This is a genomic window from Falsirhodobacter halotolerans, assembly GCF_022899245.1.
Lineage (GTDB): Bacteria > Pseudomonadota > Alphaproteobacteria > Rhodobacterales > Rhodobacteraceae > Falsirhodobacter > Falsirhodobacter halotolerans.
Window position 1 is genome coordinate 2,172,344 of sequence record NZ_JALJAZ010000001.1, and the last position, 404,458, is coordinate 2,576,801.

Below are 404,458 nucleotides of genomic sequence, written 5' to 3' on the forward strand. Positions count from 1 at the left end.
GCTGGCGGCCGAGATGGCGGCCCATCCGCGCGTCACCGCCCCGAACGCCGCGCCGATGCTGCGCGTGGCGATCGAGATCGACGGCAAGCGGCATGAACTGGGGCTGCCGCAGGGGCTGCTGTCGGCCCTGCCGCAGGGCGATGCGCCCGTGGTTCCGGCAACGCCCGCGGATCAGGACACCGTCCCCGCCCCCGTCGCGGGCACCCTGACGCTGTGGCAGGTGGCGGACGGCACCGATGTGGCCGAAGGCGAGGTCATCGCGGTGATGGAGGCGATGAAGATGGAAACCCGCGTGGAGGCCCCGAAGGCCGGCCGGCTGGAGCAAATCGCCAAGGCGGGCGACACGTTGGGCTTCGATGCGCCCCTGGCCCGCATCGTCTGAAAAACGAACGCCCCCCGATCCGGGGGGCGGTCCATGTCAGGCCTTCGCCAGATGCCGCTGGCGCGCCTGCTCAATGGCGGCGGCGATATGCCCCTGTGCATAGGGCTTGGGCAGCAGCGTCACATGATCGGCCTTCACCGAGGTGTCGCCGGTGGCCAGAACGATCGCCATGCCGGGGCGGTCCTTCATCACCCGGTCCGCCAGATCCAGACCCGTCATCCGCGGCAGGTTCATGTCGGTGATCAGGATCTCCACCGGATGGCCCTGCATCAGGACCAGCGCCTCTTCCGCACTGGCGGCGACCACGACGGTGTGCCCCATGTCCTCCAGCATGTCCGCCGTGCTCATGCGGATCAGGGCGTCGTCTTCCACCAGCATGGTGACGGCCCCGGTCACGGGTTCGACATGCTCGGGCGGGTCGGGCGGCAGGGTTGCCAGATCGCGCTGCGCCTGATTGCCCAGAACGTGACGGATCTTCCGCGCCAGCGCCTCGCGGGTATAGGGTTTGGAGATCAGATCGACCCCCGCATCCAGCCGCCCGCCATGCACGATGGAATTTTCGGTATAGCCGGAGGTGAACAGCACCGCGAGGTTCGGCAGACGTTCCTTCGCCATGCGCGCCAGTTCCGGGCTTTTCAACGTGCCGGGCATCACGACATCGGTGAACAGAAGGTCGATCTTCACGCCGCTTTCGATGACGTTCAGCCCCGATTGCGCATCCACGGCCTTCAGCACCGAATAGCCCAGATCGCGCAGGATATCGACCACGGTGGCGCGAACCTCCTCGTCATCCTCGACCACCAGCACGGTTTCGGTGCCGCCGGTCACGGGCTCGTTGACGGTGACGACCTCCACATCCTCGGCCTGCATCGCGCGCGGCAGATAGAGGCGGATGGTCGTGCCATGCCCCACCTCGGAATAGATCTTGATATGCCCGCCCGACTGCTTGACGAAGCCGTAGACCATCGACAGGCCCAGACCGGACCCCTTCCCCTCCCCCTTGGTGGAGAAGAACGGCTCGAACACTTTTTCCAGAACCTCGGGGGTCATCCCGCTGCCGGTATCGGTCACGGCCAGCATGACGTATTGGCCGGGCGCCACCTCGTCATGGTTGCGGGCATAGGTGTCGTCCAGACAGGTGTTGCCCAGTTCGATCGTCAGCTTGCCCTGCCCGTCCATCGCATCGCGTGCGTTGATCGCAAGGTTCAGCAGCGCGTTCTCGATCTGCGTCGGGTCGATGAAGGTGTTCCATAGCCCGCCGCTGGCCACCGTCTCGATCTCGATCCCCTCGCCGATGGCGCGGCGCAGCATGTCGTCCATCCCCCGCACGAAACGGGTGACGTTGACGACGCGCGGTTCCAGCGCCTGCCGCCGCCCGAACGCCAGAAGCTGCGAGGCGAGCTTGGCCCCCCGCGCCACGCCTGCCAAGGCATTGGCCACACGGCGTTCGGCGCGGTCATTGCCCGTAACGTCGTTCGACAAAAGCTGCAGGTTGCCCGACACGACCTGAAGCAGGTTGTTGAAATCATGCGCCACGCCGCCGGTCAGCTTGCCGATGGTCTCCATCTTCTGGGATTGCGCCAGCGCGGTCTGGGCCTGACGACGTTCCTCCACCGCCTGAATGACGCGGGTTTCCAACGTCTCGTTCAGGCTGCGCAACTGCTCCTCGGCGCGTTCGCGGTGGCGGACCTGGCGGGCCAGATCGTCGGCATGGTTCATCAGCGCCAGTTCGGCCACGCGCTGCGCCGTGATGTCGGTGTGGATGCCGACCCATTCGCGGATCGTCCCGTCCTCTTCCGTCACCGGTACGCCACGAATCGCGAAATACCGCCATTCGCCATCGGCGCGGCGCACGCGATGTTCGTGCACGAACACGCCACGCGCGGCCACTGCCTCGCGCCAAGCCACGACCGAGGCGTCGCGGTCATCGGGATGGACCGCCTCGGCCCATCCGAAGCCCTGATACTCTTCGAACCGCTGACCGGTCAAACGCGACCAGCCGGTTTGTTCGCCCGTCATCCGCCCTTCGGGCGAATTGGTCCAAAGAACGCCATGCACCGCGTCCACCGCGGCGGCGAAGCGTTCGTTGCTGTGCCGCTCCACCATCTGGGCGCGCAGGATGGGCGTCATGTCCAGCGCGGTGCACAGCACCCCGCCCATCTGGCCGTCCTGTTCGCGCACCGGTGTGCAGAAGACATAGAAGGAGAAATCCTCGGTCACGCCGTCGTGCGTCAGGGTCACGGTGCGGTTGGGAAAGACCTGCGCCTCGCCCGCCATGCCCTTTTCCAACATGGCGCGGTTGAAATCCCAGCTGCGGGGGAACGCGGTCTCGATCGAACCGCCCATGGCGTCCGGGTGCAGGTCACCGATGATCGCGCAATAGGCGTCGTTGTAGATCAGCCGATGATCCGGCCCCCAGATCAGAACCTTCGGGATGGGCGAATTGACCAGCGTGTCCACGGTCGAGCACAGATGCGCCGACCATCCCTTGATCGGGCCCAGCGATGTGGTGGACCAGTCGAATGCCGCGATCAGGGTGGCGGTGGCGCTGTCACCGGACAGCCAAAGCGGACGCAGGGTGGCACTGTTCACGGGCGTGTAACCTGGAAATGGGGGCCCGTGCGATGCTGGGGGCCGGCGCTTGTTCATCGTGTCATATAAGGGGCGCCCACCCCCCGAACAGGTGGAGGGCGCGGCATTTTTCAATCGCGCGCGGGAACCGCGAGGGGGCTGGTCGCCTCAGTCCTTGGCGCGTTCCACATAGGTCTTGTCATCGGTGTTGATGACGATCCGCGTGCCCGCGCCGATATGCGGCGGCACCATGACGCGCAGCCCGTTCGTGCACATCGCGGGCTTGTAGGAGGACGAGGCCGTCTGCCCCTTCACCACGGGCTCCGTCTCGCCGATCTCGACCGTCGCGCGCTGCGGCAGGTTGATGGCGATGGCCACGCCTTCGAACGTCTGCAGATAGGCCTTGGCGCCTTCGGTCAGGAACCAGGCGTCGTCGCCGATCACGTCGGGGGACACGGCCAGCTGTTCATAGGTCGCAGGCTCCATGAAGTGGTAGCCTTCGCCGTCCTCATACAGAAAGTCGTATTCGCGTTCGTCCACGGTGGCCTTTTCCACCATCTCGGTGGTGCGCCACCGCTCCGCCACCTTCACACCGTCCGAAATGCGGCGCATATCGACCGAGGTCGTGGGCGTGCCCTTGCCGGGGTGGAAGTTTTCGGATTTCAGGACGACGTAAAGACGGCCCTCCATCTCGACGACGTTGCCCTTGCGGAGCGAGGATGCGATGACTTTCACAGGAATATCCTTGTAAGGCGGGCCCCGTTTCCGGGGAAATCCCGCGTGAGATAGCGCATGTCGCCGCAAATCGGAAGCCCGAACGCATGACCGACACCCCTTGGTGGCATCCCGACCGCCACGCCGACCGCCGCCCGGCCCTGCTGGCCCGCAACCGCATCCGCCGGGCCTTGGGCGCATGGCTGGACGATCAGGGCTTCACCGAGGTCGATCCCGCGCAGCTTCAGACCAGCCCGGGGAACGAGACGCATCTGCACGCCTTTGCCACCGACCTTGTGGCCCCCGACCTGTCGCGGCGTGGCCTTTATCTGCACACCTCGCCCGAATTCGCGATGAAGAAGTTGCTGGCGGCGGGGGAGACACGGATCGCGGCCTTTTCCCACGTGTTCCGCAACCGCGAGGGGGGGCCGCGCCATGCGGTCGAATTCACGATGCTGGAATGGTATCGCGTGGGCGAGGATTACAGCACCCTGATGGACGACTGCGCGGCGATGCTGGCGGTGGCCGCGCGGGCGGCGGGGGGGGACAGCCTGCGCCACGGAGAGGTCATCTGCGACCCCTTCGCCCTGCCCGAACGCCTGACCGTGGCCGAGGCCTTCGACCGCCACGCCGGCATCGACCTTCTGGCCACCATACCGCATGAGGGAGAGCCGGACCGCGATGCGCTGGCCGCGCAGATGGGCGATGTGCGTTTCGCGCCCGACGATACATGGTCCGACCTCATGTCGCGCGTCCTGTCCGAGAAGGTGGAGCCGCATCTGGGCCATGGGCGGGCGACCATCCTCGACCGCTATCCCGCGCCGGAGGCCGCCTTGGCCCGCCGCGCCACCGACCCGCGTGAGGCGGAGCGGTTCGAGCTTTACGCCTGCGGCGTCGAACTGGCGAACGGGTTCGGCGAACTGACCGACCCGGACGAACAGCGCCGCCGCTTCGTGGCCGAGATGGAGGAGAAGGCCCGCCGTTACGGCGAACGCTATCCCATCGACGAAGGGTTGCTGGCGGCCTTGGCGCATATGCCCCCCGCCAGCGGCATCGCCCTCGGCTTCGACCGGTTGGTCATGCTTGCGACGGCGGCGCCGCATGTGGGGATGGTGCAGTGGACCCCGCCGGGGGGGTAGCCGGGTTCTCCGCATCCTCGCACACGATCAGGAAATCGTGCAGGTCGTGCGGGCCGAAGCTGTGCAGCATCGCCACATCCGCGGCATCGCGCCCCACGGCGATGTTGATGCGCCCGATGCGCGGCGTGTTGTGACGCGCATCGAACGCATACCATTGCCCATCCAGATACGCCTCGAACCAAGCCGAGAAATCCATCGGCCCGCCATAAGGCACGCCGATATCGCCCAGATACCCGTTCACATAACGCGCGGGGATCGACATGGCGCGGCAGAGCGCGACCGCCGTATGCGCGAAATCGCGGCACACGCCATAGCCGTCGGTGATCGCCCCCTGTGCCGTGCGCGTGGCGGACGCTTTCTGATAATCGAACTTGATCTGCCCGTTAGCGAAATCGCAGATCGCCTGCACCCGCGCCCACCCTTGGGGAAGGTGGCCGAACCGGTCCCACGCGAAGGGGGCGAGGCTGTCGCTTTCGCAATACCGGCTGGGCAGAAGATATTGCAGGACGTCTGCCGGAAGCTGTTCGATCGGCGTCTCGCCCGCATGGGGAACGACCGGCTCGGCCTCGCCGTGATCGTGGATCAGGCCGGTGCAGCGGATGCGCGTTTCCCCGGCGGGCGCGGTGAAGCGCAGGCAGATGTTGCCGAACGAATCCTCGAACGTCTCAAACGGCACATCCGGGGTCAGGCGGATGTCCTCCGCATCGACGAAGTCGGCGCGCCGTTCGGGACGCACGGCCATCCGGGTCAGGAAATGGGTGGGCTGCGCACAGCCGACGGAAATGTCGTAACCGAACCGAATAAGCATGAAAATGTCTCCGAAAGATCGGACGCATAACGGTCGGTGCGGTCAAAGGTTCCTTATCCGCGCCGCAGCCGGATCACCACATCCACCCGGCTGATCGTGGCGCCCTGCGGCGCGTCGGGCAGGCGGGTGATCTCAAGCTGGTCGGCGGGGGCGTCGGTCAGATCCGACGAATCCTCCCAGAAAAAATGCGGGTGATCGTCGGTGCGGGTGTCGAAATAGCTTCTCGCCCCGTCCACGATCACCTCCTGCATCAGGCCCGCATCGCAAAAGGCCCGCAGGGTGTTGTAGACGGTGGCCAGGCTGACGCGATCCCCCGCCTCCGAACAGGCGGCGAACAGGCTTTCGGCGGTGACGTGGCGGTTCTGCCCGTCGCCCACCAACCGCTGGGCCAGCGCAAGCCGCTGCCGCGTGGGGCGCAGGTTGCCCTTGGCCAGCCAAGTCGTTCCGCGTTCGATTGCCGTCTGGGTCATGAAGCGCCGCCTTTCCCGCCCCCTATACCGCCAATCGCCCCCCGGATTCAAGGCGGGCCGCCCCCCCGCACTTGCCACCCATCGGCCTGCGGTGATAGAGGAAGTCCGACATTTCAAGGGGAGCCTGATGGCCGACTATCCGACGAGTTTCGACAAGGAAGCACTTCTGGCCTGCGCACGGGGCGAATTGTTCGGCCCCGGCAATGCCCAGCTTCCCGAACCGCCGATGCTGATGATGGACCGCATCACCGAGATTTCGGGCGATGGCGGTGCGCATGGCAAAGGTCATGTCGTGGCGGAGTTCGACATCCATCCCGACCTTTGGTTCTTTGCCTGCCACTTCCCCGGCAATCCGATCATGCCCGGCTGCCTGGGTCTGGACGGGCTGTGGCAGCTGACCGGCTTCAACCTGGGCTGGCGCGGCTGGCAGGGGCGCGGCTATGCCCTCGGCGTGGGCGAGGTCAAGCTGACCGGCATGGTCCGCCCTGACCGCAAGCTGCTGACATATCACGTCGATTTCACCAAAGCCGTTCAAACCCGCCGCCTGACCATGGGCGTGGCCGATGGCCGCGTCGAGGCGGATGGCGAGGTCATCTATCAGGTCAAGGACATGAAGGTCGCTCTCTCCGAGAGCTGACCCGATACGCGAAAGGAACACGTTCATGCGTCGCGTCGTCATCACCGGCATCGGCATCGTCTCGCCCATCGGCAACACCGCGTCCGAGGTGGAAGCCTCGTTGCGGGCGGGCCGGTCGGGCATCGTCTTTTCCCCCGAATATGCCGAACACGGCTTTCGCAGCCAGGTCCACGGCATGCCGCAGATCGTGCTGGAAGATCACATCGACAAGCGCGATCTGCGCTTCATGGGACCGGGGGCCGCCTACAACTTCATCGCGATGGAGCAGGCGATCGCGGATTCGGGGCTGGAAAAATCCGACGTCTCGAACCCCCGCACCGGCCTGATCATGGGATCGGGCGGGCCGTCCACCTCGAACTTCTTTCAAGCGCATAACATCGTCATCGAGAAGAAGGCCCCCAAACGCATGGGGCCCTTCATGGTGACGCGCTGCATGTCCTCCACGAACTCGGCCTGCCTTGCCACGCCGTTCGGGATCAAGGGCGTGAACTATTCCATTACCTCCGCCTGCTCCACCTCGGCCCATTGCATCGGCAACGGCGTCGAACAGATCCAGTTGGGCAAGCAGGACGTGGTGTTCGCCGGCGGCGGCGAGGAACTGGACTGGACGCTGTCGTGCCTGTTCGACGCGATGGGGGCGATGTCGTCGAAATACAACGACACGCCGGAAACCGCCTCCCGCCCCTATGACGCGACGCGCGACGGCTTCGTGATCGCGGGCGGCGGCGGTGTGGTGGTTCTGGAGGAGCTGGACCACGCGCTGGCGCGCGGCGCCAAGATCTATGCCGAGGTGACGGGCTATGGCGCGACCTCGGACGGCTATGACATGGTCGCCCCCTCGGGCGAGGGCGGCGAACGGTCGATGCGGCTGGCGCTGTCCACCCTGCCCGAGGGGCGCAAGATCGACTATATCAACAGCCACGGCACCTCGACCGGTGTGGGCGACATCACCGAGGTGAAGGCCATCCGCCGCGTGTTTGGCGACGGATCCACCCCGCTCATCGCTTCCACCAAATCGCTGACCGGGCACAGCCTGGGCGCGACCGGCGTGCATGAGGCGATCTATTCGCTGCTGATGATGAACGGCGATTTCATCGCCGCCTCGGCCAATGTCACGACGCCCGATCCGGAACTTCACGAGGGCGAGATCGTGACAAAGCTGCGTGAAAACGTCACACTCGATTCAGTCCTGTCCAACAGCTTCGGCTTCGGCGGAACCAACGCCACGCTTGTCATGAGCAAATATCGCTAAGGAATCGCCAATGGCCGAGCTTTTGAAGGGGAAACGCGGTGTCGTGATGGGGGTCGCGAACGACCGGTCCATCGCCTGGGGCATCGCCCGCGCCATGGCGGCGGAAGGCGCGGAAATTGCCTTCACCTATCAGGGCGAGGCGTTCGGCAAACGCCTGGCCCCCTTGGCCGAAACGGTCGGATCGTCCATCCTGCTGGATGTGGACGTGATGAACGACGACAGCATGGATGCGGCCTTCGCCACCCTGAAGGACACATGGGGCAGCATCGATTTTCTGGTCCATGCCATCGCCTATTCCGACAAGAACGAGCTGGCTGGGCGGTTCATCGACACCAGCCGCGCAAATTTCCGCAATTCGCTGACCATCTCCTGCTACAGCTTCATCGACGTGGCCAAACGCGCGGCCGATCTGATGCCCGACGGGGGGTCGCTGATGACGCTGACCTATCAGGGGTCGTCCCGCGTCACCCCCTATTACAACGTGATGGGCGTGGCGAAGGCGGCGCTGGAATCGTCGGTCCTGTATCTGGCGAACGATCTGGGTCCGCAGAAGATTCGGGTGAACGCCATTTCCCCCGGCCCGATGAAGACATTGGCCGGGGCGGCCATCGCGGGCGCGCGCGCCACGTTCCGGCACACGGAAACCAACGCGCCGCTGCGGGCGAACGCCACGCTGGACACGATCGGCGGGACGGCGGTCTATCTCGCCTCGGATTACGGCGCGATGACCTCGGGTGAGACGATCCGCGTCGATGGCGGGTATCACGTCCTGGGAATGCCGCAGCCCGATCATCTGAACGGGCACTGAGGCGCAAGGGTCGGCACTGCCGGCCCTTTTTCGTATCTGGGGGGAGTTTTATGGAGCGGGCGGCGGGAATCGAACCCGCGTCATTAGCTTGGAAGGCTAAGGTCTTACCATTACACAACGCCCGCGCTCAGGGGGGATATACGCCCTCCCACCGGAGGGCGCAACCGTCATTTCACCGTGATGCGCCCATCGGTATAGGGCGTGTAGTCGGGATGCGCGGTCAGATATTCCGCCACCACCTGCGCCAGATCGGGACCGTAGTCATAGGCGTTCCGCGCGTCCTCGAACACGGTATAGCCGTCGCCGCCATTGCGGACATAGTTGTTGGACACAGCCAGATAGGTCGCTTCGGGGTCGAGCGCGGCGTCCCCCACCATGACGTCGCTGATGCGCGCACCCACCGCGGCTGCCGGATCGACGGCATAGGTCATGCCCGCCACCTGCGGGAACCGTCCACCCACCTCTTCCATCTGGCTCACGCCGTTTTCCAGCCCTTCCAGCAGTTCGGCGCCGGTGATCTCGAAGGTCGACAGGGTGTTGAGGAAGGGCAGCACGGTCAGCACCTCGCCCATCGTCACCTCCCCCTGATCAATGGAGGCGCGCAGGCCTCCGCTGTTGACGAGCGAGATCTGCACTCCCTGATCGGCCACCCGCGCCAGCTGCGCATCGGCCACCAGATTGCCCATCGAACATTCCATCACGCGGCACACCGTCCGGTCCCCTTCCACGGGGGCGGTGGTCGATCCCACGACCTTGCGGCGAATCTCTTCCAAGGGGATCGCCAGTTCCTGCACGCGGGCCAGGGCCTCGGGATCTTCGGCCACGCTGGCGTCCAGCAGACGCGGCGCGCCTTCGGTGCGAATCACCTGCCCCGCATCGTCGAAGGTGACGGTGAATTCGCCCAGATACTTGGTATAGGCCTCGGCCGTGACGATCTGCACCCCGTTCGTCACGGTGGGATAGGGGCCTGCCGCCGCCTCATCGGTGTTCGACAGCAGCGTGTGGCTGTGCCCGCCGACGATCACGTCGACGCCGGTCGTATTCTCCGCGATGTGCTGGTCGATGGCATAGCCGGAATGGGACAGCAGGATGATCTTGTCGATGCCTTGCGCGGTCAGATCGTCCACCTGCGCCTGCACCACCGGGACCGGATCGGCGAAGGTGACGTCGGGGCCGGGGCTGGCCAGATCGGGGTTGTCCTGCGGGGTCAGGCCGATGACGCCGATCTTCTGCCCGCCCACCTCCAGGATGGTATGGGCGGCAACCCGGCCGTCCAGGTCCGCATCCCCCGTCGCATCCATGTTCGCGGCCAGAAGCGGCATGTCGACCGCCTCCACCAGCGCGGCCAGTTCCTGCGGCCCGTCATCGAATTCGTGGTTGCCCACGGCCACCGCGTCATAGCCGAGCGTGTTCATGAACTCCGCCGCCGCCGCGTGCTTGTAACGGGTGTAGAACAGCGTCCCCTGGAACCAGTCGCCCGCATCCAGCAGCACCACGTTGTCGCCATAGGTTTTGCGCGCTTCGGCCACGGCGGTCACCAGACGGGGCACGCCACCAAAACATTCCCCCGCCGCGTTGTCTTCGGCCGCGCAGGTGGAGGAGGACGAGGTGATCGGCTCGAACCGGTCATGCACGTCGTTGGTGTGCAGGATGGTCAGCGTGAAATCGGCATGTGCCGCACCCGCACACAGGGCAAAAACCGCCGCGGTGGCGAAAAGGTTGGTCCGCATCAGGGGCTCCGTCATTTGGCAATGCGCGCACAGTGGGACGTCAAGCCCCATCTGTCAAAGGCTTAGGCCCATGGGCGGGGATTGACCAAGCCCGCGAAAGGGCGCAAGAGACATCATGCTGATCTACAAGATCTTCCGTCGCCCCGAATGGGATGCGTTCCGCACCGCCGGGGAAACCGCCGGTGCCCCCGTCGATCTGGCGGATGGCTACATCCACATCTCCACCTCGGCGCAGGTGGCCGAAACGGCGGCGAAACATTTCGCGGGGGAACGCGATCTGGTGCTTCTGGCGCTGGACGACCAAGCCCTCGGCCCCGCCCTGAAATGGGAGCCGTCGCGCGGTGGGGCGCTGTTTCCCCACCTCTATCGCCCGTTGCGCCTGACGGATGTGGTCTGGGACAAGTCCCTGCCCCTGGGCGCGGTCGGGCATATCTTTCCCGAAGGTGTCATATGAGCCTTGAGCGTATCGGCCTTGCCGCCCTGCACCGTCTGGACCCCGAACGCGCCCATGGCCTGTCGCTGCAGGCGCTGCGCACGGGCCTTGTTCCCCTGCCCGGCCCGGTGACCGGCGCGCGTCTGGCGACCGAGGTGGCAGGGCTGCGGCTGATCAATCCGGTGGGTCTGGCGGCGGGCTTCGACAAGAACGCGACCGCGCTGTCCCCCCTGATGCGATCCGGCTTCGGATTTCTGGAAGTCGGGGCCGCCACACCGCAGCCGCAGGCGGGCAATGACAAGCCGCGCCTGTTCCGGTTGAAGGCCGACCGCGCGGTGATCAACCGCTTCGGCTTCAACAACGAAGGCGCCAGCACCATCTGCGCGCGTCTGGCCATGCGCCCGCGCGGCGCGGTGCCGGTGGGTCTGAACCTTGGCGCCAACAAGACGAGCGAGGATCGCGCCGCCGATTTCGCCGCCGTTCTGGCCTGCTGCGGCCCGCATGTCGATTTCGCGACGGTCAACGTGTCGTCCCCCAATACCGAACGCCTGCGCGACCTGCAGGGCCGCGCCGCGCTGACCGCCCTTCTGGCGGGCGTGATGGAGGTGCGGGACCGGATGGAGCGTCCGATCCCCGTGTTTCTCAAGATCGCGCCGGATCTGTCCGAGGCGGAGCTGGAGGAGATCGCCGATGTGGCCCTCGCCTCCGGCCTGGCGGGCATCGTGGCCACGAACACCACCCTGTCGCGCGACGGGCTGACGGATGGGCAGAAGGGCCAGATGGGCGGCCTGTCGGGCGCCCCGCTGTTCCAGCGGTCGACCCGCGTCCTGGCGCGGCTGTCCTCGGTGACAAAGGGGGCGATTCCGCTGATCGGGGTGGGCGGGATCGGCACGGCCGAAGACGCCTATGCCAAGATCCGGGCGGGCGCCTCGGCGGTGCAGCTTTATACCGCGCTGGTGTATCAGGGCCTGTCGCTGGTGCCGCGCATCGCCGAAGGGCTGGACCGGCTGCTGGAACGCGACGGATTCGCCACCGTGGCCGAGGCGGTGGGCACCGATCGGGACCGCTGGCTTTAAAACGCCTTGAACGTCATCGTCGTCAGCGTGCGCTGGATGTCCGGAATGTCGAACAGACGCTCGGACAGGTAATGGCCCACATCCTCGCCCTCGGGGACATAGACCTTGGCGATCAGGTCGAACTCGCCCGATGTCGAATAAAGCTCCGACACCACCTCGCGGTCATAGATGGCGTCGGCCACCTTATAGGTCTTGCCGGGGGTGCAGCGGAACTGGACGAAGACGCAGATCATGATGTTTCCTCAGCTTGCAGTTTCAGGCGGGGGGCGGGCTTGGGCAGATCGTCGATGCCCAAGGGCGCGGTCGGACGGGCCAGACGATTGCGGACGACCCACAGAAGCTGGCGTTCGGCCCGCGTGATCGCAACATAGGCAAGCCGCTTCCACAGCGGCAACCCCGCCTCCATCCGCCCCGCCTGGGCCGCCGCGTAAAGGTCGGGCGCGAACACCTGCACCCGTTCCCATTGCGACCCTTGGGCCTTGTGGATCGTGACCGCCGCCCCGTGCAGGAAGGCGGCCCCCATCCGCGCGGCGGCGGGGATGAACGGCTCCTCCTCATCCGGCTTTTCGATCTTGATGATCGAGGCGGCGGACAAAAGCGGATCTTCCGCCCCGATCACGTGCAGGCGGGCAAAGCCGTCCCGATTTCCGGGGCCGAGATAGATGACCTGCTGGCCCTTGATCAGGCCCCGCGCCTCCAGATCGATGCGCTTCTTGCGATGCTTCAGCGGCAATTCGATCCCGTCGCAGATCAGCGGCTCACCCGGCAGCAGCGCATCCTCGGGCGCGCCATTGGCCGCGCGGAAGGCCTGAATCAGCCGGATGCGCGTCGCGTTGCGCCACACCAGCACGGGCGAACGGGCCATCAGGTCGGCATCCACCCGCTGGGCCAGCACCACGCGATCGTCCTTCGCCGCCGCCTCCTCCACCAGACGCTCGAACCGGAAGAAATCGACCTCCGGGTCAGCCAGCGCATGGGCCAGATCCAGGATCGGGTTGTCTTGGGACTGGCGGTGGATGCGGTTCAGGATCAGCTTGCGCGGATCGCCCAACCGTTCGAACACCATCTGGCCGGACTGGCCCACGGGGGCCAACTGCGCCGGATCGCCGAACAGGACCAGCGTGGGGAAAATCTCGCGCAGGTCGTCGAACTGGCGTTCGTCCAGCATCGAGGATTCATCGACGAACCCGATGTCCAGCGGTTCCTCCCGCCGTTTCCAGCCGCGGATGAAGTCCGATCCGCGCAATCCCGCCGCCGCCAGCGCGCCGGGGATCGACGGCACCGTGTCGTAGAACGCCTTCGCCCGATCCAGCGCGGCCTCGGTCATCCCCTCCACATCCACGGGACGCTTGCCGGTCCCGGCCAGCCATTCGGCCAGCGTTTCGTAATGCGGGTCATAGACGGGGGTATAGAGGATGCGGTGGATCGTCGTCGCCGGAACCCCGCGCATCCGCAGGACGGATGCCGCCTTGTTCGTGGGCGCAAGAATGGCCAGCGTGCGGCGTTCCTTGCGCTTCTTCCCCTCCCAATCGCCCGAGACGATGTCCACCCCCGCCTCGCGCATGGCCTTGTAAAGCTCGGCCAGAAGCAAGGTCTTGCCCGACCCCGCCTTGCCGATCACGGCCAGAACGGTGGACTTGCCCTCCACCGCGGGGCGGTGGTGGCCGTCGGCCAGATCGACCCCCATGCCGGACAGCTGTTCGGCCAGACGGTCCCAGGCTTCGGCCTGATCTTCGGAAAACGTGATGGTGGGCAGGGTCATGCGCGGGACCATACCCGCCCCTGCGCGGCGGCGCCAGTCGGGCGTGTCAGAACTTGGCCGGGGGGCGCGTGGCGGCAATCTCCGCCTTGGCCCGGGGGATCAGGTTGGCCACCCCGTCGGCCAGATCGGGCAGCCGGTTGGCCTGCGCATAGGTCAGAAGGTCGCCCAGCACATCCAGAACCCAGTCATGCGATGGTGTGGTCTCCATCCCCGTCCCCTTCCAACTGCTGCAAAACACCCGCAGCGTAATAGGCCAACAAACGCTCTTTTCCCTCCGCCGGGGCATAGCGCCCCTGACGTTCGATCACGATGCCCCGCTGCATCAGCGCGCGCAGCCCCTGACGGGCCGCCGCGTGGGCGTCGTCTTCGGGCACCATGACCGTTGCGCCGCGATTGCGCAACTCGGTCAAAAGCTGCTCTGCGGCGGAAAGAAGCCCATGCGGGGTCACCACGCGGCGGGAAATCGCCGCAGCCACAAGGGGCACGGGCAGAACCGGCACGGTGCGCGCCACCTGCCCCATCAGGTGCCGGGCCAGATCCTCGGGCGCGATCTGCGGGTGCGTCGCCTGCCACGCGCGCAGCGAGACCGGCGCGCCGAAGGCCACGCCCGCGCTGCCGAACCCCGGAAACCGCCCGCGCACCAGCCGCCACAGGGTGCGCGACACGAAGGCCCCGATCCGCAGCGGGCGGGCCCCAAACCGCCGCGCTCCGGCCGAGACGTCGGTCAAGCTCCGATCCTCCAACACGCGGTCATAGGCGATGCCGACCGGCACGAAGACCAGATCCCGCCCCTTCGTCGCCATGAAATAGCTGAGAAGCCCGACCTTCGGCGCGCCGATCCGCCCGTCCACGCTCAGCCCCCCTTCGGGGAAGAACGCCTGCGTCACCCCCGCCCCCGCCGACAGCTGCACATACCGCGCCAGCACCCGACGATACAGCGGGCTGAGCGACCGGCGGCGGATGAAATAGGCCCCCATCGCCCGCACCAGCGACGACAGCGGCCAGATCCGCGCCCATTCCCCCACGGCATAGGATAGGGCCGACCGGTCCGCCACCAGCCACGTCACCAGAACGTAATCCATGTTGGACCGGTGGTTCATCACGAACACCACCGTCGCATCCTTGTCGACGACGTCCCGCCCCGTTTCAGGCGTCGCGATCTGCACGTGATAGAAGGCGCGGGTGAAGCGGCGGGCCAGACGCGTCGCCAGCCCGAAATAGAGGATGGCGGAAAAGGCCGGAACGATCTCCTTGGCATAGCCCCGCACCCGTTCCAGCACCACATCCTCGGGCGTGGCCGAAAGGCGGGCATGTTCGGAAATCGCCGCCGCCACCTGCGCATCATGGGTCAGCCGCATGACCATGTCATGACGGCGCATCAGCTTGAACGGGGCGATGGGACGGTCCAGCCGCTGGTTCAGATGCGCGACCATCCGTTCCATCCGGCGGCGCAGATACCAGCGGGCCGAGGGGACCAGAACCCGGTCCAGCGCGGCAATGGCGGCGAAGGCCAGCACCAGCAGCAGGATCCAGAGGGGCAGTTCGACGGTCGCGGTCATGGCGCGACACTACGCGCCAAACCCCCACCCCGCAATTGCGCGGGGTGAGGCAGGGGGACGCAGGTCAGACGTGGATCGCGCCGTCGCCGCAGGCCAGCGCCGCCTCGCGCACCGCCTCGGAATAGGTGGGGTGCGCGTGGCAGGTCAGCGCCAGATCCTGCGCCGACGCGCCGAATTCCATCGCGACGCAGACTTCGTGGATCAGATCGCCCGCGCCCGGCCCGATGATGTGGCAGCCCAGGATGCGATCGGTTTCCTTGTCGGCCAGGATCTTGACGAACCCTTCCGCCTGGAACACCGCCTTGGCGCGGGCATTGCCCATGAAAGGGAACTTGCCGACCTTGTAGGCGCGGCCCGCTTCCTTCAGCATCTCCTCGGTCTGGCCCACGGCGGCCACTTCCGGCGTGGTGTAGATCACGCCCGGAATGACGCCGTAATTCACATGGCCATGCTTGCCGGCGAGGATTTCGGCCACGGCCATCCCCTCATCCTCGGCCTTGTGGGCCAGCATCGCGCCGGGAATGCAGTCGCCGATGGCATAGATGCCCTTGACCGAGGACTGGAAGTGGTTGTCGGTCTTGATCTGACCGCGCGGCAGCATCTCCACGCCCAGCTCTTCCAGGCCCACGCCCTTGGTATAGGGCACGCGGCCGGTGGCCAGAAGGACGGTGTCGGCGGTGATCTCGCCGTCCTTGCCGTCCTTGTTCAGCGTGTATTTGACCGTGGCCTTGCCGTCCTTGATCTCGGTCCCCTGCACCGCGGCGCCAAGGATGAACTCGAACCCCTGCTTGGACAGGATCTTGTGGAAGGTCTTGACCGTATCGCCGTCAGTGCCCGGCAGGATCTTGTCCTGATATTCGACGACCGTGACCTTGGCCCCCAGACGGGCATAGACCGAGCCCATCTCCAGTCCGATCACGCCTGCGCCGATCACGACCAGGCTTTCGGGGATCTTGTCCAACGACAGCGCGCCGGTGGAGGTGACGACCGTCTTCTCATCGACCTCCACGCCCTTCAGGCTCGCGGGGACGGAGCCGGTGGCGATGACGATGTTCTTGGCCTCATGCACCTCGTCGCCGACCTTGACCTTGCCCGGCTCGGGGATCGAGCCCCAGCCTTTCAGCCAGGTGATCTTGTTCTTCTTGAACAGGAACTCGATGCCCTTGGTGTTGCCATCCACGACGTCCTGCTTGTAGGCCTGCATCTTTGACCAATCGACCGTGGGGTTCGCGCCCATCAGGCCCATCTTCTCGAAGTTCTCATGCACCTCGTGCAGGTGGTGGGTGGAGTTCAACAGCGCCTTCGACGGGATGCAGCCCACGTTCAGGCAGGTGCCACCCAGCGTCTCACGCCCTTCGACCACACCGACCTTCAGGCCAAGCTGCGCGCACCGGATGGCGCAGACATAGCCCCCCGGACCCGCGCCGATCACGATCACATCGAAACTTGCCATCAGAAACTCCTGTCAGAAAAGGGCGGCGACAAACATGGCCAGCGTCGCCAAAGACCCGAAAAGAAAGATGATCGAACGCCAGGGCGCCCAACCGTAATAATAGGCGGGGATATAGAGCACCCGCGCCGCCAGATAGATCCAGGCGCAGGCCGCCGTGATGACGCCGTCGCTGCCCGACCACATGACCGCCACGACGGCGGCGGTGAACAGCATCAGGTTTTCGGCATGGTTGCGCTGCGCGCGCTGCAAACGCTTGGTGTGGACGGAATACTGAGCCGGTTTGTCGCGGGGGCTGATGTTGTAATCGTGCCCCATGTCCTTGTCCTGCGACCGCCCCGTCAGGAAGGTCGCGACATAGTGCAGAAACCCGGCCAGGCACAGAACGACGATCTCGCTTCCCATGGTCACACCGTCTTCAGGAAGTGGGAGGTGGTGGCCCCGCCGAAAGCTTCGGCCTTCAGCAGCCATTCCTTCGCCGCGGCAGGGTTGTTCGTTTCCAGCAAGGCAAAGACGGTGGAGGGCGCGTCGGCGCCCCGCCAAAGTTGCAACTGCGTCAGGCCGAATCCGGCCCGATCTTCGGCGGCGTCATCCCAGCGGGCCTTCCAGCCTGCGTAATCGGTGGTGTCGATCTGAAGAAGCAGTTGCATCGCCTCGCCTTTCCCCGTGGTGGACGCGCGGGGATCGCGCGCCCTCATGGGTCAACTTCCAACCCGCCTCAGAGGTCCATCAGCAGACGGCGCGGATCTTCCAGCGCCTCTTTCACGCGGACAAGGAACGTCACCGCGCCTTTGCCGTCCACGATGCGGTGATCGTAGGACAGCGCCAGATACATCATCGGACGGATGACGATCTGACCCTTCTCCACCACCGGACGTTCCTGGATCTTGTGCATCCCCAGGATCCCCGACTGCGGCGGGTTCAGAATGGGCGAGGACATGAGCGAGCCGTAAACGCCACCGTTGGAGATGGTGAACGACCCGCCCTGCATCTCGGCCATCGACAGCTTGCCGTCACGGCCACGGGCGCCCAGCTCGCCGATCTTCTTCTCGATCGCGGCAAAGCTCATCTGGTCGGCATCGCGCACGACCGGCACCACCAGACCCGAGGGCGTGCCCACGGCCACGCCCATATGGACGTAGTTCTTGTAGATCACGTCGGTGCCGTCGATCTCGGCGTTGACGTCCGGCACTTCCTTCAGCGCGTGGCAGCAGGCCTTTACGAAGAAGGACATGAAGCCCAGCTTCACCTTGTGCTTCTTCTCGAACACGTCCTTGTATTCGTTGCGCAGCGCCATGATCGCCGACATGTCCACCTCGTTATAGGTGGTCAGCATCGCGGCGGTGTTCTGCGCTTCTTTCAGGCGGCGGGCGATGGTCTGACGCAGGCGCGTCATCTTCACCCGCTCCTCGCGGCTGGCATCGTCCGCCGGGCTGGCGGCGCGGGGCGCGGCGGAGGGGGCGGCCTTCGGCGCGTTCATCGCCTTCAGCACGTCTTCCTTCATGACGCGGCCATCGCGGCCCGAACCCTGGACCTGATCGCGGTTCAAGCCGGCTTCGGCCATGGCCTTCTTGGCCGAGGGCGCATCCTCGACCGACTTGCCTTGCGTGCCGGCCGGGGCCTCGTTCGCGGGCGCGGTCGATTTGGGCGAGGTGGCGGCCCCCTGTTCAGGTGCTGCGACCGAACCGGCGGCACCTTCCTTGATCACGGCCAGCTTCGCACCGGCGGGAACCGTGTCGCCTTCCTTGGCGACGATCTCACCCAGAACCCCGGCGGCGGGGCTGGGCACTTCGACGGACACCTTGTCGGTTTCCAGCTCGCACAGCATTTCGTCCTGCGCGACCGTGTCGCCCGGCTTCTTGAACCAGGTGGCGACCGTCGCCTCCGAGACACTTTCGCCAAGGGCGGGCACCATCACATCGACCATTTTCGTTCCTCCCGAACCGGCCTTCGCGCCGGTCTCTTCCGTCTTTGCCGGGGTGGCGGCGGGGGCGGGTTTCGCCCCGCCTTCACCGATCTGCGCCAGCAATGCGTTCACGCCGACCGTCTCGCCTTCCGGCACGACGATCTCGGTCAGGGTGCCGGCCGCAGGGCTCGGAACTTCGACCGTGACCTTGTCGGTCTCCAGCTCGCACAGCATTTCATCCACGGCGACCGTGTCGCCCACTTTCTTGAACCACGTGGCAACCGTCGCCTCGGAGACGCTTTCGCCCAATGTCGGAACACGAACTTCGGTGGCCATGTCAGCTCCCTACCGTCAAAGCTTCATTGATGAGTGCGGCCTGTTCGGCCTTGTGTTTCGAAGCGAGACCCGTGGCGGGCGACGCCGCCGCCGACCGGCCCGCATAGACCGCGCGCGAATGTTTCGCACCGATGCGCGTCAGCACCCATTCCAGGTTCGGCTCGACAAAGGTCCAGCCGCCCATGTTCTTGGGCTCTTCCTGACACCACACGATCTCGGCATCCTTGAACCGCTCCAGCTCGCGCACCAGCGACAGGGCCGGGAACGGATAGAACTGTTCAAGACGCAGCAGATAGACATCGTCCAGACCGCGCGAGTCCCGTTCGGCCAGCAGGTCGAAATAGACCTTGCCCGAGGAAATCACGACCCGCTTGATGTCGGCATCGGGCTTCAGCTTCATCTCCGAATGGCCGCGCTCCGCGTCATCCCACAGGATGCGGTGGAAGGTCGATCCATCGGTGAAATCGGCCGCGTCCGAAATGCACATCGGGTGACGCAGCAACGATTTCGGCGTCATCAGCACCAGCGGCTTGCGGAAGTCCCGGTGCATCTGGCGGCGCAGGATGTGGAAATAGTTCGCGGGCGTGGACACGTTCGCGACGATCCAGTTGTCCTGCGCGCTCATCTGCAAGAAGCGTTCCAGACGGGCGGAGGAATGCTCCGGCCCCTGCCCTTCATACCCGTGCGGCAGCAGCATCGTCAGGCCCGACATCCGCAGCCATTTCGATTCGCCCGAGTTCACGAACTGGTCGAACATGATCTGCGCGCCGTTGGCGAAATCGCCGAACTGCGCCTCCCACATGACCAGCGCGTTCGGCTCGGCCAGCGAATAGCCGTATTCGAAGCCCAGAACCGCATATTCCGACAGCATGGAGTCGATCACTTCGTAACGCGACTGCCCCTGGCGGATATTGTTCAGCGGGTAATACCGCTCCTCGGTGTTCTGCTCGATGAAGGCCGAATGCCGCTGGCTGAACGTGCCGCGGGTCGAATCCTGACCGGCCAGACGGACGGGGAACCCTTCGGTGACCAACGATCCGAAGGCCAGCGCCTCGGCGGTCGCCCAGTCGAACCCGGTGCCCGTTTCGAACATCTTCTTCTTGGCTTCCAGCAGACGGGCCACCGTCTTGTGGATCTCGAAGTTGTCCGGCGCGCGGGTCAGGGCTGCGCCCACCTCGGCCATCGTGCTTTCGGAAATCGCGGTCTGCCCGGCCTGATATTCCTCCCCCTCGCGCGAGAGGTTCTTCCAGCGCCCGTCCAGCCAGTCGGCCTTGTTCGGTTTGAAATCCTTCGACGCTTCGAATTCGGCGTTCAGCGTGGACTGGAACTGCGCCTTCATATCCTCGATCTCGCCCTCGGGGATCAGCCCGTCGGCGACAAGACGTTCGGTATAAAGTTGCAGCGTGGTCTTCTGCTTGCGGATCTTCTGATACATCGCCGGGTTCGTGAACATCGGCTCATCGCCTTCGTTATGCCCGAAGCGGCGATAGCAGATGATGTCCAGAACCACGTCCTTGTGGAACTTCTGACGGAATTCGATCGCCACGCGGGCGGCGTGAACCACCGCTTCGGGATCGTCGCCGTTCACATGGAAGATCGGCGCCTCGACCATCAGCGCGATGTCGGTGCAATAGGGCGAGGTGCGGCTGAAGGACGGTGCGGTGGTGAAGCCGATCTGGTTGTTCACCACGATGTGGATCGTGCCGCCCGTGCGGTGCCCGCGGATACCCGACAGCTGGAAGCATTCGGCCACAACGCCCTGACCCGCAAAGGCCGCATCGCCGTGCAACAGGATCGGGAGCGACGCCGCCCGCGTTTCCTGATCGTTCATCTGGTCCTGCTTGGCGCGGACCTTGCCCAGAACGACGGGGTTCACGGCCTCAAGATGCGACGGGTTGGCCGTCAGCGAAAGGTGGACCGAGTTGCCGTCGAACACCCGGTCCGAGGAGGCGCCGAGGTGGTATTTCACGTCGCCCGAACCATCGACATCCTCGGGCTTGAAGCTGCCACCCTGGAATTCGTTGAAGATCGCGCGGTAAGGCTTCTGCATCACATTGGCCAGGACCGACAGACGGCCACGGTGCGGCATGCCGACCACCACGTCCTTCACGCCAAGCTGGCCGCCGCGCTTGATGATCTGTTCCATCGCCGGGATCAGGCTTTCGCCCCCGTCCAGCCCGAAGCGCTTGGTGCCCATGTATTTCACATGGAGGAATTTCTCGAAGCCCTCGGCCTCGACCAGCTTGTTCAGGATGGCACGACGCCCCTCACGGGTGAAGGCGATCTCCTTGCCATAGCCTTCGATGCGTTCCTTCAGCCAGGCGGACTGTTCGGGATCGGAGATATGCATGTATTGCAGGGCAAAGGTGCCGCAATAGGTGCGCTTCACCAGATCGAGGATCTGCCGCATCGTGCCGACCTGCAGGCCCAGCACGTTGTCAAGGAAGATCGGGCGATCCATGTCGGCCTCGGTGAAGCCGTAGGTCTTGGGATCCAGTTCCGGGTGATGCGTCACCTCGCGCATTCCCAGCGGATCCAGATCGGCGGCCAGATGGCCCCGGATGCGGTAGGAACGGATCAGCATGATCGCACGGATCGAATCCAGCACCGCGCGCTGCAGCTGGTCGTCGGAAATCCCGACGCCCGATTCCGCCGCCTTGCCCGCGATCTTCTTCGCGGCGGCCTTGGCGTCCGCGGCGGGCAACATCGGCCATTCGCCGGTCAGGGCGGCGGTCAGGTCGTCCAGCGGCTGCGGCGGCCAATCGGCGCGCGCCCAGCTGGGGCCGTCGGCGGCGCGCTTGGCGTCGCGCTCATCCTCGCCCAGTGCCTTGAAGAACTCGGCCCATTGCGCATCGACGCTGGAAGGGTCAGCGGCGTACCGAGCCTGAAGGTGGTCGATGTAATCCGCGTTCGCGCCGTCCATGAAGGACGCGGCATGAAATTGCTTGTTTGGGCTCTGTTCCGTCATGGCTGCACCTGACACAAATAAAAGTCCGCGCCGCCCGACCGGGCGACGCGGGAGGGTTTCGTTACGCGCGACCGAGGGCTTTCATCACCGCCTCGCCCAGATGGGCCGGACTGTCGGCGACGACGATGCCGGCCTCTTTCATCGCGTTGATCTTGGATTCCGCATCGCCCTTGCCGCCGGCGACGATCGCGCCCGCATGGCCCATGCGGCGGCCCGGAGGGGCCGTGCGGCCGGCGATGAAGCCCGCCGTCGGTTTCCAGCGGCCCTTCTGGCGCTGATCGGCCAGGAACTGCGCGGCTTCCTCCTCGGCGGAACCGCCGATTTCACCGATCATGATCATCGCTTCGGTTTCCGGGTCCGACAGGAACATGTCGAGCACTTCAAGATGCTCGGTTCCCTTGATCGGGTCGCCGCCGATGCCCACTGCGGTGGATTGGCCAAGGCCGAGGTCGGACGTCTGTTTCACGGCTTCATAGGTAAGCGTGCCCGAGCGCGAGACAACACCGATGCTGCCGCGCTTGTGGATGTGACCCGGCATGATGCCGATCTTGCACGCATCCGGCGTGATGACGCCGGGGCAGTTCGGCCCGATCAGACGCGAGTTCGAGTTCAGGATCGCGCGCTTCACCTTCATCATGTCGAGGACCGGAATCCCCTCGGTGATGCAGATGATCAGCTCGATCTGTGCGTCGATCGCCTCAAGGATCGAATCGGCGGCGAAGGGCGGCGGGACATAGATCACCGACGCGTTCGCGCCGGTTTTCGCCACCGCGTCATGCACGCTGTCGAAGACCGGCAGGCCCAGATGCTCCTGCCCGCCCTTGCCCGGCGTCACGCCGCCGACCATCTTCGTGCCGTAGGCGATCGCCTGTTCGGTGTGGAACGTCCCCTGCGAGCCGGTGATGCCCTGACAGATGACTTTGGTGTTTTCGTTGACGAGAACGGCCATGGATTACCCCTTCACCGCTTTGACGATTTTCTGGGCGGCGTCCGAAAGGTTGTCGCCCGCGATGACGTTCATGCCGGAATTGGCGATGATTTCCTTGCCCTTCTCCACGTTCGTGCCCTCAAGGCGCACGACCAGCGGAACCTTCAGGCCGACTTCCTTCACGGCGGCCAGAACGCCTTCCGCGATGACGTCGCAGCGCATGATGCCGCCGAAGATGTTGACGAGGATCCCTTTGACGTTCGGGTCCGAGGTGATGATCTTGAACGCCTCGGTCACCTTCTCCTTCGTGGCACCGCCGCCGACGTCGAGGAAGTTGGCCGGCTCGGCGCCGTAAAGCTTGATGATGTCCATCGTGGCCATCGCAAGGCCCGCGCCGTTCACCATGCAGCCGATCTCACCGTCCAGCGCGATGTAGTTCAGGTCGAACTTCGACGCGGCCAGCTCCTTGGGATCTTCTTCCGTCTCGTCGCGCAGGGCGGCGATGTCGGCGTGACGGTACATGGCGTTGCCGTCGAAGGACACCTTGGCGTCCAGCACCTTGATCTGGCCCTGCGGGGTCACGATCAGCGGGTTGATCTCCAGCATCTCCATGTCCTTCTCGATGAAGGCCTTATAGAGGATCTTGACCAACGCCACGCATTGCTTGACCAGCGCGCCTTCCAGCCCGAGGGCGAAGGCAACCTTGCGGCCGTGGAAATCGGACAGGCCGGAAGCTGGATCGACCGAGAAGCTGACGATTTTCTCGGGGGTCGACGCGGCGACTTCCTCGATATCCATCCCGCCTTCGGTCGAGGCGACGAAGGACACGCGGCTAGTCTGACGATCCACCAGAAGCGCGAGGTACAGCTCACGCTCGATGTCCGAACCGTCTTCGATATAGATGCGGTTCACCTGTTTGCCCGCCGGGCCGGTCTGGTGCGTCACAAGGGTGCGGCCCAGCATCTGCTTGGCCAGTTCCTCGGCCTCTTCAACCGATTTCGCAAGGCGCACGCCGCCTTTTTCACCGGCTTCGGCTTCCTTGAACTTGCCCTTGCCGCGACCGCCGGCATGGATCTGCGACTTCACGACCCAAAGGGGGCCGCCCAGCTCGCCCGCGGCGGTTTTCGCCTGATCGGCCTTCAGGACCACCCGGCCGTCGGACACGGGTGCGCCATAGTCGCGCAAGAGCGCCTTGGCCTGGTATTCATGAATGTTCATGGCAATATCCCACGCTGCTGATTTGTCACGTGGATGACATGCTTGGCGCGGGCATCAAATGGAATTCTTGCCGGTTGCGCGACAATCGGCCCAAAAAGCGACCTTTGTGATCACATGCTATCTGCCCGTGATCACACATTCCGCGCCGCCTTGCGACTCAGCTCATCAGGCGGCGAAGGTTCCCGGCAAAACGGCGGATCAGCGGGATTCTGCGCAACGCGTCGCCGCGCAAGGCCCGCGCTTCGGCCACGTGTCCGGGCAGGGTCTGGTCGGTCGCCAACATGGCGTTGAACCGGTCACGCGCGCCGGCCGGCAGGAAATCGGCCGGATTGAACGGCTGATCCGGCGGCTCGGCATAACGTTCATTGTCGTGCATCCGCGGAATATGCAGCACACGCGTGGCCATCATCCGGTCCGAGGCGACCCGTACGAAGGGAAAGTGCATCTGGTTGTATTCGGACGGCAGGATGAACACCTTCAGGTCCGTCTGCCACAGCAATTCGCGCAGAAGCGGCTGATCGACCTTCAGGTTCAGATCGATGAAATCGTCGCGCCATTGGCGCACGAAGGCATCGGTCGCCTCCGATTTGCGGATCCCGAACACGCCGCTGTTGATCTGGCGAAAGGCGGGGGGAATATCCAGCCGCACCTTTTGCAGGGTGATGGGGGCCGAGCCGTATTGCTCATGCGCGCCGACGATATCCGCCCGTTCCAGCAGCACGAACAGGTCGGTGATGTCGTTCACCACCACCACGTCGCAGTCGAGATAGATGGTGCGCTCGAACCGCGACCGCAGCAGCGCCTCCATCTTGGGGCGATAGCTGCCACGCTCAAGCAGGACGACGCGATCGAAGACCGCGTCGTCCAAGGGTTCGTCGGTGAACAGATCGATGGGAATGTGCGGCATCACCTGCCGCACATTGCGCGCGGCACGTTGGGCGAGCTTGCGGTATTTCCGCCCGGTCGCACCAAAGACGATGCCGCAGCCCTCCATCAGGCCAGCGTCGAATCGATGCCCTTGCAGGCAGCGACCAGACCCTTCACCGCATCGACCGATTTGTCGAACATCGCCTTCTCATCGCCGTCCAGCGGGATGTCCACGATCCGCTCCACACCCTCGGCCCCCAGGATGACCGGAACGCCCACATACATGCCGTTCAGGCCGAAGGCCCCATCGACATAGGCGGCGCAGGGCAGCAGGCGCTTCTGGTCCTTCAGATAGGCTTCCGCCATCTCGATCGCCGAGGTTGCGGGGGCATAGAAGGCCGAGCCGGTCTTCAGAAGGCCCACGATCTCCGCCCCGCCGTCACGGGTGCGCTGGACGATCGCATCCAGCTTCTCCTGCGTGGTCCAGCCCATCTTGACCAGATCCGGCAGCGGGATGCCCGCCACGGTCGAATATTTCGCCAGCGGCACCATCGTGTCGCCGTGCCCGCCCAGAACGAAGGCCGTCACATCGCGCATGGAGACGTTGAACTCCAGGCTCAGGAAATGACGGAAGCGCGCCGAATCCAGCACGCCCGCCATGCCCACGACCTTGTTGTGCGGCAGGCCCGAAAACTCGCGCAGCGCCCAGACCATCGCGTCCAGCGGGTTGGTGATGCAAATGACGAAGGCGTTCGGCGCGTGGGCCGCGATGCCCTCGCCCACCGATTTCATGACCTTGAGGTTGATGCCCAGAAGGTCGTCGCGGCTCATCCCCGGCTTGCGCGGAACACCGGCGGTGACGATGCAGACATCCGCGCCCGCGATGTCCTCATAGGAATTCGCGCCCTTCAGCACCGCATCGAACCCTTCGGACGGGCCCGATTGCGCGATGTCCAGCGCCTTGCCCTGCGGCGTGCCTTCGGAAATGTCGAACAGAACGACGTCGCCGAGTTCCTTGATCGCCGCGAGGTGGGCGAGCGTTCCGCCGATCTGCCCCGCGCCGATCAGTGCAATCTTGGGTCTGGCCATGAAAATGTCTCCGGGTCCGTTGTGGATTGTGACGCGAAAATGGGTATCCCCCGACAGCCCCTTATGCAAGGGCGGTGCGGCCTCCACTCCGCGTTCCGCGCCTGTGGTAGCGGCAGGGCGGCGCCCCCGCAAGGCCTTGCCGCCGGTCCGCAGTCATGCTCCATTCGCGCCGAATGCCGCAAACCGGGAATGACCGATGACGGATCGGCCACTGCGCTCGCTGCTCTATATCCCTGCGTCCAACGATCGGGCGCTGGAAAAGGTGCGCAGCCTTGCCTGCGACGGGATCATCTTCGATCTGGAAGATGCGGTGGCGCCCGACCGCAAGGACGAGGCGCGGACCACATTGGCCGCCACCTTGGCCGCCACAGATTACGCCCACCGCCTGCGGATCGTGCGGGTGAACGCCCCGGACACCCCCTGGGGCGCGGCGGATATGGAAGCCACCCGCGGGATGGAGATCGACGCGATCCTTCTGCCCAAGGTGGGCGAGGTGGCGGACCTCGACATCCAGACCGAGCATCCGATCTGGGTCATGCTGGAGACGCCGCGTGCCATCCTGAACGCCGCCGCCCTTGCCGCCCATCCGCGCGTCGCGGGCCTGGTGATGGGCACCAACGATCTGGCGCGGGCCCTGCGCGTGCCGGATGCGGCCGGGCGCGGCGCGCTTCTCACCTCGCTGTCCCTTGCGGTCCTGGCCGCCCGCGCGGCGGGCAAGCCGGTGATCGACGGCGTGTTCACCCAATTCAAGGATCTGGGCGGATTGCGAACCGAATCCGAACAGGGGCGCGATCTGGGGTTCGACGGCAAAAGCCTGATCCACCCCGTCCAGATCGACGTCGCGAACGAGGTGTTCGGTCCCACCGCCGGCGATGTGGAGCGCGCCCGCGCCGAGATCGAGGCCTTCGAGGCCGCCGCCGCCTCGGGCCGGGGGGTGGCCGTTCTGGATGGCCGCATCGTTGAAAACCTGCACGCCGCCGCCGCGCGCGACACCCTCGCCCGCGCCGAAGCCATTGCCCGCCTGACCTGAGGAGACATCATGAAACTGTATCGCTTGCTGACCGAAGACGACACCTCGGCCTTTTGCCACAAGGTGACCGATGCCCTGAACAAAGGGTGGGAGCTTTATGGCAGCCCCACCTACGCCTATGACGCCGAAAAGGGCGTGATGCGCTGCGGTCAGGCGGTCGTCAAAGAGGCCGAGGGGACCTACACACCCGAGACCAAACTGGGTCAGCACTGAGTTTGTGATCACGGGGAATATCCCTGTGATCGCAAAACGCGGAATTTACGCCACAGGTGACACGTTCCTTGCGTTAGGGGGTGTGTCCGACGTGACAATCGCGTATGACCGTATATGACAGAACTGCGAAAACCAGCCAGCCCGCCCCTTTTCCTGCGGGCGCGCGAGCAAGATAAAGGGTTCGATCATGGCCGAAGCAAAGCGGGTGGCGCGCCCTCTTTCTCCGCATCTTCAGATTTACCGCTGGCAGATTCCGATGCTGACGTCGATCCTGACGCGCATCACCGGGAACGCGCTGGCCGTCACCACCGTGCTGATCGTCTGGTGGTTCGTCGCCGCCGCGATGGGCGAGGATGCCTACAACACCGCCAACGGGTTCATCACCTCGTGGTTCGGCGATCTGGTGATGACCCTGTCGCTGGTCGGCATCTGGTATCACTTCCTCGCCGGGATCCGCCACCTGATCTATGATTCGGGCCGTGGTCTGGACATTCCGACGGCGGAAAAGCTGGGCATCGCCTGCATCGCGGGGTCGGTCGTGCTGACCCTCATCACCGTGATCGTGGTCTGAGGGGGCATCATGCGTTATCTTACCGACTACAAACGTGTTGCGGGCCATGGATCGGCCCATTCGGGCGCGCATCATCACTGGCAGATGCAGGTCTCCTCGGTCGCGCTGGCGATTCTGATCCCGATCTTCATCTTCATGTTCGGCTCCACCCTCGGGTCCGACTATGAGACGGCGATCGCCTATTTCTCGCGCCCCGTTCCGGCGGTGGTGGCGGGGCTGACCTTCGTGGTCGGCCTGCTGCACTTCAAATCCGGCGCCCAGATCATGATCGAGGATTATGCCCAAGGGATGACCCGCCAGGCGCTGATCATGCTTGTCACGGGCTTCAGCTATGTCTGTATCGGGCTGGGGCTGTTCGCGCTGGTCAAGATCGCGCTCTGAAGGAAAGACCGATGGCTGCTTACGAATACGAAACCCACGAATACGATGTGGTGGTGGTCGGCGCCGGCGGCGCGGGCCTGCGCGCCACGCTTGGCATGGCCGAACAGGGCCTGCGCACCGCCTGCGTGACCAAGGTGTTCCCCACCCGCTCGCACACCGTGGCGGCGCAGGGTGGCATCGCCGCATCGCTGTCGAACATGGGCCCGGACAACTGGCAGTGGCACATGTACGACACCGTCAAGGGGTCGGACTGGCTGGGCGACACCGACGCGATGGAATACCTCGCGCGCGAAGCGCCCAAGGCCGTGTACGAGCTGGAACATTACGGCGTTCCGTTCAGCCGGACCGAGGAAGGCAAGATCTACCAGCGTCCCTTCGGCGGCCACACGACTGAATTCGGCGAAGGCCCCCCCGTGCAGCGCACCTGCGCCGCGGCGGACCGGACCGGCCATGCGATCCTGCACACGCTCTATGGTCAAAGCCTCAAGAACAACGCCGAATTCTATATCGAGTATTTCGCGCTTGATCTGATCATCACCGACGGCAAATGCACGGGCGTGGTGGCGTGGAAGCTGGATGACGGCACGATGCACGTCTTCACCGCCAAGATGGTGGTGCTGGCGACCGGCGGCTATGGCCGCGCCTATTTCAGCGCGACCTCGGCCCATACCTGCACCGGCGACGGCGGCGGGATGGTGGCGCGCGCAGGCCTGCCGCTGCAGGACATGGAATTCGTGCAGTTCCACCCGACGGGCATCTACGGCTCCGGCTGTCTGATCACCGAAGGCGCGCGGGGCGAGGGCGGCTATCTGACGAACTCGGAAGGCGAGCGGTTCATGGAACGCTATGCCCCGACCTACAAGGATCTGGCGTCGCGCGACGTGGTGTCGCGCTGCATGACGATGGAGATTCGCGAAGGCCGCGGCGTGGGTCCGGACAAGGATCACATCAGCCTGCACCTGAACCACCTGCCCCCCGAAACCCTGCATGAACGTCTGCCGGGCATTTCCGAATCGGCCCGCATCTTCGCGGGCGTGGACCTGACGAAAGAACCGATCCCGGTTCTGCCGACGGTGCATTACAACATGGGCGGCATCCCCACCAACTATTGGGGCGAGGTGCTGAACCCGACGACGGACGCGCCGGACGCCACCTTCCCCGGCCTGATGGCCGTGGGTGAGGCGGGCTGCGCCTCGGTGCACGGGGCGAACCGCCTCGGCTCCAACTCGCTGATCGACCTTGTGGTCTTCGGCCGCGCGGCGGCGATCCGGGCGGCGGAAGTCGTGGATCCCACGGTCGCGAACGCCCCGGTGAACACCGCCGCCGTGGACGCGATCTTCGAACGCTTCGATCGGTTCCGTTACGCCGACGGCACCACCCCCACCGCCGATCTGCGGCTGGAGATGCAGCGCACCATGCAGGCCGACGCCGCCGTGTTCCGCACGGACAAGACCTTGGCCGAAGGCGTGGAAAAGATGCGCGCCGTGGCCGCCAAGATGGGCGACCTGAAGGTCACCGACCGCAGCCTTGTGTGGAACTCGGACCTGATGGAAACGCTGGAACTGGCGAACCTGATGCCGAACGCGCTGGCGACCATCGTCGCCGCCGAAGCGCGCAAGGAATCCCGCGGCGCCCACGCCCACGAGGATTATCCCGACCGGGACGATGCCAACTGGCGCGTGCACAGCCTGGCCTATGTCACGGAAACCGATGTGACGTTGACGACCCGTCCCGTCCACCTCGACCCGCTGACGACGCTGGAAGAGGGTGGGATCGACCTGAAAAAGATCGCCCCCAAGGCGCGGGTCTATTGATGCGCGCGGTTGCCCTCCTCGCCCTCGCGGCGCTGACGGCCTGCACGTCGGTCACGGATTCCGTGACGCGGCGGGCGGCAAAGTCGGTCGTGAACCCCGTGCTGGCACAATACATGCCCTCGGGTCAGGCGGCGGCGGCCACCGATTGCGTCATCACCAACGCCTCCTCGGCCGAACTGGGCGCGCTGGCGCAGGATGTGGGGACGCGGGCCGGCACCTCGACCGTGCAGACGGTCATGGGCATCGTCACCCGCCCCGCGACCACGCAATGCCTGCTGGCCCAGGGCCTGCCCACCTTGCCGGGGGCGGGCTTCTGATGCGGGGGGCACTGCTTCTTCTGACCGTGCTGGCGGCCTGCGGGCCCGTCACGCGCGAACAGGCGGAAGCCAACTGCGCCCGTCGCGCGGATGCGGCCCAGCGGCCCAGCGGTTTCGTGCAGATCGGCGCGGGATCGGGGGGCGGCGTCTTTACCGGCGTGGGGCTCAGCGCCTCCGCCGACTATCTCATGCGGCGCGATCCGGAAACGGTTTACCGGACCTGCGTCTACAACACCTCGGGCGAGATGCCGTTGCGTCCCTACACCCGACTGCCCTGACTGGAGGGGATCATGGTTCAGCTTACCTTGCCAAAGAACTCGAAAATCCGCACCGGGAAGACCTGGCCGAAGCCCGAGGGCGCGACCAATGTGCGCAAGTTCCAGATCTATCGCTGGAACCCCGATGACGGGCAGAACCCGCGCGTGGACACCTATTTCCTTGATATGGACAAGTGCGGCCCGATGGTTCTGGACGCGCTGATCAAGATCAAGAACGAGATCGACCCGACCCTGACCTTCCGCCGTTCGTGCCGCGAGGGGATCTGCGGATCCTGCGCCATGAACATCGGCGGGATCAACACGCTGGCCTGCATCTATGGCCTGGACGAGGTGAAGGGCGATGTGAAGATCTATCCGCTTCCGCATATGGAGGTGATCAAGGATCTCATTCCCGACCTTACGCTGTTTTATGCCCAGCACGCCTCCATCATGCCGTGGCTGGAAACCAAGACCAACCGCCCGGCCAAGGAATGGCGCCAGTCGATCGACGATCGCAAGAAGCTGGACGGTCTTTATGAATGCGTGATGTGCGCCTCCTGTTCGACCGCCTGCCCCAGCTATTGGTGGAACCAGGATCGCTATCTCGGGCCGGCCGCCCTCCTGCACGCCTATCGCTGGATCATCGACAGCCGGGATGAGGCGACGGGCGAGCGTCTGGACGATCTGGAAGACCCGTTCAAGCTTTATCGCTGCCACACGATCATGAACTGCGCCAAGACCTGCCCCAAGGGTCTGAACCCGGCCAAGGCGATTGCCGAGATCAAGAAGATGATGGTGGAGCGTGTCGTTTGACACGCAACCCACGCTGTCGGACGGGATCATCCTTGTCCGACCGCTGACGGAATGCGATCGCGGCGGCGTCTTTGCCGCGGCCGCCGATCCGGCGACCTGGGCCGGTCATCCCGCCCATGATCGCTGGCAGCCGGAGGTGTTCGGCCCCTATTTCGATACGCTGTGTGCGGGCAAGGCGGTGGCCATTGAAAAGGACGGGGCGATCATCGGCGTCTCGCGGTTCTATGTCCCGCCCGATCAGCCGGAGGACATCGCCATCGGCTTCACGTTTCTGAACCGCGCCCATTGGGGCGGGTCAGTGAATGCCGCCGTCAAGCAGCTGATGCTGGACCACGCCTTTGCCCGCGTGGCCACCGTCTGGTTCCACATCGCGCCCACGAACATCCGGTCGCAAAAGGCCACGGCAAAGCTGGGGGCCGTCCATCGCCATGATGCCGTGCTGGACCTGTCGGGCACGCCGACCTTGTGGCAGTGCTGGTCCCTGCCCCGCCCATGAAAAAGGAGCGGAGGTTTCCCCCCGCGCCCATCGTCGGTCACCGCAGGATCAGGACAGCGTCGCGTCCAGCGTGATTTCGGCGTTCAGCAGCTTGGAGATCGGGCAGCCCGCCTTGGCATCGTTCGCGATCTTGTCAAACGCGGCCTGATCCAGACCATCCACCTTCGCGGTGAGCGTCAGTGCGGATTTGGTGACGGCGAACCCGCCATCCTTCTGGTCCAGCGTGACGGCGGCGGTCGTCTCAAGGCTTTGCGCCGGATGGCCCGCCTCTTCCAGCATCTTCGACAACGCCATGGTGAAGCAGGAGGCGTGGGCCGCGGCGATCAGCTCCTCGGGGTTGGAGCCCTTGACGCCCTCGAACCGGATTGCAAAGCCATAGGGGTGGTCGGCCAGCGCACCGCTCTCGGTCGAGATGTGCCCCTTGCCGTCTTTCAGACCGCCCGACCACTTGGCCGAGCCTTTTTTCACAATAGCCATGAACGTCTCCTTTTGAAGGTTCGGATCAAGCAGCTAGGGGGCCGTTGCCGGGTTTCAACCGATCTCGAAAAATCCCGGGCCCGCGCGGGACAGAAGATCGCGCGCCAGATCCTCGCCCATCGCCGGTCCGTGGCTGACGGGGCCGGAGCGTTCATCCGCAAGCACTTCGGACCCGTCGGGGCGCAGGATTTCGCCGCGCAGACGTATCAGGCTGCCCTCCACCTCGGCCAGCCCGGCGATCGGGGTCTGGCACGACCCGTCCAGCGTTGCGAGGAAGGCGCGTTCAGCCAGGATCCGGTCGGCGGTGGGACCATGATGGATCGAATCCAGCAGGCGGGCCACGCGGGCATCGTCCTTCCGCCGCTCGATCCCGATGGCCCCCTGCGCCACGGCGGGCAGCATGTCGTCCACATCCACCGGGGTCTGTCCGACCGCCATCTTCAGCCGGTTCAGGCCCGCCATCGCAAGGAACGTCGCCTGCGCCACGCCATCCTCCAGCTTGCGCATCCGGGTCTGAAGGTTGCCGCGAAATTCGACCACCGACAGATCGGGCCGCCGCGCCAGAAGCTGCGCCCGCCGCCGCAGGCTGGACGTGCCCACCACCGCGCCCCGGGGCAAATCCCGCAGCCCGCCGGAAACCGGCGACAGGAATGCGTCCCGCACGTCCTCCCGCGCCAGCCAGCAGTTCAGGATCAGCCCGTCGGGCTGCAGCACCGGCATGTCCTTCATCGAATGCACGGCGATGTCGATGCCGCCGCACAAAAGCGCGTCCTCGATTTCCTTGGTGAACAGCCCCTTGCCGCCCAGATCGCGCAGCGCACGGTCCTGCACCCGATCCCCGGTGGTCTTGATGGGAACGATGGCGAAACAGTCGGGCTCCAGCCCCCAAGCGATGGCCAGACGGTCGCGCGTCTCCTCGGCCTGCGCAAGGGCGAGGGGCGATCCGCGGGTGCCGATCTTCAGGGGCGATTGGGGCATGGGCATGGTCATGCCCGAAGGTCTAGCTGTCCGCGCGCGGGTTGACAATCACCCGCCCCGCCCGACATGAACGCGGGTTCGAAAGCGGAGGCCCGACATGACCGACAAGACCATCCTGCGCGCCCTGCGCGGCGAAACGCTGCCCGTGCCCCCGGTGTGGATGATGCGGCAGGCCGGCCGCTACCTGCCAGAATATCGCGCGACGCGGGCCAAGGCGGGGGATTTCCTGTCGCTGTGCTACACCCCCGATCTGGCGGCGGAAGTGACGTTGCAGCCGATCCGCCGCTATGGCTTCGACGCGGCGATCCTGTTTGCCGATATCCTGCTGATCCCGCAGGCTTTGGGTCTGGATCTGCGCTTCGTTCAGGGCGAAGGCCCGCGCCTGTCCACCGTGACCACGGCGGCGGAGGTGGCGGCCCTGCGCCCCGTGGGCGACATTCACGATACGCTTTCCCCCATCTATGAAACCGTCCGCATCCTGTCGCGCGCCCTGCCGCGCGAAACGACGTTGATCGGTTTCGCCGGTGCGCCCTGGACCGTCGCCACCTATATGGTGGCCGGGCGCGGCACCCCGGATCAGGCGCCGGCGCATCGGTTCAAGGACACCGACCGCGCCGCCTTCTCCACCCTGATCGACCGGATCGCCGAGGCGACGATCGACTACCTTTCCGCCCAGATCGATGCCGGGGCCGAGGTGGTGAAGCTGTTCGACAGCTGGGCCGGATCCTTGAAGGGTCGCGATTTCGACGATTTCGCCCTCGCCCCCGCCGCCCGCATCATTGCCGAACTGAAACGCCGCCATCCCGGCATTCCCGTCATCGCCTTCCCGCGTGAGGCGAAGGAGCGGTATGTCGGCTTTGCCAAGGCGGTCGGGGCGGATGCCGTCGCACTGGACAACTCGGTCGATGCCGATTGGGCGGCGGCCAATGTGCAGACGGCGGGCTGCGTGCAGGGCAACCTCGCCCCGCATCATCTGGTCGATCCCGCAAATCTGGAAGGCCAGACGCGCCGCATCGTCCGGGCATTTTCGGGGGGGCCGCATATCTTCAACCTCGGCCATGGCATCACCCCCGATGCCGATCCCGACAATGTGCACCGGATGCTGGCGGCGATCCGCGGCTGACACCGTCCGCGGCAGCGGCGCGCGGCGACGGTCCCCGATGGGACCACGAGCCGCGCGCCGCTACCCCATCCGTTCCGAGGCATACCCGCCGGGCGAGGCGGGAAACACCACCGTCTTGCCCCCGCACATGAACACGCGGTGATGGATGTGCGCATGGACCGCGCGCGCCAGCACCGACGCCTCCACCTCCCGCCCCAGACTGACGTAATCCTCGGGGCTTTGGGCATGGGTCACGCGCACCGTGTCCTGTTCGATGATCGGTCCTTCGTCCAGATCGGCGGTGACGTAGTGGCTGGTCGCCCCGATCAGCTTCACCCCCCGCTCGAACGCCTGTTTATAGGGGTTGGCCCCCTTGAAGGACGGCAGGAAGGAATGGTGGATGTTGATGATCCGCCCCGACATCCGGGCGCAGAAGTCATCCGACAGCACCTGCATATACCGCGCCAGCACCACCAGTTCGGCCCCGGTCTCTTCCACCAGCGCCTCAAGACGGGCCTCCGCCTCGGCCTTGGTTGCGCGGGTCACGGGGATGTGGTGAAAGGGCAGATCGTGGTTCACCACCACCTTCTGATAGGTCAGATGGTTCGACACCACGCCCACGATTTCCACCGGCAGGGCCCCGATGCGCCAGCGATACAGAAGATCGTTCAGGCAATGGCCGAAATTTGACACCATCAGCAGAACCTTCATGCGGGCGCGGCCATCGTGGATCGCCCAGGCCATCCCGAAAATCTCGGCCACCGGGGCGAAACCGTCACGCAGGCCATCGGCGGTGGCGCCCGTCTCCGGCTCGAACGTGACGCGGCAGAAGAACATGCCCGTCAGCGCATCGTCGAACTGCGACAGATCGGTGATGTTGCACCCCTGATCGGCCAGAAACCCCGACAGGGCGGCCACGATCCCGCGACGCGAGGGGCATTGGACGGTCAGGACGTGGCGCATGGGAAACTCCGGGGCAAGGTTGCCCGGACGATGCCCGCGGGGCGCGGATTGCGCAATCCGTCAAACGCCGATCGTGGCTTTCACGGCACGGGTCCAATGGGCATAGCGACGATCGCGCTCCGCCTCCTCCATCCCCGGATCGAACCGGCGGTCCAGCGCCCAGCGCGCGGCGAAATCGTCCATCCCGCCGCAGATCCCCGCCTGCCACCCGGCCAGCCAGGCCACGCCCAGCGCCGTGGTTTCCGTCACGCGGGGCCGATCCACGGGCGCGCCGATGATGTCGGCCAGAAATTGCATCGTCCAGTCCGACCGCGCCATGCCGCCATCCACCCGCAGCACGTCGGGCGTGCCGGACCAGTCGGCGCGCATCGCCTCCAACAGATCGCGGGTCTGAAACCCGACGCTTTGCAGCGCGGCGCGGGCGAATTCCTGCGGCCCCGTATTGCGCGTCAGGCCGAAGATCGCGCCCCGGCTGTCGGGTTGCCACCACGGCGCGCCAAGGCCGGTGAAGGCGGGCACCAGAACCACGTCCTGTTCGTCATCGGCCCGTTCGGCCATTCCTTGCGTGTCGGGGGCGGCGGCCACCACCCCCATCGCGTCGCGCAGCCATTGCACCACCGCCCCCGCGATGAAGATCGACCCTTCCAGCGCATAGGTCGCCTGCCCGTCCAGCCGCCAAGCGATGGTGGTCAGCAGGCGGTGCTGGCTTGCCACCCGCTCGCCCCCCGTATTCAACAGGGCGAAACAGCCGGTGCCGTAGGTGGACTTCATCATCCCCGGCGCGAAGCAGGCCTGCCCCATCGTCGCCGCCTGCTGATCACCCGCCATGCCAAGGATCGGCACGGGATAGCCCAGGATCTCCGTCACCCCGAACTCGGTCGCGTTGTCGCGCACCTCGGGCAGCAGGGACATGGGAATGTCCAGCATCGCGCAGATCTCCGCGTCCCAATCGCCGGTGGTGATGTTGAACAGCATCGTCCGGCAGGCGTTGGTCGCGTCCGTCACATGCGCGCCGCCGGTCAGGTGCCAGACAAGGAAGCTGTCCACCGTGCCGAAGGCCAGCTCCCCCCGTTCGGCGCGGGCGCGGGCGTCCGGCACCTCGTCCAGCAGCCATTTCAGCTTGGTGGCCGAGAAATAGGGGTCGATCAGCAACCCCGTGCGATCCGTGATGGTCTGCTCGTGCCCCGCGTCGCGCAGCGTGTCGCAGAACCGCGCGGTGCGGCGGTCCTGCCAGACGATGGCGTTTGCCACGGCCTCGCCCGTCTTGCGATCCCACAGCACCACCGTCTCGCGCTGGTTGGTAATGCCGATGGCGGCGATCCTGTGATCCTTGGCCGCCTCCGTCACCACGGCCTGCGTCGTCGCCCACAGGTCCGCCGGATCGTGCTCCACCCAGCCGGAGCGGGGGAAATGCTGCGGAAACTCGCGCTGCGCGGTGGTCAACGGGCGCAAGCCGTCGTCGAACACGATCGCGCGGGTGGAGGTGGTTCCCTGGTCGATGGCAAGAATGGTCATCGTCTGGCCTTCATTGAACGGTCGATCTCGGACATTTGGTCGGGCGTCAGGCGCAGGCCCAGCTTGCTGCGCCGCCAGACGACATCCTCGGCCGTCCGGGCGAATTCGCGTTCGGCCAGCCAGACCAGTTCGGCATGATGCAGCGTGGCCCCGTAATCGCGGCCCAGATCGTCCACGGTCTGCGCGGGTCCCAGCACGTCCCACGCCTCGGTGCCATAGGCGCGGATCAGGCGGGTGGCCCAGGCCTCGGTCAGGAACGGGTATCGTTGCGTCAACGCGGCCGTCAGCGCCCCCACCCCGTCATGGGCGAAATCGCCCCCCGGCAGGGCCACGCGCGCGGTCCACGCCCCCGTGGCCTGCGGAAAGAACGGCGCCAGCTTGGCCAGCGCCCCTTCGGCCAGTTTGCGATAGGTGGTGATCTTGCCGCCGAACACGCTCAGGATCGGGGGGCCGTCGGCATCCAGGCTCAGGACATATTCGCGCGTCGCCGCCTGCGCCGCCTGCGCCCCGTCATTATAAAGTGGTCGCACCCCGGAATAGGTCCAGACGACCTGATCCCGCGTCACCGGCACCTTGAAATAGCGGGACGCGAACGCGCACAGATAATCCTGCTCCTCCGGCGTGCAGACGGGATGGGCCGGACCGCCGTGATGATCCTGATCCGTGGTGCCGATCAGGGTGAAATCCTGTTCATAGGGGATGGCGAAGATGATGCGCCCGTCCTCGCCCTGAAAGAAATAGGCCCGGTCGTGATCGGTCAGGCGCGGCACGACGATATGGCTGCCGCGCACCAGACGGATGCCTTCGCGCGTGGCGACATGGGCGGTGTCCTTCACCACATGCTCCACCCACGGGCCGCCGGCATTCACCAAGGCCCGGGCGTGGAACGTGCCGGCGGTCGTCTCGATCCGCCAGACGTCCCCTTCCCGCCGCGCATCGGTCACGCGGGTGCGGGTCAGGATTCTCGCCCCCCGCGCCTCGGCGTCGCGGGCGTTCAGGACGACCAGACGCGCATCGTCCACCCAACAGTCGGAATATTCGTAGGCCAGCCGGAATTTCGGGTCCAGCGCCCGCCCCGCCGGATCGGTCGCAAGGTCCAGCTTGCGCGTGCCGGGCAGGATTTTCCGCCCGCCCAGATTGTCATAGAGAAACAGCCCCAGGCGGATCAGCCACGCCGGACGCCGCCCGCGCATCCACGGCATGACGGTGGACAGAAGGCGCGAGGTCGGCGTCTCCCCCGCAAACCGCATGTCGCCATGCCATGGCAGCACGAAGCGCATGGGCCAGCTGATATGCGGCATGGCCACCAGAAGCGTCTCCCGCTCGCGCAGGGCCTCGCGCACCAGATGGATGTCGAAATACTCCAGATAGCGCAGCCCGCCGTGAAACAGCTTGGTCGAGGCCGAGGAGGTCGCCTGCGCCAGATCCCCTTGTTCGGCCAGCACCACGCGCAGGCCGCGCCCCGCCGCGTCCCGCGCGATGCCCGTCCCGTTGACGCCGCCGCCGATGATGAAGATGTCTGTCGTGTCCATGCGCCCGCCCTTTGTGTCCCACCTAGGTCAACAGGAGGTCTGCGACAACCATCGGACGGGCATAGGACGGGCTTGGCGGCGCGCGCACGCCCGCGTATGACGGGGGCATGGACCAGACCGCCCCCGACCTCGACACCGTGGAAACCATCGCCCGCGACGCGATCGAGGCGTTGCCCGCGCATTGGCGCACCCCCGCCCGCGCCGTGGTTCTGATCGTGGAGGATTTCCCGTCCCCCGACCTGCTGGACGCGATGGAAATGGACGACCCCTACGAGCTGACGGGCCTGTATGAGGGTATCCCGCTGACCGAGAAATCGGTGATGGACCAGCCGATGGGGCCGGACATGATCCGCCTGTTCCGCCGCCCGATCCTGGACGAATGGTGCGACCGGGGGAATGTCACGCTGACCGAACTGGTCACCCATGTGCTGATCCACGAACTGGCCCATCATTTCGGGTGGTCCGACGACGATATCGCCGCCATCGACCCGTGGTGGGAATGACCTATCTGCCCCTCCACACACAGGAGGACACCATGACCTTGACCCGACGTATGGCCCTGGCCTCGGGCGCTGCCCTGCCGCTGGCCACCCTGCCCGCCTTCGCCCAGGCCCCCAGCCAATCCGCCAAACCCCCGACCCGCCCCGAGGTGCAGCCGATGACCGACCCGCGCGCCCACCGCATCCCCTTCGGGTCGATGACCGTGATCGTGCTTCTGGCCGGTCAGCAGCAGGGCACCAACCCGCACGAAACCTTCGGCCTGAACGCAAGCGCCGAAGATTTCACCGCCCTGTCGCAGGCCAACTTCATTCCCGACGATCGCAGCCTGTCCAGCTACAGCCCCGTCGTGGTCCGGTCGGGGGATGAGGTCGTGCTGTTCGACACGGGCCTTGCCCCCGAGGGTATCCTTGGTCCGCTGGCCGATGCGGGGCTTGCGCCCGCCGACATCACCACGGTCGTGCTGACCCATATGCACGGCGACCATATCGGCGGATTTTCCGACGGCACGACCGCCACCTTCCCCAATGCGCGCTTCGTGGCGGGACGGGTGGAGATGGAGCATTGGATGGGCGCGGGGAACGAGACGTTCGACACCAAGATCCGCCCCTTCGCCGATCAGTTCGACCTGATCGCGGGCGGGGATGAGGTCATCCCCGGCATCACCGCGCGCGAGGCGTTCGGCCACACGCCGGGGCACATGGCCTTCCTGCTGACCAACGATGCCAACGACCGGATGATGCTGACCGCCGACACGACGAACCATTACGTCTGGTCGCTGGCCCGCCCGGACTGGGAGGTGCGGTTCGACATGGACAAGGCCGCCGCCGCCACGACACGGCGCGAGATCCTGTCGATGCTGGCCGAGGAGCGTCTTCCCTTCATCGGCTATCACATGCCGTTTCCGGCAGTGGGATTCGTGGCCGAAACCGATGACGGCTTCCGCTTCATGCCCGCGACCTATCAGTTCTCGTTCGACGAGGAAGGCTGAGAAGGGGAAGGCTGATCGGCCTTCTCCCACAGTCCCGTCAGCGCGCGGGACAGAAGGTTCGGGATGCGGGGTTTCGGGGCGGCGTGGAACGGCATGGGGCGGCTCAGCTCCATCGCCGCCACCCCGATCCGCGCGGTCAGGGCGGCGTTGATCATCCCCTCGCCGAACCGGCGCGACACGCGGGCGAGCAGCCCGCCCCCCGCCACCGAATGAACCAGATCGTCGGTCACGGCCAGCGCGCCGGTGGCCGCGAGGTAGGAGAACACCCGCCCCATCAGCTTCAGGCTGCCGACATGGCCCGCCCGCCCGCCATAAATCTCGGCGATCCGCCGCACCATCCGCAGGTTGGCATAGAGCGCCGTGGCCACATCGGCCAGCGCCAGCGGGATCAGCGCGGTGGCGATGGCCACCTGACGCGAGGCGCCCTCGATCTCGCGCCGCGCAGCCTGATCCAAGGGGGCGAGCAGTTCGGTCTCCGTCATCTCCAGCAGGGCATCGGCATCGAAGGTCTCCTCCTGCCGTTCCTTCAGGCGCGCGACGGCCCAGGCTTGGTCGGGACGGTGGGCATAGAGCGCCTCCACCCCCGCCGCGACTTTGCGCGCGGCCTTCACGTCATCGCGCGCGGCCACGGTGTCCGCCCGCAGATGATCCAGCTTGCCCAGACGCAGATAGGCCAGCGCCTCCCGCCCCGCCAGAAGGAACGCCGCCAGCGCCGCGAGCCCGATCAGCGCGAAGGCGATCGACCCCAGCACCGTGTTCCGGTCCAGCAGCGACGCCACGAAATCATAGGCCACGACCGACAGGACAAAGCCCGCCGCCGCGCCGAAGGCCCAGACCGCGAACCGCCACAGGCGCGACCGGGGCCGTGCGCCGATGCGGATGGCGGCGGCCATCGCCCCTTCGCGCGGCAGGTCGGGCACGGGCGGGGCGGCGGCGGGATCGGCCTGATCCTCCCACTCCATCAGAACGGGTTTCTTCATAGCCGGTCTCCGATCAGAAACTCCGCCGCGCGGTCGAGGCGGATGTGCGGCGGCCCTTCGCCGGGGCGCAGGGTGGTGCGGGCGGGGGCAAAGGACATGAGCGCGAATTCGGCATCGAGCCACCCTTCCGCCCCTTCGCGCGCGGGGGAAAGAAGGCGCGCGGGGTCGGCGGGCAGTTCGCCGGGATAGAGCGCGACCTGCCGCCCGTCCATCAGCCGCCCGCGCACCGCCTCCACCGTCTCGCCATGACGCGTCACGGTTTCCTCCACCGTGGCGCGCAGGGACGCCAGCGACATGGCTTCGGTCCGTGCGCCCGCGAAATTCGCGCGGTCGCGGGCATCGCGCAACAACGCCTCCATGATCGCGGTCAGGCGCGGATGCTGGGTGTGGTGGATGTGGTCGGCCTTGGTGGCGGCGAACAGAATGCGCTCCACCCGCTTGCCCATCAGGATCTGGCTGAGGAAGCTGTTGGCGCCGGGGCGAAAGGCGATCAGGATGTCGGCCATGGTGCGGCGCAGATCCTCCAGCGCCTGCGGGCCCGCATGGATCGCGCCCAGCGCGTCCACCAGCACGACCTGCCGGTCGATCCGCGCGAAATGGTTGCGGAAGAAGGGGCGGACGACCTTGGATTTGTAGCCCTCATACCGCCGGGCCATCTCGTGCCACAGGCTGCCCTTGGGCGCATCGCCCGGTTTCGGCAGGGGCGCGAAGGTCAGCACGGGCGATCCCGCCAGATCGCCCGGCAGCAGGAACCGCCCCGGTGTGCAGTCGGAATACCCATCCTCGCGCGCGGCGTTCAGATAGGCGGTGAAACTGTCGGCCAGCGCCTGCGCGCGGGATTCGTCCAAGGGGCGCGATCCATCCTCGGCCCGCGCGGTCGCCAGATAATCGCGGGCCTGCGGGCGCCGCGCGATGCGGGCGAAGGTGGCGTCGGACCACGCCTCGTAACTCTGACCCAGAAGCGACAAGTCCAGAAGCCATTCGCCGGGATAGTCGATGATGTCGAGATGCACCGTCCGCACCCCCTGCACGCCCGCGAACATCCCCGTGGGCCGCACGCGGAACGACAGGCGCAGTTCCGACACCGCGCGGGTGGAGGCGGGCCAGCGCGGCGTATCGCCGGTCAGCGCGGCCAGATGCTCCTCATAGGCGAAGCGCGGAAGGGTCATGTCGGGCTGGGGCTGAAGCCACACCGCCTCGATCCGGCCCGCCGCATGGGCCTTCAGTTGCGGCATCCGGCCCCGGTCCAGCAGGTTCGCGACCAGCCCCGTGATGAACACCGTCTTGCCCGCCCGCGACAGGCCCGTGACGCCCAGCCGGATCACCGGATCGGCCATCAGCCCGGTCATGCTGGCCATCGTGCCCTCGATCCGGCGGGTGACAGAGTCGGTCAGGGAGGACAGGGGCACGCGCATCTCCATCAGGCTTGCCCCCTGATGTAGGCCAAAGGTGCGGGCTTGTGTAGGGCATGGCCCCGGTGGTAATCCCCGCCCATGCCCAGATATGCGATGATGATCGATTACGACGGCGGCCCGTTTCAGGGTTGGCAGCGGCAGGCGCAGGGCCAGCCTTCGGTTCAGGGCGCGATCGAGGATGCGCTGGCCCGGCTGGAACCCCGCGCCCACACCATCGCCGCCGCCGGACGCACCGATGCCGGTGTGCACGGCACGGGGCAAGTCGCCCATTGCGACATGGACAAGGTCTGGGACCCCTATCGCCTGAGCCAGGCGCTGAACCACCACCTGCGCCCCCTGCCCGTGGCGGTCGTGGCCTGCGCCGCTGTGCCGGACGAGTTTCATGCCCGGTTTTCGGCCGTGGAACGCCGCTATCTGTTCCGGCTGATCGCCCGGCGCGCGCCCCTGACCCATGATCGCGGGCTGGCGTGGCGGATCGGCCATCCGCTGTCGGTGTCGGCCATGCGGGCGGGGGCGGCGCATCTGATCGGGCTGCATGATTTCACCACCTTCCGCAGCACGATGTGTCAGGCGAAATCGCCGGTGAAGACCATTGACGAGATCACCATCGACGAGGTGCCTTTGCCCACCGGCACCGAATACCGCTTCCGCCTGCGCGCGCGCAGCTTTCTGCACAATCAGGTGCGGTCGATCGTGGGAACCTTGGAACGTGTGGGGGCGGGGGCGTGGGATCCCGCGCGGGTGGGTGACGCCTTGGCGGCGACGGATCGCGCGGCCTGCGGGCCGGTCTGCCCGCCGCAGGGCCTGTATCTGACGGGTGTCGGCTATCCCGACGACCCGTTCGCATAGGGGCCGGAGGTTTCCCCCCGGCCCTTTTGTTCAGACCTTCGGCGGCAGATTGTCGTCCGCGAAGATGTCCTTCTTGTGCGTTCCGTTCGGCACGAAGATCGCCCCGATGATCACCGTCATCACCGCGATGGTGATCGCATACCACAGACCGGCATAGATGTTGCCCGTCTGGGCCGAGATGGCGAAGGCCGTCGCCGGCAGCAGCCCCCCGAACCAGCCGTTGCCGATGTGATAGGGCAAGGACAGGCCGGAATAGCGGATGCGCGTCGGAAACAGCTCCACCAACGCCGCCGCGATGGGGCCATAGACCATCGTCACCAGCAGGATCAGATAGGTCAGGATGATGATCAGCGTCAGCTTCTGGCCGGTGAAGATGTCGAAGAAGTTGTTGGCCTTGGCAATCGTCGGGTTGGCCGCCGGATTGGCGGGATAGCCCGCATCGGCCAGCGCCGCCGCCAGTTCGCTGTCGAACCGCGCCTTTTCCGCCGCCAGATCCGCGCCGGTGAAGGCGCCGGCATCATAGGACGCGATCTGCGTATCCCCGACCGAGATCGTGGTCGGCGTGCCCGCCGCCCCTTCGGCGCTGTCGTAATTTACCGAGGCGCGGGCCAGCGCGGCCTTGGCAATGTCGCAGGACGAGGTGAACTTGGCCGTGCCCGTCGGGTTGAACTGGAACGAACAGTCGTCGGGCGCATGTGTCACCGTCACCGGAACCTGTTGCGCGGCATGAAGCGCGGGGTTCGCGACATGGGTGATCGCCTTGAACACCGGAAAGTAGGTCAGCGCCGCCAGCAGGCAGCCCGCAAGGATGATCGGTTTGCGCCCGATCCGGTCGGACAGCGCGCCGAAGAACAGGAACCCGCCGGTGCCGAGGATCAGCGACCACGCGACGAAGACGTTCGCGCTGAAGCTGTCCACCCGCACCACGTTCTGCACGAAGAACAGCGCGTAGAACTGGCCCGAATACCAGACCACCGCCTGCCCCGCCGTCAGGCCGAACAGCGCGATCAGCGCGATGCGCCCGTTCTTCCAATTGCCGAACGCCTCGCGCATCGGGGCCTTTGAAGCGCGACCCTCTTCCTTCATCTTTTTGAAGGCGGGCGACTCCTCCATCTGCAAGCGGATATAGAGCGAGATCGCCAGCAACACGACCGACCCGAGGAACGGAATCCGCCAGCCCCAGGCGTTGAACGCGGTGATCATCTGCGGCGTGCCGTCGGCCAGAAGGACCGGATTGCCCGCCAGATCCACCACCGGCTGCATCGGGAAGTTGGCGTTGACATAGCCCTGCACCGACAGGATCACGATCAGCGACAGAAGAAGCCCCAGCGTGGCCGTCGTCTGGATGAACGCGGTGTAGAACCCCCGCCGGTTGCGCGGGGCATGTTCGGCGACATAGACCGCCGCCCCCCCGTATTCCCCGCCCAGCGCCAGACCCTGCAGCATCCGCAGCGCGATCAGGATGATCGGGGCCACGATGCCCCAGCTGGCATATCCGGGCAGCAGACCCACAAGGAAGGTCGAAAAGCCCATGATCAGGATGGTCATCAGGAACGTGTATTTCCGCCCGATCAGATCGCCCAGCGACCCGAAGACCAGCGCCCCGAAGGGCCGGACGATGAAGCCCGCCGCAAAGGCCAGAAGCGCGAAGACGTTGCGCGTGGCTTCGGGGAAGGCGGTAAAGAACTGCGCCCCGATGATCGCGGCCAGCGAGCCATAGAGGTAGAAGTCATACCATTCGAAGATCGTCCCGGCGGAGGAGGCGAGAATGACCTTCTTCTCCTCCCGCGTCATCGGACGGGAGCGGGGTGCGCCCGCATCCATTGTGTTGTCGGCCATTCGGCGTATCCTCCCTTGCCGGGGGTGTCCGTCGTCCCTGCGACGGTAAGACCCCCGTGATGCCCCTCTTTCGGCCCCCCCGCGGCGATCCCTCCCAAGATCACATGCCGCGCGGGGCCGGTCGTTCCGTCAGGCGGTGCCTTTCCCCTTGTTCATGCGGTTGTCGATCAGATCCTCCACCACCGCCGGATCGGCGAGGGTGGAGATGTCGCCAAGGCTGCCGAAATCGTCCTCGGCGATCTTGCGCAGGATGCGGCGCATGATCTTGCCCGAACGGGTCTTGGGCAGGCCCGGCGCCCATTGAAGATGATCGGGCGAGGCGATGGGCCCGATCTCGCGCCGGACCCAGGCGACCAGATCGGCGCGGCGCGCGTCCGTCGCCTCCACCCCGTTCATCAGCGTGACATAGGCGTAGATGCCCTGCCCCTTCACATCATGCGGGAAACCGACCACCGCCGCCTCGGCCACGTCGGGATGCGCGACAAGGGCCGATTCGATCTCGGCCGTGCCCATGCGGTGGCCGGACACGTTCAGCACGTCGTCCACCCGGCCCGTAATCCAGTAATACCCGTCGGCATCGCGGCGGCACCCGTCGCCGGTGAAATAATAGCCGGGATATTGGCTGAAATACGCCTCCTCGAACCGCTCGTGGTCGCCCCACAGCGTCCGCATCTGGCCGGGCCAGCTGTCGGCGATGGCCAGCACCCCTTCCGTCGCCCCGTCAAGCGGCGTGCCCGAGGTGGGGTCGAGAAGGACCGGCTTCACCCCGAAGAACGGCTTCGTCGCCGATCCGGGCTTGGTCGCGATGGCGCCCGGCAGCGGCGTGATCATGTGCCCGCCGGTTTCCGTCTGCCAGAACGTGTCCACGATCGGGCATTTTCCGTGGCCGACATGGGTGTTGACCCAGTTCCACGCCTCGGGGTTGATGGGTTCGCCCACCGACCCCAGAACCTTCAGGCTGGACAGGTCGTATTTCGCGGGCCATTCCTCGCCCTGCCCCATCAGGGCGCGGATCGCGGTGGGCGCGGTGTAGAACTGGTTGACCTTGTGCTTGTCCACCACGTCCCAGAACCGGCCCGCATCGGGAAAGGTGGGCGTGCCTTCGAACATCAGCGTCGTCGCCCCGTTCGCGAGCGGACCATAGACGATGTAGCTGTGCCCCGTGACCCAGCCCACATCCGCCGTGCACCAATAGACGTCGCCGTCGTGGTAATCGAAGACCAGCCGATGCGTCATCGCGGCATAAAGCAGATAGCCGCCCGTGGTGTGCACCACCCCCTTGGGCCGTCCGGTGGACCCGGAGGTGTAGAGGATGAACAGCGGATCCTCCGCCCCCATCGGGCGGGGCGGGCATTCGGGCGCGGCCGTCTTCATCAGCGCCTTCACGTCCACGTCGCGCCCCTCGATCCAGGTGATCTGGTCGCCCGTGTGCTTGACCACCAGACAGCGCACCTTGTCCGAACAGCGCAGAAGCGCCGCATCGGCATTGGATTTCAGCGGCGTCCGCTTGCCCCCGCGCGGCGCGCTGTCGGCGGTGATGACCAGCTTGGCCCCGCTGTCGTTGATGCGGTTGGCCAGACTGTCGGGCGAAAACCCGGCAAAGACCACCGAATGCACGGCACCGATGCGCGCGCAGGCCAGCATGGCATAGGCGGCCTCGGGGATCATGGGCATATAGATGACCACGCGGTCGCCGCGCATGATCCCCTGGCTCAGCAGCACGTTGGCGAAGCGGTTCACCTGATCGGACAGTTCGGCATAGGTGACGTGGCGGGCGGGGTCCTTCGGATCGTCCGGTTCCCAGATGATCGCCGTCTGATCCGCCCGCTGCGGCAGATGCCGGTCGATGCAGTTGACCGAGGCGTTCAGCACCCCGTCCTCGAACCAGCGGATCGACACGCGACCGTTCATCAGGTCGGTGTTCTTGACCTTGGTATAAGGTGTGATCCAGTTCAGCGCGCGCCCTTCGCGGCCCCAGAACCCTTCGGGGTCCGAGATCGATTCGGCATACATCCGGTCGTAATCGGCGGGTTTCACATGGGCATTCGCCGTGAAATCGTCAGCGGGGGCGAAAGTCGCCCGTCCGTGGTCCAGCATCGTCGTCCTCCTTCGAAGCACCGGGGCGTTCACTCCCCCGCACCGGCGCCTTGGAAAAAGCGTAGCGCAGCCGAATCTGTCTGGCGACTTAAATTTTAGGACAGGTGGCGGGTCAGAAAGTCCGGCAACTGGCCGATATCGTCCAGCACCGCATCCGCCCATGGCGCCAGCGTGGCGGCGCGGGCGGGTCCGGTCAGAACCCCCACCGCCACCATGCCCGCCGCATGGGCCGCCTCCAGATCGTGCAGGCTGTCGCCCACCATCGCCACCTGATCCGGGGCAAGGCCGGTCGCGGCGCAGAAGGCCAGAAGCGGGGCGGCATCAGGCTTGGCCCCGTGACCGCTGTCGGAGCCTGCGATGAAATCGAACGCCATCGTGATGCCGCAGCGGTCCAGATGCTCGCGGGCCGGGGCTTCGGCGTCGTTCGTCACCACGCCCAACCGCAGACCGCGCGCCGCCAGATCGGCCATGAGGGGAGCCAGCGGCACCGCCTCGGCCATCGGGGCGCTGGCGGCCAGCGCGTTCATGCGGGCCAGAAGACGGGGCAGATCCCACCCCGGCAGATGCGGCAGCAGGGTGGCGGCGATCACCGGCGGCGTCTCGGCGATGACCGGGCTGTCCGGCGCGAACCGCCCCGCGGCGGGGTCGTAGCCGATGGCCCGCGCGGCCTGCGCCCGCATCACGGGGTCGGGGGCCACATCGGCCAGAAACGCCGCCGCCCACCCGCCCCAACTGCGCTGGAAATCGAACAGGGTGCCGTCCTTGTCGAACAGGATGCCGCGAATCATCGTCAGGTCCAGTGGGGCAGATCGCCCCCCGGCAGCACCGCCCGCGCCCGCCCCGGCTGGGTATAGGGGATGGAATGGGCATCGCAGAACGCGATCACCCGGTCATCCTCGGCCAGAATGAAATCCAGCACCGCCCCCAGAAAGTTCGGATCCTGCGCCGCGCGGCGCAGATCATCCCCCGCGGCCCCCGTCATCGCCAAGAACTGGGGCATCAGGTCGTCTTGCGCGGCCAGCCAGACCAAGGCCTGGATCGCAAGGGTTTCGCCCGCATCGCGGGAAGGCAGGTCGGGATGTGTCATGGGCGGCATCGTGCCGACTTGCGTCGCGGATGCAAGAGGTGGGTGGAGCGCAAGACTTTTTTAACCAATTAGTCGCCATTGTCGACGCAGGACGGCAACCAGATATCGGGGAGGGGGAGATCATGACCGGACGCATTCTTGTCATCGACCCCGTGCCCACAAGCCGCATCGTGACCAAACTGCGCCTGACCTCGGGCTGCTATCTCCCCACCATCGTCGATTCGGTGGAGGAGGCGATTCCCGTCGCCCGCCGCGACCGGCCCGGCGCGATCCTGATCGAATCGTCCCAACCGCTGAGCGATCTGGAACGGATGCGCCGCGATCCGCGCCTGCGCGACATTCCGATGATCGTGTTCAGCCCGATCGACCGGCCCGCCGTGCGCCTGACCGCGCTGAAGGGTGGGGCGGTGGACGTGATGACCAAACCCGTGGACGACCGGCTGATGCTGGCCCGCCTGCGCGCCGTCCTGCGCCGCAGCGCCGAGGTGGACGAGCTGGGCACCGATGCCGGTCTGGCCGAGGACGGGACCGGGTTCGAACATCCCCCCGCCATCGCACTGGTCGCGGCCCGGCCGGAAGGCATGGCCCGCCTGCGCGCCGATCTGGCCCCCCGTCTGGGCGGCCACCTGTCCGTCATCACCCGGGAAGAGGCGCTGAACGATGCGGGCCGCGTGCCGGACCTCTATATCATCGAGGCGGATCTGAACGGGATGGGCGGCGGCCTGCGCCTCATGTCCGACCTGCGCGCGCGGTCGGCCACGCGGCATGTGCCCGTGTGCATCGTGAACGCGGCCCCGCGCCCCGAAACCGCCGCGATGGCCTGGGATCTGGGCGCGGATGAGGTGATGGCCGTTCCCACCGACCCTGCCGAGCTGGCTTTGCGGTTGCAGGCACTGCTGCGCGGCAAACGCGTGCTGGACCGGCGCCGCGCCTCGGTCGCGAACGGGCTGCGGATGGCGATGGTCGATCCGCTGACGGGCCTGCACAACCGCCGCTTCGCCCTGCCCCGGATGGCGGCGATGGCCCAGGGCGACATGGCGGTGATGCTGATCGACCTGGACCATTTCAAATCGGTCAACGACCGCTTCGGCCATGCGGCGGGCGACACCGTCCTGGCCGAGGTGGCGCGCCGCCTGACCACGCGCCTGCGCCCCGGCGATCTGGCCGCCCGCATCGGCGGCGAGGAATTTCTGATCGCCCTGCCCGACACCAAGCTGGCCACCGCCCGCGACATCGCCGACCGCCTGTGCGCCGATATCGGGACCACGCCGGTCCATCTTCCCTCCGGCCAGACGCTGCGGGTGACGGTGTCGGTCGGCATCGCCACGCGGCGGCGGTATGAACCGGAAACGGTGACGGACACGATGGACCGGGCCGACCGCGCCTTGCTGCAATCGAAGGCGGCGGGGCGCAATCAGGTCACGGTCGGGTCCTGCCTTTGGGGCACGGCCCGCACCGCCTGAAGGGGGTCAGCCGCCGTCTTTCGACGGGCGTTTCATCTGCCCCTCCAGCCGATCGGCGAACCCCTGGCGTTGATCGGGCGTCATTCCGGCCAGATGGTCCGCGACCAGCGCCTGACCCAGGGCCATGATCCGAATCCCCCGCTCGCGCTGCGCGTTCAGGATCAATTCCACCGCCGCCGGGTCATAGGGTTCGGCACGCAACAGCGCCACGATCCGGTCCACCTCGGCGCGCATGTCGCGCCAGTCGATGTCGAAATCCCGCGCGCGGGCGCGGAAGGCGTGGCGGATCTCACGCCGGTCCTCGGGCGACAGCGCGCCTTCGATCGGGCTGAAGGCAAACCCCCGATCGCGCGGCGGCGGGGGCGGATCGCGCAGGATCGCCCCGGCGACGATCCCCAGAACCAGCAGGTTCAATGCGACCGACAGGCCAAGGGCGATGCGCAGCGCGCGCGGCGACAGACGGGTGATCATGGGCGCATTTCCTCAAGCACGGCATCGAAGGCGGGATAGGGGTCGAGGACCGCACCGGTCACAAGGTTTCCGGTGATGAGGCCGAGCGCCTCTGGCTGGGCAAAGCCGATCCACACCCCGGCCAGCGCCGCGCTGGCAAGGCCCGCCATCGCCCCGGCCCCGCCCGCCATAAGGCCGAACACCCGCCACCACGGGCGGCGCGGGGCGGGCGGCGCAGGGCGGGCCCGTGCCGCGTCCGCATCGGCCAGGATGCGGGCCATGAGGTCGGCCGACGGCGCCTGCGTCCGGTGCCGGGCCCTGGCAAAAAGATCGTCCAGATCGTCGTGCATCTCAGCCCTCCTCATATCCCAGTTCGGCACGCCTGTCGCCCAGCATCGCGGCCAGCGCGCGCTTGCCCCGCGCGGTCAGGCTTTCCACCGCCTCCACCCCGATCCCCAGAATCGCGGCGATCTCGGGGTTGGGCAGCCCTTCGATGTGACGCAGGACCACGGCCTGCCGCTGGCGATCCGGCAGGCGGGCCAAGGCCGCCTCCAGTGCTGCGACGCGGTCGCGGTCCATCATCCGCCCCTCGACCGAGGGGGCGTCGTCCTCCACCTCCGGCGCATCTTCCAGCGCCACACCGCGCCGGCGGCGCAGACGGTCGGTGCACAGGTTGACGGTGACGCGATAAAGCCAGGTCGTCACCTTCGCCTCGCCCTGACGCCAATCGGGGGCGATGCGCCACAAGCGCAGCATCGCCTCCTGCGTCACGTCCTCGGCCTCCGTCCGATCGGACAGAAGGCGGGCGGCGACCGACAACACGCGCGGCGCAAGGCGCAGGGCCAGCATCCGCGCCGCCGCCGCATCCCCGTTGGCAAACAGGATCAGCAGCGCGTCATCGGTCACGTCCGTCATCAGGTCGAAGGGCATCGTCATCGGCCTTCAGGTAGCCGCCCGCCCGGTGTTCGACAACGGGCGGCGCGACGCTCAATTGGCCGGACGCGGCGGCATGCGATCACGCATCCGCTGGACCGCCGCGTCGTATTCCTCCTGGCTGACGGCCCCGTCCTTGTCGGTGTCCACGCGTTCGATCATGCGGTCGGCATGGCCTTCGGGGGCCTTGGACAGCTCCTCGATCGACAGAAGGCCGTCGCCGTTGGTGTCCAGCTTTTCCATCATCTTCTCCGCACGGTCCTGCGCGCGGGCGGTGGCATGGGCGGTCAGTTCCTCGGGCGTGATGCGGCCATCGCCGTTCGTATCCAGTTCGGAAAACGGCGGAAGGCGCGGGCCGTGCCCCCCGGGTCCGGGAGGGGCGGCCAGCGCGCCCGACAGCCCGGCGGCGGTCACGGAGATGAAGGTCAGTCCGGCAAGAAAACGGTTCATTCGTCTGCTCCTGTGTGGAAGGGCGTCTGCCGCCCTTCACCCGATCAAACGCAGACCCCGCCCGCTTCCGTCGCAAAAAAATCAGAAGGCGCGCAGGCGGGCGGTGTCATAGCCGTTCCAGTCGAAAATCTCGCGCGCGGCGGTCAGGCGGTCGGGGGAAATCGCGCCCGTGCGGTCCAGCACGAACCCGAACCGGCCCGAAGGCGTGCCGATGGCCATGCTGCGCTGGTTGATGTCGATCCACAGGATCCACCACGGCTCCCCCTCGCCCGCGGGCAGCAACCGCGCGGGCCCGGTGACGGCGAAGGGGCCGGAGATGCGCCGCATCTGCCCGTTCACGCACAGGCTGCCCTCCACCCGTCCGGGGGTGAAGGTCAGCCCCCCACCCCCGCAGGCCGCGCCAAAGCCCGCGACCTGCCGCCACGTGCCGCTCAGCGATGCCGGGTCGAACCCGGCGTTCGACCAGATCGGGGCCGAGACGTTGCGGAACGTCTCGGGCGGTGCGGGTTCGGGCGCGCGCGCGCAGGCCGCAAGCGCCAGAAGCACCAGAGCGAGGCGGCGCATCAGAAGGGCGCCGGCCAGGCGCGGTGGGCCTGATCCAGATCGGCCAGAACCTCCTCGTTCAACGTCAGGTTCACGGAATCGAGGCAGGTCTTCAGCTGGTCCAGCCGCGTGGCCCCGATGATCGGCAGGCAGGGGAACGGCCGCGTGCGATAGAAGGCCAGCGCCATCTGCGTCGGATCCAGCCCGTGCGTCTTGGCGATGCCCAGATAGGCGGCCACCGCTTCGAACACGAAGGGCGAGATGCGGCCCCCAAGGTTCGGCGTGCGTTCGCGCCGCGACCCGGCGGGGATGACATCGCCCGCGTATTTGCCGGTCAGAAGCCCCGTCGCCAGCGGGGAATAGCCCAGAAGCGGCATGTTCTCCAACGCGGCGAATTCGGCCCAGTCGCTGTCGAACTGGCGGCACAGCAGCGAATATTCGTTCTGCACCGTCGCCATGCGCGGCAATCCGTGCTGATCGGCCAACCGCAGCCAGGCCGCCGCCCCCCATACGGTGTCGTTCGACAGGGCGATGTGGCGGATCTTGCCTTCGTCCTTCAGGCGCTGCGCCTCCTGCAGGATGTCCAGCATTTCCGCCTCGATCGCGGCCTTGTCGGTCGGCGGGACGTATTCCCAGATCTTGCGGAAGTGATACGAGCCGCGATTGGGCCAGTGCATCTGATAGATGTCGATGTAATCGGTCTGAAGCCGGCCCAGCGACGCCTCCACCGCCTGCCGCATCCGGGCGGGGGTGATCGGCGCGCCGCCGGTGGCCGCACTGCCCTCGCCCGTGACCTTGGTGGCGAGGATCATCCGGTCCCGCCCGCCCTTGGCCGCAAGCCATGTGCCGATGACCCGCTCCGTATCGCCCACCGTTTCGGCGGACACGGGGTTGGTCGGATACATCTCGGCCGTGTCGAGGAAGTTGACCCCGTGATCCAGCGCCATTGCGATCTGGTCGTGGCCTTCGCCTTCGGAATTCTGCGTGCCCCAGGTCATCGTGCCCAGACACAGTTCGGACACCATCAGTCCGGTGGTTCCCAGAGGAATCTGTTTCATGCCGCCCTCACTTTCGCGGCTGACCCTAGCGGCCCGCCGATGAATGGCAAGCCCCGCTTGAGGCTGGACGCGTCACCCGCTACACCCCTGATCGACAAGCGGACAAAAGGCGCGGGAATGGCACGTTATCTGATCACCTCGGCACTTCCCTACATCAACGGGATCAAGCACCTCGGCAACCTTGTGGGCAGCCAGCTTCCCGCCGACCTGATCGCCCGCTACCACCGCGCGCGGGGGCATGAGGTGCTGTTTCTGTGCGCCACCGACGAACATGGCACGCCCGCCGAACTGGCCGCGGCCAAGGCGGGCCAGCGCGTGGATGTGTATTGCGAGGAGATGCACGACGTGCAGGCCCGCATCGCCCGCGGCTTCGGGCTGTCCTTCGATCATTTCGGCCGGTCCTCCAGCCGCCAGAACCGCGACCTGACGCAGCATTTCGCGGGCGTTCTGGCCAAGAACGGCCTGATCGAGGAAGTGTCGGAGAAACAGGTCTATTCCCTGGATGACGGGCGCTTCCTGCCGGACCGGTATATCGAGGGGACCTGCCCCAATTGCGGATACGACAAGGCGCGGGGGGATCAGTGCGAAAACTGCACCAAGCAGTTGGACCCGACCGACCTGATCGACCCGCGTTCGGCCATTTCCGGCTCCACCCGGTTGGAGGTGCGCGAGACCAAGCACCTCTATCTGCGTCAGTCCACCCTGCGAGGGGAGTTGTCGGACTGGATCGCGTCCAAGACCGACTGGCCGATCCTGACCACCTCCATCGCCAAGAAATGGCTGAACGACGGCGACGGGTTGCAGGATCGCGGCATCACGCGCGACCTGAACTGGGGCGTGCCGGTGAAAAAGGGCACCGAGGATTGGCCGGGGATGGAGGGCAAGGTCTTCTATGTCTGGTTCGACGCGCCCATCGAATATATCGCCTGCGCCGCCGAATGGGCCGTGGCGAACGGCAAGACCGATGCCGACTGGGAACGCTGGTGGCGCACCGACAAGGGCGCGGGCGACGTGACCTATCTGCAGTTCATGGGCAAGGACAACGTGCCGTTCCACACCCTGTCCTTCCCCGCCACGATCATGGGATCGGGCGAGCCGTGGAAGACGGTCGATTACATCAAATCCTTCAACTACCTCAACTATGACGGCGGGCAGTTCTCCACCAGTCAGGGGCGCGGAATCTTCATGGATCAGGCGCTGTCGATTCTGCCCAGCGATTACTGGCGCTGGTGGCTGCTGAGCCATGCGCCGGAATCCTCGGACAGCGAATTCACGTGGGAGAACTTCCAAGGCTCGGTCAACAAGGATCTGGCGGATGTTCTGGGCAACCTTGTCAGCCGTGTCACCAAGTTCTGCCGGTCGAAATTCGGCGAGGTGGTGCCCGAGGGCGGCACCCTGGGCGAGCGGGAGGCGCAGCTGGTCGCCGACCTGAACGCCCGCCTGCGATCCTATGAGGCGAACCTTCAGGCGATGGAGGTGCGCAAGACCGCGACCGATCTGCGGGCGCTGTGGGTTTTGGGCAACGAATACCTGCAATCGGCGGCCCCTTGGACCGCGTTCAAGACCGACCCCGAAGGGGCGGCGGCGATGGTGCGCCTCGCGCTGAACCTCATCCGCTTCTATGCCGTCATCTCGGCCCCGTTCATCCCCGACGCGGCCGACCGGATGCTGGAGGCGATGGGCACGACCGACCGCAGCTGGCCCGAGGATGTCGCGTCCGCACTGGGCGTTCTGCCCGCGGGCCATGCCTTCACCGTGCCCGACGTGCTGTTCGCCAAGATCAGCGACGAGGATCGGGCCGATTGGCAGACCCGGTTCGCGGGCATCCGCCCCTAACGCAACCGACGGGCGATGGCCGAGATGTCCGCCTCCGCCGCATGGGCGACCGCGCGGCGATAGGCGTCCAGCACCGCCACCCCATCCGGTGTCAATTCGGCCCCGCCCCGCCCCGCGCCCCCACGGCTGGCGCTGACCAGGGGCGCGGCGAAGGCGGTATTCATCTCCTCCACCAGCGCCCAGGCGCGGCGATAGCTCATTCCCATCGCCCGCCCCGCCGCCGAAATCGACCCGTGATCGCGGATGGCCGTCAGCAGGTCGGCCTTGCCCGGCCCGAAGCGCAGCGTGGGAAATTGCAACCGCACGTAGATATCGACCCCGGACATTCTTCCCTCCCCCCGGAACCTGCCGCCCGTTCGCCCGTTCTCGCGGGACTCCCAAGGGCTGTATCCATGAAACGCTTTCTCTGTCCGGTCTGCCACCAGCCCGCCTATTTCCGCAACACCCTGTGTCTGAATTGCGGAACGGAACTGGTGCACAATCCCCATACCGGCGACATGGTCACCTTGCAGGACACGGCCCCCTGCGCCAACCGGCCCCGCATCGCCTGCAACTGGATGGCCGAGGCGAACGGCCTGTGCGAAAGCTGCACCACGACGGTGATCATCCCCGATCTGGACGTGGCGGGGAATCTGGCCCGCTGGATCCGGGTGGAGACGGCGAAACGGCACCTGTTCCATTCGCTGGACGCCCTGGGCCTGCCCCACGCCTCGCCCTCGGGCAAACGGTTGCGGTTTCACTTCGTGGGCGACCAGTTCGCCCCCGACGGCACCATCGTCAAACGCATGTTGACCGGGCATGAGGAGGGTCTGATCACCCTCAACATCGCCGAGGCGGACGACGACGAACGCGAACGCCGGCGGCTGGCGATGGGGGAGCCGTATCGCACCCTTCTGGGCCATCTGCGGCACGAGATCGGGCATTTCTATTGGGAAGTTCTGGTGCGCGAGGCGGGGCGGGAGGACGAGTGCGCCCTTATCTTCGGCGATGCGCGGCAGGATTACAGCGCCGCCCTTCAGCGGCATTACGCCGAAGGCCCGCCCGAGGATTGGCAGACATCGCACGTCTCCCCCTATGCCACCGCCCATCCATGGGAGGATTGGGCCGAGACCTGGGCGCATCTCCTGCACATTCTTGACGGGTTGGACACGGCGCAGGATTACGGGCTGGACCCGTCGGGCCTGAATTACGAAAATCCCTATGATATCGGGACGGCGGGGCCGATGCTGGCGGCGTGGGGCCCGCTGTCCACCGCGATGAACGCGATGAACCGATCGCTGGGGCATAACGACTTCTACCCCTTCTCCATCGCGCCGCCCGTCGTGGCGAAACTGGATTACATGCTTCACCTCATCCGGGATCGCGCTACCTTGGATCGGACCACCGACCGGGGTTGAACCCCGGGTGCGATCCGGGCCATCACCGCAGGGTCGCGCAAAGTCCAAGGATGATACATGACGCCGTTTCGCAGCCTGATTGCCGCCCTGCTTATTTTTCTTGCGCCGTTGGGGGCCATGGCCCAGACACCCTCCACCGCCGCGCCGGGGTCCGAGGCATCGGCCATTTCGTCGGGCGAGGCGGTGCAGCGCCTTCTGGACGTGCTGCAGGACGATCAGGCCCGCACCGCCCTGATCGAGCGGTTGCAGGCCGATGAAGCGGCCACCCCCGACACCCAGACCAACGCCGCGGCGCCGCCCCCCGCGCTGGCGCAGCAGGTCGCCGAAAGCACGGCGGTGGCGGGCCGCCAGTTCCTGACCGAAATGCAGCGCGTGGCGGGTCAGCTGGTCAGCAGCTTCGGCGTTCTGGTGAACCTCAACACCAGCGATTCCTTTAAGGACGAGGCGCTGCGGCTGGTGATGACGATCTTCACCACCATCGTCATCGGCCTTGTCCTGATGCGGGTGGCGAAGGTGCTGACCGGGCGCCATGCCCCGCCCCCCACCGCCGGATTCTGGCGGCGCGCGCGCTCGACGCTGATCGTGTCGCTGCTGCGGCTGGTGTCGGTGGCGGTGGCCTGGGCCACCGGCTACGCGCTGGCGACCTTTGTCTTTTCGGATACCGGCGCGCCCAGCACGGCCCAGTCGCTTTATCTGAACGCCTATCTCGTCTATGGCGTCGTGCGTGTCATCCTGCGCGCGATCAACAGCCCCAATGCCGACGAAGAACCCGCGTTGAGCGTTCTGGCCCCCCGCGCGCAGGAGATCATCTATCGCAATCAGGTGCTGGTCGCGGGCATCGTGACGCAGGGGCTGCTGTTTCTGGTGCCGCTGGCCCGGGCCTGGCTTGGCTTTGCCGCGGTGCATCCGGTGCGGGTTCTGGTGGCCACGGTGGCCGTGGGCATGGCGCTGCGGGCGATCCGTCAGATCCGCAACGCCCTTATCCTTGCGAAAGATGACCGCGTGACCGGGGAGAAGACGGCCAGTTCGACCGTGGCCGCCGGGGCGCAGCACATGTGGCAGGGGCTGTGGCCGATCCTCGCCCTCGCCTATGTCGGATATGCCTGGTTCATCGCCGTCACCCGCCCCGCCCTGATCGAAAGCGTGATCCTGCGCGGCACGCTGTTCACCTTCGGCGCGCTGGTGATGGTGCTGGTGGGGATGCGCATCCTGCGGTCGATCGGGCAAACGCAGGTTCGCCTGCCGTCGGCGGCGCTGAGTGTCATGCCGTCACTGGCCGGGCGGATCACTGTCGTCGTGATGATCCTGGCGTGGCTGAGCGCGATCTTCCTGCTGCTGTTCGCGGTCTCGGTCGCCGTCTGGGGCTGGGGCTGGATCGACACCAGCTTCTGGACCAATGCGGCGGTGCAGGGCGTGATGTGGCGGCTGATGTCGGCGGTTCTGATGGCGCTGATCGCCACGATGATCTGGGCCCTTGTGGATGGCTGGATCGAGTATCGGCTGACGCAGACGGTGGGCGGAACGGTGCCCACCAACCGCACGCGCACGCTGCTGTCGCTGTTCCGCAACGGCTTCACCATCGCGCTGGTCATTCTGGCGACGATGATCACCCTGGCGCAGCTGGGCATCAACATCGCGCCGCTTCTGGCGGGTGCGGGTGTGATCGGTCTGGCCATCGGTTTCGGCGCGCAAAAGCTGGTGCAGGACGTGATCACCGGCGTGTTCATCCAGTTGGAGAACGCGATCAACGTCGGCGACGTGGTCATGGCGGGCGGCGTGTCTGGCGGGGTGGAACGGGTGAACATCCGCACCGTGCGGATGCGTGCGCTGGATGGGTCGGTGCACATCGTCCCCTTCTCGTCCGTGGATGTGGTCACCAACATGACCCGCGATTTCGGTGCGCATCTGATGGAGATGGGTGTCGCCTATGGCACCGACATCGCCTATGCCAAGGCCGCCTTGTTCGAGGCCTATGACCGCCTGATGCAGGAACCGGAACACGCCGAATTCGTCACCCAACCGTTGGAAATGCAGGGGGTCACCGCCTTTGGCGACAACTCCATCACCATCCGGTGCCGCGTGCTGACGGTGGCGGGCAAGCATTGGGGCGTGGGGCGTCGTTACAACGAACTGGTGAAGGTGGTGTTCGACGAACGCGGCATCGACATTCCGTTCCCGCAGCGGACGCTGCATTTCCCCGCGGGGATGGAACAGGCGTTGGTCCTTCCCGCACCCAAGGGCGATGTCGTGGACGGCACGGCCAAGCCGACCGACAAGGACTAGGTCACAGCCAGCGGGCGGCCTGCGCCAGATCGTCCCGGAACAGCGCGGTTTCCCGCCGCGCAAGCTCCGCATCCGGCAGCCGCAGAAGATAGGACGGGTGCACGGTGATCAGGACCGGCGTCCCGTCCGCCCGCGCCTCGATCCCGCCGCGACGTTTCAAAAGGCCCGCCCCCGTCCCGGTCAGCGCCGCCAGCGCCGTGGCCCCCATCGCCACGATCAACCGGGGCCGGATCAGCTCCAACTCCTGCTCCAACCAGGGGGCGCAGGCGCGCACCTCGCCTGCGTCGGGCTTCTGGTGGATGCGCCGCTTGCCGCGCGGGGCGAACTTGAAGTGTTTGACCGCGTTGGTGATGTAAAGACGCGCGCGGTCCAGCCCCGCCTCGGCGGCGGCGGTATCGAACATCTGCCCCGCGGGGCCGACGAAAGGGGTGCCCGCCAGATCCTCCTGATCGCCCGGCTGTTCACCCACCATCACGATGGGCGCGTCGGACGGGCCGATGCCGAACACGGTCTGCGTGGCGGGTCCGTGCAGGGGGCAGCGGGTGCACTGGGCCGCCCTCGCGCGCAGCGCGTCCAGCGTGCCGGCCTGCGGCACGGGACGTTCGGGCACCGCCATCGTGCGTGCGACCGCACGGCGGCGGGCGGGGGCCTCCTCGGCCTCGCGCGCGTGCATGTCGCGCACGCGGGTTTCGGCGCTGCGGATCAGGCCGGGGATCAGGTCGGCCTCGGGCAGGTTCTTCCAGTATTTCTTCGGCATTTCGGCCTGCATCGCCTTCACCATGACGCGGGCGGGATTGAAGATGCTGGCGTAATAGGTGCGCCACAACGCCTCGGTCGCGTCGGGCGGCGGCGGGGTGCGGTCGTCGGTTTCCACGAAACGCAACGTGCCGTCGAACCGGGCGGTGATCTCGGGCGTGGCGATCACCCAATCCATGTCGCCGAACCGCTTGGCAAAGAACGGAGTGCCGCGTTCGACGATCCGGTGATCCGGTTCGAACCAGGCGGCGAAGGCGCGGCGGGCGCCATCGGTCCCCACATCGCGGAACCGGACGAAGGCGTGCATCTTGTGGATGTCGCGGCGCACGGCTTTGGCCTGCTCCATCACCGTGCGCACGCCCGCATCGCTGCGATCGCCCCAGACCAGCCCATCGTTCAGGCGCAGAACCAGATCATGGGCGCGATTGAACCGTTCGGGGTCGGAATGGCACAGGGCGGTCTCGATCTCGGCCAGCGCCTCACGCGGGATCTTCAACCGGCGGGGCGCATCGGTGGGGGCATCGTCGAAATCCAGTGTCGGGGCCGCCGGTCCCACATGCCAGCGCACCTGATCCGGGCGGACGCCCCGTGCGGCCAGATCGCGCACCGCGTCCCGCCACGCCGCCACCGTTCCAAGGACCGGCAGCGCGATGTCCATCAGAACAGACTCAGCTGTTCGGGCGGGGCGGCGAACCGCGCCCGCAGATGCGCATCGTCAAGGCCACGCGCGCTCCATCCCGGCATGGTGATGAACGGCTTGGCCTTTTTCAGCACCGCGCCCATCGCCGCCAGATCCTCGTATCGGAGGGTGCGATGGCGGCGGGTGGCCAGCACCCGGTCCACCGTCCGCGTGCCAAATCCCGGCACGCGCAGCAGCGTCTCGCGCGGGGCGCGGTTGATGTCCACGGGAAACGCCTCCCGATGCGCGATGGCCCAGGCGGTCTTGGGATCGAGATCCAGATCGAGCATTCCTTTCGACGCGATCTCCTCCACCTCGAACCCATAAAAGCGCAACAGCCAGTCCGCCTGATAGAGGCGGTGTTCGCGCAAAAGCGGGGGCGTCTTCAACGGCAGTATCTTCGACGCGTCCGGAATGGGTGAAAAGGCGGAATAATAGACCCGGCTGAGGCCGTAATTGGCATAGAGATTGGACGATTGCCCCAGCACCGCCCGATCGTCCGCCGCATCCGCGCCCACGATCATCTGCGTCGATTGCCCCGCGGGGGCGAACCGCGCCTTCTTGCGGCCCGTATGCGTCACCTCGCGCGATTCCTCGCGCTTCAGGCGGACGGCCCCCATGGCGCGGCGAATGTCGCGGGCGTTCTTTTCCGGGGCCAGCGCGCTCAGCCCCTGCTCGGTCGGCATCTCGATATTGATCGACAGCCGGTCGGCGTAACGCCCCGCCTCGTCGATCAGTTCGGGCGAGGCGTCGGGGATCGTCTTCAAATGGATGTAGCCGCGAAAATTCTCCCGCTCGCGCAGGGTTTTTGCGATCCGCACCATGTCGCCCATCGTTTCATCGGGCGACTTGATGATGCCCGAGGACAAAAACAACCCTTCGATATAGTTCCGACGATAGAATTCGATGGTCAGGCGCACCACCTCATCCACGGAAAAGCGCGCCCGCTCCACCTTCGAGGACACGCGATTGATGCAATAGGCGCAGTCATAGATGCAGAAATTCGTCATCAGGATTTTCAGCAGACTGATGCAGCGCCCGTCGGGGGCATAGGCGTGGCAGATGCCGGACCCGCCCGAACTGCCCACGCCCTTCCCATCGCGGGAATCGCGTTTCTGCCCCCCGCTGCTGGCGCAGGAGGCGTCATATTTCGCGGCATCCGACAGGAGCGCGAGCTTGTCCATCAACGTTCTTTGCGCCATGGGTTCAGTATATGTTCACGGGGAACGTTAAGCAAACAAAAAGGCCCGCATGACGCGGGCCTTCCTGTCGCAATCCTGAAAGATCACATTTCGTATTCGGGAAGCGCCTTCAGTTCGTCTTCCGTCATCGTGGTGTAGGCGCGAACCGTGTCACCATCGGTTTCCTGGAAGAACGACAGCTCGGACACGGTCAGGGCCACCGATTTCGCGCCGATCCCGAGGAAACCACCCACATCGACGATCACCTGCTGCGGCGCACCTTCGGCCGGCACGACTTCGGAGATCTTGCCGATGTTGTCGTCTTCGGTCGCGTCGTCGTCGTCGCGGCCATAGACGGTGGCACCGTCAAGAACCTCACCCGTCAGCGTGCTCGCCTCGACCATGGCATAGCCTTCGGGGGGCGTCATCATCGGTGCGGTTGCGGTGTCACCCGGCATGGTTTCGGTCGCGGTGTCGGCCGGCATGGTGTTTGCAGGCGCCGCGTCCGATGCGGGCGGCATCGTTTCCGTCGTGCCGGGCGTGGTTTCCATCGCCGGTGCGCCACCCTCGTTGCCGGTGTCTTTCGGCGCGGCCTCGGGCGAGGCGTCGTTGCCGGTCAGCGGGGCCGGGGTCATGCCCGTGCCGGTGGTCGGCTCGGCGCCCGTGCCGGTGGTCGGCGCGGTATCCGTGGCCGTGCCCGAGCCGGTGGCCGGGGGCGTGGTCTGAGCAAAGGCGGCGCCGGAAACAAGGGCCAGAACAGCCGTCGAAAGTGCGAGCTTATTCATAGTCATACTCCTGTCATTTCGTGGCACGCTGTGCGCGCTCTGCCTACCCAACACCCGCTTCGCCCAATGGTTCCGCAAAATGCGAACGGCGTGGCGGGGAACCGCAAGCATCCGCCCGCGCTTGCCCATCCGTCATCCAGCCCCGAGGACTTCCATGACCCCCCTGCCCACCGCCCTGTATCACCTGCTGCTGCGCGACGGCCGCACATTTCAGACCGGCATCGACCTTATCCCCCATCTGACGGCCAGCGGGATCACGCATCTGTATCTGTCGCCGATCTTTCAGGCGACGACCGGGTCCACCCACGGGTATGACGTGACCGACCCCACCCGCATCGATGACAGCCTTGGCGGTCAGGAGGGGTTCGACGCGCTGGCCCGCGCCGCGCGGGCGGCCAGCATCGACATCGTGCTGGACATCGTGCCGAACCACACGGCGTTCAATCTGGAAAACCCTTGGCTGGTGGATGTGCTGACCCATGGCGAGGACAGCCGTTATGCCCTTCATTTCGATATCGACTGGGGCAAGGGACGGCTGGTCGTGCCCTTCCTGACCGCCCCCGCGGCCCAGGCGGATCTGCGGGTGGAGGACGGCAAGCTGACCGATGGCAGCATCCACATGCCGCTGCGCCCCGGCACCGAAACGATGGAATACGCGCATGACGCGCAGGCCTATCGCCTGACCTTCTGGGAATACGAACGCGACGGGATCACCCATCGGCGCTTTTTCAACGTGACGGGCCTGATCGGGATGCGGGTGGAAGACGATCAGGTCTTTGCCGACACCCATGCGCTGATCTTCGATCTGGTGCGTTCGGGCAAGGTGCAGGGGCTGCGGGTGGACCATATCGACGGGCTGTCCGATCCGAAACAATATCTGGACCGGATGGCCGAGGCGCTGCCGGACACCCCGATCTGGGTGGAGAAGATCCTGACGGGGGACGAGGCGCTGCCCGCCGACTGGAAGACCCTTGGCACCACCGGCTACGAATCCGGGCGGGCGCTGGCGCGGGTGCTGACGGATGCGGACGGGCTGGCCCGGATCGACGGCGCATGGCGCGCGGCCACCGGGATCGAGGGCGATTTCGAGGATGCGCTGGCCATCGCCAAGGATGAGGTGGCGCAGGGCGACCTGGCCGCCGAACTGCGGCAACTGGTGGATCTGGGACAGGCGGCCCTCGGCCCCGAGGCGGAGGCGGGGCCGGAATGGGTGCGCGAGGCGGTGCTGGCCTTGCTGCGGCACTTCCCCCGCTATCGCACCTATTTCAGCGACACGGACGCGCGCGACGAGGATCGCGCGGTGATGCAGGCCACCGCCGACCACGCGGCGGCGGATGTGCGCACCGACCGCGTGCTGCGCCTTCTTGCCCATGCCATCACCGAAGGGGCCACGCCCGAGGCGCGCGCCTTCCGCATGAGATTCCAGCAGGTGACCGGCGCCCTTCTGGCCAAATCGCACGAGGACACGACCGCCTTCCGCTTCAACCGCTATCTGGCCGCGAACGAGGTGGGTGGCCTGCCGGACGAGGCGACGATGACCGCCGAGGCGTTCGACGACTGGCTTCAGACCTTGGGCCCGGGGCATGTGCACCTGACCTCCTCGCATGACACCAAACGGTCCGAGGATGCGCGGATGCGGCTGGTGGCCATGACCCACCGCCCCAAGCGGGCGCTGGCGCTGTGGAAGGCGGCGGCCAAGCTGCCGCAGGCGCGGGGCATCGCCCCCAACACCGTGTGGTATGTCGTGCAGACCGTGCTGGCCATGTGGGAATCGGACCGCGAGGATCTGGCCGACCGGCTGTCCACCCATCTGGAAAAGGCCCTGCGCGAGGCGAAGGAGATCACCAACTGGACGCATCCGGACACCAAGGCCGAAGGGGCCGTGATCGCCTTCGGACGGGCGCTGTGCGATGTCTGGGCCGAGGACCTGCCCCGGTCTGCGCGGGCGATCATGAAGCGGGCGGATCAGCTGTCCCTGGCGCAGGTGGCGTTGAAATGCGCGCTGCCGGGCATCCCCTATATCTTTCAGGGGACCGAGGTCATGGTGCACACGCTGACCGACCCCGACAACCGCCTTGCGGTCGATTACCGCGCCGTGTCGCAGGCCGACACCGACAAGGCCCGCCTGACCCGCGCGATGCTGACCTTGCGCAAAGACCATCCGGATTTCTTCAAAAACGCCTCGGCCCACGCCACCCATAATGGCAATGTCCTGCATCTGCGCCGCAAATCCGGGGGGCAGGTTCTGGACATCGCCATATCGTTGTCGGGCAAACCGATCCCCGCCGGAAACATCTGGCCGCCCAAAAAAGATGCGCCCTTGTCGGTCAACTGGGAGGGGTGAACGCTCCCGACGGAACGGCGGCGGAAATATGCGCATGGGGCCGGAACCGTTCGGCCCCGCGAACGCTTGCCCCACAGATCATATATGGGGCGGGCGCATGACGGCGGAAACGACACTTGACCTTTCGAAGACCTTGGCGGTTCTTCTGGCAGGGGGGCAAGGGTCCCGCCTTCACGAACTGACCCATGGCGAATGCAAGCCCGCCCTTCTGTTCGGCGACCGTCGACGCATCGTCGATTTCACGGTGGCGGGCGCGGTGCGGTCCGGCATCCGCCAGATGATCGTCGCCACCCAATACGAACCCGCCACGCTGAACAGCCACATGGTGTCCCGCTGGGGGCGCGCCTTCTCCATGATGGCGCTGCGCCATGGGCCGACCGTGACCGGACGGCCCGAAGGCTATGCCGGGACGGCCGCCGTGGTGGCCGCCAACATGGCCGAGATCGACGCCAGCGGCGCCGAGGAGATCGTCGTGCTGGCCGGCGACCACATCTATGACATGAACCTGACGGCGATGATCGCCGATCACCGCATGACCGGCGCGGATGTGACCGTGGCCGTCGATGCGGTGCCGCTGGCCGATGCGACCGCCTTCGGCGTGATGGGCACCGATGCCGACGGGCGCATCCGCATGTTCGTGGAAAAACCGGCCCATCCGCCGCACATGCCGGGCGACCCGTCGCGGGCGCTGGCCAGCATGGGCATCTATGTCTTCAAATGGGCCTGGCTGCGCGCCGCGCTGGTGAAGGAGATGGCGGCCGACCGCGCCGAGCATGATTTCGGCAAGCACATCCTGCCGCTGGCCGTGGCGAACGGCCACGCCTATGCCCACACCCGCATGTTGGACGATGAAGGCCGCGCCCCCTATTGGCGCGATGTCGGCACGCTGGACGCCTTTCGCAAAAGCTGGATCGACCTGCGCGACGGGCTGGTCCGTTGCCGCCTGCCCGACACGGTGAACGCCGGGCGGCGCATGTTGGATCCCGGCCATGACGGCTGGACCGGATACAACCTGCGCGCGGGCGGTCTGTCGCTGGCGCCGCCTTCCTCGATGACACGCCGCTGGACCCTGCTGGACGACACGGTGGTGATGCCCGGCGCGCGGATCGAACCCGGCGCACGTCTGACCCGCGCCATCGTCGCCCCCGGCGCGATCATCCCCGCCGACCTGACGGTGGGCGAGGATGCGATGGAGGACGCGCGCTGGTTCCGCGTGTCCACCGGCGGCACCACCCTCATCACGCCCGAGATGCTGTCGCGTCGCGCCTCGGCCCGGGCGCCCATCTATTCCACGGCCTCCCTCAGCACGGAACGCATCTGAATGACCTATCGTTTTGACCGCGCACGCTCTCGTTCGGACGTTCTGGGCGCGGAGGTGGATGCCGATGGCACGAACTTCGCCATCTTCTCCGACAACGCCATCCGGATCGAACTGTGCCTGTTCGATGAAAAAGGCGAGACCGAGATCCAGCGGATGGACATGCCCATCATGGAGGGCGGGATCTGGCACGGCTATGTCCCCGGCATCCGCCCCGGTCAACCCTATGGATACCGCGTCCACGGCCCCTACGAGCCGGAGAACGGCCATCGCTTCAACCCCAACAAGCTGCTCCTTGACCCCTATGCCCGCGAGGTGATCGGCCATACCGAATGGGACGACGCGCTGTTCGGCTATGCCCTGCCCGGCGACGACACGACCTTCGACGAACGCGACAGCGCGCCCTTCATGCCCAAGGCCGTGGTCACCGACCCCGATTTCGACTGGGACGCCGACCGCGCGCTCTATCACCGCTGGTGCGACAGCCTGATCGTCGAGGCGCATGTGAAGGGCCTGACCCAGCTGAACCCCAACGTGGCCGAAGAGGATCGCGGCTATTTCGCAGGTCTGGGGTCGGATGCGGTGATCGACCATCTGCACCGCATCGGTGCGACGGCGATCGAACTGCTGCCGATCCACGGCTTCCTGCATGACCGGCATCTGCAGGAAAAGGGGCTGAGCAACTATTGGGGTTACAACTCCATCGCCTTCTTCGCCCCCCATCGCGGATATCTGAAAACCGGCCGCCCGCGCGAGATGAAGGAGGCGATCCGCAAGCTGCACAAGGCGGGGATCGAGGTCATTCTCGACGTGGTCTACAACCACACCGCCGAAGGGAACGAGAAGGGGCCGACCCTGTCCTTCAAGGGGATCGACAACGCCTCCTATTACCTGCTGTCCCCCGAGAACAAGCGCCATCACTTCGACACGACCGGCACCGGCAACACACTGAACGTGGCGCATCCGATGGTGCTGCGGATGGTCTTGGATTCCCTGCGCTACTGGGTGCAGGTGATGCATGTGGACGGGTTCCGCTTCGATCTCGCCTCCACCCTCGGGCGCGAGCCGCAGGGGTTCGAGCGGGAGGGGTCGTTCTTTGCGGCCATCCGTCAGGACCCTGTCCTGTCCAAGGTCAAACTGATCGCCGAACCGTGGGATGTGGGCGCGGGCGGCTATCAGGTCGGCGGTTTCCCCTGGCCCTTCCGCGAATGGAACGACAAGGCGCGCGACGATCTGCGGGCGTTCTGGAAACGCGATCAGGGCATGGTGCCCGCCGTCAGCGAACGGCTGTCGGGATCGCCGGTGCAGTTCAACCATTCGCACCGCCCGGCCACCAGCTCCATCAACTTTCTGGCCGCGCATGACGGCTTCACCCTGTGGGACACCGTCTCCTATAACGACAAGCACAACGAGGCGAATGGCGAGGATGGGCGCGATGGTCACGACCACAACCTGTCCGACAATATGGGCATCGAGGGCGAGACGGAGGATGCGGGCGTCAACGGATCGCGCGAACGCCGGGTGAAGGCGATGCTGGCCTCCTTGCTGTTCAGCCAGGGCGTGCCGATGATCCTGGCCGGGGACGAATTGGGCCAGAGCCAATACGGCAACAACAACGCCTATTGTCAGGACAGCGAGATCGCGTGGATTCATTGGGACAAGGCGCGTGGCGCCCTGACCGACGCGGTGGCGGCGCTGATGGCCTTCCGCACGGAAACCGCGCTGTCGCAGATCCAGTGGGCCACGGCGCCGGGCGACGAAGGACGCGGCGGGCCGACGGTCACATGGCACCACCCCGCGGGGCATGAGATGACCGAAGGCGACTGGGGCGATGCCGGCCTGTCGGTGGTCGCGATGCGGGTCATCACCCCCAAGGCCGACGTGCTTTTGATCCTGAACGCGGGCGATGAGGGCGATTTCACCCTGCCCGAGGGATCATGGACCAAGCGCATCGACACCGCGCTGGACCCCGTGGCCTGCGATGAGATCGTGCAGGGGACGCAGCGCCTGAACTGGCAATCGGCCAGCGCCTATATCCGGGCCTGAGGCGCCATCTGGCGGGCGCGCACCGCGTCCCGCCAGGTGATATAAGCGATGGCGGCGATGATCATCCCACCGCCCAGCAGGACGAACGGGTCCACCGCCTCGCCAAACACGAGGACGCCCAGAAGGGTGGCCCAGATCAGTTGCAGGAACGTCACCGGCTGTGTCGTCGTCAAGGGCGCGCAGCCGAAGGACCGCGTCATGCAGTAATGGCCCGATGTGGCAAAGACCGCCGCCATCGCAAACCACGCAAGATCGCCCATCGACGGGGGCACCCAGACCATCATCGCCGGAACGGCCAGCACCACGGCCACGCTGATCGACATCATCGCCACCACCAGCGCGGGCGGCACCTCACGGCTGAGACGTTTGGCGATCAGGTAGCTGACGGCAAACATCAGCGCCGCGAAAAGCTGCGACAGGTGGCCAAGCTCCACCTCGCGCAGTCCGGGGCGCAGGACGATCAACGTGCCCAGAATCGCCACCCCGATGGCGGCGGCACGGCGGAGGGAAAACCGCTCGCCAAAGATCAGCGCGCCGCCGGCCACCACGGCAATGGGGGTCAGGTATCCGATGGCCGACACCTCGGCGATGGGGATATGCACCATGGCATAGAACCAACCGACCACGGCGGCCGAATGAAACGCCCCTCGCAAGGTGAAAAGCCACCAGATATGTGACGGAAACCGTGCCCGGATCAGCGTGGGCAACAGGGGTGCCAGAAACACGATCCCGAAGGCATAGCGCAGGAACGCCGCCTGGATGGACGGCACGTCGCTGCCCGCCGCGCGCACCGCGCCATTCACCGCCACGAAGGACAGGCCCGAGACCAACATCCACAAGACACCCTGAACCGGCCGGTCACGCATTCCACACCAGCCCCGCCGCCAAAGTCCACATCAACACGCCCATCGCCACCTCCAGCACCACCCATGCGGTGGCGCGGCGCAACAGCGGGGCCAACCCACGGGCACCGTAACCAAGGGCCACGAAGAAAACCAGCGACGCCAGAACCGCCCCCACGCCGAACGCCGTTTCATTCGGGGCATGACGGGTGGAGACCGAGCCGATCAGCATCAGCGTGTCCAGATAGACATGCGGGTTGGCCCATGTGAGCAGAAGGCAGGCCATCGCCACCTGACGGCGGGGGGCGGCGGGGGCGGATGTCGGGACCAATGCCGCGCCCCCCTGCCACGCGGCGCGAAACCGCAGCGCGCCATAAACGAACAGGAACGCCGCCCCGGCCAACCGCATCACCGTCCCGATCCACGGCGCCGCCTCTGCCGCCGCGCCAAAGCCCGCCACCCCCACCGCGATCAGAAGGGCATCCGACAGCGCGCAGATCGCGACCACCGTGCCCACATGCTCACGCCGCAACCCTTGCCGCAGAACCAGCGCATTCTGCGCCCCTATGGCAAAGATCAGGCTGAGCGAGACGAAAAATCCAGAAAACGCCGCCGTGATCATCCGGTTCCATTCAGAATTACGTAAACATTTGCACGCTATGTGATCAAAGGTTCACCAATGGGGGAGAGGCAGAATGCCTGACACCGAAGCTTATGCGACAGACGGCCCGAAACCCGAAACACCGTGGTCGCCCCTGACGACATCCTGGATCAACGCCGAATGGTGCACGCCGGCGGCGGACACCTTCCTGTTTCAGGACAGCGCACGCGGCACCTTCCCCGCGCTGACCTATCTTCCCGAAACGGTCGCCCTTGTCGGCGCGGGCGACCAGCCGATCTTCGTGCCGCTGGACTTCCTGATCTAGTCCAGCTGCGCCGCCACATCCTCGGGGATGTCGAAATTGGCGGTGACGTTCTGCACGTCATCGTCCTCTTCCAGCGTATCGATCAGCTTCATCAGCTTCTGCGCGGTTTCCAGATCGACCTCGGTCCGCGTCTGCGGCTTCCAGATCAGCTTGGCCTCGGTCGCCTCGCCCAGACTTTTTTCCAGCGCGTCGGCCACGGAGGCCAGATCGTCCATGGGGCAATAAATCCAGTGCCCTTCGGCATCGGATTCGACATCCTCGGCCCCCGCCTCCAGCGCGGCCATCATCACGGTGTCGGCGTCGCCCGCCTCGGCCGGATAGGTGATCTCCCCCATGCGGTCGAACATGAAGGCCACCGATCCGGTGGTGCCCAGATTGCCGCCGTTCTTGGTGAAATAGCTGCGGACGTTGGACGCGGTGCGGTTCACGTTGTCGGTCATCGTTTCCACGATCACCGCGATGCCGTTGGGGCCATAGCCCTCATAGCGCAGTTCGGTGTAATCCTCGGCGTCGCCGCCTTGCGATTTCTTGATCGCGCGGTCGATCACGTCCTTGGGCATGGAGACGGACTTCGCCGCCTTCACCGCCAGCCGCAGGCGCGGGTTCTTTTCGGGATCGGGGTCGCCCATCTTGGCCGCGACGGTGATCTCCTTCGACAGCTTGGAAAACGCCTTGGCGCGCAGCTTGTCCTGCTTGCCCTTCCGGTGCTGGATGTTCGCCCATTTGGAATGGCCTGCCATGGACCCCTCTCCCGTTCTTATGAATCCTGCGTTCTATACAAGTGTCAAAGACCGTATATCAAGGGGATGATGGCCGCCGCCACGATCCCCATCAGCACGTTCAACGGCACGCCCACGCGCAGGAAATCCCCGAACGTGTATCCGCCGGGGCCATAGACCAGCAGGTTGCACTGATACCCGATGGGCGTGGCGAACCCGAAGGACGCGCCCAGCATGACGGCGATCAGGATGGGGCGCGGGTCCACGCCCAGACCCAGCGCCAGCGCGATGGCGACCGGCGTCACCACCACGGCCACCGCGTTGTTCGACAGCAGTTCCGTCAGAAGCGAGGTCAGGGCATAGACGAAAAAGATCAGCGCCCAACCCGGCAGCCCCACCATATAGGGCTGGGCGTAGCCGACGATCAGCTCCACCGCGCCCGAATGTTCCAACCCCGCGCCGACCGCGATCATGCCGAACAGCATCCCCAAGAGGCGCCCGTCGATGGAGGCAAACGCCTCGTCTGCGTCGATGCAGCGGGTGACAAGGACGATGGCCACGCCGATCAGGGCGAGGATCTCGATCGGGGCGACGTTGAAGGTCGACAGGGTCACGATCCCCGCCAAAACCCCGATGACGATGGGCGCGCGCTTGCGCCGGAAGGGGCGTTCGGTCGGGTGGCTGATCTCCGCCATCTCCATATCCGCCGCCAGACGCTGGATGTCGCCGATCGGCCCTTCCAGCAGCAGCGTGTCGCCCACGGCCACGACCAGATCGTCCAGCGCGCGGCCGATGTTCTGGTTGCGGCGATGCGCGGCCAGGACATAGACGCCATAGCGGCGGCGCAACCGCATCTCGCCCAGACGCCGCCCGATCATGCGGCAGCCGGGGGTGATCAGCACCTCCACCGTCTCGGTGCGGACCGAACTCAGCTTGTCGACCGAGCGGAGGTCCTTGTGGTCCTGCAGGCTCAGCAACTCCTGCATCGGGGTGCGCAGCACCACGCGGTCGCCCGCCTCAAGGATCGCCGCCCCCATGTCGCGGCGCAGCGAGATGTCGCCCCGCAGCACATCCACCGTGCGCACGCCGCCCCGCTTGAACAGGTCGATCTCGGTCACCTTCTGCCCCACCAGGGCGGAATCGTCGGGGATCGCCACTTCGGTGAAGAACTTCATCTTCGTCCGGTTGCCCAGAAGCGCGCTCATGGACTCGCGGCGCGGCAGAAGCCAGCGGCCCACGGTGGCCAGATAGATCAGCCCCGCGATGGCGATGGGCAGGCCGACGGGCGTGATCTCGAACATGCCGAAGGGGGCCAGCCCCGCCTGCCGGGCCACGCCGTCCACCACAAGGTTCGTCGAGGTGCCGACCAGCGTCATCGTGCCGCCCAGGATGGACAGATAGGACAGCGGGATCAGCAGCTTCGACGGCGCGGTGCCCATTGTGTGGGCCAGTTGGATGAACACCGGCAGGAAGACGACGACCACCGGCGTGTTGTTGACGAAGGCCGACAGCAGCACCACCCCCACCGCCAGAACCGCCACCGTGTGCGTGGGATGGGTCCGCACCCAATGGTCGGCCATGCGGGTGATGCTGTCCAGGGTGCCGGTCCGCACCAGCGCCCCCACCACGATGAACATCAGCGCGATGGTCCAGGGCGCGTTGTTGGACAGGATGTCGCGCGCGGCGGTGATGGGCAGGATGCCCAGCACCAGCATGACCGCCGCCCCGGCGATGGCCGTCACCTCGACCGGGAAGGTCTCGGTCACGAACAGCACCAGCATCACAAGCAGGATCGCAAGCGCGGCCCAAGGCATGACATCCGCCGACATTTCAAAGATCACGATGCGTCTCCTGCAAACGCCCGCCGTGGCGGAAAGGGGTGACGGAGATGGCCTTGCCGGTGCGGTCGTCCGTTTCCACCACGACGCCCGACAGCGTGGCGGGACCGGCGGCGGGTTCGAACTTCTCCTTCGGCATCCCGGTCACGAAGCGGCGGATCGGTTCCAGCTTGTGCATGCCGATGACGCTGTCGTAATCGCCGCACATGCCCGCATCGGTCATATAGGCGGTGCCGCCGGGCAGAATCTGCGCGTCGCCCGTGGGAATGTGGGTGTGGGTGCCGACGACAAGGCTGGCCCGCCCGTCGCACCAGTGGCCGATGGCCATCTTCTCACTCGTGGCTTCGCAATGGATGTCCACCACCGCCGCCTGCACCGCCCCGCCATGGGTCTTCAGCGCGGTGTCGATGGCCGAGAACGGGTCGTCATAGGCGCGCTTCATGAACACCTGCCCCAGAACCTGAGCGACCAGCACCTTCCGCCCGCCCGTGGCCGTCAGAACGCGCGCGCCCTTGCCCGGCGCGGTCTTGGCGAAGTTCAGGGGCCGCACGATGCGCGGTTCGCTTTCGGCGAATTGCAGCATGTCCTTTTGATCGAACGCATGATCGCCCAGCGTGATCGCATCGGCCCCGGCCTCAAGGAACAGGCGGGCATGTCCCGCGGTCAGGCCGCGCCCGCCGCTGGCATTCTCGCCGTTCACGACGACGAAATCGAGGGACAGCGCGCGGCGCAGACCCGGCAGTTTATCGGTGATGGCCTGCCGTCCGGCCCGCCCCATCACATCGCCCAGAAACAGTATTTTCATCGGCCAAGGGTTAGGGGCGGCACGGGGGGCAGGCAAGAACAATCTTCTCCGCTCTGGCCGTGGGCTGCGGCATCGCTATCTGTGCAACAATGGACCTGCCCGCCCCCCTTTCCCAATGGTTCGCCGCGCGCGGCTGGACGCTGCATCCGCACCAGCGCGCGATGCTGGCGGCGGCGGACGCCCCCGCCACGCTGTTGATCGCGCCCACGGGCGGCGGCAAGACGCTGGCGGGGTTCCTGCCGACGCTGGCCGAACTGGCGGGGGGGTATCAGGGGCTGCACACCCTCTATATCTCGCCCCTGAAGGCGCTGGCATCCGACATCCGGCGCAACCTGATGATGCCGATCGAAGGGGCGGGCCTGCCCATCCGGGTGGAGGATCGGACCGGCGACACCAGCCCGCACAAACGTCGCCGCCAGCGGGCCGATCCGCCCCACATCCTGCTGACCACGCCCGAAAGCCTTGCCCTGATGCTGAGCTATGAGGACGCGCCCCGCATCTTTGCGGGCGTGCGGCGGGTGGTGGTGGACGAAATTCACGCGCTGGCCGAAAGCAAGCGCGGCGATCAGCTGATGCTGGGCCTGTCCCGCCTGCAGGCGCTGGCGCCCGATATGCGGCGCGTGGGCCTGTCGGCCACGGTGGAGGATCCGCCTGCGCTGGCCCGCTTTCTCGCCCCCACGGGATGCGAGATCCTGATGGCCGATCCCGGCCCCGATCCCGACATCTCCATGCTGGAGACCGACCGCGCCCCCCCATGGGCGGGCGAAGGCGGGCGCTATGCCATTCCGGCGGTTCTGGATCAGGTGCGCCGCCACAAGACGACGCTGATTTTTCACAACACCCGCGCGCAGGCCGAACTGTTCTTCCGCGACCTGTGGCTGGCGAACGAGGAGGACCTGCCCATCGGCATCCACCACGGATCGCTGTCGCGCGAACAACGCCAAAGGGTGGAAGCCGCGATGGCGGCGGGGGAGTTGCGGGCCATCGTCTGCACCGGCAGCCTCGATCTGGGGATCGACTGGGGGGACGTCGATCTGGTGATCCAGGTGGGCGCGCCCAAGAACGTCAAGCGGCTGGTGCAGCGGATCGGACGGGCGAACCACCGCTACAACGCGCCGTCGAAGGCGCTGCTGATTCCCGCCAACCGGTTCGAGGTGGTGGAATGCGTGGCCGCCCTTCAGGCCGTGACGGCGCATGATCTGGACGGCACGCCCCGCGGCCCCGGACCCCGCGACGTGCTGTGCCAGCACATTCTTGCCACCGCCTGCGCGGGCCCGTTCGACGCGACCGTCCTGTTTCACGAGGTGCGGACCGCCGGCCCCTATGCCGATCTGACGCGGGCCGCGTTCGACGCCTGTCTGGAGTTCTGCGCCACGGGCGGCTATGCGCTGGCCGCTTATGACCGCTGGCGGCGGCTGATGGAACGGAACGGGTTGTGGCAGTTGCGCGACCCCCGCTCGGCGCTGGTGATCCGCCAGAACCTTGGCACCATCATCGACACCGAAACGCTGAAGGTCCGCTTCAAGGGGCGCGGCGGCGTGCCGTTGGGAGAGGTGGAGGAAGGCTTCGCCGCCACCCTGACCCATGGCGACACCTTCCTGCTGGCCGGTCAGATCGTGCGCTATGAAGGGCTGAACGAACTGACGGTGGAGGTCACGCGCTCTCCCTCCAAGGACCCGCGCATTGCCACCTATGGCGGGGTGAAGGCCGCGACCTCGGTCCTGCTGACCCACCGCATCCTGCAGATGTTCGAGGGGGGCGATTTCTCCGCCCTGCCCCGCCACACCGCCGAATGGCTGGCCTTGCAGGTCGAAATCTCGCGCCTGCCCGCCGAACACCGCCTGCTGATCGAAACCTTCCCCGATGCGGGACGGGATTACATGTGCGTCTATGGCTTTGCCGGGCGCAACGCGATGCAGACGCTGGGCCTGTTGCTGACGCGGCGGATGGAGGTGGCGGGGCTGGACCCGCTGGGCTTTGTCGCCACCGATTACGCCGTGCTGATCTGGTCCTTGCGTGAGGTGACGGACCCCGCCCCCCTGCTGGACCCCACCGACCTGCGCGAGGGGCTGGAGACGTGGTTGCAGGGCAATGCCGTGATGAAACGCACCTTCCGCAACTCCGCCATCATCGCCGGGCTGATCGAACGCAGCCATCAGGGGCGGCGCAAATCGGGGCGGCAGGCGACGTTTTCCTCGGACATCCTTTATGACACGCTGCGCCGCCACGACCCCGGCCACCTGATGCTGGACATCACGCGGCAGGAGGCGGAGCGCGGTCTGGTCGATTTCGGGCGGATCGAAGAGATGCTGACCCGCGTGCACGGCCAGATCGACCTGGTCCGCCGCCCGCGCGTCACCCCCCTGGCCGCGCCCCTGATGCTGGAACGGGGCCGCGTGCCGGTCGCGGGCGCGGGGCGCGAACGGCTGATGGAGGCGGAGGCCGAGCGGCTGATGGCCGCCTCAGGCCTCGCGACGCTTTAAACCCACTTGGCCAGCGGCGGCAGGCTCATCAGAACCGCATTCGCGTCATGGCCCGATTCCAGCCCGAATTTCGTTCCGCGGTCATAGACGAGGTTGTATTCGGCATAGAGCCCGCGATGGACCAGTTGCGTCTCGCGGTCGGCCTCGGTGAACGCGGTGTCGCGGCGGCGGTCGGTCAGGGGCAGGAACGCAGGCAGGAAGGCCCGCCCCACGGCTTGGGTGAAGGCGAAATCCGCCTCCCAGTCGCCGGTGTTCAGATCGTCGAAGAAGATGCCGCCCACCCCCCGCGCGCGGCCCCGGTGGGGGATGAAGAAATACTCGTCCGCCCAGGCCTTGAACCGGGGATAATAGGTCGGATCGTGATCGTCGCAGGCCCCGCGCAGCGTGTCGTGGAACTGCGCGGTGTCCTGGTCGTATTCGATGCAGGGGTTGAGGTCGGCCCCACCCCCGAACCACCATGCGCCGGGCGTCCAGAACATGCGGGTGTTCATGTGGACGGCGGGGCAATGCGGGTTCTGCATATGCGCGACCAGACTGACACCCGAGGCCCAGAAGCGCGGATCTTCCGTCACGCCCGGCACCCCGCGCGACGCCATGGCCCGCGCCGCCCCTTCGGACAGGGTGCCATGCACCGCGGACACGTTGACGCCCACCTTCTCGAACAGGCGGCCGCCGCGCATCACGCTCATCCGGCCGCCGCCGCCATCCGCGCCCCGGCGGGTCGGCGTCACCTCGAACCGGCCCGGCGGGCGGTCGGAGGCGGTGGTGTCCTCCGCCGCCTCGAACGCGGCGACGATCGTGTCGCGCAGGGTGTTGAACCAATCGGCGGCGCGGGATTTCTCGGCGTCCATGAAGCCCTCTCTTTCCGGCCCACCTTAGCATCCCGGTCCGGTGGGGGATATTGGACAGATCGCCCGCATCACGGGGCTTGGACGCCGAAGGGCCGCACGCTATAATCACCGCCAGCGGAGGATGCCCCCATGAAAGCCCTGTTCCTGTTGCCTGCCCTTGCCCTGCTGGCCGCCTGCGCCACGCCCCGCGAACAATGCGTGTCCCGCGCGACGCAGGATCTGCGCATCGTGGATCGCCTGATCGCCGAGGGGCAGACGACGCTGGCCCGCGGCTATGGCACCGAACGCTATCAGACGACACGGCCCACCTGGCGGCAATGCGGCTGGTATCCGGCCCGCACGCGCGACGGGCGCATCGTGGCGGGCGCGCCGCGCATGTGCTGGGACGATGAGGTGATCACCCGCACCCGCCCCGTCGCGGTGGACCTGCAACAGGAATCGCGCACCGTGGGGCAGTTGCAGGCGAAACGGGCGCAACTGGCCCGCGCCTCCAATGCCGCCGTCGCGCAATGCGTGGCCGCCTATCCCGCCGCGCGCTGACGCACCGGCCCCTTGGCGCATAGGACGCGGAAGGCGCTGTCGCCGCCCACCTCCTCCACCTGACGGAAGGTTTCGGCCAGCACCTCGCGATAGGGCAGATGGCGGTTAGCCACCATCCAGAACGCCCCGTCCGGCACCAGCATCCGCGCCGCCGCGCGGATGAACGCCGCCCCCAGCGCCGGGTCGGCCTCGCGCCCCGTGTGGAAGGGCGGGTTCGAGATCACGTGATGAGCGGGGCGTTCGGGTTTGAACGTCGTGGCGTCCGCCCAATGAAAGCGCCCTTCCGGCACGTTCCGGCGCGCGCATTCCAGCGCGTCGGCCTCCGCCTCCACCAGATCGACCTCGGCCGCGCCCTTGTCGAAGGCCGCGCGGGACAAATAGCCCCAGCCCGCCCCCAGATCGACCACGCGCCCCTTCAGCGCGGGCAGGGCCTGCGCCAGAAGGACCGATCCGCGATCCGGCCCATCGGCGGAAAAGACGGCCGGTGCCACGTGAAACCCGTCCACCACCCGATCCTGCGCCGTCCAGTCCGACAGATCGGCGCGGAACCACGCCAGCTTGCCATGGGCCTTGATGATCGGCGCCGACACCTCGCCCCGCTTGCGCAGATCGCGCAGCGCGCTTTCGATGCCGTCGGTCTTCTGCCCGTCCACGATCGCCAGGTCGGCCAGCGCCGCGCGGGCCAGCAGCGCCTGCCCATGGGCCCGGGCGCGCGGCAGGCACACGATCACCGTCGCCGCATCCGCCGGCACATCCCGCGCCACGGTCCAGCCCTGCGCCGCGAAATGGTCGTGATCGGGCCGAAAGCCGGTCACCACGACCGTCCGGTCCTTGGGCAGGGCCGACAGGTCGTCGCCCATCCGGGGGCGCAGCACGGACACCCCTCCCTCGGGCAGCGTCAGGCTGTCCAGGGCCAGTTCAAATCGGGCAGAGCGCATCTATTCTTCTTTTTCCATCGTGCATTGTAGCGGATGCTGGTGGCGGCGGGCGAAATCCATCACCTGCGCCACCTTGGTCTCCGCCACCTCATGGCTGAACACGCCCACCACGGCGAGGCCCTTCTTGTGCACGGTCAGCATGATCTCGAACGCCTGGGCGTGGGTCAGGCCGAAGAAACGTTCCAGCACATGGACCACAAACTCCATCGGGGTGTAGTCGTCGTTCAGGATCAGAACCTTGTAAAGCGGGGGGCGCTGGGTCTTGGGCTTGGTCTTCGTCAGGATGGAGCTGTCGTCATTGGGCTGATCCGGGCCGGAACGGTCGCGCGATCCGGTCATGACGGGGTGCATCAATGCCATAACAAAGGGCCTTTGGGAGGTTCACGGGCGGGAATGGCCGTAATATATACGATTTTCGCTCAAGGAAAAGGGGGCCGCCATGCTGACGACGATCGGGTTCGACGCCGATGACACGCTTTGGGCGAACGAGGCCTATTTCCGCCTGACCGAAGACCGCTTCACCGACCTCCTGGCCGATTACACCGAGGCCCCGCATCTGAAGGAACGTCTGCTGGAGGCCGAGCGGCGCAACCTAGCCCGCTATGGCTTCGGCGTGAAGGGGTTCACCCTGTCGATGATCGAAACCGCGATCGAGGTGACGGAGGCGCGGGTTCCGGCCTCGGTCCTGGCCGAGATCCTGGCGGCGGGGCGCGACATTCTGGACCATCCCGTGGATCTTCTGCCCCATGCGCGCGCCACGGTGGAGACGCTGTCGGCCACCCACCGCGTTCTGCTGATCACCAAGGGCGATCTTCTGGATCAGGAACGCAAGCTCGCCGCCTCGGGCCTTGGCGATCTGTTCCACGGGGTGGAGATCGTGTCGGACAAGACGCCCGCGGTCTATGCCCGCATCTTCGCCCGCCACGGGCAGGGCGCGGCGCAGGGCATGATGGTGGGCAATTCGATGAAATCCGATGTGCTGCCGATTCTTTCGGCCGGGGGCTGGGGCGTGCATGTCCCGCATGGCGAAATCTGGGCGCTGGAACATGCCGATCCCCCGGACGGGCACGCGCGCTTTCACACCCTGCCCGACCTCGGTACCCTGCCCCAGCTTGTTGCGTCCATCGCGGCGGGCGGCACTGCATCTTGACCCTGCCCGCCCCCATGCCCCCCCTCCGCCCACGGGGCCACAAGGGGGTTTCGGCAAGGGGGATGCTGTGCTAGCCTTAATGGATTGATAAAGTCCCTTCGCCATAAAGAAAGGGACCATCTCCGAGGCGGGAACACATATGGGACAGGCGATCGCATCGCTGCTTGGGCAGTATGTCCGTTTTTTGCTGCTGGCCGTCATACTGGCGTCAGGGGTGGGGGCCGCGCAGGCCGCACCCTATGCCGCCTATGTCATGGACGCGCGAACGGGCGAAACCTTGTATTCGACAAACGCGGACACGCGGCTGCATCCGGCCTCGCTGACCAAGATGATGACGCTGTATATCGCGTTCCAGCACATCAAGGAAGGCAAGGTGTCGCTGGACACGATGATCACCGTGTCGCGCAACGCCGCGTCGCAGCCGCCGTCGCGGCTGGGGCTGCGGGCCGGGCAGAAGATCGCCCTGCGCTATCTGATCCGGGCGGCGGCGGTGAAATCGGGCAACGACGCGGCCTCGGCCATCGGCGATGCCCTGGGCGGGGATGAGGCGACCTTCGCCGCGATGATGAACCGCACCGCCAAGGCGCTGGGGATGAACAACTCCACCTTCGTCAACGCCAACGGGCTGACGCGGACGGGCCACATGTCCACCGCGCATGACATGTCCATCCTGGGCCGTCACCTGCTGTTCGATTTCCCGGAATACTACAACCTCTTCTCGCGCCGCAGCACGGATGCGGGCATGGCGACGGTGGCCAACACCAACCGCCGCTTCCTTGACGCCTATGAAGGCGCGGACGGGATCAAGACCGGCTACACCTCCGCCGCCGGGTTCAACCTGACCGCCTCGGCACTGCGGGGCAATTCGCGGATCATCGCGACGGTGTTCGGCGGCACGTCCACGGCCGACCGCAACGCGCGGATGGCCAAGCTTCTGGACATGGGGTTCGAGCGTGCGCCGCGCAACGCCCCCATCATCGCGCCCACCGCGCCGGGATCGGCGGCCCCCGTGCCGCAGGCCCCGGTTCAGCAGGCCCCCGCGCTGGTCGCATCCGCCGGGGCGGCGCCGTCGGTGGTCGCAAGCTCGCTCCGCCCGCAGGCGCGGCCCGGATCGGCCCCCGCCTCGACCCAACTCGCCTCGGCGGTGGAGGGGATGGAGAGCGGCATCGCCAGCGCGCTGCAATCGGCCTCCACCTCCGGCCTCGAGGCCTCGCCCGCGCCGGCCGCGCGGGCGGGGGCGGATGCCGCCTCCATCAACGTGGCGGTGGCGTCGGCCTCCAGCCAGCCCCTGCCCTTCGAACTGATCGAGGAAAAGGTCGCCCAGCCCCAGCAGCAAGAGATGGTGGCGACGCTCTCCACCTCCGGCGGGCGGCATTGGGGGGTGAATGTCGGGCGGTTCAACTCCAGCTATGCCGCCGACCGCGCGATGACGCAGATCGCCTTGGCCGAAAGCGCCACGCTGAACGACGGGCTGCGCAAGATCGTGCAGCGCGCCAGCGGCTATGACGCCAACATCATGGGGCTGACGCAGGATCAGGCCAGCCTCGCCTGCCGCCGCCTGCGCGCCAAATCCGAGGAATGTTTCGAGATCGGGCCGTAATCAGGCCCGGTTTTCGACAAAGGCGATCATGCGCGGCAGGCAGTGCGCGCGCAGATCATACCGATCCAGAATCGTCTGCCGCCCCGCCGCGCGCACCCCGTCATGCCGGGCGGGGTCGGCCAGCGCCCCCGTCAGCGCCGCCGACCACCCCGCCACATCGAAGAAGTCCACCAGCAGCCCGTTGGTCCCGTGCCGGATCACCTCGCGCACTGGGGGGGTGTCGGATCCCACGACCAGCGCGCCCGCCGACATCGCCTCCAGCATCGACCAGGACAGGACGAACGGATAGGTGAGGTAGGCATGGACCCGCGTCACCTGCATCAATGACCGGAACACGCCGTAAGGCACGTTCCCCAGAAAATGCACGCGCGACCGGTCCAGGCGGTCGCCCATCTCGGTCAGGAAACGGTCCTTCCACGACCCTTCGGGGGGCGCGCGGCCATAGCTGACGCCGTCCCCCCCCACAATCACCACCTGCGCGCGGGGCCGTGCCGCCAGAACGTCTGGCAAGGCCCGCAGGAAGATGTGATACCCGCGATAAGGTTCGAGATTGCGGTTCACGAAGGTCAGCACCTCGTCCCCCGCGCGCAGGGTGGGACCGTTCGGCACGGCCACCTGCGCATGGGGGTCGGGGGCCATGCGGGCGGTGTCCACCCCGTCATGGATCACCCGGATCATCGGGCGCAGGGTCGCGGGGTGGCTGTCCGCCTGCCACTGCGTGGGCGAAATCCCGGCATCGGCATGGACCAGCGCCTGCGACAGATGCGCCCCCCGCGCCTGCGCGCGCACCCCCGCATCCGGCCCCACCGCGCTGAACTCGGGGTCGAACCCCGTATCCTGCCCCTGCCCGCGATAGAAGAACTCGGCATAGATCAGCAGCCGCGCCTCGGGCCAGATGTCCTTCAGAAACAACGTCTCGCCCCAGCCGGAATGGCCGAGGATCACATCCGGCACATAGCCGTCGGCCCGCAGACGATAGGCGGCGCGCGCCACGGCCAGCCCCCGGTCGGTCATCCGCGCGTAATCGCCCGCAAGCCCGATGCCGTCGCGGTCGCTGGGGCTGAAGCGATAGCGCAGGGTGCGGATGTCGGACGGACGGGTGTTCCCCTCCACCGTCAGGGCCAGACAGTCGTGGCCCCGCGCCTTCAACGCCGGGGCAAGATGCAGGAACTGTCCGGGAAAGTTCTGATGCAGGAACAGGATTTTCATGGCGCGGTCGGGAACGCGGCCTGCATCAGATTGCGGGTATAGTCGGTGGCGGGGCGGTCGAACACCGCCTCCACCGTGCCGGCTTCGACCACATCGCCCGCGCGCATGACCATGATCTTGTGCGACAGGGCGCGCACCACCCGCAGATCGTGGCTGATGAACAGATAGGCGAGGCCCCATTTCCGCTGCAAGTCGCGCAGAAGGTCCACGATCTGCACCTGCACCGTCATGTCCAGCGCGGAGGTCGGCTCGTCCAGCACCACCAGTTTGGGGCGCAGGATCATCGCGCGGGCGATGGCGATGCGCTGGCGCTGGCCGCCGGAAAATTCATGCGGGTAGCGCGCCATCGTGGCGGGGTCGAGGCCCACCTCGGTCATGATGGCGGCGACCATCTCGTGCCGGTTGCCCTCGGCCCCGTGCACGCCAAGCCCCTCGGCAATGATCTCCTCCACCGTCATGCGGGGCGAGAGGCTGCCGAACGGGTCCTGGAACACCACCTGCATGTCGCGGCGCAAGCCCCGCAGCGCCCGCGCGCGCTTGCCCTGAACGTCCTGGCCCAGAACGACGATGGGGCCGTGGCTTTCCACCAGCCGCAGGACGGCCATGGCCAGCGTCGTCTTGCCCGATCCCGATTCGCCCACCACGCCCAGCGTCTCGCCCGCGCGCAGGGTCAGGGTGGCGGCGTTGACCGCCTTCACATGCCCCTTCACCCGCCGCAAGAGACCGCCATGCACGGGAAACCAGACGCGCAGATCACCTGTCCGCAGCACCTCGGCCGCGTCGTCGGGCACCGGAACCGGACGCCCCGTGGGTTCGGCCCCCAGCAGTTTGCGGGTATAGGGATGCTGCGGATTGGCGAAGATGTCGGCGGTCGCCCCTTCTTCCACCAGCACGCCGTTCTGCATGACGCAGACGCGGTCGGCGATCTTGCGCACCACATTCAGGTCGTGGGTGATGAACAGAAGGCTCAACCCCTCACGCACCTTCAGGTCGGCCAGAAGGTCGAGGATTTGCGCCTGGATCGTCACGTCCAGCGCCGTCGTCGGTTCGTCCGCGATCAACAGCGTCGGGTTGTTGGCCAGCGCCATGGCGATCATCACCCGCTGGCGCTGCCCGCCCGAAAGCTGGTGGGGATAGGCCGACAGGCGGTTTTCGGCGTCACGGATACCGACCTTGTCCAGCAGTTCCAGCACCCGCGCGCGCGCCGCCGCCCCCCGCAGCCCCTGATGCAGCGCGATGCTTTCCGTCACCTGCCGCTCGATCGTGTGGAGGGGGTTGAGCGAGGTCATCGGCTCTTGGAAGATAAAGCTGATGTCGTTGCCCCGCACGGCCCGCAACTCGCGCTCCGCCGCGCCCACCATCTCGCGGCCCATATAGCGGACGGACCCCGTCACCTCGGCCGCGTCGCCCAGAAGCTGCACGGTGGACAGGGCCGTCACCGACTTGCCCGACCCGGATTCCCCCACCAGCGCCACGGTCTGGCCCTTTTCCACCCGGAATGACACGCCCCGCACCGCGTGATGCGTGGCCCCGTCCTGCCGGAAGCGGATGTTCAGGTCGGTTACCTCCAGCACGGTCATCGAAAGGTCTTTCTGGGGTCGAAGGCATCGCGCACCCCCTCGAACATGAAGACGAGGAGGGAGAGCATGATGGCGAAGGTAAAGAAGGCGGTGAAGCCCAGCCACGGGGCCTGAAGGTTGTTCTTGGCCTGCAATGTCAGTTCGCCCAGGGAAGGGGCTGAGGACGGCAGGCCGAAACCCAGAAAGTCCAGCGCCGCCAGGCTGCCGATCGCGCCCGCGGTGATGAAGGGCAGCATGGTCAGCGTGGCGACCATGGCGTTGGGCAGCACATGGCGAAGCATGATCCGCCCGTCCGACACGCCCAGCGCCCGCGCCGCCCGCACATATTCGAAGTTCCGCGCGCGCAGGAATTCGGCCCGCACCACGCCCACCAGCGCCGTCCACCCGAACAAGACCGACAGCACAACCAGCGACCAGAAATCCAGCCGATAGAGCGCGCCGACGATGATGATGACATAAAGCATGGGCGTCGCCGACCACAGCTCGATCACCCGCTGGAAGGTGAGGTCGGTCCAGCCGCCGAAATACCCCTGCACCGCCCCCGCCGCGATGCCGATGACCGAGGTGAGCGCCGTCACGATCAGCGCGAAGGTCACCGACAGGCGGAAGCCGTAGATGACGCGGGCCAGAACATCCCGCGCGGTGTTGTCCGTCCCCAGCCAATGGTTCGCATCGGGGGGCGAGGGCGCGGCGCGGCCCAGATTGTTCACGGTGTCATAGCTGTAGGGGATGGGCGGCCAGAGGATCCAGCCGGTCTGCACCACCTCGCCCGCCACGGTGCCACGATCCTCGGCTTCGGTGATGGTGCCTTCGGGATCGTCGAAACACCCCTCCGCGCCCCCCGCGATGATCAGGCACTGCACCTCGGGCGCAGTATAATCGGCCTCGGTCCGGAAATCCCCGCCGAAGGCCGTTTCGGGATAGAAGGTCATGATGGGCGACCGCCATTCCCCCTGATAGCGGACGAGGATTGGCTTGTCGTTGGCGATCACCTCGGCCATCAGCGACAGGCCGAACAGCACGGCAAAGATCCAGAGCGACCAGAAGGCGCGGCGGTTGGCCTTGAAGTTGCGCCAGCGGCGCGCGTTGAGGGGGGTCATCCGCGGCTCCCGAAATCGATGCGGGGGTCGATCCAGACATACATCAGGTCCGAGATCAGCCCGACGATCAGCCCGATCAGGCTGAACACGAACAGCGTGCCGAAAACGACCGGATAATCGCGGCTGACCGCCGCCTCAAAGGCCAGCCGCCCCAGACCGTCCAGCGAGAAGATCGTCTCAATGATCAGGCTGCCGCCGAAGAACACCGCCACGAACACCGCCGGAAAGCCCGCCACCACGATCAGCATCGCGTTGCGGAAGACGTGGCCGTAAAGCACGCGGTTTTCGGTCAGCCCCTTGGCGCGGGCGGTCATGACGTATTGCTTCTTGATCTCGTCCAGAAAGCTGTTCTTCGTCAGCAGGGTCAGGGTCGCGAAACTGGCGATGGTGGAGGCCGTGACCGGCAGGGCGATGTGCCAGAAGTAATCCGCGATCTTGGCGAATGGCCCCAGCTGCGCCCAGTTGTCCGAGGTCAGCCCCCGGATTGGGAACCATTGGAGATAGCTGCCCCCCGCGAACAGGACCAGGAGCAGAATGGCGAACAGAAAGCCCGGAATGGCATAGGCGACGATGATCAGGGCCGAGGTCAGCGTGTCGAACCGCGTCCCGTCCCGCGTGGCCTTGGCAATGCCCAAGGGGATGGAGATCAGATAGGCGATCAGCGTGGACCAGAGGCCGAGCGAGATCGACACCGGCATCTTCTCCACCACCAGATCGACGACCGAGATGGACCGAAAGTAACTCTCGCCGAAATCGAACCGCAGGTAATTGCCGATCATCAGCAGGAACCGTTCCAGCGGCGGCTTGTCGAAGCCGAACTGCCGTTCCAGATCGGCGATGAATTCCGGCGGCAGACCGCGCGATCCGACATAGGTGGTGCCCGTCGCGCCCGAGGTCACGTCGCGCTGCGCCCCCGCATCGCCCGCGCCCCCCGTCACGCCTTCCAGCGCATCGCCCTGGCCCTGCATGTTGGCGATGACCTGTTCGATCGGGCCGCCCGGCACGAATTGCACCAGCACGAAGTTGATCACCATGATCCCGAACAGCACCGGCACCATCAGCAAAAGCCGGCGAAGGATATACGCGCCCATCAGGTCTTGTCCGACCACCAGAAGTCATTCTGGCCCAGCGCATAGGGCGGGATCGTGTCTGGCCGGCCATAGCCTTGCCAATAGGCGACCCAGTATTTGCCCAGATACCACGTCGGCACCATGATCATCTCGTGCCGCAGCAGACGGTCGGCGGCGCGGACGCCCGCCGCCATCTCCTCGCGCGTGGTGGCGTCGATCACGCGGGAAATCAGATGGTCCAGCGCGGGCGAGCCATAGCCTGCGGGGTTGAACAGATCGTCCTTGTCCGCGCTGCCGAACCGCTGGGCCATGCCGGTCCCCTCCTCGGGGCCGGTGAGATAGCCATCGAGGATCATGTCCCAATCGTGGTCGCGTTCCCGCAGCGTGTATTGGGCGTAATCCACCCGCCGCATGGTCGCGTCCACGCCCAGCGCCTTCAGATTGTCGGTATAGGGGGTGATGTAGCGGTCCAGATTCGGATCGCCGATCAGGAATTCCAGCGTGAACGGTTCGCCGTCCCGGTTCAGGCGGCCCGTCGCGTCGGGGGTCCAGCCCGCGTCCTGCATCAGGGCCAGCGCCGCGCGCAGGTTGCCGCGATCCAATTGCCGGTCACCCGACACATGGGGCATCGCCACCTCGGCGGTCAGGATCTCGGGCGCGATCTGGTCCGACACCTCCTGCAGCAATTCCAGCTCGCGCCCTTCGGGGACGCCCTGGGCCTGAAGGTCGGGGCTGTTCTGCCAGAAGCTTACGCGCTGCTGGAAGAGGCCGTATTGCAGCGTGTTGTTGGTCCAGGTGAAATTATACATCAGCGCAAGCGCGCGGCGGACGCGCAGGTCCTGAAACTTCTCCCGCCGCAGGTTGAAGACGAAGCCCGTGGCCTGCGGGATGTTGCCGTCGGGCAGCTCCTCTTTCACCACCTCGCCACGGGTCACGGCGGGGAAATCATAGCCGGTGGACCAGGTGCCGGAGTTCGTCTCTTGCCGGAAGGTGAACTGGCCCGCCTTGAACGCCTCGAACGCGGCGCCGGGATCGGCGAAATATTCCACGCGGATCGTGTCGAAATTCGCGCGCCCCTGCATGATCGGCAGATCGCGGCCCCAATAGTCGGGGTTCCGGCGCAGGGTGATGCGGCGGTTGATGTCATAGCTGTCGATGACATAGGGGCCGGACCCGGGCGACGTCTCAAGCCGGCTTTCGTCCAGCCGCGCGCCGGTCGCCTCATACCACGCCCGCGACCAGATCGGCGTGCCGCCCGCCTGCCCGATCAGGCTTTTGCGCGGCACCCCGTCGGCAAAGACGAAGCGCACGGTCGAATCGTCGATCGCCTCCACCGTGGGGATGGAGGCCTTGACCGACTGGGCATAGGAGGGCAGCCCCTGTTCCAAGAGCAGGTTGTGGCTGAAGGCCACATCATGGGCGGTGACGGGCGTTCCGTCCGAGAACATCGCCTCGGGCCGCATGTGGAAGACGACCCAATCCTGCGTTTCGGGATATTCAAGGCTGTGGGCCACCAGCCCGTAATAGGCCGTGTCGTCCGCGACGTCGCCCAGCAGGCTTTCATAGGGCATCACCGACAGGGCCGAGGCGCGCCCCTTGCGGGAATAGGGGTTGAAGCTGTCGAAGGTGCCCAAGGCCCAGCTCGACATCTCGCCCCCCTTGGGCGCGTCGGGGTTCACATAGTCCAGATGGGCGAACCCCGCCGGGTATTTCAGCGCGCCGAAGGTGGAGAACCCGTGCGAGGTCAGGATGCGGTTCGGATCGCCCGCCGGTTCCTGCGCCCCCGCGGGGGCCGGGATAAGACCGGGATAGGCGGCGGCGAAGGCCGAGACGCCGATCCCGCCCAACACGCCCCGCCGCGAGATCCCGACCCCTTTGCCGATCATGCCCATACCCCTGTTCATCCGTTATCTCTGGCCCGCAATGCTAGACGGCGCAGCCCCGGCCCTCAAGTTGCGATTGCGTGAGAGGCGGCCGCGCGAAAATCACGGCGCCGATTGAAGATAGGCGATCAGGTCGGCCCGATCCTGCGCGCTGGCGATGCCGGCAAAGGCCATCTTGGTCCCCGGCGCGTATCCGCGCACGTTGCGCAGGAAGGCATCCAGCGCCTCCGGCGTCCAGACCTGCCCCGCCATGGCCCGCAGCGCGGGGGAATAGGCGAAATCGGGCACAGAGGCCTTTTCACGCCCCACCACCCCGTCCAGATGCGGGCCGATGCGGTTCGGCCCGTCGATGGCGTGGCAGGCGGCGCAGCGGTTGAACACCACGCGCCCCGCCGCCGCATCGCCCGCCGGAAGGTCGGGCGCGCCGGTCGGGGTTGTTTCGGTCGCGGTCGTGTCAGTCGGGGGGGCGGCCCCTGCGGGCGCAGTGGCGGGGCCCGGATCCTGCGGCGCAGGGTGCGGGGCATAGAGCGCCCCCGCCCCCACCCGCAAAAGGACCAGCACGGCCAGCGCGCCGCCCGTTCCCGCGATCAGCCCTGCGGGTCTGCCCCACCCCATCGCCATTCCCCCTGTTGCCCGATCACCTACGCGCTTCCCCCACGCGGGGGCAAGGTATAGTCATGTCGCAGCCAGACCAGAACGATCACAGAGGCAGGGGGGACGGACATGACCGGACGCATTTCATTCCAGGGGGAGCTTGGGGCCTATTCCCACGCCGCCTGCCGCGCCGCCCGCCCCGACATGGACGTCCTGCCCTGCCGCACCTTCGAGGACGCGATCGAGGCGTGCCTGTCGGGCGAGGCGGATCTGGCCATGTTGCCGATCGAGAACACGACCTATGGCCGCGTGGCCGACATCCATTCGCTGCTGCCCAATTCCGGGCTGAAGATCATCGACGAGGCCTTCGTGCGGGTGGAGATCGCGCTGATGGGCCTGCCCGGCGCGCCCCTGTCGGGCGTGACCCGCGCCATGAGCCATACGGTCCTTCTGGGACAGGTGCGCCAGTTCCTGCGCGACCGGGGCATCGGCACGGTCACGGGCGCGGACACCGCCGGTTCGGCCCGCGTGGTGGCCGAAACCGCCGATCCGACGCTGGCCGCCCTCGCCCCGCGCCTGGCCGCCGAAATCTATGGGCTGGAGATTCTGGCCGACGGGGTGGAGGATCAGTCCAACAACACCACGCGGTTTCTTTTGTGTTCGCGCAAGGCCGACCCCGACCGGCGGGCCGAGCGGATGGTCACCACCTTCACCTTCCGCGTCCGCAACATTCCGGCCGCGCTTTACAAGGCGCTGGGCGGGTTCGCGACGAACGGCGTCAACATGACCAAGCTGGAAAGCTATATGGTCGGGGGCAGTTTCGTCGCCACCGAATTCTATGCCGATATCGAAGGCCACCCGGAGGATCCCCCCGTCAAACGCGCGCTGGAAGAATTGGGCTATTTCACCAGCCAGATCGCGATCCTTGGCACCTATCCCCGCCGGCGCGCATGAGCGAACTGGACAAGGCCCTGCGGGGCGAGCTTTATGACGCCAATTACGACGCCGAGGTGATCGCCCGGCGCAAGGAGACCAAACGTCTTCTGCACCGCATCAACACCCTGTCGCCCGACGAGGAGGACGAGCGCCGCCGCCTGCTTGGCACCCTGTTCGGGCGCATTGGCGCGCGGTTCGTGTTCGACGGGGCGATCACCTGCGATTACGGCTCCAACATCACCATCGGCGATGATTTCTATGCCAATTCCAACCTGACGATCCTGGACGGGGCGCGAGTCACCATCGGCGATCACGTGTTCATCGCGCCGAATGTGGGCCTCTACACCGCCGGGCATCCCCTGGATGCGGGCCGCCGGAATGCGGGGCTGGAATATGCCCTGCCCATCACCATCGGCCACAATGTCTGGATCGGCGGCGGGGTGACCGTCCTGCCGGGCGTCACGATCGGCGACGGGGCGGTGATCGGGGCGGGCGCGGTGGTGACGCGGGACGTGCCGCCGGGGGTTGTGGCGGCGGGCAACCCGGCCCGGGTGATCCGCGCGATCACCCAAGCCGACGCCGCCCGCACCGAGTTCAGCGCGGCGCGGCTGCCCGGCGCAGGCGATCGTTGATCGCGCGGCCAAGGCCGGTTTCGGGAATGGGGGCCACGGCGATGGTCCCTCCCGCGCCCGCGTGATCGTCGGCGGCGCGCAGCATGTGGAAAAGGTTGGCCGCCGCCTCCACCAGATCGGCGGAGGGGGAGAGGTTCAGCCCCTCCGGCCCCGCGCCGAACCCGATCCCGACCTCATCCCCCGCCGCGCGCGTGTTCAGCCGGACCCGCCCGCGCGGCGCGTAATGGGAGACAAGCTGGCCAGGGGCCGAGGGCTGCGCCGCATCCCCGCCCGTGGGCAGGGGCCCGAGGATCGCCTCCAACTCCTCGACCGGCACACCGCCGGGGCGCAAAAGGCGCGGCGCCCCCACCAGCCCCAGAATGGTCGATTCCACCCCAACCGCGCAGGGGCCGCCATCGACCACCGCCTCGATCCGGCCCGACAGGCCGTCCAGCACATGATCCGCCCGCGTCGGGCTGATCCGGCCCGACGGGTTGGCCGACGGCCCCGCCAGCGGCCCGCCAAAGGCCCGCAGCAGCGCCCGCGTGACGGGATGGGCAGGCACCCGCACCGCCACGCTGTCCAGACCCGCCGTGACCAGCGGCGACAGCCCCGACCCCGGACGCACGGGCAGCACAAGGGTCATCGGGCCGGGCCACAGATGGCCCAGACGCTCCCACCCCGCGGGCAGCACGGCAAAGCGGGCCACGGCCTCGGCATCGGGCAGATGCACGATCAGCGGGTTGAAGCTGGGGCGGCCCTTGGCCTCGTATATCCGCGCGACGGCACGGTCGTTGCGGGCATCGCCGCCAAGGCCGTACACCGTTTCGGAGGGAAAGGCGACCAGACCGCCATCCCGCAACAGGCGGGCGGCTTCATCCAGACCGTCGGCGTCGGGGGCGAGAAGGCGGGTCATCGGACGCTCGGGTGACTTTGGAAACACATTCGCCTCGCTACCCCCCCCGGGCGGGACGCGCAAGCGTGACAGGCTGCGCACAATCGGCTATGGCACAAACCGACCCATTCACGGAAAGCCGATCCCCATGCGCAATATCCTGCTGTGCCTTGCGGCGCTGTTCACCCTTGCCGCCTGCGCCGAACCCCGCTGGGCCCCGACCGAGATGGTCCAGCGCGCCACCTATGTCAGCAACGAACCGCCCTCGCTGACGCTGTTCACCGTGATCCGCACGTCGAACGGCAATGGCGGGCATTCGGGCCTGCTGATCAACGGCAGCCAGCGCGTGCTGTTCGATCCGGCGGGCACCTTCTCGCATCCCCAGCTGCCCGAGCGCAACGACGTCATCTTCGGCATGAACGACAAGATGGTCGATTTCTATATCGATTATCACGCGCGTCCCGAATGGAACGTGGTGGAACAGGTCATCCCCGTCACGCGCGAGGTGGCCGATCTGGTCATGCGCCGCGCGCAGGATCGCGGCGCGGTGGGCAAGGCGCAATGCGCGCGGTCCATCACCGGGATTCTGGCCGGCGTGCCGGGATTTGAAAGCATCGGGCGCACCTGGTATCCCGACACGCTGATGGAACGGGTCCGGGCCCTGCCGGATGTGCGCGAACGTCTGATCACCGACGCCACGGCGCGCAAGGATTACGGCGTCGAACTGGTGCCGCCCGGCGATCCGCGCGCGCAAGTCGCCGCCTACTGAAGCGCCCAAAGCAGCGTGTAGAGGGTGATCCCGCCACCAAGGATTCCCCACAGCACGCTGCGCGTCCAAAGCCCCACGACGGCGGTGGCCACCGCCGCCGCCAGCCGCGCGGGGTCCGTCTCGCCCCCCGTCGCCTGGGGCCAGATCACCATCGGCGCGATCAACCCCGGCAGGACCGCCACGGGGGTATAGCGCAAAAGGCGCAGCGCCCATTCGGGAAAGGCGTCCGCCCGCAGCGCCAGAAACGAAAAGCGGAACAGGAACGTCCCGACGCCCAGCCCCAGGATCACGGTCCACAAGGTAAGATCGCTCATGCCCGCACCCTCCGCCGGGACAGCCAGGCCTCCGTCGCGGCCCCCGTGATCATCGCGGCCCCCGCCGCCACCAGAACGCCCGTTCCGAAGGGCATGGCGACCAGGGCCAGCGACACCGCCACCGACACCGCGCAGGCCGCGATATGCGGCACGCTGCGCAGCATCGGCGCCAGCGTCGCGATGAACGAGATCGGCACCGCGAAATCCAGCGCAAAGGAGTCCGGGATCGTCGCCCCCAGCATCGCGCCGATCAGCGTAAAGCCATACCAGAAGCCGACGATGATGATCACCGTGCCGAAAAAGAAGCCGATCCGGTCGGCCACGCTGCGGGGGCGGCGTTCGGCATCGGCCATCACGAGGGCGAAGCTTTGATCCGTCAGGCCATAGGCGATCATCGCCCGCTGCCGCAACGTGGCCCCCGCCAGAAGCGGGGCCATTCCGGCGGAATACATGATCAGCCGCAGGTTCACCGCCAGCGCCGTCACCAGGATGACCAGCGTGGGCGCGTTGTCGCGCAGCAGTTCCACCGCCACGATCTGCGATGCCCCGGCCACGACAAGGAAGGAGAACCCCATGATTTCCAGAAGGTTCAGCCCCGCCTCGGCCCCCACCACGCCGAAGACCAGCGCGAACGGCGTGACCACAAGGATGAAGGGCAGTGCGGCGCGCACCCCGTCCAGAACGGCCCGTGAAATGGATGTCATGACTTTACCCCGCCTCGGCTCTGGCATAGGCGCAGATCAGGTGCATTGCAACGAGGGCCGGATGGTCACGCTTGAATTCGGCCTGCCCGACGCCCTGCGGGATGCGGCCGCGCGGATGTACTGGGCGGCGTTCGGTCCCAAGCTGGGCCGCGTTCTGGGGCCAGAGGGCAAGGCCCATCACCTTCTGTCCCGCGCGATGCGGGCCGATCACGCACTGATTGCGGTGGAGGGGGGGCGGCTTGTGGGGCTTTGCGGGTTCAAGACCGCGCAAGGGGCCTTCGTGGGCGCGACGCCCGACCTGATGCGCGACAGTTATGGCCGCGTGGGGGCGGGGTGGCGGCAGGCGGCGCTGGGCCTGCTGATCCAGGACACAGACAATGTGCGCTTTCTGATCGACGGGCTGTGCGTGGCCGAAGGGCAGCGCGGGCGCGGGATCGGCACCGCCCTTCTGGACGCCCTCGGCACGGAGGCGGCGCGGCGCGGATACCCCGCGCTGCGGCTGGATGTGGTGGACACCAATCTGGGCGCGCAGCGGCTTTATCGCCGCCTGGGATTTGCGGCTGTGGGGCGGCACCCCGCCGGGCTGGCCGGGGCGCTGTTCGGGTTTCAGACCACGATCACGATGGTGCGTCCGTTGGCGCATCCGCGCTGAACGCCCCGGCCGCCTGCGCCAAGAGCAGAAAGGCGCGCGCGCTGCGGGTCTGGGCCAGCGCCTCCAGCTCTCCATCCGTGGCGAATTGGCCGAAGGCGGGCAGGCTGCGGTCGAATCCGCGCATGAAATGGTGGGCGGCGTCGCGGAAGATCTGATCCTCACGCATACGGGCGGCGGCGGCGGACAGCGCCGCGCGGTCGCGGATCGTGCCCACGCCCGCCATGCTGCGCCCGCGTTCCCCATGCGCGAACCGCCGCCACAGATCGGCGCGCGGCGCGTCCGAGGCGACCTCGTCCAGATAGATCCGATCCTCGGCCAGCAGCGTCAGCACATCCTGCGCCGCGCGCAGCAGACGGGCGGCGTCGGGGTCGGCCAGAACGCGGCGCAGGGCGTCGATGCCCGCCGCGTCCTCTTCCGATTCGGGGAAGTTCAGGGCGCGCAGGTAATCGTCCATGGTCAAATCGGGGGCCGGTTCGGGCGCGGGGGGCTCGTCGAACATTTCGGACTGGTCGGGTTCGGGCGGGCGGGCGGCGGGACGGGCCGTTGCCGGGCGCGGCGCGGTCGTGTGCGCCACGGGCGGGGCGGTCCGCGCGCCGTCAAGCGCCAGGCGCAGCTCCTCCGCCTCGGCCCGCAGATCGGCCATCGCCCGCAGGGTCGTGACCAGACCCGCGATCAAGGCCAGCGGCACGACCAGAAGCAGCAGCACCATCAGAATGCCCGGCCCCTGCCCTTCGGGCCGCGTCAGCCACCAGCCGATCACGGCGCCGCACCACAGCACGCCGCCAAGGATGCCGCCCACTTCCGGCAACGGCCCTTCGGACCCCGGGCGCGGCCCGGGGCGGCTTGGATCGGAACGCAACATGCTCGCCTCAGACGTAGCGGATGGACAGGATCTCATAGCTGCGATCGCCGCCGGGGGTCTTCACCTCCACCGAATCGCCCTCGTCCTTGCCGATCAACGCGCGCGCCAGGGGCGAGCGCATGTTCAGAAGACCGCGCTCGATATCGGCCTCGGCCTCGCCCACGATCTGATAGGTCTTCTCTTCGTCCGTATCCTCGTCCACCAGGGTGACGGTGGCCCCGAACTTGACCGCGCCCGACAGTTTCGTCGGGTCGATCACCTCGGACAGGCCCAGCATCCCCTCCAGTTCCTTGATACGGCCTTCGATGAAGCTCTGCTTTTCGCGGGCCGAGTGGTATTCGGCATTCTCGGACAGATCGCCCAGCTCCCGCGCCTCGGCGATCGCGCGGATCACCGAAGGGCGTTCGACGGATTTCAACGTCTTCAATTCCTGGTCGAGCGCGTTGAACCCCGCGCGGGTCATCGGGATTTTGTCCATGGGCCTTCACCGTAAAAGCAAAGCCACGGTCCCGTTAAGGGCCGTGACTTCGACGTCTTGTTCCCCCAAGACTGTGCAGAGCGGCGCGCGAATTGCAAGCGCCCTGATCGGCGGTCGGCGGAAACGAACGGCCACCGGGCGCGTTGACCATCCGTCACACCCGCGTCACAACTGGGCCAGCACGGCATTCCCCCCGCCAAAAGGACCGACGATGACCGATACCCCCACCCGCGAATCGATGGAATACGACGTTGTGATCGTGGGGGCGGGACCCGCGGGCTTGTCTGCGGCGATCCGGCTGAAGCAGGTGAACCCCGACCTGTCGGTCGTGGTGTTGGAAAAAGGATCGGAGGTGGGGGCGCACATCCTGTCGGGCGCGGTGCTGGACCCGGTGGGTCTGGACCGGCTGATCCCCGATTGGCGCGACCGCGGCGCGCCCGTGACGGTGGGCGTGGCCGAGGACAATTTCCATTACCTGACCGAGACCGGCCACAAGCGCCTTCCCAACGCGCCGATGCCGTCGCTGATGTCGAACCACGGCAATTACATCGTCAGCATGGGCAATGTCTGCCGCTGGCTGGCCGAACAGGCCGAGGCGCTGGAGGTGGAGATATTTCCCGGCATGGCCTGTTCCGCGCTGGTCCATGACGATCATGGCGGGGTCAAGGGCATCGTGGCGGGCGAATTCGGGCTGGAGGCGGACGGCACGCCCGGCCCGAACTATGAACCGGGGATGGAGCTGCACGGCAAATACGTCCTGCTGGCCGAAGGCGCGCGGGGCAGCCTGTCGAAACAGGTCATCGCCAACTACGATCTGGCCCACGGGCACGATCCGCAGAAATACGGCCTTGGCATGAAGGAGATCTGGGAGGTCGATCCCGCGAAACACCGCGAGGGGACCGTGACCCACACGATGGGCTGGCCGCTGAACGACAATGCCGGGGGCGGGTCGTTCATCTATCATGCCGAAAACAATCAGGTGCTGATCGGCTTTGTCGTCCATCTCGATTACGCCAACCCCTATCTGAACCCGTATCAGGAGTTTCAGCGGTTCAAGCATCACCCGATGGTGGCCGACCTGCTGGCGGGCGGCAAACGCGTGTCCTATGGCGCACGGGCGATCACCGAAGGCGGCTGGCAATCCATGCCCAAGCTGGTCGCGCCGGGGGTGGCGCTTTTGGGGTGTTCGGCGGGGATGGTCAACCTGCCGCGCATCAAGGGCAACCACAACGCCATGCTGTCGGGGATCGCCGCGGCGGATGCGGCGGCCGAGGCCATCGCCGCAGGCCGCGCGGGCGATGAGCTGACCGCCTATGAAACGGCGGTGCGCGAGGGCGAGATCGGGACCGATCTGAAGCGCGTGCGCAACGTCAAACCGCTGTGGTCGCGCTTCGGGCTCTGGGCCTCGCTGACGCTGGGCGGGTTCGACATGTGGACCAACCAGCTGTTCGGCCTGTCGGTCTTTGGCACGCGGCATCATGCGAAAACCGATGCGGCGGCGACGGGCAAGGCGGCGGGCCATCAGCCCATCGCTTATCCCAAGCCCGATGGCGTTCTGTCCTTCGACCGGCTGACCAATGTCGCCTACAGCTTCACCAACCACGAGGAATCCCAGCCCGCGCATCTGAAGCTGAAGGATCCGTCGGTGCCCATCGCGCTGAACCTGCCCGTCTATGCCGAACCGGCGCAGCGGTATTGCCCGGCCGGCGTGTATGAGGTGGTGGAGGATGCGGACGGCCCGCGTTTCGTCATCAATTTCCAGAACTGCGTCCACTGTAAGACCTGCGACATCAAGGATCCGACCCAGAACATCGTCTGGACCACCCCGCAGGGCGGCGACGGGCCGAATTATCCGAACATGTGAAGGCGGATCACGCTTGCGGCATCGCGCCGGAATGGGGGTTATGGGTTTGCGGTCCCCCCGAAAGCCCCATATCGTCAACCGGTGACAGCCGGAGGCCCCATGCCCGACCAGACGATCCTTCGCTCGGCCCTTCTGGCCGCCGCGCTTTTCCTGCCGCAGGCGGCCCCGGCACAGGACGCGGGCGCCTATCTGGCCGCCGTCATCGCGGCCAATGACAGCGACCACCGCGCGGCGACCCGCTGGTTCGACCGTGCGCTGGAAAGCGATGCGAACAATCCCGCCTTGCTGGAAAGCGCCATCGTCGCCCATATCGCGGCGGGCGATTTCGAACGGGCGGGGGCCTTGGCCCAGACCATGGGATCGCTGGGGCTGGAGGGGCAGGCGCTGTATATCGCGCTGGTGGACCGCGCCACGCGGGAGGAGGATTGGGACACCGTCCTGTCGGCCCAAGGCGATGGCGAGGCGATCAGCCTCATCCTGCAACAATTGGTCCGCGCCTGGGCCACGCTGGGCGGCGGCAACGCGCAGGGCGCGCTGGCGGGGTTCGACGCGGTGGCCACGACCGACGGGCTTCAGGCGTTCGGCCTTTACCACAAGGCGCTGGCCTTGGCATCGGTCGGCGATATGGAGGGGGCGGAGGAGATCCTGGGCGATCCGAACCTTGCCCCCGCCCTGACCCGCCGCGGCGTACTGGCCCATATCCAGGTCCTGTCGCAACTGGACCGGAACGACGACGCGCAGGCCGTTCTGGAGGAGTATTTCAGCCCCACCGACCCGACCCGCGTGACGCTGTCGGACCGTCTGGCGGCGGGCGAGACGTTGGATTGGGACATCGCCCGCACCGCGCGCGACGGCGTGGCGGAGGTGTTCTACACCCTCGCCTCCGCCCTGCAGGGCGAAGCGGGGGACACGCTCACCCTCGTCTATGCCCGCGTCGCGACCGATCTGCGCCCCGATCAGGCCGAAGCGCAGATCTTGACGGGCGACATCCTCTCCTCGCAGGGGCAGACGGAACTGGCCATCGACGCCTATGACCGCGTGGACGCGGCCGATCCCCTGCGCGAAGCGGCCGACATCGCCCGCGCCGACGCGCTGTTCCGCGCCGACCGCCCCGCCGATGCCGTGGAGGCGCTGGCCGCGCTGCGCGACATGCGCCCCGATGCCCTTGGCCCCGCCATCGCCTATGCCGACGCCCTGCGCCGGACCGAGGCGTGGGAGGAGGCCGTGCCCGCCTATGACCGCGCGCTGGCCCTGATCGGCGTGCCATCGGCGCAATACTGGCCCGTGCTGTTCAGCCGGGGCATCGCGCATGAACGGCTGGGGCAACATGCCGAATCCGAAGCCGACATGCGCGCCGTGCTGGATCTTCAGCCCGACCAGCCGGATGTGCTGAACTATCTCGGCTATACCCTTGTCGAACAGGGCCGGAACCTGGACGAGGCGTTGGGCATGATCGAACGCGCCGTGGCGGCCGAGCCGGGATCCGGGGCGATCCAGGACAGTCTGGCCTGGGCCCTGTTCCAGCTGGGCCGGTTCCCCGAAGCGGTGCCCCCGATCGAGATTGCGGTCGGGCTGGAACCGTCCGATCCGATCCTGACCGACCATCTGGGCGACATCTATTGGGCCGTGGGGCGGCGGGACGAGGCGCGGTTCCAATGGCGCCGCGCGCTGGAATTCGACCCGACCGAGGCGGAGGTGACCCGCATCCGCCGCAAGCTGGAGGTGGGGTTGCGCCAGGTCCTGACCGAGGAAGGCCGCACCGACCTTTCGGACAAGATACCCGCCCCATGAGCCGCATCGACGCGCTGGCCCGCGCCAAGGTCAATCTGGCCCTGCACGTCACGGGGCGGCGGGCGGACGGCTATCACCTTCTGGACAGCCTTGTCGTCTTTGCGGGCGTGGGCGACCGGCTGACCGCGACCACCGCCCCCCACCTCACGCTGGAGGTGACGGGACCGGAGGCGGCGGCGCTGCAGGGGAACGACGACAATCTGGTGCTGCGCGCGGCCCGTCTGATGGGCGGCACGGCGGCGCTGCGGCTGGAGAAGGTGCTGCCCGTCGCCTCGGGCATCGGCGGCGGATCGGCGGATGCGGCGGCGGCGCTGCGGGCGATGGCCGCCCTGACCGGCGCGCCCCTGCCCTTGGCGTCCGAGGTTCTGGCCCTTGGGGCGGATGTGCCCGTCTGCCTGAACGGCGCGTCGGTGCGCATGGGCGGCGTGGGGGAGCGGTTGGATCCGGTGATCCTGCCCAAGGGCTGGCTGGTGCTGGCCAACCCACGGGTGGAGGTGCCGACAGGCGCGGTGTTCGGGGGGCTGGAGGGGTTCGGTGCGGGCCTGCCCGACATTCCCGCCTTTGGCACCGTGATGGATCTGGCCCGCTGGCTGCGCGCCACGCGCAACGATCTGGAAACGCCCGCCGTGACGATCGCGCCCGTGATCGCCGAGGTGCGCGCGGCGCTGGCCGCCACCTCCGGCTGTCTGATCGCGCGCATGTCGGGGTCGGGGGCGACCTGCTGGGGCCTGTTCGCGGGCCGGGAGGAGGCCGAGGCCGCCGCCGCCGCCCTGCCCCGCGCCTGGTGGACCGCCGCCGCCCCGATGGAGGGTTAGCGGATGCGGGCCACCACGTAATCCGCCAGATCCAGCAGCATCGCCTTCAGCGCGTGATCGGGCAACGGGTCCAGCGCGGATTTCGCCGTGTCGATCCAGGCCAGCGCATCGGCGCGGGCGGCCTCCAACGCACCGTGGCGGGCCATGATGGCCATTGCCTGCTCCAGATCCCCTTCGACCTGTTCGCCTTCGGCGATGGTGCGGGTCCAGAAGGCGCGCTCGTCCTCGTTTGCCTGTGCCACGGCCTTGATCAGCGGCAGGGTCAGCTTGCGTTCGCGGAAATCGTCGCCGGTGTTCTTGCCGATGGTGTCGGCCACGCCCCCGTAATCCAGAAGATCGTCCACGATCTGGAACGCGATGCCCAGCGCGTCGCCGTAATCGCGCAGGCCCGCGATCTGCGCGTCCGTCGCGCCGGCAATCATGCCGCCCACCTCGGTCGCCGCCGCAAACAGCGCCGCCGTCTTGCCGCGCACCACCTGCAGATAGATGTCCTCGGTCGTCGCAAGGTCCTGCGCGGCGGTCAGTTGCAGCACCTCGCCCTCGGCAATCGTGGCCGAGGCGTTGGACAGCACGCCCAGAATGTCGATCCGGTCCGCCTCCACCATCAGCTGGAACGACCGGGCGAACAGGTAATCCCCCACGAGCACCGAGGATTTGTTGTCCCACAGCAGGTTGGCCGTGGGCCGCCCGCGCCGCCGCTGGCTTTCGTCCACCACATCGTCATGCAGCAAGGTCGCGGTGTGGATGAATTCGACCGTCGCCGCCAGATGGATATGGAACGGGCCGTCATAGCCGCACATCCGCGCCGCCGCCAGAACCAGCATCGGCCGCAGGCGCTTGCCGCCCGCCTCCACCAGATGGGCGGTCACTTCGGGGATGCGGGGCGCGTGTTTGGAGGCCATGCGGTCGCGAATCAGCGCGTTGACCGCGTCCATATCGGCGGCGAGCCATTGGCCCAGTCGGTCATGCGGCTTTTGCGAAACGTCGTCCACGTCGATCCCCGTCCCCTCGACAAACGGCCCAGCGCCGCCTATCTGTCTGGCATGAAAGAGCTTCTGCGCACCACCGATCCAACCCAGATCGCCTTCGCACAGGCGCTGCTTCAGGGCGAGGGTATAGACGCCTTTGCCATGGACGTCCACATGAGCATCCTTGAAGGCGGCATCGGCGCCTTCCCCCGCCGCCTGATGGTGCATGACGACGACCATGCCGAGGCGCGCAGCGTCCTGTCCGACAACGGCATATCCCTGCCCGAAACATGACGCCGGACCTGACGGATGACGGGTTTCTGGACGGGCGGCTGCGGGTCTGGCAGCCGCGCACAGGCTATCGCGCGGCGACCGACCCCGTTCTTCTGGCGGCCAGCGTTCCGGCAGGGGTGGGGGATCGCGCGCTGGAATTGGGCTGCGGCGTAGGGGTGGCGGGCCTGTGTCTGGCCCTGCGGACGGGCGCGCAGGTGACGGGGGTGGAGGTGCAGGCGCGCTATGCCGATCTGGCCCGCCGGAACGCGGCGCGCAACGCCCTGCCCCTGACGGTTGTGGAGGGCGACCTGACCCGCCTGACGCTGACCGACGCCTTCGATCACGTCCTGGCCAACCCGCCCTATTACACCGCGGGATCGCCGTCGGCCGATGCCGGGCGCGATCTGGCGCTGCGGGGGGATCTGCCGCTGATCCGCTGGATGGAGGTGATGGCCCGCCGGGCACGGCACGGCGGCACGGTCACGCTGATCGTCGGGGCCGACCGGCTGGCCGAGGTGTTGCGCGACATGCCCGCCACCCTGGGGTCGGTCACCGTGCTGCCGCTGGCGGCGCGGGTGGGACGGGCGGCGAAGCGCGTGATCGTGCAGGCGCGCAAGGGCGGTCGCGGGGCGTTCGTGCTCGCGGCCCCCGTCATTCTGCACGCGGGCGCCGACCATGGCGGGGATGGCGACGACGCGACCCCCCTCGCGCGCCTGATTCTGCGGCAGGGCGGCGGGTTTCCGCAGCCCCTGTCGGCTGGATTCGGCGAATGTGACGGTTTCATGAAAAACGGCGCGTGACACGACTCGGCATCCATGCTGCACTTGTCTCATCTGCAACCAGATGGAGAACGCCATGTCGATCGCTTCGCACCTGCACGAACTGCGCCGCAAGCACGAAACGCTCTCGACTTCGGTCATGTGGGAACAACGCCAACCGGCGTCGGACACCCTCAAGATCGCTGAACTGAAAAAGCAGAAGCTGCGTCTGAAAGAGGAGATCGACCGTCTTTCGCGCCACTGATCGTGGGCCGCGCATGATGCGCTTCCCATGACAGTCCCGGATGCGGGGGACGCCCCCCGCATCCGTTTCGGGTCAGGCCCGTTTCACCGCCGCCGCGTCCCAGACCGGCCGCGTGGTGGGGGCCCCGAACAGATAGCCCTGAAGGCAATCCACCCCCATGTTGCGCAGGAATTCGGCCTCGGCCACGGTTTCGACCGATTCCGCCACCGTCACCATGTCGAAATGCTGGGCGATGGATTGCAGCGCCTTGGTCAGGACCTGATTGTCCGGGTCCGCCGCGATGTTGCGGATGAACTGGCCGTCGATCTTGACCATGTCGAAGAAGAAATCCTTGAAATAGCGGAAGGCCGTGAACCCCGCCCCGAAATCGTCCAACGCAAAGGCGATCCCGTGCTTTTGCAGGTCGTTCATGAACGAGGTCACCAGCTCCGGCACCAGCATGGCCGACGATTCGGTGATTTCCAGGATCAGGCGTTCGCCGATGGTGGGATCGCGCCGCAGCCCCTGATGCAAGGCGCGCAACCAGGGGGAATAACCGATGGACCGCGCCGACATGTTGATGGACAGGCGCACATCCGGTTGTTGGGCCAAGGTCCACATCCCCGCCTCAAGTGCTGCGACGTCGATGCGGCGGCCCAGCTCCTGCTCCTCCACCGCGCCCATGAAATCGCCGGCGGGAATCACCCGCCCGGACGGGTCCATGATGCGGATCAGGCCTTCGTGAAAGGCCGTTCGCGACGGGTCCGATCCCAGAACCACCGGCTGGAAGGCCAGTTTCACCCGGCGCTGATCCAGGGCGGAACTGACCATCGCCATCGTCTGGCGATCGTTTTCCGACACGGCGAACCCAAGCGGGTTTCCCTCAAGCCCAACCCTTATTTTTCCGTCCATCTCTCACACCGCTGACTCGCACTGTCGACAGGGTGGGGCATTGTGCGTAAACAAAGTCTGAACCCACGCCATATTTCGAACGATCGGACCGAAATGCCACGCTGCCACTGGTGCGGGACGGACCCGCTTTACGTCGCCTATCACGACACCGAATGGGGGGTCCCGGAATACGATTCGCGCAGCCTGTGGGAAAAGCTGATCCTGGACGGGTTTCAGGCGGGGCTGTCCTGGATCACCATCCTGCGCCGGCGCGACGGGTTTCGCGCGGCGTTCGAGGGGTTTCACCCCGAAGCCATCGCCACCTGGGGCGAACCGGAGATCACCCGCCTTCTGGCCGATCCCCGCATCATCCGCCATCGCGGCAAGATCGAGGCGACCATCGGCAACGCCCGCGCCTATCTGGACATCCCCGATTTTTCGGCCTTCCTGTGGGATTACGTGGGGGGTGCGCCCCTTGTGAACGCCCCCGCAACCCCGCAGGACATCCCGACCGAGAGCGAGCTGTCGCGCCAGATCTCGCGCGATCTGCGCAAAAAGGGGTTCAAGTTCTGCGGCCCGACGATCACCTATGCCTTTCTGCAGGCGACGGGTCTGATCAACGACCATCTGGCGACCTGCCCCGCGCAGGCCGGGCCGATCACTGCATAAGAGCGTCGAACACCGCCAGCGCGTCGGGCGTGTCCCAGTCGGCGTCGCCGGTCAGGCGGCCGACGATGGCGCCGTCGGGGTTCAGGATCAGGGTGACGGGCAGACCCACCACCCCCACCTGCCGCGCAAGCGTCATGTCGGGATCGCGGAACACCGGCAGGCGTTCGATCCCCGCCTCCTCGAAGAAGCGCTGGATCGCGGGCACGGGATTGCGTCCTGCCGCCACCGTCACCACCGCAAGATCGGGCCGCGCGGCCTGCAACCGATCCAACGAAGGCATCTCCTTGCGGCAGGGCGCGCACCAGGTCGCCCAGAAGTTCATGACCGTCCATTGCCCGGTGGGCAGCGCCGCCTCGGCCTCGTCCGGGTCCAAAAGGGGCACGTCGGGCAAGGCCCGCGCCTCGGTGAAGGCAAGTTTGCGCATGTCGCCCGCGCGGGCCGCCTCCGCCTCGGGCACGCCGGCCATCGCCGTGTTTGCGCCAAGCGCCAAGGCGGTATAGACCACACCCAACAGTTTCCGCATCCGATCCTCCGAAGGCATCTCCATGACCGCATCCGACAAGACCAGTGCCAACGCCATGTGGGGCGGACGTTTCGCCGCCGGACCGGACGCGATCATGACGGCGATCAACGCCTCGATCGGGTTCGACCAGCGGATGGCGGCACAGGACATCGCCGGATCGCGGGCCCATGCGGCAATGCTCGCAGCACAGGGCATCATTACGGATAACGACGCCGAGGCGATCGGCCAAGGCCTTCTCACGGTGTTGTCAGAGATCGAGGGCGGCGTCTTCCCCTTCCGGGTCGAATTGGAAGACATCCACATGAACGTGGAGGCGCGCCTGAAGGAGATCATCGGCGAGCCTGCGGGCCGCCTGCACACGGCCCGGTCGCGCAACGATCAGGTCGCGCTTGATTTCCGCATGTGGGTGCGCGATCAATGCGACGCCGCGATAACGGGGATCGAGGCGCTGATCCGCGCCTTCGTCCTGCAGGCGGAAATGGGGGCCGACACGGTCATGCCGGGCTTCACCCATCTGCAGACCGCGCAGCCCGTGACATGGGGGCACCACATGCTGGCCTATGCCGAAATGCTGGGCCGCGACCTGTCCCGCTTCCGCGATGCGCGCGCGCGGATGAACGAATGCCCGCTGGGGGCTGCGGCGCTGGCGGGGACCTCCTTCCCGATCGACCGCGATGCGACGGCCAAGGCGCTCGGTTTCGATCGGCCCACGGCGAACAGCCTCGATTCCGTGGCGGACCGCGATTTCGCGCTGGAATTCTTGTCGGCTTCCGCCATCACGGCCATGCACCTCTCGCGCTTTGCCGAGGAGCTGGTGATCTGGTCCAGCGCGCAGTTCCGCTTCGTGCGTCTGTCCGACCGCTGGACGACCGGCAGCTCGATCATGCCGCAGAAGAAGAACCCCGACGCCGCCGAACTGCTGCGCGCCAAGATCGCCCGCATCCTGGGGGCGACGGTGGCGCTGTTCACGGTGATGAAGGGCCTGCCGCTCACCTATTCCAAGGACATGCAGGAGGACAAGGAACAGGTGTTCGACGCCGCCGACACGCTGATGCTGTGTCTGGCCGCGATGACCGGCATGGTGGGCGACATGCAGGCCAATGCCGAGGAATTGCGGAAGGCCGCCGCCTCGGGCTTTTCCACCGCGACCGATCTGGCCGACTGGCTGGTGCGCGAACTGGGCCTGCCCTTCCGCGAGGCGCATCACGTCACGGGCACGCTGGTCGCGCTGGCGGAATCCAAGGGCTGCGACCTGCCGGACCTGACGCTGGCCGACATGCAGGGCGTGCATTCGGGCATCCGCGCCGACGTGTTCGAGGTTCTGGGCGTGGAGAACTCGGTCCGGTCGCGCACCTCCTTCGGCGGCACCGCCCCCGATCAGGTCCGCGCGCAGGTGCAGGTGTGGAAGGATCGTCTGGGATGAAAGTCCTTGCCACTCTGGCCCTGCTCACGCTGGCCGCCTGCGATACGGGGCCGTATCTGGGCGCCGGTGTGGGCATCGGGCCGGGCGGTGTCTATGTCTCCCCTTCGGTCAGCGGGCGCATCGGTGGCGTCGGCGTGGCCGTCAGCCCCTGAGGTCATCATGCGCGCCTTTCTCCTTGTTCTTTTCCTTGCCGCCTGCGGTGTGGACGGCGAACCCACGGCCCCCAACGGGCAGGATGTGTTCCCGGCCGTCACCCAACCCGGGATCAACCGCTGAATGGATCATTTCCTCTATCGTTCGGGCGTCCTGCACGCCGAAGACGTGGCGCTGTGCGACATCGCGCAGGTCGTGGGCACGCCGTTCTATTGCTATTCCACCGCCACGCTGACCCGCCATTACCGGCTGTTCACCGAGGCGCTGTCGCCCCTGCCGCATCTGGTGTGTTTCGCGATCAAGTCGCTGTCGAACGTCGCCGTGCTGAAGACGCTGGGCGATCTGGGCGCGGGGATGGATGTGGTGTCGGGCGGGGAATACCTGCGCGCCAAGGCGGCGGGCGTTCCGGGCGACCGGATCGTGTTTTCCGGGGTGGGCAAAACGCGCGAGGAGATGCGTCTGGCCCTGACCGGCGGCATCCGGCAGTTCAACGTCGAAAGCGAGCCGGAGATGCGCGCCCTGTCCGAGGTGGCCGTGTCGCTGGGCGTGGTGGCCCCGATCACCATTCGCGTGAACCCCGACGTGGACGCGCGCACGCATGAAAAGATCGCGACCGGCAAATCCGAGAACAAGTTCGGCATCCCGATCGCCCGCGCTTCCGAGGTCTATGCCGAGGCTGCATCCCTTCCCGGCCTCGATGTGGTGGGCATCGACGTGCATATCGGCAGCCAGCTGACCGAACTGGAACCGTTCGAGCAGGCCTATCTGAAAGTGGCCGACCTGACGCGCCGCCTGCGGGCCGAAGGGCATGACATCCGCCGTCTGGATCTGGGGGGCGGCCTTGGCATTCCTTACGCCCGCGGGAACGAGGCGCCACCCCTTCCCACCGATTACGGCGCGTTGATCCAGCGCACCGTCGGCGATCTGGGCTGCGAGATCGAAATCGAGCCGGGGCGCCTCATCTCCGGCAATTCCGGCGTTCTGGTCAGCCGCGTGATCTATGTGAAGGAAGGCGAAGGTCGGGATTTCCTGATCCTGGACGCCGCGATGAACGATCTGGTGCGCCCGTCGATGTATGGCGCGCATCACGACATCATCCCGCTGGCCGAATCCGCCCCCGCCGCGCCCACCCGCCCCTATGACGTGGTGGGACCGGTGTGCGAGACGGGCGACACCTTCGCCAAGGCCCGCGAAATGCCCGCGCTTGCCGAAGGCGATCTGGTGGCCTTCCGCTCGGCCGGGGCTTACGGCGCGGTGATGGCCAGCGAATACAACACCCGCCCCCTGATCCCCGAGGTGCTGGTGCATGGCGATCACTATGCCGTCATCCGGGCGCGCCCGACATTTGACGAGATCCTGGCCCGCGATACGATCCCCGAATGGCTGTGACGCGGATGGGCGGATGGGATGACCGGACGGAATGACCCGATCCTTGCGCGGCTGGCCCGCCCGATCCGCCTGACCCTTCTGGGGCTGTGGCTGGAACGCGCGGCGCGGGCGTTCTGGCCGCTTGGGTCGCTCGTTCTGGGGGGGCTGGCCCTTCTGATGTTCGGGGTGCAGGACCATCTGCCGATCACGGCCCTTTGGGCGGGATGCGCGGGGGCGGGCCTTGGCGGTCTGGCGGCCCTGGGCTTCGGGCTGCGCCGCTTTCGCCGCCCCACGCGGGGCGAGGCGATGGCCCGTCTGGACGCCTCCCTTCCCGGCCAGCCGATCGCCGCCGCGCGGGATGCGCAGGCGGTCGGGGCGGACGACCCCGCCTCCGCCGCGCTGTGGGCGGCGCATGTTGCGCGGATGGCGGATCGGGCACGGGCGGCCCGCGCCGTGGGGCCCCGCCCGGATCTTGCCGCCCGCGACCCCTATGCCTTGCGCCTTGTCGCGCTGACGGCGCTGGCGACCGCGCTGATCTTCGGATCGGTCTGGCGGGTGGCGACGGTGGCCGATGCGGTGCCCGCAGGCTCCGCCATTCCCACCGGCCCCATGTGGGAGGCGTGGGTCCAGCCCCCCGCCTATACCCGCCAACCCACCATCTATCTGAACGACCTTGCGGCCGAGGCGCTGGAGGTGCCGACGGGCAGCGCCCTGCGCCTGCGCCTTTACGGCGACGTGGACGTGGCGCTGTCGGACATGCCGCCCCAGACCGGCCCCGACCGGACCTATGCCCTTGGGCGGGACGGCACGCTGACCCTGGGCGACCGCGCGTGGCGGATCGCCGTGCGCCCCGATGCCGCGCCGATGGTCGCGATCCCCGCCCCGCCCGAACGCCAGCCGGATGGCGGTCTTCGCCTGCCGTTCCGCGCCGGGGACGATTACGGTATCACCGGTGGCGTGGCCGAGGTGACGCTGGATCTGGCCGCCGTGGACCGCCGCCATGGCCTGACCGTGGACCCGGAGGTGCGTGCGCCGCTGCGCCTCGACCTTCCCCTGCCCATCCGGGGCGACCGCCGCGCGTTCGAGGAGGTTCTGACCGGCGATCTGTCCAAACATCCTTATGCCAATCTGCCCGTGACCCTGCGGCTGGAGGTGACGGACGCGGCGGGGCAGACGGGGGTGGCATCGATGGCGATGACGCTGCCTGGCAAACGGTTCTTCGATCCGGTGGCGGCGGCGGTGGCCGAAATGCGGCGCGATCTTTTGTGGTCGCGCGCCAATGCGGGCCGCACGGGGCAGGTTCTGCGGGCGGTGACCTTCGCGCCCGACGATCTTTTCGCCAATCAGCGCGCCTTTCTGCGCCTGCGGGCCGTGATCCGCGCCCTGTCGCCCGACCTGTCCCCCGAGGATCGCGACCGCATCGCCGAGGAGTTGTGGACCATCGCCACCATGCTGGAACATGGCAATGACGGGGATGCCCGCGCCCGCATGGCCCGTGCGCAGGACCGTCTGTCGCAAGCCATGCGGGACGGGGCCGACCCGGCCGAGATCGAGGCCCTGATGCGCGAACTGCGACAGGCGACCGACGATTATATCGACCAGTTGGCGCAGGAAGGGGAAGGCCAGCAGCAGGCCGAGGGCGAGACGCAGGACCTGACCGGCGATCAGCTTCAGGGGATGATGGACCGGATCGAGCAGTTGATGCGCGAGGGGCGGATGGCCGAGGCGCAGGCCCTGATGGATCAACTGGCGCAGATGATGCGGAACCTGCGCGTCACCGAAGGTGAGGGTCAGGGCGAGGGCCGCCCCGGCGGCGGTCTGGGCCAGACGCTGCGCGATCAGCAGCAATTGTCCGATGACGGCTTTCGTGGGCTTCAGGACGGCGGCGATGCCGACGATCTGGCCGACCGCCAGCGCGCGTTGCGCGACCAACTGCAGGGGCAGGAGGGCGACGAGGCCGACCGCGCCCGCCGCGCGATGGAAGAGGCGGAACAGGCGCTGCGCGGCGGCGATCTGTCCGGCGCCTTCGACCGGCAGGCCGAGGCGATCGAGGCGTTGCGGGACGGGATGCGCGCCGAAGCCGAGCGGCAGACCCCGGGCCAGCCCGAGGGACAGGCCACCCAGACCGACCCCCTTGGCCGCCCCACCGGCCCCGCAGGCCGCATCGGATCGGACGACAATCTGGCCGAAGGCGAGGCCGAGCAGCGCCGCCGGGCCGAGGCGCTGCTGGACGAGATCCGCCGCCGCGCTGGCGAACAGATGCGGCCCGAGGAGGAGCGCGACTACCTCCGTCGCCTGCTCGATCTGTTCTGACTCAGTGGGTCTGGATACGCGCGATCAGCCGATCGAGCGCCAGCCGCCCCTGATCCACCCAAGCGGTGTAACGGGCCAGCGGTTCGGCCAGATCCGGGGCCTCCTCGGCCAGACGCGGCGCGCCCAGATACAGGCCCGCCAGCACCGCGAGCGGCAGGATCGCCAGAAGGACCCCGGTCACGAACCCGCCCTTGCGGCGCGGCGGCGGGGCCGTGGGCGCGGGGGGGATGGTTCCTTCGCGCAGGCGCGCGGCGGTCTCGATCGCCGCCTCCTCGCGCAGGATGGCGCGGAAATCCTCGGGCACCGGGCGGACAGGGGTCGGGGGTGTGGCCGGGGGTGGCGTCGGGGCGGGTGGCGGGTCCAGCCGCAGCGGCGCCTTCGGCACCTCATACCATTCATACCCGCAGGCCGAACATTTCACCTCGCGTCCGCCCTCGGGGATGGCGGCGGCGTCCACCTCGTAATGCGCCCCGCATGTCGCACAGCTCAGCCGCATATGTCCCTCGCACGGTTTCGGTTTTGCGGGTGTTGTAGCAACGATGACGGTGCTATCCAAGCAGGACCGCGCCACGTCCATGAAGGGGGGAGCCTGTGATCGCTTTTGATGAGGTCGCCTACAGCTATGGCGGTGCGGATCTGCTGACGAACGTGAACCTGATCCTGCAACCGGGATCGTTCCATTTCCTGACCGGCCCGTCGGGGGCGGGGAAATCGACGCTGCTGAAGCTGTGCCATGGCGAGCTGTTCGCGACCACCGGCACGGTCACCCTGTTTGACCGCGACATCCGGTCGGTGGGCCGCGATGGGCTGGCGCGGATGCGGCGGCGGGTGGGCGTGGTGCAGCAGGACTGCCAGTTCCTCGATCACCTGTCGGTCGCAGCCAATGTGACCCTTCCGCTCAGCGTGACGGACCGCGAGACCGATCCCCAGGATCTGTCGGACCTTCTGGACTGGGTGGGCCTGACACGCCACGCCGGGTCGTTGCCGCCCGAATTGTCGGGCGGGGAACGTCAGCGGGCGGCGCTGGCCCGCGCGGTCATCATGTCGCCCGACCTGCTCTTGGCCGATGAACCCACCGGCAATCTGGACTGGGAGATGTCGTTGCGCCTGCTGACCCTGCTGGTGGAGCTGAACCGGATGGGCAAGACCATCCTGATCGCCACGCATGACATGCACCTGATCCGCGCGGCCAAGACCCAGGTCGGCGCGCGGGTGCTGCGCATTCGTGACCGGTCGGTGCAACTGGCGGGGGCGGACCTGTGATCCACGCCCTGCGCACCGCCTTTCGCGATCTGACCCGCCCGGACCCCGGCGCCGACCGGCTTGTGCCCCCCACCGGCACCGGCGCGTGGCTGACCATCTTCACCGCCGCCGTGATGGCCTTTCTGGCGGTGTTCGCGCTGGCGCTGGCCTTGGCGTCGGGCCGGCTGGCGGATCGCTGGTCCGAGGCGTTGGCCCGCACCTCCACCATCCGCATCTCGGCCCCGCCGGACCAGACCGACGCGCAGGTGCAATCGGTGCTGTCCATTCTGGCGGCCACGCCCGGCGTCGCCTCCGCCCGCCCCCTGTCGGACGAGGAGGAGCGCGCGCTTCTGGCCCCGTGGTTCGGATCGGACCTGCCGCTGGACGACCTGCCCATTCCCCGGCTGATCGAGGTGACGGAGGACGGCTCCGGCTATGACGCCGAAGGGTTGCGCCAGCGTCTGACGGCCGAGGCGCCCGACGCGAGCCTGGACGATCACACCCGCTGGCGCCAGCCCCTGGCCTCGGCCGCCAACCGGCTGCGCATTCTGGGTTGGGGGGCGCTGGCGCTGATTTTGGCGACCACGGGCGCGGTGATCACGTTGGCCGCCAACGCGTCGCTGGCCGCCAATGCGCCGATCCTGAAGGTGCTGCGTCAGATCGGGGCGCAGGACGGCTATATCGCCCGCGCCTTCGTCCGGCGGTTCACCCTGCGCACGCTGTCAGGTGCGGCGGGGGGGGTGCTGGTGGGAAGCTTCGTCGTCTGGCTGATGCCGGCGGGCGGGGCGGACGGGTTTCTGACCGGCCTTGGCATGGGGTGGTCGGGATGGGCCTTGGCCTGGCTGCTGCCCATCCTGTGCGGGATCGTGGCCTTCATGGCCACCCGCCGCGCCGCCTTCCGCAAGCTGGCCGAGATGACCTGATGCCCCGCCCCGCCCTGATCCAGAAGCCGCTGTCGATCCTGTTCGCCGCGCAGATGTATCTGGCGATGGGCGTGGTGGGTCTGGTCATGCTGCCCGCCGCCCTGATCTCGCGCGACGGGGCGATCCGGGCCTGCAAGCTGTTCTGCGGCTGGGTGCGGTTCACGGCCCGCCTCATGCTGGGCATCGACACGCGGATCGAGGGGGTGGTGCCGACCGGACCCGCCCTTGTCGCGGCCAAGCACCAGTCGTTTCTGGACGTCCTCTTGATCTTCGCCGCCCTGCCCCGCCCGCGTTTCGTAATGAAGGCGGAGTTGCTGCGGATGCCGGTCTTCGGCTGGTATGTGCGCCGTCTGGGCTGCATCCCCGTGGCGCGCGGTGGCGGGGCGGCGGCGGTCGCCGCGATGGTGGCGGCGGCGCGGGGCGAGGAGGGGCAGGTCGTCATCTATCCCCAAGGGCAGCGCCTGCGGCCGGGGGCCACCGCCCCCTACAAATACGGAACGGCGGCGCTCTATGCCGATCTGGGGCTGCCCTGCGTGCCGGTGGCGACGGAGGCGGGCCATGTCTGGCCGCTCGGGCCGTGGCGCAAGGCGGGGCGGGCCACGGTGCGCTTTTTGCCCGCCCTGCCCCCCGGCCTGCCACCTGAGGACCTTCTGGCCCGGCTGCAGGCCGTTATCGACCCCGAATCGGAAAGGCTGAGCCATGAACACCATCGACACGCTGGCTGATCTGTCGGCGCATTACGGCACCCCCAGCCGGGCCGCGACGGAAAAGGTCACGGCGCAGCTGACCCCCGCCTATGCCGCCTTCGTCGCCCGCAGCCGGTTCTGCATCCTGACGACCGTGGGGCCGGAAGGCACGGATGGCAGTCCGCGCGGCGATGACGGTCCGGTGGTGCGGATCCTTGATCCGCAGACGCTCGCCCTGCCCGACTGGAAGGGGAACGACCGCGTCGATTCCCTGCGCAACATCGTGCAGGACGGGCGGGCGAGCCTGATGTTCCTGATCCACGGATCGAACAACGCGCTGCGGATCAACGGGCGGGCCAAGCTGACGGCGGACGATGCGCTGCGGGACGGCTTCGCGCGGGGCGACCTGCGCCCGCGCACCGTCATCCTGTTTCGGATCGAGGAGGTCTACGCCCAATGCGCCCGCGCCCTGATGCGGTCGGGATTGTGGACCCGGGGGCCGGATGCCGAAGGCCTGCCGAGCGTGGGCGACATGCTGCGCGAGGCGACGGGCGGGACCTTCGACGGGACCACCTATGACGCGGAATGGGCGGCCCGCGCCGCCCGCACCATGTGGTAATTACGCGGCCAGCCCCTTGGCGCCCATGCCGAGGAACTTCTGACGGCGGTCCTTGACCAGCGCCTCGCGCGATTGGCCGGACAGATCCGTCAGCATGGACTGGATCGCCTTGCCCACGGCGGCGATGGTTTCGTCCCGTCCGCGCTGCGCCCCGCCCAGCGGTTCCTGCACGATGCGGTCGATCACGCCCAGCTTCTGCAGGTCCTGCGCGGTCAGGCGCAGGGCGTCGGCCGCCTCGCGCATCTTTTCGGCATCCTTCCACAGGATCGAGGCGCAGCCCTCGGGCGAAATCACGGAATAGACAGAATGCTCCAGCATCGCGACACGGTTGCCGGCGGCGAAGGCCACGGCCCCGCCCGACCCGCCTTCCCCGATGACGGTGGCGATGACCGGCACGCCGACCTCAAGGCATTTCATGGTGGAGCGGGCGATCGCCTCGGACTGGCCGCGTTCTTCCGCGCCCTTGCCGGGATAGGCGCCGGGCGTGTCGATCAGCGTGACGATCGGCAGGCCGAAACGGTCGGCCATGTCCATCAGGCGGATGGCCTTGCGATAGCCTTCGGGGCGGGCCATGCCGAAATTGCGTTCGATCCGGGATTTGGTGTCATGGCCCTTTTCATGGCCGATCACCATCACCGGCCGGTCGTGGAACCGCGCGATCCCGCCCATGACCGCGTGATCGTCGGCAAAGTTCCGGTCGCCCGCCAGCGGGGTGAATTCGGTGAACAGCGCCTCGATGTAATCCTTGCAGTGGGGGCGTTCGGGATGCCGCGCCACCTGCGTCTTCTGCCAGGCGGTCAGGCCCTTATAAAGGTCGCGCAGCAGCGTTTCCGCCTTGCGGTCCAGGGCGGCGGCCTCTTTTTCCATGTCCATCTTGTCATTCTGGCGCGCAAGGGCCCGAAGCTCTTCCGCCTTGCCCTCGATCTCGGCCAAGGGCTTTTCGAATTCAAGATATTGCATGGTCCGGTCCCTGATGGATGCTGCGCCCCTATATGCCCGCGCGCGCCTTGCGATGCAACCGCATGGCACAAACCACAACGCCCCGGGGCTTCCCCCGAGGCGTTGCGTCCTCCCCGATGCTGCGTCAGGCCTCCCCTCCGTCGACAGCCGGATATTCGAACGGATGATTTTTCAACCACCCATGGGATGAGAGTGCTGCACAATGCGGCATAGTGTCAAGAAATCTTTACATTGCGTGACGGAAATTATGGACCACCCCGCCACGCCGAACGATCGTGCAGGATGTCGCCCAGTGTCGCGGTTTTATCGCGCGAACCACCATGCATGCCGAATTTACTTGCGCGCCGGCGCTGTGGAAAAAGTCAGAACGCGAAGCATTCCCGAATGAAATGCCCTAATCTTTCCCCAAACAGATTGTGGAGCCGAACAATGATCCAGACCCCTTACCTGCTGTTCCTGGGCGATGCCCCCGACGCCCTTGCCGCCAAGGTGGCGCAGGGAATCAAGGACTGGCGCCCCGAATTCGCCAAGGGCCAGTTCCGCATGGAGGGCTGCAAGGCGGATATGGGCCTGACCGACATGACCCTGGACGAGGCGGTGGCCGCGGGCGTCAAGACGCTGGTCATCGGTGGGGCCAACCGGGGGGGCGTGATCTCGCCCGCGTGGAAGCAGGTGTTGGTGCAGGCGCTGGAGAAGGGCCTTGATATCGCGTCGGGCCTGCACAACCTGCTGCGGGACGAACCCGAACTCGTTGCCGCCGCCAAGGCGCATGGCCGCAGCCTGCACGACGTGCGCGTGCCGTCGGTCCAGTATCCCATCGCCAACGGCAAGAAGCGCACGGGCAAGCGGATGCTGGCCGTCGGGACCGACTGTTCCATCGGCAAGATGTACACCGCGCTCTGCGTGGAAAAGGAGATGCGCGCCCGCGGAATGAACGCCGATTTCCGCGCCACGGGTCAGACGGGCATCCTGATCACCGGGGGCGGCGTGCCGCTGGACGCCGTCATCGCCGATTTCATGGCCGGATCCATCGAATACCTGACGCCCGACAACGACGCCGACCATTGGGACCTGATCGAGGGTCAGGGCTCGCTCTACCACGTTTCCTATTCCGGGGTGACGCTGGCGCTGGTGCATGGCGGACAGCCCGATGCGCTGGTCGTCTGCCATGAGCCCACCCGCGACCACATGCGCGGCCTGCCCGACTATAAACTGCCGACGCTGGAACAGGTGCGCGACACCGCGCTGGCGCTGGCGAAGGTGGCGAACCCGGATTGCGTCGTCGTCGGCTATTCCATCAACACCCAGCACATGAACGACGCCGACGCCAAGGCCTATATCACCAAGGTGGAGGCAGATCTGGGTCTGCCCGCGACCGACCCCTTCCGCTTTGGCGCGGGCAAACTGGTGGACGCGCTGTCCGCCATCTGACAGCGTGCCCCGAAACGACACAGGAGGAAGCGGCATGATCGACGTTCTGGCGCAAACATTCAAACTCGCGCAGGTCTTCACGATCAGCCGCGGATCCCGCACGGAAACCAAGGTGATCGCGGTCAAGATCACGCGCGGCGGGCTGGTCGGATGGGGCGAATGCCTGCCCTATCCGCGCTATGACGAAACGCAGGACAGTGTGGCGGCGCAGATCGCCACCCTGCCAGACAGCGTGACGCGGGCCGAATTGCAGACCCTGCTGCCCGCAGGCGCCGCCCGCAACGCCGTCGATTGCGCGCTGTGGGATCTGGAGGCGAAGGCCGCCGGCAAGCGGGTGTGGGAACTGGCGGGCCTGCCCGCGCCGCAGCCGCTGACCACGGCCTATACCCTGTCGCTCGATACGCCCGAAAACATGCGTGCGGCGGCGGCAAAGAACGCGCATCGCCCGCTGTTGAAGATCAAGCTGGGCACGCCGGACGACATGCCCCGGCTGGAAGCCGTGCGCGCCGGTGCGCCGGACACCCGGATCATCGTCGATGCGAACGAGGGTTGGACGGCGGATGTCTATACCGAGCTTGCGCCGCATCTGGTGCGGATGGGCGTGGCACTGGTCGAACAGCCCCTGCCCGCGTCCGATGACGGGATGCTGGCCGAGATCGCCCGCCCCCTGCCCGTCTGCGCCGACGAATCCTGCCATGACCGCGCCAGCCTGCCGCATCTGAAGGGCAAGTATGACGTGATCAACATCAAGCTGGACAAGACCGGCGGCTTGACCGAGGGGCTGGCCCTGCGCGACGCCGCGCGGGCCGAAGGATACGACGTGATGGTGGGCTGCATGGTGGGCACCAGCCTTGCCATGGCCCCCGCCGTTCTGGTGGCCCAAGGGGCCAGCGTGGTCGATCTTGACGGCCCGCTGCTTCTGGCCGAAGACCGCGACACGCCGCTGGTCTATGATCAGGCGGGCGTGCACCCGTCCGATGCGAAACTCTGGGGATGACCATGACACGCACTGTCTATGTGAACGGCGACTACCTTCCCGAAACCGAAGCCAAGGTGTCGATCTTCGACCGGGGCTTCCTGATGGGCGACGCCGTCTATGAGGTGACGTCGGTTCTGGACGGCAAGCTTCTGGATTATGCGGGGCATGAGGCGCGTCTGGCGCGGTCGCTGTCGGAACTGGGGATGACGAACCCGATCTCGGCCGAGGATCTGCTGGCCGTGCATCGCGAGCTGGTGGCGAAGAACGGCATCGTCAACGGGCTGGTCTATCTTCAGATCTCGCGCGGGAATGCGGGGGATCGCAGCTTCGTGTTCCCCGACGCCTCGGTTCCCGGCACGGTGGTCCTGTTCACCCAGGCGGTGCCCGATCTGGATTGGCCCACGGCGTCGAAGACCGGCATCAAGGTCATCGCCTTCGACGATCTGCGCTGGGGCCGCCGCGACATCAAAACGGTGCAGCTTCTGTGGCCGTCGATGGCCAAGATGGCGGCCAAGAAGGCGGGCTGCGACGACGCGTTCTTCGTGATGGATGGCGTGGTGACGGAGGGGTCGTCCTCCAACGCCTATATCGTCAAGGGCAACAAGATCATCACCCGGCCGCTGTCGAACGACATCCTGCACGGGATCACCCGCGCCGCCCTCCTGACCTATGCCAAGGAAGCGCAGTTCGAGATCGAGGAGCGGGCCTTCACCATCGAAGAGGCGCAGAACGCGGATGAGGCGTTCGTGACCGGCGCGTCGACCTTCGTCATGCCGGTGGTCCAGGTGGACGGCCAACCCGTGGGCACCGGCGCGCCGGGGACGGTCGCCAAACGCCTGCGCGAAATCTATCTGGACGAGGCGCGCAAGGCCGCCATCTGATCACAGATCGGCCAAGGCCTCCGTCAGGGCCTTGGCCAGCCGGTCGGCCCATTCGGCCTGCCCTTCGGCCGTGGCAATCAGGTCGTTGCGCACCTCGATCAGCGTGTTGTGCCGCCCCATCTGCAGCGCGTGGCGGTCGATCGCATCGCCCGGCAGATGCCCGGAATAGGGTTCGTTGTCCCCCACCGTCAGATCCGGGTCCCGCGCCAGCCGCGCGATCAGCGCACGGCTGAGACGGTCGTCCAGATGCGAATGCAGCACGCCCACCTGCCACGGGCGGGGCGCCCGGCCCTTCAACTGCCGCGTGAAGGAATGGATCGACACGATCACCGTCCCCTCTTGCCGCGCGGCCATCCGCGCCAGCGCCGTGTGATAGGGGCGATAGAGCGTCTCCAGCCGCCGCGCGATCTCGGCCCCGTCCACATGGCGGTTGGCGGGGATGATCGTGCCATCGTAAAGCTGCATCACCAGCGTCGGATCGTCCTCCCCCCGGTTGGGATCGATCACGAGACGGGAGAAATCCGACAGGATCGCGGGCGCGTCCAGCCGGTCGGCCAGCGCCACCGCCAGCCCCGCCGCCCCCACGTCAAAGGCGATGTGACGGCCCATGTCCGCCGGGGCAATGCCCAGCGATCCGCCCCCCACATCTTGCGGCACCCGATTCGTCGCATGGTCGCAGGTGATCAGCAGATTCGAGCCGCGGGATTCGCCGTGTATCTGAAAAGGTGGCACGAACGCTCTCCCTGTCGCATTCCGGTGATGGGTTGGATATAAGCCGCGAGAAAGTGAAATGACCAGTCGCGGTCTTTGTTGTGCGCTAACACGAAAGCGGGCAGAAACGATCGCGACAGATGGGAGAACTGCATGAGACGCCTTCGCAACGTCAAGATCGTGGCCACGCTCGGTCCCGCCTCCAGCAGCTATGACGTCATCCGGGCGTTGTTCGAGGCGGGGGCCGACGTGTTCCGCCTGAACATGAGCCATGGCAGCCATGACGACATCCGCGCCCGTCACGAGATCATCCGCCAGATCGAAAAGGACACGGGCCGCCCGATCGGGATCCTGGCCGACCTTCAGGGGCCGAAGCTGCGCGTGGGCACCTTTGCCAACGGGTCCGAGGATCTGGCCGTCGGCGCGCCGTTCCGCATGGACCTGTCCGACGCCCCCGGCGACGCGACCCGCGTCACCCTCCCCCACCCGGAGATCTTTGCGGCGCTTGAGGCGGGCACCCCGCTTCTGGTGAACGACGGCAAGATCCGCCTGCGCGTGGACAGCTGCGGCCCCGATTTCGCCGATTGCACGGTGGAAGTCGGCGGCACCATCTCCAACCGCAAGGGCGTGAACGTGCCCGACGTGGTGCTGCCTTTGGCCGCGCTGTCGGACAAGGACCGCAAGGATCTGGAATTCGTCTGCGATCTGGGCTGCGACTGGCTGGCGCTGTCCTTCGTGCAACGCCCCGAGGATGTGGTGGAGGCCCGCGAACTGGCCCGGGGCCGCGCCGCGATCCTGTCCAAGATCGAGAAACCGGCGGCGGTCCGCGCCTATGACGCGATCCTTGAGGTGTCGGACGGCATCATGGTGGCGCGCGGCGATCTGGGGGTGGAGCTTCCGGTCCATGCCGTGCCGCCAATCCAGAAACGTCTGGTGCGTGGCGCCCGCGCCGCGGCCAAGCCGGTGATCGTGGCGACGCAGATGCTGGAATCGATGATCGAATCGCCCATCCCCACGCGGGCCGAGGTGTCGGACGTGTCCGGCGCGATCTATGAAGGGGCGGACGCGGTCATGCTGTCGGCCGAATCGGCCGCAGGCAGCTATCCGATCGAGGCGGTGACGACGATGAACAACGTCGCCATCAGCGTCGAAAGCGACCAGACCTACCGCGAGGTGATCGAGGCCAGCCGCCGCGTCAAACGCTCCTCAGTGGCCGACGCGATCGTCGCCGCCTCGCGCGAGATTGCCGAAAGCACGCCGATCAAGGCGATCTGCTGTTTCAGCCAGACGGGCACGACCGTGTCGCTGGTGGCGCGCGAACGGCCCCGCGTGCCGATCATGGCCCTGACCCCGCTGATGGAGACCGCGCGCCGGATGACCCTGACCTGGGGCACCCACAGCGCGATCACCGAAATGCAAAGCCGGTTCAAGGGCGCGGTTCTGGCCGCCGCCAAGGCCGCGCGCGACGCGGGCTTTGCCACGACCGAGGAATCGGTGGTGGTCATGGCGGGGGTGCCCTTCAACCATGCGGGCACGACGAACATCCTGCGCGTGGCACCTTGCGACGAATCGAAGATCGTCAGCGCGGAAACCGAATAAGCCTTGCGGGGGGCGGCGTTCGCGCTTATACGACGCCCCCTGAATACCCGCGCGCCCGGCCGATGTGGCATTGCCGAGGCGTGCGTTCACAACTCGCAAGAGGAGATGGAAATGCCCAAGATGAAGACCAAGTCGGCCGCGAAGAAGCGTTTCAGCTTCACGGCCTCCGGCAAGGTGAAGGCCGGTCCCGCCGGCAAGCGCCACGGCATGATCAAACGCTCGACGAAATTCATCCGCGACGTGACCGGGACGATGATCCTGTGCGCGGCGGACGAGAAGATCGTCAAGAAATACATGCCCTATAACCGGTAAGGAGAGCGTAGATGTCCCGCGTCAAATCCGGCGTCGTCACGCACGCCCGTCACCGTAAAGTCATCAAGGCGGCCAAAGGCTACTACGCCGCCCGTTCGACGAACTTCCGCACCGCAACGCAGGCCGTCGACAAGGCGAACCAATATGCGACCCGCGACCGGAAAACCCGCAAGCGCACGTTCCGCGCCCTGTGGATCCAGCGCATCAACGCCGCTGTTCGTCTGTTCGACGCCGAGATGACCTATTCGCGTTTCATCAACGGTCTGGCGAAAGCCGGGATCGAAGTGGACCGCAAGGTCCTGGCCGATCTGGCCGTGCGCGAGCCGGAGGCGTTCAACGCCATCGCCACGCAGGCGAAAAAGGCCCTCGCCTGATATCGGAAAGCCCCGCCACTGGCGGGGTTTTTTCTTGGGCCCGCCCCGAACCCGCCCCGTGGCGGGCTTTTTTCGGGCCCGTCCTTGCCAGCAAGGGCGCGGGGCAGTATCCCAAACCCGGACTTACGGAGGCCGGCATGGACGGGATCGACACGCTTCGCGACACTTACCTCAACCGCATCAAGGATGCGGGGGACGAGGCTGCGGTGGAGGATATCCGCCTGGCCGCCCTTGGCAAGAAGGGCGAAATCAGCCTGAAGATGCGCGAGTTGGGGAAGATGACCCCGGAGGAGCGTCAGACCACCGGCGCCGCCCTGAACCGTCTGAAGGACGAATTGGACGCGGCCTTGCGCGCGCGAAAGGCCGGGTTCGCGGATGCGGCACTGGAACAGCGGCTGGCCTCGGAATGGCTGGACGTGACGCTGCCGGGCCGCCCGCGCCGTCAGGGGACGATCCACCCCGTCAGCCAGGTGATGGACGAGCTGACCGCGATCTTTGCCGATATGGGCTTTGCCGTGGCCGAGGGGCCGCAGGTCGAATCCGACTGGTATAATTTCGACGCGCTGAACATCCCGCCCGAACACCCCGCCCGGCAGGAGCATGACACCTTCTTCATGCACCGCGCGGAGGGCGACGACCGCCCGCCCCATGTGCTGCGCACCCACACCTCGCCCGTGCAGATCCGCGCGATGATGGCGCAGGGCGCGCCGGTCCGCGTGATCGCGCCGGGCCGCGTCTATCGCATGGACATGGACCAGACCCACACGCCGATGTTCCATCAGGTCGAGGGGCTGGCGCTGGACAAGGGCATTTCCATGGCCAACCTGAAATGGGTGCTGGAGGAGTTCTGCCGCGCCTTCTTCGAGGTGCCCTCGGTCGAGTTGCGCTTCCGCGCCTCGCATTTCCCCTTCACCGAACCCTCGGCCGAGGTCGATATCCGCTGTTCGTGGAAAGACGGCCAGCTGAAGATTGGCGAGGGCGACGACTGGATGGAGATCCTCGGTTCCGGCATGGTGCATCCCAAGGTGCTGAGCGCGGCGGGCGTGGACCCGAGCCAGTATCAGGGCTTCGCCTTCGGCATGGGCATCGACCGGATCGCCATGCTGAAATACGGCATCCCCGACCTGCGCGCGTTCTTCGAGAGCGACCTGCGCTGGCTGCGCCATTACGGCTTTGCCGCGCTGGATATGCCGGATCTGGCCGGGGGCCTCAGCCGATGACCCTTTCGGACCGCCTGTTCCGGCACGAAAATCGCGAGGCGGACGAGCATTCCCGCCGCACCTATGCCCGGTTCGAAATTGCGCGCACCTTTGTCGAATTCGCGGCGGCGATCTGCTTTCTTGTCGGATCGGTCATGTTCTTCTACGACGCCCTGATGATTCCGGCGACGTGGTTCTTCACAATCGGATCGCTGCTGTTCGCGGCCCGTCCGACCCTGAAAATCTGGCGCGAAGTGCGGCTTTACCGCATGGGCAAATGGCGCAAGCTGGCCCAAGGCGCGAAGTGAGGCATCCATGAAATTCACCCTCTCCTGGCTCAAGACCCATCTTGACACCGCCGCCAGCCTTGACGACATCGCCTATGCCCTGACCGATCTGGGGCTGGAGGTGGAGGGCATCCACGATCCCGCCTCGAAGCTGAAGGCGTTCACGCTGGCCAAGGTCGTCCACGCCGAACAGCATCCCGACGCCGACCGCCTGCGCGTCTGCCGCGTGATGACCGACGAGGGGGAGAAGCAGATCGTCTGCGGCGCCCCCAATGCGCGCGAAGGGATCACGGTCGTTCTGTGCAAGCCCGGCGATTACGTGCCGGGCATCGACACGACGCTGGGCGTCGGCAAGATCCGCGGTGTCGAATCCCTTGGGATGATGGCATCCGAGCGGGAGTTGGAGCTGTCGGAGGAGCATGACGGCATCATCGAACTGCCCTCGGGCGAGGTGGGGGATCGGTTTGTCGACTGGCTGGCCGCGAACGCGCCGGACAAGGTCGATCCGATGATCCACATCAAGATCACGCCGAACCGCCCCGATGCCCTGGGCGTGCGCGGCATCGCGCGCGATCTGGCCGCGCGGGGTCTGGGCACGTTGAAACCGCTGGTGGTGGAGCCGGTTGCCGGTGCCTTCCCGAACCCGATCACGGTGCGGACCGGGACGCCCGCCTGCCCGCTGTTCATGGGCCGTGTGATCCGCGGCGTGACGAACGGCCCGTCGCCCGCGTGGTTGCAGGCACGGCTGACGGCGATCGGGCTGCGGCCAATTTCGGTGCTGGTCGATATCACCAACTTCTTCACCTTCGACCTGAACCGCCCGCTGCATGTGTTCGACGCGGCCAAGATCGCCGGCGATCTGGTGGTGCGCGACGCGCGCGAGGGCGAAAGCCTTCTGGCGCTGGACGACAAGACCTATGCTCTGCGCCCCGGAATGGTGGTGATCGCCGACGACAACGGCATCGAATCCCTTGGCGGGATCATGGGCGGCGAGGCGTCGGGCTGCACCGAGGCCACGACCGACGTCTATCTGGAGGCCGCGTTCTTCGACCCGATCGTCACGGCGACCACGGGCCGGGCGCTGAAGATCAACTCCGACGCCCGCTATCGGTTCGAACGCGGGATCGATCCGGCCTTCACCGCCGACGGGATGGAACTTGCGACGCGCATGATCCTGGATCTGTGCGGGGGGGAGGCGTCGGAGGTGCAGATGGCGGGGGCCGTGCCCGACACCGCCCGCGCCTATGCCCTCGACACCGACCGCGTGGTGTCGCTGGTCGGCATGGACATCCCGGCGGACGAACAGCGCGCGACGCTGACCGCGCTCGGCTTCCGGCTGGAGGGCGACATGGCCCATGTGCCGTCCTGGCGCCCCGACGTGCTGGGCGAGGCCGATCTGGTGGAGGAGATCGCCCGCGTCGCCTCGTTGACCAAGCTGCAGGGCACGCCGCTGGCCCGCCCCGCGCCGGGGGTGCCGCGTCCCATCCTGACGCCGCTGCAAACGCGCGAGAAGATGGCCCGGCGGACGCTAGCCGCCTTGGGCTACAACGAATGCGTGACCTACAGCTTCATCAACGCGGGCGATGCCGCGTTGTTCGGCGGCGGGGCGGATGCGGTGCGGGTGGAGAACCCCATCAGTTCGGAAATGACGCATCTGCGCCCCGACCTTCTGCCCGGCCTGTTGCGGGCGGCGGCGCGCAATCAGGCGCGCGGGTTTCAGGATCTGGCGCTGTTCGAGGTGGGCCCCGCCTTCACCGGCGGGGAACCGGGCGAACAGGTGATCCAAGCCACGGGCCTTCTGGTGGGCGCGACGGCGGCCCGCGATCCCCACCGGTCGCGCCGCGCCTCCGACGTGTTCGACGCCAAAGCGGATGCCGAGGCGGTGCTGAACGCCTTGGGTGCGCCCGCCCGCGTGCAGATCACCCGCAAGGTGGACGGCTGGTGGCATCCGGGCCGGTCGGGCGCGATCGGCCTTGGGCCGAACCGTCTGGCCACGTTCGGCGAGGTGCATCCCCGCATTCTGGCCGCGCTGGACATCAAGGGGCCGGCGGTGGCCTTCACGATCCAGATCGCGAATATCCCGCTGCCCAAGGTGAAAACGCCCACCCGCCCCGCGCTGGCCCTGTCGGACCTGCAGGCGGTGGAACGGGATTTCGCCTTCGTCGTAGACAGCAAGGTCGAGGCGCTGACGCTGGTCAACGCCGCCGCCGGGGCCGACAAGGCGCTGATCGACGAGGTGCGGGTGTTCGACGAATTCGCCTCGGACGCACAGAAGGCCGAAGGGAAGAAATCCCTTGCCCTGACCGTGCGCCTTCAGCCCACCGCCGCCACCCTGACCGACAAGGATATCGAGGCGGTGAGCGCGAATATCCTTGAGAAAGTCGCGAAGGTGGGGGGCAGCCTGCGGACCTAGACCGCGATGTTGTCGATCAGGCGGACGCCGTCCACGGTGGCCGCCACCAGAATGCGCGCCGGTCGGGAGAGGTCCTGGACCGGCGCCAGCGTTTCCGCATCGGCCAGTTCGGCATAATCGACAGAACGGAACCCCGCCGCCTTCAGCGTTTCGGGGATGCGGTCCACCGCCGCCATGTCCCCTGCCCGGACCGCCGTGGCCGCCTGGGTCATCGCGCGGTGGATGGTTTGCGCGGCGTCGCGCGCCGAGGCGTTCAGGCGGCGGTTGCGCGACGACATGGCCAGCCCGTCCGCCTCGCGCGATGTGGGGCAGCCGACGATGCGGATGGGCAGGTTCAGATCGGCCACCATGCGCCGGACAATCTGCAACTGCTGCCAATCCTTTTCGCCAAAGAACGCTACATCCGCCTGGGTCATGCCGAACAGCTTGGTCACCACCGTCGCCATGCCGTCGAAATGGCCGGGGCGGTGCGCGCCCTCCAGCCGGTCGCTCAGACCCTTCACATGGACGGTGCTGGAAAATCCGGGGGGATAGACCTCGTCCACCTCCGGCAGGAACACGGCCACCCCGTCCAGAAGGGCGATGTCGCGCGCCTCGTCCCGGGGATATTTCGCCAGATCCTCGGGGTTGTTGAACTGCGCCGGGTTGACGAAGATCGTCACGATCACCCGGTCGCACTGCGCGCGGGCGGCCGCCACGAGGCTGAGATGCCCCTCATGCAGCGCGCCCATGGTGGGAACGACGCCAACGGTCGCCCCCTCGCGCCGCCATGCGGCAACGGTGCGACGCAGGTCGACCACGCGGCGCAGGATCATGCCTTGCCCTCATCGGCAAAGCTGTGATCCTCGGTCGGAAAAGCACGGTCGCGCACCTCGGCCGCGAAATCGGCGATGGCGCGATCCGCCGCGCCCGCCAGATCGGCATAGCGTTTGACGAATTTCGGTTTGAAATCGGCGAACAGGCCCAGCATGTCATCGACGACCAGCACCTGACCGTCGCAGCCGTTCCCCGCGCCAATGCCGACCGTCGGCACGGCCAGATCGGCGGTGATGCGGCGGCCCAGACCGTCCGGCACCTTTTCCAGAACGACGGCGAAGGCCCCGGCCTCGGCCACGGCGCGGGCATCCGCCGCCACGCGGTCCCCGTCCGCGCCGCGCCCCTGCACCTTGTAGCCGCCCAAGCTGTGCACCGCCTGCGGCGTCAGCCCCACATGCCCCATCACCGGAATGCCGCGCGCGGTCAGAAAGGCGACGGTGTCGGCCATGGCCACCCCGCCCTCCAGCTTCACCGCGCCGGCGCCAGTGTCCCGCATCAGGCGGGCGGCGTTGCGAAAGGCCTGCTCGGGGCTTTCCTCATAACTGCCGAAGGGCATGTCGATGACGCACATCGCCTGTCCCAGGCCGCGCATCACGGCCTGACCATGGGCGATCATCATCTCCATCGTCACGCCCAGAGTGGAGGGGAGGCCATAGACCACCATCCCCAGGCTGTCGCCCACCAGCACCAGATCGCAATGCCGGTCCACGATTTTCGCCATCGGCGTGGTATAGGCCGTCAGACAGACCAGAGGCCCCTGCCCCTTGCGGGCGCGAATATCGGCGGCCGTGATCTGCCGCGCGCGGGCGGTGGCACTCATGAAAAAGCCCTCCCCAAAGGTGTGGGAGGGCTTATAGCGGCGGGGAGCGTGAAGCGCCAGCCGTCGTCAGCCTTGGGTCGCGGTCCCGGCCGTGGCCAGAACGGTGCCGGGCGGATGGATGTCGCCGTTGCCGTCCTCGACCCACTGGCCTTCGTATTGCAGGCTCTCGGCCTCGGTCCGGACCTTCACGCGGGTGCCGTTGCCCACACGTTCATAAAGGTCGATGATGTCCTGATTGAACAGACGGATACAGCCCGCCGAGGTGGCCCGCCCGATGGAGCGGTTGTCGATCGTGCCGTGGATGCGATACATCGTGTCGCGCCCGTTGCGATAGAGATAGAGCGCGCGCGCGCCCAGCGGGTTTTCCAGACCGCCCTCAAGACCCCGGGCGAATTCGGCATAAAGCTCGGGCTGGGTGCGGATCATGTTCTGCGTGGGCGTCCAGTTCGGCCATTCCCGCTTCATCGAGATGACGGCATTGCCGCGGAACGCCTTGCCCTGCGGGCCGACCCCGATGGCATAGCGCATGGCCCGCCCGTTCGGCTGCACGTAATAAAGAACCCGCGCGAAGGGATCGACGACGATGGTGTTGGCATCCTCCGGCCCGGTATAGGCGACTTCGGACCGCACCTTTTCCGGGGTCAGATAGCGGGGCTGCACGGCGGGGATATAGAATTCGCCGTCCTGGACCGCCGCATAGCGGGGGTCGGCGACGGGGGCTTGGGTGACCTGCGGCGGCTGTCCGCAGGCGGCAAGAAACGCCAGCGACAAAGCGGCAGCAAAATGGCGAAGGGTTTGGCGCACCGGAGGTCCCCTGTAATCGTGAGCTTTCCCGCCAACCTGCGGCGCGGGGCCGCAAGGTCAAGGTGCGGATGCGGCTTTCCCGCACCGGCCGTTGCAGGAATGTCACCCGACATAGCTGCGCACCAGCGCCGCCGACAGAAGCGACCAGCCGTCCGCAACGACAAAGAAGGCCAGCTTGAACGGCAGGGACACGATGGCGGGCGGCACCATCATCATCCCCATCGACATCAGCACCGCCGAAACGACAAGGTCGATGATCAGGAAGGGCAGGAAGATCAGGAACCCGATCTCGAACGCGCGCTGGATTTCCGACAGAAGGAACGACGGCACGAGGATCGACAGCGGCGCCTCCTCCAGCGGGGGGCCGTCGCGCAGGGCCGCCAGCGTGGCATAGGCGTCGGGATCGAGGCGCGCGGTCATGAAGGCCCGGAAGGGATCGACGATGCGCGGCCAGGCGGTGGCGAGGTCCAGCGCCCCACGGCTGAGCGGCTCCACCCCGTCCGTCCACGCCTGCGTCAGCACGGGATCCATGACGAACCACGTCAGGAACAGCGCAAGGCTGATGATCAGCATGTTGGGCGGGGCCTGTTGCAGCCCGATCGCCTGCCGAAGGATCGACAGCACCGTCACGATGAAGGGAAAGCACGTCACCATCACCGCCAGCCCCGGCACGAGGCTGAGGATGGTGATCAGCGCGATCAGCTGGATGGAGCGTCCGGCGAGCGACCCGCCCTCCCCCATGTCCAACGTCACCTGCTGCGCCAGCGCCGGTTCGGCCAACAGGATCAGAACCAGCGTCAGCCGGATCACAACCCGCCCCCGTTCGGGGCCACCTCGGTCAGGCGCACGGCGAGCTGGCCGGCCTGATCGCCCTGCCCCTCCTCCAGCATCCCGCGCGCGATCAGGCGGTCGCCGACATAGAGTTCGACCGGATCGTCCACCCGCCGGTCCAGCGTCAGGACCGCATCGCGGCCAAGGTTCAGCAAATCGCGCACCTGCGGTCGGGCGCGTCCGACCGAAACGGTGACCTCGATGGGCACATGGGCGAAGGGGGTGTCGATGCGGTCATCCATTCTGGCATGCCTTATCCGGGTGTGGGGTGTGAAGGGTGAAGAAATCGGCCATCGCGGCCAGGGCCGCGTCCGCCGCACGGGCGGGGTCGACGGCGCATTCCGCGCCCCGTGCCGTCAGACGGGCGCGGCCCGGGGCCAGCGTGTCATCGACCGCGAAGGTCAGGGGCAGGGCGGACGGGGCGAGGCGCGCGCGCAGGATCGCCGCCTCCTCGGCTGTGGTGAACAGGGTGACGGGATGGTCCGCCTCCAGCATCGGCTGCAAGGCGTCGACGATGCTGGGGGCCAGTTGGTCCGCCGCCAACGGCGGAAGAACGGCGCGCAGGGCGGCCAGAATCAGGGGCGCCGTGCCCGACAGGACATGGGTCCGCGCCTCATGGAAGGTAAAGGCCGCATCCTGAAGCGCTTCGGCCAGACGGGCGGCGGTGGCCCGGTCCAGCGCCTCGGCGCGGGTGTCGGCGTCGGCCAGACCGGCGGCGTGCCCTTCGTCCCAGGCCGCGCGCCGGATCGCCTCAAGCTCTGCCGCGGGGGTGACGATCAGGTCGGGATCGCCCTCACCAAAGGCTTCCAGCCGAAGGGGGATCACGCGCGTTCCCCCTTGTCCATCCAGCCGCGCAGAATCTCCACCGTCTCCACCTGCCGCGTTTCGATCAGGCGGCGCAGACGATCCACGGGGTCGGCCTCGACCGGTTCAGCGTCGATCAGCGCGCGGTCGTTTCCGGCGATCTCGCCCGTCAGGGCAGGGGTCGGGGCTGTGCCGGGCAGGGCCAAAACCGGCGGCGGCGCATCCAGCAGGGCGGGTTTGCGCGTCAGGATCGGGCGCACCACGAAAAGGCCGAGGATCAGCGCGACCAGCGCCAGCGCCGCGATCTGGATCAGGCGCATCGTGTCCAGCCCCGCCATCCACCCCGCCTCGGCCAAGGTGCCTTCCGCCGCGACGCCCGTGAATTGCAGGGACCGCAACGTCAGCACGTCGCCCCGCGCGGTGTCCAGCCCCACGGCCGAGGATACCAGATCCTGCAACGCCGCCATCTCCTCCTCCGGCCGGGGCGTCCATTGCCCGTCGGTCATCAGCCCGTTCACCAGCACGGCCACCGTGATGCGTTTTGTGGCCCCCGGTTGGCGCAGCACCTCGCGCTGAGTTTCGGACACTTCGTAGTTGATCGTCTCCTGCGTTTCGGAATTGCTGCTGCGCCCCGCCCCGGCATCCCCCGCCGCGTCGCCGTCCGGCAGGTTGGAGGCCACCGTCACATCGCCCGACGGGCGCTGGTCCGAGGCCGTCTTTTCCACGGTCGAGGAGGAGATCGGCACCCGCCCCTGCGGATCAAAGCGGCGTTCGACGATGGATTCGCGTTCGGTCTCGGTGTCGATCGACACCTCCACCACCGCGTTGCCCGCGCCGACCCGTGCGGCCAGCAGGCGTTCGACATTGCGGCGCAACTCCTCGGCCCGGTCGGTGGCGGGCGGGGTTTCCGCCCCGTCCACCAGACCCCGCGCGCTGTCGATGATGGCCACATCATCCACCTGCATACCGGCGACCGCACCGGCCACAAGGTATTTCAGCGCGCGGGCCTGCACCGGGGTCAGCGCGCCTTGGGCGGTGGTCAGCGTCACGCTGGCGGTCGGTGCCATATCGCGGCGGAAGGGCTGGCCGGTCCCTTGGGCGATGTGCACCCGCGCCGCGCGAATCCCCGGCATGGCGAGGATGGTGCGCGCCAGCTCCCCTTCCTTGGCGCGCAGATAGGCGGCATCGAACATCTGCGACGTGGTGCCGAAACCCGACAGACCGTCCAGCAATTCGTATCCGCCCGATCCGGCGGCCGGCAGGTTCTGCCCCGCCAGCATCATGCGCAGCCGGTCGCGGTCCGCCGCCGCGACGCGGATCGAATCGCCCTGGACGTCATAGGTGGCCTTCGCCTGATCCAGCGCCGCCACCACCTCCCCCGCCGCGGCGGGATCGAGGCCGGAATACAACAGTGCCATGTCGGGCGTGGAGGCTGCTCGCGACAAGAGCAGCACCGCGCCGAACATCGCGACCGTCGCCCCCACCACCATCGCGCGGCGGGCCATCGTCATCGCGGACCATAGGGCAAGAACATTCTGCATCGCGTCACCTCGGATCGGGGTTTCTCCCCTCATCGCCGTCATCGCCCATTCGCCCTTAACAATCGGTTAGTGGAATGTTCCTTATACGGGGTTCCGACGCAGAAAGCGGGGAACGACGATGGCGGACATGGCGGTTCAACCGGAAGCACGTGGCAAAAGCTCGCGCTTGCCACTTATCATCGCGGGGGTGGTGGCACTGGGGCTGGGGGGCGCGGGGTTCTGGGCCACCTATACCGGCATGGTCGCCCTGCCCTCGGGACATGCGGCGCCGCAAGCCCCCATCGCCTTCGTGCCGCTGGATGCGCTGATCATCTCGCTGGGCGACATGAACGACCGCCAGCATCTGCGATTCGCCGCCCAGCTTGAGGTCGCCCCCGAACATCAGGCCGAGGTGGCCAAGCTCGCCCCCCGCATCCTCGATGTGCTGAACGGATATCTGCGCGCGGTGTCGGTGTCGGACCTCGACAACCCCGCGCAACTGGTGCGCCTGCGCGCGCAGATGCTGCGCCGGGTGCAGATCGTGACGGGCGAAGGGCGCGTGCGCGACCTGCTCGTCACCGAATTCGTGATGAACTGACGGGGGCCGACATGGACATGATCGCGGACATCTTTCTTGGCGCCGGTGCCTTGGGGGCGGCCTTCTACTGCCACATTCTGGGACGCCGTCTGAAGGCCTTTGCGGGGCTGGAGAACGGGTTGGGCGGGGCCATCGCCGTCTTGTCGGCGCAGGTGGACGACATGACCCGCGCGCTGGACCGCGCGCGCACCACCGCCGGCGCATCGGCGGATGAGCTGGAGACCCGCGTGGCGCGGGCCGAGGCGGCGGCCCTGCGGCTGGAACTTCTGATGGCCTCGCTCCACGATCTTCCCACAACCGACAAGGCGGCATGATGGCCCGGAAAACCAACGCGCTTGTGGCGATCGCGCTGATGATGGCCTCGGCCGGGGCGGTGAAGCTGGGCGGCGGCATCGGCGAGGCGCTGGCCCGCGCGCCCGACCCGGCCGAAACCCTGCCCGGCACCGTGCCGCTGATCTGCCCCGAACCGCCCGCCGCCTTGGCCGAGGCGCTGCGCCTGCGCGAGGCGCAAGTCGCGACGCAGGAAACCGCCGTGGCCGAACGCCTGGCCGCGCTCGACACCGCAAATCGCCTAATCGACGACCGGATGGCGCAGTTGCAGGCCGCCGAGGCGGCACTGGCCGAAACCTTGTCCATCGCCGATGGCGCGGCGGAAAAGGACATCGAGCGGCTGACGGCGGTCTATGAAGCGATGAAGCCCAAGGACGCGGCGGGGCTGTTCACCACGATGGACACCGAATTCGCCGCCGGATTTCTGGGCCGGATGCGCCCTGACGCCGCGGCGGCGGTCCTGTCGGGGATGCCCGCGCCCAACGCCTATGCCGTCAGCCTGCTGCTGGCGGGTCGCAACGCCCTTGTGCCGACGGAGTAAGCCATGCTGGGATTTATCGGAATCGCCGTGATCTTCGTCATGGTCTTCGGCGGCTACACCGTGGCGGGGGGCAAGATGGGGATCATCCTGCACGCCCTGCCTTATGAAATGGCGATGATCGCGGGGGCGGCGGTCGGGGCGTTCCTGATCAGCAACGACGGCGCAACGGTGAAGGCCACGCTGCGCGACGTGAAGCGCGTGTTCAAGGGCGCGGCGTGGAAGACCGACGATTACCGCGATCTTCTGTGCCTCTTGTTCGAACTGGTGCGGGTGGCCCGGGCCAACCCCATCGCGCTGGAGGAGCATATCGAAAACCCCGCCGCCTCGTCCCTGTTCGGCAAATATCCCAAGATCCAGAAGGATCACGAGACGGTGGACCTGATCTGCGACACCTTGCGCGCGGCCTCCATGAACTATGACGACCCCCATCAGGTGGAGGAGGTTCTGGACAAGCGGATGGAGGCGAACGCCCATCACGCCCAAGCCAGCAGCCACGCATTGCAGGCCATGGCCGACGCGCTGCCCGCCCTTGGAATCGTCGCCGCCGTTCTGGGCGTGATCAAGACCATGAGCAGCATCGACCAGCCCCCCGAGATTTTGGGCGGCATGATCGGCGGCGCGCTGGTCGGCACCTTTCTGGGCGTGTTCCTCGCCTATGGTTTCGTCGGACCCTTTGCCGTGCGCCTGAAGGCGCTGGCGGAGGAGGACAGCCATTTCTACGGCCTGATCCGCGAGGTTCTGGTGGCCAATCTGCACGCCCACCCCGCCAATATCTGCATCGAGGTGGGGCGGCAGAACACCCCGCACCACCTGCGGCCCGGCTTCAACGATCTGGACACCGCGCTGCGCGGATTGAAGGAGGCGGCGTGATGCGGCTTGCGCTGGCGTTCTTTCTTCTGGGCACGGCCTCCGCCCTGCCCGCCTTGTCCCAGACCGTGACCGTGCGGTCGGGCGACCATCCGGGGTTCGCCCGTCTGGCGATGGACCTGCCCACACCGCAGGCTTGGCAGTTCGGGCGGGTGGAGGGGGGCTATGCCCTTCGGCTCGACACGCCGGTGGAGATGAACCTGAGCCGAGTGTTCCGTGCGATCGGGCGTGGCCGTATCGGCGCGGTGGCGATGGCGGACGGCCTTCTGACCGTGACCCCCGCCTGCACCCCCTGCCACGCCGTCGCGTTCGAGACGAAACGCGGGACGGTGGTCATCGATGTGAAAACCGGCGCGGCCCCCGCCGATTCGCGGTTCGAGCAACCGCTGGTGATGGCGGCAGCGGACCCCGCGCCCGCCGATCCTGCGCCGCCCGATCCTAAGCCCGTTGACCCTGCCCCCCCCCCTGCCCCGGCCGACCCTCCGCCCGCCGCCATGCCCCCGTCCCCCGCGCCTGCGGATGCGTTGCCGGCCCTCCGCCCCCGCGCCGGGTATGATTGGACGGCCCTGCCGCGGGCGGAGGTGGCCCCGCCCATGACCCCCGCCCTCGATCCGTTCCGCGAGGCGATCCTGCGCCAACTGGCCGAAGGGGCCGCGCGCGGCGTGGTGGACATGGTGGAGACGTTGCCCCCCGCACCCCCCGCCCCGCTTCCCGCCCAGATACGGATCGCCGAGGAGCCGGGCTTCGTCGCCGATCCCGCCATTCCGCTGACCTCCGACGGCACCGCCTGCCCCGCTGCGGACCGGTTCGCGCTGGCCGATTGGGGCCTGCCGGGGCCCGTGTCCGAAACGCTGGCGCAGGGGCGTGCGGGGCTGGAGGGGGAGTTCGACCGACCCGATCCCGCCGCCGTGCAACGCGCCGTCCGCTATTACCTGCATGTGGGTTTCGGGGCCGAGGCGGCGCAACTGGCGGATATCTACAACCTGCGCGATGAGCGCACCGCCTACGATCTGATCGCGCGGGTGTTGGACGACCGGCCCGTGGATGCGGCCTATCCCACGCGGATCGCCTCCTGCGACGGGCCGGCGGCCCTGTGGGGGATTCTGGCGCTGCCCACCCCCGCGCAGGACGAAAACACCCAAGCCGCGCTGCAGGCCTTCGTGGCCCTGCCCCAGCATCTGCGGGTCGCCTTGGCGCCCACGCTGGTCGCGCGGTTCGCGGCCCGCAACGATGACGCGTCGGCCCGTATCGTGCAGGATGCGGTGCTGCGCGCCACGCCCGATCCCGATCCCGCCACCCGTCTGATGGCCGCCCGCATGGCCGAGGGGGGGGAGGCCGACCTGAAACGCATCCTGGAGGAAGGCGGCCCCGGCGCGGACGACGCTTTGGTGGCGTTGGCCGATCGGCAGATCGCGTCGGGCGCGCGGCTGGACGATGCGACGTTGATCGGACTTCAGGCCCTGCTGCGCGAACGGCGCGGGGGGGAGGACACGGCGGCGCTGCGGCGTCTGGTGATTCTCGGCCTCGCCTCCACCGGCGATTTCGACGCGGCGTTCCGGGCGGAACGCGAGGACCCGGCGGCGCAACCCGCGCTGTGGGACTGGCTGGCGCAAACCGGAGGGGATGACGCGGTGCTGACCCATGCCGTGCTGCCGCCCGAGGCCGCGATGCCGCGCGTGCCGCAGACGATTCGCCTGGCCCTCGCCGCCCGGCTGACCGACCTTGGCCTGCCCGATCCGGCGCTGGCCTGGCTGCCGCGCGACGTGGATCTGGACCGCGCCCCCGAGGTGGAGCGTCTGGCCGCCGCCCGCGCGCACCTGACCCGCCGCGACGCCCGCCGCGCGCTGGTTCTTGCGGCCGGGCTGGAGGGGGCGGAGGCCGACGCCATCCGCCGCGGGGCCGAGGCGCAGCTTTCGCCCCCGACCATCCTGCCCCCCGACGCGGCCCCGCTTCCCCTGCCCGAGGCGGGTCCGCTGGTGCAATCCCGCGCGCTTGTCGGCCAATCCGGGGATGCGCGCGCCCAGTTAGAGGCGCTTTTGAAGCCCCGCTAACGCATTGGTAAGGTTGCGGACCTAAGGCTGGATCAAAGCGGCAGAAGCCGCGCCATTCGGGTGAAACCCATGTTTCTGCGGCTGTGTCTTGCCTTTCTTCTGCCATCCATGGCGATGGCCGCCACCGATCCCGCCGCCATGTGCGAACAGGCGGCCCAGATCGCGGCGCGGGAAGAAGGGGTGCCCTTTGACGTGATGCGCGCCCTGACCCTGACCGAAACGGGCCGCCGACAGGACGGGGCGCTGCGCCCTTGGGCCTGGGCGGTGAACCGCGCGGGCGAAGGGCAATGGTTCGACACCCGCGAACAAGCATTGGCCTTCGCCGAATCCTCCCTGCGGCAAGGGGCGCGGAACTTCGATGTGGGGTGCTTTCAATTGAACCACCGCTGGCACGGCGATGCGTTTCGCGATCTGGCGGCCATGTTCGACCCGGTGACCAACGCGCGCTATGCCGCGCGGTATCTGCGGGAACAGTTTGCCACCACCGGCGACTGGACGGCGGCGGCGGGGGCCTATCACTCGTTCACGCCGGAATTCGCCCAACGCTACAGCGCGCGGTTCGCGCAGTTGCGCGGCGGGATGGCGGACATGCCCGCGCCGACGCAGGTGGCGGTGCACCGCGAAAACAATTTCCCGCTGCTGCGTGGGGGACAGGGGGCGTCGGGCTCCCTCGTCCCGCTGAGCGGGGGGCGAAAGCTGTTCGGCCCATGACCATGCAGATCCGCAACCTCTATCACCCCACCGTGTTGCTGGCGCTGGCGCTGACCGCCGTCGTGGTGATGATGATCCTGCCGGTGCCCGCATGGATGCTGGATGTGGGGCTCGCGCTGTCCTTCGCGCTGGCGATCCTGATGCTGACGGTGGTGCTGTTCATCGAACGCCCGCTGGATTTCTCGGCCTTTCCGACGATCTTGCTGGCCTCTCTGATGCTGCGGCTGGCGCTGAATGTCAGCTCGACCAAACTGATCATCGGGGAAGGGCATACCGGCACCGACGCGGCCGGCCATGTGATCGAAGGTTTTGCCAACTTCATCATGGGCGGCAATCTGCTTTTGGGGATCGTGATCTTCTGCGTGCTGATGATCGTGAATTTCGTCGTGATCACCAAGGGCGCGGGCCGCATGGCCGAGGTGGGGGCGCGCTTCGCCCTGGACGGGATGCCGGGCAAGCAGCTGGCCATCGACGCCGACATGTCGGCGGGCGCCATCGACCATGCCGAGGCGAAGGCGCGGCGCGAAACGGAACTGGCCGAAACGAACTTCTTCGGCGCGCTGGACGGCGTGTCGAAATTCGTCAAGGGCGATGCGATCGCAGGCCTGCTGATCACCGCGCTGAACCTGATCGTCGGGCTGGTCGTGGGCATCGCGATGCATGACATGGCGGTGGGGGCGGCGTTCCGCACCTATTCCATCCTGACGGTGGGCGATGCGCTGGTGGGGCAGATTCCGGCGGTGCTGATCTCCATCGCCTCGGCCCTTCTGCTGACGCGGGGGGGCGGCAAAGGCGCGGCGGATGTCGCGTTCTTTGAACAGCTGGGCCGCTATCCGGCGGCGCTTGGCACGGTGGCTGCGCTGATGGCGCTGTTCGCGATCGTGCCGGGGATGCCGTTCCTGCCCTTCATCCTGGGCGCGGCAGGGCTGGCGGCGGCGGCGTGGTTCGGGGCCAGGCGGGCCAAGGTGCCGGAGGCGGCGACGCCCCTTGACGGCCCGCCCCCGCCCCGTCCCTTGGGCGACATTCTGGATTTCGACGACATCCACATCGAATTCGCCCCCGATCTGGTGGCCATGGTGCTGGACCCCGCCACCGGACTTGATGCGCGCATCACCAACATGCGCACCTATATCGCCACCGCCTTCGGCCTGATCCTGCCCGAGATTCGGCTGACGGACGAAGCCGCCCTGCCCCCCGGCACCTACCGCATCCGCCTTCACGGGGTAGAACGCGCGCGGGACCGGCTGCGCGCGGACCGTGTGCTGATGTTGCTGGGCGACGGCGAGGGCGGCCCCGTGGGCGAGGATGTGCGCGAGCCGGTCTATGCCGCCCCCGCCCGCTGGATCCCCCGCGACCGACAGGAAGAGGCGGCGATGGCGGGCCTGACCGTCGTGTCCCCGTCCGAAGTGTTGGCGACGCACCTTCTGGAAGTGCTGAAGACCAGCCTTGGCCGCCTTCTGACGCTGAAGGGACTGCGCCGTCTGCTGGACGAGTTCGTCAATCTGTCCGACCCCGTCCGCGCCGCGGCCAATCGCCGTCTGCTGGATGAACTGGTGCCGGAAAAGGTGCCGGTGGACCTGCTTTTGTCGGTCCTGCGCCTGCTGCTGGAGGAAAAGGTCTCGATCCGCAACCTGCCCCTGATCCTTGAGGCGGTGGCCGAAGCGCGGTCCTTGGGCGCGCCGGAGGCGGTGTGCGACCATGTGCGCCAGCGACTCGGCTTTCAGATGGTGGCCGAACTGAAGCGCCCCGACGGCACCATCCCCCTGATCCAGCTGGCGCAGGAATGGGAACAGACCTTTGCCCGCCACACGCTGGACGGCGCGCGCGACGTGGCCCTGCCGCCCGATACGTTCAACCGTCTGGCCGCCGGACTGGCCGAGGGGTTGAACAAGGCCGCCGCCACCGGCACCTATCCCGCCATCGTCACCTCCGCCCCCCGCCGCCGGTTCCTGCGGACCGTGGTGGCGGCGAAGGGGTTGGGCGCGCCGGTCCTGTCCTATGAGGAGATCGGCCTTGACGCGCGCCCGTCCATGGTGGGCGTGGTGTCCGCGTGACGGATCTGTTCGCCGCCCTGTCGGAGGCCACGGGCCTTGCCGCCGATCTGTGGCGGCAGGGGTTCGCCGTCTTCCTCCGGGTCGGCGCGCTGATGGCCCTGCTGCCGGGGTTCGGCGAACAGGTTGTGCCCGCGCGCGTGCGGTTGGTTCTGGCACTGGCCCTGACGGCCGTGGTGGCCCCGGTGGTGACGCTGCCCGACCTGGGATTGGCCGGATATGGGGGGGAGGTGGTGGCCGGGTTGGTCCTGGGTCTCGGGCTGCGTCTGTTCATCGTGGTCCTGCAGACGGCGGGGGCGATCGCGGCGCAGGCGTCGTCCCTGTCGCAGATTCTGGGGGGCGCGGGCGAACCGCAGCCCGCCATCGGCCACCTGCTGACTTGGGGCGGCATCGCGCTGGCGATGAGCGCGGGCCTGCATCTGCGGGTGGTGGAGGCGCTGATCCTGTCTTACGACGCGCTGCCGCCGGGGGCGGTCATGTCGCCCGGCGTGATGGCCGAATGGGGCGTTGCGCAGGTGGCGCAGGCCTTCCGGCTGGCATTTTCGCTGGCCGCGCCCTTCGTGGCGGCCTCGCTGATCTATAACGTGGCGCTTGGGGTCATCAACAAGGCGATGCCGCAATTGATGGTGTCGATGATCGGCGCGCCCGCGCTGACGCTTGGCGGGCTTGCGATGCTGGCGGTGGTCGCCCCCTTGGCGTTGTCGCTGTGGCTGGGCGCGCTGCACGATTGGCTGGCCGACCCCTTCGCGGGCGCACCATGAGCGAGGGGGCCGACAAACCCCATGACCCCACCCCCGAGCGCCTGCGCAAGGCGCGCGAGGAGGGGGACATCCCGAAATCGCCCGACCTGACCTGGGCGGCGGCCTGCGGGGGGTTCGTGCTGGCGGCGCTGGTCGCGGGGCCGGGGGCGATGCGCGGGGCGGGCGATGCGGCGATGGTGCTGATCGATCAGGCCCCCGCCCTGTCGCGCCTGATGATGGACAGCGCTTCGGCCCCGTTGGCGGGCATCCTGCGGCAGATGCTGGTGGCGCTGTGGCCCTTCTTCGCCCTGCCCTTGCTGGGCGCGCTCGCGGCGCTGGCGCTGCAACGGGGCCTTCGGCCCGTGCCCTCCAAGCTGAAGCTCAAGAGCAGCCGCATATCCCCCCTGTCGAACGCCAAACAGAAATTCGGACCGGACGGCATGTTCGAATTTGGGAAAAGCTTCATTAAGATGATGCTGATCGGCACGATCCTCGTCTGGTTCCTGATGGGCCGCGCGACCGAGCTTCTGGCGACGCTCTATCTCGACCCCGGTGTGGGGATCGCGGTGATCCTTCGGCTGGTCGTGGTCTTTCTGGCCATCGTGCTGGGCCTGTCCCTGATGATCGGCGGGGCCGATTACGGCTGGCAGCGGCTGTCCCACACCCGCCGCAACCGCATGTCGCGGCAGGATGTGCTGGACGAACACAAGGCCAGCGAGGGCGATCCGCACATGAAACACCAGCGCCGCCAGCGGGGCATGGCCATCGCGATGAACCGAATGCTGGCCGATGTGCCCAAGGCGGATGTGGTGATCGTGAACCCCACCCATTACGCGGTGGCGCTGGCTTGGGATCGGGCGGCGGGCGGCGCGCCGGTCTGCGTGGCCAAGGGCGTGGACGAGATTGCCGCCCGCATCCGCAAGGCGGCGGCCGAGGCGGGCGTGCCGATCCATTCCGATCCCCCCACCGCCCGGACCCTGCACGCCTCGGTGGAGATCGGGGCCCAGATCCATCCCGACCATTACCGCGCGGTGGCCGCCGCCATCCGCTTTGCCGACACCTTGCGCAAAAAGGCGAAACGATGACGCAGATCGCACGCTTGCAGGCCCTGTCGCAGATGATCCTGGATGCCCGCATCGCTGATGTGACGCGGGCCGCCCGCGCGCGCGAAGACAGCCTTGCGCATCTGCGGGCGTTGCAGGTGGCGCCGGGGCCGAACGACGATCCCGTCCTGTCGGCACAGGTGGCGTTGCGGTATCAGGCCTGGGCCGACGGGCAACGCGCCGCGATCAACGCGACGCTGGCCCAGCAGACGGCGGATTGGCTGGAGGCGCAGGACCAGGCCCGCGCCGCCTTCGGGCGGGCGCAGGTGCTGGGAAAACTGGCGGGACGCTAGCTGTCCTGCCGCATGATGTCCACGATCAGGACATCGGTCAGGATCGGCCCCAGAACCCGCTGCCCTGTTTCGGTCAGCGAGCGACGCAAGGTCACAAGGTTCGCGGCATCGGTGAAGCTGCCGCGGAACCCGCCGGTGTTGGCGTGATCGAACAGGACCTGAAGGAACCCGTCGCGCAGTTTCGGCTCCTTGGCATAGACCTCGGCCGATGCGCCGACCGTGGTTTCCAGCGACAGCGACAGGATCACCATCGCCGCCACGCGCCCGCCTTCGACCACCGGGACCACGAACTGGTTGCTCATCTTGACGTAATCATGCGCGGTGACGGGCGGGGGGGTATCCTCCGCCTCCACCGGCGCGGGGCGCAGGAACAGGCCGGCGGCGGTCGCACCCCCGGCAATCACCAGCACCAACAGGATCGGAAGCAGCTTTCCCATCAGAACGGCAGGACGATATCGGCGATCTGCTGGCCATAGCGCGGCTGCTGCACATCGGTGATCTGCCCCCGCCCGCCATACGCCACCCGCGCGCCCGCGATCTTGTCATAGGTGACCTCGTTCTGACGCGAGATGTCGGCGGGGCGGACATAGCCCGTGACCATCAATTCGCGCAGTTCGTAATTCACCCGCACCTCCTGCTGCCCCTCGATCCGCAGGACGCCGTTCGGCAGCTCCTCGATCACGGTGGCCGCCACGCGCAGCTCCAGCTTCTCCTGCCGTTTGGTCGATCCGTCACCTTCGTAATTGTGGGTGGAGGAGGTGTTCACGGCATTGGCCAACGACGCATCGCCCGAAATCTTGCCGTCCAGCCGCTGCGGCAAGCCGATCAGCTGCGGAATGCGCATGGAATCCGTGCCCGCGCGCGACCGCCCGGAGGTGTTCTTCATCTCCGCACTGTCGTTGATCTCGATCACCACGGTCAGGATGTCACCGCGCCGTTCCGCGCGGCGATCGCTCAGCAAGGCCGTCCGGCTGCCCGTCCACAAGGACGATTGCACGGCGGGTGTCGTCTGCGCCGCCGAATCCGGCAGCGGCGTGGAATAAAGCGAATTGAATTGCGACGACGTCTCCAACCCCGTGAAGCCCGGGGCCTTGCCCACCTGCGACATGCGGGTGCAGGCGCCAAGGGCGGTAAGGGCGATCAGTCCAAGAAGGGCAACGCGCATGGCGATCCTTTACGATTGCGGGCCGACGAGCACCTGCCCATCCGCCGAGATGCGCCCCGTGACCATCGTCCGGGACGTGAGATTCATGACGCGGATCACATCGCCCACCCCGCCGCGGCCCAGGGCCCGGCCTTCGGTGCGGATGGCCAGCGCGCCGCTGTGATAGGCCAGGGGCACGACCTGATTGCGCAGCACGATGGCAGGCGCGCCCAGATCGGCGGCCTGCACGGGACGGTTGGCATAGAGCGTGACCCGCGCCTCCATCCCCACCGCCAGATCGGGATGGTCCAGCGCGCCGGGCACCTCGCCCGCCACCAGCGCCACGTCGGCGGGGGTGATGACCTGTTCGGCGCGGATGGTTCGGGTGGCGACCACCGTGTCGGCCCAGCCGGCCAGTGGCAGCAGGGCAAGGATCAGGGCAAGCCGGATCATCGCGTCTGCACCGTGGCCGACAGCATCTGGTCGGCGGCGGTGATGACCTTGGAATTCAGCTCATACGCCCGCTGCGCCTTGATCAGTTCGGTCACCTCGCGCACCGCATCGACAGAGCTTTCCTCCAGATACCCCTGCCGCAACGTCCCCAGCCCGTCCTGCCCCGGTGTCGCGGCCAAAGGCGGGCCGGAGGCTTCGGTTTCCCGCAAGAGGTTCGAGCCGATGGCCTCCAGCCCCTTGGCATTCGTGAAACCGACCAGATTCATCTGCCCCAGAAGCTGCGGCTGCACCTGGTCGGAGAAATAGGCATAGACCTCGCCGCTGGCGTTGATCGACAGGCTGCGCGTCTCGTCGGGAATGACGATGCCCGGTGCCACCTCATGCCCGTCCGCCGTCACGATCAACCCTTCGGCCGACCGCTTCAACGCACCGTCGCGGGTGTAGCCCGCCGTGCCGTCGGGCAGTGTCACCTCAAGATAGCCCGCCCCCTCGATCGCCACGTCCAGATCGCCGCCGGTCATCGCCAGCGACCCTTGCGCCAGCACGACCGACACCGAGGCCGGGCGCACGCCCAGACCCAGTTGCACGCCCGTGGGCAGCATCGTCCCATCCTCGGCCGCGATGGTGCCGGGGCGGGTCAGCTGCTGGTAATGCAGATCCGCGAAATCGGCGCGCCGCGCGTTGTAGCCGGTGGTCGACATGTTGGCGAGGTTGTGGGACACCACATCCACCCGCATCTGCTGTGCCGCCATGCCAGTGGCCGCGATCTGCAACGCTTTCATCACCGCTCTCCTTTATTTGCCCAAGGTCTGCACAAGGGTGCGCATCCGGTCGTCCTCGCGGTCCAGAAAGCTCTGTCCCAGTTCATAGGCGCGCTGCACCTCGATCATGCGGGCGATCTCCTGCACGGGGCTGACATTGGAATCCTCCAACTGGCCCTGAAGCACGACCGCCGTGTCCACGGGCTCGATCTCTCCGCCGTTGAACACCGTCCCGCCTTCATGCCGCAGCGCCATCGGATCGACCGGCTGCCACACGCCGATGCGGGCCAAGGGCACGCCGCCCGCCGACATGGTGCCGTCCTGCCCCACCGATACCGGGCCGATGTCGGGCGGCACGAAGATCGGCGCGCCGCCGTCGTCCAGCAGCGGATGGCCGTCCATGTTGACCAGAAGCCCTTCGGCCGAGGGCGTGAAGCTGCCCGCGCGGGTCAGCCGATCGCCCTGCGGGGTCTGGACAGCGAAGAACCCTTCGCCCTGAATGGCGAAATCGAAGGCCCCGCCCGTGCCCGACAGGGTGCCCTGCGACAGATCCACCTGCCGCGCGGTGGCGGTGGCCATCGAGATGGAGGGCGCGCCCTCCAGCCGTTTGACATGTTCGGAGAAGACCACGCCCTCACGCCGGAACCCGGTGGTGGAGACGTTGGCGATGTTGTTGGCGACCGACTGCATCTCGCGCATCAGGCCCGATTGCCGCGTCAGGGTCGTGTATCCGGTGGCGTCCATGTCATTGCCCCGCAATCCGGGGCAGCACCCCGTTGACGAAAAACGACACCAGCGTCGATGTCATGAAGCTCATGGAGACCCAGAACACGGCCAGCATCGCGGCCACCTTGGGCACGAAGGTCAGCGTCATCTCCTGCACCGAGGTCAGGGCCTGGAACAGCCCGATGACCACCCCCGCCACCAGCGCCACCGCCAGAAGCGGGGCGGAGATCTGGACCGAGATCCACAGCGCCTGTCGCAACAGGTCGAAGATGACGCTTTCGCCCAGCATCAGACGCGGCCCATCAGACGGGCATCCGCAGGATTTCCTGATACGCCTCCACCACCTTGTCGCGCACGGTCACCGCCGTCTCCACCGCCGTCTGGGATGAGGCCAGCGCCTGCACCAGCGCATGGGGGTCCGCGCCGCCGGTCATGGCGGCGGCGGCGGTGCGCTCCCCTTCGGCCAGGGTCTGGGCGAAATCGGTCGCGGCGCGGGTGAACCCGTTCGGCGCAGGTTCGGTTACGGGGCGCGCGCGGGCATAGCTCTGCGCGGCAAGGGAGGCTGAAATTTCCATAAGGGATTTACCTGCGAAGGAGTTCGAAAAGACTTTGGGTCATCTGCCGCGCCTGATCGAACAGGCGCAGGTTGGCCTCGTAACTGCGCTGCGCCTCGCGCGCGTCGGCCACCTCGATCACCAGATCGACGTTGGAGCCATCGTAATGCCCGGACGCATCGGCCATGGGATGGGCGGGGTCATAGATGCGCGTCAGCTCGCTCCGGTCCAGACGGACCCGTTCGGGCGTCACGCCGCCGTCCACCGCCTCGGCAAAGCTGACCGTCTTGCGGTGATAGCCGGGGGTGTCGGCATTGGCGATATTCTCGGACACATGGCGCAGGCGCTGCGATTGCGCGGTCATGCCCGTGGCGGAGATGGCGAGGCTGCTGAAAAGATCGCTCATCTTCTGCCCAGACTTGTGCGCAGGATGTCGGACGTGGCGCGATAGACCGACAGCGCCATGTCATGGTCCTGCCGGATCTGCGCCGCCTTCACCATCTCGGACTCCAAGGACACGGTGTTGCCGTTGGGGTCCGACAGGGCGCTGGTGGGCACCAGATGCGGCTGGGTCAGGCTGTGCGGCTCCATATGGCCCGGACGCGTGGCCGCGATCCGGTCCGCGCCGCGCCAGACCTGATCGAACCCCGACAGGTCGCGCGCCTTGAAGCCGGGCGTGTCGGCATTGGCGATGTTCTGCGACACAAGGCCCAACCGCGCCCCCGCATGGGACGCCAAGGCCTGCGCCATTCTGGCGAGTTCGATTCGTTCGAACATCGGGGCTTCTCCCTCGATCACTTTCACCAAGGCTTAAGGGTGATTCCTTTAGAAACCGTAAGCGTGAACCGGAGACCCACGATGCTGTTCGATCCGCTGCTGGCCACTTTGAAGGACATCCCCCGCATTCGCCCCCTGGGGCGCGTGTCCGCCCTTGGGGCGGGCACGGTGCGGGTCACGGGCCTGTCCGGCACCGCCCTTTTGGGCGACCGGGTGACCGTCGCAGGCCGGGGGGCGGAGGTGTTGGCCATCGACGATCACGCCCTTACCGTGATGTGCGACGATGCGACCGACGGCCTCGCCCTTGGCGACGCGGTGGAGCATCTGGGGCCGGCCACACTGGCCCCGGACAATGCGTGGATGGGGCGGGTGGTCGATCCGCTGGGCCAGCCGATGGACGGGCGCCCCCTGTTTCGCGGCGCGGTGACGCGGGCCGTGCGCGCCAGCCCCCCCGCCCCTGCCGAACGCCGCGCCATGGGCGCGCGCATCCCGACCGGCATGGCGGTGTTCGACACGATCCTGCCCTTGGTGCGGGGGCAGCGAATCGGCCTGTTCGCGGGGTCCGGCGTGGGCAAATCGACCCTGTTGGCCAATTTCGCGCGCGGGATCGCGGCGGATGTCGTGGTCATCGCCCTGATCGGGGAACGCGGGCGCGAGGTGCGGGAGTTTGTGGAGCATGTGATGGGCCCCGCCGGAATGGCGCGCGCCGTCGTGGTGGCCGCGACCTCGGACCAATCCCCGATGATGCGGCGGCGCTGCGCGCTGACCGCGATGACCGTGGCCGAACATTTCCGCGATCAGGGGCAGCACGTCCTGCTGCTGGCCGACTCGATCACCCGCTTTGCCGAAGCGCATCGCGAGGTGGCCGTCGCGGGGGGCGAAGCGGCCTCCTTGCGCGGCTATCCCCCCTCCACCGCGCACGCGATCATGGGCTTGGCCGAACGGGCGGGACCGGGGGCAGAGGGACAGGGCGACATCACCGCGATTTTTTCCGTGCTGGTCGCGGGGTCGGATATGGAGGAACCGGTGGCCGACATCCTGCGCGGCACGATCGACGGGCATGTAGTGATGGACCGGCGCATCGCCGAACGGGGGCGGTTTCCGGCGGTGGATGTGCTGCGCTCGGTCTCGCGCAGTTTGCCTGCAGCGGCGACGGGGGCGGAAAACGCGCTGATCGCCCGTGCGCGGCACCTGTTGGGAAGCTGGGACCGGGCGGAGATGATGGTGCAGGCGGGGCTTTATGCGCCGGGATCGGACCCGCAGGTGGATGCCGCGATCCGCGTCTGGCCGGCCCTGGACGCCTTTCTGGCCGAGCCGTCTTCATCGCCGGAGGAGGCGTTCCAGCAGTTGGGAGCCTGCCTAACGTAGAAGCGACAGAATATTCGCCGCCCCCCCGCGCTGCAGGATCTGCAGCGCGGCCGAGGCGGGCCCGGTCGGCGCGGTCGCCGTATCCGACATGACCAGATACCGGCGGATGAGCTTGTCCATCTGGTCCGGGGCCGCGATCTTGGCAAGTTGATCGGTGCCGAACATCTGCTTGGCCTTGGACTTCATCACCCCCAACTGCTGGTCCAGATCGATCGCCCCGAACGAGGTTGGCAGACCGAAGGCTGTCTGGAACACCTGCCGCAAGGGCGCCGAGCCCAGAACCCGGAACCATTGCGCATCCGTGCTGCCGCTGGCGGCGATCTTGGGCAATTCGCGCTGCGCCGACAGGGCCAGCCGCATGTCGTTGTTCTGGGTGCCCACCGCCACCTCGAACTGGCGTTCGCGGTATTTCGTCAGGATCTGATCGGCGAAATCGGACAGCACGGTGCGGGGGGTGGAAAAGTCGCCGAAACCGAAGGCTTTCGACATCTCAAGATAATTCTTGTCCGACAGGCGGTTCGCCAACGCCTTGGGGTCGAGCGTTCCATCCTCCAGCACCTTGCGGATGAAGAACTTGTTGGGCAGATCGTTGTCCAGCCCGAAGGCCCCCAAAGCGACCTTCATCAACCGGTGATCCCCCACCAGTTCCGCGGCGGACCTGATGGAGCCGATCTTGTCGCGAAAATACGCCTCATCTCGCTGCAGCGCGGCCCCCTGATCGAAGGTCGTGCGCTGCTGATCCATGGTGCGTTGCAGGAACGCCCATCCGCCATAGCCGGACATGGGGATGATGGGCGAAAAGCTCATGATGCCAGAAGGCGGTCTTCGCGCGGCATCAGGCTGCGCAGGGCCTTCAACGCCAGATAGGTCTGGTCCTGCATGATCGCCGACGTGGCTTGGGTCAGAAGGTCCCGGCTGTCGGCATCGGTCAGCGCCTGGCTCAGCTGTTCGATCCCGCTGAGAAGCTGGCGGCGGCCCTGATCGGCATCCGCCTCCCCCGCCAGGACCAGTTGCGCGATATAGCAGACGCGGCGCACGGGGGTTGTCGCCTCATCAGGGTGGATGGCGTCGCGCAGGCGCAGGATGTTGGCGTTGGGCGTGCAAATCGACAGCTTGGTGCGCCGGTCCCCGTTCTCGATCACCACGCCGTTGATCAGGACCCGTTCATGCGGACCCAGCTTCAGCACCAGACCGCTCATCCCTCGCCCCGCAATCCGCGCATGACGGCGGTGTTCAGATCGACCAGTACCGCGACCCCCACCTCCTTGCGCAGGGCCTTGGGGGTGTGCTGGGCGGTGAATTCATACAGATAGAACAGACGCGCCTTCAGATCGGCGGGCAGCGGATTGCCCTCCAGCGCCAGATCGGCGGCCAGGGCGGTCCAGAGTTTCAGGTTGTCATGCAGCGCCGCGGCATAGGTGGGGAACGCCGCGTCGCGGTCCGTATCGGCCAGGGCGCGGGTGACACGGGCGAACACATCGTATTCGATGGCGCGCGGGCTGCGGGTGGCGGCCAGATTCTGGCCATATCCGTCGCGGTGGGGGTAAAGGGCGGTCAATCCGGATTCTCCCGATTGGTGGTGGAATCAGAACGGGGCGGGCATCACGCCCGCCCCGATCCATCTTAACGGAACAGCGACAGGATGCTTTGCGGCGACTGGTTGGCAATCGACAGCGATTGCACACCCAGCTGCTGCTGCACCTGCAGGGCCTGAAGGCGGGCCGAAGCCTCCTCCATGTTCGCATCGACCATGGATCCGATACCGGTCTTCATGGCATCGGTCAGTTTCGACACGAAATCCCCCTGCATCGACAACCGCTTTTCGGCCGAACCAAAGGACGCGGCCGCGTCGGTTGCCGTGGTGATCAGCCCTTCGATCGCGGCCAGTGCTCCGGCCGCGTCGGTGGACACGTCGATCCCCGTCATCGCGCTCAGACCGCCGCTGCCGGCGTTGCGGAACTGACCCGACACGGCAATATCCCCCGCGCCGTCATTGGTCAGAACCAGTTCGCCCGCATTGGCGCTGTCGTAATCCACAGAGACGTTCAGCCCCGCCGCCTCGATCGCCTTCTTCACGCCATTGGCGATGACATCGGCGGCCGAGGTCGAATCCTTGTCGGCCTGGGTCACGGTATAGGAGACCGGCTTGCCCCCGATGGTCAGGTTCAGCGAATCCCCGGCATTCAGAACGGCCGCGTCGATGGCCACCGTGCCGGTCGCGCCCGCATCCATGGTGAACCCGAACACGTCCGCCCCGGCGCTGGCCCCGTCCGATCCCGTAAAGGCCGCCGCCGGCGTGTAACCGCCGGTGCGAAGATCGGCGCTGCCCACCGCGATGGAGGTGGCCGAAACCCCGTTCGCCCCCCGATCCAGCGACGACAGGACGTTCATCCCGCCCCCGCCCTGAACCAGGTTCAGACCATTGAACTGCGCGGCCCCCACGACCGACTGGATCTGTTCCTTCAACGCGGAGATGTCGGTTTGCATCTTGCCGCGATCGACGTTCTCGCCTTGTGCGGCGACGATTTTCGTCTTCATCTCGGTCAGCAGGTTGGTGACGGTTTCCGCCGCCGTCCGTGCCACAGCCACCGTGGATTGACCCAGCGAGAGGCTGTCCGAGATGGATTCAAAGCTCGACACGTCCGATTCCATCGTTTTCGAGATGGCCCAGACGGCGGCGTTGTCCTTGGCGTTCGCCACCGATTTGCCGGTGGAGATTTCGCTTTGCACCTGGTTCAGCCCGGAGTTGATGCTTTTCATCGTCTGCAGGGCGACCATGGCGCTGGTGTTGGTCAGAATCGAAGACATGTTGTTATCCCCTTGCCACATTCCGTGGTCAGTGCCGGTATCCGGCGGAAAGATCGGGCCTTTTACCCTGCGGGATGTCCGCGCCGCCCCAACCTTGGGACGCAGGGCCGTTCTGGGGCGGCAGGCGTTAATGACCGCCTAATTCCTGTCCCCGCCGCCCCCGCGATTTCATTCAAATTGACTCCAAATCAGACCCGCCGACCGATCTGGCCGCCAAAGGCCGCGTCCTGCCGCTGCCCCCGCATGTCATAGGTGACCAGCCGGTCGCCATCGCGCCCCATGGCCCGGATGTCCTCCAGACGCCATTGCGCCGCGCGCATCCCCTCGGCCACCGCACCCAGTCGCCGCGCCACGACCGCCGCACGCTGGCGCAGGGCGGCATCGGCGTCCGCGCCGGGCATCGCGGCCTCAAGTTCCGCCGCAAGGTCGGTCATCACATCATAGGTGGATGTGGCGATCGCCGCCTCGATCCGGTTCAAAATCGCCTCAACCATCTTTCCGCTCCAACGCCCGATGAATCGATTCGGCCAGCCCGAACCCGCCCTGACGCACGATCGCCCCCACCTGTTCATCGCGCAGGAAAGAGGCGAACTGCGCCGCTCCCGCCCCACCCGCGAACGCGCCGGAGGTTTGACCCAGCCCGGCATGGGACAGCATTTCGGACAGGAACGCGGCCTCCAGCTTCATCGCCTGCTGTCGCAGGTCGGGCCGGGGGATGGGGGGCGAGACGGGGGGGATCATGGCAACCTCCTGTTTTTCCCGTATGTGGCGGGTGGCGGTAAACAAAGAGGTAACGTTCCCCTGCAAAGATGTGGGCATGATCCACACCCTCACCCCACCGATCCACCTGCCGATCCCCGCCGCCCTGCCCCAGGTCGCCGCAGGGGCGGAGGGATTCGCCGATCTTTTCGCAACGGAGGCTGCTCTGCCAAGCCCGGAGGGCGGGGCGGTGGCGACGATCCCGACCGCACCGCCGATCATCCTGCCACAGCTCGAAGGGGCGGCGGTCGATCCGCGTCTTCCCAAAGCCGACACGCCCGCACCCGAAATGGACCTTCAAAGCGCGGCCGATCCCGATGCGGTTCCGCCCGACGGGGTTCAGCCGGACGGGGTTCAGCCGGACGGGGTTCAGCCGGACGGGGTTCAGCCGGACACCCCCCCGGCGCTGCCGACACCTGCCCAGCAGATCGTCTGGTCCCGTGCCGAATGGCCTTTGGCCGATATGCCTTCGCCTTCCCCCGCGGATACGACCTTGGCCGCCGATGACGCCCGGACCGAGCGGTTGGTCCCCGACGCGGGCCCGACCGTCGCGTTCGGGCCGGGTGCCATTCCGGTCACCCTGCCCCCGGCCCCACCCGCACAAACGATCACGCCGCCCGCCCCCGATGCGGCGAAGCCCGAGTCGCCCCCTGCGACCGCGGCCGCAGGGGCGATCCCGGCGACCGATCTCCAGATATCACCGAGCGAGCCACCCGGCCCCGGGGTCGTGGTGCCCGACACGCCGCCGCCCGACGCGGCCCCGGCTGCCGCGCCCCCCGCCGCGCCGTCCGTGCCCGTGCCGCAGACACCTGCACCACAGACCGACCTTCCCGCCCCCGATCGCCCCACTGCGCCCGCGCCCGCGCCCACCCCTGATCCGGTCGCCCACACCACGTTGGAACGCCTGGCCGATCTTGCCCCCGATGACGATCTGGGGCCGTTGCAGGTGACCGTGGAACGGGATGGCGAGCAGATTCGCATCGTGCTGACCGCCGAACGCGCCGAAACGCTGGATCTGATGCGCCGCCATGCCGATCAGCTTCTGGCCGATCTGGCGCGGGAAGGGTTGGGCAACGCCACGTTCGCCTTCGCTCAGGCCGAAACGGGGGGGGAGGCGGATGCGGAGGGGGACGCCCCCGCCCCCGATGCCACCCACATCGACATCACCACGCACCGGACGACCTCCGGCCTTGATCTTCGCCTGTAGGAGCCCATGATGGACGTCACCGCCCGCACCGCCACCACGACGACCACCGCCACGTCCAAGGGGGGGCAGTCGGATTATCAGACCTTCCTCAAGATGCTGACGACGCAGTTGCAGTATCAAAACCCCCTGCAACCGATGGAATCATCGGAATTCGCGGTGCAGCTTGCCACCTTTTCGGGGGTGGAGCAGCAGACGGTCACCAACCAGCTTCTGGGCAATCTGGGATCGAAACTGGACGCGATGGCGCTGTCGGATCTGTCCTCCTGGCTGGGGGCCGAGGCGCGGGTGGCCGCCCCCATCGCGGTAGATGGCGCGGGCGTGACCGTCTATCCCAAACCCGACAGCTCCGCCGACAGTGCCACGCTGGTGGTGCGGGACGCCGCCGGTCAGATCGTCGCGCGCGAGACGATTTCGCCCACCGCCTCATCGCTGACATGGATGCCCGCCGACGCCACGGGCGAGGCGCTGGTCTCCGGCAGCTATACCCTGACCACCGAAACCTATTCCAACGGGACCTTGGTCGCGACCACGCCGGTCGAACATTACGCCAAGATCGCCGAGGCGCGGAACGGCCCCGCCGGCACGACCCTGCTGCTGGTGGGCGGGGCGGAGGTGTCCGCCGCCGCCGTCACCGCCTTGCGACGTTAAAGAAGCGCGCCCACCGCCACACCCGCCAAGGCCAGCACCGCGCCCAGCGCCAGCCAGCGCGCGCGCGAGGGCGGAGGAACGATAACCGTGGTTTCCGTTTCGGGGCGCAAAAGGCGCGCCTCCACCAGATCGGGCAGGCGGGGGCCGAAGCGCGACAGCACCCGCACCGTCCGCGCCAGATCGCGGGCCATGGCCTTGGGCCCCACATTGTCGCGGACATACTCCTCCACCACGGGGCGGGCGACCTGCCAGATGTTGATGCGCGGATCCAGCGAACGGGCCACCCCCTCCACCACAACCATCGTGCGTTGCAGCAGGATCAGTTCGGTCCGCGTCTCCATCCCGAACCGCTCCGTCACCTCGAACAGATAGGAGAGCAGGCGGGCCATGGAAATCTGCGAGGCGTCCATGCCGAAGATCGGTTCTCCGATCACGCGCAGGGCGCGGGCGAATTCGTCGATGTCGCGGTCGCGGGGGACATAGCCCGCCTCGAAATGCACCTCGGCCACGCGGCGGTAATCGCGGCGGATAAAGCCATAGAGGATTTCGGCATAGACGCGGCGGGTGTAGAGGTCGAGCCGCCCCATGATCCCGAAATCATAGGCGACGATGGCCCCGTCCGGCCCCACCTTCAGGTTGCCGTGATGCATGTCGGCGTGAAAGAATCCGTCGCGCAGCGCGTGGTTCAGGAACAGTTGCAGCACCCGCGCGCCCAAGGCCACGCGGTCATGACCCGCCGCGTCCAGACTCGCGGTATCGGCCAGGCTGATCCCGTCCACCCAGCCCATCGTCATCACCTGACGGCCCGACAGGCCCCAGACGGGCGCGGGCACGCGAAAGCCCGGATCGTCTTTTGTGTTGATGGCGAATTCCGCCGCCGCCGCCGCCTCCAGCCGCAAGTCCAGCTCTCCGGTGACGACGCCGTCGAAATGGCGCACCACGTCCATCGGGCGCAGGCGGCGCGAGAAGGGCAAAAACGCCTCCACCATCCGCGCGCCGGTATAGAAGGCGTCCACGTCCACGCGGAACGCGCGCGCGATGCCGGGGCGAAGCACCTTGACCGCCACCTCCGTCCCGTCGCGCAGGTGCGCGTGATGCACCTGCGCGATGGAGGCGGCGGCCACCGGCCCCGAAAACGCGGCAAAGGCCTGATCGGCGGACACGCCCAGATCGGAGGCGATCATCCGCTTGGCCTCGGCAGTGTCGAACGGGGGCAGGCGGTCCTGCAGATAGCGCAACTGCAACGCCAGATCGCCGCCCACGATATCCGGGCGGGTGGAGAGGATCTGGCCGAACTTGATATAGGCCGGGCCCAGCGCGGTGATCGCCCGCGTCACCGGCGGCAGGGCGGGATCGCCGCGCAACCCCAGCCACAAAAACGGCCAGGCCAGCGCGTTGGCGGCCACGCGCAGCCGGACCGGCGCCTCCGCCTGTTCCAGGATGATCGGCAACGCTCCGGTGCGGGCAAAGGTCGCCAGCGTGCGGATCAGGCGCAGGATATTGTGAGGGCCACGCACCTCAGATATTCCAGCCCGAATGCAGCGCCGCGATGCCCATCGACAGGTTGCGGTATTTCACCAGATCGAAGCCCGCCGTGCGGATCATGTCGGCAAACGTTTCCTGATCCGGAAACTTGCGGATTGATTCCACCAGATACTGATAGCTGTCGCGATCCCCCGTCACCATCTGCCCCATCGGCGGGATGACGTTGAAGCTGTAGAGGTCGTAGGCTTTCTGCATCGCGGCATTGGGAAGCTGGCTGAACTCCAGCACCATCAGCCGCCCGCCCGGACGCAGCACGCGATGGGCTTCGTTCAGCGCCTCCTGCACACGGGTCACGTTGCGGATGCCGAAACTGATCGTATAGACGTCAAAGCTGTTGTCGGGCAGCGGCAGCGCCATCGCATCGCCCACCACCCAATCCAGACGGTCGGCCATGTTGGCGGCATCCGCGCGCTGGCGCCCGGCCACCAGCATGGATTCGGTCATGTCCAGCACCACGGCCTTTGACCCCGCCGCCCGCTTCAGGAAACGAAAGGCGATGTCGCCCGTCCCGCCCGCCACGTCCAGAAGCCGCTGGCCGGGACGCGGGGCCAGCCAGTCCATCATCGCGTCCTTCCACAGCCGGTGGACGCCCGCCGACATCAGGTCGTTCATGATGTCATAGCGCGAGGCGACGGAGGTGAAGACCTCGTGCACCATGCCCGCCTTCTCGCCCTCATCCACGGTGCGAAAGCCGAAATGGGTGGTCTTGTCGCTCATGCTCGCCTCCATCGTTCCCGCTTTGGGTATACCGCCGCGCGCTTGGGGAAAACCGCTTTGTGGCCCCCGCCCGCTCTCTATATAGGAAGGGACCGGAGGTCGCCCATGCCCGAATTGCCCGAAGTCGAAACCGTCCGCCGCGGGCTGGAGCCTGCGATGACCGGGCACGTCATCCAGACGGCGCATGTGAACCGGCCCGACTTGCGCTGGCCCTTTCCGCCGCGCATGGCCGAACGGCTGACCGGGGCGCGGGTTCTGGGGCTGCGGCGGCGGTCGAAATACCTCCTCGCCGACCTGTCGACCGAAGAGACGTTGCTGATCCATCTGGGCATGTCGGGGCGGATGCTGGTGTCGGGCGCGACGGTGGGTGAATTTCACCACCCCCACCCCATGCCGGAAAAGCACGACCATGTCGTGCTGGAGATGGAGACGGGGGCGCGGATCACCTTCAACGACGCGCGGCGGTTCGGGGCGATGGACCTGATGGCGACCGGGGCGGACCATCCGCTTCTGGCGGCCCTTGGGCCGGAGCCCTTGGGCAATGCCTTCGACGCGGCGCATCTGGCCGCCCGGCTGGTCGGGCGCAAGGGGCCGATCAAGACGCTGCTTCTGGATCAGCGAATCGTGTCGGGTCTTGGCAACATCTATGTCTGCGAGGCGCTGTTCCGCGCCCGCATCGATCCGACCCGGGCGGGCGGCAGCCTGACCGACGCGGAGATCGCCGATCTGGTGCCGATGATCCGCGCCGTGCTGACCGAGGCCATCGCCGCCGGCGGGTCGTCCTTGCGCGATTATCGTCAGGCGGGGGGCGAATTGGGCTATTTCCAGCACAGCTTCCACGTCTATGGCCGCGAGGGGGCGCCCTGCCCCGCCTGCGCCACGCCGATCGCGCGGATCGTGCAGGGCGGGCGGTCCACCTTCTTCTGTCCCGCCTGCCAGTGTTGACGTTTCGGGTTGACTTGACCCCGAGTCGGGCATAAAGACCCGGCTTCAAGAATAGAACCTCGTCACAACCGGAAACCGTCCTCATGGCAAATACGCCCCAGTCGAAAAAGCGCGCCCGTCAGGCCGAGGCCCGTTACGCAGTCAACAAAGCCCGCCGTTCGCGCATCCGCACGTTCCTGCGCAAGGTCGAGGAAGCCATCGCTTCCGGCGATCAGGACGCCGCCAAGGAAGCGCTGCGTCTGGCCCAGCCGGAACTGGCCCGCGGCGTGACCAAGGGCGTCGTTCACAAGAACACCGCCTCGCGCAAGATCTCGCGCCTGTCCTCGCGCGTGAAATCCATCGCGGCCGCCGCGTAAGATTTTCGATATTCGATGTTGAAAAGCGCGCCTTCGGGTGCGCTTTTTTCATGCCCGATCGCCCTCATGGCAGCTTTGTCGCAGGTTCTGGATTCGGCCCGACTGAATCTCTGTCAATCGCGAAGTTCGGTTGCGGAGGCCTCGGATCGCGGGCTAGCGTCACCAAAGCGATTCACTGTCCTGGGGGACATTCGCGATCGTGTTCCGCGGCCGTCGGGCTGCCTCCTGTATGTCACCCGTTGTGGTGACAGGTCGGTTGCGGAATGCGATCTCTGACACCTGCATCGGCCCCGTTCGGCGGCCCGAATTGACGCAAGCCGTCCGGCTTGCGGCCTCAATGTTGTTGTCGTGCGCGGGCCCTTTTCCGGGACCCGCCTCCCCCATTTTTGCCCTCGGGCGCAGTGAACAATGGGACGGGGTGCGCCATGTCGCACCGTGATGGAGCGGTCGGGAAACGATGACGAACGAGAACTGGACGAAGCTGCGGGAAGACCTTCTGCTGCATGTTGGCCGAAACAACTACGTCACCTGGATAGAGCCGCTGAAGCTGACCCGCCTGTCCGACGGCCGGGCCGAGTTCGAGGTGCCGACCTCGTTCTTCGGCAACTGGGTGCAACGCAACTTCGCCGACCAGATCCGCCACCGCCTGTCCGAGGCGGGCCATGACGTGTCCCGCGTCGATTTCGCGGTGACCCGCGCCGCGGCCCCCGCAGCCGCACCCGCCCCCCAGCCCCCCCCGGCCCCGCAGGCCGCCACGGCGCCCCCCGCCCGCCCCGCCGTGATCCGCCCGCGCGCCGAGGAGGAGCTGTCCGGCGCCCCGCTCGATTCCCGTTTCACCTTCGACAGCTTCGTCGTGGGCAAGCCGAACGCCCTGGCCCATGCCGCCGCCCGCCGGGTGGCCGAGGGCGGGCCGGTGACCTTCAATCCGCTGTTTCTCTATGGCGGCGTGGGTTTGGGGAAAACGCACCTCATGCACGCCATCGCCCACGAACTTCAGATGAAGCAGCCGCATCTGCGCGTGCTTTACCTGTCGGCGGAACAGTTCATGTATCGCTTCGTGCAGGCGCTGCGCGAACGCCAGATCATGGATTTCAAGGAGATGTTCCGCAGCGTCGATGTGCTGATGGTCGATGACGTGCAGTTCATCGCCGGCAAGGATTCGACACAGGAAGAGTTCTTCCACACGTTCAATGCCCTCGTGGACCAGAACAAGCAGATCGTCATTTCGGCCGACCGCGCGCCGGGGGAGATCAAGGATCTGGAGGACCGCATCAAGTCCCGCCTGCAATGCGGGCTGGTGGTGGACCTGCATCCCACCGATTACGAACTGCGCCTTGGCGTCCTGCAACAAAAGGCCGAAGTCTATCGCCACCAGCTTGGCAATCTGGAGATCGCGGACGGGGTGCTGGAGTTTCTGGCCAGCCGCATCACCACCAACGTTCGTGTGCTGGAAGGCGCGCTGACCCGGCTCTTTGCCTTTGCCAATCTGGTTGGGCGGCCCGTCACGCTGGAGGTGACGCAGGAATGTCTGGCCGACATCCTGCGCGCCTCCGACCGCAAGGTCACGATCGAGGAGATCCAGCGCAAGGTGGCTGAGCATTTCAACGTCCGCCTGTCCGACATGATCGGCCCCAAGCGCGTGCGCACCATCGCCCGGCCCCGCCAGGTGGCGATGTATCTGGCCAAGCAACTGACCCCGCGTTCCCTGCCGGAGATCGGGCGGCGCTTTGGCGGGCGCGATCACACCACGATCATGCACGGCGTCCGCAAGATCGAGGAACTGGTCGCCACCGATTCGCAGCTGGCCGACGATCTTCAGATGCTGAAGCGTTTGCTTCAGGCCTGAGGCTTGACGCCCGCCCCGATCAAGGGGAAAGTCGCGCGAACCTAAACGGATAAGATGGCCATGAAGATCAGCATCGAACGCGGCACCCTCCTGAAAGCGGTCTCTCAGGCCCAGTCGGTTGTGGAACGCCGCAACACGATTCCGATTCTGGCCAACGTCCTGATCGAGGCGGAGGGCGACACCGTCTCCTTCCGCGCCACCGATCTGGATATCGAGGTGATCGACCGCGCTCCGGCGCAGGTGGAACGCGCGGGGTCGACCACCGTGTCGGCCACCCTGCTGCACGAAATCATCCGCAAGCTGCCCGACGGGTCGCTGGTCAATCTGGTGGAGGACGCCGCCTCGGGCCGGTTGACGGTCATGGCGGGGCGTTCGAACTTCACGCTGACCACCCTGCCGCGCGAGGATTTTCCCGTCATGGCCTCGTCGGAATACGCGACGAACTTCTCGGCCAAGGCGCAGGTTCTGCGCCGCCTGTTCGACAAGGCAAAGTTCGCGATTTCGACCGAAGAGACGCGCTATTACCTGAACGGCGTCTATATGCACGTCGCAACGGGCGAGGCCGGTCCCGCCTTGCGCTGCGTTGCGACCGACGGCCACCGTCTGGCCCGCATCGACGCCCCCCTGCCCGAGGGTGCGCAGGGCATGGCCGGCGTGATCGTCCCGCGCAAGACGGTGAACGAGTTGCGCAAACTCTTGGACGAAGATGACGCCGACATCGCCGTGTCGGTCTCGGAAACCAAGGTGCGGTTCGCCACGCCCTCCATCACCATGACCTCCAAGGTGATCGACGGCACCTTCCCCGATTACACCCGTGTCATCCCGACGCAGAACGCCCGCCGGTTGGAGGTGGACGCGAGCGATTTCGCCAAGGCGGTGGACCGCGTGGCGACCGTCAGTTCCGAACGGAGCCGCGCGGTGAAGCTCAGCCTTGATGATGACCGGCTGGTCCTGTCGGTCAACGCCCCCGACAGCGGCGCCGCCGAGGAAGAACTGGCCGTGGCCTATGCCGACGAGAAGCTGGAGATCGGCTTCAACGCCAAGTATCTGCTGGAAATCGCGAGCCAGGTGGACCGGGAGAATGCGGTGTTCCTGTTCAACACCTCGGGCGATCCGACGCTGATGCGCGAAGGAAACGACGATTCGGCGGTTTATGTCGTGATGCCGATGCGCGTCTGACGCGCGGGATGTCGGTTCAGGTCCTGTCCGCCCTGCGGCTGGCGCATTTCCGCAACCACGCGGCGGCCCGCATGGCGTTCGACGGGCGGCCCGTGGCGCTTGTCGGGCCGAACGGCGCAGGCAAGACCAATCTTCTGGAAGCGATCTCCCTCCTGTCCCCCGGCCGCGGTCTGCGCCGCGCGGGGGCGGAGGATTTTGTGCAGGCGGGCACCGGACACGGCTGGAAAATCGCCGCCACCGCGCTGGACCACGATCTGGAAACCCAAAGTCTTGCCCATGAACCACGGCAGGTCCGCATCGATGGCAAGGCCGCCCCGCAAAACGCCCTGTCCCGCATTCTGCGTCAGGTCTGGCTGGTGCCCGCGATGGACCGGCTGTGGATCGAAGGGGCTGAGGGGCGGCGGCGGTTCCTGGACCGCATGACGCTCAGCTTCATCCCCGATCATGCCGAGGCGGTGCTGACCTATGAAAAGGCCATGCGCGACCGCAACCGCCTGCTGCGGGACGAGGTGGCGGATGCCGGTTGGTATGAGGCGCTCGAGGCGCAGATGGCCCCCGCCGCCACCGCCATCGCCGCCAATCGCGCGCATACGCTGGATCGGCTGGACGCGGCGCAGGCGGGGGATTTCCCGCGCGCCGACCTGACGATCACCGACGGAACGGGCGACTGGCCCGCCCTGTGGGCCGAGGGGCGGCGGCGCGACATGGCGGCGGGGCGCACGCTGGCGGGGCCGCACCGCGCCGATCTGACGGCGACCTATGCCGCGAAATCCATGCCCGCCGCCCAATGTTCCACGGGAGAGCAGAAGGCGCTGCTCCTGTCGCTGATCCTCGCCAATGCCCGCGCGCTGGCGGCGGACGGCACGCCCCCCGTTCTGCTGCTGGACGAGGTGGCGGCCCATCTGGACGCGGACCGTCGTGCCGCCCTTTACGACACGCTGTGCGATCTGGCGGGGCATACGTTCATGACCGGCACCGGCGCGGAACTGTTTGACAGCCTTGGATCCCGCGCGCAGATTTTTCAGATCGGAGGTGCTCCATGATTCCGAAGCGCGTGACCCTGATCACACTCGGCGTGGCCGACCTTGTGGCGGCGAAGGCCTTCTATGCCCGCCTGGGATGGACCCCGAAGCAAGAGGCGGAGGGCGTCGCCTTCTTCCAGCTGAACGGGATGGCCCTTGCCCTGTTCGGGCGTGACGATCTGGCGACGGATCAGGGCCGCGCGGGCGTGACGCTGGGCACCGGGGCCATCACGCTGGCGCAGAACTTCGCCACCGTGGCGGAGGTGGACGCCGCCTTCGACGCCGCTTTGTCCGCCGGGGCGACCCCGTTGAAACGGCCCGTGACGGCGGACTGGGGCGGGTATTCCGGCTATTGGGCCGACCCGGACGGCCATGTGTGGGAAGTGGCGATGAACCCGTTCTGGCCGCTGGACGACGATGGCGGCCTGACCCTGCCGTAGCGCCTTAAAAATACCCCCTGACGCGTGACATTGCCGCCCCCGCCGGATATAAATCCGGGACAAGATAAGGGGTAGGTCCGCATGGCCGAAACAGCACGTCAGTCGCAGGATTACGGCGCCAGTTCCATCAAGGTTCTCAAGGGGTTGGAGGCTGTCCGCAAACGCCCCGGCATGTATATCGGCGACACCGACGACGGCTCGGGCCTGCACCACATGGTCTATGAGGTGGTGGACAACGGCATCGACGAGGCGCTGGCGGGCCATGCGACGGCGGTGACGGTCAATATCCACGCGGATTCCAGCGTGTCGGTCCGCGACAACGGGCGCGGCATCCCGGTCGACATCCACGAGGAGGAGGGCGTCTCGGCGGCCGAGGTCATCATGACCCAGCTTCACGCGGGCGGAAAGTTCAACAACACCGACGATTCCGGCAATGCCTACAAGGTGTCGGGCGGCCTGCACGGCGTGGGCGTGTCGGTGGTGAACGCGCTGTCGGAATGGCTGGAACTGCGTGTCTGGCGCGACGGCAAGGAATACCGCGCGCGGTTCGAACATGGCGAATGCGTCGAACACGTCCATGTCGTGGGCGATGCGCCCGGCGAAAAGGGCACCGAGGTGCGGTTCTTCGCCTCCAGCAAGGAAAACGACCCGGAGGGGACGTTCTCCAACCTCGACTACAGCTTCAAGACGCTGGAAAACCGCCTGCGCGAACTGGCCTTCCTCAATTCCGGCGTGCGCATCATCATCGAGGATGAACGCCCGGCCGAACCGCTGAAGACCGAACTGTTCTATGACGGCGGCGTGCGCGAATTCGTGCGCTATCTGGACCGCTCCAAGACCTCGCACATGACCGACCCGATCTTCATGACCGGCGAGAAGAACGGCATCGGGGTGGAGGTCGCGATGTGGTGGAACGACACCTATCACGAAACCGTCCTGCCCTTCACCAACAACATCCCGCAGCGCGACGGCGGCACGCATATGGCGGGCTTTCGCGGCGCGCTGACCCGCACGATCACCAAATACGCCCAGGACAGCGGCATCGCAAAGCGTGAGAAGGTGGATTTCACCGGCGATGACGCGCGCGAAGGTCTGACCTGCGTCTTGTCGGTCAAGGTGCCGGACCCGAAATTCTCCAGCCAGACCAAGGACAAGCTGGTCAGTTCCGAGGTTCGCCCGGCGGTCGAAAACCTTGTGAACGAAAAGCTTTCGGAGTGGTTCGAGGAAAACCCCCAGCAGGCCAAGACCATCGTCGGCAAGATCATCGAAGCCGCGCTGGCACGTGAGGCGGCCCGCAAGGCCCGCGAACTGACCCGCCGCAAGACCGCGCTCGACATCGCCTCCCTTCCCGGCAAGCTGGCCGATTGTCAGGAACGCGATCCGTCGAAATCCGAACTGTTCCTCGTCGAGGGTGACAGCGCCGGCGGGTCGGCCAAACAGGGGCGCAGCCGCGCCAATCAGGCCGTCCTGCCGCTGAAGGGCAAGATCCTGAACGTGGAGCGCGCCCGCTTCGACCGGATGCTGGGCAGTGCCGAGATCGGGACCCTCGTCACCGCGCTTGGCACCGGCATCGGGCGGGACGAGTTCAACATCGCCAAGCTGCGCTACCACAAGATCGTCATCATGACCGACGCCGACGTGGACGGCGCGCATATCCGCACCCTGCTTCTGACCTTCTTCTTCCGCCAGATGCCCGAGATCATCGAGGGCGGCTATCTCTACATCGCGCAGCCCCCGCTCTACAAGGTCGCCCGCGGCAAGTCGGAGGTCTATCTCAAGGATCAGGCGGGGCTTGAGGATTACCTGATCCAGATGGGCACCGATGGGGCCACCCTGCGCCTTGGCAATGGCGAGGTCATCGCGGGCCAGGACCTGATCCGCGTGATCGAAGGCGCGCGCCAGTTCCGCCGCGTTCTGGACGCCTTCCCCACGCATTACCCGCGTCACATCCTCGAACAGGCGGCGCTGGCCGGCGCGTTCGACGGGGGCGACCTGCAGGCCACCGCCGACATCGTCGCCGCCCGTCTGGATGAGGTCGCGCGCGAGTTCGAACGTGGATGGACTGGCCGCATCACGCAGGATCACGGCATCCGCCTGTCCCGCGTCCTGCGCGGGGTGGAAGAGCTGCGGACGCTGGACGGCGCGGTCCTGCGGTCGGGCGAAGGGCGGCGCATCGCCTCGGTCGCGGCCAACACCCGCTATGCCTATGAAGGCACGTCGAAACTGGTCCGCAAGGACCGCGAACAATTGATCCACGGCCCGATCGAACTTCTGAAGGCGATCCTGGCCGAAGGGGAAAAGGGCCTGAGCCTTCAGCGTTACAAAGGGTTGGGAGAGATGAACCCCGACCAGCTTTGGGAAACCACGCTGGACCCCGATGCCCGCACGCTGCTGCAGGTCAAGGTGGACGACATGGCCGAAGCGGACGACATCTTCACCAAGCTGATGGGCGACGTGGTCGAACCGCGGCGCGAGTTCATCCAGCAGAACGCCCTGAACGTCGAGAATCTGGACACCTGACGTGGCATCGCTGGTGGAGATCTACGAGGCGCGGGTGGCGGCGGGCAAGCTGAAGCCCGACGCGGCCCAACGCGCCGTGTTGCCGGAACTGGAACGTATCCGCGCCGCGCTGGCCGAGGCGCCCGCCCCCGCCAAACGAGGCTTCTTCGCCCGGTTCACCAAATCCGACCCCAAACCCGTCAAGGGCCTGTATCTGTGGGGCGGGGTCGGGCGTGGGAAATCCATGCTGATGGACCTGTTCGTGGAGGCGGTGGACACGCCCGCCAAACGCCGGGTCCATTTCCATGCCTTCATGCAGGAAATCCACCACGGCATGCACGAGGCGCGCAAGACCGGCGTGGACGACGCGCTGGCCCCTGTGGCCGAGGCGATCACGTCGAAGCTGCGCCTTCTGGCCTTCGACGAGATGCAGATCACCGACATCACCGATGCGATGATCGTGGGCCGCCTGTTCCAGAAGCTGTTCGAGGCGGGGGTGGTCATCGTCACCACATCGAACCGCCCGCCGGACGACTTGTATAAAAACGGGTTGAACCGGCAGATTTTCGTGCCGTTCATTGGCCTGTTGAAAGAGCGTCTGGAGGTTTATCCTCTGGAAAGCCCGAACGATTACCGCCAGCACCGGCTGCAGGGGGCGCAGGTCTATTTCCATCCGGCCAGCGGGTCGAAGGCCAAAATTGACGCGATCTGGGCCGATCTGACGGGCGGGCAACCGGCCGAACCGCTGATCCTGCCGGTAAACGGACGGCAGGTGGAAATTCCGCGTTTCGCCAACGGCGTGGGGCGTGCCAGCTTCTGGTATCTGTGCGCCAAACCCCTCGGCCCCGCCGATTATCTGGCCGTGGCCGATGCCGTCCGCGTTCTGGTGCTGGAGGATATCCCCCGCCTCTCCGCTTCGAACTTCAACGAGGCGAAGCGGTTCGTGACCCTGATCGATGCCCTCTATGAGGCGAAGGTCCGGCTGATCGCCAGCGCGGCGGACGAACCCGAACGCCTGTATGCCGAGGGCGAAGGCGCGTTCGAATTCGAACGCACCGCGTCGCGCCTGCGCGAGATGCAGGACGCCACATGGGGCCGGACCTAGGTTTCGGAGGCGGCTTTCATCCGGCCCGCATGTTCGCGCCGCAACGTGCGGCGCAGCACGGCGCCGCGATGGCGCTGCTGATCGGCCTCGCTCTCGGGGACGAACGGCGGCACCTCCACCGGGCGGCCATTGTCGCCCACGGCCACCATGGTGAAATAGCATGAATTGGTATGCCGCTTTTCGCCGGTGCGGATGTTCTCCGCCTCCACCCGGATCCCGATCTCCATCGAGGTGCGGCCCGTATAGTTCACCGCCGCGCGGCAGGTGACCAGTTCACCCACATTGATCGGTTCCTTGAAGGTCACCTGATCGACCGACAGCGTCACCGCGTAATGGCGGGAATAGCGGCTGGCGAGGGCGAAGGCCACGCGGTCCAGCAGGCGCAACAGGTCGCCCCCATGCACCTTGCCGCTGAAATTGGCCATGTCGGGGGTCATCAGTTCCGTCATCTCCAGACGGTGGTTCGGCGTGGCTGGCATCGTGGCTCCGCAAATCGTCGCCTCAACCATGCCCCGAACCGCAGGTGCTTGTAAATCCGGCTTTACTCGGGGCCCGGGCACACCACCATACGGAGGGGGAGGAACCGACATGACCATCACGCCAGTTCTGCTTTGCGGAGGATCGGGCACGCGCCTGTGGCCGCTGTCGCGCAAACGCTTCCCCAAACAGTTCACACCCTTGGTGGAGACGGAGAGCCCCTTTCAGGCCGCCGCCTTGCGCCTGTCGGGACCCGATTATGCGGCGCCGATGATCGTGACGGCGCAGGATTTCCGGTTCATCGTGACCGAACAACTGGCGGCCGTCGGCGTGGATCCGGGAGCGATCCTGATCGAACCCGCCGCGCGCAACACGGCCCCCGCGATTCTGGCGGCGGCTTTGGCCGCGCCCGATGCGATGCTGCTGGTCGCGCCCTCCGACCACTTCGTGCCCGACGGGGCGGCCTTTCGCGCGGCGGTGGATGCGGGCCTTCCCGCCGCCCGCGCGGGCCGCATCGTCACCTTCGGCATCACCCCCGACCGGGCCGAGACGGGCTATGGCTGGTTGGAGCGTGAGGGGACGGGCGACGGCCCCGCCCCCCTCATGCGGTTTGTCGAAAAACCCGACGCCGCCCGGGCCGAGGCGATGCTGGCCGACCCGCGTTACCTGTGGAATGCCGGGATTTTTCTGGCCCGCGCCGCCACCCTGATCGACGCGTTCCGCGCCCACGCGCCCGATCTTCTACCCCCCGTGACGGCGGCGCTGGACGGGGCAAGACCCGATCTGGGTTTCTTGCGGCTGGACGGCGGCGCATGGGCCGGGGTGGCGGATATTTCGATCGACTATGCGGTGATGGAACAGGCCGACAATCTGACGGTGGTGCCCTTTTCCGCCGGTTGGTCCGATCTGGGCGGGTGGGACGCGGTGTGGCGCGAAGGGGCGCGGGACGCCAACGGCGTGGCGCTTTGCGGGCCCGCCACCGCCATCGACTGCGCCGACACCCTTCTGCGGTCCGAGGCGGAGGGGCAGGAGATCGTCGGCATCGGTTTGCGCGACATCGTGGCCGTGGCCATGCCCGATGCCGTGCTGGTCATGGACCGCCGCCGCGCGCAGGAGGCGAAGCTGGCCGTGACGGCCCTGCGCGATCGGGGCGCCCCCCAGGCCGAGGCCTTCGCCCGCGATCACCGCCCCTGGGGCTGGTTCGAGACGCTGGCCCTGTCGGATCGGTTTCAGGTCAAGCGCATCACCGTCCATCCCAGCGCGGCCTTGTCGCTGCAAAGCCACGTTCACCGGTCCGAACACTGGATCGTGGTGTCCGGCACCGCGCGGGTGACGGTGGACGACACGGTCACGCTGGTCACGGAAAACCAGTCCGTCTATGTCCCGTTGGGGGCGAAACACCGATTGGAGAACCCCGGCAAGGTGCCGATGGTCCTGATCGAGGTGCAGACCGGCGTCTATCTGGGCGAGGACGACATCACCCGGTATGAGGATGTCTATGCCCGAGGGTAGTCAGGGGCGGGGCTGCACGAAGTCCTCCGCGCGGTAGCCCTGAAGATACAGAAGCGCCGTCAGATCGCCGTGGTGCACCCGCAACTGGCACTGCGCGGCGACGGCGGGTTTGGCGTGCAGCGCCACGCCCATGCCCGCGCGGCCCAGCATCCCCAGATCGTTGGCCCCGTCGCCCACGGCGATCACATCGGCCTCGGCAATGCCCATGGATGCGCTGATCTCCTCCAGCGCGGTCACCTTCGCCTCGCGCCCCAGAATCGGTTCGGCGACATGCCCCGTCAGGTGCCCGTCTTCGGCCAGAAGCACGTTCGCCCGGTTTTCGTCAAAGCCCAGCACAGCCCCCACGCGCTGCGTGAAGTCGGTGAACCCGCCCGAGACCAGCGCCGCCCGCGCGCCCCCCGCCTTCATCGTCGCGATCAACGTGGCCCCGCCCGGCATCGGCACGATGCGTTCGGCCATCACCTTGTCGATCGCGGCCACCGGCAACCCCTTCAACAGCCCCACCCGTTCGCGCAGGGCCGCGTTGAAATCCAGCTCTCCGTTCATGGCGCGGGCGGTGATGTCGGCGACATGGGCGCCCACCCCCGCCTCGTCCGCCAGTTCGTCGATGCATTCCTGCCGGATCATCGTGCTGTCCATGTCGGCCAGCAAAAGGCGCTTCTTCCGCCCGGTCTGCGGCACAAGGCACAGATCGAACCCCGCCTCCTGCCCTTGTGCCCAGCGGTCCCACAGGTCGTCCGGCACGGCGGCCAGATCCGCCTCGATCGCCACGCCCTGCGCCAGCCAGCGCGGCGGGCCCATGGTCCAGCCAAGATCGGTCAACGCGGCCGTTGTCAGGTGGGGGCGGTCGGGGCTGGTCATCAGAAGGGCGGTGAACATCGGGCATCCTTTCGCGTTGCCGTTCGTGTAGCCCATCCCCCCGCATCAGCCAAGCGCCTGAACTGGACCTTCCAGCAGCCGCATCAGATCGCCGAAATGCCCTTCGGACCGCGCGGGGCGGGTGGGGTCGGACGTGATCGCCACGGCCAGCGCCCGCGCCGGATGCGCCGCGATGATCTGCCCGCCATAGCCGCGCGCGATGGTCCAGCCCGACCGGCTGAGAAACCAGCCATAGCCGTAATCGAGGCCCGAAAAGGGCGACCGCGTCCGTCCTTGCGTCGAGGCGCGCACCCAGTCCTCGGGGATCACCTGCCGCCCGTCATACCGCCCCCCGTCGCGCATCAGCATCGCGACACGGGCCATCGCCTCGGGCGTCAGTCCCATTTCGTTCCCGCCGAAATAAAAGCCCTGCGGATCGGCCAGCCAGCGGGGCACGTCGATCCCCAACGGCGCCCCCAGCCGCGCGCGCGCAAGCTCCCACAACGTTTGCCCCGTCGCCTGCGCCACCGCCGCGCCCAGAACATGGGTGGTGCCGGTGGAATAGATCATCCGCCCGCCGTTTTCCGCGATGCGCGGTTGGCGCAGGGCATAGGCGACCCAGTTGCCCGACGCGACCCACGCGCCATAATTCGCCCCCGAGGTGCTTTGCAGCCCGCCGCGCAAGGTCACCAGATCGGCCATCGTCAGATCCGCCGCACCCTCGGTCGCGTCGGCGGGCAGCAGCGATGGGGCAACGTCGCCCAGACGGGCGGACAGGCCGGCAATCTCCCCCCGGTCGAGCGTGGTGCCGAGGATCAGCGCCAGCACGCTTTTGCTGCAGGATTTGATGTTGGCGGTGCGGGTCAGGCCCGGCCCGCGCGGCGCGTCGGCCACCAGACGCCGGTCCCCGCGCCAGACGACAAGGCTGTGCAACTGGGTCAGCGACCGCGCCGCCGCCACCGCGTCCTCCGCCGATCCGCGCGCAAGGGTGATGGCGGGCATCGCAAGGCCCGCGCCAAGCGCAAGGCCGAAGGTGCGGCGTCGGATCATGGGCGCTCCCTTTCGCGAACGGTATCCGCCCAATATGGGATGGCCCGCCGCGAAGACTAGCGGATGGGGCCGGTCACGATGACGCGGGTGCCGGGCATGTTGTCCTCGATGTCCAGATGCCCGCCCAGCCGGTCGACCAGTGCGCCCAGCATTCGCATACCAAAGCCCGTGCCCTTGACCGCGCCGCCATGGCCCACCCCGCTGTCGGACACGATGACGCGAAAACTGTCGCGGTGCTGTTCCAGCAGGATGCCGATCGGCCCGGCCTGCCCGTCATAGGCGTATTTGGTGGCGTTGATCACCAGTTCGTTCACGATCAGGCCGATGCTGATGGCCCGGTCGGTGCCGATCAGGATCGGGACGAAGCTCGTCTCGATGCATTTCGTCCAGGCCGGGTCGATCGTGTCCCGCAACTCGGTGCACAATTCGTCCAGATACCGGGCCAGATCCAGGATCTCGCCGCTGTCATGCTGATGCAGGCGGCGATGGACCAGGCTGACGGCCTTGAGACGGTTCTCCGCCTCGGCCAATTGCGCCTTCACCTCGCCCGACGCCTCGCGCCCCTGCATCCGCAGGAAGGCCGCGACCAGCGACAGGCTGTTCTGCACGCGGTGATTGACCTCGCGCAGCAGGAAATCCTTCTGCTGGATCAGGCTTTCGTTTTCCTTCAGCGTGGTCGTCAGCTCACGGTTCAGTTCGCGCAGACGGCGGTTGTTGCGCGCATCCAGCATCAGGCGCACAAGCCGCGCGGCGGATTCCTCCTCGCCATGGGTCCAGGCGCGGGCGCGGCCGCTGACCTCTTCCGACCAGGCGGCAAAGGAGGTGCGGGGCGACAACACCGCGTTCGGGTCCAATGGGACATCCTTGTGCGGATTGCCCGCCCAGGTCACCATCTGGGTTTCCTCCGCCCGGAACCACATCAGGATGGTCGGCACCTCGGTCGACATGGTGACGGCCATCAGCCCGCTGGCAAGGGCTTTGTAGGCCTTGGCCTCGGCCCAATCGGCGGACAGGTTGCTGGTCACGAAGGGACGAACCGCCGCCGGCAGGCGGACATGATCGGCGATGCTGCGCATGTCGATCGGATCGGGGCAGGACCCCACGGTGAACAGATCGTCGCCCTGCATCGCGGCAAACCCGTCGGCCTGCAGCAAGGCGGCGATCTGCTTGCCCGATGCGGCAAAGAACTGGGTCAGCGTGGAATCCGATCCCAACTGGCTCAGAACCACATCCTCCTGCGTGCGCAGGCGGATGCGTTCGCGATAAAGCTCCGTCTCCTCCCGCGCCTTGATCTGCCGGGCAAGGCTGGCGGCCATCGCCTGGCAGGCCAGACGCGTGGTCAGGGACAGCACGCGGGGGGCATGATTGTGGCAGGCCACAAGGCCCCACAGCATCCCGTCCTTGATGATCGACATGGAGGCGGAGGCCGCAACCCCCATGTTGCGCAGATATTGCACATGCACGGGCGACACGGCGCGCAGGGTGGAATCGCTCAGATCAAGGTCGCGCAGGGCGGGATCGCCCGAAATGGCGGCGGGGTCATAGGCCACGTCCGCAATCACCCGCACGCGGTTGCGCACATAAAGCGCCCGCGCCTGCCGCGGAATGTCGCCCGCCGGAAAGTGGTGGTTCATATAGCTGGGAGTGTCCGGTGCCCGGCTTTCCCCCACGACGACGCCGTTCTCCCCCTCGATGAAGCGATAGACCATGACATGGTCATATCCCGTCAGATCGCGGAAGACATGCGCGGCCTTGGTGAACAGTTCCGACAAGGAGGTCGACCGTTCGAACCCCGCGCCCAACGCCTCAAGATCCGCAAGGAACGTCGCGTCCAAGGTGGGGCCGTCGATGCGGGGGGTCAGTTCCAGAACGACGTGATCGCCGCTGCGAAAGGCCACCGCGTCATGGCGTGCCCCATTCACCTCCGCATCGCCCAGCACGTTCAATCCGTTGCGCAGCGTCTCGAACCCCGATGCCGGCAGGCCGGTCACCTCGGGCATGGCCCCCCCCATGGCCGCCGCCAGCCAGTCGGTCGCGGTTCCCGCAGTCCCAACGATTTGCAGATCCTGCGCACGGGCGATCAGCATCTGCCCGTAAGGCTGGATGGCGCCGGGCACGTGAATGGGCTCCCGGTCGCATGAGGTCAGAGCCGGATGGTCAGATCGCAAACGCACACTCCTCGGCAGATGCATCCAGACGCCATAAAGGCCCAAAGATTCCGCATATTCATAATGGCACGGGCTGAACAGAATGGAAACCTGTGTTTCCATTGCGGCACCTGTGCGGTGGCGGATATTAGACCGCGCCCTTTCACCGGACACGGCGGATCGCGTCATCGTGAACGTTCGCCCGCCCCGTATCGTTGGGGGCGGGCACGATTATTTTGTTGATTTGCCCCCGATGCCCCCGTATCGCTGTCGGCGGGACACCCTTCCCCAACGAAGGGCGATTATCTGTAAGGATACCAGAAATGGCTTACCAAGCTCCGGCCACGCGCCCGGCAAATCCGCGCTTTTCGTCCGGCCCCTGCGCCAAGATCCCCGGATTCACCCTCGACATGCTGGCGGATGCGCCCTTGGGCCGCTCGCACCGTGCGGCGGTGGGCAAAGCGAAACTGGCCGAGGCGATCGACCTGACACGCGACGTTCTGGGCGTTCCGTCCGATTACCGCATCGGCATCGTTCCCGCCTCCGACACCGGCGCCGTCGAGATGGCGATGTGGTCGCTTCTGGGCGAACGGCCGGTGGAAATGCTGGCATGGGAATCCTTCGGCGAAGGTTGGGTCACCGATGTCGTCAAGCAGCTGAAGATCCATGCCGAGGTCAAGAAAGCCCCTTACGGCGAGATCGTGGATCTGGCTTCGGTGGATTTCGACAAGGACGTGGTGTTCACGTGGAACGGCACGACCTCGGGCGTGCGGGTGCCGAATGGCGACGCGATCCCCGCCAACCGTCAGGGGCTGACGATCTGCGACGCGACCAGCGCCGCCTTCGCGATGGATCTGCCGTGGGACAAGCTCGATGTGGTGACCTTCTCGTGGCAGAAGGTGCTGGGGGGTGAGGGCGGCCACGGCGTCCTGATCCTGTCGCCCCGCGCGGTGGAGCGTTTGGAAAGCTATACCCCCGCATGGCCGCTGCCGAAGATTTTCCGCATGACCAAGGGCGGCAAGCTGATCGAAGGCATCTTCAAGGGCGAGACGATCAACACCCCCTCCATGCTGTGCGTCGAGGATTACCTCGTCTCGCTGAAATGGGCCCAGAGCCTGGGGGGGTTGTCCGCCCTGATCGCGCGGTCGGAGGCGAACGCCAAGGCGATCGCCGATTTCACCGCGACGCGGGACTGGATCGCAAATCTGGCCGTTGATCCGGCGACGGCCTCCTGCACCTCGGTCTGCCTGACGTTCACGGACGGGCGGATCAAGGACGGTGCGGCCTTTGCCAAGGCGGTGGCAAAACGTCTGGAAAAAGAGGGTGTGGCGCTGGACGCCGGCGCCTATCGCGACGCGCCCGCAGGGCTTCGCATCTGGTGCGGCGCCACGGTGGAAACCTCGGATGTCGAGGCGCTGCTGCCCTGGATCGACTACGCGTATCTGACCGAGATCGAGGCGCAGTAAGCGCCTCCTCCCCTCCCCTTATTCCCCATTTGAAGGAGCCTGCCATGGCGCCCCGCGTTCTCGTATCCGATGCCCTGTCCGAAACCGCCGTCCAGATCTTCCGCGACCGCGGGGTGGAGGTGGATTACCTGCCGAAACTGGGCAAGGACAAGGAAGAGTTGGCCCGCATCATCGGCCAGTATGACGGCCTGGCCATCCGTTCGGCCACCAAGGTCACCGAAAAGCTGCTGGAGTCCGCCCCGAACCTGAAGGTCATCGGCCGTGCGGGCATCGGCGTGGACAATGTGGACATCCCCGCCGCGTCGAAAAAGGGCGTGATCGTGATGAACACGCCCTTCGGCAATTCCATCACCACCGCCGAACATGCGATTGCCATGATGTTCGCCGTCGCGCGCCAACTGCCCGAGGCGTCGGTCTCCACCCATGCCGGCAAGTGGGAGAAGACCCGCTTCATGGGGGTGGAGCTGTTCAACAAGACGCTGGGGGTGATCGGCGCGGGCAATATCGGCGGCATCGTTTGCGACCGCGCCTTGGGCCTCCATATGAAAGTGGTCGCCTATGACCCCTTCCTGTCCGAAGAGCGCGCAACCCAGATGGGCGTGCAGAAGGTGGAACTGGACGAACTGCTGGCCCGCGCCGATTTCATCACGCTGCATGTGCCGCTGACGGAAAAGACCAAGGGCATCCTGAATGCGGAGTCGCTGGCCAAAACGAAGCCCGGCGTGCGGATCATCAACTGCGCCCGTGGCGGTCTGGTGGACGAAGCCGCGCTGGCCGAAGCGCTGAAATCCGGCCATGTGGCCGGCGCCGCCTTCGACGTGTTCGAGGTGGAGCCTGCAACCGAATCCCCCCTCTTCAACCTGCCGAACGTGGTCGTGACCCCGCATCTGGGCGCATCGACGACCGAGGCGCAGGAGAATGTGGCCCTGCAGGTGGCCGAGCAGATGGCCGACTACCTGCTGACGGGCGCGGTGCAGAACGCGTTGAACATGCCCTCGGTCACGGCCGAGGAGGCCAAGGTCATGGGGCCGTGGGTCAAGCTGGCGGGCCATATCGGCACGTTCATCGGCCAGATGACGGACGAGCCGATCACCGCAATCAACATCCTCTATGACGGGGCGGTGGCCGAGATGAACCTGGCCGCGCTGAACGCCGCCGCCATCGCGGGCATCATGAAGGTCGCCAATCCCGACGCCAACATGGTCTCCGCCCCCATCGCGGCCAAGGAACGGGGCATCCAGACCTCCACCACCCGGCAGGAGAAATCGGGGATCTTCGACGCCTATATCAAGGTGACCGTCGTCACCGACACGCGCGAACGGTCGATCGCGGGCACCGTCTTTTCGGACGGCAAGCCGCGCTTCATCCAGATCAAGGGCATCAATGTCGATGCCGAGATCGGGCCCCACATGCTTTACACCACCAATGACGACGTTCCCGGCATCATCGGCCTTCTGGGCATGACGCTGGGCCAGCATGACGTCAACATCGCCAACTTTACCCTTGGCCGGTCGGATGCGGGGGGGCAGGCGATCGCCATCCTCGACCTGGACGCGCCGCTGAAGACGTCGGCGATCGAGGCCCTGCGTGCGACGGGCAAGTTCCAGCAGGTCCGGCCGCTGGCCTTCGACGCTTGATTTCAGTGCCCTGCGTGCGATCTAAGAACCGGGGGCCCTGCGCCCCCGGTTTTTCATTGGGGCTTCATGCATATCTATGCCATCGGCGACATTCACGGCCAGATCGACCTTCTGCACGGCGCGCATGACCTGATCGCCGCCGATCAGGCGCGGCACGGGACGGCCCCTGTGGTGCATGTCGGCGATCTTGTCGATCGCGGCCCCGACAGCGCGGGCGTGGTGGACCATCTGGCCCGGGGCATTGCCGGGGGGCAGGACTGGATCGTGCTGAAGGGCAACCACGACCGTCTGATGACCGGCTTTCTGGACGATCCCGACTGGCGCGATCCGGGGCTGAAGGTCGAACACAGTTGGCTGCACCCCCGCATCGGCGGCGGGGCGACGCTGCAAAGCTATGGCGTCGCGCACCCCATGGACCGCCCTGTCGCCAAGGTGCACGCCGATGCGGTCGCCGCCGTGCCGCAGGCGCATCGCGACTTCTTGGCCGCCCGCCCCGTCAGCTTCGCGCGCGGCGATCTGTTCTTTTGCCATGCGGGCATTCGCCCGACCGCCCCCCTGTCGGCGCAGAACGAACAGGACCTGTGCTGGATCCGGCAGGGATTTCTGGAGGTGACGGACAGCTTCGGCCCGCTGATCGTGCACGGTCACACCGCCATCGACCGCGCGACCCATTACGGCAACCGCCTCAACCTCGACAGCAGCGCGGCCTATGGCGGGCCGCTGTCGGCGGTGGTGATCGAGGGGCGCGAGGTGTTTCTTCTGACCCCGGCCGGACGCCAGCCGATTCCCGCCGAACCCCACCCCGCCGCTTGACCCCGCAGGCGGCGCGACGGATTGTCCGCCGCAAACAAGAGGACCCCGATGCGCAGCCTGATCATCCATATCCTGTTCATCGCCGCCACCGTGGGCGCGGGCATGTTCGTGGGCACCACTTGGCCCCCCGGCGCCTGGTATGAGGGGCTGCAGAAGCCCTTCTTCACCCCCCCGGACGCGTGGTTCCCGATCGTCTGGGGCACGCTTTATGCGATCATCGGCCTTGTGGGCGCGCGCCTGCTGCTGCGGGGCGGGCCGGGGCTTTTGTGGGTGGCGCAGATGGCGCTGAACCTGTCCTGGACGCCGGTGTTCTTCGGCGCGCATCACATGGTTGCGGGGTTCGGGATCATCGCCGCCCTGTGGCTGACGGTCATCGCCTTCATCCTGCGCGCCTGGCCGCGCGATCCGCTGTCCTCGCTTTTGTTCGTGCCTTATGCCCTGTGGGTGACGGTGGCGGCGGCGCTGAACGGCGCGCTTATCCTTCTGAACTAGGGAAGCCGTAGCGGTCCGTCATCGCGGCGATGGCGCGGTCATTCCCCTGCGCCAGATTGTCCGACCGCAGGCTCACCGTCTGCGATCCGGGCCATTCCAGAACGCGCAGTTTGCCACCAACCTTTTCGGCCCGCGCTCCCGCCCGCCGGTGCATCCAGTAAAGCCAGACATCGTCGGCATTGGGCGCAAGCGTCATGAACGCGTCCCGATCCAGCACATCCGTGTGAAAGCTGCCGGGCATGTAAAGAACGCCCAAGACCCCCGTCGGAAAGATCAGCGCCCCCCCCTCCGGCGCGGCGATGTTGCGCGCCCATTGGGCGTAAGGTGCGGGGCGCGGGCCGTCCATCCGCACCCGATGGGCGCGCAGCGCGCGAACCGGTGCCGTCCCGGCCAGCAGACGCTCCAGCCAGTCCGCCGGGTAATAGACATCGTCATCGGCCGTCACGATGGCCGCCTCGGGCCATTCCGCAAGGGCGGGGATGATCTTCTTGTAGGACCGGATATCGTCGCACAGGCGCACCTCGACCCCGGTCTCGCGCACCTCCGCCGGCAGCGACGCCTCATCGCCATGGGCCAGCCACAGCACGGTGCGATCGGCGCGCACGGTTTGCCGCATCAACCCGCGCAGCGTGCGCGCCAGCGTGGCATAGCGCGCAGGATAGGAGGTGAGCGAGACCACGACCGGACACGCCATCCCGTGCGCGCGCGGCACCCCGGTTCGGCCCTCGATCTCGGCCACGGCGCGGCGAGTGCGCCAGCGGGCCTTCAGCGCCCGGATCATGTCGCCCATGCCCGCCGCAACCAGTCCACGTTGCCAATCCGGCGATACCACTTGTGGCCGCCCCCCTCCAGAACCTCGGTCATCTTGGGGTTTCCGGCGAAGACCACGATCTTCGCCCCGGAGGGGCAGGCCGGATCGCGCAGAAAGCTGGCGGGCCCGCGCGGCACACAGTTGTTCTTGAAACTGACACACCAGCCCTTGGGCCAATAGTCCAGATGCCCATGCCGCGCCAGTTGCGCGCTTTGGAACTGCTGGCTGATCTCATAGGTTTGCGTCGCCGCGACCGGATCCGCCAGATAGGCGTCGAGGATGTAGCGATGCTGCCCCATCTCGAACCGGAAGACGGAACTGTTGCCCACCGAATGAAGAAAACGGTCGCGGGCGGGGTTCAACCGGCGCAGCGGCTTGGCGCGGAACAGATCGTCGTCGCGCACGATCAGGAACGTCCCCGGATGATCGAAGAACGGCCCCAGATCGTCCATGATCACCAGGTCGAGGTCCAGAAACAGCGCCGTCCCCTCGATCCCCAGATCGTCGCGGAACACCGACAGCTTGCGCCAGCGCCGGTCGGAATGCCCCTCGGGCAGGCCCAGTTCGGGGATCGGACGCACCTCGATCCCCGCATCCAGCCCCGTTCCGTCATCGGTGAAACATATGAACCTGTGCGGGCGGTCCAGATGCCGCCGCACGCCTGCCGCCAGGTTGTTGACGTATTCGGGGCCGTAAAGCGCGCCCCATTTCATGCACAGGATGTTCAGAACAGTCATGCCTTACCTTCGCCCCCAAACGCCGGCCACCGATCACCGCCGCAGGGGCCAGACCTCGGTCACATCGCGATCCCATTCCTCGATCTCGGCCTGCATGGGTTCGGGAAAGTTCCGGTGCAGACCCATTTCGACGATCTTGGCCCGTTTCGCCACCATGACGGCGAACCGCTGCTTCTTGAGGAACGGAAAGCCGAGATCGGTCATGACATACGGGTGCAGCGCCGTCGAAAACAGGAAAAGCTTGGTTTCGGCAATGTCTTCACGCAGCTTGTCCCGCGCCTCCAGCGCGGTCATCCGCTCCAAGAGCGGCGCGATCACCGCCCGGTCATCCTCGTGAACCTCACACCGATGGCGCAGGATCGCGTCCATCTTCTCCTCGTCGTCCAGCGTCAGAAGATAATTCGCGACTTCCAGCCAGTTGTTGTGCCCGCCGACGCTGTAGCCCTTGCTTGCGAAATAGGCCGCAAGCTTGACCTCGCGCAGCTTGATGACCGCGCGCTTGTCGCTGACCAGCGACATGTTCTTCCAATAGGACCAGAATACCGGATCGCGCAGCAGCTTTTCCGAAAACCGGAAGAAGTAGGACTGAACATGCTCCTTGCCGGAATCGATCTTGCGGCGATAGGCGGAATCGAGATCCACGAACAGGCCCCACACATCCTCGGGCGCGGCGCGGGCACGTTCGATCACGTCCGACGTTTCCGACAGCGGGAACCACATGCTGTCGTTCATGACGTAAAGCGCGCGGGGCGCATACTTCCGCTCCATCACCTGCATGACGCCTTCACGATACCCGCCGAAGTCGTATCCGATATTGGGGCGTTCCACGACAAGGTGGGTCATTCCGGCCAGCTTGTCGCGATCCTCCGCGCGCAGGGGCGCGTTGGTGACGACGATCAGGCTGATGCCCTGCCGCCCCATCCAGTCGATCTGCCACAGCGTCGAGGCCAAAAGCCCCTTGGGTTGATAAATCAGCAGGATGGCAATCTCGTCCATCACAGGCTGCGCGCCTTCGGTCACATGAACTGTGGAGGCCCGTGTGCGATCATAAGCGATCCGGGTTCCATATCCCCAGAACGGCTTGAACGGAAACGCGATCTGACGCCCGATGCGCCGGACTTCGCGACGGATCTTCTGGGGCAGAGTCTTCTTGGGGGGGATATATCGGCTGGTCGTCACGTCATCGCTCCACCTAAACGTTGACAGCGCTGTAGCATGATTGACATGCCGACGTAAGAGAAGGGCGCCTTCCGGCGCCCCTCCCCTTCGCAAATCCGATCAGGCCTCGTCGGCCTTCGCCTCGGGCGCGACTTCCTCGCCCGTTTCCTGATCGACCATCTTCATGCCAAGGCGCACCTTGCCGCGATCGTCGAAGCCCAGAAGCTTGACCTTCACTTCCTGGCCTTCCTTCAGGATCTCGTTGGGGTGCTGCAGACGCTTGTTGGCGATCTGCGACACGTGAACCAGACCGTCCCGCTTGCCGAAGAAGTTCACGAAGGCGCCGAAGTCGACCAGTTTCACGACGCGGCCGGTATAGATCTTGCCCTCTTCCGGCTCGGCCACGATGGACCAGATCATGTCATAGGCGCGCTTGATCGCATCCGCGTCGTTCGACGCGATCTTGATCATGCCGTCGTCGTTGATGTCGACCTTGGCCCCCGACGTCTCCACGATCTCGCGGATGACCTTGCCGCCCGATCCGATCACTTCACGGATCTTGTCGGTCGGAATGGTCAGCGTCTCGATCTTGGGCGCATAGGCGGAGAAGGCGTTGGCCGAGGTCAGGGCCTTGCCCATCTCGCCCAGGATGTGCAGACGGCCGTTCTTGGCCTGCTCCAGCGCCTGTTCCATGATCGCGGGCGTGATGCCGGCCACCTTGATGTCCATCTGCATCGTGGTGATGCCGTTCTCGGTCCCCGCCACCTTGAAGTCCATATCGCCGAGGTGATCCTCGTCGCCAAGGATATCGGTCAGCACGGCGAACTTGCCGTCGTCTTCCAGGATCAGGCCCATGGCCACGCCGGCGACCGGCGCCTTCAGCGGAACGCCCGCATCCATCATCGCCAGCGATCCGCCGCAGATCGACGCCATCGAGGACGAGCCGTTGGACTCGGTGATCTCGGACACGACGCGGATGGTGTAGGGGAAGTCGGTGGCCGACGGCAGAACCGCCTGCAGCGCGCGCCATGCCAGCTTGCCGTGGCCGATCTCGCGACGGCCGGGGCTGCCCACACGACCCACCTCGCCCACCGAATAGGGGGGGAAGTTGTAGTGCAGCAGGAAGTTGGAGCGCGAATTGCCGTGCAGCGCGTCGATGATCTGCTCATCCTCGCCCGTGCCCAGCGTGGTCACGACCAGCGCCTGCGTCTCGCCACGGGTGAACAGCGCCGACCCGTGGGTGCGCGGCAGGATGCCGGTTTCCGACGTGATCTGACGCACGGTCGTGGTGTCGCGCCCGTCGATGCGGGTGCCGTTCTTGACGACATCGCCGCGCAGGATGGACGATTCCAGCTTCTTGAACGCCGAGCCGAGGTTGATGTCGGCCAGTTCGTCCTCGCTCAGCGCGTCCTTGACGGCGGCGCGGGCGGCGGCGATGGCATCGACCCGCTCGCCCTTGTCGCGGATGGCGAAGGCGGCGCGCATCTGCTTCTCGCCGGCCTTCTTCACCTTGGCGTAAAGCTTGGAATAGTCGGCGGGCTGGAAGTCGAACGGCTCTTTCGCGGCGTCTTCGGCCAGGTCGATGATCATGTCGATCACCGGCTGCATCGCGTCATGCCCGAACTTCACCGCGCCCAGCATCTCGGCCTCGGTCAGCTCGTAGGCTTCCGATTCCACCATCATCACGGCGTTCTTGGTGCCGGCGACGACCAGGTCCAGACGTTGTTCGGGGTTGTTGCGCAGGCCTTGCATGTCATCGACCGGCGGGTTCAGCGTGTATTCGCCGTTGACGAACCCGACGCGGGCCGCCGCGATCGGGCCCATGAACGGCACGCCCGAAATCGTCAGCGCGGCCGAAGCGGCGATCATCGCCAGGATGTCCGGCTCGTTTTCCAGATCGTGGCTCAGCACGGTGCACATCACGAGGACTTCGTTCTTGAAGCCATCGACGAACAGCGGGCGGCACGGACGGTCGATCAGGCGCGACACCAGCGTCTCTTTTTCGGACGGGCGGGCTTCACGCTTGAAGAAGCCGCCGGGGATCTTGCCCGCGGCGTAGTATTTTTCTTGGTAATGCACGGTCAGCGGAAAGAAATCCTGCCCCGGCTTTTGCTGCTTGGCAAAGGTCACGTTGGCCATGACCGAGGTTTCGCCCAGCGTGGCGATGACGGTGCCATCGGCCTGACGGGCCACTTTGCCGGTCTCGAGCGTCAGCGTCTCGCCGCCCCACTCGATCGACTTACGGGTAACGTTGAACATGTGTTTTCCTGTTCTGGCCGGAGGACCCTCCCCCGGCTTGGCGTCCGGACGGGCTTCGTCCGGGGTCCTTGCGATTCTGCCGTGCGGCCGGACCCTGCCACGCGGTGCGAAAACGGCGACGCGCCCCGCAGGGGGCGCGTCGGAAAGGTCAGCGGCGCAGGCCCAGACGTCCGATCAGGGACGTGTAACGGCCTTCGTCCTTGCCCTTGAGATAGTCGAGCAGTTTGCGGCGTTGCGCGACCATCATCAGAAGACCACGACGGGAGTGGTTGTCTTTCTTATGGGTCTTGAAATGCTCGGTCAGCGTGGAAATCCGCGACGACAGGACGGCAACCTGAACCTCGGGCGAACCGGTGTCGCCTTCCTTGGTTGCGAATTCCTTCATCAGGCGGTTTTTTTCTTCGACAGTGATCGACACCGGATGTCTCCTTGGTGAAAGATTGACGGCACAAGCCAGGATGTCGTCCAGCAGGGCCCTTGGCACCGTGCCCATGAACCACGGGCGCGGATGTGCGCCTATACGGAATTTTCGCACGAAAGGGAAGGTCTTTCGCGTTAACCAGTTGCAAAGAACGTTTCCGGAACCTTCTGTGCCGACCGGGGAAAGAGTGATATACCAGACAGGCGCTGACACCGCGATCTTCGGGAAAGGATACGGGAATGATTGGGCTCCTCGGGCTTGTGGGTGCGGTGATGGCCGGCGCCGCGGCGGACGCCATCCTTGCCACGCGCGAGGCATCGGCCAGCGATGTCGACGCCGCCGCCGACGACCTTTCCCCGGAGGAGGAGGACACGACCCGCATCGTGCCACTGCACCAGATGCTGGCGGATGACGGGATGCCCCAATCCAGCGACACCCCCCCGCCGGTGGACGACCCTCGGCATCTTGTCGGCGGCGCAGGGGACGATCTGATCACCGGCGCGGGCGGCAACGACACCTTGATCGGGGGCGACGGTCGGGACCAGATGACCGGAAACGCGGGCGACGATCTGATGATCGGCGGGCGCGGCGACGATCAGATGGACGGGGGCGACGGCGACGACACGCTTCTGGGCGGCGCGGGCAACGACATCCTGCGCGGCGGCGAGGGGCGGGATGTGATGCGCGGCGGGGCGGGCGACGACTGGCTGGCCGGACAGAATGGCGACGACCGGCTGTTCGGCGGGCGCGGGAACGACAGCCTGCTGGGCGGCGACGGGCAGGACACGCTGCAGGGCGGGGCGGGCGACGACTGGCTGGACGGCGGCATGGGGGACGACCTGCTGCAGGGCGGGGCGGGGTCCGACACGCTGGACGGGGGCGACGGCAACGACACCCTGTTCGGCGGGCAGGACCGCGACGTGGATTTCCTGAACGGCGGCGCGGGGGATGACCGGCTGCATCTGGGTCCGGGCGATTACGGGCATGGCGGCGATGGCGCGGACACGTTCGTTCTGGGCGAAGGCCAGCCGGGCGATCCGGCCATCCTGTCCGATTTCAACGCCCGCGACGATTTCATCGAACTGCGCTTTGGCCCCGGTGCCGACACCCCGGTGATCGAGGTCACGACGGACGAAACCGGCCAGACCGTGCTGGTGAATGGGGTGCCCATGGCCCACCTGCCCGGCGGCACGGAACTGACCGCCGACATGATCCGCCTTCTGCCCCTGCACGCCTAGAATTGCATTTCGTGCGGGGGGACGCTATCTCGGGTCAACCCGCGCGACCCCAATAAAGGCATTCTCGGCCCCATGAACTGGATCTCCAACTACGTCCGTCCGAAGATCAATTCGCTGTTCTCGCGCCGGGAGGTGCCGGAGAACCTGTGGACCAAATGTCCCGAATGCGGGACGATGCTGTTTCACCGCGAACTGGCCGACAACCTGAACGTCTGCACGAATTGCGATCACCACATGGCGATCAGCCCGCGTGAACGGTTCAGCGCCTTGTTCGACGGCGGCATCTTCGCCGAGGTGGCGGTGCCCGAACCCACGCCCGACCCGCTGCATTTTCGCGACCAGAAGAAATATCCCGACCGTCTGCGCGCCGCGCAGAAATCCACGGCCGAAAAAGAGGCCATGCTGGTGGTTGAGGGGGAGATCGCCCGCACCCCCGTGGTCGCCGCCGCGCAGAACTTCGCCTTCATGGCCGGATCGATGGGCATGTATGTGGGCAACGCCATCGTCGCCGCCGCCGAACGCGCGGTGAAGCTGAACCGTCCCCTGGTCCTGTTTTCCGCCGCCGGGGGCGCACGGATGCAGGAAGGCATCCTGTCCTTGATGCAGATGCCGCGCACCACGGTCGCGGTGCAGATGCTGAAGGAAGCGAACCTGCCCTATATCGTCGTGCTGACCCACCCGACCACGGGCGGGGTCACGGCGTCCTATGCCATGCTGGGCGATGTGCAAATTTCCGAACCCAACGCGCTGATCTGCTTTGCCGGCCCGCGCGTGATCGAACAGACGATCCGCGAAAAGCTGCCCGAGGGGTTCCAGCGCGCCGAATACCTGCTGGATCACGGGATGCTGGACCGCGTCACCCACCGCAAGGATCTGCGGGATGAACTGGTGACGATCCTGCGCATGTTGACCGGCCAGCCCCCGGCGGTGAAGGGCGATCTGCCCGCCCCCGAACCGGTCGCCCTGCCCGCAACCCCCACCGCCGAGTGAGCGCGCCGTCCGACGCCATCCTGCAGCGCATGATGGCGCTGCACCCCAAGGTCATCGACCTGACCCTGGACCGGATGCACCGCCTTCTGGCGCAACTGGGCCATCCCGAAACCCGCCTGCCCCCCGTGATCCATGTCGCGGGCACCAACGGCAAGGGATCGACCCAGGCGATGATTCGCGCCGGGCTGGAGGCGGCGGGCCGCAAGGTCCACGCCTATACCTCGCCCCACCTTGCGCGGTTTCACGAACGCATCCGCCTTGCAGGCACGCTGATTTCCGAACCCGATCTGGCCGCCCTGCTGGACGAATGCTCGGCCGCCAACGGGACGGACCCGATCACGTTTTTCGAGATTACGACCGCGGCGGGCCTTCTGGCCTTTGCCCGCACCCCCGCTGATTACACCTTGCTGGAAGTGGGGCTTGGCGGGCGGCTGGACGCGACCAACGTGATCGCCCGGCCACGCCTGACTGTCATCACACCCGTCTCCATCGACCACCAGCAATATCTGGGCGAAACGCTGGCCGAAATCGCGGGCGAGAAGGCGGGCATCCTGAAACGCGGCGTGCCGTGCATCGTCGGCCCCCAGGCGCCCGAGGGGCTGGAGGTGATCGAGGCCCGCGCCGCCCGTCTGGGTGCGCCGCTCCTCGCTTATGGCGAACACTGGCATGTGCAGGCCGATCGCGGACGGCTGGTCTATCAGGACGAGACAGGGCTTCTGGATCTGCCGCTGCCCAACCTGCCCGGCCCGCATCAGATCCAGAACGCCGGGGCCGCCCTGGCGGCGCTGCGCCATCTGGGTCTGGACGAACGGGCGTGCGAGGCGGCGGTAACCCGCGCCGAATGGCCCGCCCGGATGCAGCACCTGCGCCATGGTCCGCTGGTGGATGCCGCGCCACATGCCGAAATGTGGCTGGACGGCGGGCATAACCCGGCGGGGGCGCAGGCCGTTGCGGCCACGCTTGCGGCCCTGCCCCGACGCCCGACGCATCTGGTCTGCGGAATGCTGAACACCAAGGATGTCGTGGGCTACATGCGCCCGCTGGCCGGGGTGGCCGACACACTGACCGCCGTCGGCATCCCGAACGAGCCGAACACCCTGCCCGCCGCCGAGACGCGCGCCGCCGCCGCCGAGGCCGGACTGGCCGCGACCGAGGCCGACAGCGTCCTTGCGGCCGTCACCGCCATCGCGGCGGGCGAACCGCAGGCCCGCATCCTCATCTGCGGGTCGCTCTATCTCGCCGGGGCGATCCTGCGCGAAAACGGCTGAGGGTCAGCGCCGCCCGTCCGCCAGACGCAGCTGCCGTGCGCGGGTCAGGATCGCATCCTCGATCGCGCGCACGGTATCGGCCGACACCGTCGCCCCACCATTTGTCTGCAACGCCACATGCAGCGACCGCGCATCCAGCGCCGCATCCTGCACATAGACCGTCGCACGATAGGCGCGCCCGCCCCCCGGCGGCGTGCCGTATCCGGTCGTGAACACGCCCGAGAACGGATCGACCGTCTGCACCGGCAGAAAGCTGAGAACATCCATGGACGCGGTCCAGATGTATTTGTTCACCGCGATTCGCGTATTGGGGTCCGAACTGTTGCGGAACAGCTGCCAGATATTGCCGTCGCCCCGCTGACCGCCGACGACATCGCTCTGATACGGCTCCCGCGCGGCCAGGGCCTCGCGCTGCCGATCCGCCGCCTCGCGATTGCCGCACCCGGCCGCAAGAACGACCAGCCCGGCCAGGAAGACATTGCGCGTCAAGGTCATGCGATCCCCTCGTTACTTACCCCCCCGTCTCTAGCCGACGGCCCCCAATGGAACAAGGGTTTTGGCGACCGACCGGCGCCGGATGGCCGGTCAATTGGGTGTGACAATCATGCACCACCACAACCCCACCGAGAACCGACATTTCGTTAGTCGTTGATTTACGAGGGTCAAGGCGCAAAAAGTTGATGCAAGCCCGCCCCAACAAGGCTGGGCCACCTGTTCAAGGTACAACGAGGGAAAAACATGAAAAAGCTTCTTCTGGCGACGTCGATCCTCGCCGCAACCACCGGCTACGCTGCCGCCGAGGTCGCACTGACCGGTGACGCACGTATGGGTGTGGTGTATGACGGTGAGGACGTGCAGTTCTCCGAGCGCGCCCGCGTTCGCTTCAACCTGTCCGGCCAAACCGACACCGGTCTGGAATTCGGCGCGACCTTCCGTGCTGACCAGGCATCGGGTTCGGCTTCGGGCGGTTCGTTCGGCACCGACACCGCGAAACGCGGCACGGTCTGGGTGTCCGGCGCATTCGGCAAACTGTCGATGGGTGACGTCAACTCCGCAGCGGAAGAAGCCTTCGGCGATCTGAACGCCATCGGGTTCTCCGGCCTTGGCGACCTGGCCGACATCCCCTACATCAACGGCGACGGCGCTGGCACGCTGGACCAGGGCCCGGGCGCTCTGTACTCCTACACCGTCGGTGGCTTCGAGTTCCACGTCGGCATGACCGACGGCTCGCGTCAGTTCGGCCTGACGCCGCTGGAAACCGGTGAAAACGACCTCGACGGCAACGCGATCACCGTCGAAGACGATCGTGACGCCACCTACTCGATGGCTGTCGGCTACTCGGGCGACAACTACAAACTGGGCCTCGGCTACCTGAACAACGGCAGCTACGAAGGCAACGCAAGCGCCTTCGGCGGCGGCAACTACGGTGGCGAACAGTTCATCGTCGTCGGTGAAACCGATGTCGCTGGCGTCGGCGTCAAAGCCTACTACACCCAGTACAGCAACGTTCTGACCGGCTTCTCGGGCGTCCTGAACGGCCAAGAAACCGACGGCGACGTCGAAGCTGACTACACCTTGGGTCTGAGCGGGTCGTACCAGTTCGGCGCCACCACGGTGAACGGCTTCTACCGTCGTGACCGCATGAAGCAAGAGAACATCTTCGGCGACGACAAGCTGAACACCTTCGGCATCGGCGCGAACTACGATCTGGGCGGCGGCGCTTCGCTGCGCGCTGGCGTGGTCGACACCGACCTGATCTACGACGCCGCAGGCAAAGGCCAAACGGTCGCCGACGTCGGTATCCGTCTGAACTTCTGATCCACCCGGATCATCGTTCCTGGAAAGAGCGGGCCTTGCGCCCGCTCTTTTCATTTGCGCGCCGCCTGCGGTAAACATCGCCAAAGGGAGCGCACCATGGCCTATTCCGACATCCTTCACCGAATCGCCTCGGCCGAAGCCCGCGCGGGTCGGGCGGCGGGGTCGGTCCATCTGATCGCCGTATCCAAGGTCCAGCCCGACGCGCGGGTGGCGGCGGTGCTGCAAGATGGCCACCGCCTCTTCGGAGAAAACTACGTTCAGGAAGCGCAGGGCAAATGGCCCGGCTTTCGCGACACTTTCGGCAGGGTCGCCGTCCACCTGATCGGTCCGCTTCAGACCAACAAGGCCAAACCGGCGATGGACCTGTTCGACGCGATCCACACGCTGGACCGCCCCTCGCTGGCCCAGCGTCTGGCGCGCCTGGCGCAGGAGCGCGGCGCCTGTCCCGACCTGTTCGTTCAGGTCAACACGGGGGAGGAACCGCAAAAGGCCGGCATCCTGCCCGCCGACGCCGATGCCTTCATTCGCGCCGCCCGCGCGCTGGATTTGCCGGTCATCGGTGCGATGTGCATCCCGCCCGAGGGCGAAGACCCCGCCCCCCATTTCGCCCATCTGGCCCGCATTGCCGAACGCAACGGCCTGCTCAACCTCTCCATGGGGATGAGCGGGGATTTCGAAACGGCCATCGCCCACGGCGCGACACATATCCGCGTCGGCAGCGCCATCTTCGGCGCACGCACCTACTGAACGCGCAGAACCTCGCCCCAGCGCACCCGCTGCGCGATCCACAAAAGGTCGCGCGGCGCAAAGGCCACGCAGCCCGCCGTGGGATACCCCGGACGTCGCCATGTGTGCACGAAGATCGCCGAACCCCGCCCCGGCGTCGCGGGCATGTTCCAGTCCACCACCAGAATCAGGTCGTAAAGCGGATCGGGGCGGCGCAGCGCCTCATGCCCGAACGCATGGGGCGCGCGGACCGGACGGTTGTAATCCGCATCCCGCACATCGTCAGACCACAGATCGCGCGGCCCGATCGGCTGCGCCCAGCCCGGCATCCCGACAATCCGGTCGGGACGGTAAAGCATCCCGACGATCCGGTGGTCGCCGCGCGGGGTCGCCATGTCGCCCTCGCGCTTGGCCTCCGTGACGCCGCCGCGCCCGATGGTGCAGGGAAACCGACGGCCAGCGAACCACGCGCCCATGGGGGTCACGCGGATCATGGCATTCCCCATTTCACAAGTCGTCGGCTCAACATCACTGCGGCGAATGCGACCAGTCCGGACATGAGCGCAAGGCCAATCGTGACCCCGCATTCGAGACTGAAGATCCTAATGCAATTGGGATACAGCGCCATAACAGCCAACCGCCATGCCAGCATCCCGGCCAGCATCCCCACGATCATCGTCACAGCGAATACGACCGACAGACCGGCACGCATCACCCACTTCACAGCAGATGCCCCGACTTCGCCGCCTTCGTCGCGAGATAGGCCGCATTCTGCGCGGTCTCTCCCACGCGCAGCGGCACACGTTCCACCACGCGCACGCCATGCGCCTCCATCATGCGGACCTTGGCGGGGTTGTTGGTCAGCAGCCGGGCAGAGGAGAACCCCATCTCCCGCAGCAACCCCGCGCCGATGCGGAAATCGCGCTCGTCATCCTCGAACCCCAGGCGATGGTTCGCCTCAACCGTGTCGAATCCCTGATCCTGCAGGGCATAGGCGCGCATCTTGTTGGCAAGGCCGATCCCCCGCCCCTCCTGGTTCAGATACAGCAGAACGCCCGCCCCTTCGGCCCCCATCCGCGCCAGGGCCGCGCGCAGTTGCGGGCCGCAATCGCATTTCAGGCTGCCCAGCACATCGCCGGTGAAACAGGCCGAATGCAGGCGGGCCAGAACGGGGGCGGCGCGGTCGGGGCGGCCGATCTCGATGGCGTAATGTTCGGCCGTATCATCCTCGGACCGGAAAATGTGGACCCGCCCCGCCTCGGACGCGGCCATGGGCAGGCGGGCGGAGACGACGGGGTGCAGGACATGCTCCGCCGCCAGCGCGCGCTGCGCCGCCCCCGCATCCAGAAGCGTCAGATCGGGGGGGGCCGCGGTCACGGGAACCATCACCGCGGCAGGCAGCATCTGGGCGGTCTTCGCCAGCCCCACCGCCGCGCGATGCGCTGCCGCGTCCCCGTGCCGCAGGCTGTGGAACGGGCCCTTCATCGGCCGCGCAAGATCGCCCGCCGGATCGGCCACCGCCCGCAACCACTCCAGCCCCGCGCCGTCCGGCACCCCGATCCGCGCGATGTCACCATCATAGGCGCGGGCGCGCAACGTCTCGGCCCGCCGGGCCGTCAGCGCCACTTCGATGCGGCCAAGACCGCGCAGATCATCCAACCGCGCGGGGGTCAGCGTCTCCACCGCCGTCGCCAGCCACAGGCCGTCGGCCTGCAGAACGATCGGCAGGCCAAGGCGAAGATCGGCACGGGCGCGCGCCATCCGTTCGGTCAGGGTCAGGGACAGCATCGCGCCTCCGGGGAACAGTCCCCCATATCTAGGGAAATTTGCCATGAATTGAAACAATTCCTGCGCAGGCGACACGTCCGCGTGAAGTTCTGTCGCATTTCTTGCCCCCCGTCCCGTTCACCCCGATGTGACATCGTGACGGCAACGAACGGAGGTTTCCATGGCGGCCCTGAAGAAAATCCTGCTGGTGGACGACGATGACGATCTGCGCGAGGCGCTGAGCGAACAGCTGGTGATGACCGAGGATTTCGACGTGTTCGAGGCCGACAACGGCGCGGGCGGGATGGAAAAGGCCAAGGCGGGGCACCATGATCTCGTGATCCTCGATGTCGGCCTGCCGGACACCGACGGGCGCGAATTGTGCCGCCGGATGCGCAAGGCGGGGGTGAAGTGCCCCATCGTCATGCTGACCGGCCACGACACCGACGCCGACACGATTCTCGGTCTCGACTCCGGCGCCAACGACTACATCACCAAACCGTTCAAGTTTCCGGTCCTTCTGGCCCGCATCCGCGCGCAGTTGCGCACCCATGAACAGTCCGAGGATGCGGTGTTCCAGCTTGGGCCCTATTCCTTCCGCCCGGCGCAGAAGCTGCTGGTGGACGACAAGGACCGCAAGATCCGCCTGACGGAGAAGGAAACCAACATCCTGAAGTTCCTTTATCGCGCGACGCAGGGCGTGGTGCCGCGCGACGTGCTGCTGCACGAGGTCTGGGGCTACAACGCCGGCGTGACCACCCACACGCTGGAAACCCACATCTATCGCCTGCGCCAGAAGATCGAGCCGGACCCCTCGAACGCGCGGCTTCTGGTCACCGAAAGCGGCGGATACCGGCTGGTGATCTGACCGCCTCTTGCAGGACGGCGGGCGCGTCATATCTGTGTCATGTCGCGCCTGTGGTGCGACACCTCCCTGTTGGACCTTGCTGGCACATGCCGGGGCCGGGCTTTCGCCCGGTCTTTTTTTATGGCTTATGGCTGCCAACAGGAGATGCCCATGCCCTTCACCCTTGCCACCTGGAACATCAACTCGGTCCGCCTGCGCGAACCCCTGGTCCTGCGCCTGCTGACCGAGGAGCTGCCCGACGTTCTGTGCCTGCAGGAATGCAAGAGCCCGGTGGACAAGATCCCCCTCGATGGGTTCCGCGCGCTTGGCTACAACTGGATCGTGGCGCGGGGGCAGAAGGGATACAACGGCGTGGCGATCCTGTCGCGGCTGCCGCTGGTGGATGCGGGCGACCGGGATTTCGCAAATCTGGGCCACGCCCGCCACGTCGCGGCCGCGCTGGAAAACGGCGTGACGATCCACAACGTCTATGTCCCCGCAGGCGGCGATGTGCCCGACCGCGAGGTGAATGCAAAATTCGGCCAGAAGCTGGATTTCCTGACCGAGATGCGGGACTGGGCGCATGGCGCTCCGCCCGCGAAATCCATCCTCGTGGGCGATCTGAACATCGCCCCGCGCGAGGATGACGTCTGGTCGCACAAGCAGCTTCTGAAGATCGTCAGCCACACCCCCGTCGAGGTGGAGCATCTGGGCGCCGCGCAGGATGCGGGGCGGTGGGTGGACATCACCCGCAAGGACATCCCCGACGGCAAGCTCTACAGCTGGTGGTCCTATCGCGCGGCCGACTGGAACGCGGCGGACAAGGGGCGCAGGCTGGATCACATCTGGGCCACGCCCGACATCGCGAACGCCGCCCATTCCAGCCGCGTCCTGCGCGACGCGCGCGGCTGGACCCAACCCTCGGACCACGTTCCGGTTTTTGCCACGTTCGACCTGTGATCCCCTTGGCGTCCGTCCTTCGGGCGCGCATATAGGTCCAAACCCAAACGGAGGCAGCCGATGTTCGGTCTTGGCGAAACACCCAAACCTGTTGCAAGCGACCTGATCAAGGACACGACCGAAGCCACCTTCATGGCCGACGTGATCGAGGCAAGCCAGGAGGTGCCCGTCATCGTCGATTTCTGGGCGCCCTGGTGCGGCCCGTGCAAGACGCTGGGCCCCGCGTTGGAGGCGGAGGTGACCGCCGCCAAGGGCAAGGTGAAGATGGTGAAGGTCGATGTGGACCAGAACCAGCAGATCGCGGCGCAATTGCGCATCCAGTCGATCCCCACCGTCTATGCCTTCTTTCAGGGCCAGCCGGTCGACGCCTTCCAAGGGGCCCTGCCGCAATCCGAAATCAAGGCCTTCGTGGCGAAACTGGCGGGGATGGCCGGGGATGGCGGCCTCTCCGATGCGATCGAGGCGGCCGAGCAGATGCTGGCCGAAGGGGCCGTGGCCGACGCCGCCGAAACCTTCGCCGCCATTCTGGAGGAGGAGCCGGAGAACGCGCAGGCCTATGGCGGTCTGATCCGCACCCGTCTGGCCGCCGGCGACGTTGACGGGGCGCAGGCCGCGGCCGACGCCGCCCCCGCCAAGATCGCCACCGCACAAGAGGTGGAGGCCGCCCGCGCCCAGATCGCGCTGGCCCGTCAGGCCGCGAACGCAGGCCCCGAGGCCGAGTTGCGCGCCACTGTGGAGGCCGATCCCGACAACCATCAGGCCCGGTTCGATCTGGCACAGGCGCTCCACGCCTCGGGCAAGGTGGAGGAGGCGGTGGATCAACTTCTGGACCTGTTCCGCCGCGACCGGGATTGGAACGACGGGGCGGCCCGGGCGCAGCTTTTCATCATTTTCGACGCGCTGAAACCGCAGGATCCCATCGTGTTGAAGGGGCGGCGCAAACTGTCGTCGATGATCTTTCTCTGACGCCTTTCCGAACGGGTCGCGCGGACTAGCTTCCCGGCCATGATGAATGCCGCCGACCTTCCGGATACGATCCCGCTTTTCCCGCTGTCGGGGGCGCTTCTTCTGCCGCGCGCCCGACTGCCGCTTCACGTCTTCGAACCGCGTTATCTGCAGATGCTGGAAGATGTGATGGCCACGCGCCACCGCCTTCTGGGCATGGTGCAGCCGCGCGGCGTTCCCGGATCGGGCAAGGAGAAACATCAGGCCATCGGCTGCGCCGGACGTCTGACGGGGTTTTCCGAGACCGAGGATGGGCGCTACATGATCACCCTGACGGGCGTGTCGCGGTTCCGCCTTGGCACCATCGCCACCGAAGACGCCCCGTATATCACGGCGCAGGTGGACTGGAGCAGCTTCGGCCGCGACCTGGGCCATGCCGAAGGCGATGCCGGTTTCGACCGCGAGGCGTTCATGGCCTTGCTCCAACGCTACTTTCAGGCGATGGACCTCTCCACCGACTGGGGCAGCCTGAACGAGGCGGAGGCGGAGTTGATGATCAACTCCCTGTCCATGCTGTGCCCCTTCCCGCCCGAGGACAAGCAGGCGCTGCTGGAGGCGCCTTCGCTGGTCACGCGACGGGAAACGCTGGTCACGCTGATCGAATTCGCCCTGCGGGGCGGCACCGAGGGAGAGCGCCTGCAATGACCCAATTCGACCGCCGGATGTTGGAGGCCCTGGTCTGCCCCCTGACGCAATCCACCCTGACCTATGACGCGGAACGGTCCGAACTGATCTCGCGCGAGGCAAATATGGCCTTCCCGGTGCGCGACGGCATTCCCGTGATGCTGGTGGCCGAAGCGCGCGAGCTGGATTAGGGCCGCCGCCCGTCCAGAAGGACGGGCACGTCGCCCGCCACCCCCGCCGCCTGCCGGATGAACCTGCGCCGCAGGCCGGGCAGGGCATTCACCGCCCCCAGCCCCAGATCCCGCACCAGACGCAACGCCGGATTGTCATTGGAAAACAGCCGGTTCATCGCGTCCATCCCCAACGCCATCGCCGTGGTGTCGAACCGCCGCCAACGCTGATACCGCTCCAGCACATCCGTAGCCCCGATATCCTCGCCCCGCCGCGCGGCCTGGATCACCACCTCGGCCAAGGCCGCCACGTCGCGCAGCCCCAGGTTCAGCCCCTGCCCCGCCAAGGGATGGACCCCATGCGCCGCATCCCCCACCAGCGCCACGCGCGGCGCCACGAAACGTTCGGCCAGGCTCAGCGACAGGGGATAGGTGAACCGTGCCCCCGCCAGCCGGATCTCCCCCAGGAAATCGCCGAACCGCGGGCGCAGCGCCTGAAGATATTCGGCATCGGGCAGGGCGTGGATCGCCTCGGCCAGCCCGCGCGTCTCGCTCCACACGATGGAGGACATGTTGCCGGGCAGGGGCAGGATCGCCAGGGGGCCGGAGGGCAGGAACAGTTGATGCGCCACGCCGTCATGGGGGCGGTCATGGGCGATGGCCGTCACCAGCGCCGTCTGGCCGTAATCGTGCCCCCGCCGTGCGATGCCCGCGCGCGCGGCCACCCCGCTGCCCCGCCCGTCGCAACCCACGATCAGCCGCGCCGCGATCCGGGGGCCCGAAGCCAGCGTGACCTCCCCCCCCCTCTGCGCCACAACCGTCTCCCCGCTCAGCAGGGTGATGTTCGCCTCGGCCTCCATCGCCTTGCGGAAGGCGGCATAAAGAAAGCGGTCCTCCAGCATGAAGCCCATCGGCCCGTCCTCGATCTCGGCCTGATCGAAGGTCAGCACGAAGGGCGATGCGCCAAAGCCCACCTGCCCGTCGCCGGTGCGGATGCGTGCGATCGGCTGCACCCGGTCCGCCACCCGTTCCCAGACGCCGATCGCCCCCAGCAACCGCCGCGAGGCGAGGGCCAGGGAATAGGCCCGCCCGTCGAACCCCCGCTCCGCCCGGTCGGGCGCGGGGCGCGCGTCGATGACCACGACCGACAGCCCCGCCTGTGCCAAGGCCAGCGCCAAGGGCGGACCGTTCAGCCCGCCGCCCACGATCACGATGTCCGCTTGCGTCTTCATGGATTGATTTAACTGTGGGGGGGTGGGATTGTCTATCATCTATGGTATTTTACATAGTTCGGTGTGGGTGATGGTAGGATGACGCGATGAATTGGCGAACCCAAACGGCAGCGGAGCTGGGACGCGGCATCCAGAGCGGGCAGATAAACCCTGTCGAACTCACCGAAGCTTTTCTGGATGCGGCGGAATCCGACCTTGGGCGGCGCATCTATGCCCGCCTCACGCACGACCGCGCCCGGGATGAGGCGATGGCCGCCGCGACCCGGGCCAAGGACGGACGGCGGCGCGGCCCGCTGGATGGCGTTCCGATCAGTTGGAAAGATGTGTTCGACACCGCCAACATCCCGACCGAGGCGGGATCGGCCCTTCTGGCCGGCCGCACACCCCAGACCGACGCGCCCGTGCTGACCACGGCGACGCTGAACGGTCTGGTTTGCCTTGGAAAAACCCATATGAGCGAGCTGGCCTTTTCCGGCCTCGGCCTCAATCCGGTCACCCAGACCCCCCCCAACATCAACAATCCCGACGCCGTGGCCGGGGGATCGTCCTCCGGGGCGGCGGCCTCGGTCGCGTTCGGCATGGCGGCGGCGGCAATCGGCATGGACACCGCGGGATCGGTCCGTGGGCCGGCGTGCTGGAACGATCTGGTCGGCCTGAAAACAACGTTCGGGCGGCTTTCGAATGACGGGATCGTCCCCTCCTGCGAATCGCTGGATACGATCGGCCCCCTGGCCCGCAGCGTGGAGGATTGCGCCCTCCTCCTTTCGGCGCTGGAAGGGCGGCGGCCCATCGACCTGACGGGATCGGACCTGTCGGGCGCGCGAATCGCCGTTCTGGACACCGTCGCGACCGAAGACCTGCGCGACGCCCCCGCGCAATGTTTCGAACGGGCGCTGTCGCGCCTTGGCGGCGCCGGGGCCCATGTCACCGCCCTGCGGTTCGAACCGATCCGCGAGGCGATGTCGTTCTCCGGCCCCCTGTTCACCGCCGAAGGCTTCGCTATCTGGCGCGACCGGATCGAGGCGCAGCCCGACCTGATGTTCCCCCGCATCCGCGAACGGATCGAGGCAGGACGGGCGGTCAACGCCGCCGATTACATCGCCCATGTCCGTCGTCTGGACCAGATCCGCCGCAATTGGGCCAGCGCCACCGCCGGATACGACGCGGTGGTCATGCCCACCTCCCCCATCCTGCCGCCCAACACGCAGCGGCTGATCGACGACGCGGATTACTACACCTCGGAAAATCTTCTGGCGTTGCGCAACACCCGCATCGCCAACATGCTGGGCCTGTGTTCGCTGACCGTGCCGGGGTCGGTGGCGTCCTGCGGATTCATGCTGATGTGCCCCCCGCTGCAGGAGGAACGCCTGCTCCGTCTGGGCTATGCGACCGAACGCCTTTTCCTGCCCGGACGGATACAGGCGGGCCTTGTGCGCAACTGATCGCAGGGGAACTTCTGGACCCGACGCGCAACTGCCGCTATCGTGCGAACAAAAGGGGCAAAAGACCCCGAACACGAGGCAGTCGATGCAGTTTCCCGAAAGGTTTTCGAACCTACCCGAATACGCGTTCCCGCGTTTGCGCAGTTTGCTGGACACCCACGCCCCCGGGGGCGAGGTCCTGCACATGTCGATCGGCGAACCCAAGCACCCCATGCCGCCCTTCGTGGCGGATGTCATGGCCGCGTCGCTGTCGGGGTTCGGCCAGTATCCCGCGAATGACGGCACGCCCGATTTACTGACCGCGATCACCGGCTGGATCGGGCGGCGTTATGGCGTGGGGCTGGAGGCTGACCGGGTCATGGCCCTGAACGGCACGCGGGAGGGGCTGTTCAACGCGGCCCTCGCCCTGTCGCCGGAAACGAAGAACGGCGCGCGGCCGGTGATTCTGATGCCGAACCCATTCTATCAGGTCTATGCCATGGCGGCGTTGGCCCTGGGGGCGGAGCCGGTTTACGTGCCCGCCACGGCCGACACGAATTTCCTGCCCGATTACGCCGCCCTGCCCGCGGGGGTGCTGGACCGCGTGACGATCGCCTATCTCTGCTCGCCCGCCAACCCGCAGGGCGCGATCGCGTCCGCCGATTACCTGCGCGACCTGCTGGCGCTGGCCGAAAAGCATGATTTCCGCGTCTTTGCCGACGAATGCTACTCCGAAATCTGGCGCGACGCCCCGCCCCCCGGTGCGTTGGAGATCGCAGCCCGGACCGGCGCCGACCCCGAGCGGGTCTTCGTGTTCCATTCGCTGTCCAAACGCTCCAACCTGCCGGGCCTGCGCTCGGGCTTCGTTGCGGGAGGGGCGGAGGGGATTCGCCAGATCCGCAAGCTGCGGGCCTTTGCCGGGGCACCGCTGCCCCTTCCGATCCAGGCCGTATCCACCGCCGCCTGGAACGACGAGGCGCATGTCGACGCCTCCCGCGCGCTTTACCACCAGAAGTTCGATCTGGCGGACCGGCTGTTCGCCGACATCCCCGGCTATCGCACGCCCGAGGGCGGGTTCTTCCTGTGGCTGCCGGTGCCGGATGGCGAGGCCGCGACGCTGCGGCTGTGGAAAGAGACCGGCATCCGCATCCTGCCCGGCGCGTATCTGTCGCGCACGGTGGACGGGGTGAATCCCGGCGAAGGGTATGTCCGGGTGGCGCTGGTCGCCCCCTATGATGCGACGGAACGGGGCCTGACCACCCTGCGCGACTGTCTTTACGGGAAGGATTGAGGACGATGGCATCCTATCACGCACGGCAGCGCGACCCGCTTCTGGACGAATCGACGCAGGAATTGCTGCACCGCCGCGGGCGGGAACTGCTGGGCGTCGGCCTCGTCATCCTCGGCCTTCTGTTCGTCATGATGCTGGGCAGCTATTCGCCCCATGACAAGGGCTGGATGATGGAGAACGATCAGGCGGTCCAGAACACGCTGGGATCGTTCGGGGCGGCGGTGGCCTCCACCCTGATCGTGGTCGTGGGCAAGGGGGCCTGGGCCATTCCGGTCATGCTGTTCGTCTGGGGCGGGCGGTTCGTGCTGCATCGCGGGGCGGAACGGGCCATCGGGCGGGCGGTCTTCGCCCTGCTGGGTGTCGCCGTCGCCGCCGTGTTCGCCGCCACCCATGTGCCGGGGGCGGAGTGGCAGGAGACGTTCGGCTTGGGCGGTCTGTTCGGCGATACGGTTCTGGCCGCGCTGATCGGCATCCTGCCCCTGCCCACGGGCGGCGCGCTGAAGCTTCTGTCGCTGACCTCGGGCTTTGTGCTGATGGCCGCGATGCTGTTCGTCACAGGATTTGCCATGGCCGAGGTGCGGGCGATCTGCCGTTTCCTGCTGGTGGGGCTTATCCTGACCTACACGACGCTTCTGGGACTTCTTGGTCAGTCGGCCTCGGGCGCGCGGCGGATGGCGGCGACGATGCAGGAACAGCGTCAGGCCCGCCGCGCCCATGTCCAGCAGGACTGGGACGAGGATGCCGTGTTCGAGGAGGCCGAGCCGCCCGCCCCCCGCGGCGTGGCGGCCTTGGGTGGCGCGATGCGCGGTTTTGCCGCCCGGTTTTCCGCCCCCCGGCCGACCGAGGTGGAGGTTGACCTTCCCGCGCCCCGATCGCGCGTGGGGGATCTGACCCGCGCCGCCGCCGAACGGCACGATGCGGCCTGGGGCACCCCCGACGCGCTGCACGCCACCCCCACCCCGCGCCCCCTGCGCGCCGATCCGCGCCCCGAGGAACCCAGCCCCCCGCGCGGCCTTCTGGCGCGCGGCGCGGAAATGATGCGCCGCGTGGTCGATCCCGATCCCCAGCCCGAGCGGGTGGAGATGCAGTCCGAACCCGAAGACCGCATCAAGGCCCGCATTTCCGACGTGATCCGCACCCGCGCGCATCAGTCGGGCGGCCCGGTCTCGGCCATCACGGCGGCGGTGCAGCGGCGCGAACCCCCCGTCGCGGGCCGCCGTCGCAGCCCGCAGCCGCTGATCGCCACCCCCCGCCGCGCGGCCGACCTGCCCGCCGAACCGCCCGTCACCGCCCGCGCCGTCCCGACGCCGCCCGCCGCGATCCCGCGCCTCGGCAGCCCGCTGGACGAACCGGAGACGACCGCCGCCGAACGACTTCACGACGATTACGTCGCGCCGGGGATGGAGGACGATCTGGATTGGGCCGACGAGATGGACGCGCTGGACCCGCTTCACGCCTCCTATGCCTCGGAAGACGATGACGATTGGCCCGAGGAACAGTTCGACGGCGCCCCCCCTGCCCCGCCGAAGGTGCAGCAGACGGTGGCGAAACCCGTCCCCTCGCGTCAGGCGCGCGCCGAATCCCAACCCGGCCTGCGGTTCGAGGATCGGGTGCAGGAGTATGAACTCCCGCCCCTGTCGCTTCTGGCCAACCCCGACACGATCACCCGCCGCCCCCTGTCGGTGGAGGCGCTGGAGGAAAACGCGCGGATGCTGGAATCCGTGCTGGACGATTACGGCGTGAAGGGAGAGATCGTCTCGGTCCGCCCCGGCCCCGTCGTGACCATGTATGAACTGGAACCGGCCCCGGGTCTGAAGGCCAGCCGCGTCATCGGGCTGGCCGACGACATCGCGCGGTCGATGTCGGCGCTGTCGGCCCGCGTGTCCACCGTTCCGGGCCGCACGGTCATCGGGATCGAGCTTCCGAACGCCATCCGCGAAAAGGTCATCCTGCGCGAGATCATCTCCTCGCGCGATTTCGGCGACGGCAACCACCGCCTGCCGCTGGCGCTTGGCAAGGATATCGGCGGCGACCCCGTCGTGGCGAACCTGGCCAAGATGCCCCACCTCCTGATCGCGGGGACCACGGGGTCGGGCAAGTCGGTGGCGATCAACACGATGATCCTGTCGCTGCTCTATAAACTGACGCCCGAGGAATGCCGCCTGATCATGATCGACCCCAAGATGCTGGAGCTGTCGGTCTATGACGGCATCCCGCATCTGCTGTCCCCCGTGGTGACGGACCCGAAAAAGGCCGTCGTCGCCCTGAAATGGGTCGTGGGCGAGATGGAGGAACGCTACCGCAAGATGTCCAAGATGGGCGTGCGGAACATCGAAGGCTACAACGGCCGCGTGCGCGAGGCGCTGGACAAGGGCGAGATGTTCAAGCGCACCATCCAGACCGGCTTCGACGAGGATACGGGCGAGCCGGTGTTCGAGACGGAAGAGTTCCAGCCCGTTCCGATCCCCTTCATCGTGGTGATCGTGGACGAGATGGCGGACCTGATGATGGTCGCGGGCAAGGAGATCGAGGCCTGCATCCAGCGTCTGGCCCAGATGGCGCGGGCAAGCGGTATCCACCTGATCATGGCCACGCAGCGCCCCTCGGTCGATGTCATCACCGGCACGATCAAGGCGAACTTCCCCACGCGGATCAGCTTCTCCGTCACCTCCAAGATCGACAGCCGCACGATCCTGGGCGAACAAGGGGCCGAACAGCTTCTGGGCATGGGCGACATGCTCTATATGGCCGGCGGATCGAAGATCACCCGCATCCACGGGCCGTTCGTATCGGACGAGGAAGTGGAGGAGATCGTCAACCACCTCAAATCCTTCGGACCGCCCAGCTACATGTCGGGCGTGGTCGAAGGGCCGGACGACGACAGCGCCTCGGACATCGACGCGGTTCTGGGTCTGGGCGGCAACACGGACGGCGAGGATTCGCTTTACGATCAGGCGGTGGCCGTGGTCGCCAAGGACCGCAAATGCTCCACCTCCTATATCCAGCGCAAGCTGGGCGTCGGATACAACAAGGCCGCCAAGCTGGTGGAGCAGATGGAGGAGCAGGGCGTCGTCACCCCGGCCAACCATGTGGGCAAACGCGACATCCTTCTGCCGGAACAATGAAAAAGGGGCCTTCGGGCCCCTTTGTTTCATCCGTTCACGCGCAAGGCCCCGCCCACTTGCGAAAGGGTGAAAAGATGCGACTGGAAGGGTGGCGATCTGCGTCCTAGATTTGACGCATGACACGCATACGCACCCTCTTGGCCTCGGCCATCGCCCTCGCCCTGTTCGCGCTGCCCGCCGCCGCCGAACGGATTCCGCTTTCGGAAATCTCGCGCTATCTGAACTCGCTCACCACGGCGCAATCGGATTTCACGCAAGTGAACCCCGACGGCTCCGTCTCCACCGGCAAGCTGATGATGCATCGGCCGGGCCGCGTGCGGTTCGAATACGCCCAGCCGGACAATTCGGTGGTGCTGGCCGGCGGGGGTCAGGTCGCGATCTTCGACGCGAAATCCAACCAGACGGCGGAACAGTATCCGCTGTCGCGCACCCCGCTCAGCATCATTCTGGATCAGAACGTTGATCTCAGCCGCGCGCGCATGGTGGTCGGCCATACCGAGGTGGAGAACACCACCCGCGTCGTGGCCCAGGATCCGCAGCGCCCCGAACAGGGCAAGATCGAAATGGTGTTCACCGCCAACCCGACCGAACTGCGCCAATGGGTCATCACGGACAATGCCGGTGCGCAGACGACGGTGATTCTGGGCGAACTGCAGAAGGGCGGCAACCTGGCCTCCTCGCTGTTCTCCATCACCAGCGAACAGCAGCGCCGCAGCCGCTGATCAGCCGCGACAGGTCGCCAGTTGCGTGCGGTAGCGTTCCGCACGTGTCCCCACGCGCGACGCCACGGCCACAAGCCACGGTTTGGCGGCATAGCTTTGCCGCGCAAATCCCGTCCGCCCTTCGTGATAGGCCAGATACTGGTTCGAGGCGTCGAAGGGCGCGATGCCCAGCGACCGCGTGGATTTCGCCATGTACCAGCCCATGAAATCCGTCGCATCCTCGATCCGGTCGCGGCGGGCACGGCGGTTGTTCGTTTCCGCCTGATATTCTTCCCACGTGCCGTCCAGCGCCTGGCTGTAGCCATAGGCCGTGCTTTGCCGTCCGACGGGAATCACCCCAAGGACATATTGGTGTGGGGTGCGGGCGTTGCCGATGAACTTCGATTCCTGATGGATGGTCGCCATCTGCACATGCACCGGCACGCCCCATTGGCGTTCGGTCTTTTGCATCGCGCGCCAATAGGCCGGACGTTCCGCGACGATGTTGCAGGCGTTTTCAAGATCGCGCGGCGCCGAGAAGTTGCTGCTCCCGCAGGATGCGAGCGTCAGCAGAAGTATCGACGCACGAAGAAATCGGCTCATATGCCCCTCATGCGTATTTTCGGGCACCATATCCAGAATCGCCCAGCGGGGGAATGACAAAGCCGTGCGACCGGACCGCGCATGGCAAGGTCGCGCCCAGTGGACTCATGCGCGCAACCCCAGTATGCGGGGCCGGAAAGGACGTTCCATGATCGCATCGCAGGCCAAATACCACCTTGGACAGGTGCTCCGTCATCGCAAGCATGCGTTTCGCGGGGTGGTTTTCGACGTGGACGCGATGTTCGCCAACACCGACGAATGGTATGACGCGATCCCCGAGGACAGCCGCCCGGCCAAGGACCAGCCCTTCTATCACCTGCTGGCCGAAAACGACCAAAGCTACTACATCGCCTATGTCTCGGAAGGGAACCTGACCCCGGACGAGACGGGAGAGCCGGTGGACCATCCCGATCTGGCCGAGATGTTCGGCGATTTCGACGAAGGCCGCTATCCGCTGCATTTCAACATGAACTGAGGCCCATGGATTACGACACGCTGTCCAACACCCTCGATGCGCTGTGCCACGGGGAAACCGATGCGGTGGCCCTGATGGCCACCGTCGCCTGCGAATTGCACCACGCGCATCCGCTGTCGGACTGGACCGGGTTCTATCGTGTCACGGGGCCGGAAATGTTGAAGATCGGCCCCTATCAGGGCGGGCACGGCTGTCTGGTGATCCCCTTCGCGCGCGGCGTGTGCGGGGCGGCGGCGCGCACGGGTCAGGCGCAGGTCGTGCCGGATGTGGACGCGTTTCCGGGGCACATCGCCTGCGCCTCCTCCACCCGGTCGGAACTGGTGCTGCCGGTCTGGAACGGCGCGGGGGATCTGCTGGGCGTGCTGGATCTGGACAGCAACACCCCGGCCGCCTTCACCGACGCCGATGCCGAGGCGCTGGCCACGATCCTGGCCCGCATCTTCAAGGACGCCGCGTGACCTTCGTCTATGCCCCGCCCGCGACCCCGCTGGACATCCTGCACGAGGATGCGCGGATCGTGGTGGCGAACAAGCCCGCCGGCCTTTTGTCGGTGCCAGGGCGCGGCGACGATCACGCCGATTGCCTGATCGCGCGGTTGCGGGTCGTGTTCTACGACATTCTTCTGGTGCACCGGCTGGATCTGGACACGTCGGGCGTGATCGTCTTCGCCCGCGACAAGGAGGCGCAGGCCGCCCTTGGCCAGCAGTTCGAAAAGCGGCTGGTGCGGAAAACCTATGCCGCGCGGGTCTGGGGTCAGGTTGCGGGCGACCGGGGCCGCGTGGACCTGCCGCTGATCGTCGATTGGCCGAACCGCCCGCGCCAGCATGTGAACCACGACACCGGCAAACCCGCCCAGACCGATTGGGAGGTGGTGGCCCGCGACGCGACCGAAACCCGCCTGCGCCTGACCCCCGTGACCGGGCGCAGCCATCAGTTGCGCGTGCACATGCAGGCGATGGGTCACCCGATCCTGGGCGATCCGCTTTATGCCACCGGCGCGGCGCAGGACTTTCCGCGCCTGATGCTGCATGCCGAACATCTGCGCCTGACCCATCCCGAAACGCGGCGCAGCCTGACCGTCACCGCGCCCGTTCCGTTTTAGGGGATCGGCGCGTCAGGCCAGCATGTCCCGCACCATCGGGATGACCTTTTCGCCGTAAAGGCGGATTCCCTCCATCGACACGTCATGCGGGACCGGACCGCCCGAATATTTCAGGTCGAACCGCGACAGGCTCAGCGCGCGGACGGTGGCCGCGATCTTGCCCGCAACGGTTTCGGGGCTGCCCACATACATGGATCCGCGGTCCACCTCTCGGTCGAAATCGGCGCGGCGCAGGGGCGGCCAGCCCCGCGTGCGGCCGATCAAGGCATGGGATATGCTGTAGCCTGCAAAGAACTGGTCCCGCGCTTCGGCATCCGTGGCGGCGACATGGCCGGGGGAATGCACGCCGATGGGGGGGGCGACCTTCCCCTCCGCCTCGAACGATTGGAGATAGAGGTCCACGTAAGGGCGAAAGCGCGCGGGCGATCCGCCGATGATCGCCAGCATCAACGGCAGGCTGTAATGCGCCGCCCGCACCACCGATTCCGGGCTGCCACCGACCCCGATCCAGGTTTTCAGCGGCCCGTTCTCCATCGGCGGAAACACCTCCTGTGCCTTCAGGCCGGGATGGATCGTGCCCTTCCACGTCACCTTCTTCTCGCGCGCAAGACGGGCGAACAGGTCCAGCTTCTCGGTGAACAGGCGCTCGTAATCGCTCAGGTCATGGCCGAACAGCGGAAAGCTTTCGGTGAAGGATCCGCGGCCCAGAATAACCTCGGCCCGCCCGCCCGAAATGGCGTCCACCGTCGCGAAGCGTTGGAACACGCGGATCGGATCGTCCGAGGACAGCACCGTCACCGCCGATCCCAACCGGATGCGTTCGGTGCGCGCGGCGATGCCCGCCAGAACCACCTCGGGGGCGGAGATCGCGAAATCCTCGCGGTGATGTTCGCCGATGCCGATGAAATCGACGCCGACCTGATCGGCCAGAACCCCCTGATCGACCACGTTGCGGATCACCTGCGCATGGGACAGCGGCGCACCGTCCGGTCCGTTCGTCATGTCCCCGAAGGTGTCGAGACCCAGTTCCAGTGTCATCGCATGGTCCTTTCTGCTGCGGTTCGAACGTAATGCATCGGCCCTTTTGCGACAATGTGCCGCGATGCCCAAGCCTCTGTGTGCCACGGCACAGAGGCACTTCGGGTTGACGCGTCAAAGTATTCCCAAGCATACCACGGGATACCACGCTTGAGGCAAGGGAGGGGAACCATGCTCACACTTATCGGCGTCCTGACGCTGGCAACCGTCATCCTGCTGCTGCTGTTCGGGCGCGTGTCGCCCGTCGTGGCACTGGCCAGCGTGCCGGTTGCCGGGGCTCTCCTGGCCGGCTTCGACCTCACGCAAATCTCGGAGTTCTTCGAATCTGGTCTTGGGCGCGTCATGAGCGTGGCCGCGATGTTCATCTTTGCCATCACCTTCTTTGGCGTGTTGCAGGATACGGGGCTGTTCCGGCCGCTGATCGACGGGCTGGTCCGTCTGACGCGCGGCAATCCGGTCTATGTCGCGCTTGGCACCGCGCTGGCCGGTATGCTGGCGCATCTGGACGGCGCGGGGGCCACGACCTTCCTGCTGACGGTTCCCGCGCTCTTGCCTCTGTATCGCCGGTTGGGGATGAACCCCTATGTCATGCTGCTGTTGCTGGCGTCGGGCGCGGGCATCCTGAACATGATGCCTTGGGCCGGTCCCTTGGGACGCGCGGCGGCGGTCACGGGGCTGGACGTGACCGAGCTGTGGCATCCGCTGATCCCCGTGCAGATCGCCGGGGCGGTGATCCTGATGGGGATGGCCTTCCTTTATGGCCGCCGCGAACAACGGCGCATCGCGTCGGGGCGGGCCTATGCCTATGACGCCGACACGGCCGAACCCCCGGCCGCGACCGATGCCGAAGATCCGGCCCGCGCGCTGGAGCGTCCGCGCCTGATCTGGGTCAACGCCGCCATCTTTTTCGCCACGCTGGTCATGCTGGTGTCGGGCGTCCTTCCGACCCCGCTGACCTTCATGCTGGCGCTGTCGGTGGCGCTGGTCGTCAACTATCCCGATGCGGGCGAACAGATGCGCCGCATTCAGGCCCATGCCTCGGCGGCGCTGACCATGGCCGCGATCATCCTGGCCGCCGGGGTCTTTCTGGGCGTCATGGACGGCACGGGAATGCTGCGCGCCATCGCGCAGGCGCTGGTGGCCGTCCTGCCGTCGCAGGTGGTTCCGGTCCTGCACATCCTTCTGGGCATCATCGGCCTGCCTCTGGAACTGGTTCTGTCGACCGACGCGCATTATTTCGGCCTGCTGCCGATCGTGGCCGAAATCGTGGGCCAGCACGGCGTGCCACCGCAGCAGACCGTCTATGCCATGATGGTGGCCAACATCGTCGGCACCTTCATCAGCCCCTTTTCGCCCGCGTTGTGGCTGGCGCTGGGGCTGGCGGGGCTGGACATGGGGCGGCACATCCGGTTCGCCCTGTTGCCGATGTGGGCCTACTCGCTGGCGATTTTCGCCGTGGCGTGGATGATGGGCCTGTTCTGACACCCGTTTGGCTGGACGATAAGGCGCCACGGGTGTAACCCCTGAGGCGCACACATCCCCACCCGAGGCCCCGCATGTCCTATTCCCCCGCGCAATCCGAACCCAAATGGCAAGCCGCGTGGGACGAGGCCGGAACCTTCACCGCCCGGCGGGACGAGGCGAAGCCCAAATATTATGTGCTGGAGATGTTTCCCTACCCTTCGGGGCGCATCCACATGGGCCATGTGCGCAACTATACCATGGGGGACGTGGTGGCCCGCTACAAGGCCAGCTGCGGGTTTTCGGTGCTGCATCCGATGGGCTGGGACGCCTTCGGAATGCCCGCCGAAAACGCGGCGATGGAAAGCGGCGGGCATCCCAAGGACTGGACCTACGGCAACATCGCCGTGATGAAGCAGCAGATGAAGCCCCTCGGCCTGTCCATCGACTGGAGCCGGGAATTCGCGACCTGCGACCCGGACTATTACGGCCAGCAGCAGGCCATGTTCCTCGACATGATGGAGGCGGGCCTCGTCTATCGCAAATCGGCGCAGGTGAACTGGGATCCGGTCGACATGACCGTGCTGGCGAACGAACAGGTGATCGACGGCAAGGGCTGGCGCTCGGGCGCGGCGGTCGAACGCAAGGAACTGACGCAGTGGTTCTTCAAGATCTCGGACTTTGCCGATGATCTTCTGGGCGCGCTGGACGGGCTGAAGGATTGGCCGGAAAAGGTCCGCCTGATGCAGGCCAACTGGATCGGCCAGTCGCGCGGGCTGCAATTCGCCTTTTCCACCGTGGACGCGCCCGAGGGGTTCGACCGGCTGGATGTCTATACCACCCGCCCCGACACGCTGATGGGGGCAAGCTTTGCCGCGATCAGCCCCGATCACCCGCTGGCGAAATATCTGGAACGCCACGATCCCGATGTCGCGGCCTTCGTCGCGGAATGCCGCAAGCTGGGCACCACGGCCGAGGCGGTGGAAACGGCGGAGAAGCTGGGCTTTGACACCGGCCTCAAGGTGCGCCACCCGTTCGACACGGCGTGGGAGCTGCCGATCTATATCGCGAACTTCATCCTGATGGATTACGGCACGGGCGCGATCTTCGGCTGCCCCGCCCATGACGCGCGCGATTTCGAATTTGCGCAGAAATACGACCTGCCCATCGACCCGGTGTTCCAGCCGGTGGACGAAGGCATCCCGCCGGGCGCCTATGCCCCGCCCAAGACCGAGGTTGTCCGCTATATCCGCGGTTTCGCCGGCGCGGCGGAGCAGACGGGGGAGGAGGCCGTTGCCGCCGCCATCGCGTTCTGCGAGGAGAACGGCGTCGGTCACGGGGTCACCAATTACCGCCTGCGCGACTGGGGCCTGTCGCGCCAACGCTATTGGGGTTGCCCGATCCCGGTCGTGCACTGCCCATCCTGCGGCGTCGTGGCCGAGCGGAAGGAAAACCTGCCCGTCCGCCTGCCCGACGACGTGACCTTCGATCAGCCCGGCAATCCGCTGGACCGTCACCCCACTTGGCGCGACGTGCCCTGCCCCGCCTGCGGCGGCGCGGCCAGGCGCGAGACGGACACGATGGACACGTTCGTCGACAGTTCGTGGTATTTCGCCCGCTTCACCGCGCCACACGCGCCCACGCCTACCACGGATGAAACCGACTACTGGATGAACGTGGACCAGTATATCGGCGGGGTGGAACATGCGATCCTGCACCTTCTTTATTCGCGGTTCTTCTGCCGGGCCATGCACAAGACGGGCCATCTGCCCGCCTCGGCGCAAGAGCCGTTCAACGCGCTGTTCACCCAAGGCATGGTGACGCACGAAATCTACATGACCCGCGACCCGCAGGGCCGTCCCGTCTATCACCTGCCCGAGGATGTGGTGGACGGCCGGACCCGCGACGGCACCCCGGTGGAGGTCATCCCCTCGGCCAAGATGTCGAAGTCCAAGAAGAACGTCGTCGATCCCATGAGCATCATCGACGCCTATGGTGCCGACACCGCCCGCTGGTTCGTGATGTCCGACAGCCCCCCGGAACGGGATGTGGAATGGACCGCCTCGGGGGCCGAGGCCGCGTCGAAGTTCCTGGGCCGCCTGTGGCGCATCGCGAACGACCTGACGGAGGCCACCGGCACGGGGCCGGGCGACGACGCCCTGGCCCGCGCCACCGCCCGCGCCACCCTCGACGTGACCCAGGGGATCGAGAATTTCGCCTTCAACAAGGCCGTCGCGCGCCTTTATGAATTCACGAGCACCCTGTCGAAATCCGATGCCGGGGGCGCGGCCAAGCGGGACGCGATGCGCGTCATGTCCCAGCTTCTGTCGCCCTTCGTGCCCCATCTGGCCGAAGACATCTGGCAGATGATGGGCGGCGCGGGGTTGGTGGTGCAGGCGCCCTGGCCCAAGGCCGATCCCGCCCTTCTGGTGGAGGACAGCGTCACGCTGCCCATCCAGATCAACGGCAAGCGCCGGGCCGAGATCACCGTGCCCAAGGACATGCCGAAGGACCAGATCGAAGCGCTGGTTCTGGCCGATGAAACCGTGATCCGTTTTCTGGAGGGGAATATGCCCAAGAAGTTGATCGTCGTGCCGGGGCGGATCGTCAATGTGGTCGCCTGATCGCCGCGCCCTTCTGGGCCTCGGCCTTCTGGGACTGGCCGGATGCGGGTTCACCCCGGCCTATGGCCCCGGGGGTCCGGCGGCGGGCCTTCAGGGCGCGTTCCGGCTGGATGATCCCACCGACAAGAACGGCTTCGACTTCGTCGAACGGATGGAGGAACGTCTGGGCAAGTCGGGGGCCGAACGCTACGAGCTGACCTATGCCATCGCCACCAAGGTGTCGGGCGTGGGCCAACGGCGCGACAACACGATCACCCGCTACAACATCGTGGGCACGATCGACTGGGGCGTGGTGGACATCGCCTCCGGGCGGCGGTTGACGGGGGGGACGGCGACGAACTTCACCGCCTATTCCGCGACCGGATCCACCGTTGCCGGCCTCGCGGCGGAGGAGGATGCCAATTACCGCCTGATGCGGATTCTGGCCGACCAGATCGTCACGCGCCTGACCGCCACCGCCGGGTCCTGGCACGCATGATCCTGAAGGGGGCGGAGGCCGCGCACTATTTCGCGCGCCCCGATGCGGGCAAGGCGGCGCTGCTGATCTTCGGCGCCGACACGATGCGCGTGGCCCTGCGGCGCCAGGAGGTCGTGGCCGCCCTGATCGGCCCCGAAGGGGAGGCCGAGATGCGCCTGACCCGCCTGCCCGCCGCCGATCTGCGGCGCGACCCCGCCGCCCTGATCGACGCGCTGCGCGCCAGCGGGTTCTTTCCCGGCCCGCGCGTGGTCCTGCTGGAGGAGGCGGGCGACGCCCACGCCCCGCAGGTGGCCACCGCCCTGTCGGACTGGCGTCCGGGCGATGCGGTTCTGGTGATCACGGCGGGCGGCCTTACGGCCAAATCCGCCCTGCGCAAGGCGGTCGAACCCCGCCCCGACAGCATCGCCATCGGCCTTTATGACGATCCGCCAAGCCGGGAAGAGATCGAGGAGACCCTGCGCCGCGCGGGCCTGACCGCCCTCGACCCCGCCGCGATGACGGATCTGACCGCGCTTGCCCGCGCACTCGATCCCGGCGATTTTCGCCAGACGGTGGAAAAGATCGCGCTTTACAAGCACGGCGACCCCACCCCCCTGACCAGCGCCGAGGTGGCCGCCATGGCCCCCGCCACGGTGGAGGCGGAGGTGGACGACCTGATCCACGCCGCCGCCGAACACCGCGCGGGCGATCTCGCCCCCCTTCTGCGGCGGTTGGAGGGGCAGGGCCTGCAACCCGTGGGCCTGTGCATCGCGGCGCTGCGCCATTTCCGCGCGCTTCACGCCGCCGCCAGCCATCCGGGCGGCATGTCCGAAGGCATGGCCCGGATGCGCCCGCCGATCTTCGGCCCGCGCCGCGACCGGATGCAGCGGCAGGCCTCCGGCTGGGGGGCCCCGAAGCTGGAACAGGCGCTGGCGCTTTTGGTGGAGACCGACCTTACGCTCCGCTCCTCGTCCCGCGCGCCGGCCATGGCGGTGATGGAACGGGCGCTGATCCGCTTGGCCATGATGCGACGCTAGCGCGGTTCCGCCGAGTTTGATAAACCGGCGGCATAAATATAAAAACGGAGCAGTGATATGAAACTTCTTGCCTCCAGCGCCGTGGCGCTGGCGCTGGCCGCCGCACCGGCCATGGCCTTCCAGTTCACCGGCGGCAATGCCGAACTCAGCTATTCCGCGTTCACCGACGACATGGATTATTCCAAGGCGGGCCTGTCGGGGCAGGCCACCTTCGCCTTCGGTCCGCAACTGGGCGCGCAGATCGACGCGGGCGTGTCGAAGTTCTTCGAGGTGGGCGAGACCGCGCATGATCTGACCCTGCACGGCATCTACAACGTCGCGCCCGAAGTGGCGATGGGCGTGTTCTATGGCGCGGAGCGGATCGGCGGCAATTCCCGCGACTTCTACGGCTTCGAACTGACGCAGAAATCCGCGATGTTCGAGGGGGAGCTGTATCTGGGGCGTGGGGAATCCGTGCGCTATGACGGGATGCTGGCCGGGATCTCCGGCAGCTATAACGTCGCGCCGGAATTCGGGCTGGGCCTGGCCTATGACCGCGCCGACATTCGCGGGCTGGACATGCGCAAATATGCGATCACCGCGGATTACGCGCTCAGCCCCGACATTTCGCTGGGCGCCGAGATCGGGCGGTTCAAGGCCGATCTGGACGAGGTGCACGGGTCGGAAACCTATGTCGGCCTGAACGCCAAGATGTATTTCGGCGGCGGCGATGCGACCTTCAGCCGTCGCGGCGTGCTGGACATCATCCCCGGCCTTTAAACCGTGCGGTTCACCGCGGCACGGGCCGCCCAACGGCCCGTCGCCAGACAGCCGGTCAGGAGGTAGCCGCCCGTCGGCGCCTCCCAATCCAGCATTTCGCCCACGGGATAGGTGCCGGGGCGGGCGCGCAGTTCCAGACCGTCGGTCAGCGCCTCGGCCCGGATGCCCCCGGCGGTGGAGATCGCCTGATCCATCGGCTGCGGGCCGTTCAGCGGAACGGGCAGCGCCTTGATCAGCCCCGCCAGATCGTCGGGCAAGGGGCGGTGGAATTCCTGCACCAACGCGGCGGCCGCCGGGGACAGGCCAAGCTTCCGCAGACGGTTCGCCGCACTGTCCTTTGGTTTGATCCGCGCGGCCAGCGCCGCTGCCGACAGATCCGGTGCAAGGTCCAGAACCAGCCCCGCCCCCTCGCGCAGGGGCCGCGACAGGGCATAGATGCCGCCCCCCTCGATCCCCGTGCGGGTCAGCACGAATTCCGCCCGCACCGACAGGTCCCCCGCGTAAAGGACAGCCCCCTTGATCGGCTGGCCGAAATGGCGCGCCATATGCGGCGACCAATCCACACGAAACCCCATATTCGCAGGGCGGAACGGGGCCAACGGCGCACCGATCCAATCGGCCCACGCCCCGTCGCTGCCCAAGCGCGCCCAGCTTGCCCCGCCAAGCGCCAGGATGGTGATCGGCGCGTCCAGCGCCTGCCGTCCTTCGGGCGTGTCGAAGGCCGTGCCGTCGAACCGCCAGCGGGTCCGCACCTCCACCCCCTGCGTCGCCAGCTGCGCCAGCCACGCGCGCAGCAGGGGGGAGCCTTTCATCGCCACCGGAAACACCCGCCCCGACGACCCGGTAAAGACCTCCTGCCCCAGCCCGCGCGCCCAGTCCTTGACCGCCTCCGGCCCGAAGCCGTCCACCATTCGCCGCATCCAATCGGGAAATTGGGTAACGAAATCGGGATCGTCCTTGGTCAGGTTCAGCCCCGACTTGCCCGCCATCAGGAACTTGCGCGCGACCGAGGGCTTCTGGTCCAGCACGACGACCCGCAGCCCCGCCGCCGACAGCACATCCGCCGCCATCAGGCCCGCCGGACCTGCCCCGATCACCCGCGCGTCGAACGTCATGCCCCGGCCAGCGTCAGCCCCTCGACCAGCAGGCTGGGCACGCGCGTGGACAGGTGGGCACGCGCATCGTTGGCCGGGGTCAGCGACATCAGCATGTCGCGCAGGTTGCCAGCGATGGTCAGTTCGTTGACCGGGAACGCAATCTCGCCCTTCTCCACCCAGAAGCCCGAGGCCCCGCGCGAATAATCCCCCGTGGTGCCGTTGATCGACGACCCGATCAGCGAGGTGACCAGCAGCCCCGTCCCCATCTGCGCGATCAGATCGGCGCGGGTCGCGGTGCCTTGGCTCAGGTCGATGTTCGACGTGGCGGGGCTGGGCGGGGCCATCACCCCCCGCGCGGCCGAGGCGGTGCTGTCCATCCCCAGCTTGCGCGCATTCGCCAAATCCAGCGTCCAGCCGGTCAGAACGCCATCCTCCACGATCGCGCGGCGGCGGGAGGCCAGCCCTTCGGCGTCGAAGGGGCGCGAGGATCCGGCGCGCGGGCGGGCCTGATCCTCGATCACCGACAGGCCCTTCGGCAGAACCGGCTGGCCCAGACGGTCGCGCAGCCAACCGCCACCCCGCGCCACGGTCGCACCGTTCACCGCCTGCAACAGATGCCCGATCAGGCTGGAGGCGATGCGTTCATCGAACAGGACCGGAAACGCGCCCGATTTCGGCTTGCGCGCGCCGGTCCGCGCCAACGCCCGTTCGGCGGCCAGCGCGCCCACCACATCCGCCCCCGGCAGGTCGGCCTGAAAGATGCGCGATTCGCCAGCCCAGTCGCGCTCCATCCCCGTGCCGCTTCCTGTGAAGGCCACGGCGGACATGGACCGCGACGTGCGCCCGTATCCGCCCGAAAACCCGTTGGTCGCCGCCAGCCACGCCGACCGGCGGCTGTAGGAGGCGCTCGCCTCCACCTGCGTGATGCCGCGGATCAGCGCCGCCGCCTCCACCGCGCGGGCGTCGCCCTCAAGATCGGCGGCAGAGGGTTCGGGGGCCGGATCGGCCAGGTCCAGATCGGCCCAGTCCCGCACGACCTGCGCCGGATCGGCCAAGCCCACATACGGATCCTCGGGCGCCTCGCGCGCCATGGCGACGGCCCGTTCGGCCGCCATGGCAAAGCTGGTATCCGACAGATCCGAGACGGACACGCAGGCCTGCCGCCCCCCGATCAGGACGCGCAGGCCAACCTCGACCGACTCCGCCCGTTCCGCCTGTTCCAGCGCGCCGCCGCGAATGTCCACGCCGACCGCGCTCTGGTCAATGGCGATGGCGTCGGCCTCGGTCGCCCCCGCATGGCGGGCCGCATCCAGAAGGCGGGCGGTCAGGGTTTCAAGACGGTCGGTCATCGGCATCTCCTTCATCGGGCCAGAGGTAAGCCCCCCGGCCCGACAGGACAAGTCACTGCAACCGCTGGCCGTTCACCAGAAGTTGCCCGTTGCGCATCTCGATCCGGGATTCGACCGCATCCTCCTGCCCCGTCACGGGGCGGGAGAACATGCCCAGCATCATCCGCGCGCCAAGCGCCTGCTGCTCGGGCAAAAGCCCCGCGGCGATGGCGTTGTCGATCAGCGCGTTGCCGCCCTTCAGCATCAGGTTCAGCGTGCCGTTCACCGTCGGGGGCGCTTCGGGATTGGTGTTGCGGTCCGGGCCCGTCACCGTCCCTTCGCCCGTGCCGGTCAGTTCGGCCCCGGCCAGACGGATCAGCAATTCGTTGATGGTCACGTCGGTCGGCGCGTCCGGCGCGGGGTTTCCTTCGGTCGGCATCACGCCCCGGCCCGACAGGTCCAGCGCGATGTCTGCCGGGTCGCGGGGCAGCGCGCCGTTCGGGTCGAACGCGTTCCACATCGCGTCGGACGCCGTCACCTCCGACAGGCGCAGGGCAAGCGCGAACGGCTGCGGATCGTTCGACTTGGCCACCGGCATCGACGTGGTGGACGTCGCCCGGCCCATCCGCAGATCGACCGGGAACGGGATTTTCCCGCCCCGCATCGTCAGCGTCGCATCAGCCGTGTCGCTGGAATAGACCATGCCCTCGGGCGCCGCGCGGAAATTCAGGGTGCCGGTTCCGCTGGTGCCCTTGCCTTCGGTCGTGGTGTCCGGCGCATCGATGCGGAAATCATAGGTGGAGCTGTCATAGGCAAACCCCGCCTGCATCCGCATCCCCCCGGCCACCGCCTCCGCCAGATCGCCGCCTCCCATGGCCCCCATGCCGGTGCCGGTGCTGGTCACGCTGACCCCTTTCAGGTGATAGTTCAGCGCCCCGCCGTTCTGCGCCTCGCCCCCCGTCATCGCGATATCGGTCGTGTCGGCGGTCATGGTCGACTGCACCTCGTCGCCCGACAGGTAGGAGCCTTCGACCGCGTTCATCACCGCCTCAAGCCCGAAGGCCACATCTTCGCCGCCTTCCGTCATGTCGTCGACAGTGATTGCCAGCGTGTCGGCGTCATAGTCATAGCGGACCGCGCCCGGATCGCCGCTGGCCCGCATGACAAGGCCCGCATTGCGCAGGTTCACCTTCATCGTCAGGGGTTCGGGGTGGGGCGTCTCCAGCGTCGCCTCCGGCACGACCGTCAGCGTCATGGGATAGTCGGGCGATGCGGTGACCTCCACCGTGCCGCCTTGGGCTTCGCGGAAGGTCAGCTGGTCGATCGTGCCATTCATCGTGGCGCCGTCCTTGTCCGACGCCACCTTGACGTTGCGCACGATCAGCGCGTCGCCCTCGCGCGTGGTGGATTCGGCGGTCATGTCCTGACCCCAATTGCGCGAGGTGGCCTGCCAATCCTCCCACACCTGTTCGGGCGTCACATCGGCCCATGCGACCCCTGCCGAGACGCAAAGGGCGATCAGACTTGCGCCCGTCCGTTGGAAGCGTTTCATCCGTTGACCTCCCGAAGAAAAAACATGGACATAAGGTTGTGCGCCCTGCGGCAAGGGTCAAGGGCGATAAAGGAGGCGAATATGGACATGACGGGCAAAGTGGTGGCGATCACCGGCGCGGGGCGCGGGATCGGGCTGGCCGCGGCGCAGGCCTTTGCGGCGGCGGGCGCGCAGGTGGTGATGCTGGGCCGCGACACGGGGGCGCTGGCGCGCCACGCGCCCGCCGGGGCCTCGACCTTGGCCTGCGACGTGGCCGACTGGGATCATGTGCAGGCGGCGGTGGCCGACATCGCCGCACGGCACGGGCGGCTGGACGTGTGGATCAACAATGCGGGCACCATCGACCCGATCGGCCCTTTGGCGACGGCGGACCCCACCGACTGGGCCCGTGCGATCGACGTGAACCTGAAGGGGGTGTTCCACGGCTTTCGCGCCGTGCTGCCGGTGATGCGGGCGCAAGGGGGCGGGACGGTGCTGACCGTCGGCTCCGGCGCGGCGCATCGTCCGTTGGATGGGTGGAGCGCCTATTGCACCGCCAAGGCGGGCGCGCTGATGCTGACCCGCGCCGCCCATCTGGAGGAGGCCGAGCACGGCCTGCGCGCCATCAGCCTGTCGCCCGGCACGGTGGCCACCGACATGCAGCGGCGGATCAAGCAAAGCGGGATCAACGCCGTCAGCCAGATTGATTTCGCCGACCATGTCCCGCCCGAATGGCCCGCGCGCACGTTGGTGTGGATGTGCGGCCCCGGGGGCGACGCCTGGCTGGGGGCAGAGGTGTCGCTGCGCGATGCGACCATCCGCGCGGCGGTTGGTTTGGCGTAAAAAAGGGGGCGCGAACGCCCCCCGATCCCTCAGCCCTTTTTCGGCGGGGTGAACCGCTTCGACGTGTCCTTGGCGTCGAATTTCGGCTTGGCCCGCGTCGGACGGGCGTCGGCCCCGGCGGTTTTCTTGAAGCCGCCCGTGCGGGGGCCGTTGCCATAGGGCTTGTCGCCCCCATGGCTCTTGAAGCCTTCCGAACGCGGCTTGTCGCCGGGTTTGCCGCCATGCGACTTGAACCCGGTCGAGCGCGGTTTGTCGCCATCGGCGCGGGGGCCATGGCTCTTGAACCCGGACGAACGCGGACGCTCGGCCTTTTCGGCGCGATCATCGGCCTTCCAGCGGGGCTTCTTGTCCTTTTGGAACGCCTCGCGCGGGAGGGCGTCCTTCCCGTCCTCGGGCGACCAGCGGGGGGCATCCTCGTCGACAAAGCGCGAGGGCTTGGGCTGGTAGGGGGCCTTCTCACGCGCCGGACGGGCCGGACGGTCGCCATAGGGCGGACGCTCGGACCGCTCGCCATAGGCGGGACGTTCGGTGCGGGCGGGACGATCTTCGCGGAAAGACCGCTCCTCGCGCGGGGCACGGGCGGGGCGGTCGTCACGCGACGGACGGGGGCCGCGATCCTCGCGCGGGGGGCGCGGCGGACGGGCGCCGCGTTCGGGGCGGTCAAAGGACGGCTCGCCGGCCATCCGCTCCATCTCGATGCCGTTTTCCACCGTCAGGCGGTCGCCGAACCGGGGGGCCGCCGCCTTGGCGATCTGCACGAAGCTGACCTCCTGCTGGATGCGGATCGCGCCGATGTCGTTCTTGGTGATGCCACCGGCCTCGCACAGCTTGGGCAGCAGCCAGCGGGCCTCGGCCCGGCCCGTATGGCCGACCGACAGCTGGAACCAGACCGAATCGCCGAACTCGCCCCGGTCGCGCGGGGCGCTGGCCCCGGCGGGGGCCGACACGTCCGTCAGCACCTCGGGGGCCGAACGCCCCTCTCGCCACAGGCGGATGAAGGCGGCGGCGACGCTTTCCGCGCCGAACTGTTCGACCAGCGCCTGCGCCAACGCCGCTTCCTCGCCCGCCGGGGCAAGGGCCGGGTGGTTCACGATACGCTCGTCATCCTTGGCCTGAACCTCGTCGGCGGACGGGGGGTTGCCCCATTCGGCCACGACCTTGGCCCCTTGCAGCAGGCGCTGCGCCTTGCGCAATTCGGCCTGCGGCACGATCAGCGCGGACACGCCCTTGGACCCCGCGCGGCCCGTCCGGCCCGAACGGTGCAGCAGGGTTTCCGAATTCGACGGCAGGTCGGCATGGATCACCAGCTCCAACCCCGGAAGGTCGATGCCGCGCGCGGCCACGTCCGTCGCGATGCAGACATTGGCCCGCCCGTCGCGCAGGGATTGCAGGGCGTGCGTCCGCTCCTGCTGGCTCAGCTCGCCCGACAGCGCCACGACCTTGAACCCGCGATTGCCCATGCGGGCCAGCAGGTTGTTCACATTCGCCCGCGTCTTGCAGAAGACGATGGCCGTCTGCGCCTCATGGAACCGCAAGGTGTTGAAGATCGCGTTTTCCTTGTCACGCGACACGACGGAATAGGCGCGGTATTCGATGTCCCCATGCTGCTTGGCCTCGCCACCCGCCTGGATGCGCAGGGCGTCGTTCTGGAAATCCTCGGCCAGGGCCGCGATCTCACGCGGGACAGTGGCCGAGAACATCAGCGTGCGGCGATCTTCCGGCGCGGCGGACAGGATGAATTCCAGATCGTCGCGAAAGCCCAGATCCAGCATCTCGTCGGCTTCGTCCAGCACGGCAGCGCGCAGGCCCGACAGGTCCAGCGACTTGCGTTCGATATGGTCGCGCAGACGGCCGGGCGTGCCGACGACGATATGCGCGCCACGGTCCAGCGCCCGCTTCTCGGTCCGGTAATCCATGCCGCCGACGCAGGTGGCGATCACGGCGCCCGCTTCGGCATAAAGCCATTCCAGTTCGCGCGCGACCTGCAGCGCCAGTTCGCGCGTCGGCGCGATGGCCAGCGCCAGCGGCGTGTCGGCGAACAACAGGCGGTCCGCGCCGTTCAGGATCTCGGGTGCCATGGCCAAGCCGAAGGCCACCGTCTTGCCCGACCCCGTCTGCGCCGACACCAGGGCGTCGCGGCCCTGCACGTGTTCGGCGATGACGGCGTTCTGCACCTGCGTCAGCGTGGAATAGCCCTTGGCTTCCAGCGCCGCGGCCAACGGCCCGGCGATCAATGTCGTATCCATAATGTCTGTTCCCAAAGGGGGCGGCAGCGCCGCCGGTTCAACCGGCCATCCATCCCCCCGAGAGGCAGTGGCCCATTTCCACCGCACCGGACCGTTCAGGCCGAAGGGGCGACCTCTACATCCCCCGCGCCCGAATGTATAGCCCCCGCACCAACTTGAAGCCCGCCGGGCGGCGGGTTACGTTGCGCCATCATCCGGCCAGCAGGAGGCACCATGGCGCAGCGGCTTCACCTCGTGTTCGGGGGCGAACTCGTCTCCCCCTCGAAGAACGTGTTCCGGGACATGAACGAGATCGACATCGTCGGCATGTTCCCCGACTATGACAGCGCGTTCAAGGCGTGGAAGGGTGCGGCGCAACGCACCGTGGACGACGCCCACACCCGTTACTACATCGCCCATATCCACCGCCTGCGGGACGAGGCGCAGCCCGCCTCCCCCACGGAAGAGCTGGGCATCTGATCCAGACCGGACATGGCCCATTCGTTCGGCCTTTCGCTTTACGCCGCAACACAGCGGCGTGAGCCCGGTGCGCCCGACCCCCGTCCCCGCCCCGCGGGGGCGCTGGTCTGGGTGCACGCCCCGACCGTCGACGCCGCGCGCCCCCTGACCGAACTGGCCCGGCGGCTGGCCGAGGAGCAGGACCGCACCGTCCTCATGACCGGCGCGGAAGGGCCGCCCCCCCCGCCCAAGGGGGTTCTGCGCGCCGATCTTCCGGGCGAGGGGCGGGCCCAGATCCGTGCGTTTCTGGACCATTGGCGGCCCGATCTGGGCCTGTGGATGGAGGGGGACCTGCGCCCCGCCCTTCTGGCGGACGCCGCGGCGCGGGGCATTCCCCTGATCTTCGCGGATGCACAGCACGCCCGCCTGCCCGACCGCGCGCGCTGGTTCCCCGGCCTGACCCGCGCCACCATGGGCCATTTCGCCCATATCCTGACGCTGGATGACGCCGCATCGCGTGCCTTTCTGCGCGCGGGCGCGGATGAGGGCCGCGTGAAGGTCGCAGGCCGCATGGAGGAGCCGCACCTGACCCTGCCCTGCACCGAGGCGGAGCGCGCGGAACTGGCGCGCACCATCGGCGCGCGCCCGGTCTGGCTGGCCGCCTGCCTGCCGCAGGTGGAGGAGGACGCCGTCATCGCCGCCCATCGCTCCGCCCTGCGCCTGTCGCACCGTCTTTTGCTGATCGTCATGCCGGAAAGTGCCGACCGCGCCGCCGAACTGGCGCGGCGGATGGAGGCGGCGGGCCTGTCCGTCGCCCAGCGCGCGCAGGAGGATGACATCCACCCCGAAACCGAGGTCTATATCGCCGACCACCCCGACGAACTGGGCCTGTGGTATCGGCTGGCCTCGATCTGTTACGCGGGCGGATCGCTGACCACCGGCGCGCGGCGCGATCCGCTGGAGGCGGCGGCGCTCGGCTCCGCCCTGATCCACGGGCCGAAAGCGGGGATCTATGCCGCGCCCTTCGCCCGGCTGGCGGCGCGGGGGGCGACGCTGCCCGTCACCCAGGCCAAGGGGCTGGGCGACGCGCTGGCCGACCTGATGTCGCCCGAACGGGTCGCCGCGTTGGCCGGGGCCGCATGGGACATGGCGTCCGATGGCAGCGAGGTCACGGACCGCGTGCTGGACCTGATCGACCGCATGATCGAGGAACGCGCATGACCGCCCCCGCCTTCTGGTTCACCCCGCCGGACCGCCCGGCCTGGCCCGCGCGCCTGCTGTCGCCCCTGGGGGCCGCCTATGCCGCCGCCACCGCGCGGCGGGTGGCGCGCGCAGGATGGCGCGCCCCGGTGCCCGTGATCTGCGTCGGCAACCTGAACGCGGGCGGCACGGGCAAGACGCCCACCGTCATCGCCCTTCTGGACCGTCTGGCGGCGCGCGGGGTGGCCGCGCATGTTGTCTCGCGCGGCTATGGCGGGTCGGAGGCGGGGCCGCTGCGGGTGGCGGGTCAGGGGGCGGACCGCGTGGGGGATGAACCGCTGTTGCTGGCCGCCTTCGCCCCCACATGGGTGGCCAGGGACCGCGCGGCGGGGGTGCGGGCGGCCGTCGCGGCCGGGGCGCAGGCCATCGTGCTGGATGACGGCTTTCAGAACCCCGCCGTCCACAAGGATATGTCGATCATCGTCGTCGATGCGGCCAAGGGGTTCGGCAACGGGCGCTGCCTGCCCGCAGGGCCGCTGCGCGAACCCGTGGCGGCGGGGCTGGCGCGGGCCGATCTTCTTTTGTCCATCGGCCCGCCCGCCGCACAGGCGGGGTTCACGGGGGATTGGTCCGTCCCCCATCTGCGCGGCGCGCTTCAACCGCTGGATACCGGCGTGTCATGGGCGGATGCGCCGGTGGTGGCCTTTGCGGGCATCGGCCACCCGGAGAAGTTCTTCGCCACCCTGACCGATCTTGGGGCAAGGCTGGTCGCCGCCCACCCCTTGCGCGATCATCAGCCCCTGACCCCCGCCCTCCTGACCCGCCTGACGGCGGAGGCACAGGCCAAGGGCGCGCGGCTGGTCACGACGGAAAAGGACGCGGTGCGTGTGCCCGCGTCCTTCCGGTCATCTATCATGACCCTGCCCGTGCGTCTGGCGCTGGACGATCCGGCCCCGCTGGACGCGGCGCTGGACCGCGCGCTTCACAGCTCGGCGTCGATCAGCTCTTTCAGGTCGGCATAGCTCATGTTCGAATGCTTGGCCCCGTTGACGAAGATCGTCGGCGTGCCCTCGACGCCGTCTTCCTTCACGTTCGCCTCGTAATTCTCGACCAGCGCCTGCGCCATGGCCCCGTCCTGCATGCACTGATCCATCGTCGCGTCATCCATGCCCGCCGTGCGGCCGATCCGCTTGAGGTTCTGCACCACCACCGCCGGATCGGACGACCCGGCCCATTCGCGCTGCTGGTCGAACAGCATGTCGGACACGCCGAAATATCGCATCTCGCCCCCACAGCGGGCGATCATCGACGCCCACAGGCCATAACGGTCGAAATACACCTCGCGGAAGATGAACTTCACCTTGCCGGAATCGATGTAATCCGCCTTCAACTTATCGAACACGTTGGTGTGGAAATCGGCGCAATGCGGGCAGGTGTAGGAGGCGTATTCCACGATGGTGACCGGCGCGTCGGCCTGGCCCAGCACCAGTTCCGGCACGGTGGGGGCGGTCTGTTCGCCGGCGGGGGCGGTATCTTGGGCCAAAGCGGGCAGGGCCATGCCCCCCAGGGCGGCGGCCAGCGCCACGGCGGCAAGACGGATTTTCATGTCAGGAGCCTTTCTTCGATTGCGCCATGCGCGTCAGATAATTGCGGGTGAGGGATTCGAGCGCGCGGCGCAACCCCTCGTCTTCCGTGCCGGTCGCCATGTTCGCCGCCTCCGCCTCGACCTTCGGGTCGGGCGGCGCGGGGGCCTTGGGGATGGCGGCGAAGTCGGCCTGCCCCCCGTCGAACCCCGTGGGGGCCGTCTGCGTCAGCACGACGCGGCTGATGGCGGCATATCCATAACAGGCGTTCACCTTGCCGATCAGACGCGGTTTTTCCATCTCCACCATCGGGGCGTGGGCGGACCGCACCAACAACGTCAGCGTCGCCCCGAACCCGTCGCGCGGATAGCTGACCTTCACGGGCCGCGTCACCCGCGCCAGATCCGGCCCGACGATCTCGGCCCAGGCGGTCAGCAACCGGGTGACGGCGAACCCGCGCGTTTCCCCCGCCGCGCGTATCCGCTCCTTCAACAGCGCGGATGCGGGCTCGAACCCGCGAAAGCGGCGTTCGGTCCGGGGGGGGGCGGGTTTGGCCATCTGGCTCCTCGGGCGGGTCATGACTATGTTATGCGGTGGGGTCCGGCGTGATGCCAGACACATACCGCGAAGGATGGCGTAAAACTTGCGTGACGAAAACCTGAGCCGACCGCTGCTGGACTGGTATGACCGCCACGCCCGCGACCTGCCTTGGCGCATTCCGCCGGGGTCGGACGTCCGGCCCGACCCCTATCGCATCTGGCTGTCCGAGGTGATGCTGCAACAGACGACGGTGGCCGCCGTCCGCGCCTATTTCGCGCGGTTCACCACGCGCTGGCCGACCGTGGCCGATCTGGCCGCGGCGGAAGATGCCGAGGTGATGGCCGAATGGGCGGGCCTTGGATATTACGCCCGCGCCCGCAACCTTCTGGCCTGCGCGCGGACCGTGGTGGCGGATCACGGCGGGGCGTTTCCGGGCACCGAGGCGCAGTTGCGCGCCCTGCCGGGCATCGGCCCCTATACCGCCGCCGCCATTGCGGCCATCGCCTTTGACGAACCGGCCGTGGTGATCGACGGCAATGTGGACCGCGTGATGGCCCGCCTACGCGCGATCGACACGCCCTTGCCCGCCGCCAAGCCCGAGATCGCCCGTGCGGCGGCGGCGCTGACCCCCGCCGACCGCCCCGGCGATTACGCGCAGGCGGTGATGGATCTGGGGGCCACGATCTGCACGCCCCGCGCGCCGGCCTGCGGCATCTGTCCGTGGATGGCCCCCTGCGACGGGCGGGCGCGCGGTATCGCAGCCGACCTGCCGCGCAAGACGGCGAAAACCACAAAGCCCACGCGCAGTGGCACCGTTTGGCTTGTCCGGCACCCGGATGGCCGGTGGCTGGTGGAGGATCGCCCCGCGCGCGGCCTGCTGGGCGGCATGTGGGGCTGGCCCGGAACCGGCTGGGATGTGGCCGGCGGAACCGGGGCGGGCGGGGACGCCCCCCTGACCGCCGACTGGCGCGATCTGGGCACGGTGCGCCACACGTTCAGCCATTTCCACCTGAGCCTGCGGGTGCTGTTCGCCCCCCTGCCCGCCGGGGCCAATCCCGAGCGTGGCAGCTTCCGCCCCCTGACGGGGCGCGAACTGCCCACCCTGATGCGCAAGGCCCACGCCCTTGCGGTGGAACCGCCCCCTCCTTCGGGCATTGACGGGCCATGACCCAGCCCCCCGTCGCCCCGGACCGTATCGCCCCGGACCATATCACCCCCGACAACGACCTTCAGGACATCGTGGCCAAGCTGCGCGATCTGGGGGGCCATCGGGACGATGTCTCCATCGCCGACATGCGCCTGACCATAGGCGAGCGGAGTTTCGGCCCGATGCTCGCGATCCCCGCCCTGATCGAGATCAGCCCCATCGGCGGCATCCCCGGGGTGCCCACGGTCATCGCCCTCATCATCACGCTGGTGGCGGCGCAGATCGTGTTCGGGCGCAGGCATCTGTGGCTGCCGGGGTTTCTCGACGATCGCACCGTGACGGGGGACAAGTTGCAGGGCGCGATGGACTGGCTGCACCGCCCGGCGGGCTGGATCGACGCCGTGCTGCGCCCCCGCCTGCAGATCGTCGCCCGCGGCTTTGGCCTGCGCATCGTCGCGGCTTTGTGCATCGGACTGTGCGCGACCGTGCCGCCGCTGGAACTGGTTCCCTTCGCCTCCACCCTGCCCATGGCCGCGATTGCGCTGATGGGGCTGGGGCTGATGGCGCGGGACGGGGTGGTGATCCTGGGGGCGGCGGCGATCTCGCTGGGCAGTTTCTGGTTCGTCGCGCGGACGGTGGCGGGCATCACGACATGAAAAGGCCCCGCCGTGGGGTCACGGCAGGGCAAGGGCGCGCGCTGGCAGACGCGCGCAGGAACGGGAAATGTCAGACCATCTCGGCCCGGATCTGCTGGCGCAGCGCGTCGATGGGGATGAGCTTGCCCTCGCGCTGGATGTGCCAATAGGTCCAGCCGTTGCAGGAGGGCGCGCCTTCCAGACGGGCACCAACCTGATGGATCGAGCCCTTCACGTCATCCAGACCGACCAGCGTGCCGTCGGCGCGGATCTTGGCCGTGTGACGGTTGCCGACGGAATAGAGATTCTCGCCCGGACGCAGCATTCCCCGTTCGACCAGCGTGCCGAACGGCACACGGGGTTCGGCGCGCTTGGATCCGGTGACCTCCAGCGCCGCCGCCTCGATCGGGCGGACGCGGGAAATACGCTCGGCCGCGATCTCGCGATAGGTCTCCTCCCGCTCGATCCCGATGAAGTTGCGGCCCAGCATCTTGGCCACCGCCCCCGTGGTGCCCGTGCCGAAGAACGGGTCCAGCACGACATCGCCCGGATTGGTCGTGGACAGGATCACGCGGTGCAGCAGCGATTCGGGCTTCTGCGTCGGATGCGCCTTGTCGCCATTCGCATCCTTCAGGCGTTCATGCCCCGTGCAGATCGGCAGCACCCAGTCCGAGCGCATCTGCGTGCCCTCGTTCAGGGCCTTCATCGCCTCATAGTTGAAGGTGTATTTGCTGTTTTCGGACTTGGAGGCCCAGATCAGCGTTTCATGCGCATTGGTCAGACGCTTGCCGCGGAAATTCGGCATCGGGTTCGACTTGCGCCATATCACGTCGTTCAGCAGCCAGAACCCCTGATCCTGCAGCGCCGCACCCAGGCGGAACACGTTGTGATAGCTGCCGATGACCCAGATCGCGCCATTGGGCTTCAGCACCCGGCGTGCGGCGCGCAACCAGTCGTGGGTGAAGCGGTCATAGGCCTGGAACGAGGCGAACTGGTCCCACGCATCGTCCACCGCGTCCACCTTGCTCATGTCCGGGCGATGCAGGTCGCCGCGAAGCTGCAGGTTGTAGGGGGGATCGGCGAAGATCAGATCCACGCTCGATTCGGGCAGGGCATCCATCGCCGCCACGCAGTCGCCTGCAAGAATATCGTTCAGCGGCAGCGTCACTGCTGCCCCGCGCGCGGGTTTCGCCATAAATCTGCCTCATGATGTCCGGCTTTGCGCCGTGTCTTGTGGATAAATCATGGGGCAGAATTGGGGGTAACGTCAATTTATATAATGAATCAACGTGTTAGCTATTTCGCTTGTCACAACATCTTGTGGATGGTTTTGAACGAACGCCTATGATGTGGGGTTATCCCCAGGGTTTGCAGTCCGCGCTGATGATCTGCCGTGGGATAGCCTGCGTTCCGTTCCCACCCGTAACCGGGAAACTGTGCGGCCAATTCCGTCATTAGCCGGTCGCGCGCCACCTTGGCCACGATGGAGGCGGCGGCGATCGACAGGCATCGCGCGTCGCCCTTCACCAGCGGCACGCAGGGCAGCCCCAGATCGCGAATCGCAAGATTGCCGTCCACCAGCACGCAACAGACCGGACCCAGACCGGCCACCGCCCGACGCATGGCCAGATGGCTGGCCCAGAGGATGTTCAACTCGTCGATCTCCTCCACGCTGGCATGGGCGACGGACACCTCGGCCACGGCCCATATCTCCGCCTCCAGCGCCAGACGGCGCGCGGCGGTCAGCTTCTTCGAATCGTTCAGCCCCGCCGGAATGCGGGCTGGATCCAACCGGACGGCGGCGGCGGTGACGGGACCGGCCAGCGGGCCGCGCCCCACCTCGTCCACGCCCGCGATTCGGATGTGGCCTTGGGTCAGGGCATGGGTCTCATGCGTGAAATCGGGGGTGGTGGGCAGGGTCATGCGCCAGCCCTACGCCCCCGCGCCGGGGGCGGCAAGGCGTCACACGCCTGTCACCGCAAAAGGGCAAAACGCTTGCACAAGGGGGGGCGGGACCCTATGTGTGCCCCCTGATTTTTTGCCCCGAAGCGGAGGCGTGCGATGCCCCAGACGCCCTATTACCGGATCGACCTGGCTGCGGTGAAACGCAACATGGCGGTGATCGACCGTCTGTGCGCCGCGTCCGGCGCAAAGGCCCTTCTGGCGCTGAAATGTTTCGCCACATGGCCGGTGTTCGACACGATGCGCGACCACATGGCCGGCACGACCTCCTCCAGCCTCTATGAACTGCGCCTGGGGCGGGAAAAGTTCGGCAAGGAAACCCACGCCTATTCCGTCGCGTGGAGCGAGGCGGAAATCGACGAGGCGGTGTCCTATGCCGACAAGATCATCTTCAATTCCATCGGTCAGCTGGACCGGTTCGAGGGCAATGCCGCGGGGATCGAGCGCGGCCTGCGCCTCAACCCCGGCATCTCCACCTCCGGCTTCGATCTGGCGGACCCCGCGCGGCAGTTCAGCCGTCTGGGCGAATGGGATGCCGACAAGATCGCGGGCGTGATCGACCGAATTTCCGGCTTCATGATCCATTACAACTGCGAGAACGGCGATTTTGACCTTCTGGATCGGCAGTTGACCCAGATCGAGGAACGCTTCGGCCACCTGTTTGCCCAAGTCGAATGGGTCAGCCTTGGCGGCGGCATCCATTTCACGGGCGAAGGCTATCCGGTGGACGCCCTCGCCGCGCGGCTGAAGGCGTTTTCCGACCGTTTCGGCGTGCAGGTCTATCTCGAACCCGGCGAGGCGGCGATCACCAACACCGCCAGCCTTGAGGTGACGGTCTTGGACATCCTGAACAATGGCAAGGATCTGGCCATCGTCGATTCGTCGGTCGAGGCGCATATGCTCGATCTGCTGATCTATCGCATCGCGGGCAAAAGCCTGACCACCGGCCCCCACCGCTATCAGGTCTGCGGCAAGTCCTGCCTTGCGGGCGACATCTTCGGCGAGTTCGACTTTGCCCAGCCCCTGACGGTGGGCGACCGGCTGTCGATCGCGGACGCCGCCGGCTATACCATGGTCAAGAAGAACTGGTTCAACGGCGTCAACATGCCCGCCATCGTTCTGGTGGACGACGACGGCACCGAACGCACCGTGCGCGAATTCGGCTTTGCCGATTACCGGGCCAGCCTCGGCTGAGCCCCCCTTCCCTCTGTCCTTAAAGGAGACGGTTCGAAGTGAAACGAAACGTATTGATCATCGGCGCCGGTGGCGTCGCGCAAGTGGTGGCGCATAAATGCGCACAGAACAACGACCGTCTGGGCGATCTGCATATCGCCAGCCGGACGGTCGCGAAATGCGACGCCATCCTTGCTTCGGTCAATGAAAAGGGCGCGATGAAGGTGCCGGGCGTGTTCAAGGCCCATGCGGTGGATGCGATGGACAGCGCCGCCGTGGCCGCCCTGATCCGGCAGACGGACGCGCGGATCGTGATCAACGTGGGCTCCGCCTTCGTGAACATGACGGTGCTGGAGGCCTGTCTGGAAACGGGGGCCGCCTATCTCGACACCGCGATTCACGAAGATCCGGCAAAAATCTGCGAAACCCCGCCGTGGTATGGCAATTACGAGTGGAAACGGCGTGAACGGGCGGCGGCCGCGGGCGTGACGGCCATACTCGGCGTCGGCTTCGATCCGGGCGTGGTCAACGCCTATGCCCGTCTGGCGGCGGACCAGATGGACACGGTGACGTCCATCGACATCGTGGACATCAACGCAGGGTCGCACGGGCGCTGGTTCTCCACCAATTTCGACCCGGAGATCAACTTCCGCGAATTCACCGGCACGGTTTATTCCTGGCAGAACGGCGCATGGCAATCGAACGCCATGTTCGAGGTGGGGCACGAATTCGACCTGCCCGTGGTGGGCAAGCAGAAGGCCTACATGACCGGCCATGACGAGGTGCATTCGCTGTCGGCCAACTATCCGCAGGCCGATGTGCGCTTCTGGATGGGGTTCGGCGATCACTACATCAACGTGTTCACCGTGCTGAAGAACCTTGGCCTGCTGTCGGAACAGCCGGTGACGACCGCCGAGGGGCTGGAGGTGATCCCGCTGAAGGTGGTCAAGGCCGTGCTGCCCGACCCGTCCAGCCTCGCCCCCGACTATGTGGGCAAGACCTGCATCGGCGATGTGGTGAAGGGCGTGAAGGACGGGGTGGAGGTCGAGACCTTCATCTACAACGTCGCCGATCACAAGGACGCCTATAACGAGACCGGCGCGCAGGGGATCAGCTATACCGCCGGTGTGCCGCCCGTGGCCGCCGCCCTTCTGGTGGCGGATGGCACATGGGACGTGGCCAAGATGGTCAATGTGGAAGAACTTGACCCCGTGCCCTTCCTGCGCCTTCTGAACGACATGGGCCTGCCCACCCGCATCAAGGATGCGCAGGGCGACCGCGTCTTCACCGGCTGATCCCCGCCCCTCCGCCCGCCCCGATCCGTCGGGGCGGGGTCACCCCAGGTCGATGATCTCCTCGCGGATGGCGTCGATGATGTCGCTGCGCTGCATCGCCTTCGCCCCAGCCCGCGCGGCATAGCTGAGGGCCAGCAGGCGGATCACGCTGGCCAGCGCCGTGTTCGACGCGCCCAGCCCGAAGCTTGCGACATGGCAGGGCAGCACCACGTCCGACACCCGCTGCATGTCCAGAAGCGACCCGCGATCGGTCAGCGTCACGATCGACAGGCGGCTGGTGCGGGCATAGGCCAGAAGCGGCTTCAGCATCGCCGCATGGGGCGGCAGGGTGATCAGCAACAGCACGTCCTTGGGCCCCAGCATCGCCAGTTCCTCGGGCAATGCGCTTTGCCCCACGCCCAGAAGCATGACCCCGTGCCGAAGCCGCGCCAGTTGCAGGCGGGCGTATCGGGCCAGCCCTTCATGCAGCCCCATGCCCAGCACCCAGACGCGCGGCGCATCGGCAATCAGGTCGGTCGCACGACCCAGCGTGTCCGAGCGCATCTCCTCGAAGGTGCGGGTCAGGTTCTTGAGTTCCAGATCCAGATGCGCGCCGATCGTCCGCCCCATCGCCACCTGCGCCGATTGGGTCAGCGAAAATTCGTAAGGTTCGGTCCGGTCCCGCTCCTCGCGCGCCTGCGCCTTCACCTCGTTGAAATCGGCATATCCCAGATGCTGGAAGAAGCGGGCGGCGGTGGCCTTGGACACCCCCGCCATCCGCGCGATTTCGGACGCGGGATGGGTCAGGATGTCGTCCTGCCGGTCCAGGATCAGCTGCGCCAGCTTCTGTTCGCCCAATGTCAGGCGGTCATAGTTTTCCTGAATGCGCAGAACCAGTCGGGACGCCATGTCACACCTTCTCCATCACTTTCGATAGGGACATTAACAGCCCACTTGCAATGATGAAACTTGTGTTTCATATTCATGAAACACTGAAACCCTTTTGACACGCATCCGATGCAGCAGCCCCGGCTTATCCGTCAGCGCATTTGGGACAGGCTTCGCCCCGTCGCGCGGCCCGATGCCCGCTTTCATCTGGATTTCGACCAGTTCGTGCCCGATTTCGACGGGTCGGACGCCGCGACCGACCGCGTGGCGCTGCCGGACGGCCTCGTCTTCGTGACCCCCGACAACGCGATGCTGACCCTGCGCGCGCGCCTGATCGCGCAGCGGCGGCGGTTCGTCATCGCCAGTTACAATCTGCGGCGCGGGTTTCTGCTGGTCGATCCCGCCTTTATGCCCGCGCTGGCCCCGGACGATCTGGCGACGCTGGACGTGATGGAACGCCACGCCCGCCCGCTGGATCTGGCGGCGCTGTCGGCGTTGGGCCCCATCGGGCTGGTCGCCACGGGCGCCTCCGCCGTGTCGATGGACGGGGTGCGCTTTGGACGCGGGCATACCTTCCTCGATCTGGAATGGGGCATCTTCGCCCATCTGGGCATGGTGGGCGACGGCACGAAGATCGTCGCCATCACCCATGACGTGCAATTGGCTGACGATCTGCTGAACGTCACCGATCACGAACTGCCGGTCGATCTCATCGCCACCCCCACGCGCCTTGTCCGCGTTCCGCGCAAGGGCCGCCGGCCGCGCGGCGTCCGCTGGAACGATGTGGGCCCCGACCTTATTGCCACCATCCCGCCGCTGGCCGAACTGGCCCGCGAGCGGGGCATCGCCTGACCCCTGCAAACCGGAGATTGTCCATGTCCCTCGCTCTCGACCGTCGTCTGTTTCTCGGCCTTCTCGGGGCCGGCGCCGCATCCGGGTTGCTGCCCGCCTGGGCCCGCGCCGCGACGCCGTTCAACTTTCAGGCCAGCTGGATCAACGATGCGGAGTTCATGGGATATTTCCTGGCCCTCGACAAAGGCTATTATGCCGATGAGGGGCTGGAGCTGACCTATCAGTCCGGCGGCCCGGACGTGATCCCCGAAAGCACGCTGATCACCGCGCGCGCCGATCTGACGCTGACCACGCCCGACACCACGATCAAGGCGATCACCGAACAGGGCGCGCCCTTCCGCATCATCGGCGCGCAATACCAGAAGAACCCGATCGGCGTCGTGTCCCTGGCGAAAACCCCGATCAACGAACCGCGCGACCTGATCGGCAAGACGCTGGCCGTGCCGCCGGTCAACGTCATCTCGGTCGAGGCGATGCTGGCCGCCAACGGCATCGACAAGGCGCAGGTCAACATCGTCCCCTATGCCTATGACCCGACCCCGCTGATCCAGGGAGAGATCGACGCCTCGGTCGATTTCACGACCAACGTCCCCTACACGATCGAGCTGGCGGGCGAGGAGGCGACCTCGTTCCTGCTGTACGATTATGGATACACCGTGTTCAACGATACGGTCGTGGTGACCGAGGACACGCTGGCCAGCCGCCGCGACGATCTGGTGAAGTTCCTGCGCGCCTCGCGCAAGGGATGGAACGAAAACTTCGCCGATCCCGCAGCCCTGCCCCCCGCCTATGCCGACACCTGGTTCAAGGGCACCGGCCGCGCGGTGGAAAACGAGGTCTATTTCAACACGGCCCAGCAGCCGCTGATGGAGGCCGAGGGCGGCATCTTCTCCATGTCCGAAGAGGCGATCGCCGCCAATATCGAGGCGCTGAACGCCGTGGGCATCAAGGCCACGCGCGACCATTTCGACACCACCCTGCTTGACGAGATCTGATGTCCCTCAGCCTGACCCTGCACAACGTCACGCGCCGGTTCGATGGCCGTGGCGGGCGCGTCACCGCGCTGGACGACGTGTCGCTGACGGTGCCCCCCGGCACCTTCACGGCGCTGATCGGCCCGTCGGGCTGCGGCAAATCCACCCTGCTGCGCCTGGCCGTGGGGCTGGACGCGCCGGATGCGGGGTCGGTCGATCTGGGGGGCATGGCCCCGGCCGAGGCGGCGCGCAAGGGCCTGACCGGCATCGCCTTTCAGGATGCGGCCCTGCTGTCGTGGCGCAGCGTGGAGGCCAACATTGCGCTGCCCTTCGACGTGCTGCGCCGCCCGCATGACCGGGCCCGCATCGCCGACCTGATCGCGCTGGTCGGGCTGGACGGGTTCGAGAAGGCCCTGCCCGGAGAGCTGTCGGGCGGGATGCGCCAGCGGGTCGCCATCGCCCGCGCGCTGGTCAACGAACCGCAGGTGCTGTTTCTGGACGAACCCTTCGGCGCGCTGGACCAGATCCTGCGCCGCCAGATGAACATCGAATTGCAGCGCATCTGGATGGAGGCGCGGGCCACGACCCTTCTGGTTACCCACGGCATCGACGAGGCGGTCTTTCTGGCCGACCGCGTGGTGGTGATGTCCGCCCGCCCCGGACGGATCGCCCGCATCATCGACATCGACCTGCCCCGCCCCCGCCGCGCGGATCTGTTCGGCACCCCCGAATTCGCCGCACTCGAGGCCGAGATCGCCGAGGCGCTGGATGGCCGCTAAGCGTGCGCTGACGCCTCTGGTCCTTTTGGGCCTGTGGGAGGTGGTGGGCCGTCTGCGCCTTGTGGCGGACGGCGCGCTGCCCGCGCCCAGCCTGATCGCGGCCCGGTTCTGGGAGGATCGCGCCGATTATCCCCTGCATGTGTGGGCGACGTTTCAGGGGGCGGGTGCCGGGTTTCTGATCGGCAACCTGATCGCCGTGGCGGCGGGGATCCTGTTCGCCCTGTCGCCCGCCGCCGCCCGTCTGGCGCGAGGGGTGAACATCGCCATCTTCGCCCTGCCCGCCATCGCCATCGCGCCCCTGCTGACGCTGATGACCACGGGCATGACACCGCGCATCACGCTGGCGGCCATTGGCTGCTATTTCGTCACAATGACCGCCACCGTCACCGGCATCACGCAGGCCGACGCGCGGATGCGCGACGTGATCCGCGCCTATGGCGGCGGGCGGATCAGCGCGCTGCGGCTGGTGGAGTTGCGCGCCGCCCTGCCGCAGATCCTGGCCGCGCTGCGCATCGCGGCGCCGGCCGCCGTGCTGGGGTCGATCCTGGCCGAATTCGGCGGGGGCGGGCGGTTCGGCCTCGGGGCCTATCTCATCGGATCGCTGGGCCGGGCCGATCCCGCGCGCCTGTGGGGGATCGGGCTGGCCGCCACGCTGATGGCGGGGGCGGGTTACGCCCTTTTCGCCTGGGCCTCGCACCGCGTCACCGCCAGCACCCGCGCGGTGACCGTGCCCGCCAGCCCCCCGCCCGGCATCACGCGCGGCCCCATGTGGCAGCGGGCGACGCTGGCCGCAGGCTCCATCGCGCTGCCGTTCCTGATCTGGTGGGGGCTGATCGTGGCCTCCGGCGCGCCCGCGATGATCGCGAAAACCCCGGCGGCGCTGGTCGATTACCTGATCCTCGCCCCCACGGCCGACAGCGCGCAGGCCCGCGTCCTTGCCGCGCTGGGGCAGACGCTGCCGATCACCGCCCTTGGCATCGCGGCGGGGCTGATCTTCGCCTTCGCCCTTGCCATGGCCTCGGTCCTGCGGCCCGCCATCGTGCGCGCGTTCATGCCAATCGCGCTGGTGACGCAGACCATGCCGCTGGTGGCGCTGACGCCGCTTCTGGTGCTGATCCTGGGGCGGGGGCCGTCGGTGATCCTGTGGATCACCATCTCCGTCACGTTCTTTCCCGCCTTCGTCACGCTGGCCCAAGGGTTGCAGATGGTGTCCCGCTCGGCGCTCGATCTCTCGCGCGCCTATGGCGGGGGGGCGTGGCGGACCTTGCGGCTGATCTCGCTTCCGGCCTCCGCCCCCTATGCCTTCGTGGCGCTGCGGCTGGCGGTGCCCCGCGCGCTTCTGGGCGTGATGACCGCCGAATGGCTGGCCACCGGCACCGGGCTTGGCAATCTGCTGAACCAGTCGCGCGGGTATCTGGATTACGGGATGATCTGGACCGTCGCGGTCCTGTCCGTCCTCCTTTCCGTTCTCTCCTATCAGGTCCTCGTCTGGATCGAGCGTCGGGTTCTGGCCCGCCTCGGCATGGCGCAGGCCGCTTGACCCCCACCAAGGAACCCCTTCCATGACGATGACAATCCAGGAAATCGACCGACACAAGGCCACCGTGCGCGAGCGCGTCTGGTCCGACCTGCGCAAGGTCGCCGTGCCCGACAGCCGCTTTCATTTCGATTTCGGCGAATTCATCGCCGATTTCGAGGGGGGAGAGGCGGCGGTGGACCGCCTGATCGCGCACCACTTCTATCAGGACGCGCAGTTCATCTTCATCACGCCCGACAACTGTCTGGACCGCCTGCGCCTGCGCGCCCTTCAGGATGGCAAGACGGTGCTGATGACCACCTATTCCATCAAGCGCGGGTTCTGGCTGCTGGACCCGAGCAAGATCGACCCGTCGATGTATCTCTACGCCTCCACCCTCGACGGGATGGAGCGGGTGGGCGAGCCGCTGCGGCTGGCCGACATCGCCATGCTGCCGCAGATCGACTTCATGGTCACGGGGACCGGGGCCATCAACACCGAAGGCGTGCGCTTCGGCAAGGGCCACGGGTTCTTCGACGCCGAATGGGGGATGCTCTATCGTCTGGGGCGCATCACCAAGGACACCCCCGCCGCCGCCGTCGTCCACGATTGCCAACTGCTGACGGAAACGCTGACCCCCGACGTTTACGACACGGTGATGGACGCGATCTTCACCCCCACGCGCACCATCCCCGTCATCGGGCCGCACAAACCCACCTGTGGCATCGTCTGGGACCGGCTGGACCCGCATATGTTCGACACCATCCCGCCGTTGCAGGAACTCAAGGCGATGGGGCTGTAAGAGGGCGCGGTGACGGGGTAAGGCGTTGCGCATGATCGCCACCTTCCTTCTGCTGTTCACCTGCCAGATCCTGGGCGAGATGGCGGCCCGCGCTCTTGGCCTGCCGCTGCCCGGCCCTGTCGCGGGGCTTGTTCTGATGCTGGGCCTTCTGGTCGCCGTGCCGCGCGCGGTCGATCTGGTGCGTCCGACCATCGCGGGGCTGCTGTCCTGCCTGTCGCTCTTGTTCGTGCCGGCGGGCGTGGGCATCGTCGCCTATCTGGATGAGGTGCAGCGGCAGGGGCTGGCCCTTGCCGTCACGCTGATCGGATCGACCGTGATCGCCATGGCGGTCACCGCGCTGGTGTTCCGCGCCGTGGCCCGCCTGACGGGGAACGGGACATGACCGCGTTGTGGGAGGCGCTGCATCATTCGACGCTGATCTGGCTGACGGCAACGCTGGCCGCGTTTCTGCTGGGCGACCAGCTTGCGCGCGTGGCGGGGCGGCATCCTCTGGTCAATCCGGTGCTGGTCGCGGTGACGATCCTTGGCGCGCTGCTGCTGGTCACCGGCACGGAGTATGCCACCTATTTCACCGGGACCGCGCCGATCCATTTTCTGCTGGGCCCGGCGACGGTGGCACTGGCGCTGCCCATCCGCGACAATCTGCATCTGGTGCGGAAATGCCTTCTGCCGCTGGGCGTGGCGCTGGCGGCGGGGTCGGTCGCGGCGGCGGTGGCGGCGGTGGCCCTTGCGCATCTGACGGGCCTGTCCGATCCGATGCTGGCCACCCTTGCGCCGAAATCCGTCACCGCCCCCGTCGCCATGCCGATCGCCGAACGGCTGGGCGGCCTGCCGTCCCTGACGGCGGCGATGGTCATCCTGACCGGGATCACGGGGGCCATCGTCATGGTCCCGCTGATGCGCCTGCTGCGGATCACCGACCCAAGGGCCGCGGGGTTCGCCACGGGCCTTGCGGCGCATGGCATCGGCACCGCCCGCGCCTTGCAGCTTTCGGGCACGGCGGGGGCGTTCGCGGGCCTTGGCATGGGGCTGAACGCGGTGCTGACGGGGTTCGTGGCCCCTTGGGCGCTGCACCTGTTCCGCTGATCAGCGCAGCGCGCGTTCCATGGCCTCCAGAAACCGCGACCGGTCGGCCTTGGAGAAGCTTTTGCCGCCCCCCTGCCGGAACGGATCGGCGCTGCGCAGATCGGCCATCAGATCGCGCGTGGCCAGCACGTTGCCGATATTGGCCGCCGTCAGGGGGCTGCCGTCGGGACGCAGCACCTTGGCCCCCGCCGCCACGCATTTCGCAGCCAGCGGGATGTCGTTCGTCACGACCAGATCCCCCGCCCCCGCCCGGTCGGCGATCCACATGTCGGCCACGTCCGGCCCATCGGCCACGAACACGCTTTCGACCAGCGGATTGGCCGAGGGACGGATGCCGCCGTTGGAGACCATGAACACCCGCCGCCCATGACGGGTGGCCACCCGCTCCACCTCGGCCTTCACGGGGCAGGCGTCGGCATCGACATACACATCAGGCATAGAGCGCCTGCGCGTGGAAGGTCACATGTTCCTCCATGAAGGTGGAGACGAAGAAATAGCTGTGATCGTAGCCCTTCTGCATACGGAACACCCCGTCCTGCCGCCGCGCGGCCATCGCCTCGGCCAGCGTTTCGGGGGTCAGGCGGTCCAGAAACGGGTCCGACGCGCCCTGATCGATCAGCACCGGCCCGTCGAACCCCCGCTTGCGCATCAGGATCGTCGCGTCATGCGCGGCCCACAACGCCTCATCCTCGCCCAGATAGGCGCGGAACTGCCGCCGCCCCCAGTCGGAGGCGGTCGGGTGCGCGATCGGCGCAAAGGCCGAAACGGAGCGGAACCGCCCCGGCAGCCCCATCGCCAGCGTCAGCGCACCGTGACCGCCCATCGAATGGCCGGTGATGGACTGCGCGCTCTCATCCACGGGGAAGGTGCGGAACAAAAGCTTGGGCAGATCGTCGGCCACGTAATCCCACATGCGGAAATGCGGCGCCCAGGGCGTTTGCGTCGCGTTGACGTAAAAGCCCGCGCCCTGCCCCATGTCCATCGCATCGTCATTCGCCACCTCCGCCCCGCGCGGGGACGTGTCGGGAAAGACCAGCGCGATCCCCTCGGCGGCGGCCCAGGCCTGCGCCCCCGCCTTGACCATCGCGTTTTCATGCGTGCAGGTCAGGCCCGACAGGAACCAGAGCAGCGGCACCGGCCCCTCCTCCGCCTCGGACGGCAGGAACAGGCCGAAGGTCATGTCGGTGCCCGTGGCGTCCGAGGCGTGGGAATAGACCCCCTGCACGCCGCCGAAGGCGCGGTTTTCGCTGATGGTTTTCATGTCCTGTCCTTTCAGGTTTGCCCCCAGGCCAGCACGCCCCCGAGGGTCAGAAGACTGGCAAGGGTGGAGAGGAAGATCGCCGACGACACCCGTCGCGGCGCGATCCCGTAATGCTGCGCCAACATATACACGTTGCCCGCGACCGGAAGGGCGGCGGTCGCGATCATCGCCTGCGCCACAAGGCCGGACACGCCCGCGCCCCACAGCGCCGCCGCCACGGCCAGCGGATGCAGGATCAGCTTGGCCCCGCCCAGCCAGGCCGCGATGGCCGGACGCTCGCCCCCCGCGCCGGCCAGCGACCCGCCGATGGCAAACAGCGCGCCCGGCGTCGCGGCCGTGGCCAGCAGCGCCAGGGACGTGTCCACCGGCGGCCACAGATCGCGGCCCAGCGCCGCCCAGACCAGCCCCGCCGTCAGCGACAGGACCATCGGATTGCCCAGCCATCCGCGCAGGATGCGCCCCGGCAGGCCCCGGTCCAGCGTCGCCTGACGCGACAGGGTGATCATCACCACCACCAGCGTGGCAAACACCCCGATGTCCAGCACCAGCGTCATCAGGATCGGCCCCACGGCCGCCGTGCCCAAGACCCCGATCAGCAACGGCAGCCCCAGAAAGCCGGTATTGCCGGTAACCGCGCATTGCGCCTCGATCGCGGCGGGGGCGAGCGTTTCGCCCCGCCGCCGCGCCACGACAAACACCAGCGCGAACACCGCCCCCGTTCCCACAAGATAGGCAAGGACGGGCCGCCAGGTGAACACCTCGGCCAAGGACAGATCGGCGGCGAAACGGAACAGAAGCGCGGGCAACGGAAACAGGAACACGAACCGCGTCAGCGCGGCGATGGCCTCCGGGGTCAGCCACCCGCCGCGCACCGCCAGATACCCCACCCCAATCAGGGCGAAGAAGGGGGTCATCTGCGTCAGCATCGCGATCATGGCGGTCCGGTCATCGTTCGGGGCGACCCTTTCACGCGCGGCGCGGCAGGGCAAGTCAGCGGGCCATCGCCTCCACCCGCCGGTTCAGGGTGCGCCCCTCTTCGGTGCGGTTGGTGGCACGGGGGGCCAGGGGGCCGACCCCTTCGACATCGATGCGGTCCGCCGCGATGCCTTGGGCCACCAGCCAGTCGCGCACCGCCGCCGCCCGCTGCCGCGACAGGGCGATGTTCGCCTCCCGCCCGCCCGAGGAATCCGTATGCCCCACCAGAATAACCCCGCGCGCGGCATCCGCGTCCAGCCAGTCCCGCAGCGGGGCCAGGCCCGGCTGATCGGGGGCGAGCGCGCCGCCCCCCGTGGGGAAGGCCACGTCCAGCGGCACCGACCCCTCCTCGAACTCCGATCCGCCATCCGGCATCGGCGCGGGCGTCGTGGGCAGGGGCGCGCCGCCCGGGGCGATCTCGGTCACCTGAAGAAACCCCCGCTCGGGCGAGCGGCTGACCATGATCCCCAGCCACGCGGCCTCCTTCCGGGCCGTCAGCCAGCGGAAATCGCCCAGATCGACATGCATTTCCGGTTCGGGAAACAGATCCAGCCCGAAGCGGAAATCGAAGCCGCCGCAGCCGTCCGTCTCGCAGTCATAGACGAGGGTCCAGCCGCCTTCGGTCAGGGCGGCGCGGATGGGCTGAACCAGCGAGAGGGTGGTGAACCCGTCGGGCGGGGTGATGCGCCAGGCGGTGCGGGTGATCGCGCCCTCCCGCCCCTCGACCGTCTGCGGGCCGATGGGCAGGGTCGTGCTGTCGGGCGACAGGATTTCGGTCCGCGTCACCTCGGCCGGGCCGGGGACCGGGGGGGTGAAGGCGGCGGCGGGCGTGGCCATCAGCGCCAGAAGCACCAGCGCCCTCATGCCGGGGCCTTGCGATAGCGGTAGAAGCCGATGCAGGTCATGCCCAGCGCGTCGTAAAGGGCGCGGGCCGGACGGTTGTCCGCGCTGACCACCAGCCCGAAGCGGGTGGCACCCTGCGCCGCGGACCAGGCCACCGCCCCCGCCACGACCTGCCGCGCCAGACCCTTGCGCCGATGCTCTGCCACCACCTCCAACGCGTGCAGCACGGCCAGATCGCCCGCCACGCCGACGAAGGCCGCCGCCCCCGGCACCCAGATGACGGCCTTGGGCACGCCCGCCCGCTCCATCACCGTCCGTCGCCCCGCGCCGATCTTGCCGCCCGCCGCCCATGTGGCCAGCGCCTCGGGCGCGGGGGGCCATGCGGCGGCGCAGGGTGCGCTGGGCAGATCGGCCATGGGGGAGACATAGATCGCCACGACATCGTCCAGCGTATAGCCGCGCGCGGCCAGATCGGCGTCCAGTGCCGCCTCCGCATCGGTCAATTGCACGAAGGGCGGCGGCGCGCTGTCATAAGCCCCCTCAAGCGTGGCGGCGGACACGCGGCTGCCGCCCCCCCCGCCGTCGCGCATCCGCCAGGGCCCCTGCCGCCACCTGCGGACCGGGGGCCATGTGGCCTCCATCGCGTCCAGCACCGAACGCATCATGCGAACAGTGCCGCGAGCCGGGTCATCGCTTCGTTCAGGCGGGCGGGATCGGTGCCCCGCACCACAAGGTTCGTGCCCATCACGCCGTTTTGCTGAAAGGGATAGCTGCCCATGGACAGGTCGGGATATTCGGCCGCCAACGCACCGAACGGCGCGGCCACGTCGCCCTCCCCCCGCTTTACCCGCAGGGATTGCGACAGAAGCGGATCGCCGCCCTTGATGCCGGGCAGGACGGACGCCAGCATCGCCTCGAACACGTTGGGCACGCCCGCCATCACATGAACGTTGCCAAGGGTGAACCCCGGCGCGATGGAGACGGGGTTGTCGATCAGCGTGGCCGTGTCGGGAATGCGGGCCATGCGCTGGCGGGCCTCGTTGAACTCCCGCCCCGTGCGTTCGTAATGCGCCGACAGAAGCGCCGCCGCATCGTCGCGCACGCCGATCGCCACACCGAAGGCCGCCGCCACCGCGTCCGCCGTGATGTCGTCATGCGTCGGCCCGATCCCGCCCGACGTGAACAGGTGGTCGTATGTCGCCCGCAGCGTGTTCACCGCATCGACGATGACGGCGTGATCGTCCGCGATCATCCGCACCTCGGCCAGGGTGACGCCGGCGATGGTCAGCTCTTTCGCCAGATGATGCGCGTTGCTGTCGCGCGTGCGCCCCGACAGGATCTCGTCCCCGATGACCAGCATGGCGGCGGTGGGATTGGACATGCGCGTAAGCCCCTTCATCTGTGATCCCCAAGGTATAGGCCGCGGCCACGGGGGTTCCAAGGTCTGGCGTTTTGCCGCCCCGGCGATTATATCCGTGACCGGACAGGAAAGGACGATCCGTTGGAAGACAGCCGTGGCCGCGTGACCCGCGAGGGCATCCGCCTCTATGAACCCGCCGATTTCGACGGAATGCGCCGTGCCGGGCAGGCGACGGCGGCGATCCTGGACGCCGTGGCGCGCCAAGTGGCCCCGGGCGTCACGACCGAAGCCATCGACGCCTTCATCGAGGCGGAGATCAAGGCGATGGGCGTGACCTCGGCCACCATCGGCTACAAAGGCTATCGCCACGCGTCGTGCATTTCGATCAACCACGTCGTCTGCCACGGGATTCCGGGGCCGAAGGTGCTGAAGGATGGCGACATCCTGAACATCGACGTGACGGTGATCGTGGACGGCTGGTTCGGCGACAGCAGCCGGATGTATGTCGCGGGCCAACCGAACCGCAAGGCCGCGCGCCTGATCGAGGTGACGCATGACGCGCTGATGGTGGGGATCGAGGCCGTGCGTCCCGGCAACACCTTCGGAGACATCGGGCACGTCATCCAGGCCTTCGCCGAAGGCCACCGCATGTCGGTGGTGCGCGATTTCTGCGGCCATGGCCTCGGCCGCGTGTTCCACGCGCCGCCGAACGTGCTGCATTACGGGCGCGCGGGCAGCGGTGCGGTGCTGGAGGAAGGCATGTTCTTCACGATCGAACCGATGGTGAACCTCGGCCGCCCGGAAACCAAGGTTCTGGCCGATGACTGGACGGCCGTAACGCGGGACAAATCCCTGTCGGCCCAGTTCGAACATTCGGTCGGCGTGACGGCCGACGGGTGCGAGATCTTCACCACCTCCCCCGGCGGCCTGTTCCACCCGACCTACTGAAGGCCAAGAAGCGCGGGCAGTTCGCCCATATGCGTGAACAGCCTCGCCCCCTCGGCCTCCAGCGCCGGATGCGGGCCGTGGGGGGCGTAGCCAAAGCAGGTCATGCCCGCCAGCCGCGCGGCGCGGGCGCCCGGAACGCTGTCCTCGATCACCGCGCAATGCGCCGGATCGACGCCCAGAAACTGCGCGATATGACGGTAAAGCCCCGGATCGGGCTTCGGCATGTTCAGCTCCTGCCCCGAGAACAGCCGCCTCTTCAACCGGCGATAGACGTCCGGATGCTGGCCCAGCGTGATCCCCATCTTCTCTGTCGTGCCGTTCGACCCGACGGCATAGGGAAGGCCCGCCGCGTCCAGCCGGTCCAGCAGCGCGGGGATGCCGGAGATCAGCGGCGTGTGCCCCCGCAGCAGGGCATAAAGCCGCTCATAGAAATCGCCGACCCACCCATCCGGCAGATCGGCCCCCAATTGCCGTGCCGAGCGAAAGATCAGCGGCATGGTCGTGCCCAGAAACAACCGCTCCATCATCGCATCGTCCACCGGCAGGCCATGAAGGGCCAGATCCTGCTTCAGCATGGCCAGCGTCGGGCCTTCGCTGTCCACCAGCACCCCGTCGCAATCGAAGATGACCGCCGCAATCATGCCGCGCCCTTTCGCAGGATGGTGACCAGCGTCTCACCATAGCGCCGCTGATCCAGCTGGTCGAACCCCTGCGGGATGACGGGGGGCGTCCCCTCCTCCCACAGGATCAGGGCGTCGTCGGTCAGCCAGCCGCCCGCCACGGCAGAGGCCAGCGCCCGTTCCCCCAAGCCCCGCGCATAGGGCGGATCAAGAAACACCAGATCGTAGGCCGCGCCCCGCACATCCCCCAGCCGGGTGGCATCGCGGCGGATGATCTCGGTGGTGTCTGCGGTCCGCGTCAGGTCGATGTTCCGGCGCAGCAGCGTCCGCGCGGCGGTGCCGTCATCGACAAAGGTCGCACGGGCCGCGCCACGGCTGATCGCCTCCAGCCCCAAGGCGCCCGTGCCCGCGAACAGGTCCAGCACCCGCGCATCGGCCAAGGGCGCGCCATAGCCGCCATTGATCAGCAGGTTGAAGATCGCCTCGCGCACCCGGTCGGAGGTGGGGCGCAGATGCGCCGCCGGATCGCCCGCCCCCACCTCGGCCAGACGCGTGCCGCGCAGGCGGCCGCCCACGATCCTCATAGCAGATCCTTCACGGCGGCGGCGGTGGCGACCGCGTGGGGGGTGGGGGTGCGCCCCGCTTCCAGCAGGCGCTTGCCCACCATGAAGGCACGGGGGTCGTTCGCCGCCTCCACCGCCAGCAGCCGATCGCCCGCGAATGACCAGAACGAGGTGCCGCTGTCCTGCCGCGTCACCACATGGTCCGCCCCGGCGCCCAAGCCCGCGATCTGCAACTTCACGTCATACTGGTCGGACCAGAACCACGGCATCGGCGCGTAATCCTTGCCCTGCCCCAACATGTCGGCGGCGACGGCCTCGGCCTGCTCGATGGCGTTCTGCACCGATTCCAGCCGCATCCGCCCCCCCGCCACGGGAAAGGACGCGCAATCCCCCGCCGCCCAGATCGCCGGGTCCGAGCTGCGCCCCCGCGCATCCACCGCGATGCCGTTGTCCAGCACCAGCCCCACCGCCTCGGCCAGACCCGTCGCGGGCGCGATGCCGATGCCTGCGATGACGAGATCCGCCGGAATGACCCGCCCGTCGGTCAGTTCGGCCCCCGTCACGCGCGTGTCGCCCAGCAACCGCGCAAGGCCGGTCCCCTCCAGCACCGTCACCCCGTGGCCTGTGTGAAGATTGCGGAAGAACGCCGCCGCCTCCGCGCTTGCCACGCGGGCAAGGATGCGGGGCGCGGCCTCGATCACCGTGACGTCCAACCCCAGCTTGGCCGCGACCGCCGCCGCCTCCAACCCGATATAGCCGCCGCCGATCACCACAAGACGCCGGCCCGCCACAACCTCGGGGCGCATCGCGTCCACATCGGCCAGCGTCCGCACCGCATGGACGCCCGCCAAATTGCCCCCCATCGCCGGGGGCAGGCGGCGGGCGATGGACCCCGTGGTCAGCGCAAGCTTGTCATAGCTGAGCGTCCGATCGCCCAGCGTGACGGTCCGCGCCGCGGGGTCGATCGCCGTGACCGGCTGACCCAGATGCAGGTCGATCCCCTGATCGGCATAGAAACCGTCGGCACGCAGGGTCAGGCGGTCCACGCCCATATCGCCCAGCAGATAACCTTTGGACAGCGGCGGGCGCTGATAGGGGGGGACCGTCTCCTCCCCCACCAGCGCGATGGGGTCCGTGCAGCCCATCGCCCGCAGACGCGCGGCCAGTGCCACGCCCGCCTGCCCCGCCCCGATCACCACGATGCCCGCCATATTCACCATTCCCGTCCCGCGCGGCGGAGCCTATATCCGTGCCACGGGAAAACGCAACCAATGGGGAACTTATGACCATCGCAAAAGGGGATCGCCTGCCGGGGGCCACGCTGATGCGCATCGGCGCGGATGGGGTTGAGGAGGTCGATCTGGCCACCCGCCTGAACGGGCGAAGCGTCGTGATCTTTGCCGTGCCGGGGGCCTTCACACCCACCTGTCATTCGGCGCATATGCCGGGCTTCGTCCGTCTGGCCGACGCCCTCCGCGCCAAGGGCGTGGACGAGGTGATCTGCACCGCCGTCAACGACCCCTTCGTGATGAAGGCATGGGACGAGGCGACGGGCGCGGGGGCCGCCGGCATCACCGTCCTGTCCGACCCCAAGGGCGAATTGGCCCAGGCGATCGGCATGTCGGTCGATTACGACGCGGCGGGCCTGATGGGGCGGTCGCGCCGCTATGCCCTTCATGCCGTCGATGGCGAGGTGCGCGTCTGGCACCCCGAAGAAGGCAAGGGCTGCGAGATGTCGGGCGCGGACGCGATGCTGGCCGCGATCGGCTAGATCCCTTCCTCCTCGGCCCCGCCTTTGCGGAAGGGGCCGTAGGAGGTCAGCACCTCCATCTCCTCATCCACCGCCGCGCGCTCGGCGTCCAGAAACTGGGCCACCGCGCGGCGGAATCCGGGATTGGCGATCCAGTGCAGCGAATGCGTCTCGGCGGGCAGATAGCCGCGCGCGAGCTTGTGTTCGCCCTGCGCCCCCGCCTCCACGCGCGCCAGCCCCTGCGCGATCGCCCAGTCCATCGCCTGATAATAGCACAGTTCGAAATGCAAAAACGGATGGTGCTCCGAACTGCCCCAATAGCGACCGAACAGCGTGTCGCGCCCGATGAAATTCAGCGCCCCCGCGATCCAGTGCCCCTCACGCTCGGCCATCACCAGCAGGATGTCGTCCGCCATGGTGCGGTGGATCTCGGTGAAGAACGCCCGCGTCAGATAGGGCCGCCCCCATTTCCGCGCGCCCGTATCCTGATAGAAGCGCCAGAAGGCGTCCCAATGATCGGGCCGCAGGTCGGACCCCGTCAGGACGTGGATCGTGCCGCCGAAGCCTTGTGCCGCCTCGCGCTCTTTGCGGATCATCTTGCGTTTGCGCGAGGACAGATCGGCCAGAAACGCCTCGAAATCGGCATAGCCGCGATTGTGCCAGTGAAACTGTTGGCTGGATCGCGGCAGAAACCCCACCGCCGCGCCCGCCGCCGCCTCCGTTGCCGTGCAGAACGTGGCGTGGACGGAGGAGAGGTCGTTGCGTTCCGCCAAGGCCAGCGCGCCCTGCATCAACGCGGAGCGGCCCACATCCTCCAGCCCCTCGGCGGTCAGGAACCGGCGACCGGTGGCGGGGGTGAAGGGCACGGCGATCTGCAGCTTGGGGTAATAGTCGCCCCCCGCCCGTTCAAAGGCATCGGCCCAGGCGAAATCGAAGATGTATTCGCCCTGGCTGTGGGATTTGACATAGAGGGGGGCGGCGGCGATCGCCCGCCCCGCCAGCCGCGCGACCAGCGGGTGCGGCTGCCAGCCCGACGCCCCCCCCACCGATCCCGACATCTCCAGCGCAGCGAGGAACCGATGCGTGGTGAAGGGATCGACCGGACGTCCGCCGCCGGGATTGGCCAATCCGTCCCATTCCGCCGCATCCAGTGCGGCGACGGCGTCGTGGGCGGTTACGTCGATGTCCTGTCTCATCCCCCTAGTGTGGCGCGGCGGGCGCGGGAAGGTAGCCCTCGAACGTCACATTTCCGGCAATCCGGCGGGCCTCAGCCTCGGCCTCGGCGGAGCGGATGGTCCAGCACAAAAGCGCCGCACCTTCGGATTGCAGCTCGCTCACCCGGCCACGGGCCAGATCGGCGGCCTCATGCGACAGGAAGCTGGCGGCCACCGCGTCGTAATCCGGGATCTCGCGCCGCGTGTCGCATTCGGCGTGGCTCAGCTCCGGCCACTCGTCATAGGCATAGGCGCAGGTCGTCAGCCCGCGCGGAACATGCGGGGCGTGGCGCGCCATATGGGCCATGCTGGCCGGTTCGAAGGACATGACGGCCACGGGGCCGGAATACCCCTCCAGCGCCGCCGCCACCGCCTGTTCCAGACGCCCGTCGGCGGGGGCCTGCGCCTTGATTTCCACCAGCAAGGGCACCTGCCCCGCCACCAGGGCCAGCATCTCGGCGAAGGTCGGGATTCCTTCGTCGCCGTGGCGCAGGGGGATGGAACCCAACTCCGCCGCCGTGCGGGCGGACAGGGGGCCGGTCGCCCCGGTCAGGCGGTCCAGATCGTCGTCGTGAAACACCATGGCCACCCCGTCGCGCGACAGGTGCAGGTCGATCTCGATCCCGAACCCGCCCGCGATGGCGGCGCGCGCCGCCGCCCGCGAGTTTTCAGGCCGCCCCGCCGCGATGTCGTGCAAGGCGCGATGGGCGATGGGGCGGTCCAGAAAGGCGGGCGGCAGCGGGATGCGCATCAGACGATCTCGAAGATGCCCTCGATCTCCACCGCGACGCCCATGGGCAGGCTGGCCGCCGAAACCGCGGAGCGCGCGTGCCGTCCGGCATCGCCGAACACCGCGACCAGCAGGTCCGACGCGCCGTTGATGACGGCGGGCTGATCGGTGAAGTCGGGGGTGGAGTTGACGAAGCCCGTCAGCTTGACCACCCGCTTGATCCGGGACAGATCGCCGCCGCAGGCCGCTTTCGCCTGCGCGATCAGGCCCAGCGCGCAGCTTTCCGCCGCGGTCTTGCCCGCCGCCACATCCATGTCCGCGCCCAGCTTGCCCACCAGCGGCTGGCCGTCCTTGCGCGCCACCTGACCCGAAACGTGGACCAGCGCGCCCACCTGCACATAAGGCACATAGTTGGCCACGGGGGCCGAGGCTTCGGGCAGGGTCAGGCCCAGTTCGGTCAGGCGGGTGTCATAGGCGGTCATCGCGATGTTCCTCATGTCGATTTGTCGCGACGGTAGCGGGCGGAACGCGGGCCTTCAACCCTCAGCTTTCGCGCATGGCCCGGTCGAAATACCCCGTCAGCGGTTGCAAGAGATAGGCGAAGGGCGACCGGCTTCCCGTGCGGATGAACGCCTCGGCCGGCATACCGGGGATCAGTCCTTCGGGCGGAAGGCCCGCCTCGTCCAGACGCAGTTCGGCGCGGTAATAGGGCACGCCCCCCTCCTCGCGCAGCGTGTCGGCGGAGACCGAGACGACGACGCCCTCCGCCTCTTTCGACATCGGATCGCGCAAGGCCGACAGCACGACGCGCACCGGCTGACCCGCCCGCACCTCGTCGATATGCAGGGGGGGGATCCGCGCCTCCAGCAGGCGGGGGCGCTCCTGGGGGATGAGGTGCATCACCACCTCGCCCGCACGGACCACGGCCTGCGGCGCGGTCACCGCCATCGCCAGCACCACGCCCGCCCCCGGCGCGCGGATGTCCAGCCGGTCGATCCGGGCCAGAAGCGCGCGCTGCCGCTCGCTCAGCTCCATCCGCTGATAGGCGAAATCGCGCATCTGGGTGATCGCCTCCTCCCGCCGTTCGGAGGTCAGGCGCAACTCCTCCATCGCGACTTCGGTCACGCGGCCCTGCGCCTCGGCCTTCTGTGCCGCCAGCGACCCCATCTCGCCGTCCAGACGCGCCTGTTCCCGCTCCAGCGCCAGCACGCGGCTGACCTGGGTCAGACCCTGTTCCAGAAGGTGGCGCTGATCGGTCAGTTCGCGGCGGATCAGATCCAGCTGGGTCGCGACCGCGCGGCTTTGCGCGTCGATCCCGTCGATCTGGCTGCCGATCTGGGCCTGACGGCGGCGAAGCTGGTCCAACTGGCGGGCGAACGTGTCGCGGCGGGCCACGAACAGACGGACCTGCCCCCGCATCTGGCGGCCCACCTGCGCGTTGGTCGTTGCGGCCTGCGTCAGGTCGGGGGGAAAGGCGATGGCCTCGGCGCCGTCGCGTTCCGCCTCCAACCGGCTGGCACGGGCGATGATCTCATACAGTTGCCCTTCCACGATGGTCAGTTCCGAGCGCAATTCGCCCCCGTCCAACCGCAGCAGAAGATCGCCCCGCGCCACGGCCTGCCCTTCGGCCACCAGCACATCGGCGACCACGCCGTCATCGGCGGCCTGCACCACCTGCCGCAGCATCTGCACCTGCACCTGCGCGGGCACCACGACCGCCCCGTCGATCCGGGTCATGGCACCCCACCCCCCCATGCCCGCGACCAGAAGGCCGATGGCCAACACCCCACCCAGGATCAGGCCGCGCATCGGGGCGATCATGCGACCTCCTCCGCCGCGCGGACGATTTCGGTATGGTTGCGGACCATGCGGCGCAGGATGTCGGCGCGCGGGCCGAAGGCGCGGCTGGCCCCGTCCTCCATCACCATCAGCAGATCGCAATCCTGAATGGCGGCGGGGCGGTGGGCGATGACCACGACCGCGCAGCCCCGCGCCTTGGCCGCGCGCACGGCGGCGTTCAGCGCCTCGGTCCCCTCGGCGTCCAGATTGGCGTTGGGTTCGTCCAGCACCAGCAGCACCGGATCGCGGTACAGCGCGCGGGCCAGGCCGATCCGCTGGATCTGGCCGCCCGACAACCGCCCGCCATTCGCGCTCAGCCGCGTGTCGTAGCCTTGGGGCAGGCGCAGGATCATCTCATGCGCGGCGGCCGCGCGGGCGGCGGCGATGACCGCGTCGGCCTCCGGCTCGGCCAGACGGGCGATATTCTCGGCCACCGTTCCGTCGAACAACGCAACGCGCTGGGGAAGATAGCCCACATGACCGCCCAGCGTGTCGGGGGCGTATTGATCCAGCGTCGCCCCGTCCAGCCGCACCTGCCCCGCCTGCGGGGCCCACAGCCCCACCAGCGCGCGGGCGAGCGAGGATTTCCCCGCCCCCGAGGCGCCGATGACGCCCAGCGCCTGCCCCGGTGCCAGCGTGAAAGACAGATCGCGCAGGGTGGGCTGGGACGCCCCCGGCGGGGTCAGGGTGATGCCCTCCACCCGCAGATGCGCGGCGGGGCGCGGCAGGGGCAAGGGGTCCGCCTCGGCCGGAACCTCGGTCAGCAGGGTGGCCAGACGGTCCGCCCCTTCGCGGGCGCGCACCACCAGCGTCCATTGCCCGATCACCGTTTCCACCGGCGCCAGCGCGCGGCCCAGCAGGATGGACGAGGCGATCATCACCCCCGCCCCCACCGCCTGTTCCAGCACCAGCCACGCGCCCAGACCCAGCATCGCCGATTGCATCATCAGACGCAGGGTGCGCGTGGCGGAGGAGAACGCCCCCGTCCGCTCCGCCCCCGACAGGGCGTGGACCAGGCCCTGACGGCGCGCCACGGACCAGCGGCGGAACGCCGCACCCGTCATGCCAAGGGCGCGCACCGTCTCCCCCTCGGCCCGCAGGGCGTGGGCCATTCCCTCCGCCTCGGCCCCGGCGCGGCCCGCTTGGGTCAGGGGGCGGTGCGACAAGTGGCGGTTCAGCAGCGTCATCGCGATCAGCACCGCCCCCGACACCAGCGCCAGAACCCCCAGCGCGGGGTGGAACAGGAAGATCAGCCCGGCAAAGACCGGCGTCCAGGGCAGGTCGAACAGCGCGGGCACGATGGGCGAGGCGAGACAGCGCTGCACCGCCTCAAGATCGGACTGGCTCATGCGGGCGGGCACATCGTCCGGCGCGCGGGCCGACCGGCGCAGCGCGGCGCGGAACACCCGCAGGTCCAGCGCGTCCTGAAACCGCGCCCCCACCCGCGCCATGATCCGCACCCGCAGCACATCCAGCCAGCCCATCACCGCAAACAGCGCCACCGCGAGCAGCGACAGGGCGACCAGCGTCTCCTCCGACCGGGCGGTCAGAACGCGGTCATAGACCTGCATCATGTAAAGCGGGCCGGTCAGCATCAGCAGGTTCACGACCATCGAGAACACCGCGACGGCCATCAGCGCCCCACGAGAGGCCCAGGCCACCGACCGCACCTCCTGCGCCCCCACCGTGGCATTTCTGCGCGTCATCGCGATCCCCGTTCCCCTGAAACATTGTCAATTCCGCGCGAGCCCCATATTGCACTGGGATGTATGTGCGGGCGTGGGCCGGTCGCTTGGGGGAATCAGTAGATGATGATGCTTAACAATACGTATCGCCGCGTGGGCCGGACACGCGTCTCCGCCGTGGTCGCCATGTCCGCCCTGGCCCTTCTGACCGCCTGCGGTCCCGCGCCGCAAGCCAGCGGCACCTATGACCCGCAGGAGGAGATCAACCGCCAGCGTCACGAGTTCAACAAGGGCTTCGACCGCACCCTGCTGCGTCCCGCGTCGCGGGGATACGGCACCGTGGTTCCCGGCCCGGTGCGCACGGGCGTGTCGAACTTCGCCGAGAATCTGGAACTGCCCGGCGACGTGATCAACGGCGTGTTGCAGGGCCGTCCGGGCGCCGCGCTGGAAAACACCGCGCGCTTTGTCGTCAACACGACCGTCGGCCTTCTGGGCATCTGGGATCCGGCCAGCCGCATCGGCCTCGAAGGCCGCTCCACCGATTTCGGTGAAACGATGTATGTGTGGGGCGTCGGCGAAGGCGCCTATGTCGAGCATCCGTTCCTTGGACCGTCGACCGAACGCGACACCTGGGGCAGGATCGTCGATTACGGCCTGAACCCGCTGCGCTTCCTGATCGAGACGCCCGAAAGCACCTATGCCACGGCGGCCAAGGGGGGCGAGATCCTGGACGACCGTTATCGTTACGACGCGACCATTGACGATCTTTTGTACGACAGCGCCGACAGCTATGCCCAGGCCCGTCTGGCCTACCTTCAGAACCGCAGATATACATTGGAGCAGGGTTCCGCCGGAACCATGTCGGCGGATGACGGGTTTATAGACCCGTATGCGGACGCAACGGACGGGGCCCCCGCCCCGGTCGCCGCCGCGCCCACCGACTTCATCGACCCTTACGAGGACGCTAATGCCCAATGATCTGACCTTCCCCGCCATCGACCGTCGCATGGTCATGGGCGGAATGCTGGCCGGCGGTGCGCTGGTCGCCCTGCCCGGCATGTCGTTCGCCCAAGGCGGTGCCGACGCCGCCCGTGCCGCCGTGGAACAGGCGGTCGCCGCCGTGAACCGCACCATCGCCTCGGGCAAGTCCGAACAGGCGATGTATGGCGATTTCGAACGCATCTTCGCGCAATATGCCGATGTGCCCACCATCGCCCGCTCCACCCTCGGCGTGGCCGCGCGGCAGGCGACGGCCAGCCAGCTTCAGGCCTATACCCAGGCCTATCAAGGCTATGTCTCGCGCAAATACGGCCGCCGCTTCCGCGAATTCGTGGGCGGCCAGATCGACGTGACCGGCGTGAACCCGATCAAAAGCTACTATGAGGTCGTCTCGGTCGCCCGCACGCGCGGCAATTCGCCCGCCGACGTGCGCTGGCACGTGTCCACCAATTCGGGCAGCCCGCGCTTTTTCAACATCATCATCCAAGGGGTGAACATGTTGGCGTCGGAACGGACCGAGGTGCAGGCCATTCTGGACCAGCAGGGCGGCAGCATCGACCGGCTGACCGAGGCGCTGCGCCGCGCCTGATTGCCCCCCCCACCCGACATAAAAGCCCCGCCGGATCGGCGGGGCTTTTTTCGGTCACCCGCCGAAGGCGCGGCGCACGTCGTTCAGGATGCGCTCGGCCACGTTCGGCTCCTGCATCGGCGGCGGCGGGGGCGGGGCCACGGGGGCCGCGTCCTGCACCGGCTGGTTGGTGGGCGCGGCCGGAGGGGTGCGCGGGGCGGGCACGATCTTGCGCAGCGGCGTCATCGGACGCCCCTCCTCCACCCGCGCCATCACCTCGCGCCAGATGTCGGCGGGCAGACCGCCGCCCGTGGTTCCCTGCAGCGGGGTGTTGTCGTCATACCCCATCCAGACCCCCACGACGTAATCGGCGGTGAACCCCATGAACCACGCATCCCGCGCGGCCTGCGTGGTGCCGGACTTGCCCGCCGCCTCGCGCCCGCCGGGAAGCTGCGCGCGCCGCCCGGTTCCCGTCTCGATCACCTGCGTCATCATATAGGTCAGAAGCTGCGCCGCCTCGTCCGAGATGACGCGTTCGCCCGTGCCGCCCGATTGGCCGATCAGGGGCGTGTCGTCGCCCCGCAGGCGCAGGTCCAGAAGGCCGTAGGGATGCACCGCCGTCCCGCCGTTCAGAATGCCGGCATAGGCGCCCGTCATTTCCAGCAGCGTCGCCTCCGACACCCCCAGCGCCAGAGAGGGGGCGTTCACCAAGTTCGACCGGATGCCGAAGGCAGACGCGACGTCGATCACCCGCTGCCGCCCCACCGCCTCGGACACGCGCACGGCCGGAATGTTCAGGGATTGGGCCAGCGCCTGCGTCAGCGTGACGACACCGCGGAACTTGTGGTCATAATTCGACGGCGTCCACGGGCCCGATCCGGGAATGTTCAGCGTGAAGGGCACGTCCTCCACGAAATCCGCCGGGCTGAAGCCTTCATCCATCGCGGCGGCATAGACGAAGGGCTTGAACGCCGATCCCGTCTGGCGCAGCGCCTGCGTCGCGCGGTTGAAGCTGCCCGCCGGTTCGACGGTGCGCCCGCCGACCATGCCGCGCACGGCCCCGTCGGCGGACATGACGACCACCGCCGTCTGCGCCTTGGATCCGGGGCTGACCTTTTCGCGGAAGACGGCCGTGACCGCCTCCTCGGCCTTGCGCTGGATGTCCTGATCCAGCGTGGTGTGGATGATCACATCCTCGGTCGTGTCGCGGGTCAGGAATTGCGGACCCGATTCCATGACCCAGTCGGCAAAGAAACCGCCGGTGCGGCTGGACGCGGCCTCGGACAGGCGGGCGGGATTGGCGATGGCCTGCTGCGCCTCTGCCTCGGTCAGATATCCTTGGGTCTGCATCAGCCCCAGGATCAGGTTCGCGCGGTTGGTCGCCCGTTCCAGACTGTTGGTCGGCGCGTAATAGGAGGGCGCGCGCAAAAGGCCCGCCAGCATGGCCGCTTCCGAGGGGGTCACGTCGGCGGCCGATTTGCCGAAATACCGCTGCGCCGCCGCCTCGAACCCGCGCGCGCCGGCCCCCAGATAGACGCGGTTGAAATAGATCGTCAGGATGTCGGCCTTGGAATACTTGGCCTCCATCGCCAGCGCATAGGGCACTTCCTTCAGCTTGCGCCAGATGGTTGTGCGGCGGCAGTCGGCCTCGTAATCGGCCTCGCTGTCCCATGTGTCACGGTCGAAGGGCACGCCAAGGCACAGAAGCTTGGCCACCTGCTGGGTGATGGTGGACCCGCCATTGCCCTCCAGCGGACCGCGCCCTTCCCGCAGGTTGATCGCGATGGCCGAGGCGATGCCGCGCGGGCTGACCCCGAAATGGCGATAGAACCGCCGATCCTCGGTCGCGACCACCGCTTCGCGCAGATATTCGGACGCGTTGTCCGAGGTCAGCGTGCCGCCATAGGTCTCCCCCCGCCAGGCGAAGGTCTCGCCGTTCTCGTCCAACATCGTGACCGAGCCGCGGACGCGCGCGTCTAGAAGCTCGTTCACCTGCGGCAGGGTGGAGGCGAAGTAAAGCGTGGCCCCCCCCACCACCAGCGCCAGAACCAGGGCCGCGCGCCAGAAGATGCCCCAGACCACGCGGCGCACCAGCGTGAAGATCCCCAGAACGAAGGCGACGATCGGGTTGCGGGATTTGCGCGGGGCGGGTTTGCGCGGGCTGGGCTTGCGACCGGGGCCCTTGCCCCCGCCGCCACTGGACCCATTGCCGCCACGTCCGCCGCCCGATCCCTTGCCGGGGGGTTGCGCATATCGCCGATCCGCCACCAAGGGGGTCCGCCTTCCCGCTCCACTCATTGCCTGTCTGCCCTTCGGTCCTTTTTATGCGCGCCATCATAGCGGCAAACGCACCCGATGTTTAGGCCGCGTTCGCCGGACAGGCGGTTTTTGATCCGCCGTGATTTTCATCGAATCGCCGCCTTGGTGGTGAAAATCGCGGCGGTTCACGATTCAGCTGCCTTATCTTTCGGCGGAACATTGCCCGATGCCCGAAAACGCTGCCTTTCTGCCATGGCACGCCAGACGGGGCTGCCCACCGGACGAGGGGACGCGAAACGTGAAACTGATCATTGCAGCAATCAAGCCGTTCAAGCTGGAGGAGGTCCGCGAAGCCCTGACCGCCATCGGCGTCCGCGGCATGATGGTAACGGAAATCAAGGGCTTCGGATCGCAGTCCGGCCATACCGAAATCTATCGCGGGGCCGAATACGCGGTGAATTTCGTGCCGAAGGTGCGGCTGGAGATCGTCGTGTCGGACGCGCTGGCCGAACCCGTCGTCGAGGCGATCGGCAAGACGGCCAAGACCGACAAGATCGGCGACGGCAAGATCTTTGTCTTGGATGTGGAACAGGCCGTCCGTGTTCGGACCGGCGAAACGGATGACGACGCGTTGTGATCGCGCGATTGGGGATTATGGGACAATGAAGCAACACATGAAAACCGCAGGACTTGCCGCGCTGATGGCGCTGGCCGCCCTGCCCGCGCTGGCGCAGGACGCCCCGGTGGAGGCGACCGAGGCCGTCGCCACCGCCGTGCCCACCGACGTCGCCTTCATCCTGAACACGCTGCTGTTCCTGATCGGCGGCTTTCTGGTGTTCTGGATGGCGGCTGGTTTCGCCATGCTGGAGGCGGGCCTTGTGCGGTCCAAGAACGTGGCGATGCAGTGCCTGAAGAACATCGCGCTCTTTTCCTTCGCCTGCACCATGTATTACCTCATCGGCTACAACCTGATGTATCCCTTGGGCAACTGGTCCATCGGCTCGGATGAGACGGGCGGCTATCTGGGGGCCTTCGGCGTCGCCATTCTGGAAGCGGTCGGCGTGGGGGCCGACGGGGTGGACGATTACTCCTATGCCTCCACCGGGTCGGATTTCTTCTTTCAGGTGATGTTCTGCGCCACCACCGCGTCGATCGTGTCGGGCGCGCTGGCCGAACGCATCCGCCTGTGGCCCTTCCTGATCTTCACCCTGATCCTGACCGCGCTGATCTATCCGATCCAGGCGTCGTGGAAATGGGGCGGCGGTTTCCTGGATGCGGCGGGCTTTCTCGACTTCGCCGGCTCCACGGTCGTTCATTCGGTCGGTGGCTGGGCCGCGCTGGCGGGCGCGCTGATCCTTGGGCCGCGTCTGGGCAAATATGTCAACGGTCGTGTTGTCGCGTTTCCGGGGTCCAACCTGACGCTGGCGACGCTGGGCACCTTCATCCTGTGGCTGGGCTGGTTCGGGTTCAACGGCGCGTCGCAGCTGGCGATGGGCACGATCAGCGATGCGGCCGACATCAGCCGCGTCTTTGCCAACACCAATTCGGCCGCCGCCGGCGGGGCGATCGCCGCCCTGATCCTGACGCAGCTGATGTACAAGAAGGCCGACCTGACGATGGTGCTGAACGGCGCGCTGGCGGGCCTTGTGTCCATCACCGCCGAACCGCTGACCCCGACGCTGGGCGGCGCGCTTCTGATCGGGGCCGTGGGCGGCGTTCTGGTCGTGCTGGTCGTGCCGCTGCTGGACCGGATGAAGATCGACGACGTGGTCGGCGCCATTCCGGTGCACCTTGTCTGCGGCATCTGGGGCACGCTGGCCGTGGTTCTGTCGAACCCCGACGCGACGCTGGGCGCACAGCTTCTGGGCATCGTGGTCGTCGGCGTGTTCGTCTTCGTGGTGTCGGCGGTCGTCTGGCTGATCCTGAAGGCCACGATGGGCCTGCGCGCCTCGGCCGAGGATGAGATGATGGGTCTGGACAAGGCCGAACTGGGGCTCGAGGCCTACCCCGAGTTCACCAAGCTCTGATCCCGGTCCATCCGAACCGGAAAGCCCCGCCCCCGGCGGGGCTTTTTCATGCGGTGACCTGGGCGATGGCGCGGGCCAAAACCGGAACCGTGTCCGCCGTCAGGCCCGCCACGTTCATCCGGCTGTCGCCCAGCATGTAGATGCCATGCCGGTCGCGCAGCGCCTCCACCTCGGCAGGGGAAAGGCCGAGGCGCGAGAACATGCCCCGATGCTCGGCCACGAACCCGAAGCGGTCCGACCGGCATTCGGCCCGCAGCGCCACGGCCAGCGCCTCGCGCAGGGCCACCATGCCGCGCCGGATGCCGTCAAGTTCCGCGCGCCAATCCGCCTCCAGATCGGCGGAGGTCAGGACGGTCGCCACCAGCCGCGCGCCGTGGTCGGGCGGGAACGAATAGGCCAGACGGTTCAGCGCGGTCAGGTTGTCCTGCACCACATCGCCGCCGCCGGTCGCGATCAGCACCCCGGTCCGTTCGCGATAGATGCCGAAATTCTTGGAACAGGAGGCCGCGATCAACGCCTCGGGCACCTGCGTCACCAGACGGCGGGTCGGCAGGGCGTCGTCCTCCACCCCCTCGCCAAACCCCTGATAGGCCATGTCGATCAGCGGCAGCGCGCCCCGATGCGCCAGTATCCGCGCCACATGCGCCCAATGGGCGGGGCGCAGGTCGGCCCCCGTCGGATTGTGGCAGCACCCGTGCAGAAGAATGACATCCCCCGCCGCCACCCGCTCCAGATCCGCCATCATCCCGTCCACGTCCAGCCCGCCCGTCGCCGTGTCGAAATAACGGTAGGTGGCTTGCCGCAGGCCCACGGCCGAAATCAACGCCGGATGGTTGGGCCATGTGGGATCGGGCAACCAGATGGTCGCGTCGGGGCGGGCCAGGCGGATCAGTTCGAACGCCTGACGCAGCGCGCCGGTGCCGCCGGGCGTGGCGATCGCCGCGCCGGTATCAGGGCCCAGCACTAGCCGCCGCATCGCGTCCAGAAAGGCCGGATCGCCGGGCATCGCGGTATAGACCTTGGTCTCCTCCGCCGCCCACATCCGCCGCCCCGCCTCGCGCACCGCGCGCATTACCGGCGTCCGGCCCGTCGCATCGCGATAGACGCCGACCCCCAGATCGACCTTGCCGCCGCGCGGATCGTCGCGGAACATCTGCATCAGCCGCAGGATCATGTCGGGGGCTTGCGGCCGCAGGGCGTCGAACATCAGTGCCCCTGTTTCAGCAGGCGCTGCTTCTGGCGGTCCCAATCCCGCTTGGCCGAGGTTTGGCGCTTGTCGGCCAGCTTCTTGCCCTTGGCGATCCCCAGCTTCAGCTTCACCACGCCCTTTTCATTGAAATAGAGCTTCAGCGGCACGATCGTCATGCCGTCGCGCCGCGTGGCCGACCACAACCGGCCCAGTTCGCGCCGGTTCACCAAGAGCTTGCGCCGGCGGCGTTCCTCATGCCCCCAGGTCTTGGCCTGAAGGTAGGGCGCGATATAGCCGTTGATCAGCCACAGCTCCCCATCCTCGACGCTGGCATAGCTGTCGGCGATGTTGGACCCACCCTGGCGCAGGGATTTCACCTCGGACCCCAGAAGCATGATCCCCGCCTCCAGGTCATCCTCGATGGCGTAATCGAACCGCGCGCGGCGGTTTTCGGAAATCAGCTTGCTGTTCGGATCGGATTTGGTCATCGCGTTCAGATAGGGGGCGATCCCGCCCCCGTCCATAGGTCAGTTGAGAAGACCGGCATGGCGCATCGCCGCGTCGATCCGCGCCTTCACCCCGTCCGTCACGCCCACCAGCGGCAGACGCACCTCGTTCGTGCAGCGCCCCAGACGCGACAGCGCGTATTTTGCGCCCGCAAGGCCCGGCTCCAGGAAGATCGCCTCATGCAGGGGCATCAGGCGGTCCTGATACTCCAGCGCCCGCGCGTAATCCCCCGCCAGCGTCGCGGCCTGGAATTCCGCGCACAGGCGCGGGGCCACGTTGGCGGTGACGGAAATGCACCCCACCCCGCCATGCGCGTTGAAGCCCAGCGCGGTCGCATCCTCGCCCGACAGCTGGACGAAATCGGCCCCGCAGGTGGCGCGCTGCTGGCTGACGCGTTCGATCTTGCCGGTCGCATCCTTGACCCCCACGATGCGCGGCAGCTTGGCAAGCTGGCCCATCGTGTCCGGCGTCATGTCCACGACCGACCGGCCCGGGATGTTGTAGATGATGATCGGCAGGTCGCAGGCGTCGTGCAGCGCGGTGTAATGGGCGATCATCCCCGCCTGCGTCGGCTTGTTGTAATAGGGGGTGACGACCAGCCCCGCATCCGCCCCCGCCTCTTGCGCAAAGCGCAGAAGGCCGATCCCTTCGGCGGTGGAATTGGACCCCGCCCCGGCGATGACCGGCACACGTCCGGCAGCATATTCCACGACCCGCGCCACCACCGTGCGGTGTTCGTCATGGGTCAGCGTCGGGCTTTCGCCCGTGGTGCCCACCGGCACCAGCGCCGAGGAGCCTTCCTCGATCTGCCAGTCCACCAGCTTCTTCAGCGTGTCCAGATCCAGTGCGCCGTCCTTGAACGGCGTCACGAGGGCGGGAATGGACCCTTTGATCATGACACGCTTCCTTTCTGCATGGGGCTGTTCGCCCGTCATTCGATGCCCGTGTCATATCGCCGCCCGTCCCGTATAACAAGCTGTCGCGCCCGTGCTGTCGCGCTTGTGTGTTGCGGCGCGGACGGGGGTTTGGCACAGTCGGCGCCATGCGATCCACGGCCCTTCTTCTCTGCACGCTCCTCCTTGCCCCGCCCGTCATGGCGGACGAGGCGACATCCCTCGGATCCGCCCTGCGTCTGGCGCAGGCGCGCGATTGGGCGGGGGCCACCGCCGCGACCGACGGCCAACTGGCGCGCGACATCATCGAATGGCAGCGTCTGCGCGCGGGCGACGGCAAGCTTCTGGACTATGAGACCTTCCTGTCGCGCCATCCCGACTGGCCGGGCCTGCCCTTGTTGCAACGGCGGGGCGAAGGTGTGATCGGCACCACCGATCAGGCGCCGCGGATCACCGCCTATTTCCGCAACCTCGCCCCCCAGACGGGGGCGGGCGCGATCGAGCTGGCCCGTGCGCAGATGGCGCAGAACCGGCTGGAGGAGGCGCAGGCCACCGCCCTGCGCGCCTGGCGCACCCTGACGCTGACGCCCGACGAACAGGCCACCCTGACCCGGATGTATCCCGACGCGCTGGCGGCCGAGGACATCGCCCGCGCCGACCGCCTTTTGTGGGAGGGGGAGGCCGCGCAGGTTCAGCAGATGCTGCCGCGCCTGACCCCGGGCTGGCAGGCGCTGGCCCGCGCGCGGATCGCGCTGCGCACCGATGCGGCGGGGGTGGACGCGCTGATCGAGGCGGTGCCCGCCGACCTCGCCGCCGATCCCGGTCTTGCCTATGAACGATTCGCCTGGCGGATGCGCAAGGGCCGGTATGAAGACGCGACCGCGCTGATCCTGGCCCAGACCGATCTGGGGCGGCCCGCCGTCTGGGCGCGGTATCGCGCCTTTCTGGTGCGGGAATATCAGGCGACCGACCCCGACCTCGCCTATCGCCTGGCCGCAGCCCACGGCCTGACCGAAGGCGGCAGCTTTGCCGATCTGGAGTTTCTGGCCGGGCACATCGCCCTGCGTCGCCTGAACCGCCCGGAGGCGGCGCTGGCCCATTTCCGCCATCTGGGCGACGGGGTGGGCACGGAAATCAGCCTGTCCCGCGCCTTTTACTGGGAAGGGCGCGCGCAGGAGGCGATGGGCCAACCCGACGCCGCCATGGCCGCGTTCGAGGAAGCGGCGTTGCAATCCTCGGCCTATTACGGGCTTCTGGCCGCCGAACGGCTGGGGCGGCGGACCGATCCCAAATGGCTGACGGTCACGCCCCCGGTGGACTGGCGCGGCGCGGCCTTCACGCAATCATCGGTCTTTGCGGCGGCGCAGCTTCTGCTGGCGGCGGGCGATGTGGCGGATGCGCGGCGGTTCCTGCTGCATCTGGCCGAAACGCAGGATGCCGAGGGGCTGGCCGCCATGGCCGCCTATGCGCTGGAGATCGAGGAGCCGAACACCGCGCTTGGCGTGGCCAAGCAGGCGGCGTTGCGCGGTGTGATGCTGCCCGCCGCCTATTATCCCACCCCCGCGATGGTGCCCGACGGCCTGCCCGTGACGCGCGCCCTGGCCCTGGCGATCACGCGCCGGGAATCGGAGTTCAACCCGACCGTCGTCAGCCCGGCGGGCGCGCGCGGGCTGATGCAGGTGATGCCCGACACCGGGCGGCGGGTGGCGGCCAGCGTGGGGGCGTCCGGCTACACCCCCGGCCTTCTGACCTCGGACCCCGCGTTCAACGTGCGCATGGGATCGACGTATCTGGCGCAGATGGTGGAGGAGTTCGGGCCGTCCGTCGCGCTCATCGCCTCGGCCTACAACGCGGGGCCGGGGCGGCCGCGCGCCTGGATCGGCCGGCTGGGCGATCCGCGCGACCCGAATGTCGATATCGTGGATTGGGTGGAGGATATCCCTTTCGCCGAAACCCGCACCTATGTGATGCGGGTGGTCGAATCCCTGGTGATCTATCGCGCGAAGCTGGCGGGGGTGCCGATCCCCGTCCGCGTCACGGACGAGCTGCGGGGATAGGTTTCTCCCCCCGCACATTGGCCCGCCACAGGGTGAACAGCCCCGCCGACACGACGATGATCGCGCCGACGACGATGTTCGTGCCCAGGGGTTCGCCCAGAAACACCACGCCGATGATCGCGATCCACACCAGTTGCAGGAACGAGAAGGGCTGGATCGCGCTCGCCTCGGCATGGTCATAGGCCTTGGTCATGCACCAATGGCCCAGAATGCCCGACACGCACAGGGTCAGCATCCAGGGCCAGCTTCCCTCGGCCAGCGGTTCCCAGAACCAGGTGCCCAGGATCGTCACCGTCACCGCCCCCGACACGCCCGCCCAGAAAAAGCTGACCGAAGCGCCGTCTTCCGCCGCGACATAACGGGTCAGAAGGCCATACATCGCGAACAGGAACGCCGCCAACAAGGGCAGGACCGACCAGAACGACAGCACTCCGGCCCCCGGTTGCAACAGGACCATGACCCCGACCAACCCCACGCCCACCGCCGTCCAGCGCCGCCAGCCGACGTTTTCGCCCAGGATCGGCCCCGACAGCGCGGCCACCATCAACGGAAAGCAGGCGAAGGCCGCATGGGTCGCGACCAGCCCCAGCTTGACGAAGGCCACGACCATCACGCAGATCTCCAGCACCAGAAGGATGCCCCGCGCGATCTGGATCAGCGGATAGCGCGGGCGCAGCACCCGCCGCAGCCCCCCCGGCTGGCGCAGGGCCAGTGCGATGACGAACAGCGCGAAGAACCAATAGCGGATCATCACCACGACGAAGACGTTGTTCGCCTCGCCCAGATGGCGCGACACGGCGTCCTGCAGGGAAAACACGACCGTGGAGGCGACCATGAACAGGATGCCGAGGCGGGTGTTCTGTTCGGTCATGTCATCTGTCCCCGTGCCATGTGGCGTTTGTGGCCGAAGCCCGCCGTGCGGGTGACGGCAAACCCCGCCGCCGCCAACGCGCGGCGCACATGGCCTGCGGCGGTATAGGTGGCGAAGGTGCCGCCCGCCGCCGTGTGCTGTCCGACCTCGGCCATCAGGTCTTCGGACCAAAGCTCGGGGTTCTTGGCGGGCGAGAAGCCGTCAAGGAACCACGCATCCGCCGCGCCGCCCCATGCGGGCAGCGTGTCACGCGCGTCGCCCACGATCACCTCCGCCTCCAGATCGGGCAGGTGGATGCGGCGGGCGCCGGCCGACCAGTGCGCCAGGATCGGCGCGGCCACCTCCGCCACCTCGGGGAAGGCCGCCAGAGCGCGAGCCATGTCGGGGGCCGCCATCGGAAACGCCTCGAACGAGGTGAAGCGCAGCGGTGTCGTCATCCCCGCCGCACGCCACAGGATCAGCGCGGCGATCAGGTTCAGGCCCGTGCCGAAGCCCAGTTCCGCGACGTGAAATCCGTCCCGGAACCGCGCGGGCAGGTCGTTGCCGTCCAGAAACACGTGCCGCGTTTCCGCCAGCCCGCCCGTCAGGGAAAAATAAGGATCGTCAAAGCGGGTGGAGACCGGAATCGCCCCGTCCCGCCATTCAAGCTCTGCCTGCATCGGAATCTCCGTTGCGCCTTCCATGCGCCTCTGGCGCGAAAAGCGCAACCGCCGTATCAGGGGGGCATGTTGCCCGATCTGGTCATCCACGGCGCCGGTATTTTCGGCCTGTCCATCGCGTGGGACGCGGTGCGTCGGGGTGCGCGGGTGCAGGTGGCCGATCCGCACGGCATCGGCGCGGGGGCGTCGGGCGGCGTGGTGGGGGCCTTGGCCCCGCATGTGCCCGAACAGTGGAATGCCAAGAAGGCGTTCCAGCTGGACAGCCTGCTGATGGGGCAAGACTTCTGGGCCGGGGTGGAGGCGGCGGGCGGCGTGCCTTCGGGATATGGCCGCACGGGGCGGTTGCAGCCCTTGGCCGACGCCGCCGCCGTGGATCTGGCGCGGGCGCGGGCCGAGGGGGCCGACCATCTGTGGCAGGGCCGCGCGGCGTGGCGGGTGGTTGAGGCGCCGGATTGGGCCCCCCCCTCGCCCACCGGGCTGGTGATCGAGGATACGCTGACCGCCCGCATCGCGCCGCGCCGCGCGCTGGCGGCGCTGGCCGCCGCGATCCGTGCCAAGGGCGGGGTGATCGGCGCGGATGCGCCCTCCGGTCCGCCCGCGATCTGGGCCACGGGGGCTGCGGGGCTGGCGGCGCTGTCGGACGATCTGGGCCGCAAGGTCGGCACCGGCATCAAGGGGCAGGCGCTGGTGATGCGGTTCGATGCGGCCGATCTGCCGCAACTGTTCGTGGACGGGTTGCACATCATTCCCCATGCCGATGGCACTGTGGCAATCGGATCGACCACCGAGAACGAGGCGACCGACCTTGCGATCGACGCGCAGGTCGAGGCCCTGCGCGATCGGGCCGCGGCGGCGGTCCCCGCGCTGGCCGCCGCGCCGGTGATCGAACGCTGGGCCGGATACCGCCCCCGGGCGCGGTCCCGCGCGCCGATGCTGGGCGCGTGGCCGGGCCACGTGGGGCGGTTCGTCGCCAATGGCGGGTTCAAGATCGGCTTCGGCATGGCCCCCAGGGTGGCGCAGGTCATGGCCGATCTGGTGCTGGAGGGGCGGGACACCATCCCCGACGGCTTTCGCGTGGAGGACAGTCTTTAGGGCCGGTCGATCTCCACCCAGATCGGCCAATGCGACGACGCCTCCCGCGCAAGGGGGCCGTCGATCAATCCGGCCCCCGTCACGGTCAAGCCCGCTTGCGGCAGGATGTAATCCACGCGCAGCGGCCCCGCGCTGTCATATTCGGCGGTGGGGCGATCGGTCAGCGCCTCGGGATCCTGAAGGGCGGGATGGGTCAGCAGCCGGTCGATCCCGGCCCGCAGGCCATCGCCCCGCACCGGATCGGCATTGGCATCGCCCAGAATGACGAACGGGCCATCGGGCGGAGGAAAGGGCAGACGCCCCTCGATCAGATCGGCCCAGAAGACGATCTCGTCATGGTTGCGGCGGCCGTTGCGATCCTCCGGCCCATCGAAGACCGGGGGCGTTGCGTGAAAGGCCAGAAGGCGCAGCGGGCCGGAGGGCAGGATCACCTCCACCTCCCAATGGGCGGTGGAGGACAGGCGCTGGACCGCCCGCGCGTCCTCGGTCATGCCGTCGAACAGCAGGGCATCCGGCAGATCGGCCCACAGGACGTCCGAAAAATCCCGCACCGCGCCGATGGGATAGCGCGACAGAACCGCCATGCCCCCATCGCCGGAAAAGAAGCCGAACCCCTGCGCGTCATCCGGCCCGCCCCGCTGCCCGTCAAGGTTCAGGTCCAGCCCCGTCGCCATGCCGCTGTTGGGCAGGCGCGCAAAGACATGGGGATAGGGGGCGTCCAAGAGATCGTTGAACGCAGCCAGCGCGGTCAGGTTCAGATCCCAATCCACATCGGTCAGCAGGATCACGTCGGCGTCCGTCGCCCCGACCATCGCGGCGGCGGCCAGCACCTGCGCGTCGCGCGTCCAGATGTCCTGCAGCAAAAGCCCCGGCCCCTTGCGCGACAGGCCCGCATTGTAGGTGGCGATGCGCACCGTGTCGGCCAGCGCGGCGCACGGCATCACGACCAGAAGAAACAGAAACACCCCGCGCATGGGCGGGGTGTATCGGGGCTTGATTAACGGGTGGTTAAGCCGCCCTCAGACCCAGGGCCGGGACGAAGCCATCCTGGCCTCGAACCCCTGAATCGCAGGGGTCTTCTCCAGCGTCAGGCCGATATCGTCCAGCCCGTTCAACAGGCAGTGGCGGCGGAACGGATCGATGGAAAAGGCGAACTCCTTCCCGTCCGAGGTCGTCACCACCTCCCGCTCCAGATCGACGGTCATGCGGGCGTTGGCGCCGCGGCGCGCGTCGTCCATCAGCTCGTCCACCACCTCTTGCGGGAAGGTGATGGGCAGGATGCCGTTCTTGAAGCAGTTGTTATAGAAGATGTCGGCAAAGCTGGTGGAGATCACGCAGCGGATGCCGAAATCCAGAAGCGCCCAAGGCGCATGTTCGCGCGACGATCCGCAGCCGAAATTGTCGCCCGCCACCAGAATCTCCGCCTGACGATAGGCGGGCTGGTTCAGGACGAAGTCCGGCTTCTCCGACCCGTCCGCCTCGTAGCGCAATTCGTCGAAGACGTTCTTGCCAAGGCCGGAACGCTGGATCGTCTTCAGGAACTGCTTGGGGATGATCATGTCCGTGTCGATGTTGACCAGCGGCATCGGCGCGGCCACGCCCGTCAGTTGGGTGAACTTGTCCATCACACGCCCTCCGCCATCACATCGCGCACATCGGTCAGGCGGCCCGTGATCGCCGCCGCCGCCGCCATGGCGGGGGACATGAGGTGGGTGCGCCCGCCGCGCCCCTGCCGCCCTTCGAAATTGCGGTTCGATGTGGCGGCGCACCGATCGCCGGGGTTCAGCTGGTCGTCATTCATGCCAAGGCACATGGAGCACCCCGCCAGACGCCATTCGAAGCCCGCATCGGTGAAGACCTGCGCGATCCCCTCCGCTTCGGCCTGCGCCCGGACAAGGCCCGATCCGGGCACGACCATCGCGCGGATGCCGTCCTTGACCTTGCGGCCCTTCAGCACCTCGGCCGCCGCGCGCAAATCCTCGATCCGGCCGTTGGTGCAGGACCCGATGAAGACGGTGTTGATCTCGATCCGGTCCAGCTTCTGGCCCGCCTGAAGGCCCATATAGTCGAGCGACCGTTGCGCCGCCGCGATCTTGCCGCCGGAGAAGCTGGCGGGGTCCGGCACGACGCCGGTGATCGGCAGCACATCCTCGGGGCTGGTGCCCCATGTCACCACGGGGGCGATATCCTCGGCGCGGATCGTGATGACCTTGTCGTAATGCGCCCCCTCATCGGAGAACAGCGTCTTCCAATAGGCGACCGCCGCGTCCCACTGTTCGCCCTTGGGCGCGTTGGGGCGGCCTTTGCAATAGGCGAAGGTCGTCTCGTCCGGCGCGACCAGACCGGCGCGCGCCCCCCCTTCGATCGCCATGTTGCAGACGGTCATCCGGCCTTCCATCGACAATTCTCGAATCGCCTGACCGCAATATTCGATGACATGGCCGTTGCCGCCCGCCGTGCCGGTCCGGCCGATCACCGTCAGGGTGATGTCCTTGGCCGTCACGCCGGGGGGGAGGGATCCGGTGATCTCCACCTTCATGTTCTTCGACTTCTTCTGGATCAGCGTCTGCGTCGCCAGAACGTGTTCGACCTCGGACGTGCCGATGCCGTGGGCCAGTGCGCCGAAGGCGCCATGCGTCGCGGTGTGGCTGTCGCCGCAGACCACGGTCATGCCGGGCAGGGTCCAGCCCTGCTCCGGCCCGACGATATGCACGATGCCCTGCCGGATGTCGTCGATGGGATAGTAGTGCACCCCCGAGGCGCGGGCGTTGGTATCCAGGGCCGCGACCTGAATCCGTCCCTCCTCGTTTTCGATATGCGTCTCGCGGCCCTCGGTCGTGGGGACGTTGTGGTCCGGCACGGCGATGGTCTTGTCGGGCGCGTGAACGCGGCGGCCCGCCATGCGCAGCCCCTCGAAGGCCTGCGGGCTGGTTACCTCATGCACCAGATGGCGGTCGATATAGAGAAGGCAGGTGCCGTCGGCATCCTGCTGGACGACGTGGTCGTCCCAGATCTTGTCGTAAAGCGTGCGTGCTTGAGCGGTCATGGCTCGTCCTGAGATTCGGATGGCTTTGGAACGTCGGATCAGCGGCGTATGGGGCGCAGGTCTGCACCCCGCCGCATCAAAGGCTGGCTAGGACGTTGCGGGTCGCGCCGAAGAACCGCGCCGGAAGGCGGGCATGATCGGTAATATTGAAATAAATGAACCCTTGCATGGGGTCGTATATTACCATCATCGTCACGGCAGACAAGTGTGCGATGGGGATCGCGGGTGTGAAATACGTTTTGGCGGCGATGGCGATGCTTTGGGCGGGGATGGTCGGGGCACAGGGCACCCGGCATGACATGGCCTCCCAGCTTGGGGCGATGCGGGTGGAGGTGACCATGACCTCGGGCATCAGTCTGGAACATACGGCCGGGGCAATCCGGTTCCTGAGCCGCACGGACAAGGACGATGCCGGAACCCTGATCCCACTGATCCTGGACGCCGTGCGTCGCAGCGGAACGTCGGGCATCTACACCTATCGCATCGCCGACGATTATCTGCGTGAGGCCAGCGGGTTCTGGGAACGGAACTGGCTGCCCGATCGGTCCGCCATCCGGCTGCCGGTCTGCGCCACGCGGAACCCCGCACGGCCCGAAAGCGTGTCCCACCGCATTTCGGTTCCGGGGTTCGGCTATCTTCCCCGCAGCGCGCTGACGCAGGCGGAGATGCGTGACCTGATGCGAAACCTCGACCCGTGCACGTCCCTGCCAACCGCCCGTTGAGGTCGCACCCCCTTCGTGGTAATCTTTGGCCAATGGCTCGGGGGCGATCCCCGCGCGCGACAAACTGGAGGACGATGTCCTGTCTCATTCCGATCCATCGACCGGCCTGCCGGTCGGGCCGCGTCCCGACATGAACGCGGAACCTCTCAACGACGCCAAGAGCGAGGCGATTCTGGCCCGCGTTCTCGAATCCCTCGAAGACGACAAGGCCGAGGATATCGTGCAGATCCCCCTGCGCGGCCGTTCCTCCATGGCCGATTACATGGTCATCTGTTCGGGCCGGTCGTCGCGTCAGGTGGCCTCCATCTCCGAAAAGCTGATGCAGTGCATCAAGGACGATTTCGGTCGCGTGTCCAAGGTCGAGGGCAAGGAGACCGGCGACTGGGTTCTGATCGACACGGGCGATGTCATCGTCCACGTCTTCCGCCCCGAAGTGCGCGAGTTCTATCAGCTTGAGAAGATGTGGCTCGCCTCCGATTTCGGGCACGATCAGGATCAGCAGCCCTCCACGCCGTGACGCGGGTCCATCTGTGCGCGGTGGGTCGGCTCCGCTCCGGCCCCGAGCGTGACCTGTTCGACGATTACGTCACGCGGTTCGACCGCACGGGGCGGGCGCTCGGCCTAGGTCCCCTTACGCTGCACGAGGTCGAGGACAAGAAGAACGCCGGCATGGAGGCGGAGGCCGAGCTTCTGACCCGCGCCCTGCCGCAGGGGGCCTTCGTCTGTGTGATGGATGAACGGGGCCGCACCCTGACCAGCCCCGATTTCGCCGACCATCTGGCCCGCTGGCGCGATGCGGGGCGTCAGGATGTGGCCTTCGTCATCGGCGGGGCGGACGGTCTGGCCCCGGCCTTTCGCGCGCGGGCGGATTTCGCGCTGTCCTTCGGCGCGATGGTCTGGCCGCACATGCTGGTCCGGGTCATGCTGGCCGAACAGCTCTATCGGGCGACCTCGATTCTGGCGGGCGCGCCCTATCACCGCGCCTGATCACGGATGATCCGGCGCGCGCAGGCGATAGGCCGTCTTGCCGCGATCGAACCCCATGCTTTCGTAGAACCGATGCGCCGCGACCTCGGTCGATCCGGTGGCCAGCAGGATCTTGTAACAGCGCGCCGCCCATGCCGCGTCGATGGCCGCGCGCAGCACCGCCGCCCCGTGCCCCTGCCGCCGGTGGTCGGCATGGGTCACCACATTCTCGATCACGCCGAAGGGCCGCCCGCCCCGCGTCAGGTTCGGGATCACCGCCAGCGTGACCGAGGCCACGATCCGATCCCCCGCCCGTTTCACCAGAACGCCGCTGCCCGGTATCTGCGCAAGGGCCGCAAGGTTGGCGCGGGTGGTGGCCGCATCCGCCTCCGCCGCCTCAGCCACCAGATGGCGGTAAAGCGCGATCAGCGCCTCCGCATCCTCCGGCCCGGCCCAGCCGATCACGCCCGCACCACCGTCACCGCATCCCCCACCGGCAGCCAGGCATACCCGTTCGGCCCCAGCCGCAAGGTGCCGTCCGACAGGTCGGCGTTGCGGTGCGGGCCGATCAACTCCTCGCCCCCCGTGATCGCCACGGCCACGGGATTGGCGCCGAGGTTGAAGACACAAAGCACACGCTCCGCCACATCCTCGTGCCAGCGGGTGAAGGCAAGGATCGGCTCCGGTAGGTCGTGGAACGCGGTGTGACCGGTGCGCAGGACGGGATGCGCGGACCGGAAGGCCAGCACCGCGCGATAGGTGTTCAGGACCGTATCCCCTTCCTCTTGCGCGGCCACGTTGCGGGCGGCCTGCGGCGGCTTCACCGGCAGCCACGGCGTGCCGGTGGTGAAGCCGCCCTCAGCGCTGTCGTCCCATGCCATGGGCGTGCGGCATCCGTCGCGCCCCTTCTCATCCGGCCAGAAGCGCAGGCCCTTGGGATCGGTCAGCTCGCTGTATTGCAATTCGGTGTCGGTCTGGCCCAGCTCCTCCCCTTGATACAGGCAGAGCGACCCTTCGAAACTGCACAAAAGGGCGGCGGACTGCTTGGCCACATCCTCGGTCTGGCCATGCGAAGACCACCGCCCCGCATGGCGCGGCACGTCGTGGTTGGAAAACGCCCAGCACGGCCAGCCGTCCGGCGCATCGCGAAAGAACCCTTCGATCGCCTGACGAAAGAACCCCGCCTCGTAATGATCGCCCAGCATGTCGAAGGAATAGGCCATGTGCAGCCGCTTGGTGCCCGTGGTGTATTCCCCCATGATCTCGATCCCGCGCAGGGCGTCACCCACCTCGCCCACCATCATGCGCGCGTCATAGGCGTCCGTGACCGCGCGCATCCTCTCCAGCCAAGGCAGGTTTTCGGGGCGGGATTTGGAGAAGATCTGATCCTGCATGTCATAGGGGTTGATCGGCGGGCGCTCCATGTCCAGCGCCGGGTTCGACCGCAACGCGCGGTCCTGGAAATAGTAGTTCACCGTATCCAGCCGGAACCCGTCCACGCCGCGATCCAGCCAGAAGCGGAACACGTCCAGAAAATACTCCTGCACCTGCGGGTTGTGGAAATTGAACGCGGGCTGTTCGGCCAGAAAGTTGTGCAGGTAATACTGCCGCCGCCCCGCATCCCACGTCCATGCGGTGCCGCCGAAAATCGCCAGCCAGTTGTTGGGCGGCCCGCCATCGGGCTGCGGATCGGCCCAGACGAACCAGTCGGCCTTGGGATTCGTGCGGTCGCGCCGGCTTTCGGCGAAGATCGGATGCAGATGCGAGCAATGGGCGATGACCAGATCGACGATGACCTTCAGCCCCAGATCGTGCGCCACCCGCACCAGATCGTCGAAATCGGCCAGCGTGCCGAACTCGGGATGCACGTCGTAATAGTCCGAGACGTCATAGCCCATGTCCAACATGGGCGAGGGATAGAAGGGCGACAGCCAGATCGCATCCACCCCAAGCGAGGCCACATGCGGCAGACGCCGCGTGATTCCCGGCAGATCGCCGATGCCGTCTCCGTTGTCGTCCTGAAACGACCGGGGATAGATCTGATAGGTTACCGAGCCGCGCCACCAATCCTGCATCGTTCACCTCGCATGTGCCTTCCTGCAAACCTACCCATGTATCGGAACAATGAAAGCGTTGATCTTGCCGGATGACGGACCCAAGATCGCGCGACATCGACCCGAGGTTCCCATGACACGCGCCCCCGTCTTCACCCCCGTCCTGATCGCGGGCTGCGTGATCCTGATGCTGTCCTTTGCGATCCGCGCCAGTTTCGGCGTGTTCCAGATCCCGGTGGCCGACACTTTCGGCTGGGCGCGGGCAGAGTTTTCGCTGGCCATCGCCATCCAGAACCTCGCCTGGGGCATCGGCCAGCCGATCTTCGGCGCGCTGGCCGAACGGTTCGGCGACCGCAAGGCGATCATCGCCGGGGCCGTCACCTATGCCGCGGGCCTGGTGCTGAGCGCGACGGCCACCACGCCCTTCCAGATGCAGGCGTGGGAGGTGCTGGTGGGCTTCGGCATTGCGGGCACGGGCTTTGGCGTCATTCTGGCCGTGGTCGGGCGGGCCAGTTCGCCGCAGAACCGTTCCATGGCCTTGGGCATCGCCACGGCGGCGGGATCGGCGGGGCAGATCATCGGCGCGCCCATGGCCGAACTGCTGCTGGGCCGCATGGACTGGCCGATGGTGTTCGTGGTGTTCGCGGGGGTGGTGCTGGTCTCGCTTCTGGCGCTGCCCTTCATGCGCGCGCCCGCGCTCGCCTCACGCACCGAGCTGGAGGAGAGCATGGGGCAGGTCCTGTCCCGCGCCTTTCGCGATCCGACCTTTGCGATGATCTTCCTCGGCTTCTTTTCCTGCGGCTATCAGCTGGCCTTCATCACCGCGCATTTCCCGGCCTTCATCGCCGAATTCTGCGGCCCGCTGCATCCGGGCGGGCTGCTGACGGGGGTGGGCATCGCCACGACATCGGCCCTGGGGGCGGTGTCGATCGCGGTGATCGGCGTCTTCAACATCATGGGCACGATCACCGCCGGATGGCTGGGCGCGCATTATCCGCGCAAATATCTGCTCTTCGGCATCTATGTCGCGCGGACGATCGTGGGGGCGTGGTTCATCCTGACGCCGATGACGCCGCCGACGGTCCTGTTGTTCTCGGCACTGATGGGCACCTTGTGGCTGGCGACCGTGCCGCTGACCAGCGGGCTGGTCGCGCATATCTATGGCCTGCGGTATATGGGCACGCTTTATGGCATCGTCTTTTTCTCGCATCAGTTGGGCGGGTTCCTGGGGGTCTGGCTGGGCGGCGCGCTCTATGATCTATATGGGAATTACACGCTGGTCTGGTGGATCGGGGTGGGGGTGGGCGCGTTTTCCGCGCTGATCCACCTGCCCATTCGGGAACGGCGGGACGTGGCATTGGCGTAAGGGGTCGGAATGGAAGATCTTCTGCAGGGGCTGGGTTGGGCGGCCATCATCCTGACGGCGTTGATCGGGGCGCTGGCGGGCTGGATCGCGGCGCTGATCGCGGGGGGGCATCGCGGGCGCTATGTCGCGATCGGCGTCGCCTCGGCCGTGGCAGTGCCGGTGGTGCTGGGTCTGATCGGCCTTAGCCTTCTGGCGGTCGGCGGGCTTCTGGCCGTCGCGGCGGTGGCGCTGGTGGGCGCGGGCGTGGTTCTGGTGATCGCCAAGCTGATCTTCGACTGATGGTGCCCGACGTCGTCGCCCCGAACCTCAAACGCCGCTTGTCGGGCGTGACGGCCACCATCGCGCGGCTGGTTCCGGTGCAGGCGCGCGACATCTCCATCGCGGCCACGGGGCCGGGCCTGCCTGCGGGCGTGCCGCATGTGCCCCTGATCCGGGCGATGACCGCGCCCCGCGACCGCTGGCGGGTCTGGCACGCGCGGCGCAACACCGAGATGCTGACAGGCCTTTTTCTGCGCCATGTCCTGCGGCGGAAATATCGGCTGCTGTTCACCTCCGCCTCGCAGCGCCGCCACAGCGGATATACCAAATGGCTGATCGGGCGGATGGACGGGATCGTGGCCACCTCGGAAAAGGGGGCCGCCTATCTGGACCGGGGCGCGGATGTGATCCTGCACGGGATCGACACGGAGGTGTTCACCCCGCCGCAGGACCGCCCCGCCTTGCGGACGCGTCTGGGACTGCCGCAGGGGCGGCTGGTCGGGTGCTATGGCCGCATCCGACCGTCCAAGGGGACGGACAATTTCGTGGCGGCGATGATCGACCTGCTGCCCCGGCACCCCGATGTGACGGCGCTTGTGATGGGGCGGGCGGTGGACAAGGACCGCGCCTTTCTGGATGACCTGAAGGCCCGCATCGCCGCCGCCGGGCTGACCGACCGCATCCTGCTGCGGCCCGAGGTGACGGTGGACCGGATGCCCGACTGGTATGCCGCGCTGGATCTCTATGTCGCGCCGCAGCGGTGGGAGGGGTTCGGCCTGACCCCGCTGGAGGCGATGGCCTGCGGGGTGCCGGTCGTTGCCACACGCGTCGGCGCGTTCGAGGAGTTGCTGGGCGATACGGGCCGTCTGGTCGCGCCCGACGACGTGCCCGCCCTTCGCGAAGCGATCGCCGCCCTGCTGGACACCCCGCCCTCCGACGCCCCGCGCGCGAGGGTGGAGGGCGGCTTTCGGATCGAGGATGAGGCCCGCGCCCTCAACGCCGTCTATCGCCGGATGCTGGCGTGAACCGGATCGGGTTCTGGATCGCGCGGGCCTTGCGCGAGGATGCCCGGCTCGCCCCCCTGTCGGTGCCGCAGGCCGAGGTTCTGGCCGCCTGGCGGGGCGCGCGCATCGCGCTGGTCGGCAACGCCCGCGCGCTGGCGGGCACCCGGCGCGGCACGGAGATCGACGCGGCGGATCACGTCATCCGCATCAACCGCGCCCCCATGCCCGACGTCGCCTCCCACGGCACGCGCACCGACGCGCTGGCGCTGGCGACCCGCCTTGCCCCCGCCCGCCTGGCCGACCTGTCGCCCGCCCGCGTGATGTGGATGTCGCCCAAGCGCAAACGCCTGACATGGGCGGTGGCCACGACCCCCGGCTTCTATCTGCATCCGCGCGCCGATTACGACGCGTTGAAGGCCCGGCTGGGCGCCCCGCCCACCACGGGGGCGATGATGATCGACCTTCTGGCCCGATCGGGCGCGGCGCGCGTGGATCTGTTCGGCTTCGACTTTTTCGCCTCGCTGTCGCTTTCGGGGCGGCGGCAGGCGGCGGACGTGCCGCACGACTTCGGGGCGGAGGCGACTTGGGTCCACACCCTCATCGCGCAAGATTCGCGATTTATCCTGCATCCGAACGGATAATCCTTTCAACCGCAGGGGGGCTGGGGTAAGGGACGGCGTCCCTCTCTCAGACGAAAAGGAGGTCCAGGATGGGCTACAGGGTCGTCGTCGCGGGTGCCACGGGAAATGTGGGCCGCGAAATGCTGAACATCCTCGCCGAGCGCGAGTTTCCGATTGACGAGATCGTGGCGCTGGCGTCGCGCAAGTCGATCGGCACCGAGGTCAGCTTCGGCGAGAAGACACTGAAGACCAAGGACCTCGATACCTTCGATTTCACCGGCTGGGACATGGCGCTGTTCGCCGTCGGGTCGGACGCCACCAAGACCTATGCCCCCAAGGCGGCGGCGGCGGGCTGCGTGGTCATCGACAACTCCTCTCTCTATCGCTACGACCCCGCCGTTCCGCTGGTCGTGCCGGAGGTGAATGCCGAGGCCGTGGACGGCTATACCCGGAAGATGATCATCGCCAACCCCAACTGCTCCACCGCGCAGATGGTCGTGGCGCTGAAGCCCCTGCACGACCGCGCAAAGATCAAGCGCGTTGTCGTCTCCACCTATCAGTCCGTGTCGGGCGCGGGGAAAGAGGGCATCGACGAGCTGTGGAACCAGACCAAGGGCCTTTACGTCCCCGGTCAGGAGGTCGCGCCGTCGAAATTCACCAAGCAGATCGCCTTCAACGTGATCCCGCATATCGACGTCTTCCTGGATGACGGGTCCACCAAGGAAGAATGGAAGATGGTGGCCGAGACGAAGAAGATCCTCGACACCTCCATCAAGGTCACGGCCACCTGCGTGCGGGTGCCGGTCTTTGTCGGCCATTCGGAATCGATCAACATCGAAACCGAGGATTTCTTGGACGAGGACGAGGCCCGCGACATCCTGCGCGAAGCCCCGGGCATCCTGGTCGTGGACAAGCGCGAGGCCGGCGGCTACGTCACGCCCATCGAATGCGTGGGCGAATACGCGACCTATATCAGCCGCATCCGTCAGGACAGCACCATCGACAACGGCCTGAACCTGTGGTGCGTGTCGGACAACCTGCGCAAGGGCGCCGCGCTGAACGCGGTGCAGATCGCCGAAGTGCTGGGCAAGCGCTGTCTGAAGAAAGGGTGATCGCCGGATCCCCCCTGCGGGCGCACGGGTCATGACCCTGCGCCTGCGGGCCCACCATCTGCTGTGCCTCCTGACCTATGTGGGGCGCGGCTATACCCCGGATTTCGTGGCGAATTACGACCGGATCGCCGCACGGCTGGCCCAGGGCGAGGATATCGTTCTGGTCGACGGCCCCGACGACATCTGCGCGCCCCTTCTGAACGGCCCCTCCCCCCATTGCCACGGCGACAGTGTGCGCGCACGGGACCGGCGTGCGGCGGCGGATACGGGGCATCTTCTGGGGCAGCGTCTGGACACGGGCACCCGGATCACGCTTGATGCGGCGCGGCTTGCGGCCCTGCGGCAGGGTTTTGCCGATGGCCGTCTGCGGGCGGCCTGCGCGGGATGCGCCTGGACCGACCTGTGCAACGTCGTGTCCGCCAAGGGATATGCGCAGACGCGGGTCCATCTTGCGCCCGCCGGACCGCATCCCAGATAAGCAAGGAAACCGAAGGGAACCCCATGCTCGACACCCAACAGCAGATCCTGATCGAACAGCGCGTGACCAATCAGGCGAAATCCACGGGGGCCAGCTATCTCCTGTGGTTCTTTCTGGGCACGTTCGGCGTGCACCGCTTCTATCTCGGGCGGCCCGGCACGGGGTTTGCGATGCTGGCGCTGATGCTTCTGGGGGTGCTGACCTTCGGCATCACCTCGCTCATCGTGCTGGTCTGGTGGGTGGTGGACCTGTTCCTGATCCCCGGCATGATCGCCGGGGACAAGGATCGCCTGCGCGCCCGGCTGACCGCCGAGATGCTGCGTTAAACCGGCTTGAACGCGCGGCTGGAGGCGTCGAACTGTTCGATCTGTCCTTCGCCGATGTCGTTCCAGACGCCGTGCAGCGACAAAAGTCCCTGATCCACCGCATCCTTGACGAAGGGGAAGGTCATCAGATTCTCAAGACTGACAAGGATCGCCTGATTTTCCAGCTCGCGCAGCGGATCGGCGGGGGCCGTGGCCTTCACGCGTTCGTATCCCGGGCGCAGGATGTCCATCCAGCGCCCCACGAATGAGGTCGATTCCTCCAGCGCGGGGGCGTTGCCTTCGCACATATCAAGGCACCCTTTCACCCCGCCGCAGTTGGAATGGCCCAGAACCACCACATGCGCGACCTTGAGCGAGGTTACCGCATATTCCACCGCCGCCGACGTGCCGTGGTAATCGTTGTCGGGATTGTAGGGCGGCACGAGGTTCGCGACATTGCGGTGGATGAACAATTCCCCCGAATCGGCGCCGAAGATCGCGGCCACATCCACGCGGCTGTCGCAGCAGGCGATGACCATGGCGCGGGGGTGCTGGCCTTCCGTGGCAAGGCGGCGGAACCAGGCCTGATTGCCCTGATAATTGATGGCGCGCCAGCCGTGAAAGCGTTGCACGAGATAGGTGGGGAGGGGGCGTGCATCCTGCATGAGGGCTCCTTTTGGACATTCGGTTGCCGTCGCGGCACGTCCGGTTCTGGCATTAAACCCGGCGTTTGAACATACCGCGATCCGCCCGGTTTGGCGCGGGGGCGCGGGGCGGACCTCGGAATGCGCGGCCCCTTGCCATGCGCCCGGCGAATGCCCGCGTCCGCCGGGCGGGAATGGGCGGATCAAGACTTGCGGCGGCGGGGCAAAGGGCTAGGCTCCGCCGCGCCACGACCTTCGGAGCCTTTTTCATGGACCTGCCTCTCAGCCCCGCCGATGCCACGACCCGCCCCCTGATCGCCGTCCCCGCCGAGGGGCTGGCCGATTGGCTTCAGACACAGGATGCGGCCACCCGCGCCTGGCTGGACGGAACGGGCTTTGCCGCCGCGTTGGGGGATGTGCGTCTGGTGCCGGGACCGGACGGCGCGCCCGCCTTTGCGGTGATCGGGCACGGCACGGCCGCCGCCCGCCGCCGCACGCGCTTTGGTCTCGCGGCGGCGGCGCGTCTGCCGGCGGGCGACTGGCACATCGAAGGGCTGGACGGGCCCGATCTGGAGGAGGCGGTGCTCGCCTTCCTTCTGGGGCGGTATCGCTTCACCCGTTACAAACGTGGTCCGGTTGAGGGGCCGCGCCTGAAACTGCCCGCAGGGGCCGACCGGCTGGCCGCGCTGGCGCGGGGCGAATGGCTGACCCGCGACCTGATCAACACCCCCGCCGCCGACATGGGCCCGGAGGAGCTGGAGGCCGCCACGCAGGATCTTGCCACCCGCTGCGGGGCCGCGCTGGCGGTCACCAAGGGCGACGGCTTGCGCGACGGGTTCCCGATGATCCATGCGGTGGGGGCGGGATCGGACCGCGCGCCGCGTCTTCTGGATCTGACATGGGGCACCACGGGCCCGCACCTGACGCTGGTGGGCAAGGGCATCGTCTTCGATACGGGCGGCCTGGACCTGAAGCCCGCCGCGTCGATGCTGCTGATGAAAAAGGACATGGGCGGCGCGGCCACGGTTCTGGGCCTTGCGCAGATGATCATGGAACTGGCCCTGCCCGTCCGGCTGCGGGTGCTGATCCCGGTGGCGGAAAACGCCGTCTCGGGCCGGGCGATGCGTCCGGGCGACATCCTGACCTCGCGCAAGGGCCTGACGGTGGAGGTCAACAACACCGACGCCGAAGGGCGGCTGGTGCTGGCCGACGCGCTGGCCCTGGCGGCGGAGGGTGCGCCGGACCTCACCATCTCCATGGCGACGCTGACGGGGGCCGCGCGGGTGGCCGTGGGGCCGGATCTTGCGCCGTTCTTCACCGACAATGACGCCGATGCGGCCGCGTTGCAGACCGCCGCCGCGACCGCATTCGACCCCGTCTGGCGGATGCCCTTCTGGCAGCCCTATGAGGCGATGATCGAACCCGCCATCGCCGATCTGGACAACGCGCCCGCGGGCGGCATGGCGGGCGCGATCACGGCCGCGCTGTTCCTGCGCCGCTTCGCCCCGGAGCGGTATGTGCATTTCGACATCTATGGCCATCAGCCGACCGATGCGCCCGGCCGCCCGAAAGGGGGTTCCGGCCAAGGTGCGCGCGCCATTCTGGCCGCCCTGCCCGGTCTTCTGGATATCTGAACGATGGACCGCCGCCTGACCCCCGCCACCGCAGCCGTCGCCCATGAATCGCTGCGCGGCACGCTGGACCGCCCCCGTTACACCCAAGGCGAGGCGCGGCAGATCTCCCAGCCGCTGGTCGATCTTCTGGCCGCCCCCCAGGGCGCGCGCGACCGGCAGTTGCCGATGGGCGCGCCCTTCACCGTCATCGACCGCGATCCGCATTACGCCTTCGGCCAGGCGGGCCGCGACGGCTATTGCGGCTGGGTTCCCGTGACGGCGCTGGAACCCGAACTGGCCCAGACCCACTGGGTCGCGGCACCCGCCAGCCACCTTTACCCCGAACCCCGCCTGAAAACGCGCGAGATTGCCAGCCTGACCATGGGCGCGCGCGTGACGGCCCTGGGGGAACAGGACGGCTGGACGGAAACCACGAAGGGTTGGCTCTGGTCCGCGCATCTGCGCCCCTTGGGCGATTGGATGGCCGATCCTGTGGCGGTGGCCGAACGGTTTCTGGGCACCCCCTATCTGTGGGGCGGCAACAGTCGCAGCGGCATCGACTGTTCGGGCCTTGTGCAGATCGCGCATCTGGCCTGCGGGCGGCCCTGTCCGGGCGACAGCGACCAGCAACAGGCGCTTGGCCAGACGGTGGAGGGGGATCTGCAGCGCGGCGATCTTCTGTTCTGGAAGGGCCATGTCGCCCTGGCGATGGACGCGCGGCGCATGATCCACGCGACGGCCGCCTTCATGTCCGTGGTGATCGAGGAGACGGCGGTGGCCATCCGCCGCATCGAGACGGCGGGCGGCGGGCCGGTCACCGCGCGGCGGCGTCCTTAATCGATCACCCGCAGCGACTTCTTTTCCAGCACGCGCAGAACCTGCGCCAGATCCGCGCCCCGGCGCAGGGTCTGGCCGTCCATCCCCACCACCGCATACATTCCCTGCCGATGGCGCAGCGCGGGACGTTTCTCGATCCGATAAAGCGGGGTTTCCGCCGTGCGCCGGAACACCGCGAACACCGCCAGATCGCGCATCGCCGAAATCCCGTAATCGCGCCATTCGCCCTGCGCCACCATCCGGCCATAGAGGGACAGAATCAGGCCAAGTTCGGTCCGGTCGAAATGGACCTGTTCGGGAAAGGGGATCGGGGCATTCATTCCCCTGATGTTGCCACAGCCGCCCGCCAAATCAAGACATGCGTCACAGATGCGCGATTGCGGGACAGATGGTCTTTGAATCCGCGCGCAAATCACGGTATGGAAGGCGCATCGAGTTTAACGGGCCCGCGACCCCAAAAGCGTCTGCAAGGCGACAGGCCGGGCCGGAACGGAGGCTGGGACATGATTTCGACGAACGGGTGCCGGATCGGCGCTGCCATGCTGGCCCTTGCGGCCTTCACGACCGGCGCGGTGGCGCAGGAATCGACCAATCGTGTGGCGACGAAAACCGACTGGAGCGTGTTCACCGAAGACAACCCCAAGGAATGCTGGGGCGTGTCCAGCCCGAAATCCACCGCCAACACCCGCAACGGCCAACCGGCCGAGGTGCAGCGTGGCGATATCCTTTTGTTCGTGACCTATCGCCCCGGTGCGGGATCGGCGGGCGAGGTGTCGTTCACCGGCGGCTATCCCTTTGCCGGCGGATCGACGGTGGATGTGGCGATCAACGGCCGCACGTTCCAGATGGTCACCGACGGGCAATGGGCCTGGCCGGCCGATGCGGGGGCCGACAGCACGATCCTGGCCGCGATGCGCGGCGGGTCCGAGGCGGTGCTGACCGCGCGGTCGTCGCGTGGAACGCAGACGCAGGACACCTTCTCGCTCATGGGCTTCACGGCCGCGATGACGGAAGCCGAAAACCGCTGCAAGTGATCCTTGCGGCATCGTGAACAGGCGCTCCGGCAGGTCCGGGGCGTTTTTGCATTTAAATCCGGGCCGGAATCGCGTATAGGACGGCCTTCCCAAACACCCCGAGGCCATCATGAACGCCACCGCCCCCATCACGCAGGACGTGTTGACCCTTCCGCGCAAGCGGCCGGAGGGGGCGAAGACGAACATCATCGGCCTGACGCGCGCGCAGTTGCATGAGGCGCTGGTGGCGATGGGCACGCCGGAAAAACAGGCCAAGATGCGTCTGGGTCAGGTGTGGCAGTGGCTTTATCACTGGGGTGTGCGCGATTTCGCCCTGATGACCAACCTGGCCAAGGATTACCGCACCAAGCTGGCCGCGCATTTCGACATCGCCCTGCCCGAGGTGGTCAGCCGCCAGATCTCCGAGGACGGCACCCGCAAATACCTTGTTCGCATCGCCGGCGGGCATGAGGTGGAGACGGTCTATATCCCCGAAGAAGGGCGCGGCACGTTGTGCGTGTCGAGCCAAGTCGGCTGCACGCTGACCTGTTCGTTCTGCCACACGGGCACGCAGAAGCTGGTCCGCAACCTGACGGCGGGCGAAATCGTGGGCCAGCTGATGCTGGCTCGCGACGATCTGGGCGAATGGCCGGAACAGGGCGCGCCCAAGGACGAGACGCGTCTGGTGTCCAACATCGTCCTGATGGGCATGGGCGAGCCGCTTTACAATTTCGACGCCGTGCGCGACGCGATGCATGTCGTGATGGACAATGAAGGCCTCAGCCTCTCGCGCCGCCGGATCACGCTGTCCACCTCGGGCGTGGTGCCGGAGATCGCCAAGACGGCGGAGGAGATCGGCTGCCTTCTGGCCGTGTCCTTCCACGCGACCACCGACGAGGTGCGCGACAAGCTGGTGCCGATCAACAAGCGTTGGAACATCAAGACGCTTCTGGACGCGCTGCGCGATTATCCCCGCCTGTCCAACAGCGAACGGATCACCTTCGAATACGTCATGCTGAAGGGCGTGAACGACACGGACGAGGATGCGCGCCGTCTGGTCAAGCTGATCGCGGGCATCCCGGCCAAGATCAACCTGATCCCGTTCAACGAATGGCCGGGCAGCGCCTACCAGCGCTCGGACTGGGACCGGATTCAGGCTTTTGCCAATATCATCTATCACGCGGGCTATGCCTCCCCCATCCGCAAACCGCGGGGCGAGGATATCATGGCGGCCTGCGGACAATTGAAATCCGCAACCGAACGCGCACGCAAATCCCGCGCCGAAATCGCGGCCGACGCGGGCGTCTGACGGAACAGACCGACCCCCGGCGGGTTGCCCTGCCGGAGGTATCAGCATGTCGAAATTCCAGAAAGGCACCACGGTCACGTGGAAATGGGGCCAGGGCAAGGCCGAAGGCAAGGTGGAGGAGGTCTTCACCCGCCGCGTCAAGCGCAAGATCAAGGGCAAGGACATCACCCGCAAGGGGACGAAGTCCCGCCCCGCCTATCTTGTGAAGCAATCCGACGGGGACAAGGCGCTGAAGCTGGAAAGCGAACTGTCCAAGGGTTAACGGACCGCCGGGCCCATCGGCTCCACCGTCCAGGCATCCAGGGCGGCCAGCGCCTCGTCGGCGGTTTCCACAAAGCGGAACAGCTTCAGGTCGGCGGGGGAAATGGTCCCCGCCTCCTCCAGCGCCTGCCAGTTGATGATGCTTTCCCAGAACGCGCGGCCGAACAGCAGGAAGGGGATCGGCTCCATCCGCCGGGTCTGGATCAGGGTCAGCGCCTCGAACATCTCGTCCAGCGTGCCGAAGCCGCCGGGGAAGACGCAGATCGCCTTGGCCCGCATCAGGAAGTGCATCTTGCGGATGGCGAAATAGTGGAAGTTGAAGCTGAGTTCCGGCGTCACATATTCGTTCGGCGCCTGTTCGAAGGGCAGGACGATGTTCAGACCGATGGACCGACCGCCCGCCTCCACCGCGCCCCGGTTGCCCGCCTCCATCACGCCGGGACCGCCGCCGGTGCAGATGACCTCCTCGCGCCCGCCCGCCGCCATCGACCGTTCGGTGACCTTGGCCGCGAAGATCCGCGCCTCGTCATAGAAATGGGACAGTTCGGCCAGTTTGGCCGTCCGCGCGCGATCTTTGTGCTCGGGGGCGGGAATGCGCGCGCCGCCGAACAGGACGATGGTCGAATCGACCTTCTCCTCGTCCAGGATCATTTCGAACTTCAGCAGTTCCAGTTGCAGGCGGACGGGACGAAGTTCCGGTTTGGTCAGAAAATCCATGTCCGCAAAGGCCAGACGATAGGCGGGTGAACGGCTTTGCGGCGTGTCCGGCACCCGGTCGGCGGTCCGTTTGTCCTTCGAGGAATCGCGCAGCGGCTGCGCGCGGGTGTCGTCCGTCATGTCCTGTCCTCCCGTCATGGCCTTTGTGGAATTGCGGGGCCACGCCCCGCCGTTTATAGGCCATGGGAACCGAACGCCATTCGAAAGGACCGATCCGATGTCGAACGCCGCCTTGGAAACCGCGATCAACGCCGCGTGGGACGCACGCGACACCATCACCCCCGCCACCACGGGCGCGGCCCGCGACGCGGTGGAGGCGACTTTGTCGGCGCTGGACAGCGGCACCCTGCGCGTGGCCGAAAAGGTGGACGGCGCGTGGACGGTCAATCAATGGGCCAAGAAGGCCGTTCTGCTGGGCTTCCGCCTGAAGGACATGGAGATGCAGTCGGGTGGCCCGCAGGGCGGCGGCTGGTGGGACAAGGTGGACAGCAAGTTCGCAGGCTGGGACGAGGCGCGCTGGCGTGCGGCCGGGTTCCGCGCCGTGCCGAACGCCGTGGTCCGCCGGTCGGCCTTCATCGCCAAGGGCGCGGTCCTGATGCCCAGCTTCGTCAACTTGGGCGCCTATGTCGGTGAAGGCACGATGGTGGACACCTGGGCCACCGTCGGATCCTGCGCGCAGATCGGCGCGAACGTGCATCTGTCGGGCGGTGTCGGCATCGGCGGCGTGTTGGAGCCGCTTCAGGCCGACCCGACCATCATCGAGGACAACTGCTTCATCGGCGCGCGGTCCGAGGTGGTGGAGGGCGTGATCGTCCGTGAAGGTTCGGTTCTGGGCATGGGCGTCTATATCGGCCAATCGACCAAGATCCTGGACCGCGACACGGGCGAGGTCATGTATGGCGAAGTGCCCGCAGGGTCGGTCGTGGTCTCGGGTACGATGCCATCGAAGAACGGCGTGAACCTTTACTGCGCGGTGATCGTGAAGAAGGTGGATGCCAAGACCCGCTCCAAGACCTCGATCAACGAACTTTTGCGCGACTGATCGGCGGAACCCTGCCGTGTTCCAGTGCGTTGGGCGATTATAAACGCATTTCGAAAGGGACATGCCATGGAAGGTTTGGGTTGGATCGGGGCGATCATCGTCGGTGCCATTGCCGGTTGGATCGCGGAAAAGCTGATGAAGTCCGATCATGGGCTTTTGATGAACATCATTCTGGGTATCCTCGGCGCGGTGCTGATGAACTTCCTGCTGGTGGCCATCGTCGGCTGGACCGCAGGCGGCGTTCTGGGCCAGTTGCTGGTGGGTGTGATCGGGGCGTGCATCCTGATCTGGCTGGGCCGCGTGCTGCGCCGCAAGGGCTGACCCTTCCGGGCTGAGATCCGAGACACCCCGTGCCTTCCGGCGCGGGGTGTTTTCACATGCTTGCACCATGCCTGCGAACCTGCGACACCCGTGGGGCAAGATCAGGATGGACCCGATGACCGAAAAACGCCCCCAGCAGATCTATACCCTTCTGGTGGAGGTGGGGCGCAAATCGGGCGACGGCCTGCCGCCCAAGGCCACCGGCGCGGCGCTGGTCTGCTATGCCTCCGGTGTGGACGAGGCGGAGGCGGTGCGCGAAACCGTGGCGATCCTGAAACAGGCCGACCTCGCGCCGCTGGACGTGTCCGGCTATGGCACGCTGGAGGAACGGCTGGCCAATGGCGACGAGATCGAGGACGAGGAACGCGACCTGATGGACCGCGCCCTGGCCGAGAACTCGGTCGTGGTTGCCCAGATGACCCCCTTTTTCGATTGAGGCTTTCATGACCGATCCCGTCCAACTGACCGCCGATCTGGTCCGCTGCCCCTCCGTCACCCCGAACGAAGGTGGCGCGCTGGTCCTGATGGAACGCGTGCTGTCGGAGGCGGGGTTCACCTGCACCCGCGTGGATCGGGGCGGCATCTCCAACCTTTACGCCCGCTGGGGCCGCAAGGGCGCGAACCGGACCTTCGGCTTCAACGGCCATGTCGACGTGGTGCCCATGGGCGATCCCGGTGCCTGGTCGCAGGATCCGTTCGGCGGGGTGATCGAAGGGGACTGGCTTTACGGGCGCGGCGCGACCGACATGAAATCGGGGGTTGCGGCCTTTGCCGCCGCCGCGATGGATTTCGTGCAGGCCACCCCCCCCGATGGCGCCGTCGTCCTGACCCTGACGGGGGATGAGGAGGCGAACGCCGATCACGGCACCACCGCCATCCTCGACTGGATGCGCGACGCGGGCGAAATGATGAGCGTCTGTCTGGTGGGCGAACCGACCTCGGTCGAGGAGATGGGCGACATGATGAAGATCGGGCGGCGCGGCTCGGTCACCATCGGCATCACGGCGCATGGGGTGCAGGGCCACGCCGCCTATCCCCACCGCGCCAAGAACCCCGTGACCGCGCTGGCCCGCCTGATCGCGCGGTTGGACGCCACGCCGCTGGATCAGGGAACGGACCATTTCGACCCCTCCACCCTGGCCGTCGTCACCTTCGACACCGGCAATCCCGCCAGCAACGTCATCCCGGCCGAGGCGCGGGCCACGGTCAACATCCGCTTCAACGACGGATGGGACGGCCCGCGTCTGGTGGACCACCTGACCCGCGCGGCGGCGCAGGTGGAGGGCGAGACCGGGGTGGCCTTCACCCTGACCCACAAGGTCAACGGCGACAGTTTCGTCACGCCCCCCGGCGATCTGACGGCGCTGGTCGGCGGCGCGGTGCAGGCGGTCACGGGGCGCGAACCCTCCCCCTCCACCTCGGGCGGCACGTCGGACGCGCGCTTTGTCAAGGATCACTGCCCGGTGGTGGAATTCGGGCTGGTCGGCCACCGGATGCACGGCGTGGACGAACGGGTGCGCGTGTCCGACATCGTCACGCTCAAGACGATCTACACCCGCATCCTGACCGATTACTTCGCCTAGGCGACATCGCGGGCCAGAAGCTGCCCGCCTTCGCCCAACCGCACCTCGAACCGGCTGACCTTGCGCACCAGATCCGACAGCTTGGCCGCGCCATAGGTGCGGGTGTCGAAATCGGGATTGGCCTGCGTGATGTACTGGCCGATCTGGCCCAGCGAATACCATTCCCCCTCCGGGTCGATGGCGCGCATGGCGGCGGCGATCAGGGGAATGGCGTTGGCGGGCGGTTCCTTTGCGGCGCGCGCGGGGGTGGCCGCGGGCTCGGGCGCCTCGGCCGGTTCGGGGGCCTCGGTCATGTTCTCGACATAGATGAAGCGCTTGCAGGCCATGCGGAACGCCTCGGGCGTCTTCTTTTCGCCGATGCCATAGACGTCCAGCCCCTGTTCGCGGATGCGCGCGGCCAGACGGGTGAAATCGCTGTCCGAACTGACCAGCACGAAGCCGTCGAACAGGCCCGAATGCAGGAAATCCATCGCCGCGATGACCAGCCCGATATCGGAGGCGTTCTTGCCGCGCGTGTTGGAAAACTGCTGATCGGCCACCAGCCCCAGATGGGCCACCTTCTCGGCCCAGTTCTTCAGCCGCAGCGCCGACCAGTCGCCATAGATGCGGCGGACCGACGCCTCGCCCAGGGAGGCCACCTCCTCGAAGATCGCGGTGGCATAGTGGGCGGGAACGTTGTCGGCGTCGATCAGGACGCACAGGCGCGGGGCGCGGGTGTCGGGCATGGGGTCTCCTTTTCCCTGTTGTAGCAGAGATGCCCCCCCGCGCCAGTTGCCGATAACCCGCGGACAGCTAATTCCAGGGGACAACCGGAGGATTTGTCATGAAATATTTCACTCTCGCCCTGGCCGGTCTGGCCCTGACCGCCTGCACCACCACGACCGCGACCGTGGTGACGCCCATGTGCGACGCCGCCCCCTATCAATCGCTGGTGGGGCAGAAGACATCGGCCCTGAACGGGATGCCCATGCCCTTCACCAGCCGGATCATCCGTCCGAACCAGCCGGTGACGATGGATTACAACGAAAACCGCATCAACTTCGAAACGGACCGCAACGACACGATCACCGCGGTCCGCTGCGGTTAACGCAGGCGCTGCAACAGGGTCGGGCTGGGGAACCCGTCGGGGATGATCCCGGCCCGCCGCTGGAACGCGGTGATGGCGGTGCGGGTGTTCGGCCCCAGCCGCCCATCGGCCCCTTGGGTGTCGAAGCCCGCGCGGGTCAGACGCTCCTGCAATTCCACCGATTCCGCGCGGGTCAGCGCCCGTTCGGGGTTGGCGGGCACGCCGCGCAGGGGGCCAAGGCCCTTCAGACGGTCCGCCAGATGCCCCACGCCGATGACATAGCTGTCGGCGGCGTTGTATTTCTCGATCGCGCGGAAGTTCGGCATGATCAGGAAGGCCGCCCCCTGCGCCCCGCCCGGCAAGAGGATCGACCCCTCGCCGCCCGGCAGCGAGCGCCCGTCCACGGACCGGACACCCTGCGCCGACAGGGCCGAGGTCGGGATGCGGGTGCCCTTGCCCACCTGCCCGTAATCGAACCCCTGCGGCAGGGTGACTTCCATCCCCCAGATGCCGCCCCGCTGCCAGCCCGAGCGGGCCAGATAATTGGCGGTGGAGGCCAGCGCGTCGGTCGGATCGTCCGACCAGATGTCGCGCCGCCCGTCGCCGTTCCAATCCACCGCATATTCGAGGAAGGAGGACGGCATGAATTGCGTATGCCCCATCGCGCCGGCCCAGCTTCCGACCATGTTGTCGGGCGTCACGTCGCCCGCCTGCACGATCTTCAACGCGTCGATCAGCTGGGTCTCGAAAAACTCGGCCCGGCGTCCTTCATAGGCCAGCGTGGCCAAGCTTTCGATCAGATGGGTGCTGCCGCGATTGCCGCCGAAATTCGATTCCATCCCCCAGATGGCGACGACGATTTCCTTGTCCACGCCATACCGCGCCTCGATCGCGTTCAGCGTGGTCGCGTGGCGGGCTAGCATCGCGCGCCCCTGTTCCACCCGCGCGGGCGACACGGCGCCCGACAGATAGTCCCAGACCGTCTTGGTGAACTCCGATTGCCGCCCGTCCAGCCGGATCACCTCGGTGTTCAGGCGCACATCGGCAAAGGACCGGTTCAGGGTGGCCGCGCTGATCCCCGCACGTTCGGCGCGGGGACGAAAGGCCGTGATCCATTGCTGGAACCCCGCCTCGCCCACCGGACCCGAACGCGTGACCGGCGCGGGGGAGGAGGTGACATTGCCGATCCCCGGCCCCGCACAGGCCGACAGAAGGGCGACCGCGCCCACCGACATCAGAACTTTCCGCATGATCTTCACCGCTCGATTTTTATCGTTGGCGGAAAGTGTAGCGGCTGCGGCGTCCGCCGCAAAGTGTCGGGTCAGCGTTTGCGGGAGATCACACGCCGTTTGCGGTCCATCTTGGCGGGTTTCCGCGGGGAAAACCGGCCCTTCCTGCGGGGGCTGCGCGGCAAGGTGTCGCCCTCCACCTCCAGCAGCTCCAGCATCAGTCCGCCGGTGATCGGCGCGGCCTCGACCAGACGGACCAGAACGCGCTGGCCCACCCCCAGCACGCGACCCGAATCAGCCCCGATCAGGGCATGGGCGTCGGCGTCGTGATGGAAGAACTCATGCCCCAAGGACCGGATCGGGATCAGGCCGTCCGCCCCCGTCTCGTCCAGCTTCACGAACAGGCCGAAGCGTTGCACGCCGGAAATCCGTCCCGTGAACTCCGCCCCGATGCGGTCCGACAGCCAGGCGGCCAGATAGCGGTCGTTGGTGTCGCGTTCGGCCAGCATGGACCGGCGTTCGGTGTCGGAGATCATCTTGGCCGTGTCGCCCAGATTTTCGGTGTCGAACCCCGACAGCCCGTCATCGCCCCAACCATGCCCCGAAATCAGCGCGCGATGCACGATCAGGTCGGAATAGCGGCGGATCGGCGAGGTGAAATGCGCGTAATTCTTCAGCGCCAGCCCGAAATGGCCGAAATTCTCGGGGTGGTAATAGGCCTGCGTCATGGACCGCAGCGTGGTCAGGTTCATCAACTCGTCGAAGTCGGTGTTTTCGGCCTGCGACAAAAGCTTGTTCAGATGCGCGGTCTTCAGGACCTGCCCCTTGGCCAGCGTGAAGCCCGAGGCCTCAGCCACCTCGCGCAGGGCGTCCAGTTTCTCGGGGCTCGGCTCCTCATGCACGCGGAACAAGAGCGGACGGCGCAGGCGGATCAGTTCCTCGGCGGCGGCCACATTGGCGAGGATCATGAACTCCTCAATCAGCTTGTGCGCGTCCAGCCGCTCGCGGAAGGCGACGGAGGAGACCTTGCCCTCCTCGGTCAACTCGATCCGCCGTTCCGGCAGGTCGAGGTTCAGCGGCTGACGCCGGTCGCGCGCAGTCATTGCGGCGGCCGAGGCGGCGTAAAGCGGCGCGATCACCCGCGCCATCATCGGGGCCGTCCGGTCGTCCGGCGTGCCGTCCTGCGCCGCCTGCACCTGACCATAGGTCAGGCTGGCGGCGGACCGCATCATTCCGCGCACGAACCGGTGCGACAGCTTGTTGCCGTCCGCGTCCAGCACCATCCGCACCGCCAGACAAGGGCGATCCACCCCTTCATGCAGCGAACAGAGATCCCCCGACAGCGTATCGGGCAGCATCGGCACCACCCGGTCGGGGAAATAGGTGGAGTTGCCGCGCCGCCGCGCCTCGCGGTCCAGCGCCGATCCGGGGCGGACGTAATGGGCGACATCGGCAATGGCGACCCAGACGACATGGCCGCCCGCATTGGCCGGATCGGGGTCGGCTTCGGCAAACACCGCGTCGTCGTGATCGCGGGCATCGGCCGGGTCGATGGTGACCAGCGGCAGGTCGCGCAGATCGGTCCGCGCGCCCATCGGCGCGGGCTGGGCCGCGTCCGCCTCCGCCACCACCGCGTCGGGGAAATGGTCGGGAATGCCATGCTGGTGGATCGCGATCAACGAGATCGCCCGCGGGGCGGTCGGATCCCCCAGCCGCGCCACGATCCGCGCGCGCGGCAGGCCAAGGCGCTTGGACGCCGCCTCCGCCTCCACCAGTTCGCCGTCCCGCGCGCCATCGGTGTCGTCGCGCCCGACGGTCCATTCCTTGTCCTGCCCCTTGTCGACGGGCACGATGCGTCCGCCCTCGGACCCCGCACGGAACACGCCCAGAATGCGCAGCGGGTTGGAACCGATCTTGCGGATCAGACGCCCGTCATAGGCGTGATCCTCCCCCTCCACCGCCGTCAGGCGTGCCAGAACGCGGTCGCCCGCGCCCAAGGCGTCGGATGGGGCCGCGCGCATCAGGATGCGGGGCGGATCGCCCTCCCCCTCCCATTCCAGCGGGGTGGCGAACAGATCGCCCGCCGCATCGGGGCCGGTCACGCGCAGGATGGTCACGGGGGGCAGCGTGCCCGCCTCGCGGAAGGCGCGGCGGGTGCGGGTCAGCGCGCCCTCGCCCTCCATCTCCTTCAGCAGACGCTTCAGCTCGATGCGCAGGGCACCCCCCTTGATGCCGAAGGCCTTGGCGATGTCGCGCTTGGCCGTCTGCGTCGGGTGATCGGTGATCCACTGGCGGATCTGGTCTTTGGTGGGAAGCTGGTCCATCCCCCGCAGCTAGCACGCGGCGGGGGGCACGTCACGCGCGAACGCGCGTCAGCTGCCTTGGGGCGAGGACGTCTCCACGCAATGACGACGAAAGGCGCGCTTCAAAAGGTCCAGTTCGGCCCGCAGCGCCGCCACTTCGGCCCGCAGGTCGTCTTCGGCCCCGTGGCCCGCCGCCACGGCGAAATGGCCGATCACCGTGCCGTCCACCAGCCGGATCAGGAAGGTCTGCACCCCATCCTCCAGCAGCTCGGTGGGAACGGGGACAGAGATGCGGTGCCCCGCCTCCCCCTCGTTCGTGACGGTCACCCCGCCCACGGGCGCGCCGTGCAGCAGCACCTCCACCTCGGGCGTATCAAGGCCTTGCACGGTGCCGTGCCAGATGCCCGCGCGAAATCCCTCGTGTTTCAGGATGGCCATGTCAGATCTCCGCTCGGGGGCGACGGGTCAGGGTCAGGTCGTGCAACGTGATCCGGTTCATGCGCGGATCCTGCACGATCAGATCCAGCCACATCTTCTCCACCCGCGTTTCGTTCATGCGGGTATAGGCAAGGTCGAATTCGGCAATCGCGCGGTCGTCCTCGATCACGATGTCGCGGATCACCTGTTCGGTGTTGGGGCCGTGCCGCACGTTCAAACGGGCGATCAGGCGGGCGGGCCGCTCCTCCTCCAGATCCATGGTCAGGCAGACGAGGTGCTTCAGCCGCAGGCCCTGCACCGCCTCGGGCGGCAGGTCGATGGCCAGCGACAGGAACGATCCGGCAAAGCCGAACACCTCCATGTCCACGCCGAAGGCGGGGCGGGTCGGGTGCTGCGGCTGCCGCACCTGCCGCAACGCGATCTCGGCCCGCGGGCAATCGTGGAACAGCGTGATGCCGGGGGTCAGCGCCGTGGCATTGTCGCCGATCACGCCGGCGCCCCCCTCTTCCCGCCATGCGGCGGGACGCCAGGACCAGTCGGTGCCCATGGGCCGGTGAATGGGGGCCGCCGCCCCCACGGTCTGGTCGGAGGCGCGGATCAGATGCTCCAGCCGGGTCTTCAGAAGCGCGGCGCGGTGACGCAACAGGCCCAGACGGGCGTGGGGCGTGGTGTCGGCCCGATCCGCCTCGCGCGACCACCATGCCAGATGGCGGCGGTGCAAGAACGTTTCGATGCGGCCACTGTGTTCATGACGTGATGCCATGCGATGTCCCCGATCCGATCACGCGGTTTTTGTCGCGTGTTTTCCGGCATTCCACAATCGGGTAAATCAAAATCAACCATTACTTTTCCGCGCCTGCCCAAGAAATGCCTCGGCCAGGGCACGCCCTGCCGCGATGGGCATCGCATCCTCTCCGGTGACGTCCAGCGTGACCAGACGGCCCCGCAGCGGCACCAGCACGCGCCAGAAGGGTTTTGGCAGCGCCCGGTCGCGCAGCAGCATGACCAGCGCATCGCCCCGACTGCTGAGTTCCAGAATCTGCACATCCGCCGCCAGCCCGCGCGACGCCATCGCGGCTTTTCCCGCATCGGATGAAATCCAGGCCACCGTTTCGCGTATATCGTGCATCGCGCCCGCGCTGCCCTCCGCACCGATTCGCGCGGTCAGGATGGCGGGCGGCACATCGGCCCCCGCGCAGGGGTCGTATCGGATGGGGCCGGTATCCTCGGCCCCCATGCAGAACCCCGCGGGCGGGATCAGGGCGACCCCGGCGGCCTGCGCCACCGGGGTCAACAGCATCAGCGCAAGAAGGTTACTGATCCATATAGACATGCGTTTCGGCCTTGGCCCCGGGATGCGTCGTCGCACCATACCGCGCCCCGCCGACAAGTCGCGCGTATTTCCACAACGCGCCGGATTCGTAATCGGTGGCCTTCGCCCCCTTCCACGCCTGACGGCGACGGTCCAGTTCTTCATCCGGCAGATCGACCGACAATTCGCCCGTGACCGCGTTCAGCGTGATCATGTCACCGTTCCGCAGAAGGGCGATCGGCCCGCCATGTGCCGATTCGGGGCCGACATGGCCGACGCAGAACCCGCGCGTGGCCCCCGAGAAGCGCCCGTCGGTGATCAGCGCCACCTTCTTGCCCATGCCCTGACCCGACAGGGCGGCGGTGGTGGACAGCATCTCGCGCATACCGGGGCCGCCGGCCGGGCCTTCGTTGCGGATGACGATCACGTCGCCTTCGGCATATTGACGTTTCTGGACCGCCTCGAACGCCTCTTCCTCGCATTCGAACACGCGGGCGGGCCCCTTGAAGACCTGCTCGGCCTCGGACATGCCGGCAACCTTCACGATGGCCCCTTCGGGGGCGAGGTTGCCGCGCAGGCCGACCACGCCGCCGGTCTTGGTGATCGGCTTGTCGATGAAGTGGATGACCTTGCCGTCGGGCTCATGCGTAATGCGGCCCAACGCATCCCCCAACTCCTCGCCCGAGGCGGTGAGGCAGTCGAGATGCAAGAGACCGGCGCGCGCCAGCTCCTTCATCACCACCGGCACGCCGCCCGCCTCGTACAGGTCCTTGGCGACATAATCGCCGCCCGGACGCAGGTTCACGAAATAGGGCGTGTCGCGGAAGATGTCGCACACGTCGAACAGGTCGAAATCGATCCCCGCCTCATGCGCGATCGCCGGAAGGTGCAGGCCGCCATTGGTGGATCCGCCGGTGCAGGCCACGACCCGCGCCGCGTTTTCCAGCGCCTTGCGCGTCACCACGTCCCGGGCGCGGATGTTCTTCTCGATCAGGTTCATCACCGCCTGACCGGAGAAATCGCCATACTGGTCGCGCGATTCGTAAGGCGCCGGCGCGCCCGAGGAATTCAGGAGCGCCAGACCGATCGCTTCGGAGACGCAGGCCATGGTGTTGGCGGTGTATTGCCCGCCGCACGCCCCCGCCGACGGGCAGGCCACGCGTTCCAGGATCTGCAATTCGGCATCCGACATGGTGCCCGCGGCGTGTTTGCCCACCGCCTCGAACACGTCCTGCACCACGACATCCTTGCCGTTCAGCTTGCCCGGCAGGATCGACCCGCCATAGACGAAGACCGATGGCACGTTCAGCCGCACCATCGCCATCATCATCCCCGGCAGCGACTTGTCGCAGCCCGCAAGGCCCACCAGCGCGTCATAGCAATGGCCGCGCATCGTCAGTTCCACCGTGTCGGCGATCGCATCGCGCGAGGCCAGCGAGGAGCGCATCCCCTCATGCCCCATGGCGATGCCGTCGGTCACGGTGATGGTGGTGAATTCGCGCGGGGTGCCGCCGCCCTTCTTCACGCCCATCTTCACCGATTGCGCCTGACGATTCAGCGCGATGTTGCAGGGCGCGGCCTCGTTCCAGCAGGTGGCGACGCCGACCCAGGGCTGGTGGATCTCCTCCTCCGAAATCCCCATCGCATAGAAATAGCTGCGGTGCGGGGCGCGGGACGGCCCTTCGGTCACATGGCGGCTGGGAAGCTTCGACTTGTCGAAACGGGCGTTCTGCATGGGATCACTCCGGCTTTTTGGCTGCATGCGTCATAATCCGCAAGATTGATGGCCGCAAGAGGTTCGTTTATTGCGCAAGGCGCCTCTCACCGAATTGCGAGTTTACGGACCGGCGCATGGACCCTACGTTGGGGCGCATGGATGCCGTTTCCTCCCGCCGCCGCACCCTTTATTCCCGCAACGAATGGCGCAGCGATGCGACCGTGCATGTGCTGGGCACCGTTCTGGCGCTGGCCGCCGTGCCGGTCCTGATCACCCTGACAGCCGTGATGCGCCCCGACCCTTGGGCCATCACCGGCACGGCGATCTATGGCGGGGCGCTGATCGCGATGCTGGTGTGCTCGGCGCTGTGCAACATGGTGGGGCGGCCCGGGTGGCAGGGCGTGCTGGGGCGGCTGGACCATTCGGCCATCTATGTGAAGATCGCGGGCACCTATACGGCCTTCGTCCTTTTGTCCGGCGCGACCGAGGTGCCGCTGGTCATCCTGCTGTGGGTGGCGGCGGCTTTGGGCGTCGCGCTGAAGGTGCTGGCGCCGCACCGCTTCGCCTGGGTGGGGTTCGGCCTCTATATCGCGATGGGCTGGGCGGGCCTGATCGCGGGCGGGCCGCTGTTTGCCACCATGTCCCTGCCCGTTCTGGTCCTGATCGTGACGGGGGGCGTGATCTACACCCTCGGCACGCTGTTCTATCTCGGGCACCGGATGCGGTTCCACCGCACGATCTGGCATGTCTGCGTGCTGGCGGCCAGCGGCGTGTTCTTTGCCGCCGTGCTGACGCATATGGTCGGCACCGCCTAATCCCAGCGGATCGGCTGCACCGCATATCCGATATAGAGGGGGTGCTTGGGATGCCCCGCCGCCGACAGCCCCAGATGATAAAGCGGCCGCCCCGTGGCGCGCAGCAACGCCTCCACATGCGGGCCACGGTTCATATAGGCGCCATGCGTGCCCCAAGCGCAGACGATGGTGTCGGCCCAATAGGCGCTGTCCTCGATCGCCGCATCGTTCGCATCGCCCACCGGATTGGGGGCGGCGCGCATCTTCTTGGGATCGGTGTCGCGCCAGGCGAAGATGTTGCACACGCGGAACGCCCCATATCCCAGCGTGCGCGCCCGGCGTTCGCAGCGTTCCACCGTGGGATCGTTCTGCGCCTCGGTCGCGGTGGAGGGGTTGAGCATCACGAACAGCGCCTTGCGCCCCGTCGCATCCCAGATGCGGGTCAGCAGGAAACGATACCGTTCGTCGTCGGAATAGACGGCGGTGGAGGGCGCATCGCCCTTCACATGCGTTCGCGTGATCACGACACGAACACGCGGCTGGGATGCAGTTCGCCCGCCTTGTAGACGCCAACGGCCACCGCCCGCCCTTCATAGCTGGCCCAGGCCTCGTCCCCGAACTCGATCCCCGTCAGGACCATGCCCGGATTGCCGTTGCGCAGCCGGGCCGCCCCTTCGGGCGTCGCGCGCAGTTCGGGCAGATCGGCCAGACCGATTTCCAGCGGTCGCACATGATCGTCCAGTTCGGGGGTTTGGGCCATGCGGTCGATGTCGTCCATCGACAGGCCGTCCTCGGTGCGGAAGGGGCCGGACCAGGTGCGGCGCAGCCACGCGACATGCCCGTGACAACCCAAGGCCACCCCCAGATCGCGGGCGATGGACCGGACATAGCCGCCCTTGCCGCAGACCATCTCCAATTCCACGTGATCGTCGTCGGGACGGGCCACGACCTCAAGCCGTTCGACCCACAGGGGACGGGCGGCCAGATCCATCTCCTTGCCCGCGCGGGCGATGTCATAGGCGCGCTCGCCCTCCACCTTCACGGCGGAGAACTGGGGCGGCACCTGCATGATGTCGCCCCGAAAGGACGAAAGGGCCTCGGCGATGGCCGCATCCGTCGGGCGGGCGTCGGACCGGGCGATCACTTCCCCCTCGGCGTCGTCGGTGGTGGTGGCCTGGCCCAGGCGCACCAGGAAACGATAGCATTTCAGCGCGTCGGTGATGTAGGGGACGGTCTTCGTCGCCTCCCCCAGGGCCACGGCCAGAACGCCCGTCGCGGCCGGATCCAGCGTGCCCGCGTGGCCCGCCTTCTGCGCGCCCAGCGCCCAGCGCACCTTGTTCACCACCGAGGTCGAGGTGATTCCCGCAGGCTTGTCGATCACGACCCACCCCGACACCACCCGGCCCTTGCGCTTTCTGCCCATCTCCGTCTCCGTTTCTTATGGCCGCCAGTGCGGGTGCCGTCCCTTATCGGGGAACGGCCACCCCGACGATCGGCCCCAGCGGAAAGCCGATGTCGTCCCGCCCCAGATCCGGCGCATGAAGCCGCGAGATGGAGCCGTCGAAATAAAGCGCGTTCGGGGTTTTCAGCGCGTCGCGGAAGAACCGCCCGAATTCGTGAAAGGTCACCCGGTCGGCGGACAGGACGAACCACGCCGTCCGCCCGTCCGCGCTGACCCCCACCCCGTTGCGGATATGTCGCGAGGTGGCGTCCGCAAGAAACCGCGGATGCAGGGCGCCGTCGATCACCAGCATCGGCCCCGACTGGGTGGCAAAGCGGCAGGCGGGGGGATCGGCGGCAAAGGCGCGCGTCTCCACCACCGAAAACGTGTCGCCCACGCAGAAGACGCCGTTCGGCAGAAGGCCGAAATTGCCCGAGGACGCGCCGGTGACGATGGGCGCGATCTCCGCCCCGTCTTGGATCGTCAGCCCCACGGGGCGGCGATCGGGATGATACATGCCCGCATTCATGGCAAAGGCCAGAACCTTGCCCTCGTCGCGCAGGGCGGCGTTCACGCGGGAAAAGCTGCCGAAGGGGCGCCCGTCGGGGGCGGTCTGGAACACGCGCAGATCGTCGCCCGCCCGCGCCTCGCACAGGGCGTAATCGCGCCCTTCGAACGCCACCATCTCGCATCCCGTATCGGCCAGCGCGGCCCCGCCCCAGGGGGCCAGAAACGCAGCAAGGGCGGCGAAGACCTTAGCCCTCATCGCCACCCTCGACATCGCGCCGCACGCGTTCATCCGAGAACAGCCGCCGCGTGTCGTCCAGACGGTCGAACGTCTCATCCGCGCGGAACCGCAGGTCGGGGGCGTATTTCAGCTTCATCTCCTTGGCGACGCGGTGGCGCAGTTCGCCCTTGTTGCGCGCCAGCGCGGCGATCGCCGCCTGCACGTCGCCGCCCATGGCCGCCCCGCCCAGCGGCATGACATAGACCGTCGCGATCTTCAGATCGGGCGAAACCGACACCTCCCCCACGGTGATGGAGGTGGCGTTCAGGTCGGGATCGTGCACCTCGGCGCGGGTCAGCACGTCCGACAGGACGCGGCGGATGAGTTCGCCCACACGAAGCTGACGTTGCGACGGGCCGGGGCCGGTGGAATGGATGTTGCGTGCCATGGGCGCGATGTAAGCCTTTCGCGCCGCCCTTGCAATGCGGGCTTTCACCGGACCCACGCCCGCGTTACCACTCCTCCAAACGAAAGGATGCGAGATGAGCGAGACACCCGGACTGGTGGTGACCGGCGCGGCCGGCCGGATGGGCAGGCTGCTGATGGCCGAAACGCTGGCCTCGCCCCATGCGCGCCTGACGGGGGCCGTGGTCCGCGCAGGCCACGACTGGGTGGGCCGCGACGTGGGCGAGGCGATGGGCGGCGCCCCCGTGGGCGTCATCGCCACCGACGATCCGCTGGAGGCGTTCGCGACGGCGCAGGGCATCCTTGATTGCACCACGCCCGAGGCGTCGCTGGATTTCGCCCGGCTGGCGGCGCAGGCCCGCGCCGTCCATGTCTGCGGCACCACCGGCTTTACCCAAGCCGATCTGGCGAAGTTCGAACCGATGGGCCGGCACGCCGTCATCATCCAGTCGGGCAATACCAGCCTTGGCCTGAACCTGATGCTGGGCCTGACCCGCAAGGTCGCCGCCGCGCTGGACGCCGACTGGGATATCGAGGTGGTGGAGGCGCATCACCGCATGAAGGTGGACGCGCCCTCGGGTGCGGCGCTGATGCTGGGCGAAGCGGCGGCCGAGGGGCGCGGGGTGGAATTGGCCGACGTGACCGATGCGGGCCGCGACGGCATCACCGGCGCGCGGCGACGGGGCGACATCGGCTTCTCCTCCATCCGCGGCGGCAATATCGTGGGCGAGCATGACGTGATCTTCGCGGGCGAGGGGGAGCGCCTGATCCTGCGCCACATCGCGACCGATCGCGGCATCTTCGCGCGCGGCGCGCTGAAGGCCGCGCTTTGGGGTCAGTCCCGCGCGCCGGGGGTCTATTCGATGATGGACGTGCTGGGGCTGTGATCGTCCGCCACCTGCGCCCCGAGGATTGGGTTATTTTCCGCACCCTGCGGCTGGAGGCGCTGCGGACCGTGCCGGAGGCCTATGCCAGCACGCTGGCCGATTGGGAACCGCTGGCGCAGGACGAATGGATGCGTCGCCTGGGGGTGAACACGGTCTTCGCGGCGCTCAAGGGCGACCGGCCTCTGGGACTGCTCGCCCTGATGCCGGAGGGCGTCATCGCCATGGTCTATGTCCGCCCCGAAGCGCGCAGGCAGGGCGTCGCCCGTGCCCTGATGGACGCGGCGCTGGATGTGGCGCATCGCCGCCATCTGCCGGACGTGCGCCTGAATGTCAGCCACGCGAATGCGGGCGCGCTGACGTTTTACACCGGAATGGGGTTCCGCCCCACGGGACAGGACGCCACGCAAACCTTCATGGCGCTGACGCTTTAGAAGTCGATGGCGAGGCCCTTCTTCTCCCAATCGCCGTAACGCACGGGTTCGGGGCCGTCGCGGCCGCCCAACTCGGTCGGCAGATCCAGCGTGGCCGCCTTGCGCCGCTCCTCCGCCTCGGCCAGCGCGCGCAGGGCGGCGGGGGGCAGGTCGCTTCGGGAAAGATGGGGGGCATCGGTCATGGCACGCTCCTTGTTTCCACGGCCTTCGTGATATACCGCAAGCGGGTTGGCGAACAAGGGGAACGGCATGGCGGTCGAGGGATTTCGGGCACGGCACGCGGCGGTGCAGCTTCTGGGCGCGGTCCTGTCGGAAGGGGCGCTTCTGTCGCAAATCGCCACCCTGCCCAACGGCCCGCTGGAGGCGCTTGGCCCCGCCGACCGCGCCCGCGCGCAGCGGCTGGCGGCGATGACCCTGCGCCATCTGGAACAGGCCGATGCCGTGCTGGACCCCCATATCCGCCGCGCCCCGCCGCGTCTGGTGCAGAACGCCCTGCGGCTGGCGGTCGTGGAAATGGCGGTGGAGGGCGCGGCGGCGCATGGGGCGGTCAACGCCGCCGTGGACATCGTGCGCCATGGCCGCAAGACCGCGCATCAGGCGGGGTTCACCAATGCCGTTCTGCGCAAGGTCAAGGCCGACTTCTCTGGCCTGCCGCCGCAACGCCTGCCCCGCTGGCTGCGCCAGCCGCTGGTGCACACCTATGGGCGCGAGGCGGTGAGCATGATGGAGGCCGTGCAGGCCAAGGCCCCGCCCATCGACCTGACGCTGAAGGCCGCGGCCACCGCGATCCCTGAGGGCACGCGCCTTTCCACCGGCGGCCTGCGCCTCCCCGCCGGCACGCAGGTCTCGGCCCTGCCGGGATACGAGACGGGCGACTGGTGGGTGCAGGATGCCGCCGCCGCGATGGCCGTGCGGTATCTGGCCCCGCGCGCCGGCGAACGCATCGCCGATCTGTGCGCCGCCCCCGGGGGCAAGACGCTGCAACTGGCCGATGCCGGGGCCGAGGTGACGGCGGTCGACATCTCCGCCCCCCGGCTGGCCCGCCTGCAGGAGAATCTGGCCCGCACGGGCCTTGCGGCCCGGGTCGTGACCGGCGATGTGCTGACCTTTTCCGATGGCCCGTTCGATGCGATCCTGCTGGACGCGCCCTGCTCGGCCACAGGCACGATCCGCCGACATCCCGACCTGCCCTTCGTCAAGACGGGCGAGGAGGTCGCGGGGCTGGTCGACCTTCAGGCCCGCATGATCGACCACGCGCTGACCCTGCTTGCCCCCGGCGGACGGCTGGTGTTCTGCACCTGCTCGCTCCTGCCCGAGGAAGGCGAGGACCAACTGGCCGCCGCCCTGACCCGCCATCCCGACCTGACGGTCCTGCCCCCGCCCGAAGGGACCGATCCCGCCTGGCACGCGCCGCAGGGCGGATTGCGCCTGCGCCCCGATGTCAACGCCGAGGCCGGGGGCATGGACGGATTCTTTATCGCAGGGGTCGCGCGCAAGACGGGATGACAGGGCCGCAAACTCCGGTTATCGTTTATGAAAACCGAACGGGGATGCGGTGGCGACGGAACGGAACACGGCACGGCTGGGCGACCGGCTGGCGGTCTGGCAGACACGCGGCGCGGGCCGGGGCGGCGCGCGCGTCCTTCACCCCATGCCCGACCTGCCGATGGGGGGCGATCCCGATCGGGCCGAGGGGTGGATCGCGGGCGGACTCTGGGACGACCCGGCGGCGCAGACCTTCGGCTGGCTGTCCGATCTGGCCGCGCGGGGGGATGAGACGGCGGGCCGCTTCGCCGCCGCCGCCCTTGCGCAATGGACCGAACGATGGGGAAGGGGCGACGGGTGGACGCCCGGTTTCACGGGCCGCCGCCTGCTGCACTGGATCGCCCATGCCCGCTTCGCCCATCCGCGGGGCGTGCCCCTGGCCTCCTTGGACGCGCTGACCCATCAGGCCGCGTTTCTGGCGCGGCGCTGGCATCGCAGCCCCGACCGGCTGGTCGCGCTGGCCGGTCTGGCGGTGGCCAGCCACGCGCTGGAACGCCCCGCCCTGCGCCCCGATGCCGAACGCGTCGCCCGCGCCCTGCGCCCCGTGCCGCTGCCCCCCGACGCCCTGCCGGATGCGCTGACGGCGCTTCTGGCGATCCGCCTGTGCTGGCCCGACGCCCCCACCGCCCCGTTTCTGGCCGAACTGGTTCCGGCGGTGCGCGCCGCGCGGCATCCGACCGGGCACCTGACGCGGTTGTGGGGCGGCACCGGCGGCGATCCGGCGCAGATCGACGCGGCGCTGGCCCTGGCGAACCTGCGCGCAGCACCCCCCGCCTGCACGGGCCTGAAGCGACTGGCGCGCGGCGGCACCACCGTGATCCTGCGCACCGACGCCCCCCTGCCGTTCGAGATGTCGTCGGGCCGCCATCCGGTCATCGTCGCCACGCCCGAAGGCCTTGCCACCCCGCAGATCCGCGACACCCCCCTGCGCCGCCCCCCGGCGCGACAGGTGGCGGGCGACGGCTACTCCCTCTCCGCCGCGCATTCAGGCTGGAAAGGGGTGGTCCACCGCCGCCGCCTGACTCTGTCGCCCGACGGGACCACCCTGACCGGGCAAGAGGCGTTCGAAGGCCGCGGGCGCGCCACGCGCCACATCTCGGTCCACTTCCCCCTCGCCCCCGGCCTGACGGTGACCGAGGATGAGAACGGTCTGCATCTGCAGCTGCCCACCGGCGTGGTCTGGACCTTCGACGCGCCCGACATGCCGGTTCTTGCGACCCACCCGCTGCGCATCGTCATCCATCGCGCGGTGGACCGCCTGCCGGCCCGTCTGGACTGGACCTTGACGCGAAGGGACGCTACTGCGCAGCGGACCGAACATCAGACCACAGGAGAGATGGCATGACCGATCTCGTATATATTGGACGCGCGCTTCTGTCGGTGTCCGACAAGACCGGGCTTCTGGATCTGGCCCGCGCGCTGCACGACCGGGGGGTGGAGCTGGTGTCCACCGGCGGCACCGCCAACGCGCTGCGCACCGCGGGCCTGCCGGTCAAGGACGTGTCGGAGATCACGGGCTTTCCCGAAATGATGGACGGGCGCGTGAAGACGCTGCACCCCAACGTGCATGGCGGCCTTCTGGCGCTGCGCGACGACGACGAACACCTTCTGGCCATGGCCGCCCACGGGATCGAGCCGATCGACCTGCTGGTCGTCAACCTCTATCCGTTCGAGGCGACGGTGGCGCGGGGCGGCAGCTATGACGACTGCATCGAGAATATCGACATCGGCGGCCCGGCAATGATCCGCGCCGCGTCCAAGAACCACCGTTTCGTCAACGTGGTGACGGATGTGCAGGATTACACCGCCCTTCTGGCCGAACTGGACGCCAATGACGGCGCGACGACCTTCGCCTTCCGCCAGCGCCTGGCGCTGACCGCCTATTCCCGCACCGCCGCCTATGACGCCGCCGTGTCGGCCTGGATGGCGGACACGCTGGGAGAGGTGCCCCGCCGCCGCACCTTTGCCGGCACGCTGGCCCAGACCCTGCGCTATGGCGAGAATCCGCATCAGGCGGCGGCGTTCTATACCGACGGATCGAACCGCCCCGGGGTTGCCACGGCGAAACAGTGGCAGGGCAAGGAACTGTCCTACAACAACATCAACGACACCGATGCGGCCTTCGAATTGGTGGCCGAGTTCGCGCCCGAGGACGGGCCCGCGGTCGCGATCATCAAACACGCAAACCCCTGCGGTGTGGCGACGGGGGCGACGCTGGCCGAGGCCTATGCCCGCGCCTTCGATTGCGACCGCACCTCGGCCTTCGGCGGGATCATCGCGACGAACCAGCCGCTGGACGGGCCGACGGCGGAAAAGATCTCCGAGATCTTCACCGAGGTGGTGATCGCGCCGGGCGCGGATGACGCCGCCAAGGCGGTCTTTGCCAAGAAGAAGAACCTGCGGCTTCTGACCACCCGCACCCTGCCCGATCCCACGGCCCCCATCCTGTCGTTCAAGCAGGTCGCGGGCGGGATGCTGGTGCAGGACAAGGACACGGCGGGCCTGCCCGACCTGAAGGTCGTGACCAAACGCCAGCCGACCGAGGCCGAGATGGCCGACGCGCTGGTCGCATGGAAGGTGGCCAAGCACGTCAAGTCCAACGCCATCGTCTATGTCAAGGACGCCGCCACCGTGGGCATCGGCGCGGGCCAGATGAGCCGTGTGGACAGCACCCGCATCGCCGCCCGCAAGGCCGAGGACGCGGCCGAGGCGATGGGCCTTGCCGCCCCACTGACCCAAGGGTGCACCGCCGCGTCGGACGCCTTTTTCCCCTTTGCCGACGGGGTGGAGGTTCTGGCGGGCGTGGGCGCGACCTGCGTGATCCAGCCCGGCGGCTCCATGCGCGATGCCGAGGTGATCGAGGCCGCCGACCGTCTGGGCCTTGCGATGATCTTCACCGGCCAGCGCCATTTCCGGCACTGACATGCCCCAGGTCGTCCTTGTCGCCGCCATCGTCTTTGCGTTGGACCAGATCAGCAAGCTGATCGTGGTCCACGCCATGGGCCTTGCCACCGTGGGCCGGATCGAGGTCTGGCCCCCCTTTCTCACCTTTCAGATGGCCTGGAACCAGGGCATGAATTTCGGCCTGTTCGCGGGCGACGGATCGGTGACGAAATGGGTGCTGATCGTCCTGTCCGTCGCCATTTCCGCCTGGGTCCTGTGGTGGATCCGCAAGCCCGGCCATACGCGTCTGGCACGGATTTCTGCGGGGCTGCTGGTGGGGGGCGCGATGGGCAACGTCATCGACCGCATCCTCTATGGCGCGGTGGCGGATTTCCTGAACATGTCGGTCCATGGCTTCGAAAATCCCTATTCGTTCAACGTGGCCGACATCTCCATCTTTGCCGGGGCCATCGGTCTGGTGCTGTTCACCGGCGATCCCAAACCGCCGAAAAAGGCCCGCAGAAAGACCGCGTGACCTGACCACGCCTTTACGGTAACAACGAACCGAACTCAGACGGGAGACGACGGATGCAGGCAGCACGCGGCGCATTGGCCCTGGCAGGGGCGGCGGTTCTGACGCTGTCGGCCTGCGGCGGCGGCGATCCGAACCTGATCCGCCTGCGCTCCACCGGCGCGGGGCCGGACGCGTTTTCGGTCGTGCCGCAACGCCCTTTGGAAATGCCGCCGTCGCTGAACGACCTGCCCACCCCCACGCCGGGCGGCGTCAACCGGACCGAACCCAACCCGCAAGGGGACGCCATCGCGGCGCTTGGCGGCAATCCCAACGCCGCGCGCGGCATCCCGGCGGCGGATTCGGCCCTGCTGACCGCCAGCACCCGCTATGGCCGCGAGGAGGGGATCCGCCCCGAACTGGCCGCCGCCGACGAACAGTTCCGCCAGGACAATCGCGGCCGTCTGCTGGACCGCGCCTTGCGCAACACGACCTATTACCAGGCCTACGGCTCCGAAACCCTGAACCCGCAGGACGAGGCGGAGTTCTGGCGTCAGCGCGGCCGCCAGACCCCCGCCGCCCCCCCTCCGGGGCAGTAACAACCGCGTAGGCCGCCCCCGGCGCATCTTGCCCCCCGCCCGTCGATCGGGTCAGGTGGGCCCGATTGCCCACGGGGGAGGAACCCATGCTCCGAACGCTGCCCGCCGCATTGGCGCTGACCGTCACCATCAGCCCCGCCATCGCGCAGGAGGTCACGGATTTCACGCTGCCGAACGGGCTGGAGGTGGTGGTGATCGAGGATCACCGCGCCCCCGTCGTCACCAACATGGTCTGGTATCGCACAGGATCGGCGGATGAGAAGGCGGGCGAATCCGGCGTCGCGCATTTTCTGGAACATCTGATGTTCCAAGGGACGGACAGGATGGCGCCGGGCGAATTCTCGGCCACCGTCTCCGCCCTTGGCGGCACGGACAACGCCTTCACCTCCTACGACTATACCGCCTATTTCCAGCGCGTGGCGTCGGAACATCTGGACCGGATGATGGACATGGAGGCCGACCGGATGCAGGGCCTGACCCTGACCCAACCCATCGTCGACAACGAACGCAGCGTCATCCTGCAGGAACGCAGCCAGCGGACCGACAGCAATCCCGGCGCGCTGTTTCGCGAACAGATGTCGGCGGCGCAATACCTCAACAGTCCCTACCGCCGCCCCGTGATCGGTTGGCGGGCCGAGATGGAGGAGCTGTCGCGCGAGGATGCGCTGGACCATTACCGCACCTTCTATGCCCCCAACAACGCCATCCTGGTCGTGGCGGGGGATGTCGAACCCGACGCCGTGCGCCAGATGGCCGAGGCGCATTTCGGCCCGCTGATCCCGTCCGACACCATCCCGCCCCGCGCCCGCCCGCAGGAACCGCCGCAGATCGCGGCCCGGCACCTGACCTTTGCCGATCCGCGCGTGGCGCAGCCTTATGTCCTGCGCACCTATCTCGCGCCCGAGCGCACGTCCGGCGCGCAGCAGGACGCCGCCGCGCTGACCGTGCTGGCGCAGATTCTGGGCGGCGATCCGACCACGTCCGTGCTGGCCCAGGCGCTGCAATTCGGCGAGGCCCCCCGGGCGATCCATACCATGGCGGGGTATGACGGGGTGGCGGTCGATGCGACCACCTTCACCCTTGGCATCGTGCCCGCCCCCGACATCACGCTGGAGGAGGCGGAGGCGGCGCTGGACGGGGCGCTTCAGACCTTTCTGGCCAATGGCGTGGACGTCGCGCAACTGGACCGGATCAAGCGCCAGATCCGGGCCGCCGACATCTATGACCGCGACGACGCCTCCGGCCTTGCCAACCGCTACGGCGCGGCGCTGGCCGTAGGGCTGACGGTGCAGGACGTGCAGGACTGGCCCGCCACGCTGGAGGCGGTGACGGCCGAGGATGTCATGGCCGCCGCCCGCGACGTGCTGGACCCGCGCCGATCCGTGACCGGCTGGCTGATGCCCGAGGCCCCCACCGAGGAGACCGCAGAATGACCTTCCTTCGCCCCCTCGCCGCCCTGTTGTTTCTTGCCCTGCCCGCCCAGGCCGAGGTGCCGATCAAGGAGGTCACCTCCCCCGGCGGGATCACCGCTTGGTTGGTGGAATCGCATGACATTCCCTTCACCGCGCTGGACATCCGGTTCAAGGGCGGCACCTCGCTGGATGCGGAGGGGAAACGCGGCGCGACCAACCTGATGACCGCCCTTCTGGAGGAAGGCGCGGGCGATATGGACGCCAGCGCCTTCGCCACCGCCCGTGACGATCTGGCGGCGGAGTTCCGCTTTTCCTCCAACAGCGACGCGGTCGCCGTGTCGGCGCGCTTCCTGACGGAAAACCGCGATCAGGCGGCGGACCTGCTGCATCTCGCCCTGACCGAGCCGCGCTTTGACGACAACGCAATCCAGCGCGTGCGGGCGCAGGTCCTGTCGGGCATCCGGTCGGCGGCGCAGGACCCCGATGCCATCGCGGGCGACACGTTCAACGCCGAAGCCTTCGGACCCCACCCCTATGGCAGCGACGACAGCGGCACGCTGGACAGCGTGGCGGCCCTGACCCGCGACGATCTGGTGGCGGCGCAGGACGGCGCGCTGGCCCGCGACCGCATCTATGTCGCCGCCGCGGGGGATATCTCCGAGGCCGATCTGGGCGCATTGCTGGACCGCATTCTGGGCGATCTGCCCGCAACGGGCGCGCCGCAGCCCGGCCCGGCCGAATGGCGGGCGACGGGCGGCACCACGGTCGTGGACTTTCCGACCCCGCAGGCGGTGGTGCGGTTCGGCCAGCCGGGGATCGATGTGCACGACCCCGACTTCATGGCCGCCTTCGTCGCGAACGAGGTTTTGGGCGGGGGGCGGTTCACCGCGCGGCTGATGGACGAGTTGCGGACGCAACGGGGGCTGACCTACGGCGCGTCGGCCTATCTCGCCTCGTTGGATCATGCCGACATGATCGTGGGGCAGTTCGCCAGCGACAACGACAAGGTGGCCGAGGCGGTGGATGTCACGAAACAGGTGTGGGAGGGCATCGCGCAGGACGGCATCACGCAAGAGGAGCTGGACGCGGCCAAGACCTATCTGACCGGATCCTATCCGCTGCGGTTCGACGGCAACGGGCCGATCGCGGGCATTCTGGTGGGCATGCAGATGCAGGGCTTTCCCATCGACTACCCCACCACCCGCAACGCGCGGATCGAGGCGCTGACGCTGGACGAGGTGAACCGCGTGGCCAAGACGCTTTATGACCCTTCGGCGCTGCGGTTCGTGGTGGTCGGTCAGCCGCAAGGGCTGGAGTGACGCGGGTGGCCCTGTTAGACTCGCGGCCATGATGGACCGCCCCGTTTCCCCGCCCGTGATCCGCCAGTTGGACGAGGCCGCGATCAACCGCATCGCGGCGGGCGAGGTGGTGGAACGCCCCGCCTCGGCCGTCAAGGAACTGGTGGAAAACGCGCTGGACGCGGGCGCGCGCCGCGTGACGGTGGAGATTGCGGATGGCGGCAAGACCCTGATCCGCGTGACCGATGACGGCTGCGGCATCCCCGCGCCCGATCTGCCGCTGGCGCTGGCGCGTCATGCCACATCGAAGATCGACGGATCGGACCTTTTGGACATCCGGTCCTTCGGATTTCGCGGCGAGGCGCTGGCCTCGCTGGGCGCGGTGGGGCGGCTGACGGTAACCTCGCGCACGGCGGGGGCGGAAGGGGCGGCGATCACCGTCACCGGCGGGCGGATGGAGGCGGCGCGCCCCGCCGCAGCGCGCCCCGGCACGGTGGTCGAACTGCGCGATCTGTTCTTCGCCACCCCCGCCCGCCTGAAGTTCCTGCGCACCGACCGGGCCGAGACGCAGGCCATCGCCGACACGCTGCGCCGTCTGGCCATGGCCGAACCCTTCGTCGGCTTCACCCTGACCGATGGCGACCGGACGCTTCTGCGCGCCGATCCCGAATCCGGGCCGCCGATGGCGGCGCTGGCCGCCCGCCTGACCCGACTTCTGGGGGCGGAGTTCACCGACAACGCGCTGGCCGTGGATCTGGATCGCGACGGGCTGCGGCTGGTGGGCTATGCCGCGCTGCCCACCTATTCGCGCGGATCGTCGGCCCAGCAGTTCCTGTTCGTGAACGGACGGCCCGTGCTGGACCGCTCGCTGACCGGGGCGCTGCGGGCGGCCTATATGGATGTGCTGTCGCGCGACCGGCACGCGGCGGCGGTTCTGGACATCGTCTGCCCGCCGCAGGCGGTGGATGTGAACGTCCATCCCGCCAAGTCCGAGGTGCGGTTTCGCGACCCCACCGCCGCGCGCAGCCTGATCGTGGGCGGCCTGCGGCAGGCGCTGGCGGGGGCGATGCACCGCGCGTCCACGACCGTGGCCACCGAAACGCTGGCGGCCATGCGCCCCGAAGCGCCGCCCCCGCCGCGCGTCTATCAGATGGACCCGCGCCCCGCCCCGCAGATGATCCGCGCCGCGACCCTCTGGCAGGCGCCCGAGGGGTTCGCCGAAGCCCCCTCCGCCCGGGTGGAGGGGGCCGAAGACACGACGCCCCTTCCCCTTGGCGCCGCGCGGGCGCAGGTCCATGGCAATTACATCATCGCCCAGACCGAAGGCGGCATCGTCATCGTCGATCAGCACGCGGCGCATGAACGGCTGGTCTATGAACGGATGAAAGCGCAGCGCGACGCGGCGGGGGTGGCGGCGCAGGCCTTGCTGATCCCCGACATCATCGACCTGCCCCCCGCCGATGCGGAACGGCTTTTGGAGCTGGCGGACGATCTTGCCCGTCTTGGCCTGTCGATCGAGGGGTTCGGGCCGGGGGCCATCGCCATCCGCGAAACGCCCGCCATTCTGGGCCGGGTGGATGGCGCGGCCCTGCTGCGCGACATTCTGGACGAACTGGCAATGGGCGACAGCACCACCCTGGTGGCACGGATGGACGCGGTCCTGTCGCGCATGGCCTGCCACGGATCGGTCCGGTCGGGCCGCGCCCTGCGGGCGGAGGAGATGAACGCCCTTCTGCGCGACATGGAGGCGACGCCCACCTCCGGCCAATGCAACCACGGCCGCCCCACCTATGTCGAACTGAAGCTGACGGATATCGAAAAGCTGTTCGGCCGCCGTTAAAGGTGACGGTCGAATTCGGCCCGCGCCCGCGCCCAGACGCCCGCATCCAGATCGGTCAACGTGTGCAACGACGGCAGAAGCTGGCCCGCATAATCCTGCGAGCTTTCGACCGGCAAGAGCGAGGGCAGGTTGTCGATCGCCATCACGTCCAGCGGCGGGGCCTCCGCCACCCGCCGAACGGGGTGGCCCCAGTCCGTCACGCGGTCATAGACTTTGATGGGCGAAAAATCCGACGTGGGGTCACAGGCAATGTCGCCGATCACCCGCAGCGTGCGCGGTTCCGCCCCGGCCCCCGCCGGAACGAAGACCGGACATCCGGGGCGGGCGAGGATGCAGTTCAGAAACACGTCATGGGCCAGAACCTCTGGAAACGGGCCGCCCTGCGCCGTGTCCTTGGTGTCCCAGCCGGTGACCGGCACGCCCAACGCGGCGCAAAGATCGGACGCCCCGGTGCCGACGCGGCCATGCGCGCCGATGATCAGCGCGCGCGGAGACCCGATCATCGCCCCGCGCACCTGCGCCAGAAGCGCGTCGCGATCCGCGAACCGCGTCACCGGCCCGCAGATCCCGCCTTGCGCCTGCGCGCCCCATGCCATCAGCGTCACCGCCGCCCCGACATAGCCCGCCCAATAGCCGAACGCCGCCACCCGCCGCCCGTCCGCATCCACCAGCGCCTCAAGATCATACAGCGTGCCGCCCCCGGCGCGAAACCGGTCCAGCAGAACCCGCCCCGCCGGTTGCCCCTTGAAGGCATGACCGAACAGGATGTGGCGGTGGCGCAGCGGGGTGCCATCCTCCGGCAATTCCTTCAGCCCGAAGATGATCGCATCGGCGGGCGCATCGGGCCAGCTTTCGGCGGGCGCGATCACCGCCCCGGCGCGGGCATAGGCGTCGGTGGGAATGCAGCGCGTCGGGCTGTCCTCCACCGTCACGCGCAGCCCCCGGGCGATCAGCGCGGCGGCCCCGTCCGGCGTCAGGCCCACGCGGACTTCGTGCGGGCGTTGTTCGTGGCGAACCCAAAGATGCGTCATGCGGTCGTCTCGTATCCCCGGCGCCGTGCGCGCCGTGTCCAGCGTTCAAGGGCGGCACAGGCCTCGCGCAGGTTGGCGAAACAGGCGATCCGCTGCCCGCGCCCCCAGTCACGCAACACCGAATATTCCCCGAACAGGTTGTATCCCAGTTCCACCCGGTAAAAGCGACGGGCCGGTCCGGCCCCGCGTTGAAGCAGGAAGGTCATCATGATGGCGTCCCCCGGGGCGGTTGCGGGGGTGATTCTAGCGGCAGGACCGCCCCGCAACAACTACCTTACGACGAATTCGGCATGCAGCGCGCCCGCGGCGTCGATGCTTTTCAGGATGTCGATCATGTCATAGGGCGCGACGCCCAGGGCGTTCAGCCCCGCGACCACCTGGCTGAGGCTGGTGGAGCCCTCCACCTCGGCCAGACCCGTTCCCGGATTCTGTTCGATCGCGGCTTGGGTGCGCGGCAGGACGATGGTTTCCCCCCGCGCGAAAGGGTTGGGCTGGACGGCCATCGGCGATTCCTCGATCCGCAGGGTCAGGCCGCCTTGCGCCACCGCCACGCGGCTGATGCGGACATCCTCCCCCATGACGATGGTGCCGGAGCGCTGGTCCACCACCACCCGCGCCGCCGTTTCCGGCTCCACCGTCAGGTTTTCCAGCCGCGCCAGCACATGGGCGGGGGATTGCCCGCGCAGGTTCAACTGCACCGTGCCCGCATCCGTCATCGTCGCCATGCGGCTGAACGCGCCGTTGATCGCCCCTTCGATCCGGGCGGCGGTGGTGAAATCGGGATTGCGCAGCGCCAGCCGCAGGGTCTGCAGGCCGGCAAAGTCGAACTCCACCTCCCGCTCCACCCGCGCGCCGGAGGGGATGGTGCCCGATGTGGGCACCCCTTGAACCACGCGCGCGGCCTCCCCCTCGGCGGCGACGCCGCCCGCAAGGATCGTGCCCTGCGCCACGGCATAGATCTGGCCGTCCGCCCCGTTCAACGGCGTCATGACCAGCGTGCCGCCCAGCAGGCTTTTGGCATCGCCGATGGCCGATACGGTGACGTCGATCTGGCTGCCCGAGCGGGAGAAGGGCGGCAGCGCCGCCGTCACGAACACCGCCGCCACGTTGCGGGGCCGCAGCATCTCTCCCGTCACATTGACGCCCAGCCGTTCCAGAAGGTTGGCCATGATCTCCTCGGTGAAGGGCGAATTGCGCAGGCCGTCGCCCGTGCCGTTCAACCCCACCACCAGGCCGTAGCCCACAAGGTCGTTGCCCCGCACCCCGTCGAAATCCGCCAGATCCTTGATGCGGATCGGCGCGGCCAGGGCGGGCAGCGCCAGGCAGATGAGAAAGACCGCAAGCCGCCACATCACAGGTAATCCGCCAGCGAAAGCTTCGACAGACGCGCCGTCACGGCATAGAGCGTCTCGATCTGGGTGCGCGTCGCCTCCAGCCGGGTGGCCGCCTCGAACGGGTCCACCGCCAGCATGTCGGCGCGCGCGGTCATCAAGGCGGTGCGTTCGGCGTCGTGACGCAGGGCGAGGGTGCCGATCCGCTCCTCCGCCACGCCAAGGCGGGCGGCGGCGGCGGTCCGCCCTTCATCGGCGCGCAACAGGGCCGCCCCGGCGCGGACCATCAGGTCCGCGCGGTCCTGCGCCCCGCCCGCCGCCCCACGATCCACCATCGCCGCCATGCCCAGCGCCTTCAAGGTGTCGGTGAGCGCGGGGTCCGCGGCGGTCAGGCCGATCTCCACCCCCTCGCCCGCACCCAAAGGCAGCGGCGCGCGCGGGCCGCCACCGGAATAAAGCGCGCCGAACCCCGCCGGATCGGCGAACCAGCGGTCCAGCGCCGCCTCGATCCCCGCGGGGCCGTCCGCGCCGGCGATGGCGGTCTCCATCGCCTCCAGCAGCGCGTCGGGCTGGGGCAGGGCCGGACCGTCGGGGCGGGTTCCCGCGAACAGGCTTTGCCCCGCCACCTGCGTGTTCAGCGCGGCCACCGTGGCGCGGAACGCCGCCGTGGCGCTGGCGGCCGTGCTGGAAACCGCGGTATCGTTGGCCAGGGCCGTCCGGTCGGACATCAGCCCGCCCAGCCCCTTCACGCCCGCGTCGATCGCGCCCAGCGCGGTCTGCATCCCCGCCGCCAGCGCCCCGGCCAGCCCCGTGGCGTCGGCAAAGGCGCGGTTGCGGGTCAGGGCGGCATCCAGCGCCGCCACCGCCGCATGATCGCCCCGCAGCGCCCGCCCCGGATCGGCGGCCTGGCCGGTCACCATTTCGGCCTGCTGCGTCTGCATCTCGGTTTTCAGGGCCACGTTCTGGCGGCGCAGGGCGAAGGTCTGGGCCATGTCGGACAAGGTCAGGCTGCTCATGTCTTACAGCTCCAGCAAGCGTTGCATCATCTGGTCGATGGTCTGGACCACACGGGCGTTGGCGGTATAGGCCTGCTCCACCTTCAGCAGGGTCTGCATTTCGGAATCGGTGTCCACGCCCTGCGCCAGTTCGGCCTTTTTCAGCGTGTCGAACCGGGCGGTGCTGAAATCCTGCGCCTCCTCCGCCCGCACGCGGCGCGCGGACATGGAGGACAGAACCTCCGCCGCCGCGCCGGACGCCCCGGTCAACGCCGCAAGCGCGGCATTCAGCCGGGTGCCGTCGCCCGGCGCCCCGGGGGCCGTGGCGGTCAGCCCGTCGCGCAACCGCCATGAGGCCTGCAGACGCGGATCGACGGCCAGCCGCCCCCCCGCCCCTTCGGTCACAAGCCCTGACGGGCCAAGGCGGTCGGTCAGATCCCCCGCCATCGCCGCCAGTCGGGACGCCGCTTCCACCCCGTGGGTGTCACGAACGGTCAGGCGCGCCCCCAGGGCCCCGTCCCCCAGGCTGGACGGTCCCATCGGTCGCCCGTTCAGGGTCACCCCCGACAGCGCCCCCCCTTCCACCGTCATGTCCGCCGTCATCGACATCACCGGCGTGAACCCCAGGACCGAACGCGGCCCGTCCAGCAACGCCGCCCCGACCGAGGTGTAGAGGGCGATCCGCCCATCCTCGCGCACCAGTTCGCGCACCGGAATCTCACCCGCGATCCGATCCACCAGCGTCTGCCGCTGATCCAGAAGGGCCGAGACGTCGCGCCCGCCGCCTGACAGGCCCGCGATCTGGTCGTTCAGCGCCTCCACCCCCGCAAGGGCGGCGTTCAGGTCCGCCACCGCCGCGGCCACCCCCCGATCGGCGGTCAGGCGCATGTCCTGCACCTGGGCGCGCAGGTCGTTCATCTTGTCCGCCAAGGCCGCCCCTGCCGCCACCGCCGTATCCAACCGCGCCGCCGATTGCGGCTGGTTCGCCGCGTCGATCAGCGCCGTCTCCACCGCCGACACGCGCTGCGACAGCGATCCCGGCGCATCGGAGGCACCCACCGCCGCCTCCATCCCCTTGAAGAAGTCCGCGATCAGGGTGGTGCCCGCCTGACTGCCCTCCGCCATACGCCGGTCGGCGATCAGGGCGCGGTCGGCAAAGCGGGTGATGCCCGTCACCTCCACCCCGCCGATGGCGCGGGCCGACAGGGTCACCTCGCGCCGGCCATACCCTTCGGTCAGGGCATTGGCCACATTCTGGGCGGTGATGTCGGCCAGCCGCGCGCTGGCCGTCAGGCCGGACCGCGCAACCGACAGGGCGGAACCAAGCGTCATGGCACCCTCTTATCGTTTGAGGTTGGTGGTTTCCTGAAGCATCTGATCCACCGTCTGGATGATCTTGGCGTTCGAGGAATAGGCGTGCTGGGTCGAGATCAGGTGCGTCAGTTCCTGCGCGATGTCGGTGGTCGATTCCTCGCGCATGTAGCCTTGGGTGGTGCCGGTGGGGCCGGACCCCGCATCCCACAGATAGAACGCCCCCGACGCCGCCGTCAGACCGAAGGTCTGGTTGTCGCGCGACTGCAGGCCGTTCGGGTTGGGAACATCCACCACCGGCACCTGGAAGATCACCCGGCTGAAGCCTTGGTCGTATTTCGCCCGCAGCAGCCCGTTCTCGTCGATCTCCACCGATTGCAGACTGCCGATGGCCGAGCCGTTCTTTTCGATCGTGCTGGGGGTATAGCGGTCGGAGAGTTGGGTCATGCCGTCGGACTGGCCCGGTTTGCCGATGCGGAAGCTGACGGGGTTGTCGCCCAGCCGAAGGGCAATGGTCCCATCCTCGGCGCTGTAGGCCCCGGCCAGGGCCGGATCCCCCACCCCGGCCACCCGCGTCACCGATTTCAACGTGCCGCCCGCCGTCTGGCTCCCGTCGAATTCCAGACGATAGGCGCCAAGGGTGGTGTTTCCCGAATCGTCCGTCAACCGCATCACCCAGGCGTTCGACGCCCGGTCCCCCGCAGCCTCGATCGGGGTGAATTCGGCCGTCAGCGCGCGGGACGTGCCCATCGCGTCGAAATATTCGATGGTCTGGGCGAACGTCTCACCCTCCGCCCCCGGAAGGGTGGCCGTGGCGGGCAGGTTCACCGACATCGTCATCCGCGTCGTGGGGTTCGACACGAACTGGTTCAGGTTCACCTGCACCGGTTGCAGCGCCGCCATGGATTCGCGCGCGACGGCGGGGATGGTCCCGTCCGGCCCGGCGGGCCACCCCATCAGCGTCAGCCCCGATTGCGATTTCAATGTGCCGGTCGCGTCGGGCCGGAACGATCCGGTCGTCGTCAGCACGACCGAGCGCCCGTCGTCCGACACCGGCAGGAACCCCCGCCCGTTGATCGCGATGTCGGTGGCGTTCGACGTGCCGATCAGGGCCCCGCGTTCATCCACGATCCGCGTCGAACTGGTGCGGACCCCACCCGCGGAATAGGTGGCGTCGGTATTGCCCGCGTTCACCATCTGGAAGAAATCCGTCTCGGCCCGTTTGTAGCCATAGGTGCCCGCGTTGGCGATGTTGTCCGAAATGCCGGCCAGTCGCGCCGCGTTCGCGTTCAGGCCCGCCACACCGGCATTCATGGAAGAAGTGATCGTCATCGGGAATCGCACCTTTCTAATGCACAGGGCGCACCTTCCGCGCGCTGGCTTAACATCGCCCTAACGGTCGCGGCGAAGCAGGATCACCTCGACCCGGTTGTTGCGGATGGCCATCGGGTTCTGCGTCACGGGACGGCGGTCGGCATGGCCCGCGACGCGCGTGATCCGCGCCGCCTCCAGCCCCATGTCGCCCAAAAGCCGCCGCATCGTCTGTGCCCGGTCCGCCGACAGCGGCCAGACGGGATTGTCGATCAGCGTCAGGGGATAGTTGCGGACATGCCCCGCCACCGCCACGCGGTTCGTGGTCAGGGCCAACACGTCGGCAAGAACCCGTGCCACGTCGCGCAGAACGGCGCGGGGCACCGCGGTGTCCCCCTCGAACAGGGCGGTGTCAGGCAGATCGAACACCTCGATCACCAGACCCTCATCGGTGACGCGGGTTACGACGTGGCGCAGGGCGCGTTCCATGGTCATGCTTTCGCCGCCGCGCGCCTGAAGCAGATCGTCCAGGGCCTTCTTCTCGTCCTCCATCCCCATGTCGCCGCGCCCCACCTCGCCCCGCGCCCGCTGCGCCTCGGTCGGGACGATCTGCGACGCGCCCGCACCGCTTTGGGCCATGCGATCTTCGGAAAAGACCGAATCCCCCCCGAACATGTCCGTCCCCCCGCCCGAGACGCGGTTGATCGGGATCGTCGGGTTGAAGAAATCGGCCAGCCCCTTGCGCTGCTTTTCCGTCGTGGCGTTCAGCAGCCACATCAGCAGGAAGAACGCCATCATCGCCGTGACGAAATCGGCATAGGCCACCTTCCACGCCCCGCCATGATGGGCATGGCCGCCGCTTTTCTTCACACGTTTGATGATGGGGCGATTCTGTTTCTGCATCCCCCGACCTTGGGGCGAAATGGTGAACGCGCCTTTAACCCGCGCCGGTCCAGCCTCGGATTAAAACTTGACCATTTCACTCAATAAATCTAGATCGCTGAAGATGAAGACGAGAAAAGGTCCGCCCATGACGCCCCTTCGCACCGCGCTTGCCCTGGTCGCCCTGACCCTGACCGTGATGACGCCCCCTGCGATGGCACAGGCCCCCGACGTGCCGACCGAGGCCCCCGCCGCGCCGGAGGCCCCGGACACAACCGCCCCCGCCGCACAACCCGCCCCGCAGGTCGAAACGCCGATCCTTCCGGCCCATGACCTTTCGCCCATGGGTATGTACAATCAGGCCGACTGGGTGGTGAAGGCGGTCATGCTGGTGCTTCTGGCCGCGTGTTTCTTCACCTGGACCGTCTTCGTCTTCAAGATGGTGGAGATGGCGGGCGCGAAAACCCGTCTCACCCGCGCCTCGCGGATCATTCGCGCAGGGTCCACCCTGCCTGCGGTGGCCGCGGAACTGACGGGCCCCCGCGATCCCGCCAGCTTCATGGTCGCCGCCGCGCTGGAGGAGGCGCGCAAATCCGACCCTGCCATCGACCACGCGGGCGGCACCGGCATCAAGGAACGGGTCGCCTCGATCCTGGCGCGGACCGAGGCGCAGGCCGCGCGTCGGATGCGCAAGGGGACGGGTCTTCTGGCGACGGTCGGCTCCGTCGCGCCGTTCGTCGGGCTGTTCGGCACGGTCTGGGGCATCATGAACGCGTTCATCGGCATCGCCGAAAGCAACACGACCAACCTGGCCGTCGTGGCCCCCGGCATTGCCGAGGCACTGCTGGCGACCGCCCTCGGTCTGGTCGCGGCCATTCCCGCCGTCGTCATCTACAACGTCTTCGCCCGCCGCATCGCCAATTATCGGCAGGCGTTGGGCGATGCGGGGGCGGGCATCGAACGTCTGGTCAGCCGCGATCTGGACTTCCGCCACCTGCCCCGCACCCCCGGTATGGAGTGAACCATGGCCGGAGGCATCAACCCGCGCGACGATGGCGAACTGGAGGAAACCCACGAGATCAACGTCACGCCCTTCATCGACGTGATGCTGGTCTTGCTGATCATCTTCATGGTGGCGGCGCCGATGTCCACGGTGGATGTGGCGGTGGACCTTCCCTCCTCCAACGCCGCCCCGCAGACGCGTCCGCCGGATCCAGTCTATCTGAGCGTGCAGCAGGACCTGACCCTCACCCTGGGCAACGCGCCCGTGCCCGCCGATACGCTGGCGGCCACGCTGGACGCGCGCACCGGCGGCGACAAGGACCAGCGCGTCTTCCTGCGCGCCGATCAGGCCGTGGCATATGGGGACCTGATGCAGGTGATGAACCACCTGCGCGATGCGGGCTATCTGAAGGTGGCGCTGGTCGGGATCGAGGGCGCGCCGGGCGGGGCGACCCCATGACCGATCGCGGCCCCATCTCAGGCGACTGGCAGGCCGCACGAACCCGCGCGGATCGGCGCCGCGAACGTCTGGGCTGGATCGGGGCCGCCGCTACCGTCGCGGGGGTGCTTGCGGCCACCACCGCCTGGGCGATCCACGCCCAACGCGACGGCCTGGACCTTGGGCGGAACGCCATCGAGATCAACCTCGAACCCCCGGCCGCCGCCCCGGCGGCCACGGCCGTCGCCCCGCCTGCGCCCGATGTGCCCGACCTTCAGGCCCCCGAGGCGCCCGATCTTGTCGAGGACACCACCCCCCCGCCCGAGGATCTGGCCGAGGATCAGCCGATCGACGAGATCGCAGAGATCGACCCCCTGCAGGACGCCGCGCCGGACGAGGTCGCACTTCCCGATGCGCCCGCCCCACCGCCGCCGCCGCCCACCGTGCGCCCGCCCCCCCGTCCCGAACGGGTGACCGAGCAACCCCGCCGCGAACCGGACCGTCCAAGCAGCGCTCCGGCGCCGTCACAGCCGCAACAGGCCGCGCCCTCCGCCACCGGTCAGGCACGGCAAGCCCTCTCCTCGGGGGAGCGTCAGCGGCTGGAGCTTCAATGGGGATCGCAGATCAACGCGCGGATCCAGCGGCAGATGCGCGGGGGTGGGCGCGATCAGGGGGTGGCCAATGTGCAGATCGTGGTGACCCCGGGCGGTCAGATGCTCAGCGTCGCGCTGACCCGTTCCTCAGGAAGTGCCGCGCTGGATCAACAGATCCTGCGGGCCATCAACGCCGCGTCACGCTCGTTCCCCGCCGCACCGGCGGGCGTCACGGGCAACGCGACTTTCGGCTTTCCCATCGGGGCGCGCCGGTAATCTTTCAGACCAGCGGCTTGCCGGCCCTGTGGCGCAACAGGGCCGTCACCACGAACAGGCCCGCAAAAACAACGAACAGAATCTGGCCCGCAAGGGCCAAGGCCCCCGTGGTCCCGCCGAACCCGATGGCGGCGGCCAGAAGGGAAATCAAGGCGTAGGTCAACGTCCAGCCCAGCATGGGCACATCTCCTTCTTATCAAGGGGGGCACGGCATCCGTGCCCGGTCATGTGCAAAATGGAACAGGGACGGGATGAAAATGTTCCTAAGCACTTGCCGCAAATGGGGGAACCGCCGCGCCACGGGCGCCGTTGGCTTCGTGACGAACGATCAAGACGGGCGCCACGCCCGCCGTTACGAAAAGGGGCAAGAAAATGAAAAACGGACGTTTTCACAAGATGCGCGCCGAACATGCAAGCCGGTCGGCCGCCCATACCGCCGACCGTGCGCGCAAGCGCGCCTCGGCGTTCCGCGACGACATTCTGGATGACGCCACGACCTTTGCCGAAGATGCCCGCCAGTCGGCGCGCGCCACGGCGGACCGCGTGAAGGCCACCGCCTATGACATCATCGACGACGTGCAGGGCAACGATACCGTCGCGCGCGCCTATGATTACGCACGTCGCCATCCGGTGCTGATGCTGGCCGGGGCCGTCGCGGCGGGCGTCGCGATCACGCAGCTGCTGCGGCGCTGATCCATGCGGCCCGCATATGAAGAGCGTGTGGCCGACGCGCCGGTGTCCCGGATGGCCCTTCTTCTGTCGCGCATGGTCGCGACCGAACTGGCCATGGCCAAGGAGGAGGTGGGGCGCAACGTCCGCAAGGCAATCATCGGCGCCGTCCTTTTGATCGTGGCGCTGGTCGTGGTCCTCGTGTCACTAAACATGCTGGCGGGGGCAGCGGTCATCGCCCTGGCCGCTGCGGGCGTGGGCGACACCTGGGCCGCGCTGATCGTGGGGGGCGCGGGCTTTCTGATCGCGGTCCTGCTGGCGCTTTTCGGGCTGTCGGCACTCAAGCCGTCGAACCTCGTTCCCACCAAGACCGCCGCCCGTGTGCGGCAAGATTTTGAATCCCTGAAGGAGATGATGAGAGATGAGCCGTAAACGCACATACCGTGATCTGGAAGACGACCTTGACCGCGATCGCGCGCAACTGGGGTCCATCTTCGACAGCCTGTTCAGCCGGTCCACCATCGACCTGCTGATGCGCGAGGCGATGCAGACCGTGCGCGCCAATGGTGGCGTTCGCGAAACCGCCGAATCCGTCGTGCGCCGCAATCCGGTCGCCGTGGGTGTGGTCGGCCTGGGTCTCGCGTGGTTGGCCCTTGGCGGCAATCGCGGCCCTTCGCGCGTGGATGAGGTGGAGGAGCGGGCCGAAGGCTTCGCTCGCCGGCTGGGCCGCGGCGCCGACCGCGCGCGCCGCGTGGTGCGCGACGAGGCCGACGCGATCGAGAACACCGATTGGATGGACGTGATCGACCGCCTGCGGGCCAAGGCCTCGGCCCGCCTGCACGATCTGGAGGAAGACGCCCGCGCCTATCGCGACGATATCGCCGCAGGCCTGTCCGACCGCGCCGATGACGCGCGCGACTATATGGCCGAACGGGCCGAGATTCTGTCCGATCTGGCCGAAGACATGCGCGAGCGTTTTGCCGAAGGGCTGGAGGATTTTTCCGCCGCCGCCCAGAAACGGATCGTGCAGGCGCGCGAAGAAGCCTATGCCGCCCGACTGAAGGCGCAGGACGCGTTGGGCAAGGGGGGCCGCGAGGCGAAACGGATCGTCGAGGATCACCCGATGGTTTCGGCCGCCGTGGCGCTGGCCTTGGGGGCCGCGATCGGCACCGCCGTCTATCGCAACAAACGCGGGAAAGAGGACGAGATGGAAGATTTCGTCAAGGACGTGAAAAAAGACGCCAAGAAGCACTGGCGCCGCCGCTGAAACACAAAAGGCCCGCGACATCGCGGGCCTTTTGACATTTGGGACGGGTCAAAGACGATTGGCGAAATCGTCGACCTCCCGCTCGGCCTCCTCCTTGGTGCGGCCATATTTCTGCTGCACCAGTCCGATCATCTCTTCCCGTTTTCCGGCCACGCGGTCCAGATCGTCATCGGTCAGGTCCCCCCATTTCTGACGGGCCTGTCCCTTCATTTCCTTCCACTTTCCAGCAACTTGATCCCAGTTCATACGATCTCTCCTCTCATGGGTTCACTCGGCGGAAACGGACGGGCGGATGTTGCGGTTCCGTCGGAACTTCCCGTTCCCGCTCGCGTTCCGGTGATGCCGAAAGGGGAATTTCATGGACCGGCTTGACCGATTTTCTCATTATGCGCTGATCTTCCTCGGGGTCTTTGCCATGTTCGCCGCCTTGCGGATCACGCAGACCTTCATGGTTCCTCTTGTCCTGGCCCTTGTCGCGGGCGTCATCCTGTCCCCCTTGACCGAACGGGTGTCGCGGTGGGGGATGCCCCCGGTCATCGGGGCCCTTCTTTCCCTCGTGCTGACGCTGGGCGTGATCGGCGGCATCATTGCCGCCCTTCAACCCCTGGTCATGCGCCTGATGGACGCCGCACCCCGCATTTGGGCCGACATGCAGAATGCGCTGGAGGCGGTGCATCGGACATTTCGCGGCGTCACCCAGATTTCCGACGGTATGCGCGAGGCGCTGGAAACCGGCCCCACTGCGGCCGCCGCTGCGGCGGATCCCGCCTCCGAAAACGCGCTGGAGGATGCGATCCCGACCATGGCCGACGCGCTGATGTTCGCCCCCTCCTTCGCGGGGCAGTTGCTGGTGTTCATCGGGGTGTTGTTCTTCTTTCTGCTGACGCGCAAGGACATCTATGATTGGGCCGCGCGCATGTCCCCGCCGGATGAACGCGGCGATCTGCCCCGTCGCCTCCTTCACGCCGAAAAGCTGGTGGCGCGGTATTTCCTGACCATCACCATGATCAACGTCGCCGAAGGGGCGTTGGTCGCCCTGGCCTTATATGTGATCGGGATGCCGGCGGCGCCGCTGTGGGGTCTGGTCGTCTTCCTCCTGAACTACCTTCTCTATATCGGGCCGGCGATCGTGACGGTGGCGCTGCTTGTGGCGGGGATGACCGAATTCACCGGCACCTACGTTCTTGCGCCCGTGGCCGCCTATGTTCTGATCAACGGGGCCGAGGGGCAGTTCATCACCCCCACGCTGATCGGGCGGCATACCGAAGTGAACCCCCTTCTGGTGTTTCTTTCCCTGATCTTCGGCATGTGGCTGTGGGGTCCGGTGGGGGGCATCGTCGCCATCCCGCTGCTGCTGTGGGTTCTGCAACTGAACAACACCTCCCGCAAGGCGCAACTGGCCTCGGCCGAGATCTAGACCATCTCGTCCGGGACGCCCGGCGCATGGCGGCCGAACCGTTCGGCGCGGGTCAGGTCATAGGGCAGGATGAACCCCCGCCGCTCGGCCGGCGCGCGGTGCAGATTGCTGTGGGCGAGGTCGGTCCACGCGCGCACCGCGCTGTCCAGCGCAAAGAATTCGGCCGGGGCATCGCGTGGCAGCCAATGCCCCATGACACGGCGGCGCAACTCGCCCACGTCGCGGCGGCCGTTCAGATATACCCCCGCCTCGCTGTCCCAGGTCAGGCTGCGCCCGTTCAGGTTGGCCGAAGACACGATCGCCGCATCGTCGTCGAAGATGGAGACCTTGGCGTGGATATAGATGACCGGCGCCCCATTCATGCGATCGCGGTCCAAGGGTTCGGCGCGCGGCGCGGACCGCGTCTGCGCCACCCCCCCGATGAACAGCCGCGCCCCGAATCCCGCCCGCAGGATGCGCAGGGCGCGCGCCTGCAGAAACTCGCCAAAGCGCGCATCCAGGGTGGAGCGGTTTTCAAACGCCACATCCTCAGGCGCGGCGGGCAGAACAAGGATCATCGTCAGATCGGGATTGGTCCGCGCCCGCCCCGCCAGATGGCGGGCCAACCGCAGGTCGCGAAAGAATTGCGTCTCGGCATAGATCAGGTTGGTCGTGCGATCCGACAGCGCCTCATGCGCCTGTCGCAATTCGTTTGCCACGGTCACCGGGCCGTAATGCCACAGGGGGATGCGCCGCCGCCGTGACAGGGTGCGCAGCAGGCGACGCTGGGGCCCGGGCGCGACCCGCCCTTCGGTCACGGCCAGAAAGCTGTCCAGATGGTGCCGCGCCTCGGCCACCACCGGACCTTCCATCATCACCTGCACATCGTGCCATGTCTGCGCGGCGGGGCGATCATGCTCCGGCGTGTCATAACGCCGTTCGTCCAGATCCATGCCGCCGATATACAGGCGGCGGTCGTCGAACACCGCCAGCTTCTGATGATGGGTCGCGGGGTAAAGGCAGGGCAGGTGCCCGCGGCGCGGGCGCCACGACCCGTCCGGCCCCGCAGTCAGGCGCGCCCGAATCCCCGGCATGTCGCGCAGGGCCGCCGCGCGCGTGGCGGGGGGCAGATCGTTCAGCCAGGCGCAGACCCGCCCCAGACGCCGCTGCGCCGCCCCCCAATAGGCGATGCGCACCAACAGGCCGCTGCGCGCCGGGTGCATCGCCGCGCGGGCCACCAGACGCGCGCGCGGGCCCGCCACCTCCGCCGCCGCGTGCAGCATCCGCAGGCTGCGCCATGTGCCGCGATGCAGCGCGGATCGGGCGACGGGGTCGAAATCCGCAATCGTCAGATGCAACGCCACCCCCGCGCGCAGAACGTGGACGATCAGGTCGAACCACGTCTCCCCCACGGCCCGCCCTTCGGCAGAGCGCAGGCGGGTGCGCAAATCGAAGATGCGAAAACTGGCATGGATGGCGGAATGGGCGTTCAGGAAGGATCGTTCCAGTTCCGGAAAGGCTTCCGACCCGGTGATGAACACCTGGGGAGAGCTTCGCCTGCCACTTCGCACGTCGTAATCCCGTCTTCGGCCGGACCCCGTCCGGACTTATGTCTCCGCCGCTGCGCCGCCGGAAATGCGGGCCTCTCCTTCGTTCAGGGGGCGCACTTCGAACACGACGCGAAGGGTATACATATCCTCTGTCGTCTCGGTGTCGAGTCTTCCGCCCACTTGCTGAGCAAACGCCGTCAGAAGCTGGGTTCCAAGACCCGTCCCCTCCGACGTGCCGGGCGTTGCCGGAATGGGGCCAAGCGTGTTGCGCACCTGAAGCACCGCATGGGTGCCCCCTTCGCGGTCGAGCGAGACCCTGATTTGCGAACGCCCGCTGGTCGACCCTGCGTATTTCACCGCATTCGCCAGGGCCTCGGTCAGAAGCAGCGACAGGGGCACGGCCTGATCCGGCGTCAGGCGAACCTCGCCGATGGCGTGGTCTATCCCGATCTGGGTGCCCGGCCCCGCCGCCAGCTGCACGACCTGCCGCGTGATATCGACCAGCAGCTCATCCGCCCGGATATCGGTCAGGCCGGTCGTCTGATACAGCCCGCGGTGAATGGTCGCGAGGCTCATAACCCGTTCCTGCAACCCCTTCATCAGCGACTTCGCCTCGGCCGACTTGGCCTGGCGCATCTGCATGTTCATGATCGAGGCGATCAGTTGCAGGTTGTTCTTCACGCGGTGATGCACCTCGCGCAGAAGAACCTCCTTTTGGTGGATCATGTCCTCCATCTCCGCCTCGTCGTGCAGGATGGTGTCGGTCATGTGGCTGAACGTGTCCGACAGTTCCTGGAATTCCACCGGAGCCGTCGCCATGTCCATGCGTCCGATGATCCGCTTGCCATCGGCAAAGCCCGACATCGCCTGGCGCAGGACGCGCACATGGCGGGTCACCAAGCGTTCGATGGCGGCGATGGCCACGAACAGACAGGCCAGCCACATCGCCAAAGGCAGGGTGACGGAGGGCAGCATCCGCATATACCAGATGCCCTGATCGTCCACCGGCCGGCTGCCCATCGCGTAAAGCAGATCGGGCACGATCGGGATCACGGCGAAAGACCGATTTTCGCCGCCCTCGGACGGGGCGGTGAACACCACATCCTCGCCCGACAGGGACAAGGCCTTGAGCGAGCGGTCCTTGGGCAGGATGCGGGACACGTCCGCCGTCCCGACATTCGACGTCAGGATCGTGCCCTCCGTGTCGAAGGTCACGAAGTCCGATGCAGGCAATCCGTCCAAGGACGGAGGCCGCTCCACCGTCAGCCTGTCATGCGGCAGGGACACCGTCACGAATCCCAGAAGTGTCTCGTCGTCGAACACCGGATCGGCCACCACGACCACCGGCTGGCTGGAAATACGCCCCTCATTCGCCAGCCGGATCACCGGAACCGGATCGGCCATCGCCTGCCGAAAGGCCTCAAGACCGCTGACATCCAATCCCTGTCCTTTGGATACGCAGGTCAGGATGCCCGAACGGTCCACGAAACCGGCGGCGGTATAGATGTCGGACCGGGCCACCAGATCCTGCATCGCCGCCGAACATCGCACGGGATCGTCCAGCAGCGGGGCGATCATGTTTGCCAAGGCCGTCGTCACACCCCGTGCCCGCTGAACCAGCAGCAGGTCGGCATCCGACGCACGCATCGTCTCTCCCAGCAGCGCGGCCTCGGACCGCGCGCGGGTTTCCTTCAGCATCGCCGCCGACTGAATGGCGGACACCAGGGCCAACGGCAGCAGCGCCACCGCAAGCAGAAACGCCAGGCGAAAGCCCAGCGTTCCAGAGTAGTAGCGCAGCTTGGCCTTCCAGGTGGTCATGCAGCGTTCACACCCGATCGCGACATGACGGCCATCGTCGTTCCGTCCACGTCCGAGAATACATGCTCGCCTTCGGCCAGGTTAAGGAGTTCGGCCAGACGGGCGCGCGCGCGGTTGGCGCGGCTTTTGACGGTGCCGACCGCGACATTCATCATGCCCGCCGCATCCTCGTAGGAAAAGCCGGATGCGCCGACAAGGATCAGAACCTCCCGGTGTTCGGGGGTCAGCTTGTCGAAGGCCGCGCTGAATTCGGTGAACGCCATGCGCCCGTCATGGTCGGGCTTCACATACAAGGTGGCCGCATGTGCCCCTTCGGGATCGGGCACTTCGCGCCGGTTCTTGCGCTTGTCGGAATAGAAGGTGTTGCGCAGGATGGTGAACAGCCACGCCCGCAGGTTCGTCCCCACGGTGAACTTGTCGAAATTCGTCCAGGCCTTGACGATGGTGTCCTGCACCAGATCGTCGGCCAAGGACACGTTGCGGGTGAGGGAGATGGCGAAGGCGCGCAACGCCGGCAGGTGGTCGGGCAACTCCTCCCGCGGATCGCGGGCCCCGGCGGGCATCTGGGCCGCCGTCATTTCTGCGCCCCTTTTTCCTTCAATTGGGCCAACAGTTGGGTGAACCGATCCGGCACCTCCTGCTCCAGAGCTTCGTCATACACACGCTTGAGATTGGCATCGATCTGATGTGTCATCGAAAGCCTTTCACGCTCTTTTGCCATTTGCCCCAAAACCCGTTACTTTCGCTGTCGCACCAACATTCTTCGGAACCAAACGCCATCACCCGCGTTTGGTTCCCGAGAAAATGAGCTTGAAGAGGACATTCAATGCCGTCGGACGCCACGCCTGACCTGTCGACCGTGATCGGGGCGAACCTTCCTTATCTGCGGCGTTACGCGCGGGCGCTGACGGGCAGCCAGTCCACCGGGGACGCTTTTGCCGCCGCAACCCTCGAAGCCATTCTGGAAGACCAGTCGATCTTCCAGACGACAAACAACGCAAAGGTCGCTTTGTTCCACGCGTTCCACCTTGTCTGGGCCAGCGCGGGCGCGCCCTTGGGCGAAGCCGACAACCGGCTGTCGCAAAAGGCGCAGGACCACATGGCCCACCTGACGCCCAACACGCGCGAAGCTTTGCTTTTGCACGCGATCGAAGGCTTCACCCACGAAGAAATTGGCGCGATCATGCAGATCGACACGAACGAGGCGTCCGAACTGGTGCACATCGCCCAGCGCGAGATGGCCGACGCGGTCGCCGGGCGCATCATGATCATCGAGGACGAGGCCATCATCGCGATGGACATCTCGGCCATCGTCAAGGAGATGGGCCATTCCATCACCGGCATCGCCCGCACCCGGACCGAAGCCGTGGCCCTCGCCTCGCGCGAAAAGCCGGACCTGATCCTTGCGGACATCCAGCTGGCCGACAATTCCTCGGGCATCGACGCGGTCAACGACATCATGGCGCAGTTCGACGACGTGCCGGTGATCTTCATCACCGCCTTCCCCGAACGCCTGCTGACCGGGCAAAAGCACGAACCGGCCTTCCTGATCACCAAACCCTATCACGAGGATCAGGTTCGTTCGGCCGTCAGCCAGGCGATGTTCTTCGCCTCCACCGAGACGCTGATCGCCTGAGGCGGGGCGCGAAAACCGGGCAGAACCAGGGCGGCGGGGGAACCTGCCGCCTTTTCCTTACGTTATGGCCGCATCGCCGCACCGATTGCGGCCTTTCATTTGGAGACTGTCATGCAAGGCAAACTGCTCGCCACCGCCGCGATTGCGGCCCTGTTCGCTGTTCCCGCATTCGCCCAGACGTGGAAGGATTCGGTCGATGTCGAAACCGACCTCGCCGCGATCCAAAGCCCGGAAGCGGCCCAACGCTACGCCAATCTGGACGACGATCTGACCACGGCCATCGTGGCGCTTCTGGAACAGCGCGCCGAAATGGGCGACGGCGGCAATGCCAACATCAAGGTCGATGTGGACGAGGTGTCCCTGGCCGCCCCCTTCATGGGCAATGGCGGCGTCAGCAGCTCGGCCCTGTCGGGCAAGGTCATCGTCGATGTCCGCGGCGGTACGCAGCTGTCGCCCGACAACTACACCCTGACCGTCTCCATGGATCAGGCGATGCCCTACATCCCCGCCAACATGGACGTCACCGTGATGGAGCCGTCCAGCGACGAAATCTACAACGCCCTGATCCAAGCGTTCGCCGCGAACGTGGTCTCCAAGCTTTACGACTGATCACAGATAGGTCTGGATCGGCAGGCGTCCCACGACCCAGGACGCCAGCCGCCGCGCCGATCCCGCACCGGGGTCGGCGTTTTCATAGGTGACCTGCCCCCCGCGCTCCACGCGAAACCGATGGCGACGGCCATGCGGCTCCAGCCGAAAGGCGGCCTCCGGGGCGATCAGCTTTTCGAACATCGCGTCCAGATCGTCCATCGTGCGGGGATCCGAGATCATGACCCCGGTCTCGGTGTTCAGGAAGGCGGATCGCAGGTCGTAATTGACCGATCCCACCAGCGCCTCCCGCCCGTCCGCCTTGAACAGCTTCATGTGCAGCAGATCGCGCTTGCCATCCCCGCGCGGCGGCGGGGCATATTCGTAAAGCTCAACCCCCGCCCGCAGCAAGGCCGGGCGATAGCGAGCATAGGCGCCATAGACGACCATGTTGTCGGCATTGCACAGCGCGTTCGTGACGATCTGCACCTGCACCCCACGTTCCGCCATCGCCACCAGCTGCGCCAGACCCGCCCGCCCCGGCACGAAATACGGGGTGACGATGCGAAATCGCCGTTCGGCCGAATCCAGCAGACCGGGCAGCCGGTCGATCAGCCACGTATCGCTCTGGCGCTTGAACACCTTGTCGGGCGGGTCGGCCACGAACTCCACCCCGCCGTCAAAGCGGAACGGACGCGCCAACACATCGCCGGGCAGGGCGCGCAGATCGGCGCGGATCGCCTTTCGGGCCGTATGCCGCCGAATGCGTCGGCGGAACGCCCGGTTCGACACCTGCGCCCGCGGCACCAGGGTCAGGATGGGCAGCGACAGGCCAAGGTTCCAGAAGGCGTCGAACACCTCCTCCGCCCGGCCCACCGCCGGACCCGCAACCGCGACATCCAGATCGCGTGAGTTCAGCCCCCCTTCGCCCACCGCCCCGAAATAGGTGTCGCCGATGTTGCGTCCGCCGATGATTGCCAGCCGCCCATCCGCGATCCACATCTTGCCATGCATCCGCCGGTTGAACCGCGCCAGCCCCAGCAAAGTTTCGGTCATGCGCCGCACCACATGGCCCCGGCTGCGGATCGGGTTGAACAGGCGCACCTCGATATTAGGATGCTGGTTCAGCGCAAGAAACGTCCGGTCCAGCCCCTGCACGTTCACATCGTCCAGAAGGATGCGCACCCGAACCCCGCGATTGGCGGCCTTGGTCACCTCCTGGATCATCCACCAGCCGGTCTGGTCCAGATACCAGAGATAGGACATGACGTCCAAACTGCGCCCCGCCGCGCGCGTGGCCTCGATCCGGGCGGCAAAGCCCTCCCGGTTCGGGATCAGGGGCAGAACGCCGCTTTGTCCCGGATGCGCATCGGTCATCGGGCCCATCCGGCGGTCAAGCGCGGTCGTGTCGCCCAAGGGCAGCGCCGCCTGATACGGCCCCCGCGCCCGCGCCGCCCAACGACCATAGGACCACCAGGTCAGCACCGACAGCGCCGCAAACAGCACCACCGTCCCCCCACCCCAGATCAGCGCGGACAGGCCGCCCGCGATCATGCGGGCAGGCGAAGCCGCGCGCGCACCGGAAGGTGATCCGACGCCCGCCGCGACAAGGGCGAGACATGCGCCGCGAAGGACACGATCTCGCCCTTGCTCAGCATCACGCGATCCAAAGGCAGGATGGGATAGGGGGCGGGAAAGCTGGGGGCGGAGCGGTTTTCGGGGAAATGCGGGAAAAAGCCGCGCAGCGTGTGGCTGCTGCGCCGCCATTCGTTCATGTCGCCCATCAGCACGGTCGGTCGGGCGGTCAGGGCGGCCAGCCGGTCCAGCACCGTCGCCACCTGCTTCACCCGCGAATGGCCCAAAAGCGCCATATGCGTGGCGATGGCGCGCATCGCCACCCCGTGCACGACCAGATCGGCCACCACCGCCCCCCGCGGCTCCAGCCCCGGCAGGGGGATCTGGTGGACATCGGCCACCTCCACCCCGTCCTTCACCAGCATGACATTGCCGTGCCAGCCATGGGCAAGGGGATGGCCCTCCACCTCCACCCGCCGCAGGCCCAGATCGCGGCGCATCGCCTCCAGATCCAGAAGCCCCCGCCGGTCGCCGAACCGGGCATCCGCCTCCTGCAGGGCCACGATGTCGGCGTCCAGTTCGCCGATCACCTTGGCGATGCGCGCCAGATCGCGGCGGCGGTCGATCCCGATGCCCTTGTGGATGTTGTAGGAGGCGACGGTCACCTCGGTCATTCTGCGGATCCTGCGGCTGATGGCGTTGCCCCCTTATATGGGGCGTGCCCCGGTCACGGCAAAAGGATGCGCGTGATCTCCGCCACCTTGTCGGCCACCAATCCCGCATTGCCGCGCGATTCGACGTTCAGGCGCAGCAACGGTTCGGTATTGGACGCGCGCAGGTTGAAGCGCCACGTCCCCATATCCATCGACAGGCCGTCGGTCCGATCCCGCGCGCCGTCGAACGCCGCCTCCACCCGCGCGACGGCGGCGGCGGCCTCCGCCACCCGAAAGTTGATCTCGCCCGAGGACGGGAACGCCGCCCGCCGCGCCGCGACCAGATCGGCCAAAGGCGAGCCGGTGCGCGAGATCAGTTCGGCCACCATCAGCCACGGAATCATCCCGCTGTCGCAGCAGGCGAAGTCACGGAAGTAATGATGCGCCGACATCTCGCCGCCATAGACCGCACCCATGTCGCGCAGGGCCTGCTTCAAGAACACATGCCCCGTGCGCGAGGCGACGGCCCGCCCTCCGGCCCGCGCCACCGCATCCTGCGTCGCCCACTGGATGCGCGGGTCATGGACGATGGTGGCCCCGGGCTCGCGCGCCAGAAACACTTCGGCCAGAAGGCTCACGATATATTCGCCGTCGATGAAATTGCCTTGGGCATCGAACAGAAAGCAGCGGTCGAAATCCCCGTCCCAAGCCACGCCCATATCCGCCCCATGCGTGCGCACCGCCTCGGCCGTCAGGTGGCGGTTTTCGGGCAAAAGCGGATTGGGGATGCCGTGGGGAAACGTGCCGTCCGGCGCGTGGCGGATGCGGGTGAAGGTCAGCGGCGTGTCCGACAGGGCCTCGGCCAACGCGTCGAAGGTCGGCCCCGCCGCGCCGTTCCCGGCATCGACCACGATGTGCAAAGGCCGCAGCGACGCGCGGTCGACAAACCCCGCCACACGGTCGACATAGGCGGCGCGCGCCTGACGCTGCACGTCACGGCGCACACCTTCGCCCGTCGCGGGCCGGTCCGCGTCCGCCAGGTCGCGGATCGCCGACAGATCGGGCAGCGGGGCCGCCCGCGCCCCCACCATCTTCATCCCGTTATAGTCGATGGGGTTGTGCGAGGCGGTGATCATGATCCCGCCATCCGCGCCGAAGTGATCGGTCGCGGCATAGACCTCTTCGGTCCCACCGAGGCCGATGTCCAGAACCTCCACCCCCTGCGCCATAAGCCCTGCGGCCACGGCATCGTCCAAGGCCCCGGACGACGCCCGATTATCCCGTCCCAGCACCACGGTCCGGGCCGACAGATGGGCGGCGAAACCCGCGCCGATCCGGCGGGCGATGCCCGTGTCCAGATCGACGCCCACGCGCCCGCGAATGTCATAGGTTTTGAAACAGGTCAGCATGGGCAGGATCATATCCCGCCCGCGCAAACAGGCAAGTCAGGCGGCCGACAGCCGGGCATAGCGTCCGCCCGACGCCTCAAGCTGGGCATGGGTGCCGATCTCGGTCACACACCCCTCCTCCATCACCACGATCCGGTCGGCGTGGCGGATGGTGGCCAGACGGTGCGCGATGATCAGCGTGGTGCGCCCGACCGACAGCGCATCAAGCGCGGCCTGAATCTCCCGCTCCGTCTCAGTGTCCAGCGCCGAGGTCGCCTCGTCCAGGATCAGAACCGGCGGGTTCTTCAGGAAGGCGCGGGCGATGGCCACGCGCTGCTTCTGCCCGCCCGACAGCATGACGCCGCGTTCGCCCACCACCGTGTCGAGGCCCTCGGGCAGCGCGGCGATCATCGGTGCCAGTTGCGCCCGCCGCGCGGCCTCGATGATCTGCTCCTCGGTTGCGGTCAGGTCGCCATAGGCGATGTTCTCGCGCAGCGTGCCGCCGAACAGGAACACATCCTGCGACACGATCCCGATCTGACGCCGCAGGCTGTCCAGCGTCATGTCGGTCAGCGCCACGCCGTCGATGGTGATGCGGCCCCCCGTCGGGTCGTAGAACCGCGGCACCAGTGCCAGAAGCGTGGTTTTCCCCGCCCCCGACGGACCGACGAAGGCCAGCGTCTCGCCCGGATGGACGTCGATATCGACGCCCTTCAGAATCTCGCGCCCCGCGTCATAGCCAAAGCGCACCCCCTCGAACCGTATCGCGCCGGTCAGGTCGGGCGCGGGCCGGGCGTCGGGCGTGTCGGCAATCTCCGGCTCCACCGCCAGCAGCTCCTGATAGCGGCGGAACCCGGCGATGCCACGGGGATAAAGCTCGATCACCGCGGCGATCTTTTCCAGCGGGCGGAAGAACACCGCGACCAGCAGAAGGAAGGCCACGAAGCCCCCGGCCGACAGATCGCCCGACAGCACATAGGCCGCCCCCGCCACCATCACAACGACCTGGATCAGCCGCATCCCCATGTAGTTCAGCGACACCGACTGCGCCATGACCTTGTAGGCGGCCAGTTTCGTCGTGCGGTAACCGGCGTTGTCCTTGGCGAACAGCGCCTTCTCATGCTCCTCGTTGGCAAAGGCCTTCACCACGCGGATGCCGCCCACATTCTCCTCCAGCCGGACGTTGAAATCGGCCACGCGGGAATAGATCGCGCGCCACGTCTTCGTCATGCGCCCGCCGAAGATCATCACGATGGCCATGGTCACCGGAACGATCACCGCCGTCATCAGCGCCAGGTCAAGGTTGATCCACGCCATCAGGCAGAAGGCACCGATGAAGGTCATGATGGCGATGAACAGATCCTCGGGGCCGTGATGGGCCACCTCGCCGATCTCTTCCAGATCGCGGGTGACGCGGGCCACCAGCTTGCCCGTCCGTTCGCGGTCGTAATAGCGGAAGGAGAGCTTTTGCAGATGGTCGAACGCGCGGCGGCGCATCTCCGTCTCGATGTTGATGCCCAGCATGTGGCCCCAATAGGTCACGACCGCCATCAGGCCGGTGTTCACGACATAGATGGCAAGCAATGCCACCGCCGCCATGACGGTCAGCGACAGGTTCCCCTGCGGCAGCAGATGGTCGATGAAGCCGCGAATTGCCAAGGGAAAGGCCAGTTCCAGAAGGCCCGACACCACCGCCGCCCCGAAATCGAGGCAGAACAGCCAGACCCACGGACGGTAATAGGAGAAGAAGTCGCGCAACATGGGGGCATCCTTTCGCCCCTTCCCTAGTGTTTTCGTCCGGCATTGACCAGAGCCTTGGCTTGCGGCACCACGGGGGGATGAAACTTCTGATCCTTGGCCATGGCTACACCGCCGCCGCCCTGTCCCGCCGCCTTGTCGTCAAGGGGTGGAAGGTGGTGGGCACCGTTCGTGACGACCGTCCCCTGCCGGACGGGGTGATCCGCCTCCCTTGGCCGTCGGATCTGCCCGAGGGCGTGACGCATCTTCTGGCCTCCGCCGCGCCAGATGCGGGGGGCGATCCGTTTCTGGCCACCCACCGCGCAGCCATCGCCCGCCTGCCGCTGGTCTGGGCGGGGTATCTGTCCACCACCGGCGTCTATGGCGATCATGGCGGTGCCTGGGTGGACGAGACGACGCCCCCCGCCCCCACCACCCGCCGCGGGCAGGAACGACTGGCGGCGGAGCGGGACTGGCAGTCGCTGGGCCTGCCACTGCACATCCTGCGCCTGGCGGGCATCTATGGCCCCGGACGCGGCCCGTTCGAAAAGGTGCGTGACGGCACCGCGCGGCGGATCATCAAGCCGGGCCAGGTGTTCAGCCGCGTCCATGTGGAGGATATCGCCACCGCGCTGGAGGTTCTGATCGACCGTCCCGCGCCCGGCATCTATAACATCTGCGACGACGATCCCGCCCCGCCCGAGGATGTGATCGCCCACGCGGCCCGGCTTCTGAACCGCCCCGTGCCCCCCGCCATCCTCTTCGATCAGGCGGACCTGTCCCCCATGGCGCGCAGCTTCTATGCCGAATCGAAACGGGTGCGCAACGACCGGATCAAGGCGCAGGGCTGGCGTCCCGCCTTTGCCGATTACAAGGCGGGCCTGGCCGACCTGCTGGCGTCCCAGACCGTCACGGCAAAGCAGGCGATCCCCGCCAGCGACAGGCCGACCCCCACATATCCCGACGACGGAAAGCCGTAACCCGCCGAAATCGCCACCGCCGCCAGCGCGGGCCCGATGGCGTTGGCGGTGTTGAACGCCGAATGGTTCATCGCCGCCGCCATGGTCTGGGCATTGCCCGCCACATCCATCAACCGGCTTTGCAGCGGGATCGACAGCGCGCCCGACATCCCGATCAAGAGCACCACCGGCACCAGCGTCCACATCGACCCGGTCGCCCAAGGGTAGATCGCCATCAGCACGACCGAGCACGCCATGATGCCGAAGGTGGATTTCACCGGCCACAGATCGGCGATCCGCCCCATGATCAACGTGCCCAGCACCATCCCCACGCCCATCACCGCCAGCACGGGGGGCACCGCCGCCTCGCCCGCCTGCGTCACCTCGATCACGTTCGATGCGACATAGCTGTAGACGGCGAAGAAACCGCCAAAGCCGATCGCCCCGGTCAGCAGGGTCAGCAGCACCTGCCGGTTGCCCAGCGCCGCCAGCTCACCCAAGGGGGAGACGTCGCGCTTGTCCTCGGCCTCGGGGGCGAAGCGGAAGATCAGGATCGCGGTCAGCACGGCCAAGGTGGCCACCACGGCATAGCCCCAGCGCCAGCCCACCGTCTGGCCAAGGATGTTTGCAAAGGGCACGCCCAGCACCGTCGCCACCGTCAGCCCCGTCATCACCCGCGCCACCGCCTGCGAACGCTTGCCACGCGGCACGACGCTGGCGGCCATCAGCGCCGCCACCCCGAAATACGCGCCATGCGGCAGGCCGGACACGAACCGCCAGAGCATCATCCCGCCATAGCTGTGCGCGGTGGAGGACGCCACATGCGCGATGGCATAGACCAGCATCAGCCCGATCAGCAGCATCCGGCGCGGCAGGCGCGCGCCCAGCGCCGCCAGAACCGGCGCCCCCACCACGACCCCAAGCGCATAGGCCGAGATCAGATGGCTGGCCGTGGCCTGCGAAATGTCCAGCGCGGGCGAGATGTAGGGGATCAGGGCCATCGCCGCGAATTCGGACGTGCCGATGGCGAACCCGCCCAAGGCCAGCGCGAAATGGATGACGCCGGGACGGAGGTCGGTCCGGGGAACGAAGGCGATGTCGGACATGATGGCTCCTGCTGGCAAGCCCAAGGGTTAGACCCGTCGCAGGACGCTGCCAAGACAAGAATGCGGGGCGATGGGCGGGTCTGCACCCGCCGCATGACTTCAGGCGCGCTTTTGCAGGCTGGGCACGCCCAGCGCGTCCAGAACCTTCGCCTCGATCTGGGCCGATTCCAGTCCGGCGATGTGATACATCGCGGCGGGGCTGGCCTGATCGATGAAGGTGTCGGGCAGCACCATGGAGCGGAACTTCAGCCCATGATCGAACGCGCCTTCATCGGCCAGAAGCTGCGCCACATGGCTGCCGAACCCGCCGACCGCCCCTTCCTCCAGGGTGATCAGCGCCTCATGCTCGCGCGCCAGCCGCAGGATCAGGTCGCGGTCCAGCGGTTTGGCAAAGCGCGCATCGGCCACGGTGGTGGAAATCCCCCGCGCCTCCAGCGCCTCGGCGGCCTTCTCCGCCTCGAACAGGCGGGTGCCGAAGGACAGGAGCGCCACGCGCGACCCCTCGCGCATCACGCGACCCTTGCCGATCTCCAGCGGGGTGCCGTGCAGCGGCAGGGGCGCGCCCGTCCCCTCGCCGCGCGGATAGCGGAAGGCGATGGGCCCATCGTCATGGGCGGCGGCGGTGGCGACCATGTGGACCAGTTCCGCCTCATCCGCCGCGGCCATCACGACAAAGCCCGGAAGGTTCGCCAGAAACGCCACGTCGAAGGATCCCGCATGGGTCGCCCCGTCCGCGCCGACCAGCCCCGCGCGGTCGATGGCGAACCGCACCGGCAGGCGCTGGATCGCCACATCATGCACCACCTGGTCATAACCGCGCTGCAGGAAGGTGGAATAGATCGCGCAGAACGGCTTCAGCCCCCCCGCCGCCATACCGGCGGCAAAGGTCACGGCGTGCTGTTCGGCGATGCCCACATCGAAACACCGGTCGGGAAAGCGACCGGCCATCAGGTTCAGGCCGGTGCCGTCGGGCATCGCCGCCGTGACGGCCACGATCTTCGAATCCCGCTCCGCCTCGGCCACCAGCGCCTTGGCGAACACGCCGGTATAGCTGGGGGCGTTCGCGGTCGCCTTGGCCTGGGCAAAGGTCTGCACATCGAATTTAGCCGTCGCATGGCCCTTGTCGGACGCACGCTCGGCCGGGGCGTAGCCCTTGCCCTTCTTGGTGATGGCGTGGATCAGGACCGGCCCTGTGGCCTTGTCCTTTACCGTCCGCAACACGGGCAGCAGCGCGTCCAGATCGTGCCCGTCCACGGGGCCGATATAGGTGAAGCCCAGTTCTTCGAACAAGGTGCCGCCGATGGCCATGCCCTTGAGCATTTCCTTCGCCCGCCGCGCCCCTTCGCGCAGCGGTTCGGGCAGAAGGCTGGCGGCCGATTTCGCCGCCGCCTTCAACTCATGGAACCGCGCATCGCCATAAAGGCGCGACAGATAGGCCGACAGCGCCCCCACCGGCGGAGCGATCGACATCTCGTTGTCGTTCAGGATGACAAACATCCGCTTGCCCAGATGGCCCGCATTGTTCATCGCCTCGAACGCCATGCCCGCCGACATCGACCCGTCGCCGATCACGGCGATGGCCTCGCCCGGCTGCCCCCCCAGATCGCGGGCCGCAGCGAACCCCAGCGCCGCGCTGATGGAGGTGGAGGAATGCGCCGCGCCGAAGGGGTCGTATTCGCTCTCGCTCCGCTTGGTGAAGCCCGACAGGCCGCCTTCCATCCGCAAGGTGCGGATGCGGTCGCGCCGCCCGGTCAGGATCTTGTGGGGATAGCATTGATGGCCCACATCCCAGACGATCTTGTCCTTGGGCGTGTCGAACACGGCATGGAGAGCCACGGTCAGTTCCACCACGCCCAGACCCGCGCCCAGATGCCCGCCGGTGACCGACACGGCGGAAATCGTCTCGGCCCGCAATTCGTCGGCCAGCTGGCGCAACTCGCGGTCGGTCAGGCGTTTCATGTCGGCGGGGATCGTCACACGATCCAGCACGGGGGTCTGGGGGAGGTCGCTCATGCCTGCCTTTTCACTTCTGGCGCGTGATGACGAAGCGCGCCGCTTCCTTCAGGGTGTCGGCCGCATGGCCGTAAGGGGAAAGCGCCGCCTGCGCGGTGCCCACCAGATCCGCCGCGCGCCTGCGCGCACCGTCCAGACCCAGCAACGACACGAAGGTGGCCTTGTTGGCGCCCTGATCCTTGTTCAACCGCTTGCCCGCCACACCCGCATCGCCCGTGACATCCAAGATGTCGTCGGCAATCTGGAAAGCAAGGCCGAGATCTGCGGCATAAGCGGCCAGCGGGGCGACGTCCGCCCCCGCGATCCGCGCGCCCGCCGTCGCGGCAAAGCCGATCAGGGCGCCGGTCTTGCCCGCCTGCAGTGCGGTGATCTGGTCCAATGTCAGGGGGGCGGCGGCCGTTTCCGCCGCGATGTCCAGCGCCTGACCCAGCACCATTCCCTGCGCGCCCGAGGCGCGGGCCAAGGCCGCCACCAGGTCGATCCGCCGGTCCGCCGTGCCGATCGCGGGATCGGCCAGCCGTTCGAACGCCAGCGTCTGCAAGGCGTCGCCCGCCAGAACGGCCGTCGCCTCGTCCCATTTCACATGCACCGTGGGCTGGCCGCGCCGCAGATCGTCATCGTCCATGCAGGGCATGTCGTCATGGATCAGGCTGTAGGCGTGAAGCGCCTCCACCGCCGCCGCGACGGGCAGGGCGCGCTCCTCGACCCCGTGCAGCCGCGCCGATTCCAGGACCAGAAACGCCCGAAGCCCCTTGCCGCCGCGCAGGGCATAGCGCATGGCGTGTACCACCGGCACATCCGCACGGTCCGACAGGACGGACAGCAGATGCGCTTCGGTCCGGGCGGCGGCATCGGCCAGACGGGCGTCGAAGCTCACAGCCCCTCCGCCGGGGTGGTGCCGGTGGCGCGACCGGCCTCGGCGCGGATCATCTCCACCTTCGCCTCGGCGGCCTTCAGCTTTTCGGCGCAGTGCGCGCGCAACGCGGCCCCGCGTTCATAAAGCGCGATGGACTGTTCCAGCGGCACGTCGCCTTTTTCCAGTGCGCCGACGGTGCGTTCCAGTTCGGCCATCGCCTCCTCGAAGGTCAGGGTGGCAATCTCGGGGGGTGCTGCGGTCATGGGGCCTCCTGTCTTGGCGCCACCATAGCCGCGCCGTCAGTCGGGCGCCAGCATATAGCCCGACCCCCGCACCGTCTGAAGATAGCGCGGCTGGCGGGGGTCGGTTTCGATCTTGCGGCGCAGGCGTGTGATCTGCACATCGACCGCGCGTTCCTGCGTCTCGGCCCCCTCCTCGCCCGCCAGATCGCCGACCAGACGTTCGCGGGTGACGGGTTCGTTGGGGCTGGCGGCGAAAATCCGCATCAACGCCGCCTCGGTGGAGGTGAGGCGGACCGGCTGCTGGCCCCGCCACAACTCCCCCCGGTCCAGATCGTAGCGCACCTCGCCCAGATGCAGCATCTTCGGACCCGCCTCGGGGCGGAGGCTGGGCACACGGCGCAAGACGGCATTGATGCGCAGCAAAAGCTCCTTCGGTTCGAAGGGTTTGGCCAGATAATCGTCGGCCCCCGCCTCCAGCCCGTCGATCCGCGCCTGCGTCTCGCCCCGCGCGGTCAGCAGCAGGATCGGCATCGTCCGGTCCGCCCGCAGCGCCCGCGTCAAGGAGACGCCATCCTCGCCCGGCATCATCACATCCAGGACCAGCATGTCGAATTCCAGCCCGGCCAGAAGCCGCCGCGCCTGCGCCGCGTCGCGGGCGGTGGTGACAAGAAAGCCGTTCCGCACCAGAAATTTCTGCAACAGCCCCCGGATGCGTTCATCGTCATCCACGACCAGAAGATGCGGTGCGTCGGTCATCTCATCCCCTCTCTTTCAATCCCTGATACTGCTTGCGCGGCTCGGGGTCCATCATCGCCTCCAGCACCTGACGGAACCCCTGCACGGCGGCGGGACCGGCGGCGCGATAAGCGGCCCGCATCCGCGCCCGCTGCGCGTCCGACAGCTCCCGCTCCAGCGCGATCCCCTTGGGGGTCAGATGCAGGTTCCGTTCGCGCCGGTCGGTCCGGCCCACGCGGGCCTCCACCAGATCATCCTCCAGCAGCGTCCGCAGGATGCGGTTCAGGCTTTGCTTCGTCACCCCCAGAATCGTCAGCAGGTTCGACACCGTGGTCCCGGGCGAGCGGTGGATGAAATGGATCGCCCGGTGATGCGCGCGGCCGTAGCCGAATTCCTCGAGGATCCGATCGGGATCGGCAGTGAAACCGCGATAGGCGAAGAACATCGCCTCGATCCCCTTGCGCAGCTGTTCATCCGTCAGAAACAGAAGCTGTTCGCCGCCGACCGGTCCGCTTGCCATCGTTCCCTCCCCCATCCGTCATCACGTTTTACGGCAGGGTTGTTGACATTCCAAGAGCGAACCGTTAGCGAAATGCCATGTTTGACGCAATTTTATGTCCAACACATACATTATGACGAAATATCGCTAAGGGGAACGACCATGGTTGGGGCTTACGACGACCGCGACGGCAAGATCTGGATGGATGGCACGCTGGTGGAGTGGCGCGACGCGAAGGTCCACGTCCTGACCCATGCGCTGCACTACGCCTCCTCGGTGTTCGAGGGAGAGCGCTGCTATAACGGCAAGATCTTCAAAAGCCGCGAGCATTCCGAACGCCTGCTGAAATCGGGCGAGCTTCTGGACATGCCGATCCCCTACACGGTCGATCAGATCGAAGAGGCGAAATACGCCATGCTGAAGGCGAACGGCTGGACCGACGCCTATGTCCGCGCGGTGGCCTTCCGTGGTGCGGGGGCGGACATGGGTGTGTCGGCGGCGAAAAACCCCGTGCGTCTGGTCGTGGCCGGCTGGGAATGGGGCGCCTATTACGGCGACGCCAAGATGCAGGGTGCCAAGCTCGGCATCTCCAAATGGAAGCGCCCGTCGCCCGAAACGATCCCCAGCCAGGCCAAGGCCGCCGGTCTTTACATGATCTGCACCATGTCCAAGCACGAGGCGGAGGCGAACGGATTCTCCGACGCGCTGATGATGGACTATCGCGGCTATGTCGCCGAAGCGACGGGCGCGAACGTCTTCTTCGTCAAGGATGGCGAAGTGCACACCCCGCTGGCCGATTGCTTCCTGAACGGTCTGACCCGGCAGACGGTCATCCAGATGCTGAAGGATAAGGGCATCACCGTGCATGAACGCCACATCATGCCCGACGAACTGACCGGATTCCAGGAATGCTGGCTGACGGGCACGGCGGCGGAATGCACCCCCGTCAGCCAGATCGGTGACTATCACTTCCAGGTCGGGCATCTGACGCAGGACGTGACGAAATCCTACGAGGCGCTGGTCCGCGCCTGAGGGTCAGGCTGTATGCCCGCGCTCGATGCGGGCATACTCCACCGCGCGGCGATTGTCGGTGCCGCGCGTCGTGGGGCGGCGGTGAAGCGCGGCGGCATTCTCGCTTTCGCGTTCACGACGGTCGATCTCGAAATAAGCCCGCTGGCGCGGATCGGGCTGCTTGGTCTCATCCATGGCGAATCCTCCTCCGCCACGGATCATAGCACGGACCTCAGAAATCCAGATTGGAATAATGCGGCGCGGGGGCGTGGCCCGGCACCTGATCGGCCAGGATCGACCGGAATGCGGGACGCGACTTGATCTTGGCATACCAGTCCTTGACCACCGCATGTCGGTTCCAGTCCACATCCGACACGTAATCCAACGCCGAGAAATGCGCGGCGGCGGTGAAATCGGCCAAGGTCATCGCATCCCCCGCCAGCCAGCGGCGCTGATCCAGAAGCCAGGCCATGTAATCCAGATGATACTTGATCCGCGATGATCCGGCCTTGATGTTCTTGCTGTCGGGATAGCCCTGCCCGCCGATCTTCACCCGTTCATAGACCAGCTTCGACGTCACTTCATCGTGGAACTTGTCGTCGAACCAAGCGCAGATGCGGCGCACCTCATACCGTCCATCGGCGTCGCGGGGCATCAGCGGCGGGGTCGGCACCGTCTCCTCCAGCCATTCGCAGATCGCCTGGCTTTCGGACAGGATGCGCCCGTCGATCCGCAGGATGGGCACCTTGCCCGCCGGGTTGCGGCGCAGGAATTCCTGGCTCTGTTCCCAATACCGCTCCTCGACCAGTTCGACCTCGACCTTCTTTTCGGCCAGCGTCAGGCGAACCTTGCGGCAGAAGGGAGAAAGGGAGAAGTGGTAGAGGCGATTCATCGAAGACTCACGCATTTGGGCAATCGCCCCTGCATGAACGCCCGCGCGTTGTTATGCAAGGTCGTCACCCTTCAAAACACGCGGCCCGCCCGTCCGCGCGGATCGTCGCCGCCCCGGAATAGGCCGCCTGCGACCGGCCGCGCACGAAGGGCGTCGGATTGACGGGATCGCGCATCTTGGGATTGGGCAGGATGGCGGCCAGGCGCGCGGCCTGCACCGGGGTCAGATCGGCGGCCGAGGTGCGGAAGTAATGCTGCGCCGCCGCTTCCACCCCGAAGACCCCTTCGCTGAATTCGGCCACGTTCAGATACATCTCAAGAATGCGCCGCTTGGACCAGGTCAGTTCGACGACCGGCGTCAGCACCGCCTCCAGCGCCTTGCGCGGCCAGCTGCGCCCCTGCCAGAGATAGACGTTCTTGACCACCTGCTGGCTGATGGTGGACGCCCCCCGGTTGGACCCGGCGGTGACCGCCGATCGGATGGCCGCCATGTCGAACCCCCAATGACGGCAGAAATTGGCATCCTCGGCCGCCACGGCCGATCGGGCCATGACCGGGGCGATGCGGTCCATCGACACCCATTCCCGCTCCACCCCGCCCAGACGCAGGCCCTCGGTGAAGATGTAGGGCGTGGTCGGCGGGGGCACGAACCGGAACAGCAGGATGACGAAGGCCAGCCCCCCCAGCGCCCAGAAGGCCACCCGCCGCGCCCACAGCCGGAAGGGGATGGACCGCCCCTTGGGGGCCGTCCGCGTGCGGGGGGAAGTCTTGCGGGCCATGCCGTCTTTAGCCATGGGGGGCGCCCCCCGGTCAATGAAAAAGACCCACCTTGCGGTGGGTCCTTTCGTCACTCGGCCGGCATGGCCTGCGGTTCGTCCGACAGGGGATGCGGCAGGTGGACCAGCATCTCCTTCGGGCAGGCCTGAAGGAAGTTCGCTCGCTCGCTCTCCCAATGGCGCAGGATGCGGTTGGCTTTCGCGCTGCCGGTTTCCGCCGCGTGGCGTTCGATCAGGCCGCGCAGCTGCGCCTCCCAATGCGGATGGCTCACGGCGCAGGTCACCAGCGTCTCAAGGTTCATCATGTCCTCGGCCACGCCGTCGGGATCGTAGAGATAGGCCATCCCCCCCGTCATCCCCGCACCGAAGTTCGCCCCGATGGAACCGAGGATCACCGCCACACCGCCGGTCATGTATTCGCAGCCGTTGGTGCCACAGCCCTCGATCACCACGGTCGCGCCGGAGTTGCGGACGGCGAACCGTTCCCCCGCACGGCCGGCGGCGAACAGATACCCCTCGGTCGCGCCGTAAAGGACGGTGTTGCCGATGATCGTGTTCGTCTCGGCCACCAGCGGGCTGCCCATCTGCGGACGCACCACGATCGTGCCGCCCGACAGCCCCTTGCCGACATAGTCGTTGGCGTCGCCCTGCACCTCGATCTTCAGGCCGCGCACGGCGAACGCCCCCAGGGATTGCCCCGCATTGCCCGACAGCTTCAGCGACAGATGGTCGGCCTGCAGGGTGTTCCGCATCCCGAACTTCTTGACGATATGGCTGGACGCACGGGTGCCGATGGTGCGCAGCGTGTTCCGCACGGCATAGGAGAGCTGCATCTTCTCCCCCTCCTCGAAGAAGCGCGCCCCGTCCTTGACGATGTCGGCGTCCAGCGTGTCCATCACCGCGTTGCGGGGTTTGGAACGGTCATAGGTGATCCGGCTCGCCCCATCCACGGTGATCAGCAGCGGGTTCAGGTCCAGATCGTCCAAATGCGCCGATCCGCGGCTGACCTGGGACAGAAGATCCGCCCGCCCGATGATCTCGTCCAGCGACCGCGCGCCGATGGAGGCGAGGATCTCCCGCACCTCCTGGGCATAGAAGGTGATCAGGTTCACCACCTTGTCCGCCGTGCCGGTGAACTTCTTGCGCAACGCCTCGTCCTGCGTGCAGACGCCGACGGGGCAGGTGTTGGACTGGCACTGGCGCACCATGATGCAGCCCATCGCAATCAGGGCGGCGGTGCCGATGCCGTATTCCTCGGCCCCCATCATCGCGGCCATCACCACGTCGCGCCCCGTCCGCAGCCCGCCATCGGTGCGCAGCGTGATGCGTTCGCGCAGGTTGTTCATCGACAGGACCTGATGCGCCTCGGTCAGGCCCATTTCCCACGGCAGGCCCGCATATTTGATGCTGGTCCCCGGGGATGCGCCCGTGCCGCCGTTGTGGCCCGAGATCAGGATGATGTCGGCCTTGGCCTTGGCCACGCCCGCCGCGATCGTGCCCACGCCCGAGGACGACACCAGCTTCACCGTCACCTTGGCGCGCGGGTTGATCTGCTTCAGGTCGTAGATCAGCTGCGCCAGATCCTCGATGGAATAGATGTCGTGGTGCGGCGGGGGGGAGATCAGCGTCACCCCTTTGGTCGCATGGCGCAGCCGCGCGATCAGTTCGGTCACCTTCATGCCCGGAAGCTGGCCGCCCTCGCCCGGTTTCGCACCCTGGGCGACCTTGATCTCCAGCTCTTCGCAGGCATTGAGGTATTCCGCCGTCACGCCGAACCGGCCCGAGGCGACCTGCTTGATCTTGGCCGACGGATTGTCGCCGTTGGGTTCGGGCACGAAATGCTCGGGCAGCTCGCCGCCTTCACCGGAATCGGATTTCGCGCCAATGCGGTTCATGGCGACGTTCAGTGTCTTGTGCGCCTCCGGCCCAAGGGCACCCAGCGACATGCCCGGCGTCACGAACCGCTTGCGGATGGAGGTGATGCTCTCCACCTCCTCGATCGGGACGGGCTTGCCCAGGGGCTTGATGTCCAGAAGATCGCGCAGGTGGATCGGCGGGTTGGCCCGCAACGCGGCGGTGTATTGCTTCCAGATGTCGAAGCTGGCCCGGTCGCAGGCGGCTTGCAGCATGTGCATCGTCTGCGCTTCCCAGGCGTGCTTTTCGCCCGACCGGCGCGCCTTGTAAAAGCCGCCGATGGGCAGCACGTCGGGCTGGCCCCGCCAGCCGCGGGCATGGGCCTCCTCCACCTTCTTCTGAAGGCCGTGCAGACCGATGCCGGAGATGCGCGACTGCATTCCGGGGAAATATTCCGCGACCATCGCGCGGCTCAGGCCCACCGCCTCGAAGTTCAGACCACCGCGATAGGAGGAGATGACCGAGATCCCCATCTTCGCCATGATCTTCAGAAGACCCGCGTCGATGGCATCGCGGTACCGGCGCATCGCCTCGGTCAGCTTGCCGTCGATCAGGCCGCGGTCGATCCGGTCGGCAATGCTGTCCTGCGCCAGATAGGGGTTCACCGTCGTGGCGCCGCAACCGATCAGCACGGCGAAGTAATGCGCGTCGATGCATTCCGCCGACCGCACGTTGATCGAACAGAAGGTCCGCAGGCCCTTGCGCGTCAGCCAGGAATGCACCGCGCTGGTGGCGAGGATCATCGGCATGGGCACACGCCCCTCGCCCTGATCCTCATCCGACAGCACGATATGGCCCGCGCCGGAGCGCACGGCATCCTCGGCCTCGGACCGGATGCGGGCCAGCGCCTCGCCCATGTCGGCGCCGCTGGCGAAGGTGCAGTCGATCCGCGCGACCTGATCGCCGAACTGGCGTAGCATCACCTCGAATTCGGCATTGGCGATGAACGGGCTTTCCAGAACCAGAATCTCGGTCTGGCCCGAGTTTTCGTCCAGCACGTTCTTGAGGTTGCCGAACCGGGTCTTCAGGCTCATCACCCGCGCTTCGCGCAAGCTGTCGATGGGCGGGTTCGTCACCTGGCTGAACGCCTGCCGGAAGAAATGCGACAGCGGACGATAGACCGAGGACAGGACGGCGGCGGGCGTGTCATCGCCCATCGACGCGATCATCTCCTTGCCGTCCTCCGCCATGGGGGACAGCACCTGCTCCATCTCCTCCAGCGAATAGCCGGCGGCGATCTGGCGCTGGCGCAGGGCGGCACCGTCGAATTTCGGCTCCTCCGGCACGTCGCGCAGCAGGGTGGACAGGTCCACGACCTTTTCGATCCAGTCGCCGAAGGGGCGCTCGGCGGCCAGTTTGTCCTTCAGCTCGGCATCGTGATAAAGCCGTCCTTCGGCCATATCGACGGCGATCATCTGCCCCGGCCCCAGCGCGCCCTTTTCGCGCACGTTCATCTCGTCGATCGGGACCATGCCCGCCTCCGACCCCGCGATCAGCAGCCCGTCGCCGGTCACGACATAGCGCATGGGGCGCAAGCCGTTGCGGTCCAGCCCGCCGCAGACCCAGCGCCCGTCGGTCATCGCCAGCGCGGCCGGGCCGTCCCACGGCTCCATCACCGCGTTGCAATAGGCATACATGTCGGCCCAGGCCTTCGGCATCTCTCCGGTCTGCTTGGACCAGGCTTCGGGCACCAGCATCGTCTTGGTCATGGGGGCCGTCCGCCCGCCGCGCACCAGCACCTCGAACACCGCGTCCAGCGCGCCCGAATCGGACGTGCCCGACGGGATGATCGGCTTGATGTCCTCCGCCGCCTCGCCGAACGTGCTGGAGGCCATGCGGATTTCATGGCTCCGCATCCAGTTCACGTTGCCCTTCAGCGTGTTGATCTCGCCGTTATGGGCCAGCATGCGGAACGGCTGGGCCAGGGACCATTGCGGGAAGGTGTTGGTGGAATAGCGCTGGTGATAGATGGCAAAGGCGCTTTCGAACCGTTCGTCCATCAGGTCGGGATAGAAGACCGCCACCTGTTCGGCCAGCATCATCCCCTTGTAGATGAGCGAGCGGCAGGACAGCGAACAGATGTAAAGGCTGGTGATGTTGGCGGCCAGCGCCGCCTTCTCGATCCGGCGACGGATGACATAAAGGTCGCGCTCGAACGCCACCTCGTCGATATCCTTGTCGCAACGGATCAGGATCTGCTCGATCTCCGGCCGGGTGGCGTTGGCCTTTTCGCCCAGAACGGCGGTGTCCACCGGAACGTGCCGCCAGCCATAGATGTAGTGCCCCATCCGCAGGACCTCGGTCTCCACGATGGTCCGGCAACGTTCCTGCGCGCCGAAATCGGTCCGGGGCAGGAAGATCTGGCCCACGGCGATGCGCTTGTCGGTGTCGGGCTCGTGCCCCGTGCGGCGGACCTGGTCATAGAAGAACGGGACGGGGATCTGGACATGGATGCCCGCGCCATCGCCTGTCTTGCCGTCGGCATCGACCGCGCCGCGGTGCCAGATGGCCTTCAGCGCGTCGATCCCCGCCTGCACCACGCGGCGCTGCGGCGCGCCGTCCATGGCGACCACAAGGCCGACTCCACAAGAGGATTTCTCATCCTCGAACCGAAAGAGGCCGTTATCGGCCATCCACTGGCGCTTGGCTTCCTCGGCCTTCACCCAGGCGTCATCATATACGGTCATGGCTGGCCTCCTTCCGAGGAACTGGCAAGTGTTGCGGAAACATCGGCGCCGGTCCGGCGCGGATGATCTTCGGCAAAGGCATGGGGGTCGGGCAGGCCCGACATGATCACATCGCAATCAAAGATCGGCTGGCTGGCCTGATATCCCTGATCGCCGGGAAAGGCGAAGGTCACGGGGCGGCCGTCGCTTTTGGCCCATTGGCCCGACCCGTCGCCATATTCGGTCGGGCCGCCGAAGAAGGTGCCCAAGGTCCGGCTGACATATTCCTGCCCGCGCGACTGCCGCGTCACATCCCCGTTCTCATCACGCTCGGTAAAGGCGAACTGCGTCACGGCCAGCGACTGGCCCCCGATCGTCACCGTCTCGCCCGTCAGCCGGTCCTTGCCGGTGACGTGGCGGCGGGTGCCGTCCGCGCGATCCAGCCAGAAATCGAACGTGTCGCGGCCCGTGGCGAACAGAGTGGACAGCGATCCGGGATCGGCCCGTTCGCCCAGGGTCTGCACGGGGCCGCCGTCATGGCTTTCGACCCATTCCGCCTCGGCATTGGTCAGGGTCAGGAAATACGGCCCCTCCTGATCGGCATCGAGCCGCCATTGCGCGCCCTCTTCCATCCCGTCGCAGGCATAGTAGTTCGAGACGCGGCATTCCTTGGATTGCACCGTCATGATCGTGGTGCAGCCTTCGGGCGGGGAAAACGCCCCCGCCTGCGCAAAGGCCCCCGAGGGGAGCAGCGCGACAAGACCCAAGGCCCGGATCATTCCGCCGCCACCGCGGACGGCGCCGACAGGTAATCCATGATCGCATCCGCCGCCTCGCGCCCGTCGCGGATGGCCCAGACGACCAGCGACGCGCCGCGCACGATGTCGCCCGCGGCATAGACGCCGGGCAGGTTGGTCGCATGGCTGCGGAAATCGGCCTTCACCGTGCCCCAGCGGGTGGTGCCCAGATCGGGGGCGTTCCACATCTGGGGAAGGTCTTCCGGCTCGAAGCCCAGGGCGGTGATGACCAGATCGGCGGGCTCGACGTAATCGGCACCCTCGATCACCTCGGGGCTTTGACGGCCCGACGCGTCGGGCGGCCCAAGGCGCATCCTCTGCACGACGACGCCTTCGACATGATCCTCGCCCACCAGACCGAGGGGGGACGTCAACCAGACGAATTCCACGCCCTCCTCCTCGGCGTTCTGGGTTTCGCGTTGGCTTCCCGGCATGTTCGCGCGGTCGCGGCGATACAGACATTTGACCGAGGTCGCGCCCTGACGGATCGCCGTGCGCACACAGTCCATCGCCGTGTCGCCGCCGCCGATCACCACGACGCGCTTTCCCATCGCGTTCAGATGGCCGTTGTCATAGGCCTCGACCTCATCCCCGAAGCTTTTGCGGTTCGACGCGGTCAGATAGGCGAGCGCCGGCACCAGACCGTCGGCCCCAAGGCTGTCTTTCGACAGATCGCGCGCCTTGTAGACGCCGGTGGCGATCAGCACGGCGTCGTGCTGGCCGCGAATCGCATCGAAGCTGATATCCACGCCGACATCGCAGTTCATCACGAACTGCACGCCCGCCTGCTCCAGCAACTCCACCCGCCGCATGACGACGTGCTTTTCCAGCTTGAAGCCGGGGATGCCATAGGTCAGCAGCCCGCCCGCGCGGTCATAGCGATCATAGACCGTGACCTGCACGCCCTGACGCCGCAGCATGTCCGCCGCCGCAAGGCCCCCCGGCCCCGCGCCGATGATGCCCACCGATTCGGTGCGCTCGGCGATCGGGGTGCCGGGCTTCACCCACCCCCGCTCCCACGCGGTGTCGGTGATGTATTTTTCCACCGCGCCGATGGTGACGGTGCCGTGGCCGGATTGCTCGATGACGCAGTTCCCCTCGCACAGGCGGTCCTGCGGGCAGATGCGGCCGCAGATCTCGGGGAAAGTGTTGGTGGCTTGGCTGAGGGCATAGGCCTCCTCCAGCCGGCCCGAGGCGGTCATCCGCAGCCAGTCGGGGATGTTGTTGTGGAGCGGGCAGTGCGATTGGCAATAAGGAACGCCGCATTGGCTGCACCGGCTCGACTGCTCCTCGGCCTTGATCGTCGCGAACTCGCGATAAATCTCGTCAAAGTCCTGACGACGGCTGTCCGCCCCACGTTTTTCGGGCATTTCGCGCGTCGTCTTGACGAACTGAAGCATCCGTTCCTTGGCCATGGCTGGGCATTCCTTGCGATGAGGCGGCACAGACGTCCATATACAAGGCAATTTCGACATAAAAGTCAGCAAAGCTGACCTTAGTGCGATTATTTTGGGCCGACAGGAAACGACCCCAAGGATCGTTGACGCGAATAGGTCAGTATACGATACCTAACCCCACAGCGTCAGGGCGGTCATCGCCAAACATCCGACCCCGATCCGCCACCAACCGAACACCGCATACCCGTGGCGCGAGATGTAGCCGAGCAACCAGCGCACGACGCACAGGCCCGACACGAAGGCCGCGGCGAAGCCGATGGCGATCATCCCCGCCTCACCCGCGTCCAGCACATCGCGGTTCCGCCACAGATCATAGGTGAAGGCCCCCAGCATTGTGGGGATGGAAAGAAAGAACGAAAACTCCGCCGCCGCCCGCTTTCCGACCCCCATCAACAGCGCGCCAACGATGGTCGCACCCGATCGCGACACGCCCGGGATCATCGCCACGCATTGAACGAAGCCGATTCGCAGCGCCACGCTCAGCGGCAGGCGCATCGCATCCTCATGCTTGGGTTCGGGGGCGAACCGATCCACGAACAGCAGGATCACCCCGCCCAGGATCAGCATCAGCGCGATCAGGCGCGGGGTTTCGAACAGCACCGTCTTGATCAGGTCATGCGCCAGAACGCCGATGAAGACCGCCGGCAGAAACGCCACCAGCACCGAAATCAGAAACCGGCGCGCCGCCGGATCATGCGGGGCGGCGCGCACCACATGCGACAGGCGCGCGGCATAGACGGTCATGATCGCCAGCACCGCCCCCAACTGGATCATCACGGCGAAGGTGTTGCCTGCGCTTTCGAACCCGATGAAATGGCCGATCAGCAGCAGATGCCCGGTAGAGGATACCGGAATGAACTCGGTCAGCCCTTCCACGATGCCAAGGAACAGGGCTTCGAGTGCGTTGGTCATGGAAAGGTCACACTTTCGGTAAGGTCTTTATCTCGTGCTGGCGGGCGTATTGCCCGTCGGGGCGATACGGCCACAAATATTCGGGCAGCACGGATTCGAACGCCAGAGGCGCAATCCCCAGTTCGGCAAAGCCTCGCGCATCGGGCGACACCACGTTGTTCTTCGCCAGCAGCTTCAGCTGATCGCGGGTGGCCGCCGGATTGGCGAAAAGACCGCCCGTCACCTTCGACAGCCCGTCGAATCCGCAGGCCATCACACGGGCCACGACCAGCGGCACGTCCACGATCTTGCGGCGGCGCAGGATCACCCCCAGCATGTCCCGCATCAGGGCGCGGAAGGTCCGCACCTCCGGCCCGCCCAGTTCATAGATACCGGCGGCCGCCCCATCGACGCCCGCCACGACCGCGCGCGCCACATCGTCGACATAGACCGGCTGGAATTTCGTATCGCCGTGAATCACCGGCAGGATGGGCGAGGTGCGCGCCATCGCGGCGAATCGGTTGAAGAACCGGTCCTCGGCCCCGAATACGACCGAGGGGCGCAGAATGACCGCCGCCGGAAAGGCCGCCTGCACCTGCCGCTCACCTTCGGCCTTGCTGCGGGCATAGGTGCTGCCCGACGCCGCATCGGCCCCCAAGGCCGAGATGTGAACCAGACGCGCCACGCCCATCTCCGCGGCCAGACGGGCGATGCGGCCCGCCCCTTCGGCCTGCACCGCGTCAAAGCCGTTCTTGCCCGACGGGCTGAGAACGCCGACGCAGTTCACCACCGCCGACGCCCCCACCATCGCGGCCCGGACCGAGGCGTCGTCGCGGATGTTGCAGAACACCGGCTCCACCTGGCCCACCGCGCCATAGGGCTTGAGAAACAGCGCCTCGTTCGGGCGGCGGACCGCGATGCGGATGCGCCAGCCATCCTTGGCCAGACGCCGCGCGGCGTAACGCCCGACAAAGCCGGACCCTCCGAATATCGTGACGAGCTTGGTCATCCTGGGATCCTCCGGGCCGCACCTGATGCCCCACGGATACGCCGCCGCGCCCCCATGGGCAAGCGCCCCGACGTCGTCGCAAAAAAGTTGGAAATCCGCGTTGACACCGCCCGGCGGCAACGGTAGATCACCGCCACGACATCAGCCCAGATGGCGGAATTGGTAGACGCGCACGGTTCAGGTCCGTGTGCCGCAAGGCGTGGAGGTTCGAGTCCTCTTCTGGGCACCAAGTCTTGGCGAAAGCCCCGGCATCGTCCGGGGCTTTGTCATGTTCAGCCCCCCGCATTCCGCCGCTCCGGCATGAAAAAGCCCCGGACGATGCCGGGGCCATACCGCTGCCGAAAGAATCAGTGCGCCGTCCAATAGGCGAGGGCGTGGATCTCCCCCCGCTTCAGCCCCAACGCGACCCCATGCTCGCGCGCGAGCGCCGCCTCGCCCTTCTCGCCCGCGAAGAAGACATAGCGCGGGCCCGCCGGAACCTCGGTCGCGCGGAAGGCCTCGATCAGGGTGGCCCCCTCGTCGCGGAAGGCCCAGCGCAGAACGATCCCCTCGGGGGTGCGCACGGTCTGCACATCCGCGCGGCTGGGGACAAGGATCGTCGCCACGCCCTGCGTTCCGGCGGGCGCGCCCTCGATCATGCGAATGATCACGGGCAGGGCCGTCTCATCCCCGATCAGCCCGATCCACGGCGCTTCGGTCAGGCCGGTGCCGCCCGGTCCGGTCAGCGCGACCTCATCCCCCGGACGCAGGCCGTCGGCCCAGTCGTTCACCGTGCCGCCCGCATGACGGAAGATGTCGAACTCCATCCACGACCCTTCGGGACAAACCTTGCGCACCGTATAGGCCGGGCGATGCCATGCCTCCACCCCGCCGGGCCAGACGGTGCCGCCGGTATCGTCCGTGGTGGGCCACCCCGTGCCCGCAGGCCCCAGCAACAGGCGGAAATGCAGCCCGCCATCCAGAAACCGGGTGTAATCCCCCCCCAGCCGAACGCGGGTAAAGGAGGGCGAGATCTGCATTACCCGCTCCACCCGCCCGATCGCCAGATTGGCGGGATTCGGGCCCGCGCGCATCCGCGCCCAGGTGATGCAATGCTTCAGCCCCGCCTGATCCAGATGCCAGTCCAGCGTGTCGCGCAGATGCAAAAGCTCCACGCTGTCCTTGGACGTGATCTGCACCGTGGTGACGCGATCGACCTCGAACACCTCCAGCGTGCCGTAATACATCGCGACCGACATGCCGCGTGCCGTGGGCGTGACGGGATAATCAAGCTCGGCCGCGCGCGCCTTCAGTCCGGGAAGGAAGTCGCGCATCGGAACGGCAAGCGTGGCGGTCGTGGTCTGCATCGGCGCGTAACCTCGGGCTCTGGGTCGGGTCCGCAGGCAAGGCGATCCCGTCTTTCGCGGACATAGCACCGGCCTGCGCGGACGACAAGAATTTCCCACCTTTTTTATCTGGAAATAGACCGCGACACCGCGCCCGGTGCAAAAGGTTGCGGCCCGCCCCATATCGACGTTATCGATAGATCACCGTTTTTCAGGAGAATGACTGCCCATGCGGATGTCCGATGTCGTGTTGAAGCCGATGCACCCGGAGGGATGGCGTTTCGTCGGCATCTTCGCGGTCGTGACCGTGATCCTGTTCCTGATCTGGGAACCGCTGGGCTGGCTGGGCGTGATCCTGACCATCTGGTGCTATTACTTCTTCCGCGATCCGATCCGGCAGGTGCCGGTGGGCGACGGGTTGGTGATCAGCCCCGCCGACGGCATGATCTCGCAGATCGGGCTGGCGCCGCCCCCGCCGGAACTGGGAATGGATCCGGCGCCGCGCATGCGCATCTCCATCTTCATGTCGGTGTTCAACGTCCATGTGAACCGTTCGCCCGTAACCGGCAGCCTGACGAAGATGGCCTATACCAAGGGCAAATTCGTCAACGCCTCGCTGGACAAGGCGTCCGAGCATAACGAGCGCAACGCCCTTTTGCTGCACACGCCCACCGGGCACGACATCGCCTGCGTGCAGATCGCGGGGCTGGTCGCCCGGCGCATCCTGCCCTTCGTGGCCGAAGGGGCCGCGCTGCAGGCAGGCGAGCGCTTCGGCCTGATCCGATTCGGCTCGCGCCTTGACGTCTATCTTCCGCCGGGGGTGGAGCCGCTGGTGGCCGAAGGCCAGACGATGATCGCGGGCGAAACCGTTCTGGCACAGCTGGACGGTCTGGCCCCCCTGCGCCCCGCCCGAGCCGACTGATGGCCGCCCCCCGCGCCCCCCGCCTGTCGCTGTCGCGGCTGGTCCCGAACCTGCTGACGCTGGCGGCGATCTGCGCGGGCCTCACCTCCATCCGCTTCGCGATCGAGGGGCGGGTCGATCAGGCCATCGGCCTGATCATCCTGGCCGCCGTGCTGGACGGGATGGACGGGCGGCTGGCGCGGATCTTGAAAAGCGAAAGCGCCATCGGCGCCGAGCTGGACTCGCTGGCCGATTTCCTGAACTTCGGCGTGGCGACGGGCCTTCTGGTCTTCTTCACATTGCTGAGCGCGGAAACCGGCCTCGGCTGGATCGCGGTGCTGATCTATGTGATCTGCTGCGTCATGCGGCTGGCGCGGTTCAACGTGGGATCGAAAACCCCCGATCCCGACGCCATTCCCGGCTATTTCACCGGCGTCCCCTCGCCCGCCGGGGCGTTGCTGGCGCTGATGCCCATCGCGGTCGATCGGGCGTTCCCCGGAATGACCCCGACATCGGGCGTGATCGTCGCCTTCTGGCTGATCTTCGTGGGCTGGCTTCTGATCAGCCACATTCCCACACCGTCGCTGAAACTGGTGCGCCTGCGCCGGGACCGGATGCATTACATCTTCGTCGGCATGATCGCGGCGGGCGCGATCCTGTTCACCTGGCCCTGGCATGCGCTGGTGGCCCTGAATCTTCTTTACCTGGGCGTGGTGCTGTGGTCGTTCAGCCGCCGCCAGCGCCGCGGCCCCAAACGGAGACCGGATGAAACCTGACGCCATTGCCAGTTCCTATCGCCGCTGGGCACCCGTCTATGACGTGACCTTCGGACGGGTGACCCATGCGGGCCGCAGACGGGCCGCCGAATACGTCTCCTCCCGCAAGGGCCGCGCGCTGGAGGTGGGGGTCGGCACCGGTCTTGTCCTGCCGCTCTATGCCCCGCACACCGACATCACCGGCATCGACTATTCGCCCGAAATGTTGGACAAGGCCCGCCGCAAGGTGGAGGAGATGGACCTGTCCCATGTCCGCGACCTGCGGCAGATGGATGCCCGCGCCCTCGATTTTCCCGATGCCAGCTTCGACACGGTGATGGCGGCCCACGTCCTGTCCGTCGTGCCCGAGCCGGAGCGTGTAGTGGCCGAAATGGCCCGCGTCTGCCGCCCCGGCGGGCGCATCGTCATCGTCAACCACTTTTCGGCCACCAAAGGCCCGATGCGGAAACTGGAGCGGATCATCGCCCCGCTGGAGGATCAGTTGGGGTGGCAATCCGATTTCCCCATATCGCGCGTGCTGGGCGATCCGCATCTGCGCGAGGTGGAGCGGGACCGCCTGCCCCCCTTCGGCATGATGACCTGGCTGGTGCTGGAGCGACTGCACGCCTCCTGATCAGGGCATGTCGGGGCGGGAGGCGTCGGCCCGCTCTGGCGCGCGTTCGTCGATGATCCGCGCCCCCGACTGCCGGGTCAGATATCGCCAGACCCATTGGATGCTGACCAGGATCCGCTTTTCGAAATTCACCAGCAACCAGACGTGGACCAGCGCCCACAGGACCCAGGCGAACCAGCCGCGCATCTGCCACCGCCCGAAATCGAACACCGCGTCGTTCCGGCCGATCACGGCGGTGTTGCCGCGGTTGTGGAACGTGAAATCGGGCAGGGCCGGGCCCCCGGTCATTTCGCGCCGCAAGTGCTTTCCCAGCCAGTCGCCCTGCTGCTTGGCCACCTGCGCCAAGGCGGGCAAGGGCGCCCCCGACGCATCCTCCAGATGCGCGACATCGCCCAGCGCGTGGACATTCTCCAGCCCGATGACCCGCAGACGGCCATCGACCGCGATCTTGCCCCCCTTGCCCGCCGGCACGCCCAGCCAGTCGGCGGCGGGCGAGGCGCGGACCCCCGCCCCCCAGACGACAACCCCGGCGGGCACGAACTCCTCGTCGATCAGGACGCCATCGGGCCGCACATCCTTGACCGACCGCCCGGTCCACACATGCACGCCCCGCGCCGTCAACGCCTTCAGCGTGTAATCCGACAGTCGCTCGGGAAAGGCCGACAGCACCCGGTCCCCCGCCTCCACCAGAACGACATGGAAGCCCTCCGGCCCCAGATCGCGAAAGTCCCGCGCCAGCACGTCGCGGCCCAGTTCGGCGATGGCCCCCGCCATCTCCACCCCCGTGGGACCGCCGCCGATCACCACGGCGGTCAAGAGCCCGCGCCGCGCCTCGGCATCCTTGGCCAGTTCCGCCCGCTCCAGCGCCAAAAGCAGCCGCTGGCGGATCACCCGCGCCTCGGACAGGGATTTCAGGCCGGGCGCATGGGTGCGCCAATGGTCGTTTCCGAAATAGTTGTACACCGATCCCGTGGCCACGATCAGCGTGTCATAGGGCACCGCATCCCCGCTTTCGGTCGTCACCACCTGCGCGGCGGTGTCGACCCCGGCCACGGCGGCCAGCATGACGCGGATGTTGCGAAACCGCCCCAGCGTCTTGCGGATCGGTTCGGCGATGTCGGCGGGCGACAGGGCGGCGGTCGCCACCTGATACAGAAGCGGCTGGAACAGGTTGTGGTTGCGCTGGTCGATCACCGTGACCTGCGCCTCCGCATCCCCAAGACCGGCCGCCACCGCCAGCCCCCCGAATCCGCCGCCCAATATCACGATCCGTTTCTGCGTCATGCGCGCGCCCCCTGTTCCGGGGGGCAACGCCTGCGGGCACGCCCCGTTCCCCGCCGCGTTCAGTCCCCGGCGGGAGAGCGCAGGCGACCCCGGAACAGTCCCCGTTTGCCGGGCGCCTCGAACATCTCCTCGGGGCCGTCAGGGTCCAGTATCTCGTTGTCGGCCAGCCATTCCTCCACCGCGTTCAGGTCGGGCACCTCATAGGGGACGAGCGACCGCCCCGGCCCCCGCAGCGCCTCGATCGCGGCGATGACCGATCCGTGCCGCGCGATTTCCGCCGTCACCCGGGCCGCATCGCATCCCAGATGTTCGGCCAGAAGATCATCGCGCAGCGCCATCAGCGCCCGCCTCATGTCGCCGCTGGCATCCTGCGCGGCGTCCAGCGCCACGTCGCATTCCGAATCCAGCCGCATGGAGCGGTTGTTGAAATTCGACGACCCGATCCGCAGAAACCGATCATCCACGATCATCAGCTTGGCATGGACATAGATCGGCTTTTCCGCCGCCGTCACGGGGTGATAGACGGCCAGCCGCCCATGGGGATCATGCTGGCGCAACGACTGGATCAGCCGCGCGCGCGCCGTGTCCATCGCCAAAGGCTCCAGCCAGCCGTCGGCGGTGTGGGGATTCAGGATCACCACCTCCGGCCCGTCCGGCTCCTCCAGCCGCCTCGACAGGGCCACCGCGATCCGGCGCGAGGCGAAATACTGGCTTTCGGCATAGATCACCCGCTTGGCCTGCGCGATCAGGTCAAGATAAAGCGCCTCGATTTCGCGCACGGGGGTCTGGTCGGTCATTTCGGGGCGGCTGCGGCTGACGGCGACACGCGCATGGCGGGCCAGCGGGCGCACCCTGTCCGGCCAGTCCAGCGCGGGCGTGGTCGCGGCTTCCAAGGTTTCGCCCGTGGCGCGTTGCCAGCGGCGGCGGCCCACCTCGGCCAGGGCCTTGGCGGCGGGACCGTCCACCAGCGCCGCGCAATCGTGCCAAGGTTCCAGCTTGCGCCCCGAGGGTGAGACGCGGCCCGGTTCGTCATCCGCATGGGCGCGGGTGTCCCAGCGTTTCACGGTCATGTCGATCCCGCCGCAAAAGGCCAGCGAATCGTCCACGATCAGCAGTTTCTGGTGATGGGATCCGGCGGGCGGATGCATCCCGTCCATCCGTGCGGTGATGCGCTTGTGCATCTTCCACCGCGCCAGATACCAGGCGTTGGTGCCGCGGAACCAGTTCTTCATCATGCCCGAATTCCACTGCAGCAGGCGGATTTCCAGCCCGGGCGTCCGATCCACCAGCCACAGGACGAAATCGCCCAGACGGTCGGGGCCGTCATCCGAATGTCCCGGCGAATCGAACCGGATGCGGGCGTCGAAATCCCAGCCGACCATCATGATCGAATGGCGCGCGCGCATCATCGCGTCGCGGGCGGCGTGAAAGTAATCCTCGGCATCGATGATGACGGCGACGTTGTCGGCCTCTTCGACCCGCCATGCGTTGCGTCCGGGGGTCAGGATCTCGTTCATGGGTCGGGGTTGCCTTTGCTGGATACCCCGCACAACATGGGTCGGGCGTGGGCGCTCGTCAAATCTCGGCATAATCGCCCATGACGGAGGTTTCATGACGGATCTGACCCGGTTCCGAACGGCGCAGGACGCGATCTGGCCCGCCCCGCTGGAGGAGATCCGCGCCGGTGCCAAGCGGACGCACTGGATGTGGTTCGTGCTGCCGCAACTGCGCGGTCTGGGGCATTCGGCCATGGCCGAACGCTACGGCCTTGACGGGCTGGCCGAGGCGCGGGCCTATCGGGCCGATCCGGTTCTGGGGGACCGTCTGGCGCAGATGGCGGCGGCGCTGATGCAGCATCGGGACCGGCGGGCCGAGACGATCCTGGGCGGCATCGACGCACTGAAGCTGCGATCCTGCGCCACCTTGTTCCAAGCGGCGGGCGAGCCGTCTTTCGGTGAGGTTCTGGCCGCCTTCTTCGACGGCCCCGATCCCGAAACCCTGCGCCGCCTTCAGGGGGAGCGTGACAGGGGATAGCGCCTTATCAGCCGGAACATCCCGTCCTCCCCCTCGCCCATCAGACACAGGCTGTCCACGGTGAAGGGGTCCGGCAACACAGGCTCCAGATGCGGGGCCAGCGCCTCGGGGGCAAGATCGCAGGGGCCGGTCAGGGTCATGTGGAAACGGAACTCCTCCATGACCTTGGGATAGCCCCAGCGGTCCAGAAGCAGCCGTTGCTTCGGGGTCAGGCGTTCGGGCTTGCGGTGCGCGATCTCGGCTTCGGTCAGGGGGGCGCGGAACGGATCGAGGAAGGCCACCACCTGCCCCGCCAGATCGTTCAGCGCGCGGGTGTCCCCCTGCGGCACCAGCGCGAGAAACGTCCCCAGCCGCGCCAGCCCAAGCGCACCGGGGAAAACAGGCGACAGACGGTGGGCCAGATCGTTCACCGCCGCCTCCAGATCCTCGGGCGGGCCCACCAGCCGGAACGGCGCCTTCAGCGTGGCGTGAAACCCGTATTTCCGCGCCGGGGCCACCAGCGCGTCGGTGGACAGGGGATGGGACAGGCGGCACCCCGCCTCGGCATCCCAGCCCAGCCATTCCGCGCCCCATCGGGCGAAGGGACCGGGGGGCGGAACATAGTAGATGGCGTAACGGGTCGGGGGACGGTCGAAAAGGCTCATGTCACGGGGTTCCGGTTGTTTGAACACAGATAGGGCCGGATCAGCCGGGCCCCAGAAGATCGCGGCGATACCGTTCCCGCACAAAGGCGATGTCGCCCTGACCGGGCAGGGACAGGATCGCCTCCACATGCAGGAACACGTCGCCCTGCCCCGGTTCCATCCGCGTCACGCGGCGTTGGGGGTGCAGGGGGGCGATCAGCGTGCCGAAAGGCCGGTCCCCCGCCAGAGCCGCCGCCAGATCGGGGGGCAGGCTGGCGGGGCGATACCAGTTCTCCGCCTCGGACACGCAGGTCGTGCCCCAGGCCAACGCCACGCGGCGATGGTGCAGCATGCCGGTCAACGGCACGTCCGCCGCGCCGCAGGGCACGTCGAAGATCACCCGCGCCACAAGCGTGTCGCCCGCCAGACGCCCCCGACACCACGCCGCCAACGCCGCGCTGGCCGTGGGATGGGCCGCCAGATGGGCGATGAACCCGTCCGCCGTCACAGCGTCAGGCGATAGGTGACAAAGCCATCCTCGGTCCGGCCCGCCTCCTCCAGCGCCAGACCCCGGGCGCGCACCTCGTCCAGATAGGTGGCGGCCCCGGGGCCGGTGTCGAACAGGACGGTCGCGCCCGCCGCCGGGGCAAAGGACCAGTTGCCGTCCGCCGCGGGCCGGATCGTTCCCTGATCCCGGATATACCGCACGACGATGTCGCGGTTGGTGTCGGGGGCCGCGAAGATCGTGGTGCTGCCATCCGCGCCCGCGAAACTTCCCCCGCCCGAGGCGCGGTAGTTGTTGGTGGCCACCACGAATTCCTGATCCGGCGCGACGGGCTGCCCGTTCCAGGCCAGATCGACGATGCGGTGCGCGCCTTCATCCGCCAGCGCCCCGTCGGCGTCGAAGCGCGACGGCTGCGTCACGTCGATGCGATAGGTCACGCCGTCGATCACGTCGAAATTATACGACCGGAAATCGGGGTTCAGCAGCGGCTGATCCGTCCCCCCGGCCTCGATCCGGTTGAACGCCCCGGCCGAGCGTTCCAGCCAGTCGGCCAGCTGCGCCCCGGTGATGCGCACGGCGCACAGCGTGTTGGGATAAAGATAAAGATCGGCCACGTTCTTGATCGCCACCGGACCCGCCGGCACGTCGGTGTAATAGTCGGGGCCCCCGCGCCCGCCCGCCTTGAAGGGGGCCGCGGCGGACAGCAACGGCAGATCCGCGTGTTCGGTCCCCTGCAATTGCTGCGCGACATACCAGCTTTGCGCCAGACCGACGATCTGCACCGACGGATCGTCGGCCACCTGCGCGAAATAGCTGTGCAGGGGGGCGTCCGACTGCCCCACCTCGGCCCGGACATAGGCCAGCGTCGCCGTATGCGCGTCCGCCGTGGCGGCGATGGCGGGGGCGAAATCTTCGACCAGCGGCTTGACGGACCGATCCTCGGCCCGGGCCGAGATGGCATAAAGCGCGGTCTCCCCCTGCGCCACGGTCCAACGGTCGCCCTCCCGCGCCAGCAGCAGGTCGATCATCCCCAGATGCGAGCCCCAGAATCCCGCCATGACCGCCGGCACCCCGTGAATCTGGCCGTTGCGCCGGTCCAGACCCGCACCGGAATACTCGTCGGACGGCCACGTGCCATGCGCATGGCCCAGAACCAGCGCGTCCACCCCCTCCACCTGCGCCAGGTGGAGGGCGGCGTTTTCCATCATCGGCGTCCGGTCGGCCATGTCGATGCCGGAATGGCACAGCGCCACCACGACCTCCGCCCCCGCCGCGCGCATTTCGGGAATCCATGCCTCTGCGGCCTCAAGGATGTCGCGCGCCGCATAGTGTCCTTCCAGATGGGCGCGGTCCCATTGCATGACCTGCGGCGGGACGAACCCGACGATGCCGATGCGCAACGGCGACGTCCTGCCCGCGCCATCGGTGATCTCACGCTCCAGAATGACATAGGGGCGGGCCAGAAGATCGTCCTCCAGCGGCGTGTCGCCCAATGTGCGCGCCACATTGGCGCAGACGATCGGAAAATCCGCCCCCGCATTCACCCGTTCCAGAAACGGCACGCCATAATTGAATTCGTGATTGCCCAGCGTGCCCGCGTCATAGCCGACCGCGTTCATCCCCGCGATCACGGGATGCACGCCGCGCGCCATCCCGTCCTGCGCGGCCCAGTCGCCCATCGGATTGCCCTGCAGGTAATCGCCGTTGTCCACGGTGATGGAATTGGCGGCCTCGGCCCGCAATCCGGTCAGGATCGTGGCCGTGCGGGCCAGACCCGCCGTGTCGATCGGACGATCCGCGAAATAGTCATAGGGCTGAACGTGGCAATGCAGGTCGGTCGTCGCCAGGATGCGCAGATGCGCCTGCCCCGCCCCGGCCCGCGCGGTGAACGGATGCAGCAGGGTCACGGCCCCGGCGGCCCCCGACAATAGCAGCGTGCGGCGGGTCAGGATGGTGGGCATGGGGCGCGTCCTCGGCAAGGGTTGGTTCGCCACCTTACCGCGGGAATGTGACAGGTTTCCAGCCTTCGTCCCCGGCGCACCTTTCCAGAACCTTTCCAGAACCCGCGCGATTTGAGGCATAGGTCACGAACATGCCCCACCGCCGACGCTCCAATGCGCCGACCGGCCCATATCCTGATCCTACGGGTTTCGACGGGTGAGTGTGTGGCATGTGGACGCTGGTGGGACACGCAAAAAGCGGCAATGGTGCGGGGCTGTTCGACGATCTCCGCCTTCTGGACGTCGGGGGCAAGACCGTCCTTTACGGCGCCACGCATTACGGCGGCACGCTGGCCACCTGGGCGGTGGACGGCAAGGGCCTGAGCGCGATGGGCAGCGCCATCCCGCAATTGCGCACCGCCGGGGGCGCGGGGGTGGACACCAGCCTTGCCTTCATCGGCATGAACGGCGGCAGCGCGCTGCTTTACGGCGGCGGTGGCACCGGGGGGATGTATCTGCGCAAGATCAAGCCCGACGGATCGCTGGACACGGCCATATCCCTGGGCACGCCGGACGGGTTGAAGGGGGGCGATCTGGTTCACGCCTCGACGGTCACCCTGGCCGATGGGCGCACCGCCGTCTATGGCGGCCTGGCCGAGGATCGGGGTCTGGGCACCCTGATCTTCAATGCCGACGGCACGTTGCAGCAGGCCCGCACCTGGCGCGATACGGAGCATGTCAACGCCTTCGACGTGACCGACACCGCCGTGGGCAAGGTGGGGGGACAGACCTATCTCTTCACGCTGGGCACGGGGCGGGAAACCGGCCTGTCGGCCTGGGCGGTGAACCCCAACGGCACCCTGTCGGCCAAGCACAGCATCGGCCCGGACAAGGGGTTGTGGATCTCCGACCCCACGGGGGTGGAGGCGGTGACCCTGAACGGCACCACTTTCCTGATCGTCAGCGCCGCCGGGTCCGGATCGCTCAGCGTCGTGCGCGTGGGGGCGGGCGGCACCATGACCCCGACCGATCATGTGCTGGACGATCTGAACACCCGTTTCGCCGGCGCCACCGCGCTGGAGGTGGTGAGCGGGGGCGGCAATGTCTGGGTTCTGGTGGGGGGCGCGGATGACGGGATCACCCTGTTCCGCCTGCTGCCGGACGGGCGGCTCTTGTCCGTCGGCACGCTGGTCGACACACAATCCATGGGGCTGGACAACGTCGCCTCCATCGTCGCGCGGGTGTCGGGCGGGATGCTCGACATCTTCATCTCCTCGGGCAGCGAGAACGGGGTCACGCATATGCGCGCCGCCCTGCCCGACGGCGTGGTGCGCAGCGCCCCGGCGGGCGGCGGGTCCGTGTCCGGCACCGCCAAGGGCGACGTCATCGTGGACGGGGCGGGGGTGGACCGGCTGACCGGGGGCGCGGGGGCGGATGTCTTCGTGCTGCGCGCCGACGGGCGGGCCGACACGATCACCGATTTCCAGCTGGGGGTGGACCGGATCGACATCTCCTCCTGGGGGTTGATCCGCGATCTGTCCCAACTGGTCATCGTCAAGACCGCCAACGGGTTTCGCGTGGAATACGGCAAGGAGGTGCTGCACGTCATCTCGTCCAACGGCAAGCCCATCGATCCCGCACGCCTGACGCTGGAGGATCTGGTGGACGGCACCCGCATTCCCCCCGTCCTGCCCGAACGCCCCCCCTCGGTGGAGGTGCCCCCCCCGCCCTTGCGCCCCGTCACGGGGGGCCACGGCAACGACCGGATCATCGGCATGTCGGGCAACGACACCCTGTCCGGGGGGCGGGGAAACGATTCCCTTTATGGCAACGGCGGCAATGACCATCTGGACGGGGGCGAAGGTGACGACCTGCTGGACGGGGGATCCGGCAACGACACCCTGATCGGAGGAAGCGGCAACGATACGCTTCTTGGCGGCACCGGAAATGACCGCCTGGACGGGGGCGACGGCGACGATCTGCTGATCGGGGGCGACGGCCATGACAGCCTTGTCGGGGGAAACGGCAACGACACGCTGCGCGGCGATGCGGGCAACGACACCCTGATCGGGGGCGACGGCAACGATCTGCTGGAGGGGGGGGACGACCGCGACCTTCTGATCGGCGGGACGGGGGACGACACGTTGATCGGAGGCAGCGGCAACGACACGCTGGACGGGGGATCCGGCAACGACCTGCTGAACGGGGGCGATGGCGACGATCTGCTGATCGGAGATCTGGGCAACGACGTTCTTGACGGCGGCGCGGGTGCGGACACGCTGCGCGGGGGGCCGGGCAACGACACCCTGTTCGGGGGCAGCGGCAACGACCTGCTGCAAGGGGGGCACGGCGACGATCTGCTGCGCGGGGGCGGCGGCAATGACAAGCTGGTGGGGGGCAGCGGCAATGACACGCTGGAAGGCAACGGCGGCCATGACACCCTTCTGGGCGGCCCCGGAAACGACGCGCTTCTGGGGGGCGACGGGCGCGACCGTCTGGTCGGGGGGGGCGGTCACGATCTGCTGGTCGGGGGCAAGGGGGCCGATACGCTGCTGGGCGGCCCGGGCAACGATACGCTGGATGGCGGCAAGGGCCACGATGTCCTGAGCGGGGGCAACGGCCGGGACATCCTGTATGGCGGATTGGGGTCGGACACGCTGACGGGCGGCGGCGGGGCGGATGTCTTCGTCTTTCGCGCGCGGGGCGAAAGCCCCGTGGGTCAGGGGCGCGACACGATCACCGATTTTCACCGCGGCATGGACAAGATCGATCTGAGCGGCATCCTGAAGGCCGGGGCCAGCATGTCCTTCATCGGCACAAACGAATTCTCCGGCCATGGCGGGGCGGAGGTGCGCCACACCGGCGCGGGCAATCACCGGATGGTGGTTGTGGACCTGAACGGCGACGGGGTGGCCGACATGCAGATCCTGCTGAACCACGTGGGCTCACTCGGGGCGGACGACTTCCTTTTGTAGCTCGGCCATCTGGATCGGGGGCCGAAAGCGCAGGCCGGTCCACACCGCCTTCCAGATCTGGCGTTGCAGGGGCTTTGCCACCTGACCGCCCCGCATCTGGCGATAGATTTGCCAGACGAACTGCGCCACGCCCGGCCATCCCTGTTCGCGCTTGCGAAACGATGTCTCGTTCCGCGCGCCATAGCGGAATTTCCACACGTTCTTGTCGGTGATCAGGCCATAGTTCACGCCCGCATTGTCCGGCGTGTCATGCACCACCAGACTGTCGGGCACGAAGATGCCGGGATAGGATCGGGCGATGCGCTGCGTGTATTCGGCATCGTCATACCAGATGAAGTAGTCCCGGATCGGCAGGCCATGCGCCGTCACCGCCCAGCGCGGCACCAGCGCCGACACGAAGGAACAGGACCGGACCAGCGTCCACGGCGTTTCGGGCGTGTAAAAGCGCGGCCAGTCCCAGACCGTGCCGGGGGTGTTCATCTCGCAATGCGATCCGTCGATCCATTTTACATTGGAACAGGCGAATGACGGACGCCACTGATACCGCGCCTCGAACCCCGTGATCGCGTCCAGCAGCTTTTTCAACGCGTCCGGTTCGGGATAGGCGTCGTCATCGCTGATCCAGAGATAATCGGCCCCCTGTTCATAGGCCAGCCGCATCCCTTCATGAAACCCGCCCGCGCCGCCGATGTTTTCCGGCAGGCGGATGTGGCGAAGGGTGGGGTCGGTCATGCGGCCCATCACCTCGGCCGTGTCGTCGGTGGAGGCGTTGTCGATCACCAGAATGAAATCGGGCCGCACGGTCTGGGCCTGCAACGCCTCGATCACGCGCACCAGCTTGGCCGACCGGTTGAAAGTGACGATGACGGCGGCGGTGGCGGTTCCTCTCATGCCGTGCCCTCCAGCGCGTCGGCATAAAGGGCCTTGATCACGTCTTCGGCCCGCGGATCGGCGGCGATGGCGGCATAGTTGGCGTGCAGCGCCGCCACCTGCGCCATGCGGAAGGCGTCATCGCCCCACAACCGCCGAACGGCGGCCACGGTGGCACGGCGCGCCTTGGCCGGATCGCGGGGCACCAGAAGCGCAGGTGGGATCAGTTCCCCCTGCGCGCCCACATCGGTGGAAATCGGGATCGCCCCCTTCTCCACCGCCTCGTAACAGACCAGCGCAAGCCCTTCGTTGGACGAGGGCAGAAGCAGGATATCGGTGCGCGCCAGAAGGGCGGGCACATCGGTGCCGGCGGGATGCATCCGCACCCGGTCGCGCAGGCCCAGACGGCCCAGCATCTGGATCACGGCGGGGGCGAACGGCCCCTCGCCCACGAAATCAAAGGTCAGATCGACCCCGGCGCCCTTTGCCCAATCGGCCAGCGCCTTCATCGTCAGCACCACCGTCAACGGACGCTTCTGGTAATAAAGCCGCCCGACAAAGGCGATGGACATCGTCTTGGCCTTGCCCTGCAGGCGGGCGGGGGGCAGGGCCTCGGCCCCGGCGGGCAACATGCGCCCCAGATGCACCCGCCCGGTCGCGGCAAACCGCGACGTCAGCGTGTCGCGCAGCTGGCGGCTGATCACGTGATGCGCGTGGATATAGTTCGACCAGACCCCGGCCATCCGCACATATCCGCCATCGGCATATTCCACCACATGCGTGGAATCGATGATGCGCACCCAGGGCGTCATCGCCCGCAACTGCGCCGCACAGGCATAGAGCGCCGAACAATGATGGATATGGACGATGCGGATGTTCTCCTCCCGCACCAGCGCCTCGACGAAGATCGGCCATTCGGCGGCGGGCAGGTAACGATCCAACCGGATGAACTCCACCCCCTCGGCCAGTTTGGGGGCCAGTCGTTGCAGGGCGGGCACGTCGCACACGACGAAGACGCGCAACCCCATCTGCCGCGCCCAGGCAACACAGTCCAGCGCCAGCTTCTCCGCTCCGCCGGTTTCCAGCCAGTGCATCCCGATCAGAATGGCGGGCGCACGGTCCGCCGCCGGTTCCGCCGCATGGGGAAAGATGGGCGACAGCCCCCCGAACGGCAGGCTGCGCCACGGATGGCGCGCGCCCCGCGCCTGCACCATCCGCTCGCGGGCATAGCGCAGGCGTTCATAGGCCATGGGCGCGCGGTCCACCAAGGTGCGCAGCACGCGGGAACGGGGCAGCCACGGCGCCTCGCCTCCCGCCAGTTCGCCGGGGTTGGGCGGCCGCGGGATCGTGACATGGGCCGTGACACGGGGGGCGGGCGCGTCGGTCGGGCCCACCTCGATCACGCCCAGACATTCGGCGCGAATGTGGTCGGGTTCCAGCGTGTGATGACCCGCCACGATCTTGGCGGGCTTGCCCACCGCATCATCTCCCCGGGTCAGGACCAGCCGCACGCGGTATCCCGGAAACCGGCGCAGATAGATGGCGATGACCTTCTCCGCCTCGGCCCGGTAGTAGGCGTCCGTCCCATCCCCCGTGTCGTAGCGCGAGGCGGGGATGGCGGTGGCGTCGGCGATGTCGGACATGGGGACTTATGGTTCCATCAGAGGCAGGATCGGCAAAATCTCTAACGAATCGCGGCGAATTCGCAACCCTCCGGCGCAGGATCACGCCAGGATGCGCGGATCGGCCCCCAGATCCAGTCCGGGGAAGATCGCCCCCTCCACCGCCGCGCGGTCCAACCCAAACAGCCCGCGCATCGCCCACCCGGCATAGGCGCGGACATCCGCCGTGGGCATCAGGTCACGGCCGGCATAAAGATCGCCGTCGCCCAGGCCCGGCCATTGGCCGAACACCTGCCCGCCGCGCACCGCGCCGCCCGCCAGGATCATCGCGCCCCCTGTGCCGTGATCGGTGCCGCCGCCGCCGTTTTCCGCCGCCATGCGCCCGAATTCGGTCATCGCCAGCACCGTCGTGCGCGCCCAGTCCGGGCCCAGCCCCGCCTTCAACGTCAAGACGACGTCCGACACCTGCCCAAGACCGCGCGTCAGGCCGCCCTTCTGACCGCGATGCGTGTCCCAGCCGTTGATGGAAAAGGTGGCGATGCGCGTCTCTTCCCGCAGGCGCGCGGCGGCGAAACGGGCAATGGCCGTCAGGCCCTCCCCCTCGGCCTGATCGGGCATGGTGCGGCTGATGGCCAGCGCCTCGGCGGCGGGGACGGCGAAACGGGGGTCGTCGTGATACAATTCGTCGAACAGACGCTGCGCCTGCCCGTCCAGCACCAGCTTCGTTTCGGGCGCCCAGCTGGAGAAGGGCGCGCCCCCCGCCAGCACCGGCATCGCCTCCGCCCCCACGGAATAGGCGGTCTGCGACCGCACCCCCGGCACCGCCTGCAACAGACGGTTCAGCCAGCCGTCGCGCCGCAGATGGGCGGGCACATCCATGCCGGTGCCCGCCTCCAACAGGTCCTGCCCGTCGAAATGGCTGCGCTTGTCGCGATAGGGGGTGGAGACGGCCTGCACGAATCCCAACTCTCCCGCCGCCCATAACGGGCGCAGGGGGGCCAGGGCCGGGTGCATGGCGTAAAAGCCGTCCAGATCGAAGGCCCCGCCCTCCGGCCCCACGGACAGGGTCGGGCGCAACGCGCGCAAGGCCGCGTCGCCGTAAGGCTGGACCACGTCCAACCCGTCCATCGCCCCGCGCAGGATGATGACGACCAGCCGGTTGTCGCCCGGCGCCTCGGCCAGGGCGACCGTGCTCAGAAACGGATGCGCCGCGGCCGAGCATCCAAGCAGCGCCGAGCCTTGCAGGAACAGACGACGATTCAGCATGATCCTCTCCTATCGCGTGTTGAAACCGGGCGAGGCGAGGACGAGCGCCACACCGTCGCTGCGCTGCTCCGCGCGCGGCACAAGACGGGCCAGCACCGCCCGCTCGGCCTCGGGCACGACGGCTTCCACCAGCGCGCGGGGGTCGGGCAGCGGGTCCACCAGATGCGCGGGGGTGGACATGGCCCAGCCGATCCGTTCGGCCAGACCGGGCGGCGTCAGCCAGTCCGCCATCCCTTCGGGCCAGCCGTCGGGGCCGGGGGGCACCTGCCAGCGTTGGCCCATGCGGGTCATCGGCAGGATGAGATGGCGTTGCAGATCGCGGGGGCGCAGCGCAGCCAGCGTCGCCCCGTCCACCCCCAGACCGCGCATGGCCGTGGCCAGCCAATCGAAGGGCTGGCGTGCCTTGGCACCCACCGGCCCCTGCGCGGCGGGATGGGTCAGCAGCACCTCGTAAACCGGCATCAGCGCGGTGTCATGGGCGGCATAGGCGGCGGCCATCGCCTCCACCAGATCGTCCTCGGGGGTGTCGGCCACGAAATGCACGGCCAGCTTGCGGGCCAGATGCCGCGCCGTGTCGGGGTGGCGAGCCAGATCGACGAAGACCTGCCGGATGGGCGGTTCGATCCGGCCCGGCCCGCCATAGGTGCGGCCCAAAACCGTCTCCGCCCCCGGTTCGGCCCAGTCGCGGCGGAATACGGTGGCGGTCTTGTCGTCGCCCATCCCCGTCAGCAGCAGGGCCAGTTGCCGCACGTCGTCCTGGGTATAGGCCGCCCCGACGCCCAGCGTATGCAACTCGATCGCCTCGCGCGCCAGATTTTCGTTCACCCCGCCGCCCCGCCGTTTGGCCTGGGGCGAGTTCGGCCCGCGCGAGGCGCTCTGGTCCAGATACATCAGCATCATCCGATGCGTGTCCGCCGCCAGAAGCAGATCGGCGAACCGCCCGGTGATATGTGGGCGAATGGCCAGATCCACATGCTCCAACTGCGTGGCGCGATGGCTGGGATCCGCGCCCGATGTGGTGAAATGATCCGCCCAGAATTGATGCAGCCGTTCGCGGAACGTGTCGGGCGCGTCCAGAATGCGGCCGAATCGCGCGACGACGCTGCGTTGGGTCAGGGCGTTCACCTCGTTGCGCACGGCAAGATGGGCGCGGCGGGCCGCCTCACCTCCGGTGCGGCGAGCCTGACGGGTCTTGATGAACCGTTCCCGCAGGTCCGCGCCCTGCCCTTCGGCGATCATGGGCCAACGGTCCCGCATCGCATCGGGGCCGTCCAACGCCAACAGCATCGCCGCCGCATCCGCAGGCGCCGCGTGGCGGGGGGACAACCCGTGGCCGAAGCGCAGGGCGGCCATGTCGGAAAACGGCAGGGACGGCATCGGGCACCCGTGGATCAAGGACTGCGCATCACATGGGAAGCCCGCAGCGCCTTTGCCATTCCCTGCGCGAAAGATCGCGCATCGGGTGGAAAGCTGGGAGGGTTTGGCGAGCCTGCGATGTCGCCGGACAGAAGAGTGGTGCCGCTGAAGGGACTCGAACCCCCGACCCCATCATTACGAATGACGTGCTCTACCAGCTGAGCTACAGCGGCCTTCTTCTGGGTGCAGCACCTACTATGACAGCGGGCGCGGCACAAGACGCTTTTTGCGGGGGCGGTGGCGCCCCCGGCGGGTCAGATTGCGGGTTTGTGCGTCCCAGGATCGTCCACCGCGGCGGGATCGGGGTTCACGACCCGCGGCTCCGGCCCGCCGACGATCAGGGGCAGCAGTTCGGTCCCCGTGGCCGACGGGCCCGCGGTGTCCGCCGGTTCGCGCCAGGACAGGGTGTCGAACCCGCCGCACTGATCGCAGATCGGCGTCCATTGGGCATGGACCGTCTGGCATTTGTCGCAGCACCATTGCGGCCCGCGCGGCGCGGTCAGGGCGCGGGTCAACCAGCCGCGCACCACGGCATCCTCCGCCCCTTCGCCACGTTCGATCGCGGCCATGATGGTCAGCGAACGGACGGTGGGATGGTCGAAGGGCAGGCGACCGATGGCGCGGCGCGCCTCGGGGAATTCCTCGGCGGCGATGGCCAGTTCGGCCTTCAGCATCATCGCCTCGGGCGTGTCGGCGCGCACGTCGGTCAGCGGCCCGAAGCGTTGCAGGCGCTGGCGGGGCGTCTCGTCCGGGGCGATCTCGGCAAAGGCGGCGGCCAGATCGGGATGGGGCTGCACCTCCCACGCCTTGCGCAGGATGCGGGCGGCGTGGCGGGTGTTGCCCTGGGCGATATAGCTGCGGGCGGCCATGACGGCGGCGGGAATGAGGTCGGGCGACAGTTTGTTGGCCTCGATCGCCGCCTCGCGCGCCTCGATCGAGGCGTCGTCCTCGATCACGGTCCGCGCCTGCTGCAAGGCCAGGATCGCGTCGCGCCGCTGGAACACCGCCTTGGGCAGGGTCCCCTGCTTGCGCTTGGCCTCCAGCGTTTGCCGCGCCCCCTGCCAATCGGCGGTTTCGGCCTGCAGCTTCAGCAGGACGTCCTGCGTTTCGGGGTGCTTGGGTTTCAGCGCGAAGGCCTTTTCGGCCAGCTTCAGCGCGGTGACGGTGTCGCCCTGCTCCAGCCGCTGACGCATCAGGCCGCGAATGCCGACGAACCGCGTGCGGTCTTGCGCCAGAAGCGCTTTCCACGCCTCCTCCGCCTTGTCGCGCTCGCCCGCCGCCTCGGCCGCCTGCGCCACCAGAAGGGTCGTCATGTCGGACCGGTCCAGCAGCTTGCGGGCCTTTTCCGCGCGGGTCAGCGCCAGCTTCGGTTCGCCCGAGGCGAGCGCGAGATAGGCGTCCGACACCGCCTCGCGCCCCTTTCTGTCACGGTTGCGCTGGAAATGGCGGGTCAAGGCCGTCTCATCCCCGTTCAGGAACCGCAGCACCGCGACCAGAAGGCCCGCCAGCTTCAACAGCACCCACAACAGGACGATCAGCACGAAGGCCGCGATCAGCACCTGCACCGGGCCCAGCGTGAATTCCCAATCCGACACGGTCAGCCGCAGGCCGCCGCCATTGTCCAGCATCCAGCTGGCCGACAGGCTGAGGCCCGCGATCACGCCGATGAAAACAAGGATCTTGATAAGCGACCAGATCATTCAGTTCGCCCCCCCGGAGGAGGCGAGACCGCTCAGCGCGTCCTGCGCGGCGATGCGCTGTTCGGCCTTGGCCCGCCAGTCGGACATGGCCGACTGGCCTTCCAGCGGCAGGGTCCCGATCTCGCGCAGGGCCCCTTGCAGATCGCCGGACCGCAAGGCGGCCTCGGCGCGCGACAGGATGGCGTCGGGGGCGTTGCCTTCGCGCGGGGTCAGGGACCGCGCGCCGGTCTGCGCGCGCAGGAACGCGCCCGCCCGGTCGGCCCAGCCCGCGCCCCCGTCCGCCTTAAGCGAGGCGTCGATCGCCGCGCGCGCCGCGTCGGGGAACGAGTCCTCAAGCGCCGCCAGCGTCGGCACCCCCGAATTTGCGACATCCGACAGGGCGGAGGGCACGTCCTTCCCGGCGTTGCGCAGGTCGCTGACGGCCGACCCGAAGGGCATACCGCCGTCCACCGCACCCGCGATGCGCGACAAGGCGGCCGCGACGATATTCGCGCGGCCCGCGCTTTCGGCCTCGTTGCGCAGGCGTTCGGCCTCGGACCGGGCGTCGGCCAACTGGCGCTGCGTGTCGTCGATCGCGGCCTGAAGGTCGGGCGGGATTTCGGCGCTGGCGGTGGGGGCGCGGTTGCGCAACTCCTCGATCTGGGCCTGCAGATCGTCGATGCGGCCCTGCCCGCCTTCCAGCGCGGTCAGACGTTCCTCCAGCGGGGCGAGGTCGGGCATGGTCAGCGCGTCGACCCTGTCGCGCAGCGAGGTGATCTCCTGCGCCTGACGCTGGATCTCGGTCCGCAGGGCGGATGTGTCCTGAATGGGCCAGCCGCCGGGGATGTAGCGCGCAAGACCGAAGCCGATCACCGCCGCCACGATCCCGCCCAGCATCAGGGGCAGAAAGACGGGGGGGCGTTCATGCGCCTCGGCATGGGGTTCGGCGGAATGGGTCAGCGTGGGCGGCACGGAGGGCTTGGGCCCCGGCGCGTCCTGGCCCATCGGGTCATCGGACGCCGCAGGGGCGGGCGTGGTCGAGGGCGCGTCCGCCACCGGGTCCGAGGTCAGGTCGGGGGGCGCACCGGCCTTGGCATCGCCCCCTGCGGCCGCCGCAGGCACCTTGTCCTTGGGGTCGGACGCCTTGGACGGATCGGACGTCTCGGGGCGCGTATCCTCGTTTGCCATGCCATGCCTTTCGCTTGTCTCGCAGGGGTCGGGCCTTGGAAAGGGCCGGGATGGTAAGGAAACTAGCCCTACCGCCCCGATGTCTCAAGTGCCCGCATCGCAAGGATTGCCTCCAGCATGGCGGCGGCGTCCGGGCGGGGGCAGACCCGCACAAGGCCCGGCGGGGCCGCCCTTGCGACGGCGGGGCTGAGGCAGGGCAGGCACAACGGCGCGCGGGCCCCCGCCGCCACCGCCGCGAACCGGCCCGCGGCGGCGGGCGAGAACAGGGGCACGATCACCGGCGCCGCGCCATCCAGAAGGGCCTGCCCTTCGGGTGAAAGGGGCCGGGGCTGCATGTCGTAGATCACCCGTTCGACGGTCGGGACGCCCGCATCCGTCAGGCGGCGGGCCACGTCGCCCCGACTGTCCCGCCCGCGCAGGTGCAGCAGCGGCCCCCGTTCGTTCGACGCAAGGATCGCCGCCACCAACGCCTCCGCATCGCCTTGGGCCGAGATGGCGTCGTATCCCGCCCGCCGCGCCGCATCCGCCGTCCGGTCGCCCACGCACCAGGCGCGGGGGGCCACGGCGGGCGGGACGATGGCATTGGCGGACGTGAAGACGACCGCCGCCGCCGGGGGCAGGTCGGGCGTCAGGCGACGCATGTCGAACAGGGGCGCGCGCACCACCGGCGCCGCCAGGCGCGCCGCAAAGGCCGCGTTCTGCGGTTCGGGCCGGATCAGAAGGATGGGGGCGCGGGATTGCCGGGGCATGGCGGGCAGGTTACACCCGGGTCACACCTTTGCGCAACGGGCGGGCATGACGGACGACCTGATCTTTCTGGGCATCGAGAGCAGCTGCGACGACACCGCCGCCGCCGTTGTGCGGGGCGACGGCACCATCCTGTCCTCGGTGGTCGAGGGGCAGGTGGCGCTTCACGCCGATTTCGGCGGCGTCGTGCCGGAAATCGCCGCCCGCGCCCATGCCGAGCGGTTGGATCTGTGCGTGGAACGCGCGCTCGATCAGGCGGGGCTGCGGCTGGCCGATCTGGACGCCATCGCCGTGACGGCGGGGCCGGGGCTGATCGGCGGCGTGCTGTCGGGGGTGATGTGCGCCAAGGGGCTGGCGGCGGCGACCGGGCTGCCCTTGGTGGGCGTGAACCATCTGGCGGGCCACGCGCTGACCCCGCGCCTGACCGACGGGGTCGCGTTGCACTATCTGATGCTGTTGATTTCGGGCGGGCATTGCCAATTCGTCATCGTGCGCGGGGCGGAAGAGTTCACGCGCCTTGGCGGCTCCATCGACGATGCCCCGGGCGAGGCGTTCGACAAGACGGCCAAGCTTCTGGGCCTGCCGCAGCCCGGCGGGCCGGAAGTGGCGCGCGCGGCGGAACAGGGCGATCCGACGCGCTTTCCCCTGCCCCGCCCGCTGCTGGACCGCCCCGGCTGCGACATGAGCTTTTCCGGCCTGAAGACCGCGCTTCTGCGCGAACGCGACAAATTGGTGGCGGCGCAAGGCGGGCTGTATCTGCAGGACCGCGCCGACCTGTGCGCGGCGTTCCAGGCGGCCGTGGCCGACGTGCTGGCGGAAAAGACCCGCCGCGCGCTGGAGATCTATCTGGCCGACGCACCGGACACACCCGTTCTGGCGATTGCGGGCGGGGTGGCGGCGAACACGCGGATCCGCGCCCGCCTTCTGGATGTGGCGGCACGGGCGGGCGTGGCCTGCGTGCTGCCGCCGCTGGCCCTGTGCACCGACAACGCGGCGATGATCGCCTGGGCCGGGATCGAACGCTTCCGCAGCGGGGGGCGCGACGGCATGGACCTTGCCGCCCGCCCCCGCTGGCCGCTGGACACCACCGCCACCCCCCTTGTCGGCGCAGGCCGCAAGGGGGCCAAAGCCTGACCCGAAAGGAACGCCCGATGCTTGTTGCCGTCATCTGCAAGGACAAACCGAACGCCCTGCCCCTGCGCATGGAGACACGCGCCGCCCATCTGGACTATGTCGCCCGCACGGGCGTCGTGACGCTGGCCGGCCCCTTCCTGAACGCGGCGGGGGAGATGTCGGGATCGCTGATCGTGCTGGACGTGGCGGACCTTGCGGCGGCGAAGGACTGGGCGGCGGGCGACCCCTATGCCGTGGCAGGGCTGTTCGCCTCGGTGGAGATTACCGAATGGAAGCGGGCGATCGGCTGATGGCATATTGGCTGTTCAAATCCGAACCCGATGCGTGGAGCTGGGACCAGCAGGTCGCAAAGGGTGAGGAGGGCGAGGAGTGGACCGGCGTCCGCAACTACCAGGCGCGCAACAACATGCGGGCGATGAAGGTGGGCGATCGCGGGTTCTTCTATCACTCCAACATCGGCAAGGAAGTGGTGGGCATCGTCGAGGTCATCGCCGAAAGCGCCCCCGACAGCACGGCGGAGGACCCGAAATGGGACTGCGTGACGATCAAGGCCGTCTGCCCCGTGCCCGTGCCCGTCACGCTTGAGGCGGTGAAGGCCGATCCGCGCCTGACGGACATGGTGCTGGTGAAGAACTCGCGCATGTCGGTCCAGCCGGTGACCGAGGAGGAGTGGACGATCGTCTGCGCGCTGGCGGGGCTTTAGGTCCCGCCCGCATATGGCTCAGATCAGGTATTCGGCCAGTGTCGCATCCTGCGTGATGTCGCGATAGGCGAAGCCCTGCGCCTCCATTTCGGCAAACAGGCGGGTGAAGTTGGCCGGATCGGTGGTTTCCAGACCGATGAGGATGGACCCGAAGTTCCGCGCCGATTTCTTCAGGTATTCGAACCGCGCCACATCGTCGTCCGGGCCCAGGATGGACAGGAAGTCGCGCAACGCGCCGGGGCGTTGGGGCAGGCGCAGGATGAAGTATTTCTTGCGACCCTGGAACCGCTGGGCGCGCTCCTTTACTTCGGGCAGGCGTTCGAAATCGAAATTCCCGCCCGAAACGACGCAGACGACCGTTTTGCCGCGGATCTCCTCGGCAATGTCGTCCAGCGCGTTGATGGGCATGGCCCCCGCCGGTTCCAGAACCACGCCTTCGACGTTCAGCATGTCGATCATGGTGACGCAGATCCGGTCTTCGGGCGCAAGGATGACATGCGCCGGATCGACCCAAGCCAGATCGGCAAAGGGCTTTTCGCCCAGACGGGCGACCGCCGCGCCATCGACGAAGCTGTCCACCTCGTCCAGTTGCACCGGATGGCCCGCCTGCAGCGCGGCCTTCAGGCTGGCCCCGCCCAGCGGTTCGACAAAACGAAACTCGGTCGTCGGGCTGACATCGCGCAGATAGCGCGACACGCCGGAGGACAGACCGCCCCCGCCCACCGACAGGACGACCATATCGGGCGCATGGCCCAGCTGATCAAGGATTTCCACCCCGACCGTCGCCTGCCCCTCCATCACGTCGGCATCGTCGAAAGGCGCCAGAAAATACGCGCCCTCGGCCGCGCACCACGCCTTTGCCGCCGCCAGCGTCCGGTCGAAATAATCGCCGGTCAGCACGACCTCCACCCATTCGCCGCCGAAGGCCTTGGTCTTGGCGATCTTCTGCTGGGGGGTGGTGATCGGCATGAAGATCGTGCCCCGCACGCCGAAATGACGGCAGGAGAACGCCATGCCCTGCGCGTGGTTGCCCGCGCTGGCGCAGACGAAGCGGGTGACCGAGGGGTCGCGTTCGCGGATCTTGCGCATCGCGTTGAAGGCGCCCCGCAGCTTGAAGCTGCGCACCGGGGTCAGATCCTCGCGTTTCAACCAGATCTCCGCGCCATAGCGGAGCGACAGATAGTCGTTCCGCTGCAGCGGCGTTTCGGGAAACAGCTCGCGCAGGGCGCGGGTGGCGGTGCGGGCGGCGGGAACGAAATCGGTCATGATGCAGGTGTTCTATCGGGGGTCGTGGCGTCACACAAGCGGGCGGCCTTCGATGTAATGGCCGTAGAGGGTGGTCAGGACGCTGATGCCGAAGATGGTCAGGAACCAGTCGAGGGCCAGGGACAGAAAAAATGTAACACCCACATAGTGGGACGGGGTGAGGCCGATCACCATCCCGACCGCCATCAGGATCAGGAAAAAGAACACCGCGCTGAGCAACCAGAGGCCCAGAATGGCCCAGGACGCCCGCCCTGTGTGCCGCCACACCTCCCGAACGCCGATCCCCCGCCCCAAGGCCGCCGCTGGAAGCATGACGGACAGACGCGTCCAACACACCAGCAGAAACAAACCCATCACCGCGGCGGCGGGAAGGTAAAGGTAATCCCAGACCGACAGTTCTTCGGGATCATAGTTATCCCATGCATAGATGGCAAAATACGACCAGATGAGGAGCGGTGCCGCCAAAAGCAACATCACAAGGAACATCTGGGTGCTTCGTAGAAAGTAGGCCCAGACCCTGCGCCCCATCCATTGGGTTGCGACCGCAGGTTCCTCCAGCAGAATATGGCGATGCCAGTTCACGGCAAGTGCCAGACCGAAGATCAGGGCTGACATGGAAACGATGTTTTGCAAATATCTTCCACCTTCCGAACCATTGTCGATATGGGCGGTCACTATCAGCTGACCCAGAACGGCAAAGATGACATATGGAATGGACAGCCGGACGGCTGCGGAGAAATTGCCGGTGACCTGACGCAGCGAATGACGGAAAAGGCGGTAACTTTTCATGGCTCTCGATATCGTGATGAACGCGTGATCTTTGTGGGGCGGCCCGCGTTTCGGCAAGCGATACTTGCAGCAGGGGGGCAAAATCGGTAATCGCCAAGCAAAGGCCTTGCAACGGGGAACCCACCATGTCCGCACCGAAGAAAGTCGTCCTCGCCTATTCGGGCGGTCTGGATACCTCGATCATCCTGAAATGGTTGCAGACCGAATACGGGTGCGAGGTCGTGACCTTCACCGCCGATCTGGGTCAGGGCGAGGAGTTGGAGCCTGCCCGCAAGAAGGCCGAACTCTTGGGGATCAAGCCCGAGAACATCCATATCGAGGATGTGCGCGAGGAGTTCGTGCGCGACTTCGTCTTCCCGATGTTCCGCGCCAACGCGCTTTATGAAGGGCTGTATCTGCTGGGCACGTCCATTGCCCGCCCGCTGATTTCCAAACGTCTGGTGGAGATTGCGCGCGAATGCGGCGCGGACGCCGTGGCGCATGGGGCGACCGGCAAGGGCAACGATCAGGTGCGGTTCGAACTCTCCGCCTATGCCCTGAACCCCGACATCAAGGTCATCGCGCCGTGGCGTCTTTGGGATCTGACCAGCCGCACCAAGCTGATCGAGTTTGCCGAGGCGAACCAGATCCCGATCGCCAAGGACAAGCGCGGCGAGGCGCCGTTCAGCGTGGACGCGAACCTGCTGCACACCAGTTCCGAGGGCAAGGCGCTGGAAAACCCCGCCGAGGCCGCGCCCGAATACGTCTATCAGCGCACCGTGTCGCCCGAGGAGGCACCGGACACGCCCGAATTCATCGAGATCACCTTCGAGAAAGGCGACGCCGTGGCGATCAACGGCGAGGCGATGTCGCCCGCCACGATCCTGACCAAACTGAACGAGTTGGGCGGCAAGCACGGCATCGGACGTCTGGATTTCGTTGAGAACCGTTTCGTCGGCATGAAGTCGCGCGGCATCTATGAAACCCCCGGCGGCACCGTCCTTCTGGAAGCCCATCGCGGGATCGAGCAGATCACGCTGGATTCCGGCGCGGGCCATCTGAAGGATTCGATCATGCCCCGCTATGCCGAGCTGATCTATAACGGGTTCTGGTTCTCGCCCGAGCGGGAGATGCTGCAGGCGCTGATCGACAAGAGCCAGGAGCATGTGTCGGGAACGGTGCGCCTAAAGCTCTACAAGGGGTTGGCGACGACCGTGGGCCGTTGGTCGGACCACTCCCTCTATTCCGAGGCGCATGTGACCTTCGAGGAAGATGCGGGCGCCTATGACCAGAAGGACGCGGCCGGGTTCATCCGTCTGAACGCCCTGCGGCTGAAGCTGCTGGCCACGCGGAACGCGCGGGTGAAATAAGAAAGGCGCCCCGAGGGGCGCCTTTTTGTTTGGGGATCACCCGATCTTGCAAGCGGCCATGACGGCCATGTTCAGGATGTCGTTCACCGAAGACGTGGTCGAACAGATCTGGATCGGCTTTTCCACGCCCGTCAGGATCGGGCCGATGACCGTCGCCCCGGCCATTTCCTGCATCAGCTTGACCGAGATCGACGCCGAATGCCGGGCGGGCACGACAAGGATGTTGGCCGGCCCCGTCAGGCGGCAGAACGGATACTGCGCCATCTGGCGGGGATTCAGCGCCACGTCGACGGCCATTTCCCCTTCGTATTCGAAATCGACACCGCGGGCGTCCAGAACCTTTGGGGCCAGCGCCAGCTTGGCCGAGCGTTCCGATTTGGGCGACCCGAAGGTGGAGAAGGACACGAACGCCACGCGCGGAACCAGCCCCAGATCGCGGGCCACACCGGCGGCACGTTCGGCGATGGTCGCCAGATCCTCGGGTTCGGGCCATTCATGGACCAGCGTGTCGGCGATCAGCAGGATCTTGCCCTTGTGCAAAAGCGCCGTGACCCCCGCCGCCCCCTGACCGGGGCGCGCGTCGAACACGTGGTTGATCGCCGACAGGACATGCGCCGATTTGCGTGTGACGCCCGTGATCAGGCCGTCGCCATGCCCCTGCGCCAGCATCAGCGCGGAAAAGACGTGCCGGTCGCGCCCCACCAGACGGCGGATGTCGTGGCTATCGAACCCGTCGCGTTGCAGGCGATTGGACAGGAAGGACTTGTAGGCCTCCAGATGCGGCGAGTTCGCGGCGTTCACCACCTCCAGCTCGGGTATCGCGTCGGCCAGACCGGCGGTGGTCAGCTTTTCGGCCACGTCGGCCTCGCGCCCCACGACCAGCGCCTTGCCAAGGCCCGCGCGCTGATAGGCGACGGCGGCGCGCAGCACGCGCGGTTCGTCCCCTTCGGCGAAGATCATGCGGGCCTGCGCCTTTTTCGCCCGCGCATGGACGCCCTGCAGGATGGACGCCGTCGGGTCCATCCGCGATTTCAGCGAAAGTTCATAGGCGGCCAGATCCTCGATCGGGCGGCGGGCGACGCCCGTGTCCATCCCCGCCTTCGCCACGGCGGGCGGCACCACGTGGATCAGGCGCGGGTCGAAGGGTGTCGGGATGATGTAATCGCGCCCAAAGGTCAGGTCGCGGCCATAGGCGGCGGCCACCTCGTCGGGCACATCCTCGCGCGCCAGTTTCGCAAGCGCCTCGGCGCAGGCGATCTTCATCTCGTCGTTGATGGCGCGGGCGTGGATGTCCAGCGCGCCGCGGAACAGATAGGGGAAGCCGAGGACGTTGTTCACCTGGTTCGGGTAATCCGAACGCCCGGTGGCGACGATGGCGTCCTCGCGCACGGCGTGCGCCTCCTCGGGGGTGATCTCCGGGTCGGGGTTGGCCATGGCGAAGATGACGGGATTGGGTGCCATGGACCGCACCATGTCCTGCGTCACCGCGCCCTTGGCCGACACGCCCAGGAACACATCCGCCCCGTCCATCGCTTCGGCCAGCGTGCGCAGGGGGGTGTTGGCGGCATGGGCCGATTTCCACTGGTTCATGCCTTCGGTCCGGCCGGCGAAGATCACGCCCTTGGTGTCGCACATGATGCAGTTGTCGTGCCGCGCGCCCATGGATTTCAACAGTTCCAGACAGGCGATGCCCGCCGCGCCCGCGCCGTTCAGCACGATGCGCACATCCTCGATCTTTTTGCCGGAGATGGACAGCGCGTTGATCAGACCCGCAGCACAGATCACCGCCGTGCCGTGCTGGTCGTCATGGAACACGGGAATGTCCATGATCTCTTTCAGCCGGCTTTCGATGATGAAGCATTCCGGGGCCTTGATGTCTTCAAGGTTGATGCCGCCGAAGGTCGGGCCCATCAGGCTGACGGCCTTGATGATCTCGTCCGGGTCCTCGGTGTCCAGTTCGATGTCGATGGCGTTCACGTCGGCGAACCGCTTGAACAGCACCGCCTTGCCCTCCATCACCGGTTTCGACGCCAGCGCCCCGAGGTTCCCCATGCCGAGGATCGCCGTGCCGTTCGACACCACAGCCACCATGTTGCCCTTGACGGTATAGTCATAGGCCGTTTCGGGATTGTCGGCGATGGCCTGCACCGGCACCGCGACGCCGGGGGAATAGGCAAGGCTCAGATCGCGCTGCGTCGCCATCGGGGTGGAGGCCACGACCTCGTATTTGCCCGGCATGGGGTCGAGGTGATAGGCCAGCGCCTCTTCGGGTGTGATCTTGGTCTTGGACATGGCGGCTTCCCCTTTTCGCCCTTCTGCATATCCCCCTGCACGCGTTGCGGCAACCGCCCGCGCGTCGTAAGACAGGCCGAACGAAGGGGAATGCGATGACCGAACCGACGCCCATGATGGCCCAGTATCTGACGATCAAGGCCGACCATCCGGCGGCGCTGCTGTTCTATCGCATGGGCGACTTCTATGAATTGTTCTTCGACGATGCGGTTCTGGCGGCCGAGGCGCTGGACATCGCGCTGACCAAGCGCGGCAAGCATCTGGGCGAGGATATCGCCATGTGCGGCGTGCCGCATCACGCCGCCGAAAGCTATCTTCTGGGGCTGATCCGCAAGGGGTTCCGGGTGGCCATCGCCGAACAGATGGAGGATCCGGCCGAGGCCAAGAAGCGCGGGTCGAAATCCGTTGTGCGGCGCGAGGTGGTGCGGCTGGTCACCCCCGGCACCCTGACCGAGGATGCGCTGCTGGAGGCGCGGCGGCACAATTACCTCGTCGCCCATGCGCAGATGCGGGATGAAGGGGCGCTCGCCTGGACCGACATTTCGACGGGTGAGGTGCGGGTGATGCCCTGCCCCCTGCCCCGCCTTCTGCCCGAACTGGCGCGCCTGTCCCCGCGCGAGATTTTGGTGAGCGAGACGCGCGAGGTGGAGATGGCGGCCCTTTTGACCGACATTCCCGCCGCCGTGACCCCCCTGTCGCGGGGCAGTTTCGACAGCGCCTCGGCCGAGAAGCGGCTGCGGGAGTTGTGGGACGTGCGGTCGCTGGATGCGTTCGGCGGCTTCGGGCGGGCGGAGATGGCGGCGCTTGGGGCGCTTATCGATTATCTGGACCTGACGCAGCGCGGGCGGCTGCCGCTGCTGCGTCCGCCGGTGCGGGAGGTTCCGGGCGCGGCGCTTCAGATCGATGCGGCGACGCGGCGCAACCTCGAGATTTCGCAGGCCCTGTCGGGGGGGCGCGACGGCTCGCTTCTGTCCGCGATGGACCGGACGGTGACGGCCCCAGGTGCGCGGCTTCTGGAACGGCGACTGTCGGCCCCCTCCTGCGATCTGGCGGTGATTCATGCGCGGCAGGAGGGGGTGCGCTGGCTGGTGGACACCCCCCGCGCGCGGGACGGGCTGCGCGACGCGCTGCGGCGGGTGCCCGACATGGACCGCGCGTTGCAGCGCATCGCCATGGACCGCGCCGGCCCGCGCGACATGGCCGCCATCCGCGCGGGGCTGGATCAGGCGCGGCGGCTGACCCTGCCGGACGCGCCGCCGCATCTGGCCGAAGCGATGGCGGCGCTGAACGGTCATGGCGATCTGGTGGACCTTCTGGACCGCGCCCTGATTGCCGAACCGCCGCTTCTGGCCCGGGATGGCGGATTCATCTGCGAAGGCTATGACACCGAACTGGACGAGACCCGCGCCTTGCGCGACGAAGGGCGCGGCGTCATCGCCCGGATGCAGGCCGATTACATCGCGCAAACGGGGGTCCAGAGCCTGAAGATCAAGCACAACAACGTGCTGGGATATTTCATCGAGGTGACGGCGCTGCATGACGCGACGTTGCGCGGCGCGGGGTTCATCCATCGCCAGACCACGGCGAACCAAATCCGTTTCACCACCGTCGAACTGTCGGAGATCGAGACGCGCATCCTCAACGCCGGCAATCACGCGCTGGAGCTGGAGAAGCGTCATTTCGCAGCACTGCAGGCCGACATCCTGCGCCATGCGGCGGCGATCGGCACCGCGGCCCGCGCCTTGGCGGTGCTGGATGTGGCCGCGAGCCTTGCCGATCTGGCGGTGGCCGAGGACTGGACGAAACCCAAGGTCGATGCCAGCCGCGCCTTTGCCATCGAAGGGGGGCGCCATCCGGTCGTGGAACGCGCCCTGCGCCGCAAGGGGGAGGCGTTCGTGGCCAACGACTGCGCCCTGACGGTGGAGGCGACGCCCGCAATCTGGCTGCTGACCGGGCCGAACATGGCCGGGAAATCGACCTTTCTGCGGCAGAACGCGCTGATGGCGCTTCTGGCGCAGGCGGGCAGTTTCGTGCCTGCCGCCTCGGCCCATATCGGGCTGGTCAGCCAGCTCTTCAGCCGCGTGGGCGCGGCGGACGATCTGGCGCGGGGCCGCTCCACCTTCATGGTGGAGATGGTGGAAACGGCGGCGATCCTGAACCAGGCCGACGATCGGGCGCTGGTGATCCTGGACGAGATCGGGCGCGGGACCGCCACCTATGACGGGCTGTCCATCGCCTGGGCCACGCTGGAACACCTGCATGACACCAGCCGCTGCCGCGCGCTGTTCGCCACCCATTACCACGAGATGACGGCGCTGGCGGCCAAACTGGACGGGGTGGAGAACGCGACCGTCACCGTGCGCGAATGGAAGGGCGACGTGGTCTTCCTGCACGAGGTGGTGCGCGGCGCGGCGGACCGGTCCTATGGCGTGCAGGTGGCGCGGATCGCAGGGCTGCCCGCGCCGGTGATCGAACGGGCGAAGGTGATCCTTGAGGCGTTGGAATCCGGCGACCGCGAGGGGCGGCGCAAGACCGCGCTGATCGACGACCTGCCCCTGTTCCGCACCCCGCCCCCCGTGGCCGCGGCGGCGTCCGAGGTGGAAGACCGCCTGCGCGGCGTGCAGCCCGACGAGATGTCGCCCATGGAGGCGTTGAAGCTGATCTATGAATTGCGGGGCATGGTAAGGTGAGGGGGGCGGTATCAGCCGCCCGTCCGACGCCGCTTCATGACCCACAAAAGCGCCAGGCTGCACAGGCCGACGGCCACGATCGCCAGCGGATAATGGATATGGGCGCGCAGATGGCCGAACAGCGTCTCGATCGCCTGTCCGCACAGATAGCCCAAGGCCACGAAGGTCGCCGCCCATGACAGGGCGGCTGCGGCGTTCAGCAGGGCAAATCGCCCCCAGGGATACGCGGTGGTGCCGATCGTGACGGCGCTGGCCATCCTGAGCCCATAGGCAAAACGGAACCCGAAGACGAAGAGATCGCGGCGCCGATGGAACGCGCGCAAAACCCGCGCCCCGGCCGGTCCGGCCTGAAGCCTGCGCACCCGTGGGCTGTTGCGGAATTTCCGCCCGGCCAGAAAGAAGATCTGATCCGTCAGGAAGGAGCCTGCCGCCACGGCCAGAATGGCGGCCCAGACATCCAGCAGACCGCGATGGGCCAGCACCCCGCCCAGCATGGCCACGGTCTCCCCCTCGAACCCCGATCCGGCGAACAGTCCGAACGTGCCGTAATCGGATACGAGGGTCTCAAGGCTCATGCGTCACCTTTGGCGTCTTCGGGGCGCGGCCGTCATCCCGCCGCAGGACGGCAGGATGATCCATACTGGCGGGAGTTTCCAGCCCCATCCCGCACCGTGCAGGGACCGGGCGGGATCAGGAGGCCGGGGTCGAGGACACGCCCACCTGCGCCGGACGCAGCAGGCGGTCGTGGATCATGAAGCCTTCGGTCATCACCTGAATGATCTGGCCCGCCTTGGTGCCGGGCACGGGGGCTTCGAACATCGCCTCGTGGTTCTGCGGGTCGAAGGTGTCGCCGATCTGGGGGGCGATGGCCTTCACGCCATGCTTGTCCATGACGTTCAGCAATTCGCGCATGGTCAGTTCCACACCCTCCAGCAGGCCGGAGGCGGCGGCGCGTTGTTCGTCGGTCGCAGCCTCCAGCGCGCGGCGCAGGTTGTCGTGGACGGGCAGCAGGTCGCGGGCCAGACGGGTGCCGCCGTAATTCTCGGCCTCGCGCCGGTCGCGGTCGGCGCGCTTGCGGGCGTTTTCCGCATCGGCCAGCGCGCGCATCCAGCGGTCGCGCATGTCGTCGCGTTCGGCGCGCAGGGCCTCCAGTTCGTCGTCCGCGCCGTCCATCATGTCGGTGTCCAGCATGTCGTCAGTCTTGTTGTCGTCCGTCATTCTCTCATCCTTTGCCGCGTTCCGATACGAGGCGTCCGACCAGATGGGCGGTGTAATCCACGATCGGCACGATGCGTCCATAATTGAGCCGCGTCGGCCCGATGACCCCCACCGCACCAATGATCTTACGATCGGCGTTCATATAGGGAGAGACCACCAGAGAGGAACCCGAAAGTGAGAAAAGGGTATTCTCCGAGCCGATAAAAATGCGCACCCCGTCGCCGGTTTCGGTCAGATGCAGGTATTCCGCGATGTCGCGTTTGCGTTCAAGATCCTCGAACAGCGAGCGGATGCGGTCCACGTCGCGGGCGTCCGCCTCCAGCAGGTTGGCCTGGCCGCTGACCAGAAGACGTTCGGATTGCTTGCCCGGATTTTCCCAGACGGCCAGGCCCGCATCGACCAGCGCCTGCGCCAGACCGTCGATCTCCTGCCGGCGGCGGGCCATGTCCTGCACGATGGTCTGGCGCAGTTCGGTCAGGGTCCGGCCCCCGGCCAGGGCGTTCAGGAAATTCGCCGCCTCGCGCATCGACGACGCCGTCTGGCCCGGCGGCGGGGCGAAGACGCGGTTTTCCACCTGACCATCGGCGAAGACCAGAACCACCAGCGCGCGATCTGCGCCAAGGCTGACGAATTCGATATGGCGGATCGGCGCCTCATGCTTGGGCGTCAGGACCAGGCTGGCCCCGCGGGTGATGCCGGACAGGGTCTTGCCCACGCGGTCCAGCAGGGTCGCCACATCGGCATCGCTGCCGGTGGCGTCGATGCGTTCCCGATCCTCGGGCGCGATCTGGCCCACCTGCAGGATGCCGTCCACGAACATGCGCAGGCCCAGCTGCGTGGGCACGCGCCCCGCGGACACATGCGGGCTGTCCAGAAGGCCAAGATGCTCCAGATCCTGCATAACGTTGCGCACGGTGGCCGCGCTGATCTTTTCGTTCATCACCCGCGTCAGGGTGCGCGACCCCACCGGCTCGCCACTGTCGAGATAACCTTCGACCACGCGGCGGAACACCTCGCGCGAGCGGTCGTTCATTTCGGTCAGCAATTGTCGGGTATCGGCCATCCTTTCAATTAGGGGGCACGGACCCGAAACGTCAATCCGGCTTGCATCATGGGGGGCGGGGGCGGTATCTGACGGCCAGCAGAATAAGGAGCTTTCCCATGCGTCCCTCCGGCCGTTCCCTGAACCAGATGCGCGATGTGGTCATCGAGACCGGCGTGACCAAACATGCCGAAGGGTCGGTGATGATCCGCATGGGCGACACGCATGTCCTCTGCACCGCCTCGATCGAGGAAAAGCCGCCTGCCTTCCTGCGCAATACGGGTCTGGGATGGGTCACGGCGGAATACGGCATGTTGCCCCGCGCGACCAACACGCGGATGCGGCGCGAGGCGGCGGCGGGCAAGCAATCGGGCCGCACGCAGGAAATCCAGCGCCTGATCGGCCGCGCGCTGCGCGCCGGCGTGGACCGCAGCGCCTTGGGCGAACGTCAGATCACCATCGACTGCGACGTGATCCAGGCCGATGGCGGCACCCGCTGCGCCGCGATCACGGGCGGGTTCGTGGCGCTGCGTCTTGCGGTGAACAAGCTGCTGAAATCGGGCGTGATCGTGTCCGATCCGATCATCGATCACGTGGCGGCGGTTTCCTGCGGCATCTATGCCGGTCAGCCGGTAATGGATCTGGATTACGCCGAGGATTCGACCGCGGGCACCGACGGCAACTTCATCCTGACCGGGGCCAAGCGCCTGATCGAGGTGCAGATGTCGGCCGAAGGGGCGACCTTCTCGCGCCCCGAGATGATGGAGCTGCTGGATCTGGCCGAACTGGGCACCGAGGCCTTGGTCGCCGCGCAGAAGGCCGCGCTTGCATGAGGAAGTTCGACGGCGACCGCATCCTGTTCGCCACCGGCAATGCGGGCAAGCTGGCCGAGATGCGCGCCCTGCTTGCCCCGTTCGGCATCGCGGTGGACAGCCTGTCCGATCACGCCCTGCCCGAACCCGAGGAGACGGAAACGACCTTTGTCGGCAATGCCCGCATCAAGGCCCATGCCGCCGCCAAGGCCACGGGCCTGCCCGCGCTGGCCGATGACAGCGGCATCACCATCGACGCGCTGGACGGCGCGCCGGGCGTCTATACCGCCGATTGGGCCGAAACGCCGCAGGGCCGCGATTTTCCGATGGCGATGACCAAGACGTGGGACAAGCTGGAGGCGGCGAACGCCCCCTTCCCCCGCACCGCCCAGTTCAACGCGACGCTGGTGCTGGCCTGGCCCGACGGGCATGACGAGGTGTTCGTGGGCCGTCTGGATGGGCAGATCGTCTGGCCCATGCGCGGGGCGCAGGGCCACGGCTATGATCCCATCTTCCAACCGGACGGGTTCGACACCACATTGGGTGAGATGCCGACCGACAAGAAGAACGATATCTCCCACCGTGCGGATGCGTTCCGCAAGCTCGTCAAAGGATGTTTCGCGTGAAACTCATCTCCTCCGGTTCGCCGTTCGAAACGAAAATGGGCTATTCCCGCGCCGTCGTGAAGGGCGACTGGTGCTTTGTGTCTGGCACCACGGGCTATGTCGACGGGGTCATGCCCGAGGGCGTCGCGGATCAGGCGCGGGCCTGCTTTGCCACCATCGCGAAGGCGTTGGCCGAGGGCGGGTTTGCAATGACCGACGTGGTGCGGGTGCAATACACCGTCACCGACGCGGCGCTGGTCGATGATCTGATCCCCGCCTTGGGCGAGGTCTTTGCCGATATCCGTCCGGCCGCGACGATGGTGGTCGCCGGTCTGATCCGCCCCGAAATGCTGGTCGAGATCGAAGTCACGGCATTCAAGGGCTGACCGATGGAAGACTGGCGGAACGGCGGGTTCGGGCTTTACCTGCACTGGCCGTTCTGCCAGTCGAAATGCCCCTATTGCGATTTCAACAGCCATGTGGCGACCCGGATCGACCAGAAACGGTGGCAGGCGGCCTATCTGGCCGAGATCGACCGTGTGGGACGTGAAACCTCCGGGCGGGTGCTGAACACCGTCTTTTTCGGCGGGGGCACGCCGTCCTTGATGGAGCCGGAGGTGGTGGACGCGATCCTGAGCCGCATCCGCGCCACTTGGCCCAACGCCAACGACATCGAAATCACGCTGGAGGCCAATCCGGGCTCGGTCGAGGCAGGACGTTTCCGCGCCTTTGCCGAAGCGGGGGTGAACCGCGTGTCGATGGGGGTGCAGGCGCTGAACGATACCGATCTGCGCCGTCTGGGCCGCTTGCACACGGTGGCCGAGGCGCGGGCCGCATTCGATGTCGCACGGACCCATTTCGCGCGTGTCAGCTTCGATTTGATCTATGCCCGTCAGGACCAGACGCTGGAGGCATGGCGGGCCGAACTGACCGAAGCACTGACGATGGCGGTCGATCACCTGTCGATGTATCAGCTGACGATCGAGGATGGGACGGCGTTTGGCGATCGGTTCGCACGGGGCGGGCTGAAGGGCCTTCCGTCCGACGATCTGGGCGCGGATATGTATGATCTGACGCAGGACATCTGCGAGGCGCATGGCCTGCCCGCCTACGAGGTGTCGAACCATGCCCGACCGGGGGCCGAAAGCCGACACAACCGCATTTACTGGCAGGGCGGCGATTACGCGGGCATCGGTCCGGGGGCCCATGGACGGCTGACGCTGGACGGGGTCCGTTGGGCCACGGTGGCCCCGCGTGCGCCCGGTGCCTGGCTGGCGGCGGCGGAGGCGGGCCGCGGCGAGGATCCGCGCGAGGCGGTGACGCGGCAGGAGCAGGCGGACGAATATCTGATGATGGGCCTTCGGCTGCGCGATGGGTTGGATCTGGACCGTTTGCGCGCGTTGTCGCCATCCCATCCGAACCCGCGCGGGCTGGCCGAAATGGCGGATCTCGGAATGGTCGAGATGGACGCCGCGCGTCTATGGGCGACGCCCAGGGGGCGCGTGGTGTTGAACGGCGTCATCCGGGCCTTGGCGGCGTGAAACGGGCGCTGTGGGGGCTGTGCGGCGGGCTGGCGCTTGGTCTGGCGGTGGTGGGGGCTGTCCTGCCGCTTTTGCCGACCGTGCCTTTCCTGCTGCTGGCCGCGTTGTGCTTTTCCAAGGCCTCGGATCGTTGGCATCGCTGGCTTTTGTCCCACCCGCGCTTTGGCCCGCCCATTCGCGATTGGCGGGCCCGGGGTGCGGTGTCGCGGCGGGCGAAGATGTTTGCATCCATCTGGATGGCGTTGGCCTTGGCCCTGTCCCTCGCGGTGGGGGTCCCGATATGGGCGATGACCGCGCAGACCATGGTGCTGATCTGCGTGGCCGTTTTTCTGTGGACTAGGCCCGATTAGAGGACAGGATGCGGCACAGCGTATCGAGATCCTCCAGCGAGGCGTAACGGATCGAGACCACGCCCGTCTCTCCCCCGGCCAGATGATCGATCTGCACCGTCATCCCCAGATTGGCCGAAAGGTCGCCCTCAAGCGCCCGCGTGTCGGCATCCTTGTCGTCGAAGGCGGGGCGCGCCTTGGGGGCCCGCTCCGGTGCGCCCTTTGCCAGCCGTTCCGTTTCACGCACCGACAGCCCCTTGTCCACCACCTGACGCGCCAAAGCGGAGGCATCGGGCGAGGTGATCAACGCGCGGGCGTGACCGGCCGACAGAACCCCTTCCGCCAGCATCTGCTGCACGTCCGCTGGAAGATTCAACAATCTCAATAAGTTAGCGATGTGGGACCGGCTTTTTGACAGGGCGTTGGCCAGTTTTTCCTGCGTATGACCGAAGCGATCCATCAGGGCCTTGAATCCCAACGCCTCCTCGATCGGGTTCAGGTCGGCGCGCTGGATGTTCTCGATGATCGCAACTTCCAAGACCTCGGTATCGTCGAAATCGCGGATGATGACCGGCAGATCATGCAGCTGCGCCATCTGCGAGGCACGCCAGCGACGCTCGCCCGCCACGATCTCGTACCGGTCGCTGTTGGGCTGCGGACGAACGATGAGAGGCTGGATGACACCTTTCGCTCGAATGGAGGCCGATAAATCTTCAAGCGATTGCGGATCGAACGCGCGACGGGGTTGGTTCGGGTTCGGAACGATCTTTTCGATCGGCAGTGTCGTATCCGCCCGACGCGGTGCGGCATCACCGGGATCGACATTGATATCCGCCATGAGGGCGGACAGCCCACGCCCCAGCCCGCGCCGTTCCATCTTGCGGTCCATCATGCCGATTCCCTTACTTTCGAATGCCGCGAAATCATCTCCCGCGCCAAGGCGCGATAGGCCTCGCTTCCCTTGGAGGCGCTGTCATACGAGAGCACAGGCAACGCGAAGGAAGGTGCCTCGCTGACGCGCACATTCCGGGGAATGATGGTTGAAAACACAAGGCTCCCCAAGGTCTTCCGCGCGTCGTCCTCAACAAGTTGGGAAAGGTTGTTGCGCTTGTCATACATAGTAAGAACCACGCCCTCGATACGGAGGTTGGGGTTCGCGGTCTGCCGAATTTCGCGCACGGTCAGCATGAACTGCGAAAGACCTTCGAGTGCGAAAAATTCGCTTTGCAAGGGAACGAGCACCGAATCCGATGCCACCAGCGCATTCAGCGTCAGAAGGCTGAGCGATGGCGGACAATCGATAAGGATATAGTCGATATCGATCTTATGCGGAATGCGCAGGGCATTCCGCAGCAACGTGACGCGATGTTCGTTTCGCATCAGCTCCATATCCGCCGAAGACAGATCGGCATTGGCCGGGCAGACAAACAGGTTGGCAATGCGGGACGGAAGCGCGACCCGATCTATCGACAACTGGTCGAGAATGAGGTCGGACGTTGTCAGGGTTCGGGACTCTGCCTCGATCCCAAGCCCGGTGGATGCATTGCCTTGCGGGTCCAGATCTATCAACAGAACCTTGTGACCGCTTTCCGCAAGGGCCGCCGCAAGGTTGATCGACGTCGTTGTCTTCCCCACCCCGCCCTTCTGGTTTGCAATGGCGATCACACGGGCTGCGTCAGACACGGGAGATATTCCTGAGTTCAAGGATTACGGCATCCGCATTCGTGGTGCTCGGATGGATTTCGCAGTCAAAGTGCCACATATGTCGGGCATGTTCAATTTCTTTGGCGTGGTTCGCGCCCTTTGGATACAACGAAATCCCCCCGGGACGTTGATGCCGCACGCTGAAGGCGCAAAGCTTGTCCAAAGGTGCAAGCGCGCGTGCGGATACGATATCGGCATTCAAGGGCGCAACAGCTTCAATCCGCTGCGAAATCACACGGGCATTTAGATCAAGAATACGAATCATTTCGATAAGAAAAGCGGATTTGCGCAGATCTGATTCCACAAACGTGAATTTCCCCGCCATGTCGTCGTCTTTGGCGCATATAGCCGCGATGACGCCTGGGAAGCCGCCCCCCGTTCCCAGATCCACCCAATGGGAGAATGCCGGTGCATGGTGGAAAACCTGAACGGAGTCTTCAATATGCCGGCGGGCGAAATCATCATCTGTCGATTTCGAAAAAAGATTTATCTTTGCGTTCCATTTCCGGGCATGCTCCGTAAATTCTGCCATTCGGCCTGATGTTTCACGTGAAACACTCACGCCGCCTTGTCCCGGATACGAAGATGGCTGAGGATCAGCAGAAGCGCGGAAGGGGTCATTCCCTCCATCGCCTTCGCTTTGGCTATATTCTCGGGCCGAAAATGCTCCAGTTTCGACCTCAACTCATTTGACAGACCACTGATGCGACCATAGTCGATATCGTTCGGGATACCTTTTTGCATGTCCTTCGCCAGCGCAGCAATGCCGTCGGCCTGACGATCCCCATATTGAGCGTAGCGCGCATCCGTGATGACTTGCTGACGCAGGTCGGGAGAGAGCTCTGCAAAGGAGGGGACATCCTTATGCAGCGCATCGGTGTTCACGCCATCTATTCCAACAACCGCAAAGCCGGACCTTTTAACACCGTCTTGGCTGACGGCAATTCCGATGTTGAGCAGCGCCTGCGGTGAAAATGTTATTGCGGCCAAATCCTTGGTCGCATTTTCCAAAGCCTCCGACTTCTGACGATAGGCGGATGCCCGTTGTGACCGAACAACACCCAAGTCACACCCCTTCCCGGTCAAACGCTGATCTGCGTTGTCGGCGCGAAGGCTCAGACGATACTCGGCTCGTGATGTAAACATTCTGTACGGTTCGGTTACCCCGACGCTTGTCAGATCATCGACCATGACACCGATATAACTCTCAGCGCGTGAGAAGATAACGGAGCCGTTCCCCCGCCCCTGCGACGCCGCATTCATACCCGCAAGCAAGCCTTGGGCTGCGGCTTCTTCGTATCCGGTCGTGCCGTTGATCTGACCGGCGAGATACAGGCCCGCGATCTGTTTCAACTCCAGCGTTGACTTCAAACTCCGAGGATCGAAGTAGTCGTATTCAATCGCGTATCCGGGCTGAAGAATCTCGACATTTTCAAGCCCCTCAATCGATCTCACATACTTCTCCTGAACCTCGGCGGGAAGGGAAGTGGATATTCCGTTGGGATAGACGGTATCGTCGTCCAAACCTTCCGGTTCCAGAAATATCTGATGAGACGATTTATCGGAGAACCTGACGATTTTGTCTTCGATTGACGGGCAATACCGCGGCCCGACCCCCTCGATGAATCCCCCGTACATTGCGGACCGGTTAAGGTTGGCACGAACAATATCATGCGTGCGTTCATTCGTGTGGGTGATCCCGCAGGCAATTTGGCGCGCCACGGGCCCTTTGGACAGAAACGACATCATCACCGGCTCGATGTCACCTTCCTGACGCTCCAAGGATGCCCAATCGATGGTTTTTCCGTTCAGTCGTGGTGGGGTACCTGTCTTAAGCCGCCCCGTGTCCAAGCCTAGGCGAGCAAGCTGCATGGCAAGCTTTTGCGAGGGAAGATCACCCATGCGGCCGCCGGTCTGACGCTTATCACCAATATGGATGACCCCATTAAGGAACGTTCCAGCGGTCAGGATAACCGAAGGCGCGATAATATCTGAGCCATCGGCAAGCCGAACTCCCCTGACTCGCTCACCTTCGAACAAGAGGCTCGCGACCTCCCCTGCCAAGCGCTCAAGATTCTGAGTGCATTCCAACGCGGATTGAACGGCCGCCCTGTACAAACGACGATCCGCCTGAACACGCGGGCCCTGAACCGCAGCGCCCTTGCGACGATTGAGCAATCGATACTGGATCCCTGCTTTGTCCGCAGCGACACCCATGATCCCATCCAAGGCGTCAATCTCACGTACCAAATGCCCCTTCCCCAAGCCACCTATGGCGGGATTGCAGGACATGACGCCGAAATTGTCCAAACTCATGGAAATTAGAAGAGTGCTGCTGCCCATGCGAGCAGCCGCCGCCGCCGCTTCCACGCCAGCATGTCCGCCGCCCACAACGATCACATCATAATGTTTCACGTGAAACACCCTACTTACCAATGCAGAAACTTAGGAAAATCTCATCAAGCAGATTTTCAACATTAACATGTCCGATCAGGCTGTCCAACGCCAAGGTCGCCTGCCGTAACGTCATGGCCCCAATCTCAGGACTTTGTGAACACCAGTCGCCCGTCAAGGCGTTGAGCTCGGTCAAGGCCACCGTCAGCGCCGTGCGGTGCCGAACATGCGTGATCGTGGCAACGTTGGCACTCACGTCGGCCAAGATCCGTGAGATGTCGGTTATCAGTCGGTCAACGCCCTGCCCCGTCAGACCGGAAACACCGTCCGACTGATCCACGTCCGCTTTCGCCCGAACCACGATATCGATTGGCAACGGTTGAAGGCCAAGCGGCTGACCATCGTCCAAAAACACCCGCAGGTCCGCGCGGCCCGCGCGTTCGATCGCACGCTCAATTCCAATTCTCTCGACGTGATCATTTGCCACACGCAGTCCGGCCGTATCCAGAAACGTCACCGGAAGGCCGGACAAGGTCATCCGAACCTCGATGATATCCCGTGTCGTGCCAGCGATATCGGACGTAATTGCCGCCTCCCTGCCAGCTAACCTATTCAAAAGAGTAGATTTTCCAGAATTCGGCGCCCCTATGATCGCCACCTCATACCCATCCCGGATACGTTCTGCCGCGAAGGATCCGTCGATCTCCTGTTGCAGCTCCGTCCGAACCTGGTTGATGAGGTCGGTGACCTCCGGGGTCACATCGACCGGGACATCCTCATCCGCGAAGTCAATGGTGGCCTCCACCAAGGCCGCCGCCCGGATCAGCTTGCGGCGCCATTCGTCGGCCTTTTGCCCGATGGCACCCGAGAGCACACGAAGCGCCTGCTTTCGCTGAGCCTCGGTCTCCGCGTCGATCAGATCGGCAAGCCCTTCCACTTGCGTCAGGTCCAGCCGGCCGTTGTCCAAGGCACGGCGGGTGAATTCCCCGGCCTCGGCCAGACGCAGGCCCGGTTGACGGGCCAGCGCATCCAGAACGGCGGCCGTGATCGCAATGCTGCCGTGGATATGCAGTTCGGCCACATCTTCGCCGGTGAAGCTCGCCCCCTTCTCGAACAGAAGCACCACCGCCTCGTCCAGAAAAAGATCCCCGTCATACAGGCGGCGCAATGCCGCCCAACGTGGAACCGGCAGCGCGACATTCATCGCCTGCACGGCTGCGAAGGCCTTGGGACCTGACAGACGGATGACCGCGATCCCGGCCCGCCCCCGGGCCGTGGCGAGGGCGAAGATCGTATCCATCCGTCCAGCCTCCCGTCAGGTGTTCATCGAATCGAAGAAATCCGAGTTCGACTTGGTCTGTTTCAGTTTCGAAATCAGGAATTCGATCGCGTCCGTGGTGCCCATCGGGTTCAGAATGCGGCGCAGGACATAGGTTTTCTGCAGATCCGTCTTCTCGACCAGCAGATCCTCTTTCCGCGTGCCCGATTTCAGGATGTCCATCGCCGGGAAGACGCGCTTGTCGGCCACCTTGCGATCCAGCACGATCTCGGAGTTGCCGGTGCCCTTGAACTCCTCGAAGATCACCTCGTCCATGCGGCTTCCGGTGTCGATCAACGCGGTGGCGATGATGGTCAGCGACCCGCCCTCCTCGATGTTGCGGGCGGCGCCGAAGAAGCGTTTGGGGCGTTGCAGCGCGTTGGCGTCCACACCTCCCGTCAAAACCTTGCCGGAGGACGGCACGACGGTGTTGAACGCGCGGCCCAGGCGGGTGATCGAATCCAGAAGGATGACCACGTCACGCTTGTGTTCCACAAGACGCTTGGCCTTCTCGATCACCATCTCGGCCACGGCCACGTGGCGCGTCGCCGGCTCGTCGAAGGTTGAGGAGACGACCTCCCCCTTCACCGACCGCTGCATGTCCGTCACCTCTTCGGGACGTTCGTCGATCAGCAGCACGATCAGATAGCATTCGGGATGGTTCGTCTCGATGCTGTGGGCGATGTTCTGCAACAGAACCGTCTTGCCCGTTCGCGGCGGTGCCACGATCAACGCCCGCTGCCCCTTCCCGATCGGCGACACCAGGTCGATGATGCGGGCGGAGCGGTCCTTCACCGTCGGATCCTCGACCTCCATCTTCAGCCGCTCGTCGGGATAAAGCGGGGTCAGGTTGTCGAAATGCACCTTGTGGCGGGCATTCTCGGTCGTGTCGAAGTTGATCTTCTGCACCTTGGTCAGGCAGAAATACCGCTCATTCTCGCTTGGCGCCTTGATGACGCCCTCGACCGTGTCGCCGGTGCGCAGGCTGAACTGGCGGATCATGTCGGGGCTGACATAGATGTCGTCGGGGCCGGACAGATAGTTCGCCTCGGGGCTGCGCAGGAAGCCGAATCCGTCCTGCAGCACCTCCAGCACGCCGTCGCCGCCGATTTCCCAGCCTTCCTCGGCATGTTCTTTCAAAAGCGAGAACATCATCTCGCCCTTGCGCATGGAGGGGGCGTTCTCGATTTCCCACTCCTCGGCCATGGCCAGAAGGTCGGCCGGCGTCTTGGCCTTCAGATCGGACAGGTTCAGGCGTTCAATGGAAACGGGGGTATCGGTCATACGGGGGAATACATCGATGTTGGGGCGCATTGCCGAAAATGGCAGGCCGCGGTCACGTCGGAATGGAAAGAGCGACAGGCCGGACGGCCCCGCTGGCCGCGTTCCTATGCCCTTGCCGCCCCCGAGTCAACTAGAACCGCACGATGACCGAGATCACGATCACCACCATCAGCAGCGTCGGCACCTCGTTCATGATGCGATAGGTGCGGCCCGTCAGGCGGTTGCGCCCCAATTCGAAATCCCGCCGCCGCGCGGCCAGCCACCCGTGAAAGCCGGTCATCCCCAGAACCGCCGCCGCCTTGGTCCAGGGCCAGACCTGCCCCCAATCGACGATCCCCGGCGTGAAGACCAGGCACAGCCCGAACACCCAGGTGGCGATCATCGCCGGGTTGATGATGGCGCGCAGCAACCGCCGCTCCATCGTCTGGAACAGCGCTTCGGGCACGTCATTCTCGGCATGATAGACGTAAAGCCGCGGCAGATAGAACAGCCCCGCCATCCACGCGATGACCGCGATCACGTGAAACGCCTTGATCCAGGGATAGGCGGCGAACAACAGGTCGGTCATCGGGCATCCTTCAAATAAAATAAGAATAGAGAAAGAAAGGATGATGATGAAGTAGGGGCATGGGATAACTGAATCCAGCGCGTGTTCCACAGCCCTTTGCGGACATTTCCAGACTGGGGACAATCATCGGGATGTCACCCTGATCCCTCACGGCTTCACCCAATCCAGCTTGAAAAAAACTTACAGAAATCGCCTGTGAATAAAATGGGGGAAAGTGATGGATGCCATGGGGGTGCCCCGCTTGTCCACAGGTCGGATATGCGCCCACGCACAGGTGGATAACAGGCCCCGGAAGCTTGACTTGAGGGCGGGGTTATCCCACACCTCGCAGACCGGGAAATTTTCCCAAGAGGCGATCCTCCCGATTCGACCCTGATTCCTCCACAGATTCGCCCCGCCACAATGCGCCTTATTCTTGCCACATCCTCCGCCACCCGCTGCCAGCTTTTGCGTCAGGCCGGCATTGCGTTCGACGCCCTGCCCGCGCGGGTGGATGAAAAATCCATTCGCCTTGCGCTGCAGGCCGAAGACGCCCATCCCCGCGACGTGGCCGACACGCTGGCCGAGATGAAGGCCCGCAAGATTGCGGACCGCCATCCCGACACGCGGGTTCTGGGATGCGATCAGGTTCTGGCCATGGATCGCACCGTGTTCGCCAAGCCCGAAACCAAGGAGGAAGCGCGCGATCAACTCGCCACCCTTGCCGGGCGCAGCCACATGCTGATCTCGGCCATCGTCGCCTATGAGAACGCCCGCCCCGTCTGGCGCCATGTTGCCGAGGCGAAGCTGACCATGCGCCCGCTGTCGGATGCCTATCTGGACGATTACCTTGCGCGGAACTGGGACAGCGTGCGCCATTCCGTCGGCGGCTACAAACTGGAGGAGGAGGGCGTGCGCCTGTTCACCGAGATACGCGGCGATCATTTCACCATTCTGGGCCTGCCGATGCTGCCGCTTCTGGCCTGGCTGGGGCAACGGGGGGCGATCGCGACATGACCGACCGCATTCCGCTGGCCGGCGTCATCGGCCATCCCATCGCCCACAGCCGGTCGCCCCGCCTGCATGGATACTGGCTGAACCGCTATGACCTGAAGGGGCATTACGTGCCCATGGATGTCGGTGGCAACGATCTGGCCGGGGTGTTGCGGCACCTGCCGAAGGCGGGATTCGTCGGCGTCAACATCACCATCCCGCACAAGGAGGCGGTGCTGAAGATCGCCGATGTGGTGACCGACCGCGCCGCCCTGATCGGGGCGGCGAACACGCTGACCTTCCTGCCCGACGGACGCATCTATGCCGACAACACCGACGGCACGGGGTTCATCGCCAACCTGCGCCAGAACGCGCCCGAATGGCAGCCGAAGGCCGGCCCCGCGGCGGTGATCGGCGCCGGGGGCGCCGCACGGGCCATCGTCGCTGCGCTGATTGAGGCGGGCGTGCCGGAGATCCGCATCGCCAACCGCACCCGCGCCCGCGCCGAAGGGCTGCGCCATGATTTCGGCCCCCGCGTCGTGGTTCAGGACTGGATCCAGGCGGCCAACATGCTGGAGGATGCGACGACCGTCGTGAACACCTCCTCGCTCGGGATGGCGGGCAAGCCGGATTTCCGCATCCCGCTGGACGCGCTGTCGCCCACGGCCACGGTGACGGACATCGTCTATACCCCCCTTCGCACCACTCTGCTGGACGAAGCCGCCGCCATGGGCTGCGTCACGGTGGACGGCCTTGGTATGCTCTTGCATCAGGCCGCCCCGGGGTTCGAACGGTGGTTCGGCAAAACGCCCGAGGTGGACGAGGCCACCCGCGCCTTCGTTTTGGGATGATCCGCCTCGGCCTCACCGGGTCCATCGGCATGGGCAAAAGCACCACGGCGGCGATGTTCCGGGATGCGGGCGTGCCGGTCTGGGATGCGGATGCCGCCGTCCATCGCCTCTATGCCCCGGGGGGTGCGGCGGTCGGGCCGATGCGGGCGGCCTTTCCGCAGGCGGTGACCGATCACGTGGACCGCGCGGCCCTGCGCGCCCGGATCGCGCAGGACCCTGCGGCGCTGCCCCGGATCGAAGCCATCGTGCATCCTTTGGTCGCCGCCGACCGTGCGGCCTTTGCCCCGCCCGGCGATCTGGCCGTGTTCGACATCCCCCTTCTGTTCGAAAACGGCACCGAGGGGGCGTTCGACGCGACCCTGCTTGTCACCGCGCCGCCTGCCCTGCAACGCGCCCGCGTTCTGGCGCGCCCGCATATGACGCCGGACCATTTCGCGGCCATGATGGCGCGCCAGATGCCCGATGCGGACAAACGCGCCCGCGCCACCCATATCATCGAGACGCTGGACCTTGACGCCACCCGCGCGCAGGTCCACGCCCTCATCGCCTATCACCGGAGCCTGCCCCATGCGTGAGATCGTCCTCGACACCGAAACCACCGGCCTTGACCCCTTCACCGGCGACCGGATCGTGGAGATCGGGGGGGTGGAGCTGTTCAACCACATGCCCACGGGCCGCACCTATCACCAATACATCAACCCCGAGCGCAACATGCCCGCCGAGGCGTTCGAGGTGCATGGCATTTCCGAGGATTTCCTGCGCGACAAACCGGTCTTCGCAAAAATCGGGCGCGAGTTCGTGGAGTTTGTGGGCGATGCGAAACTGGTCATCCACAATGCCAGCTTCGACATGAAGTTCCTGAATTTCGAATTGTCGCGCATGGGGCTGGCGGAATTGCCGATGGCGCAGGCCGTGGACAGTCTGGCCATCGCACGGCGGCGGTTTCCCGGCTCTCCGGCTTCGCTGGACGCGCTGTGCCGCCGGTTCGGCATCGACAATTCATCACGCACGAAACACGGCGCGCTTCTGGACAGCGAGATTCTGGCCGAAGTCTATCTGGAACTGATCGGCGGACGGCAGCCCGATCTGGTCCTGTCGCAGGCGCAAACCGCCAGGACGGACCTTGCGGACCAGACATGGCGGCCCCGTCCCCGGGCCACCCCCTTGCCCCCTCGCCTGACCGAGGCCGAAGCCGCGGCCCATGCGGCCTTCGTGGACAAGATGGGCGAGGCGGCGATCTGGCGCCGCCGGGGCTGACTTACGACACGGTCGTGGGCGTTTCCGGTGCGGCCGCCTGCGCCTGTGCGCGCCGCTGCAACTCTGCACGATAGAGTTTCACGAAGTCGATATTGTCGATGTTCAGCGGCGGGAACCCCCCATCGCGCGTCACGTCCGAAATGATCCGGCGCACGAACGGAAACAGCAGGCGCGGGCATTCGATCAGCAGGAACGGATGAAGCTGTTCCTCCGACACGCCTTCCACCTGAAACAGCCCGCCGTAATCCAGTTCCAGAAGAAACAGGGTATCGCCGCCGTTGCGGTTCTTGGACGTGACCTTGTATTTGCAGATCACTTCGAATTGCCCGGCCTGACCGCGTTTGCGGGCATCCAGGCTGACCTGAACCTGAATGTCGGGCTGCACGTCCGCGCCGCCAAGGCCCTTCTGGGCGACCATGTTCTCAAACGACATGTCGCGCACATATTGGGCCAGCGCCTGCATCTTGGGGGCTGCGGCCTGGGTCGGCTGTTCGGGTGGAGTGGCGCCGTTGGTGTCGGTCATGAAATTCTCCTCGTGGACGTTGCCAAGGGTTCTAGCAGCAAGATCAGTGGCGGGTCCATGCCGAAGGCGGCTGATGCGTCGGCCGGGTGGGGCCCTCGCCCGCATCCAGATCGACGAAGTCGCCATCGATCGTGGTGGGGCGCTGCGGCGCGTCGGGCATGACCACCCTGATCCGCTTGGCGATGCGCGCGATCACCAGCTTGCGCACGGGGGGCAGCAGCAGCAAAAGCCCCAGCGTGTCGGTCAGAAAGCCCGGCAGGATCAGGAACACCCCGGCCATCACCAGAAGGGCCTTGTGCGCCAGGGGCGACATCGGGTCTTCCTGCATCCGCCGCATCTGCGCAGCCCCCCCTTGGGCGCGGATCAGGGCCATGCCCCCGATCCCGGTCGCAAGGATGACAAGCAGCGTCGGACCCAGCCCGATGGCCGCCCCCACCGTGACGAACAACGAGATTTCGATGATCGGAAGGGCGATCAGTAGGGCAAAAAGCCACATGCGGGCATTCCTTTCTTTGGCGGGGCAAGAGTGGACTCGGACGGTTTGGATGCCTACATAAGGGCATCGGGGTCAAAACCCAAATCCGTCCGGCCCATCCGAGGTTTCTGCATGAGCTCTGCCACTTTGATCCAGCTTCTTGTCCTTGCGGCGATCGCCGTGTTCCTGATCCTGAAGCTGCGGTCGGTTCTTGGCACGCGCGAAGGGTTCGAAAAGCCCCCCCTGCAACCGGGTGAGCGGGAGGCGGTTGTGAGCGGCCCCGCCCCCGTGGCCGAGGAGGACAGCCGCGACATCACCGATCATGTTCCCGAAGGCTCCGACAGCGCCCGCGCGCTGATGGCGATGAAACGGGCCGAGCCGTCTTTTTCCCTGTCGGAATTCCTGGGCGGCGCCCGCGGCGCGTATGAGATGATCCTCGTCGCGTTCGACAAGGGCGACATGTCGGAGGTGCGGGGCTTCATCGCCCCCGATGTCCTTGCCGCCTTCGAAGAGGCGATCGCCACCCGCCGCGATCAGGGGCTGGTAGTGGACAGCAAGATCATCGGCATCCGCGAGGTGGCGGTGAACGAGGCGACCTTCCTGACCGACAGCCGCATCGCCGAAATCACCGTCCGCTTCCAGGCCGAGATGACCACCGTGGTCACAAATGCCGCCGGCGATATCGTGGAAGGAAGCGAAACCGACATGCGCCGCCAGCGCGATGTCTGGACCTTCCAGCGGGCCATGGGCGCCGACGATCCGAACTGGCGGCTCGTCGCGACGGGGGAATGATCCGCGCCCTGGCGCTGCTGGCGGGCCTTTCCCCCGCCGCCGCGCAGGACCTTGCCACCTATGACGGATGGGCCGCCGAGGATCCTCGGGCGGCCCTTGCCGTATTCGCGGCGGGATGCGACCGCATGGACGCCACATGGGACGCGGTCTGCGCCACCGCCCACACCGCCCCGGACGCCCGCGCCTTCTTTCAGACCGCCTTCACCGCCACGCCCGTGGATGCGGACACGCTGTTCACCGCCTATTACGAACCCGAACTCGCCGCCGCGCCCCGCCGGACCGAACGGTTCACGCAGGCGATCTATGCCTTGCCGCCCGAAGGCCCGCCCCGTATCCCCCGCGCACAGATGGAGGCGGCGCTGGCCGGGCGCGGTCTGGAAATCGCCTGGGTCGAAGATGCGGCGGAGGCATTCTTTCTTCAGGTTCAGGGCTCGGGCCGTCTGAAGATGGCGGACGGGCGCGTCCTGCGCGTGGGCTATGCGGGCAAGAACGGGCTCGACTACCGCTCCATCGGCCGCGAAATGGTGCGGCGCGGGGCGATGACGGTGCAACAGGCCACCGCCCCCGCGTTGAAGGACTGGATCCGTGCCAACCCCGCCGAGGGGATCGCGCTGATGAACCACAATCCGTCCTTCGTCTTCTTCCAGCCGCTGGACCTGCCGGAGGACGCGGGTCCCATCGGCACGATGGGCCTGCCGCTGACCGCGCACCGGTCGCTGGCCGTCGATCCATCCATCATCCCCCTTGGCGCGCCGGTGCTGGTGCAGGTGGGCGGCACGACCCGCCTTTTCATCGCGCAGGACACGGGCAGCGCGATCACCGGCCCCGCCCGCGCCGACATCTTCATGGGCAGCGGCGGCCCCGATCTGGGCGACGCCGCAGGCCGCATGGCGCAGCGGGGCCGCATGACCCTTCTTCGGCCCGCATCATGAGCCGCCGCCGCCGCACCCTGCGCCCCGAAGAGGAAGAGCTGTGGGCCGCCGTCGCCCGCACGGCGCAGGCGATGCACCCCGTCCGCCGCATCCCCCTGCCGACCGCCGATCCCGCACCCGTCCCGCCCCGCCCATCGCTGCTGGCGGCCTTTACCGTGGGTGCGAAAGCCACCGCCACCCGCCCGCACGATCTGGCGCCCACCGTGTCCGAACGGCTGGCCACGGCACCCCTTGCGATGGACGCGCGCCAGTTCACCCGCATGTCGCGCGGGCGACTGGCGCCGGAGTCGCGAATCGACCTGCACGGCATGACCATGGCCGAGGCGCATCCCGAACTGGTGCATTTCATCCTGGATGCGCATCGGCGGGGCCATCGGCTGGTGCTGGTCATCACCGGCAAGGGCAAGCGGCGGGACGACGGGGGCCCTATCCCCGTGCGCACCGGCATCCTGCGCCATCAGGTGCCGATGTGGCTGCGCCTGCCCCCCCTCGGCCCCGTCGTGCAGCAGGTGGCCGAGGCCCATGCCAAACACGGCGGTGCGGGCGCGATGTATGTCTATCTGCGGCGGGGGTGAGCGATGGAGCTTCTGACGGCCAGCGTGGTGATCGGCACCGTCGCCACGGCGATCTTCGATCTGTGGGGGCTTCTGATCGCCCGCCTGCGGGGTGCGCCCGCCCCGCGATGGGACATGGCGGGCCGCTGGTTCGGTCATATGGCTCATGGCCGGTTCCGACACCGCGACATGGACCATGCCCACCCCATTCCGGCGGAATCCGCCATTGGGTGGGCCGTGCATTACCTGATCGGCATCCTTTATGCCGCGGCAATCCCGCTCATATGGGGCCGCGGCTGGCTGGACGCGCCCACCTTTGGTCCGGCGCTTATCGTCGGCGTCGTCACCATCGGGGCCGGATGGTTCCTGATGTCGCCCGGCATGGGCAACGGCATCGCCGCCAGCAAAACCCCCGCGCCATGGGTGGCACGGGGGTTGGGTCTGGCCGCCCATGTCGTTTTCGGGGCGGGTCTGTGGATCGGGGCGCTGATCTACAGCATGTAGCGTGAGACGTCGGTGCTGCGGGCCAGCGATCCCAGATGCGCCTCGACATAGGCGGCATCGACCGCCAGCGCCTCTCCCCCCTTGTCGGGGGCGGTGAAGGACAACTCCTCGAACACCCGCTCGATCACGGTGTAAAGCCGGCGCGCGCCGATATTCTCGACCGAGCCGTTCACCTCTGCCGCGATCCGCGCCAGGGCGGCAATGCCGTCCTCGGTGAACGTCACGTCCACCCCTTCGGTCGCCATCAGCGCGGAATACTGGCGGGTCAGGGCATTGTCGGTATCGGTCAGGATGCGGACGAAATCCCCTTCGGTCAGGGCCTGCAACTCCACCCGGATGGGCAGGCGGCCCTGAAGTTCGGGCAGCAGGTCGGACGGTTTGGCCACATGAAACGCGCCCGAGGCGATGAACAGGATGTGGTCCGTCTTGACCGCCCCGTGCTTGGTGGACACGGTCGTCCCCTCGATCAGGGGCAGAAGATCGCGCTGCACCCCCTCGCGGCTGACATCGCCTGAGCGGTTGTCGGTGCGGGCGCAGACCTTGTCGATCTCGTCGATGAAGACGATGCCGTTCTGCTGCACCGCCTCCAAGGCCGCGGCCTTGACCGCTTCGTCGTCCAACAGCTTGTCGGCCTCGTCGTTCATCAGGACGTCGTGGCTCTCGGACACGGTCATCTTCTTCTTCGTCGTGCGCCCGCCAAGCGCCTTGCCGAAGATATCGCCCAACTGCATCATGCCGGGCTGCTGGCCCGGAATGTCCATGTTGCCCAGCGGGTTGGAGGTGTCGCGCACCTCGATCTCGATGACATGGGCGTCCAACTCGCCCGCCTTCAGGCGCTGGCGGAACATTTCGCGCGTCTGCTCACGCGCGTCCTTGCCGGCGATCGCCTCGATCACCCGGTCTTCGGCGGCGCGGGCGGCGCGGGATTTCACATCCTCGCGCATCCATTCGCGCGTCTCGATCATCGCGGCATCCACCAGATCACGAACGATGCTTTCCACGTCGCGCCCGACATAGCCGACTTCGGTGAACTTCGTCGCCTCCACCTTCAGGAACGGCGCGCGGGCCAGTTTCGCCAAGCGGCGGCTGATCTCCGTCTTGCCGACGCCGGTCGGCCCGATCATCAGGATGTTCTTGGGATAGACCTCGTCGCGCAGCTCCGGTCCCAGCTGCTTGCGCCGCCAGCGGTTGCGCAGCGCCACGGCCACGGCCCGTTTGGCATCGCGTTGGCCGATGATGAAACGGTCCAGCTCGCTCACGATCTCGCGGGGGGTGAGGTCAGTCATCGTATCTCCTTCACGCCGCACATGGAACATTCGCCACGGGCGTTTCGTTGGTCTGAAAATCAATGGAGGAAGCGTCATGCCGACACCGGCAGAACTTGAAAAGAAACTGTGGAAAGCCTTGGACGACCACGCGACGGTGTTTCTGGGCCTGTCCAACGCGGAACATGGCCACGCCCGCCCGATGACCGTCATCACCGATGGCGACAACCGGACGCTGTGGATCTTCACCACCAAGACGAACGACATGGTCGAACACGCCCATGCGGGCAGCGCGGCCTTCGCCCATTACGCGTCCAAGGGGCATGACCTTTGGGCCTGCATCCACGGCAACGTGTCGATCACCGATGACCGGGCAACCATCGACCGTCTGTGGAACAGCCACATCGCCGCGTGGTATGATGGCAAGGACGACCCCAAGATCGCCCTGATCCGCTTCGATCCCGACCATGCCGAGATCTGGGAGGACAGCTCCAGCCTGATCGCGGGCGTGAAGACCGCCCTTGGCCTCTCGGACCCCAAAAGCGACGCCCAAGGCAAGAAGGCCACCGTCCAGTTGTAAGCCGTCAGGGGCGGGCAATGCGTTCCACCGTCAGATTGCCGTTGGTGTAAACGCAGATGTCCGCCGCGATGGCCATTGCCTGCCGGGCGATCCCCTCGGCAGGCAGATCCGTGGCCATCAGGCCCCGTGCCGCCGCAAGGGCGAAGTTGCCGCCCGATCCGATGGCCGCCACATCATGCTCCGGCTCCAGCACGTCGCCCGCGCCGGTGATGATCAGCAGTTCGGTCCCGTCGCTGACGATCAGCATGGCTTCCAGCTTCTGAAGATACTTGTCCGTCCGCCAGTCCTTCGCCAGTTCCACACTGGCCCGTGCCAACTGGCCGGGAAAGGATTCAAGCTTCTTTTCCAGACGTTCCAGAAGGGTGAAAGCGTCGGCGGTCGATCCGGCGAACCCCGCGATCACGTCGCGCCCGCCGGGGGACAGACGGCGGACCTTGCGGGCCGTGCCCTTGATGACGGTCGGTCCAAGGCTGACCTGCCCGTCGCCCGCGATCACCACCTCGTCACCCCGCCGCACGCCGATGATGGTTGTGCCGTGCCAGCCGGGAAAATCTTTGTCGGACATTTGGGTCTCCTGTCTGCGTCTTGCCCGCTATATGGCGGCGACGCATCTGCGCCTCAACCCGTGGGGGGAGGCATCGGCGAAAAGGGCGCCCGAAGGCGCCGCAGTTTCAGATCTCGCTCTTGATCCAGTTGGCAAGCGCGGCCTTCGGCGCGGCCCCGATCTTGTTCGACACGGCCTCGCCGCCCTTGAACATGAACAGGGCAGGGATGCCGCGCACACCCAGTTCGGACGGGGTGACGGGGTTCTGGTCGACATTGACCTTCACGATCTTCACCTTGCCTTCGTATTCGGCCGAAAGTTCTTCCAGCGCCGGGCCGATCTGGCGGCAGGGGCCGCACCATTCGGCCCAGAAATCGACGACGACGGGAATGTCCGACTGACGCACTTCGGCGTCGAAGGTGGCATCGGTAACGGCAACGGTGGCCATGGGCGTTCTCCTGAATTTATTGTTCACGACGTAGGTATGCCGCCCGCAGCCGTCAAGGCGCGGGCCAGCGCCGCCGATGTCAGGCGGTCGGGCAGGGGCATCAGCGCCCCGGTCCGCGTCCAGAGGATGGCCGTTTCGACACCCCGGTCGGGATAGATCGCGGCCAGCGCCCGGGCATAGGCCCCCATCTGGCGCAGCAGGCCTTCGGGCACCTGATCGGGCGTGGCGGGCACGGTGGCATTGGTCTTGAAATCCACCGCAAGCACGCGGTCCGGCATGACGATCAGACGGTCGATCACCCCCATCATCGGGGTGCCGTCCAGATCGGCGGTCACCGTCACCTCGGCCAGGGTATCGGCGGCAAAGACGCCCTGATGCGCGGCCAGAACCGCCTCCACCTCGGCCATGAGGGGGGCCGTGTCTGTGTCGGGCAGCAGGCGGGTGGCGGTGGCCGCGCGATCCTCGGCCTGCGGCAGATGTTCCAAGAGCAGATGCAGATGGGTGCCGCGCAGCTTGGCGGCCTCCTCCTCCAACCCTTCGCCCGGCAAGGCCTTCGCCCCGCCAAGGTCGGACGGGGACAAGGGGGGCAGCGCATGGGGCGGGATATGCGCCGGAACGCGGGCCCAGTTGGGCAGGGGGGCGATCATGGGCACCGTCTCTGTCGCCCCCGGCGCGGGGTCGGGCCAGATGCCCCCCTCCAGCCGCAAGCCGCCCTGCCACGGGACCGCGCCCGCCGCCTCCATCCCCCGCCGGATGCGGTTGTACCAGTTGCCCTCATCCGCGACCTTGCCCGCCGCCGCCGCGATCAGCCAGCATTGCGCACGGGTCAGCGCAACATACAGGAGCCGCAGCGATTCCGCCTTCGACGCCTCCGCCCGGTCGGCCAGCGTCGCGGCCAGCGTCGGCGGTGCCTCGGCAACGCTCGCTTTCCAAAGCGCGGGGCCCTCCGGCATCGGGATCAGGTCGGCCCGGTCGCGCACCGGATGATCGGCCAGATCGGGTAGGATGACGATCGGCGCCTCCAGCCCCTTGGCGCCATGCACGGTCATCACGCGGATCATCCGCCCCGCCCCGTCCATGCGCCGTTTCACCTCCACCTCGTCCGAGGTCAGCCAGCTCAGGAACCCCGTCAGGCTGGGCACGTCGGTGCGTTCATAGGCCATGGCCTGCGACAGCAGTTCGTCGATTCCATCCTCCGCCTCGGCCCCCAGCCGCGCCAGAAGGCGGCGGCGGCCGTCATGGCGGGTCAGCATCCGTTCGATCAGGTCATAGGGGCGCAGGAAATCGGCGTGGTTGCGCATGTCCCCCAGCACCGCCACCGCCGGATCGTCGGTCCCGCGCAGCACGGCCCAGAGATAGCCCGTCCGCCCATGCGCCAGCCGGAACAGCGCATCCTCCGACCAGCCGAACAGCGGCGATTTCAACAGGGCGGCCAGCGACAGGTCATCCTCGGGCGTGGCCAGAAAAGCCAGAAGGGCGGTCAGATCCTTCACCGCCAGTTCGGCCGCCAGTTTCAGCCGGTCGGCCCCGGCGATGGGAAGCCCCGCCGCCTTGCAGGCGCGGATCAGCGGGTTGAACACCCCGCCGCGCCCCCGGACGAGGATCAGGAAATCCCCAGCATGGCAGGGCCGCATCCCGCCGCCCTCGGGGATCTGCACCCCCTGCTCGATCATCCGGGCGATCCGACGGGCGATCTGGCTGGCCAGCCGCGCGTGATGGTGTTCGTCGGAAATCAGGTCGACCGGGCGGGACCAGTCCTCGTCCTCGGGCGTGTCGGAGGGGTCGATGACCGGCCACAGGTCCACCCGCCCCGGAATGTCGCGAAAGGCGATGTGGTGCATCGCGCCGCCCACGGCCTGCGGCGGGGCGTCGGCAAAGGTCCGGTCCACCAGATCCAGCACGACCGAGGACGACCGGAACGAATGTTCCAGCTGCAGATCCTGCAAGGCTACGCCCGCCCCGTCCAGCCGCGCGGCGAAATGGGTCTTCATCCGGTCGAACGCCGCCACATCCGCCCCCTGGAAGGAGTAGATCGACTGCTTCTTGTCGCCGACGACGAAGATCGTCCGCTCCACGTCCCGCGCGCCTTCCCCGGCCGAGAATTCCTGCGCGAGACGCTCGATCACCTGCCATTGCTGGGGCGAGGTGTCCTGCGCCTCGTCCACCAGGATGTGGTCGATCCCGCCATCCAGCCGGAACAACACCCATTCGGCCACCGAAGGGTCGTTGAGCAGCGCGCCCGTGCGCCGGATCAGGTCGTCGAAATCCAGCCAGCCGCGCGCGGATTTGCGCCGGTCGTATTCGGGCAGGAACACGGCGGCAAAGGCGTGCAGCGCGCGGCTGCGCTCGGCCACACGCAAGGCCAGCCGCAGGGGGCGGGCGGTTTCCACGCGGCGCATCAGGTCTTCCAGACGATCCTGCAAGGGCCCAAGGGTGGCGCGCGTGCCTTTGGTGGGGAAGGTCCCGACCTTGGCGGTGAACGGACCCGCCTTTTCGGCTTTTGCGCCGTTCAGCAGCACCCCCTCCAGTTCCGCCAGCGCCGCCATGTCAGGTGCGGCGATCCGCAGACGGGGCGCGGCCTTCACCTCGGTCGCCGATCCCGCCGCCAGCAAATTGGCGATCTGGCCCAGCCACTCCGCCTCGCCGCCCAGAAACACGTCCGCCAACAGGGTGTCCGCCGTCACGCCCTCCGGCAGGCCCGCCGCCGCCGCGACATCGCCGCCGAACCCGTCGCGCGTGGCGGCGATCTGGTCGGTCAGCCGCTCGAAATCCTCGCCCGTCCAGCTGCGGGCCAGACCGGCCACGGCCTCGGGGGCCAGACGGTCGGCCATATCCTCGACGATTTCGGCGCGCAGCAGGCGGGCGGCGCGATCGTCCATTTCGGTGAATTGCGGCGACACCCCCGCCTCCAGCGGAAACCGCCGCAGAAGCGAGGCGCAGAACGAATGGATCGTCTGGATGCGCAGGCCCCCAGGCGTCTCAATCGCGCGGGCGAACAGGCGGCGGGCGCGGGCCAGCGTATCGGGCGCGGGGGTCGGCACGCCAAGCGCGGTCAGCGCGGCGGCCAGCGGCCCATCCTCCAGCATCGCCCATTCGCCAAGGCGGCGGAACAGGCGGTTCTGCATCTCGGTCGCGGCCGCCTTGGTATAGGTCAGGCACAGGACGCGCTGCGGCGCGACCCCGTCCAGAAGCAGCCGCGCCACGCGGTCGGTCAGCACACGGGTCTTGCCCGATCCCGCATTGGCCGACAGCCAGGTGGAGGCGTCGGGCCGCGCGGCGGTGATCTGGCGGCGGGTGGCGTCATCCATGGCCGACATCCTCGGGCTGCGACGGGTCCTGCATCTCCCATTCGCCGAAACGGGCCAGATGGTCGTAATCCTGCGACAGGCGCGATTCGAACAGCGCGCGGCGCGAGGTGTAGCCCTGTTCGGCATGGGCATAACGGCCGATCAGGGCATGCAGCTTCTCGCGCTCCTGCCCCAGGAATTCGTCCGTGATCTCGGTCGCCTCGATCTTGGGATTGGTGCCCAGACCGATATAGCTGACCCGCGCCACCTCGGAAGGACCGAAGGCAAAGCCGCCCTCCGCCGCGATCAGCGCCGTCAGCGACAATTGCTTGTCATAGACGGCCTGCTGTTTCGCCGTGGGGGGCGTGCCGGTCTTGTAGTCGATGATGTGCAGCCGCCCGTCCGACAGCCGGTCGATCCGGTCGGGCCGCGCGGTCAGCGTGAAATCAAGGCCGGTCAGCGTCATCCGCCCCCGGTCGCGGTCCAGCACCAGCGGCGTGCCGTCGCCCGCGTTCTGATCCAGAAAGAAATCCGCCGCCCGGTCCATCCGCGCCGCCCAAAGGGCGCGGGCGGCGGGCCATGGCACCAGATCGTCCAGCACGCGGTCGGTGGTGGCCGACAGGCGGGCGCGAGCGTCCTTGCGCGTTGCGTCCGGCCCTTCGCGCACGAAGATTTCCAGTATCTTGTGCAGCACCTCGCCCCGCAACCGTGCGTCGGGCGTGTGCCGCAGCGGGTCCAGGGGAAAGAGGCTCAGGATGCTGCGGGCATAGACGGCATAAGGGTCGCGGATCAGCCGCGCGATGGCGGTGACGGGCAGTTCGCGCGGGCGCGCGGCCACCGGCGGGCGGGGGGCGGGGCGGTGCGCCGGGGGCATGGGGGCATCGGGCGCATCCACCCGTTCGGCCATGTCCAGCCAGACGTCGCCGCGCGCCTGCATGGCGCGCAACGCCTGCGGCCCGTGGTTCGCGGGCAGCCCGCTCATCAGGTTCTGCATCCGGTTCAGCCAGCGCGACGGCACGGTTTCGGCCTCGGCATCGCGCACCGATCGGGTCAGGATCACTTCGGGCGCGGCGATGGCCTGCTGGTAGTCATGCGCCGACAGGCCGATCTGGCGTTCGGGCAGAAGCAGCCCCGCATCCAGCCGCATCTGGCGGTTCAGCCACGGGTCGGGCGTGGGCATCGCGGGCCAGATGCCATCGTTCAGACCGCCGAGGATCATCAGATCCGCGCCCTGCACCCGCGCCTCCAGCGTGCCCCAGATCATGATGCCGGGATGGGACTGCACCGGCTCGCGCACCTCGCCGCGCGCAAGGACGCTGTCGAACAGATCGACGTAATCGGCGGGGGACATCGGATGCCCCTCGTCCTGCCCCGCCTCGCGCTCCAGATCGGACAGGCGGGAGAGCGCCTCGGCCCCCGCCGCATTCGCCCACAGATCGCCACTGCCCGTCTGCCCCGGCCCGGCGGCAAGGGCGGACAGAACGGTCAGATGATGTTCCAGATGCGCCGCCAGATCGCGCGGGCCGACCGTGTCGAGCCCCTCCAGCGTTGTGCCGATCCAGGCCGCCCAAGCCTCGACCCCCTCCTCGTCCCGCGCGCGGGCCCAAGCCAGAAGGCCGTCGGCATCGGGAAAGGCCGGGCCTTTCCGGCGCAGGGTCAGTTCCAGTTCGCGCGTCCAGCGTAGGTGGTTGCCGCGATCGGCCCCGGTGGCGGCCAGCGGGTGCTTCAGCAGGATCAGCAGGGTTTCGGGCGTCAGGCGCTGCCCCATCAGGCGGGCGACATGGCGCATCAGCCGCCCCGGCGCGGATTGCGCCAAGGGCGTGCCCGCGGAATCGTCGGGCCGGATGCCCCAGCGGTCCAGCGCCGCCGTCACCTGCCGCGTCAGGTTCCGGTCGGGAGAGATCAGCGCCGCGCGCCGCCCCTCTTCCGCCGCGCGCCGCAGGACAAGGGCGATGGCCAGCGCCTCCGCCCGGGGGCGCGGCGCCTCGATCAGGGTCATGGCGGCGGTGGCGGTGCGCAGATCGCCAAGGGTCGGCCCTTCGGCCAGCCATTGATCCGTCACCGGCGCGGGGCGCAGCGACAGCGACACCAGCCGGTTGCGGGCGGCGGCCACGGGCGCATCGCCCGTCCACGGGCGCACGGCGGCGGGCGACAGGCCAAGATCGGTCAGCAAACGATGAAAGCGGTATTGCGGATGATCCTCGGCGGTCATCGCGTCGGACAGGCTGTCCCATACGTCCAGCGGCAGGTCGGTGTCGAACCCCGGCAGGATCAGCACCCCCTGTTCCAACCCGGCGACCGCCCGCATGAAGAGCGCGGTCGTGCCGCGCGACCCGGTGGAGCCTGCGACGATCACCGGCCCCGGTGGGGGATGCACCCGCCACCGATGCGCCAGCGCCAGCGCCGCCAGACGTTCCCGCCCCGTGGCGTCCGGCTCCCCCTCCATCAGCGGGGCGACGATGTTCAGGAACGCCTGCGTGCGCGCCCAATGCGCCGAATGATGCGAGACATCCAAGGCCGCGATCGCCTCGGCGGGCACGTCTTCCTGCTGCATCTCGCCCATCAGCTCGGCCAGACTGTCGGCCAGATCGAACAGGGCCGCGCGGGGGGCAAGGTCGGGCTGCACCGCCAAAAGCGCGGTGATCAGGCGCGCCAGTTCCAGCCGCCGCCGCAACGGCGGAACCGCATCGGGCAGGTCGGGCGTCAGGGCCGCGAGATCGCCCAGCAGGTGGATGCGCGGCAGAAACCCCGCGCCTTGGGCCACGAACAACTCCACCACCCGCCGCCGCATCCGCGCGGTGTTCAGGAACAGGGTGACGCGGGCCATCGCCTCGGGCGGCTGATCCGCCATGCGGGCGCGCAGGCCGGCGACCACGGCGGCGGGAAAATCGACGCCAAGGGGGACATGACAGACCTCACCCATGAAGCAGCGCCTCGGCCAAGGGGATCGCCTCGGGGTAACCGACGTCGCACCAGCCGCCATCATGCACGATGCCGTGCAGCCGCCCTTCCGCGATCATCCCGTCCCACAGACGGTTCATGGAAAAGGCGGCGTCGGGAATGGCGTGCAGGCCGTCGGGTTTCACGATCTGCGCCCCAAGATAGACGTCGCCCGCCTGCCCCCGCGCCCGGGTCAGCCGCGCGCCGTCGCGCAGGAAATCGCCCGTGCCTTTGTGGCCGGTGGCGCAGGGCGCGGGCAGCAGCAGCAAAAGCCCGTCCATGCGCTTGGGATCCCAGGCGGCCATAAGCTTGGACAGCGGGTTCGCCCCGGTCCAGACGGCATCGGTGTTCAGCGTCATCACCGGTCCCGGGCCCAGAAGAGGCAGGGCCGCGCGCAGCCCGCCGCCGGTTTCAAGAAGCGTATCCTCGTGCGAGATGACGATGTCCTTGGGCAGATGGGCCCGCAGCGGCTCCGGCTTGTAATGGGTGTTGGCGACGATGCGGGTGATGCCCGCCCCCCGCGCCAGGTCCAGCGCGTGATCGACCAGCGGTCGACCCGCCACGGAGATCATCGGTTTCGGGCGATCGGCGGTCAACACGCCCATGCGGGTGCCCTTGCCGGCGGCGAACAGCATCAGGGGCGGCATCGGGCGATCCTGTCCAGAATGTCGGGCGTGGGGGCGGGCAGGTCCAGAAGGGCGGCCACCTCGGCCAGCGCGGGATGGGTCAGGTTGCGTTGGACATGGCCCCAGACGCGGGGGATCAGCGCAAGATAGCGGGGCTTGCCCCCTTCCACCGCCAATCGGGCGAAGATGCCAAGGATCCGCAGGTTCCGCTGCAGGCCCAGAACGGCGTATTCGGCGCGAAAGGCGAGGGTGGGGTCGAAATGGCGCAGGACGGCCTCCTCGGTGGCGGGGGGCACGTCGCGGCGGGCGTCCTGCAGCAGGGAGACCAGATCATACCCCCGCTGCCCCATCTGCGCGAGTTGGAAATCCAGAAGCCCCACCTGCGCCACGCCCGCGCGATCCGGCAGCCAAAGCAGGTTTTCCGCGTGATAGTCGCGCAGGATCATCACGCGCGGGCCATCGGCATGGGCCGTCAGCGCGCGGGTCAGGGCGGCGCATACGGCATCCGCATCGCCCGCCTCGCCCAAGGCATGGCGGCGATAGCTGTCGAAGGCGGGGGCGATGGCCATGGCCCAATCGGCGGCGCGCAGATCCGGCAGGCCATGGGGCGCGGGGGCGCGGTGCAGATGGGCCAGGACATCGACGGCGGCGGTATAAAGGGCGATCTCATCCGCGCCCTGATCCAGCTCGCGGGCATAAAGGGCGTCGCCCAGATCCTCCAGCAGCAGGAACCCTCGGGCAAGATCCTCGGCCAGAATGTCGGGGGCGGACAGGCCCAGACCCCGCAGGTGCCGCGCGACCGCCACGAACTCCGCCGGATCGTCGCCGGTGCGGGGCGGCGCGTCCATCAGCACCGCCGTGGCCCCGTCTTGGGTCAGCCGTTCGTATCGGCGGGCCGAGGCGTCGCCCGCCAGAGGGGCGCGGGCCGCATCGCCCCATCCCGCCGCCTTCAGCAGCGCCAGCGACTGTTGGTGGCGCAGACGGTCCAGAAGAACGGGCGGGCCGGTCAGGGTGGCCAGCCGCCCCTCGCCCTCGGCCGTCAGGGCAAGATGCAGCGCGTCCGTCGGGGCCAGATCGCCCAACCGGTCGGGCCATTCGATCAGGGTGATCGCCGTCTCCATCGCCTCGGTCAGGCCCAGTTCTATCGCCTCGTCGGGGTGGGACAGGCGATAAAGGTCGGCGTGCCAGAGATCGGGTTCGCCGTCATAGGTCTGGACCAGCGTGAAGGTGGGGGAGGGGATGTCGCGTTCGCCTGTGCGGGCCCGGATCAGCGCACGGGCCAGATGGGTCTTGCCCATGCCGATCCCGCCGGTCAGCAGCAAGCAATCGCCCGGCATCAGGATCGCGGCCAGATCGCGCCCCAGACGGGCGGTGTCGTCTTCGGTGGCCAGGGGCAGGAAAAGCGTGTGCGGCGTCATCGCGCCAAGATGACGCCCCCCCGCCCGACGCGCAAGAGGTCAGGCCATGGCTTTGGCGCGGGACGGGCGCCGCACCCCGTCCACCATCCGAAACCCGACCAGCGTGGCGCCGCCGGCCAGCCGGTCGAACCGGCAGTGCAGAGGCCGTCCGTCCAGAAGATGCACCTGCCCGCTTCCGCCGCGCCGGGGCCCGAAGGTGGTGGCGAAATCCTCGATCTCGGCCCAAAGGGGGGTGGGGGCGCTTCCGTCCTGCCAGCGGGCGCAGAGCGTGC

The 404,458-nt window shown here is 67.2% G+C and carries 415 protein-coding genes, 3 tRNA genes and 2 pseudogenes (1 of these 420 only partly in view); 198 read left to right on the top strand and 222 right to left on the bottom strand.

The genetic code is table 11. The features are described from left to right. A protein-coding gene (locus MU449_RS11320) for an acetyl/propionyl/methylcrotonyl-CoA carboxylase subunit alpha (RefSeq protein WP_244738200.1) crosses the window boundary here: on the top strand, positions 1–382 show its 3' portion. 1,373 nt of this gene lie to the left of the window's left edge; only the last 382 of its 1,755 coding nucleotides appear in the window; the start codon falls outside the window, past its left edge; it ends in the stop codon at positions 380–382. A 36-nt stretch (positions 383–418) separates the two neighbouring features. Here the strand turns inward: MU449_RS11320 and MU449_RS11325 are convergent, their stop codons facing one another. Continuing rightward, positions 419–2,974 carry a hybrid sensor histidine kinase/response regulator gene (locus tag MU449_RS11325; RefSeq protein ID WP_244738203.1) on the bottom strand — a complete coding sequence of 852 codons (2,556 nt, stop codon included), beginning with the start codon at positions 2,972–2,974 and terminating at the stop codon, positions 419–421. A 147-nt stretch (positions 2,975–3,121) separates the two neighbouring features. Beyond that, a complete protein-coding gene (efp, locus tag MU449_RS11330) occupies positions 3,122–3,688 on the bottom strand; it encodes an elongation factor P (RefSeq protein WP_244738205.1) in 567 nt (188 codons plus the stop codon). 86 nt (positions 3,689–3,774) lie between these two features. Here efp and epmA point away from each other — a divergent pair, with 86 nt between their 5' ends. Further along, entirely contained in the window at positions 3,775–4,806 is a 1,032-nt protein-coding gene (gene epmA, locus MU449_RS11335) for an EF-P lysine aminoacylase EpmA (RefSeq protein ID WP_244738209.1), read from the top strand. Here epmA and MU449_RS11340 read toward each other — a convergent pair. Together MU449_RS11340 and irrA are read right to left on the bottom strand one after the other, a co-directional pair. After that, a complete protein-coding gene (locus MU449_RS11340; protein WP_244738210.1) occupies positions 4,745–5,614 on the bottom strand; it encodes a transglutaminase-like domain-containing protein in 870 nt (289 codons plus the stop codon). The genes epmA and MU449_RS11340 overlap by 62 nt on opposite strands. A 53-nt stretch (positions 5,615–5,667) precedes the next feature. Further along, the gene (irrA, locus tag MU449_RS11345; RefSeq protein WP_244738211.1) at positions 5,668–6,084 is read right to left on the bottom strand and encodes an iron response transcriptional regulator IrrA; all 417 of its coding nucleotides are present in this window, start codon (positions 6,082–6,084) and stop codon (positions 5,668–5,670) included. A gap of 127 nt (positions 6,085–6,211) precedes the next feature. On the opposite strand from irrA, the gene fabA reads away from it, so the two are divergent. Genes fabA through MU449_RS11360 form a run of 3 tightly spaced genes read left to right on the top strand, consistent with a single transcriptional unit; the run spans position 6,212 to position 8,781 of the window. After that, positions 6,212–6,721, top strand: coding sequence for a bifunctional 3-hydroxydecanoyl-ACP dehydratase/trans-2-decenoyl-ACP isomerase (gene fabA / locus MU449_RS11350; RefSeq protein ID WP_244738212.1), 510 nt, complete (start codon positions 6,212–6,214; stop codon positions 6,719–6,721). A 25-nt stretch (positions 6,722–6,746) separates the two neighbouring features. Continuing rightward, positions 6,747–7,973, top strand: coding sequence for a beta-ketoacyl-ACP synthase I (fabB, locus tag MU449_RS11355; protein WP_244738214.1), 1,227 nt, complete (start codon positions 6,747–6,749; stop codon positions 7,971–7,973). Between the two features lie 10 nt (positions 7,974–7,983). Beyond that, complete coding sequence (locus tag MU449_RS11360; RefSeq protein WP_244738216.1) at positions 7,984–8,781, top strand: enoyl-ACP reductase FabI; 798 nt, start codon at positions 7,984–7,986, stop codon at positions 8,779–8,781. 51 nt (positions 8,782–8,832) lie between these two features. Here the strand turns inward: MU449_RS11360 and MU449_RS11365 are convergent. Together MU449_RS11365 and MU449_RS11370 are read right to left on the bottom strand one after the other, a co-directional pair. Beyond that, positions 8,833–8,906: transfer RNA gene (locus tag MU449_RS11365), tRNA-Gly, on the bottom strand. 42 nt (positions 8,907–8,948) lie between these two features. Then, positions 8,949–10,511 carry a bifunctional metallophosphatase/5'-nucleotidase gene (locus MU449_RS11370; protein ID WP_244738217.1) on the bottom strand — a complete coding sequence of 521 codons (1,563 nt, stop codon included), beginning with the start codon at positions 10,509–10,511 and terminating at the stop codon, positions 8,949–8,951. Between the two features lie 115 nt (positions 10,512–10,626). On the opposite strand from MU449_RS11370, the gene MU449_RS11375 reads away from it, so the two are divergent. Both MU449_RS11375 and MU449_RS11380 read left to right on the top strand, forming a co-directional pair. Further along, positions 10,627–10,965, top strand: a complete 339-nt coding sequence (locus MU449_RS11375; protein WP_244738218.1) for a DUF952 domain-containing protein — start codon at positions 10,627–10,629, stop codon at positions 10,963–10,965. After that, on the top strand, positions 10,962–12,020 hold the full coding sequence (locus tag MU449_RS11380; protein WP_244738219.1) for a quinone-dependent dihydroorotate dehydrogenase: 1,059 nt from the start codon (positions 10,962–10,964) through the stop codon (positions 12,018–12,020). The genes MU449_RS11375 and MU449_RS11380 overlap by 4 nt, the downstream gene beginning before the upstream one ends. Here the strand turns inward: MU449_RS11380 and MU449_RS11385 are convergent. From MU449_RS11385 to mdh, 13 genes are all read right to left on the bottom strand, one after another. After that, positions 12,017–12,253, bottom strand: coding sequence for an Lrp/AsnC family transcriptional regulator (locus tag MU449_RS11385; protein ID WP_244738220.1), 237 nt, complete (start codon positions 12,251–12,253; stop codon positions 12,017–12,019). The genes MU449_RS11380 and MU449_RS11385 overlap by 4 nt on opposite strands. Beyond that, positions 12,250–13,782, bottom strand: a complete 1,533-nt coding sequence (locus MU449_RS11390; protein WP_244738221.1) for an ATP-dependent DNA helicase — start codon at positions 13,780–13,782, stop codon at positions 12,250–12,252. The genes MU449_RS11385 and MU449_RS11390 overlap by 4 nt, the downstream gene beginning before the upstream one ends. Before the next feature lie 46 nt (positions 13,783–13,828). Continuing rightward, positions 13,829–13,990, bottom strand: coding sequence for a hypothetical protein (locus MU449_RS11395; RefSeq protein ID WP_244738223.1), 162 nt, complete (start codon positions 13,988–13,990; stop codon positions 13,829–13,831). Continuing rightward, positions 13,968–15,341 (bottom strand): 1-acyl-sn-glycerol-3-phosphate acyltransferase, encoded by a 1,374-nt coding sequence (locus MU449_RS11400; protein WP_244738226.1) that lies wholly within the window; start codon positions 15,339–15,341, stop codon positions 13,968–13,970. Before MU449_RS11400 ends, MU449_RS11395 begins: the two co-directional genes overlap by 23 nt. A gap of 64 nt (positions 15,342–15,405) precedes the next feature. Further along, complete coding sequence (lpdA, locus tag MU449_RS11405; protein ID WP_244738228.1) at positions 15,406–16,794, bottom strand: dihydrolipoyl dehydrogenase; 1,389 nt, start codon at positions 16,792–16,794, stop codon at positions 15,406–15,408. Between the two features lie 12 nt (positions 16,795–16,806). Further along, positions 16,807–17,196: an MAPEG family protein gene (locus tag MU449_RS11410; protein ID WP_244738231.1), complete on the bottom strand. Its 390-nt coding sequence runs from the start codon at positions 17,194–17,196 to the stop codon at positions 16,807–16,809. A gap of 2 nt (positions 17,197–17,198) precedes the next feature. After that, the gene (locus tag MU449_RS11415; protein WP_244738233.1) at positions 17,199–17,441 is read right to left on the bottom strand and encodes a hypothetical protein; all 243 of its coding nucleotides are present in this window, start codon (positions 17,439–17,441) and stop codon (positions 17,199–17,201) included. 68 nt (positions 17,442–17,509) lie between these two features. Further along, a complete protein-coding gene (odhB, locus tag MU449_RS11420; RefSeq protein ID WP_244738235.1) occupies positions 17,510–19,033 on the bottom strand; it encodes a 2-oxoglutarate dehydrogenase complex dihydrolipoyllysine-residue succinyltransferase in 1,524 nt (507 codons plus the stop codon). A 1-nt stretch (position 19,034) separates the two neighbouring features. Beyond that, entirely contained in the window at positions 19,035–22,001 is a 2,967-nt protein-coding gene (locus MU449_RS11425; protein WP_244738236.1) for a 2-oxoglutarate dehydrogenase E1 component, read from the bottom strand. A gap of 61 nt (positions 22,002–22,062) precedes the next feature. After that, entirely contained in the window at positions 22,063–22,950 is an 888-nt protein-coding gene (sucD, locus tag MU449_RS11430) for a succinate--CoA ligase subunit alpha (RefSeq protein WP_244738237.1), read from the bottom strand. Between the two features lie 3 nt (positions 22,951–22,953). Continuing rightward, positions 22,954–24,147 (bottom strand): ADP-forming succinate--CoA ligase subunit beta, encoded by a 1,194-nt coding sequence (gene sucC / locus MU449_RS11435; protein WP_244738238.1) that lies wholly within the window; start codon positions 24,145–24,147, stop codon positions 22,954–22,956. Positions 24,148–24,304: 157 nt separating this feature from the next. Continuing rightward, a complete protein-coding gene (locus tag MU449_RS11440) occupies positions 24,305–25,141 on the bottom strand; it encodes a putative nucleotide-diphospho-sugar transferase (protein WP_244738239.1) in 837 nt (278 codons plus the stop codon). Continuing rightward, on the bottom strand, positions 25,141–26,103 hold the full coding sequence (mdh, locus tag MU449_RS11445; RefSeq protein ID WP_244738240.1) for a malate dehydrogenase: 963 nt from the start codon (positions 26,101–26,103) through the stop codon (positions 25,141–25,143). The genes MU449_RS11440 and mdh overlap by 1 nt, the downstream gene beginning before the upstream one ends. A gap of 196 nt (positions 26,104–26,299) precedes the next feature. On the opposite strand from mdh, the gene MU449_RS11450 reads away from it, so the two are divergent. The 9 genes from MU449_RS11450 to MU449_RS11490 all read left to right on the top strand — a co-directional run bounded on the left by MU449_RS11450 (position 26,300) and on the right by MU449_RS11490 (position 31,995). Continuing rightward, positions 26,300–27,133: an HpcH/HpaI aldolase/citrate lyase family protein gene (locus MU449_RS11450; protein WP_244738241.1), complete on the top strand. Its 834-nt coding sequence runs from the start codon at positions 26,300–26,302 to the stop codon at positions 27,131–27,133. Between the two features lie 9 nt (positions 27,134–27,142). Then, positions 27,143–27,346, top strand: coding sequence for a DUF1737 domain-containing protein (locus tag MU449_RS11455; protein WP_244738243.1), 204 nt, complete (start codon positions 27,143–27,145; stop codon positions 27,344–27,346). Positions 27,347–27,533: 187 nt separating this feature from the next. After that, the gene (sdhC, locus tag MU449_RS11460; protein WP_244738245.1) at positions 27,534–27,917 is read left to right on the top strand and encodes a succinate dehydrogenase, cytochrome b556 subunit; all 384 of its coding nucleotides are present in this window, start codon (positions 27,534–27,536) and stop codon (positions 27,915–27,917) included. Positions 27,918–27,926: 9 nt separating this feature from the next. Further along, complete coding sequence (gene sdhD / locus MU449_RS11465; RefSeq protein ID WP_244738247.1) at positions 27,927–28,298, top strand: succinate dehydrogenase, hydrophobic membrane anchor protein; 372 nt, start codon at positions 27,927–27,929, stop codon at positions 28,296–28,298. Between the two features lie 11 nt (positions 28,299–28,309). Further along, positions 28,310–30,112: a succinate dehydrogenase flavoprotein subunit gene (sdhA, locus tag MU449_RS11470; protein ID WP_244738249.1), complete on the top strand. Its 1,803-nt coding sequence runs from the start codon at positions 28,310–28,312 to the stop codon at positions 30,110–30,112. Continuing rightward, positions 30,112–30,429 carry a hypothetical protein gene (locus MU449_RS11475; RefSeq protein WP_244738251.1) on the top strand — a complete coding sequence of 106 codons (318 nt, stop codon included), beginning with the start codon at positions 30,112–30,114 and terminating at the stop codon, positions 30,427–30,429. Before sdhA ends, MU449_RS11475 begins: the two co-directional genes overlap by 1 nt. Further along, positions 30,429–30,707, top strand: a complete 279-nt coding sequence (locus MU449_RS11480) for a hypothetical protein (protein WP_244738253.1) — start codon at positions 30,429–30,431, stop codon at positions 30,705–30,707. Before MU449_RS11475 ends, MU449_RS11480 begins: the two co-directional genes overlap by 1 nt. A 12-nt stretch (positions 30,708–30,719) precedes the next feature. Continuing rightward, entirely contained in the window at positions 30,720–31,499 is a 780-nt protein-coding gene (locus tag MU449_RS11485; protein ID WP_244738254.1) for a succinate dehydrogenase iron-sulfur subunit, read from the top strand. Continuing rightward, positions 31,489–31,995, top strand: a complete 507-nt coding sequence (locus tag MU449_RS11490) for a GNAT family N-acetyltransferase (RefSeq protein ID WP_244738255.1) — start codon at positions 31,489–31,491, stop codon at positions 31,993–31,995. Before MU449_RS11485 ends, MU449_RS11490 begins: the two co-directional genes overlap by 11 nt. Before the next feature lie 48 nt (positions 31,996–32,043). On the opposite strand, the gene MU449_RS11495 is transcribed toward MU449_RS11490, so the two are convergent. Continuing rightward, positions 32,044–32,472: an OsmC family protein gene (locus MU449_RS11495; RefSeq protein WP_244738256.1), complete on the bottom strand. Its 429-nt coding sequence runs from the start codon at positions 32,470–32,472 to the stop codon at positions 32,044–32,046. Positions 32,473–32,526: 54 nt separating this feature from the next. After that, positions 32,527–33,456, bottom strand: coding sequence for a hydroxymethylbilane synthase (gene hemC, locus MU449_RS11500; RefSeq protein ID WP_425310426.1), 930 nt, complete (start codon positions 33,454–33,456; stop codon positions 32,527–32,529). A 91-nt stretch (positions 33,457–33,547) separates the two neighbouring features. Between hemC and hemE the strand changes: the two genes are divergently transcribed. Further along, positions 33,548–34,573, top strand: a complete 1,026-nt coding sequence (hemE, locus tag MU449_RS11505; protein ID WP_244738258.1) for a uroporphyrinogen decarboxylase — start codon at positions 33,548–33,550, stop codon at positions 34,571–34,573. Positions 34,574–34,633: 60 nt separating this feature from the next. On the opposite strand, the gene purU is transcribed toward hemE, so the two are convergent. From purU to glpD, 3 genes are read right to left on the bottom strand one after another with little or no spacing between them, the layout of a single operon-like run. Further along, positions 34,634–35,515, bottom strand: coding sequence for a formyltetrahydrofolate deformylase (gene purU, locus MU449_RS11510; RefSeq protein WP_244738259.1), 882 nt, complete (start codon positions 35,513–35,515; stop codon positions 34,634–34,636). A 60-nt stretch (positions 35,516–35,575) separates the two neighbouring features. Further along, the gene (glpK, locus tag MU449_RS11515; RefSeq protein ID WP_244738260.1) at positions 35,576–37,030 is read right to left on the bottom strand and encodes a glycerol kinase GlpK; all 1,455 of its coding nucleotides are present in this window, start codon (positions 37,028–37,030) and stop codon (positions 35,576–35,578) included. Beyond that, positions 37,027–38,562: a glycerol-3-phosphate dehydrogenase gene (glpD, locus tag MU449_RS11520; protein ID WP_244738261.1), complete on the bottom strand. Its 1,536-nt coding sequence runs from the start codon at positions 38,560–38,562 to the stop codon at positions 37,027–37,029. The genes glpK and glpD overlap by 4 nt, the downstream gene beginning before the upstream one ends. A 107-nt stretch (positions 38,563–38,669) precedes the next feature. Here glpD and MU449_RS11525 point away from each other — a divergent pair, with 107 nt between their 5' ends. Further along, positions 38,670–39,065, top strand: a complete 396-nt coding sequence (locus tag MU449_RS11525) for a metallopeptidase family protein (RefSeq protein ID WP_244738262.1) — start codon at positions 38,670–38,672, stop codon at positions 39,063–39,065. Between the two features lie 32 nt (positions 39,066–39,097). Further along, positions 39,098–40,051 carry an MBL fold metallo-hydrolase gene (locus MU449_RS11530; protein WP_244738263.1) on the top strand — a complete coding sequence of 318 codons (954 nt, stop codon included), beginning with the start codon at positions 39,098–39,100 and terminating at the stop codon, positions 40,049–40,051. Here the strand turns inward: MU449_RS11530 and MU449_RS11535 are convergent. Together MU449_RS11535 and MU449_RS11540 are read right to left on the bottom strand one after the other, a co-directional pair. Continuing rightward, complete coding sequence (locus MU449_RS11535; RefSeq protein WP_244738264.1) at positions 40,024–41,031, bottom strand: YcjF family protein; 1,008 nt, start codon at positions 41,029–41,031, stop codon at positions 40,024–40,026. The two genes, MU449_RS11530 and MU449_RS11535, sit on opposite strands and share 28 nt — an antisense overlap. Then, entirely contained in the window at positions 41,028–42,452 is a 1,425-nt protein-coding gene (locus MU449_RS11540; protein ID WP_244738265.1) for a YcjX family GTP-binding protein, read from the bottom strand. Before MU449_RS11540 ends, MU449_RS11535 begins: the two co-directional genes overlap by 4 nt. Positions 42,453–42,524: 72 nt before the next feature. Here MU449_RS11540 and truA point away from each other — a divergent pair, with 72 nt between their 5' ends. Next, entirely contained in the window at positions 42,525–43,295 is a 771-nt protein-coding gene (gene truA, locus MU449_RS11545) for a tRNA pseudouridine(38-40) synthase TruA (protein ID WP_244738266.1), read from the top strand. A gap of 30 nt (positions 43,296–43,325) precedes the next feature. On the opposite strand, the gene MU449_RS11550 is transcribed toward truA, so the two are convergent. From MU449_RS11550 to MU449_RS11565, 4 genes are all read right to left on the bottom strand, one after another. Further along, the gene (locus MU449_RS11550) at positions 43,326–45,134 is read right to left on the bottom strand and encodes an MFS transporter (RefSeq protein WP_244738268.1); all 1,809 of its coding nucleotides are present in this window, start codon (positions 45,132–45,134) and stop codon (positions 43,326–43,328) included. Between the two features lie 129 nt (positions 45,135–45,263). Beyond that, complete coding sequence (acs, locus tag MU449_RS11555; protein ID WP_244738270.1) at positions 45,264–47,231, bottom strand: acetate--CoA ligase; 1,968 nt, start codon at positions 47,229–47,231, stop codon at positions 45,264–45,266. A gap of 95 nt (positions 47,232–47,326) precedes the next feature. After that, complete coding sequence (locus MU449_RS11560; protein ID WP_244738272.1) at positions 47,327–48,019, bottom strand: HAD family hydrolase; 693 nt, start codon at positions 48,017–48,019, stop codon at positions 47,327–47,329. A gap of 2 nt (positions 48,020–48,021) precedes the next feature. Beyond that, complete coding sequence (locus MU449_RS11565) at positions 48,022–48,318, bottom strand: DUF3572 domain-containing protein (protein WP_244738274.1); 297 nt, start codon at positions 48,316–48,318, stop codon at positions 48,022–48,024. Between the two features lie 122 nt (positions 48,319–48,440). On the opposite strand from MU449_RS11565, the gene MU449_RS11570 reads away from it, so the two are divergent. Next, positions 48,441–49,781 carry a diguanylate cyclase gene (locus MU449_RS11570; RefSeq protein ID WP_244738276.1) on the top strand — a complete coding sequence of 447 codons (1,341 nt, stop codon included), beginning with the start codon at positions 48,441–48,443 and terminating at the stop codon, positions 49,779–49,781. Positions 49,782–49,787: 6 nt separating this feature from the next. Here the strand turns inward: MU449_RS11570 and MU449_RS11575 are convergent, their stop codons facing one another. The 6 genes from MU449_RS11575 to MU449_RS11600 form a co-directional block, all read right to left on the bottom strand. Further along, entirely contained in the window at positions 49,788–50,252 is a 465-nt protein-coding gene (locus MU449_RS11575) for a periplasmic heavy metal sensor (protein ID WP_244738278.1), read from the bottom strand. Next, on the bottom strand, positions 50,249–50,581 hold the full coding sequence (locus MU449_RS11580; RefSeq protein WP_244738279.1) for a hypothetical protein: 333 nt from the start codon (positions 50,579–50,581) through the stop codon (positions 50,249–50,251). The genes MU449_RS11575 and MU449_RS11580 overlap by 4 nt, the downstream gene beginning before the upstream one ends. A gap of 1 nt (position 50,582) precedes the next feature. Further along, the gene (locus MU449_RS11585; RefSeq protein WP_244738281.1) at positions 50,583–51,167 is read right to left on the bottom strand and encodes an RNA polymerase sigma factor; all 585 of its coding nucleotides are present in this window, start codon (positions 51,165–51,167) and stop codon (positions 50,583–50,585) included. Between the two features lie 51 nt (positions 51,168–51,218). Then, complete coding sequence (locus MU449_RS11590) at positions 51,219–51,614, bottom strand: EF-hand domain-containing protein (protein ID WP_244738282.1); 396 nt, start codon at positions 51,612–51,614, stop codon at positions 51,219–51,221. Between the two features lie 81 nt (positions 51,615–51,695). After that, entirely contained in the window at positions 51,696–52,178 is a 483-nt protein-coding gene (locus MU449_RS11595; protein WP_244738283.1) for a lipocalin family protein, read from the bottom strand. Then, positions 52,178–53,215 (bottom strand): aldo/keto reductase, encoded by a 1,038-nt coding sequence (locus MU449_RS11600; protein WP_244738284.1) that lies wholly within the window; start codon positions 53,213–53,215, stop codon positions 52,178–52,180. The genes MU449_RS11595 and MU449_RS11600 overlap by 1 nt, the downstream gene beginning before the upstream one ends. A 117-nt stretch (positions 53,216–53,332) precedes the next feature. Here MU449_RS11600 and metG point away from each other — a divergent pair, with 117 nt between their 5' ends. Further along, positions 53,333–55,051 (top strand): methionine--tRNA ligase, encoded by a 1,719-nt coding sequence (metG, locus tag MU449_RS11605; RefSeq protein ID WP_244738286.1) that lies wholly within the window; start codon positions 53,333–53,335, stop codon positions 55,049–55,051. Here metG and MU449_RS11610 read toward each other — a convergent pair. Continuing rightward, the gene (locus MU449_RS11610) at positions 55,048–55,377 is read right to left on the bottom strand and encodes a winged helix-turn-helix domain-containing protein (protein ID WP_244738288.1); all 330 of its coding nucleotides are present in this window, start codon (positions 55,375–55,377) and stop codon (positions 55,048–55,050) included. The two genes, metG and MU449_RS11610, sit on opposite strands and share 4 nt — an antisense overlap. 66 nt (positions 55,378–55,443) lie before the next feature. Between MU449_RS11610 and MU449_RS11615 the strand changes: the two genes are divergently transcribed. Beyond that, the gene (locus MU449_RS11615; protein ID WP_244738290.1) at positions 55,444–56,448 is read left to right on the top strand and encodes a zinc-binding metallopeptidase family protein; all 1,005 of its coding nucleotides are present in this window, start codon (positions 55,444–55,446) and stop codon (positions 56,446–56,448) included. Between the two features lie 57 nt (positions 56,449–56,505). After that, positions 56,506–58,731, top strand: a complete 2,226-nt coding sequence (locus MU449_RS11620) for a mechanosensitive ion channel domain-containing protein (protein WP_244738292.1) — start codon at positions 56,506–56,508, stop codon at positions 58,729–58,731. A gap of 1 nt (position 58,732) precedes the next feature. On the opposite strand, the gene MU449_RS11625 is transcribed toward MU449_RS11620, so the two are convergent. From MU449_RS11625 to MU449_RS11635, 3 genes are all read right to left on the bottom strand, one after another. Further along, entirely contained in the window at positions 58,733–60,148 is a 1,416-nt protein-coding gene (locus MU449_RS11625; protein ID WP_244739048.1) for a UdgX family uracil-DNA binding protein, read from the bottom strand. Then, positions 60,145–61,368 carry a putative DNA modification/repair radical SAM protein gene (locus MU449_RS11630; protein WP_244738294.1) on the bottom strand — a complete coding sequence of 408 codons (1,224 nt, stop codon included), beginning with the start codon at positions 61,366–61,368 and terminating at the stop codon, positions 60,145–60,147. Before MU449_RS11630 ends, MU449_RS11625 begins: the two co-directional genes overlap by 4 nt. 83 nt (positions 61,369–61,451) lie before the next feature. Beyond that, entirely contained in the window at positions 61,452–62,132 is a 681-nt protein-coding gene (locus tag MU449_RS11635) for a PRC-barrel domain-containing protein (RefSeq protein ID WP_244738295.1), read from the bottom strand. A 154-nt stretch (positions 62,133–62,286) separates the two neighbouring features. Between MU449_RS11635 and treY the strand changes: the two genes are divergently transcribed. The 3 genes from treY (at position 62,287) to glgX (ending at position 67,840) form a co-directional block, all read left to right on the top strand. Further along, positions 62,287–64,476, top strand: coding sequence for a malto-oligosyltrehalose synthase (gene treY, locus MU449_RS11640; protein WP_244738296.1), 2,190 nt, complete (start codon positions 62,287–62,289; stop codon positions 64,474–64,476). 97 nt (positions 64,477–64,573) lie between these two features. After that, positions 64,574–65,797 carry a sugar phosphate nucleotidyltransferase gene (locus MU449_RS11645; RefSeq protein ID WP_244738298.1) on the top strand — a complete coding sequence of 408 codons (1,224 nt, stop codon included), beginning with the start codon at positions 64,574–64,576 and terminating at the stop codon, positions 65,795–65,797. Further along, entirely contained in the window at positions 65,798–67,840 is a 2,043-nt protein-coding gene (gene glgX / locus MU449_RS11650; RefSeq protein ID WP_244738300.1) for a glycogen debranching protein GlgX, read from the top strand. It begins immediately after the preceding gene. Here glgX and MU449_RS11655 read toward each other — a convergent pair. Together MU449_RS11655 and MU449_RS11660 are read right to left on the bottom strand one after the other, a co-directional pair. Further along, entirely contained in the window at positions 67,825–68,706 is an 882-nt protein-coding gene (locus MU449_RS11655; RefSeq protein WP_244738302.1) for a DMT family transporter, read from the bottom strand. The two genes, glgX and MU449_RS11655, sit on opposite strands and share 16 nt — an antisense overlap. Continuing rightward, on the bottom strand, positions 68,699–69,304 hold the full coding sequence (locus MU449_RS11660; protein ID WP_244738303.1) for a LysE/ArgO family amino acid transporter: 606 nt from the start codon (positions 69,302–69,304) through the stop codon (positions 68,699–68,701). The genes MU449_RS11655 and MU449_RS11660 overlap by 8 nt, the downstream gene beginning before the upstream one ends. 73 nt (positions 69,305–69,377) lie before the next feature. Between MU449_RS11660 and MU449_RS11665 the strand changes: the two genes are divergently transcribed. Beyond that, positions 69,378–69,608 (top strand): hypothetical protein, encoded by a 231-nt coding sequence (locus MU449_RS11665; RefSeq protein ID WP_244738304.1) that lies wholly within the window; start codon positions 69,378–69,380, stop codon positions 69,606–69,608. On the opposite strand, the gene MU449_RS11670 is transcribed toward MU449_RS11665, so the two are convergent. The 3 genes from MU449_RS11670 to MU449_RS11680 are packed head-to-tail and all read right to left on the bottom strand — an operon-like array spanning position 69,605 to position 72,970. Further along, positions 69,605–70,348: a YebC/PmpR family DNA-binding transcriptional regulator gene (locus tag MU449_RS11670; RefSeq protein ID WP_244738305.1), complete on the bottom strand. Its 744-nt coding sequence runs from the start codon at positions 70,346–70,348 to the stop codon at positions 69,605–69,607. The two genes, MU449_RS11665 and MU449_RS11670, sit on opposite strands and share 4 nt — an antisense overlap. A 44-nt stretch (positions 70,349–70,392) precedes the next feature. Beyond that, the gene (locus MU449_RS11675; protein ID WP_244739050.1) at positions 70,393–72,156 is read right to left on the bottom strand and encodes an SLC13 family permease; all 1,764 of its coding nucleotides are present in this window, start codon (positions 72,154–72,156) and stop codon (positions 70,393–70,395) included. Position 72,157: 1 nt separating this feature from the next. Next, complete coding sequence (locus tag MU449_RS11680; protein ID WP_244738306.1) at positions 72,158–72,970, bottom strand: TIGR00282 family metallophosphoesterase; 813 nt, start codon at positions 72,968–72,970, stop codon at positions 72,158–72,160. A gap of 89 nt (positions 72,971–73,059) precedes the next feature. Between MU449_RS11680 and MU449_RS11685 the strand changes: the two genes are divergently transcribed. Next, complete coding sequence (locus tag MU449_RS11685; protein ID WP_244738308.1) at positions 73,060–75,453, top strand: ligase-associated DNA damage response DEXH box helicase; 2,394 nt, start codon at positions 73,060–73,062, stop codon at positions 75,451–75,453. Here MU449_RS11685 and hemF read toward each other — a convergent pair. Next, positions 75,450–76,304 (bottom strand): oxygen-dependent coproporphyrinogen oxidase, encoded by an 855-nt coding sequence (hemF, locus tag MU449_RS11690; protein ID WP_244738309.1) that lies wholly within the window; start codon positions 76,302–76,304, stop codon positions 75,450–75,452. The genes MU449_RS11685 and hemF overlap by 4 nt on opposite strands. Positions 76,305–76,433: 129 nt before the next feature. Between hemF and MU449_RS11695 the strand changes: the two genes are divergently transcribed. Next, positions 76,434–76,844 (top strand): hypothetical protein, encoded by a 411-nt coding sequence (locus tag MU449_RS11695; RefSeq protein ID WP_244738310.1) that lies wholly within the window; start codon positions 76,434–76,436, stop codon positions 76,842–76,844. Here MU449_RS11695 and MU449_RS11700 read toward each other — a convergent pair. Continuing rightward, positions 76,826–77,782 (bottom strand): class I SAM-dependent methyltransferase, encoded by a 957-nt coding sequence (locus MU449_RS11700; RefSeq protein ID WP_244738311.1) that lies wholly within the window; start codon positions 77,780–77,782, stop codon positions 76,826–76,828. The genes MU449_RS11695 and MU449_RS11700 overlap by 19 nt on opposite strands. Then, positions 77,783–78,121, bottom strand: coding sequence for an ATP-dependent Clp protease adapter ClpS (gene clpS / locus MU449_RS11705; protein WP_425310605.1), 339 nt, complete (start codon positions 78,119–78,121; stop codon positions 77,783–77,785). 100 nt (positions 78,122–78,221) lie between these two features. Between clpS and MU449_RS11710 the strand changes: the two genes are divergently transcribed. Then, positions 78,222–78,932, top strand: a complete 711-nt coding sequence (locus MU449_RS11710; protein WP_244738312.1) for an HAD family hydrolase — start codon at positions 78,222–78,224, stop codon at positions 78,930–78,932. Between the two features lie 139 nt (positions 78,933–79,071). Continuing rightward, on the top strand, positions 79,072–80,532 hold the full coding sequence (locus MU449_RS11715) for a D-alanyl-D-alanine carboxypeptidase family protein (RefSeq protein WP_244738313.1): 1,461 nt from the start codon (positions 79,072–79,074) through the stop codon (positions 80,530–80,532). On the opposite strand, the gene MU449_RS11720 is transcribed toward MU449_RS11715, so the two are convergent. The 6 genes from MU449_RS11720 to MU449_RS11745 form a co-directional block, all read right to left on the bottom strand. Continuing rightward, positions 80,533–81,741 carry a glycosyltransferase gene (locus tag MU449_RS11720; protein ID WP_244738314.1) on the bottom strand — a complete coding sequence of 403 codons (1,209 nt, stop codon included), beginning with the start codon at positions 81,739–81,741 and terminating at the stop codon, positions 80,533–80,535. It abuts the gene before it with no gap. Then, the gene (locus MU449_RS11725) at positions 81,738–83,321 is read right to left on the bottom strand and encodes an ABC transporter ATP-binding protein (protein WP_244738316.1); all 1,584 of its coding nucleotides are present in this window, start codon (positions 83,319–83,321) and stop codon (positions 81,738–81,740) included. Before MU449_RS11725 ends, MU449_RS11720 begins: the two co-directional genes overlap by 4 nt. Beyond that, positions 83,318–84,421, bottom strand: coding sequence for an ABC transporter permease (locus MU449_RS11730; protein ID WP_244738318.1), 1,104 nt, complete (start codon positions 84,419–84,421; stop codon positions 83,318–83,320). The genes MU449_RS11725 and MU449_RS11730 overlap by 4 nt, the downstream gene beginning before the upstream one ends. Beyond that, positions 84,418–85,512 carry a microcin C ABC transporter permease YejB gene (locus MU449_RS11735; RefSeq protein WP_244739053.1) on the bottom strand — a complete coding sequence of 365 codons (1,095 nt, stop codon included), beginning with the start codon at positions 85,510–85,512 and terminating at the stop codon, positions 84,418–84,420. The genes MU449_RS11730 and MU449_RS11735 overlap by 4 nt, the downstream gene beginning before the upstream one ends. Continuing rightward, positions 85,512–87,377 (bottom strand): extracellular solute-binding protein, encoded by a 1,866-nt coding sequence (locus MU449_RS11740; protein WP_244738320.1) that lies wholly within the window; start codon positions 87,375–87,377, stop codon positions 85,512–85,514. The genes MU449_RS11735 and MU449_RS11740 overlap by 1 nt, the downstream gene beginning before the upstream one ends. Before the next feature lie 99 nt (positions 87,378–87,476). Then, entirely contained in the window at positions 87,477–87,989 is a 513-nt protein-coding gene (locus MU449_RS11745) for a c-type cytochrome (protein WP_244738322.1), read from the bottom strand. Between the two features lie 108 nt (positions 87,990–88,097). Between MU449_RS11745 and MU449_RS11750 the strand changes: the two genes are divergently transcribed. Beyond that, positions 88,098–88,922 carry a prephenate dehydratase gene (locus MU449_RS11750; protein WP_244738323.1) on the top strand — a complete coding sequence of 275 codons (825 nt, stop codon included), beginning with the start codon at positions 88,098–88,100 and terminating at the stop codon, positions 88,920–88,922. Next, complete coding sequence (locus MU449_RS15825) at positions 88,919–89,536, top strand: sugar O-acetyltransferase (protein ID WP_280517658.1); 618 nt, start codon at positions 88,919–88,921, stop codon at positions 89,534–89,536. The genes MU449_RS11750 and MU449_RS15825 overlap by 4 nt, the downstream gene beginning before the upstream one ends. Here the strand turns inward: MU449_RS15825 and MU449_RS11765 are convergent. Further along, positions 89,499–90,431, bottom strand: a complete 933-nt coding sequence (locus MU449_RS11765; RefSeq protein ID WP_244738324.1) for an L-threonylcarbamoyladenylate synthase — start codon at positions 90,429–90,431, stop codon at positions 89,499–89,501. The genes MU449_RS15825 and MU449_RS11765 overlap by 38 nt on opposite strands. A 127-nt stretch (positions 90,432–90,558) precedes the next feature. On the opposite strand from MU449_RS11765, the gene MU449_RS11770 reads away from it, so the two are divergent. Further along, the gene (locus MU449_RS11770; protein ID WP_244738326.1) at positions 90,559–91,179 is read left to right on the top strand and encodes a hypothetical protein; all 621 of its coding nucleotides are present in this window, start codon (positions 90,559–90,561) and stop codon (positions 91,177–91,179) included. Here MU449_RS11770 and MU449_RS11775 read toward each other — a convergent pair. Both MU449_RS11775 and MU449_RS11780 read right to left on the bottom strand, forming a co-directional pair. Next, positions 91,173–91,493, bottom strand: a complete 321-nt coding sequence (locus tag MU449_RS11775; protein WP_244738328.1) for an AzlD domain-containing protein — start codon at positions 91,491–91,493, stop codon at positions 91,173–91,175. The two genes, MU449_RS11770 and MU449_RS11775, sit on opposite strands and share 7 nt — an antisense overlap. Further along, positions 91,490–92,197 carry an AzlC family ABC transporter permease gene (locus MU449_RS11780; RefSeq protein ID WP_244738330.1) on the bottom strand — a complete coding sequence of 236 codons (708 nt, stop codon included), beginning with the start codon at positions 92,195–92,197 and terminating at the stop codon, positions 91,490–91,492. Before MU449_RS11780 ends, MU449_RS11775 begins: the two co-directional genes overlap by 4 nt. Between MU449_RS11780 and MU449_RS11785 the strand changes: the two genes are divergently transcribed. Beyond that, positions 92,196–92,849, top strand: a complete 654-nt coding sequence (locus MU449_RS11785) for a GNAT family N-acetyltransferase (protein WP_342345656.1) — start codon at positions 92,196–92,198, stop codon at positions 92,847–92,849. The two genes, MU449_RS11780 and MU449_RS11785, sit on opposite strands and share 2 nt — an antisense overlap. Here MU449_RS11785 and MU449_RS11790 read toward each other — a convergent pair. Continuing rightward, entirely contained in the window at positions 92,815–93,711 is an 897-nt protein-coding gene (locus MU449_RS11790) for a hypothetical protein (protein ID WP_244738332.1), read from the bottom strand. The two genes, MU449_RS11785 and MU449_RS11790, sit on opposite strands and share 35 nt — an antisense overlap. A 7-nt stretch (positions 93,712–93,718) precedes the next feature. Continuing rightward, positions 93,719–94,189 (bottom strand): transcription elongation factor GreA, encoded by a 471-nt coding sequence (gene greA, locus MU449_RS11795; protein ID WP_244738334.1) that lies wholly within the window; start codon positions 94,187–94,189, stop codon positions 93,719–93,721. A gap of 211 nt (positions 94,190–94,400) precedes the next feature. Between greA and MU449_RS11800 the strand changes: the two genes are divergently transcribed. The 3 genes from MU449_RS11800 (at position 94,401) to MU449_RS11810 (ending at position 98,659) form a co-directional block, all read left to right on the top strand. Further along, positions 94,401–96,053 carry an electron transfer flavoprotein-ubiquinone oxidoreductase gene (locus tag MU449_RS11800; protein ID WP_244738336.1) on the top strand — a complete coding sequence of 551 codons (1,653 nt, stop codon included), beginning with the start codon at positions 94,401–94,403 and terminating at the stop codon, positions 96,051–96,053. A gap of 99 nt (positions 96,054–96,152) precedes the next feature. Further along, the gene (locus MU449_RS11805) at positions 96,153–97,844 is read left to right on the top strand and encodes a tetratricopeptide repeat protein (RefSeq protein ID WP_244738338.1); all 1,692 of its coding nucleotides are present in this window, start codon (positions 96,153–96,155) and stop codon (positions 97,842–97,844) included. Beyond that, complete coding sequence (locus MU449_RS11810) at positions 97,841–98,659, top strand: 4-(cytidine 5'-diphospho)-2-C-methyl-D-erythritol kinase (protein WP_244738340.1); 819 nt, start codon at positions 97,841–97,843, stop codon at positions 98,657–98,659. Before MU449_RS11805 ends, MU449_RS11810 begins: the two co-directional genes overlap by 4 nt. On the opposite strand, the gene MU449_RS11815 is transcribed toward MU449_RS11810, so the two are convergent. Further along, positions 98,656–99,657, bottom strand: coding sequence for a polyprenyl synthetase family protein (locus tag MU449_RS11815; RefSeq protein ID WP_244739057.1), 1,002 nt, complete (start codon positions 99,655–99,657; stop codon positions 98,656–98,658). The genes MU449_RS11810 and MU449_RS11815 overlap by 4 nt on opposite strands. 45 nt (positions 99,658–99,702) lie before the next feature. Here MU449_RS11815 and MU449_RS11820 point away from each other — a divergent pair, with 45 nt between their 5' ends. From MU449_RS11820 to MU449_RS11830, 3 genes are read left to right on the top strand one after another with little or no spacing between them, the layout of a single operon-like run. Beyond that, positions 99,703–99,921, top strand: coding sequence for a putative signal transducing protein (locus tag MU449_RS11820; protein ID WP_244738342.1), 219 nt, complete (start codon positions 99,703–99,705; stop codon positions 99,919–99,921). Next, complete coding sequence (locus tag MU449_RS11825; protein ID WP_244738343.1) at positions 99,918–100,700, top strand: tRNA1(Val) (adenine(37)-N6)-methyltransferase; 783 nt, start codon at positions 99,918–99,920, stop codon at positions 100,698–100,700. The genes MU449_RS11820 and MU449_RS11825 overlap by 4 nt, the downstream gene beginning before the upstream one ends. Positions 100,701–100,755: 55 nt before the next feature. After that, positions 100,756–100,923 carry a YdcH family protein gene (locus tag MU449_RS11830; protein WP_244738344.1) on the top strand — a complete coding sequence of 56 codons (168 nt, stop codon included), beginning with the start codon at positions 100,756–100,758 and terminating at the stop codon, positions 100,921–100,923. A 72-nt stretch (positions 100,924–100,995) separates the two neighbouring features. Here MU449_RS11830 and MU449_RS11835 read toward each other — a convergent pair whose 3' ends face one another. Then, positions 100,996–101,814 carry an EAL domain-containing protein gene (locus tag MU449_RS11835; protein ID WP_244738346.1) on the bottom strand — a complete coding sequence of 273 codons (819 nt, stop codon included), beginning with the start codon at positions 101,812–101,814 and terminating at the stop codon, positions 100,996–100,998. Positions 101,815–101,907: 93 nt separating this feature from the next. On the opposite strand from MU449_RS11835, the gene MU449_RS11840 reads away from it, so the two are divergent. Continuing rightward, complete coding sequence (locus tag MU449_RS11840; RefSeq protein WP_244738348.1) at positions 101,908–102,462, top strand: DNA-3-methyladenine glycosylase I; 555 nt, start codon at positions 101,908–101,910, stop codon at positions 102,460–102,462. On the opposite strand, the gene MU449_RS11845 is transcribed toward MU449_RS11840, so the two are convergent. Further along, on the bottom strand, positions 102,452–102,985 hold the full coding sequence (locus tag MU449_RS11845) for a TlpA family protein disulfide reductase (protein WP_244738350.1): 534 nt from the start codon (positions 102,983–102,985) through the stop codon (positions 102,452–102,454). The genes MU449_RS11840 and MU449_RS11845 overlap by 11 nt on opposite strands. Positions 102,986–103,007: 22 nt before the next feature. On the opposite strand from MU449_RS11845, the gene argH reads away from it, so the two are divergent. From argH to MU449_RS11865, 4 genes are all read left to right on the top strand, one after another. Then, positions 103,008–104,408, top strand: coding sequence for an argininosuccinate lyase (argH, locus tag MU449_RS11850; protein ID WP_244738357.1), 1,401 nt, complete (start codon positions 103,008–103,010; stop codon positions 104,406–104,408). Continuing rightward, positions 104,405–104,560, top strand: coding sequence for a hypothetical protein (locus tag MU449_RS11855; RefSeq protein WP_244738358.1), 156 nt, complete (start codon positions 104,405–104,407; stop codon positions 104,558–104,560). Before argH ends, MU449_RS11855 begins: the two co-directional genes overlap by 4 nt. Before the next feature lie 124 nt (positions 104,561–104,684). Beyond that, on the top strand, positions 104,685–105,950 hold the full coding sequence (gene lysA, locus MU449_RS11860) for a diaminopimelate decarboxylase (protein ID WP_244738360.1): 1,266 nt from the start codon (positions 104,685–104,687) through the stop codon (positions 105,948–105,950). A gap of 18 nt (positions 105,951–105,968) precedes the next feature. Continuing rightward, entirely contained in the window at positions 105,969–108,242 is a 2,274-nt protein-coding gene (locus MU449_RS11865; RefSeq protein ID WP_244738361.1) for a DUF4175 domain-containing protein, read from the top strand. A gap of 1 nt (position 108,243) precedes the next feature. On the opposite strand, the gene MU449_RS11870 is transcribed toward MU449_RS11865, so the two are convergent. Further along, positions 108,244–108,738: a zinc-ribbon domain-containing protein gene (locus MU449_RS11870; protein WP_244738362.1), complete on the bottom strand. Its 495-nt coding sequence runs from the start codon at positions 108,736–108,738 to the stop codon at positions 108,244–108,246. Between the two features lie 95 nt (positions 108,739–108,833). Here MU449_RS11870 and MU449_RS11875 point away from each other — a divergent pair, with 95 nt between their 5' ends. From MU449_RS11875 to MU449_RS11890, 4 genes are read left to right on the top strand one after another with little or no spacing between them, the layout of a single operon-like run. Further along, complete coding sequence (locus MU449_RS11875; protein WP_244738363.1) at positions 108,834–109,505, top strand: cell division ATP-binding protein FtsE; 672 nt, start codon at positions 108,834–108,836, stop codon at positions 109,503–109,505. Continuing rightward, on the top strand, positions 109,505–110,407 hold the full coding sequence (locus MU449_RS11880) for a cell division protein FtsX (RefSeq protein WP_244739058.1): 903 nt from the start codon (positions 109,505–109,507) through the stop codon (positions 110,405–110,407). The genes MU449_RS11875 and MU449_RS11880 overlap by 1 nt, the downstream gene beginning before the upstream one ends. Further along, on the top strand, positions 110,407–111,132 hold the full coding sequence (locus MU449_RS11885; RefSeq protein WP_244738364.1) for a lysophospholipid acyltransferase family protein: 726 nt from the start codon (positions 110,407–110,409) through the stop codon (positions 111,130–111,132). Before MU449_RS11880 ends, MU449_RS11885 begins: the two co-directional genes overlap by 1 nt. After that, positions 111,107–111,712 carry a pyridoxamine 5'-phosphate oxidase family protein gene (locus tag MU449_RS11890; RefSeq protein WP_244738365.1) on the top strand — a complete coding sequence of 202 codons (606 nt, stop codon included), beginning with the start codon at positions 111,107–111,109 and terminating at the stop codon, positions 111,710–111,712. Before MU449_RS11885 ends, MU449_RS11890 begins: the two co-directional genes overlap by 26 nt. Here the strand turns inward: MU449_RS11890 and MU449_RS11895 are convergent, their stop codons facing one another. Next, positions 111,713–112,672, bottom strand: coding sequence for an acetyl-CoA carboxylase carboxyltransferase subunit alpha (locus MU449_RS11895; protein ID WP_244738366.1), 960 nt, complete (start codon positions 112,670–112,672; stop codon positions 111,713–111,715). A 429-nt stretch (positions 112,673–113,101) separates the two neighbouring features. Between MU449_RS11895 and dgcN the strand changes: the two genes are divergently transcribed. Genes dgcN through MU449_RS11910 form a run of 3 tightly spaced genes read left to right on the top strand, consistent with a single transcriptional unit; the run spans position 113,102 to position 115,963 of the window. Beyond that, complete coding sequence (dgcN, locus tag MU449_RS11900) at positions 113,102–114,103, top strand: N-acetyltransferase DgcN (RefSeq protein WP_244738367.1); 1,002 nt, start codon at positions 113,102–113,104, stop codon at positions 114,101–114,103. Positions 114,104–114,137: 34 nt separating this feature from the next. Next, on the top strand, positions 114,138–115,100 hold the full coding sequence (dgcA, locus tag MU449_RS11905) for an N-acetyl-D-Glu racemase DgcA (RefSeq protein WP_244738369.1): 963 nt from the start codon (positions 114,138–114,140) through the stop codon (positions 115,098–115,100). Positions 115,101–115,102: 2 nt separating this feature from the next. Next, positions 115,103–115,963 (top strand): D-amino-acid transaminase, encoded by an 861-nt coding sequence (locus MU449_RS11910; protein ID WP_244738371.1) that lies wholly within the window; start codon positions 115,103–115,105, stop codon positions 115,961–115,963. On the opposite strand, the gene MU449_RS11915 is transcribed toward MU449_RS11910, so the two are convergent. Beyond that, the gene (locus tag MU449_RS11915; protein ID WP_244738372.1) at positions 115,964–116,695 is read right to left on the bottom strand and encodes an N-formylglutamate amidohydrolase; all 732 of its coding nucleotides are present in this window, start codon (positions 116,693–116,695) and stop codon (positions 115,964–115,966) included. A 132-nt stretch (positions 116,696–116,827) separates the two neighbouring features. Here MU449_RS11915 and pyk point away from each other — a divergent pair, with 132 nt between their 5' ends. From pyk to pheT, 6 genes are all read left to right on the top strand, one after another. Further along, positions 116,828–118,273 carry a pyruvate kinase gene (gene pyk / locus MU449_RS11920; protein WP_244738373.1) on the top strand — a complete coding sequence of 482 codons (1,446 nt, stop codon included), beginning with the start codon at positions 116,828–116,830 and terminating at the stop codon, positions 118,271–118,273. 111 nt (positions 118,274–118,384) lie between these two features. Continuing rightward, positions 118,385–118,585 (top strand): 50S ribosomal protein L35, encoded by a 201-nt coding sequence (gene rpmI, locus MU449_RS11925; protein ID WP_244738374.1) that lies wholly within the window; start codon positions 118,385–118,387, stop codon positions 118,583–118,585. A gap of 11 nt (positions 118,586–118,596) precedes the next feature. Next, positions 118,597–118,959: a 50S ribosomal protein L20 gene (gene rplT / locus MU449_RS11930; RefSeq protein WP_244738375.1), complete on the top strand. Its 363-nt coding sequence runs from the start codon at positions 118,597–118,599 to the stop codon at positions 118,957–118,959. A gap of 137 nt (positions 118,960–119,096) precedes the next feature. Next, entirely contained in the window at positions 119,097–120,179 is a 1,083-nt protein-coding gene (gene pheS, locus MU449_RS11935) for a phenylalanine--tRNA ligase subunit alpha (RefSeq protein WP_280517659.1), read from the top strand. Beyond that, the gene (locus MU449_RS11940; protein WP_244738377.1) at positions 120,176–120,466 is read left to right on the top strand and encodes a YrhK family protein; all 291 of its coding nucleotides are present in this window, start codon (positions 120,176–120,178) and stop codon (positions 120,464–120,466) included. Before pheS ends, MU449_RS11940 begins: the two co-directional genes overlap by 4 nt. Positions 120,467–120,473: 7 nt before the next feature. Further along, positions 120,474–122,858 (top strand): phenylalanine--tRNA ligase subunit beta, encoded by a 2,385-nt coding sequence (pheT, locus tag MU449_RS11945; RefSeq protein ID WP_244738378.1) that lies wholly within the window; start codon positions 120,474–120,476, stop codon positions 122,856–122,858. On the opposite strand, the gene panC is transcribed toward pheT, so the two are convergent. From panC to fliF, 7 genes are all read right to left on the bottom strand, one after another. Next, positions 122,855–123,673 (bottom strand): pantoate--beta-alanine ligase, encoded by an 819-nt coding sequence (panC, locus tag MU449_RS11950; RefSeq protein ID WP_244738380.1) that lies wholly within the window; start codon positions 123,671–123,673, stop codon positions 122,855–122,857. The two genes, pheT and panC, sit on opposite strands and share 4 nt — an antisense overlap. Beyond that, complete coding sequence (gene panB / locus MU449_RS11955; RefSeq protein WP_244738381.1) at positions 123,670–124,494, bottom strand: 3-methyl-2-oxobutanoate hydroxymethyltransferase; 825 nt, start codon at positions 124,492–124,494, stop codon at positions 123,670–123,672. Before panB ends, panC begins: the two co-directional genes overlap by 4 nt. 66 nt (positions 124,495–124,560) lie before the next feature. Beyond that, positions 124,561–125,298, bottom strand: coding sequence for a L,D-transpeptidase (locus MU449_RS11960; RefSeq protein ID WP_244738382.1), 738 nt, complete (start codon positions 125,296–125,298; stop codon positions 124,561–124,563). A 102-nt stretch (positions 125,299–125,400) separates the two neighbouring features. After that, on the bottom strand, positions 125,401–126,105 hold the full coding sequence (fliP, locus tag MU449_RS11965) for a flagellar type III secretion system pore protein FliP (protein WP_244739062.1): 705 nt from the start codon (positions 126,103–126,105) through the stop codon (positions 125,401–125,403). Further along, positions 126,105–126,371, bottom strand: a complete 267-nt coding sequence (locus tag MU449_RS11970; RefSeq protein WP_244738384.1) for a FliM/FliN family flagellar motor switch protein — start codon at positions 126,369–126,371, stop codon at positions 126,105–126,107. Before MU449_RS11970 ends, fliP begins: the two co-directional genes overlap by 1 nt. Continuing rightward, positions 126,364–126,954 carry a FliH/SctL family protein gene (locus MU449_RS11975; RefSeq protein ID WP_244738386.1) on the bottom strand — a complete coding sequence of 197 codons (591 nt, stop codon included), beginning with the start codon at positions 126,952–126,954 and terminating at the stop codon, positions 126,364–126,366. The genes MU449_RS11970 and MU449_RS11975 overlap by 8 nt, the downstream gene beginning before the upstream one ends. After that, positions 126,951–128,474 carry a flagellar basal-body MS-ring/collar protein FliF gene (gene fliF, locus MU449_RS11980; RefSeq protein ID WP_244738387.1) on the bottom strand — a complete coding sequence of 508 codons (1,524 nt, stop codon included), beginning with the start codon at positions 128,472–128,474 and terminating at the stop codon, positions 126,951–126,953. The genes MU449_RS11975 and fliF overlap by 4 nt, the downstream gene beginning before the upstream one ends. Positions 128,475–128,592: 118 nt before the next feature. Here fliF and MU449_RS11985 point away from each other — a divergent pair, with 118 nt between their 5' ends. From MU449_RS11985 to MU449_RS12030, 10 genes are all read left to right on the top strand, one after another. Then, the gene (locus tag MU449_RS11985; protein ID WP_244738389.1) at positions 128,593–129,051 is read left to right on the top strand and encodes a flagellar basal body-associated FliL family protein; all 459 of its coding nucleotides are present in this window, start codon (positions 128,593–128,595) and stop codon (positions 129,049–129,051) included. An 11-nt stretch (positions 129,052–129,062) separates the two neighbouring features. Further along, complete coding sequence (locus MU449_RS11990) at positions 129,063–129,365, top strand: DUF6468 domain-containing protein (RefSeq protein ID WP_244738391.1); 303 nt, start codon at positions 129,063–129,065, stop codon at positions 129,363–129,365. After that, complete coding sequence (locus tag MU449_RS11995; RefSeq protein ID WP_244738393.1) at positions 129,362–129,922, top strand: MotE family protein; 561 nt, start codon at positions 129,362–129,364, stop codon at positions 129,920–129,922. Before MU449_RS11990 ends, MU449_RS11995 begins: the two co-directional genes overlap by 4 nt. A gap of 3 nt (positions 129,923–129,925) precedes the next feature. Continuing rightward, the gene (motA, locus tag MU449_RS12000) at positions 129,926–130,792 is read left to right on the top strand and encodes a flagellar motor stator protein MotA (protein WP_244738395.1); all 867 of its coding nucleotides are present in this window, start codon (positions 129,926–129,928) and stop codon (positions 130,790–130,792) included. Then, positions 130,789–132,840: a hypothetical protein gene (locus tag MU449_RS12005; RefSeq protein ID WP_244738397.1), complete on the top strand. Its 2,052-nt coding sequence runs from the start codon at positions 130,789–130,791 to the stop codon at positions 132,838–132,840. The genes motA and MU449_RS12005 overlap by 4 nt, the downstream gene beginning before the upstream one ends. 69 nt (positions 132,841–132,909) lie before the next feature. Next, positions 132,910–133,551, top strand: coding sequence for a transglycosylase SLT domain-containing protein (locus tag MU449_RS12010; protein ID WP_244738398.1), 642 nt, complete (start codon positions 132,910–132,912; stop codon positions 133,549–133,551). Continuing rightward, complete coding sequence (locus tag MU449_RS12015) at positions 133,548–135,605, top strand: flagellar biosynthesis protein FlhA (RefSeq protein WP_244738400.1); 2,058 nt, start codon at positions 133,548–133,550, stop codon at positions 135,603–135,605. Before MU449_RS12010 ends, MU449_RS12015 begins: the two co-directional genes overlap by 4 nt. After that, on the top strand, positions 135,602–136,363 hold the full coding sequence (locus MU449_RS12020; RefSeq protein ID WP_244738402.1) for a flagellar biosynthetic protein FliR: 762 nt from the start codon (positions 135,602–135,604) through the stop codon (positions 136,361–136,363). Before MU449_RS12015 ends, MU449_RS12020 begins: the two co-directional genes overlap by 4 nt. Further along, on the top strand, positions 136,360–137,427 hold the full coding sequence (locus tag MU449_RS12025; RefSeq protein WP_244738404.1) for an EscU/YscU/HrcU family type III secretion system export apparatus switch protein: 1,068 nt from the start codon (positions 136,360–136,362) through the stop codon (positions 137,425–137,427). Before MU449_RS12020 ends, MU449_RS12025 begins: the two co-directional genes overlap by 4 nt. After that, complete coding sequence (locus MU449_RS12030; protein WP_244738406.1) at positions 137,424–137,738, top strand: hypothetical protein; 315 nt, start codon at positions 137,424–137,426, stop codon at positions 137,736–137,738. The genes MU449_RS12025 and MU449_RS12030 overlap by 4 nt, the downstream gene beginning before the upstream one ends. On the opposite strand, the gene MU449_RS12035 is transcribed toward MU449_RS12030, so the two are convergent. The 9 genes from MU449_RS12035 to MU449_RS12075 are packed head-to-tail and all read right to left on the bottom strand — an operon-like array spanning position 137,735 to position 142,153. Beyond that, positions 137,735–138,178 (bottom strand): flagellar basal body-associated FliL family protein, encoded by a 444-nt coding sequence (locus MU449_RS12035; protein ID WP_244739064.1) that lies wholly within the window; start codon positions 138,176–138,178, stop codon positions 137,735–137,737. The two genes, MU449_RS12030 and MU449_RS12035, sit on opposite strands and share 4 nt — an antisense overlap. Then, a complete protein-coding gene (gene flgH, locus MU449_RS12040; protein ID WP_244738408.1) occupies positions 138,175–138,903 on the bottom strand; it encodes a flagellar basal body L-ring protein FlgH in 729 nt (242 codons plus the stop codon). Before flgH ends, MU449_RS12035 begins: the two co-directional genes overlap by 4 nt. A 9-nt stretch (positions 138,904–138,912) precedes the next feature. Continuing rightward, complete coding sequence (gene flgA, locus MU449_RS12045) at positions 138,913–139,332, bottom strand: flagellar basal body P-ring formation chaperone FlgA (protein WP_425310608.1); 420 nt, start codon at positions 139,330–139,332, stop codon at positions 138,913–138,915. Beyond that, a complete protein-coding gene (gene flgG, locus MU449_RS12050; protein ID WP_244738412.1) occupies positions 139,332–140,117 on the bottom strand; it encodes a flagellar basal-body rod protein FlgG in 786 nt (261 codons plus the stop codon). Before flgG ends, flgA begins: the two co-directional genes overlap by 1 nt. 12 nt (positions 140,118–140,129) lie before the next feature. Next, entirely contained in the window at positions 140,130–140,840 is a 711-nt protein-coding gene (locus MU449_RS12055; RefSeq protein WP_244738414.1) for a flagellar hook-basal body complex protein, read from the bottom strand. A 1-nt stretch (position 140,841) separates the two neighbouring features. Beyond that, a complete protein-coding gene (locus tag MU449_RS12060; protein ID WP_425310462.1) occupies positions 140,842–141,111 on the bottom strand; it encodes a flagellar biosynthetic protein FliQ in 270 nt (89 codons plus the stop codon). 13 nt (positions 141,112–141,124) lie between these two features. Next, complete coding sequence (gene fliE / locus MU449_RS12065) at positions 141,125–141,397, bottom strand: flagellar hook-basal body complex protein FliE (protein ID WP_244738416.1); 273 nt, start codon at positions 141,395–141,397, stop codon at positions 141,125–141,127. A 7-nt stretch (positions 141,398–141,404) separates the two neighbouring features. Beyond that, positions 141,405–141,782, bottom strand: a complete 378-nt coding sequence (gene flgC, locus MU449_RS12070) for a flagellar basal body rod protein FlgC (protein ID WP_244738417.1) — start codon at positions 141,780–141,782, stop codon at positions 141,405–141,407. Further along, entirely contained in the window at positions 141,779–142,153 is a 375-nt protein-coding gene (locus tag MU449_RS12075; protein WP_244738418.1) for a FlgB family protein, read from the bottom strand. Before MU449_RS12075 ends, flgC begins: the two co-directional genes overlap by 4 nt. A gap of 81 nt (positions 142,154–142,234) precedes the next feature. Here MU449_RS12075 and MU449_RS12080 point away from each other — a divergent pair, with 81 nt between their 5' ends. Beyond that, positions 142,235–143,521 carry a FliI/YscN family ATPase gene (locus MU449_RS12080; protein ID WP_244738419.1) on the top strand — a complete coding sequence of 429 codons (1,287 nt, stop codon included), beginning with the start codon at positions 142,235–142,237 and terminating at the stop codon, positions 143,519–143,521. On the opposite strand, the gene MU449_RS12085 is transcribed toward MU449_RS12080, so the two are convergent. From MU449_RS12085 to MU449_RS12110, 6 genes are all read right to left on the bottom strand, one after another. Beyond that, complete coding sequence (locus MU449_RS12085) at positions 143,513–144,328, bottom strand: DUF1217 domain-containing protein (protein ID WP_244738420.1); 816 nt, start codon at positions 144,326–144,328, stop codon at positions 143,513–143,515. The two genes, MU449_RS12080 and MU449_RS12085, sit on opposite strands and share 9 nt — an antisense overlap. Beyond that, positions 144,325–144,720, bottom strand: a complete 396-nt coding sequence (gene flbT / locus MU449_RS12090) for a flagellar biosynthesis repressor FlbT (protein WP_244738421.1) — start codon at positions 144,718–144,720, stop codon at positions 144,325–144,327. Before flbT ends, MU449_RS12085 begins: the two co-directional genes overlap by 4 nt. Then, entirely contained in the window at positions 144,717–145,079 is a 363-nt protein-coding gene (flaF, locus tag MU449_RS12095; RefSeq protein WP_244738423.1) for a flagellar biosynthesis regulator FlaF, read from the bottom strand. The genes flbT and flaF overlap by 4 nt, the downstream gene beginning before the upstream one ends. A 65-nt stretch (positions 145,080–145,144) precedes the next feature. Next, positions 145,145–146,329, bottom strand: coding sequence for a flagellin (locus MU449_RS12100; protein ID WP_244738424.1), 1,185 nt, complete (start codon positions 146,327–146,329; stop codon positions 145,145–145,147). Positions 146,330–146,517: 188 nt separating this feature from the next. Continuing rightward, a complete protein-coding gene (locus tag MU449_RS12105; protein WP_244738425.1) occupies positions 146,518–146,823 on the bottom strand; it encodes a hypothetical protein in 306 nt (101 codons plus the stop codon). Next, positions 146,816–147,070: a rod-binding protein gene (locus MU449_RS12110; protein ID WP_244738426.1), complete on the bottom strand. Its 255-nt coding sequence runs from the start codon at positions 147,068–147,070 to the stop codon at positions 146,816–146,818. The genes MU449_RS12105 and MU449_RS12110 overlap by 8 nt, the downstream gene beginning before the upstream one ends. Positions 147,071–147,146: 76 nt before the next feature. Here MU449_RS12110 and fliK point away from each other — a divergent pair, with 76 nt between their 5' ends. Together fliK and MU449_RS12120 are read left to right on the top strand one after the other, a co-directional pair. Next, positions 147,147–148,295: a flagellar hook-length control protein FliK gene (gene fliK / locus MU449_RS12115; RefSeq protein WP_244738427.1), complete on the top strand. Its 1,149-nt coding sequence runs from the start codon at positions 147,147–147,149 to the stop codon at positions 148,293–148,295. Positions 148,296–148,301: 6 nt separating this feature from the next. Further along, complete coding sequence (locus MU449_RS12120) at positions 148,302–148,943, top strand: flagellar hook capping FlgD N-terminal domain-containing protein (protein WP_244738429.1); 642 nt, start codon at positions 148,302–148,304, stop codon at positions 148,941–148,943. Here the strand turns inward: MU449_RS12120 and ubiB are convergent. Both ubiB and ubiE read right to left on the bottom strand, forming a co-directional pair. Then, positions 148,940–150,460 carry a 2-polyprenylphenol 6-hydroxylase gene (gene ubiB / locus MU449_RS12125; protein ID WP_244738431.1) on the bottom strand — a complete coding sequence of 507 codons (1,521 nt, stop codon included), beginning with the start codon at positions 150,458–150,460 and terminating at the stop codon, positions 148,940–148,942. The genes MU449_RS12120 and ubiB overlap by 4 nt on opposite strands. Position 150,461: 1 nt before the next feature. Continuing rightward, a complete protein-coding gene (gene ubiE, locus MU449_RS12130; protein ID WP_244738433.1) occupies positions 150,462–151,205 on the bottom strand; it encodes a bifunctional demethylmenaquinone methyltransferase/2-methoxy-6-polyprenyl-1,4-benzoquinol methylase UbiE in 744 nt (247 codons plus the stop codon). Between the two features lie 105 nt (positions 151,206–151,310). Here ubiE and mutM point away from each other — a divergent pair, with 105 nt between their 5' ends. The 8 genes from mutM to zapE all read left to right on the top strand — a co-directional run bounded on the left by mutM (position 151,311) and on the right by zapE (position 160,597). Further along, positions 151,311–152,150, top strand: a complete 840-nt coding sequence (gene mutM, locus MU449_RS12135; protein ID WP_244738435.1) for a bifunctional DNA-formamidopyrimidine glycosylase/DNA-(apurinic or apyrimidinic site) lyase — start codon at positions 151,311–151,313, stop codon at positions 152,148–152,150. 83 nt (positions 152,151–152,233) lie between these two features. Continuing rightward, entirely contained in the window at positions 152,234–152,506 is a 273-nt protein-coding gene (rpsT, locus tag MU449_RS12140; protein WP_244738436.1) for a 30S ribosomal protein S20, read from the top strand. Between the two features lie 457 nt (positions 152,507–152,963). Then, the gene (dnaA, locus tag MU449_RS12145; protein ID WP_244738437.1) at positions 152,964–154,352 is read left to right on the top strand and encodes a chromosomal replication initiator protein DnaA; all 1,389 of its coding nucleotides are present in this window, start codon (positions 152,964–152,966) and stop codon (positions 154,350–154,352) included. A gap of 60 nt (positions 154,353–154,412) precedes the next feature. Beyond that, entirely contained in the window at positions 154,413–155,531 is a 1,119-nt protein-coding gene (gene dnaN, locus MU449_RS12150) for a DNA polymerase III subunit beta (protein WP_244738438.1), read from the top strand. 8 nt (positions 155,532–155,539) lie between these two features. After that, positions 155,540–156,574: a DNA replication/repair protein RecF gene (gene recF / locus MU449_RS12155; RefSeq protein WP_244738440.1), complete on the top strand. Its 1,035-nt coding sequence runs from the start codon at positions 155,540–155,542 to the stop codon at positions 156,572–156,574. Further along, entirely contained in the window at positions 156,571–156,993 is a 423-nt protein-coding gene (locus tag MU449_RS12160) for a VOC family protein (protein ID WP_244738441.1), read from the top strand. The genes recF and MU449_RS12160 overlap by 4 nt, the downstream gene beginning before the upstream one ends. An 81-nt stretch (positions 156,994–157,074) precedes the next feature. Beyond that, complete coding sequence (gene gyrB / locus MU449_RS12165; RefSeq protein ID WP_244738443.1) at positions 157,075–159,513, top strand: DNA topoisomerase (ATP-hydrolyzing) subunit B; 2,439 nt, start codon at positions 157,075–157,077, stop codon at positions 159,511–159,513. A 1-nt stretch (position 159,514) separates the two neighbouring features. Then, on the top strand, positions 159,515–160,597 hold the full coding sequence (gene zapE, locus MU449_RS12170) for a cell division protein ZapE (protein ID WP_244738444.1): 1,083 nt from the start codon (positions 159,515–159,517) through the stop codon (positions 160,595–160,597). On the opposite strand, the gene MU449_RS12175 is transcribed toward zapE, so the two are convergent. Continuing rightward, entirely contained in the window at positions 160,594–161,076 is a 483-nt protein-coding gene (locus MU449_RS12175; protein ID WP_244738446.1) for an acyl-CoA thioesterase, read from the bottom strand. The genes zapE and MU449_RS12175 overlap by 4 nt on opposite strands. Before the next feature lie 109 nt (positions 161,077–161,185). On the opposite strand from MU449_RS12175, the gene MU449_RS12180 reads away from it, so the two are divergent. Further along, positions 161,186–162,586, top strand: coding sequence for a mannose-1-phosphate guanylyltransferase/mannose-6-phosphate isomerase (locus MU449_RS12180; RefSeq protein ID WP_244738448.1), 1,401 nt, complete (start codon positions 161,186–161,188; stop codon positions 162,584–162,586). On the opposite strand, the gene serB is transcribed toward MU449_RS12180, so the two are convergent. The 3 genes from serB to MU449_RS12195 are packed head-to-tail and all read right to left on the bottom strand — an operon-like array spanning position 162,587 to position 166,830. Next, complete coding sequence (gene serB / locus MU449_RS12185; protein ID WP_244738450.1) at positions 162,587–163,465, bottom strand: phosphoserine phosphatase SerB; 879 nt, start codon at positions 163,463–163,465, stop codon at positions 162,587–162,589. It lies immediately after the preceding gene. Between the two features lie 45 nt (positions 163,466–163,510). Further along, positions 163,511–164,494, bottom strand: a complete 984-nt coding sequence (locus MU449_RS12190; protein WP_244738452.1) for a serine hydrolase domain-containing protein — start codon at positions 164,492–164,494, stop codon at positions 163,511–163,513. 56 nt (positions 164,495–164,550) lie between these two features. Then, positions 164,551–166,830 carry a histidine kinase dimerization/phosphoacceptor domain -containing protein gene (locus tag MU449_RS12195; RefSeq protein WP_342345657.1) on the bottom strand — a complete coding sequence of 760 codons (2,280 nt, stop codon included), beginning with the start codon at positions 166,828–166,830 and terminating at the stop codon, positions 164,551–164,553. Between the two features lie 134 nt (positions 166,831–166,964). Between MU449_RS12195 and MU449_RS12200 the strand changes: the two genes are divergently transcribed. The 4 genes from MU449_RS12200 (at position 166,965) to MU449_RS12215 (ending at position 171,049) form a co-directional block, all read left to right on the top strand. Then, entirely contained in the window at positions 166,965–168,107 is a 1,143-nt protein-coding gene (locus MU449_RS12200) for a phosphoserine transaminase (protein WP_244738456.1), read from the top strand. A gap of 44 nt (positions 168,108–168,151) precedes the next feature. Beyond that, positions 168,152–169,744 carry a phosphoglycerate dehydrogenase gene (serA, locus tag MU449_RS12205; RefSeq protein WP_244738458.1) on the top strand — a complete coding sequence of 531 codons (1,593 nt, stop codon included), beginning with the start codon at positions 168,152–168,154 and terminating at the stop codon, positions 169,742–169,744. Between the two features lie 66 nt (positions 169,745–169,810). Then, positions 169,811–170,557, top strand: a complete 747-nt coding sequence (locus MU449_RS12210) for a metallophosphoesterase (protein ID WP_244738459.1) — start codon at positions 169,811–169,813, stop codon at positions 170,555–170,557. 48 nt (positions 170,558–170,605) lie between these two features. After that, positions 170,606–171,049 (top strand): TspO/MBR family protein, encoded by a 444-nt coding sequence (locus MU449_RS12215; protein ID WP_244738460.1) that lies wholly within the window; start codon positions 170,606–170,608, stop codon positions 171,047–171,049. On the opposite strand, the gene MU449_RS12220 is transcribed toward MU449_RS12215, so the two are convergent. From MU449_RS12220 to rpsO, 5 genes are all read right to left on the bottom strand, one after another. Continuing rightward, positions 171,033–171,839, bottom strand: coding sequence for a glycosyltransferase family 2 protein (locus MU449_RS12220; protein WP_244738463.1), 807 nt, complete (start codon positions 171,837–171,839; stop codon positions 171,033–171,035). The two genes, MU449_RS12215 and MU449_RS12220, sit on opposite strands and share 17 nt — an antisense overlap. Then, positions 171,827–172,597, bottom strand: a complete 771-nt coding sequence (locus MU449_RS12225) for a hypothetical protein (RefSeq protein ID WP_244738468.1) — start codon at positions 172,595–172,597, stop codon at positions 171,827–171,829. The genes MU449_RS12220 and MU449_RS12225 overlap by 13 nt, the downstream gene beginning before the upstream one ends. 33 nt (positions 172,598–172,630) lie before the next feature. Further along, entirely contained in the window at positions 172,631–173,776 is a 1,146-nt protein-coding gene (locus MU449_RS12230) for a rhamnan synthesis F family protein (protein WP_244738469.1), read from the bottom strand. Between the two features lie 99 nt (positions 173,777–173,875). Further along, the gene (pnp, locus tag MU449_RS12235) at positions 173,876–176,014 is read right to left on the bottom strand and encodes a polyribonucleotide nucleotidyltransferase (protein WP_244738471.1); all 2,139 of its coding nucleotides are present in this window, start codon (positions 176,012–176,014) and stop codon (positions 173,876–173,878) included. 148 nt (positions 176,015–176,162) lie between these two features. Continuing rightward, positions 176,163–176,432: a 30S ribosomal protein S15 gene (gene rpsO, locus MU449_RS12240; RefSeq protein WP_244739068.1), complete on the bottom strand. Its 270-nt coding sequence runs from the start codon at positions 176,430–176,432 to the stop codon at positions 176,163–176,165. Positions 176,433–176,674: 242 nt separating this feature from the next. Between rpsO and MU449_RS12245 the strand changes: the two genes are divergently transcribed. From MU449_RS12245 to MU449_RS12255, 3 genes are all read left to right on the top strand, one after another. Beyond that, positions 176,675–177,673 carry a calcium-binding protein gene (locus MU449_RS12245; protein ID WP_244738472.1) on the top strand — a complete coding sequence of 333 codons (999 nt, stop codon included), beginning with the start codon at positions 176,675–176,677 and terminating at the stop codon, positions 177,671–177,673. A 72-nt stretch (positions 177,674–177,745) separates the two neighbouring features. Further along, positions 177,746–178,663, top strand: a complete 918-nt coding sequence (accD, locus tag MU449_RS12250) for an acetyl-CoA carboxylase, carboxyltransferase subunit beta (RefSeq protein WP_244738473.1) — start codon at positions 177,746–177,748, stop codon at positions 178,661–178,663. Continuing rightward, entirely contained in the window at positions 178,660–179,931 is a 1,272-nt protein-coding gene (locus tag MU449_RS12255) for a bifunctional folylpolyglutamate synthase/dihydrofolate synthase (RefSeq protein ID WP_244738477.1), read from the top strand. The genes accD and MU449_RS12255 overlap by 4 nt, the downstream gene beginning before the upstream one ends. A gap of 3 nt (positions 179,932–179,934) precedes the next feature. Here MU449_RS12255 and MU449_RS12260 read toward each other — a convergent pair whose 3' ends face one another. Then, a complete protein-coding gene (locus MU449_RS12260; protein ID WP_244738479.1) occupies positions 179,935–180,426 on the bottom strand; it encodes a DUF3576 domain-containing protein in 492 nt (163 codons plus the stop codon). A gap of 243 nt (positions 180,427–180,669) precedes the next feature. Here MU449_RS12260 and MU449_RS12265 point away from each other — a divergent pair, with 243 nt between their 5' ends. Beyond that, entirely contained in the window at positions 180,670–181,749 is a 1,080-nt protein-coding gene (locus tag MU449_RS12265) for a porin (protein WP_244738482.1), read from the top strand. 96 nt (positions 181,750–181,845) lie between these two features. Further along, a complete protein-coding gene (locus MU449_RS12270) occupies positions 181,846–182,496 on the top strand; it encodes a YggS family pyridoxal phosphate-dependent enzyme (RefSeq protein ID WP_244738483.1) in 651 nt (216 codons plus the stop codon). Here the strand turns inward: MU449_RS12270 and MU449_RS12275 are convergent. Together MU449_RS12275 and ribA are read right to left on the bottom strand one after the other, a co-directional pair. After that, positions 182,490–182,969, bottom strand: coding sequence for a L,D-transpeptidase family protein (locus MU449_RS12275; RefSeq protein ID WP_244738485.1), 480 nt, complete (start codon positions 182,967–182,969; stop codon positions 182,490–182,492). The genes MU449_RS12270 and MU449_RS12275 overlap by 7 nt on opposite strands. Before the next feature lie 226 nt (positions 182,970–183,195). Then, positions 183,196–184,263, bottom strand: coding sequence for a GTP cyclohydrolase II (gene ribA, locus MU449_RS12280; protein ID WP_244738487.1), 1,068 nt, complete (start codon positions 184,261–184,263; stop codon positions 183,196–183,198). A gap of 160 nt (positions 184,264–184,423) precedes the next feature. Here ribA and MU449_RS12285 point away from each other — a divergent pair, with 160 nt between their 5' ends. The 5 genes from MU449_RS12285 to MU449_RS12305 all read left to right on the top strand — a co-directional run bounded on the left by MU449_RS12285 (position 184,424) and on the right by MU449_RS12305 (position 187,869). After that, on the top strand, positions 184,424–185,110 hold the full coding sequence (locus MU449_RS12285; protein ID WP_244738488.1) for a response regulator transcription factor: 687 nt from the start codon (positions 184,424–184,426) through the stop codon (positions 185,108–185,110). Between the two features lie 150 nt (positions 185,111–185,260). Next, positions 185,261–186,049 carry an exodeoxyribonuclease III gene (locus tag MU449_RS12290; RefSeq protein ID WP_244738489.1) on the top strand — a complete coding sequence of 263 codons (789 nt, stop codon included), beginning with the start codon at positions 185,261–185,263 and terminating at the stop codon, positions 186,047–186,049. Positions 186,050–186,109: 60 nt separating this feature from the next. Further along, entirely contained in the window at positions 186,110–187,015 is a 906-nt protein-coding gene (trxA, locus tag MU449_RS12295) for a thioredoxin (protein WP_244738491.1), read from the top strand. Between the two features lie 39 nt (positions 187,016–187,054). Continuing rightward, positions 187,055–187,699 (top strand): LON peptidase substrate-binding domain-containing protein, encoded by a 645-nt coding sequence (locus MU449_RS12300; protein ID WP_244738493.1) that lies wholly within the window; start codon positions 187,055–187,057, stop codon positions 187,697–187,699. Continuing rightward, on the top strand, positions 187,696–187,869 hold the full coding sequence (locus MU449_RS12305; protein ID WP_244738495.1) for a Trm112 family protein: 174 nt from the start codon (positions 187,696–187,698) through the stop codon (positions 187,867–187,869). Before MU449_RS12300 ends, MU449_RS12305 begins: the two co-directional genes overlap by 4 nt. On the opposite strand, the gene MU449_RS12310 is transcribed toward MU449_RS12305, so the two are convergent. Next, positions 187,866–189,080, bottom strand: coding sequence for an FAD-dependent monooxygenase (locus MU449_RS12310; RefSeq protein ID WP_244738497.1), 1,215 nt, complete (start codon positions 189,078–189,080; stop codon positions 187,866–187,868). The genes MU449_RS12305 and MU449_RS12310 overlap by 4 nt on opposite strands. Positions 189,081–189,166: 86 nt before the next feature. Here MU449_RS12310 and MU449_RS12315 point away from each other — a divergent pair, with 86 nt between their 5' ends. The 4 genes from MU449_RS12315 (at position 189,167) to MU449_RS12330 (ending at position 195,639) form a co-directional block, all read left to right on the top strand. Then, positions 189,167–190,522 carry an amidase gene (locus MU449_RS12315; protein ID WP_244738498.1) on the top strand — a complete coding sequence of 452 codons (1,356 nt, stop codon included), beginning with the start codon at positions 189,167–189,169 and terminating at the stop codon, positions 190,520–190,522. 85 nt (positions 190,523–190,607) lie between these two features. After that, positions 190,608–191,792, top strand: a complete 1,185-nt coding sequence (locus MU449_RS12320) for an aminotransferase class I/II-fold pyridoxal phosphate-dependent enzyme (RefSeq protein ID WP_244738499.1) — start codon at positions 190,608–190,610, stop codon at positions 191,790–191,792. 5 nt (positions 191,793–191,797) lie between these two features. Next, entirely contained in the window at positions 191,798–194,917 is a 3,120-nt protein-coding gene (locus MU449_RS12325; RefSeq protein ID WP_244738500.1) for a DNA translocase FtsK, read from the top strand. Positions 194,918–195,033: 116 nt separating this feature from the next. Beyond that, positions 195,034–195,639, top strand: coding sequence for a LolA family protein (locus MU449_RS12330; protein ID WP_244738505.1), 606 nt, complete (start codon positions 195,034–195,036; stop codon positions 195,637–195,639). Here MU449_RS12330 and MU449_RS12335 read toward each other — a convergent pair whose 3' ends face one another. Further along, positions 195,640–196,221 carry a transglycosylase SLT domain-containing protein gene (locus tag MU449_RS12335; protein WP_244738507.1) on the bottom strand — a complete coding sequence of 194 codons (582 nt, stop codon included), beginning with the start codon at positions 196,219–196,221 and terminating at the stop codon, positions 195,640–195,642. Between the two features lie 148 nt (positions 196,222–196,369). Between MU449_RS12335 and hspQ the strand changes: the two genes are divergently transcribed. The 3 genes from hspQ to MU449_RS12350 are packed head-to-tail and all read left to right on the top strand — an operon-like array spanning position 196,370 to position 197,798. Further along, positions 196,370–196,696 (top strand): heat shock protein HspQ, encoded by a 327-nt coding sequence (gene hspQ / locus MU449_RS12340; RefSeq protein WP_244738509.1) that lies wholly within the window; start codon positions 196,370–196,372, stop codon positions 196,694–196,696. A 5-nt stretch (positions 196,697–196,701) separates the two neighbouring features. Beyond that, positions 196,702–197,154, top strand: a complete 453-nt coding sequence (locus tag MU449_RS12345) for a GAF domain-containing protein (protein WP_244738510.1) — start codon at positions 196,702–196,704, stop codon at positions 197,152–197,154. Then, positions 197,151–197,798 carry an RluA family pseudouridine synthase gene (locus tag MU449_RS12350; protein WP_244738512.1) on the top strand — a complete coding sequence of 216 codons (648 nt, stop codon included), beginning with the start codon at positions 197,151–197,153 and terminating at the stop codon, positions 197,796–197,798. Before MU449_RS12345 ends, MU449_RS12350 begins: the two co-directional genes overlap by 4 nt. 12 nt (positions 197,799–197,810) lie before the next feature. Here MU449_RS12350 and MU449_RS12355 read toward each other — a convergent pair whose 3' ends face one another. After that, positions 197,811–198,836, bottom strand: coding sequence for an LLM class flavin-dependent oxidoreductase (locus tag MU449_RS12355; protein ID WP_244738514.1), 1,026 nt, complete (start codon positions 198,834–198,836; stop codon positions 197,811–197,813). A 171-nt stretch (positions 198,837–199,007) separates the two neighbouring features. Between MU449_RS12355 and MU449_RS12360 the strand changes: the two genes are divergently transcribed. The 5 genes from MU449_RS12360 to MU449_RS12380 all read left to right on the top strand — a co-directional run bounded on the left by MU449_RS12360 (position 199,008) and on the right by MU449_RS12380 (position 205,174). Then, the gene (locus MU449_RS12360; RefSeq protein ID WP_244738516.1) at positions 199,008–200,318 is read left to right on the top strand and encodes a CitMHS family transporter; all 1,311 of its coding nucleotides are present in this window, start codon (positions 199,008–199,010) and stop codon (positions 200,316–200,318) included. A 74-nt stretch (positions 200,319–200,392) separates the two neighbouring features. Continuing rightward, on the top strand, positions 200,393–202,921 hold the full coding sequence (leuS, locus tag MU449_RS12365; protein WP_244738517.1) for a leucine--tRNA ligase: 2,529 nt from the start codon (positions 200,393–200,395) through the stop codon (positions 202,919–202,921). Further along, a complete protein-coding gene (gene lptE, locus MU449_RS12370; protein ID WP_244738518.1) occupies positions 202,908–203,399 on the top strand; it encodes an LPS assembly lipoprotein LptE in 492 nt (163 codons plus the stop codon). The genes leuS and lptE overlap by 14 nt, the downstream gene beginning before the upstream one ends. Beyond that, complete coding sequence (holA, locus tag MU449_RS12375) at positions 203,396–204,415, top strand: DNA polymerase III subunit delta (protein WP_244738519.1); 1,020 nt, start codon at positions 203,396–203,398, stop codon at positions 204,413–204,415. Before lptE ends, holA begins: the two co-directional genes overlap by 4 nt. 57 nt (positions 204,416–204,472) lie before the next feature. Then, the gene (locus MU449_RS12380) at positions 204,473–205,174 is read left to right on the top strand and encodes a porin (protein ID WP_244738520.1); all 702 of its coding nucleotides are present in this window, start codon (positions 204,473–204,475) and stop codon (positions 205,172–205,174) included. Here MU449_RS12380 and MU449_RS12385 read toward each other — a convergent pair. Genes MU449_RS12385 through MU449_RS12395 form a run of 3 tightly spaced genes read right to left on the bottom strand, consistent with a single transcriptional unit; the run spans position 205,171 to position 209,151 of the window. After that, positions 205,171–206,289 (bottom strand): TIGR03862 family flavoprotein, encoded by a 1,119-nt coding sequence (locus MU449_RS12385; protein ID WP_244738521.1) that lies wholly within the window; start codon positions 206,287–206,289, stop codon positions 205,171–205,173. The genes MU449_RS12380 and MU449_RS12385 overlap by 4 nt on opposite strands. Further along, the gene (locus MU449_RS12390; RefSeq protein ID WP_244738523.1) at positions 206,286–207,620 is read right to left on the bottom strand and encodes a TldD/PmbA family protein; all 1,335 of its coding nucleotides are present in this window, start codon (positions 207,618–207,620) and stop codon (positions 206,286–206,288) included. Before MU449_RS12390 ends, MU449_RS12385 begins: the two co-directional genes overlap by 4 nt. 52 nt (positions 207,621–207,672) lie before the next feature. Next, positions 207,673–209,151 (bottom strand): DUF2125 domain-containing protein, encoded by a 1,479-nt coding sequence (locus MU449_RS12395; protein WP_244738525.1) that lies wholly within the window; start codon positions 209,149–209,151, stop codon positions 207,673–207,675. An 81-nt stretch (positions 209,152–209,232) separates the two neighbouring features. Between MU449_RS12395 and MU449_RS12400 the strand changes: the two genes are divergently transcribed. After that, the gene (locus tag MU449_RS12400) at positions 209,233–209,973 is read left to right on the top strand and encodes an SDR family oxidoreductase (RefSeq protein WP_244738527.1); all 741 of its coding nucleotides are present in this window, start codon (positions 209,233–209,235) and stop codon (positions 209,971–209,973) included. 29 nt (positions 209,974–210,002) lie between these two features. On the opposite strand, the gene MU449_RS12405 is transcribed toward MU449_RS12400, so the two are convergent. Continuing rightward, positions 210,003–212,219, bottom strand: a complete 2,217-nt coding sequence (locus MU449_RS12405; RefSeq protein ID WP_244738529.1) for a DEAD/DEAH box helicase — start codon at positions 212,217–212,219, stop codon at positions 210,003–210,005. A gap of 213 nt (positions 212,220–212,432) precedes the next feature. Here MU449_RS12405 and MU449_RS12410 point away from each other — a divergent pair, with 213 nt between their 5' ends. The 3 genes from MU449_RS12410 to lpxK are packed head-to-tail and all read left to right on the top strand — an operon-like array spanning position 212,433 to position 214,879. Beyond that, entirely contained in the window at positions 212,433–212,678 is a 246-nt protein-coding gene (locus tag MU449_RS12410) for a DUF4170 domain-containing protein (protein WP_244738532.1), read from the top strand. Positions 212,679–212,690: 12 nt separating this feature from the next. Then, positions 212,691–213,878 carry a 3-deoxy-D-manno-octulosonic acid transferase gene (locus tag MU449_RS12415; protein ID WP_244738534.1) on the top strand — a complete coding sequence of 396 codons (1,188 nt, stop codon included), beginning with the start codon at positions 212,691–212,693 and terminating at the stop codon, positions 213,876–213,878. After that, a complete protein-coding gene (lpxK, locus tag MU449_RS12420) occupies positions 213,875–214,879 on the top strand; it encodes a tetraacyldisaccharide 4'-kinase (RefSeq protein ID WP_244738536.1) in 1,005 nt (334 codons plus the stop codon). Before MU449_RS12415 ends, lpxK begins: the two co-directional genes overlap by 4 nt. Here the strand turns inward: lpxK and MU449_RS12425 are convergent. Further along, on the bottom strand, positions 214,840–215,463 hold the full coding sequence (locus tag MU449_RS12425) for a DsbA family protein (protein ID WP_244738538.1): 624 nt from the start codon (positions 215,461–215,463) through the stop codon (positions 214,840–214,842). The two genes, lpxK and MU449_RS12425, sit on opposite strands and share 40 nt — an antisense overlap. A gap of 1 nt (position 215,464) precedes the next feature. Continuing rightward, entirely contained in the window at positions 215,465–215,998 is a 534-nt protein-coding gene (locus MU449_RS12430) for a DUF721 domain-containing protein (RefSeq protein ID WP_425310487.1), read from the bottom strand. An 85-nt stretch (positions 215,999–216,083) separates the two neighbouring features. Here MU449_RS12430 and MU449_RS12435 point away from each other — a divergent pair, with 85 nt between their 5' ends. Beyond that, a complete protein-coding gene (locus tag MU449_RS12435; protein ID WP_244738542.1) occupies positions 216,084–217,148 on the top strand; it encodes an A/G-specific adenine glycosylase in 1,065 nt (354 codons plus the stop codon). After that, entirely contained in the window at positions 217,145–217,783 is a 639-nt protein-coding gene (locus MU449_RS12440; RefSeq protein WP_244738544.1) for an exopolysaccharide biosynthesis protein, read from the top strand. The genes MU449_RS12435 and MU449_RS12440 overlap by 4 nt, the downstream gene beginning before the upstream one ends. A gap of 70 nt (positions 217,784–217,853) precedes the next feature. Here MU449_RS12440 and MU449_RS12445 read toward each other — a convergent pair whose 3' ends face one another. Then, entirely contained in the window at positions 217,854–218,957 is a 1,104-nt protein-coding gene (locus MU449_RS12445) for a site-specific DNA-methyltransferase (protein ID WP_244738546.1), read from the bottom strand. A gap of 113 nt (positions 218,958–219,070) precedes the next feature. After that, on the bottom strand, positions 219,071–219,685 hold the full coding sequence (locus MU449_RS12450) for a ribonuclease HII (protein ID WP_244738548.1): 615 nt from the start codon (positions 219,683–219,685) through the stop codon (positions 219,071–219,073). Positions 219,686–219,823: 138 nt separating this feature from the next. Here MU449_RS12450 and MU449_RS12455 point away from each other — a divergent pair, with 138 nt between their 5' ends. Together MU449_RS12455 and MU449_RS12460 are read left to right on the top strand one after the other, a co-directional pair. Next, a complete protein-coding gene (locus MU449_RS12455) occupies positions 219,824–220,918 on the top strand; it encodes a carboxynorspermidine decarboxylase (RefSeq protein WP_244738550.1) in 1,095 nt (364 codons plus the stop codon). Between the two features lie 38 nt (positions 220,919–220,956). Next, positions 220,957–222,192 carry a saccharopine dehydrogenase family protein gene (locus MU449_RS12460; RefSeq protein WP_244738552.1) on the top strand — a complete coding sequence of 412 codons (1,236 nt, stop codon included), beginning with the start codon at positions 220,957–220,959 and terminating at the stop codon, positions 222,190–222,192. A gap of 39 nt (positions 222,193–222,231) precedes the next feature. Here the strand turns inward: MU449_RS12460 and MU449_RS12465 are convergent, their stop codons facing one another. Continuing rightward, positions 222,232–223,080: a MurR/RpiR family transcriptional regulator gene (locus MU449_RS12465; RefSeq protein ID WP_244738554.1), complete on the bottom strand. Its 849-nt coding sequence runs from the start codon at positions 223,078–223,080 to the stop codon at positions 222,232–222,234. 108 nt (positions 223,081–223,188) lie between these two features. On the opposite strand from MU449_RS12465, the gene MU449_RS12470 reads away from it, so the two are divergent. The 7 genes from MU449_RS12470 to MU449_RS12500 are packed head-to-tail and all read left to right on the top strand — an operon-like array spanning position 223,189 to position 229,068. Next, positions 223,189–223,911, top strand: coding sequence for a 5-formyltetrahydrofolate cyclo-ligase (locus tag MU449_RS12470; RefSeq protein WP_244738555.1), 723 nt, complete (start codon positions 223,189–223,191; stop codon positions 223,909–223,911). Between the two features lie 23 nt (positions 223,912–223,934). Further along, positions 223,935–224,906 (top strand): ABC transporter substrate-binding protein, encoded by a 972-nt coding sequence (locus MU449_RS12475; RefSeq protein ID WP_244738556.1) that lies wholly within the window; start codon positions 223,935–223,937, stop codon positions 224,904–224,906. Next, the gene (locus tag MU449_RS12480) at positions 224,906–225,664 is read left to right on the top strand and encodes an ABC transporter ATP-binding protein (RefSeq protein ID WP_244738557.1); all 759 of its coding nucleotides are present in this window, start codon (positions 224,906–224,908) and stop codon (positions 225,662–225,664) included. Before MU449_RS12475 ends, MU449_RS12480 begins: the two co-directional genes overlap by 1 nt. Further along, positions 225,654–227,204 (top strand): ABC transporter permease, encoded by a 1,551-nt coding sequence (locus MU449_RS12485; RefSeq protein ID WP_244738558.1) that lies wholly within the window; start codon positions 225,654–225,656, stop codon positions 227,202–227,204. Before MU449_RS12480 ends, MU449_RS12485 begins: the two co-directional genes overlap by 11 nt. A 22-nt stretch (positions 227,205–227,226) precedes the next feature. Beyond that, entirely contained in the window at positions 227,227–227,982 is a 756-nt protein-coding gene (locus MU449_RS12490; RefSeq protein ID WP_244738560.1) for a 5-formyltetrahydrofolate cyclo-ligase, read from the top strand. A 31-nt stretch (positions 227,983–228,013) separates the two neighbouring features. Then, the gene (locus MU449_RS12495; protein WP_244738561.1) at positions 228,014–228,364 is read left to right on the top strand and encodes a CidA/LrgA family protein; all 351 of its coding nucleotides are present in this window, start codon (positions 228,014–228,016) and stop codon (positions 228,362–228,364) included. Further along, complete coding sequence (locus MU449_RS12500) at positions 228,361–229,068, top strand: LrgB family protein (RefSeq protein WP_244738563.1); 708 nt, start codon at positions 228,361–228,363, stop codon at positions 229,066–229,068. Before MU449_RS12495 ends, MU449_RS12500 begins: the two co-directional genes overlap by 4 nt. Here MU449_RS12500 and MU449_RS12505 read toward each other — a convergent pair whose 3' ends face one another. The 6 genes from MU449_RS12505 to MU449_RS12530 are packed head-to-tail and all read right to left on the bottom strand — an operon-like array spanning position 229,069 to position 233,528. Next, on the bottom strand, positions 229,069–229,506 hold the full coding sequence (locus MU449_RS12505) for a YaiI/YqxD family protein (protein WP_244738564.1): 438 nt from the start codon (positions 229,504–229,506) through the stop codon (positions 229,069–229,071). After that, positions 229,499–230,329 carry an S-formylglutathione hydrolase gene (fghA, locus tag MU449_RS12510; RefSeq protein ID WP_244738566.1) on the bottom strand — a complete coding sequence of 277 codons (831 nt, stop codon included), beginning with the start codon at positions 230,327–230,329 and terminating at the stop codon, positions 229,499–229,501. The genes MU449_RS12505 and fghA overlap by 8 nt, the downstream gene beginning before the upstream one ends. Positions 230,330–230,340: 11 nt before the next feature. Next, complete coding sequence (locus MU449_RS12515) at positions 230,341–231,264, bottom strand: AEC family transporter (RefSeq protein ID WP_244738567.1); 924 nt, start codon at positions 231,262–231,264, stop codon at positions 230,341–230,343. 55 nt (positions 231,265–231,319) lie between these two features. Next, the gene (locus MU449_RS12520) at positions 231,320–232,168 is read right to left on the bottom strand and encodes an OmpA family protein (protein ID WP_244738568.1); all 849 of its coding nucleotides are present in this window, start codon (positions 232,166–232,168) and stop codon (positions 231,320–231,322) included. Beyond that, positions 232,165–232,812, bottom strand: coding sequence for a GNAT family N-acetyltransferase (locus MU449_RS12525; RefSeq protein ID WP_244738569.1), 648 nt, complete (start codon positions 232,810–232,812; stop codon positions 232,165–232,167). The genes MU449_RS12520 and MU449_RS12525 overlap by 4 nt, the downstream gene beginning before the upstream one ends. Next, the gene (locus tag MU449_RS12530; protein ID WP_244739070.1) at positions 232,809–233,528 is read right to left on the bottom strand and encodes a competence/damage-inducible protein A; all 720 of its coding nucleotides are present in this window, start codon (positions 233,526–233,528) and stop codon (positions 232,809–232,811) included. The genes MU449_RS12525 and MU449_RS12530 overlap by 4 nt, the downstream gene beginning before the upstream one ends. A 120-nt stretch (positions 233,529–233,648) precedes the next feature. Here MU449_RS12530 and map point away from each other — a divergent pair, with 120 nt between their 5' ends. Then, a complete protein-coding gene (gene map, locus MU449_RS12535) occupies positions 233,649–234,455 on the top strand; it encodes a type I methionyl aminopeptidase (RefSeq protein ID WP_244738570.1) in 807 nt (268 codons plus the stop codon). Here the strand turns inward: map and MU449_RS12540 are convergent. The 3 genes from MU449_RS12540 to MU449_RS12550 are packed head-to-tail and all read right to left on the bottom strand — an operon-like array spanning position 234,449 to position 236,849. Next, a complete protein-coding gene (locus tag MU449_RS12540) occupies positions 234,449–235,096 on the bottom strand; it encodes an HAD family hydrolase (RefSeq protein WP_244738572.1) in 648 nt (215 codons plus the stop codon). The genes map and MU449_RS12540 overlap by 7 nt on opposite strands. Then, on the bottom strand, positions 235,093–235,659 hold the full coding sequence (gene rsmD, locus MU449_RS12545; RefSeq protein WP_244738573.1) for a 16S rRNA (guanine(966)-N(2))-methyltransferase RsmD: 567 nt from the start codon (positions 235,657–235,659) through the stop codon (positions 235,093–235,095). The genes MU449_RS12540 and rsmD overlap by 4 nt, the downstream gene beginning before the upstream one ends. Next, positions 235,656–236,849 (bottom strand): NAD(P)/FAD-dependent oxidoreductase, encoded by a 1,194-nt coding sequence (locus MU449_RS12550; RefSeq protein WP_244739072.1) that lies wholly within the window; start codon positions 236,847–236,849, stop codon positions 235,656–235,658. The genes rsmD and MU449_RS12550 overlap by 4 nt, the downstream gene beginning before the upstream one ends. A 71-nt stretch (positions 236,850–236,920) precedes the next feature. Here MU449_RS12550 and MU449_RS12555 point away from each other — a divergent pair, with 71 nt between their 5' ends. Further along, positions 236,921–237,409, top strand: coding sequence for a peroxiredoxin (locus tag MU449_RS12555; protein WP_244738574.1), 489 nt, complete (start codon positions 236,921–236,923; stop codon positions 237,407–237,409). On the opposite strand, the gene MU449_RS12560 is transcribed toward MU449_RS12555, so the two are convergent. From MU449_RS12560 to MU449_RS12580, 5 genes are all read right to left on the bottom strand, one after another. Beyond that, the gene (locus MU449_RS12560; RefSeq protein WP_244738575.1) at positions 237,406–238,584 is read right to left on the bottom strand and encodes a GNAT family N-acetyltransferase; all 1,179 of its coding nucleotides are present in this window, start codon (positions 238,582–238,584) and stop codon (positions 237,406–237,408) included. The two genes, MU449_RS12555 and MU449_RS12560, sit on opposite strands and share 4 nt — an antisense overlap. A 4-nt stretch (positions 238,585–238,588) precedes the next feature. Further along, the gene (locus tag MU449_RS12565) at positions 238,589–239,353 is read right to left on the bottom strand and encodes a glycerophosphodiester phosphodiesterase family protein (protein WP_244738576.1); all 765 of its coding nucleotides are present in this window, start codon (positions 239,351–239,353) and stop codon (positions 238,589–238,591) included. Then, on the bottom strand, positions 239,353–239,814 hold the full coding sequence (locus MU449_RS12570; RefSeq protein ID WP_244738577.1) for a RidA family protein: 462 nt from the start codon (positions 239,812–239,814) through the stop codon (positions 239,353–239,355). The genes MU449_RS12565 and MU449_RS12570 overlap by 1 nt, the downstream gene beginning before the upstream one ends. Positions 239,815–239,875: 61 nt before the next feature. After that, the gene (locus MU449_RS12575; protein ID WP_244738578.1) at positions 239,876–241,153 is read right to left on the bottom strand and encodes an HlyD family type I secretion periplasmic adaptor subunit; all 1,278 of its coding nucleotides are present in this window, start codon (positions 241,151–241,153) and stop codon (positions 239,876–239,878) included. Next, positions 241,150–242,877 carry a type I secretion system permease/ATPase gene (locus tag MU449_RS12580; RefSeq protein WP_244738579.1) on the bottom strand — a complete coding sequence of 576 codons (1,728 nt, stop codon included), beginning with the start codon at positions 242,875–242,877 and terminating at the stop codon, positions 241,150–241,152. The genes MU449_RS12575 and MU449_RS12580 overlap by 4 nt, the downstream gene beginning before the upstream one ends. Before the next feature lie 102 nt (positions 242,878–242,979). On the opposite strand from MU449_RS12580, the gene MU449_RS12585 reads away from it, so the two are divergent. Continuing rightward, positions 242,980–243,834 carry an MlaA family lipoprotein gene (locus MU449_RS12585; RefSeq protein WP_244738580.1) on the top strand — a complete coding sequence of 285 codons (855 nt, stop codon included), beginning with the start codon at positions 242,980–242,982 and terminating at the stop codon, positions 243,832–243,834. Next, positions 243,824–244,444 (top strand): MlaC/ttg2D family ABC transporter substrate-binding protein, encoded by a 621-nt coding sequence (locus MU449_RS12590; protein ID WP_244738581.1) that lies wholly within the window; start codon positions 243,824–243,826, stop codon positions 244,442–244,444. Before MU449_RS12585 ends, MU449_RS12590 begins: the two co-directional genes overlap by 11 nt. A gap of 54 nt (positions 244,445–244,498) precedes the next feature. Here the strand turns inward: MU449_RS12590 and MU449_RS12595 are convergent, their stop codons facing one another. Then, on the bottom strand, positions 244,499–246,721 hold the full coding sequence (locus tag MU449_RS12595; protein WP_244738583.1) for a transglycosylase domain-containing protein: 2,223 nt from the start codon (positions 246,719–246,721) through the stop codon (positions 244,499–244,501). A 259-nt stretch (positions 246,722–246,980) separates the two neighbouring features. Here MU449_RS12595 and MU449_RS12600 point away from each other — a divergent pair, with 259 nt between their 5' ends. Beyond that, complete coding sequence (locus MU449_RS12600) at positions 246,981–247,319, top strand: P-II family nitrogen regulator (protein WP_244738585.1); 339 nt, start codon at positions 246,981–246,983, stop codon at positions 247,317–247,319. Between the two features lie 37 nt (positions 247,320–247,356). Next, positions 247,357–248,709 carry an ammonium transporter family protein gene (locus MU449_RS12605; RefSeq protein WP_244738587.1) on the top strand — a complete coding sequence of 451 codons (1,353 nt, stop codon included), beginning with the start codon at positions 247,357–247,359 and terminating at the stop codon, positions 248,707–248,709. Positions 248,710–248,755: 46 nt separating this feature from the next. Here MU449_RS12605 and MU449_RS12610 read toward each other — a convergent pair whose 3' ends face one another. The 3 genes from MU449_RS12610 to dapA are packed head-to-tail and all read right to left on the bottom strand — an operon-like array spanning position 248,756 to position 251,301. After that, positions 248,756–249,916 (bottom strand): amino acid aminotransferase, encoded by a 1,161-nt coding sequence (locus MU449_RS12610; RefSeq protein WP_244738588.1) that lies wholly within the window; start codon positions 249,914–249,916, stop codon positions 248,756–248,758. Beyond that, positions 249,916–250,386, bottom strand: a complete 471-nt coding sequence (gene smpB / locus MU449_RS12615) for an SsrA-binding protein SmpB (protein WP_244738589.1) — start codon at positions 250,384–250,386, stop codon at positions 249,916–249,918. Before smpB ends, MU449_RS12610 begins: the two co-directional genes overlap by 1 nt. A gap of 39 nt (positions 250,387–250,425) precedes the next feature. Further along, the gene (dapA, locus tag MU449_RS12620) at positions 250,426–251,301 is read right to left on the bottom strand and encodes a 4-hydroxy-tetrahydrodipicolinate synthase (protein ID WP_244738590.1); all 876 of its coding nucleotides are present in this window, start codon (positions 251,299–251,301) and stop codon (positions 250,426–250,428) included. A 146-nt stretch (positions 251,302–251,447) separates the two neighbouring features. On the opposite strand from dapA, the gene MU449_RS12625 reads away from it, so the two are divergent. Beyond that, the gene (locus MU449_RS12625; protein ID WP_244738591.1) at positions 251,448–253,355 is read left to right on the top strand and encodes a lytic transglycosylase domain-containing protein; all 1,908 of its coding nucleotides are present in this window, start codon (positions 251,448–251,450) and stop codon (positions 253,353–253,355) included. Here the strand turns inward: MU449_RS12625 and MU449_RS12630 are convergent. Both MU449_RS12630 and mnmC2 read right to left on the bottom strand, forming a co-directional pair. Continuing rightward, positions 253,333–254,226 carry a DMT family transporter gene (locus MU449_RS12630; RefSeq protein WP_244738593.1) on the bottom strand — a complete coding sequence of 298 codons (894 nt, stop codon included), beginning with the start codon at positions 254,224–254,226 and terminating at the stop codon, positions 253,333–253,335. The two genes, MU449_RS12625 and MU449_RS12630, sit on opposite strands and share 23 nt — an antisense overlap. Continuing rightward, the gene (gene mnmC2, locus MU449_RS12635; protein ID WP_425310501.1) at positions 254,223–254,909 is read right to left on the bottom strand and encodes a tRNA (5-methylaminomethyl-2-thiouridine)(34)-methyltransferase MnmC2; all 687 of its coding nucleotides are present in this window, start codon (positions 254,907–254,909) and stop codon (positions 254,223–254,225) included. The genes MU449_RS12630 and mnmC2 overlap by 4 nt, the downstream gene beginning before the upstream one ends. Before the next feature lie 42 nt (positions 254,910–254,951). On the opposite strand from mnmC2, the gene MU449_RS12640 reads away from it, so the two are divergent. Continuing rightward, a complete protein-coding gene (locus MU449_RS12640) occupies positions 254,952–255,977 on the top strand; it encodes an FAD-dependent oxidoreductase (protein WP_244738597.1) in 1,026 nt (341 codons plus the stop codon). On the opposite strand, the gene MU449_RS12645 is transcribed toward MU449_RS12640, so the two are convergent. The 3 genes from MU449_RS12645 to leuC form a co-directional block, all read right to left on the bottom strand. Next, the gene (locus tag MU449_RS12645; RefSeq protein ID WP_244739074.1) at positions 255,974–256,918 is read right to left on the bottom strand and encodes an endonuclease/exonuclease/phosphatase family protein; all 945 of its coding nucleotides are present in this window, start codon (positions 256,916–256,918) and stop codon (positions 255,974–255,976) included. The two genes, MU449_RS12640 and MU449_RS12645, sit on opposite strands and share 4 nt — an antisense overlap. Before the next feature lie 78 nt (positions 256,919–256,996). Beyond that, on the bottom strand, positions 256,997–257,602 hold the full coding sequence (gene leuD, locus MU449_RS12650; RefSeq protein WP_244738599.1) for a 3-isopropylmalate dehydratase small subunit: 606 nt from the start codon (positions 257,600–257,602) through the stop codon (positions 256,997–256,999). Further along, a complete protein-coding gene (leuC, locus tag MU449_RS12655) occupies positions 257,602–259,023 on the bottom strand; it encodes a 3-isopropylmalate dehydratase large subunit (RefSeq protein ID WP_244738601.1) in 1,422 nt (473 codons plus the stop codon). Before leuC ends, leuD begins: the two co-directional genes overlap by 1 nt. Positions 259,024–259,190: 167 nt before the next feature. On the opposite strand from leuC, the gene MU449_RS12660 reads away from it, so the two are divergent. The 3 genes from MU449_RS12660 (at position 259,191) to rlmH (ending at position 260,732) form a co-directional block, all read left to right on the top strand. After that, positions 259,191–259,745: a hypothetical protein gene (locus MU449_RS12660; protein WP_244738603.1), complete on the top strand. Its 555-nt coding sequence runs from the start codon at positions 259,191–259,193 to the stop codon at positions 259,743–259,745. A gap of 130 nt (positions 259,746–259,875) precedes the next feature. Next, the gene (rsfS, locus tag MU449_RS12665) at positions 259,876–260,262 is read left to right on the top strand and encodes a ribosome silencing factor (RefSeq protein WP_244739076.1); all 387 of its coding nucleotides are present in this window, start codon (positions 259,876–259,878) and stop codon (positions 260,260–260,262) included. Beyond that, positions 260,259–260,732 carry a 23S rRNA (pseudouridine(1915)-N(3))-methyltransferase RlmH gene (rlmH, locus tag MU449_RS12670; protein WP_244738604.1) on the top strand — a complete coding sequence of 158 codons (474 nt, stop codon included), beginning with the start codon at positions 260,259–260,261 and terminating at the stop codon, positions 260,730–260,732. Before rsfS ends, rlmH begins: the two co-directional genes overlap by 4 nt. On the opposite strand, the gene MU449_RS12675 is transcribed toward rlmH, so the two are convergent. Together MU449_RS12675 and MU449_RS12680 are read right to left on the bottom strand one after the other, a co-directional pair. Next, positions 260,733–261,176 carry a GNAT family N-acetyltransferase gene (locus MU449_RS12675; protein ID WP_244738605.1) on the bottom strand — a complete coding sequence of 148 codons (444 nt, stop codon included), beginning with the start codon at positions 261,174–261,176 and terminating at the stop codon, positions 260,733–260,735. Then, positions 261,173–262,786 (bottom strand): alpha-glucosidase, encoded by a 1,614-nt coding sequence (locus MU449_RS12680; RefSeq protein WP_244738606.1) that lies wholly within the window; start codon positions 262,784–262,786, stop codon positions 261,173–261,175. Before MU449_RS12680 ends, MU449_RS12675 begins: the two co-directional genes overlap by 4 nt. A 112-nt stretch (positions 262,787–262,898) precedes the next feature. Between MU449_RS12680 and MU449_RS12685 the strand changes: the two genes are divergently transcribed. The 7 genes from MU449_RS12685 (at position 262,899) to MU449_RS12715 (ending at position 267,929) form a co-directional block, all read left to right on the top strand. After that, on the top strand, positions 262,899–264,131 hold the full coding sequence (locus MU449_RS12685) for an MFS transporter (RefSeq protein ID WP_244738607.1): 1,233 nt from the start codon (positions 262,899–262,901) through the stop codon (positions 264,129–264,131). Between the two features lie 9 nt (positions 264,132–264,140). Next, entirely contained in the window at positions 264,141–264,410 is a 270-nt protein-coding gene (locus tag MU449_RS12690; RefSeq protein WP_244738610.1) for a GlsB/YeaQ/YmgE family stress response membrane protein, read from the top strand. After that, positions 264,410–265,414 carry a glycosyltransferase family 4 protein gene (locus tag MU449_RS12695; RefSeq protein ID WP_244738612.1) on the top strand — a complete coding sequence of 335 codons (1,005 nt, stop codon included), beginning with the start codon at positions 264,410–264,412 and terminating at the stop codon, positions 265,412–265,414. Before MU449_RS12690 ends, MU449_RS12695 begins: the two co-directional genes overlap by 1 nt. Next, positions 265,411–266,034, top strand: a complete 624-nt coding sequence (locus MU449_RS12700) for a glycosyltransferase family 29 protein (protein WP_244738614.1) — start codon at positions 265,411–265,413, stop codon at positions 266,032–266,034. The genes MU449_RS12695 and MU449_RS12700 overlap by 4 nt, the downstream gene beginning before the upstream one ends. 68 nt (positions 266,035–266,102) lie before the next feature. Beyond that, a complete protein-coding gene (locus MU449_RS12705; protein ID WP_244738624.1) occupies positions 266,103–267,125 on the top strand; it encodes an aspartate-semialdehyde dehydrogenase in 1,023 nt (340 codons plus the stop codon). 31 nt (positions 267,126–267,156) lie between these two features. Continuing rightward, positions 267,157–267,603 carry a DUF1284 domain-containing protein gene (locus MU449_RS12710; RefSeq protein WP_244738625.1) on the top strand — a complete coding sequence of 149 codons (447 nt, stop codon included), beginning with the start codon at positions 267,157–267,159 and terminating at the stop codon, positions 267,601–267,603. Between the two features lie 23 nt (positions 267,604–267,626). Beyond that, a complete protein-coding gene (locus MU449_RS12715) occupies positions 267,627–267,929 on the top strand; it encodes a TM2 domain-containing protein (RefSeq protein ID WP_244738631.1) in 303 nt (100 codons plus the stop codon). Here the strand turns inward: MU449_RS12715 and MU449_RS12720 are convergent. Continuing rightward, positions 267,926–268,573, bottom strand: coding sequence for a carbonic anhydrase (locus tag MU449_RS12720; RefSeq protein ID WP_244738633.1), 648 nt, complete (start codon positions 268,571–268,573; stop codon positions 267,926–267,928). The two genes, MU449_RS12715 and MU449_RS12720, sit on opposite strands and share 4 nt — an antisense overlap. Positions 268,574–268,827: 254 nt before the next feature. On the opposite strand from MU449_RS12720, the gene MU449_RS12725 reads away from it, so the two are divergent. Further along, positions 268,828–270,186, top strand: coding sequence for a leucyl aminopeptidase family protein (locus MU449_RS12725; protein ID WP_244739078.1), 1,359 nt, complete (start codon positions 268,828–268,830; stop codon positions 270,184–270,186). 3 nt (positions 270,187–270,189) lie between these two features. Further along, positions 270,190–271,002 carry a C40 family peptidase gene (locus tag MU449_RS12730; protein ID WP_244738636.1) on the top strand — a complete coding sequence of 271 codons (813 nt, stop codon included), beginning with the start codon at positions 270,190–270,192 and terminating at the stop codon, positions 271,000–271,002. Here MU449_RS12730 and MU449_RS12735 read toward each other — a convergent pair. Then, complete coding sequence (locus MU449_RS12735) at positions 270,999–271,322, bottom strand: DUF2794 domain-containing protein (RefSeq protein ID WP_244738638.1); 324 nt, start codon at positions 271,320–271,322, stop codon at positions 270,999–271,001. The two genes, MU449_RS12730 and MU449_RS12735, sit on opposite strands and share 4 nt — an antisense overlap. Positions 271,323–271,505: 183 nt before the next feature. On the opposite strand from MU449_RS12735, the gene MU449_RS12740 reads away from it, so the two are divergent. The 3 genes from MU449_RS12740 (at position 271,506) to MU449_RS12750 (ending at position 273,586) form a co-directional block, all read left to right on the top strand. Next, entirely contained in the window at positions 271,506–272,036 is a 531-nt protein-coding gene (locus tag MU449_RS12740) for an invasion associated locus B family protein (protein WP_244738641.1), read from the top strand. A gap of 109 nt (positions 272,037–272,145) precedes the next feature. Further along, entirely contained in the window at positions 272,146–273,324 is a 1,179-nt protein-coding gene (rlmN, locus tag MU449_RS12745; protein ID WP_244738643.1) for a dual-specificity RNA methyltransferase RlmN, read from the top strand. 46 nt (positions 273,325–273,370) lie between these two features. After that, on the top strand, positions 273,371–273,586 hold the full coding sequence (locus tag MU449_RS12750; RefSeq protein ID WP_244738645.1) for a hypervirulence associated TUDOR domain-containing protein: 216 nt from the start codon (positions 273,371–273,373) through the stop codon (positions 273,584–273,586). On the opposite strand, the gene MU449_RS12755 is transcribed toward MU449_RS12750, so the two are convergent. Then, the gene (locus MU449_RS12755; protein ID WP_244738647.1) at positions 273,583–274,422 is read right to left on the bottom strand and encodes an LOG family protein; all 840 of its coding nucleotides are present in this window, start codon (positions 274,420–274,422) and stop codon (positions 273,583–273,585) included. The two genes, MU449_RS12750 and MU449_RS12755, sit on opposite strands and share 4 nt — an antisense overlap. Before the next feature lie 97 nt (positions 274,423–274,519). On the opposite strand from MU449_RS12755, the gene dapD reads away from it, so the two are divergent. The 4 genes from dapD (at position 274,520) to dapE (ending at position 277,248) form a co-directional block, all read left to right on the top strand. Next, positions 274,520–275,344 carry a 2,3,4,5-tetrahydropyridine-2,6-dicarboxylate N-succinyltransferase gene (gene dapD / locus MU449_RS12760; RefSeq protein ID WP_244738650.1) on the top strand — a complete coding sequence of 275 codons (825 nt, stop codon included), beginning with the start codon at positions 274,520–274,522 and terminating at the stop codon, positions 275,342–275,344. 66 nt (positions 275,345–275,410) lie between these two features. Further along, complete coding sequence (locus MU449_RS12765) at positions 275,411–275,665, top strand: GlsB/YeaQ/YmgE family stress response membrane protein (protein WP_244738653.1); 255 nt, start codon at positions 275,411–275,413, stop codon at positions 275,663–275,665. Between the two features lie 115 nt (positions 275,666–275,780). Continuing rightward, positions 275,781–276,101, top strand: coding sequence for a hypothetical protein (locus MU449_RS12770; RefSeq protein ID WP_244738654.1), 321 nt, complete (start codon positions 275,781–275,783; stop codon positions 276,099–276,101). Between the two features lie 7 nt (positions 276,102–276,108). Beyond that, positions 276,109–277,248 carry a succinyl-diaminopimelate desuccinylase gene (gene dapE / locus MU449_RS12775; protein ID WP_244738656.1) on the top strand — a complete coding sequence of 380 codons (1,140 nt, stop codon included), beginning with the start codon at positions 276,109–276,111 and terminating at the stop codon, positions 277,246–277,248. On the opposite strand, the gene MU449_RS12780 is transcribed toward dapE, so the two are convergent. Next, a complete protein-coding gene (locus MU449_RS12780; RefSeq protein WP_244738658.1) occupies positions 277,245–277,973 on the bottom strand; it encodes an NYN domain-containing protein in 729 nt (242 codons plus the stop codon). The genes dapE and MU449_RS12780 overlap by 4 nt on opposite strands. A 98-nt stretch (positions 277,974–278,071) precedes the next feature. On the opposite strand from MU449_RS12780, the gene MU449_RS12785 reads away from it, so the two are divergent. Further along, positions 278,072–278,335: an I78 family peptidase inhibitor gene (locus tag MU449_RS12785; RefSeq protein ID WP_244738662.1), complete on the top strand. Its 264-nt coding sequence runs from the start codon at positions 278,072–278,074 to the stop codon at positions 278,333–278,335. Here MU449_RS12785 and MU449_RS12790 read toward each other — a convergent pair. The 6 genes from MU449_RS12790 to ilvD form a co-directional block, all read right to left on the bottom strand. Next, entirely contained in the window at positions 278,332–279,564 is a 1,233-nt protein-coding gene (locus tag MU449_RS12790) for a lytic murein transglycosylase (protein ID WP_244738664.1), read from the bottom strand. The genes MU449_RS12785 and MU449_RS12790 overlap by 4 nt on opposite strands. Positions 279,565–279,635: 71 nt before the next feature. Further along, entirely contained in the window at positions 279,636–281,867 is a 2,232-nt protein-coding gene (gene rnr, locus MU449_RS12795) for a ribonuclease R (protein WP_244738666.1), read from the bottom strand. Between the two features lie 48 nt (positions 281,868–281,915). After that, entirely contained in the window at positions 281,916–282,284 is a 369-nt protein-coding gene (locus MU449_RS12800) for a hypothetical protein (protein ID WP_244738669.1), read from the bottom strand. A 1-nt stretch (position 282,285) separates the two neighbouring features. Continuing rightward, complete coding sequence (locus tag MU449_RS12805; RefSeq protein WP_244738670.1) at positions 282,286–283,047, bottom strand: DUF6478 family protein; 762 nt, start codon at positions 283,045–283,047, stop codon at positions 282,286–282,288. A 72-nt stretch (positions 283,048–283,119) separates the two neighbouring features. Further along, entirely contained in the window at positions 283,120–283,617 is a 498-nt protein-coding gene (locus MU449_RS12810) for a hypothetical protein (RefSeq protein WP_244738671.1), read from the bottom strand. Beyond that, positions 283,598–285,331 carry a dihydroxy-acid dehydratase gene (ilvD, locus tag MU449_RS12815; RefSeq protein WP_244738672.1) on the bottom strand — a complete coding sequence of 578 codons (1,734 nt, stop codon included), beginning with the start codon at positions 285,329–285,331 and terminating at the stop codon, positions 283,598–283,600. The genes MU449_RS12810 and ilvD overlap by 20 nt, the downstream gene beginning before the upstream one ends. Positions 285,332–285,447: 116 nt before the next feature. On the opposite strand from ilvD, the gene trhA reads away from it, so the two are divergent. Further along, complete coding sequence (trhA, locus tag MU449_RS12820) at positions 285,448–286,128, top strand: PAQR family membrane homeostasis protein TrhA (RefSeq protein ID WP_244738673.1); 681 nt, start codon at positions 285,448–285,450, stop codon at positions 286,126–286,128. On the opposite strand, the gene MU449_RS12825 is transcribed toward trhA, so the two are convergent. From MU449_RS12825 to rbfA, 4 genes are read right to left on the bottom strand one after another with little or no spacing between them, the layout of a single operon-like run. Continuing rightward, positions 286,125–286,631, bottom strand: a complete 507-nt coding sequence (locus MU449_RS12825; protein ID WP_244738674.1) for a DUF1643 domain-containing protein — start codon at positions 286,629–286,631, stop codon at positions 286,125–286,127. The genes trhA and MU449_RS12825 overlap by 4 nt on opposite strands. Next, complete coding sequence (gene truB, locus MU449_RS12830; protein ID WP_244738676.1) at positions 286,628–287,530, bottom strand: tRNA pseudouridine(55) synthase TruB; 903 nt, start codon at positions 287,528–287,530, stop codon at positions 286,628–286,630. Before truB ends, MU449_RS12825 begins: the two co-directional genes overlap by 4 nt. Positions 287,531–287,573: 43 nt before the next feature. After that, on the bottom strand, positions 287,574–288,314 hold the full coding sequence (locus MU449_RS12835) for a phosphodiester glycosidase family protein (RefSeq protein ID WP_244738677.1): 741 nt from the start codon (positions 288,312–288,314) through the stop codon (positions 287,574–287,576). Continuing rightward, a complete protein-coding gene (gene rbfA / locus MU449_RS12840; protein ID WP_244738679.1) occupies positions 288,304–288,723 on the bottom strand; it encodes a 30S ribosome-binding factor RbfA in 420 nt (139 codons plus the stop codon). The genes MU449_RS12835 and rbfA overlap by 11 nt, the downstream gene beginning before the upstream one ends. 94 nt (positions 288,724–288,817) lie before the next feature. Here rbfA and dapB point away from each other — a divergent pair, with 94 nt between their 5' ends. After that, entirely contained in the window at positions 288,818–289,627 is an 810-nt protein-coding gene (dapB, locus tag MU449_RS12845; RefSeq protein ID WP_244738680.1) for a 4-hydroxy-tetrahydrodipicolinate reductase, read from the top strand. Beyond that, positions 289,624–290,058 (top strand): GNAT family N-acetyltransferase, encoded by a 435-nt coding sequence (locus MU449_RS12850; protein WP_244738681.1) that lies wholly within the window; start codon positions 289,624–289,626, stop codon positions 290,056–290,058. The genes dapB and MU449_RS12850 overlap by 4 nt, the downstream gene beginning before the upstream one ends. Here MU449_RS12850 and MU449_RS12855 read toward each other — a convergent pair. Beyond that, complete coding sequence (locus MU449_RS12855; RefSeq protein WP_244738682.1) at positions 290,055–290,240, bottom strand: DUF1674 domain-containing protein; 186 nt, start codon at positions 290,238–290,240, stop codon at positions 290,055–290,057. The two genes, MU449_RS12850 and MU449_RS12855, sit on opposite strands and share 4 nt — an antisense overlap. A 67-nt stretch (positions 290,241–290,307) precedes the next feature. Between MU449_RS12855 and MU449_RS12860 the strand changes: the two genes are divergently transcribed. The 8 genes from MU449_RS12860 to mutL all read left to right on the top strand — a co-directional run bounded on the left by MU449_RS12860 (position 290,308) and on the right by mutL (position 300,146). Further along, on the top strand, positions 290,308–291,564 hold the full coding sequence (locus MU449_RS12860; protein ID WP_244738687.1) for an RsmB/NOP family class I SAM-dependent RNA methyltransferase: 1,257 nt from the start codon (positions 290,308–290,310) through the stop codon (positions 291,562–291,564). 49 nt (positions 291,565–291,613) lie between these two features. Further along, complete coding sequence (locus tag MU449_RS15880) at positions 291,614–292,948, top strand: heparinase II/III domain-containing protein (RefSeq protein WP_244738701.1); 1,335 nt, start codon at positions 291,614–291,616, stop codon at positions 292,946–292,948. Continuing rightward, positions 292,945–294,525 (top strand): bifunctional phosphoribosylaminoimidazolecarboxamide formyltransferase/IMP cyclohydrolase, encoded by a 1,581-nt coding sequence (gene purH, locus MU449_RS12870; RefSeq protein ID WP_244738704.1) that lies wholly within the window; start codon positions 292,945–292,947, stop codon positions 294,523–294,525. The genes MU449_RS15880 and purH overlap by 4 nt, the downstream gene beginning before the upstream one ends. A gap of 1 nt (position 294,526) precedes the next feature. Beyond that, on the top strand, positions 294,527–295,021 hold the full coding sequence (gene lspA / locus MU449_RS12875; RefSeq protein WP_244738711.1) for a signal peptidase II: 495 nt from the start codon (positions 294,527–294,529) through the stop codon (positions 295,019–295,021). Between the two features lie 53 nt (positions 295,022–295,074). Continuing rightward, a complete protein-coding gene (locus tag MU449_RS12880) occupies positions 295,075–295,596 on the top strand; it encodes a DUF3035 domain-containing protein (protein ID WP_244738716.1) in 522 nt (173 codons plus the stop codon). An 86-nt stretch (positions 295,597–295,682) separates the two neighbouring features. Further along, positions 295,683–297,029, top strand: a complete 1,347-nt coding sequence (locus tag MU449_RS12885; RefSeq protein ID WP_244738719.1) for a M16 family metallopeptidase — start codon at positions 295,683–295,685, stop codon at positions 297,027–297,029. Beyond that, positions 297,026–298,327, top strand: a complete 1,302-nt coding sequence (locus MU449_RS12890) for a M16 family metallopeptidase (RefSeq protein ID WP_244738720.1) — start codon at positions 297,026–297,028, stop codon at positions 298,325–298,327. Before MU449_RS12885 ends, MU449_RS12890 begins: the two co-directional genes overlap by 4 nt. 28 nt (positions 298,328–298,355) lie before the next feature. Continuing rightward, positions 298,356–300,146, top strand: coding sequence for a DNA mismatch repair endonuclease MutL (gene mutL / locus MU449_RS12895; RefSeq protein ID WP_244739080.1), 1,791 nt, complete (start codon positions 298,356–298,358; stop codon positions 300,144–300,146). Here mutL and MU449_RS12900 read toward each other — a convergent pair. Genes MU449_RS12900 through MU449_RS12930 form a run of 7 tightly spaced genes read right to left on the bottom strand, consistent with a single transcriptional unit; the run spans position 300,143 to position 307,028 of the window. Beyond that, on the bottom strand, positions 300,143–301,177 hold the full coding sequence (locus tag MU449_RS12900) for a saccharopine dehydrogenase (RefSeq protein ID WP_244738722.1): 1,035 nt from the start codon (positions 301,175–301,177) through the stop codon (positions 300,143–300,145). The two genes, mutL and MU449_RS12900, sit on opposite strands and share 4 nt — an antisense overlap. Continuing rightward, positions 301,174–301,386, bottom strand: a complete 213-nt coding sequence (locus MU449_RS12905) for a WGR domain-containing protein (protein WP_244738725.1) — start codon at positions 301,384–301,386, stop codon at positions 301,174–301,176. The genes MU449_RS12900 and MU449_RS12905 overlap by 4 nt, the downstream gene beginning before the upstream one ends. Positions 301,387–301,446: 60 nt before the next feature. Then, positions 301,447–302,529, bottom strand: coding sequence for a flagellar basal body P-ring protein FlgI (locus MU449_RS12910; protein WP_280517782.1), 1,083 nt, complete (start codon positions 302,527–302,529; stop codon positions 301,447–301,449). Beyond that, positions 302,529–303,524 (bottom strand): flagellin, encoded by a 996-nt coding sequence (locus MU449_RS12915; protein WP_244738730.1) that lies wholly within the window; start codon positions 303,522–303,524, stop codon positions 302,529–302,531. Before MU449_RS12915 ends, MU449_RS12910 begins: the two co-directional genes overlap by 1 nt. 3 nt (positions 303,525–303,527) lie before the next feature. After that, positions 303,528–304,835, bottom strand: coding sequence for a flagellar hook-associated protein FlgK (gene flgK / locus MU449_RS12920; protein ID WP_244738732.1), 1,308 nt, complete (start codon positions 304,833–304,835; stop codon positions 303,528–303,530). 9 nt (positions 304,836–304,844) lie between these two features. Continuing rightward, on the bottom strand, positions 304,845–306,146 hold the full coding sequence (locus tag MU449_RS12925; protein ID WP_244738734.1) for a flagellar hook protein FlgE: 1,302 nt from the start codon (positions 306,144–306,146) through the stop codon (positions 304,845–304,847). A 60-nt stretch (positions 306,147–306,206) separates the two neighbouring features. Further along, the gene (locus MU449_RS12930; protein WP_244738735.1) at positions 306,207–307,028 is read right to left on the bottom strand and encodes a flagellar motor protein MotB; all 822 of its coding nucleotides are present in this window, start codon (positions 307,026–307,028) and stop codon (positions 306,207–306,209) included. Positions 307,029–307,155: 127 nt separating this feature from the next. On the opposite strand from MU449_RS12930, the gene exbB reads away from it, so the two are divergent. Genes exbB through MU449_RS12945 form a run of 3 tightly spaced genes read left to right on the top strand, consistent with a single transcriptional unit; the run spans position 307,156 to position 309,317 of the window. Further along, positions 307,156–308,028, top strand: coding sequence for a tonB-system energizer ExbB (exbB, locus tag MU449_RS12935; RefSeq protein WP_244738738.1), 873 nt, complete (start codon positions 307,156–307,158; stop codon positions 308,026–308,028). A 3-nt stretch (positions 308,029–308,031) separates the two neighbouring features. Then, positions 308,032–308,469, top strand: a complete 438-nt coding sequence (gene exbD / locus MU449_RS12940) for a TonB system transport protein ExbD (protein WP_244738740.1) — start codon at positions 308,032–308,034, stop codon at positions 308,467–308,469. Beyond that, on the top strand, positions 308,466–309,317 hold the full coding sequence (locus tag MU449_RS12945) for a TonB family protein (RefSeq protein WP_244738743.1): 852 nt from the start codon (positions 308,466–308,468) through the stop codon (positions 309,315–309,317). Before exbD ends, MU449_RS12945 begins: the two co-directional genes overlap by 4 nt. Positions 309,318–309,321: 4 nt before the next feature. Here MU449_RS12945 and MU449_RS12950 read toward each other — a convergent pair whose 3' ends face one another. Beyond that, positions 309,322–309,495: a DUF1328 domain-containing protein gene (locus MU449_RS12950; protein WP_244738745.1), complete on the bottom strand. Its 174-nt coding sequence runs from the start codon at positions 309,493–309,495 to the stop codon at positions 309,322–309,324. 194 nt (positions 309,496–309,689) lie between these two features. Between MU449_RS12950 and MU449_RS12955 the strand changes: the two genes are divergently transcribed. Genes MU449_RS12955 through MU449_RS12965 form a run of 3 tightly spaced genes read left to right on the top strand, consistent with a single transcriptional unit; the run spans position 309,690 to position 311,253 of the window. After that, entirely contained in the window at positions 309,690–310,010 is a 321-nt protein-coding gene (locus tag MU449_RS12955) for a hypothetical protein (protein WP_244738748.1), read from the top strand. Between the two features lie 3 nt (positions 310,011–310,013). Next, positions 310,014–310,418, top strand: coding sequence for a phage holin family protein (locus MU449_RS12960; protein ID WP_244738751.1), 405 nt, complete (start codon positions 310,014–310,016; stop codon positions 310,416–310,418). Continuing rightward, on the top strand, positions 310,408–311,253 hold the full coding sequence (locus MU449_RS12965; RefSeq protein WP_244738752.1) for a hypothetical protein: 846 nt from the start codon (positions 310,408–310,410) through the stop codon (positions 311,251–311,253). Before MU449_RS12960 ends, MU449_RS12965 begins: the two co-directional genes overlap by 11 nt. A 48-nt stretch (positions 311,254–311,301) precedes the next feature. Here MU449_RS12965 and MU449_RS12970 read toward each other — a convergent pair whose 3' ends face one another. Beyond that, positions 311,302–311,499 (bottom strand): CsbD family protein, encoded by a 198-nt coding sequence (locus MU449_RS12970; protein ID WP_244738755.1) that lies wholly within the window; start codon positions 311,497–311,499, stop codon positions 311,302–311,304. Positions 311,500–311,611: 112 nt separating this feature from the next. On the opposite strand from MU449_RS12970, the gene MU449_RS12975 reads away from it, so the two are divergent. Further along, the gene (locus MU449_RS12975) at positions 311,612–312,670 is read left to right on the top strand and encodes an AI-2E family transporter (RefSeq protein ID WP_244738757.1); all 1,059 of its coding nucleotides are present in this window, start codon (positions 311,612–311,614) and stop codon (positions 312,668–312,670) included. Here MU449_RS12975 and MU449_RS12980 read toward each other — a convergent pair. From MU449_RS12980 to MU449_RS15835, 4 genes are all read right to left on the bottom strand, one after another. Further along, on the bottom strand, positions 312,667–314,190 hold the full coding sequence (locus MU449_RS12980) for a phospholipase D-like domain-containing protein (RefSeq protein WP_244738760.1): 1,524 nt from the start codon (positions 314,188–314,190) through the stop codon (positions 312,667–312,669). The two genes, MU449_RS12975 and MU449_RS12980, sit on opposite strands and share 4 nt — an antisense overlap. A gap of 66 nt (positions 314,191–314,256) precedes the next feature. Beyond that, complete coding sequence (locus MU449_RS12985; RefSeq protein WP_244738762.1) at positions 314,257–316,017, bottom strand: sensor histidine kinase; 1,761 nt, start codon at positions 316,015–316,017, stop codon at positions 314,257–314,259. Beyond that, on the bottom strand, positions 316,014–316,595 hold the full coding sequence (locus MU449_RS12990) for an RNA polymerase sigma factor (protein WP_244738764.1): 582 nt from the start codon (positions 316,593–316,595) through the stop codon (positions 316,014–316,016). The genes MU449_RS12985 and MU449_RS12990 overlap by 4 nt, the downstream gene beginning before the upstream one ends. Then, a complete protein-coding gene (locus tag MU449_RS15835) occupies positions 316,592–316,711 on the bottom strand; it encodes a NepR family anti-sigma factor (protein ID WP_280517660.1) in 120 nt (39 codons plus the stop codon). The genes MU449_RS12990 and MU449_RS15835 overlap by 4 nt, the downstream gene beginning before the upstream one ends. A gap of 132 nt (positions 316,712–316,843) precedes the next feature. On the opposite strand from MU449_RS15835, the gene MU449_RS12995 reads away from it, so the two are divergent. Both MU449_RS12995 and MU449_RS13000 read left to right on the top strand, forming a co-directional pair. Then, a complete protein-coding gene (locus MU449_RS12995) occupies positions 316,844–317,653 on the top strand; it encodes a response regulator (RefSeq protein WP_244738767.1) in 810 nt (269 codons plus the stop codon). Between the two features lie 111 nt (positions 317,654–317,764). Continuing rightward, on the top strand, positions 317,765–318,262 hold the full coding sequence (locus MU449_RS13000) for a hypothetical protein (RefSeq protein WP_244738769.1): 498 nt from the start codon (positions 317,765–317,767) through the stop codon (positions 318,260–318,262). Here the strand turns inward: MU449_RS13000 and MU449_RS13005 are convergent, their stop codons facing one another. From MU449_RS13005 to MU449_RS13020, 4 genes are read right to left on the bottom strand one after another with little or no spacing between them, the layout of a single operon-like run. Continuing rightward, positions 318,263–319,795, bottom strand: a complete 1,533-nt coding sequence (locus MU449_RS13005) for a phospholipase D-like domain-containing protein (protein WP_244738772.1) — start codon at positions 319,793–319,795, stop codon at positions 318,263–318,265. Further along, entirely contained in the window at positions 319,792–320,490 is a 699-nt protein-coding gene (locus tag MU449_RS13010; protein ID WP_244738778.1) for an endonuclease/exonuclease/phosphatase family protein, read from the bottom strand. The genes MU449_RS13005 and MU449_RS13010 overlap by 4 nt, the downstream gene beginning before the upstream one ends. Positions 320,491–320,543: 53 nt before the next feature. Continuing rightward, entirely contained in the window at positions 320,544–321,884 is a 1,341-nt protein-coding gene (locus MU449_RS13015; protein WP_244739082.1) for a phosphohexomutase domain-containing protein, read from the bottom strand. 30 nt (positions 321,885–321,914) lie between these two features. Then, positions 321,915–323,618 carry an ABC transporter ATP-binding protein gene (locus MU449_RS13020; protein WP_244738779.1) on the bottom strand — a complete coding sequence of 568 codons (1,704 nt, stop codon included), beginning with the start codon at positions 323,616–323,618 and terminating at the stop codon, positions 321,915–321,917. Positions 323,619–323,695: 77 nt separating this feature from the next. Here MU449_RS13020 and MU449_RS13025 point away from each other — a divergent pair, with 77 nt between their 5' ends. Beyond that, positions 323,696–324,574 (top strand): SDR family oxidoreductase, encoded by an 879-nt coding sequence (locus tag MU449_RS13025; protein WP_244738781.1) that lies wholly within the window; start codon positions 323,696–323,698, stop codon positions 324,572–324,574. On the opposite strand, the gene MU449_RS13030 is transcribed toward MU449_RS13025, so the two are convergent. The 6 genes from MU449_RS13030 to MU449_RS13055 form a co-directional block, all read right to left on the bottom strand. Beyond that, positions 324,463–325,659, bottom strand: coding sequence for an MFS transporter (locus MU449_RS13030; protein ID WP_244738783.1), 1,197 nt, complete (start codon positions 325,657–325,659; stop codon positions 324,463–324,465). The two genes, MU449_RS13025 and MU449_RS13030, sit on opposite strands and share 112 nt — an antisense overlap. A gap of 99 nt (positions 325,660–325,758) precedes the next feature. After that, positions 325,759–327,672 (bottom strand): 1-deoxy-D-xylulose-5-phosphate synthase, encoded by a 1,914-nt coding sequence (gene dxs / locus MU449_RS13035; RefSeq protein WP_244738786.1) that lies wholly within the window; start codon positions 327,670–327,672, stop codon positions 325,759–325,761. 10 nt (positions 327,673–327,682) lie between these two features. Further along, a complete protein-coding gene (locus MU449_RS13040) occupies positions 327,683–328,549 on the bottom strand; it encodes a polyprenyl synthetase family protein (RefSeq protein WP_244738788.1) in 867 nt (288 codons plus the stop codon). Then, positions 328,546–328,791, bottom strand: coding sequence for an exodeoxyribonuclease VII small subunit (locus MU449_RS13045; protein WP_244738790.1), 246 nt, complete (start codon positions 328,789–328,791; stop codon positions 328,546–328,548). The genes MU449_RS13040 and MU449_RS13045 overlap by 4 nt, the downstream gene beginning before the upstream one ends. Before the next feature lie 36 nt (positions 328,792–328,827). Continuing rightward, positions 328,828–329,526: a response regulator gene (locus MU449_RS13050; RefSeq protein ID WP_244738793.1), complete on the bottom strand. Its 699-nt coding sequence runs from the start codon at positions 329,524–329,526 to the stop codon at positions 328,828–328,830. A 1-nt stretch (position 329,527) separates the two neighbouring features. After that, the gene (locus MU449_RS13055; RefSeq protein WP_425310527.1) at positions 329,528–330,025 is read right to left on the bottom strand and encodes a MarR family winged helix-turn-helix transcriptional regulator; all 498 of its coding nucleotides are present in this window, start codon (positions 330,023–330,025) and stop codon (positions 329,528–329,530) included. A gap of 141 nt (positions 330,026–330,166) precedes the next feature. Here MU449_RS13055 and MU449_RS13060 point away from each other — a divergent pair, with 141 nt between their 5' ends. Next, entirely contained in the window at positions 330,167–331,036 is an 870-nt protein-coding gene (locus tag MU449_RS13060; protein ID WP_244738795.1) for a branched-chain amino acid aminotransferase, read from the top strand. A 3-nt stretch (positions 331,037–331,039) separates the two neighbouring features. On the opposite strand, the gene MU449_RS13065 is transcribed toward MU449_RS13060, so the two are convergent. The 8 genes from MU449_RS13065 to MU449_RS13100 form a co-directional block, all read right to left on the bottom strand. Continuing rightward, the gene (locus MU449_RS13065; protein WP_244738797.1) at positions 331,040–331,210 is read right to left on the bottom strand and encodes a hypothetical protein; all 171 of its coding nucleotides are present in this window, start codon (positions 331,208–331,210) and stop codon (positions 331,040–331,042) included. A 37-nt stretch (positions 331,211–331,247) separates the two neighbouring features. After that, complete coding sequence (fzlA, locus tag MU449_RS13070) at positions 331,248–331,907, bottom strand: FtsZ-binding protein FzlA (protein WP_244738798.1); 660 nt, start codon at positions 331,905–331,907, stop codon at positions 331,248–331,250. 64 nt (positions 331,908–331,971) lie between these two features. Further along, positions 331,972–332,685: a monofunctional biosynthetic peptidoglycan transglycosylase gene (mtgA, locus tag MU449_RS13075; RefSeq protein WP_244738799.1), complete on the bottom strand. Its 714-nt coding sequence runs from the start codon at positions 332,683–332,685 to the stop codon at positions 331,972–331,974. Positions 332,686–332,753: 68 nt separating this feature from the next. After that, positions 332,754–337,283, bottom strand: a complete 4,530-nt coding sequence (gltB, locus tag MU449_RS13080) for a glutamate synthase large subunit (protein ID WP_244738800.1) — start codon at positions 337,281–337,283, stop codon at positions 332,754–332,756. After that, on the bottom strand, positions 337,280–338,041 hold the full coding sequence (locus MU449_RS13085; RefSeq protein ID WP_244738801.1) for a hypothetical protein: 762 nt from the start codon (positions 338,039–338,041) through the stop codon (positions 337,280–337,282). The genes gltB and MU449_RS13085 overlap by 4 nt, the downstream gene beginning before the upstream one ends. Next, positions 338,038–339,474 carry an NAD(P)-dependent oxidoreductase gene (locus tag MU449_RS13090; RefSeq protein ID WP_244738802.1) on the bottom strand — a complete coding sequence of 479 codons (1,437 nt, stop codon included), beginning with the start codon at positions 339,472–339,474 and terminating at the stop codon, positions 338,038–338,040. Before MU449_RS13090 ends, MU449_RS13085 begins: the two co-directional genes overlap by 4 nt. Positions 339,475–339,627: 153 nt before the next feature. After that, the gene (locus MU449_RS13095) at positions 339,628–340,428 is read right to left on the bottom strand and encodes an undecaprenyl-diphosphate phosphatase (RefSeq protein WP_244738804.1); all 801 of its coding nucleotides are present in this window, start codon (positions 340,426–340,428) and stop codon (positions 339,628–339,630) included. 7 nt (positions 340,429–340,435) lie between these two features. Beyond that, positions 340,436–341,416 (bottom strand): complex I NDUFA9 subunit family protein, encoded by a 981-nt coding sequence (locus tag MU449_RS13100; protein ID WP_244738805.1) that lies wholly within the window; start codon positions 341,414–341,416, stop codon positions 340,436–340,438. A 144-nt stretch (positions 341,417–341,560) separates the two neighbouring features. On the opposite strand from MU449_RS13100, the gene MU449_RS13105 reads away from it, so the two are divergent. After that, positions 341,561–341,645, top strand: a tRNA-Leu gene (locus MU449_RS13105). 118 nt (positions 341,646–341,763) lie between these two features. Here the strand turns inward: MU449_RS13105 and MU449_RS13110 are convergent. After that, positions 341,764–342,762: a siderophore-interacting protein gene (locus MU449_RS13110; RefSeq protein WP_244738807.1), complete on the bottom strand. Its 999-nt coding sequence runs from the start codon at positions 342,760–342,762 to the stop codon at positions 341,764–341,766. A 202-nt stretch (positions 342,763–342,964) separates the two neighbouring features. On the opposite strand from MU449_RS13110, the gene MU449_RS13115 reads away from it, so the two are divergent. Genes MU449_RS13115 through MU449_RS13125 form a run of 3 tightly spaced genes read left to right on the top strand, consistent with a single transcriptional unit; the run spans position 342,965 to position 345,031 of the window. After that, on the top strand, positions 342,965–343,663 hold the full coding sequence (locus MU449_RS13115; protein WP_425310613.1) for a phosphatidylserine decarboxylase: 699 nt from the start codon (positions 342,965–342,967) through the stop codon (positions 343,661–343,663). Continuing rightward, complete coding sequence (locus MU449_RS13120) at positions 343,663–344,418, top strand: CDP-alcohol phosphatidyltransferase family protein (RefSeq protein ID WP_244738809.1); 756 nt, start codon at positions 343,663–343,665, stop codon at positions 344,416–344,418. The genes MU449_RS13115 and MU449_RS13120 overlap by 1 nt, the downstream gene beginning before the upstream one ends. Then, positions 344,408–345,031 carry a class I SAM-dependent methyltransferase gene (locus tag MU449_RS13125; protein ID WP_244738810.1) on the top strand — a complete coding sequence of 208 codons (624 nt, stop codon included), beginning with the start codon at positions 344,408–344,410 and terminating at the stop codon, positions 345,029–345,031. Before MU449_RS13120 ends, MU449_RS13125 begins: the two co-directional genes overlap by 11 nt. Here the strand turns inward: MU449_RS13125 and MU449_RS13130 are convergent, their stop codons facing one another. After that, positions 345,032–346,315: an NAD(P)/FAD-dependent oxidoreductase gene (locus MU449_RS13130; RefSeq protein WP_244738811.1), complete on the bottom strand. Its 1,284-nt coding sequence runs from the start codon at positions 346,313–346,315 to the stop codon at positions 345,032–345,034. Positions 346,316–346,374: 59 nt separating this feature from the next. Continuing rightward, positions 346,375–347,832: a phospholipase D-like domain-containing protein gene (locus MU449_RS13135; RefSeq protein ID WP_244738812.1), complete on the bottom strand. Its 1,458-nt coding sequence runs from the start codon at positions 347,830–347,832 to the stop codon at positions 346,375–346,377. A 94-nt stretch (positions 347,833–347,926) separates the two neighbouring features. Here MU449_RS13135 and MU449_RS13140 point away from each other — a divergent pair, with 94 nt between their 5' ends. Further along, positions 347,927–348,349 carry a DUF1810 domain-containing protein gene (locus tag MU449_RS13140; RefSeq protein ID WP_244738819.1) on the top strand — a complete coding sequence of 141 codons (423 nt, stop codon included), beginning with the start codon at positions 347,927–347,929 and terminating at the stop codon, positions 348,347–348,349. Here the strand turns inward: MU449_RS13140 and MU449_RS13145 are convergent. The 3 genes from MU449_RS13145 to MU449_RS13155 are packed head-to-tail and all read right to left on the bottom strand — an operon-like array spanning position 348,325 to position 351,438. Beyond that, positions 348,325–348,993, bottom strand: a complete 669-nt coding sequence (locus MU449_RS13145) for a DUF1045 domain-containing protein (protein ID WP_244738822.1) — start codon at positions 348,991–348,993, stop codon at positions 348,325–348,327. The genes MU449_RS13140 and MU449_RS13145 overlap by 25 nt on opposite strands. A 40-nt stretch (positions 348,994–349,033) precedes the next feature. Then, the gene (locus MU449_RS13150) at positions 349,034–349,480 is read right to left on the bottom strand and encodes a hypothetical protein (protein ID WP_244738823.1); all 447 of its coding nucleotides are present in this window, start codon (positions 349,478–349,480) and stop codon (positions 349,034–349,036) included. After that, positions 349,477–351,438 carry a bifunctional 2',3'-cyclic-nucleotide 2'-phosphodiesterase/3'-nucleotidase gene (locus tag MU449_RS13155; protein WP_244738825.1) on the bottom strand — a complete coding sequence of 654 codons (1,962 nt, stop codon included), beginning with the start codon at positions 351,436–351,438 and terminating at the stop codon, positions 349,477–349,479. Before MU449_RS13155 ends, MU449_RS13150 begins: the two co-directional genes overlap by 4 nt. 221 nt (positions 351,439–351,659) lie before the next feature. Between MU449_RS13155 and MU449_RS15885 the strand changes: the two genes are divergently transcribed. After that, positions 351,660–354,392: a calcium-binding protein gene (locus tag MU449_RS15885; protein WP_342345659.1), complete on the top strand. Its 2,733-nt coding sequence runs from the start codon at positions 351,660–351,662 to the stop codon at positions 354,390–354,392. Here the strand turns inward: MU449_RS15885 and MU449_RS13175 are convergent. The 8 genes from MU449_RS13175 to MU449_RS13210 form a co-directional block, all read right to left on the bottom strand. Further along, positions 354,363–355,283 (bottom strand): glycosyltransferase family 2 protein, encoded by a 921-nt coding sequence (locus MU449_RS13175; RefSeq protein ID WP_244738827.1) that lies wholly within the window; start codon positions 355,281–355,283, stop codon positions 354,363–354,365. The genes MU449_RS15885 and MU449_RS13175 overlap by 30 nt on opposite strands. Next, the gene (locus MU449_RS13180) at positions 355,280–356,905 is read right to left on the bottom strand and encodes a glycosyltransferase (RefSeq protein ID WP_244738828.1); all 1,626 of its coding nucleotides are present in this window, start codon (positions 356,903–356,905) and stop codon (positions 355,280–355,282) included. The genes MU449_RS13175 and MU449_RS13180 overlap by 4 nt, the downstream gene beginning before the upstream one ends. An 81-nt stretch (positions 356,906–356,986) precedes the next feature. Further along, complete coding sequence (locus MU449_RS13185; protein ID WP_244738830.1) at positions 356,987–358,150, bottom strand: DUF1501 domain-containing protein; 1,164 nt, start codon at positions 358,148–358,150, stop codon at positions 356,987–356,989. Between the two features lie 9 nt (positions 358,151–358,159). Further along, a complete protein-coding gene (locus tag MU449_RS13190) occupies positions 358,160–359,527 on the bottom strand; it encodes a DUF1800 domain-containing protein (RefSeq protein WP_244738832.1) in 1,368 nt (455 codons plus the stop codon). A 136-nt stretch (positions 359,528–359,663) separates the two neighbouring features. Next, a tRNA-Thr gene (locus MU449_RS13195) sits at positions 359,664–359,739 on the bottom strand. Positions 359,740–359,820: 81 nt separating this feature from the next. Next, on the bottom strand, positions 359,821–361,266 hold the full coding sequence (locus tag MU449_RS13200; RefSeq protein WP_244738834.1) for a heme biosynthesis protein HemY: 1,446 nt from the start codon (positions 361,264–361,266) through the stop codon (positions 359,821–359,823). After that, positions 361,267–362,433, bottom strand: a complete 1,167-nt coding sequence (locus MU449_RS13205; RefSeq protein WP_244738835.1) for a COG4223 family protein — start codon at positions 362,431–362,433, stop codon at positions 361,267–361,269. It lies immediately after the preceding gene. A gap of 68 nt (positions 362,434–362,501) precedes the next feature. Further along, positions 362,502–363,182, bottom strand: coding sequence for a uroporphyrinogen-III synthase (locus MU449_RS13210; protein WP_244738836.1), 681 nt, complete (start codon positions 363,180–363,182; stop codon positions 362,502–362,504). A 46-nt stretch (positions 363,183–363,228) separates the two neighbouring features. Between MU449_RS13210 and tsaD the strand changes: the two genes are divergently transcribed. Genes tsaD through MU449_RS13225 form a run of 3 tightly spaced genes read left to right on the top strand, consistent with a single transcriptional unit; the run spans position 363,229 to position 365,017 of the window. After that, positions 363,229–364,314, top strand: a complete 1,086-nt coding sequence (gene tsaD, locus MU449_RS13215) for a tRNA (adenosine(37)-N6)-threonylcarbamoyltransferase complex transferase subunit TsaD (RefSeq protein WP_244738838.1) — start codon at positions 363,229–363,231, stop codon at positions 364,312–364,314. Between the two features lie 17 nt (positions 364,315–364,331). Beyond that, a complete protein-coding gene (locus tag MU449_RS13220; protein WP_244738839.1) occupies positions 364,332–364,604 on the top strand; it encodes a YciI family protein in 273 nt (90 codons plus the stop codon). Beyond that, a complete protein-coding gene (locus MU449_RS13225; protein WP_244738841.1) occupies positions 364,604–365,017 on the top strand; it encodes an EVE domain-containing protein in 414 nt (137 codons plus the stop codon). The genes MU449_RS13220 and MU449_RS13225 overlap by 1 nt, the downstream gene beginning before the upstream one ends. A gap of 18 nt (positions 365,018–365,035) precedes the next feature. On the opposite strand, the gene ilvA is transcribed toward MU449_RS13225, so the two are convergent. After that, positions 365,036–366,283, bottom strand: a complete 1,248-nt coding sequence (gene ilvA, locus MU449_RS13230; RefSeq protein WP_244738843.1) for a threonine ammonia-lyase IlvA — start codon at positions 366,281–366,283, stop codon at positions 365,036–365,038. Positions 366,284–366,313: 30 nt separating this feature from the next. Further along, positions 366,314–367,129, bottom strand: a complete 816-nt coding sequence (locus tag MU449_RS13235; protein WP_244738844.1) for a hypothetical protein — start codon at positions 367,127–367,129, stop codon at positions 366,314–366,316. Positions 367,130–367,197: 68 nt separating this feature from the next. Between MU449_RS13235 and MU449_RS13240 the strand changes: the two genes are divergently transcribed. Then, positions 367,198–368,421: an argininosuccinate synthase gene (locus MU449_RS13240; RefSeq protein ID WP_244738845.1), complete on the top strand. Its 1,224-nt coding sequence runs from the start codon at positions 367,198–367,200 to the stop codon at positions 368,419–368,421. 36 nt (positions 368,422–368,457) lie between these two features. Here MU449_RS13240 and MU449_RS13245 read toward each other — a convergent pair whose 3' ends face one another. Then, positions 368,458–370,713: an NADP-dependent malic enzyme gene (locus tag MU449_RS13245; protein WP_244738846.1), complete on the bottom strand. Its 2,256-nt coding sequence runs from the start codon at positions 370,711–370,713 to the stop codon at positions 368,458–368,460. A 95-nt stretch (positions 370,714–370,808) separates the two neighbouring features. On the opposite strand from MU449_RS13245, the gene mutS reads away from it, so the two are divergent. Next, positions 370,809–373,403, top strand: coding sequence for a DNA mismatch repair protein MutS (gene mutS / locus MU449_RS13250; RefSeq protein WP_244738847.1), 2,595 nt, complete (start codon positions 370,809–370,811; stop codon positions 373,401–373,403). 11 nt (positions 373,404–373,414) lie between these two features. Here the strand turns inward: mutS and MU449_RS13255 are convergent, their stop codons facing one another. The 3 genes from MU449_RS13255 to hrcA all read right to left on the bottom strand — a co-directional run bounded on the left by MU449_RS13255 (position 373,415) and on the right by hrcA (position 375,684). Then, the gene (locus tag MU449_RS13255; protein ID WP_244738848.1) at positions 373,415–373,978 is read right to left on the bottom strand and encodes a DedA family protein; all 564 of its coding nucleotides are present in this window, start codon (positions 373,976–373,978) and stop codon (positions 373,415–373,417) included. Between the two features lie 115 nt (positions 373,979–374,093). Next, complete coding sequence (locus MU449_RS13260; RefSeq protein WP_425310540.1) at positions 374,094–374,621, bottom strand: nucleotide exchange factor GrpE; 528 nt, start codon at positions 374,619–374,621, stop codon at positions 374,094–374,096. Positions 374,622–374,625: 4 nt separating this feature from the next. Continuing rightward, positions 374,626–375,684, bottom strand: a complete 1,059-nt coding sequence (gene hrcA, locus MU449_RS13265; protein WP_244738849.1) for a heat-inducible transcriptional repressor HrcA — start codon at positions 375,682–375,684, stop codon at positions 374,626–374,628. Between the two features lie 98 nt (positions 375,685–375,782). Here hrcA and rph point away from each other — a divergent pair, with 98 nt between their 5' ends. Genes rph through MU449_RS13290 form a run of 5 tightly spaced genes read left to right on the top strand, consistent with a single transcriptional unit; the run spans position 375,783 to position 378,971 of the window. Continuing rightward, a complete protein-coding gene (gene rph / locus MU449_RS13270) occupies positions 375,783–376,496 on the top strand; it encodes a ribonuclease PH (protein ID WP_244738850.1) in 714 nt (237 codons plus the stop codon). Beyond that, a complete protein-coding gene (gene rdgB / locus MU449_RS13275) occupies positions 376,493–377,101 on the top strand; it encodes an RdgB/HAM1 family non-canonical purine NTP pyrophosphatase (RefSeq protein ID WP_244738852.1) in 609 nt (202 codons plus the stop codon). The genes rph and rdgB overlap by 4 nt, the downstream gene beginning before the upstream one ends. Beyond that, positions 377,098–377,466, top strand: a complete 369-nt coding sequence (locus MU449_RS13280; protein ID WP_244738854.1) for a RidA family protein — start codon at positions 377,098–377,100, stop codon at positions 377,464–377,466. Before rdgB ends, MU449_RS13280 begins: the two co-directional genes overlap by 4 nt. 3 nt (positions 377,467–377,469) lie before the next feature. Further along, positions 377,470–378,621 carry a radical SAM family heme chaperone HemW gene (hemW, locus tag MU449_RS13285; RefSeq protein ID WP_244738857.1) on the top strand — a complete coding sequence of 384 codons (1,152 nt, stop codon included), beginning with the start codon at positions 377,470–377,472 and terminating at the stop codon, positions 378,619–378,621. Further along, positions 378,618–378,971 carry a YbaN family protein gene (locus tag MU449_RS13290; protein ID WP_244738859.1) on the top strand — a complete coding sequence of 118 codons (354 nt, stop codon included), beginning with the start codon at positions 378,618–378,620 and terminating at the stop codon, positions 378,969–378,971. The genes hemW and MU449_RS13290 overlap by 4 nt, the downstream gene beginning before the upstream one ends. On the opposite strand, the gene MU449_RS13295 is transcribed toward MU449_RS13290, so the two are convergent. The 7 genes from MU449_RS13295 to hemJ form a co-directional block, all read right to left on the bottom strand. Further along, positions 378,958–379,842, bottom strand: coding sequence for a ParB/RepB/Spo0J family partition protein (locus tag MU449_RS13295; RefSeq protein WP_244738860.1), 885 nt, complete (start codon positions 379,840–379,842; stop codon positions 378,958–378,960). The two genes, MU449_RS13290 and MU449_RS13295, sit on opposite strands and share 14 nt — an antisense overlap. Continuing rightward, positions 379,839–380,633, bottom strand: coding sequence for a ParA family protein (locus MU449_RS13300; RefSeq protein WP_244738861.1), 795 nt, complete (start codon positions 380,631–380,633; stop codon positions 379,839–379,841). Before MU449_RS13300 ends, MU449_RS13295 begins: the two co-directional genes overlap by 4 nt. Further along, positions 380,626–381,186, bottom strand: a complete 561-nt coding sequence (rsmG, locus tag MU449_RS13305) for a 16S rRNA (guanine(527)-N(7))-methyltransferase RsmG (protein ID WP_244738862.1) — start codon at positions 381,184–381,186, stop codon at positions 380,626–380,628. The genes MU449_RS13300 and rsmG overlap by 8 nt, the downstream gene beginning before the upstream one ends. 26 nt (positions 381,187–381,212) lie before the next feature. Continuing rightward, a complete protein-coding gene (mnmG, locus tag MU449_RS13310) occupies positions 381,213–383,069 on the bottom strand; it encodes a tRNA uridine-5-carboxymethylaminomethyl(34) synthesis enzyme MnmG (protein WP_244738863.1) in 1,857 nt (618 codons plus the stop codon). A gap of 10 nt (positions 383,070–383,079) precedes the next feature. Then, positions 383,080–384,348 carry a tRNA uridine-5-carboxymethylaminomethyl(34) synthesis GTPase MnmE gene (gene mnmE / locus MU449_RS13315; protein WP_244738865.1) on the bottom strand — a complete coding sequence of 423 codons (1,269 nt, stop codon included), beginning with the start codon at positions 384,346–384,348 and terminating at the stop codon, positions 383,080–383,082. 15 nt (positions 384,349–384,363) lie between these two features. Continuing rightward, positions 384,364–385,650: a transcription termination factor Rho gene (rho, locus tag MU449_RS13320; RefSeq protein ID WP_244738867.1), complete on the bottom strand. Its 1,287-nt coding sequence runs from the start codon at positions 385,648–385,650 to the stop codon at positions 384,364–384,366. 130 nt (positions 385,651–385,780) lie between these two features. After that, on the bottom strand, positions 385,781–386,218 hold the full coding sequence (hemJ, locus tag MU449_RS13325) for a protoporphyrinogen oxidase HemJ (protein WP_244738869.1): 438 nt from the start codon (positions 386,216–386,218) through the stop codon (positions 385,781–385,783). Positions 386,219–386,620: 402 nt separating this feature from the next. On the opposite strand from hemJ, the gene MU449_RS13330 reads away from it, so the two are divergent. The 4 genes from MU449_RS13330 to dnaQ are packed head-to-tail and all read left to right on the top strand — an operon-like array spanning position 386,621 to position 389,298. After that, complete coding sequence (locus tag MU449_RS13330; protein ID WP_244738870.1) at positions 386,621–387,214, top strand: Maf family protein; 594 nt, start codon at positions 386,621–386,623, stop codon at positions 387,212–387,214. Continuing rightward, positions 387,211–388,041, top strand: a complete 831-nt coding sequence (locus MU449_RS13335) for a shikimate dehydrogenase (RefSeq protein WP_244738871.1) — start codon at positions 387,211–387,213, stop codon at positions 388,039–388,041. Before MU449_RS13330 ends, MU449_RS13335 begins: the two co-directional genes overlap by 4 nt. Next, the gene (gene coaE, locus MU449_RS13340) at positions 388,038–388,616 is read left to right on the top strand and encodes a dephospho-CoA kinase (RefSeq protein ID WP_280517663.1); all 579 of its coding nucleotides are present in this window, start codon (positions 388,038–388,040) and stop codon (positions 388,614–388,616) included. The genes MU449_RS13335 and coaE overlap by 4 nt, the downstream gene beginning before the upstream one ends. Next, positions 388,609–389,298: a DNA polymerase III subunit epsilon gene (gene dnaQ / locus MU449_RS13345; RefSeq protein ID WP_244738873.1), complete on the top strand. Its 690-nt coding sequence runs from the start codon at positions 388,609–388,611 to the stop codon at positions 389,296–389,298. The genes coaE and dnaQ overlap by 8 nt, the downstream gene beginning before the upstream one ends. A 1-nt stretch (position 389,299) precedes the next feature. On the opposite strand, the gene secB is transcribed toward dnaQ, so the two are convergent. Next, positions 389,300–389,821 (bottom strand): protein-export chaperone SecB, encoded by a 522-nt coding sequence (secB, locus tag MU449_RS13350; RefSeq protein ID WP_244738874.1) that lies wholly within the window; start codon positions 389,819–389,821, stop codon positions 389,300–389,302. 43 nt (positions 389,822–389,864) lie between these two features. Beyond that, positions 389,865–390,317, bottom strand: a complete 453-nt coding sequence (locus MU449_RS13355; protein ID WP_244738875.1) for an FxsA family protein — start codon at positions 390,315–390,317, stop codon at positions 389,865–389,867. 111 nt (positions 390,318–390,428) lie between these two features. On the opposite strand from MU449_RS13355, the gene MU449_RS13360 reads away from it, so the two are divergent. The 4 genes from MU449_RS13360 to MU449_RS13375 are packed head-to-tail and all read left to right on the top strand — an operon-like array spanning position 390,429 to position 393,078. Further along, positions 390,429–391,088: a Tim44/TimA family putative adaptor protein gene (locus MU449_RS13360; RefSeq protein WP_244738877.1), complete on the top strand. Its 660-nt coding sequence runs from the start codon at positions 390,429–390,431 to the stop codon at positions 391,086–391,088. Next, a complete protein-coding gene (gene mltA / locus MU449_RS13365; protein WP_244738878.1) occupies positions 391,085–392,020 on the top strand; it encodes a murein transglycosylase A in 936 nt (311 codons plus the stop codon). Before MU449_RS13360 ends, mltA begins: the two co-directional genes overlap by 4 nt. After that, the gene (locus MU449_RS13370; RefSeq protein ID WP_244738879.1) at positions 392,017–392,595 is read left to right on the top strand and encodes a Smr/MutS family protein; all 579 of its coding nucleotides are present in this window, start codon (positions 392,017–392,019) and stop codon (positions 392,593–392,595) included. Before mltA ends, MU449_RS13370 begins: the two co-directional genes overlap by 4 nt. Before the next feature lie 3 nt (positions 392,596–392,598). Further along, on the top strand, positions 392,599–393,078 hold the full coding sequence (locus MU449_RS13375; RefSeq protein WP_244738880.1) for a DUF2938 domain-containing protein: 480 nt from the start codon (positions 392,599–392,601) through the stop codon (positions 393,076–393,078). Here MU449_RS13375 and hslU read toward each other — a convergent pair. After that, positions 393,066–394,364 carry an ATP-dependent protease ATPase subunit HslU gene (gene hslU, locus MU449_RS13380; protein ID WP_244738881.1) on the bottom strand — a complete coding sequence of 433 codons (1,299 nt, stop codon included), beginning with the start codon at positions 394,362–394,364 and terminating at the stop codon, positions 393,066–393,068. The two genes, MU449_RS13375 and hslU, sit on opposite strands and share 13 nt — an antisense overlap. Before the next feature lie 76 nt (positions 394,365–394,440). Here hslU and MU449_RS13385 point away from each other — a divergent pair, with 76 nt between their 5' ends. Next, positions 394,441–394,923: a pyridoxamine 5'-phosphate oxidase family protein gene (locus MU449_RS13385; protein WP_244738882.1), complete on the top strand. Its 483-nt coding sequence runs from the start codon at positions 394,441–394,443 to the stop codon at positions 394,921–394,923. A gap of 4 nt (positions 394,924–394,927) precedes the next feature. Here MU449_RS13385 and hslV read toward each other — a convergent pair whose 3' ends face one another. The 8 genes and pseudogenes from hslV to MU449_RS13425 form a co-directional block, all read right to left on the bottom strand. Beyond that, on the bottom strand, positions 394,928–395,488 hold the full coding sequence (gene hslV / locus MU449_RS13390; protein ID WP_244738883.1) for an ATP-dependent protease subunit HslV: 561 nt from the start codon (positions 395,486–395,488) through the stop codon (positions 394,928–394,930). A 106-nt stretch (positions 395,489–395,594) separates the two neighbouring features. After that, complete coding sequence (gene trxA / locus MU449_RS13395) at positions 395,595–395,915, bottom strand: thioredoxin (protein ID WP_244738885.1); 321 nt, start codon at positions 395,913–395,915, stop codon at positions 395,595–395,597. A gap of 23 nt (positions 395,916–395,938) precedes the next feature. Then, a complete protein-coding gene (addA, locus tag MU449_RS13400; RefSeq protein ID WP_244738886.1) occupies positions 395,939–399,232 on the bottom strand; it encodes a double-strand break repair helicase AddA in 3,294 nt (1,097 codons plus the stop codon). Beyond that, on the bottom strand, positions 399,216–402,125 hold the full coding sequence (addB, locus tag MU449_RS13405; RefSeq protein ID WP_244738890.1) for a double-strand break repair protein AddB: 2,910 nt from the start codon (positions 402,123–402,125) through the stop codon (positions 399,216–399,218). Before addB ends, addA begins: the two co-directional genes overlap by 17 nt. After that, positions 402,118–402,789 carry a nucleotidyltransferase family protein gene (locus MU449_RS13410; RefSeq protein ID WP_244738891.1) on the bottom strand — a complete coding sequence of 224 codons (672 nt, stop codon included), beginning with the start codon at positions 402,787–402,789 and terminating at the stop codon, positions 402,118–402,120. The genes addB and MU449_RS13410 overlap by 8 nt, the downstream gene beginning before the upstream one ends. Then, positions 402,777–403,757 (bottom strand): aminoglycoside phosphotransferase family protein, encoded by a 981-nt coding sequence (locus MU449_RS13415; RefSeq protein ID WP_244739086.1) that lies wholly within the window; start codon positions 403,755–403,757, stop codon positions 402,777–402,779. Before MU449_RS13415 ends, MU449_RS13410 begins: the two co-directional genes overlap by 13 nt. 24 nt (positions 403,758–403,781) lie before the next feature. Continuing rightward, positions 403,782–404,186 (bottom strand): annotated as a pseudogene (gene tsaE / locus MU449_RS13420) (tRNA (adenosine(37)-N6)-threonylcarbamoyltransferase complex ATPase subunit type 1 TsaE); the annotation flags it as partial. A 39-nt stretch (positions 404,187–404,225) separates the two neighbouring features. Next, a pseudogene (locus tag MU449_RS13425) lies at positions 404,226–404,458 on the bottom strand (PAS-domain containing protein); the annotation flags it as partial.

Coding starts and splice junctions, on each gene's coding strand:
- epmA (WP_244738209.1), top strand. CDS start 3,775: ATGACCGACACCCCTTGGTGGCATCCCGACCGCCACGCCGACCGCCGC.
- MU449_RS11340 (WP_244738210.1), bottom strand. CDS start 5,614: ATGCTTATTCGGTTCGGTTACGACATTTCCGTCGGCTGTGCGCAGCCC.
- irrA (WP_244738211.1), bottom strand. CDS start 6,084: ATGACCCAGACGGCAATCGAACGCGGAACGACTTGGCTGGCCAAGGGC.
- fabA (WP_244738212.1), top strand. CDS start 6,212: ATGGCCGACTATCCGACGAGTTTCGACAAGGAAGCACTTCTGGCCTGC.
- fabB (WP_244738214.1), top strand. CDS start 6,747: ATGCGTCGCGTCGTCATCACCGGCATCGGCATCGTCTCGCCCATCGGC.
- MU449_RS11360 (WP_244738216.1), top strand. CDS start 7,984: ATGGCCGAGCTTTTGAAGGGGAAACGCGGTGTCGTGATGGGGGTCGCG.
- MU449_RS11370 (WP_244738217.1), bottom strand. CDS start 10,511: ATGCGGACCAACCTTTTCGCCACCGCGGCGGTTTTTGCCCTGTGTGCG.
- MU449_RS11375 (WP_244738218.1), top strand. CDS start 10,627: ATGCTGATCTACAAGATCTTCCGTCGCCCCGAATGGGATGCGTTCCGC.
- MU449_RS11380 (WP_244738219.1), top strand. CDS start 10,962: ATGAGCCTTGAGCGTATCGGCCTTGCCGCCCTGCACCGTCTGGACCCC.
- MU449_RS11385 (WP_244738220.1), bottom strand. CDS start 12,253: ATGATCTGCGTCTTCGTCCAGTTCCGCTGCACCCCCGGCAAGACCTAT.
- MU449_RS11390 (WP_244738221.1), bottom strand. CDS start 13,782: ATGACCCTGCCCACCATCACGTTTTCCGAAGATCAGGCCGAAGCCTGG.
- MU449_RS11395 (WP_244738223.1), bottom strand. CDS start 13,990: ATGGAGACCACACCATCGCATGACTGGGTTCTGGATGTGCTGGGCGAC.
- MU449_RS11400 (WP_244738226.1), bottom strand. CDS start 15,341: ATGACCGCGACCGTCGAACTGCCCCTCTGGATCCTGCTGCTGGTGCTG.
- lpdA (WP_244738228.1), bottom strand. CDS start 16,794: ATGGCAAGTTTCGATGTGATCGTGATCGGCGCGGGTCCGGGGGGCTAT.
- MU449_RS11410 (WP_244738231.1), bottom strand. CDS start 17,196: ATGGGAAGCGAGATCGTCGTTCTGTGCCTGGCCGGGTTTCTGCACTAT.
- MU449_RS11415 (WP_244738233.1), bottom strand. CDS start 17,441: ATGCAACTGCTTCTTCAGATCGACACCACCGATTACGCAGGCTGGAAG.
- odhB (WP_244738235.1), bottom strand. CDS start 19,033: ATGGCCACCGAAGTTCGTGTTCCGACATTGGGCGAAAGCGTCTCCGAG.
- MU449_RS11425 (WP_244738236.1), bottom strand. CDS start 22,001: ATGACGGAACAGAGCCCAAACAAGCAATTTCATGCCGCGTCCTTCATG.
- sucD (WP_244738237.1), bottom strand. CDS start 22,950: ATGGCCGTTCTCGTCAACGAAAACACCAAAGTCATCTGTCAGGGCATC.
- sucC (WP_244738238.1), bottom strand. CDS start 24,147: ATGAACATTCATGAATACCAGGCCAAGGCGCTCTTGCGCGACTATGGC.
- MU449_RS11440 (WP_244738239.1), bottom strand. CDS start 25,141: ATGGAGGGCTGCGGCATCGTCTTTGGTGCGACCGGGCGGAAATACCGC.
- mdh (WP_244738240.1), bottom strand. CDS start 26,103: ATGGCCAGACCCAAGATTGCACTGATCGGCGCGGGGCAGATCGGCGGA.
- MU449_RS11450 (WP_244738241.1), top strand. CDS start 26,300: ATGACGGATCGGCCACTGCGCTCGCTGCTCTATATCCCTGCGTCCAAC.
- MU449_RS11455 (WP_244738243.1), top strand. CDS start 27,143: ATGAAACTGTATCGCTTGCTGACCGAAGACGACACCTCGGCCTTTTGC.
- sdhC (WP_244738245.1), top strand. CDS start 27,534: ATGGCCGAAGCAAAGCGGGTGGCGCGCCCTCTTTCTCCGCATCTTCAG.
- sdhD (WP_244738247.1), top strand. CDS start 27,927: ATGCGTTATCTTACCGACTACAAACGTGTTGCGGGCCATGGATCGGCC.
- sdhA (WP_244738249.1), top strand. CDS start 28,310: ATGGCTGCTTACGAATACGAAACCCACGAATACGATGTGGTGGTGGTC.
- MU449_RS11475 (WP_244738251.1), top strand. CDS start 30,112: ATGCGCGCGGTTGCCCTCCTCGCCCTCGCGGCGCTGACGGCCTGCACG.
- MU449_RS11480 (WP_244738253.1), top strand. CDS start 30,429: ATGCGGGGGGCACTGCTTCTTCTGACCGTGCTGGCGGCCTGCGGGCCC.
- MU449_RS11485 (WP_244738254.1), top strand. CDS start 30,720: ATGGTTCAGCTTACCTTGCCAAAGAACTCGAAAATCCGCACCGGGAAG.
- MU449_RS11495 (WP_244738256.1), bottom strand. CDS start 32,472: ATGGCTATTGTGAAAAAAGGCTCGGCCAAGTGGTCGGGCGGTCTGAAA.
- hemC (WP_425310426.1), bottom strand. CDS start 33,456: ATGCCCATGCCCCAATCGCCCCTGAAGATCGGCACCCGCGGATCGCCC.
- hemE (WP_244738258.1), top strand. CDS start 33,548: ATGACCGACAAGACCATCCTGCGCGCCCTGCGCGGCGAAACGCTGCCC.
- purU (WP_244738259.1), bottom strand. CDS start 35,515: ATGCGCCACGTCCTGACCGTCCAATGCCCCTCGCGTCGCGGGATCGTG.
- glpK (WP_244738260.1), bottom strand. CDS start 37,030: ATGACCATTCTTGCCATCGACCAGGGAACCACCTCCACCCGCGCGATC.
- glpD (WP_244738261.1), bottom strand. CDS start 38,562: ATGGACACGACAGACATCTTCATCATCGGCGGCGGCGTCAACGGGACG.
- MU449_RS11525 (WP_244738262.1), top strand. CDS start 38,670: ATGGACCAGACCGCCCCCGACCTCGACACCGTGGAAACCATCGCCCGC.
- MU449_RS11530 (WP_244738263.1), top strand. CDS start 39,098: ATGACCTTGACCCGACGTATGGCCCTGGCCTCGGGCGCTGCCCTGCCG.
- MU449_RS11535 (WP_244738264.1), bottom strand. CDS start 41,031: ATGAAGAAACCCGTTCTGATGGAGTGGGAGGATCAGGCCGATCCCGCC.
- MU449_RS11540 (WP_244738265.1), bottom strand. CDS start 42,452: ATGGAGATGCGCGTGCCCCTGTCCTCCCTGACCGACTCTGTCACCCGC.
- truA (WP_244738266.1), top strand. CDS start 42,525: ATGCCCAGATATGCGATGATGATCGATTACGACGGCGGCCCGTTTCAG.
- MU449_RS11550 (WP_244738268.1), bottom strand. CDS start 45,134: ATGGCCGACAACACAATGGATGCGGGCGCACCCCGCTCCCGTCCGATG.
- acs (WP_244738270.1), bottom strand. CDS start 47,231: ATGCTGGACCACGGACGGGCGACTTTCGCCCCCGCTGACGATTTCACG.
- MU449_RS11560 (WP_244738272.1), bottom strand. CDS start 48,019: ATGATTCGCGGCATCCTGTTCGACAAGGACGGCACCCTGTTCGATTTC.
- MU449_RS11565 (WP_244738274.1), bottom strand. CDS start 48,318: ATGACACATCCCGACCTGCCTTCCCGCGATGCGGGCGAAACCCTTGCG.
- MU449_RS11570 (WP_244738276.1), top strand. CDS start 48,441: ATGACCGGACGCATTCTTGTCATCGACCCCGTGCCCACAAGCCGCATC.
- MU449_RS11575 (WP_244738278.1), bottom strand. CDS start 50,252: ATGATCACCCGTCTGTCGCCGCGCGCGCTGCGCATCGCCCTTGGCCTG.
- MU449_RS11580 (WP_244738279.1), bottom strand. CDS start 50,581: ATGCACGACGATCTGGACGATCTTTTTGCCAGGGCCCGGCACCGGACG.
- MU449_RS11585 (WP_244738281.1), bottom strand. CDS start 51,167: ATGACGATGCCCTTCGACCTGATGACGGACGTGACCGATGACGCGCTG.
- MU449_RS11590 (WP_244738282.1), bottom strand. CDS start 51,614: ATGAACCGTTTTCTTGCCGGACTGACCTTCATCTCCGTGACCGCCGCC.
- MU449_RS11595 (WP_244738283.1), bottom strand. CDS start 52,178: ATGCGCCGCCTCGCTCTGGTGCTTCTGGCGCTTGCGGCCTGCGCGCGC.
- MU449_RS11600 (WP_244738284.1), bottom strand. CDS start 53,215: ATGAAACAGATTCCTCTGGGAACCACCGGACTGATGGTGTCCGAACTG.
- metG (WP_244738286.1), top strand. CDS start 53,333: ATGGCACGTTATCTGATCACCTCGGCACTTCCCTACATCAACGGGATC.
- MU449_RS11610 (WP_244738288.1), bottom strand. CDS start 55,377: ATGTCCGGGGTCGATATCTACGTGCGGTTGCAATTTCCCACGCTGCGC.
- MU449_RS11615 (WP_244738290.1), top strand. CDS start 55,444: ATGAAACGCTTTCTCTGTCCGGTCTGCCACCAGCCCGCCTATTTCCGC.
- MU449_RS11620 (WP_244738292.1), top strand. CDS start 56,506: ATGACGCCGTTTCGCAGCCTGATTGCCGCCCTGCTTATTTTTCTTGCG.
- MU449_RS11630 (WP_244738294.1), bottom strand. CDS start 61,368: ATGGCGCAAAGAACGTTGATGGACAAGCTCGCGCTCCTGTCGGATGCC.
- MU449_RS11635 (WP_244738295.1), bottom strand. CDS start 62,132: ATGAATAAGCTCGCACTTTCGACGGCTGTTCTGGCCCTTGTTTCCGGC.
- treY (WP_244738296.1), top strand. CDS start 62,287: ATGACCCCCCTGCCCACCGCCCTGTATCACCTGCTGCTGCGCGACGGC.
- MU449_RS11645 (WP_244738298.1), top strand. CDS start 64,574: ATGACGGCGGAAACGACACTTGACCTTTCGAAGACCTTGGCGGTTCTT.
- glgX (WP_244738300.1), top strand. CDS start 65,798: ATGACCTATCGTTTTGACCGCGCACGCTCTCGTTCGGACGTTCTGGGC.
- MU449_RS11655 (WP_244738302.1), bottom strand. CDS start 68,706: ATGCGTGACCGGCCGGTTCAGGGTGTCTTGTGGATGTTGGTCTCGGGC.
- MU449_RS11660 (WP_244738303.1), bottom strand. CDS start 69,304: ATGATCACGGCGGCGTTTTCTGGATTTTTCGTCTCGCTCAGCCTGATC.
- MU449_RS11665 (WP_244738304.1), top strand. CDS start 69,378: ATGCCTGACACCGAAGCTTATGCGACAGACGGCCCGAAACCCGAAACA.
- MU449_RS11670 (WP_244738305.1), bottom strand. CDS start 70,348: ATGGCAGGCCATTCCAAATGGGCGAACATCCAGCACCGGAAGGGCAAG.
- MU449_RS11675 (WP_244739050.1), bottom strand. CDS start 72,156: ATGTCGGCGGATGTCATGCCTTGGGCCGCGCTTGCGATCCTGCTTGTG.
- MU449_RS11680 (WP_244738306.1), bottom strand. CDS start 72,970: ATGAAAATACTGTTTCTGGGCGATGTGATGGGGCGGGCCGGACGGCAG.
- MU449_RS11685 (WP_244738308.1), top strand. CDS start 73,060: ATGGACCTGCCCGCCCCCCTTTCCCAATGGTTCGCCGCGCGCGGCTGG.
- hemF (WP_244738309.1), bottom strand. CDS start 76,304: ATGGACGCCGAGAAATCCCGCGCCGCCGATTGGTTCAACACCCTGCGC.
- MU449_RS11695 (WP_244738310.1), top strand. CDS start 76,434: ATGAAAGCCCTGTTCCTGTTGCCTGCCCTTGCCCTGCTGGCCGCCTGC.
- MU449_RS11700 (WP_244738311.1), bottom strand. CDS start 77,782: ATGCGCTCTGCCCGATTTGAACTGGCCCTGGACAGCCTGACGCTGCCC.
- clpS (WP_425310605.1), bottom strand. CDS start 78,121: ATGACCGGATCGCGCGACCGTTCCGGCCCGGATCAGCCCAATGACGAC.
- MU449_RS11710 (WP_244738312.1), top strand. CDS start 78,222: ATGCTGACGACGATCGGGTTCGACGCCGATGACACGCTTTGGGCGAAC.
- MU449_RS11715 (WP_244738313.1), top strand. CDS start 79,072: ATGGGACAGGCGATCGCATCGCTGCTTGGGCAGTATGTCCGTTTTTTG.
- MU449_RS11720 (WP_244738314.1), bottom strand. CDS start 81,741: ATGAAAATCCTGTTCCTGCATCAGAACTTTCCCGGACAGTTCCTGCAT.
- MU449_RS11725 (WP_244738316.1), bottom strand. CDS start 83,321: ATGACCGTGCTGGAGGTAACCGACCTGAACATCCGCTTCCGGCAGGAC.
- MU449_RS11730 (WP_244738318.1), bottom strand. CDS start 84,421: ATGACCCCCCTCAACGCGCGCCGCTGGCGCAACTTCAAGGCCAACCGC.
- MU449_RS11735 (WP_244739053.1), bottom strand. CDS start 85,512: ATGGGCGCGTATATCCTTCGCCGGCTTTTGCTGATGGTGCCGGTGCTG.
- MU449_RS11740 (WP_244738320.1), bottom strand. CDS start 87,377: ATGATCGGCAAAGGGGTCGGGATCTCGCGGCGGGGCGTGTTGGGCGGG.
- MU449_RS11745 (WP_244738322.1), bottom strand. CDS start 87,989: ATGGGGTGGGGCAGACCCGCAGGGCTGATCGCGGGAACGGGCGGCGCG.
- MU449_RS11750 (WP_244738323.1), top strand. CDS start 88,098: ATGACCGGACGCATTTCATTCCAGGGGGAGCTTGGGGCCTATTCCCAC.
- MU449_RS15825 (WP_280517658.1), top strand. CDS start 88,919: ATGAGCGAACTGGACAAGGCCCTGCGGGGCGAGCTTTATGACGCCAAT.
- MU449_RS11765 (WP_244738324.1), bottom strand. CDS start 90,431: ATGACCCGCCTTCTCGCCCCCGACGCCGACGGTCTGGATGAAGCCGCC.
- MU449_RS11770 (WP_244738326.1), top strand. CDS start 90,559: ATGCGCAATATCCTGCTGTGCCTTGCGGCGCTGTTCACCCTTGCCGCC.
- MU449_RS11775 (WP_244738328.1), bottom strand. CDS start 91,493: ATGAGCGATCTTACCTTGTGGACCGTGATCCTGGGGCTGGGCGTCGGG.
- MU449_RS11785 (WP_342345656.1), top strand. CDS start 92,196: ATGACTTTACCCCGCCTCGGCTCTGGCATAGGCGCAGATCAGGTGCAT.
- MU449_RS11780 (WP_244738330.1), bottom strand. CDS start 92,197: ATGACATCCATTTCACGGGCCGTTCTGGACGGGGTGCGCGCCGCACTG.
- MU449_RS11790 (WP_244738332.1), bottom strand. CDS start 93,711: ATGTTGCGTTCCGATCCAAGCCGCCCCGGGCCGCGCCCGGGGTCCGAA.
- greA (WP_244738334.1), bottom strand. CDS start 94,189: ATGGACAAAATCCCGATGACCCGCGCGGGGTTCAACGCGCTCGACCAG.
- MU449_RS11800 (WP_244738336.1), top strand. CDS start 94,401: ATGACCGATACCCCCACCCGCGAATCGATGGAATACGACGTTGTGATC.
- MU449_RS11805 (WP_244738338.1), top strand. CDS start 96,153: ATGCCCGACCAGACGATCCTTCGCTCGGCCCTTCTGGCCGCCGCGCTT.
- MU449_RS11810 (WP_244738340.1), top strand. CDS start 97,841: ATGAGCCGCATCGACGCGCTGGCCCGCGCCAAGGTCAATCTGGCCCTG.
- MU449_RS11820 (WP_244738342.1), top strand. CDS start 99,703: ATGAAAGAGCTTCTGCGCACCACCGATCCAACCCAGATCGCCTTCGCA.
- MU449_RS11825 (WP_244738343.1), top strand. CDS start 99,918: ATGACGCCGGACCTGACGGATGACGGGTTTCTGGACGGGCGGCTGCGG.
- MU449_RS11830 (WP_244738344.1), top strand. CDS start 100,756: ATGTCGATCGCTTCGCACCTGCACGAACTGCGCCGCAAGCACGAAACG.
- MU449_RS11835 (WP_244738346.1), bottom strand. CDS start 101,814: ATGGACGGAAAAATAAGGGTTGGGCTTGAGGGAAACCCGCTTGGGTTC.
- MU449_RS11840 (WP_244738348.1), top strand. CDS start 101,908: ATGCCACGCTGCCACTGGTGCGGGACGGACCCGCTTTACGTCGCCTAT.
- MU449_RS11845 (WP_244738350.1), bottom strand. CDS start 102,985: ATGCGGAAACTGTTGGGTGTGGTCTATACCGCCTTGGCGCTTGGCGCA.
- argH (WP_244738357.1), top strand. CDS start 103,008: ATGACCGCATCCGACAAGACCAGTGCCAACGCCATGTGGGGCGGACGT.
- MU449_RS11855 (WP_244738358.1), top strand. CDS start 104,405: ATGAAAGTCCTTGCCACTCTGGCCCTGCTCACGCTGGCCGCCTGCGAT.
- lysA (WP_244738360.1), top strand. CDS start 104,685: ATGGATCATTTCCTCTATCGTTCGGGCGTCCTGCACGCCGAAGACGTG.
- MU449_RS11865 (WP_244738361.1), top strand. CDS start 105,969: ATGACCGGACGGAATGACCCGATCCTTGCGCGGCTGGCCCGCCCGATC.
- MU449_RS11870 (WP_244738362.1), bottom strand. CDS start 108,738: ATGCGGCTGAGCTGTGCGACATGCGGGGCGCATTACGAGGTGGACGCC.
- MU449_RS11885 (WP_244738364.1), top strand. CDS start 110,407: ATGCCCCGCCCCGCCCTGATCCAGAAGCCGCTGTCGATCCTGTTCGCC.
- MU449_RS11890 (WP_244738365.1), top strand. CDS start 111,107: ATGAACACCATCGACACGCTGGCTGATCTGTCGGCGCATTACGGCACC.
- MU449_RS11895 (WP_244738366.1), bottom strand. CDS start 112,672: ATGCAATATCTTGAATTCGAAAAGCCCTTGGCCGAGATCGAGGGCAAG.
- dgcN (WP_244738367.1), top strand. CDS start 113,102: ATGATCCAGACCCCTTACCTGCTGTTCCTGGGCGATGCCCCCGACGCC.
- dgcA (WP_244738369.1), top strand. CDS start 114,138: ATGATCGACGTTCTGGCGCAAACATTCAAACTCGCGCAGGTCTTCACG.
- MU449_RS11910 (WP_244738371.1), top strand. CDS start 115,103: ATGACACGCACTGTCTATGTGAACGGCGACTACCTTCCCGAAACCGAA.
- pyk (WP_244738373.1), top strand. CDS start 116,828: ATGAGACGCCTTCGCAACGTCAAGATCGTGGCCACGCTCGGTCCCGCC.
- rpmI (WP_244738374.1), top strand. CDS start 118,385: ATGCCCAAGATGAAGACCAAGTCGGCCGCGAAGAAGCGTTTCAGCTTC.
- rplT (WP_244738375.1), top strand. CDS start 118,597: ATGTCCCGCGTCAAATCCGGCGTCGTCACGCACGCCCGTCACCGTAAA.
- pheS (WP_280517659.1), top strand. CDS start 119,097: ATGGACGGGATCGACACGCTTCGCGACACTTACCTCAACCGCATCAAG.
- MU449_RS11940 (WP_244738377.1), top strand. CDS start 120,176: ATGACCCTTTCGGACCGCCTGTTCCGGCACGAAAATCGCGAGGCGGAC.
- pheT (WP_244738378.1), top strand. CDS start 120,474: ATGAAATTCACCCTCTCCTGGCTCAAGACCCATCTTGACACCGCCGCC.
- panC (WP_244738380.1), bottom strand. CDS start 123,673: ATGATCCTGCGCCGCGTGGTCGACCTGCGTCGCACCGTTGCCGCATGG.
- panB (WP_244738381.1), bottom strand. CDS start 124,494: ATGAGTGCCACCGCCCGCGCGCGGCAGATCACGGCCGCCGATATTCGC.
- MU449_RS11970 (WP_244738384.1), bottom strand. CDS start 126,371: ATGGATGACCGCATCGACACCCCCTTCGCCCATGTGCCCATCGAGGTC.
- fliF (WP_244738387.1), bottom strand. CDS start 128,474: ATGCAGAATGTTCTTGCCCTATGGTCCGCGATGACGATGGCCCGCCGC.
- MU449_RS11985 (WP_244738389.1), top strand. CDS start 128,593: ATGGCGGACATGGCGGTTCAACCGGAAGCACGTGGCAAAAGCTCGCGC.
- MU449_RS11990 (WP_244738391.1), top strand. CDS start 129,063: ATGGACATGATCGCGGACATCTTTCTTGGCGCCGGTGCCTTGGGGGCG.
- MU449_RS11995 (WP_244738393.1), top strand. CDS start 129,362: ATGATGGCCCGGAAAACCAACGCGCTTGTGGCGATCGCGCTGATGATG.
- motA (WP_244738395.1), top strand. CDS start 129,926: ATGCTGGGATTTATCGGAATCGCCGTGATCTTCGTCATGGTCTTCGGC.
- MU449_RS12010 (WP_244738398.1), top strand. CDS start 132,910: ATGTTTCTGCGGCTGTGTCTTGCCTTTCTTCTGCCATCCATGGCGATG.
- MU449_RS12015 (WP_244738400.1), top strand. CDS start 133,548: ATGACCATGCAGATCCGCAACCTCTATCACCCCACCGTGTTGCTGGCG.
- MU449_RS12025 (WP_244738404.1), top strand. CDS start 136,360: ATGAGCGAGGGGGCCGACAAACCCCATGACCCCACCCCCGAGCGCCTG.
- MU449_RS12030 (WP_244738406.1), top strand. CDS start 137,424: ATGACGCAGATCGCACGCTTGCAGGCCCTGTCGCAGATGATCCTGGAT.
- flgH (WP_244738408.1), bottom strand. CDS start 138,903: ATGCGCGTTGCCCTTCTTGGACTGATCGCCCTTACCGCCCTTGGCGCC.
- flgG (WP_244738412.1), bottom strand. CDS start 140,117: ATGAAAGCGTTGCAGATCGCGGCCACTGGCATGGCGGCACAGCAGATG.
- MU449_RS12055 (WP_244738414.1), bottom strand. CDS start 140,840: ATGGACGCCACCGGATACACGACCCTGACGCGGCAATCGGGCCTGATG.
- MU449_RS12060 (WP_425310462.1), bottom strand. CDS start 141,111: ATGCTGGGCGAAAGCGTCATCTTCGACCTGTTGCGACAGGCGCTGTGG.
- fliE (WP_244738416.1), bottom strand. CDS start 141,397: ATGGAAATTTCAGCCTCCCTTGCCGCGCAGAGCTATGCCCGCGCGCGC.
- flgC (WP_244738417.1), bottom strand. CDS start 141,782: ATGAGCGATCTTTTCAGCAGCCTCGCCATCTCCGCCACGGGCATGACC.
- MU449_RS12075 (WP_244738418.1), bottom strand. CDS start 142,153: ATGTTCGAACGAATCGAACTCGCCAGAATGGCGCAGGCCTTGGCGTCC.
- MU449_RS12080 (WP_244738419.1), top strand. CDS start 142,235: ATGCTGTTCGATCCGCTGCTGGCCACTTTGAAGGACATCCCCCGCATT.
- MU449_RS12085 (WP_244738420.1), bottom strand. CDS start 144,328: ATGAGCTTTTCGCCCATCATCCCCATGTCCGGCTATGGCGGATGGGCG.
- flbT (WP_244738421.1), bottom strand. CDS start 144,720: ATGAGCGGTCTGGTGCTGAAGCTGGGTCCGCATGAACGGGTCCTGATC.
- MU449_RS12100 (WP_244738424.1), bottom strand. CDS start 146,329: ATGTCTTCGATTCTGACCAACACCAGCGCCATGGTCGCCCTGCAGACG.
- MU449_RS12105 (WP_244738425.1), bottom strand. CDS start 146,823: ATGGTTGAGGCGATTTTGAACCGGATCGAGGCGGCGATCGCCACATCC.
- MU449_RS12110 (WP_244738426.1), bottom strand. CDS start 147,070: ATGATCCCCCCCGTCTCGCCCCCCATCCCCCGGCCCGACCTGCGACAG.
- fliK (WP_244738427.1), top strand. CDS start 147,147: ATGATCCACACCCTCACCCCACCGATCCACCTGCCGATCCCCGCCGCC.
- MU449_RS12120 (WP_244738429.1), top strand. CDS start 148,302: ATGATGGACGTCACCGCCCGCACCGCCACCACGACGACCACCGCCACG.
- ubiE (WP_244738433.1), bottom strand. CDS start 151,205: ATGAGCGACAAGACCACCCATTTCGGCTTTCGCACCGTGGATGAGGGC.
- mutM (WP_244738435.1), top strand. CDS start 151,311: ATGCCCGAATTGCCCGAAGTCGAAACCGTCCGCCGCGGGCTGGAGCCT.
- rpsT (WP_244738436.1), top strand. CDS start 152,234: ATGGCAAATACGCCCCAGTCGAAAAAGCGCGCCCGTCAGGCCGAGGCC.
- dnaA (WP_244738437.1), top strand. CDS start 152,964: ATGACGAACGAGAACTGGACGAAGCTGCGGGAAGACCTTCTGCTGCAT.
- dnaN (WP_244738438.1), top strand. CDS start 154,413: ATGAAGATCAGCATCGAACGCGGCACCCTCCTGAAAGCGGTCTCTCAG.
- recF (WP_244738440.1), top strand. CDS start 155,540: ATGTCGGTTCAGGTCCTGTCCGCCCTGCGGCTGGCGCATTTCCGCAAC.
- MU449_RS12160 (WP_244738441.1), top strand. CDS start 156,571: ATGATTCCGAAGCGCGTGACCCTGATCACACTCGGCGTGGCCGACCTT.
- gyrB (WP_244738443.1), top strand. CDS start 157,075: ATGGCCGAAACAGCACGTCAGTCGCAGGATTACGGCGCCAGTTCCATC.
- MU449_RS12175 (WP_244738446.1), bottom strand. CDS start 161,076: ATGCCAGCCACGCCGAACCACCGTCTGGAGATGACGGAACTGATGACC.
- MU449_RS12180 (WP_244738448.1), top strand. CDS start 161,186: ATGACCATCACGCCAGTTCTGCTTTGCGGAGGATCGGGCACGCGCCTG.
- serB (WP_244738450.1), bottom strand. CDS start 163,465: ATGTTCACCGCCCTTCTGATGACCAGCCCCGACCGCCCCCACCTGACA.
- MU449_RS12190 (WP_244738452.1), bottom strand. CDS start 164,494: ATGATCCGACGCCGCACCTTCGGCCTTGCGCTTGGCGCGGGCCTTGCG.
- MU449_RS12195 (WP_342345657.1), bottom strand. CDS start 166,830: ATGACGCGATCCGCCGTGTCCGGTGAAAGGGCGCGGTCTAATATCCGC.
- MU449_RS12200 (WP_244738456.1), top strand. CDS start 166,965: ATGGCTTACCAAGCTCCGGCCACGCGCCCGGCAAATCCGCGCTTTTCG.
- serA (WP_244738458.1), top strand. CDS start 168,152: ATGGCGCCCCGCGTTCTCGTATCCGATGCCCTGTCCGAAACCGCCGTC.
- MU449_RS12210 (WP_244738459.1), top strand. CDS start 169,811: ATGCATATCTATGCCATCGGCGACATTCACGGCCAGATCGACCTTCTG.
- MU449_RS12215 (WP_244738460.1), top strand. CDS start 170,606: ATGCGCAGCCTGATCATCCATATCCTGTTCATCGCCGCCACCGTGGGC.
- MU449_RS12220 (WP_244738463.1), bottom strand. CDS start 171,839: ATGGGCGACATGATCCGGGCGCTGAAGGCCCGCTGGCGCACTCGCCGC.
- MU449_RS12225 (WP_244738468.1), bottom strand. CDS start 172,597: ATGACTGTTCTGAACATCCTGTGCATGAAATGGGGCGCGCTTTACGGC.
- pnp (WP_244738471.1), bottom strand. CDS start 176,014: ATGTTCAACGTTACCCGTAAGTCGATCGAGTGGGGCGGCGAGACGCTG.
- MU449_RS12245 (WP_244738472.1), top strand. CDS start 176,675: ATGATTGGGCTCCTCGGGCTTGTGGGTGCGGTGATGGCCGGCGCCGCG.
- accD (WP_244738473.1), top strand. CDS start 177,746: ATGAACTGGATCTCCAACTACGTCCGTCCGAAGATCAATTCGCTGTTC.
- MU449_RS12260 (WP_244738479.1), bottom strand. CDS start 180,426: ATGACCTTGACGCGCAATGTCTTCCTGGCCGGGCTGGTCGTTCTTGCG.
- MU449_RS12265 (WP_244738482.1), top strand. CDS start 180,670: ATGAAAAAGCTTCTTCTGGCGACGTCGATCCTCGCCGCAACCACCGGC.
- MU449_RS12270 (WP_244738483.1), top strand. CDS start 181,846: ATGGCCTATTCCGACATCCTTCACCGAATCGCCTCGGCCGAAGCCCGC.
- MU449_RS12275 (WP_244738485.1), bottom strand. CDS start 182,969: ATGATCCGCGTGACCCCCATGGGCGCGTGGTTCGCTGGCCGTCGGTTT.
- ribA (WP_244738487.1), bottom strand. CDS start 184,263: ATGCTGTCCCTGACCCTGACCGAACGGATGGCGCGCGCCCGTGCCGAT.
- MU449_RS12285 (WP_244738488.1), top strand. CDS start 184,424: ATGGCGGCCCTGAAGAAAATCCTGCTGGTGGACGACGATGACGATCTG.
- MU449_RS12290 (WP_244738489.1), top strand. CDS start 185,261: ATGCCCTTCACCCTTGCCACCTGGAACATCAACTCGGTCCGCCTGCGC.
- trxA (WP_244738491.1), top strand. CDS start 186,110: ATGTTCGGTCTTGGCGAAACACCCAAACCTGTTGCAAGCGACCTGATC.
- MU449_RS12300 (WP_244738493.1), top strand. CDS start 187,055: ATGATGAATGCCGCCGACCTTCCGGATACGATCCCGCTTTTCCCGCTG.
- MU449_RS12305 (WP_244738495.1), top strand. CDS start 187,696: ATGACCCAATTCGACCGCCGGATGTTGGAGGCCCTGGTCTGCCCCCTG.
- MU449_RS12310 (WP_244738497.1), bottom strand. CDS start 189,080: ATGAAGACGCAAGCGGACATCGTGATCGTGGGCGGCGGGCTGAACGGT.
- MU449_RS12315 (WP_244738498.1), top strand. CDS start 189,167: ATGAATTGGCGAACCCAAACGGCAGCGGAGCTGGGACGCGGCATCCAG.
- MU449_RS12320 (WP_244738499.1), top strand. CDS start 190,608: ATGCAGTTTCCCGAAAGGTTTTCGAACCTACCCGAATACGCGTTCCCG.
- MU449_RS12325 (WP_244738500.1), top strand. CDS start 191,798: ATGGCATCCTATCACGCACGGCAGCGCGACCCGCTTCTGGACGAATCG.
- MU449_RS12330 (WP_244738505.1), top strand. CDS start 195,034: ATGACACGCATACGCACCCTCTTGGCCTCGGCCATCGCCCTCGCCCTG.
- MU449_RS12335 (WP_244738507.1), bottom strand. CDS start 196,221: ATGAGCCGATTTCTTCGTGCGTCGATACTTCTGCTGACGCTCGCATCC.
- hspQ (WP_244738509.1), top strand. CDS start 196,370: ATGATCGCATCGCAGGCCAAATACCACCTTGGACAGGTGCTCCGTCAT.
- MU449_RS12345 (WP_244738510.1), top strand. CDS start 196,702: ATGGATTACGACACGCTGTCCAACACCCTCGATGCGCTGTGCCACGGG.
- MU449_RS12355 (WP_244738514.1), bottom strand. CDS start 198,836: ATGACACTGGAACTGGGTCTCGACACCTTCGGGGACATGACGAACGGA.
- MU449_RS12360 (WP_244738516.1), top strand. CDS start 199,008: ATGCTCACACTTATCGGCGTCCTGACGCTGGCAACCGTCATCCTGCTG.
- leuS (WP_244738517.1), top strand. CDS start 200,393: ATGTCCTATTCCCCCGCGCAATCCGAACCCAAATGGCAAGCCGCGTGG.
- lptE (WP_244738518.1), top strand. CDS start 202,908: ATGTGGTCGCCTGATCGCCGCGCCCTTCTGGGCCTCGGCCTTCTGGGA.
- holA (WP_244738519.1), top strand. CDS start 203,396: ATGATCCTGAAGGGGGCGGAGGCCGCGCACTATTTCGCGCGCCCCGAT.
- MU449_RS12380 (WP_244738520.1), top strand. CDS start 204,473: ATGAAACTTCTTGCCTCCAGCGCCGTGGCGCTGGCGCTGGCCGCCGCA.
- MU449_RS12385 (WP_244738521.1), bottom strand. CDS start 206,289: ATGACGTTCGACGCGCGGGTGATCGGGGCAGGTCCGGCGGGCCTGATG.
- MU449_RS12390 (WP_244738523.1), bottom strand. CDS start 207,620: ATGACCGACCGTCTTGAAACCCTGACCGCCCGCCTTCTGGATGCGGCC.
- MU449_RS12395 (WP_244738525.1), bottom strand. CDS start 209,151: ATGAAACGCTTCCAACGGACGGGCGCAAGTCTGATCGCCCTTTGCGTC.
- MU449_RS12400 (WP_244738527.1), top strand. CDS start 209,233: ATGGACATGACGGGCAAAGTGGTGGCGATCACCGGCGCGGGGCGCGGG.
- MU449_RS12405 (WP_244738529.1), bottom strand. CDS start 212,219: ATGGATACGACATTGATCGCCGGGCCGTTGGCCGCGGCGCTGGAAGCC.
- MU449_RS12410 (WP_244738532.1), top strand. CDS start 212,433: ATGGCGCAGCGGCTTCACCTCGTGTTCGGGGGCGAACTCGTCTCCCCC.
- MU449_RS12415 (WP_244738534.1), top strand. CDS start 212,691: ATGGCCCATTCGTTCGGCCTTTCGCTTTACGCCGCAACACAGCGGCGT.
- lpxK (WP_244738536.1), top strand. CDS start 213,875: ATGACCGCCCCCGCCTTCTGGTTCACCCCGCCGGACCGCCCGGCCTGG.
- MU449_RS12425 (WP_244738538.1), bottom strand. CDS start 215,463: ATGAAAATCCGTCTTGCCGCCGTGGCGCTGGCCGCCGCCCTGGGGGGC.
- MU449_RS12430 (WP_425310487.1), bottom strand. CDS start 215,998: ATGGCCAAACCCGCCCCCCCCCGGACCGAACGCCGCTTTCGCGGGTTC.
- MU449_RS12440 (WP_244738544.1), top strand. CDS start 217,145: ATGACCCAGCCCCCCGTCGCCCCGGACCGTATCGCCCCGGACCATATC.
- MU449_RS12445 (WP_244738546.1), bottom strand. CDS start 218,957: ATGGCGAAACCCGCGCGCGGGGCAGCAGTGACGCTGCCGCTGAACGAT.
- MU449_RS12450 (WP_244738548.1), bottom strand. CDS start 219,685: ATGACCCTGCCCACCACCCCCGATTTCACGCATGAGACCCATGCCCTG.
- MU449_RS12455 (WP_244738550.1), top strand. CDS start 219,824: ATGCCCCAGACGCCCTATTACCGGATCGACCTGGCTGCGGTGAAACGC.
- MU449_RS12465 (WP_244738554.1), bottom strand. CDS start 223,080: ATGGCGTCCCGACTGGTTCTGCGCATTCAGGAAAACTATGACCGCCTG.
- MU449_RS12470 (WP_244738555.1), top strand. CDS start 223,189: ATGCAGCAGCCCCGGCTTATCCGTCAGCGCATTTGGGACAGGCTTCGC.
- MU449_RS12475 (WP_244738556.1), top strand. CDS start 223,935: ATGTCCCTCGCTCTCGACCGTCGTCTGTTTCTCGGCCTTCTCGGGGCC.
- MU449_RS12480 (WP_244738557.1), top strand. CDS start 224,906: ATGTCCCTCAGCCTGACCCTGCACAACGTCACGCGCCGGTTCGATGGC.
- MU449_RS12485 (WP_244738558.1), top strand. CDS start 225,654: ATGGCCGCTAAGCGTGCGCTGACGCCTCTGGTCCTTTTGGGCCTGTGG.
- MU449_RS12490 (WP_244738560.1), top strand. CDS start 227,227: ATGACGATGACAATCCAGGAAATCGACCGACACAAGGCCACCGTGCGC.
- MU449_RS12495 (WP_244738561.1), top strand. CDS start 228,014: ATGATCGCCACCTTCCTTCTGCTGTTCACCTGCCAGATCCTGGGCGAG.
- MU449_RS12500 (WP_244738563.1), top strand. CDS start 228,361: ATGACCGCGTTGTGGGAGGCGCTGCATCATTCGACGCTGATCTGGCTG.
- MU449_RS12505 (WP_244738564.1), bottom strand. CDS start 229,506: ATGCCTGATGTGTATGTCGATGCCGACGCCTGCCCCGTGAAGGCCGAG.
- fghA (WP_244738566.1), bottom strand. CDS start 230,329: ATGAAAACCATCAGCGAAAACCGCGCCTTCGGCGGCGTGCAGGGGGTC.
- MU449_RS12515 (WP_244738567.1), bottom strand. CDS start 231,264: ATGATCGCGATGCTGACGCAGATGACCCCCTTCTTCGCCCTGATTGGG.
- MU449_RS12520 (WP_244738568.1), bottom strand. CDS start 232,168: ATGAGGGCGCTGGTGCTTCTGGCGCTGATGGCCACGCCCGCCGCCGCC.
- MU449_RS12525 (WP_244738569.1), bottom strand. CDS start 232,812: ATGATGCGTTCGGTGCTGGACGCGATGGAGGCCACATGGCCCCCGGTC.
- MU449_RS12530 (WP_244739070.1), bottom strand. CDS start 233,528: ATGTCCAATCCCACCGCCGCCATGCTGGTCATCGGGGACGAGATCCTG.
- MU449_RS12540 (WP_244738572.1), bottom strand. CDS start 235,096: ATGATTGCGGCGGTCATCTTCGATTGCGACGGGGTGCTGGTGGACAGC.
- rsmD (WP_244738573.1), bottom strand. CDS start 235,659: ATGAGGATCGTGGGCGGCCGCCTGCGCGGCACGCGTCTGGCCGAGGTG.
- MU449_RS12550 (WP_244739072.1), bottom strand. CDS start 236,849: ATGGCGGGCATCGTGGTGATCGGGGCGGGGCAGGCGGGCGTGGCACTG.
- MU449_RS12555 (WP_244738574.1), top strand. CDS start 236,921: ATGACCATCGCAAAAGGGGATCGCCTGCCGGGGGCCACGCTGATGCGC.
- MU449_RS12560 (WP_244738575.1), bottom strand. CDS start 238,584: ATGAGACAGGACATCGACGTAACCGCCCACGACGCCGTCGCCGCACTG.
- MU449_RS12565 (WP_244738576.1), bottom strand. CDS start 239,353: ATGCGCATCCCGCTGCCGCCCGCCTTTCTGGACCGCCCCATCGCCCAT.
- MU449_RS12570 (WP_244738577.1), bottom strand. CDS start 239,814: ATGACCGCCTATGACACCCGCCTGACCGAACTGGGCCTGACCCTGCCC.
- MU449_RS12575 (WP_244738578.1), bottom strand. CDS start 241,153: ATGATCGCCCCGATGCGCGGCCTGATCCTGGGTGGGGTGTTGGCCATC.
- MU449_RS12580 (WP_244738579.1), bottom strand. CDS start 242,877: ATGACGCGCAGAAATGCCACGGTGGGGGCGCAGGAGGTGCGGTCGGTG.
- MU449_RS12585 (WP_244738580.1), top strand. CDS start 242,980: ATGATGATGCTTAACAATACGTATCGCCGCGTGGGCCGGACACGCGTC.
- MU449_RS12590 (WP_244738581.1), top strand. CDS start 243,824: ATGCCCAATGATCTGACCTTCCCCGCCATCGACCGTCGCATGGTCATG.
- MU449_RS12595 (WP_244738583.1), bottom strand. CDS start 246,721: ATGAGTGGAGCGGGAAGGCGGACCCCCTTGGTGGCGGATCGGCGATAT.
- MU449_RS12605 (WP_244738587.1), top strand. CDS start 247,357: ATGAAAACCGCAGGACTTGCCGCGCTGATGGCGCTGGCCGCCCTGCCC.
- MU449_RS12610 (WP_244738588.1), bottom strand. CDS start 249,916: ATGTTCGACGCCCTGCGGCCGCAAGCCCCCGACATGATCCTGCGGCTG.
- smpB (WP_244738589.1), bottom strand. CDS start 250,386: ATGACCAAATCCGATCCGAACAGCAAGCTGATTTCCGAAAACCGCCGC.
- dapA (WP_244738590.1), bottom strand. CDS start 251,301: ATGATCAAAGGGTCCATTCCCGCCCTCGTGACGCCGTTCAAGGACGGC.
- MU449_RS12625 (WP_244738591.1), top strand. CDS start 251,448: ATGCGATCCACGGCCCTTCTTCTCTGCACGCTCCTCCTTGCCCCGCCC.
- MU449_RS12630 (WP_244738593.1), bottom strand. CDS start 254,226: ATGACCGAACAGAACACCCGCCTCGGCATCCTGTTCATGGTCGCCTCC.
- mnmC2 (WP_425310501.1), bottom strand. CDS start 254,909: ATGGAAGGCGCAACGGAGATTCCGATGCAGGCAGAGCTTGAATGGCGG.
- MU449_RS12640 (WP_244738597.1), top strand. CDS start 254,952: ATGTTGCCCGATCTGGTCATCCACGGCGCCGGTATTTTCGGCCTGTCC.
- MU449_RS12645 (WP_244739074.1), bottom strand. CDS start 256,918: ATGCCGTGCGCCGCGCTGGCCGACACGGTGCGCATCGCCACCTACAAT.
- leuD (WP_244738599.1), bottom strand. CDS start 257,602: ATGGACAAGTTCACCCAACTGACGGGCGTGGCCGCGCCGATGCCGCTG.
- leuC (WP_244738601.1), bottom strand. CDS start 259,023: ATGACCGCTCAAGCACGCACGCTTTACGACAAGATCTGGGACGACCAC.
- MU449_RS12660 (WP_244738603.1), top strand. CDS start 259,191: ATGGGGTCGTATATTACCATCATCGTCACGGCAGACAAGTGTGCGATG.
- rsfS (WP_244739076.1), top strand. CDS start 259,876: ATGAACGCGGAACCTCTCAACGACGCCAAGAGCGAGGCGATTCTGGCC.
- MU449_RS12680 (WP_244738606.1), bottom strand. CDS start 262,786: ATGCAGGATTGGTGGCGCGGCTCGGTAACCTATCAGATCTATCCCCGG.
- MU449_RS12685 (WP_244738607.1), top strand. CDS start 262,899: ATGACACGCGCCCCCGTCTTCACCCCCGTCCTGATCGCGGGCTGCGTG.
- MU449_RS12690 (WP_244738610.1), top strand. CDS start 264,141: ATGGAAGATCTTCTGCAGGGGCTGGGTTGGGCGGCCATCATCCTGACG.
- MU449_RS12695 (WP_244738612.1), top strand. CDS start 264,410: ATGGTGCCCGACGTCGTCGCCCCGAACCTCAAACGCCGCTTGTCGGGC.
- MU449_RS12705 (WP_244738624.1), top strand. CDS start 266,103: ATGGGCTACAGGGTCGTCGTCGCGGGTGCCACGGGAAATGTGGGCCGC.
- MU449_RS12710 (WP_244738625.1), top strand. CDS start 267,157: ATGACCCTGCGCCTGCGGGCCCACCATCTGCTGTGCCTCCTGACCTAT.
- MU449_RS12715 (WP_244738631.1), top strand. CDS start 267,627: ATGCTCGACACCCAACAGCAGATCCTGATCGAACAGCGCGTGACCAAT.
- MU449_RS12720 (WP_244738633.1), bottom strand. CDS start 268,573: ATGCAGGATGCACGCCCCCTCCCCACCTATCTCGTGCAACGCTTTCAC.
- MU449_RS12730 (WP_244738636.1), top strand. CDS start 270,190: ATGGACCGCCGCCTGACCCCCGCCACCGCAGCCGTCGCCCATGAATCG.
- MU449_RS12735 (WP_244738638.1), bottom strand. CDS start 271,322: ATGAATGCCCCGATCCCCTTTCCCGAACAGGTCCATTTCGACCGGACC.
- MU449_RS12740 (WP_244738641.1), top strand. CDS start 271,506: ATGATTTCGACGAACGGGTGCCGGATCGGCGCTGCCATGCTGGCCCTT.
- rlmN (WP_244738643.1), top strand. CDS start 272,146: ATGAACGCCACCGCCCCCATCACGCAGGACGTGTTGACCCTTCCGCGC.
- MU449_RS12750 (WP_244738645.1), top strand. CDS start 273,371: ATGTCGAAATTCCAGAAAGGCACCACGGTCACGTGGAAATGGGGCCAG.
- MU449_RS12755 (WP_244738647.1), bottom strand. CDS start 274,422: ATGACGGACGACACCCGCGCGCAGCCGCTGCGCGATTCCTCGAAGGAC.
- dapD (WP_244738650.1), top strand. CDS start 274,520: ATGTCGAACGCCGCCTTGGAAACCGCGATCAACGCCGCGTGGGACGCA.
- MU449_RS12765 (WP_244738653.1), top strand. CDS start 275,411: ATGGAAGGTTTGGGTTGGATCGGGGCGATCATCGTCGGTGCCATTGCC.
- MU449_RS12770 (WP_244738654.1), top strand. CDS start 275,781: ATGACCGAAAAACGCCCCCAGCAGATCTATACCCTTCTGGTGGAGGTG.
- dapE (WP_244738656.1), top strand. CDS start 276,109: ATGACCGATCCCGTCCAACTGACCGCCGATCTGGTCCGCTGCCCCTCC.
- MU449_RS12780 (WP_244738658.1), bottom strand. CDS start 277,973: ATGCCCGACACCCGCGCCCCGCGCCTGTGCGTCCTGATCGACGCCGAC.
- MU449_RS12785 (WP_244738662.1), top strand. CDS start 278,072: ATGAAATATTTCACTCTCGCCCTGGCCGGTCTGGCCCTGACCGCCTGC.
- MU449_RS12790 (WP_244738664.1), bottom strand. CDS start 279,564: ATGCGGAAAGTTCTGATGTCGGTGGGCGCGGTCGCCCTTCTGTCGGCC.
- rnr (WP_244738666.1), bottom strand. CDS start 281,867: ATGGACCAGCTTCCCACCAAAGACCAGATCCGCCAGTGGATCACCGAT.
- MU449_RS12800 (WP_244738669.1), bottom strand. CDS start 282,284: ATGGCCATCCTGAAACACGAGGGATTTCGCGCGGGCATCTGGCACGGC.
- MU449_RS12805 (WP_244738670.1), bottom strand. CDS start 283,047: ATGGCATCACGTCATGAACACAGTGGCCGCATCGAAACGTTCTTGCAC.
- MU449_RS12810 (WP_244738671.1), bottom strand. CDS start 283,617: ATGTCTATATGGATCAGTAACCTTCTTGCGCTGATGCTGTTGACCCCG.
- ilvD (WP_244738672.1), bottom strand. CDS start 285,331: ATGCAGAACGCCCGTTTCGACAAGTCGAAGCTTCCCAGCCGCCATGTG.
- trhA (WP_244738673.1), top strand. CDS start 285,448: ATGGACCCTACGTTGGGGCGCATGGATGCCGTTTCCTCCCGCCGCCGC.
- truB (WP_244738676.1), bottom strand. CDS start 287,530: ATGGGCAGAAAGCGCAAGGGCCGGGTGGTGTCGGGGTGGGTCGTGATC.
- MU449_RS12835 (WP_244738677.1), bottom strand. CDS start 288,314: ATGAGGGCTAAGGTCTTCGCCGCCCTTGCTGCGTTTCTGGCCCCCTGG.
- rbfA (WP_244738679.1), bottom strand. CDS start 288,723: ATGGCACGCAACATCCATTCCACCGGCCCCGGCCCGTCGCAACGTCAG.
- dapB (WP_244738680.1), top strand. CDS start 288,818: ATGAGCGAGACACCCGGACTGGTGGTGACCGGCGCGGCCGGCCGGATG.
- MU449_RS12855 (WP_244738682.1), bottom strand. CDS start 290,240: ATGACCGATGCCCCCCATCTTTCCCGAAGCGACCTGCCCCCCGCCGCC.
- MU449_RS12860 (WP_244738687.1), top strand. CDS start 290,308: ATGGCGGTCGAGGGATTTCGGGCACGGCACGCGGCGGTGCAGCTTCTG.
- purH (WP_244738704.1), top strand. CDS start 292,945: ATGACCGATCTCGTATATATTGGACGCGCGCTTCTGTCGGTGTCCGAC.
- lspA (WP_244738711.1), top strand. CDS start 294,527: ATGCCCCAGGTCGTCCTTGTCGCCGCCATCGTCTTTGCGTTGGACCAG.
- MU449_RS12880 (WP_244738716.1), top strand. CDS start 295,075: ATGCAGGCAGCACGCGGCGCATTGGCCCTGGCAGGGGCGGCGGTTCTG.
- MU449_RS12885 (WP_244738719.1), top strand. CDS start 295,683: ATGCTCCGAACGCTGCCCGCCGCATTGGCGCTGACCGTCACCATCAGC.
- MU449_RS12890 (WP_244738720.1), top strand. CDS start 297,026: ATGACCTTCCTTCGCCCCCTCGCCGCCCTGTTGTTTCTTGCCCTGCCC.
- mutL (WP_244739080.1), top strand. CDS start 298,356: ATGATGGACCGCCCCGTTTCCCCGCCCGTGATCCGCCAGTTGGACGAG.
- MU449_RS12900 (WP_244738722.1), bottom strand. CDS start 301,177: ATGACGCATCTTTGGGTTCGCCACGAACAACGCCCGCACGAAGTCCGC.
- MU449_RS12905 (WP_244738725.1), bottom strand. CDS start 301,386: ATGATGACCTTCCTGCTTCAACGCGGGGCCGGACCGGCCCGTCGCTTT.
- MU449_RS12910 (WP_280517782.1), bottom strand. CDS start 302,529: ATGTGGCGGCTTGCGGTCTTTCTCATCTGCCTGGCGCTGCCCGCCCTG.
- MU449_RS12915 (WP_244738730.1), bottom strand. CDS start 303,524: ATGAGCAGCCTGACCTTGTCCGACATGGCCCAGACCTTCGCCCTGCGC.
- flgK (WP_244738732.1), bottom strand. CDS start 304,835: ATGACGCTTGGTTCCGCCCTGTCGGTTGCGCGGTCCGGCCTGACGGCC.
- MU449_RS12925 (WP_244738734.1), bottom strand. CDS start 306,146: ATGACGATCACTTCTTCCATGAATGCCGGTGTGGCGGGCCTGAACGCG.
- MU449_RS12930 (WP_244738735.1), bottom strand. CDS start 307,028: ATGCAGAAACAGAATCGCCCCATCATCAAACGTGTGAAGAAAAGCGGC.
- exbB (WP_244738738.1), top strand. CDS start 307,156: ATGACGCCCCTTCGCACCGCGCTTGCCCTGGTCGCCCTGACCCTGACC.
- exbD (WP_244738740.1), top strand. CDS start 308,032: ATGGCCGGAGGCATCAACCCGCGCGACGATGGCGAACTGGAGGAAACC.
- MU449_RS12945 (WP_244738743.1), top strand. CDS start 308,466: ATGACCGATCGCGGCCCCATCTCAGGCGACTGGCAGGCCGCACGAACC.
- MU449_RS12950 (WP_244738745.1), bottom strand. CDS start 309,495: ATGCTGGGCTGGACGTTGACCTACGCCTTGATTTCCCTTCTGGCCGCC.
- MU449_RS12955 (WP_244738748.1), top strand. CDS start 309,690: ATGAAAAACGGACGTTTTCACAAGATGCGCGCCGAACATGCAAGCCGG.
- MU449_RS12960 (WP_244738751.1), top strand. CDS start 310,014: ATGCGGCCCGCATATGAAGAGCGTGTGGCCGACGCGCCGGTGTCCCGG.
- MU449_RS12965 (WP_244738752.1), top strand. CDS start 310,408: ATGAGCCGTAAACGCACATACCGTGATCTGGAAGACGACCTTGACCGC.
- MU449_RS12970 (WP_244738755.1), bottom strand. CDS start 311,499: ATGAACTGGGATCAAGTTGCTGGAAAGTGGAAGGAAATGAAGGGACAG.
- MU449_RS12975 (WP_244738757.1), top strand. CDS start 311,612: ATGGACCGGCTTGACCGATTTTCTCATTATGCGCTGATCTTCCTCGGG.
- MU449_RS12985 (WP_244738762.1), bottom strand. CDS start 316,017: ATGACCACCTGGAAGGCCAAGCTGCGCTACTACTCTGGAACGCTGGGC.
- MU449_RS12990 (WP_244738764.1), bottom strand. CDS start 316,595: ATGACGGCGGCCCAGATGCCCGCCGGGGCCCGCGATCCGCGGGAGGAG.
- MU449_RS15835 (WP_280517660.1), bottom strand. CDS start 316,711: ATGACACATCAGATCGATGCCAATCTCAAGCGTGTGTATGACGAAGCT.
- MU449_RS12995 (WP_244738767.1), top strand. CDS start 316,844: ATGCCGTCGGACGCCACGCCTGACCTGTCGACCGTGATCGGGGCGAAC.
- MU449_RS13000 (WP_244738769.1), top strand. CDS start 317,765: ATGCAAGGCAAACTGCTCGCCACCGCCGCGATTGCGGCCCTGTTCGCT.
- MU449_RS13005 (WP_244738772.1), bottom strand. CDS start 319,795: ATGATCGCGGGCGGCCTGTCCGCGCTGATCTGGGGTGGGGGGACGGTG.
- MU449_RS13010 (WP_244738778.1), bottom strand. CDS start 320,490: ATGACCGAGGTGACCGTCGCCTCCTACAACATCCACAAGGGCATCGGG.
- MU449_RS13020 (WP_244738779.1), bottom strand. CDS start 323,618: ATGTTGCGCGACTTCTTCTCCTATTACCGTCCGTGGGTCTGGCTGTTC.
- MU449_RS13025 (WP_244738781.1), top strand. CDS start 323,696: ATGAAACTTCTGATCCTTGGCCATGGCTACACCGCCGCCGCCCTGTCC.
- MU449_RS13030 (WP_244738783.1), bottom strand. CDS start 325,659: ATGTCCGACATCGCCTTCGTTCCCCGGACCGACCTCCGTCCCGGCGTC.
- dxs (WP_244738786.1), bottom strand. CDS start 327,672: ATGAGCGACCTCCCCCAGACCCCCGTGCTGGATCGTGTGACGATCCCC.
- MU449_RS13045 (WP_244738790.1), bottom strand. CDS start 328,791: ATGACCGCAGCACCCCCCGAGATTGCCACCCTGACCTTCGAGGAGGCG.
- MU449_RS13050 (WP_244738793.1), bottom strand. CDS start 329,526: ATGACCGACGCACCGCATCTTCTGGTCGTGGATGACGATGAACGCATC.
- MU449_RS13055 (WP_425310527.1), bottom strand. CDS start 330,025: ATGGCAAGCGGACCGGTCGGCGGCGAACAGCTTCTGTTTCTGACGGAT.
- MU449_RS13060 (WP_244738795.1), top strand. CDS start 330,167: ATGGTTGGGGCTTACGACGACCGCGACGGCAAGATCTGGATGGATGGC.
- MU449_RS13065 (WP_244738797.1), bottom strand. CDS start 331,210: ATGGATGAGACCAAGCAGCCCGATCCGCGCCAGCGGGCTTATTTCGAG.
- fzlA (WP_244738798.1), bottom strand. CDS start 331,907: ATGAATCGCCTCTACCACTTCTCCCTTTCTCCCTTCTGCCGCAAGGTT.
- mtgA (WP_244738799.1), bottom strand. CDS start 332,685: ATGGCCCGCAAGACTTCCCCCCGCACGCGGACGGCCCCCAAGGGGCGG.
- gltB (WP_244738800.1), bottom strand. CDS start 337,283: ATGACCGTATATGATGACGCCTGGGTGAAGGCCGAGGAAGCCAAGCGC.
- MU449_RS13085 (WP_244738801.1), bottom strand. CDS start 338,041: ATGATCCGGGCCTTGGGTCTTGTCGCGCTGCTCCCCTCGGGGGCCTTT.
- MU449_RS13090 (WP_244738802.1), bottom strand. CDS start 339,474: ATGGCCAAGGAACGGATGCTTCAGTTCGTCAAGACGACGCGCGAAATG.
- MU449_RS13095 (WP_244738804.1), bottom strand. CDS start 340,428: ATGACCAACGCACTCGAAGCCCTGTTCCTTGGCATCGTGGAAGGGCTG.
- MU449_RS13100 (WP_244738805.1), bottom strand. CDS start 341,416: ATGACCAAGCTCGTCACGATATTCGGAGGGTCCGGCTTTGTCGGGCGT.
- MU449_RS13110 (WP_244738807.1), bottom strand. CDS start 342,762: ATGCAGACCACGACCGCCACGCTTGCCGTTCCGATGCGCGACTTCCTT.
- MU449_RS13120 (WP_244738809.1), top strand. CDS start 343,663: ATGGCCGCCCCCCGCGCCCCCCGCCTGTCGCTGTCGCGGCTGGTCCCG.
- MU449_RS13125 (WP_244738810.1), top strand. CDS start 344,408: ATGAAACCTGACGCCATTGCCAGTTCCTATCGCCGCTGGGCACCCGTC.
- MU449_RS13130 (WP_244738811.1), bottom strand. CDS start 346,315: ATGACGCAGAAACGGATCGTGATATTGGGCGGCGGATTCGGGGGGCTG.
- MU449_RS13135 (WP_244738812.1), bottom strand. CDS start 347,832: ATGAACGAGATCCTGACCCCCGGACGCAACGCATGGCGGGTCGAAGAG.
- MU449_RS13140 (WP_244738819.1), top strand. CDS start 347,927: ATGACGGATCTGACCCGGTTCCGAACGGCGCAGGACGCGATCTGGCCC.
- MU449_RS13145 (WP_244738822.1), bottom strand. CDS start 348,993: ATGAGCCTTTTCGACCGTCCCCCGACCCGTTACGCCATCTACTATGTT.
- MU449_RS13155 (WP_244738825.1), bottom strand. CDS start 351,438: ATGCCCACCATCCTGACCCGCCGCACGCTGCTATTGTCGGGGGCCGCC.
- MU449_RS13175 (WP_244738827.1), bottom strand. CDS start 355,283: ATGAGAGGAACCGCCACCGCCGCCGTCATCGTCACTTTCAACCGGTCG.
- MU449_RS13180 (WP_244738828.1), bottom strand. CDS start 356,905: ATGTCCGACATCGCCGACGCCACCGCCATCCCCGCCTCGCGCTACGAC.
- MU449_RS13185 (WP_244738830.1), bottom strand. CDS start 358,150: ATGCTGAATCGTCGTCTGTTCCTGCAAGGCTCGGCGCTGCTTGGATGC.
- MU449_RS13190 (WP_244738832.1), bottom strand. CDS start 359,527: ATGCCGTCCCTGCCGTTTTCCGACATGGCCGCCCTGCGCTTCGGCCAC.
- MU449_RS13200 (WP_244738834.1), bottom strand. CDS start 361,266: ATGATCTGGTCGCTTATCAAGATCCTTGTTTTCATCGGCGTGATCGCG.
- MU449_RS13205 (WP_244738835.1), bottom strand. CDS start 362,433: ATGGCAAACGAGGATACGCGCCCCGAGACGTCCGATCCGTCCAAGGCG.
- MU449_RS13210 (WP_244738836.1), bottom strand. CDS start 363,182: ATGCCCCGGCAATCCCGCGCCCCCATCCTTCTGATCCGGCCCGAACCG.
- tsaD (WP_244738838.1), top strand. CDS start 363,229: ATGACGGACGACCTGATCTTTCTGGGCATCGAGAGCAGCTGCGACGAC.
- MU449_RS13220 (WP_244738839.1), top strand. CDS start 364,332: ATGCTTGTTGCCGTCATCTGCAAGGACAAACCGAACGCCCTGCCCCTG.
- MU449_RS13225 (WP_244738841.1), top strand. CDS start 364,604: ATGGCATATTGGCTGTTCAAATCCGAACCCGATGCGTGGAGCTGGGAC.
- ilvA (WP_244738843.1), bottom strand. CDS start 366,283: ATGACCGATTTCGTTCCCGCCGCCCGCACCGCCACCCGCGCCCTGCGC.
- MU449_RS13240 (WP_244738845.1), top strand. CDS start 367,198: ATGTCCGCACCGAAGAAAGTCGTCCTCGCCTATTCGGGCGGTCTGGAT.
- MU449_RS13245 (WP_244738846.1), bottom strand. CDS start 370,713: ATGTCCAAGACCAAGATCACACCCGAAGAGGCGCTGGCCTATCACCTC.
- mutS (WP_244738847.1), top strand. CDS start 370,809: ATGACCGAACCGACGCCCATGATGGCCCAGTATCTGACGATCAAGGCC.
- MU449_RS13255 (WP_244738848.1), bottom strand. CDS start 373,978: ATGAGCCTTGAGACCCTCGTATCCGATTACGGCACGTTCGGACTGTTC.
- MU449_RS13260 (WP_425310540.1), bottom strand. CDS start 374,621: ATGACGGACGACAACAAGACTGACGACATGCTGGACACCGACATGATG.
- hrcA (WP_244738849.1), bottom strand. CDS start 375,684: ATGGCCGATACCCGACAATTGCTGACCGAAATGAACGACCGCTCGCGC.
- rph (WP_244738850.1), top strand. CDS start 375,783: ATGCGTCCCTCCGGCCGTTCCCTGAACCAGATGCGCGATGTGGTCATC.
- rdgB (WP_244738852.1), top strand. CDS start 376,493: ATGAGGAAGTTCGACGGCGACCGCATCCTGTTCGCCACCGGCAATGCG.
- hemW (WP_244738857.1), top strand. CDS start 377,470: ATGGAAGACTGGCGGAACGGCGGGTTCGGGCTTTACCTGCACTGGCCG.
- MU449_RS13295 (WP_244738860.1), bottom strand. CDS start 379,842: ATGATGGACCGCAAGATGGAACGGCGCGGGCTGGGGCGTGGGCTGTCC.
- rsmG (WP_244738862.1), bottom strand. CDS start 381,186: ATGGCAGAATTTACGGAGCATGCCCGGAAATGGAACGCAAAGATAAAT.
- mnmE (WP_244738865.1), bottom strand. CDS start 384,348: ATGGATACGATCTTCGCCCTCGCCACGGCCCGGGGGCGGGCCGGGATC.
- rho (WP_244738867.1), bottom strand. CDS start 385,650: ATGACCGATACCCCCGTTTCCATTGAACGCCTGAACCTGTCCGATCTG.
- hemJ (WP_244738869.1), bottom strand. CDS start 386,218: ATGACCGACCTGTTGTTCGCCGCCTATCCCTGGATCAAGGCGTTTCAC.
- MU449_RS13330 (WP_244738870.1), top strand. CDS start 386,621: ATGCGCCTTATTCTTGCCACATCCTCCGCCACCCGCTGCCAGCTTTTG.
- MU449_RS13335 (WP_244738871.1), top strand. CDS start 387,211: ATGACCGACCGCATTCCGCTGGCCGGCGTCATCGGCCATCCCATCGCC.
- coaE (WP_280517663.1), top strand. CDS start 388,038: ATGATCCGCCTCGGCCTCACCGGGTCCATCGGCATGGGCAAAAGCACC.
- dnaQ (WP_244738873.1), top strand. CDS start 388,609: ATGCGTGAGATCGTCCTCGACACCGAAACCACCGGCCTTGACCCCTTC.
- secB (WP_244738874.1), bottom strand. CDS start 389,821: ATGACCGACACCAACGGCGCCACTCCACCCGAACAGCCGACCCAGGCC.
- MU449_RS13355 (WP_244738875.1), bottom strand. CDS start 390,317: ATGTGGCTTTTTGCCCTACTGATCGCCCTTCCGATCATCGAAATCTCG.
- MU449_RS13360 (WP_244738877.1), top strand. CDS start 390,429: ATGAGCTCTGCCACTTTGATCCAGCTTCTTGTCCTTGCGGCGATCGCC.
- mltA (WP_244738878.1), top strand. CDS start 391,085: ATGATCCGCGCCCTGGCGCTGCTGGCGGGCCTTTCCCCCGCCGCCGCG.
- MU449_RS13370 (WP_244738879.1), top strand. CDS start 392,017: ATGAGCCGCCGCCGCCGCACCCTGCGCCCCGAAGAGGAAGAGCTGTGG.
- MU449_RS13375 (WP_244738880.1), top strand. CDS start 392,599: ATGGAGCTTCTGACGGCCAGCGTGGTGATCGGCACCGTCGCCACGGCG.
- hslU (WP_244738881.1), bottom strand. CDS start 394,364: ATGACTGACCTCACCCCCCGCGAGATCGTGAGCGAGCTGGACCGTTTC.
- MU449_RS13385 (WP_244738882.1), top strand. CDS start 394,441: ATGCCGACACCGGCAGAACTTGAAAAGAAACTGTGGAAAGCCTTGGAC.
- hslV (WP_244738883.1), bottom strand. CDS start 395,488: ATGTCCGACAAAGATTTTCCCGGCTGGCACGGCACAACCATCATCGGC.
- trxA (WP_244738885.1), bottom strand. CDS start 395,915: ATGGCCACCGTTGCCGTTACCGATGCCACCTTCGACGCCGAAGTGCGT.
- addA (WP_244738886.1), bottom strand. CDS start 399,232: ATGTCGGCCATGGATGACGCCACCCGCCGCCAGATCACCGCCGCGCGG.
- addB (WP_244738890.1), bottom strand. CDS start 402,125: ATGGGTGAGGTCTGTCATGTCCCCCTTGGCGTCGATTTTCCCGCCGCC.
- MU449_RS13410 (WP_244738891.1), bottom strand. CDS start 402,789: ATGCCGCCCCTGATGCTGTTCGCCGCCGGCAAGGGCACCCGCATGGGC.